General features: G+C 34.4%; 403 protein-coding genes, 9 tRNA genes, 1 rRNA gene, 4 other RNA genes and 11 pseudogenes (2 of these 428 only partly in view). 206 read left to right on the top strand and 222 right to left on the bottom strand.

Annotated elements, in window-relative coordinates; translation table 11 throughout:
- A protein-coding gene (secA, locus tag ASM33_RS07420; protein ID WP_110409731.1) for a preprotein translocase subunit SecA crosses the window boundary here: on the top strand, positions 1–2286 show its 3' portion. Its footprint begins 363 nt before the window's first position; 2286 of the gene's 2649 nt are visible here — the last part of the coding sequence; its start codon lies beyond the left edge, outside the window; its stop codon occupies positions 2284–2286.
- Positions 2273–2428, top strand: a complete 156-nt coding sequence (locus ASM33_RS08420) for a hypothetical protein (RefSeq protein ID WP_157956395.1) — start codon at positions 2273–2275, stop codon at positions 2426–2428. The genes secA and ASM33_RS08420 overlap by 14 nt, the downstream gene beginning before the upstream one ends.
- Here ASM33_RS08420 and ASM33_RS07415 read toward each other — a convergent pair.
- Together ASM33_RS07415 and ASM33_RS07410 are read right to left on the bottom strand one after the other, a co-directional pair.
- Complete coding sequence (locus ASM33_RS07415; RefSeq protein ID WP_110409732.1) at positions 2417–2794, bottom strand: hypothetical protein; 378 nt, start codon at positions 2792–2794, stop codon at positions 2417–2419. The two genes, ASM33_RS08420 and ASM33_RS07415, sit on opposite strands and share 12 nt — an antisense overlap.
- A gap of 215 nt (positions 2795–3009) precedes the next feature.
- Positions 3010–3423: a hypothetical protein gene (locus ASM33_RS07410; protein WP_157956394.1), complete on the bottom strand. Its 414-nt coding sequence runs from the start codon at positions 3421–3423 to the stop codon at positions 3010–3012.
- 175 nt (positions 3424–3598) lie between these two features.
- On the opposite strand from ASM33_RS07410, the gene guaA reads away from it, so the two are divergent.
- Complete coding sequence (guaA, locus tag ASM33_RS07405) at positions 3599–5161, top strand: glutamine-hydrolyzing GMP synthase (RefSeq protein WP_110409734.1); 1563 nt, start codon at positions 3599–3601, stop codon at positions 5159–5161.
- Between the two features lie 171 nt (positions 5162–5332).
- Here guaA and ASM33_RS07400 read toward each other — a convergent pair whose 3' ends face one another.
- Complete coding sequence (locus ASM33_RS07400; RefSeq protein ID WP_112477249.1) at positions 5333–7177, bottom strand: hypothetical protein; 1845 nt, start codon at positions 7175–7177, stop codon at positions 5333–5335.
- Positions 7178–7213: 36 nt separating this feature from the next.
- Between ASM33_RS07400 and ASM33_RS07395 the strand changes: the two genes are divergently transcribed.
- The 7 genes from ASM33_RS07395 (at position 7214) to ASM33_RS07360 (ending at position 20223) form a co-directional block, all read left to right on the top strand.
- Positions 7214–8689 (top strand): IS4 family transposase, encoded by a 1476-nt coding sequence (locus ASM33_RS07395; protein ID WP_157956338.1) that lies wholly within the window; start codon positions 7214–7216, stop codon positions 8687–8689.
- A gap of 181 nt (positions 8690–8870) precedes the next feature.
- Entirely contained in the window at positions 8871–11273 is a 2403-nt protein-coding gene (gene priA, locus ASM33_RS07390) for a replication restart helicase PriA (RefSeq protein ID WP_237342913.1), read from the top strand.
- A 65-nt stretch (positions 11274–11338) separates the two neighbouring features.
- Entirely contained in the window at positions 11339–12544 is a 1206-nt protein-coding gene (locus ASM33_RS07380; protein WP_110409737.1) for an ankyrin repeat domain-containing protein, read from the top strand.
- 291 nt (positions 12545–12835) lie between these two features.
- Positions 12836–14647 carry a peptidylprolyl isomerase gene (locus ASM33_RS07375; protein ID WP_110409738.1) on the top strand — a complete coding sequence of 604 codons (1812 nt, stop codon included), beginning with the start codon at positions 12836–12838 and terminating at the stop codon, positions 14645–14647.
- A 207-nt stretch (positions 14648–14854) separates the two neighbouring features.
- On the top strand, positions 14855–15724 hold the full coding sequence (gene dapA, locus ASM33_RS07370) for a 4-hydroxy-tetrahydrodipicolinate synthase (RefSeq protein ID WP_110409739.1): 870 nt from the start codon (positions 14855–14857) through the stop codon (positions 15722–15724).
- Between the two features lie 88 nt (positions 15725–15812).
- Positions 15813–19745 (top strand): ankyrin repeat domain-containing protein, encoded by a 3933-nt coding sequence (locus tag ASM33_RS07365; RefSeq protein ID WP_110409740.1) that lies wholly within the window; start codon positions 15813–15815, stop codon positions 19743–19745.
- Between the two features lie 217 nt (positions 19746–19962).
- Complete coding sequence (locus ASM33_RS07360; RefSeq protein WP_410543246.1) at positions 19963–20223, top strand: GIY-YIG nuclease family protein; 261 nt, start codon at positions 19963–19965, stop codon at positions 20221–20223.
- Positions 20224–20374: 151 nt separating this feature from the next.
- Here the strand turns inward: ASM33_RS07360 and ASM33_RS07355 are convergent, their stop codons facing one another.
- The 6 genes from ASM33_RS07355 to ASM33_RS07330 all read right to left on the bottom strand — a co-directional run bounded on the left by ASM33_RS07355 (position 20375) and on the right by ASM33_RS07330 (position 24803).
- Positions 20375–21010 carry an SURF1 family protein gene (locus tag ASM33_RS07355; RefSeq protein WP_110409742.1) on the bottom strand — a complete coding sequence of 212 codons (636 nt, stop codon included), beginning with the start codon at positions 21008–21010 and terminating at the stop codon, positions 20375–20377.
- 1 nt (position 21011) lies between these two features.
- Positions 21012–21488, bottom strand: a complete 477-nt coding sequence (gene bfr, locus ASM33_RS07350) for a bacterioferritin (protein ID WP_110409743.1) — start codon at positions 21486–21488, stop codon at positions 21012–21014.
- Between the two features lie 59 nt (positions 21489–21547).
- Complete coding sequence (locus ASM33_RS07345) at positions 21548–22042, bottom strand: RDD family protein (protein ID WP_110409744.1); 495 nt, start codon at positions 22040–22042, stop codon at positions 21548–21550.
- Between the two features lies 1 nt (position 22043).
- Entirely contained in the window at positions 22044–22682 is a 639-nt protein-coding gene (locus tag ASM33_RS07340; RefSeq protein ID WP_110409745.1) for an HAD family hydrolase, read from the bottom strand.
- Between the two features lie 288 nt (positions 22683–22970).
- Entirely contained in the window at positions 22971–24062 is a 1092-nt protein-coding gene (locus ASM33_RS07335) for a hypothetical protein (RefSeq protein WP_110409746.1), read from the bottom strand.
- Positions 24063–24302: 240 nt separating this feature from the next.
- Complete coding sequence (locus ASM33_RS07330) at positions 24303–24803, bottom strand: hypothetical protein (RefSeq protein WP_110409747.1); 501 nt, start codon at positions 24801–24803, stop codon at positions 24303–24305.
- Positions 24804–24878: 75 nt separating this feature from the next.
- Here ASM33_RS07330 and miaA point away from each other — a divergent pair, with 75 nt between their 5' ends.
- The gene (gene miaA / locus ASM33_RS07325) at positions 24879–25763 is read left to right on the top strand and encodes a tRNA (adenosine(37)-N6)-dimethylallyltransferase MiaA (protein WP_110409748.1); all 885 of its coding nucleotides are present in this window, start codon (positions 24879–24881) and stop codon (positions 25761–25763) included.
- A 3-nt stretch (positions 25764–25766) separates the two neighbouring features.
- Here miaA and ASM33_RS07320 read toward each other — a convergent pair whose 3' ends face one another.
- The gene (locus tag ASM33_RS07320; protein WP_110409749.1) at positions 25767–26924 is read right to left on the bottom strand and encodes a hypothetical protein; all 1158 of its coding nucleotides are present in this window, start codon (positions 26922–26924) and stop codon (positions 25767–25769) included.
- Between the two features lie 166 nt (positions 26925–27090).
- Between ASM33_RS07320 and dnaN the strand changes: the two genes are divergently transcribed.
- From dnaN to ASM33_RS08415, 3 genes are all read left to right on the top strand, one after another.
- Positions 27091–28248 (top strand): DNA polymerase III subunit beta, encoded by a 1158-nt coding sequence (gene dnaN / locus ASM33_RS07315; RefSeq protein WP_110409750.1) that lies wholly within the window; start codon positions 27091–27093, stop codon positions 28246–28248.
- A 305-nt stretch (positions 28249–28553) separates the two neighbouring features.
- A complete protein-coding gene (locus ASM33_RS07305; RefSeq protein ID WP_110409752.1) occupies positions 28554–29522 on the top strand; it encodes an IS110 family RNA-guided transposase in 969 nt (322 codons plus the stop codon).
- A 198-nt stretch (positions 29523–29720) separates the two neighbouring features.
- Positions 29721–29972, top strand: coding sequence for a hypothetical protein (locus ASM33_RS08415; protein ID WP_110409753.1), 252 nt, complete (start codon positions 29721–29723; stop codon positions 29970–29972).
- Here ASM33_RS08415 and truA read toward each other — a convergent pair.
- Positions 29946–30683 (bottom strand): tRNA pseudouridine(38-40) synthase TruA, encoded by a 738-nt coding sequence (gene truA, locus ASM33_RS07300; protein ID WP_110409754.1) that lies wholly within the window; start codon positions 30681–30683, stop codon positions 29946–29948. The two genes, ASM33_RS08415 and truA, sit on opposite strands and share 27 nt — an antisense overlap.
- Before the next feature lie 95 nt (positions 30684–30778).
- On the opposite strand from truA, the gene nuoI reads away from it, so the two are divergent.
- The 9 genes from nuoI to ASM33_RS07260 all read left to right on the top strand — a co-directional run bounded on the left by nuoI (position 30779) and on the right by ASM33_RS07260 (position 36787).
- On the top strand, positions 30779–31261 hold the full coding sequence (gene nuoI, locus ASM33_RS07295; protein WP_110409755.1) for an NADH-quinone oxidoreductase subunit NuoI: 483 nt from the start codon (positions 30779–30781) through the stop codon (positions 31259–31261).
- Positions 31261–31668, top strand: coding sequence for a hypothetical protein (locus ASM33_RS07290; RefSeq protein ID WP_157956393.1), 408 nt, complete (start codon positions 31261–31263; stop codon positions 31666–31668). Before nuoI ends, ASM33_RS07290 begins: the two co-directional genes overlap by 1 nt.
- On the top strand, positions 31661–33562 hold the full coding sequence (gene thrS, locus ASM33_RS07285) for a threonine--tRNA ligase (RefSeq protein WP_110409757.1): 1902 nt from the start codon (positions 31661–31663) through the stop codon (positions 33560–33562). The genes ASM33_RS07290 and thrS overlap by 8 nt, the downstream gene beginning before the upstream one ends.
- A gap of 12 nt (positions 33563–33574) precedes the next feature.
- Positions 33575–34093, top strand: a complete 519-nt coding sequence (infC, locus tag ASM33_RS07280) for a translation initiation factor IF-3 (protein WP_110409758.1) — start codon at positions 33575–33577, stop codon at positions 34091–34093.
- Positions 34094–34167: 74 nt separating this feature from the next.
- A complete protein-coding gene (locus tag ASM33_RS08410; protein WP_157956392.1) occupies positions 34168–34308 on the top strand; it encodes a hypothetical protein in 141 nt (46 codons plus the stop codon).
- 16 nt (positions 34309–34324) lie between these two features.
- A complete protein-coding gene (locus ASM33_RS07275; protein ID WP_110409759.1) occupies positions 34325–35314 on the top strand; it encodes an SGNH/GDSL hydrolase family protein in 990 nt (329 codons plus the stop codon).
- Between the two features lie 76 nt (positions 35315–35390).
- Positions 35391–35552: non-coding RNA, 6S RNA (gene ssrS, locus ASM33_RS07270), on the top strand.
- Positions 35553–35571: 19 nt separating this feature from the next.
- Positions 35572–36033 (top strand): type II toxin-antitoxin system RatA family toxin, encoded by a 462-nt coding sequence (locus ASM33_RS07265; protein WP_110409760.1) that lies wholly within the window; start codon positions 35572–35574, stop codon positions 36031–36033.
- A 52-nt stretch (positions 36034–36085) separates the two neighbouring features.
- The gene (locus ASM33_RS07260) at positions 36086–36787 is read left to right on the top strand and encodes a thioredoxin domain-containing protein (protein ID WP_110409761.1); all 702 of its coding nucleotides are present in this window, start codon (positions 36086–36088) and stop codon (positions 36785–36787) included.
- 26 nt (positions 36788–36813) lie between these two features.
- Here the strand turns inward: ASM33_RS07260 and ASM33_RS07255 are convergent, their stop codons facing one another.
- Positions 36814–37092 (bottom strand): hypothetical protein, encoded by a 279-nt coding sequence (locus tag ASM33_RS07255; RefSeq protein WP_110409762.1) that lies wholly within the window; start codon positions 37090–37092, stop codon positions 36814–36816.
- Between the two features lie 263 nt (positions 37093–37355).
- Here ASM33_RS07255 and ASM33_RS07250 point away from each other — a divergent pair, with 263 nt between their 5' ends.
- Positions 37356–38003 carry an O-methyltransferase gene (locus ASM33_RS07250; RefSeq protein WP_110409763.1) on the top strand — a complete coding sequence of 216 codons (648 nt, stop codon included), beginning with the start codon at positions 37356–37358 and terminating at the stop codon, positions 38001–38003.
- A gap of 1 nt (position 38004) precedes the next feature.
- On the opposite strand, the gene ASM33_RS07245 is transcribed toward ASM33_RS07250, so the two are convergent.
- Both ASM33_RS07245 and ASM33_RS07240 read right to left on the bottom strand, forming a co-directional pair.
- Positions 38005–38658 carry a glutathione S-transferase family protein gene (locus ASM33_RS07245; protein ID WP_110409764.1) on the bottom strand — a complete coding sequence of 218 codons (654 nt, stop codon included), beginning with the start codon at positions 38656–38658 and terminating at the stop codon, positions 38005–38007.
- The gene (locus tag ASM33_RS07240; protein WP_112477245.1) at positions 38655–39053 is read right to left on the bottom strand and encodes a hypothetical protein; all 399 of its coding nucleotides are present in this window, start codon (positions 39051–39053) and stop codon (positions 38655–38657) included. Before ASM33_RS07240 ends, ASM33_RS07245 begins: the two co-directional genes overlap by 4 nt.
- A 61-nt stretch (positions 39054–39114) precedes the next feature.
- On the opposite strand from ASM33_RS07240, the gene ffs reads away from it, so the two are divergent.
- From ffs to ASM33_RS07215, 5 genes are all read left to right on the top strand, one after another.
- Positions 39115–39207: signal recognition particle sRNA small type (gene ffs / locus ASM33_RS07235), an RNA gene on the top strand.
- 21 nt (positions 39208–39228) lie between these two features.
- On the top strand, positions 39229–40905 hold the full coding sequence (dnaX, locus tag ASM33_RS07230) for a DNA polymerase III subunit gamma/tau (protein WP_110410548.1): 1677 nt from the start codon (positions 39229–39231) through the stop codon (positions 40903–40905).
- Between the two features lie 21 nt (positions 40906–40926).
- Positions 40927–41241, top strand: coding sequence for a YbaB/EbfC family nucleoid-associated protein (locus tag ASM33_RS07225; protein ID WP_110410549.1), 315 nt, complete (start codon positions 40927–40929; stop codon positions 41239–41241).
- Between the two features lie 66 nt (positions 41242–41307).
- A complete protein-coding gene (locus ASM33_RS07220) occupies positions 41308–41760 on the top strand; it encodes a helix-turn-helix domain-containing protein (protein WP_110409766.1) in 453 nt (150 codons plus the stop codon).
- A gap of 101 nt (positions 41761–41861) precedes the next feature.
- Positions 41862–42563 carry a P44/Msp2 family outer membrane protein gene (locus tag ASM33_RS07215; protein ID WP_110409767.1) on the top strand — a complete coding sequence of 234 codons (702 nt, stop codon included), beginning with the start codon at positions 41862–41864 and terminating at the stop codon, positions 42561–42563.
- A 177-nt stretch (positions 42564–42740) separates the two neighbouring features.
- Here ASM33_RS07215 and ASM33_RS08770 read toward each other — a convergent pair whose 3' ends face one another.
- Entirely contained in the window at positions 42741–44444 is a 1704-nt protein-coding gene (locus tag ASM33_RS08770) for a UDP-N-acetylmuramoyl-tripeptide--D-alanyl-D-alanine ligase (protein WP_237342911.1), read from the bottom strand.
- Positions 44445–44560: 116 nt separating this feature from the next.
- Here ASM33_RS08770 and dut point away from each other — a divergent pair, with 116 nt between their 5' ends.
- Both dut and ASM33_RS07195 read left to right on the top strand, forming a co-directional pair.
- On the top strand, positions 44561–45022 hold the full coding sequence (gene dut / locus ASM33_RS07200; RefSeq protein WP_110409768.1) for a dUTP diphosphatase: 462 nt from the start codon (positions 44561–44563) through the stop codon (positions 45020–45022).
- Between the two features lie 244 nt (positions 45023–45266).
- The gene (locus ASM33_RS07195) at positions 45267–46253 is read left to right on the top strand and encodes an integrase core domain-containing protein (protein WP_157956349.1); all 987 of its coding nucleotides are present in this window, start codon (positions 45267–45269) and stop codon (positions 46251–46253) included.
- Positions 46254–46284: 31 nt separating this feature from the next.
- On the opposite strand, the gene ruvB is transcribed toward ASM33_RS07195, so the two are convergent.
- From ruvB to ASM33_RS07180, 3 genes are read right to left on the bottom strand one after another with little or no spacing between them, the layout of a single operon-like run.
- Positions 46285–47268, bottom strand: a complete 984-nt coding sequence (ruvB, locus tag ASM33_RS07190; protein ID WP_110409769.1) for a Holliday junction branch migration DNA helicase RuvB — start codon at positions 47266–47268, stop codon at positions 46285–46287.
- Entirely contained in the window at positions 47265–47846 is a 582-nt protein-coding gene (gene ruvA, locus ASM33_RS07185) for a Holliday junction branch migration protein RuvA (protein WP_110409770.1), read from the bottom strand. The genes ruvB and ruvA overlap by 4 nt, the downstream gene beginning before the upstream one ends.
- Before the next feature lie 33 nt (positions 47847–47879).
- Positions 47880–48419 carry a hypothetical protein gene (locus ASM33_RS07180; RefSeq protein WP_110409771.1) on the bottom strand — a complete coding sequence of 180 codons (540 nt, stop codon included), beginning with the start codon at positions 48417–48419 and terminating at the stop codon, positions 47880–47882.
- Positions 48420–48640: 221 nt separating this feature from the next.
- On the opposite strand from ASM33_RS07180, the gene ASM33_RS07175 reads away from it, so the two are divergent.
- The 4 genes from ASM33_RS07175 (at position 48641) to ASM33_RS07160 (ending at position 52319) form a co-directional block, all read left to right on the top strand.
- Positions 48641–50144: ribosomal RNA gene (locus ASM33_RS07175) — 16S ribosomal RNA — on the top strand.
- A gap of 117 nt (positions 50145–50261) precedes the next feature.
- Positions 50262–50639, top strand: a complete 378-nt coding sequence (sdhC, locus tag ASM33_RS07170) for a succinate dehydrogenase, cytochrome b556 subunit (protein ID WP_110409772.1) — start codon at positions 50262–50264, stop codon at positions 50637–50639.
- Positions 50636–51001: a succinate dehydrogenase, hydrophobic membrane anchor protein gene (gene sdhD / locus ASM33_RS07165; protein WP_110409773.1), complete on the top strand. Its 366-nt coding sequence runs from the start codon at positions 50636–50638 to the stop codon at positions 50999–51001. Before sdhC ends, sdhD begins: the two co-directional genes overlap by 4 nt.
- An 85-nt stretch (positions 51002–51086) precedes the next feature.
- The gene (locus ASM33_RS07160; protein ID WP_110409774.1) at positions 51087–52319 is read left to right on the top strand and encodes a hypothetical protein; all 1233 of its coding nucleotides are present in this window, start codon (positions 51087–51089) and stop codon (positions 52317–52319) included.
- 85 nt (positions 52320–52404) lie between these two features.
- Here ASM33_RS07160 and ASM33_RS08405 read toward each other — a convergent pair whose 3' ends face one another.
- Entirely contained in the window at positions 52405–52542 is a 138-nt protein-coding gene (locus ASM33_RS08405; RefSeq protein ID WP_157956391.1) for a hypothetical protein, read from the bottom strand.
- Positions 52543–52572: 30 nt separating this feature from the next.
- On the opposite strand from ASM33_RS08405, the gene alaS reads away from it, so the two are divergent.
- Positions 52573–55341, top strand: coding sequence for an alanine--tRNA ligase (gene alaS, locus ASM33_RS07155; RefSeq protein WP_110409775.1), 2769 nt, complete (start codon positions 52573–52575; stop codon positions 55339–55341).
- Between the two features lie 171 nt (positions 55342–55512).
- Positions 55513–56667, top strand: a complete 1155-nt coding sequence (locus tag ASM33_RS07150; RefSeq protein WP_110409776.1) for an ankyrin repeat domain-containing protein — start codon at positions 55513–55515, stop codon at positions 56665–56667.
- Between the two features lie 91 nt (positions 56668–56758).
- Here the strand turns inward: ASM33_RS07150 and recO are convergent, their stop codons facing one another.
- Positions 56759–57481, bottom strand: a complete 723-nt coding sequence (gene recO / locus ASM33_RS07145; RefSeq protein WP_110409777.1) for a DNA repair protein RecO — start codon at positions 57479–57481, stop codon at positions 56759–56761.
- Positions 57482–57634: 153 nt separating this feature from the next.
- Here recO and ASM33_RS07140 point away from each other — a divergent pair, with 153 nt between their 5' ends.
- Positions 57635–58762, top strand: a complete 1128-nt coding sequence (locus ASM33_RS07140) for a hypothetical protein (RefSeq protein WP_110409778.1) — start codon at positions 57635–57637, stop codon at positions 58760–58762.
- Between the two features lie 92 nt (positions 58763–58854).
- Here ASM33_RS07140 and ASM33_RS07135 read toward each other — a convergent pair whose 3' ends face one another.
- Positions 58855–59907 carry a P44/Msp2 family outer membrane protein gene (locus ASM33_RS07135; protein ID WP_110409779.1) on the bottom strand — a complete coding sequence of 351 codons (1053 nt, stop codon included), beginning with the start codon at positions 59905–59907 and terminating at the stop codon, positions 58855–58857.
- 106 nt (positions 59908–60013) lie between these two features.
- Positions 60014–62011 carry a heme lyase CcmF/NrfE family subunit gene (locus ASM33_RS07130; protein ID WP_458695030.1) on the bottom strand — a complete coding sequence of 666 codons (1998 nt, stop codon included), beginning with the start codon at positions 62009–62011 and terminating at the stop codon, positions 60014–60016.
- A 121-nt stretch (positions 62012–62132) separates the two neighbouring features.
- Here ASM33_RS07130 and ASM33_RS07125 point away from each other — a divergent pair, with 121 nt between their 5' ends.
- From ASM33_RS07125 to rodA, 7 genes are all read left to right on the top strand, one after another.
- Positions 62133–63431, top strand: a complete 1299-nt coding sequence (locus ASM33_RS07125; protein ID WP_237342910.1) for a hypothetical protein — start codon at positions 62133–62135, stop codon at positions 63429–63431.
- Positions 63432–63608: 177 nt separating this feature from the next.
- Positions 63609–64208, top strand: a complete 600-nt coding sequence (gene recR, locus ASM33_RS07120) for a recombination mediator RecR (protein ID WP_179947436.1) — start codon at positions 63609–63611, stop codon at positions 64206–64208.
- 5 nt (positions 64209–64213) lie between these two features.
- A complete protein-coding gene (locus ASM33_RS07115; protein ID WP_112477243.1) occupies positions 64214–65449 on the top strand; it encodes a KAP family P-loop NTPase fold protein in 1236 nt (411 codons plus the stop codon).
- Between the two features lie 89 nt (positions 65450–65538).
- Positions 65539–66039, top strand: coding sequence for an inorganic diphosphatase (gene ppa / locus ASM33_RS07110; protein WP_110409782.1), 501 nt, complete (start codon positions 65539–65541; stop codon positions 66037–66039).
- Positions 66040–66141: 102 nt separating this feature from the next.
- Positions 66142–66232: transfer RNA gene (locus ASM33_RS07105), tRNA-Ser, on the top strand.
- A 243-nt stretch (positions 66233–66475) separates the two neighbouring features.
- Positions 66476–68077 carry an ankyrin repeat domain-containing protein gene (locus ASM33_RS07100; protein WP_110409783.1) on the top strand — a complete coding sequence of 534 codons (1602 nt, stop codon included), beginning with the start codon at positions 66476–66478 and terminating at the stop codon, positions 68075–68077.
- 21 nt (positions 68078–68098) lie between these two features.
- Positions 68099–69211: a rod shape-determining protein RodA gene (gene rodA, locus ASM33_RS07095; protein ID WP_110409784.1), complete on the top strand. Its 1113-nt coding sequence runs from the start codon at positions 68099–68101 to the stop codon at positions 69209–69211.
- Positions 69212–69266: 55 nt separating this feature from the next.
- Here the strand turns inward: rodA and ASM33_RS07090 are convergent, their stop codons facing one another.
- The 3 genes from ASM33_RS07090 to ASM33_RS07080 form a co-directional block, all read right to left on the bottom strand.
- Positions 69267–69452, bottom strand: a complete 186-nt coding sequence (locus tag ASM33_RS07090; protein ID WP_110409785.1) for a hypothetical protein — start codon at positions 69450–69452, stop codon at positions 69267–69269.
- A gap of 182 nt (positions 69453–69634) precedes the next feature.
- Entirely contained in the window at positions 69635–70438 is an 804-nt protein-coding gene (locus ASM33_RS07085) for a tetratricopeptide repeat protein (RefSeq protein ID WP_237342909.1), read from the bottom strand.
- A 122-nt stretch (positions 70439–70560) separates the two neighbouring features.
- Positions 70561–71880: a hypothetical protein gene (locus tag ASM33_RS07080; protein WP_110409786.1), complete on the bottom strand. Its 1320-nt coding sequence runs from the start codon at positions 71878–71880 to the stop codon at positions 70561–70563.
- Positions 71881–72150: 270 nt separating this feature from the next.
- Between ASM33_RS07080 and ppdK the strand changes: the two genes are divergently transcribed.
- Positions 72151–74967: a pyruvate, phosphate dikinase gene (gene ppdK, locus ASM33_RS07075; RefSeq protein WP_237342908.1), complete on the top strand. Its 2817-nt coding sequence runs from the start codon at positions 72151–72153 to the stop codon at positions 74965–74967.
- Positions 74968–75294: 327 nt separating this feature from the next.
- Here ppdK and ASM33_RS07070 read toward each other — a convergent pair whose 3' ends face one another.
- Positions 75295–76203: an IS4 family transposase gene (locus ASM33_RS07070; RefSeq protein ID WP_110409331.1), complete on the bottom strand. Its 909-nt coding sequence runs from the start codon at positions 76201–76203 to the stop codon at positions 75295–75297.
- Positions 76204–76243: 40 nt separating this feature from the next.
- Here ASM33_RS07070 and ASM33_RS07065 point away from each other — a divergent pair, with 40 nt between their 5' ends.
- Positions 76244–77230 (top strand): integrase core domain-containing protein, encoded by a 987-nt coding sequence (locus tag ASM33_RS07065; protein ID WP_157956347.1) that lies wholly within the window; start codon positions 76244–76246, stop codon positions 77228–77230.
- 235 nt (positions 77231–77465) lie between these two features.
- The gene (locus ASM33_RS07060; RefSeq protein ID WP_110409333.1) at positions 77466–78434 is read left to right on the top strand and encodes an IS110 family RNA-guided transposase; all 969 of its coding nucleotides are present in this window, start codon (positions 77466–77468) and stop codon (positions 78432–78434) included.
- A gap of 358 nt (positions 78435–78792) precedes the next feature.
- On the opposite strand, the gene ASM33_RS07055 is transcribed toward ASM33_RS07060, so the two are convergent.
- Positions 78793–79101: a transposase gene (locus tag ASM33_RS07055; RefSeq protein WP_237342907.1), complete on the bottom strand. Its 309-nt coding sequence runs from the start codon at positions 79099–79101 to the stop codon at positions 78793–78795.
- Between the two features lie 38 nt (positions 79102–79139).
- Between ASM33_RS07055 and ASM33_RS07050 the strand changes: the two genes are divergently transcribed.
- The 6 genes from ASM33_RS07050 (at position 79140) to ASM33_RS07025 (ending at position 84106) form a co-directional block, all read left to right on the top strand.
- The gene (locus ASM33_RS07050) at positions 79140–80615 is read left to right on the top strand and encodes an IS4 family transposase (RefSeq protein ID WP_157956338.1); all 1476 of its coding nucleotides are present in this window, start codon (positions 79140–79142) and stop codon (positions 80613–80615) included.
- Positions 80616–80990: 375 nt separating this feature from the next.
- Complete coding sequence (locus ASM33_RS07045) at positions 80991–81428, top strand: hypothetical protein (protein WP_110409787.1); 438 nt, start codon at positions 80991–80993, stop codon at positions 81426–81428.
- A gap of 3 nt (positions 81429–81431) precedes the next feature.
- Positions 81432–82055, top strand: coding sequence for a heme ABC exporter ATP-binding protein CcmA (ccmA, locus tag ASM33_RS07040; RefSeq protein ID WP_110409788.1), 624 nt, complete (start codon positions 81432–81434; stop codon positions 82053–82055).
- Positions 82056–82184: 129 nt separating this feature from the next.
- Positions 82185–82808 carry a nucleoside/nucleotide kinase family protein gene (locus tag ASM33_RS07035; protein ID WP_179947418.1) on the top strand — a complete coding sequence of 208 codons (624 nt, stop codon included), beginning with the start codon at positions 82185–82187 and terminating at the stop codon, positions 82806–82808.
- Positions 82801–83286: an RNA pyrophosphohydrolase gene (locus ASM33_RS07030; RefSeq protein WP_110409789.1), complete on the top strand. Its 486-nt coding sequence runs from the start codon at positions 82801–82803 to the stop codon at positions 83284–83286. Before ASM33_RS07035 ends, ASM33_RS07030 begins: the two co-directional genes overlap by 8 nt.
- A gap of 16 nt (positions 83287–83302) precedes the next feature.
- Positions 83303–84106: a TatD family hydrolase gene (locus ASM33_RS07025; protein WP_110409790.1), complete on the top strand. Its 804-nt coding sequence runs from the start codon at positions 83303–83305 to the stop codon at positions 84104–84106.
- Positions 84107–84145: 39 nt separating this feature from the next.
- Here the strand turns inward: ASM33_RS07025 and ASM33_RS08840 are convergent, their stop codons facing one another.
- Together ASM33_RS08840 and ASM33_RS07020 are read right to left on the bottom strand one after the other, a co-directional pair.
- Positions 84146–84280 (bottom strand): hypothetical protein, encoded by a 135-nt coding sequence (locus tag ASM33_RS08840; protein WP_257790996.1) that lies wholly within the window; start codon positions 84278–84280, stop codon positions 84146–84148.
- Between the two features lie 152 nt (positions 84281–84432).
- Positions 84433–85557, bottom strand: a complete 1125-nt coding sequence (locus ASM33_RS07020) for an IS4 family transposase (RefSeq protein WP_110409390.1) — start codon at positions 85555–85557, stop codon at positions 84433–84435.
- Between the two features lie 58 nt (positions 85558–85615).
- Here ASM33_RS07020 and ASM33_RS08490 point away from each other — a divergent pair, with 58 nt between their 5' ends.
- A complete protein-coding gene (locus ASM33_RS08490; protein ID WP_162297611.1) occupies positions 85616–85789 on the top strand; it encodes a hypothetical protein in 174 nt (57 codons plus the stop codon).
- Here ASM33_RS08490 and ASM33_RS07015 read toward each other — a convergent pair.
- Entirely contained in the window at positions 85767–88436 is a 2670-nt protein-coding gene (locus tag ASM33_RS07015; protein WP_112477241.1) for a hypothetical protein, read from the bottom strand. The genes ASM33_RS08490 and ASM33_RS07015 overlap by 23 nt on opposite strands.
- A 146-nt stretch (positions 88437–88582) precedes the next feature.
- Here ASM33_RS07015 and pheS point away from each other — a divergent pair, with 146 nt between their 5' ends.
- From pheS to ASM33_RS07000, 3 genes are all read left to right on the top strand, one after another.
- Positions 88583–89626 carry a phenylalanine--tRNA ligase subunit alpha gene (gene pheS / locus ASM33_RS07010; protein ID WP_110409793.1) on the top strand — a complete coding sequence of 348 codons (1044 nt, stop codon included), beginning with the start codon at positions 88583–88585 and terminating at the stop codon, positions 89624–89626.
- On the top strand, positions 89623–90912 hold the full coding sequence (gene glmU, locus ASM33_RS07005; RefSeq protein WP_237342906.1) for a bifunctional UDP-N-acetylglucosamine diphosphorylase/glucosamine-1-phosphate N-acetyltransferase GlmU: 1290 nt from the start codon (positions 89623–89625) through the stop codon (positions 90910–90912). The genes pheS and glmU overlap by 4 nt, the downstream gene beginning before the upstream one ends.
- Positions 90913–91028: 116 nt before the next feature.
- Entirely contained in the window at positions 91029–94679 is a 3651-nt protein-coding gene (locus tag ASM33_RS07000) for a collagen-like domain-containing protein (RefSeq protein WP_110409794.1), read from the top strand.
- A gap of 13 nt (positions 94680–94692) precedes the next feature.
- Here the strand turns inward: ASM33_RS07000 and ASM33_RS06995 are convergent, their stop codons facing one another.
- The 10 genes from ASM33_RS06995 to ASM33_RS06950 form a co-directional block, all read right to left on the bottom strand.
- Positions 94693–95139: a ClpXP protease specificity-enhancing factor SspB gene (locus tag ASM33_RS06995; RefSeq protein WP_110410556.1), complete on the bottom strand. Its 447-nt coding sequence runs from the start codon at positions 95137–95139 to the stop codon at positions 94693–94695.
- Positions 95140–95159: 20 nt separating this feature from the next.
- Positions 95160–95491: a transfer-messenger RNA gene (gene ssrA, locus ASM33_RS06990) on the bottom strand.
- 46 nt (positions 95492–95537) lie between these two features.
- Positions 95538–96086: a 16S rRNA (guanine(966)-N(2))-methyltransferase RsmD gene (gene rsmD / locus ASM33_RS06985; RefSeq protein ID WP_110410557.1), complete on the bottom strand. Its 549-nt coding sequence runs from the start codon at positions 96084–96086 to the stop codon at positions 95538–95540.
- Between the two features lie 222 nt (positions 96087–96308).
- On the bottom strand, positions 96309–96941 hold the full coding sequence (locus ASM33_RS06980; protein ID WP_110409795.1) for a WD_0853 family protein: 633 nt from the start codon (positions 96939–96941) through the stop codon (positions 96309–96311).
- A gap of 2 nt (positions 96942–96943) precedes the next feature.
- Positions 96944–100264, bottom strand: a complete 3321-nt coding sequence (locus tag ASM33_RS06975) for a TrbL/VirB6 family protein (protein WP_179947417.1) — start codon at positions 100262–100264, stop codon at positions 96944–96946.
- 79 nt (positions 100265–100343) lie between these two features.
- Positions 100344–103349 (bottom strand): TrbL/VirB6 family protein, encoded by a 3006-nt coding sequence (locus ASM33_RS06970; protein WP_112477239.1) that lies wholly within the window; start codon positions 103347–103349, stop codon positions 100344–100346.
- Positions 103346–105775 carry a TrbL/VirB6 family protein gene (locus ASM33_RS06965; RefSeq protein WP_110409796.1) on the bottom strand — a complete coding sequence of 810 codons (2430 nt, stop codon included), beginning with the start codon at positions 105773–105775 and terminating at the stop codon, positions 103346–103348. The genes ASM33_RS06970 and ASM33_RS06965 overlap by 4 nt, the downstream gene beginning before the upstream one ends.
- A 14-nt stretch (positions 105776–105789) precedes the next feature.
- Positions 105790–108366 carry a TrbL/VirB6 family protein gene (locus tag ASM33_RS06960; protein ID WP_110409797.1) on the bottom strand — a complete coding sequence of 859 codons (2577 nt, stop codon included), beginning with the start codon at positions 108364–108366 and terminating at the stop codon, positions 105790–105792.
- Positions 108359–110764 carry a VirB4 family type IV secretion/conjugal transfer ATPase gene (locus ASM33_RS06955; RefSeq protein ID WP_110409798.1) on the bottom strand — a complete coding sequence of 802 codons (2406 nt, stop codon included), beginning with the start codon at positions 110762–110764 and terminating at the stop codon, positions 108359–108361. Before ASM33_RS06955 ends, ASM33_RS06960 begins: the two co-directional genes overlap by 8 nt.
- Positions 110765–110773: 9 nt before the next feature.
- Complete coding sequence (locus ASM33_RS06950) at positions 110774–111070, bottom strand: type IV secretion system protein VirB3 (RefSeq protein ID WP_110409799.1); 297 nt, start codon at positions 111068–111070, stop codon at positions 110774–110776.
- Positions 111071–111186: 116 nt separating this feature from the next.
- Here ASM33_RS06950 and ASM33_RS06945 point away from each other — a divergent pair, with 116 nt between their 5' ends.
- Positions 111187–112749 (top strand): lysine--tRNA ligase, encoded by a 1563-nt coding sequence (locus ASM33_RS06945; RefSeq protein ID WP_110409800.1) that lies wholly within the window; start codon positions 111187–111189, stop codon positions 112747–112749.
- 62 nt (positions 112750–112811) lie between these two features.
- Here ASM33_RS06945 and ASM33_RS08400 read toward each other — a convergent pair whose 3' ends face one another.
- Positions 112812–112952 (bottom strand): hypothetical protein, encoded by a 141-nt coding sequence (locus ASM33_RS08400; protein ID WP_162297595.1) that lies wholly within the window; start codon positions 112950–112952, stop codon positions 112812–112814.
- A gap of 22 nt (positions 112953–112974) precedes the next feature.
- On the opposite strand from ASM33_RS08400, the gene ASM33_RS06940 reads away from it, so the two are divergent.
- From ASM33_RS06940 to ASM33_RS06915, 6 genes are all read left to right on the top strand, one after another.
- Positions 112975–113047: transfer RNA gene (locus ASM33_RS06940), tRNA-Thr, on the top strand.
- A 93-nt stretch (positions 113048–113140) separates the two neighbouring features.
- A complete protein-coding gene (gene lepB / locus ASM33_RS06935) occupies positions 113141–113899 on the top strand; it encodes a signal peptidase I (protein WP_110409801.1) in 759 nt (252 codons plus the stop codon).
- A 126-nt stretch (positions 113900–114025) separates the two neighbouring features.
- On the top strand, positions 114026–114340 hold the full coding sequence (locus tag ASM33_RS06930; protein WP_110409802.1) for a DMT family transporter: 315 nt from the start codon (positions 114026–114028) through the stop codon (positions 114338–114340).
- Positions 114341–114354: 14 nt separating this feature from the next.
- Complete coding sequence (locus ASM33_RS06925) at positions 114355–114678, top strand: DMT family transporter (RefSeq protein WP_110409803.1); 324 nt, start codon at positions 114355–114357, stop codon at positions 114676–114678.
- Between the two features lie 80 nt (positions 114679–114758).
- Entirely contained in the window at positions 114759–116786 is a 2028-nt protein-coding gene (locus tag ASM33_RS06920; protein ID WP_110409804.1) for a DnaJ domain-containing protein, read from the top strand.
- Between the two features lie 195 nt (positions 116787–116981).
- Positions 116982–117335, top strand: a complete 354-nt coding sequence (locus tag ASM33_RS06915; RefSeq protein WP_110410559.1) for a TrbC/VirB2 family protein — start codon at positions 116982–116984, stop codon at positions 117333–117335.
- Between the two features lie 70 nt (positions 117336–117405).
- On the opposite strand, the gene ASM33_RS06910 is transcribed toward ASM33_RS06915, so the two are convergent.
- The 13 genes from ASM33_RS06910 to ASM33_RS06850 all read right to left on the bottom strand — a co-directional run bounded on the left by ASM33_RS06910 (position 117406) and on the right by ASM33_RS06850 (position 132087).
- A complete protein-coding gene (locus ASM33_RS06910) occupies positions 117406–118572 on the bottom strand; it encodes a ribonuclease D (protein ID WP_110409805.1) in 1167 nt (388 codons plus the stop codon).
- Between the two features lie 53 nt (positions 118573–118625).
- A complete protein-coding gene (hemB, locus tag ASM33_RS06905) occupies positions 118626–119615 on the bottom strand; it encodes a porphobilinogen synthase (RefSeq protein WP_110409806.1) in 990 nt (329 codons plus the stop codon).
- Positions 119616–119674: 59 nt separating this feature from the next.
- Positions 119675–121300, bottom strand: a complete 1626-nt coding sequence (locus ASM33_RS06900; RefSeq protein ID WP_110409807.1) for an N-acetylmuramoyl-L-alanine amidase — start codon at positions 121298–121300, stop codon at positions 119675–119677.
- 53 nt (positions 121301–121353) lie between these two features.
- Positions 121354–122376 carry an NADH-quinone oxidoreductase subunit NuoH gene (gene nuoH / locus ASM33_RS06895; protein ID WP_110409808.1) on the bottom strand — a complete coding sequence of 341 codons (1023 nt, stop codon included), beginning with the start codon at positions 122374–122376 and terminating at the stop codon, positions 121354–121356.
- The gene (locus tag ASM33_RS06890; protein ID WP_110409809.1) at positions 122360–122971 is read right to left on the bottom strand and encodes a hypothetical protein; all 612 of its coding nucleotides are present in this window, start codon (positions 122969–122971) and stop codon (positions 122360–122362) included. Before ASM33_RS06890 ends, nuoH begins: the two co-directional genes overlap by 17 nt.
- Positions 122955–125003: an NADH-quinone oxidoreductase subunit NuoG gene (gene nuoG / locus ASM33_RS06885; RefSeq protein ID WP_110409810.1), complete on the bottom strand. Its 2049-nt coding sequence runs from the start codon at positions 125001–125003 to the stop codon at positions 122955–122957. The genes ASM33_RS06890 and nuoG overlap by 17 nt, the downstream gene beginning before the upstream one ends.
- Before the next feature lie 10 nt (positions 125004–125013).
- Positions 125014–125217 carry a hypothetical protein gene (locus tag ASM33_RS06880; protein ID WP_110409811.1) on the bottom strand — a complete coding sequence of 68 codons (204 nt, stop codon included), beginning with the start codon at positions 125215–125217 and terminating at the stop codon, positions 125014–125016.
- A 114-nt stretch (positions 125218–125331) separates the two neighbouring features.
- On the bottom strand, positions 125332–125832 hold the full coding sequence (locus ASM33_RS06875) for an RDD family protein (protein ID WP_110409812.1): 501 nt from the start codon (positions 125830–125832) through the stop codon (positions 125332–125334).
- A gap of 64 nt (positions 125833–125896) precedes the next feature.
- Positions 125897–127198: a WD1261 family protein gene (locus ASM33_RS06870; protein ID WP_110409813.1), complete on the bottom strand. Its 1302-nt coding sequence runs from the start codon at positions 127196–127198 to the stop codon at positions 125897–125899.
- A gap of 89 nt (positions 127199–127287) precedes the next feature.
- Positions 127288–128418, bottom strand: coding sequence for a tRNA 2-thiouridine(34) synthase MnmA (gene mnmA, locus ASM33_RS06865; protein ID WP_110410560.1), 1131 nt, complete (start codon positions 128416–128418; stop codon positions 127288–127290).
- 139 nt (positions 128419–128557) lie between these two features.
- Positions 128558–129727, bottom strand: a complete 1170-nt coding sequence (locus ASM33_RS06860; protein WP_110409814.1) for an ankyrin repeat domain-containing protein — start codon at positions 129725–129727, stop codon at positions 128558–128560.
- Positions 129728–129793: 66 nt separating this feature from the next.
- The gene (locus ASM33_RS06855; RefSeq protein WP_110409815.1) at positions 129794–131509 is read right to left on the bottom strand and encodes a cation:proton antiporter domain-containing protein; all 1716 of its coding nucleotides are present in this window, start codon (positions 131507–131509) and stop codon (positions 129794–129796) included.
- A 5-nt stretch (positions 131510–131514) separates the two neighbouring features.
- Positions 131515–132087, bottom strand: a complete 573-nt coding sequence (locus tag ASM33_RS06850) for a thioredoxin family protein (RefSeq protein ID WP_110409816.1) — start codon at positions 132085–132087, stop codon at positions 131515–131517.
- A 109-nt stretch (positions 132088–132196) separates the two neighbouring features.
- On the opposite strand from ASM33_RS06850, the gene tmk reads away from it, so the two are divergent.
- Positions 132197–132802 (top strand): dTMP kinase, encoded by a 606-nt coding sequence (gene tmk, locus ASM33_RS06845; RefSeq protein ID WP_110409817.1) that lies wholly within the window; start codon positions 132197–132199, stop codon positions 132800–132802.
- On the opposite strand, the gene purD is transcribed toward tmk, so the two are convergent.
- Complete coding sequence (purD, locus tag ASM33_RS06840; RefSeq protein ID WP_110410561.1) at positions 132799–134070, bottom strand: phosphoribosylamine--glycine ligase; 1272 nt, start codon at positions 134068–134070, stop codon at positions 132799–132801. The two genes, tmk and purD, sit on opposite strands and share 4 nt — an antisense overlap.
- A gap of 34 nt (positions 134071–134104) precedes the next feature.
- A complete protein-coding gene (gene serS, locus ASM33_RS06835) occupies positions 134105–135382 on the bottom strand; it encodes a serine--tRNA ligase (RefSeq protein WP_110409818.1) in 1278 nt (425 codons plus the stop codon).
- Positions 135383–135526: 144 nt separating this feature from the next.
- On the opposite strand from serS, the gene ASM33_RS06830 reads away from it, so the two are divergent.
- Both ASM33_RS06830 and dusB read left to right on the top strand, forming a co-directional pair.
- Positions 135527–137590, top strand: coding sequence for a hypothetical protein (locus tag ASM33_RS06830; protein WP_110409819.1), 2064 nt, complete (start codon positions 135527–135529; stop codon positions 137588–137590).
- 19 nt (positions 137591–137609) lie between these two features.
- Positions 137610–138599 carry a tRNA dihydrouridine synthase DusB gene (gene dusB, locus ASM33_RS06825; protein ID WP_110409820.1) on the top strand — a complete coding sequence of 330 codons (990 nt, stop codon included), beginning with the start codon at positions 137610–137612 and terminating at the stop codon, positions 138597–138599.
- 38 nt (positions 138600–138637) lie between these two features.
- On the opposite strand, the gene ASM33_RS06820 is transcribed toward dusB, so the two are convergent.
- Complete coding sequence (locus ASM33_RS06820) at positions 138638–139396, bottom strand: cytochrome c1 (protein ID WP_110410562.1); 759 nt, start codon at positions 139394–139396, stop codon at positions 138638–138640.
- 197 nt (positions 139397–139593) lie between these two features.
- The gene (locus ASM33_RS06815; RefSeq protein ID WP_110409821.1) at positions 139594–140823 is read right to left on the bottom strand and encodes a cytochrome b; all 1230 of its coding nucleotides are present in this window, start codon (positions 140821–140823) and stop codon (positions 139594–139596) included.
- Between the two features lie 249 nt (positions 140824–141072).
- On the opposite strand from ASM33_RS06815, the gene uvrB reads away from it, so the two are divergent.
- The 4 genes from uvrB to ASM33_RS06795 all read left to right on the top strand — a co-directional run bounded on the left by uvrB (position 141073) and on the right by ASM33_RS06795 (position 146516).
- A complete protein-coding gene (gene uvrB, locus ASM33_RS06810) occupies positions 141073–143004 on the top strand; it encodes an excinuclease ABC subunit UvrB (protein ID WP_110409822.1) in 1932 nt (643 codons plus the stop codon).
- Between the two features lie 138 nt (positions 143005–143142).
- On the top strand, positions 143143–144468 hold the full coding sequence (locus ASM33_RS06805; protein ID WP_110409823.1) for a hypothetical protein: 1326 nt from the start codon (positions 143143–143145) through the stop codon (positions 144466–144468).
- Positions 144469–144560: 92 nt separating this feature from the next.
- Positions 144561–144761 carry a hypothetical protein gene (locus ASM33_RS06800; RefSeq protein WP_112477237.1) on the top strand — a complete coding sequence of 67 codons (201 nt, stop codon included), beginning with the start codon at positions 144561–144563 and terminating at the stop codon, positions 144759–144761.
- Positions 144762–144803: 42 nt separating this feature from the next.
- Positions 144804–146516: a hypothetical protein gene (locus ASM33_RS06795; protein WP_110409825.1), complete on the top strand. Its 1713-nt coding sequence runs from the start codon at positions 144804–144806 to the stop codon at positions 146514–146516.
- Between the two features lie 347 nt (positions 146517–146863).
- Here ASM33_RS06795 and ASM33_RS06790 read toward each other — a convergent pair whose 3' ends face one another.
- Positions 146864–150301: a UvrD-helicase domain-containing protein gene (locus tag ASM33_RS06790; protein ID WP_110409826.1), complete on the bottom strand. Its 3438-nt coding sequence runs from the start codon at positions 150299–150301 to the stop codon at positions 146864–146866.
- An 81-nt stretch (positions 150302–150382) separates the two neighbouring features.
- Here ASM33_RS06790 and ASM33_RS06785 point away from each other — a divergent pair, with 81 nt between their 5' ends.
- The 6 genes from ASM33_RS06785 (at position 150383) to ASM33_RS06760 (ending at position 157232) form a co-directional block, all read left to right on the top strand.
- Positions 150383–151249 (top strand): 4-(cytidine 5'-diphospho)-2-C-methyl-D-erythritol kinase, encoded by an 867-nt coding sequence (locus ASM33_RS06785; RefSeq protein ID WP_110409827.1) that lies wholly within the window; start codon positions 150383–150385, stop codon positions 151247–151249.
- A gap of 4 nt (positions 151250–151253) precedes the next feature.
- Positions 151254–151619: an Mth938-like domain-containing protein gene (locus ASM33_RS06780; RefSeq protein WP_110409828.1), complete on the top strand. Its 366-nt coding sequence runs from the start codon at positions 151254–151256 to the stop codon at positions 151617–151619.
- Position 151620: 1 nt separating this feature from the next.
- Entirely contained in the window at positions 151621–152430 is an 810-nt protein-coding gene (locus ASM33_RS06775; RefSeq protein WP_110409829.1) for a metal ABC transporter permease, read from the top strand.
- A gap of 82 nt (positions 152431–152512) precedes the next feature.
- Positions 152513–153931 (top strand): hypothetical protein, encoded by a 1419-nt coding sequence (locus ASM33_RS06770; protein WP_110409830.1) that lies wholly within the window; start codon positions 152513–152515, stop codon positions 153929–153931.
- A 266-nt stretch (positions 153932–154197) separates the two neighbouring features.
- Positions 154198–155574, top strand: coding sequence for a hypothetical protein (locus ASM33_RS06765; RefSeq protein WP_110409831.1), 1377 nt, complete (start codon positions 154198–154200; stop codon positions 155572–155574).
- Positions 155575–155735: 161 nt separating this feature from the next.
- A complete protein-coding gene (locus tag ASM33_RS06760) occupies positions 155736–157232 on the top strand; it encodes a proton-conducting transporter transmembrane domain-containing protein (protein WP_110409832.1) in 1497 nt (498 codons plus the stop codon).
- A 46-nt stretch (positions 157233–157278) separates the two neighbouring features.
- On the opposite strand, the gene ASM33_RS06755 is transcribed toward ASM33_RS06760, so the two are convergent.
- On the bottom strand, positions 157279–157629 hold the full coding sequence (locus ASM33_RS06755; RefSeq protein ID WP_110409833.1) for a diacylglycerol kinase: 351 nt from the start codon (positions 157627–157629) through the stop codon (positions 157279–157281).
- A gap of 118 nt (positions 157630–157747) precedes the next feature.
- Here ASM33_RS06755 and virB9 point away from each other — a divergent pair, with 118 nt between their 5' ends.
- A complete protein-coding gene (virB9, locus tag ASM33_RS06750) occupies positions 157748–158533 on the top strand; it encodes a P-type conjugative transfer protein VirB9 (protein ID WP_110409834.1) in 786 nt (261 codons plus the stop codon).
- 190 nt (positions 158534–158723) lie between these two features.
- On the opposite strand, the gene ASM33_RS06745 is transcribed toward virB9, so the two are convergent.
- Complete coding sequence (locus ASM33_RS06745) at positions 158724–159683, bottom strand: hypothetical protein (protein WP_110409835.1); 960 nt, start codon at positions 159681–159683, stop codon at positions 158724–158726.
- Between the two features lie 95 nt (positions 159684–159778).
- A complete protein-coding gene (locus tag ASM33_RS06740; protein WP_110409836.1) occupies positions 159779–161029 on the bottom strand; it encodes a pyruvate dehydrogenase complex dihydrolipoamide acetyltransferase in 1251 nt (416 codons plus the stop codon).
- A 154-nt stretch (positions 161030–161183) separates the two neighbouring features.
- Between ASM33_RS06740 and ASM33_RS06735 the strand changes: the two genes are divergently transcribed.
- On the top strand, positions 161184–161660 hold the full coding sequence (locus tag ASM33_RS06735) for a hypothetical protein (protein ID WP_110409837.1): 477 nt from the start codon (positions 161184–161186) through the stop codon (positions 161658–161660).
- A gap of 22 nt (positions 161661–161682) precedes the next feature.
- On the opposite strand, the gene ASM33_RS06730 is transcribed toward ASM33_RS06735, so the two are convergent.
- The 3 genes and pseudogenes from ASM33_RS06730 to ASM33_RS06720 all read right to left on the bottom strand — a co-directional run bounded on the left by ASM33_RS06730 (position 161683) and on the right by ASM33_RS06720 (position 163935).
- Positions 161683–162525: an SPFH domain-containing protein gene (locus tag ASM33_RS06730; RefSeq protein ID WP_110409838.1), complete on the bottom strand. Its 843-nt coding sequence runs from the start codon at positions 162523–162525 to the stop codon at positions 161683–161685.
- Positions 162525–163018 (bottom strand): annotated as a pseudogene (locus ASM33_RS06725) (M23 family metallopeptidase); the annotation flags it as partial. The pseudogene ASM33_RS06725 and the gene ASM33_RS06730, both read right to left, overlap by 1 nt.
- 176 nt (positions 163019–163194) lie before the next feature.
- Positions 163195–163935 (bottom strand): YebC/PmpR family DNA-binding transcriptional regulator, encoded by a 741-nt coding sequence (locus ASM33_RS06720; RefSeq protein WP_110409839.1) that lies wholly within the window; start codon positions 163933–163935, stop codon positions 163195–163197.
- Positions 163936–164045: 110 nt separating this feature from the next.
- Here ASM33_RS06720 and ASM33_RS06715 point away from each other — a divergent pair.
- The 5 genes from ASM33_RS06715 (at position 164046) to lipA (ending at position 166360) form a co-directional block, all read left to right on the top strand.
- Positions 164046–164128: transfer RNA gene (locus ASM33_RS06715), tRNA-Leu, on the top strand.
- Between the two features lie 25 nt (positions 164129–164153).
- The gene (locus tag ASM33_RS06710) at positions 164154–164750 is read left to right on the top strand and encodes an RDD family protein (protein ID WP_110409840.1); all 597 of its coding nucleotides are present in this window, start codon (positions 164154–164156) and stop codon (positions 164748–164750) included.
- A 59-nt stretch (positions 164751–164809) separates the two neighbouring features.
- Positions 164810–165151, top strand: coding sequence for a DUF721 domain-containing protein (locus ASM33_RS06705; protein ID WP_110409841.1), 342 nt, complete (start codon positions 164810–164812; stop codon positions 165149–165151).
- A 39-nt stretch (positions 165152–165190) separates the two neighbouring features.
- The gene (gene rpmB, locus ASM33_RS06700; RefSeq protein ID WP_110409842.1) at positions 165191–165493 is read left to right on the top strand and encodes a 50S ribosomal protein L28; all 303 of its coding nucleotides are present in this window, start codon (positions 165191–165193) and stop codon (positions 165491–165493) included.
- A gap of 3 nt (positions 165494–165496) precedes the next feature.
- A complete protein-coding gene (gene lipA / locus ASM33_RS06695) occupies positions 165497–166360 on the top strand; it encodes a lipoyl synthase (protein ID WP_110409843.1) in 864 nt (287 codons plus the stop codon).
- A gap of 233 nt (positions 166361–166593) precedes the next feature.
- Here the strand turns inward: lipA and ASM33_RS06690 are convergent, their stop codons facing one another.
- Both ASM33_RS06690 and rnc read right to left on the bottom strand, forming a co-directional pair.
- A complete protein-coding gene (locus tag ASM33_RS06690; RefSeq protein ID WP_110409844.1) occupies positions 166594–166887 on the bottom strand; it encodes a hypothetical protein in 294 nt (97 codons plus the stop codon).
- Between the two features lie 103 nt (positions 166888–166990).
- Positions 166991–167704 carry a ribonuclease III gene (gene rnc, locus ASM33_RS06685; protein WP_110410563.1) on the bottom strand — a complete coding sequence of 238 codons (714 nt, stop codon included), beginning with the start codon at positions 167702–167704 and terminating at the stop codon, positions 166991–166993.
- 117 nt (positions 167705–167821) lie between these two features.
- Between rnc and mraY the strand changes: the two genes are divergently transcribed.
- Both mraY and ASM33_RS06675 read left to right on the top strand, forming a co-directional pair.
- A complete protein-coding gene (gene mraY, locus ASM33_RS06680) occupies positions 167822–168802 on the top strand; it encodes a phospho-N-acetylmuramoyl-pentapeptide-transferase (protein ID WP_110409845.1) in 981 nt (326 codons plus the stop codon).
- 6 nt (positions 168803–168808) lie between these two features.
- On the top strand, positions 168809–169417 hold the full coding sequence (locus ASM33_RS06675) for a ribonuclease HII (RefSeq protein WP_110409846.1): 609 nt from the start codon (positions 168809–168811) through the stop codon (positions 169415–169417).
- Positions 169418–169495: 78 nt separating this feature from the next.
- On the opposite strand, the gene ASM33_RS06670 is transcribed toward ASM33_RS06675, so the two are convergent.
- Together ASM33_RS06670 and ASM33_RS06665 are read right to left on the bottom strand one after the other, a co-directional pair.
- A complete protein-coding gene (locus tag ASM33_RS06670) occupies positions 169496–170725 on the bottom strand; it encodes a hypothetical protein (RefSeq protein WP_110409847.1) in 1230 nt (409 codons plus the stop codon).
- A gap of 284 nt (positions 170726–171009) precedes the next feature.
- Positions 171010–175443 carry an ankyrin repeat domain-containing protein gene (locus ASM33_RS06665; protein WP_110409848.1) on the bottom strand — a complete coding sequence of 1478 codons (4434 nt, stop codon included), beginning with the start codon at positions 175441–175443 and terminating at the stop codon, positions 171010–171012.
- Between the two features lie 252 nt (positions 175444–175695).
- Between ASM33_RS06665 and ASM33_RS06660 the strand changes: the two genes are divergently transcribed.
- The 4 genes from ASM33_RS06660 (at position 175696) to ASM33_RS06645 (ending at position 179447) form a co-directional block, all read left to right on the top strand.
- On the top strand, positions 175696–176931 hold the full coding sequence (locus ASM33_RS06660; protein WP_110409849.1) for an MFS transporter: 1236 nt from the start codon (positions 175696–175698) through the stop codon (positions 176929–176931).
- A 35-nt stretch (positions 176932–176966) separates the two neighbouring features.
- Complete coding sequence (gene glyA / locus ASM33_RS06655; RefSeq protein ID WP_110409850.1) at positions 176967–178256, top strand: serine hydroxymethyltransferase; 1290 nt, start codon at positions 176967–176969, stop codon at positions 178254–178256.
- A 138-nt stretch (positions 178257–178394) separates the two neighbouring features.
- A complete protein-coding gene (locus tag ASM33_RS06650; RefSeq protein WP_110409851.1) occupies positions 178395–178874 on the top strand; it encodes a DUF2924 domain-containing protein in 480 nt (159 codons plus the stop codon).
- Positions 178875–178937: 63 nt separating this feature from the next.
- Complete coding sequence (locus ASM33_RS06645; protein ID WP_110409852.1) at positions 178938–179447, top strand: hypothetical protein; 510 nt, start codon at positions 178938–178940, stop codon at positions 179445–179447.
- A 38-nt stretch (positions 179448–179485) separates the two neighbouring features.
- Here the strand turns inward: ASM33_RS06645 and ASM33_RS06640 are convergent, their stop codons facing one another.
- The gene (locus ASM33_RS06640) at positions 179486–181402 is read right to left on the bottom strand and encodes an ATP-dependent helicase (RefSeq protein WP_110409853.1); all 1917 of its coding nucleotides are present in this window, start codon (positions 181400–181402) and stop codon (positions 179486–179488) included.
- Between the two features lie 196 nt (positions 181403–181598).
- Here ASM33_RS06640 and ASM33_RS06635 point away from each other — a divergent pair, with 196 nt between their 5' ends.
- The gene (locus tag ASM33_RS06635) at positions 181599–183380 is read left to right on the top strand and encodes a hypothetical protein (protein WP_110409854.1); all 1782 of its coding nucleotides are present in this window, start codon (positions 181599–181601) and stop codon (positions 183378–183380) included.
- 19 nt (positions 183381–183399) lie between these two features.
- Here ASM33_RS06635 and ASM33_RS06630 read toward each other — a convergent pair whose 3' ends face one another.
- Complete coding sequence (locus ASM33_RS06630; RefSeq protein ID WP_110409855.1) at positions 183400–184725, bottom strand: malic enzyme-like NAD(P)-binding protein; 1326 nt, start codon at positions 184723–184725, stop codon at positions 183400–183402.
- Positions 184726–184867: 142 nt separating this feature from the next.
- Between ASM33_RS06630 and pgsA the strand changes: the two genes are divergently transcribed.
- Positions 184868–185410: a CDP-diacylglycerol--glycerol-3-phosphate 3-phosphatidyltransferase gene (gene pgsA, locus ASM33_RS06625; protein WP_110409856.1), complete on the top strand. Its 543-nt coding sequence runs from the start codon at positions 184868–184870 to the stop codon at positions 185408–185410.
- 106 nt (positions 185411–185516) lie between these two features.
- Here the strand turns inward: pgsA and ASM33_RS06620 are convergent, their stop codons facing one another.
- On the bottom strand, positions 185517–186476 hold the full coding sequence (locus tag ASM33_RS06620) for an IS5 family transposase (protein ID WP_110409857.1): 960 nt from the start codon (positions 186474–186476) through the stop codon (positions 185517–185519).
- 302 nt (positions 186477–186778) lie between these two features.
- Here ASM33_RS06620 and ASM33_RS06615 point away from each other — a divergent pair, with 302 nt between their 5' ends.
- From ASM33_RS06615 to ASM33_RS06605, 3 genes are all read left to right on the top strand, one after another.
- The gene (locus tag ASM33_RS06615; protein WP_110409858.1) at positions 186779–187738 is read left to right on the top strand and encodes a hypothetical protein; all 960 of its coding nucleotides are present in this window, start codon (positions 186779–186781) and stop codon (positions 187736–187738) included.
- Between the two features lie 77 nt (positions 187739–187815).
- Entirely contained in the window at positions 187816–188520 is a 705-nt protein-coding gene (locus ASM33_RS06610; RefSeq protein ID WP_110409859.1) for an outer membrane protein assembly factor BamD, read from the top strand.
- 132 nt (positions 188521–188652) lie between these two features.
- Positions 188653–189441, top strand: a complete 789-nt coding sequence (locus ASM33_RS06605; protein WP_110409860.1) for a succinate dehydrogenase iron-sulfur subunit — start codon at positions 188653–188655, stop codon at positions 189439–189441.
- A 3-nt stretch (positions 189442–189444) separates the two neighbouring features.
- Here ASM33_RS06605 and ASM33_RS06600 read toward each other — a convergent pair whose 3' ends face one another.
- From ASM33_RS06600 to ASM33_RS06575, 6 genes are all read right to left on the bottom strand, one after another.
- Positions 189445–190581, bottom strand: a complete 1137-nt coding sequence (locus ASM33_RS06600; RefSeq protein ID WP_110409861.1) for a hypothetical protein — start codon at positions 190579–190581, stop codon at positions 189445–189447.
- 56 nt (positions 190582–190637) lie between these two features.
- Complete coding sequence (locus ASM33_RS06595; RefSeq protein ID WP_110409862.1) at positions 190638–191417, bottom strand: GNAT family N-acetyltransferase; 780 nt, start codon at positions 191415–191417, stop codon at positions 190638–190640.
- Entirely contained in the window at positions 191407–191892 is a 486-nt protein-coding gene (locus ASM33_RS06590; RefSeq protein ID WP_110409863.1) for a phosphatidylglycerophosphatase A family protein, read from the bottom strand. Before ASM33_RS06590 ends, ASM33_RS06595 begins: the two co-directional genes overlap by 11 nt.
- 80 nt (positions 191893–191972) lie before the next feature.
- On the bottom strand, positions 191973–192884 hold the full coding sequence (locus ASM33_RS06585) for a tetratricopeptide repeat protein (protein ID WP_157956388.1): 912 nt from the start codon (positions 192882–192884) through the stop codon (positions 191973–191975).
- A 56-nt stretch (positions 192885–192940) separates the two neighbouring features.
- Positions 192941–193381, bottom strand: a complete 441-nt coding sequence (locus ASM33_RS06580) for an SWIM zinc finger family protein (protein WP_110409865.1) — start codon at positions 193379–193381, stop codon at positions 192941–192943.
- Between the two features lie 66 nt (positions 193382–193447).
- Positions 193448–194431: an NAD(P)H-dependent glycerol-3-phosphate dehydrogenase gene (locus ASM33_RS06575; protein ID WP_112477233.1), complete on the bottom strand. Its 984-nt coding sequence runs from the start codon at positions 194429–194431 to the stop codon at positions 193448–193450.
- Between the two features lie 349 nt (positions 194432–194780).
- Between ASM33_RS06575 and ASM33_RS06570 the strand changes: the two genes are divergently transcribed.
- Positions 194781–195551 carry a response regulator transcription factor gene (locus tag ASM33_RS06570; RefSeq protein WP_110409866.1) on the top strand — a complete coding sequence of 257 codons (771 nt, stop codon included), beginning with the start codon at positions 194781–194783 and terminating at the stop codon, positions 195549–195551.
- Between the two features lie 41 nt (positions 195552–195592).
- Here the strand turns inward: ASM33_RS06570 and rnpB are convergent.
- Positions 195593–195940: RNase P RNA component class A (gene rnpB, locus ASM33_RS06565), an RNA gene on the bottom strand.
- A 191-nt stretch (positions 195941–196131) separates the two neighbouring features.
- On the opposite strand from rnpB, the gene ASM33_RS06560 reads away from it, so the two are divergent.
- Both ASM33_RS06560 and pth read left to right on the top strand, forming a co-directional pair.
- The gene (locus ASM33_RS06560; RefSeq protein WP_110409867.1) at positions 196132–196743 is read left to right on the top strand and encodes a 50S ribosomal protein L25/general stress protein Ctc; all 612 of its coding nucleotides are present in this window, start codon (positions 196132–196134) and stop codon (positions 196741–196743) included.
- Entirely contained in the window at positions 196743–197318 is a 576-nt protein-coding gene (pth, locus tag ASM33_RS06555; RefSeq protein ID WP_110409868.1) for an aminoacyl-tRNA hydrolase, read from the top strand. Before ASM33_RS06560 ends, pth begins: the two co-directional genes overlap by 1 nt.
- Before the next feature lie 343 nt (positions 197319–197661).
- On the opposite strand, the gene ASM33_RS06550 is transcribed toward pth, so the two are convergent.
- From ASM33_RS06550 to pyrD, 4 genes are all read right to left on the bottom strand, one after another.
- Positions 197662–198177, bottom strand: coding sequence for a WBM0748 family T4SS-associated protein (locus tag ASM33_RS06550; RefSeq protein WP_110409869.1), 516 nt, complete (start codon positions 198175–198177; stop codon positions 197662–197664).
- A gap of 258 nt (positions 198178–198435) precedes the next feature.
- Entirely contained in the window at positions 198436–199335 is a 900-nt protein-coding gene (locus tag ASM33_RS06545) for a hypothetical protein (RefSeq protein WP_110409870.1), read from the bottom strand.
- Positions 199336–199473: 138 nt separating this feature from the next.
- A complete protein-coding gene (locus tag ASM33_RS06540; protein WP_110410564.1) occupies positions 199474–200874 on the bottom strand; it encodes an NAD(P)H-dependent flavin oxidoreductase in 1401 nt (466 codons plus the stop codon).
- A 112-nt stretch (positions 200875–200986) separates the two neighbouring features.
- On the bottom strand, positions 200987–202144 hold the full coding sequence (gene pyrD, locus ASM33_RS06535) for a dihydroorotate dehydrogenase (quinone) (protein ID WP_110409871.1): 1158 nt from the start codon (positions 202142–202144) through the stop codon (positions 200987–200989).
- Between the two features lie 185 nt (positions 202145–202329).
- Here pyrD and ASM33_RS06530 point away from each other — a divergent pair, with 185 nt between their 5' ends.
- Positions 202330–202821: a hypothetical protein gene (locus ASM33_RS06530; protein WP_110409872.1), complete on the top strand. Its 492-nt coding sequence runs from the start codon at positions 202330–202332 to the stop codon at positions 202819–202821.
- A gap of 70 nt (positions 202822–202891) precedes the next feature.
- Positions 202892–202993 (top strand): annotated as a pseudogene (locus tag ASM33_RS06525) (IS5/IS1182 family transposase); the annotation flags it as partial.
- Here the strand turns inward: ASM33_RS06525 and ASM33_RS08485 are convergent.
- Positions 202951–203145: a hypothetical protein gene (locus tag ASM33_RS08485; RefSeq protein WP_162297594.1), complete on the bottom strand. Its 195-nt coding sequence runs from the start codon at positions 203143–203145 to the stop codon at positions 202951–202953. The pseudogene ASM33_RS06525 and the gene ASM33_RS08485 overlap by 43 nt on opposite strands.
- Positions 203146–203269: 124 nt before the next feature.
- On the opposite strand from ASM33_RS08485, the gene sdhA reads away from it, so the two are divergent.
- Positions 203270–205075: a succinate dehydrogenase flavoprotein subunit gene (gene sdhA / locus ASM33_RS06520; protein WP_110409873.1), complete on the top strand. Its 1806-nt coding sequence runs from the start codon at positions 203270–203272 to the stop codon at positions 205073–205075.
- A 17-nt stretch (positions 205076–205092) separates the two neighbouring features.
- Here the strand turns inward: sdhA and ASM33_RS06515 are convergent, their stop codons facing one another.
- A complete protein-coding gene (locus tag ASM33_RS06515) occupies positions 205093–207675 on the bottom strand; it encodes an ankyrin repeat domain-containing protein (RefSeq protein ID WP_110409874.1) in 2583 nt (860 codons plus the stop codon).
- Positions 207676–208066: 391 nt separating this feature from the next.
- Here ASM33_RS06515 and ASM33_RS06510 point away from each other — a divergent pair, with 391 nt between their 5' ends.
- Positions 208067–208765, top strand: coding sequence for a 16S rRNA (uracil(1498)-N(3))-methyltransferase (locus ASM33_RS06510; protein WP_110409875.1), 699 nt, complete (start codon positions 208067–208069; stop codon positions 208763–208765).
- Between the two features lie 32 nt (positions 208766–208797).
- Here ASM33_RS06510 and rpe read toward each other — a convergent pair whose 3' ends face one another.
- Entirely contained in the window at positions 208798–209481 is a 684-nt protein-coding gene (gene rpe, locus ASM33_RS06505) for a ribulose-phosphate 3-epimerase (RefSeq protein WP_110409876.1), read from the bottom strand.
- Between the two features lie 186 nt (positions 209482–209667).
- Between rpe and ASM33_RS06500 the strand changes: the two genes are divergently transcribed.
- The 3 genes from ASM33_RS06500 (at position 209668) to ASM33_RS06490 (ending at position 210849) form a co-directional block, all read left to right on the top strand.
- Positions 209668–209892, top strand: a complete 225-nt coding sequence (locus ASM33_RS06500; protein ID WP_110409877.1) for a BolA/IbaG family iron-sulfur metabolism protein — start codon at positions 209668–209670, stop codon at positions 209890–209892.
- 9 nt (positions 209893–209901) lie between these two features.
- A complete protein-coding gene (gene grxD / locus ASM33_RS06495) occupies positions 209902–210234 on the top strand; it encodes a Grx4 family monothiol glutaredoxin (RefSeq protein WP_110409878.1) in 333 nt (110 codons plus the stop codon).
- Positions 210235–210453: 219 nt separating this feature from the next.
- On the top strand, positions 210454–210849 hold the full coding sequence (locus ASM33_RS06490) for a hypothetical protein (protein WP_110409879.1): 396 nt from the start codon (positions 210454–210456) through the stop codon (positions 210847–210849).
- Between the two features lie 63 nt (positions 210850–210912).
- Here ASM33_RS06490 and ASM33_RS06485 read toward each other — a convergent pair whose 3' ends face one another.
- From ASM33_RS06485 to ASM33_RS06475, 3 genes are all read right to left on the bottom strand, one after another.
- Positions 210913–212163: a citrate synthase gene (locus ASM33_RS06485; protein WP_110409880.1), complete on the bottom strand. Its 1251-nt coding sequence runs from the start codon at positions 212161–212163 to the stop codon at positions 210913–210915.
- Between the two features lie 72 nt (positions 212164–212235).
- Positions 212236–212505 (bottom strand): 30S ribosomal protein S20, encoded by a 270-nt coding sequence (rpsT, locus tag ASM33_RS06480; RefSeq protein WP_110409881.1) that lies wholly within the window; start codon positions 212503–212505, stop codon positions 212236–212238.
- 157 nt (positions 212506–212662) lie between these two features.
- On the bottom strand, positions 212663–213283 hold the full coding sequence (locus ASM33_RS06475) for a ribonuclease D (RefSeq protein WP_110409882.1): 621 nt from the start codon (positions 213281–213283) through the stop codon (positions 212663–212665).
- Between the two features lie 191 nt (positions 213284–213474).
- Here ASM33_RS06475 and ASM33_RS06470 point away from each other — a divergent pair.
- A tRNA-Gly gene (locus ASM33_RS06470) sits at positions 213475–213547 on the top strand.
- A gap of 67 nt (positions 213548–213614) precedes the next feature.
- Here ASM33_RS06470 and ASM33_RS06465 read toward each other — a convergent pair.
- The 4 genes from ASM33_RS06465 to ASM33_RS06450 form a co-directional block, all read right to left on the bottom strand.
- On the bottom strand, positions 213615–214790 hold the full coding sequence (locus ASM33_RS06465) for a multidrug effflux MFS transporter (protein ID WP_110409883.1): 1176 nt from the start codon (positions 214788–214790) through the stop codon (positions 213615–213617).
- Between the two features lie 185 nt (positions 214791–214975).
- Positions 214976–215797, bottom strand: coding sequence for a CPBP family intramembrane glutamic endopeptidase (locus ASM33_RS06460; RefSeq protein WP_110409884.1), 822 nt, complete (start codon positions 215795–215797; stop codon positions 214976–214978).
- Positions 215798–215969: 172 nt separating this feature from the next.
- Positions 215970–216881: a gamma-glutamyl-gamma-aminobutyrate hydrolase family protein gene (locus tag ASM33_RS06455; protein WP_237342976.1), complete on the bottom strand. Its 912-nt coding sequence runs from the start codon at positions 216879–216881 to the stop codon at positions 215970–215972.
- 464 nt (positions 216882–217345) lie between these two features.
- A tRNA-Phe gene (locus ASM33_RS06450) sits at positions 217346–217418 on the bottom strand.
- 80 nt (positions 217419–217498) lie between these two features.
- On the opposite strand from ASM33_RS06450, the gene coaD reads away from it, so the two are divergent.
- Both coaD and ASM33_RS06440 read left to right on the top strand, forming a co-directional pair.
- Complete coding sequence (gene coaD, locus ASM33_RS06445; RefSeq protein WP_110409885.1) at positions 217499–218002, top strand: pantetheine-phosphate adenylyltransferase; 504 nt, start codon at positions 217499–217501, stop codon at positions 218000–218002.
- Between the two features lie 71 nt (positions 218003–218073).
- Positions 218074–218277, top strand: a complete 204-nt coding sequence (locus ASM33_RS06440; RefSeq protein ID WP_110409886.1) for a zinc-finger domain-containing protein — start codon at positions 218074–218076, stop codon at positions 218275–218277.
- 27 nt (positions 218278–218304) lie between these two features.
- On the opposite strand, the gene ASM33_RS06435 is transcribed toward ASM33_RS06440, so the two are convergent.
- The 6 genes from ASM33_RS06435 to rpsB form a co-directional block, all read right to left on the bottom strand.
- Positions 218305–218931 (bottom strand): phosphatidate cytidylyltransferase, encoded by a 627-nt coding sequence (locus tag ASM33_RS06435; RefSeq protein WP_110409887.1) that lies wholly within the window; start codon positions 218929–218931, stop codon positions 218305–218307.
- The gene (gene uppS / locus ASM33_RS06430) at positions 218921–219616 is read right to left on the bottom strand and encodes a polyprenyl diphosphate synthase (RefSeq protein ID WP_110409888.1); all 696 of its coding nucleotides are present in this window, start codon (positions 219614–219616) and stop codon (positions 218921–218923) included. Before uppS ends, ASM33_RS06435 begins: the two co-directional genes overlap by 11 nt.
- Positions 219617–220171: 555 nt before the next feature.
- On the bottom strand, positions 220172–220729 hold the full coding sequence (frr, locus tag ASM33_RS06415) for a ribosome recycling factor (RefSeq protein WP_110409891.1): 558 nt from the start codon (positions 220727–220729) through the stop codon (positions 220172–220174).
- A 7-nt stretch (positions 220730–220736) separates the two neighbouring features.
- Positions 220737–221480, bottom strand: coding sequence for a UMP kinase (gene pyrH, locus ASM33_RS06410; protein WP_110409892.1), 744 nt, complete (start codon positions 221478–221480; stop codon positions 220737–220739).
- A gap of 10 nt (positions 221481–221490) precedes the next feature.
- Positions 221491–222360: a translation elongation factor Ts gene (tsf, locus tag ASM33_RS06405; protein WP_110409893.1), complete on the bottom strand. Its 870-nt coding sequence runs from the start codon at positions 222358–222360 to the stop codon at positions 221491–221493.
- Complete coding sequence (gene rpsB / locus ASM33_RS06400) at positions 222341–223189, bottom strand: 30S ribosomal protein S2 (RefSeq protein WP_110410566.1); 849 nt, start codon at positions 223187–223189, stop codon at positions 222341–222343. Before rpsB ends, tsf begins: the two co-directional genes overlap by 20 nt.
- A 186-nt stretch (positions 223190–223375) precedes the next feature.
- Here rpsB and ASM33_RS06395 point away from each other — a divergent pair.
- Positions 223376–223452: transfer RNA gene (locus ASM33_RS06395), tRNA-Asp, on the top strand.
- 94 nt (positions 223453–223546) lie between these two features.
- Here the strand turns inward: ASM33_RS06395 and ASM33_RS06390 are convergent.
- A complete protein-coding gene (locus tag ASM33_RS06390; protein ID WP_110409894.1) occupies positions 223547–224860 on the bottom strand; it encodes a hypothetical protein in 1314 nt (437 codons plus the stop codon).
- A 228-nt stretch (positions 224861–225088) separates the two neighbouring features.
- On the opposite strand from ASM33_RS06390, the gene ASM33_RS06385 reads away from it, so the two are divergent.
- From ASM33_RS06385 to ASM33_RS06375, 3 genes are all read left to right on the top strand, one after another.
- Positions 225089–225916, top strand: coding sequence for a cytochrome c oxidase subunit 3 (locus tag ASM33_RS06385; RefSeq protein ID WP_110409895.1), 828 nt, complete (start codon positions 225089–225091; stop codon positions 225914–225916).
- Positions 225917–226408: a crossover junction endodeoxyribonuclease RuvC gene (gene ruvC, locus ASM33_RS06380; RefSeq protein ID WP_110409896.1), complete on the top strand. Its 492-nt coding sequence runs from the start codon at positions 225917–225919 to the stop codon at positions 226406–226408. It begins immediately after the preceding gene.
- Between the two features lie 306 nt (positions 226409–226714).
- A complete protein-coding gene (locus tag ASM33_RS06375) occupies positions 226715–227665 on the top strand; it encodes a complex I NDUFA9 subunit family protein (RefSeq protein ID WP_110409897.1) in 951 nt (316 codons plus the stop codon).
- 9 nt (positions 227666–227674) lie between these two features.
- Here the strand turns inward: ASM33_RS06375 and ASM33_RS06370 are convergent.
- Positions 227675–227748, bottom strand: a tRNA-Arg gene (locus ASM33_RS06370).
- Between the two features lie 160 nt (positions 227749–227908).
- On the opposite strand from ASM33_RS06370, the gene secF reads away from it, so the two are divergent.
- Complete coding sequence (secF, locus tag ASM33_RS06365) at positions 227909–228787, top strand: protein translocase subunit SecF (protein ID WP_110409898.1); 879 nt, start codon at positions 227909–227911, stop codon at positions 228785–228787.
- Between the two features lie 15 nt (positions 228788–228802).
- On the opposite strand, the gene ASM33_RS06360 is transcribed toward secF, so the two are convergent.
- Entirely contained in the window at positions 228803–229846 is a 1044-nt protein-coding gene (locus ASM33_RS06360; protein WP_110409899.1) for an aspartate-semialdehyde dehydrogenase, read from the bottom strand.
- A 141-nt stretch (positions 229847–229987) separates the two neighbouring features.
- Here ASM33_RS06360 and ASM33_RS06355 point away from each other — a divergent pair, with 141 nt between their 5' ends.
- Entirely contained in the window at positions 229988–230425 is a 438-nt protein-coding gene (locus ASM33_RS06355) for a hypothetical protein (RefSeq protein ID WP_110409900.1), read from the top strand.
- Positions 230426–230460: 35 nt separating this feature from the next.
- Here ASM33_RS06355 and ASM33_RS06350 read toward each other — a convergent pair whose 3' ends face one another.
- The 4 genes from ASM33_RS06350 to ASM33_RS06335 all read right to left on the bottom strand — a co-directional run bounded on the left by ASM33_RS06350 (position 230461) and on the right by ASM33_RS06335 (position 233719).
- Entirely contained in the window at positions 230461–230865 is a 405-nt protein-coding gene (locus tag ASM33_RS06350; protein WP_110409901.1) for an EVE domain-containing protein, read from the bottom strand.
- Between the two features lie 35 nt (positions 230866–230900).
- Positions 230901–232109: a cell division protein FtsZ gene (ftsZ, locus tag ASM33_RS06345; protein WP_110409902.1), complete on the bottom strand. Its 1209-nt coding sequence runs from the start codon at positions 232107–232109 to the stop codon at positions 230901–230903.
- 248 nt (positions 232110–232357) lie between these two features.
- The gene (locus ASM33_RS06340; RefSeq protein WP_110409903.1) at positions 232358–232867 is read right to left on the bottom strand and encodes a hypothetical protein; all 510 of its coding nucleotides are present in this window, start codon (positions 232865–232867) and stop codon (positions 232358–232360) included.
- Positions 232868–232948: 81 nt separating this feature from the next.
- Complete coding sequence (locus ASM33_RS06335; RefSeq protein WP_237342904.1) at positions 232949–233719, bottom strand: YifB family Mg chelatase-like AAA ATPase; 771 nt, start codon at positions 233717–233719, stop codon at positions 232949–232951.
- A 100-nt stretch (positions 233720–233819) separates the two neighbouring features.
- Between ASM33_RS06335 and ASM33_RS06330 the strand changes: the two genes are divergently transcribed.
- A complete protein-coding gene (locus tag ASM33_RS06330; protein ID WP_110409356.1) occupies positions 233820–234569 on the top strand; it encodes an IS5 family transposase in 750 nt (249 codons plus the stop codon).
- Here the strand turns inward: ASM33_RS06330 and ASM33_RS06325 are convergent.
- Positions 234553–235341, bottom strand: a complete 789-nt coding sequence (locus ASM33_RS06325) for a magnesium chelatase domain-containing protein (RefSeq protein ID WP_237342903.1) — start codon at positions 235339–235341, stop codon at positions 234553–234555. The two genes, ASM33_RS06330 and ASM33_RS06325, sit on opposite strands and share 17 nt — an antisense overlap.
- A gap of 259 nt (positions 235342–235600) precedes the next feature.
- Between ASM33_RS06325 and ASM33_RS06320 the strand changes: the two genes are divergently transcribed.
- The 5 genes from ASM33_RS06320 to ASM33_RS06300 all read left to right on the top strand — a co-directional run bounded on the left by ASM33_RS06320 (position 235601) and on the right by ASM33_RS06300 (position 240140).
- Positions 235601–236371, top strand: coding sequence for a hypothetical protein (locus tag ASM33_RS06320; RefSeq protein ID WP_110409904.1), 771 nt, complete (start codon positions 235601–235603; stop codon positions 236369–236371).
- 74 nt (positions 236372–236445) lie between these two features.
- A complete protein-coding gene (locus tag ASM33_RS06315; RefSeq protein ID WP_110409905.1) occupies positions 236446–236655 on the top strand; it encodes a hypothetical protein in 210 nt (69 codons plus the stop codon).
- An 80-nt stretch (positions 236656–236735) separates the two neighbouring features.
- Positions 236736–237776: an FtsH protease activity modulator HflK gene (gene hflK, locus ASM33_RS06310; RefSeq protein ID WP_110409906.1), complete on the top strand. Its 1041-nt coding sequence runs from the start codon at positions 236736–236738 to the stop codon at positions 237774–237776.
- A gap of 2 nt (positions 237777–237778) precedes the next feature.
- Positions 237779–238657: a protease modulator HflC gene (gene hflC / locus ASM33_RS06305; protein WP_110409907.1), complete on the top strand. Its 879-nt coding sequence runs from the start codon at positions 237779–237781 to the stop codon at positions 238655–238657.
- Positions 238647–240140 carry a DegQ family serine endoprotease gene (locus ASM33_RS06300; protein WP_110409908.1) on the top strand — a complete coding sequence of 498 codons (1494 nt, stop codon included), beginning with the start codon at positions 238647–238649 and terminating at the stop codon, positions 240138–240140. Before hflC ends, ASM33_RS06300 begins: the two co-directional genes overlap by 11 nt.
- Before the next feature lie 9 nt (positions 240141–240149).
- Here ASM33_RS06300 and ASM33_RS08760 read toward each other — a convergent pair whose 3' ends face one another.
- From ASM33_RS08760 to ASM33_RS06285, 3 genes are all read right to left on the bottom strand, one after another.
- Entirely contained in the window at positions 240150–240752 is a 603-nt protein-coding gene (locus ASM33_RS08760) for a hypothetical protein (RefSeq protein WP_237342902.1), read from the bottom strand.
- Complete coding sequence (locus ASM33_RS08755) at positions 240728–241234, bottom strand: hypothetical protein (RefSeq protein ID WP_237342901.1); 507 nt, start codon at positions 241232–241234, stop codon at positions 240728–240730. The genes ASM33_RS08760 and ASM33_RS08755 overlap by 25 nt, the downstream gene beginning before the upstream one ends.
- Positions 241235–241318: 84 nt before the next feature.
- Positions 241319–242374, bottom strand: coding sequence for an SIR2 family protein (locus ASM33_RS06285; RefSeq protein WP_110409909.1), 1056 nt, complete (start codon positions 242372–242374; stop codon positions 241319–241321).
- 235 nt (positions 242375–242609) lie between these two features.
- On the opposite strand from ASM33_RS06285, the gene tsaD reads away from it, so the two are divergent.
- A complete protein-coding gene (gene tsaD / locus ASM33_RS06280) occupies positions 242610–243620 on the top strand; it encodes a tRNA (adenosine(37)-N6)-threonylcarbamoyltransferase complex transferase subunit TsaD (RefSeq protein ID WP_110410567.1) in 1011 nt (336 codons plus the stop codon).
- Positions 243621–243650: 30 nt separating this feature from the next.
- Here the strand turns inward: tsaD and ASM33_RS08905 are convergent, their stop codons facing one another.
- The 11 genes and pseudogenes from ASM33_RS08905 to ASM33_RS06230 all read right to left on the bottom strand — a co-directional run bounded on the left by ASM33_RS08905 (position 243651) and on the right by ASM33_RS06230 (position 251870).
- Positions 243651–244085: a class I tRNA ligase family protein gene (locus ASM33_RS08905; RefSeq protein WP_410543252.1), complete on the bottom strand. Its 435-nt coding sequence runs from the start codon at positions 244083–244085 to the stop codon at positions 243651–243653.
- A 54-nt stretch (positions 244086–244139) separates the two neighbouring features.
- A pseudogene (locus ASM33_RS06275) lies at positions 244140–246401 on the bottom strand (leucine--tRNA ligase); the annotation flags it as partial.
- A 12-nt stretch (positions 246402–246413) separates the two neighbouring features.
- Positions 246414–247028 (bottom strand): murein hydrolase activator EnvC family protein, encoded by a 615-nt coding sequence (locus ASM33_RS06270; protein WP_110409911.1) that lies wholly within the window; start codon positions 247026–247028, stop codon positions 246414–246416.
- Between the two features lie 144 nt (positions 247029–247172).
- Positions 247173–249092, bottom strand: a complete 1920-nt coding sequence (gene rpoD / locus ASM33_RS06265; protein WP_110409912.1) for an RNA polymerase sigma factor RpoD — start codon at positions 249090–249092, stop codon at positions 247173–247175.
- A 114-nt stretch (positions 249093–249206) separates the two neighbouring features.
- A complete protein-coding gene (locus ASM33_RS06260) occupies positions 249207–249551 on the bottom strand; it encodes a cation:proton antiporter subunit C (protein ID WP_110409913.1) in 345 nt (114 codons plus the stop codon).
- A complete protein-coding gene (locus tag ASM33_RS06255) occupies positions 249551–249967 on the bottom strand; it encodes a Na(+)/H(+) antiporter subunit B (protein ID WP_110409914.1) in 417 nt (138 codons plus the stop codon). Before ASM33_RS06255 ends, ASM33_RS06260 begins: the two co-directional genes overlap by 1 nt.
- Positions 249960–250523 carry a DUF4040 domain-containing protein gene (locus ASM33_RS06250; protein ID WP_110409915.1) on the bottom strand — a complete coding sequence of 188 codons (564 nt, stop codon included), beginning with the start codon at positions 250521–250523 and terminating at the stop codon, positions 249960–249962. Before ASM33_RS06250 ends, ASM33_RS06255 begins: the two co-directional genes overlap by 8 nt.
- A 1-nt stretch (position 250524) precedes the next feature.
- Positions 250525–250812 (bottom strand): monovalent cation/H(+) antiporter subunit G, encoded by a 288-nt coding sequence (mnhG, locus tag ASM33_RS06245; protein ID WP_110409916.1) that lies wholly within the window; start codon positions 250810–250812, stop codon positions 250525–250527.
- A gap of 6 nt (positions 250813–250818) precedes the next feature.
- Positions 250819–251019: a monovalent cation/H+ antiporter complex subunit F gene (locus tag ASM33_RS06240; RefSeq protein ID WP_237342900.1), complete on the bottom strand. Its 201-nt coding sequence runs from the start codon at positions 251017–251019 to the stop codon at positions 250819–250821.
- An 83-nt stretch (positions 251020–251102) separates the two neighbouring features.
- Positions 251103–251513: a DNA-directed RNA polymerase subunit omega gene (gene rpoZ, locus ASM33_RS06235; RefSeq protein ID WP_110409918.1), complete on the bottom strand. Its 411-nt coding sequence runs from the start codon at positions 251511–251513 to the stop codon at positions 251103–251105.
- Between the two features lie 60 nt (positions 251514–251573).
- Positions 251574–251870 carry a helix-turn-helix domain-containing protein gene (locus tag ASM33_RS06230; protein WP_110409919.1) on the bottom strand — a complete coding sequence of 99 codons (297 nt, stop codon included), beginning with the start codon at positions 251868–251870 and terminating at the stop codon, positions 251574–251576.
- A gap of 434 nt (positions 251871–252304) precedes the next feature.
- On the opposite strand from ASM33_RS06230, the gene purE reads away from it, so the two are divergent.
- The 3 genes from purE to ASM33_RS06215 all read left to right on the top strand — a co-directional run bounded on the left by purE (position 252305) and on the right by ASM33_RS06215 (position 254812).
- A complete protein-coding gene (gene purE, locus ASM33_RS06225) occupies positions 252305–252805 on the top strand; it encodes a 5-(carboxyamino)imidazole ribonucleotide mutase (protein WP_110409920.1) in 501 nt (166 codons plus the stop codon).
- Positions 252802–254640 (top strand): DNA mismatch repair endonuclease MutL, encoded by a 1839-nt coding sequence (gene mutL, locus ASM33_RS06220; RefSeq protein ID WP_110409921.1) that lies wholly within the window; start codon positions 252802–252804, stop codon positions 254638–254640. Before purE ends, mutL begins: the two co-directional genes overlap by 4 nt.
- Positions 254641–254735: 95 nt before the next feature.
- Positions 254736–254812: transfer RNA gene (locus tag ASM33_RS06215), tRNA-Arg, on the top strand.
- 135 nt (positions 254813–254947) lie between these two features.
- On the opposite strand, the gene ASM33_RS08750 is transcribed toward ASM33_RS06215, so the two are convergent.
- On the bottom strand, positions 254948–256762 hold the full coding sequence (locus ASM33_RS08750) for a UDP-N-acetylmuramate--L-alanine ligase (RefSeq protein WP_110409922.1): 1815 nt from the start codon (positions 256760–256762) through the stop codon (positions 254948–254950).
- A 74-nt stretch (positions 256763–256836) separates the two neighbouring features.
- On the opposite strand from ASM33_RS08750, the gene ASM33_RS06205 reads away from it, so the two are divergent.
- A complete protein-coding gene (locus ASM33_RS06205; RefSeq protein WP_110409923.1) occupies positions 256837–257505 on the top strand; it encodes a septal ring lytic transglycosylase RlpA family protein in 669 nt (222 codons plus the stop codon).
- A gap of 89 nt (positions 257506–257594) precedes the next feature.
- Complete coding sequence (locus tag ASM33_RS06200) at positions 257595–259022, top strand: hypothetical protein (protein WP_110409924.1); 1428 nt, start codon at positions 257595–257597, stop codon at positions 259020–259022.
- A 34-nt stretch (positions 259023–259056) separates the two neighbouring features.
- On the opposite strand, the gene ASM33_RS06195 is transcribed toward ASM33_RS06200, so the two are convergent.
- The 5 genes from ASM33_RS06195 to ASM33_RS06175 form a co-directional block, all read right to left on the bottom strand.
- Positions 259057–259683, bottom strand: coding sequence for a hypothetical protein (locus ASM33_RS06195; RefSeq protein WP_410543245.1), 627 nt, complete (start codon positions 259681–259683; stop codon positions 259057–259059).
- A 172-nt stretch (positions 259684–259855) separates the two neighbouring features.
- Positions 259856–260842 (bottom strand): integrase core domain-containing protein, encoded by a 987-nt coding sequence (locus ASM33_RS06190; protein ID WP_157956349.1) that lies wholly within the window; start codon positions 260840–260842, stop codon positions 259856–259858.
- A gap of 330 nt (positions 260843–261172) precedes the next feature.
- The gene (locus tag ASM33_RS06185; protein WP_257790994.1) at positions 261173–261565 is read right to left on the bottom strand and encodes a cytochrome c-type biogenesis protein; all 393 of its coding nucleotides are present in this window, start codon (positions 261563–261565) and stop codon (positions 261173–261175) included.
- Complete coding sequence (locus tag ASM33_RS06180; protein WP_110409925.1) at positions 261546–262631, bottom strand: hypothetical protein; 1086 nt, start codon at positions 262629–262631, stop codon at positions 261546–261548. Before ASM33_RS06180 ends, ASM33_RS06185 begins: the two co-directional genes overlap by 20 nt.
- A gap of 2 nt (positions 262632–262633) precedes the next feature.
- Entirely contained in the window at positions 262634–262993 is a 360-nt protein-coding gene (locus ASM33_RS06175) for a ferredoxin family 2Fe-2S iron-sulfur cluster binding protein (protein WP_110409926.1), read from the bottom strand.
- A 117-nt stretch (positions 262994–263110) separates the two neighbouring features.
- Here ASM33_RS06175 and murD point away from each other — a divergent pair, with 117 nt between their 5' ends.
- Both murD and ASM33_RS06165 read left to right on the top strand, forming a co-directional pair.
- A complete protein-coding gene (murD, locus tag ASM33_RS06170; RefSeq protein WP_110409927.1) occupies positions 263111–264535 on the top strand; it encodes a UDP-N-acetylmuramoyl-L-alanine--D-glutamate ligase in 1425 nt (474 codons plus the stop codon).
- A gap of 12 nt (positions 264536–264547) precedes the next feature.
- The gene (locus ASM33_RS06165; RefSeq protein WP_110409928.1) at positions 264548–265147 is read left to right on the top strand and encodes a COQ9 family protein; all 600 of its coding nucleotides are present in this window, start codon (positions 264548–264550) and stop codon (positions 265145–265147) included.
- A 30-nt stretch (positions 265148–265177) separates the two neighbouring features.
- Here ASM33_RS06165 and ASM33_RS06160 read toward each other — a convergent pair whose 3' ends face one another.
- From ASM33_RS06160 to metK, 6 genes are all read right to left on the bottom strand, one after another.
- The gene (locus tag ASM33_RS06160; protein WP_110409929.1) at positions 265178–265768 is read right to left on the bottom strand and encodes a CvpA family protein; all 591 of its coding nucleotides are present in this window, start codon (positions 265766–265768) and stop codon (positions 265178–265180) included.
- A 57-nt stretch (positions 265769–265825) separates the two neighbouring features.
- Positions 265826–266422: a riboflavin synthase gene (locus ASM33_RS06155; RefSeq protein WP_110409930.1), complete on the bottom strand. Its 597-nt coding sequence runs from the start codon at positions 266420–266422 to the stop codon at positions 265826–265828.
- Positions 266423–266599: 177 nt separating this feature from the next.
- Entirely contained in the window at positions 266600–267202 is a 603-nt protein-coding gene (locus tag ASM33_RS06150) for a hypothetical protein (protein ID WP_110410570.1), read from the bottom strand.
- 238 nt (positions 267203–267440) lie between these two features.
- Complete coding sequence (locus tag ASM33_RS06145; protein ID WP_110409931.1) at positions 267441–268112, bottom strand: TenA family protein; 672 nt, start codon at positions 268110–268112, stop codon at positions 267441–267443.
- Positions 268113–268128: 16 nt separating this feature from the next.
- Complete coding sequence (locus ASM33_RS06140; protein ID WP_110409932.1) at positions 268129–268821, bottom strand: TenA family protein; 693 nt, start codon at positions 268819–268821, stop codon at positions 268129–268131.
- Positions 268822–268951: 130 nt separating this feature from the next.
- Positions 268952–270145: a methionine adenosyltransferase gene (metK, locus tag ASM33_RS06135; RefSeq protein WP_110409933.1), complete on the bottom strand. Its 1194-nt coding sequence runs from the start codon at positions 270143–270145 to the stop codon at positions 268952–268954.
- A 149-nt stretch (positions 270146–270294) separates the two neighbouring features.
- Between metK and ASM33_RS06130 the strand changes: the two genes are divergently transcribed.
- From ASM33_RS06130 to ASM33_RS06120, 3 genes are all read left to right on the top strand, one after another.
- The gene (locus ASM33_RS06130; RefSeq protein ID WP_110409934.1) at positions 270295–270852 is read left to right on the top strand and encodes a hypothetical protein; all 558 of its coding nucleotides are present in this window, start codon (positions 270295–270297) and stop codon (positions 270850–270852) included.
- A 147-nt stretch (positions 270853–270999) separates the two neighbouring features.
- Positions 271000–271527, top strand: coding sequence for a c-type cytochrome (locus ASM33_RS06125; RefSeq protein WP_110409935.1), 528 nt, complete (start codon positions 271000–271002; stop codon positions 271525–271527).
- Between the two features lie 145 nt (positions 271528–271672).
- The gene (locus tag ASM33_RS06120) at positions 271673–272419 is read left to right on the top strand and encodes an alpha/beta hydrolase (protein ID WP_110409936.1); all 747 of its coding nucleotides are present in this window, start codon (positions 271673–271675) and stop codon (positions 272417–272419) included.
- 61 nt (positions 272420–272480) lie between these two features.
- On the opposite strand, the gene gltX is transcribed toward ASM33_RS06120, so the two are convergent.
- Together gltX and ASM33_RS06110 are read right to left on the bottom strand one after the other, a co-directional pair.
- Positions 272481–273881, bottom strand: a complete 1401-nt coding sequence (gene gltX / locus ASM33_RS06115) for a glutamate--tRNA ligase (protein ID WP_110409937.1) — start codon at positions 273879–273881, stop codon at positions 272481–272483.
- Positions 273882–274027: 146 nt separating this feature from the next.
- Positions 274028–274861 carry a hypothetical protein gene (locus ASM33_RS06110; protein ID WP_110409938.1) on the bottom strand — a complete coding sequence of 278 codons (834 nt, stop codon included), beginning with the start codon at positions 274859–274861 and terminating at the stop codon, positions 274028–274030.
- A 219-nt stretch (positions 274862–275080) separates the two neighbouring features.
- Here ASM33_RS06110 and ASM33_RS06105 point away from each other — a divergent pair, with 219 nt between their 5' ends.
- Positions 275081–276601 (top strand): HlyD family type I secretion periplasmic adaptor subunit, encoded by a 1521-nt coding sequence (locus ASM33_RS06105; protein ID WP_179947416.1) that lies wholly within the window; start codon positions 275081–275083, stop codon positions 276599–276601.
- A gap of 127 nt (positions 276602–276728) precedes the next feature.
- Here the strand turns inward: ASM33_RS06105 and ASM33_RS06100 are convergent, their stop codons facing one another.
- The gene (locus ASM33_RS06100) at positions 276729–277115 is read right to left on the bottom strand and encodes a hypothetical protein (RefSeq protein ID WP_110409939.1); all 387 of its coding nucleotides are present in this window, start codon (positions 277113–277115) and stop codon (positions 276729–276731) included.
- A gap of 163 nt (positions 277116–277278) precedes the next feature.
- A complete protein-coding gene (gene ndk, locus ASM33_RS06095) occupies positions 277279–277695 on the bottom strand; it encodes a nucleoside-diphosphate kinase (protein WP_110409940.1) in 417 nt (138 codons plus the stop codon).
- A gap of 114 nt (positions 277696–277809) precedes the next feature.
- Here ndk and ASM33_RS06090 point away from each other — a divergent pair, with 114 nt between their 5' ends.
- Both ASM33_RS06090 and hemH read left to right on the top strand, forming a co-directional pair.
- Positions 277810–278727 (top strand): hypothetical protein, encoded by a 918-nt coding sequence (locus tag ASM33_RS06090; RefSeq protein ID WP_110409941.1) that lies wholly within the window; start codon positions 277810–277812, stop codon positions 278725–278727.
- Between the two features lie 2 nt (positions 278728–278729).
- Complete coding sequence (hemH, locus tag ASM33_RS06085) at positions 278730–279749, top strand: ferrochelatase (RefSeq protein ID WP_110409942.1); 1020 nt, start codon at positions 278730–278732, stop codon at positions 279747–279749.
- A 57-nt stretch (positions 279750–279806) separates the two neighbouring features.
- On the opposite strand, the gene ASM33_RS06080 is transcribed toward hemH, so the two are convergent.
- Together ASM33_RS06080 and ASM33_RS06075 are read right to left on the bottom strand one after the other, a co-directional pair.
- On the bottom strand, positions 279807–280733 hold the full coding sequence (locus ASM33_RS06080; protein WP_110409943.1) for a DUF3892 domain-containing protein: 927 nt from the start codon (positions 280731–280733) through the stop codon (positions 279807–279809).
- A gap of 99 nt (positions 280734–280832) precedes the next feature.
- Complete coding sequence (locus ASM33_RS06075) at positions 280833–282236, bottom strand: malonyl-CoA decarboxylase (protein WP_110409944.1); 1404 nt, start codon at positions 282234–282236, stop codon at positions 280833–280835.
- A gap of 146 nt (positions 282237–282382) precedes the next feature.
- Here ASM33_RS06075 and ASM33_RS06070 point away from each other — a divergent pair, with 146 nt between their 5' ends.
- The 4 genes from ASM33_RS06070 (at position 282383) to ASM33_RS06055 (ending at position 286223) form a co-directional block, all read left to right on the top strand.
- Positions 282383–283915, top strand: coding sequence for an acyl-CoA carboxylase subunit beta (locus tag ASM33_RS06070; protein WP_110409945.1), 1533 nt, complete (start codon positions 282383–282385; stop codon positions 283913–283915).
- A gap of 102 nt (positions 283916–284017) precedes the next feature.
- Positions 284018–284218 carry a 50S ribosomal protein L32 gene (gene rpmF / locus ASM33_RS06065; protein ID WP_110409946.1) on the top strand — a complete coding sequence of 67 codons (201 nt, stop codon included), beginning with the start codon at positions 284018–284020 and terminating at the stop codon, positions 284216–284218.
- A 9-nt stretch (positions 284219–284227) separates the two neighbouring features.
- Positions 284228–285265, top strand: a complete 1038-nt coding sequence (plsX, locus tag ASM33_RS06060) for a phosphate acyltransferase PlsX (RefSeq protein ID WP_110409947.1) — start codon at positions 284228–284230, stop codon at positions 285263–285265.
- Positions 285258–286223, top strand: coding sequence for a beta-ketoacyl-ACP synthase III (locus tag ASM33_RS06055; protein WP_110409948.1), 966 nt, complete (start codon positions 285258–285260; stop codon positions 286221–286223). Before plsX ends, ASM33_RS06055 begins: the two co-directional genes overlap by 8 nt.
- Before the next feature lie 12 nt (positions 286224–286235).
- Here ASM33_RS06055 and ASM33_RS06050 read toward each other — a convergent pair whose 3' ends face one another.
- The 4 genes from ASM33_RS06050 to purH all read right to left on the bottom strand — a co-directional run bounded on the left by ASM33_RS06050 (position 286236) and on the right by purH (position 290048).
- Positions 286236–286604, bottom strand: a complete 369-nt coding sequence (locus tag ASM33_RS06050) for a hypothetical protein (RefSeq protein WP_110409949.1) — start codon at positions 286602–286604, stop codon at positions 286236–286238.
- Positions 286605–286681: 77 nt separating this feature from the next.
- The gene (locus ASM33_RS06045) at positions 286682–287455 is read right to left on the bottom strand and encodes an SDR family NAD(P)-dependent oxidoreductase (protein WP_110409950.1); all 774 of its coding nucleotides are present in this window, start codon (positions 287453–287455) and stop codon (positions 286682–286684) included.
- Positions 287442–288269: a YihY/virulence factor BrkB family protein gene (locus ASM33_RS06040; RefSeq protein WP_110409951.1), complete on the bottom strand. Its 828-nt coding sequence runs from the start codon at positions 288267–288269 to the stop codon at positions 287442–287444. Before ASM33_RS06040 ends, ASM33_RS06045 begins: the two co-directional genes overlap by 14 nt.
- Positions 288270–288476: 207 nt before the next feature.
- On the bottom strand, positions 288477–290048 hold the full coding sequence (gene purH, locus ASM33_RS06035) for a bifunctional phosphoribosylaminoimidazolecarboxamide formyltransferase/IMP cyclohydrolase (RefSeq protein WP_110409952.1): 1572 nt from the start codon (positions 290046–290048) through the stop codon (positions 288477–288479).
- A gap of 114 nt (positions 290049–290162) precedes the next feature.
- Here purH and dapB point away from each other — a divergent pair, with 114 nt between their 5' ends.
- From dapB to ASM33_RS06015, 4 genes are all read left to right on the top strand, one after another.
- Positions 290163–290948 carry a 4-hydroxy-tetrahydrodipicolinate reductase gene (dapB, locus tag ASM33_RS06030; RefSeq protein WP_110409953.1) on the top strand — a complete coding sequence of 262 codons (786 nt, stop codon included), beginning with the start codon at positions 290163–290165 and terminating at the stop codon, positions 290946–290948.
- On the top strand, positions 290945–291703 hold the full coding sequence (gene pstB, locus ASM33_RS06025) for a phosphate ABC transporter ATP-binding protein PstB (protein WP_110409954.1): 759 nt from the start codon (positions 290945–290947) through the stop codon (positions 291701–291703). Before dapB ends, pstB begins: the two co-directional genes overlap by 4 nt.
- Before the next feature lie 191 nt (positions 291704–291894).
- Positions 291895–292881 carry an integrase core domain-containing protein gene (locus ASM33_RS06020; RefSeq protein ID WP_157956349.1) on the top strand — a complete coding sequence of 329 codons (987 nt, stop codon included), beginning with the start codon at positions 291895–291897 and terminating at the stop codon, positions 292879–292881.
- An 87-nt stretch (positions 292882–292968) separates the two neighbouring features.
- Positions 292969–294093, top strand: a complete 1125-nt coding sequence (locus tag ASM33_RS06015) for an IS4 family transposase (RefSeq protein ID WP_110409390.1) — start codon at positions 292969–292971, stop codon at positions 294091–294093.
- A gap of 221 nt (positions 294094–294314) precedes the next feature.
- Here the strand turns inward: ASM33_RS06015 and ASM33_RS06010 are convergent, their stop codons facing one another.
- The 7 genes and pseudogenes from ASM33_RS06010 to ASM33_RS05980 form a co-directional block, all read right to left on the bottom strand.
- On the bottom strand, positions 294315–294509 hold the full coding sequence (locus tag ASM33_RS06010) for a hypothetical protein (protein WP_110409955.1): 195 nt from the start codon (positions 294507–294509) through the stop codon (positions 294315–294317).
- A gap of 61 nt (positions 294510–294570) precedes the next feature.
- Complete coding sequence (locus ASM33_RS06005; RefSeq protein WP_110409956.1) at positions 294571–295332, bottom strand: DsbA family protein; 762 nt, start codon at positions 295330–295332, stop codon at positions 294571–294573.
- 51 nt (positions 295333–295383) lie between these two features.
- A pseudogene (locus ASM33_RS06000) lies at positions 295384–297297 on the bottom strand (Hsp70 family protein); the annotation flags it as partial.
- Complete coding sequence (locus ASM33_RS05995; RefSeq protein WP_110409958.1) at positions 297275–297733, bottom strand: iron-sulfur cluster co-chaperone HscB C-terminal domain-containing protein; 459 nt, start codon at positions 297731–297733, stop codon at positions 297275–297277. The pseudogene ASM33_RS06000 and the gene ASM33_RS05995, both read right to left, overlap by 23 nt.
- The gene (locus tag ASM33_RS05990; protein ID WP_110409959.1) at positions 297726–298133 is read right to left on the bottom strand and encodes a HesB/IscA family protein; all 408 of its coding nucleotides are present in this window, start codon (positions 298131–298133) and stop codon (positions 297726–297728) included. Before ASM33_RS05990 ends, ASM33_RS05995 begins: the two co-directional genes overlap by 8 nt.
- Positions 298134–298139: 6 nt before the next feature.
- The gene (iscU, locus tag ASM33_RS05985) at positions 298140–298580 is read right to left on the bottom strand and encodes a Fe-S cluster assembly scaffold IscU (protein WP_110409960.1); all 441 of its coding nucleotides are present in this window, start codon (positions 298578–298580) and stop codon (positions 298140–298142) included.
- A gap of 128 nt (positions 298581–298708) precedes the next feature.
- A complete protein-coding gene (locus ASM33_RS05980; RefSeq protein ID WP_110409961.1) occupies positions 298709–300001 on the bottom strand; it encodes an ankyrin repeat domain-containing protein in 1293 nt (430 codons plus the stop codon).
- A gap of 105 nt (positions 300002–300106) precedes the next feature.
- Between ASM33_RS05980 and dnaE the strand changes: the two genes are divergently transcribed.
- From dnaE to ispG, 8 genes are all read left to right on the top strand, one after another.
- A complete protein-coding gene (gene dnaE, locus ASM33_RS05975) occupies positions 300107–303568 on the top strand; it encodes a DNA polymerase III subunit alpha (RefSeq protein ID WP_110409962.1) in 3462 nt (1153 codons plus the stop codon).
- A 48-nt stretch (positions 303569–303616) separates the two neighbouring features.
- A complete protein-coding gene (locus ASM33_RS05970; protein WP_110409963.1) occupies positions 303617–304399 on the top strand; it encodes a 30S ribosomal protein S6 in 783 nt (260 codons plus the stop codon).
- Entirely contained in the window at positions 304399–304674 is a 276-nt protein-coding gene (rpsR, locus tag ASM33_RS05965; protein WP_110410571.1) for a 30S ribosomal protein S18, read from the top strand. Before ASM33_RS05970 ends, rpsR begins: the two co-directional genes overlap by 1 nt.
- Positions 304675–304681: 7 nt before the next feature.
- On the top strand, positions 304682–305272 hold the full coding sequence (gene rplI, locus ASM33_RS05960) for a 50S ribosomal protein L9 (protein WP_110409964.1): 591 nt from the start codon (positions 304682–304684) through the stop codon (positions 305270–305272).
- Between the two features lie 319 nt (positions 305273–305591).
- Entirely contained in the window at positions 305592–306887 is a 1296-nt protein-coding gene (gene purB, locus ASM33_RS05955) for an adenylosuccinate lyase (RefSeq protein WP_110409965.1), read from the top strand.
- A tRNA-Met gene (locus tag ASM33_RS05950) sits at positions 306887–306962 on the top strand. Before purB ends, ASM33_RS05950 begins: the two co-directional genes overlap by 1 nt.
- Before the next feature lie 228 nt (positions 306963–307190).
- Entirely contained in the window at positions 307191–307841 is a 651-nt protein-coding gene (locus ASM33_RS05945) for a TRP75-related protein (protein ID WP_110409966.1), read from the top strand.
- Positions 307842–307879: 38 nt separating this feature from the next.
- Positions 307880–309187 carry a flavodoxin-dependent (E)-4-hydroxy-3-methylbut-2-enyl-diphosphate synthase gene (gene ispG, locus ASM33_RS05940; RefSeq protein ID WP_110409967.1) on the top strand — a complete coding sequence of 436 codons (1308 nt, stop codon included), beginning with the start codon at positions 307880–307882 and terminating at the stop codon, positions 309185–309187.
- Between the two features lie 172 nt (positions 309188–309359).
- Here ispG and ASM33_RS05935 read toward each other — a convergent pair whose 3' ends face one another.
- Positions 309360–309980: a hypothetical protein gene (locus ASM33_RS05935; RefSeq protein ID WP_110409968.1), complete on the bottom strand. Its 621-nt coding sequence runs from the start codon at positions 309978–309980 to the stop codon at positions 309360–309362.
- Between the two features lie 56 nt (positions 309981–310036).
- A complete protein-coding gene (gene uvrA / locus ASM33_RS05930; protein WP_110409969.1) occupies positions 310037–312847 on the bottom strand; it encodes an excinuclease ABC subunit UvrA in 2811 nt (936 codons plus the stop codon).
- A gap of 442 nt (positions 312848–313289) precedes the next feature.
- Between uvrA and ASM33_RS05925 the strand changes: the two genes are divergently transcribed.
- From ASM33_RS05925 to ccmE, 9 genes are read left to right on the top strand one after another with little or no spacing between them, the layout of a single operon-like run.
- Entirely contained in the window at positions 313290–313877 is a 588-nt protein-coding gene (locus ASM33_RS05925; protein ID WP_110409970.1) for an NADH-quinone oxidoreductase subunit J, read from the top strand.
- A complete protein-coding gene (gene nuoK, locus ASM33_RS05920; protein WP_110409971.1) occupies positions 313868–314176 on the top strand; it encodes an NADH-quinone oxidoreductase subunit NuoK in 309 nt (102 codons plus the stop codon). The genes ASM33_RS05925 and nuoK overlap by 10 nt, the downstream gene beginning before the upstream one ends.
- 4 nt (positions 314177–314180) lie before the next feature.
- Positions 314181–316037, top strand: a complete 1857-nt coding sequence (nuoL, locus tag ASM33_RS05915) for an NADH-quinone oxidoreductase subunit L (protein ID WP_110409972.1) — start codon at positions 314181–314183, stop codon at positions 316035–316037.
- Positions 316038–316040: 3 nt separating this feature from the next.
- Positions 316041–317483: a complex I subunit 4 family protein gene (locus tag ASM33_RS05910; protein ID WP_110409973.1), complete on the top strand. Its 1443-nt coding sequence runs from the start codon at positions 316041–316043 to the stop codon at positions 317481–317483.
- On the top strand, positions 317480–318868 hold the full coding sequence (locus tag ASM33_RS05905) for an NADH-quinone oxidoreductase subunit N (RefSeq protein WP_110409974.1): 1389 nt from the start codon (positions 317480–317482) through the stop codon (positions 318866–318868). The genes ASM33_RS05910 and ASM33_RS05905 overlap by 4 nt, the downstream gene beginning before the upstream one ends.
- Positions 318869–318918: 50 nt before the next feature.
- Entirely contained in the window at positions 318919–320616 is a 1698-nt protein-coding gene (locus ASM33_RS05900) for a hypothetical protein (protein WP_110409975.1), read from the top strand.
- On the top strand, positions 320567–321565 hold the full coding sequence (locus tag ASM33_RS05895) for a biotin--[acetyl-CoA-carboxylase] ligase (RefSeq protein WP_410543244.1): 999 nt from the start codon (positions 320567–320569) through the stop codon (positions 321563–321565). Before ASM33_RS05900 ends, ASM33_RS05895 begins: the two co-directional genes overlap by 50 nt.
- The gene (locus ASM33_RS08960) at positions 321562–321699 is read left to right on the top strand and encodes a CcmD-like small membrane protein (protein WP_458695029.1); all 138 of its coding nucleotides are present in this window, start codon (positions 321562–321564) and stop codon (positions 321697–321699) included. The genes ASM33_RS05895 and ASM33_RS08960 overlap by 4 nt, the downstream gene beginning before the upstream one ends.
- Positions 321683–322075 (top strand): cytochrome c maturation protein CcmE, encoded by a 393-nt coding sequence (gene ccmE / locus ASM33_RS05890; RefSeq protein ID WP_110409977.1) that lies wholly within the window; start codon positions 321683–321685, stop codon positions 322073–322075. Before ASM33_RS08960 ends, ccmE begins: the two co-directional genes overlap by 17 nt.
- Before the next feature lie 31 nt (positions 322076–322106).
- Here ccmE and ASM33_RS05885 read toward each other — a convergent pair whose 3' ends face one another.
- Positions 322107–323474 (bottom strand): ankyrin repeat domain-containing protein, encoded by a 1368-nt coding sequence (locus tag ASM33_RS05885; protein ID WP_110409978.1) that lies wholly within the window; start codon positions 323472–323474, stop codon positions 322107–322109.
- A gap of 87 nt (positions 323475–323561) precedes the next feature.
- Between ASM33_RS05885 and terL the strand changes: the two genes are divergently transcribed.
- Positions 323562–325124 carry a phage terminase large subunit gene (gene terL / locus ASM33_RS05880; RefSeq protein ID WP_237342897.1) on the top strand — a complete coding sequence of 521 codons (1563 nt, stop codon included), beginning with the start codon at positions 323562–323564 and terminating at the stop codon, positions 325122–325124.
- Positions 325125–325194: 70 nt separating this feature from the next.
- Positions 325195–326952, top strand: coding sequence for a hypothetical protein (locus ASM33_RS05875; RefSeq protein WP_110409979.1), 1758 nt, complete (start codon positions 325195–325197; stop codon positions 326950–326952).
- A gap of 400 nt (positions 326953–327352) precedes the next feature.
- Here ASM33_RS05875 and ASM33_RS05870 read toward each other — a convergent pair whose 3' ends face one another.
- Entirely contained in the window at positions 327353–328264 is a 912-nt protein-coding gene (locus ASM33_RS05870) for a hypothetical protein (protein ID WP_110409980.1), read from the bottom strand.
- Between the two features lie 214 nt (positions 328265–328478).
- Here ASM33_RS05870 and ASM33_RS08745 point away from each other — a divergent pair, with 214 nt between their 5' ends.
- Positions 328479–331736 (top strand): collagenase, encoded by a 3258-nt coding sequence (locus ASM33_RS08745; RefSeq protein WP_237342896.1) that lies wholly within the window; start codon positions 328479–328481, stop codon positions 331734–331736.
- A gap of 114 nt (positions 331737–331850) precedes the next feature.
- Here ASM33_RS08745 and ASM33_RS05855 read toward each other — a convergent pair whose 3' ends face one another.
- Positions 331851–332222, bottom strand: a complete 372-nt coding sequence (locus ASM33_RS05855) for a ferredoxin family protein (protein ID WP_110409981.1) — start codon at positions 332220–332222, stop codon at positions 331851–331853.
- A gap of 162 nt (positions 332223–332384) precedes the next feature.
- Between ASM33_RS05855 and dprA the strand changes: the two genes are divergently transcribed.
- Positions 332385–333506 carry a DNA-processing protein DprA gene (gene dprA / locus ASM33_RS05850; protein ID WP_110410574.1) on the top strand — a complete coding sequence of 374 codons (1122 nt, stop codon included), beginning with the start codon at positions 332385–332387 and terminating at the stop codon, positions 333504–333506.
- A gap of 184 nt (positions 333507–333690) precedes the next feature.
- A pseudogene (locus tag ASM33_RS05845) lies at positions 333691–335013 on the top strand (M24 family metallopeptidase); the annotation flags it as partial.
- Here ASM33_RS05845 and ASM33_RS08480 read toward each other — a convergent pair.
- On the bottom strand, positions 334998–335207 hold the full coding sequence (locus ASM33_RS08480) for a hypothetical protein (RefSeq protein ID WP_162297609.1): 210 nt from the start codon (positions 335205–335207) through the stop codon (positions 334998–335000). The pseudogene ASM33_RS05845 and the gene ASM33_RS08480 overlap by 16 nt on opposite strands.
- Before the next feature lie 254 nt (positions 335208–335461).
- Positions 335462–335761, bottom strand: a complete 300-nt coding sequence (locus ASM33_RS05840) for a hypothetical protein (RefSeq protein WP_110409983.1) — start codon at positions 335759–335761, stop codon at positions 335462–335464.
- A 180-nt stretch (positions 335762–335941) separates the two neighbouring features.
- Here ASM33_RS05840 and ASM33_RS05835 point away from each other — a divergent pair, with 180 nt between their 5' ends.
- The 3 genes from ASM33_RS05835 to ASM33_RS05825 all read left to right on the top strand — a co-directional run bounded on the left by ASM33_RS05835 (position 335942) and on the right by ASM33_RS05825 (position 339854).
- Positions 335942–337402 (top strand): replicative DNA helicase, encoded by a 1461-nt coding sequence (locus ASM33_RS05835; RefSeq protein WP_110409984.1) that lies wholly within the window; start codon positions 335942–335944, stop codon positions 337400–337402.
- Between the two features lie 151 nt (positions 337403–337553).
- Positions 337554–338348, top strand: a complete 795-nt coding sequence (locus ASM33_RS05830; RefSeq protein ID WP_110409985.1) for a hypothetical protein — start codon at positions 337554–337556, stop codon at positions 338346–338348.
- Between the two features lie 30 nt (positions 338349–338378).
- Positions 338379–339854: an IS4 family transposase gene (locus ASM33_RS05825; protein ID WP_157956338.1), complete on the top strand. Its 1476-nt coding sequence runs from the start codon at positions 338379–338381 to the stop codon at positions 339852–339854.
- Here the strand turns inward: ASM33_RS05825 and ASM33_RS08900 are convergent.
- From ASM33_RS08900 to ASM33_RS05730, 18 genes and pseudogenes are all read right to left on the bottom strand, one after another.
- Positions 339780–339983 carry a transposase gene (locus ASM33_RS08900; protein WP_110409986.1) on the bottom strand — a complete coding sequence of 68 codons (204 nt, stop codon included), beginning with the start codon at positions 339981–339983 and terminating at the stop codon, positions 339780–339782. The genes ASM33_RS05825 and ASM33_RS08900 overlap by 75 nt on opposite strands.
- Positions 339984–340029: 46 nt before the next feature.
- Positions 340030–351795, bottom strand: a complete 11766-nt coding sequence (locus ASM33_RS05815; protein WP_157956387.1) for an ankyrin repeat domain-containing protein — start codon at positions 351793–351795, stop codon at positions 340030–340032.
- Positions 351796–351799: 4 nt separating this feature from the next.
- Entirely contained in the window at positions 351800–352549 is a 750-nt protein-coding gene (locus ASM33_RS05810; protein ID WP_110409356.1) for an IS5 family transposase, read from the bottom strand.
- A 79-nt stretch (positions 352550–352628) separates the two neighbouring features.
- Positions 352629–354554: an ankyrin repeat domain-containing protein gene (locus tag ASM33_RS05805; protein ID WP_110409988.1), complete on the bottom strand. Its 1926-nt coding sequence runs from the start codon at positions 354552–354554 to the stop codon at positions 352629–352631.
- 698 nt (positions 354555–355252) lie between these two features.
- On the bottom strand, positions 355253–356473 hold the full coding sequence (locus tag ASM33_RS05800; protein WP_110409989.1) for an IS256 family transposase: 1221 nt from the start codon (positions 356471–356473) through the stop codon (positions 355253–355255).
- 129 nt (positions 356474–356602) lie between these two features.
- A complete protein-coding gene (locus ASM33_RS05795; protein WP_110409990.1) occupies positions 356603–360001 on the bottom strand; it encodes an ankyrin repeat domain-containing protein in 3399 nt (1132 codons plus the stop codon).
- A 183-nt stretch (positions 360002–360184) separates the two neighbouring features.
- On the bottom strand, positions 360185–360811 hold the full coding sequence (locus tag ASM33_RS05790) for a hypothetical protein (RefSeq protein ID WP_110409991.1): 627 nt from the start codon (positions 360809–360811) through the stop codon (positions 360185–360187).
- A gap of 212 nt (positions 360812–361023) precedes the next feature.
- Positions 361024–362676: a recombinase family protein gene (locus tag ASM33_RS05780; RefSeq protein ID WP_110409993.1), complete on the bottom strand. Its 1653-nt coding sequence runs from the start codon at positions 362674–362676 to the stop codon at positions 361024–361026.
- Positions 362660–363097 carry a DUF2924 domain-containing protein gene (locus ASM33_RS05775; RefSeq protein WP_110409994.1) on the bottom strand — a complete coding sequence of 146 codons (438 nt, stop codon included), beginning with the start codon at positions 363095–363097 and terminating at the stop codon, positions 362660–362662. The genes ASM33_RS05780 and ASM33_RS05775 overlap by 17 nt, the downstream gene beginning before the upstream one ends.
- 16 nt (positions 363098–363113) lie before the next feature.
- Complete coding sequence (locus ASM33_RS05770; protein WP_110409995.1) at positions 363114–363584, bottom strand: ankyrin repeat domain-containing protein; 471 nt, start codon at positions 363582–363584, stop codon at positions 363114–363116.
- A gap of 35 nt (positions 363585–363619) precedes the next feature.
- Complete coding sequence (locus ASM33_RS05765; protein ID WP_110409996.1) at positions 363620–364279, bottom strand: ankyrin repeat domain-containing protein; 660 nt, start codon at positions 364277–364279, stop codon at positions 363620–363622.
- Positions 364280–364532: 253 nt separating this feature from the next.
- Positions 364533–365684: a phage tail protein gene (locus ASM33_RS05760; RefSeq protein WP_110409997.1), complete on the bottom strand. Its 1152-nt coding sequence runs from the start codon at positions 365682–365684 to the stop codon at positions 364533–364535.
- Positions 365684–366487 carry a baseplate assembly protein gene (locus ASM33_RS05755; RefSeq protein WP_110409998.1) on the bottom strand — a complete coding sequence of 268 codons (804 nt, stop codon included), beginning with the start codon at positions 366485–366487 and terminating at the stop codon, positions 365684–365686. The genes ASM33_RS05760 and ASM33_RS05755 overlap by 1 nt, the downstream gene beginning before the upstream one ends.
- Positions 366488–366489: 2 nt before the next feature.
- Complete coding sequence (locus ASM33_RS05750; protein WP_110409999.1) at positions 366490–366825, bottom strand: GPW/gp25 family protein; 336 nt, start codon at positions 366823–366825, stop codon at positions 366490–366492.
- A gap of 5 nt (positions 366826–366830) precedes the next feature.
- Positions 366831–367085, bottom strand: coding sequence for a PAAR domain-containing protein (locus ASM33_RS05745; protein WP_110410000.1), 255 nt, complete (start codon positions 367083–367085; stop codon positions 366831–366833).
- On the bottom strand, positions 367085–367549 hold the full coding sequence (locus ASM33_RS05740) for a phage baseplate assembly protein V (protein WP_110410575.1): 465 nt from the start codon (positions 367547–367549) through the stop codon (positions 367085–367087). Before ASM33_RS05740 ends, ASM33_RS05745 begins: the two co-directional genes overlap by 1 nt.
- Positions 367536–367844, bottom strand: a pseudogene (locus ASM33_RS05735) (hypothetical protein); the annotation flags it as partial. The pseudogene ASM33_RS05735 and the gene ASM33_RS05740, both read right to left, overlap by 14 nt.
- Before the next feature lie 105 nt (positions 367845–367949).
- Entirely contained in the window at positions 367950–368456 is a 507-nt protein-coding gene (locus ASM33_RS05730; protein WP_110410001.1) for a group II intron maturase-specific domain-containing protein, read from the bottom strand.
- 79 nt (positions 368457–368535) lie between these two features.
- Between ASM33_RS05730 and ASM33_RS05725 the strand changes: the two are divergent.
- Positions 368536–369388: pseudogene (locus ASM33_RS05725) on the top strand (IS982 family transposase).
- A gap of 11 nt (positions 369389–369399) precedes the next feature.
- Here ASM33_RS05725 and ASM33_RS05720 read toward each other — a convergent pair.
- The 7 genes and pseudogenes from ASM33_RS05720 to ASM33_RS05690 form a co-directional block, all read right to left on the bottom strand.
- Positions 369400–369720, bottom strand: a pseudogene (locus tag ASM33_RS05720) (hypothetical protein); the annotation flags it as partial.
- Between the two features lie 13 nt (positions 369721–369733).
- Positions 369734–370999 carry a hypothetical protein gene (locus tag ASM33_RS05715; RefSeq protein WP_110410002.1) on the bottom strand — a complete coding sequence of 422 codons (1266 nt, stop codon included), beginning with the start codon at positions 370997–370999 and terminating at the stop codon, positions 369734–369736.
- Positions 370999–371199: a hypothetical protein gene (locus ASM33_RS05710; RefSeq protein ID WP_110410003.1), complete on the bottom strand. Its 201-nt coding sequence runs from the start codon at positions 371197–371199 to the stop codon at positions 370999–371001. Before ASM33_RS05710 ends, ASM33_RS05715 begins: the two co-directional genes overlap by 1 nt.
- Positions 371200–371229: 30 nt before the next feature.
- A complete protein-coding gene (locus tag ASM33_RS05705; protein WP_110410004.1) occupies positions 371230–372423 on the bottom strand; it encodes a hypothetical protein in 1194 nt (397 codons plus the stop codon).
- Positions 372424–372440: 17 nt separating this feature from the next.
- Positions 372441–374381, bottom strand: a complete 1941-nt coding sequence (locus ASM33_RS05700) for a DUF4815 domain-containing protein (RefSeq protein WP_110410005.1) — start codon at positions 374379–374381, stop codon at positions 372441–372443.
- 65 nt (positions 374382–374446) lie between these two features.
- Positions 374447–375130: a hypothetical protein gene (locus ASM33_RS05695; RefSeq protein ID WP_110410006.1), complete on the bottom strand. Its 684-nt coding sequence runs from the start codon at positions 375128–375130 to the stop codon at positions 374447–374449.
- Between the two features lie 20 nt (positions 375131–375150).
- A complete protein-coding gene (locus ASM33_RS05690) occupies positions 375151–375381 on the bottom strand; it encodes a hypothetical protein (RefSeq protein WP_110410007.1) in 231 nt (76 codons plus the stop codon).
- Between the two features lie 147 nt (positions 375382–375528).
- Between ASM33_RS05690 and ASM33_RS05685 the strand changes: the two genes are divergently transcribed.
- Together ASM33_RS05685 and ASM33_RS05680 are read left to right on the top strand one after the other, a co-directional pair.
- Entirely contained in the window at positions 375529–376482 is a 954-nt protein-coding gene (locus ASM33_RS05685) for a hypothetical protein (RefSeq protein ID WP_237342894.1), read from the top strand.
- 229 nt (positions 376483–376711) lie between these two features.
- Positions 376712–377848 (top strand): hypothetical protein, encoded by a 1137-nt coding sequence (locus ASM33_RS05680; RefSeq protein WP_110410008.1) that lies wholly within the window; start codon positions 376712–376714, stop codon positions 377846–377848.
- Positions 377849–377854: 6 nt separating this feature from the next.
- Here the strand turns inward: ASM33_RS05680 and ASM33_RS05675 are convergent, their stop codons facing one another.
- The 5 genes from ASM33_RS05675 to ASM33_RS05655 form a co-directional block, all read right to left on the bottom strand.
- Positions 377855–379510, bottom strand: a complete 1656-nt coding sequence (locus tag ASM33_RS05675) for an AAA family ATPase (protein ID WP_237342893.1) — start codon at positions 379508–379510, stop codon at positions 377855–377857.
- 112 nt (positions 379511–379622) lie between these two features.
- Positions 379623–380123, bottom strand: coding sequence for a hypothetical protein (locus ASM33_RS05670; protein WP_110410009.1), 501 nt, complete (start codon positions 380121–380123; stop codon positions 379623–379625).
- A 38-nt stretch (positions 380124–380161) separates the two neighbouring features.
- Positions 380162–380980: an AAA family ATPase gene (locus ASM33_RS05665; protein WP_110410010.1), complete on the bottom strand. Its 819-nt coding sequence runs from the start codon at positions 380978–380980 to the stop codon at positions 380162–380164.
- Positions 380981–380983: 3 nt separating this feature from the next.
- Positions 380984–381814 (bottom strand): ATP-binding protein, encoded by an 831-nt coding sequence (locus tag ASM33_RS05660; protein WP_110410011.1) that lies wholly within the window; start codon positions 381812–381814, stop codon positions 380984–380986.
- A gap of 60 nt (positions 381815–381874) precedes the next feature.
- Positions 381875–382399, bottom strand: a complete 525-nt coding sequence (locus ASM33_RS05655) for an RNA polymerase sigma factor (RefSeq protein WP_110410012.1) — start codon at positions 382397–382399, stop codon at positions 381875–381877.
- 264 nt (positions 382400–382663) lie between these two features.
- Between ASM33_RS05655 and ASM33_RS08475 the strand changes: the two genes are divergently transcribed.
- The gene (locus ASM33_RS08475) at positions 382664–382873 is read left to right on the top strand and encodes a hypothetical protein (protein WP_110410013.1); all 210 of its coding nucleotides are present in this window, start codon (positions 382664–382666) and stop codon (positions 382871–382873) included.
- 755 nt (positions 382874–383628) lie between these two features.
- On the opposite strand, the gene ASM33_RS05645 is transcribed toward ASM33_RS08475, so the two are convergent.
- The gene (locus tag ASM33_RS05645) at positions 383629–385788 is read right to left on the bottom strand and encodes an AAA family ATPase (RefSeq protein WP_110410014.1); all 2160 of its coding nucleotides are present in this window, start codon (positions 385786–385788) and stop codon (positions 383629–383631) included.
- 436 nt (positions 385789–386224) lie between these two features.
- Between ASM33_RS05645 and ASM33_RS05640 the strand changes: the two genes are divergently transcribed.
- On the top strand, positions 386225–386923 hold the full coding sequence (locus ASM33_RS05640; protein WP_110410015.1) for an AAA family ATPase: 699 nt from the start codon (positions 386225–386227) through the stop codon (positions 386921–386923).
- Positions 386924–386937: 14 nt separating this feature from the next.
- Positions 386938–387075 (top strand): annotated as a pseudogene (locus ASM33_RS05635) (Holliday junction resolvase); the annotation flags it as partial.
- Positions 387076–387233: 158 nt separating this feature from the next.
- Here ASM33_RS05635 and ASM33_RS05630 read toward each other — a convergent pair.
- The 4 genes from ASM33_RS05630 to ASM33_RS05620 all read right to left on the bottom strand — a co-directional run bounded on the left by ASM33_RS05630 (position 387234) and on the right by ASM33_RS05620 (position 391131).
- Complete coding sequence (locus tag ASM33_RS05630; protein ID WP_237342892.1) at positions 387234–388256, bottom strand: reverse transcriptase domain-containing protein; 1023 nt, start codon at positions 388254–388256, stop codon at positions 387234–387236.
- Between the two features lie 7 nt (positions 388257–388263).
- Positions 388264–390357 carry a recombinase family protein gene (locus tag ASM33_RS05625; RefSeq protein WP_110409269.1) on the bottom strand — a complete coding sequence of 698 codons (2094 nt, stop codon included), beginning with the start codon at positions 390355–390357 and terminating at the stop codon, positions 388264–388266.
- Between the two features lie 161 nt (positions 390358–390518).
- Positions 390519–390782, bottom strand: a complete 264-nt coding sequence (locus ASM33_RS08740; protein ID WP_157956406.1) for a DUF5372 family protein — start codon at positions 390780–390782, stop codon at positions 390519–390521.
- 28 nt (positions 390783–390810) lie between these two features.
- On the bottom strand, positions 390811–391131 hold the full coding sequence (locus ASM33_RS05620; protein ID WP_237342891.1) for a reverse transcriptase family protein: 321 nt from the start codon (positions 391129–391131) through the stop codon (positions 390811–390813).
- Between the two features lie 622 nt (positions 391132–391753).
- On the opposite strand from ASM33_RS05620, the gene ASM33_RS05610 reads away from it, so the two are divergent.
- From ASM33_RS05610 to ASM33_RS08725, 7 genes and pseudogenes are all read left to right on the top strand, one after another.
- On the top strand, positions 391754–392437 hold the full coding sequence (locus ASM33_RS05610; RefSeq protein WP_110410017.1) for an AAA family ATPase: 684 nt from the start codon (positions 391754–391756) through the stop codon (positions 392435–392437).
- 28 nt (positions 392438–392465) lie between these two features.
- Positions 392466–392984 carry a crossover junction endodeoxyribonuclease RuvC gene (locus ASM33_RS05605; RefSeq protein WP_237342890.1) on the top strand — a complete coding sequence of 173 codons (519 nt, stop codon included), beginning with the start codon at positions 392466–392468 and terminating at the stop codon, positions 392982–392984.
- Between the two features lie 187 nt (positions 392985–393171).
- A pseudogene (locus tag ASM33_RS08885) lies at positions 393172–393310 on the top strand (ParB N-terminal domain-containing protein); the annotation flags it as partial.
- Between the two features lie 165 nt (positions 393311–393475).
- Complete coding sequence (locus ASM33_RS08735) at positions 393476–393676, top strand: ATP-binding protein (protein ID WP_237342889.1); 201 nt, start codon at positions 393476–393478, stop codon at positions 393674–393676.
- Between the two features lie 157 nt (positions 393677–393833).
- The gene (locus ASM33_RS08730) at positions 393834–394025 is read left to right on the top strand and encodes a hypothetical protein (protein ID WP_237342888.1); all 192 of its coding nucleotides are present in this window, start codon (positions 393834–393836) and stop codon (positions 394023–394025) included.
- 86 nt (positions 394026–394111) lie between these two features.
- Positions 394112–394723: a hypothetical protein gene (locus ASM33_RS05590; RefSeq protein ID WP_110410018.1), complete on the top strand. Its 612-nt coding sequence runs from the start codon at positions 394112–394114 to the stop codon at positions 394721–394723.
- A gap of 495 nt (positions 394724–395218) precedes the next feature.
- Positions 395219–405718 carry a tetratricopeptide repeat protein gene (locus tag ASM33_RS08725; RefSeq protein WP_237342887.1) on the top strand — a complete coding sequence of 3500 codons (10500 nt, stop codon included), beginning with the start codon at positions 395219–395221 and terminating at the stop codon, positions 405716–405718.
- On the opposite strand, the gene ASM33_RS05545 is transcribed toward ASM33_RS08725, so the two are convergent.
- Positions 405709–407184 carry an IS4 family transposase gene (locus ASM33_RS05545; protein ID WP_157956338.1) on the bottom strand — a complete coding sequence of 492 codons (1476 nt, stop codon included), beginning with the start codon at positions 407182–407184 and terminating at the stop codon, positions 405709–405711. The genes ASM33_RS08725 and ASM33_RS05545 overlap by 10 nt on opposite strands.
- Before the next feature lie 179 nt (positions 407185–407363).
- A pseudogene (locus ASM33_RS05540) lies at positions 407364–408216 on the bottom strand (IS982 family transposase).
- A gap of 199 nt (positions 408217–408415) precedes the next feature.
- On the opposite strand from ASM33_RS05540, the gene ASM33_RS05535 reads away from it, so the two are divergent.
- From ASM33_RS05535 to ligA (ASM33_RS05470), 14 genes are all read left to right on the top strand, one after another.
- Entirely contained in the window at positions 408416–409612 is a 1197-nt protein-coding gene (locus ASM33_RS05535; RefSeq protein ID WP_110410023.1) for a phage tail sheath C-terminal domain-containing protein, read from the top strand.
- A gap of 29 nt (positions 409613–409641) precedes the next feature.
- Positions 409642–410148, top strand: a complete 507-nt coding sequence (locus ASM33_RS05530) for a phage major tail tube protein (protein WP_112477229.1) — start codon at positions 409642–409644, stop codon at positions 410146–410148.
- Between the two features lie 93 nt (positions 410149–410241).
- Positions 410242–410499, top strand: a complete 258-nt coding sequence (locus tag ASM33_RS05525; protein ID WP_110410024.1) for a phage tail assembly protein — start codon at positions 410242–410244, stop codon at positions 410497–410499.
- Positions 410500–410608: 109 nt separating this feature from the next.
- Complete coding sequence (locus ASM33_RS05520) at positions 410609–412978, top strand: phage tail tape measure protein (RefSeq protein ID WP_110410025.1); 2370 nt, start codon at positions 410609–410611, stop codon at positions 412976–412978.
- Entirely contained in the window at positions 412978–413325 is a 348-nt protein-coding gene (locus tag ASM33_RS05515) for a phage tail protein (protein WP_110410026.1), read from the top strand. Before ASM33_RS05520 ends, ASM33_RS05515 begins: the two co-directional genes overlap by 1 nt.
- Entirely contained in the window at positions 413322–413528 is a 207-nt protein-coding gene (locus ASM33_RS05510; protein ID WP_110410027.1) for a tail protein X, read from the top strand. Before ASM33_RS05515 ends, ASM33_RS05510 begins: the two co-directional genes overlap by 4 nt.
- Positions 413528–414484 (top strand): phage late control D family protein, encoded by a 957-nt coding sequence (locus tag ASM33_RS05505; protein ID WP_110410028.1) that lies wholly within the window; start codon positions 413528–413530, stop codon positions 414482–414484. Before ASM33_RS05510 ends, ASM33_RS05505 begins: the two co-directional genes overlap by 1 nt.
- A gap of 59 nt (positions 414485–414543) precedes the next feature.
- A complete protein-coding gene (locus tag ASM33_RS05500) occupies positions 414544–415089 on the top strand; it encodes an ankyrin repeat domain-containing protein (protein ID WP_110410029.1) in 546 nt (181 codons plus the stop codon).
- A 128-nt stretch (positions 415090–415217) separates the two neighbouring features.
- Positions 415218–415436 carry a hypothetical protein gene (locus tag ASM33_RS05495; protein WP_110410030.1) on the top strand — a complete coding sequence of 73 codons (219 nt, stop codon included), beginning with the start codon at positions 415218–415220 and terminating at the stop codon, positions 415434–415436.
- Positions 415437–415453: 17 nt separating this feature from the next.
- Positions 415454–416401 (top strand): patatin-like phospholipase family protein, encoded by a 948-nt coding sequence (locus ASM33_RS05490; protein WP_110410031.1) that lies wholly within the window; start codon positions 415454–415456, stop codon positions 416399–416401.
- 174 nt (positions 416402–416575) lie between these two features.
- The gene (locus tag ASM33_RS05485) at positions 416576–416851 is read left to right on the top strand and encodes a hypothetical protein (RefSeq protein ID WP_110410032.1); all 276 of its coding nucleotides are present in this window, start codon (positions 416576–416578) and stop codon (positions 416849–416851) included.
- A gap of 34 nt (positions 416852–416885) precedes the next feature.
- Entirely contained in the window at positions 416886–417704 is an 819-nt protein-coding gene (locus ASM33_RS05480) for an ankyrin repeat domain-containing protein (RefSeq protein WP_110410033.1), read from the top strand.
- Positions 417705–417738: 34 nt separating this feature from the next.
- A complete protein-coding gene (locus ASM33_RS05475) occupies positions 417739–417996 on the top strand; it encodes a helix-turn-helix domain-containing protein (RefSeq protein WP_110410034.1) in 258 nt (85 codons plus the stop codon).
- Positions 417997–418009: 13 nt separating this feature from the next.
- Entirely contained in the window at positions 418010–419941 is a 1932-nt protein-coding gene (gene ligA, locus ASM33_RS05470; protein ID WP_110410035.1) for an NAD-dependent DNA ligase LigA, read from the top strand.
- Positions 419942–419992: 51 nt separating this feature from the next.
- Here the strand turns inward: ligA (ASM33_RS05470) and ASM33_RS05465 are convergent, their stop codons facing one another.
- Entirely contained in the window at positions 419993–420415 is a 423-nt protein-coding gene (locus tag ASM33_RS05465) for an ankyrin repeat domain-containing protein (protein WP_110410036.1), read from the bottom strand.
- Between the two features lie 104 nt (positions 420416–420519).
- Between ASM33_RS05465 and ASM33_RS05460 the strand changes: the two genes are divergently transcribed.
- From ASM33_RS05460 to ASM33_RS05450, 3 genes are all read left to right on the top strand, one after another.
- Complete coding sequence (locus ASM33_RS05460; protein WP_110410037.1) at positions 420520–420798, top strand: XRE family transcriptional regulator; 279 nt, start codon at positions 420520–420522, stop codon at positions 420796–420798.
- A gap of 285 nt (positions 420799–421083) precedes the next feature.
- Positions 421084–421995: an Rpn family recombination-promoting nuclease/putative transposase gene (locus ASM33_RS05455; protein WP_110410038.1), complete on the top strand. Its 912-nt coding sequence runs from the start codon at positions 421084–421086 to the stop codon at positions 421993–421995.
- A 286-nt stretch (positions 421996–422281) separates the two neighbouring features.
- Positions 422282–423457, top strand: a complete 1176-nt coding sequence (locus ASM33_RS05450; protein ID WP_110410039.1) for a hypothetical protein — start codon at positions 422282–422284, stop codon at positions 423455–423457.
- Between the two features lie 52 nt (positions 423458–423509).
- Here ASM33_RS05450 and ASM33_RS05445 read toward each other — a convergent pair whose 3' ends face one another.
- From ASM33_RS05445 to ASM33_RS05430, 4 genes are read right to left on the bottom strand one after another with little or no spacing between them, the layout of a single operon-like run.
- Positions 423510–423905: a helix-turn-helix domain-containing protein gene (locus ASM33_RS05445; RefSeq protein WP_110410040.1), complete on the bottom strand. Its 396-nt coding sequence runs from the start codon at positions 423903–423905 to the stop codon at positions 423510–423512.
- Between the two features lie 56 nt (positions 423906–423961).
- On the bottom strand, positions 423962–424300 hold the full coding sequence (locus tag ASM33_RS05440; RefSeq protein ID WP_237342886.1) for a helix-turn-helix domain-containing protein: 339 nt from the start codon (positions 424298–424300) through the stop codon (positions 423962–423964).
- 14 nt (positions 424301–424314) lie between these two features.
- Positions 424315–425289 carry a hypothetical protein gene (locus tag ASM33_RS05435; RefSeq protein ID WP_157956385.1) on the bottom strand — a complete coding sequence of 325 codons (975 nt, stop codon included), beginning with the start codon at positions 425287–425289 and terminating at the stop codon, positions 424315–424317.
- 25 nt (positions 425290–425314) lie between these two features.
- Positions 425315–425989, bottom strand: coding sequence for a JAB domain-containing protein (locus ASM33_RS05430; RefSeq protein WP_110410042.1), 675 nt, complete (start codon positions 425987–425989; stop codon positions 425315–425317).
- A gap of 243 nt (positions 425990–426232) precedes the next feature.
- Here ASM33_RS05430 and ASM33_RS05425 point away from each other — a divergent pair, with 243 nt between their 5' ends.
- A complete protein-coding gene (locus tag ASM33_RS05425; RefSeq protein WP_110410043.1) occupies positions 426233–427171 on the top strand; it encodes an Rpn family recombination-promoting nuclease/putative transposase in 939 nt (312 codons plus the stop codon).
- A gap of 32 nt (positions 427172–427203) precedes the next feature.
- Here ASM33_RS05425 and ASM33_RS08835 read toward each other — a convergent pair whose 3' ends face one another.
- Positions 427204–427332: a hypothetical protein gene (locus ASM33_RS08835; protein ID WP_257790992.1), complete on the bottom strand. Its 129-nt coding sequence runs from the start codon at positions 427330–427332 to the stop codon at positions 427204–427206.
- A 36-nt stretch (positions 427333–427368) separates the two neighbouring features.
- Between ASM33_RS08835 and ASM33_RS05420 the strand changes: the two genes are divergently transcribed.
- Together ASM33_RS05420 and ASM33_RS05415 are read left to right on the top strand one after the other, a co-directional pair.
- Positions 427369–428844 (top strand): IS4 family transposase, encoded by a 1476-nt coding sequence (locus tag ASM33_RS05420; protein WP_157956338.1) that lies wholly within the window; start codon positions 427369–427371, stop codon positions 428842–428844.
- A 488-nt stretch (positions 428845–429332) separates the two neighbouring features.
- The gene (locus ASM33_RS05415; RefSeq protein WP_110410044.1) at positions 429333–430256 is read left to right on the top strand and encodes an Rpn family recombination-promoting nuclease/putative transposase; all 924 of its coding nucleotides are present in this window, start codon (positions 429333–429335) and stop codon (positions 430254–430256) included.
- A 29-nt stretch (positions 430257–430285) separates the two neighbouring features.
- Here ASM33_RS05415 and ASM33_RS05410 read toward each other — a convergent pair whose 3' ends face one another.
- A complete protein-coding gene (locus tag ASM33_RS05410) occupies positions 430286–430534 on the bottom strand; it encodes a hypothetical protein (RefSeq protein ID WP_110410045.1) in 249 nt (82 codons plus the stop codon).
- Positions 430535–431266: 732 nt separating this feature from the next.
- Here ASM33_RS05410 and ASM33_RS05405 point away from each other — a divergent pair.
- Positions 431267–440668: an ankyrin repeat domain-containing protein gene (locus ASM33_RS05405; RefSeq protein WP_112477227.1), complete on the top strand. Its 9402-nt coding sequence runs from the start codon at positions 431267–431269 to the stop codon at positions 440666–440668.
- A gap of 51 nt (positions 440669–440719) precedes the next feature.
- Here the strand turns inward: ASM33_RS05405 and ASM33_RS05400 are convergent, their stop codons facing one another.
- On the bottom strand, positions 440720–441295 hold the full coding sequence (locus ASM33_RS05400) for a pyrimidine dimer DNA glycosylase/endonuclease V (RefSeq protein ID WP_237342885.1): 576 nt from the start codon (positions 441293–441295) through the stop codon (positions 440720–440722).
- Positions 441296–441312: 17 nt separating this feature from the next.
- Positions 441313–442203, bottom strand: coding sequence for an Rpn family recombination-promoting nuclease/putative transposase (locus ASM33_RS05395; protein ID WP_110410048.1), 891 nt, complete (start codon positions 442201–442203; stop codon positions 441313–441315).
- Between the two features lie 246 nt (positions 442204–442449).
- Here ASM33_RS05395 and ASM33_RS05390 point away from each other — a divergent pair, with 246 nt between their 5' ends.
- The 3 genes from ASM33_RS05390 to ASM33_RS05380 all read left to right on the top strand — a co-directional run bounded on the left by ASM33_RS05390 (position 442450) and on the right by ASM33_RS05380 (position 445707).
- A complete protein-coding gene (locus tag ASM33_RS05390; protein ID WP_110410049.1) occupies positions 442450–443100 on the top strand; it encodes a JAB domain-containing protein in 651 nt (216 codons plus the stop codon).
- A gap of 254 nt (positions 443101–443354) precedes the next feature.
- Positions 443355–444371, top strand: coding sequence for an IS110 family RNA-guided transposase (locus tag ASM33_RS05385; protein WP_110410050.1), 1017 nt, complete (start codon positions 443355–443357; stop codon positions 444369–444371).
- Positions 444372–444798: 427 nt separating this feature from the next.
- Positions 444799–445707: a hypothetical protein gene (locus ASM33_RS05380; RefSeq protein WP_110410051.1), complete on the top strand. Its 909-nt coding sequence runs from the start codon at positions 444799–444801 to the stop codon at positions 445705–445707.
- Positions 445708–445724: 17 nt separating this feature from the next.
- On the opposite strand, the gene ASM33_RS05375 is transcribed toward ASM33_RS05380, so the two are convergent.
- The 8 genes from ASM33_RS05375 to ASM33_RS05340 all read right to left on the bottom strand — a co-directional run bounded on the left by ASM33_RS05375 (position 445725) and on the right by ASM33_RS05340 (position 453048).
- Positions 445725–446696: an Rpn family recombination-promoting nuclease/putative transposase gene (locus ASM33_RS05375; RefSeq protein ID WP_110410052.1), complete on the bottom strand. Its 972-nt coding sequence runs from the start codon at positions 446694–446696 to the stop codon at positions 445725–445727.
- Between the two features lie 493 nt (positions 446697–447189).
- Positions 447190–447435, bottom strand: a complete 246-nt coding sequence (locus tag ASM33_RS05370) for an XRE family transcriptional regulator (RefSeq protein ID WP_110410053.1) — start codon at positions 447433–447435, stop codon at positions 447190–447192.
- A 54-nt stretch (positions 447436–447489) separates the two neighbouring features.
- Entirely contained in the window at positions 447490–449445 is a 1956-nt protein-coding gene (gene ligA / locus ASM33_RS05365) for an NAD-dependent DNA ligase LigA (RefSeq protein ID WP_110410054.1), read from the bottom strand.
- A gap of 13 nt (positions 449446–449458) precedes the next feature.
- Positions 449459–449707, bottom strand: a complete 249-nt coding sequence (locus ASM33_RS05360; RefSeq protein WP_110410055.1) for a helix-turn-helix domain-containing protein — start codon at positions 449705–449707, stop codon at positions 449459–449461.
- 23 nt (positions 449708–449730) lie between these two features.
- Positions 449731–450561, bottom strand: a complete 831-nt coding sequence (locus ASM33_RS05355) for an ankyrin repeat domain-containing protein (RefSeq protein WP_110410056.1) — start codon at positions 450559–450561, stop codon at positions 449731–449733.
- A 34-nt stretch (positions 450562–450595) separates the two neighbouring features.
- Positions 450596–450850: a hypothetical protein gene (locus tag ASM33_RS05350; protein WP_110410057.1), complete on the bottom strand. Its 255-nt coding sequence runs from the start codon at positions 450848–450850 to the stop codon at positions 450596–450598.
- Between the two features lie 348 nt (positions 450851–451198).
- Positions 451199–452119 (bottom strand): DNA-methyltransferase, encoded by a 921-nt coding sequence (locus ASM33_RS05345; protein WP_110410058.1) that lies wholly within the window; start codon positions 452117–452119, stop codon positions 451199–451201.
- 11 nt (positions 452120–452130) lie between these two features.
- Positions 452131–453048: a patatin-like phospholipase family protein gene (locus ASM33_RS05340; RefSeq protein ID WP_110410059.1), complete on the bottom strand. Its 918-nt coding sequence runs from the start codon at positions 453046–453048 to the stop codon at positions 452131–452133.
- Between the two features lies 1 nt (position 453049).
- Here ASM33_RS05340 and ASM33_RS05335 point away from each other — a divergent pair, with 1 nt between their 5' ends.
- Positions 453050–453559, top strand: coding sequence for a phospholipase D family nuclease (locus ASM33_RS05335; RefSeq protein WP_237342884.1), 510 nt, complete (start codon positions 453050–453052; stop codon positions 453557–453559).
- Positions 453560–453566: 7 nt separating this feature from the next.
- On the opposite strand, the gene ASM33_RS05330 is transcribed toward ASM33_RS05335, so the two are convergent.
- The 11 genes from ASM33_RS05330 to ASM33_RS05280 form a co-directional block, all read right to left on the bottom strand.
- Positions 453567–453797, bottom strand: coding sequence for a hypothetical protein (locus tag ASM33_RS05330; RefSeq protein WP_110410061.1), 231 nt, complete (start codon positions 453795–453797; stop codon positions 453567–453569).
- 62 nt (positions 453798–453859) lie between these two features.
- Positions 453860–454429: an ankyrin repeat domain-containing protein gene (locus ASM33_RS05325; protein WP_110410062.1), complete on the bottom strand. Its 570-nt coding sequence runs from the start codon at positions 454427–454429 to the stop codon at positions 453860–453862.
- 161 nt (positions 454430–454590) lie between these two features.
- Complete coding sequence (locus tag ASM33_RS05320) at positions 454591–455169, bottom strand: ankyrin repeat domain-containing protein (protein ID WP_110410063.1); 579 nt, start codon at positions 455167–455169, stop codon at positions 454591–454593.
- A gap of 51 nt (positions 455170–455220) precedes the next feature.
- On the bottom strand, positions 455221–456162 hold the full coding sequence (locus tag ASM33_RS05315; protein WP_110410064.1) for a contractile injection system protein, VgrG/Pvc8 family: 942 nt from the start codon (positions 456160–456162) through the stop codon (positions 455221–455223).
- Entirely contained in the window at positions 456163–456372 is a 210-nt protein-coding gene (locus tag ASM33_RS05310; RefSeq protein WP_110410065.1) for a tail protein X, read from the bottom strand.
- A complete protein-coding gene (locus tag ASM33_RS05305; protein ID WP_110410066.1) occupies positions 456369–456725 on the bottom strand; it encodes a phage tail protein in 357 nt (118 codons plus the stop codon). The genes ASM33_RS05310 and ASM33_RS05305 overlap by 4 nt, the downstream gene beginning before the upstream one ends.
- A complete protein-coding gene (locus ASM33_RS05300) occupies positions 456725–458998 on the bottom strand; it encodes a phage tail tape measure protein (RefSeq protein ID WP_110410067.1) in 2274 nt (757 codons plus the stop codon). Before ASM33_RS05300 ends, ASM33_RS05305 begins: the two co-directional genes overlap by 1 nt.
- A gap of 115 nt (positions 458999–459113) precedes the next feature.
- The gene (locus ASM33_RS05295) at positions 459114–459368 is read right to left on the bottom strand and encodes a phage tail assembly protein (RefSeq protein WP_110410068.1); all 255 of its coding nucleotides are present in this window, start codon (positions 459366–459368) and stop codon (positions 459114–459116) included.
- 37 nt (positions 459369–459405) lie between these two features.
- The gene (locus ASM33_RS05290; RefSeq protein WP_110410069.1) at positions 459406–459912 is read right to left on the bottom strand and encodes a phage major tail tube protein; all 507 of its coding nucleotides are present in this window, start codon (positions 459910–459912) and stop codon (positions 459406–459408) included.
- 46 nt (positions 459913–459958) lie between these two features.
- The gene (locus ASM33_RS05285; protein ID WP_112477225.1) at positions 459959–461140 is read right to left on the bottom strand and encodes a phage tail sheath subtilisin-like domain-containing protein; all 1182 of its coding nucleotides are present in this window, start codon (positions 461138–461140) and stop codon (positions 459959–459961) included.
- Positions 461141–461191: 51 nt separating this feature from the next.
- Positions 461192–461373, bottom strand: the end of a protein-coding gene (locus ASM33_RS05280) for a hypothetical protein (protein WP_110410070.1). Its footprint extends 385 nt past the window's final position; the window shows 182 of its 567 coding nt (coding positions 386–567); its start codon lies beyond the right edge, outside the window; the stop codon is at positions 461192–461194.

Raw genomic sequence — 461373 nt, 5'->3', positions numbered from 1 at the left:
ACAGGGGAAGGAAAAACACTCGTTGCAACTTTAGCTGCATATCTAAACTCCTTGGAAGGTAAGGGAGTACATGTTGTCACTGTTAATGACTACCTTGCAAAGCGAGATACTGAGTGGATGAGCAAATTGTATAATTCGCTTGGTGTTTCTGTTTCATTCATTACAAACGATTTGACAGATGAGCAGAGAAAGGAGGCCTATAGTGCAGATATTGTCTATTCCACAAATAACGAATTGGCTTTTGATTACCTGCGAGATAATATGAAATTTTCTCAAAGCGATATGGTACAAAGAGGTTTCAACTATGCTATAGTTGACGAAGTGGATTCAATACTCATTGATGAAGCTCGCACTCCGCTTATCATTTCTGGCCAGGTTGAAGAAAATAATCAGATATATAAGCATATCAACAAAATAGTGACTAAATTAGCTGATTCTGATTACGAAGTGGATGAAAAAGGCAGGACGATATTTTTAACAGAAGATGGGATTTCACGAGTGGAAGAATTATTGAAATCATATAATCTCATTGCTGAAAATTCATCACTTTATGATACCAATAACATGATAATGACCCACTACATAGATCAGGCACTGCGAGCACATAAGCTGTTTACTGCCGATAAGGATTATATTGTGAAAAGCGGCAAGGTGGTGATTATTGATGAGTTCACCGGCCGTATGATGGAGGGTAGGAGATATTCCGACGGTCTTCATCAGGCACTTGAAGCCAAAGAAAATCTTGAAATTCAGTATGAAAATCAAACATTAGCATCTGTTACATTTCAGAATTATTTCCGTATGTATAGTAAACTTTCAGGTATGACTGGAACAGCGGCAACAGAAGCAGAAGAATTTCGTGATATATACAGATTAAATGTGGTAAAAATTCCAACGAACGTAACAGTAAAAAGATTAGACCTTGATGACGAAATTTATGGTACGGAAAAAGAAAAATATAATGCTGTATTGAAATTTATAGAAGAATGCCACAAACGCCTTCAACCGGTCCTTGTTGGTACGGTGAGCATTGAAAACTCAGAAAAACTCTCTGAACTTTTGCGCAGCCATTCTCTTAAGCATTCTGTATTAAACGCTCGTTATCATGAGCAAGAGGCGTACATAATAGCGCAAGCAGGCGTACCAGGCAATGTCACTATAGCAACTAATATGGCAGGACGTGGAACTGATATTCAACTTGGCGGAAATGCTGAAATGATAGCAAAAGTAGAACTAAAAAAAGTAAAAAATAATGATGAAAAAGAGAAAAAGTACCAAGAAATAATCGAAAGAGTAAAGAAAGATAAAGAAATCGCTATAAAAGCTGGCGGTTTATGTGTGGTTGGAACTGAAAGACATGAAAGTAGGAGAATAGATGATCAATTGCGTGGACGCTCTGGTCGTCAGGGAGATCCTGGGCTTTCTAAGTTCTTTTTATCGCTAGAAGATGACTTAATGAGAATATTTGGGTCTGATAGGATGAGAAATTTTTTACAAAGGGTAGGACTAAAGAACAACGAAGCTATTCATCATCCATGGATTAATAAGGCCCTTGAAAAAGCACAAAAGAAAGTTGAAGCTAGAAATTATGAAATCCGAAAGTCTTTACTTAAGTTTGATGATGTGATCAACAGTCAACGTAAAGTTATTTTTGAGCAAAGAACTCATATCTTAAATAATGAAATTAATGATTTGTTTGAAGTATATAGCGAATTAAATGAGGAAGTGATAGGAAACATAGTTCAAGATGGTTATTACGAGGATTACATAGACGATATAGCCAAAGAATTTCACAAAAGGTATGGAATAATTCTGATTAGAGAAGAATTAGCAAAGCTTCTCAGCAAGCAAAGTGCTTTGGATTATATAAATAATAAAGCGCAAGAATTTTTTATTGAAAAGGAAAAGTATTTTAACAGTCAGCACACTACAGATTTATGGAATACAATAGTTAAACAAGTAATGATAATGACACTTGATCATTTATGGAGGGAGCACCTTTCAACTTTAGAAAGTCTGAGACAAAGCATAAGCTTACGTGCTATGGGACAAAAAGATCCACTAAATGAATTTAAACGCGAAGCATTTTTGATGTTTGAATCAATGCTTGAAAACTGGAAGGAGCTTACTATTCATCGTTTGGCGCACTTTAAATTGGCAGATAATTACGAAATGAGTAATAGGTTACATTCTGATAAAAAGAGCAACTTTCCTAAAGTATCAAGGAATGATAAATGCCCATGTGACTCAGGAAAGAAATACAAGCATTGCCATGGTACGCTGTAACAGCAGATCTCTTGCACAACTACCTGTCATCCCAGTACTTGATACTGGGATCCAGGAAAAATGGATAGATTCCAGCGTCACGCGCTGGAATGACACCCGAAGTAAAGATGACAAGTTAGGTCTTTTAGATTCAAATGCTTGATATAGAGAAATATAAGTGACCTGTATCAATGTAGCCTGTATCCGTTGCATTGCTTCGATATTCAACAGTGAAATCTTGATCTTGATTCAATTTTACAGTGAAAGTACCATTATTGAGTCCTGTTACTTCGTCAATCTTCAAATCCTTGATCGTAAAAACTCTCTTGTGTTCATCATCAGGATGGATATGTCTAAATACCCAGTCAAAAGTCTTATTAGCAGCAGATTTAGTATTATTACCGAGAACTGAATGATTAGTAATGCTTCCATCTTTGTTGTGTGTTTTAATATAGTGCGTAGGTATTCCTGGAGTAATTTCCTCAGTTCTATAATCAGTGACGTTTTTCAATTTTAGTTGGTATGCCATATTTTTTCACCTTAATATCAAAGTTAATATAAAGCATACATAATTATAGTAAAAGTTTTATTAATAATATTAATATATTAGCATTATAGGACTTTTAAGAGGTAATAATTTACTGCATTATTATTTTCTTTATTATTACATATTGTTTTAAAATCAAGAAGAGAAAAATTGTGAGAAAGGGCTTATAAAAATTGATTCTTAAGCCCTTAGTGTTATTAGCCCAATAAACTTAAATCATCATTCATTATTGCATTGAACTGATTAACATAGCATGCAGGCATTGCTACTTGCTGATTTTCATCTACTGGTGCAGTGAAAGTATGACTTTCAGAATCATATTGAACTACCCCATCAAGCTTCAAACCCTCGATGTGAAAAATTTCTTTACTCCTATCGGTATCCTTATTGATATTGTAAAACTTGCAGTCAAATGTTCTACTAGCTTCTACCTCATCACCACCATAGTTAACAGCGTGACGTACATAACGTGCATTGTTAAGGTGTAAATTGCTTTCAGCCCCTGTATCTTGATTTTGTGCTGTAATGCCATAGAATTTATATCCAGTATTTCCTTGACCAGCGTCAGGGATGTACTGAATAACGTTTTGTAATTTCAGTTGGTATGTCATATTTTTTACCTTGATATCAGAATTAGCATAGAACATACATGATTATAGTAAAATTTTTCTTAATGAAGCTTCACAATTGCAAACATTTAAATCTACCAGATAAGAGGTCTTGGTTTACTTTCCTTACTATTTTCTTTATTATTCATATTGTTTTAAAGTTAAATGGAGAGGAAAATTGTCAGCAATTGCTATTATTGATTTTGGTTCACAGTTTACACAACTGATCGCAAGGCAAATCAGGGATATGGGAGTGTACTGCGAGATATTTTCAAGCAACATCCAATTTGAAAAGATATCAAATTTCAATGGGTTTATTCTCTCTGGAGGGCCACAATCTGTAAATGGTAACCACTTAGAAATTAATGGAATAGCATATGAAATTATAAAATTTAATGAGATGACAAGTGTTCCTATACTTGGAATATGCTATGGACAACAACTTATATGTCATTACTTTGGAGCAAAAGTAAAAGAGGGTTTTAAGCAGGAATTTGGCAAAACTAAGATCAAGGTGCTGAAAGAGTCTTCTATTATAAAAGATACGTGGGATGTTAATTCCGAAGTGGATGTGTTAATGAACCACGCAGATAGCGTTGATACTGTTCCACAAGGATTTACTGTCATCGCATCTGGTGTAATAAACCAAACAATTGCAATAATTGTCAATGAACAGAGGAAGATTTACTGCACTCAATTTCATCCTGAAGTAAAGCACACTGCAAATGGAAGCAAGTTGTTTTCTAATTTCTTAAATATTGCAAATTGTGAGAGAGACTGGACGATGAAGTCATTTGTCGAGGAGCAGAAGGAAAAAATCAAAAATGCAGTAGGAGATAAAAGAGTAATCGCTGCAGTAAGTGGTGGTGTTGACTCAAGTGTTGCAGCAGCGCTCACATATAAGGCTATAGGAAAACAATTGAATTGCGTTTTTATTGATACTGGGTTGCTACGCAAGAACCAGAACAGTGCTGTGTTAAAAGAGATCCCAATAAATTATATTGATAAATCAAATTTATTTTTGAGTAGACTAAAGGGAATAACTGACCCAGAAGAAAAGCGTAAAATTATTGGTAACACATTCATTGAAGTTTTTGAAGAAGAGGCAAAAAAAATAGGTAATGTAGATTTTTTAATGCAAGGTACAATTTATTCTGATGTAGTTGAATCAGGGCATGCTTCAAGCAACACCAGTACAATCAAATCTCATCATAACGTTGGTGGATTGCCAGAAAAGATGAACCTTAAGTTAGTGGAACCTTTACGATATCTATTTAAAGATGAGGTAAGATCGCTTGGAAAAGAAATCGGGCTTTCAGATGAGATAATATTCCAACATCCATTTCCAGGACCTGGGCTTGCAGTGAGAATTATAGGCGCAGTCACGCAAGAAAAGGTGCAAATATTGCAAGAGGTGGACGAAATATACATCAATACAATGAAAAGTTACAACCTATATGACAAGATATGGCAAGCTTTTGCCGTCTTATTGCCAATAAGAACCGTTGGGGTAATGGGAGATGGCCGTACCTACGGATATGTTTGTGCTTTGAGAGCTGTAACATCATCGGACGGGATGACGGCTGATGCATTTCCATTTGAAGATAAAGCGCAACATGCGCTAGTATTTTGGGATTTTCTACAGAATGTCAGTAATATAATTACCAATAAAGTTCTTGGGGTCAGCAGAGTTGTATACGATATCACTTCCAAACCACCTGCAACTATCGAGTGGGAGTAGACCTCTTGCCGTCTTAGTAAAAAATCAGCATCACTTCTGGTGTCATTCCAGCGCGTGACGCTGGAATCTATCTATTTTTTCTGGATCCAAGTATCAGCTACTCAGATGACAGGTAGTTGTGAAAGAGATCTAGTAATCATAGAGCATGATGGAAGTATAAAATATAGCTATTTAAGCAGGTTGCGCAGCAGCTTCTTCACCACAACACTTACTTATTGCTATCTTAGTAAGGCATGCCATTCCACCACCTATTACTCCACCTGTAAGTGCACCTGCAGCTCCTGCTAGCACAGCTGTTACAATGAGTCCAATAGCTGCAATTATAGGTATAATTCCTGTTGCAACTAATGTAGCTCCTATAGAACCACCAACTATTGCACATGTAGATATTATTATCCATCCTCTTGTAGAAATTCCTAGGAAGTGTTCTTGCTTGGAACTATGTGTCGTTATAGGTGTATGACTATCTTGCTCTTCTGATTGCGAATTATTATTAATTTCACTGTTGGTAGGTATTTCCTCAAATGGAGCTGCACTGCCTGTAACTTTTTGTGGAGCACCGCTTATTGGCTGTTTCTGTTGTGGAAAAGTTGTAATTGTAGGTTGAGGATTGCTATCCATAACAGGAGGTTGTTGCAATGGAGATTCATTGCCTGTAACTTTTTGTGGAGCACCGTTTATTGTTTGTTTCTGTTCTGGAGCAGTTGTAATCGTAGGTTGAGGATTGCTATTCATAACTGGAGGTTGTTGCAATGGAGTTGCATTACTCACAACTGTTTGCGTGGCACCGCTTATTGGTTGTTTCTGTTGTGGATGGGTTGTGGTAGAAGTTTTAAAAGTGTTGGTTGAATTTGGAGTACTATCTTGTGAATTAGCAGTACTAACACAATATTTGTCTTTTAATTGTCTAGTAAGATCAGAACTAATCTTTTGATCCACTTCTAACCAGTTTAAAAAATGGCTTGCTTCACCTACTTGCACATCTTCTTCATCATACGATTTTACATATTTATCAACAAGATTTATACAATCTTCGGTTTTATTTTTACAAATTTCAGCAGCAATATTAAGTGTTTTTGATGATTTTTTAATTGTTTCCGTGTGCTTATTTAAAGCATCGAGTAATACATCGCTTAGGCCTTTGCCTTCTACTCTGCCGAAAGAAGCAACTCTACCGAAAGAAGTAAATTTTTTTGTTTTCAAATCATAGGAGAGTTTAGTGTCATAAAAGTTAACTATTACATATCCATGAGTTTTTTGAGAAAAGTATTTGTTTAACTCGGTTGCTAAAATTTCTTCTTGTTTTTTAAAATATGAAAGAATGAGCTCTTGATCTTTTTCTACAACATCGCATATATTATCTAGTCTTTTTAATAATTTTAAAAAATCTATTTTGTTTTTTAACTCTTGTTCTAGCTTTACCTCGTTTTCAGTAATATTATTGGCATCAGCAGAGTTGAAAAACACTTCAGCATGGTCAGAAAATTCTTCTTTATTTTTTAACCTTCCATAAAAATTAAACTTTGTATTGTCTTTTAACCTTTTAAAGAAGGCTTGAAAACTATCCAAATACGTTTTAAATGAATAATCATGATCAATTTTTGCAAATACTTTTTTACCAGCATCCATTACACCAAAATTTCCAAAATTCAAATCATAGTCAGATAAGAAAATTGTTGCAGCTAAATACCTGTGAATACCTTTTACATTCTTGAACTCATTAACATTTATATTACCATCCAACATGCTTTTACATGTATCAAAATTATCTAAGAACTTTGATGCTACCAAAACACTATCATTGTTTTTAACAAGCCAATGCTCTGGTGCTCGATCTTTAAGTATCAATTGAAATACAAATCCAACAAAAGCTGTAATAATGGGATTGCCGTCTATAGTAAAACCGTCCGGTCCAGGTTGCTGTTCTTCAAAACATCTTTTAAGAATAAATTTTGAGCTATCAGCATTGTATGTAGCAAATAGTCCCCTCGTCTTTGTTCTTACTTTTACCCACAAATATAAAAAAGCTAGTAAAATAGCAAATTCATATATTTGATAAAGGGTTTAAAAATGTACGGAGTAAATACAAATACGCAATATACTGATAGCTTAGGGGACAAATGGCTAGAAAGAGAGTTGAGACATGTTAATCTGGGAGATATAAGGCTTAATAAGAGGCTTATTACAACAAGTTATCTTATAGAGCGTAAGGCATCTGGATCAATTAATCAAAGTTGTGGTGGATGGAAAGAAGCTAAGGGCGCGTACAGGTTGTTTAGTAATGAAAAGCTTGAGGCCGAGAAAATTTATTCTTCTCATCATAAAGAAACAGCGGAAAGGATAAAAGGAAATAAGCTTATATTTTCAATCCAAGATACTAGTTATTTGGATTTTGACTCTCATATAAATACCAAAGGGCTAGGCAGTATTTCTAAAGCTTATACAAAGCATAAAAAGGGTTTGCTGCTGCATAGTGCCTTAATGGTCAGTAAAGAAGGATTACCTTTAGGTTTATCTTCTCAACAGTGCTGGGCGCGTCCCGCTAGAAAAGAAGAAACAGCAAAAGAAAAAGCAAATAGGAAATACCGTACTTCTATAGAGGAGAAAGAAAGTTATAAGTGGATAGCAGCACTAAAAGAAACCATAAATAACGTTTCCAAAGATGTACAACTTGTCACTCTTGGTGATAGGGAAGCAGATATCTTCAAATTTTTATGGATAGCTGAATCATTGGGTAGTTTTTATGTAATCCGTAACCGAGCTAATAGAAAATTTATCTGTACTGAAGAGGGAAAAACAGATTTGCAAACACGCATAGCTCAACTTCCGGTAAAAGAGAAAATCGTCTTGGAAGTTGCTAAAAACGGGCACCAGAAGTCAAGAAAAGCAAATATTGAAGTAAAATATATGAAAGGCTATATACCTATCAGAGCGCCTTACATTTATGGGTCAAAAGATACAGCACATAAAATAAGTGATAAAGTCGCTGTATATGTGGTAAGCGCAAAGGAAATGGATCCTCCTAAAGGAGTTGAAGCTATCGATTGGACTTTGTTAACTAATGTACCAGTTAATAGCACTTTAGATGCCATAGAAAGGATAAATTGGTATAAGCTACGATGGAAAATTGAAGAATACTTTAGAATTTTAAAATCAGGATGTAAAATAGAAAGCTCTCGTTTAACTACAAAGGAAAGGCTACAGAAATTAATTGCTATAAAGAGCATTATTACATTTAAAATTTTATATTTAACAAAAGTGGCTTTATCGCATCCTATGGAGGCTTGCACTAAGGTTCTAAGCAATGAAGAGTGGAAAGCTCTTTACATACGTGAGCATCAAGTGGCCACATTGCCCGAAGAACCTCCAAACATAAAACAAGCTATTATTTGGTTAGGAAAATTAGGTGGGTTTATGAATAGAAAAGGTGATAATTTACCAGGAAGTATGACTCTATGGCGAGGCTATGAAAATCTTAGAGAGAGCATGGTTATGCTTCACATAATAACTTCTCAAAGTTATGGGTAAAAGTAAGGTCTTTGTTCTAGAGCTTCCCTGCTGTATAAATTCACTTAAATTGTGTATTCTTTCATGATTCGTTGGCATACCTTTCTCCTTAATAAAACAACTCGATATAATACTAGTTTAACAAATTAACCAATAAAAATCAAGCAAATAAATCTAAAAACAATGCTAAACTCAATTTACTATGGCAAAAACAGTCGATATATTACTACCGCTACCAATTAACCAATTATTCTCGTATGCGGTTGGAGAAAATACTGAAATTTCAATTGGTGACTACGTTATAGTGCCGTTTGGCAGAAAGCGTCTGATTGGGATAGTGTGGCGGTATAGCAGCAAAAGCGATCGAGAACTGAAATTCATTGAACAAAAAATTGATTTACCAAGTGTCAGACCAAAATTAATTGCGTTTGCTGAGTGGGTTGCAGAGTATAATCTGATATTGGTAGGCATGCTTGCAAAGGTGATTATGGGGGGAGTGCTGAAGGTAAGTAACGTAGAAAAATTAGTCCACACCAAGCAAGAGCGAGAAATAAGTGAAATAAATTACCAATTAAATTCTGAGCAGCAAGCTGCAAGTGATAAAATAATCAGTAGTTTGAACAAATATTCAGTTACTTTGCTTGATGGCGAAACAGGGTCTGGAAAAACAGAGGTTTATCTCTCTGTAATCGCAAAATTACTTAAGGATGGTGGTAATGCACAGCAATTGTCTGATATAGATGGTGTCATTCCAGTGCTTGATACTGGAATCCATTTTGCATGTAATTCCACTGTAGAATTGGATTTTAGTACAGAATTTGATATTTATCCTTTGGATTTATTTGCGAACAAAGTTCGCTGGATCCCAGTGTCACGCACTGGGATGACAAAATTTGGCACTGGGATGACATCATACAAGACTCGGATGATACCAAACCAGTCTGAGATGACACCAGGTCAGAGCGATGCGCAAGTTCTCATCCTTCTACCAGAAATTGTCTTGACCTCCCAGCTAGTGAATCGCATTCGTAATCAGATATCCGGCAATATAGCTGAGTGGCACTCTGGTCTCACTCCAAAAACTCGCCGAAACAATTGGCTGAGCATAGCAAACGGAAGTGCGCAAATAATTATCGGAGCAAGGTCAGCGCTTTTTCTGCCTTATAAAAACCTAAAATTAATTGTTATCGATGAAGAGCATGATTCTTCTTTTAAGCAAGAGCAGGGAATTATATACAATGCTCGAGATATGGCAATAATCTTAGCTAAAATTGAAAACATCCCGATTATTTTATCGTCAGCTACACCACTCCTTGAAACTATTTACCACGTTAAAAATGGCAATTACAACCATGTAAAGTTAACCAAGCGCTTCGGTGGAGCAGAACTACCACTCATTAAAGTAGTGGATATGAGAAATAGCAAACAATGGATTTCAAATGAGCTTTTTGAGAACATAAAACAAACTATAGAAAAAAAACAGCAGGTGATGCTCTTTTTAAACCGCAGAGGATATGCGCAACTGGCAGTCTGTAAAAAGTGTGGATACAAAATTCCTTGTTTAAATTGCGCTGTTTGGCTCACATATCACAAGAAAAAAAACTTACTCCTCTGTCACCATTGCTCATATCAGTCAACACTTCCAGAAAAATGTACTAATTGCCAAAGCGAAGGGTCATTCTCTCTTTATGGTATAGGAATTGAAAGGCTGCTTGAAGAAACGGTGAAGTTAATACCAAGTGCAAAAACCGCAATTATAAGTAGTGATCAGAAGTCAGTTAATAATATTATTGACTTGGTGTTGAAGGAGGAAGTGAATATTATAATTGGCACACAAATAATTGCTAAGGGGCACAATTTTCCGAAATTGACTTTAGTGGGAGTAATAAATGCAGATTTGAGTTTGGAAAATTCTGATTTAAGGGCAGCAGAAAGAACATATCAATTATTGCATCAAGTTGCAGGAAGATCTGGCAGATTCAACGAAAAAGGAACAGTGATAGTGCAAACCAATAACCCTGAAAGTTCCGTAATAAAAGCACTACAACACCAAAAACGAGATCTATTTTACGAGATCGAGCTTGAATCAAGGCGCAAAGCTCAAATGCCACCTTTTAGCAGATTAATAGCGCTTATTATCTCTGGCAAAAATCAGATTGCAACACAAAGTGCAGCGAATAAGATAGTACACCTGTTACATGACAACCATTTCAGTAAAAAGCAAGCAGCTTCCTCTTTGATGTCATTCCAGCGCGTGACGCTGGAATCTAGGGAAAAAGAACCATGGATCCCAGTGTCACGCACTGGGATGACAAAATTTGGCACTGGGATGACATTAGACAATACTGGGATGACAAAAGATCCAGAAAAAAATCCAGTGTCAGCTACTTGCATGGCAGCAGACAAAAAGAACTTTGAAATTTTTGGTCCATCTCCAGCAGCAATAAGCTTTTTAAACAATCAATATCGATATAGAATATTACTGAAAGTACACAATAAAAATAGCTTATTAGTACAAAAAAATTTAAGAAATTGGATTAAAAAATGTAACTTAAACTCCAGTATAATAGTAACAATAGATGTTGATCCTGTGAGTTTTTTTTAGTAAAATTTTAACATTTTTGGAATATTCTAATTATAGAATGTGTTTTAAGTTAGTGGGGTAGAATTATGCATCCGATATATTGTAAAAAATTAGAAAAAGTATTTGATAATTTATATAGCAAAACAAACCCGAGCTACGATGATATCTTGAAAGAGATTCAATCAGGATATCCAGAATTACATGATAAATTACAAGGTAATATTAATAGTAAGTTTACAATGAAGCCTTGGTCGTTTCCTGAAGATAAATACGAAGAAACATCATTATTATTTTTTACATTAGATCATATTTGCAAAAATATAATACTTAATGGATTTAAAGCAACTAATATGTTGAAAACGATACAATCACAAGATCCAGAATTTATCAATGAAGAAATAAGATTTAGGGGTGTAATAATTGCGTATCCAGAGAAATTGAGGTCTATATTAGCAGACCAAAATATAAAGGTTAATACAAGATGTGTCGTTACCAAGGAAACTCCCTTACATCTTCTTTTGTTAAAATCTCAAGTATTATATAGACTACATAAAAGCGGTTTTCTTGCTAAATCAGTAGCAAATATAGCAGTAGACGTAATAGTGGAGTTAGGAAAAGTTCTGCTAGAAAAAGGAGCAAACATTAATGCAAAAGATTGGTTGCGGAATGCCCCTTTGCATAATGCTAGTTTTATCGATGAAAAATTATTAATTTTTTTACTGGAAAATGAGGCAAGAGTTGATGCAAAAAACTGTTTTTGGGAGACTCCTTTACACAAGGCTGCTGAAAACGGTGATGAAAAATTTGCAAATACTCTGCTAGAAAAAGGGGCAAGCGTTGATGCCAAAGATTGTTTTGGTGAAACTCCGTTACATCGTGCTGCTGAAAAGAGCGATTTAGAGATGGCAAAACTTCTGCTAAAAAATGGTGCAAGCGTTGATTCAAAAGATAATTCTGGAAAAACTCCTTTACATCGTGCTACTGAAAAGGGCGATTTAGAGATGGCAAAACTTCTGCTAAAAAATGGTGCAAGCATTTATTCAAGAAACAATTCTGGACAAACTCCTTTACATCTTACTTCTAAACATACCAGTGTAGCAATGGCAAGTCTTTTAGTAAAAAATCAAGCAAACATTAGTGAAACAGATCATTCTGGCAAAACTCTTTTCGACCTTTCTGTTGACACAGGAAACGTAAAGGTGCTAGCTTTCCTACTAAAAAAAGGGGTAAGACCCAGCACTGAAATGAATGAAACTGAGCATAGTCAAGTATTACAACAAAGAGGCGTCTGATAGTGAATTGCGTTCTACTGAAAAGTAGGGCGCATCTATAACAGTAACAATAGATGTTGATCCTGTAAGTTTTTTTTAAAAATAAAGTCACTCCTGCACTCAAATCCCTATTTAAATCAATACACTTCGGTTTCCTGTGTAAAGGTCACATAATTCGACGACAAACTGGAATTTTTTTTCGTACCTTTACACGGATCTTAACACAATTTAAATAGCCATAATTAACCGATAGGTTTACAAGAACTAAATTATTGCTATTCTATAATTAACCACTAATTAACTTTTGCGCTTATGAACGTTAAAAATTTTTTCACTAAAGTATTCGTTGTTCTTTTGGCTTGCTTATTAATCTTTATGGGAGTTGGCAGCCTTCTGTCCGATAGCGATAAAGAAGAGGAGGTAGCTAGAGTAGGAAAAGAAGTTATCACATTAGATGAATACAAATCGTTATACCAAAATTATAGCAAGCAAATCTCAGGCGCTGATGTGAGCGAAGAGCAAGTAAAAAAGTTGAAATATGACTTGCTTAACGCACTTATAGAGCAAAAGTTACTGCTTAATTTAACTAGTGAGCTGGGACTCGCAGTTGGTGAGGAGTCCATTAAAGATCATATTAAAAACACTAAGTATTTTCAAAATGATCAAGGTGAATTTGATAAAAACAAGTTTCATGAAATGTTAAGTAGTCTGCATATGACAGAAAACGAGTATGTAGAAAAGCTAGAAAAAATCCTGCCTGCAATGATGTTCATGACTTCCTTATTTAAAGATAATTATCCTGTAACTTTCGGTGAGGAAATCGATAAAGAAATATATAAAAATCGCCACCAGACTAGAGTAGTTGATGTTGTTAAAGTGACTAAAGATGCAGTTACAGATACCACTGTACCAGATGATCAAGCTCTGCTTGAGCTCTATGAGAAAAACAAACCTCGTTTTTATTCTCCTGAATATCGAACTGCACAATATATTTCTCTCGGCCAAAAATATTTTGAAGATCAAATTCAAATCTCTGATGAAGAAATAGATAATGTAATAGAACAACAAGAACTGAAAGATCAAAGAGATATATTTAACTTAATATTTTCCACAAAAGATGGAGCTGAAACAGCACGAAAAGCATTTGAAGAAGGCAAAATAAGCTTTGAACAGATGGTAAAAGAGTCTGGTAAGTCAAAGCTTGAGGATACTAGAATAAACAATATAACTAAGGATTTCTTGCCAGAAAGCATGAGAGAAGAGGTGTTTGCTCTCAAAGCAAGTGAAGTGAGTGGAGTTTTAGCAAGCAGCTTTGGCTGGCATATAATAAAAGTAGAAGACGCACATCAAATCTCTCACGAGGACTTAACTGATTTAAAAAAAGATATTAAATTGGCTTTAACTAACCAAAAATCTTTTGAAAAGGTCAATGATTTCATAAATCAAGTGAATTATAAGATATACAACAATGGAGCGATTGAGGAAATATCAGGCGAATATAATTTACCAATACAAACTATTGGCCCAATCAATGCAAGTGGAAAAGATCAAAATAAAGATCAAAATAGTGATAATGTAGAAAGCTCTAGTGATTTAGTTTCCTTCATTTTTTCTCGGGAAAAAGATCAGAAAGGTTATTTCAAGGGCATTGGAGATGCTATCGTGAGTGTAAAAATCATTGACATTATTCCATCCAGATCACAAAGCTTTGAGGAAAGCAGATCACAAGTAACAGATCTTTGGCGTAATAAGTTTATGGAAGAAAAAATGTTTGAAATTGGTCAAAAAATTGCTGCTCAGCTAAGAGAAAAAACTGATTTAGAAGAAGTGCAAGGTGTAGAATTTCTTAAAGGACAGCAAATACGCCGCAACGAGCAAAATTACCCATTTTCTTTTGTAGAAGATATTTTTAACATGAAAACAACTGGCTCAGTAACAAACCCTGCTCAGTACAATGATGAAGTTATTATAGGTGCTTTAAAAGAGATGTATTCATCAGATGGCAAATTAAACACATTTGACACTGGAAAGCACGTTATGATTTCACTGAAAGAGCAATTAATCAACTATCTGGAGTCACAATATAGAGTTGAAGTCAATCATGCTATGCTTGATGATATGTAAGACATCAGTCGTCAATGTCATTAGACTTCTTGTATAACTGTTATTTGAGTAAAAAATTAGCATCTTGGTTCGATGTCTTTCCTATAAAGGTCACATAATTTTATCTTCAAAAACAATAAATTTTATCCTTGACATAATCTTTATAAATAATTATGGAATACTAACATTAAGCTATAGTATTTCTTAACAGAGAATAGGGGGGTGTTAATGTTCTTATGGACTGCTTGTGTTACTCCATTTAGTCAGGGTGGAGATAATGTAGATTATGAGAGTTTGCGGCGCTTGCTAGTAATACAAGCTGAAGCAAAAAATGGTGTAGTATTACTTGGCAGCACAGGTGAAGGTTGGTCGCTTACTGATTCTGAAAAACGTGAATTGGTTGAATTTGCGTGTAGTCTCAAATTGAATACAAGAATCATAGTTGGTGTACCTGGAGTTAATCTACATCATGCATTGGAATGGATTGATTTCTGCAAAGATATGCCAATTCATGGCTATCTAATGACAACACCAATTTATACAAAACCTGGGATTATTGGGCAGACTTTATGGTTTGAAAAGCTACTTGAAAAAGTGCATGCTCCAGCCATGCTTTATAATATTCCATCAAGAGCAGGAATAAATCTTCACACTGAAACTGTACGCAATTTATCTGGTCATGATAAGTTTTGGGCAATTAAAGACTCAAGTGGCACCATTGATACTCTTATTGAATACAAAAAAGTTGCTCCAAATATTGAGGTATTTTGCGGAGATGATGAAATGATGCCTGCTATGGCTGCTGCTGGAGCTGTTGGTTTAGTTTCTGTTGCATCTAATCTTTGGCCACATGAGGTGCATAAATATGCTAAAAAATGCCTAAGCAGTGAAAGTCCAGCAACAAGTGCTTGGCTCAAAGCTTGTAAGGCTCTATTTACTGCCAGCAATCCAATACCTACTAAAGCACTACTGCATGATATTGGGCTTATAGAGCATAAAACTGTTCGGATACCACTCAGTGCACAAGACTTGCCTTCTCTTGATGAACTGAGAGAAGCAAACCAAATAATTTTAAATTGTAGTAATGGAGGGCTTTAATGAAAAATTGATACTTTTATTAGTATAAATTATTATGCTTTATGTAATATATGGTATATAATATATTTTGAGGGGTTAGGGGGTAGATATGGGTACTGAACGTCCAAGACAATTGGTTCAAACTTCTTTTGAGTCAGACGTAAAACCATTCTTTGGTAATAAATCACCAACAGAATTGTGTAAGGAATTAGATGATGCTGTCTGGAGTTTAAATAGCACTATAGGCAAGCCTTATGTTGATAGCTTTGATTATAGTGGCGTTGGAAACTTAGAAAGGTTCTTAGCAGAAAATAAAGATGACCCAAACCTAAAGTTTGTTCTTAATTTAAAAAGAGGAGAATCTGCATCAACAGTATTACATTATGTTGCAGATTGGAATGCAGAAGCAGTTGATTTACTTTTGAAAGCTGGAGCTGATCCTAATATACGAGATGGAAATGGAAAATCAGCTATAGAGTGCGTTATCGATTCTGCCTATAGAGATTACACTAATATTAAAGATTATGTGTATATTATAGAACTCTTAGTGAATGCAGGCGCTGATCCAAATGCACGTGGTCAAAATGGAAAATCAGCTATAGAGTGTGTAATTGATTCTGCTCACGAAGATTGGGCTAATATTTATTATTACCCGTATATTATAGAATCCTTAATAAAAGCAGGAGCCGATCCAAATGCACAAAGCTTCGGTAAAACAGTATTAGAACTTGTTATTGATGCTACAGACTATTCTAATAAAGATCAATGTATCAAAGTTGCTAAACTTCTTATTAAGAAAGGAGCAGATGTAAATTTAAGGGATGAGCTTTTTGGGAGAACATTATTACATCATGCTGCAGCTAATGGTCGAGAAAATATTGTTGAGTTATTACTACAGTCAACGGAGGATAAACAGCGAACTCAACTTCTTAATGTACAAGATGATAATGGCAATACACCGTTGCATTGTGCTGTGGAAAATGCTGGATATAGCAATGTAGTGGAATTGTTACTGGCACACGGAGCTGATTATAAAATTGTAAATAAAAGATCTCTACTATCTCACATTAAAGGAGAAGATACTCCGTTACATGTTGCTAGTCAGAAAAGCGACAGGCGTAATATAGAGCCTTTTTTTGGAAAGGTAGATATTAATGTTAAAAATGGAGATGGTGCCACACCATTATTAATAGCCTCAAGGTTTGGATCTCCTCTAATAATAGAAAGTTTTTTAAAGAATGGTGCAGATGCTCATGCTAAGGATAAACATGACAATACCGCATTGCACTATGCTGCTAATCATGAGCATACTGATGATGAGGAAAAGTGTAATCAACTTTTCGATGAATCAAATAAATATCGTCCTGAATATGATAACGAGGTTGAAGATAATGCAAAAATTATTCAAAGCCTTATACAAAGCATTACAGAAAAAATTATTCAAAGCCTTATAAAAGAAGGTGTAAATGTTGATGATGAAATAAAAAAAGATGTAATTAATGATGTAATTAATGATAAAAACGAATATGGGCATACACCGCTGTTTTTTGCCGTTGAACATGGAAAATACAGTAATATAAAACTGTTCTTGGAAAATGGAGCAGATGTAAATATAGCAGATGAAAATGGCTTTACAGTATTTCATTTTGCAATCAGGCAGAAAGAACTTCATGCGCTAAAAACTCTTTTACCTAAAATCATAGCAGAAGATAAGTATGGCAGCTCACAGGAACTTATCAATGTAGAAGAGGCTAAAAAACTTCTCAGCGTTACAGATAATGAAGGTAATACACTTTTACATCATGCAATAAAGTGGGGTTGTCGTAAAGAAATTTTGGATCTTCTTGTAGAATATGGAGTGAATATTAATCAAAAGAATAACCATGGCATAGCCCCAATTCATATTGCAGCTAAATATGGAAATTTGAGCCAAATAAAATTCTTTATCGAGAAAAAAGCAGATCTCAATGTTCAGTGTGATATCATTTCAAGTTCAGTAATTGGTAATATAGGAAGAGAAAATGAGCTTTCTTGTGATGCTGATTATATTAACATTCAGGATAATACTGTAAACGTAAATAACACTGAACACACAAATGCAACTCCTCTTTCAATCCTAACAGAAGATAGTAATAGCAGTAATGTAAGTAGATTTTTATCGGCAAAACCAAGTATTGAAGATAGTAGAAATTGGTTACCGCTCCATATTGCAATTAAGCGCGCATCTGATGAAGGCTGCACAGAAGAAGACAGAAAGGAAAGGTTTGAAATTGTGCGGAGCTTGGCATCTGTTTCTCATGTTGAATCTTTAATGTCTCAAGGCATTGATAAAAGATCTGAAATTTGGAAAGATCAGTTTTTTAAGGAGATAAAAAATTCTCTAACTGATGCTTTGGAAGTAACAGATAATGAGAAAGTTCAAAAAGAGGTTGCAAAGGCTTTTCTTGATCTTTTGTTGCAAGTTACACAAAATCAAGAAGAGATCAATAGAATACTAGAAGATGCAATAGAACCTAGAAATGGTGGAAAATCACCTAGTGCTCCAGTAAGCGAAGAAGCGTGTGCTCCTGTATTTGATGAGGATTTTTATGACTTAATAGGTTCTCGCGTTAAAGAACCTACTCTTTATCAAGATCTAGCTGATGACTATATGGATGCATGGGATCTTCAAGGTGATCACGATGAGTTAGAATATCGAAATCAAAAGAGAGTAACAAGAGAAGAAATTGAAAATGAATTGGATAAAATCTATACAACCACTACAAATGAAAGGGCTGAAAGATTGAATATTACAGAGTCTGGATGGGGACAAGCATGTGATGTTCAAGAAGCGAGTTGTGCTAAAGCTTGGGGTAGTATTTCACGAAAAGGTATAAACTTGCAAATTAATCCAGATAATGCCAATTTTGAATATAGTGAAAGTGATAAAGCTAAAAGTGTTGACACAAAAAGTGATGAAGAGCCTATAACCAATACTAATCAGAAAGCACCTAACACTAGATTTTCAGACGTTTCTACACAAAAAGTACGTGTAGAAGAAAGAAGCCATCTTGAACAAACTAAGCTAATAAAGCGTGAGGAATTAAAGCTAAATAAATTTTTATATCTAGTATCCAAAGCTCAGAATATGCTTGAGCTATATAAAATTGTTGATGAAGCTTTGAAAGCTGGAGTCAGAATAAATTATGCTCAAGGTAATAAAGATACATTTGCAAATGTAGTGCTATTTAAGGCATGTCAGTTAAAGCTAGATCCAAAAATTGCAAGCAGCATAGTTTGCAAATTAGTGTCGAAAGGAGGAGTTTCTGGTGAAGGTTATAACAAAATAAATGACGAGTTGAAGAAATCAGAAATTTTTGAAGAGCATGAAGTTAATCTGCAAAAAGCTAACAAAGAGTTTTGTAAGCGTATTAATGAGTTTCAGAGAGTTATTGGAAGCGCAATAAGCCAAGGTAAATTAAATAAGCTAAACATAGACCACACTACTTTCTATCTGGAGTATTCAGAAGATAGTGTAGTTGATGTTACTGAAGTTATAGATGGAGCAAAAAGCTTAGGAGAGTCTAGTGGTGGTATAGTAAAAATTGGTGAAAATGAAGTAGAGATCGAAGTAAACGATGGCATAAAAAACTACGCTAATTTTTCAGGCAATGGATGTGTTATATTAACACTTATGGGATTAGAGGTCACATTATATCATGATGTGCATAATAAAGATAGGGTAATTGTAGAAGTCAGTGATAATGATAGAAAGAAACTCGATGAATTAAGTGACGAAGAAAAGAAAAAAGTATGGGGGAAATACCAGCTCGGAAGGATGCCTCTTGGTGATGCTATTAAAAAAGGGTATTTTGAAAGATCTTGTTCTAGCAAACTTCAAGCTTCTGAAATAATTAATCTATCTGAAAATGTTATGGACAAAGCAAGTGAAATAGTAAAAAATTTAGACTCCAGCGATATAACAGCGCATTCTTTGGTGAATTCTTTAGTAAGTGGTGTGCAGCTTTCAAAGCCATGTAGAGCGAACAGCCAGCGCGGTTAAAGTGAAAATAGAAGGCTTTTTAGTTCCTTAAGGAATATATAGCTGAAATACCCGACGTCATACCGCGAATGAATCCACAACTGTACGAACATCCCGTAAAGCGATAGGTCTTGTGTTAAGTATCAACTATTGGTATCATCCGAATGCTCCGCATCGTGTCATCCCAGTGCGTGACACTGGGATCTAAATTTTATGAAAAATTATTATATTTATATACTTGCAAGTAGACACGGCTCTGTATATAGGCATTACGTCGAATTTAATTAAACGAGTTTGGGAGCATAAGAACAAGGTTGTTTCTGGTTTTACGTCGAAATACAATGTGCAAAAATTAGTTTATTTTGAAGAATTTCAAGACATAGATTCAGCTCTTAATAGAGAAAAACTTTTAAAAAGTTGGAAAAGGGAATGGAAAATCGATTTAGTTGCAAGGAAAAACCCAAATTGGTATGATTTATATTATGAGATTACTCAGTGAGATCCCAGTGTCACGCACTGGGATGACAGGAGGAGTGCTAATGAAATGACACCAAAGGTTGATGTTTTTGGTTTACTTTCTCGCTAAATTAGACGTTCGTACAGCTGTGGATTTATTCGCGGTATCTCGTCTTGGGCTTATACCTTACTACTTACTCTTTGCCATGCACTTGAGTATGTACAAGGCTTTGCCTGTAATAAACTACACACATAATTGACAAAATTAAGCAGAGCGAGAACCAAGTTATTGCATACTCCAAATGCTTCAATGGCTCTATAACTAATTTACCACTGAAATCATCCTGCCATAATATGCACTTCTCTAGTCTAATGCTGAGTTCGTTAGAAATTTCTTCTGTATTCAAGGTAAACCACATATTGGATGAAGTATCGTTTTTGATAAACCAATTTTTGCTTTTATTGCTATCACAATATAAAGTTCCACCTGCAATTACTTTTTCAACCTTTGTTGCTCTTTCTTTTTTTGTGGTGACTGTACCTTTATTGACTAGCATGTAATTTCCAGAAGAAAGCAGCATAGGGGAAAGCACATGATACCCTCGTTGCCCAGCAAAAACATATAGTTCTATGTTACTCAGCATTCCATCAATTTTAACGTGCCTATAATTGAATTCTTCAAGATCATTATCACGTGAAAGATGCACAATTGGAAGACTCATGCTTTTGATAATATTATTCTTCCAATTCAGCCTAGACAATTGCCATAACCCCAATAAAAAAAGGAGTAAGCAAGGTATAATAAAAATAAAGATTATTTTTTTTAACACTCTATATTTGTGTTCTTAAATAATTTTCAACACCCATTAGCCCAATAATATCAATCTGTTTCTCGATCCAATGGAAATGCTCTTCCTCATTTTTGAGTAGCTCTTCAAGTAACATCACACTTACAAAATCCTTTTCTTTTTCAGCAACAGAGATTGCCTCTCTTATACTTTCTATACCTTTTTTCTCTAATTTCAAATTAGCTGCTAGAACATCTTTTATGGTATCTTTTGTGAATTTTCCATCATACTTTGATACTTCATTTGTGTCTTGAAAATTTGGCACGCCTTTGAGCAATAAAATCCTTTCCGCCAATTTATTTGCATGCTCGAGCTCTTCAGTGAGTTCATTTTTCATCTTCTCTGCAAACCTATCAATTCCATTGTTTTTAAAAATCGAAAAATGTAAAAGATACTGACGCACAGAGGTCAATTCATTTGTCAACAATTTATTTAAATGCTTTACTATCTCTTCACTCATAATCTTCCTTTAGTTTAACCTATTAATATAATCTATATGACAATGATGATTATAGCAATTCATTTAATTGCTCCTTTTACAACAACTGTATCAAACAGCATATCATGAAACGTCTGTTTCTTTATAGATAAACAAGCAACTAGATACCAACAAATAGTGAGAAGCATTATAGATGCCTTTAATATACTTAAAACATTTACTAATACGTCTTCCTCTTGAAAAAATTCAATAATGACAATTATTATGTTACTGAGTAGAGGGAGAAAAAACTGAGAAATGCTCCTATCAAACGCTAACCCCAAGTCTATTTTGGAGTTGTCTACGTTAACTGTGTATATATTCATCAACTGTTGACCAGGAGTTGCTTGAGCCTTTGATGATATAAAGTGAGTGAAGTAACTACAATTGAGGCATATATATAATAGATGGAAAATTAATGGAAAATCTTTCAGCAATATTACAATTAATAGTGTTGGAATTAATAAAATTGCTGCATCTATTAAATATGCAAAAAAACGTCTTTGTATAGTAGCAATCTCTGCAGCAGCGGTCATATCACCTATCTTCTAAATACTTTATTATAAAATCTGTAAGTTTATCAAAATGTTGAAAACATAACAAATCTTCATAACCATTTATCGATTGACCATATATAATCGGTAAGCAATTAGCACTTTGTGCACAAAAAATGTCTGTTATGCTATCGCCAACAAAAAACACATTCTCTTTATTTATTGGTAACGTGCTTTCTTCTAAGGCAAATAATAGCGGTGTCGCAGATGGTTTATCTTCTGCTGTATCACCTGATCCAACTACTCTATCAAAGTATGAATCTAACTTAAAGTAGGCAACTTCTTCACGTAAATTAGTATTTTTCTTATTACTTACTATTGCTAGATAAACATTGCGGCTTTTCAGTGCTTGCAACATTTCCTCTACCTGTGGATTCAGAGTAATATTTTGCAGGAGCGCCTTATCTAAATATTGTTGATATATCTGATTTGCTTTTTTCCACTGATCGCCAAATAAACTCACCATATAGCTCTTTCTTGATTCATGAGAATTTCTATCCGCACTTTTATTGCTATATCCCATCAAATTTATAGTATGCTTGATAGCGTTGAAAATGTTATCTTGAGTGTCAACTAAGGTGTTATCCCAGTCAAATACTACTGCTAATTTGTTAGTGTTCATATTTATATTGTTATATATTTCAAGTTAATAAGTAAATAGCATTTTAATAAAAAAAATGTGAATATAGCTTAAATACTGCACTTTTAATTTGTTGTATAACTCAAATTATTTAGGTATAGCTACGACTCAGGGAAAATTTTTTGTTGTCATTTCACCACGTTACATCAAAATCCAGGAATTTTCTTTTAAGAATTGCTTGCACTAGGTACACCGAAATAAATCCGCATAAGGATAAAAATCTGTGGTAATTTATAATTTTGAAAGAACTTTAATTCCTAAATCTAAGATTTATTGAATAATACGTGGACCATCATTGCCGTCCCGTGCTGCCTTTTTGTCCTCTACCATCTGTTGCCATTGAGTAGATTGAGCTTGCCCAGGTCGCTCTATTAATACTTCCTCAAGCGAAGCACTAGACTTTCCACTTTTCTCAGCTCCTTTTGTAAGTGGAGAGTGCACAATCTCACTAATACCGTTACTGATTTTTTCACCCAATTCCTCCTCTTTCTTCTTAGCTTCTTCTTCTTCGCGCTTAGCTGCTAACTCAGCAGATTTTCCCACTATATCTTGCTCGTGACATGAAAAACACTGATCTTCTTCGGAACCAGGATTGTATACAGTACCTTTTTTATCGTTTGAGACAAGATTTTTTGCTTCCTTATACTCAGCACTAACAAAAGCAATAACAGCAATTGATATCACTACAATATGAGGGATGGTAAAAAGACCAAACACTCCTATTGGACCGCTTAATAGCAGCGCAAGAGCAAAAAACAGAATTGGAAGAAAAGATTTACGTAAGAATCGTTTCGTCATCCCTTCATTAGTCAGTGCAGGCTTATCATCATCTTCTTCTTTTTTACCTTTACCAAAAACCTTACCCAAAATTGGTATTTTTTCTAATAATCCATCTTTAATGGACTGCCAAAAATTTTTAGTATCTATTTTTATTCCAAATGGCTTGCCAACAAGCTTTTTGAGTGAATCTACAGTTTCTGTACCACGTATATCATCTATACACTCATTTACTATTTCTCGTATTTTAACTTCGTTTAAACTCTTTTCACCAGCTAAGTTTTCTGCTCTGATCTTTTTATATACTGAAAGTAAAAACTGAGGAAAATTTTCCTCACTGAGCTCTTTTATCTTTTTATGATCAACATTATTGAATATAGTTTCATGGTTTGTTAACATGAAAACTAAATGTTCCTTCTGACCTTGTGGAAGCTTATCCCAATCCCTATACGTTTCTAGCCAACGCAAAAAACTACCATATGCTACCCTGCGTCCTTCAAGGATTTCCTTGTTTTTACCAGTTGCCTGAACAGGACTCTCCAAAAATGTAGGATCTTTTGTTCGTGGCGTTGATATAGCTGTCATAACATAACCATTTGCGTTTACTATGCTTTAATTCTAACATACTTTCCATACTAATTCAAATAATTTATGCTCTTGAAGCCTATACACGATCTAAAAGATATGGCATGCCGCCGAAATGGCTTCCAACATGGTGCAAATGCTACTAGGAAGGGGAGTATAGCTGATTCAGATGCTTATGAAAAAGATTAATAAAACATTAAACCACGTATCAATTCGAAAGCTGATGTTATCCTAAATTCGCTATAATCCAAACTCTTCGTTAATCTTATCAACTATATCTTGTGGTGGATCTTCTCCCCACCCTGAATATAAAATCTCTCCATAATCTGCAACATCCATAGAGCCAGTTCTGCTTTTTGCAAGAAACATTTCTCTTTTTTCTTTATCAACTAGTACATAATGCCACGCCGATTTTCCACGATCTTTCCCACGCACTAAATATATGAGATCTGATCTGCTTTTCCTTGTTCTTTTAGCAAAAGACCCTTCCCCATCATCAGTTTCCTCCTCCTTCTTTGTGCGTTTTACACTTGCAGTGTCAGAAAAAGGCTCTGGTGGAGCAGGCTTTTGACCTGCCAATTCAGAAATCTTGCCTTTTGCTCCCAGTGCCTGCTCTTTGGTGTTCCCAGATGAATACTTGCTGGCAAATCCTCCACCTGAAGTACTACCAGAACTTTCATCATCAGAAGTTTTTCTTGTAAAACGTTTAGTAAACGAATTATCGTCTTCTTTTTCTGCCATAAAAATCTCCAAATTTTAGATTATAGAATCTAAACTTTCATTATACTGTATCATATGTTAATTAAATTAATATAAATGAGAAACAATATAGTAATTATTACAGGAATTACGGCTTCAGGTAAATCAGAATTATGCAACAACCTGATAAAAAAATATAATAGCATTACTGTAATCAATTGTGATTCAAAGCAATTATATAAAGAAATTCCCATAATAACTGCTCAACCGCAAAAGCAAGAAGGATTTTATAAACTGTATGGCTACGTTTCAGCAAAAGAAAATTATTCTGTGGGTCTGTGGTTAGAGGATTTAAAGAAAGAAGTCAATAATGCACTTGAAAGCTCGCAAATACCCATTATTACAGGAGGAAGTGGGCTCTACATTAGCAGTTTAATCAAAGGCTTATCTTCAATACCACAAATAAGCCAGGAAGTAAGAAAAAATGTCAGTGAACTGAGTGAAAAATTAAGCAAAGAGAAATTCTACGAATTAGTGCTAAGCAAAGACCCAAAAATTCAAGGTAAAATACTCATGAATGACTCACATCGCCTTTCAAGAGCGCTTGAAGTTATTACTGAAACTGAAAAGTCAATTTTTGCATGGCAAGAAAATAGACAGCCTCCTTTGTTCAATAATTATAAGATATACACTATCTTACCTGAACGAGAATATGTATATCAAAAAATAAACTCCCGCTTTATAGAAATGATTGAGAATGGAGCAATTGATGAAGTAAAAGAGTTGATCAGTATGAATCTGAATCCACACCTACCAGCTATGAAAGCACATGGAGTGCCAGAAATTATAAGGTATTTAAACGGTGAAATTACTCTGAAAGAAGCAATACAAATTGCACAGATCAATACAAGGCACTATGCGAAACGTCAATACACCTGGTTTAAGAATCAATTTCCGAACTCTGAAATAATTGACTGTACAACAGAGTTCGAAATGTTTTAATTACTATTGGACGCGTATATGTGCGCCAACTTGAGTAGGTAGTTGCATACTTTCGAAATGTTCATTTACCTTTAGTGAATCACCTAAATTATGTTTTATTTTTGTCTTGAAATTAAATCCTAGCTTTTCACAGCATTTCTGGAAACATTCTTTAATAATGTCAAACACACTCTTATCACCAACTTTATAATCTTTCAACTCTCGAGGAACAGTAAGCGACAGCTCACCATCTTTATATGTTACACCATCTTTACCATTTTGAGACTCAAGTGTAAAGTCTAGTGAAAATGACGCATCACATATTGTTTTGGAATTCTCTCCGGTATAATTGATAGGCATTTTTGGAATTTTACACTCAACTTTCACAGAATTCGAATTTCTGCAGTTAATATATACATCTCTACTAACACTATTGTCATTAACATCCATAAGTAACTCGTGTTCACTAAAAAGCTTTACCATAAGTGGTGCGTACACAAATTCATAACCCGCTTGATTACAATTGGTGATTAGCTCTTTTAAAATGGCATCACTTGGGACTTCTGCTCCAGCATATTTGAATATTTCCTTAAAAACTTCTTTTGCAAGTGAACGGTAATCCTTGTTTTTATCTTTTTCTGTTGGTAATAGATCAATGTGCTTTTGGCCAATATTATAAAATCTTTCAAACTCTTCCTTATATGAGCCAGTTTTTTGCTCAGCAGTAGTTTTTGGATTTTTGCAATGATCCTTCCACAACTCAGCCAATGCATCCTTTGCAAACTCTTCCTCAAGATCTTTGAGCACTGAAGCAACAAAAGCTTGACCAAAATCTGTATCTATTTCTCTTGTTTCTTTTTCGTTAAATATATCATTATATCTGACCTCAGTAGCATGTATAGCGCCACTATTAAAAAGTTTGCTTTCCCTATGCTTAGCTCCTTGCTTCAATGCAATAATAAAATTATTATCTATTTCTTTTCCATTAATAATAAAATTCATCCTACCAAGATCAAGATACATCTGTTTACCAGAATGTGCTGATTTATTGCCTGGATCTGCTCTTAATTTACCAAAATCTAATTCTTTAGCTGTAGCCTCCAATGTAACTACTGGACTGGCGTTATTTCCATTTACCTCAACTTTAGTAGCTATTGGACTAGTGTTGTTTACCTCTGTCATAATTCATACCTTACTATAAAATACTATAAATTATACCCTATGAATTATTAATAATTTGATAACAATGCCTATTATAGACACTATGACATGGATAAATCTCTTGTGAAAAACGCTTTACTTAAAACAAGGTATAGATATCATCTAGAATATATTTTTGGGCTTTATAATGTCAGAGATTGCAGATTTAGATATAAAAATTGAGAAGCAAAATCCTGTGCATGAACAATTGCATTTTAGTGTAAGCCGCACAAGTCTTTTGAATACGCTTTCCAGAGTAAGTGGTGTAGTTGAAAGGCGTAACGCAATAGACGTTTTGGCATGCATAAATATCAAAGCACAAGGTGGTAACATAAAACTAATGGCTACAGACCTTGATATTTCAATATTTGCTTCGCTTCCTGCAAATATATTTACAGAAGGAGAAGTGAAAATCTCAGCACATACTTTGCACGACATAGTAAAAAAATTACCTGCTGATTCGGATGTCAATTTTGAAGTGAATAATCAAGGAAAGTTGTTAATGTCTTGTGGAAATGCAAACTTTTCTTTACCGAACGTGATTTCAGACAAATTTCCTGCACTAGAGGAAGATGATTACAAATATGATTTCACTCTACTAAATACGGACCTGATAGATCTATTAACCAAGACGAAATTTGCTGTGTCGCTAGATGATACTAGGTACAATTTAAATGGAATATACATGCATACAGATGAGGAGTTTCTCTGCTGTGTTGCAACTGATGGTCATCGTTTATCATGCATAAAGAAAGGCAAGCCTAGCAATGTAAGTGATGAATTTGGTGTGATAATTCCACGCAAAACTGTTATGGAATTATTGAAAATATTAGATGAGTCCGATAAAATTAATATAAAACTTTCAGAAAGAAAAATTAAGTTTACGTGTGGGGAGTATGTTTTAATATCAAAATTGATAGATGGAACTTTTCCAGATTATAAAGCAGTCATTCCAGCACTTCAAGGCAAATATATGATTATTGAAAGCAAAAAACTTTCAGATGTTATTGATCGAGTTTCCGTTGTTGTATCTGATAAAGTAAAATCCATTAAATTTTCGTTGCAAGAAAACAAGTTAACTTTACATTCAAATTCTGAGGAGTGCAGCAATGCAACTGAATCTATAGAAGTGGATTATAATGATACCCCTATAGAAATAGGGTTTAATTCCCGTTATTTGCTCGATGCTCTTTCTTGCATAAAAAATGAATGTAAATTTAGCTTGATTGATGGTAATGGCGCTACAGTAATAACTGACGAGAGTGATCCGGATGCACTCTATATAGTAATGCCAATGAGGACTTAAAACATGAGACTTCTTGTATCACTGTTATTTGAGTAAAAAATTAGCATCTTGGTTCGGTGTCATTCCAGCGCTTTTTCCTGTCATCCCAGTGCGTGACACTTGTATCTTTATGATGTGAGGCATTAGAGCTAAAATACCACGCAGGAAGGGTGAAGCCGACTTGACACTAACGCCAATAAGGCCGAATTCCAGATTTTGCTCCCCTCCCATAGAGTTAAAAGACTGAACAGTATCTTTGGAATTATATCCCGTATTACAAGGTTAGTCTAAACTCTCAGTTTATTTATAGTCTTGGAGGTAATTTTATGCAAGTAAATGCTATTTTGGGTGTGGATATTTCAAAAAAGAAATTTGATGTTTGTTTGCTGATGGACAATAAAAAACGACACAAAGTCTTTCAAAATAATCAGGATGGCTTTGCAAAGCTTGTGGTTTGGTGCAATGGCCATGGAGCAAATCTTATTCATCTGTGTCTTGAGGCAACTAGCTGGTATGGGGAAGATTTGGCTACTTTTATGCACGATTTAGGGCATAATGTTAGTATAGTAAACCCGGCTCAAATCAAGGCTTTTGGCAAAAGTGAGCTGCTCAGAAATAAAACAGATAAATCAGATGCAGCTATGATAGCTAGATTTTGTATTGCGAATAAACCTGCTCTTTGGAAACCAATTGCACCTGAAATGAGGCATTTAAGAGATCTTTACCGTTGCCTGCAATCGCTAAAAGATGATATGTTGCAGCAGACAAATCGCTTGGAAAATGAAAATATGCATTCCAGCTGCAAAGAAGCTATATCTAAGGTAATTTTGGCAATAGAGGAGCAAATTATTGTTCTCGAAACAGAAATTAATGAGCATATAAATCACTATCCACATCTAAAAAATATGGTAGAAAACCTCAAGACTATAAAAGGTATAGGACATCTTACTGCTGTTGCTGTTATTGCAGAAATGCCAGCGGTTGATAATTTTGACAATGCTAAGCAATTTACAGCTTTTGCTGGTCTAAATCCAGGACATTATGAATCTGGATCGTCTGTAAGTAAGAGAAGTTGCATATGTAAAATAGGATCTGAGCGCGTCCGAAAAGCCCTTTATATGACAGCTATAGTAGTCAAAAACCATAATAATCATTTTCAAAAATTTTGTCAGCGTCTAGCAAGTAAAGGTAAATGCCCAAAAGTCATAGTCCTTGCGTTAATGAGAAAATTAATGCATGTCTTTTTTGGTATTCTTAAAAACAATCAACCATTTAATTGTAATTTAGTTGGATAATTTGTTTGACATCAAAGACAGTATCTGGGATCTAGCGAACTTTGTTGGCTTTGTTGCATAGCAATTAGAAAATGTAATAGTTAACGACTGATTTTATTGTAAAATGGTTATAATTAAGGGCTTTGTTGCATCGCTCAAAAATACTACACGTTTTTCTCATTCCAGCGCGTGACGCTGGAATCCATTTACGTATTTTCAATGTTAACAACGTATTATATGCAACCTTTGCTTGCTGGATCCAAGTGTCAATGCACTTGGATGACAAAAAAAGGGGAAGTTTTATTAATAACTTCAAATCTTTCTGTAGCTATGCAACAAAGCCGGATGACAAGAGGAGGACTACTTGATACACCAGTAGTTAATACTAAACATCAATCCTATCGCTTTATGGGATATTCAAGCACTGCAATGACAGATAGCTTCTCAGTAATCTATTCTTACCAAATATAGGCCAAACGGTGGCGCAGTAACTCCAGCAGCGCTTCTTTCACACTGATTTAATATTCTTAGCATTTCTTGTGGGTCAGTTTTATTTTTTCCAAATTCAACCAAAGTACCTACAATAATTCTTACTTGATTGTGTAAAAAAGAAAGTGCGGATATTTTAATATATATATGACTACCATTTTGTATAATATCGATATCATCAATTGTTCTGATTGGATTTGCAGCTTGACAATCTTTTGAGCGAAAACTTGAAAGATTATGATTTCCAAGCAAATATTTAGCAGCCGCGCGCATAATATCCACATCAAGTGGGTTAAATACTTGCCACACATACCCAGCTTCCAGGGCTGCAGGAGCATAACGGTTAACTATTCTGTATTCATAGTGTCTCTTTTTTGCTGAAAACCGTGCATGAAACCTATCATTCACAACTTCTGCACCTAGTATAACTATCGGAATTGATTTTAAATGATAATTTATTGCATTTCTTACTCTATAAAGCTCAAATTCCTTTTGCATATCAAAATGAGCAACTTGCTCTAAGGCATGAACCCCTGCATCAGTCCTTCCACCGCAATGTAAAGCAACTTTCTGGCCACTAAAGTTAAATATAGCATTTTCTACTGTTTCTTGTATTGAATTTGCAGAATGTTGCTGCTTCTGCCAACCAGAAAAATTACTGCCATTATATTCTATTGTTATTTTATATCGCACTGTTACTTAAGAAGTGCCTACCAATTTCTTTGAAAAAACTCTTTAAAAATTTTATGATATAACTTATAGTAATAAATATAATTCATTGGTACATAATGCGCAAGAAATTAATTTGGTATTGGTTTTTTGTAGAGTTAATTAAAGGCTTTGCTATTACACTCAAATATATGTTTAAGCCGAAGGTTACTTTAAGGTATCCTATGGAAAAAGGTCCTTTGAGTCCAAGGTTTCGTGGTGAACATGCACTTCGTAGATATCCAAATGGCGAAGAGCGGTGTATCGCTTGTAAATTATGTGAAGTTATTTGTCCTGCTCAAGCAATTGTGATTGAAGCAGAAGAAAGAGAGGATGGTAGCCGTCGCACCACGCGTTATGATATTGATATGACAAAGTGTATATACTGCGGACTTTGCCAGGAGGCATGTCCAGTTGATGCAATTGTAGAGGGACCTAATTTTGAATTTGCTACAGAAACAAGAGAAGAATTAATGTATAATAAAGAAAAGCTTTTGCGTAATGGTGATATTTGGGAAGATGCAATTGCACTCAGATTAAAAAAAAATAAACCATACTACTGATGTTAAAAATTTATAGCTTTCAAATCATTCTACCGTCATTCCAGTCTTCCTTCTCTTGTCATCCAAGTAGCCATCCCCTTGTCATCCCAGTGCGTGATACTGGGATCTATCTTGTTCTCATTATGGAAGTTATTTTAACATATGTTCCTAGAATCTCTGTTTCAGTAACCATATGGTGTCATCCCAGTGCCCAGACACTGGAATCCAGGTATAAAAATATTTGCAAATTGTGCAATGGACAACAGATTTTAGGAGCATATAACGTCCACTGTGAAAATAAGATAGATCCCAGTGTCACGCACTGGGATGACAAGGGAGAAGGTTACTTGGATGACAACCATAGAGTTACTCAAATGACACCAATGTTGGCTTCCATTGATTATCTAAAAGGATCGATAAATGATTAAAATTGCTTTCACATCTGAAAAAATGATAGAGAAATATGACAATAAAGTCACTGGCTTTGACATATTGCACAATGATATTCTAAAAGAAGCAATTGCACTCAAAGTAAACGGTGAGTTATATGATCTTGCGCGCGCAATTGAATTCGATGCTGAGGTAGAGGTTATACGAGTCAGTGATGAGCTAGGCTTAGATATAATAAGACATGATGCTGCTCACATTATGGCGCAAGCAGTCAAAGAGCTTTTTCCTGGTGTTCAGGTTACCATTGGACCAACAATTCAGGATGGATTTTACTATGATTTTGCTACGGATCGTGCCTTTACTCCGGATGACCTGACTGCAATAGAAAAAAAAATGAAAGAGATCATAAAAAGCAATCACAAGTTCATTCGAGAAGTTTGGACCCGTAAGCAGGCAATTGATTTTTTCAGTAGTATAGGTGAAAAATATAAGGTTGAAATTATTTCCTCTATACCAGAGGATCAAAACTTAACTGTCTATAAGCAAGGTGATTTTATTGACTTGTGTCGTGGTCCGCATTCACCGTCAACAGGTAGAGTGAAAGCATTTAAGTTGATGAAAATAGCAGGTGCATATTGGCGTGGCGACTCAAGTAAGCAAATGTTGCAGCGCATATATGGCACGGCATGGAGAAATAAGGATGAGTTGAACACTTATGTAACACGCTTAGAGGAAGCAGAAAAACGTGATCATCGGAAAATCGCTAAAGATATGGATTTATTTCACATCCAAGATGAAGCAGTAGGGCAAATTTTTTGGCATGAACAAGGATATACCTTATATAACGTTCTTGAGTCTTATATAAGAAAGAAATTGATAAATAATGGCTATTTTGAAGTAAAAACTCCTATTTTGGTAAGTAAAGAACTGTGGGAAAAGTCAGGGCACTGGGACAAATTTCGTGAAAATATGTTCGTTGTTGACGAGTCTGAAAATAAAAAGTTAGCAATAAAGCCTATGAATTGCCCTTGTCATGTGCAGATTTTTAACTCTCACACCAGGAGTTATCGTGATTTACCAATACGTATGGCAGAGTTTGGCACATGTCATAGAAATGAAAGTTCAGGTTCATTACATGGGCTTATGCGAGTTCGTGGTTTTACGCAGGATGATGCTCACATCTTCTGCACAGAGGAACAAATTAATTCTGAAACTGTAAAATTTTGTGACCTTTTGAAAGAAGTATATACAGAGCTTGGATTTAATGAAGTCTCAGTAAAATTTTCAGATCGTCCAGACGTCAGAGCTGGAACAGATGAAGTGTGGGATAGGGCTGAAAAAGCATTGCTTGAAGCTGTTAAAGAGGCAGGACTGAGCTATGAACTGAATCCAGGTGAAGGCGCGTTTTATGGTCCTAAGTTAGAATTTGTCCTAAAGGATGCAATAGGAAGAAGCTGGCAGTGTGGAACATTGCAGGTTGATTTTATTTTACCGGAACGGCTCGGAGCTTTTTATATAGGAGCAGATGGGCAAAAGCACCACCCTGTTATGCTACATAGGGCAATTCTTGGAACTTTTGAACGTTTTATCGGTATCTTAATAGAAAATTACGCAGGAAAATTTCCACTTTGGCTTGCTCCTACGCAACTTGCTATACTTACCATTACCAATGAAGCTGATGAATATGCTATGGAAATTACTAATATTCTTAAAGAGCATGGTGTTAGAGTTAAGACTGATTTAACTAATGAAAAAATTAATTATAAGATACGCTTGCATAGTTCAAATAAGGTACCTATATTATGGGTTATAGGTAAAAATGAAGTTGCAGGTAAAACTGTGTCAGTCAGAAATTTAGGGTCGGAAAAACAAGAATCTTTTTCTCTTGAACAAGCTACCCAATTGCTATTAAAAAATATTAATTTAGGTTAAAGGAGTAGGAATTTGTCAGTTAAAAAAAATAACAAAAATAGAATTAATGAGTTCATCACGGCCAAGAAAGTCTTTTTAGTTGATCACAATGGTGAAAAGGTCGGGACTACATCGATAGAGCAAGCTTTAGAATCCGCACGAAGTATCGGTTTGGATTTGGTAGAAATTGCACCTGATTCAGATCCTCCAGTGTGTAAGATTTTGGATTATAGTAAACAAAAATATGATGCAAAGAAAAAAGCAAGTGAAGCAAAGAAGAAGCAAAAAACATTAACTACAAAAGAAGTTAAAATCGGTCCAAATATTGGTGATCATGACTATGGAACAAAATTGCGCCAAGCAAGGGATTTTCTTGAACATGGTCATAAAGTTAAGGTAACAATGAGGTTTAGAGGTAGGGAACTTATAAACACTGATGTTGGGTTGGAAAAATTAGAGCGACTCATTAGAGATACTGAAGATGTTGCAAAGGTAGAATTAGCACCTAAAAGAGAAGGGAATCAATATCTCTTAGCGCTGGCTGCTAAATAGATTTCTTAAATTAATGCATTGAGGATTGAGAACGCTTAATTAGAGTTCTTTCGAAACTCGCTTATGAGTTGCAAGTGCTAGGAGCACACGAAGCGGAAAACCGCAGTGTATTGAACATACATGAGGATTTGAGCACCGAAGCGACAACGCAATTTCCCACAGAAGTAGGGTTTCGAAAGAAGTCTAGTAAATTCAAAAAATTCCATGAGAATTAATTGATAGGAACAAGTTATGGGTAATAGAATTGATAATAACGAGTTAAAATATAGAAACTTTTATGTTTTAGGTGATAGCTTATCTGATACTGGTGGACTTCCTGAAATTTTAAGTCATTTATCCTTTGCTAGAAGCGTAAAATTTGATGAACCTTTTTACCAAGGTAGATCCTTCAGCAATGGTCCTATGGCTGTTGAATATGTAGCAAAACATTTAGGTTTTGAAGAGTTTCAATCTGGATGGAAGTTTTCTATGTTTTGTACAGAATACGAGCAAAAAGGACAAAATTATTCAGTTTCATATGCGGCAGCATCTGAAATTTCCAATCCTACTTATTCTTACTTCTTCAATAAATTTCGATTAGCAAATCAATTAAATGCATTAATTGAGCATCATCCAGATATAGGAGAAGAAGATTTATTTCTTATCATGATTGGTGGAAATGATGTTATGTTTGCTTCTACCTATGATAGTAGTAAAGCAGAAGAAATATTAGAACAAGCAGTGAGCGAAATATGCAACGCTCTTAAAACACTTAGCAAGCATGGTGTTCAACATGTCATTGTTGCAAACGCACCTAATATTGGGTTAATACCAGCTTTTAATAAAAACGAAAAGGCAAAAGAATTCGCAACGATGCTCACAAATGATTTTAATAAAAAACTGTCTGACAGCCTGGAAGATATTAAGAAGAAATGCACGAATCTCGACATAAAGAAATTTGATCTTGATTCTAAAATGAAAGACATGATTGATGAATATAAAGGTAAGGGCTTAAATTATGAAGATGCCTGCATATCAGACATTGCAGATGAAATTGGTGGGTTTGCAGAAACTGCAAAAATACTTTTTAAGCTAGTCTTTGAAGGAAAACTTGAGGCTCGTTACAATCATGGATGCAGCCAAGAAACACTGAAAGATCATTTATTTTTTGATTACTTTCATCCAACTGCAGAACCTCATCAGAAAATGGGAGATGAGTTATATGAGTTGATAAAAATTTAATCTTTACTTTGCTATGCTATATTGAACGGCCTAATATATCTATAGACATGCCGTGCGTAAATTTGTTATAATTATTACGGATCTGTTCTATTCGTTATGAGTTAAGTTAAATTTCCCGAGCGATAATTTCTAGAGAAGGGAATTGCCTCTGTTGGCTCCATTGGAGCTAGTATGCGATGCCCACCTTAACTTCAGGTCTCAGGAATCTACTAAGGCTGACGGTAGATACGGATCCTACTTTGATATGTATTAAATTCATGTTTCATCAATACAAAGAACAAGGCATTTTTCTCTGTTCGCCAGATGAAGCATTTCAAACTGTAATTGATGTTGAAAGATATCCTGATTTTGTTCCTTGGTGCAAAGCAGTGCATATAAAAGAAAAAATTGATAACAAAATGATTGTAGATCTTCTAGCTTCTTTTCAGGGGATTAAAGGAAGATATACATCAGAAGTGGATTCTGTTCATCCAAGCGAAACAAATGAAGGCTGGATAAAGGCTGTATCATCAAATGGAATATTCAAGCATTTATACAACGAATGGCAATTCATTCCAGTAGATGAAAACAAAACTATGGTAAAATTTTATATAGAGTTTAAATTTAAATCGAGCTCGTTTTCAATCCTGCTAAATTCAGTATATAAATATACCCAGAGTAGGATAATCGCTGCATTTAAAGACAGGGCTGAAAGGATCAACAAACAAAAGTTATCTTGACATTATTCGACTAAGTGCATAGTTTTTTAGTAAGTTAAGTATTTATATTATAATGATTTTTAGACTACTACTCTTATTAATTTTCATATGCGTTAATTCTTATGCAGTCGTTAAGCAAGATTTATCAGATAACCGCTACAATCAAAAAAAAATCAACGAAATAACGGCTAAAGAATTACTATCACCATTACCTGATGATAAATTATTAGGAGATCCTAAAGCGCCAATTCTAATGGTAGAATACGCTTCATTAACTTGTTATCATTGTTCTCTCTTTCACAAAGATGTTTTTCCTAAAATTAAAAAGAAATATATCGATACAGGTAAAATGTTATATATATTTCGGCATTTTCCTTTAGATTATCGAGCACTAAAAGCTGCAATGCTAAGTCATTGTTACGAGAAACAAGAAGATTACTTTAATTTCAACAAAGCTGTTTTTAATTCAATAGATTCATGGAATTATTCCAATTTAAGTGATTTAACTGTATTACAAAGAGTTGCTAGATTAAGCAATTTAAAGCAAGATGCGTTTAATCAATGCATAAACGATAAAAAAATAATGGACAAAGTTATAACTGATAAGTCACTTGCAATCAATAAGCTTGGCATAATGGCAACCCCAATATTTTTTATCAAGTCTAACGATGATAAATTGGTAGAGCATGATAAAGTTAAGCACGAAGGATATAAAAAGCTCTCATACTTCACTAATGTAATAGATGAACTATATAATGAAGCTACAGTAAAGTAATACCACTGTAGCTTATCAAACAAAATCTATGCTGAGCCGTCGTTTTTTGTTATAGTTTGTTGTTTTTTACGCTCGAACTCCCTTTTTTTACTATGCCAAGTATAGTAATACATAGCGATTTTGTTTTCTATTAAAACTATAGTTCCGTCATAAAACAAAACCATATCCATAGCTTTTTTTTGTGCATAATCGAGATATTCTCTGAATTTCTCACGATAAGCTGGATTGTGCAGCAACGCAATTCCTTCATCTTTGTTAGACTTTTTACTTAGTGTGTCAACTTCACTAGTGATATTATAAGACATATAACCCCCTCTAATTGATTATAAAAATAGGTACCTTAAAAAAAAGAGAATGCACATAAGCAATCCCCCATAATTGTAGAATAGCAATTCATTAACTACTGTACTACTTAACTATAATACGATATATAATAATTTTTGTCACTTAAAATTTTACGTTATAAAATAATAACTTAAAATAAATATTTTTATTATTTTAAACTATATTATGATATTTATAAATTTTATATGAAACAAACCTACTTAAATTTATAGTACAAAAGATAATGCGCAATAACTTTAATCAAAAATTATTATACATAAGAAATTTATTTTCCAAGGAATATAAAAAAATAGGAGAATATTGTATTTCTGAAAAAAAGCAACACATTCAAATCAGCCCTGAGGAAGCAAAGCTACTCAGCTTGTTTATAAAGATCAATAAAGTAAAAAATATTGTGGAGGTGGGCACTTTATATGGGTACTCATCGATTTGTATGGCAAAAGCTCTGCCTGATGATGGTCACGTATACACAATAGAAAATAATCCTGAGCATTCAGAAATAGCAAGAAAAAATTTTAGTGCTTTTAACTTGAATAATAAAATTACTTTAATAGAGGGTGATGCTCTTGAAAAGCTTAATGAGCTATCAATAAATGCACCATTTGATATGATGTTCATCGATGCTGAAAAAGGTGGCTATCCTAAATACTTAGATTGGGCAGAGTTATATGTAAAACAAGACGGGCTGATAGTAGCAGATAACACTTTACTGTTTAATACAGTGTTTTTGGAATCACCTACAGAGGAGGTATCAAAAAAATCATGGCACGCTATGAGAGAATTTAATAATAGATTATCAGATGAAAATAAATACCATTCCATTCTAATACCAACTGATGAAGGAATGACTGTTGCTCTAAAGCTAACATAAACTAGAAATCAAGTTCAATATAATGTTTAGGAGGAACCAAACCAGAAACTCTATCTGATAATATCTCGCGAAAACAAGGCCTTGATTTAACAATGGAATACCATTCTTTTATAATTTCGCTTTTTTCCCATGGGAAGCTATTCACGTAGTCCATTACAGAAATATGTGATGCTAAAGTAATATCAGCTAAAGTAAACTTATCTGTTGCAAGCCAAACATTTTCATTAATCAAGTGTTCAATATACTCTATATGGCAAGACAAATTATGTTGAGCAGCATGAAGAAATCTAGAATCGGGGCTGCGATTAATAATTACTTTTTCATTCATAATGTATTTAGTAACTTCATTATAAAATTTATTATCAAACCAATTGATTAAAGCACGCACCTTAGATTTAATGGTAACAGATGAGCCAAGCAACTTAACGTCGCTATAGTACATTTCTTCTAGGTATTCACAAATGGCATTACTGTCTGTTATAATAGAGCTGTTGTCTACCAATACTGGCACCTGCCCAGTTGGGTTAACTTCCATAAACTCATCACGTTTTTCCCATGGATTTTCATACACTAAATCACAATTCAATTTTTTTTCTTTCAAAAGAGCTCTCACTTTTCGTGAAAACGGACAAAGAGGAAAGTGATATAAAATCATAATACCCCTCTTTTATCATACCAGTATCTTTTTTCCGTGCCATCACAGTGTCTTCTCTCAATTTCATCCCAGTGTTCTCTTTCCCTCTCATCCCAGATCCTCCTCTCCATGTCACCAAAGTGCGTTTTTTCTATGTCATCCCAGTGTCTTTTTTTTCTGTCATCCCAGTGCGTGACACTGGGATCCAGATATAAAAATATTTGCAAATCATGCAATGAACAACGGATTCTAGGAGTATATGTTAGCAACAATGCCAACAAGGTAGATCCCAGTGTCACGCACTGGAATGACATAGATAATGGTTGGGATGACAAAGGTGATGGTTGTGATAACAACCATTGAATGACAGTTAACTTTTCGTTTATTTTAAAATGGCGTTGCAAGAAATTTAACATATAAATTATAAGTTTAGCAACAGGATATACCTTGCTAAATAAAAAAAAAAGTATAATATTTTATTAGGTATGCAGGCAGAAACTCTGTAACTTAGGTCAGATCAGAAATGAAGCAGCCATATCAGAATCTTTTTGGGTTGCATACCTATTTAATTATTTCGTTTACCTTGAAGCTATGAATATAGCATTAAAATATCGTCCTAGTAGTTTTAAAGACCTAGTAGGCCAAGATATATTAGTGCGTATATTAAAAAATGCTTTCACTTTAAACAAAATCCCACAGGCAATACTGCTGTCCGGTAGTAGTGGAGTTGGTAAGACTACCACTGCACGAATAATAGCTTTATGCTTGAATTGCTCTTTAGGACCAATTTTTGAACCTTGTGGTTCATGTGGAAATTGTTTGGCAATCAAAAATTCCAGCCATCCAGATGTTATCGAGATCGATGCAGCAAGCCACACTAGCATTGATGATATAAAAGTAATCCTAGGAGATATTTGTTACTCACCTATAAGTTCTAAGTTTAAAGTATATATAATAGATGAAGTACACATGTTATCGAGCAGTGCATTTAATGCATTGCTTAAAACTCTAGAAGAGCCACCATCCAATGTAAAATTCATCTTAGCAACCACAGAAATAAAAAAAATACCAATAACTATTATTGCGCGTTGTCAAAGATTTGATTTACATAACATCCCTATGGCCAAAATAGTAGAGCGTTTAAATTATGTTGCACAAAAAGAGAACTACTCTACTGAAAACAGAGCATTAGAATTAATCGCACATCACTCTGGAAATTCAATGCGTAATGCCTTGTTTTTGATGAATCAAGCAGTGCTATATAGTAAAGATGGTGCTATATCCACTACAAATGTGATGAACATACTTGGGTTAGTGGATAGAAGCACTATATTTGATCTGCTAGAAGCAATATTGGATGGCGATGTACAAAAAGCTTTAATGATATTTGATAAGGCCGTAGAGACAGCAACCCCGCTTGATATTTTTGAAGATCTGCTCCAAACAATTCAGTTAGTATGCCGCTTTTTAATTACGAAAGAAATCAATAGTGCGGTTACAGAATATGAAATCAATAGAATAAAGGGCTCAAGCGTAAAGAAGTCCTTAATATTTTTTTCGAGGTTGTGGAAGGTGCTCCTTAAAGGTATTCAAGATATAAAAGCTTCAACATGTAACGATATTGCGGCTGAAATGATGCTAATTAGCCTCTGCTACCTTTCTGATCTACCTTCTCCAGAACAGGTAGTCAAAAAAGTTCTTTCACAAAATGCAGGGCAAGGAAATAGACAGGGCAGACCTGTTGCACCTTCCCCCTCTGTCATCCCAGTGGCTGACTACTCGGATTCAAAAAAATATATGGAAAATAAACAACAAATTCCCTCTGTCACCAGAGTAGCGGACTACTCGGATCCAGAGAAACACATAGAAAATAAACAACAACCCCCATCTGTCATCCCAGTGCGTGACACTGGGATCCATGTGGAAAATAAACAACAAAATTACGATTTTGATAAGATTGTGCAACTATTACGGCAAGATAATCAAATTTATCTTTACAAACAGATGTGTAATGATCTACAATTAATAGGTTGTAAACCTGGGTATTTAAAATTAAAAGCTGTATCTAAGTTAGACAGTAATTTTTGCAATGATTTAAAGAGCTACTTAAGTCAAGTAACTCGGCAAGAATGGGTGGTTGAAGTTGATACATATTATACAGGCGGTACTTATAATAAAGTTAGTAATTTAACTGATGTGCCTGCAGTTAAGGAAATACTTGAGAGTTTTAAAGGTGCAAAAGTGGTTAATATAGAAAATAAGGAGTAGATTGTGGATTTTGGTCAAATAATGAAGCAAGCACAAGAAATGCAAAAGAAGCTTGCGGCAGCTCAAGATAAATATGTCGGAAAAGAATTTCAAGGTGTAGCTGGCGGTGGTAAAGTTCATCTAACAGTAGAAGTTATAAAAATAGGCAGTTATAAAGCTAAAAAATTAGACATAGATCTAGAATTCATGAGAAGTGAAGAAAAAGAGATTATAGAAGATTTAATTGTTGCAGCATTTAATGATGCAGTTAAAAAAGCGGAAGAGGATATGGCAAATGCAACTTCTGATCTTGCAGGTATGATGGGATTACCGCCTGGATTAAAGCTTCCTTTTTAAATTTGTTTCTATGTTAATGACACGAATGGCTATTTTTTTTACCATAAATATTAAAGAGGTTGAAAAATGAATGTTGATAATTTTGAAATTAAAGAAAGAGCTAAAACTAATTTTATAAATCTAGAGATAGGAAAGAAAATAAGAGAGTTACGATTAACACTTGGCATGACTCAGAGTGACTTGGGAAAATTGGTTGGCATTACTTTCCAGCAAATACAAAAATATGAGAAAGGAATAAATAGCGTTTTAGTAGGCAGATTATACGATTTAGCAATTGCGCTTAGAACAACACCTGAGTATTTTTTCTCCAACATTTCAAATCCTACTAGTGATTCTTTATATAGCGGATCATCAGCGTTACACGAAGATAAAGGAAACTTCGAATATAATCACAGCAAGGATGACGCAGAAAGTAAAGAGATATTGGGGTTAGTGAGAGAATATCAGAAAATTAAGAATAAAAAGTCACGTAACGCTGTTTATTCATTAATCAAATCTTTATCTTATCAGGAAAATTAGTTTAAATATCAAATATTTTGTGTTATTAAGTTAGCACTTGACTTACTTTAGTTTTTACTTAAACTACTAAAGTGGAATTTTAATTTTTTTCGAGGGCAATTATGCATTATAAAAATTTTTTTTCAGCAGCTGCTTTAGTAACGCTGCTGACTTTATCGTCAAACTCTGCTTTTTCAGATCCTGCTGGTCTTGAAGAAGGCGACGCTAGTTACTACGTTCGCCTGCAGTATAATGGTGAACTTTTACCTTTTAAAACAAAGATTGATACATTTACAGCTACAAAAGATAGCGATACCACTCTTGATCCTTTTAAGGCTTCTTTCATAGGTGGTGGAGCCGAATTTGGTTACAAAATGGAGGACTTCAGAGTTGGAGTTGAAGGGGTTTACTCACAATTGAATAAGAATGCTGACACAGGTGTAGTGCTTGCACCTGCAGATGCAGCTGCAGAAAAATTAACAGCAATTGCAGTATTAGTTAATGTGAATTACGATATAGCAATTATTGAAGATCTGCCTGTAGCTCCATACGTTGGTGTGGGTGTTGGTGCAGCATATATCAACAATCCTTTAAAAGCTCCTTTTAATGAGCAAAAAAGTGGATTCGGTGTTGCTTATCAAGCAAAAGCTGGTGTTAGTTATGCTGTAACCCCAGAAATTAATCTCTATGCTGGTGCTCGCTACTTCGGCTCTTATGGTGCTAAATTTGATAAAAGTGGTGAGGAAGGTGACAAGGGCAAGGGAGACATAAAAGTTCTTTATAGCGTTGTTGGTGCAGAAGCTGGAGTGGCGTTTAATTTCTAGTTTCTTTTGTCGTGCCACGGCACGCACACCGTCATTCCGCGACATGTTCGCGGAATCTGTTTAGATACCGCGAATAAATTGCGGTATGACGATATCGACTCTACGTCATCCCGCTGCTTGTTAGCGGGATCTACGTTTCCTTACAAGCTCTAATTTATCAAAATAAGTGATGGTTATTTAATCTTCCATTATGAATTTTTGCACCACAACGTCCATTTTCATTCCACGTGAACCTTTGATTAAAACCACATCATTGTCTTGAATAACATCATTCAAATTGTTCTTTAGTTGATGAGAATCATCAAAGTGTATGCCCTTTATATTGGAAGGCAAAAGGTTGTGAAGTGCCAACATAAATTTACCAACTGTGTAAACTTTATCTATATTATGGTCTATGATAATCTCGAGTAATTCTGTGTGAAATTTTATACTTTCACACCCAAGTTCTAACATATCACCAAGCAATGCTACTTTCCTCTGACTGTGGTATGTGCCTAGAGTCTTTATTGCAGCTTTCATTGAAGCCGGACTAGCGTTGTAAGAATCATCAATTAAACACACGTGTTTACCTTTGTATGCGATTTTATGAGTATTCCCCCTACCTTTTGTTACATTAAAATTTTCAAGTGCAAGTGGTAATTTTGATAAATTGAGCCCTAAGCTTTGCACAACTGCTGCAACAGCCAATACAGAATAAGCAAACTGCTCACCTTGAACACTTAAATTGCAATTTATGATTTGATCATTATTTACTCTGATTTTTAAACTTAACCCTTTGTCAGCTCTGTGTGGTGTCATTCCAGCATCCCAAGGTGTCATTCCAGTAGCCCCAGGTGTCATCCCAGTGATCCCAGGTGTCATCCCAGTGATCCCAGGTGTCATCCGAGTACCACCAGGTGTCATCCCAGTGCTTGACACTGGGATCCATCTTTCTTTTTTTTTAGATTCCAGCGTCACGTGCTGGAATGACGCAGAAAGCAGATCTACTGCATTACCCTCTGTTGTCCAAGTAGCTTGACTACTCGGATCCATATTTCTTTTTTCCTGGATCCCAGTGTCAGCTACTCGGATGACACCTGGTGGTGCTGGGATGACAGATGATTTTACTACAGGTATAAGATCCAACAAACAAACCGTAGCACTTTCATCTTTACCGAAATTTACTACATTTCTATCAGAGTGCGATGATAAATACTCATAATACTCACTATCCTTATTCAGTATCAAAGTGCCATTGCTTTTCATACCATACAGCACTTCCAACTTCGCCTGTGCAATATCAAATAGTGATGAAAAATTTTCGGTATGTGCAGGCTCGATATTAGTAATAACTGCAATGTCTGGATTGCTAATCTTTGACAATTCTTTTATTTCTCCAGCTCTATTCATTCCCATTTCAAGAATTAGATATTGGCAATCTTCAGGAGCTTTGAGCACTGTTAAAGGCAATCCTATATTATTATTTAAATTGCCATCATTTACATGAGATATGCCATATTGTGATAAAACAGTATGCAGTATATCCTTCGTGGTGGTTTTTCCAACACTTCCTGTGATTGCAATCACTTTAGCAGAGCCAAGAACATTTCTGATATAATATGATGCCATATCATGCAAAGCTTTTAATGTATCTTCCACAACAATAATAGGGAGATCTTTATATGTATCCTCACTTACTATCGCTGCAACAGCCCCTTTTAAAAAAGCTTCATGCAGAAAATCATGGCCATTAAAACTCTTTCCCTTGAGTGCGATAAATAAGTCACATTTTTTTATATCCCTTGTATCTGTTGAAATATTTGAACTACAAATTGAATTACAGCAGCCTACTTTTCTGCCACAAGTGGCATCGACGATATTGTCTTCATTCCATTTAAACATACAGCCTTTGGAGGTGTTATATAGTAATTGTATATTTTTTCTTGCTCTAATTCCTTATATTAATTACTTCTTTTGAAGATATGTTATAATCAAGTTTTTACAGTCGGTAAATCGTAGTGGAAAGAAGTAAAGTAAAAGTAGAAATAAAAAAATTATCACACGGAGAAGGCCTACCTTTACCATGTTATGCAACTATGCAGAGCGCCGGTATGGATCTTTACGCTGCAGTAAGCAGCTCCGTTATTTTAGCTTCATTAGAAAAGCTGCTTATTCCAACTGGAATTGTGATTGCAATACCAGATGGTTTTGAGGGACAAATCCGTCCACGTTCTGGTCTTGCTGCAAAGCATGGGATTACTGTTTTAAATTCTCCTGGCACTATAGACTCTGATTACCGTGGAGAGGTCAAAATTTGTCTAATTAATCTAAGTAACCAGCCATATGAGATAAAAAGAGGAGATAGAATTGCACAAATTCTGATTGCTCCTATACCTCAGGTACTCTGGAGTGAAACAGAAGAATTCTGCACAGAAGAAACTGATCGCAATGAAGGCGGTTTTGGTTCAAGTGGCAGATGAGCTTTCTTACCAAAATATGCAAGGTTTACCATTTTTTCTGTCATCCTATGACTTGATCATAGGATCCAGTGTAAAAAAAATTCCTGGATCCCAGTGTCACGCACACAGCTGTACGAACGTCTAATTTAGCGAGAAAGTAAACCAAAAACATCAACCTTTGGTGTCATTTCATTAGCACTCCTCCTGTCATCCTGTAAAGGTCAACTAATTCGATGACAAAAATGTTAAGATAAAAGAAACATTTTTGAGGGAGTTAGGTATGAGAAGAAACACAGAAGATAAAACTTTAGAGAGAAATTACCAAAGTAAATGGAGATTTTTGATCAAAGAATATGAGCAAACAAAGGCAAAAAAGCATCCATTTTATAGATTTGTAGGCGATTTTTATCACGCTAATGGAATCAACAGACAAACATTCTGTAAATATTATAATAGGTATAGAAATAGCGGATTAGAAAAAGAGTTTTTACCAAGAAAAAGAGGTCCAAGATGGGAAAGTAGAAGAACAGATATTGAAATAGAAAAAGCAGTTATAGAGGAGCGGAAAAAAGGGATAAATAAATATGAAATTTGTGCTATACTAGCAAAAAAGTTGGGCAACAAAACACCTTCTCCATCTGGTATATATAATATTATTAAGAGAGCCGGCATGAATAAGTTGAGCACAAAAGAAAAAGAGGTGAAGAGAAAGATAATCAGGGAAAAAGCTGGAGAATTGGCACATATAGACTGTCATTATCTGAGTAAAGATATGATAATAAATGAGAGCAAAAGATACTATTTAGTGTGTGTAATAGACGATGCAAGCCGTATAGCATGGGCAGAAGTTTTAGAAAATATTCAGAGTCTGAATGTAATGTTTGCAGTGCTCAGATGTTTTAATTATATAAAGCAAAGTTACAGTATTCAGTTCAAAGAAGTAATGACAGACAATGGACCAGAGTTTGCATCAAGAAGTAATTTGGATGGACATCCATTTGAAAGAATGTTAGTTGAAATTGGCTTAAAGCATTTATATACAAGGCCATATAGACCACAAACAAATGGCAAAGTAGAGCGCTTTTGGCGGACTTTAAATGATGATTTGATTGAGGGAACAACGTTTGAGACCGTTCAAGAATTTAAGGATGAATTGTTTAGATATTTAATTTATTACAATGAACACAGGCCGCATCAAGCTCTTGGAGGTATTACTCCTTTGAGCTTTTTGCAAAATTTGTCAATGAATTAGTTGACCTTTACACTACCATCGGTTAGCTATATTATGAAAATTGAAGATTTAAATACTCTCTTGCCTGATCAGTGAGCACACGCCCACGTGATGTCCGCTTTACGAAGCTGATTTTGATCAGATATGGCTCCACTGTTTCCTCAATGTTGCCTACATCTTCGGAGAGAGCAATCGATATAGTGTCAATTCCAACAGGGCCAGAAGTGTTGAATAGAAATTTCAAGTAATGCATATCAAGTTTATTAAGCCCCATTTTGTCCACACCTAATTTTAGCAAAGCAGAATCAGCGACTTCATAAGTAATTTTTTTGTCATCTTCGGCTTCAACGAAATCCCTTATTCTCCTCAGTAACCTTAAAGCAATTCTTGGAGTGCCACGAGCACGGCAGGCAATTTCCTGTGCAGCACTTTCTTCAATTTCAGCAGAAAGGACTCTCGCACCTCTTCTTATAATATTAACCAATTCCTCAAAAGAATAAAACTCAAGGTGCAAAGGAATTCCAAAACGATCCCTAAGAGGTGCAGAAAGTAACCCAAGCCGAGTTGTTGCTCCAATTAGCGTAAATGGTGGTAAATCTATCCTTAAAGTGCGAGTTGATGGGCCTTCGCCAACTAATATATCCAAACAAAAATCTTCCATCGCGGTGTATAAAACTTCTTCAATGCTGCGATTTAATCTGTGAATCTCATCGATAAATAGAACATCCTTTGCATTTAATGTGGTAAGCACAGCAGCTAAGTCTCCAGCTTTACTCAGCAGTGGGCCAGAAGTTGCACGAAAGCTTACTCTTAATTCCTTGGAAACGATTTGTGCTAGAGTTGTTTTACCAAGTCCAGGAGGGCCATATAGCAAAACATGGTCTAAGGCTTCAGTTCTCGTCTGCGCAGCATTTATAAATACTTTTAAATTTTGTATTAGATCTTTCTGCCCAACAAAATCATCAAGTTGCTCAGGTCTAATGTTGATATTGCGCACATCCTCAGCATATTCTTTACTGCATGAGATTGATTTCATAACGTTGAAAGTTCCTTAAGCGCCATGCGAATAATATCCTTAGTTTCTAGATTCGGTGATTCATCTAGCATTTTCTTTATAGTATCATAAGCTTTTGTTTTTTCATATCCAAGATTGATCAAAGCTGAAATTGCATCTTCGTTAATTTTATGAGAGTCATTGTTATTTAGTTCCAATTTGCTCACTTTACCTTGCAATTCAGTGATAATCCGATTTATGAGCTTTGGGCCGAGTCCGCTAATCTTAAGCAACATTTTGTCTTCATTTGCTACTGCTGAAAAAAACTGATCTGGAGTTAATTTACTCAAAATTGACATTGCGGTTTTATAACTGACGCCACTCACTTTAACAAGCAACCTCAAGCACTGCTGTTCTTCTTTGCTTATAAAGCCATACAGCTGAGCAACATTTTCTCTACTATTTGCATAAGTCTCGATTAGCAGCTTAATTCTACTCCCAACACAGCAATGGCCAGCAGCTTTAGCTGAAAGGTACACTATATATCCAACATCATTCACATTCAGGATTATGTGATCGCTGCAAATTTCATCAACTATTCCACTTAGATTTCCTATCATTTTTAATATACTCTTTTGAAATAAAGACGAGCTTTAATTTTCATATATTCGAAGCAATTCTTGTGCATTGGCTTTGATGAGAATAGGGCATTTTTTATCATTTAATAATGAGCGCAATATTTCAAGTGCACCTTTGGTGTCTTTATTGCGTATCTTGATTATGGCAATGGCTTCTTTACTTGAATAAGGGTATATTGCACTTGATTCCAATTTTTCATTGTCTATTTTTTCATTATTAAGGCGAAGTGATTGCATTACTTCTAGATATTGTGCTAATTCACGCAAAATGTTGGGAGCTTCTTTATTATCTGCCATATTACTATAAATGGATGTTGCGTCTGCCAAAGTTGAATCTAAGATATGATTGAATGCATGTTCAAAATTTGCCAAATGCCCCCAATTTGCATCTATTTCTTCTAACGGAATATTATTTTCTTTTTTAGAAAATAATACTTGATAAAATTTATCTCCTGCAGTGGTAGATTGTTTTGTGTTATCAATATTGCGTACTAAATATAGTGTAACACCAACTAATATTGGCGTTAATGCAAGTAAAAAGATGTATTTCTTCATGATAATATTCTGAATGGTTACCTAATTTATACATTAATACTTTTTGTTTTGCAAAAACATATTGACATGAGTGTTATATCACATGATAATGTTTTCAAAGTTGTTTGAATAGTTGGAAGTTAATATATTTCTAAAGTAGAAATAAAGACAGCAGTATTAAGCTAAATTATTTTTTTGTCGGATTTATCCGACATACCCTCAACCTTTATAGGTTGAAGTCTAAATTTGAGAGTTTGATCCTGGCTCAGAATGAACGCTGGCGGCAGGCCTAACACATGCAAGTCGAACGGAGTTATATTGTAGCTTGCTATGGTATAACTTAGTGGCAGACGGGTGAGTAATGTATAGGAATCTACCTAGTAGTACGGAATAATTGCTGGAAACGGCAACTAATACCGTATACGCCCTACGGGGGAAAAATTTATTGCTATTAGATGAGCCTATATTAGATTAGCTTGTTGGTGGGGTAATGGCCTACCAAGGCAATGATCTATAGCTGATCTGAGAGGATGATCAGCCACACTGGAACTGAGATACGGTCCAGACTCCTACGGGAGGCAGCAGTGGGGAATATTGGACAATGGGCGAAAGCCTGATCCAGCCATGCCGCATGAGTGAAGAAGGCCTTCGGGTTGTAAAGCTCTTTTAGTGAGGAAGATAATGACGGTACTCACAGAAGAAGTCCTGGCTAACTCCGTGCCAGCAGCCGCGGTAATACGGAGAGGGCTAGCGTTATTCGGAATCATTGGGCGTAAAGGGCGCGTAGGCGGATTGGTAAGTTAAAAGTGAAATCCCAAGGCTCAACCTTGGAATTGCTTTTAAAACTGCTAGTCTAGAGATTGAAAGAGGATAGAGGAATTCCTAGTGTAGAGGTGAAATTCGTAAATATTAGGAGGAACACCAGTGGCGAAGGCGTCTATCTGGTTCAAATCTGACGCTGAGGCGCGAAGGCGTGGGGAGCAAACAGGATTAGATACCCTGGTAGTCCACGCTGTAAACGATGAATGTTAAATATGGGAAGTTTACTTTCTGTATTACAGCTAACGCGTTAAACATTCCGCCTGGGGACTACGGTCGCAAGATTAAAACTCAAAGGAATTGACGGGGACCCGCACAAGCGGTGGAGCATGTGGTTTAATTCGATGCAACGCGAAAAACCTTACCACTTCTTGACATGGAAATTATACCTATTCGAAGGGATAGGGTCGGTTCGGCCGGGTTTCACACAGGTGTTGCATGGCTGTCGTCAGCTCGTGTCGTGAGATGTTGGGTTAAGTCCCGCAACGAGCGCAACCCTCATCCTTAGTTACCATCAGGTAATGCTGGGGACTTTAAGGAAACTGCTAGTGATAAACTGGAGGAAGGTGGGGATGATGTCAAGTCATCATGGCCCTTATGAAGTGGGCTACACACGTGCTACAATGGTGGCTACAATGGGCTGCAAAGTCGCGAGGCTAAGCTAATCCCTTAAAAGCCATCTCAGTTCGAATTGCACTCTGCAACTCGAGTGCATGAAGTTGGAATCGCTAGTAATCGTGGATCAGCATGCCACGGTGAATACGTTCTCGGGTCTTGTACACACTGCCCGTCACGCCATGGGAATTGGTTTCACTCGAAGCTAACGACCTAACCGCAAGGAGGGAGTTATTTAAAGTGGGATCGGTGACTGGGGTGAAGTCGTAACAAGGTAGCGGTAGGGGAATCTGCAGCTGGATTACCTCCTTAGGCTTTGTGCGTAACTCACCACTTTTAATGGTAGTGTTGTTATGCACTATACTGCTGTCTTTACTTCTACTTTATTTTGATTTCCAGTTTATTTGAATTTCCAAGCGATGGAATTTTATGAGCGATAGACCTCTTTCTCCACATTTACAGATATATAAAATACAAGTTACTACTTTTTTCTCTATTATGCATAGATTAACTGGTGTCTTGCTCTTTTTTTTGTTAATGATATTTTCTTGGGACTTTATATTACATGTTTACTTTCCTGAATTATTCATAGTAAGGTACTTCAATGTATTGTTATCTACTCCTATTGCCAAATTAGCTTATATTTTATGTTTTGTAAGTTTTACATACCATTTTCTTAATGGCATTCGCCATTTATTATGGGATATGGGCCTGAATTTAGAAATCACCGGCGTTTCAAAAAGCGCTATACTGCTAACAGTGACACTACTTCTTTCTACAATAGCCTTTTTATTTATGTTTATATGAGTCAATCTGGAAATTCAGTTCATCATTGGTGGGTTCAGCGTGTTTCTGCTGTGGTTTTACTGCTTTTATTTCCTTGGTTTATCTATTCGTTTTCCTGCACATTTTATAATAATAGTCTTTTATCTTTCAATGAAAAATTACTTCAGGTTATTAATCATCCTTTAGAGCTTTTATTTTTTGTTATATTACTATTTTTCACCTTTTGGCATGCAGTGCTTGGAATGCAGGTAGTTTGTGAAGATTATATACATAATGTTTCTTTAAGAGTTGTAACAATAACGTTTATAAAGTACTTATCCAGTATTACTTATATAACTCTTGCTTTTACAATTTTTTTCTTTTATAGGCATATTTTCTTGTAAAATTACTGGCCCTGTGTTAATATATTGTTAATATAGTGATTTTATCATTGATTCATAGTGTTTATAGTGGTTCTGGTTTAACAATATGTTTGGAAGATTAAAGAATGCAGGAAAAAACCTTGTACTTATTACGAAAGGTTTTTTTAGATCATCTGAGCCTACTACAACCTATGTCAAAGACCTTAGAAAGGTATTAACATATCATGATGGAAGAAAATGCCAATATCCAAAGAATTATGATGAGGTTGTAAAATCAGATTATCAGATTATTCAAGAAAGAAATGATAAGAAAGAACTTGTATATAAGCTTGTGTATGGCCAAAAAGATAAGAACGGAGAACAGCCAAAATTTGAGTTAGATTTAGTTAAACAAGCTGGTGGTATATCTTATTTTACTCTTGAATTTTTAGCTAATCCAAAAGCAAAGCACTATAGTGGTTTCTATAATCCATTTGGTTTCACTAAAATTGATCTTGAAAAGCATCTCCCAGTTTTTGAAGTTCAAAAAATCGACAATCCTAAAGATCAATCATTGCCTCCATCATACAGATTAATTAATTCTTCTACACCTACTAAGAAGATAAAAGAAGGTGGTAAGATCAAGGAAGTTGTTGATGAAACAGGCAGAAATGGCCAGCTACTATACACCAGCGATTATAAGAAATTAAATACTAGTTTTTCTGAAATTAGAAAGCTGAATGGTAGAGTAGATAAGGCTAAAAGCCTTATATCTGTTCCTATTATTCTTGCTGCAAGTTTAGCTAAGATTGCTGCTAGTATAATAACTTATCTTCCTACGAAATTAGGGGAATATTTACTCAGCAAGCAAAACACATTTGCAAAAGCTTTTGGTTATTTGCTATTCACGCCTGCAGCAATAGTGAAAAATTTAGTGAACATAGGTGCTACTTTCTTGAAATTGCCAATTTGTGCATTTGTAGCAAATGAGAAAAAGTATGGCGATCAATACTTTACTATGTGGAAATATCAATTAAAAGAGTGCTTGAAAGAAGCAAAAAGTGATTTTAAGGTATTCACAGATGGTAAAAGAGAACCAGAACAAAAAGAAAATCGTCCTGATCTCAGCACAATCATAGGTACAAAACCTGAGCTTGATGCTATGAAGCCAGGCATTGAAAAAAAATTAGAAGCACAAAAGAATACTACCAGTGAGAAAGGTAATGACACATTACGATCAGAAAATAGAAATAAAAGTTTTAGTAGTGAAAGCTTAATTAAAAATCAAACTGTTAATAATGGTAGTCATGTTGGTAGATTACAACAAAGACCTACACCTCCTGCATCCCCCCGCATTTAAGTAAAGAATCTTTTAATACTTATTCGCAGTACTTGAAATTTTAATAAATATAATTAGATGTATAGTTTTAGGTGTGATGGAAGATTTAGGAGCACTGATCATATAGCAATATAAATAAGGTATACCATTTTTTTGTCATCTTACATAGAATCCAGCTTAAAGAAAATTCCTGAATTCCAGCTTCACGCGCTGGATTGATTTTATTTGCATTTTGATTTATCATTATGAGCAGCCTTATATTCCAATGAAAACAATGAAATTAAGTGAAATCAGAGAAAAGTTTACAAAGTTTTTTGTAAATAACAACCATGAGCAAATTTCTTCTTCTCCTTTAATTCCAGAGCATGACCCAACACTTATGTTCACAAATGCCGGTATGGTGCAATTTAAAAATATCTTCACTGGCGTTCAAAAAACTGAAATGAAACGCGCTGTTTCAAGTCAAAAGTGCCTAAGAGCAGGTGGTAAACATAACGACCTTGAAAACGTTGGCTATACAACTCGGCATCACACATTTTTTGAAATGCTCGGTAACTTTAGCTTTGGTGATTATTTCAAAGAAACTGCAATAGAGTTCGCATGGAACTTTATAACTCAAGAATTGTCGCTTGATAAGAATAGGCTATCAATAACCATTTATCACACTGACGATGAGGCATATGGGATTTGGCGTAAGATAAGCGGTTTTTCAGACGATAAAATTATAAGAATTGCAACAGATGACAATTTTTGGAGTATGGGCAACACCGGTCCATGCGGACCATGCTCTGAAATTTTTTATGACCATGCAAATCCTAATTTACAGGGCGACGATAGAGTTGTTGAAATCTGGAATTTGGTTTTCATGGAGTTCAATAAAGATGAAGAAGGTAATTTGCACAAATTACCCAAAAAATGCATAGATACAGGAATGGGCCTTGAGAGAATAGCTGCAGTGATGCAAAATGTTCATGACAACTATGATACTGATCTCTTTTCTGCCCTGATAAATAAGTCGCAAGAATATTGTGGAAGCACAGAAAATAAAGTAGCGCATAAAATTATAGCAGATCATTTGCGTGCGGCTGCATTTCTTATTGCAGAAGGGGTTTTACCTGGAAATGAAGGGAGAAATTACATCTTGCGCAGGCTAATTAGAAGAGCTGCGCGTTATATCCACTTGCTTGGATATAATGATCCTTTATTGCATAATATTTTTCCAGCATTGATCGATAAAACAAGTTTAGCTTATATGGGTGATGTTTATCCAGAGCTAATCAGAGCTAAAAGTTTAATAGAAACAACGTTAAAATCAGAGGAGGAAAACTTTAAAGACACTCTGATGAAAGGAATTAACCTTCTGGATAAATCCACTGCAGATTTAAGCGCTGGTGATACTTTAGCTGGAGAAGCGGCATTTAAACTATACGACACTTATGGATTTCCTTTGGATATTACATTGGATATCTTAAAAGAGAAAAAAATAAATTTTGATCAGAAAGGTTTTGATGATGCAATGGAAGAGCAAAAAGAAAGAGCTCGCGCTAAATGGGCTGGGTCTGGTGAAAAATCAGTAGAGCAAGTATGGTTTGATTTAATAGAGAAATTCGGCAAGACAGAATTTGTAGGTTATGAGCATAATGAAGTAAGTGGTGCAAAAGTATTAGCTATTGTCTCTTCCGATAATAAAACAATTAACTCTGCAAATGAAGGAGAAAAGGTAACTATTATACTTGATAAAACGCCATTTTATGGTGAGTCAGGCGGACAGGTTGGAGATATTGGAGAGCTTTTCCTTGTCATCCAATCACAAGCTTTGTCATCCCAGTGCTTGACTACTCAGATCCAGAGTCCAGTATCACGCGCTGGAATGACACAAGACTTGAGTGTGATCACAGTGGAAAATACTAACAAAATTAATGACCTGTATTTGCACAGATGCGTAGTCAAATCCGGTTCAATCTGTACTGGTGATATAATTACAGCAAGCATCGATAAGGAAAGAAGGCAAAACCTAAAAAGAAATCATTCAGCTACGCACCTTTTGCACTTTGCACTTAGAAAAATTTTAGGTGATCACGTCACACAAAAAGGATCTTTGGTTGCAGAAGATAAACTCAGATTTGATTTCAATCATAATTCTCAAGTGACTTATGATCAGCTACTTTTAGTGGAAGATATGGTAAACTCTTTAATAAGAGAAAATCACTCTACGTCTACAAAAGTCCAAAGTATGAACCAAGCAATAAACGAAGGAGCTATGGCGCTTTTTGGTGAAAAATATGCTGATCAGGTTAGGGTTGTAAACATTGGAGATTCGAAGGAATTGTGTGGTGGTACGCATGTGCAGTTTACTGGAGAGATAGGTCTTTTCAAAATAGTCACAGAGAGTTCCGTTGCGTTTGGAGTGAGAAGAATTGAGGCTTTAACAGGACAAGAAGCAATTAATTATGTGCGTGATAACGAACTTAATCTAAAAAAAGTTGCAGAATTCGTAAAAGCACCAGTAAGCGATATAACAAATCGCTTGAATATTTTAAATCAAGAGCGTAAGGGACTGGAAACTAAAATAAAAAGCTTATATAAAAAACTTGTAAGTGCAGAAAAGATAAAAAGCACTGAAATCGGTGGAATAAATTTTTTAAGCCATGCTTTTACTGATATTCCAGCAAATATAATAAGGGAGTTTATTTTGCAGCAACAAGAACTAAATACGGTCATAGCTTTTTCTGCAACAGAATCTCTTGCACAATCCTCTCAAACTCTGTCACCTTTTCCTCAAGCTTTGTCATCCCAGTGCTCCGACACTGGGATCCAGATTCCATCGTCACGCGCTGGAATGACACAGGACCAGAGAAAAACAGTGTTGATTGTCAAAGTCAGCAAAGATTTAACTAATAAAATTAATGTCAAAGAACTAGTCTCCACTGCAACTGGAAAAAACTGCGGAGGAAGCGCTGAACTTGTACAAACAAGCTGTGATAATGGCGATGTTCTCATAGCTATTCGCGATTATTTAGCAAAAAGCACTACAAAATTTTAATTTAGAGGTTATCAGCAAATCATTAGGCTTTTTTTATTTGCGGATAATCTCTTATATACATTATAGAGCATTCGCAAAAAAAGTAATAATTTTATCTAATTTTAATTAGTCCTTGACTTTTTTATTGAAAAACTTAATAATAAAATTATATATTTTAAATTAGAGAAGATTATGCTGGTTGCAGAATTCATAAAAATACTAAAGAAAGCAAACGATCTACAAGACCTGAGTAGGGAAAATGTAATCGAAAAAATAAAAAATGAGTTCACACTAGCAATAAAGCAGGAAAAAGATCAAACTAAGTGTCAAGCTATACAAGTTGCATATAAAAGCTGGGAAGATGATGACTTTGATATTGATCATTCCTTTGAAAATAAATTTCGATGTGACCACATGATTAAGTGTACATTGTTACACCTTACTGCTATGAATGGCCATACAAAATTAGTAGATCTTTTACTAGACAAAGGAGCAAATGTTAATGCAGTAGAAAATAAGCATAGATGTACTCCTTTACATTTGGCTGCTATGAATGGCCATACAGAAGTAGTAGAATTTCTACTAGGCAAAAAAGCAGATGTTAATAAAGTAGATGATAAGTATAGATGGACTCCTTTACATTGGGCCGCTAGAAATGGTCATATAAAAATAGCAGAGCTTCTACTAGACAAAGGAGCAAATGTTAATGCAGCAGATGATAAGCGTGGATTGACTCCACTGCACTTGGCTGCTCTTAATGGCTTCTATACGATCACAACACCAGATGAGGATAAAACAACGTACACAACTCTGAATGGCAGTACGATGTATACAGAAATGGTAAAACTTTTACTTCAAAATAACGCAAATCCTTTATCAAAGAATTATGATAATAAGGTACCAAGAGAATATGCTACAGGTATTGCTTATAATGGAGAAGTGAAAAAGCTTTTAGAGGAAGCAGAGGAAAAAGCTAAAATGCCTGTTAACAATGGTGGAGCAAATCCTTTATTAGAAAGCAATAAAATTAAAACTCCTACAGACTTTGTTGAAGGTAAAGAGATGACAAAGCCTTCACAGGAAGCAGAAAAAGCATGTGAAATCTCTGTTACAATTGGTTTTATTGTTAGTGTTATATCTACAGCTCTAATCGTTGTATTACTAACAGTTTACGTAGAAATGGTTGCTGAGTTACACGAATCAGTGATTGCTCTTATAGCTGTAGGATGTGGTATTGCAATTGGTGCAGCTTTTGGTTGTGCTGCATATATGCTTTTAAAGCCTAGTACTGAAATAAAAGTAGAGCACAATGTAGAGAAGAGTGCTGAACAAGCAATTGCAGCTTGATTAATTTTTGTCATCCTATGGCTCGGGCCTAGATCAAGTAAAAAACAATTCATGGATTCCAGTGTCAGCTACTCAAATGACAACACTGCTATTAAAACGACAACATTAGACTTCTGGACTCAGGAAGCTTCATGTCTAACTGCATAAATAGATATTTATTTAGGAAATATCCAGTAACTTTTAGCCCTAATTGAAACTCTTGAGGTGAGTAACTATTTTGCAAGGTATTATTATATACATCATAGAGCATTCGCGGAAAAGGTAACAATTTATCTGAGTAATAGTCTCCAGCCTTTTTTGAAACAGATCTACCAGTTTTTGGAGAAATAAATTGTAAATTTTCTGTAATTCCGGTTGCAGCGCACTTAGATAGATCTAACTTAAATCCCAGTTGCGTAAGAAGCAAAAGTTCTAAATTAAGGTAATGACTTTGCCAAGATTCACTACCCTGTTTCACGACATTGATAAAATGTAGAAAATTATCATAAAGCACCGAGTATGGTTCACTTTCTGGAAGCACTTTTTCTAAAATGGAAGAGAAAGAAACAATTGCAACGTTTTTTAATCTATCATGGAAAAAGTGGTGAAATGAAGACTCAATTAGTTCGCACTTAAAAAATCCTAGATTTTCAGGCAGTTTAGCGCTCCATTCTACATGTAATAAGTTGCTTATTTGAAATTTAAGGTTGTTATTGTTTGCTAATCTAATTAATCCTCTGCGTTTTCCGTGATTTTGTGTAAACAGAGAGAGAATTGAATTTTTATCTCCGTATTTTTTAGTGGCTATAATAACGCCATCGTCTTTCCATCTCATTTTAGATAATTAACCATAGAGATTGGATAGTATCATAGAATTCACAGAGCAAAAAATTATATCGACCACACAAATTACCATCTTGATCAAAGTAATAAATTCTTAACAAAGAAATCAGTATAACTATTATGTAAACAGCAAGTGAGGATGATCATGGCAAGAACAGTAAAATTCGAGAAACTTGTTTCAGAGTCTTTTCGTAATAAATTTCCTGGCAGAACAGCTGTAGAACAATTTCATGTCTTAATTACAGACCCAATGATGATACAAATCCTATCTAAAAATAAAGAAAAGAAATCTTTTATAGACGAAGATAAAGAATCCATAGAGCTACTTAAAATCATCTTGGCTAGAGAGAAAGTATTTGTTCAACAGTATGATGGGCCTCATGACAGTAAATTGCGTCGTAATGATAGATATTTTTATTCTGACAAATTTCTGCGTGGTGAACTCTCCTACAGTAGTGAATTTCTTTTTGGTAATAGAATTATTCATAATAAGTTCTACCGTGATGGACTATCCGAATTCTTACTTAAATTATTAAATAATCGCAATTTTTTTTATCAAATGAAGAGTAATCGAAAAAATATAATGTTATTTTTGCTATTGTTTGAATATGAGAGTAATTGCTCTGATTCACATTATTGTAAGGTAGAATATAAACGAGCAATTTATTCCAACGCCAGACGACCATTTATAATAAAATTTCAGTTTCCAGAATGCATATCAAGCATGGAGATAGAAGACTGTCCTCTCGATAATCACATTATGGCTTTATATGTAAGAAACATGATTCGTGATGAGAATTTTATTAATTATTTAGTCAGCAATGAAGTAAATTTGAATGACTTCGTAGAAGGAATCTCAGCAATGAAGTATAAGAATAGAGATATTGCGACAGAGCTATTAAAAACTGTAATGAAAGAATTGTTAAAAAATGAGATTTTCATGAATAAAGTTACGGAAAATTTAGATACTATAACCAAGATGCTAAAATCAGACATTGTGGCAAGTTTATTGGAGAACAGAAGTTTTATAATAGATCTGGTAAGAGAAAACAAAGCTTTTATAATTCATATGGCAGAAATTGCAGGTTATGAAACAAAATACCTTAAACTTAACATCAGAATACCTGAAAACAATGACACATTATTAGTAAAGTGCTTTGAAGCAACATTGAGAGATGCACTTACTAGGATTATAGATAGAGAAGAAGAAGTTGAAGTTAATGTGGAATGCCGTGTACCATGTAAAGATAAGCTACCGTGTATGGGGCGATAGGTCATTGTCAGGCTAAGATTGCCAGTATAATTTCAAAAAATCTATTAAAAGCAGTAAATCAATATTTTCCTTTTTTATACGTTACAAGAACACTAAAAATTCAAAATCAATCCAGCTTCAATATTGTGTGTAGCAACGCTATCTACAATAAGCACGGGAATATTAACATAACGGTAACCAAGAGAGATTTTTAGTTCTGGCATGAAAGAGTAAGAAATACCGCTCTTTGCTTGATAAGCAGCCCAAGGTAGATTGATATTTATATTTTCGACTAATCCGCTAGCAAATCTAAAATTCACTGGCCCTACACCAAAGCCAACGTATGGAGCAACTGGTGTATTTTTAATATTGGGATTATAATATAAATTGAACATAATTGCCCATAGACTTGCTTGTTTTATATCGCTTACTTTTTTAATCTTTATACTAGAATTTATAACTTCAAACTCAATTTTGCCATTACCACCAACATGATATCCTAAAGCTGCACTACCGAGCCATTGAAAATCTATTGTGCTATCCTTGAATGGATTGAAAGCGTCATACACGCGGGTAAATCCTCTGTCGGACCCCCCAGCCCCAAGAATCTCATCTATCTTGCCTATTATTGTACTCACATCATTCATAACTGCATTAGGATTGTCATAATGTGTTTTTCCGCTACTAATACTAAAATAAAAATCACGTTTTTTCTTTTCTCCAGTTAATCCAAAATCTTGTAATGACTCAATTGCTGATGTTAATTCGTTTATTTTATTGGCTACATCTCTTTTTTTATTTTCAAATTGTTTTTTTTTAATCTGTTCATTACTAGGTGTTTTTGCAGAGCGCTTAGTTGTCTTTTTAGAATTTGTTGCAGTTTTGGAATCAACCAGTAATGTTTGGTTTACAGTTGTATTTTCTATTGATTGGTTCTCAGTCACTACATTTACATAGTGTTGATCACCTATTACTTTCCTGCAAATTGTTTGCATTTTTTTAGAATGTTTTTTGTTGATTTTTTCATTTCCTATAACAGCACTTTGTATTTCTAAAGGTTCCTTAATGCTTATATCAGCAACATAAAGGCTTGAGGATAGCAAGATAGGTAATATAAATAATTTTTTCATTTTCATATTTTCCTGCAATGAATATTTATAAAACATATTTAATGCTATATTGTTAATATAATGTTAATTATTACATCTAACATAATTATTATGAGAGCAATATACAGTTGAATTAAAATCGTTGATCTTACTATGTATATACTCAGTGAACCGAAATTCTCCTTAATGGCAAAGCAGCTAGGAGTGAACCAAAAGCAATCAGAAATGATCCAAGCCAGATTATTGGCATTCCAGGTTTATAGTATACTTTAGTTGCGATTTTATTCTGACTTTTATCAATTTCTCCAATTACAACGTAGATGTCAGAAAGTAAATTGTGATAAATACTACTTTCAACGTTTTTCTGACCTTCCACAAGGTAAAATCTGTATTCAGGTGTTATTGCGCCTAATATTTTGTTATTGGGCAAAGTTCTAATATCCATTGTTCCTCTTACTGCATGGAAATTTTTTCCTTTTATTAATTCAATGTTTTGCAAAGTAATTTTAAATTTATTAACTGTTATACTATCCCCTATTTTCAGGTAGCTTTCTTTTTTTTCCTGCCAACCAACTGAGCAAGCTATTCCAAACACTAGAATTGCCACTCCGGCATGTGCTATCATCATTGCATAGTAAGCTTTGGAAACTTTTCTTGCCAATAAAATTGATTCGCTAAAAGCTATATTAAATAAACGAATTCTCTTACTATATGCTTCTAAAATGAAGGCGAATAATGCTATAGAAATGGTAATCGATAATATAATCATTAGCTCCATGTGGAAGATAAACGGTAAAATAGCTGCAGCACTGCAGAATGAAAATCTATATTCACGAAATATTGGCATCAGGCTATTTCCCTGCCAACGGCAATATTGTCCCACCATTGTAAGCACTAAGATAGCAAGCGCTATAGGATTAAATAGAGCATTATAATACGGCGCTCCAACTGAAATTAGTTCACCTGTGAAATACTCAAGGAACATTGGATATAAAGTGCCAACAAAAACAACAAAAAAAGCTGTGATGAATAATAAATTGTTTATTAGCATCATTGTAAAGCGTGAGAAAAGGCTCCTTGTCATCTGAGTAGCTTGACTACTTAGATCCATATTTCTTTTATTCTTAGATTCCAGTGTTACGCACTGGAATGACATCAGAGATGTGCTCGTATACATGACAAATATAAATAAGCTACAGCCTGTAACCACACCAAGTAGAGCTAGAATATACAGTCCATATCTTGGATCATCTGCAAATGTGTGCACTGAAGTTAATATGCCGGAGCGAACTAAAAATGTTCCAGTTATACTCAATATAAAAGTTATAAGAGAAAGTAAAATAGCAAAATTCCTTAAAGTGTTGAAATTTCTTACCACGAGCAACAAATGTGTAAGCGCTACAGCAATTAGCCATGGTAACAAAGAAACATTTTCCACTGGATCCCAAAACCAAAATCCACCCCAACCAAGCTCACGATATGCCCACCAGCTTCCAAGACTAATGCCTAGAGTAAGCATTGACCAAGAAATAAGTACCCAGGGTTTTACAAGCTTTGCCCAAATATTTCCTTCAATTCTTGTAATTAGTCCAGCTATAGAGAGCGAAAAAGGAACGCTAAACCCAAGGTACCCCAAATATAGTATTGGTGGATGAATTGCAAGACCTATATCTTGCAATATTGGATTAAAACCCAGGCCATCTGTTTCGATGCTTTGCATTTTTGTGAATGGGTTGGATTCAATTAAAGTGAACAATAAAAAACAAAAACAAATCAAGCCTTGAGTGATTAGAGAGATCTTTTTTAAAGTTTGCTCAGGTGTGATTCCAGTGTCAGCTACTTTCATGACAGAAGGTATGCAAACATCCATCAAAAGTAAGTAAAAAGTAAGAACAAACACCCAAAGCAACATTGAACCTTCTTTATTCCCCCAAACACCGCAAATTTTATAGATTAAAGGCTTTGTTGTGTGCGAGTGGTAATATACGTTTTCAAGTGAGAAATCGTTTGTAATGTGGCAGTAAATTAAGATCGCTATTGCTGCAGATACACAAAAAAATATACCAGAAGTAATAAATCTGTAATGGATAAATGGTGTAAATGAATATATTAAAGATAATATACAAGATGTTAATAATAATATATTTCCAAGGTCAGGCATAAGATGCATTTATTTGTCTAAATGTTAATGGCATTGTCCTAATAATGCCATTACTAAGTAAAAATTAAGTACTAAACTTTTATACTTTTATTATATGACATTAATATTGTGAGGTAATATTATGAATCAAATTATAAATGCACTAAATCAAACTCTATTCAATTGGAATAATCAAGTAACAAAAAAGTCTAATAAGCTAATAAAGGTACAACACGCTGAGCCAATAGCAGAAAAAAACCTTTATACTATTTTAGGGTTTAAAAGTGGAGAAGATTTTGAGAATAAGATCAATAGGCTTGTTAACAAAGAAATTTGGCAATTATTTGTCAACGTATTTGAAAAGGAGATAGGGTATGCAGCAAATAAGGAAGTTGTAAAAAATATTATTTGTAACATCGCAAAGAGTCATCGTGGTAATGCATTCATCAAAACTGAACACATCATATTAAATGAGAAACAGGGCAGTAAAAAAGGAGAAAAAGCAATTAAAAAGGCTATTGGCATTTTGAAGGAAATGAATGCTCAAAAAGCACTCGAAGAATTATCCATCATGAAGGAACAAGCTGAAGGTTTTTTACAAAGTGATTTTTATCAAGCCCAGAGCAAGCAGCTTCAAGGGTTTGCTCCATCTGGTGCACAGCTCTTCGAAAAAACTCTACAATATATAAAATCATTGGAAAAATTATCTGCAGTCAAAAAAGACGAATTAGTTAAAGGTTTTCTAGAGAATCACGTTAAATCATTAAATAAAAACTATCCTAAATTACAAGACAAAATAACAGATGTTATAGCAGTACTATCAAGTGGTGAATTGAGAGAAGCTTATAATGAAGGTATAGAAGAAGGGACATTACTGACAATGGCATCTTATAAAGAATGCAAACGCCAGTTTGACAAAGCGAATGAAATAAGAAATGGATCTAAAGCTATATCTGAAACAAAAGAACTAGAGACAGATATAGAAGGAATTGATGGATTAATGAAAAATCTGATAGAATCAACTGATGACATTGTAAAAAGTAAAGAGGCAATTCTTAACTGTAAAGATTTACAAAGTTCTTACATCAAAGAGAAAGAAGAGCATCCATTTAGGGGTACATCGTGCCAAAAAATGATTGATATATACCAAGGAAGAATTGTAGAATATCATGAACAAGTTAATCGAAATCTAAATCAAGCAAGAGAAATGGTAAATCATATTTCTCAAGCAACGAAAAATTTGCCTGATATCAAAGAGTTCCAGAAAGTAATATGTGATATATACAAACAACAAAATACACAAGAAGTTAAAGAGACAATTGGCTCAGCTTTAAATTATTTAGCAAACGCACAGAATAAAATGTATATTCAACTGGAAAATCCTTCAACAGACCTCAGAGCTTCACACATTCATTCTAAAACTGAGGTAACTAGATTATAGCATTACAATTCCAGTGTGTGATATCTGTATCATAAAGGTCATCTAATTGATGGCCTTTACATGGGTAAAATTTGCGATGAAAAATATCTCATTATTCTTCTAATTGGGATAAGTTTGTTTCTTTAGCGCAGGTTTAATGTTATCATCGATGAGCTGCTATGAACGTATTGAATGAATATTAATATAAAAAATCTAGTTAGTACTTTTTCTAAATTGCCAAGTTTGGGTCCTTCCTCATCTCGCAGATTGGTTATACATTTACTACAAAACAAGCAGAAAGTTATGTTGCCTCTTGCATCTTCAATTAAAGAGTTGGCAGATCTCATAATAGAGTGCAAAGTTTGCGGAAATTTAGATGTAAAATCACCGTGTTCTATTTGTGTTGATCCAAAACGTGACCCTAAAACATTGTGTGTAGTGGAAGAATTGGGGGATCTATGGGCGTTTGAAAAAGGAAGCATATATTTAGGGTTATACCATGTTTTGGGAGGCAGGTTATCTGCAATAAATGGAGTAGGTCCAAAAGAACTGAACCTTGATACTATTTCTAGAAGAGTGGTAGAGTCTAAAATTGAAGAGGTAATTATTGCAATTAATCCAACGCTAGAAGGTCAAGTTACTGCGCAATACATAATTGAATTGTTAAAAAACTTAAATGTGAAAATATCACACCTTGCTTGTGGCATACCAATGGGCGGAGAAATTGATTATTTAGATGAAGGAACCCTGAAAGCAGCACTAACTTTAAGGCAGCAATACGAGTTAAATATAAAATAAGAGATATGTGCTTAAAAAAACTTATATCATTGATAACATTCAAGAAGAAAGAGTGGAAGGCACCACCAAAGGTGGTGCCGTGGAAAAATGACTACCTAGACTATAAGCAATTTGCAAACAAGTGCAACACTATAGTTAAAGAAATTGAAGAACTTTTTACTGTAATATCTTTAGAAGGATATGATGGGTGGGGTAAGACTTTTTTCCTTAAAGAATGGGTAAAGGCACTAAAACAGCAAGATGAAATAGCAGCTTATTATAGCGCATGGGATATCAATGCACTTGATCAACCACTTCCATCTTTTTTGAATTTTTTATTTGAGGATTTATTTGCATCATATGAAGTAAAGAGAAGCGTTATACAACAGTTCAAGAACATAAACCAAGAGCTATTTACTTTAAATACGCTAGGGAAGTTAATTAGTAAATCTCCGCTTTCTATGCTTTCTGTTCTCCTTGATGCTACCAAAGAGGCTGATAAAAAAGACATTGGTGCTGTTTTAAGAGAATTGAATAATCTACAAAAAAGACAAGAAAATATTAAAGATTTTAAAGATCAATTGACAAAAGTGGTTAATAAAATCAGAAAAGATAAAAACATTTATATAATGGTAGATAATCTTGATATATGCCGTCCTAAATTTATTGTCGATTTTTTAGAATCTATAAAGTACATGCTTGACATAGAAGGGCTTGTTTTCATTATTTCTGTCAGTAAAGATAAAAGCAACGTGCATAAATCTATTAATACAATACTCGGGCCAAATTTTGATCTAAAATCTTTTACCGACTTATCTTTGCACTTACAAAAACGACCTATAGAGAGATTTACAAAAGAATTATTTAAAAATATCAAATTACCAACAAAATCAAAAAATTTGATTATAGATAGTTTTATATTTTATGCAGGGAGCCTGTCACTATCATTAAAAACGATAGAATACTGCGCAAAGAAAATAAAGCTATGTCTCTTAAGTGACACAAAGGAAGAGCTACCTATTCCAAATTTGTTTTCATTTTTGGTAATATTGCAGTCAATAAATATTGATATTTATGACGAGTTAGATTTTTCAGCAAAAAAAGCATTGGAAAAAATTGAAAATGAATACAAGCCTGCAATTTTAAATCATCCAGGTGGTGAAGAAGAATGGGAAAAATTAAGAACTTCTCTGGAAATCGCTTTTGCAAGTGAGGAATCAGAAATTAACACAAGTGTAAAGCAGATAAAGGCTATGCTATAGAACTTTTTAAAGTAAATAATATTAGCTATAAATGTGGCAATGTGGAAGTATGTATTGTATAATATGTACTCTTATCAAATAGGTGATTTATGGATTTAAGTAAAATAACGTCAACACCAGATGCAGTAAATGTGGTAATTGAAATAAGTGCAAATTCCGAGCCAGTAAAGTATGAGTTCAATAAAGAATTCGGATTATTACAAGTTGACAGGTTTTTATCTGCCTCAATGACTTACCCTTGCAATTACGGATTTATACCAAATACCAATGCAGATGATGGCGACCCTGTTGATGTTCTTGTATTAACTCAATTTCCTTTAGCGCCTAGTGTTTTAATATCGGTGCGCCCAATAGGAGCATTGTTCACTAAAGATGAAAAGGGAAAAGATGAAAAAATATTAGCTGTGCCTATTTCCAGTGTTGATCACTATTATGATAATATAAAAAACTACTCTGATTTACCTAAAAATTTGCTTGATAAAATTGCTCATTTCTTTTCGCACTATAAAGACTTGGAGAAAGGAAAAACAGTAGCAGTTGGAGAGTGGGTTAGTGCTGAAGAGGCAAAGAAAATCATCTTTGTTGAGTAGGCTTGTTAAAAGAGATAATCAACGCTTCCTGTTAAAAAGCATTAGACAGGTTGCAAAGCTCTTGGTATTATTAAATTATTATATTTTAGGTAAGTTAAAATTGGAAGGGTGGCCGAGCGGCTGAAGGCGGCGGTTTGCTAAACCGTTATACGATTGAAAAGTCGTATCGAGGGTTCGAATCCCTCTCCTTCCGCACTATTGTAAAAAGTATGCTAACTTACAAAAGCAGGAAAAGTCAGTAGATTAAATATGTTGCAAAGGCAATAATAAAGTTGTGATAGTGCATTAAATACACCTATCTAATCTTGCAATCCAAATTCTTAGTTTAAAAACAACAAAAGATATAGGTGAGATCTTTCTATTGGAAATTATCTTAATGGATTCTTCACTTTTACATAATATTCTAGTTAATATATTATGTAAATAGGTAGAGATTATGTTTAGAAATGAAAAACATGGTGTAAGTATAAGCAGTAGTGCGCTTCAAAGGAAATTTAAAAGAGTGGATCCAAGTACTGCAATAGGTGGTCAAGGAGACACATTACTTCATACAGTTCTTGCACAAAAGCTTTTATCAGAAGAAGATTTCGAGAAAGTGAGTGAGTTTTTTCGTGAAAACACATTCTTGCTTACAGAAAGAAATAGTGATGGTAACACACCTATACATGTAGCTGCTGAATTTATCCATAGTAATGTTATAGCTACAGCATTCTCACAGATAGATTTGTATCCAGTAATAGGGCCGGTAAGGATTGTGAATGTCATGGAGAAAAACAAACAAGGCAAAAACCCTCTGCATTTAGCTGTTGAGAATAAACATCTGATAAATATTAATAATAGACATCTAAAATCCGTACAGATTATTGTTGAGTATTTGGGTGCGTTCATTAATGTACCAGATGAGCAAGGAAGAACACCTTTGCATATTGCTATTTTGGCATATATAGAGGGTATGAAGGACCCATCTAAAAGTGTTAATTATTATGGTATAGTAGAAAAACTTTTGAATATTCCAAATATAGATACTGAAATAACAGATAATGACGGTAACAGTATCTATGACGATATCACAAGATGTGGAGATAAAAAATTAATAGCTTTATTTATTGAGCATTACAGCAAAAAAAAAGCAGAAGCAAAATTAAAACTTGAAAATTCTGGTAAATCAGCAAAAAGAAAAGAAAATCTTTCCAAAAGGTGTAATCTAAGTACTGTAGGACTTAGTGGAGCAGGTGGTGTTTTTACATTAGGTCATGAATACCACAATTTAGTTTTGCTTTCTGAAAAAGCTGTTAGCATACTCAAGTTTGTAGCTGTAGCACCCTCTTCAGCTTCCACGATCCTTCTTCCCATTGCACTATATTTACATTATCAATCATCCCGTTGTAAAAAAGAGTATGACCTGCAAGGTGAAGATATAGAAAAATGCAAAATAAAGATAGAAAAACTATACAACATATTGAAAAATATTGAGCACAACGAAGTAATAACAAGATTGGAGAATAGTTTGCAAGAGAGTCAAAAAGAGCTAAAAGAATTGTCAGAAATTGACAGTAAATTAATAGCAGACAGTTTGTTAGATATTAAAAGTCTATTAGAAGAAGAGTCATGTCGTATCAAACAAACAACATCTACTATAGTGCTTACAAATATAGAGCAGAGCTGCGATGAGCACAGAAGAGTATCTTGTATACCACGAATCATGCAGTACAAAGCCAATAGGAAGAATAGTGAAGTACTACCATTCACAATACCAGAAATAACATATTCGGAAAGCATAGAAGGACCATCATCATCAACTATGCCAGAAACAATACACTCGAAAAGCAGCAAACGACCTTCATCAACTTTGCATGTGCCAATAACTCATGCGAATTCTGTTCCAACATCAAATGTAGAAGAGGAAGATAAATATGATTTTAGACCTAGAACATCATCCTGCGGAGCACGTTTTAATGTTAATAGGAGACCATCAACGACATTACAATCACCACAACCTTCAATCGTGAAAAAAGATGTTTCTTGTGGTCGACCATAAGTAAAATTATATAATAAAGAAATATTTACTGTAAATAGATTGAAAAGAATTTATTGGCTACTAATTATCAATGTGATTGCCTTGTTTTCTATTGGCATAGCTGTTCAATACTCTTCTGCTGGAGGAAAATGGGTACCACTTGCGGTACATCAATTAGTCATATTTTCCGCCTTTTTCATATTAGCTATAATTATGTCATTTATAGAGCTAGATTTTTATCAAAAGCACGCTTACTTTTTTTATACAGCATCGATCATTTTATTACTATTTGTGAACTTTTTCGGTATGCACATAATGGGCGCAACAAGGTGGATAAGAATAGGATCAATTAACTTACAACCATCAGAATTTGCAAAAGTCGGCTTAATACTTGCACTTGCTTGTTATTTTGATAAGCAAAGCGTATATAAAATGATGGAGTTTAAAAAATTGCTTAAAGCGCTCATAATTATTTTCTTGCCTGTGCTCTTAGTGTTAAAGCAGCCTAATTTAGGTACAGCTATAATAATGCTATTTGTAGGAGCATCAATTATATTTACTGCAATAATAAAAAGATCTCATTTAGTAATTTGTGGAACGCTTGGCATCTTTTCAGTACCAGCTATTTGGCCTTTTTTACGTTCTTATCACAAGCAAAGAATATTGTCATTTTTAGATTCATCAGTGGATCCACTTGGTATAGGTTACAATGCACAGCAATCTCAAATAGCAATTGGTTCTGGCGGGATGTTTGGTAAGGGTTTTGTTAATGGAAGTCAGTCTCAACTTGGATTTTTACCAGAAAAGCACACAGATTTTGCTTTTGCTGTTCTGAGTGAAGAATGGGGATTTTTAGGTAGTATGGCTTTAATTTTTCTCTACACTACACTGCTTGCTATAATATTCTCTATCGCTTATAGGTCAAAAAATTATTTTTCCAAGTTGGTTTCTATCGGAGTTTTCGCTTTTTTTGGTGCTCACTTCTTCATAAATATCGGAATGACAATAGGACTTTTACCAGTAATAGGTGACCCACTACCATTTCTCTCCTATGGAGGTAGCACAACGTCCGCAAGTTTAATATGCATAGGGCTACTGCTAGCAATCAAGGCAAATGAGAGAGATTTCAAACTAAATCCTCAATTTTATCAATAAGTAATCCTATACAAACACTCTTAATCGTTGCTAATTCCTTTTCTTTTTATACTCTTTATAAAATATCCGTAGAGTAAGAATATACTTCTGCCTTATCACACCTAGATATACATTCATCAAATTCAGACTGCCCAAGCGCCAATTTATTTAAACACTGTGTTTTACATCCAAAATTGCTATAAGTACCAGTATTAACATTATTGGTGTTGGTGTTATTATTATCAATTTCTATATTTTTCATGATTATTTTTCCTATAAGTAAAATATCTATTTTAGTATAAAGTAGTAAAGTAATTAATAATATGTCTGTTTTTCAGAATTGGTTTAATAGACCACTTGCATAACCAATGTCAATTGCCTTGAAAATAAGCTCTTGCAGGTCTTAGCTTCTGCTATCTTATTGTTTAGCTTGCCAGTTAGCTTTTATGAAGCAGTTGAACGTGCGCTATGGAGTTTTATGAACTTTAGTCTTGCTTCTACTTTGTGCACAGGTATTTTTCCACTTACACTCTTTAAAGCTGTAGACATATTTAGTAATTTTGTATAAAGCGCTTCAGCATTTTTCAAGTCTGATAATCTATCTAAAATAATAGCTAGATTGTATGTGTAAAAAACGTTGTTTTGATCAAGAGAAACCGCATTTACCATATATTCCTTAGCTTTCACAAAATCCTTCTGTTCCATATAGATTAAACCTAAATTTGCCAATAAAGGAGCGTAATTTTTATGCGTATCATACAATTTCAACATTTCTTCCAATGCAAGATCATGATCATATTGTGAAATTATTGTCAGAAAATTTTCTAATATATAAGGGTTATCAGGATATTCTTTTAGTAGTCTCACATATATATCTGTAGCTTTTTTGTATTCTTTATTGGTGTAATAAATATTTCCCAATCCAATTAAAGCATTTTTATGATAAGGAAATTTTGTAGTAATTTGATTAAGAAGAGAAATGGCTGTTTTACTGTCCCCTGATTCAAAATAACCTTTTGCCTTTTTTAAAGTAGAATGTATATCAAAATTCTTGTCGGAATTTTGTGCAATTCTGATGTTAAACTTACTACTTTTTTTCTCAACAATACCATCATCTTCATACTTTTTATCAGTTTTGATATGCTTAGCAATGTTATTAAAGGTTTTTTGTATCTTCAAATTTTCATCAGCATAAAGATGAGAAAAGTTTAATAGGATTATAATACAAACTGATATACGTAATAACACAGTAAAAACTTATAAATGCTGATGTACCTATTCCATAGAATAGTGAAGATATTATTAATTAGCAGGTCGCCCCGCTAACAAGTAGCGGGGTTTTTGGTGAATAATCCTAAATTAATTTACTCTCACTGTACCCATTTTTTTTGGATAGTACTACTACCAGCACGTAAATCTGTAATAGATCCAGATGGTGAGCTGCTAGGATCGCTTGGGTTTTCTGCTTGATCTTGTGGCTGTATTTCCTTGGAAGTACTCATTGAATCTGATGTAAGACCACCTCTAACATTATGCGATTCTGGTATAGTGAGTACGCACCAAGGTCTTCGTAATTCTGGAGATCCATTTTGTTCTGATCTTTGTGGTTTTGGAGGTCCTGCCTGATTGGTACTTTGAGAAAGAAGTGGCTCAAGCCCAGCTTTCTTTTCTGCTCTCTGAAGATCATATTGACCTGTTTTTTTATAATGATTATAAACTATTTTTGCTCCTATTCCTAGTACTATTGGTCCTAATATTCCTCCTGTTAGTCCTGTTAATGCTAAAAACACTGTTCCACCAAGAATTGTTCCTTTTGAGATAGCTGGTACTGCAGTTGGTTCTTCTACGTCGGTTTCATTGAGTACACGACTGTTTCCCCTAGTTCCGTTTACTAATCCACTCTTCCATGTATCTGTTCCATTCCCAATGTCAAATGCTCCATCTGCAATTTGCTTTTCATCAGTATAATGGGGAACTTCTTTTGTTGTATAATCAATTCCTTCAAATGACTCTGTTGTTGTACCAACAGTACTCACACTTTCGTTGGAAGTTGTTTCTGTACTAGGGGTTGTAGTGAAAATATTGCTCAATCCTGGAAAATACTTATTTATAAACTCTCCATTAGGAAGAAAAGCATCAGCCCAACGACCTTGTCCTTTTTGTTCATGTTTATCATCGATCCTAGGATTTAAAACTTTACCTAAAGTAGGGATAATTGAGTGTAAGAACTCTTTACCGGTGTACAGTTTATTTGGTTCTAGCTTACGTGCTTTTTCAAATGTTTGCTTCCATTGTTCATGTTTTTCATCTTTTTTAGTTAATCTATCTATTGGCTCACCATTTTCATTGAAAATAAGTATTTCACCATTACTCTGGTATATGGAAAAAAGCCGTTTAGTAGTGTGATTCTCTGTAACATTGAAATGTACAGAACCTTTAGATCGAGACACACTAACCAGTACTCCATATGCCCTGATTGAGCTGTATAAGTTACTTAACTTCTTGTTTCGTTCTAGCGTAGTCTCCATAACCCAATTTTGTCCTTTTTCTATTGCACCTTCAACTGTAGCAGAAGTGTTTATTGAACTTTGTGTGCTAGTAGACCTACGGTTGGAAGTAACATCACTCTTAGGTGTTGTTGCACCCTTTGAAAGTGATAAATCATTATTAGTAGTAGTTATAACAGCCATCTCGACTCCTCAAATTAATTAATAAAAATAACATTTGGATTAACAAATATTCTCCTATATATAATCAATAAATCATTTAAGTCTATAGCTTTTTATTGAAGTTTTTATGCAAAGAATTATTTTTATTATACTATACGATGTATATATTAACACATGAATTCAACTCACAGGTGGATTGCTTTAGCTACAGTTGTTTTAAGATATTGTTGTCACATTTTATAAAGTGAATTATCCTAAAAAGGTCTATTGATAACATCGAAATCGTACAGTATGTTTATAAAGAAAGAGCAGGAAATAATGGAAGAAAAATTAATATATTACTTTAGCAAGAAAAGATGTGAAGGAAATGCAGAAATGAAAAATCTGCTTGGAGGAAAGGGGGCGAATTTAGCAGAGATGTGTAATGTTGGCATTCCTGTTCCACCTGGTTTCACAATTTCCACTGCTGCTTGTAAAGTCTATTATCAAGATAGTGGGTCTTCTGTCATCCCAGTAGAATCTCATGTCATTCCGGTAAAACCCAGTGTCATCCAAGTAGCTGACTACTCGGATCCAGAAAAGAATGTAGATTCCAGCGTCACGCGCTGGAATGACATATGTGGTGAAATCAAAAAGCATATGACAATGCTCGAAAACGACATCGGTTGTAAATTCGGTGACTCAAGTAATCCTTTGTTAGTTTCCATACGCTCCGGTAGTGTCAATTCAATGCCTGGTATGCTTGACACTATTTTAAATGTTGGTCTAAATGATGAAACTGTTACTCAGCTTGCGAAAAAAAGTGGTGAACGCTTTGCTTATGATAGCTATTGCCGCTTTATTGCTATGTATTCCAATGTTGTGTTACAGCTGAGCCACAATTTATTTCAAAGTGTTATTGACAATGAGCAACGCAAAAATGGAGTGCAAAGTTTAGCTGAGCTTGACGTTGACACTTTAAAAAGAATAGTTAACGATTTTAAAAAGATAGTACATGAAAAAACGGAAAGACATTTTCCACAAAATGTTGAGGAGCAGTTATTAAGCTCGGTAAATGCAGTGTTTGCATCTTGGAAAAATGACAGAGCTATTTCTTATAGAAGAATACATAATATTTCTGAAGATCTTGGGACTGCAGTGAACATACAATCAATGGTTTTTGGTAATTTAAACGACAATTCTGCAACTGGCGTGATATTTACACGGAATCCTTCAACTGGAGAAAAGAAGTGTTTCGGTGAATTTTTGGTCAATGCTCAAGGTGAAGATGTGGTCTCTGGAGTTTATACTCCTATGCAAATTGATGGAGATCAAAAAAACACTATGGAAAAACTAATGCCTAGTGTTTATAGAGAGCTATGCGAGGTATGTGAAAAACTTGAAGGGCATTATAAAGACATGCAGGATATAGAATTTACTGTTCAGGACGGCAAATTATGGATTTTGCAGACCAGGTCAGGTAAGCGTACTGCTGAGGCCGCTATTCGCATAGTAGTTGATATGGTGAATGATGGAACAATTACAAAAGAGGAAGGAATACTAAGAATCGACCCAAAAACTTTTGATCATTTATTGCACCCAATCCTTGATATTAAGGGTGATCAAAAAATAATAGGGAAGGGGCTGCCTGCTTCTCCAGGGGTTGCTTCTGGGTATGTAGTGTTTAGTGCAAGTGATGCTGAAAAATCTGCAGAGCAGGGTGAAAAAGTAATTTTAGTGAGGTCAGAAACTAGCCCTGAGGACATTAATGGGATGAATGCTGCAAATGGTATAGTAACAGCAAGGGGAGGAATGACATCACATGCTGCTGTTGTTACAAGAGGAATGGGTAAGCCATGTATTTGCAGTGTAAGCGGGCTTTCTATAGATAAGAATGGAACTTTTTTTCTACTTGGAGAAACAAAAGTAAATAAAGGTGATCCAATTACCATCAACGGCAGCACAGGTGAGGTTATGCTCGGCATTCTTCCTACTGTTTTGCCTCAATTGTCGAATGAATTTAAAACAGTGATGAATTGGATAGATGGAATAAAAACAATCAAAGTGAGAGCAAACGCTGATACTCCAAAAGATGCAAAAATTGCCAAAGAATTTGGTGCAGAAGGTATAGGTTTGTGCCGCACAGAACATATGTTTTTTGCTAGTGATAGAATTGAATTCATTCAGAAATTAATAATAGCTGATGACGAAAATGAGAGAGCGAGCGCATTAAATAGACTGGAAGAGATGCAAAAGTCTGATTTCAAAGAAATATTTTCTATAATGGAGGGTAGAGAAGTTACCATACGCTTGCTTGATCCCCCGTTACATGAATTTTTGCCTAATAATCAATCAACTATAGAAAAAATTGCTAAATCGCTGAATAAATCAGTTGAGTCAGTGGAAAGTAAAATAGCGCAGTTATCGGAAAAAAATCCGATGCTTGGTCATAGAGGTTGTAGACTTGCTATTTCTCACCCTGAAATATATAGCATGCAAATCAGAGCAATACTAAGTGCTGCAGAGGAGCTAAAAAAGGAAAAAAATGTGAAAATAAAACCTGAAATCATGATTCCTTTCATAATGAACGAAAAAGAATTCGTCCTGATATGTGAGCTAGCTAAAAAAGAAGCCTCTGTCATCTTACAGATGCAGATTCCAACGTCACATGCTGGAATGGCACCAGATATGGGGTATGCAGATAAGACTTACTCAATTGGAACTATGATAGAGCTACCACGAGCAGCATTAATTGCTGATAAGTTAGCAAAATATGCAGAATTTTTTAGTTTTGGCACTAATGATTTAACACAAACAACTATGGGGCTTTCGAGAGACGATTCAGTTAATTTTCTTGATTCCTACAAGGCAAACAACATATTTGAAAATGATCCATTTGAAGCACTGGACACTGAAGGAGTTGGTGAGTTAATAAAAATAGCGATTGAAAGAGGTAAAAAAACACGAAAAGAAATTAAGCTTGGTATATGTGGAGAGCATGGTGCGGATCCAGAATCTATAAAGTTTTTTATTGAATCAGGTTTAGATTACGTCTCATGCTCACCTTACAGAGTGCCAATTGCAAAATTAGTTGCAGCACAGTCTAGTATAAAGCTTAAAAAACATTAGTAAAACCGTATTATGAGACTACCTTACAGGTGATATAGCTAATATAAATAAGGTTTCCCGAATAGAATCAGTAATATTTAAACAACTTTTGAAAAGAAGAAGTTGTCATCCCAGTGCGTGACACACAACTGTACGAACATCCCGTAAAGCGATAGGTCTTGTGTTAAGTATCAACTACTGGTATAGCTAACACAGATAAGCTTTCCCCGATTTTTGAAAAATAAAATCAATAGCAGCGTTAACATCTGGCCAGAAAATTGGCAGTATTTTTCTCACAGCATGTTTAATTGCAAACCAAAAATGCTCAATTGGATTCAAATCTTACTTTTACCCATAACTTTGAGAAGTTATTATGTGAAGCATAACCATGCTCTCTCTAAGATTTTCATAGCCTCGCCATAGAGTCATACTTCCTGGTAAATTATCACCTTTTCTATTCATAAACCCACCTAATTTTCCTAACCAAATAATAGCTTGTTTTATGTTTGGAGGTTCTTCGGGCAATGTGGCCACTTGATGCTCACGTATGTAAAGAGCTTTCCACTCTTCATTGCTTAGAACCTTAGTGCAAGCCTCCATAGGATGCGATAAAGCCACTTTTGTTAAATATAAAATTTTAAATGTAATAATGCTCTTTATAGCAATTAATTTCTGTAGCCTTTCCTTTGTAGTTAAACGAGAGCTTTCTATTTTACATCCTGATTTTAAAATTCTAAAGTATTCTTCAATTTTCCATCGTAGCTTATACCAATTTATCCTTTCTATGGCATCTAAAGTGCTATTAACTGGTACATTAGTTAACAAAGTCCAATCGATAGCTTCAACTCCTTTAGGAGGATCCATTTCCTTTGCGCTTACCACATATACAGCGACTTTATCACTTATTTTATGTGCTGTATCTTTTGACCCATAAATGTAAGGCGCTCTGATAGGTATATAGCCTTTCATATATTTTACTTCAATATTTGCTTTTCTTGACTTCTGGTGCCCGTTTTTAGCAACTTCCAAGACGATTTTCTCTTTTACCGGAAGTTGAGCTATGCGTGTTTGCAAATCTGTTTTTCCCTCTTCAGTACAGATAAATTTTCTATTAGCTCGGTTACGGATTACATAAAAACTACCCAATGATTCAGCTATCCATAAAAATTTGAAGATATCTGCTTCCCTATCACCAAGAGTGACAAGTTGTACATCTTTGGAAACGTTATTTATGGTTTCTTTTAGTGTAAAGGTCAACTAATTCGATGACAAAAATGTTAAGATAAAAGAAACATTTTTGAGGGAGTTAGGTATGAGAAGAAACACAGAAGATAAAACTTTAGAGAGAAATTACCAAAGTAAATGGAGATTTTTGATCAAAGAATATGAGCAAACAAAGGCAAAAAAGCATCCATTTTATAGATTTGTAGGCGATTTTTATCACGCTAATGGAATCAACAGACAAACATTCTGTAAATATTATAATAGGTATAGAAATAGCGGATTAGAAAAAGAGTTTTTACCAAGAAAAAGAGGTCCAAGATGGGAAAGTAGAAGAACAGATATTGAAATAGAAAAAGCAGTTATAGAGGAGCGGAAAAAAGGGATAAATAAATATGAAATTTGTGCTATACTAGCAAAAAAGTTGGGCAACAAAACACCTTCTCCATCTGGTATATATAATATTATTAAGAGAGCCGGCATGAATAAGTTGAGCACAAAAGAAAAAGAGGTGAAGAGAAAGATAATCAGGGAAAAAGCTGGAGAATTGGCACATATAGACTGTCATTATTTGAGTAAAGATATGATAATAAATGAGAGCAAAAGATACTATTTAGTGTGTGTAATAGACGATGCAAGCCGTATAGCATGGGCAGAAGTTTTAGAAAATATTCAGAGTCTGAATGTAATGTTTGCAGTGCTCAGATGTTTTAATTATATAAAGCAAAGTTACAGTATTCAGTTCAAAGAAGTAATGACAGACAATGGACCAGAGTTTGCATCAAGAAGTAATTTGGATGGACATCCATTTGAAAGAATGTTAGTTGAAATTGGCTTAAAGCATTTATATACAAGGCCATATAGACCACAAACAAATGGAAAAGTAGAGCGCTTTTGGCGGACTTTAAATGATGATTTGATTGAGGGTACAACGTTTGAGACTGCTCAGGAATTTAAAGATGAATTGTTTAGATATTTAATTTATTACAATGAACACAGGCCGCATCAAGCTCTTGGAGGTATCGCTCCTTTGGGCTTTTTGCAAAATTTGTCAATGAATTAGTTGACCTTTACAATCCCAGTGCGTGACACTTGTATCTTTATGATGTGAGGCATTAGAGCTAAAATACCACGCAGGGAGGGTGAAGCCGACTTGACACTAACGCCAATAAGGCCGAATTCCAGATTTTGCTCCCCTCCCATAGAGTTAAAAGACTGAACAGTATCTTTGGAATTATATCCCGTATTACAAGGTTAGTCTAAACTCTCAGTTTATTTATAGTCTTGGAGGTAATTTTATGCAAGTAAATGCTATTTTGGGTGTGGATATTTCAAAAAAGAAATTTGATGTTTGTTTGCTGATGGACAATAAAAAACGACACAAAGTCTTTCAAAATAATCAGGATGGCTTTGCAAAGCTTGTGGTTTGGTGCAATGGCCATGGAGCAAATCTTATTCATCTGTGTCTTGAGGCAACTAGCTGGTATGGGGAAGATTTGGCTACTTTTATGCACGATTTAGGGCATAATGTTAGTATAGTAAACCCGGCTCAAATCAAGGCTTTTGGCAAAAGTGAGCTGCTCAGAAATAAAACAGATAAATCAGATGCAGCTATGATAGCTAGATTTTGTATCGCTAATAAACCTGCTCTTTGGAAACCAATTGCACCTGAAATGAGGCATTTAAGAGATCTTTACCGTTGTATGCAATCGCTAAAAAATGATAAATTGCAACAGATGAACCGCTTGGAAAATGAAAATATGCATTCCAGCTGCAAAGAAGCTATATCTAAGGTAATTTTGGCAATAGAGGAGCAAATTATTGTTCTCGAAACAGAAATTAATGAGCATATAAATCACTATCCACATCTAAAAAATATGGTAGAAAACCTCAAGACTATAAAAGGTATAGGACATCTTACTGCTGTTGCTGTTATTGCAGAAATGCCAGCGGCTGATAATTTTGACAATGCTAAGCAATTTACAGCTTTTGCTGGTCTAAATCCAGGACATTATGAATCTGGATCGTCTGTAAGTAAGAGAAGTTGCATATGTAAAATAGGATCTGAGCGCGTCCGAAAAGCCCTTTATATGCCAGCTATAGTAGTCAAAAACCATAATAATCATTTTCAAAAATTTTGTCAGCGTCTAGCAAGTAAAGGTAAATGCCCAAAAGTCATAGTCCTTGCGTTAATGAGAAAATTAATGCATGTCTTTTTTGGTATTCTTAAAAACAATCAACCATTTAATTGTAATTTAGTTGGATAATTTGTTTGACATCAAAGACAGTATCTGGGATCTAGCAAGCGAAGGTTGCATATAATACGTTGTTGGCATTGAAAATATATAAATAGATTCTAGCGTCACGCGCTAGAATGACAAAGGCGTGTAGTATTTTTGAGCTATGCAACAAAGCCGGATGACAGGAGGAGTGCTAATGAAATGACACCAAAGGTTGATGTTTTTGGTTTACTTTCTCGCTAAATTAGACGTTCGTACAGTTGTGGATTTATTCGCGGTATCTCAGCATAGATCCCGCTGACAAGCAGCAGGATGACGAGGTTTTTCGATTATTAATGGCTTTGTTGCATAGCTACTTTCTCATTTCCTTTCCCAAGAAATTAGATCATGCAATCAACTGAAATTTAGCGATGCCAATATTAATAAATTCATTGAGTAAATTGCATTTTATTATTACTTCGTTTCTGCGATTTTCTTCCGATTTGTTCTTTAAATGAAATCCAAATATACGCTTAAATCTCCAAAAAAAACCCTCTATGTGAGCCCTTTTTCCATAATTTACATCTTTTTTCCACACCTCTACACCTTCTGCGTGATTTTTATGCATTTTTATTAATTTAATTGCTTCATTTCGATCACACATATAGTCGAATTTTGAACATTCTACTGCATTAACATACTTACTTTTACCCACAAATATAAAAAAGCTAGTAAAATAGCAAATTCATATATTTGATAAAGGGTTTAAAAATGTACGGAGTAAATACAAATACGCAATATACTGATAGCTTAGGGGACAAATGGCTAGAAAGAGAGTTGAGACATGTTAATCTGGGAGATATAAGGCTTAATAAGAGGCTTATTACAACAAGTTATCTTATAGAGCGTAAGGCATCTGGATCAATTAATCAAAGTTGTGGTGGATGGAAAGAAGCTAAGGGCGCGTACAGGTTGTTTAGTAATGAAAAGCTTGAGGCCGAGAAAATTTATTCTTCTCATCATAAAGAAACAGCGGAAAGGATAAAAGGAAATAAGCTTATATTTTCAATCCAAGATACTAGTTATTTGGATTTTGACTCTCATATAAATACCAAAGGGCTAGGCAGTATTTCTAAAGCTTATACAAAGCATAAAAAGGGTTTGCTGCTGCATAGTGCCTTAATGGTCAGTAAAGAAGGATTACCTTTAGGTTTATCTTCTCAACAGTGCTGGGCGCGTCCCGCTAGAAAAGAAGAAACAGCAAAAGAAAAAGCAAATAGGAAATACCGTACTTCTATAGAGGAGAAAGAAAGTTATAAGTGGATAGCAGCACTAAAAGAAACCATAAATAACGTTTCCAAAGATGTACAACTTGTCACTCTTGGTGATAGGGAAGCAGATATCTTCAAATTTTTATGGATAGCTGAATCATTGGGTAGTTTTTATGTAATCCGTAACCGAGCTAATAGAAAATTTATCTGTACTGAAGAGGGAAAAACAGATTTGCAAACACGCATAGCTCAACTTCCGGTAAAAGAGAAAATCGTCTTGGAAGTTGCTAAAAACGGGCACCAGAAGTCAAGAAAAGCAAATATTGAAGTAAAATATATGAAAGGCTATATACCTATCAGAGCGCCTTACATTTATGGGTCAAAAGATACAGCACATAAAATAAGTGATAAAGTCGCTGTATATGTGGTAAGCGCAAAGGAAATGGATCCTCCTAAAGGAGTTGAAGCTATCGATTGGACTTTGTTAACTAATGTACCAGTTAATAGCACTTTAGATGCCATAGAAAGGATAAATTGGTATAAGCTACGATGGAAAATTGAAGAATACTTTAGAATTTTAAAATCAGGATGTAAAATAGAAAGCTCTCGTTTAACTACAAAGGAAAGGCTACAGAAATTAATTGCTATAAAGAGCATTATTACATTTAAAATTTTATATTTAACAAAAGTGGCTTTATCGCATCCTATGGAGGCTTGCACTAAGGTTCTAAGCAATGAAGAGTGGAAAGCTCTTTACATACGTGAGCATCAAGTGGCCACATTGCCCGAAGAACCTCCAAACATAAAACAAGCTATTATTTGGTTAGGAAAATTAGGTGGGTTTATGAATAGAAAAGGTGATAATTTACCAGGAAGTATGACTCTATGGCGAGGCTATGAAAATCTTAGAGAGAGCATGGTTATGCTTCACATAATAACTTCTCAAAGTTATGGGTAAAAGTAAGCGCATATGTCAGGTGAACAATTTGCTACTTATACAATGGATGAAGACCGCTACAATATACGACAAGAGCTTTCACATGCTCTTCATTATGCTGCAGACTCGTTAATCTAAAATCAAGAAGGCACGATTTGGTCATCAATGTATTACAATTTTGACCTTTCGGTATTTTAACCGTATCAGGAGTTTTTATATTAATATAAAAGCTCCTATTCATTTGCCATAGATAATCTTCTATGCTTAAGTTGATATATTTTCGAAATTTTCCCTGCTTTTCTCACTTTGTTACGGAAATCCCTCGAAAAATTGCAAAATTTCTATAATTATGGTATAATAGTGGGTGGCGCTTTGTAATAAACTTAAGTAAAGAAAATGTCTTTCGAGCATATCATTATATATGGCATAGCATTACTTGTTGTTTTAAAAATATTTTTCTTTTTTAGAAAAATATATAAAAACCGCATCAGAAAGGTCGTATTTCCAAAAAAAGTTCTCAAAGAAGAGTGGGAGGAGAATCAAAAGGATAATGAGCGATATAAAGAAAAAAAGCAAAAAGAGCTCATAAAACGCCAGGAAACACTACGTGAGAGTCAGAAAAATGATGATATACAGGTTTATCACGAAGATCTAGAGATAGTTGATATTGCAAAACCAGTAGGTAAATGGACGCAAATGGTTATGCTTGGTGGAGGTTTGATGAAGCGTTTAGCGCAATTGATAAACAGAGAAGGTGGCCAGAAGGGATATTGGGAGCTATTTGTCAAAGCGCAAGCATCAACTCAGGGTAAATATAAAGGAAAGGGTAGATAATTTATGCTTGAGTGTGAAAATTTATCTTGCACTCGTAATAATAAAATATTATTCAAAGGCCTTAGCTTTAAGGCTGAGCCAAAATCAAAAATCTTAATTACTGGTCCAAATGGTAGTGGTAAAACTAGCTTGATTAGAAGTTTGTGTGGGCTGTTACCACCGACTTTGGGAAATATAAAGCATTGCGGAAAAGACATATACGATGACCCAAAATCCTATTTACCTTCTATGGTTTATGTAGGGCATAAAAATGCTTGCAAGGATAGCTTCACTGTTCTTCAAAATATAGAGTTTTGGGCAGGAATAAGAAATACGAGAGAGTTGGTTATGGCGGCTGTGTGTTGTTTTCAGTTACAGCCTGTACTGAATATAAAATATAGCGAACTCTCTGCAGGCTGGAAAAGAAGAGTTGCGCTTGCTCGTCTCTTAATTTCTAATGCAAATATTTGGCTTATAGATGAGCCATTTTGCAATCTTGACAGTGCAACGTGTGAACTTGTGCTCAACCTTATTTTAATACGCTCTGAGCAAAGTGGTATAGTAATTATTACAGGGCATAGTTCTACAGAGCAATTGTCTGGGTTTAGAGAGATCAACATATATCCAACACGACTCTCTGATTTTTGAAAAATGAAATAAAATTCTTTTTGGGCTATTTGATCATAAATTTTGGTCAAGATAAGCCTAGTTTGAGTGAGCTATACATGCATATATTTTTGTGTATAATTGATAATAGTTTTTTCTAATGTTTATTTTATGAGCAAGATTCTTATTTACTTAATCGGCTTTCCAGGTAGCGGTAAGTTTACTACTGCAAAAGAAATATGTAAAACCATTGATGCAGCGGTAATAAGTAATAATTTGTTTAATAATATTATATTTAATATCGTTGATTTGCGAAATGGTAATGTTCCAGTTGATCTATGGGAAAGCATTTTTTTAGTCAGAGAAAATATGTTAGCGATACTAGAAAAACATCACATAAAGTCAAAACATTATATATTTACAAATGAATTAATAGATGGCGATCCATATGATCAGAGAATATACAATTCAGTGATAAATTTTAGTGAAAGGATGAACTTGGATATTCTCTTTGTAGTACTGCATTGTGATACTCAAGAATTAGTAAAGCGTATTCAATCAGAGGAAAGAAGCAAGGAAAACAAAATTGCTGATCCGGACTCTGCTATGGAAAGAATTAAAGGAAAAAAACTATTTGTACCGGAAGGTGCTCTTGAATTTGATAACTCACACTTAAGCGCAAAAGAAGTTGCAAAGAAGATTGTTGAAAAAATTAAGAACAAACGTAAGCGCAGAAGAAAATTGGTTGGCACTTCTATAACAAATCATGTAGGAAAAGAGCGTATTCATGGCTGAACAAAAAAATGAATATCGCCCTTGTGTTGGCATAATGTTATTCAATAAACAAGGGCATATTTTTATTGGAAAACGTTTTGATAGCGAGTCCTATTGGCAAATGCCACAGGGAGGAGTTGATGAAGGAGAAGAATTGGAACAAGCAGCATTACGTGAGTTGCTAGAGGAGATTGGTACCAATAAAGCAGAAATTATAGCTAAAAACAAAGATTGGATATACTACGATTTGCCTGAAGAAATTATACAGATGTGCTGGAATGGAAAATATTCTGGCCAAAAGCAAAGATGGTTCTTAATGAGGTTTTGTGGAGAGGACCAGGACATTAATGTTAATTATACTGATCATCCGGAGTTCAAAGAGTGGCGTTGGCAACATGTAGATGATTTAGTAGAAGGTGCTATATCATTTAAAAAGCAAGTTTATACAGCGGTAATAGAAGAGTTTTCTTCTATTATAAAAGCTTCTATTATTGAGTGATATTTATAGCAAACTCATGATAGTAGACTCTCATTGCCATTTGATTTATTTTTCCGATGATGAAATACAAGAAGTAATTTCAAAAGCAGAGCAAAGTGGTGTAAAAATTTTACACAATATATGTATTAGTATTGACGATATTCCTAAATTATTGAAGATTTCTTCATCCTATAGTCAGGTATATTCATCTGTTGGCGTACATCCACTTGATACCACTATAGAAAACGGTGAATGCATAAAAGTTGATGAATTAGTTGAGTTTACCAAGAACCAAAAGGTAATTAGTATTGGAGAAACCGGATTAGATTTTTTTAAATCCAACAACAAAGAGAATCAGAAAAAAAGTTTTGCATCACATATAGGAGCATCAAGGGTAGCTGGATTGCCATTAGTAATTCACACGAGAAGTGCTGATAATGAGATGGCTGATATGTTGAAATCAGAAATGAAAACCGGCGCTTTTAGCGGAGTGATGCACTGCTTTGCTTCTTCCAAAGAGCTTGCTTACCAATCTATAGATTTAGGGTTATATATTTCATTTTCTGGAATCATTACATTTAAAAATGCTAACTTACTGAGAGAAATTGCAAAAAATGTCCCTCGAGAGCGTGTTTTAGTTGAAACCGATGCTCCATATCTTTCACCTGAACCTTATAGAGGGAAAAAAAATGAGCCGGCAATGGTAAAATACGTTGTGGATTGCTTAGCAGAGTTATGGAATGAATCACCAGAAAAAGTTGCAGAAATAACTACAAATAATTTTTTTAGGTTGTTTTCGAAACTAGACTATATGATGGAAAAAAGCGGTAACTTAACCTAATTACCATAAATGTAATATACTTTTTGCATAACTGCTGTTTTAGTAAAAAGTCATCATCACTTCTGGTGTCATTCCAGCGCGTGACGCTGGAATGGCTTTGTTGCATAGCTCAAAAATACTACACGCCTTTGTCATTCTAGCGCGTGACGCTGGAATCCATTTCCGTATTTTCAATGCCAACGACGTATTATATGCAACCTTCGCTTGCTAGATCCCAGTGTCACACATACAACTGTACGAACATCCCGTAAGGCGATAGGACGGGTGTTAAGTTTCAACTAAGGGTGTCATCCCAGTGCATCGACACACAAGTGTACGAACGTTTGTTATGGAAAGTGAAAAAGGTAATAATCGTAGACTTTTTCTGGGTTTCCACCACAATATTCAATGACAGGTTTTAGGATTTCAAGCCTGAGTTCATTCATAAAAGCTCTCCTTGCAAACTTATAACTCTTGATTTCGCTGCGTTTTCTGTATTCTGTTAATAAAACCGAAGCAATAAGAATCATGTATAGTGTGACCAAAATTGTGTTTTTGCTATGTCCAAGAAAATGCTTCGTGTTGAGCTCCTGCTTGATAAATTTGAAGAAAACTTCTATTGACCAGCGCCTTTTGTAAAGAGCGCAGACTTCTTCAGCAGACATTTCATAAATATTAGTCAAAAATGTGAGAACTTCGCCATTCTGTCGATTTTGCGCTTTAATTAGCCTGATTTCAAACGACAAAAATCTTGAACCTTTTTGCCCCAGCCTGACTACTACATCTTCCATTAGCTCAAGCGTTCCAGTCTGCATGCCTGCAACTTTTCCGTGGATACGCACAATTTGATAACGAATATTATCGTTGCCACGTGTGATAAAATGTATGCCTTTATCTATAAACTCCTCGAAAGTTGCACGTTTTTGCAGTCCTCGATCAAATATGCAAATCGACTCTTGACCGTGATTTAAAATCATTTCCCGGAACGATGTGCTGTCAGAGGAGCCCTTGGCTTGAGTATACAAGTTCAGCAACTTTGCAAACCTGCCGTCAGTGGCAACGGTGCACTTTACCATATTCTTTGCACCACCACGCCATGGTATTGCAGATTGCAGTAATTTGCTCGATAACTGCAGGGTTGTGGAATCTATAATTAATAGCTTTTCTTGGTCTTTTTGGTTACAAAAACTTTGTAAAACGAACGAAAAAATTCTTTCGAAGTACTTAATTGGTATCGTTTTTAAGCGGCTTGCCACCGATGAATGGCGCGTATTCAGGCAAAACATCCGACGATAATTTTCCTCGATAGTCCGCAAGCTCAGCTCGTTTTTCTCCAATATGCTGTACAGCAGTAAATTAAATATATTTTCTCCCGTAAGTTTGCCCACTTTGTAATCAACGCCAACCGCTTTGCCTATTTCATCTAACACTGCTTTCGGCAATTTTGATATTATTTCTTTGTAATAAAACACACTTCACACCCTAATTTTTTTCCTATCTTATCGCTAAATTAGACGTTCGTACAGTTGTGTGTCACACACTGGGATGACGAAAAAAGGGAAAGTTTTATTAATAATTTCAAATCTTTGCGTAGCGATGCAACAAAGCCCGCTGGAATCTATCTATTTTTTCTGGATCCCAGTATTAAGTGCTGGGATGACAGATGGTTTCGCAAGAAGTCTTATGGCTGCTCTTGAAACTTAGATTCCTCTATAGGATTTTCAATATCTATCTCCTCTACAGATCCTATATTATGTGCCTTGTATTCAGAGTGTATATAGTAAGCTAAACCTAAGACAAGTAATACGATTAACGTTAGTAATAATATGTTCAATATTAATCCAGCAAATTCTCTTGTTTCTTCTGGCAATAATCCCTGTAAAATTGGCACTTCTCCAAGTGGAAGATGCCATAAGCAAAGTATTGATATAGATGATGCTATAGCAAATACAGAGAGATAACCCTTTTTTGAGGAGAATACAGTACTTAATGATGATTTGAACGGGGTGTGAGTAACTGGTGGAGTTTTTTTTCCTATATTATTTGCCCTATATTCAGAGTATACATAATGAATTAAATTCAAGACAAGTGCCACGATTAACGCTATTAATAATATGTTCAATATTAATCCAGCAAGTTCTCTTTTTTCTTTTGGCACTAATCCCTGTAAAATTGAAACCTTTCCAAGTGGAAGATGCCATAAGCATAGTATTGATATAGAGGATGCTATAACAAATACACATGCATAACCCTCTTTTGAGGTGAATACGGTATTTAATGATGATTTGAAGGCAGTATCGGTAGTTGGTGTAGTTTTAGCTTTCTTTGCTTTTGCTGCTGGCACAGTGTATGGAGTTTGATTTTCCTCCATATTGCTTGATGGAGTGTTTTTAGGTTCAGTGGTAGGTTGTGAGTTAATCTTATCAAGTACTAGTTCAGACAATTTTGTTTTTTTATCCCATACCCTATCTTGAAAATATTGTACATCAAATTGTACTTCAAGTATCTTAAGTATATTAAATATTTCTTCAAATGTTTCTATCTTGCTTGGATTTTTCTTTCCACAAAAGATGATGTTAAACACTTTATCAAATATACAAATAAATGTTCCTCGATCTTGATCTGTATAATTTTTCATTACTTCAATGAATATTTCATCTAGTGTTTTATCATTATTATTTTTTATCGCATCTTGAGCTTTTTTTTGTGCGTTGTATGTGGTAAAACTGCCTTTAATGGATTTATATAGCGACTGTATTTTATTTTTAGGTTTATTTGGAACGCTACATAATTTGATTGAGTCATACAGCATATCTTGCTTGCGACCTATTTGCTGCAATAAGTAATCCTTATTAAATTCCAAACCAAAATTTTTCAAAGTGTTTAATACATCTTCTTCTAAAATTTCAGGTTTTTTGGAAATTTCTTTTAAAAATATAGTTTTAAAAACTGACTCAATTATTTCCATTAAAAATTTCGGATATCTCGTATCATAGTATGCTATGACTGTCTCACAAAATATTTCATCAAGCGTTTTTTGTCTTGCATTAGCTTTGCTTTCGTTGAATATCATTTCTGTTTCAGCATAATTCTTTGCTCGCTTAATAATTTCTTGTGCTTGTATGTCGTCATCATTAATTATTCCAATAGATCTTTCTATTCTTTGGATGAACGTAGGTTTGATTGTGATATGTTCTTTTTCTTCCTGATTTTCTACCACTTCTGTTAATGCGGGTTCTGCTGTAATATCTTTTTTTTCTTCCGCTTGTGTTAATGTGGGTTCTGCTGTAATACCTCTGTTTTCTTCCGCTTGTGCTAATATGTGGTCTGCTGTGGTGTGTGTTTTTTTTGGATTATTCTTTATTCTAATTCTTTGTAGAAATTTTTTTACTATTTGCATAAATTTGCGTTTTGTTGAGGTATGTTCGTTTTCTGTGCGATTTTTTTCCATTTGCGTTAATGTATGTGCTGTTGTGATGTCTTTTTTTTCTTCCTGATTTTCTTCCGCTTTAGAACTATTTGTTCCATTTGGCGTGTTTAAATTTTTAGATGTTTGGAGGTCTGAATTCTCTTCTCCTATTACCTCATCTTGCTTTGCCTCTTGTTGTTCTGGGTAGTAAGTTATAGCCAGAAGTTGTTTTTGAGGTTTTGGTATTCTTTGATGATCAAGATATCGGATTATATTAAGAAGACTAGATGGCAAGAACAAGGATTTAACCCAGTGAAAATTGCTACGCATTGCCTCAACAACTACTGGAGCGCGTATTACTTGTTTTCCACTATCTGTTAAATTACAGCCAAATGACCCTATAACTGGTACAATTTGACTTTGCTCCTTATTTTTTGCTTGTTTTAGTTTTTCTTTGAAATCTGCTTCAAATTGCTGTAAACCGCTCAGGTTAATATCTTTAACATTTATTCGTAGTTTTATTGTTACTCCTCGTAAGAGAATTTGATATGGGGCAGTCCTTATAAATTCTTCTATAGTGTTATCCTGATTAACCTTAGTCTTAAGATATTTTTTATGTAATTCTTCACTTGCCTTTGATATCTTAATACATCCTGTAAAGTTTTTGTTCTTATGTAGGCAAGTTTTAAAAAGTTTAAGTACTTTTTGTACTTGAGATATAATAGGTTTACTTTCCTCGTCTGTTAATGACTTAAGCTCAGATTGTGTTATGTCACATACGTCTTGATCTATTGTGCTCAATAACTGAAGCTTAAATGAAAATTCCTTTAAAGAATTCTTTTGTTTAAATCCCCAATTTTTAGTTTCTTCTTCAATTTGTTTACAACCAATATAACTAATTTCAATTATTTTCTTAGATTGACTGTTAGAAGAACCGAACATAGTAAATATAATTAATATATTAAACTTAAGGTAAATATATTAGTGTAATTAGTCAACGGATTAATAGTTAAGAATAGAATAATTTTTAGGTTGTTGATGATATTCAGGATTTTACTATAATTAGGGTTTAAGCTGGCATTTTAAGGATGGATAAAGAACTACTTGGTGAAATACCTTTGCTTGAAGATAAGGCAGTTTCTGAAATTGAAATTGCTTCTTCTTTGCAAGATTTAGAAAAAGTTAGGCTGTCATATTTAGGAAAAAAGGGAGCAGTGAAAGCCTACTTTGATAGTTTAAAAGAGATAGAAAATACGGAAGAAAAACGTAACTTGGGTGAAATTATCAATGCTTTACGTGATAGATTGGATTGCCTGATAAAAAGTAGAGAAAGTATACTAAAGGCAGAGGAAATTAACTCTAAATTGCAAAATGAAGCAGTTGATATCACGTTGCCTGTTAGGCCAGAAAAAATTGGCAAGATTCATCCACTCAGCAAGGTTATAAATGAAGTGAAACTCATTTTTGCACACATGGGTTTTAAGGCAGTTGATGGTCCAGACATTGAAGATGAGTTTCATGTGTTTGATGCACTAAATACTCCGAGTCATCACCCTGCTCGAGAAGAACAAGACACCTTTTATTTAAAAAACAAAATGAATGGCAAAAGAATGGTGCTTCGCACTCATACATCGTCTGTGCAGATTAGAACTATGGAGAAAGCAAAAAGTTTTCCGATTAAAATTGTTGCACCAGGTAGAGTATATAGAAATGATTTTGATGCAACTCACACTCCAATGTTCCATCAGATAGAAGGATTATATGTCAATGAAAATGTCAATATGGGACAGTTAAAATTTACTATTCATCACTTTCTTAATGAGTTTTTTGGAGATAAGGGACTAAAGATACGGTTTCGAAATAGTTTTTTTCCGTTTACTGAGCCTTCTGCAGAGGTGGATATAAGTTATAAGGGTAGCAAATGGATAGAAGTGCTTGGATGCGGAATGGTGCATCCAAATGTTTTTCAGAATGTTGGGATAGACCATACTAAGTACAATGGCTTTGCATTTGGTATTGGCATAGAAAGGTTGGCAATGCTGAAATATCAAATTGATGACCTAAGAAGCTTTTATGACAATAAAATCAATTGGCTTAATCATTACGGGTTTAATTTTTCATCTCTAGGGTGAGTAAAGTTCATACAGTAATTGTACTTGCTGCTGGTCATGGCAAGAGAATGAATTCAAGTGTACCGAAGGTTCTGCACAAAATAGGTAACTTTTCTATGCTTGAACATGTGGTTCAGAGTTCAAAACAGTTAAGACCTGAGAATATAGCGGTTGTAGTTGATCAGCCATTAGTTGAAAAATTGCAGGGCTTTAAAGATATACGGCTAATTACACAAGAGTCAATGCTAGGCACGGGTGATGCGGTTAGAACTGCAATGAGAAATCTCAAAGAACTGCCAGATCTTGGCATTGTAGTTATTCAGTATGCGGATACTCCACTTATCAAAAGCAGCACAATAACCAAGATGGTTAATTGTTTAAAAGATAATGCTCTAGTATGTCTTGGTTTTAAGGATCACAATAAAGAATACGGTAGGCTAATTCTTGAGAATGGCTCCTTAAAAGAGATCGTAGAAGCAAAGGATAGTAGAGATAGTAACGGAGAGTTTTTAGCAAATGCTGGAGTAATGGTTGCATATGCAAAAAATTTGTGCGAATTAGTAGAGAAAATAGAGTGTAATAACTCAACTCATGAATATTATTTGACTGATATAGTCTCCATTGCAGTGAAAAATGATTTGAAGGTTGGTTATGTTGTTACAGATGGAGAAGAGGCAACAGGAGTAAATAATAGAAATGACCTTCTAAAAGCTGAATTTTACTTTCAAGAAAATAAAAGAAAATTTTTCACCGACTCGGGAGTAACATTGATTGCTCCAGAAACTGTTTTTTTTTCTCTTGACACACACATTGCTAGAGATTCAATTATTGATCCATACGTTGTTTTTGGTCCTGGTGTGAAAATAGAGCCTGGTGCAAAAATAATGTCATTTTCACATTTAGAGAATTGTCTGATAAAAAGTGGTGCTACTATTGGTCCATTTGCAAGAATAAGTAAAAGCACAACTATAGGTGAAAATTCAGTAATAGGGAATTTTGTGGAAGTAAAAACAAGCGAAGTTGGTGAAAATACTAAGGTAAAACATTTAAGCTACATAGGAAATACTAAAGTAGGGCAGGGGAGTAATATTGGTGCCGGAACAGTTGTTTGTAACTATGATGGAAAAAATAAGCATGAAACAAACATAGGCAACAACTGCTTTATTGGTGCAAACAGCTCACTCATTGCACCACTTAACGTTCACGATAATTCTAAAGTTGCTGCAGGCAGCGTTATAGTTGAAGATGTGCCAGAGAAAAGCCTTGCAATAGCAAGAGAAAGACAGGTGATTAAGAAAATAAAATAATTTAATATTACCCTCTTCAACTCTAAGTTATAGATGTGTTTGCCAGCTTAATAGATAGTCAATAATTATACTATATTTAGCTAGATAGAATAAGCATAGATGAAGTTAGTATAAGCATGTCAGTAAACTCAGGCGATGTAGTTTTCAAGAAGACATTTAAGATTGAAAAAGGAGTAAGCTTAGAAAGAATATATCCTAATCTGAAGAGCAAACTTTTCAATAATGATATGCGTACTCTAATAGATGATAAATTTTTTCCTAAGTATCAAGTACTGATAACAGATACAGAAAGTAAAAGGGTTGTTGGTGAATTTCCTATGTTCGGTGTTTATTTTCACGTACTTGATGGCTCTCTTGATAAGCTTCTTAAAGTTGTTTACCCTTATCATGATAGGCCATTAATAACTTCTAGCGATTGTAGCAGTGATACCAATTGTAACTTAAAATTAGAAGTAGAGAGCAATACAAATTACTATGATTTTTTGGTTAGTGGTAACAAAGGTCAAAAATTAACGAAGAGTGAGATATTAGGATTACAGAACTTTAATCTTGCGCAGTATCATAAAGCTAAAAATAATGATCATTTTTTTCAAGTAAGACCTGCTAGTAATTCTATATTACAAGATGCTAGAAAGGATAAAGCAATACAATATTCAGCAGAATTACATGATACAGATTCTAAAACGACTTATTCCCTTCCATCAAAATATTGTATGTTTAATGACAACAATCAAATCGTGGTATGTAAGACTGACACGTGCAGGATAGTAAATCATCCCCAATTAAATCATAACTATTATATAACATTAATAAAGAAGCAAAGTGGCTATGAATGGTACTTTTCGAATCAAACTGGAACTAGAAAACAGACTGCACTCAATGAAGTGTCTTTACCGAATTTTTCTTTAGATGAAATAAACATAGACCGCACTTTGCTCAAGGAAATGGAGTTGGAATATCGACTAGATGCATTAGAAAAGGAGTCAAGCTTTGAGGGAGATATTGAAATAACAGATCGTGACGCTAGAATAGTTGCGGAGAAATTACTCGAAAAAGAAGGTAGATTAAAACATGTGATATATAAAGCGCATGTTGGTGGCAGGAATTTGCCTGAGCTGCTTGTACCAGAATTAATGAGAGATGAAACCTTTAAAAGTGAGGTAATGAATACTGTCAGAATGACTTTCACAACACTACCAACAGACGTGGCAAAGGAACATGAGTTGCAAATGAAAGTTGCAGCTGAATTAAGAGCTAATCCTGGAAGTGTAAAGGGTTCCAAAGGCGATAAGGGGGATATAGGTCCTCCTGGCACTCCTGGTTCTGCTGGAGCAACTGCAAATCAAGTTGCTGATTTATTAGTTAATCAAAAAGCAGATCAATTAGGGAAAGCAGTCCTTGGTGTGAAAGTTGGTGGAAGTACTTCAGATAAAGATAAGAGTAAATTATCAGCGAAACTAGCAGAGGATATTGTAGAGAGGTTAGTTGTTGATCAAACAAAATTAGATACTTTAGCACGAGCTGTAATGCAAAAAGAGCTTAGTAACAGAGCAGAAGATCAGCACTTCTCAAAAGGAGTAGCCCATTTTTTTGGAGAGAATGTAAAAAGAAATGATGTTCTAAAAGCGATAGTTAAAGGAGATAGAGGTGAGCAAGGTACGCCAGGTTTGCCAGGTAAAGATGGTGCACCAGGGATCCGAGGCCTTCCTGGTCAAAAAGGAGCTACAGGTTCAAGAGGTTCAGCAGGTTCTAAAGGGCAAGAGGGTTCGCAGGGTAAACAGGGGCCTGAAGGACCACAGGGTATACAAGGCATTCAAGGTCTTCCTGGCCCAGAAGGACCTACAGGCCCACGTGGTGAAAGAGGAGAGGAAGGCGCTCCAGGTGCTCCAGGTCCTCCAGGTCCAAAAGGAGCTGCAGGCTCAAGAGGTACAGCAGGTTTACAAGGTCCAGTAGGAAAAGATGGTAGGCCAGGTCATGAAGGTGAGAAAGGAGACCAAGGTCCGCCAGGAAGAGAAGGTTTTCCTGGTCTTGATGGCAAAGATGGAAAAGACGCAGATCCTGTGGAAGTTGCTGAAAAATTAGTTGCTACCAAAGCAGATAAATTGGGTGCAGCAGTGCTTGATGCAACAGGTAGTAATGGTAACCTTGCAACTCAGGTTGCTAATAAAGTGAATCTCAGCCCGCAAGATCTTGTAAATAGAATTGATGTAATAAAATTAACTGAAGGAGTAGTGAATAAATTAACTGAAGTGGAAGCAAAACAGATTACAAACACTACTGTGAATGCAATAACAAGTAATGCTACAAAGAAAAACAACCCTGATCCCGACGCTTTTAAGAAATATGAAAAATTTGCAGAAAAACTTGCTGAGTTGCTTTTGCAGAGGAGTGCTATGGATCAATCCAGTGCTGACACTCTTGTAAGAAATAAAGTCAGTGATTGGGCACTGGCTAAATATCTTCTTATACACGGTGGATTAAGTACAAAAGACAAAGCTTTTTTGTTGGCAGAGGAAAAAGTAAGTAGGGAAAAATTATCTGAGTATTTGCTTGAGTATGCTGGCTTACAAAATAACCAAAATGAAGCTAGTGCAGCTATTGATCACCTCCTTAGCCACTTTTTCAACACTAGAGCAGGTGCTGTTACGGCAGCGTTAAGGAGTAATCCTGGAAGGGCAAGAGGTCCAAAAGGTGAGCAAGGGGAGCAAGGGGAGAGAGGAGATGATGGCCATGAAGGTCCTGAAGGCCCACGTGGTGAAAGAGGGGAGGAAGGCACTCAAGGAATTCCAGGACTGCAAGGCCCAATAGGGAAAGATGGTGCGCAGGGTAAACATGGGCCTGAAGGGCCACAGGGAATACAAGGTATTCAAGGTCTTAGAGGTGATCAAGGCCCAATTGGACAAGATGCAGATCTTTCAGAAATTGCACATAGATTAGCTCACAGGTTAAAACGACCATTGAAAGGAGAGCATGGTCCTGAAGGAATACGTGGTGAGAGGGGAGATGATGTTCTTTCAGAGCAATCTCTAGACTCTAGATTGAGCAGGAGCCCAGAATTTCAGCAAAAACTTCAATTAAGAGTCACGCAGGGGGAATCTTATGATCAAGATAAAAATCAGGCAAATATTGAGCTGGAAATGGAAGGAAAAAGCGTTGTTATCGCAACTTTTTTAGAAATTGGATATTTTTTCAAAAATGATGACCTATATATACGTAATCATATAAAAGGCGAAAATATATTAATTCCAAAAAATTTTCACTTTCTCAAAGTTGTTGAAGATGGCCTTGATAACTACAACTTAGCTTTCTGTAATAATCTTGGAAATTTATTTTTTGACCACAAAAAGTACGATCCGGAGTATGCAGACTTACCAGAAGAGCACAAATTAATTGACCTAAAATATATAAAAAATGCAGCAAATATTGATTTGAGCAAGTATTATTATCACACCAATACACCATTATTTGCAGTAACGCAAGGCGAACTCGAAGGGCATTCTCTTGAGGATTACAGAGCTGACGTGTATGAAATTGCAAAAGATAAAAAAATAGGCACTTTAATCGACGAATTTGGGTTTTTTGAGAATGGTAAATTTCACCATATGGATCATCATCATGGATCTGATCAACATTCTGAAGAGCTGGATGTTAGAATTCAGGACCACGAAGGTAATTTTCAAATTGAAGGCAATACCGTCCATCCAATCACATTGTATGATGGCCACCTCGACTTGGTAGACTATTTGGGTTATTTAGTTAACTTATAAATTTTGCAGTTAACTACTTATCACGGAGCTGGTCTATTGATATAATGCTGCTATTTAAGGATTTTTGAGTACATTTTTCATTTTTGTGCTCTTTATCAGAATCTATACTGATTTTATCAAATATGAGGACATCTCCTGAAATTTTGTCACGAAATTCGTTGATAGCAAAAAACGGTATGGTAATTTGCTCTTGTTTTCCATTAAAGCTTAAACTGACGCTAAACTTATCTTCAAAAGCTTTTAAGCCGTAAAATTGATTCTGCAATATAATGAGCATTTGCATGGGGTATGAATTTTTTAAATAGTCTGGTATGATTACACCATTAAAATATGTAAAAAATAATATTTCCAAGTGAGGAGTGAAATCAACACCTGAAACAGAGTCCAAAGCTTTTTTTATAACTTGAAATTTAATAGAGTTAAGGGACTTTTTGTAATCTATTGTTCCGCTAGTAGCCATAATGTTCACCGTGCATAATTTGTGGGAAACTTCTGTTACCCGGCGTTTCCCAAACCGTGCTTATAGTAATAAAGTTACTGTGCTAAATTAAGCAGCAGCGCTCTCTACACGTTCAGCAGCAAAGTTATCGTTTGCATCTAAATTGTGAACTCTTACGGTGGTGTCTAACCGAGCAAAAGTACCATCTTTACTATGCATGTCGAGCCTTAATCGCCCCCATAAATTAAAAATATGGTGGAGGCGCCGAGTACTGCCCTCGGGTCCAATACACCTATTACAAGGTAAGTTTATTGCTATAGTGCGCAAAACGCACGCATTTATTATATAGCAATATTGAGCAAATGTCAATATAAAATCCAAACTATGGGTGAGATGTGCAGTTCCAAAGGGTATGCATCTTAAGTGGATGGAGAAAGAAAAATTATTTTTGCTACACCGTAAGTACGTTCCAAAATTACGTTAAAGTTCTTATTATATTCAAAAGCTTCATTTTTTTTTATCTCTAGAACTATTAATGCGTCATTGTTTAACCAATCTGAGTTTATTAGCCCATCTAAAGTTGATGCAATTAAATTACTATTATAAGGTGGGTCTATAAAAACTATATCACACTTTGAAATAGGCTGTGGTAATTTATCAGCGCTACAACAAATTAGCGTGACGTTGCCCGTAACTCCAAAATCTTCTGCTGTTTTTTTAGGAAATTGCAAGTTGTAATAATCTGAATCTACCATGAATGCATGTTTGGCACCGCGAGAAAGTGCTTCAAATGCCAAGGAGCCACCACCACAGAATAAATCAAGCACATTTAAGTTATAAATAGGCTTTCTTGAGGAAAGTATACTAAATATTGCTTCACGTACGATACTCATAGTTGGTCGTGCGGATAAATGCTTACCTGTAGCTATCTTCCTTCCGCGGTATTTTCCTGCAATGATACGCAGCATATTAAGTTCCAAATCACTAATAGACTCCTTTCGAAACTCTACTTCTGTGGGCAATTGCGTTGTTGCTTCTGTGCTCAAATCCTCATGTATGTTCAATACACTCTGGTTTTCCGCTCCGTGTGCTCCTAGCACTTGCCCCTCAAAAGCGAATTTTGAAAGAAGTCTAATTATTTAACGCTATATAATTAATGTCAATAGTAGCTGAGTGGAGAGATATCAGAGTCACTTATTTTTTTTCGATTTCTCTACTATATCGATAGCTTGACCAATCTCATCTTGCAAATCATCGTGATCATTTCTTTCGTCGTAGTTTTGCCCTTCAATTCTACTTTCTAACTCCAGCTTAATTATAGTATTGATTTTATCTATTTGCTCAAGAAAGCCCTCATGTTCTCCATTGCCATATTCTTCACCAGATGCATTTTTCCTGATAAATATGTCCCTAAAGCCTGCTAAGTCTGAATCTTGATCAGTATTTAGCACAATGTTTCTTTCTATAAAGCTAAGGTCTGAAAGTAATAAACTAACCTCTAACAAATCTTCACTTTTTATGCTTTCAAGAGCTTCAAGATTGTCTAAAATGTTAAACATCTTAGATTCTTCTTGTGCGATCTCATGATCTTCTTTATCAAACATAGGCCATAACCCATTGTCATCGATAAATTTCTCGCTAAGAGCTTTATTTAATTTAGCAAAATAGGAATCGTTATCTGGTGATACGCTATCAAGCAATATATCCACCCTTGCCCTGCGTGCATTCGACACATCATCGTAGTCATTCAGCTTTATATTACCATCATCGTCTTGCTGGAGTTTATAATAATCAAAGCCTTTAAAATTTTTATTAGCCTTCATCACTAATTATCCCCTTCTGTATCTGGTTCTTCAGTTGGCAATCCCCTTCTTCTAACTGATTCATCTGATGAAGTTGGTGGACTTGGCGCCTTCCTTTTTGGCGGTGTTCTTGTTGTTCCAGAACCTGGTGTACCTCTTCTGATTGAGTCGTGCGATGGTGACTCCGAAGGTGCTCCAGTTGCTCTCAGCGATTCGCTGGATGATGGATGTGCAGTTGATGATTCATTCGATTGGTTATTATCACTTTCTTTTTTATGTTTTTCTGGCTTTCTTGTTCTGCCGATAGTGTGATCATGAAGCTTTTCTAAGAATGCTTCCCTGTGCGATTTCGCTCTATGGAGTAGATTATATTGATAACCATCTTTTTCTCCTGTAGCAGGATTAATTCCGTTCATAGAATCAAGGCCGTGTTTCCAAGTAAACTTCATAGCATCTTCTATTGTATAGCCTAAGTGTGACCCTACATAGCCTTTGTAGTAGTCTAAATACTTATCGATTTTCCTATGCGTAATATCTTCTTTATCAACTCCAAATGCTCTGTAAATCTTCTCTTCAAGCCTATCAACATCATTTTCAGGTGATGTGGCAAATTTAGTTGCTTCAATGGTAGCGTTTACAAGTTTACGTGGAACATTAATAGCATGTTCAAATACTCCACCAACTATTGGTATTCTACCTAAAAGATGAGCTGTGCCTCCAGCTAGTTTATTAGGAAGTCCAGTAGCAAATTTACCTAGAGACTCTAAGCCTCCACCAACAAGACCTTGCAACGAATGTTTAGGTATGGAAATAAGCTGCATTAAGCTCACATTTTCCCCCTTTATGTTAAACGATATCTGAGATAATATACCACCTCCCTGATACATACTGGATGTACTGTAAGCACTGTATCCACCACCAGCAAGACCTGAGCCCATTTCTTGCACTAATTTGCGCAAGGAGAACATTAAAAATGAAAGCAAAAATAGTATAACAATTTCCCACACGTTAAGTAAGTCACCTATATCTATATCTTTCACTATTTGATAGTCTCTATTATCCTGATATTTTTTGTTTAATTCATAAAAATCTTCCAATTTACAGCTTCCATCACTTTCAATAACCTTTTCCGTCAAAGACTTGATTTCATTTTTTAAACTTGGTTGTAGAATCACCTTTTTTATGGTGTCTCTATAATTAGTACACTGGCTTGCATTTCCTAGCTGTCTGCAATAAGCTTCTGTTACTTCATCTATCTTTTTGCTTATATTATCAATCAATAATAAGATATCAAATTTTTCCACTGCATGTGATAAACTGTTTGTTAAACGCACAAGATCTTTGACTTCTTTATCACACTCTCCATTAACTACTATATCACTTTCTGCAATATAATGATCTGCTGGATTATTCTGAGTACCAGGAACTGGATTAAAGAAAGGGTAATCTATATAACGAAAACCTTTTTCAATATAGTCAGGTGGAAGAGGGATATATGCAGCACCGCCAGTAAACTTTACTGTACCTCCTCTCCTGCTTATGCTTTCTATACCGTCCATACTTTCATCTATATTAATTGAGGAGGCTTCACCGATAGTATAAGGTACAAAAACTTGCCCTGGAGTCCAACCGAAGTACTGCTTATCAATAATACAAAAACCTCCCATCCATGATGGAATGCAAAGTCTTACTTCGAACCATTTATTGTAACATACAGTAAAACCTAACTGCCTATAGAAGGTGTCCATTACCATCGCACCAAGCAGTGACAACAGAGTGAATATCATAACTGATTTTAAACAAAAACTGATACAGAACTTTATCCAACCTTCAAATAGGTCTTTTAGTTTTGAAAATAGAATAGAGACTAGGAACAGTGGCATTATAGCTATAAGAAAAGCTATACCCATAAAACCAGTGAGAAATATTATGAAAGCATACAAGCATAACAAGAAATATAGAACAATCCCTATGAAAATTAACGGTATCAGAAGAGCGCTTAACCACATTTGATAATGTAAAAACGCTGCAAATTTTTTCCAAACAGAATCAGAAAAAAACTTCCAAAACATGTTTTCCATGAAACCGAACAAATGCTTAGTATTTGCATTAGGAGAAAAATTAGTAATTACCTTTATCAACTGCTCAAGGCCTTCAACAAACAAAATAAGAAAATGATTATAGAAAAATTCGAAACTTCCAGGAGATAAAAGCATTACTACGAGTGCAATCTTCATCATTCTAACAAGCATATCTTGCTTAGTGTCTTGTACCATGCCAAAAAGATAAAGAAGTGATGAAATCACTACAAACAAGACAAGCAAGGAAAGTACGAAATTATGAAAACTTGAGCCCTCTTTAACTATGTTTTCGAACATAGCCTGCGCAGCCGCAGGATCATCACTATTAAAATATCCTTGGCAATTTTTATTGATCAATAATACACATTTTAGAAATTTATAAATATCGTCAAAAAATCCAAAGTTACTTTGTTGCTGAACTCCACCCAAAAACTCGAACGAATAGCCACCTGCATTATCTAAATAATACCCATCTAATATTTTTACATATATTTTCCATCCCTCTTGTAACTTCAGTGAATTACAATCTAAATCCTTTAATTGATTGCTATTTCTGTCCAGAGTAAAAACTCCACTGTCGCCTTCTGCTGTAGAATTATAACCTAAATGTATAGTAGGGGATGAAGGATTACGCATAGATTTCAGATTTTGATTTGGGTTTGGCTCGCCCTCTCTTCTAAATAAAAGATAAGCACCATGGCCATTGGTAAACCAACATGGAATGCCGCGATTTGTATTTCCGCTTTCCTCAATAAATTTACAATTTACGCCAGAACAATTTGAAACATCTTGTTTTTTTATTTTATAGTCATTACAAACTAAGTGAAAATCAGGTAATTTGTTATCACCTTGCCTTCCTTCGAATTTAGTTGCATATTTTAATTTTTCCAAATCTTGCAAGCTATAATTACCTTTAGATTCTTTCTTATTACCATCACTCCAAGATGTCCATGCACCATTAGCTCTTACTACTAAACTATCTCCATTGGTTTCTAGTCCTGTATCTTCCCACCTAACTACTTGATTATGATGAAAACCATAATTAATTTCACCAGTATTGGGATCAATAATTTCTTTATCTTCAGGAATAAAGTTATCATGATCACTTGGAAAATGAGCACTGACTGAGATAGGGTTAGGACCAAAATAATCAGCTGATATACATCTTGGAAAAGGCATATCATTCTTGCTGCAGCCTGTTATCAAAACATAAGCTGCAAAAAGCAACAACTTAAACCAATATCTACTAAAATGTAGTTTCATATCCAAACTTCTTCTAAATACAGAAATAAATTTCTAAAATTTTACTTAAAATATCTTTTTAATTCGTTACCACGTAAAATCATTTACTTTCTTCCCCCTCTGAGCCTTTTCTTGTAACTTTTTCAGTAGAACTTTCTTGACCACTTGATTTACCTGGCGTTCCATCATTAGATGGCGGCTTAGTCTTACCTTCTTTAGTTTTATCACCAGCACTTTCTGGGCCACCTGATTGACCTGGTGTTTGATCATTAGATGGTGGTTTACCTTTAAAATCGACACCTGCCTTATCTTTAGGCGGTCCTCCCTTAATACGCTGTATCATATTTTGAGTATTATCATCAAGGCCAACAGTTGAAAGTACAGATTGTGATGCGCTATGAGCAACGCGGCCAATATTACCAGCAACTCCAAAACTAACTCCAAATATTGCTTGAGCCATAGCATCTGACATAGAAACAAAAGCTTCCATTGCACCAGCAATTATTAAATATATAAATGCTTGTACTAGATCTATTGGTAATGCTGCAAAATATCCACTAGATCTTCCACTATTTAATGCAACATCAACACTAGTGCCTGCACTATATCCAAGAGGTAATATCGACTTCATAAGACAAAGATCATATGACATGAAGTTTACGCTAATTAAGCATTGATAACATGCAGAAAAGTTTGTGAGATTATATAGTACGGAATACATTAACTGATTTAAAATAGCTAAAGACGAAAATAAAATGACTGGTTGAAATGAAACTTGAGCCAACGTTTTTATCCAGTTATCAAACAAGGACTTAGTCTGTTGAAATAGCATAAACACAATAAATAAAGGCGTTAATGATAATAAAAAGGCCCCTAAAACTGTAGCTATCACATATTTCACTATAGCGCTAATCATGCATTTTAAAAACATAAAAGTAGCCTTAAGTATTAACAAAAATGCAATAAAACCAAAAGGGCCAGAAAGCATCAACGATAGGAACTTTAACCAAGTTTCGCTTGTGAATAATACCCCTGCTGTTAAGTCTAGGAATGCAAATTTTTTGCCCCCTTCCCCTATATAACCAGAAAAGCTATCAACTAAATAAACGCTTCCACCTACAAAAAGCTTGGATAAATTTGTACCAAAAAGTTCCCAGCTTTGCTCGCTAAATGCAAAAGCTATAAATGCTATCTTAGTTATCCTTACAATGAAATCAAATTTACTCAGTTGTACTGTTCCAAGCATATAGCCTACAACGGTAAATATAACATATAAAGTAAGTAAAGCTCTTACTCCTTGGAGCAAACCTTTTCTATACCCTTCATACGAATCTTTAATGGTTTCATTACCTCCTTCCATTATAAACTTGAATATATCGTTTACAGTTGATGAAATAAAATTATTGATTTTCTTTTTTACAAATAAATTTACAGTATATTTGTTATCTTCATAATATTTGTCCTTTTCATATGTGATATCCTCTACTTTTACATTACTTACATCAATTCCAAAGTATATCTTTTTGGTCTCTCCTTCAAGGAAGGAACCGCCATCTATTTTGTAATAGTAAACATTATCTTCTTTTCTTTTATGTAGTCCTAGCACACTGTTAAAATCATTGGTTCCTATACCAGGTAAATCCATCGGAGGGTTATCACCTAGGTAGAAATACAATTTGTTACCTTCAGTAAATTCACATGATCTAGTTACTTCCACATGATAGCCACCTCTCTTAAATCCAGAAGCACCATGATCTGCTATACCAAGCATTACACTACTACCAGGTTCTATGTTTGTATTAACTGTATAATCATAATTTAATCTCAAAGAAAAATGCTCAAAGTCATTGTCTATCTTAGAACACACTGAATCACCGTTTGCTCCTGTTCCTTGTGGAAGACATTGAGTACCTTCAGCATCATTCCTTATATCAAGACGATCATTTTCAGGAGTATTGTCATAATTCATACTTGGAGCAATCTTTGCAACCAGAGCCTCAGCCCAGGAAGCATTTTGATCTAGTGTAGAATCTTTATCATCCGTAAGCTCTTTTTTAACTTTATTTAAGTGAGAGTACATATCACATGCACCTTGACGATTATCGTACTTTTCATATCTTATCGAAGAAGCACAATTCTTGTTAGAACCCCCATTCCATACACCTTGGTCGTTATAGCATATATTCTGAACATAACAGTTAAGCTCATAAGAGCTATATTTTTTTCCTTCATTCGAATCGCATCTTTTTTCCCACTCATGACCTTGATCCTGACTACACAAATCATTCAATCCTGTTTTCACTCTACGTAAATCTAATAATGCACCATTTATCCACGGCACTTTAGCTTGAATATCATGTACTTTATTATCATAGGGGGTGTATCCATTACCAACAAAGACCTCATATGCTTGATAATGTTCATTTCCCTTGCTATCTTTTCTTTTGTCTAATGGGTTAAGATCAACCACTTCACCTTTTTTATTAATAAACTGACCCCCCTTGCATATATCTTGTATGGTAGCATTACTACCACTAATATTTTTATAATCACCGTCCAAGACAACTTTTCCTTTAAAAAGATCTAGGTTATTACAATCAATTTTTATTTTTCTAGGCACTAAACTAAAGCTTAATTTATCACCAGGATTGACTTTTATTTCAGTATCAATATAACGCCTGCTACTACCAAAACCCTTATCAATACCCTTATCAACACATAGTTCCTTTTCATTAACACCATAATTATCTAGCGCTTTAACACCATAATTATCTGGCACTTTAGTAATATCCTTAGCTTTATCATAATTTGGCACGTCACCATTGGAACAAAAGCTAGCAGGTACAAGTACTTTTTTTGGATTTTTGTCTTTTTTAGAGTGGCAAAAGTTGACTGATCCACCAATACTAAATTTTATTTGCTCATCTTTACCAATCACTTGATTGGAATCAACCCAATGAATCTTAGAACCATTATTAGTTTCTCTTACTGGAACATCAACATTAACGCTAGTATTTCTACTTTGCAACCCAGGTTCAACACAATCCATTGTACAGCTAGTTATTACAAAACATAACATAAGTAGTAATGAGATTTTATTTATCATGGCTTTCCACTTGGTATTTGAGGTCTATTAGCTGCTTGAGGTATTTGAGGTCTTTTACTCACTGCGCTTGGTGACTGAGAAGCACCACCGCCTCCTCCTCTTCTTTGAGCACTTTCTTGATCTAAGCCTAATACTCCCAATAAACTCTGCTTGTAGTGTTGTCCAGCGTCACCTGGTACGTATGTATTAAACAATGAATCAGATATTGCTGAGGAAGCTTTGATCAAAGCTTTCATAGCATGGCCTAAAATCACAAAAGACATCATAGCAGTGATATTAGGTGTATACTTGGAAGCATAAGCATAGAGAAAACAAGGCTTAAAAATCTTTAGGTCAATACTAAATATACATGTAGTACAGACCTCAAAATCAAATACCGAATACACAATATAATCCATAACCTGGCTTATTAATGATATAAAAATCAATATTATTACTGGATGAATTGCAAATCTAGCTAAGGTGCTAATCCAACTGGTAAACATTTTTCTAGTATATTTAAACAGAGCACAAATAATAAAAATAGGCGCTAAAGATAATAACAACGCTATTATTGCTATAGATGTAACAAAAGAGAATAAAGCATTAAAAATAGATAAGACAACTGTGATTAACCCCCAAATCACTAAGCAAAAAGCAACAATTCCTAAAGGACCAGAAAATATAAGAGATACTATTAACAATACTGAGTGTGGCGAGAAAAACCTATTCAACGGTAAATCAAGAAATTCAAAAACATTTGAGGTAGTACCTCTAAAATTCGCTATTTCTATTAACTCTTTTGGGGTGTTAACGAATATAGAAAATGCATTGTTATAAAAAAAGTTCCAGCTATTATCCTGCAATAGCTGAGCAATAATTCCTATTCTTACGCATATAAGCAAAAATTCGTATATAGATGAATGAGATAACCCAAAGAAGTAATAAAGTGTATATAAGACTATAAATAACACTAAGAGCGATATTATTGTAGACCTAATGGTATTTGTTCTATTTGATGCAACAAAGCTTTGGTAAAGAGACTTGACTGGACTAGTATCAGAATGGATTGCATCAGCATCTTTGTAGCTGGAACCAAAAAATGCTTCTTTTACTCTTTCATCGAAAAATTTATATATTGCACTAAAAGTCCTTCTAGGTGGTTCTTTAATCGTTAGGCTAATATTAAACTCGCCCCCATTTTTATAACTGCAACCATGATCCCTTACTCCATAGTATATGGTACCATTTTTGCTCTTTAGCTTTTTTTGTAAATCTTCCATATACTGAGAGTCATTGACTTTATTGATATCTACAGATATATCAGATGAACTTTCACCAGGATTATGTTCAGGTAGCTTATCAGAAACACTTATATACAAGTCATCTTTTAGACTATAACTTTTTGTGACTCTCATATTGTAACCACCCTTGCCACCATAACTACCAAAGATAAGAGTTAAATTCTCACCTACATGGTGATCATTTTCCATTGTATAGTCATAGTTAGTACGTATGCTACCTTTCAGATGTTCAAAATCTTCCTTTGCTATATCTTCGTTTGCCATTGTGATTTGCAAAGATGGAATGTAAGTTTTCATTCCATTTGTTTCTACTTCTTTTCTAAAAAGTTCCATTAGTTTTACTATATCATTATTTTTGTCGTCATCAGATGCGCTGGTCCTGCTATTTATATCAATCACCGCAGTAAGACTGTTAAACAAGTCTTTGTCTCCAAGATAAGACTCACCTTCCACACAATTTGCATTTAAAGTAGTGGTGCATACCTTTTTACACATCATGTTCAAAACATACGTATCTATTTTGCTTTTGTGATCATCTGAAAGTTTACTGCAATCTATGTCTTGTCCTTGTTTTATAGAGTTAATAATATTTTCGATTTCCTTTCTCTTTTCATCTTGATTTGAAAAACCTGAACTAGAGTATTCTTTTCCATCTAGCCATCCTGCATTGCCTATTGCGTATTTGTTAGGACATATGCCACTCTGACATTTTTCTTGATTTAAAATCTTTGCAAAATGTTCTGTTTCTTTCTCACCACACTTTTTATCAATTTCTATATGTCTTATCTGATCATTCTCATTACTCTTACATATTTTATGTTCAAGGATGCTAAAACTTATCGAGTCTCCTTCTTTTAGCGCAAATGGCAATGAAACTGTTTCTCTTGTAGCAATAGTGCCTTCATTTGCAACTGTAAAATCCTTATATTGATCAGGACAAAAATTAAGTTTATTGGGAACTATACTAATTTCTGTTACTTTTACCGTATCTGAAATATGCACAGCAGAGTTAACCCATTTCTGCTGCGTTGACACTATATCCAATTTTTCACGCAAATTTGATAGGCTTTCTGGTTTAATACAGTGTCGCTCTCCGCAGCCGGATAAGCAAAACATTAAAGCTATTAACCAAAATCTAAACATAATATCCCTATTACTTAAGAGGAATTTTCTGAGCCAGAAGATCGAGGTTTACTTCCACCACCTGCTGCTTGATTAATTTTCTGACCAGCCATTTTAGCTATTTGACCAACATCTCCAGCAGCAGCTCTAGCAAGAGATACAGCCTTACCAGCCATTTGTCCAGGAGTAGAACCTGAGCCCAATGATGCTCTATGATTGCCAGAAAGCTCAGCAGCCATTTCAGGTAGAATATTTAAAAAGTGATAAAAGAGAAATAATACTATACACAACTTTAGTAATTCTACAATAAGCGTACCTTGAAAATCACCAAACTCCACTAGTGAAAAATCAATCAAACCACCAAGTATACTGCTCTTTTTAAAGCTGTAATCTTGCAACATACATGCTAGCGTAGTTTTATTTTCTTTGCATGGATGAACCTTCTCCCTACTTGAGTTAAACACATCTTTCAATTTAAACCACTGCTTTTTATTGCCTAATATTGTAAGTTTTTCTTTTTCGAATGTTAAGTTTTTGTAATAGATTTTATCGCATGCTATGAACATAAAAGACAAAAATGCAAAAAGGATCACTGGATATAGACTGTAGGTGATCAATTCTTTTACCCATCCATCAAAGTATCCCTTCGTATGCTGAAATAAAACCATAGGAATAAATACAGGTGATAAAATAACAATTACGCTTAAAGCAACTAGAGATAAAATGAATACATAGCACATCCACAAAATAACCATCATAAACAAGATGGACATGAATATACAAACAAGAGCTATTAAAATCTGTCCACCAGCAAAAATAATACCAATTATTGAACCTGCAATTAGTAAAATAGGAGAGACTCCAAGCAAAATAGCTAATATTGCTATACTTGATGTTCCAACTTTACTTCCAATACCATCTAAAGGAGCTCCTAAATAAAAGAAAATTCTGCAATCAAGTCTATCCCAAGGAGCAAGATAGCTATAGGATATTGTTTTTCCACCACGTATGTATTGGTAATCATTACCACCTTCATAATTACATATGTTTTTACTTTCAGACGATGCTTTCAATACTATTTCGGATAAGCCATTTGAAAGCGTGGTCAAATATCCATAGTACTGCTGCATAGCACCACCAGTTGTAAAGTACATCACCAAAGCAAATTTAATGATCAGCATATACATCTCTTGCGGTCTCTGAACTCCTCCAGACATTGCTTTAATAGAAAATAATGTTAGAGCTAAAACCAGAAGAGCAGTTACAGTATTTTTCAATCTTTTTTGTGCTACAGATATAAAACTACCTTTTAATTTCGGTCTTCCATTCTCAATTATCACATTTCCAGATTCATCCCGCTCCGTTAATACATTACCATCTGAATCAATACCGGCTACTAAATTATCCAGTGATTCCTTAATACATTGCACTATCATAGAGGTAACAGGAATAGGAGCTAATGCTTTAGTTCCAGCCTGGTTATAACAAGCTTCTGAAACATAATTTTGAAAACAAGCTTTATTGTTGTAACGTACGAAAATTTTTCCATCTTTTTCTTTAGATTTTATAATGGTTTTGTGATCTTCATCTTTACCAATAGCAACTTTCTCTTCATCACCTTTACCATCTTTATTTTTGAATATCATTATGGACTTTGGACACATAGGAGCAAGAGGATCAGGTGGTAAATCTGTACAACCCATATCGATTCCTTGTGGCCAAGGAGTCATTGAAATGCCAAGCGTTTCAATTTTAGCTAATTCAACACAGAGCTTATCCATTTTTTTCACTGCTTTAAACGTAGATCCGTGTATTTTTTCACTTTGTCCAGCCTTGAGACTTTTGCATACCAGTTCACCATCGACCTTTGGAGACCAATCTCCATGCTCATATCCAGTGTCTTTCTCTCTCACATTAAAATCTATATCTCTAAAAATATTAGTAAATGTTAAAGGATTTCGATGGCAGACTTCTATATATTCACTATACTGCATGCCGTTTTTTGGCCAGTGATAACTGCCTGTATTTTCCTTATCAGTGAAGTTCAAAGCTTCCTCTTCTATTTTTCTTTTATCAATTACTGAGTTTTTGTTGATTTCTTTATACTTATCTTCTAAGCACTGAAAGTATTCATCTTCTGTTTGGTAATTCCAATCAGTACAAACTTGATACTTTGGTTCCAATAATTTAAAGCTTTGATACTTTCCATCATAGTCACGTGCAACTGGGTGCTTAACGAAGGTGTGCTTACAAACAACAAGTCCACCTATGGCCTTCCAAACTCCAACAACTGCAGCTATTGTTCCAACAATCACAAGAGCAGTAAATGTGCCAACAGAAGAGACAATTATCACAATACCTGTAAATATCACACCAATTGCAATTGTTATTCCAGCAAGAGCAGCAGCTGTTTCAAATGCTTTACATTCAGGATTAGAAGCACGGCTAAAGTTGCCAGTAGAATTAAATCGGCTAATAAATTTAGTTTCTTCAGTGCCACTTACTTCATCTACTTTATTTGTTCCAGCAGCAAATACTGGATATGAAAGTAAAAAATCTATATTTAACAAAAATATTGCGATTAACAATAACGAAAGCTTAGTTTTAAACATTTTTTACCTTCTGATAAAATATAGGCAACCATACTTTTGGGTTATCTCCAACCTCTTTTAATATATCATGTAATAATATAACACTCTCTGCACGTCCAGATAATATATTGACTATATCATCTAAGTCTTTTAAGTCTATCCTAGCTACAACAGCATTAACACCTTGTTTTACCAAAAAGAATCTAGTGCTTGGATCTGTATGCTTGATTAATATATATTCACGTTCAGTTAACATAAAAACATCCCGATAAACACTAGTAGCCTTCAAATTTGGTAAAAAGATCTGAGTTGCTGTTTGCTGTACAAGCGTGTCGCTAATAGCGCTCTTACTTGCATCCTCAACGCTTTGGGTAGCAAAGATTACAAAAGCATTTAATTTTCTCAGCACCTTTAACCAATCCTTTATTTTGGGCGCAAAAACTGGATTATCTATTAACGCCCATGCTTCATCCAGCACTATCATAGATGGAGTGCCATCAAGGGATATACTAATTCTATGAAACAGATAAATCAATACTGGTCCAAGTGCAACAGGATCTTTAAGCAGATTAGCCATTTCAAAACCAAACACTCTTGCTTGTGAAAAATCTAAAAGATCCTCTTTATTGTCAAATATTGCAGCATGAGATCCATTTCCATGCCACATTGATATAGACCCTGCTAGCGTTTCAGGACCTGCAAGACCTAAAAATGGTACGAGATTTCTCAGGAATCTGTCTTCTTTTCTGAGTTTAAAATTCCCTTCAATTGCGTCATTGATTCTTGCAATATCTTCAGAAGTAAACTTATCATTATAGACTGAGATTAAAGACTTTATCCATTCCATTAAAAATGTTCTGTTGTCTGGAGTATCATCAAGTTGTAAAGGATTAAAATTCGTTTTAGTTCTTGGTTCTATTACAGTATAAATACCACCGAGTGCCCTTAAGAAAATCTCCGCACCACGGTCTTTATCAAAAAAGAATATTCTCGGAGAAAATTTCACCGCCTGAGCACATAAAAAATTCATTAAAACAGTTTTACCAGCACCTGTTGGACCAATTATCATAGTATGGCCAACATCCCTTATATGAAAGTTGAAAAAAAATGGAGTGCCAGACGTTGTGTCAAAAACTGTAACAGCATCACCCCAATGGTTATTGAATTTACTACCAGTAGGGTAATTATGCTGTGATGCAAATCCAGCTAAATTAAGGCTACTTATAGTGCCTTTTCTTACTATATAATCGAAATTACCAGGAATTTGCGCCCAAAATGCCGGCTCAAGATTAACTCTCTCACGGATAGGGTAAACACCACAATTAGAAAGCTCAGATTCTACTAACGATAAAGCGTTATCCAGTGATTTAGGGCTCTTTTCTATACATAAAATAGTCAAGTGGTGTTGACCAAAGGCAATCTTACCACTCATTGCATCATCCAGAGCTTGCGAAATTTCTGCTATTTGAGAAATAGCTTTATCTGCAGATTGTATCATTCGATTTTGCTGTATCTGCATTTTTCCAATTGCCATTTGCCTATTTGTAAATTGAAAAGACTGTGTAATAATGAATTCATAAGGGAGCTGTAAGAATGAATCAAGCATTCCTGCAGAAGTATTATTTCCGTACTCTTTAATACTAACTATCCCAGCATATCTGCTTTCATTGTGAGTCACAACCTGTATCATTTTATGGCCAAAGAATAATCTATGTACTGGCAAATACCTTGATATTTCAGTTCTTAGGGGAAAGAGTGTATTTGTAACGAAGCCACAATTTACAATTCTGGATAAAAACTCCATTATTTCACAAAATAAGCCATTTGGGGTTTCTTTTACTTCAAGAATTTTTGGGGAATAATTCCTAAGACTCGTTACTACACGGTTTGTCGTTTCTTCCAAGTCTTCATACGTGGCACGCATATCACTTTCCCATGCATGTTTTGAGGTTGCTTGCCCAAACTTTTTAAGCAGATGGGATAAAAACTCCACCCCTTTTGTATCTGCTCTACGAATGATTGTAATATATAGGTCATTAATAAATGATTGCCTTGTTGCATGCTTTTCTTTCCACTTTAGATTAACATGGTTAGCAAAAAAATTTGGCAAATCTTGATTTGCAAATTCGTCAGAAAAAATATTTTTTCTACGCCGGATAGTGTGGAAATATAAACTAAACGCTGGAGATGAAATGCTTCTCAGCATCTGATTCCTGATATTATTTTGTATTACTAAATCTTCGTCATCTGCAGTTTCAAACGCAAAACCACTTAATTTTATAACCTTCACTAACCAATTTTCCTTTGTCAGCAATGTTGAGCTATTCCAATAGGAAGAATAAGGAATAAATTCGGCAGCGTGAACTTCCTTTTTTATAGTAGATTTATTCTTTGATTGAATAGCTCTAAATCTAAGCATCACATAACTTTAAGTAATATCATAAGAATTGGCTCCGTGATAAAAACGATTCCAGCATTTTGAGCACTTTCCGAATTTTACCATAAATAGCTCAATAAACAATGGTTCTTTTGCAGAAGCAATATAGCCAAGTCCGTGGACTCCTGGTAAAACTAGAAGAATTATTCTTAGATCATTCAAGTTAATAAAAGCTAACATACAGACCAGTACGTTTAGTATTGTAAACGTGAAGCTGACACCAAAAAGCATTGCAGGTCTTGTAAGACCTTTAAATAATTGATCTGTTTGTATACTACCTGTGGACATAACTTTAAACCTTTTTAATAACAGTTCAGCATTAATACTATACCATTATATTAAAAATTCATTGAAACTAGCAGCATTTTAAGTAAAATATATTTATCACTAATTTAATCTGAGTAATGACGAGTTGGCCATTTCAAGAAGCGGAAAAAATATTACAGAAATTTCCTGATAAAAAAGAGATATTATTTGAAACCGGTTATGGCCCTTCTGGCTTGCCACACATAGGAACTTTTGGAGAAGTTTTTCGTACTACAGTTGTCGTAAATGCACTAAAAAAAATAGCTCCTGATGTAAAAGCTAAAATCATTGCAGTGTCAGATGATATGGATGGTTTGCGAAAAATACCAGACAATGTGCCAAATCAAGAGATGTTAAGAGAGCATTTAAATAAGCCACTCACTATGATCCCAGATCCATTTGGGACTCATGAAAGTTATGGTCATCACATGAATGCGTTACTGTGCAAATTCCTTGATTTATTTGAATTTGAATACGAATTTAGAAGCGCAACAGAGTGTTATAAATCTGGTATCTACGATGAAAAACTTTTACTCCTACTAAAAAACTACGATAAAGTCATGGATGTGATGCTTCCATCATTTCGAGAAGAGAGGCAGAAGACCTATAGTCCATTTTTACCACTCTGCCAAAAAACTTCTCAAGTTTTACAAGTACCAATAATTGAAACAAATATAGATAAAGGTACAGTTACATATGAAGATTCAAATGGAGAAAAAGTAGAAGTTCCTGTAACAAAAGGAAGATGTAAACTGCAATGGAAACCGGATTGGGGAATGAGGTGGGCTGCATTTGGAGTGAATTACGAAGCTCATGGAAAAGATTTAACACCATCTGCTATACTTTCAAGCCAAATATGTGAAATACTTGGAGAAAAGCCACCCCTTCTATTTTGCTATGAATTCTTTCTTGATAAAGAAGGTAAGAAGATATCCAAATCAAAAGGAAATGGAATTTCAATTGATGAGTGGCTCACTTATGCACCAACAGAGAGTTTAGCTCTGTATATTTTTCAAAGCCCAAAAAAAGCTAAACGTTTATATTTTGATGTGATACCAAAGTCAACAGATGAGTATTTAGAATTTGTAAAACGCTATCATGAAAATAAAGAAGGAAATATAACATCAAGCACTGGAATGACACCTGACGGGGAGTCTAATCCTGCGTGGCATGTTCATAATGGTAATGTTCCTAACATAGAAACTTCAGGCATAAATTTTTCGCTGCTTTTAAATTTGGCAGCAGCTTGTAATGCTGAAAATAAAGAAATTCTTTGGGGTTTTATATCTACTTATGCACCAAATGTTACGCAAGAGAACAATAAAATGCTCGATAGGCTTTCAGATTTTGCTGTGAAATATTATCACGATTTTGTCAAGCCAACAAAGTCATACAAAACTCCAAATGAAACAGAAAAGCAAGCATTGCTAGATTTAAAGGAAACTTTGTGTTCCATATCCAATAATGCTGCTGCTGAAGAAATTCAATCTCAGGTATTTTCTATTGGAAAAAAATGCGGGTTTACCAACCTACGCGATTGGTTTCAATTGTTGTATGAGACATTGCTTGGTCAACAGACTGGCCCAAGAATGGGGTCTTTTATAAAGCTTTATGGAGTGGACAATACAATCTCACTGATAGAAGGCGTTATTAAAGAATAAAACCAAATTTCTTGTCAAATCCATTATTATTGAATAACCGCTCTACAATGCTATAAAAACTTCTAATCACAAGCAAGTTTTGAAAGTGTCTTATTCTTTCTACTCTGCTGCTGCTTTTTTCTTTTTAAAATATTTTGTTTTAAAGCTTTCACTAATCTTTTTTTTTCTTCTTCTTTTAGTTTATTCTTTTTTGTATCATTCATTGTTATCATAATATATAAACTTGCCGTTGTAGCTCAGGTGGTAGAGTACGTCATTGGTAATGACGAGGTCCCAAGTTCGAATCTTGGTAACGGCACATTATTATACTCATATTAATGTTTACTAGTAAAATTTCATATTACCACTTCTTAAATTTTGTATTATAATAAGTTCAGTTTATGGTGCCACAATGGAAGCAAAGTTGAAAGAGTTACACAAGAATTGGATCACAAGTACAAAAAGTTTTTTATCTTCATTCTTTTATGTATTGATAATTGCACTGTTAGTGCGTAGTTTTTTATTCGAACCATTTCATGTGCCTTCCGGTTCTATGAAGAGTACTATATTAGAAGGTGACTATCTTTTTACAAGTAAGTATCCATATGGATATAGCAAGCATTCTTTCATTTTTTCACCAAATATTTTTAGCGGTAGAATTTTTTACACTCCACCAGAGCAAGGTGATGTAATAGTTTTCAAACCTACAAAAAATTATAGCATCAGGTTTGTTAAGCGAGTGATAGGAACACCAGGCGATAAAGTGCAAATGATGGATGGGGAATTATACATAAATGATCAAAAAATAGAGCGTAGGCCAATGGAAGATTTTCTTGATTATGAGTCAAATCACAACATACCTCGATATATAGAAACACTTTCTAATGGCAAAGAGCATGAGATTTTAATAGATAATATTTCTCATAGACTATCTCACAATACTCCAGCCTATTATGTGCCTGACGATCAATTTTTTGTCATGGGGGACAATAGAAACAATTCTCAAGATAGCAGATTCCCTGATATCGGTTTTGTACCAATGGAAAATATCATTGGGCGTGTAAGCATGATTGGGTTATCATTTAAACTTGAAAAAGTTAGCTGGTTACCATTTAATTTTAGGGTACCTGTTGCCATTCGGTTAAATAGAATACTTCATAAAGTTGTGTGAAAAGCCCTCATCACATCATTCCAGTACTTTGATACAGGAATAAGGAGATTTATTGTAGCTCTAGCATAACCCTTGTTGTTAAGTAAAGTAACTTTTGCTATACTAAAAATTTAAAATATTAGAAAAATGTACTGGTTCTTTTTATTATTATCTAGTATCCTGGAAGTATTGTGGGCTGTAACGCTAAAGTTTAGTAATGGTTTTACTAAAGTTGTGCCTTCGGTTGCAACGCTGGTGATTATGATTACCAGTATTTATTTTTTATCTCTTGCAGCATGTTCTCTTCCTATTGGAGTGTGCTATGCAGTTTCTTCTGGGATATGTACAGTTGGAACGACTGTAATTGGCGTGATGGCTTTTAAGGAGCATATTAATTTATATCAGGTCTTATGTATCATTTTAATAATAATAGGAACCATAGGATTGAAGTTCTCTATTTAAATCTAAGTTTATGCATGAATTGGCTATACCTGTTCTTATCATCAATAATTGAAATATTTTGGATCATAACACTTAAACATAGTTATGGATTCACTCATCTCATACCATCGCTGGTTAACGTACTTACTATGACTCTTAGTACATATTTGCTTTCGCTTGCTACACGTTCTATTCCCATTGGGATATGCTATGCAATTTGGACTGGAGTGGGTGCAATAGGGGCTTCACTGCTTGGAATTTTTCTATTTAACGAATCAGTCAATTTGTTCAGAATAATGTGTCTCATTTTAATTACATTCGGTGTTATAGGGCTGAAATTATTTGATAATAAAGATTAAAATAATATTTTAATGGTGTATTTTCTTGATTTTTATCAATTAATTTGTTAAACTAATGTTATATTAATTTAGGAGTGGGTATGACTGAAGAAAAATTTGAAATGCCAAAAACGCATAAAGATGCATGGCAGATATTAGGGCTACAAGAGAATGCAAGTCAAGATGATATTAACAAGGCATATAGAAAATTAGCAAGAAAATATCATCCTGATAAATGTTTTAATCCAAGTAAAGAAGAGCAAGACAAAGCAACAGAAAATTTTAAGGCAGTAAATAAAGCATATAGAATATTAATAGGTGAAACAATTGAACAAACCACGGATTTTGATATATATGCTCAGATGTTCAATGGCTCTGATGAATCAAAGGAAAAATTTAGACAGGATAATTGTCCACATTTAAGTAAAGGAGAGGCTAATTTATTTTATGCTCTTGAGTATCAGTTCTTCAATATAAATAAAATAAAAGATCAATTAAAAAGAGTTCATAATCTCAATATAAAATTGAATAATGGCAAAGCACCAATACACTACATTGTTGAACATGCTTGCTATGATGCTAATGCTGGTTGGAAGCAGCTTCTTGAAGAAATTTTATCAGGACAAAATGCTAATAGTTCAACAATAAATCATGCTAGAAGTGGGTCTATATGCTCAAAGTCTAATGTAATTGACATTAACGCTAAGTATAGAAGAAGTAAATCTGAAATTAGTACACCGTTAAGTATTGCATGCGCAGCAGGCAATATTAATGTTGTACGTGTGCTTTTAAAATCCGGAGCAAATCCTAATCTATGTAATGATAAAAACTCGATTATGCCTCTTTGGGATATTTTACGCTTGAGGAATACTGATATTCTTACTGAGTTTTTTAAACATAAGGCTAAGATTGATGCTAGTCCTGAGCAAGAATCTCTAATTACTCAAGGTATAATTAACCAGTATGATAGGAATATAGTAGAGATACTTTTACCGCATATGTCTAGCAAACAAAAAACGGAAGTGTTAAAGTCTATCAAATATAGTCAAACAGCTAATCGTGCTATCGAAATTACAAAGTTACTATTAGAAGAAAAAACTAATTTTTACAGCCAAGAGGAAATAAAAGAAATAAGGAAAATACATAGTTTTGACTTATCTGCTTTTTACAGAGTAAGCCTTCTAGAATCAAGGCTTGTAGAGTCAAGGTTTGTAGAATTATTGTATAAACATTTAATCAAAAACTATGATCAAGGAATTCTTAAAGGATTATTTAATTCAGTTATGGAAAGTAATAATGTAGAAGGATTTAAAAGAAAATTAGAAGAGGCAAAAGATGTAGGTTTTGATTTTTTCAATATTAAACTAGATGAAGATTATGAATTGAACGGTGTTGTAATACAGAAAGGTACCGGTTTAGCAGAAGACATGCTTGCAAATGGTAGGCGTTATTCTGAAGAGTTAATTAAGACTTTTTTTAGCTCAACAGTAATAACGGAACATGATGTGATCAATTTTCATAAGAAGGTTAGCGCTAAATTTGATCTCAGGGAATGTAATTTGAATTTTGTAAAATTATTGCTTTATTATGCAAGTATCAAAGATATCAAGATTGATCGAACAGACTATGAGAAGATAAGTGGTAGTATTATCAGTACAATGGCACGGATAATGCTTTATGATCGTTCAGATCGTTCTCAAGTGCGGGAAGATATTTCTCAGCTTGAAAAAGTTATGTACCAATTGATACCTTTTCTTGGGGAAAATGAAAGAGAGAAGCTTAAATGTAATTTTGAGAATGAGAAAAGTAGGATTGAAGAAAAATTAAATACTCCTACTCCGATTTATAAACAGCAAGAAGAACCAATAAATTGCGATTCCAAAAAACAATCTCCGGTCATTTTCCCAAGATACTTGATAATTATAGCTGCAGGTGCAATAGGTGGCGTTTTAGCATACTTCCTTGCACCATTAATTCTAGGGGCTGGTATTGGGATTGGTGCTAAGTTGGGACTTGCAGTAGCTGGTGCAGTAGTAGGCGCAGCAGTAGGTGCAGGAATAAGATGCCTTACTGATGTAACAATAAATAAGTATTGTGATAATAAAATTAGTCAGCAGCTTGTACCTTAGCAGTTGGCTGTTATAAAAATACTTTTATTTTTATAAAAACGTTTGCACAAAATACTACGCATCTTTTTTATCAATTTTGTTTGAAAGTAGTGTAATAACAGAGTCAGCAAACAAAAACTTCTATCATTTACTTAAATTTAATCAATGTCATGAATAATTTGGCATGAAACGGAAATTACCGGAGGCGTCGTAATGATAAAATTTTTCAACATTCTAATTGTAGCGTTAATTTTCTCCTTTGCATTTGATGCAAATGCTGATGAAACAACAACTACGATATGTAACATAGTAGACTACACTAAGACACTAGGTGGACCGATGATAACAATAGTGATAATTGGTGCAGCTTTGCTTTCAATGTTTGGCAGAATGCCTTGGCCTGCGCTTTTTGCACTTGGCATGTTTACTGCTGTGTTTTTTGGTGCCCCTGCGATTGTAAAGACAATAACAGGAAAAGAAGCATGTGGTACTAATAGCAATGCTAATGCAAAGCAAACGTGTGAGACGGCTGGGAAAACATGGAATAGCTCTACTAGTACATGTAGTTAAAACTTTATAAAATGGTGCTCCTCTTGGAGCACCACAACTAATGTGCATTATTTGGTTCGCTAGATTAGTATTACAGCTCACTTGTTACTAAATTACTTTGAATTTTGGTTATATTGTTTGTAGATTTTACTGCTGAAATCTCAAATTTTGAGTGAGTATTCAAGAAGGATTCAACTGATTTACCAAAAAAATCGTATCTCCACCCACTAAATAACTTATTTGTCTGTCCAGATATTGATCTAATCAATTCATCTTTTGAAGAAACCAATTTTCTTGATATATTAGTTTCCTTACATTTATTTTCCAAGATAATTGATAGTATATCAAATACTGATTTATCATAATTATTTGGTGTAAGCTGCGTCCAATTTTTCTCATTTTCATCAAAAATATTTATAAGTTCTAGTAAATCTTCGTCTTTAATGTTTCTTGTATTTTCTTTTATATAGTCCAAAATTTCACTTACATGCTCTACATTTTTTTCAATCAATTGAGTGATCACAGAATTATTAATTACCTTATTACGGTTCATATTATAACGCTGTGCTAAGGTTTCTTGCCACTCACAAACCGCTTTAATGGTTAACATTAATCCTGGATTTGCTTCACAATTAAATTTTATTCTCTTCCATGCATCTTTTGGGCTGTGTAGATACTTATTTATGTCAACTATCGATTCCATTTCTTCTTGAAACCATTCAATTCTGTTATTTTCTTCAAGTTTATTATACAATATTTGGTGTAAGTCATATAGATATATCACATCATTTATTGCATAGTCCAATTGATCCTCGGACAATGGTCGTTTTAACCAATCTGAAGTTTTAGCTTTAATTTTATCTAAAACCACTCCTCTATATTGCTCTATTAACTTTGAATAACCGATAAAGTCATAAAAATACTGACATAACATGGCAGCAATTTGAGTATCAAAAATGGGAGTTGGAATGCATTTAAATACAGTAAATAAGGATTCTATGTCCTGCTTACAACTATGAAATACCTTAATTATTCCTTCATTTAGCATTATCTTCTTAATAGATGATAAATCAATTTCTGGAGCTAACGCATCTACAATAAAACCTTTATCTCCATCAAAAATTTGAATCAATGATAATTTAGGGTAGTAATTTATGTTGTTTCTAATAAATTCTGTGTCAACTGCTATGAATTTTGGTTTTTTTGCTATTAATTCTTCACATATATCTTCCAACTCTGAGGTTACATTGATTAGCATATATTTTTTGCTCCATTTACATTCAATTGTTATAATCCTCTAAAATGAATAAACTATAACTTTTTTGCAATATCAAATGCAGCATAAGTAAATATTGCGCTTGCACCTGCACGTTTAAATCCAATTAAAGATTCATAAATCACTTTATCATAATCAATCCATCCATTATTTGCTGCAGCTTTTATCATTGCATACTCACCACTTACTTGATAAGCAAAAATCGGAAAATTAAATTTATCACTTGCTGTTTTAATAATATCCAAATATGGCATGCCTGGCTTCACCATAATGAAGTCTGCACCTTCATTTATATCCATTTCAATCTCGCTGATCGCTTCACGTGCATTTCGATAATCCATTTGATAACCACTTTTATCTATAGAGTTTGATAGCCCACATGAACCAACAACTTGCCTGAATGGTGCATAAAAACTGGAACAATATTTTACTGCATAAGATAATATTGACACATCCTGAAAGTTGCTACCATCCAGTGCTTTTCTAATCATTCCTATTCTACCATCCATCATATCAGAAGGGGCAACTATATCGCATCCTGATTCTGCCAAAACAAGTGCTTGCTTACATAACACCGATAAAGTTTCATCATTTTCTACATCCACCTGATTGTCTTTTACAATGCCGTCATGACCATGAATAGTGTAAGGATCTAGTGCAATGTCTGCAATAATACCAATTTCAGGCGCCTTTGATTTTACAGCACGAATTGCTCTGCAGATTAAGTTATTAGAATTATATGATTCCTCAGCATTTTTGGATTTTAAATTACTATCAACTACAGGAAAAATCGCAACAGCGTTAATTCCTAAATCCTTAGCTTCTTGAATTATGGACACTAGTCCGTCTATTGAATAACACTTTACGTCTGGTAAACCAGAAATTGGTTCGGTTGTTTCTTGCTTTTCATGAACAAAAAGAGGCAAAACTAAATCATTTACTGATAGCAAGTTTTCACTTGTTAAATTGCGAATCCATCCGCTTGAACGTCTGCGTCTTAATCTAGTATTTGGGAAATTAAACATTATTAGATCTCTTTATTTTATCTGCTAAATCTATTATCACAAAGATAGTATAACTGACATCAACTGTTTTTGTATTTTAACAATTCATCTTCTACATATTTTAACGATTCTTCCTGTAACTCACTCCATCCTATGCTTCTTATTTTAGGCATAAACTCTTTGTGAAACTGGTTCTGAAATTCTTTGCCAATTAGTGTGTAAAAAACTGAAAATTTCTCACTGAACTTATCATCAAAACCAAATCTACTATATAGATCTGACAGCTCTTTATCATCTAATTCTTGAATAAGATTTTTCAAGTTTGAAAGTATTGGATTTTTCAAATTATGATTCCATGTAGAATGATAACCAAGCTTATACCTCAAATTTCCTTGATAGTAACTGTTTATTGTTTCCATCGCATTTTCAAAAAAGTTAGACATATTACTATTAATAACACTCTGATACTTCTCTCTTTTTTGAAGAGGAATCTGATCTATAAATGTATCAACAAGTGACAAAATTGCGTTCTTTAGGGCATCTACTGCACTTTGAGGTAAGACATCATATATCTCTAATCTCGTATATGGCAGGTCTTTCCTAAAATTTTTTGGCAAGTAACGTGACGAAAATTGCAATATCACCAGAGCAAGTTTATCATCAAACGCACTAGTATATTCTATATCATCTTCTGGAAAGTTTATTTCTGCCTTTTGACCAATGAAAGGTTCAATTTTATAGCCAATATTATTTAACCTTCTTTTTAAGTTAATAATTTCACCAGTATTATCTCCATATTTATATAACAACCTTCCTAAGCTACTGGCAGAAATATGGTTACCTTGGTGTATTCCAATACCATTTTTTTCTAAATATTCCCAATCTAAATATTTACTTGGGTCAGGCTTGCGCAATATATAATTTTCAAGACCATCATCATACTCTATTGTGCCAATTTCAAAATGACTAAAAATCATATTTTTCTTGATTTGAAAGCGATTCATTAAGTATGAAATAAGATGTGCAGCAGATAACATTTGTTCATTTGGATAAGGCTCATTTCCAGTGTTTACAAGCTCTATTCCTATTGAATAATCATTCAAAAAAGCTAACTCTATAGTATCCTCACGCTTCAAGTTAATTATATATGCTTCATCAGATAAAAGGACTTCTCTCATCATTTCTTTTTGTTGATCTGTAAAGTGTTGATTACCACATTCACCCAAAAGTTTTGCAACGTTTAGCTGAATATCCTGATCACTTGATTCTTTAAAATAATTGATAAGATTCTTAGAAGATTGCAATTTTGCTTCACTGTATGGAACTCGTATGTAACTTAATCCAGCATGCCACGCACTCTTTTCTATTGGAACCATATATGTAATGGCTCCATCTTTGCCAATGACAAAATGTGCTGAAATTTTACTATTCTGTTCTTTAAACCAATCTACTGCACTACTTGCAGTGTTACAAATAGTGTGATGCAATATAATCATTTCAGGCTTTGCATTTGTGATCCTGCTTGCATAATTTGGAGAGAGATCACCAGTTATTTTACTAATTGATGTTGATTTTTTAATGTCGTCAATATCAGTTTTTATGACATCCCTATCATTGCCTTCAACAGACCTTATTCGTACTTTATGAAATATGCCAACAACAAAACAAGCTATTATCACGCCTGCAATAAAAAACTTTTTAAACATAAAGACAAAAAACCATGACAGTATTCATAAGACTATTTTTCTCTATTTAAATATTAATTTAAGTTGGGTAAATTCCCAGTAAAGAGCAGCACTCCTGAAACCAATATTACCCAAAGTACTGATATTGGTAAAAACACTTTCCAACCAAGACGCATGAGTTGATCATATCGATAACGAGGTATTGTAGCTCTAATCCAAATAAATATGAACAAAAGTATAACTATTTTTAAAATAAACCAAATTAAACCTGGAATCTTATAAAGTAAACTAAACTCGAGTGGTGGGTACCATCCACCAAGGAAAAATATTGTCATCATAGCACTTGCTAAAATCATGTTTGCGTACTCTCCAAGGAAAAAGAGAGCAAAAGGCATGGAAGAATATTCAACATTATACCCGGTGACGAGCTCTGATTCAGCTTCTGGTAAATCAAACGGATGGCGGTTGGTTTCTGCAAGTAAAGAAATGAAAAATATTACCCCAATAGGCATTAGTAGGAGATCAATCCAAAATGGCATGCTATGCTTTACTACAACCATCTCTCCAAGATTTAATGTGCCAGTAGTAATAACAACTGTAGCAACTATTAGGCCTATTGAAACTTCATATGAAATCATTTGAGCAGCTGACCTTATGCCGCCAAGAAATGCGTAGTTAGAGTTGCTTGACCAACCTGCAATAATGATGCCATAAACTCCTAAAGATGATATAGCGAGCACATAAAGCACCCCGACGTTAATGTTTGCTATAACCTTAGGAATCACCACTTGCTGACCATTTTCTACAATTACATCAGCACCAAACGGTATAACTGCCCAGGCAATCAATGCTAAAATAAAGGTCAGCATTGGGGCCATAATAAACAGTATGGTACTTGCTCTAAATGGTATTATTGGCTCCTTAATTATTAATTTGATAGCATCTGCAAACGGCTGCAATAACCCAAATGGCCCGACTACACTTGGACCGTGCCTCAGTTGAATTGCGGCAATGACTTTACGTTCAAAATATACCAAATATGCTACTGAAAGCAAAAGTGGAATAAGGAGAAAGAGAATTTTAAATATTAAATGCATATAGCCCTAAACCAAAAAAGTAATTCATAATTGCCAAAATGAAGAATATAGCAAGTCCACGAGATAAAGCAGATGATGTTATTAGAGTAAGAGCAGCAACTATATTCCGCAGCTTACCATTTTTCAATTTAGCATAGCAGCATGGTACGCATCCAATGAACACTATAAATAACATAACTACAATAATCATGGGTCGAAAATGATTATTTCCCTTACCTAAAACTATATTAAGTACAATCAAATATCCAAATGCCTCAATAAATTGCTTGAAAAAATTAAATATCTTTGATGATGTACCATTTTCTAATTTAGCATAATCCCATGACATGCATCCAAGTAAAATAATCATGAATATTATGAACGGAAAATGACGCCATCCATCTTCAGTAAACACAAAAAATCCAATAGCTACCCATATAAATCCATTAATAAATAATTTTACAATATGCGCACGTAATTGTAACAATGTATAGTGCTTATGTTCTGAACTTGGATCTTGGTTCATTATCATGAAATTGGCTTGATGCTCAAAGTAAACCAAGACTGGCAGTAAAAAAGGCGTTAAAAAAAATAAAATATTAACTAGCATTATCATAAAAAGCCTTGGTACAATCTGCCATTATTTTTGAAGCGCGACTTATTGAATCTGTCATATAAAAATTATACTCTTTTAAAGTAAAAGGTATTTTACTTAAATTTATTTCATCACTGCTTATTGACACCCATTTATTTTTTATTACTTGATCAGCATTTCTAAACTGTGGACCTAAAGTATCTAATTTTTTTCTCACATCAAATAAACTATCATACGGCAATGAGAGATCCAAATATTGTGAGAGATTCTTAATAATTAACCAGTCTTCCTTTGCTTCACCAGGTGGGAATACAGCTAAATTTGTCCTTTGCGCTCTGCCTTCAGTGTTTACATAAGTTGCATATTTTTCTGTATATGCAGCGCCAGGTAGTATGATGTCTGCTACGTGTGCGCTTTTATCACCATGGTGGCCTTGGTAAATTACAAACGTATTTTCTAATTTTGATGTATCAATTTCATCTGCAGCAAGAAGATAAACAACTTCTATGTCACCGCTTTCTGCACTTTCCAGTATCTGATTAGTGTCTTTCCCACCTTTTTTAGGAATAAACCCGACGTCTAGCCCACCAACTCTTGCTGCAGCTTTATGAAGCACATTAAAGCCATTCCAATCATCTCTGATCATGTTAAATTTTTCTGCAATTGTACCAGCTAGAGCTAAAATTGAGTTAGCATCATCTCTTATCAATGCCTCTTGACCGATAATTAGCATAGGATTCTGAGCAGCATTTAGCAGCTCGCAGAATTTATGCTTTCCTTCTGCTATTTCATTTAAAATATTTGGGTTGTCACCTAATTTTTCAACATGATATAGGTATTGAGTATCAGGACCAATGCTTGCAATAGTAAAACCACCTTGCAAATATCTCTTTCTCAATCTTGCATTAATGATCGGCGCTTCTGTTCTTGGGTTTGTATTGATCAACAGGCACAAATCTGCATTTTCTATACCATCAATTGTAGTATTAAACACGTAAGATGCGCGATTATTTGGTATAAGCTTTGCACCATCTTGTCTGCAATCTATATTGCCAGAACCAAGCTTCTGCATCATTTCTTTGAGTAGAAGCATAGACTCAGAGTCTGCTAAATCCCCTGCAATCGCAGCTATTTTGTGTGAGTTTGTATTCTTTAATTTTTTTGCAGCAGCAGTTAATGCCTCGTTCCAATCAACTGGAACTAATTTACCATCCTTTTTTACATAAGGTCGATCAAGACGCTGCACTTTTAACCCATCATAAGCAAATCGAGTTTTATCTGATATCCATTCTTCATTTATTTCTTCATTCAGCCTTGGTAATATCCGCATAACCTCCGGGCCACGATAATCAACTCTGATTGCACTTCCAACCGCATCCAGTACATCTATAGTTTCACAGTGTGATAGCTCCCATGGACGAGCTGTGAAGGAATAAGGTTTTGAAGTTAAAGCTCCAACTGGGCAGAGATCTATGATATTTCCAGATAATTCAGAGCTGATGTGCTTTTTTATGTAAGTGCTGATTTCTACATTTTCTCCTCTTCCGATTCCTCCAAGTTCATTTGTACCTGCAACGTCTGATAAAAATCTAACACACCTTGTACAATGAATACATCGATTCATCGCTGTTTCAATCAGCGGACCAAAATGCTTTTTTGGTACAGCTCTTTTATGCTCCTCGAGTCTGCTAACTCCTTTGCCATAAGTCATTGTGATGTCTTGCAAATCGCACTCACCACCTTGATCACAAATTGGACAATCGAGTGGATGATTAATTAGTAAGAATTCAAGCACACCTTCACGCGCTTTCTTAACCTTTGGAGTATCAGTGTGAATAACCATGCCTTCTGCAACTGGCATTGCACAAGAGGCTACTGGTTTTGGAGGTCCACCCTCCACTTCAACTAAACACATTCTGCAATTACCAGCAATTGCCAAGCGCTCATGATAACAAAAGCGTGGAATCTCCACCCCCGCTATTTCACAAGCTTGAATTATAGTGAGACCATGCTCTACTTCACATTCCTTAGAGTTGATAGTAACTTTAACCACAAATTTAAACCTATGATACAGCTTCCCATTTTATAGGATCACCATTTTCATCTTCAACCAGATTACCATCTTCATATTGAGCAGACATGTATTTGTCACGCTCATCACGATTTACATATAGAACAGGCTTCACTGGTTTATCCTTATACATTCTTTGCTCAGCTTTCTTACGCTGAGTAGGGTTGTTTTTACTAGCTGTCTTCGCCGTTGCCATATAAATTCCTAAAAATTTCTCATTCTATTTTAACACTTAAGTATACAGCGTCAATATTAAATAATTTTAAAAATTCAATAAGTAAGCAATGATATTGATTGCTGTAGAGAAATGTTAATTAGGTTTACATCCTATTACTACTGTATTTGCAAGTTTATCATAAAAAGTTTGTTTTCGTTGATCGAATATTGCAAATATTAAAACTAAAATTGGTAAAATCAAAGAATATCTAGAAACATAATCACACAGCAAGGAAGAAATAATTGAGAAAACTGTCTGAGAAACACACCTTATTGTTGCTTGTATTAGAGTGACATTTGTAAATGTATTTACGTCTTTGACATATATACCACATAACAGCTTTCCTGGAGTGCCACCAAGCCTTGTTATCATTAATATTTCTAGTACTGCGCACAGCACTGACGTAAAGATTGTATAAGTAGATGTTAATTGTTTAGTTTCATCAAGAAAATCGGTATAGATTTCATTATTACCTGATAGTGCAATATACAAAATAAATAGAGGAAAGAAAAATATGATAGAGTCAAGTATTACTGCCACAGTACGTCTTGTAAATCCTACATAAATTACTCGAATGTCAGTTGTGATATCCATAAATCCCCACGTTTCATAATATTATCCTAATATAAAAACATGTGATTAAATAATCGTAAATATGTTAATTTACGTAATGTGTAGTGTTCACTACACTTCCACTCGCTACTTCATTTATTTCATTAACCATTGAAGATGGCAACTCTGGTGGTTTTTGTTGTGAATTGAGCAATTGAAACACAGCATATACTATTATAATAGTAAGCAATGCAGCAATTGCTAGATTAGTAAAATTGTCTTGTGGCAAAATACCTTTAAATGGCTGTAATAGTTTTTGTTTCATAAAAAGATAATCAACAATACATACCACAAGAGATAATGTAGCTGCACCTAAAATAACCCAGCAAGCTGTGTTTTTATATTTTGTATTTTTTTCTTCTTTATGCTCTTGGTGTGGATTTTGGTAATATATATTCTGAGGATCCGTTACTCTTTTTTCAAACTCATCACTAAATCCATCACTGTTTTGATTTTTTAGTAATTTTTTCAGAGTACTTTTGATACTTTTAGGATGTGAAAATCCTTGATTACCTTCATTTGCATATATTGCAGATGTATTGAATTCTCTAGTAAGGTCACCTATACCTTTATTGTCAAGTCTATACGTGGTGAATCCATTTTGATGTGGTAACTCAATTTGCCTTATTACTTGCGTTAGTTGTATAATATAATTATAACACGCAGAGGTATTTATCTTTTGAGCTTTCTCATTAATATATTGATTGAGTGGCAAAATATCTTGATGACTTCTGTGTACAGAGAAGATGCCATAACTAGAAAATAATAATGCAATATCTTTATCTGTTTTTATGTTATGGATAGAATAATAGTGACTGATCACTTCTTTACATAAGCTAAATTCTTTATCAAACTTATCCGCATAATTTATCTTTAGCAGCCCTTTAACGCTCTTTAGTACTTGTTCTTCAAAATCACTTTCATTGTTAAATAAAGTGTTGCCTTTTGGGTTTGCTAAAATATTAAGCAACTTGAATTTTTTCTCATCTTCCGTTGGCTGTTCATGATTTATAATTTCATTTAACTGTTGTCCCAGCATATTATTGCTAACTGCTGCATATATTTTATCGATTACTTCCTGAGTACTTAACTGATCATTCTCAGCAAGAATTTTATAAGCTTGAGTATGAATCAGAAATAGTCCTTGTAGACTGAACATTAAATTGAAATATCTATCCAGTGGTTCCTCTGCTTTTCTAATGAACGAAGAAAGATCGAGGTGATTTCTATGATCTATAATATGACGACCTAAATCAGCATGTTGAAAACTGCCGCAGCGAATGAATACAGCCTCTAATAAATTACCCTTACCAACAATTTTTATCAGCTCTTCAACTTCTTTGATCATTACCTATACCTATGATACCACGCTTATTATAATATAAGTGATATTAAGCGAAATTACAAGAAAATGTTATGCTAGATTTAGACTATACGTCAAAATAAATTTGCTGGTTGAGCGCATATCCACCCGCCACCAATAACTTGTTCATCTTTATATGCCACACAAGCCTGACCAGGGCTAATTCCAAAGTAGTCATCATTTAAGACAACACAAGCTTTATCTTTTTCTTCAGTTTTATATATTGTTGCTAAACTCCCTGCGTGTGATGATCTGAGCTTCACAGTTACTTCCATACCCTCTTTTGGTTGTTCTAACCAATTTAATTCTTTGATTAGTATCTTCTTTTGCATAAGCGCACTAATCGGTCCAACCACAACCTCATTACTTTTTGTATTAATTTTTACCACATAAAGAGGTTCATTGTGTGCAATACCTAAGCCTTTCCTCTGCCCAACTGTAAAATTTACTATACCGTTATGTTCTCCTAAAATTTCCCCATCTGTATTTACTATTTTACCTTTTTGCACAGACTGAGGAGCGAGCTTTGCTATTGTCTTACTATAGCTTTCAGAAACAAAGCATATATCCTGACTGTCTGGCTTATCGGAAATTTGTAAGCCAAAATATTTCGCTAATTTCCTTATATCATTTTTATAAAATCCACCCAGTGGAAACCTAAGGAATTTTAGTTGCTCTTCCGTTGTTGCAAATAGAAAATAACTTTGGTCTTTGCTCTTATCAATGCTTCTGCACAACTTCACTTCGCCATTTTTTTCTAATCTTCTCACATAGTGCCCTGTCACTAACACGTCAGCATCCAGATTTTTCGTAACCTGCAATAAATCACGGAATTTCACTGTTTGGTTACATTTTACACAAGGTATAGGTGTTTCCCCACGCATATAGGTGTCTGCAAAGTCCTTTATTACCTCTTTTTTAAATATTTCTTCATAATTTAGAATATAGTGAGGGAATCCAACACTTTCAGCCACGCGCTTGGCGTCGTAAATATCTTTCCCAGCACAACATGCGCCTTTTCTTGCGTTAGCATTATCAGTGCTTCCATACAGCTGGAGAGTCACACCGATTACTTGATATCCCAAATTATGTAACAAAGCTGCAGCAACAGAACTATCAACTCCACCGGACATTGCAACAACAGCTTTGGTTTGATTAGGAGATTTACCTTTTAATAAAGGTTCAATTTCAAATTCTTCGAGCACGGTTATCTTATACTTATAAACAAATATTGTACAGAATAATATGAAAATTAAAAGAGCTAGAGCAGTTTGTTCATGAGTTTGCTGCAAAATACCCACTAAAAAATTATTTATGCTTCCATTATACCCTAGAGCTCTGCATCTAAAGGTGGACTATTTCCCTCATCATCGCATTTGCAGCATCCATATTTCTTAGCACTTCTAACTGAATGTCACGCAGCTCTGTATCTATATTTATATTTCCTAACCGCACTTCATTCATGGATTCATTTATAGCTCTCATAATTAGCATGCGTTCTATACGGGAAAGTGGTTCAGGTTGCCGCGCATCAGGAGGGTTGTTTGGACCTAAGGAACGATTCCTGAAAATTTTACATATATCTATTAAACAGATAAGCAATAAACCTAAAGCAATTCCAAGAATAGAGTATGGAACAATTTCAGAAGATTTAGATATATCTATTACATAACAGGCAATAGAACTAACTTCTTCAAATAGAACCAGTGGGGTGCCAACAGAGAACAATAGCTGTGAAGCAAAAAAATATCCATTGCCAGCTACTATGTCAGCAAATACAGCAAAGCAATATAAGGATGCCAATCCAGAGATTAATAGCTCTCTTTTATCATGAAAACGGCTATTTATAGATACACCATTAAATATAAATCTTCCTAGCAGATACATATGAAAACTAAGAGCGATCATAGCATATAATGCTAATGACGTATGTAACATTCCGCATTCCAGTACAATAGCTACCAAGACAGCGCTGGATGCAGCAGCAATAAGAGCTTTTGCCATATGTGGTTTTGCTTTTTTTAATAGAAGTTTAGCTTGATCAGACAACGTGGTACGTCTGTATATCTCTTCCTCAATTTTCCTTACAATTTCAGAAGTACCCAATTTTTTTGCATATTCTAGTGCAGTGTCATTGTACCGATTTGGGGGATAAGGGTAATTATTAACCTGATAGTCATTTTTAATAGAAAAATCTATGCTTTGATCTGCTAACAAAAGCTTTACTGCTTCAGCAAGCTTAAAAGAAATAGCCATGTGTAAAGCAGTATTTCTCTGCTTTCTATTTTGAATATTAATGTTGATATTTGGATTTTTTATGAGTAAGTCAGCCATGCTTTTGTATGCATCCTCACTATTGCCATCAATTGCCCATGCTGAAATTATACTCATTAATGGTGTATCGCCATCAACAAATGAATTAACATCAGCACCATCTTTTATGGCTTTTTCAAATTTTTGTAAATTTAACTCATCAATAGCTTCAAACAGCTCTTGAGTTGCTCTGCTTAACATTATAGTACCTTACATACCTTAAGTGACATACTATAATTTATTGTATAAATAGTCTATTGTCTATAGCTATTCATCTTTTTCGCTGCCAAGATCTTTTAGCATACTATAATTGCCTTTTCTGAATCTACTTTTTAAAGATGTCACTCCGCCTTCACTAATTCCACTTAAGCTGAGCGCTGCTGCACCAAGCTGCAGTCCTATTTCAGATGTTTCAGGAATAATTTTACTAGCCCCTAGATCTTTATAAATTTCTACATTACTTAGATCAGGCAAACGTATTATAATATTTACATGCGGAAAATTTGCTGCAACTAAAGAAACAATCTTTTTTATAGTGACCTCATTTTTTATTGAGATGACAATTGCTTGCGCTCTTTCTATTCCTATTGATTCTAAAATCTCTGGTCTTGTAACATCGCCAAGGTATATAGGAAAACCATCACTTTTTCCTTCCTTGACTATTTTTGATTGAATGTCCACAACAACGTAACTTAAATGTTCCGCAGTAAGCATTTTTGTTACCATGTATCCAACTCTACCAAACCCAGCAACTATTACATGATTGTGCAGATCTTGTGTGTCTGTCTCTACTGCTTCATCGTCTAATATTACTTCACTACTTGATGAATTTGCTATCCAATCTCCGATTCCTGATAAAAGAGGAGTGAAAGCCATTGTTACTGTAGTTAATATCATAAGTATTTGAGCAACGTCCTTGTCTAATACTTCCAGTCCACTTGCTAAACGAAATAAAATAAATGCAAACTCACCACCTTGCGCAAGTAGTAATCCTGCTTGTATAGCAGGTGCAGCCTTAAATCCAAAAAATCTACACAAAGTATATATTATGGATGTTTTTAAAACAATAAGGATAATAGACAGTAAAGTAATGAGAGGTAATTGACTGAATAAAAGTTGAATGTCCATAGACATACCAACAGTCATAAAAAATAGCCCAAGAAATAAATCCTTAAATGGCAAGACTGCATGTTCTACGGAAAGTCTATGTTCTGTTTCTGCAACTAATAATCCAGCAACGAATGCTCCGAGTGCCATCGATAAATTAAAATGTTCAGTAACATAAGCTGCTCCGAGCACTATCAAAAGTGTTGTTGCTACAAATATTTCATTACTCTCCATTTTAGCAATAACTGAAAATAGAGGTCTAAGGAGCAGCCTGCCAATTATGAATATTAGTACTAAAGCAATAGCTGCTTGTCCTAATGACTGTACTAATGAGCTTATAATGCTACCCTCGGAATTGCCACCTAGTATGTTTATAAACACTATCAAAGGGACTACTGCAAAATCCTGTAATAAAAGTACGGCAATGGATAATCTACCTACTTGTGTTGCCTGATGACCTTTTTCTTGCAGAACCTGCAATACCATCGCTGTTGATGATAATGCAAGGCTGCCACCAATAACCAGTGCTGTCTTTGAATCTGCTCCAAAAGCACGGGCAACACACCATATTGCTATTGTTGTAACTACAACTTGAAGAGAGCCAAAACCAAATACATGGATGCGCATGGCAATTAATCGCTCAAATGTTAATTCAAGACCTATAATAAATAGCAGAAAAACTACGCCAAATTCTGCAAGATTTTCCATTACTGCAGCTGAATGTATTAATTCTAATCCAGGAAGATTAGTCAATGCCCCAGCAACAAAATAACCAAGCACTGGACTAATATTCATCTTCCAAAAGGCTATGACTATGAATACAGCAGCAGAAAGTAAAATTATAATATCAAACAAGTACTGAGAAGTGCTGTGCATGATATTTAACCTGTAGGATTAGACCATTTAATTGAGCAGCCGATACTGGACTTTTGATCAGATGGACAAGTACCTGTTTCTGCAACAAATTTCATGGCTTGAAATAAATCACTACTTCCCACCTCATAACCTGGGATTCTCTCTTTTTTTGCATCATTAAAACGTCCACGATAACAAAGATTTAAATTGGAATTAAAACCAAAAAAATCAGGAGTACAGACAGCACCGTACTCTCTTGCTACTTCTTGTGTGCTATCAATGAGATATGGAAATGTGAATTTATTTTTCTTGGCAAAATTGATCATATTTTCTAATGAATCTTCCGGATATTCATTCACATCATTTGGCATTATTGCAACAGCATTTACCTGGTGATCTTTTTTCAATAGATCAATATCACTGACTAAATTGCTAATAATTGACTGAACGTAAGGACAGTGATTGCATATGAACATTACAATAAGACCATTTTCGCCACAACATTCACTTAATGTATAGTGTTTGTTATCCACCCCCAAAAGATTAAAATCCTTTGCAATGAAGTCAAAATCTACCTTAGGTGTATTAAGAGCAACCATAAGCTTAAAGTGAAACGTTAGTATATTACGTATAATTTATGATTTTATTACTTAAGTGTCAAACGGTTTCTATGTATACTATTTGCAAGCTTTTCATAATTTAAAATTTATGTTCATAACATTTGAAGGGATAGACGGCTCTGGAAAAACGACACAATCCAAGATGCTTGCAGATTATTTCAAGCAAATTCATGGAGAAGATAACGTAGTGTTAACCAGAGAACCAGGAGGCACTGATTTCGCAGAAAAAATAAGAGGAGTATTGTTGAAAACTGATATTGATCCTATTTCTGAACTCCTATTGCTTGTCTCAATGAGATATGAGCATATGAAAAAATTAATATTACCGTCTCTTGAAATAGGGAAAGTAGTAATTTGTGATCGATTTATTGATTCAACTATTGCATATCAAGGATATGGACTTAGTGTTGACTTGGAGCTCATAAGAAAATTGCACAAGTTACTGGAAATAAAACTTCCAGATATCACATTCATTTTAGATATTGATGTTGATGTTGGATTAAGTAGAGCGCAAGATAAAAATAAATATGAAGAGATGGATGTTGATTTTTATAATAAAGCTAGAAAAGGGCTCAAAGGAATAGCTACAAAAGAACCAGGCAGGTGCTATATTCTCACTGAGATTAGAACAAAAAATGAAAATGAAGTTCACGCTGAAATTATTAGGCTTCTTAAACTAAGGCATTTGGCTTAGCTACCTATATCATATCTAAAAAATCCACCTGGCCACTCTAAGAAATTCAACGCTGAATATACTTTAGTTTTTGCTTCTTCTATTGTGTCTCCTTCTGCTACTATATTTAATACTCTTCCACCATCAGAAATCCAATCACCGTTTGAATCCAGTTTTGTACCAGCATGAAATACCAATATGCCAGGCATACTTTCGATTTTATCCAATCCTTTAATTACTTCTCCCTTTTGATATTCACCTGGATATCCTTTGCTTACTACAACTACACAAATTGTAGATTTATTATTCAGTTCCACTGTTTTTGCATTTAGCTTTCCTTGTGCAACTGACAACATCAATTTTAACAAATCACAATTAGAATCAAGCCTAGGTAATATGGATTGTGCTTCTGGATCACCAAACCTGACATTATACTCAAGAAGTTTTGGGCCGTCTTTGCAAAGCATTAAACCAGCAAATAGTATTCCCTTATAAGGAGTGCCCATATTAACTAATGCTTGAATTGTAGGATATATTATTCTTTGAACAATTTTTTGTTCCATATCTTTATTTATAATTGAAGGTGAGGAATATGACCCCATACCTCCGGTATTTTGACCTTCATCATTTTCATCAGCTCGTTTGTAATCCTTTGCATATCCAAAGGTTACCACCTTCGACCCATCAATAAGAGCAAAAAAACTTACTTCTTCTCCAGTTAAAAATTCTTCTATGATTATTTCTTCACCTGATTCACCAAATTTTTTCTCCACTAACATTAAATCTATTGCTGAAAAAGCTTCATCTTCTGTGTAACATATTATTACGCCTTTCCCTGCTGCAAGTCCATTTGCTTTCACTACGAGCGGAAATTTTACTTTATTGCCCTGTACAAAATTTTTAGCTAATTTTTCATCGACAAAACGCTCGTACTTGGCAGTTGGTATACCATATTGTTTGCATAGTTCTTTGGTAAAAGATTTTGATGCTTCAAGTTTTGCAGCTGCTTGGCTTGGCGCAAAGACGTTTATTCCCTCTGCAGCTAAATCGTCAGAGAGTCCATTAATTATTGATTGTTCTGGACCAATAATTACCAATTCTATATTTTCTCTCTTACAAAATTGTGTCACATCCATTGAATTTTGAATATTTATATCCACAAGAATCGCAAAATTTTCCATAGCCTTGCGGCCAGGAGTGACGTATAATTCAGTTAACATAGGAGATTTTTTTAAAGCCCAAAGTAGGGCGTGCTCACGTCCACCGGAACCTATGACTAAAACCTTCATCTTTATTTCCTCGATTTTTTGTATGCCAAAATTATTACTTTTGTATAACAGTATCACTGCCCATATATTTTTGCAACACGTTTGGTATTGCAATTGAGCCATCAGAATTCTGATAATTTTCCATTATGGCGACAATAGTCCTTCCTATCGCTAAAGCTGAGCCATTTAAAGTATGAACGTATTTTTTTGTTTTTTTATCAGCATTCAAAGAATATTTAGTGTTCATTCTTCTTGCCTGAAATGTGCCGCAATTTGAGCAGCTTGATATCTCTCTATATTTATTTTGTTCGGGTAACCATACTTCTATATCATAAGTTTTTTGTGCAGCAAAGCCCATATCACCGCTGCATAATAGCATAACTCTATACGGTAATTCTAATTTTTTTAGTATCTCTTCAGCAACATTTGTCATACGTTCAAGCTCATTGTTTGATTGGCTTTCAGTTGTAATGCTAACTAACTCCACTTTACCAAACTGGTGTTGCCTTATCATTCCCCTAGTATCGCGACCTGCACTTCCTGCTTCTTTACGAAAACACTCTGAATACGCAGTAAAACGAGCCGGAAGCTCATTTTCACTCATCAATTTACCTGCAACTAGATTTGTCAACACTACTTCACTTGTGGGAATTAATCTTAATTTATCAGTAGTTAAATATGAGTCATCGGAAAATTTAGGTAACTGGCCAACGTTATACATAGCCTCATCCTTTACCAAAATTGGGTGATATATCTCAACATAGCCAAATTCATTTACATGCGTTTCAAGCATAAAATTTACTAATGCTCTTCCAAGCTTAGCTAATTGTCCTTTTAGCACTGCAAATCTTGATCCAGAAATTTTTGCTGCTTGTTCAAAATCCATTAAACCTAACTTTTCCCCCAGCTCATAATGAGCTTTTGATGTAAAATCAAATTGCTTTTTTTCTCCATGTTTTCTAATTTCTACATTGGAATTCTCATCTTCGCCTATTGGCACATCTTGCGCGGGAATATTCGGTAAACTCGAAAGAGCGCTAGCTAGCTTATCCTTTTCTATTTGTTCTTTTAAGCTAATTGTCTCTATTTCATTTGTGATGTTTTTTGATAATTCTATCTGTTCCTCGCAAGGGCTCTTGCTCGTTTTTAGCTTCTTTATTTCCTCTGTAATTTCGTTGCGCTTCCTATTTAAATCCTGCAGCTTAGTTGTGAATGACCTTTTTGCGCAATCGATTGCTAATATTTCTTCCGCATTAAGCTCTTTTATCCCCCTATTTTTCATTGCTTCACTAAATGTTTCGGGATCTTTGCGTATATGTTCTATATCATGCATAATTTCATACTTATCAATGCTATTACTTTACTTTAAAAGCTTTCAGCACTCAACATGATAATAATATTCTAAAATAGCTATTACGTGTTGATTTTTTTGCTAGGGTGTGCTAAAATATTAGTACCCAGTAGTTCAGGATTAAACATGAGTAACGATCGATTAAATGTGTATAATAATTACATACAAAAACACTCGCTAAGTGGTTTCAAGTCAGGTTTAAAGTACGGTACTTATCTCTATATAGGTGCTACTTTTGCTTGCTTAATGAGCCCATTATGTTTTATCCTTGGTGCTAATGTATTAGCTAATATTTTAATTCTACCACTTGCGATACTAATCTCTAATCCTATAGCTTGGATTGTAATGGGAATGATTTTTATAGCTGCATCTGGAGTAATAATGAGTATGGCTACCCCTCTATTTCACTTGGCTAAAGATCTTATTAATAAAGCAAGAGTTCAAAAAAAGAGTGAGGAAAAAGATATCGAACACGAGCCAACTCTAGAAACTCCAGAAAGGTCAATAACTCCAATAGCTCTAGATATTCCAAAAACCCCAGACAGGGAGAGTGGTATTGTTATACAGGAAGTAGTTAAGGATTCTTTTGTCACTGCAACAAATAAAGGAAATTATGAGTATGAATTAACTACTACTGATATTAGAGGTATTGCAGAAAGTAAATATGGATGGACAGCTCATAAAGATAGAAAAGGCTTGAAAAATATTTCTAAAGGTGTGTTTTTTGCTTGTCCTGACGATCTTACATGCTCTTTAGAGAAAGAACTAAAAGAATATAAAAATAAAGTGAAACAAGGAAGTGATAATTTAATATTTACCTCAATCCTTAACTTAAATGGAAATCATTGGGTAACATTGGTTGTTTCTTATGATAAAGAGAGTAAAAAGTTTAGAGCTTACTATTGCGATTCATTTGGTAAACCAATACCAAATGATATATCGGATGTATTAAATAATACCCTAGGAATAGATAGCAGTGATATTGGAATATCTGAAGCTGAACAACAAAAAGATGGAGATACGTGGAATTGTGGAATATTTGCCTTAATAAATGCCAAGAAAATTACAGATATGATAAAAGAAGGCAAATCATTTGGTGAAATTGGCAATGCATTGTCAAGATGCAAATTTAGTCTGGAACGAAAAAGAAAAGTGTTTGCAGATGCGCTAAAGCAGGATAAGCAAAGCAGATCTAGCACGCCAGATGACAGAAGTCGTAGAATTTCTGGTGATTCATTGGATAGTGGTTGTGGTTTAGATGGCGAAGAATTTTGCGGAGATTGGCCTACTCTTGTACATCAAACAAATAGAGGAAATTATGGTTACTGGTTACAGCAACATGATATATCTTATATTGCAAGAATTCAGTATGGGTATTTGGAAGCTTCTGAAAATAATGTATTTTTCTCTATTACTGGTGATGTGAACTCTTTAAATGAAAGGTTAAAAGAATATAAAAACAAAGCAGAACAAGAAAATTCAAAAAAAACATTCACTTCAGTCATTAATTTAGGAGGTAATCATTGGGTAACATTAGTTGTTAGTTATAATCCAGCAAATAAGAAATTTGTGGCTTACTATTGTGATTCATTTGGTACCCCATTACCAGATGTAATAGATCCAAGCGTAGAAAGTAGTATATACACTGCTAATAAAATTACTGAAAAGCAATTAATACCTTTAATGAATGAAAATAGTAAGTTAATACGCAAACAAGAAAGTAATACGGATAATTCAAAGATTGAAGAAGAAAAGCAGAATAACGAAGCGGCATTAAGATGTGTAAGACAGGATAAAGAAGAACTAGTGAACAAACAAATCAATACTGCTCACATAGTAGGTATATTGCAAGCGACGCTAGGAATAAATGATAACAGCAATATAAAAAGCTCTAAAGCTAAACAACAAAATGATGGATGGAATTGCGGAATATTTGCACTAGAAAATGCTAATATAATTACACAGATGCTTACTGAAGGTAAATCGCTTGATGATGTTGAAAAAGAATTATCAGAATATAAGCTTGATTTGGATGAAAAGAGAAGGGAATTTACAAGAGCGCTTATGAATGATGAAGAGTGGAGGAGTGCTGATGAAAATGATCTTTTATATGATAGAGCAGCACCTTTTTCAAAAACTGAAAGTGTTTTATCTTTGCAAAGTGTGTTATCTTATTGTCCTATAGTATAACTTGAAATCAACACAACTTATGTCACTACAAATAGGAAACTTAACAATTGATTCCTCGGTAATCTTGGCTCCGATGTCTGGTGTGACTGATTATCCATTCAGAGCTGTGGTTAAAAAACTTGGTGCAAGCTTGTTAATTTCAGAGATGATTGCAAGCAGGGCTATGATCATGCAAACTCGCCAAAGTTTACAAAAAGCAAAAGTTGATGAGCTAACTGCTGTTCAGCTTGCTGGATGCGAACCAGATGTTATGGCGGAGGCTGCAAAACTAAACGAGGATATGGGTGCTAAAATAATAGATATAAATTTCGGTTGCCCTGTTAAGAAAGTTGTAAATGGTTATGCAGGATCGGCTTTAATGAAAGATGAGAAAAAAGCTGCTGAAATCATTGAAGCTGTGGTCAACGCAGTGAATATACCAGTTACAGTGAAAATGCGTACTGGATGGAATGACGAAAATCGTAATGCTCCGCGTTTAGCAAAAATTGCTGAGGATTTAGGAGCAAAAATGATCACTGTGCATGGTAGGACAAGGGCACAGCTTTATAATGGTCAAGCAGATTGGAAATTCATTAGAAATGTCAAAGAGCAAGTAAAAATTCCAGTTATAGTGAATGGTGATATCAAAAATTTAAATGATATTCAAACTGCTTTAAAAGAATCAGGAGCAGACGGGGTAATGATAGGTCGTGGTGCTTATGGCAAGCCTTGGCTAATTAATCAAGCAATGAACTTTTTAAATGGAAATGAAATTTCTGAGCTAACGCCTTCAAAGAAATTAAGCACCATACTTGAGCATTATGACAGCATCCTTGAGTACTATGGAAATGATCCAGGCATAAAAATGGCCCGCAAGCACATAGGTTGGTATAGTAGTGGGCTTAAAGGTTCGTCTGAATTTCGCGTGAGAATAAATAATATGATAGATAGTGCGGAAGTCAAAGAAAGTATTATTGACTTTTTCAGTAAAAATATGACCTCTCTGGATTCAAATGCTTCGCTTGGCTAGTGTGTAAAATGACACCATTAGGGCTACTTGCATAAGCGCTATTTCTTCTTATAAAGTTTACTCCATACTTTCTTGTTAGTTAGCACAAAAAATACTGTTAAAATTACAAAATATGCCACTACTTTTAACCCAAGCTTGTGCCTTCGTTCCATTTCTGGTTCTGCTCCCCATTGTAAAAAGCTCACTATATCATATGCCATATTCTCAACTGTAGCTTCCACTTCACCATCATACTGTACTAAACCTTCAGATAGTGGTGGTGCCATGGCTAGTCTGCCTGTTGGAAAGTAAGGGTTAAAATACAAATCATTTTCATCATGCTCATCACCTTTATAACCAGTAAGTAATGAATAAATATAATTTGCACCATCATGTCTTGCTTTAGCAATTAAGGATAGATCTGGTGGAACTGCACCATTATTGCTTGCCGCTGCTGCTTCTTTTGAATCAAAAGGTGCAATAAAATAGTCTGAAGGTACTCCAGGTCTATCGAACATTTCACCCAAATCATTTGGGCCATCTTTTACTTGGTAAGAAGCTGCAATCTGTTTTACGTCTTCTTCAGAAAATCCAATATCTTGTAAATTACGAAATGCCACCCTATTCATTGAATGGCAAGCTGCACAGACCTCCTTATATACTTTATAGCCACGTTGAATTGATTCTCTATCAAAAGATCCAGTAATTCCGTCAAATTTCCAGTCCATTTTTTTGTTTGGTGATGGTTGAAATTCTTCAGCGGATATAAAGCTAGATAAAAATAATATGAAAAGCATTACCAACAGAGAGGATGTCATTCCAGTGCGTGACACTGGAATCCAGCTTATTTCATTACTGACATTATGTTTATCGCATGCTTCTAGAATCGGTTGTTCATTGCATAATTTGTAAGTGTTTTTATACCTGGATCCCAGTGTCACGCACTGGGATGACAACAAAAGATACTTGGATAACAATGCAGGAAATTTTATAAAAGTTCTATTTTTCAGCAGCATCACTTCATCTCCGGCACAGAGTTACTTAAAGTTTTTGGTGGTTCCTTTGGCTTTTCATACTTACTAAGAAGCGGCAAAATTATCACAAAATATGCAAAATAATAAAGAGTGGATACTCTACTCATAGTAATATAAGGCTCTTTCACTTCCTGTCCACCGAGCCAAGCAAGAAGCAAAAAATTCACTGCGAAAACCCAAAAAAATTTCTTAAATATGGGGCGATAAGCACCACTTTTGACTTTAGATTTATCAAGCCAAGGCAGAAGAAACCAAACTAAAATAGACGCAAACATGGTAAGCACACCAATAAGTTTGTCTGGAATTGAACGTAGCATCGCATAAAAAGGCAAAAAATACCATTCTGGTACTATGTGAACAGGAGTTACCATAGAGTCAGCTTCTATATAATTGTCTGGATGCCCAAGATAATTTGGAGCGTAAAAAACAAATGCAAATAAGATTACAAAAAACAGGCCAAACGTTATACAATCCTTAGCTATGTAATAAGGATAAAACGAAATGGTATCCTTGCTTGACTTGACTTCCACTCCACTTGGATTACCAGAACCAAATCTATGGAGTGCAATAATATGCAGCATAGCAAGCGCTACAATAATAAAAGGTAACAAATAATGTAGAGCAAAAAAGCGATTAAGCGTTGGATTATCGACAGAGAATCCACCCCATAGCCATATAACTATTTTATTTCCAATTAAAGGTATAGCTGAAAATAAATTGGTTATTACTGTTGCACCCCAAAAACTCATTTGTCCCCATGGAAGTACGTATCCCATGAAAGCAGTTGCCATCATTGCAAAAAATATAAATATACCTACAAACCACACCATCTCTCGTGGCCTCTTGTAAGATCCGTAATATAACCCACGCATTATGTGAGCGTAAACCACCATAAAGAAAAGTGACGCCCCAACAGCATGAGTATAGCGTATCAGCCATCCATAGCTTACGTCACGCATTATACGCTCTACGCTATTGAATGCATGATCAACGTGTGGAGTATAGTGCATAGCAAGAAATATGCCTGTAATAATTTGTAAAATCAGCGCTATGCCAGCCAAAGAACCAAAATTCCAAGCATAATTCAAATTTTTTGGTACTTGATAAGAAGCAACATGTTTTAGAAAAGAAAATATAGGCAGTCTATACTCTATCCATCCTAATATGCCTTTTTCTTCTTTTATTGTTTCTTTTTTATCGTCTTCCTGCATAACTCAAACCTTTCTAAGCACATATTAATTGCTACTTTTAATCTTATTTTTTATTGTAGCAACTTATCCCTTGTACACAATAAAAACTTTAGAAACCTCAGCTTGTATTTTCAAGTAGTGAGTCATTTTCATATCTTATTTACACTAGCAAAGCTATTATAAAGCATAGAAACAAATTCGTTACAACTTATCTTAAAAACAATATAATACTTAATATATCAATAAATAAAAACATAGGAGTTTCGGCTTATGGAATTTCAACTCACTACACATTTTCAGCCAGCTGGTGATCAACCACAAGCAATCGATAATCTAGTTGCAGGGCTGAGCAACAATAAAAGAGATCAAGTTTTACTTGGAGTTACTGGTTCTGGAAAAACTTTCACTATGGCAAATGTTATAGAAAGAACTGGCAGACCTGCTTTAATTATGGCACACAATAAAACCTTAGCAGCACAGCTTTATGAGGAAATGAGAGGATTTTTTCCAAATAATGCCGTGGAATATTTCATTTCATATTATGATTACTATCAGCCAGAAGCTTATTTACCACAAACTGATACTTACATTGAAAAAGACTCTGCAATCAATGAAAGAATTGATATGCTTCGTTATTCCACAGTTTGCTCTCTTTTAGAGCGCAGGGATACAATAGTTGTTGCAAGTGTATCTTGCATATACGGTCTTGGTTCGCCTGAAAGCTATCTCAGCATGACTATACCTCTTAGTGTAGGGAATAAGATTCGTGTTAATGATTTCTTGGGTAATTTAACTGACCTGCAATATAAACGCTCTGACACCAGGTTTGAAAGAGGGTATTTCAGAGTGCGTGGTGATATTATTGATATATTTCCCTCACACTCTGAAACTAAAGCTTGGCGTTTATCATTGTTTGGCGATGAAATAGAAGAAATTTTTGAAGTTGATGCTATTACTGGCAACGTTATCAAAAGCGTAAATAAAATCACCATTTTTCCAAACAGCCATTACGTAACGCCGCGTAATACACTGCTGCAAGCGGTTGATTTGATCAAAAAAGAGTTAAATGAACGTCTGGATTATTATTATTCAGATGGCAAAATTGTTGAAGCAAAGCGCCTAGAGCAACGCACTAATTTTGATATTGAAATGATGAGAGCAACAGGAACATGTAAAAGCATTGAAAATTATTCACGATATCTATATGGAATGGAAGCAGGAGATCCACCGCCTACTTTATTTGAATATTTACCAAAAGATGTGATTTTATTTGTTGATGAAAGTCACGTCACTGTTCCTCAAGTAGGTGCAATGCACAGTGGCAATCAAGTACGTAAAGAGAAATTAATTAACTACGGCTTTAGGCTTCCTTCCGCTTTTGATAATCGTCCACTAAAATTTGAAGAGTGGGAGGAAATGCGTCCACAAACCATTTACGTTTCAGCCACTCCTGGAAAGTATGAACTGGCAAAGGTCGAGAATATTTGTATAGAGCAAGTTATCCGTCCTACAGGGCTTACAGACCCAATCTGCATTATAAAACCAGTAGAGACTCAAGTTGATGATGTCATTCATGAAGCACAAGTCACAATAAAGAAAGGATTTTGTGTTCTAATTACCACATTGACAAAAAAAATGGCTGAAAATTTATCTGAGTATATGAATGAACTGAATATTAGAGTCAGTTATTTACACTCAGATATCGGTGCACTAGAAAGAATAGATATCATCTGCAAATTAAGGTCTAAAGAGATCGATGTACTAGTAGGTGTGAATTTATTGAGGGAAGGTCTTGATATTCCTGAGTGTGGTCTGGTTGCAATTTTGGATGCTGATAAAGAAGGATTTTTGAGATCGGAAACCTCATTAATTCAAACGATTGGACGCGCTGCACGTAATGCTGAGGGTAGAGTGATTTTATACGCGGATAAAATGACTGGTTCTTTGGAACGTGCACTCAAAGAGACTGAAAGAAGAAGAAAGAAACAGGAAGAATATAATGTATTGCATAATATTACGCCGAGGACTATAACAAAGGCTATATCGAATACCTTGCAAGAGAAAGCAATGAAAGAGCCAGGAATGAATGCAGATGGAAGCAAAAAAGAGCTACAGAAGAAAATGCTGGAGCATGCTGACAATTTAGAGTTTGAGGAGGCAGCAAAGATCAAATTGCTTATTGAAAAATTAAATGATGTATGATAGATAACATAAGGAATGTACAAATAAAAATGCAGTGTTATTATGTACATCATGTTATTATGTACATATTAGGGTTAATAATTATTCAATACTTTATACTGTAAAATAAATTATTATGTTTTAAAGAGGGAGGGTTAAATGACAGAATATTTTGACGGGTTTGATAATGATGGTGATGCTAGTAATAGCTCAATCTTTCAAGCAAGGATTAGAGAGGAAGATTTAACTTCAGCACAGAAAATAGATGAGATTGTAAGAGCTGCTGACAAACTAGTCAGAAATGCTATGTTGCAAAAACAATCTTATGAACAAATAAATCAACAATGCGAACAAATAAATCAACAAATTAATACCAGGTTTGAGGGTTTGTTACATAGAATAGAGTCATATGTTGAAGCAAATGATTCAAGTGATGCTGAGGGAGTGTTGCAGATAATCTATGAGATGATTAAGAATTTCTTTGATGCGCTTGGAATATCTGTAAAAGGGCAAAATTTGATGAAGTTCTTAAAGAAAAAAGCAAAAGACAAAAGTTGGCTTGCTTCGATAATCAAAGAATTATGCGATAAACTTCGCAAATTACTTGGTCAAATTTTTAAAGAAGATTTAGGTTGGGATGAAGCGTTAGAGAAAGAAATAAAAAAATTAGAAGATAAGTTGGATGCAGGTGGCTTATCTGAAGAGGCAATGCTGGAAATATCGGAAAGATTAGAAGCACTAAGAACAATGAAGCTTAAATTTCAAATGGCTTTTATGTCATTTATGCTTACAAGTTTTTTTGCATTTTTAGAAAGTGATTTGGTAGCTGCAATTGCTCAAGAAACCTCTACAGAGGAGAACAAAAACACAGAATCAAAAGAGTCAGAAGTGAAACAAGCAAAGGAAAATGCTGAAGGGGGCGTAAAAGTAACTGAAGGAAATAAAAAAGATGTACAGCCTAAAGAGCTAGAAAGGCCGCTGACAAACCCTAGAGAAATTAAAGATGCAAAAGAGAAACCAACTATTCCTTCTCTCAAACCAGATCTTGATCTTTTCGACATTCTGAAAAGCCTAAAACTTGATCTAGGAAAATTTATTGAACCAAATCAAAAAGAAGTGAAAGAAAAACCAAAACAAGCTGATCCTGCACCTACGCCTCAACCTGCTGCAGCAGCTCCAGAAAAGGTGCCTGAGGTGAAGCCAGTGCATGACCTTTCTCAACGAACTGGAGTTGTTAATATAGAAGAAAGAATGGATGATAATAGAAGTCTTAGTCAAAAAGAGGTGTTCACAACTAAATCTCCTGATAAGCAAGAGAGCAATTTTTGCGGAAAATTTTCAATGAAAGTTACTCGCCGTGGTGAAAAGCCTGAGGAAAAACAAAATTTCACTAAAGCTGAACCAAGTAATGAGCAAGTTCGATCAGAGTTAAAAATTGATAATGTAAGTAAAGCTGTGGGTATAAATTGTGAGCGTGGTATGTGAAGCGCTTATGTTAAAAAAATATAAATAAGTGCTTGCGCTTGTAATTTATTACCAATATACAGAGGGAATAATTTTTATTAATGGAGGGTAAAATGCCAAACGATAAAGGTAATAGTTCTAAAACTAAAGAATCATCAAGCTATGGTTCAGTGTGGAAACCAACTTCAAACTATGAACCTGTTACATATCCTACTTATAGCAGTAGCAGTAAGAGTAAGAAAGAAGATAACCCTAGTGGAAAGTTAAACGATCCTAAATCTACCAGCTCTGGTAACAGTAAAGGTAAGTCCTGATAACGGTAAAGGTAAGTAATATTAATTTTAATAGGAGTAGTTATGCTTAGTTATAATAATAAGTTAATAAGTGAATTTGTCGAAATAAATAAATTTGTAGAAGAGCATGCAGCGCTATGTATTGCTCAGAGTTATTTCTCTGGTACTGTGGTTAATTTTCATGTAGATGTAAAAAAAGGAAATATTGTTATTCCTTTTTCTAATTTGAGTTTCTCTGATGTAGAAAAATATCTTATGCATATGGGAAATAACCTAATAAAGCGCCACTTTGGTTACATAGATGATGCGGATAAAACGTTTTATCGAGATTGCTTTCCATTTGGGCTTTCTGAGGGAGAATTAGTATGTGATGAAAATGATGAGCCAAAAGAGCTTATTGTTCCGATAACTCACGAAGTAGCTCTTAATCTTAATCGTCTTGTCATCAGTGAAATTCATAGAAATGTTGAGTCACGGATGCTTGTAAATTTGAAAAAGGAAGGAAAAAGCCAAGAAAAAGCTTTGGAGATTTTGAAAAAGGTTCAGCTAATGCCAGTAGATAAATCACTGCCTTACGGGTGTCGCATACGTATTAATGACAGCTCTTTAGTTGATGATTATATTAAAAATTTCGAATATTTAATGTATGAGAGGCATGGTCAAAATCGTAATTTAAAATTTTATAAATTGAGTAAGGATAAAACAGAATTGTCCTTTATAAACATGGATAATTCTGCTTTTATCGATGGAGTAAAGAAAGGTATGATCAAGGAAATAGCACGTGATTTTAGAACTCCAGGAAAAGTAGAGTCTAAAATTGAAAATTTTAAAAATGCCATTGCAGGGTTCATTTATGAGTCTACAGAGAAAGTAGTTTGTGGATTCGATATCATTAAATACACAGAAAACGATAGTGATTTTTTCCTTGTACCTTTAGTAAAATTGGATGGTCAAACAAGATTTTTGAGCAATGAAGACAAAATTAGGTTTAATAAAGAATGTGAGAGAAATGGGTTAGGTAGTAATGTTTTAGCTGATACTTATATTAAAGATGTAGGAAAGAGACCAACTTTCTTACGTGAAGGGCTCATTCCTCTAGTTCCTAAAATTATGAAGTCTTCAATTGGATATAATGAAACAAGCAAACGTTTTGAATACGCAATTAATCTTGGCAATTTTTACAAGTCAAACGGAGTTATTCCTCAAGTTGCCAATTCCGGACCTTCATCCCTAGGTGTTGACTCTTCTGTTGTAGGTTCTAAAGGTAGCCTATCCTCTAGTGGCAGTAATAATAGTGGTAGCAGTAGTAGTGATAGCAGTAGATCAGTGTCACCTGTGCCACTTGCACAACTTGTGCCTAGAAATTATTCTAATAGCAGCCTATCTCAAGGTAGCAGTGGATTTGCTTCATCTCCTTTTGGAACAAGCCCTGTTGAAGACGAGAATAGTAAGTCGTCATATAAAAAAACATGCCATAAGCATTTCTCTACTGCATCTGTTGATACTTTTGGTCAATCAGTAGCACTTAAGATACCTTCTATTGAAGTAACAGAACCTAATGAGGAGAAGGGGGCAGCAGGTTCTTCTTCTGCGAAACCGTGTAAAGCACTAAGTGAGACTAAAGTTGAGTGGTGCATAGATCATCCTGATGCTAAGGAAGTAGAAGGTGAAAAGACCCAAGGGAATCAATCTGGCGCCACGGATGGTGATCATGTCAAAAAATTGAAGAAGAAAAGGAGTGCAGTTGAGACGTTGATTGGATGTATAACTTCGTGATCTTCTTTAAGCTATGCCAACTCTCCCAAGTTGGTATAGCAATTTTTATTCTTTTAATTTTAAGCATTACGCCTATTGGGAATAGTAGCTGACATTGGAATCTATAAGGTGTCATCCAAGTAGCGGACTACTCGGATCTGGCGAACTTTGTTTGCAAATTAACCTAGTGGATAAATATTGAAATTCGCACCAGAACATAACATTATGGAGGAGTTACACGCAAAAATAGATCCCAGTGTCACGCACTGGGATGACACCATTTTTGCCTTCAAATTTGCAATGTTCGTATAGATGTGGAATAAATCGCGGTATGACGTAGGGAGATCTTACTTGTTATAGCTATAACTCTAATCAAAAAGCGTTGTTGTTAAATCTTCTACCCAAACAACCATGCACTCTATGTGCTTATTTTGGTATAATTCTTGTACTAAGATTTTGTAGGTCAACATTTGTTTTTTTATCTCATTTAATGATGAAGTAGAAATATTACGGTGTGATTTATAGTCAATGATAATCACCTTATCTTCTGTTATGCATAATCTATCTAAACGTACTAAAACTGATTCGTTGTCAACTATACCGCTCAGCGCAATTTCTGATTTGCCTTCCAGGTCAAACAAGTAGTCATATTTTTCATTAAAGGCTAACATCTTGCTGTAAATTTCATCCTTATCTTCACTAGTGTTTATGTTCTCAAGATATTTTTTTACCCAATTTTTTCTCCTTTCTTTCTCTATTTTAGGCATGTATTGCAGTATATTATGAATAATCAGGCCTCTTTCATAGCCATCTGCCGAACGAGTAGCTGTCGTGTCGGTGTCATTCCAGCGCGTGACGCTGGAATCCAGAAAAAAAGAAGCATGGATCCCAGTGTCAAGCACTGGGATGACAGGAAAGGGCGCTGGAATGACAGAAAATGGTGTTGGAACAACAGGAGAGGACGCTGGAATGACAGGAAAGGGCGTTGGAATGACAGGAAAGGGCGTTGGAATGACATCGGAATGGGTTAAAGCCGGCGGAAGTGAGATTACTGGAATATCAAAATAGTCACGTTTCTTATAAATGTAAGGGTAGTTTGAATTTATACATGATATTTCCATTTCCTCTTTGAACATTGGAATTTTCTTCTTTTCAAATGGCCCTCCATATGAAGTTACCAAATCATACCAAGAGCCCTTTTGTACTGGCTCCTTGCCTAAAATATATAGTTCATCCTCAGCACGTGTGAGCGCCACATATAGTAACCGTAAATATTCATTATAGTCCTCAATTTTTTTCTCTCTTTTTATTTGATCACAATAAGCATTATTGTTCTTTCCACACCAAAATGGCACTCCAGTTTCATCAAAAATGATACTTTCACTGTTTCGTGGCACTGTGTTTGTATCAACTAAAAACACTATCGGGGCTTGCAGACCTTTTGATTTGTGAATCGTCATTATCCGCACAGCATTGCGACTGAGTTGCATATCATTTTTAATCTCTGGATTATTTTCTTTTATCCACTCAGCAAACGCTTGCAGAGATGGGTTTTCAAATTGCAATACAAGCTGCATAAATTCATCTATAACTTCAAAGCACTCAATGCCGAGCCTTGCAGCAAATTTTTTCTTACCTGTACGTAGTACATGCGTAAATAACGTAAGCGTTGATTCTTTACGAGATAAATTGATGAGGTTGTTTAATTCGCTATAAATGCTTTCAGAGTAATTCCTTAGCCTCTCCCAGAGTGATTGTTCTTTTCGATCATATGCAATATTAAATAGATCATCTTCGGTAAAATTAAATAGCGGTGATTTCAAAACATTTGCAAGAGCAAGGTCATTTTCTGGAAGGAGCAAAAATTCAGCTAAAGCTATGAGATCTTGCACAGCTATGTAATCCATAATTCTAAAATAATCCCGTCCTACAACTGGTACATTTGTTTTTTTGAGTTCACTTATTAAGTAATCAACTAATACATTTCGTTGTCGCACCAAAATCATGATATCTTTTGGCTCTATATGACGATCTTTAGCTACTAAAATTCGCCCTTCATGTAGCCAATTGTGAATTTTGTGTGCTACCCTTTTGGCGAGTAATCGGTCCGCTATTATATGGCCTTCCCTACACGCTAGAGGAACTTGCAAAGCTTGCCGTTCTTCTTCCTTGCATTTTGGTAATAATGGCCAAATTTCAATGTATCCTTGGTCATTTTCCCTATGTGGAACGTGCTTTATCTCATTATCATTAAAAGATATTTCTGCGCGGAAGTTGTTAAATAATCTATCTACAAGCATTAAAACTTCTGGGGTTGAGCGAAATGACTTTTCAAGTTGGCACGATATCCAATCTCTGCCACCAGTTTTCATATCAAAATATTGCTGCATATAGTTAAATAAATGAGGATTTGCCCCTTGAAATCTGTAGATTGACTGTTTCACATCGCCAACAACAAATAAGGTTCGTTTTTCATCGTTACCTGCAAAAAACTCATCACAGAGATTCGTTATAATCTTCCACTGACTGATGCTATTGTCCTGTGCCTCGTCAACCAAGATATGATCTATTTTTTGATCTAAATTAAATAATACCCAATCTTTGTACTCTGGATTGCTTAGGAGATTTGTTGCTAAGTCAATTATATCGTTGTAATCGAGCAGTGCATTTTTCGATTTTTCGCTGTTATATAAATCAATATATACCTTAAATATTTTGAGCAAATGGCTAGTCCTTTCAAATATTTGATAAGCATCTAAATCTGCTACATAAGAGAACACTGCATCCTGAACACTTTCTATTATTTGCTTTGCCTCTGGAAATTTTTCCAAAACACCTTTTGTTATGATAGATGATAGGCTTTTCTTTTCATTCGATTCTGATTTTATGAATACCTTTGCTAGGTCTTCTATTCCATTATCATTCCTGTGCCTGACACTGGAATCTACTAGACCTGGTGTCATTCCAGTGCGTGACACTGGAATCCACATATTTTCTTTCTGGATCCCAGTGTCACGCACTGGGATGACAGATGATTTCACGCTATTTAGTAAATTATAAAGTATTGCACTGTAATTTTGGTCTCTCTTACTACCCTCACTTAATATTTCAGCTAATCTTTTTATGCACTCAGTTGTTTCTTCTGGTGAATCATGAACTTCATCTGGGGCACTCAGTTTATCTTTGATGTATTCCAAGCTATTAGATATCACGCACGTATTTTTTTCATAGATCCCAGTGTCAGCTACTTGGATGACAGAAAACGCTCTTTTCATACATAAAGTATAAAGCAAATCACTTAGTTTATTTTCGTCAATTTCAGCTGCAATAAGGTTAATACTGTCCTGCACAGTTTCGTTATGCAGCACTTTATTAAACACGGTGTAGTGTAATTCTTTGCATTCGCTCAGAGTACAATTTAGAGCAATACCAGCTTCTATAGGAAAATTGGAGATTAATTTATAACAAAAAGCATGTATGGTTTGTATGGTTAAACCAAAATTTTCCAGTTCAGAGAAAAGTCTTCTTGCTTGAGTGAAGTAATGGTCAGAAATTTTACCACCGAATAACTGTCCTAGGTCCATCATTAACTCACTATTTGAGCATATTGCCCACTTACTTAGCGTGTCATGAATGCGATTTTCCATTTCATTTGCTGCAGCGTTGGTAAATGTCAGGCAGAGGATGTTTTTTTTGTTCTCTAGTAAGAGCCTTAATACTCTATCTATTAAGATTTTTGTTTTGCCTGTACCAGCGGATGCATTTACCCATACAGAAAAATTAGGATTTATTGCATTTGTTCTCATCAGAAGTGTATAAGCTGCATAAAAGTTGACTGAAATGATATTATAACTATACTGTAAAAGTGGTTTGAGTGAAGATATATAATGAAAAGTTTCTCTGTGAAAGCGCCTGCAAAGATTAACCTTTTTTTGCATATAGTAGACAAAAAGGAATCAGGATTTCACTTGATTGAAGGTTTATTTGTTTTTGCTAATCTGTCTAATTTTTTAGAGATAAAAGTAAGTGAAAAGGAGCTTAGACATGATTATTCTGAAGTTCAATTTATCAATTCTGAGTCCAAAATAAATAACCAATATAATACTGTAATGAAGGCAGTTAATATGCTTCTTAGATATGCTCCAAATCGCACTAAAGTCTTTGTAAAAGTTACGAAAAACATACCAACTGCTGCAGGTTTGGGTAGTGGATCCTCAGATGCTGGAGCTGTGATACGTACATTGGGAAAGTTATGGGAAATTGATAGGTCAATTTTAAATGAAATGGCTTTAAGTGTCGGTGCTGATGTTCCGGCAAGTGTAGATAGTAAGCCTGCTTTTGTTAGAGGTATTGGCGAAGAATTGTGCCATGTTAAAAACTTTTCTCTACCTAAATATGTAGTACTTGTAAAGCCAAAGAAAAAGTTTTTGAGCACACCGGAAGTATTTTCCAAGTACACAAAAGAATTTTCTAAGTCAATTGAGTGGAGCGATGACACTGAGAAAGATTTATTGAAGCTTGTTAAAGAAGCAAAAAATGATCTTCAAGATATAGCAATAGAACTTGTCCCTGAAATTAAAGATGTGATATCAGCACTAGAGTCACAAGAAGGCTCTATACTTTCTCGCATGTCAGGTAGTGGTGTGGCGTGTTTTGGAATGTTTGATAGTGAAGAAAATGCAAAAGCTGCTGCAGTTAATATTAGGGAAAAGCAGCCAGAATGGTGGGTATGTGATACTCAGTTAATAGTTTGATTTTATGGATATAACCCCCTTAATTTTTAATAATAAGAATCTTATAAATAGTTACAGCGAAGGGAGATTTTTAGTGAATAATCGCGAATATTGCGGCTCAATTATAATTTTTCCTGAAAAAGTAGTTGAATTGAGTGAAATTGATATAAATAACAGAGAATATTTTGAACGTTTCTTGATAGAAGGAGTAGAAATTTTGTTAATAGGTACTGGTAAAACACGAAATACACCGAATTTATCGGTTAAATCTTATCTTACTCAGCAAAAAGGTTTAAATTTTGAATTTATGACAACCGGTGCAGCATGCAGGACACATAACGTTTTAGTATCCGAGGATAGATTTGTCGTTACTTATCTAATAGCCATATAACATGCTTGAAATGTTTGCTCAGGATTTTTTCATAAACAGCCTAATTGCAGTAGTTATAATCAGCTTGATAACAGGTGCTTTAGGATCATTTATGATATGGCAAAGGTTATCATATTTAGGTGACAGCTTGTCCCATTCTTCATTGCTTGGTATTGCACTAGCTTTAATATTTAAGATCAGCCCATCGATAAGCATAATGCTTATTGCAATTGCATTTGCTATACTGCTTTCCATGAATTTTAATAGATTATATTCTGCTGATACGATATTGAATATTGTCACCAATGTAGTTTTATCACTCAGCTTAATACTTATGTCTTTTCTTCCATCTGGCAATAGTAGCATTATCAGCTCTCTATTCGGCGATATATTAACGCTGGACCAATATGATATAACATTAATTTTCTTAACATCTATAGGAGTTGCTCTAATGTTAGTGTTTAGGTGGCGATATTGGCTCATGATTTCAATCAATCAAGATTTGGCAATAGTGGAAAAAATTAATATCAATTTAGTTAGATTAGAATTTTTAGTTACTCTTGCTATGTTTATAGCAATTGCTGCTCAATCAATAGGGATATTACTTATTGCTGCATTTTTGTTAATACCTGCTGCATCTGCAAGGCTCATTTCAAAAACTCCAATGCAGATGATTATTATTGCAACAGTTTTTTCTGTGATTGCTGGAATATCGGGTCTCATGTTATCCGCAAGTTTTGACTTATTAACCGGACCTACGATCATACTTGTCGCAGCTGTATATTTAATTATTGCTTATTTTATGAGGTTAGCACTAAGTTTGCGGGGATAGTTTATTATTAAAAAAAGTTGCAATAATGATAGAGATAGTATATTATTTTACTAAATATAATATATAATTTAAGAGATTAACAATGAAAGTCACTAGTAAAACTATAACACGGTGTAAAAAAGCTAACAAAGATACGAAATATATCATTTATTTTAATGGTTGTGATGCAGATGTAGATTATCATTCTTCTAGTGATTGGGATTGGTGTGATGAAAATACAGTTGTAGATTTGTGTAATTATCCATATCATTCTGAGTGGCATAATCAAGATGTACTTGGCTTTTCAAAAGTAAATTTACTTTATTACAAAATAGGCATTTTTCTTGGTGCTGTGCTTTTTAATATACCTATAATTGCTTTAGTTCCAAATCCTATAATATTCATACCTATATTAGTAATTTCTACTTTAATTGCCCTTGGAGTAATTGTGGCACTTCATAAGGCAGAAAATTATATTAATAACAATCCTGACAAGCGTATTGATAAAATTAACAATATGAAACTTGCAGATATTGTCTCAAACGTAAGATTCTATACAAGAAGCGCAGACTCAGTTGCAGTAGGTGTGAAACGTGTTCTTGATCTATTAGAAAAAGGAGTACATCCCGATAATATTATACTGAACGGGTTTTCTATTGGTGGGGGAATAGATGCAAGAGTACATAAAATTTTCAAGGATCAAGGAATTCACCTGAGATGTCAGATAAACTCATCTTTCAGTTCAGCAAGCAATGCTATTACCTCCATATTACGTAATATTCATCACAAAAATAATTTAATTAAATATGGCAGCAAATTTTTGTTACTTATTCAAGGTATACTAATTAGGATCTTTAACTGGAATATTGAAACATATAAAACTATTAATTCAATCACTCCTTATACCATGTTTTTTAATAATGAGGGTGATGAGATTATAAGAGAGGATGCACAGCTAGTAACGAAAGTTAGAGAGATGGAGCAAAATTGTAAAAAGAAAAGCAGCCAAGCAACAGAAGATAAAATATTTGCAATACTTTTCAAAAAGCATACTATGCTGAAATCTTATGGTGAAGGAGGGAATACTCACTGTAACCCTCCAAGGACTTTAAGATCAACAGATTCTGATATTAATGCTGAAGATTTACACTACCTTTTCACTTATATGCCATATAATGTGGACGTGTTACATTCTAGAATTAACAATTTACCCAATTGCTCAGGTAATGAGAGAATGACCAAAGCAATAGATTCTCTATTGGGTACACTTGATGATCAAGAACGAAATGATCTAAAGAGTTTACTAGGTGAACTTAAAGAAAAATCTTGTCTTACTAAAAACCAAAATTACAGTTTAGAGACATACAGAAAGGGAATAGAAAAGTTAAAGAAATGGGTAGAGGGATACAATATATCATTTGTAGATCTTGCTAATCCAAAAACTCCAAATCGCTCTCTGATAATGCACACAAGTAACCCTTGTGTACAGTTGTTAAATAATGAAGGAATCCTTGTTAATTGAATTGTCAACTTTTAGCAAAAGAACTCGCCTCACATGTAGTTATTTACTTATTTTATTGGTCTCAGATTAAATTGTTTTGTTGGCTTAGCAACAAAATCCAATATCCATAATATTTAATCTTTTCTTACTTTATATTTTTAGTAAGTGAGTTATGCTAGAAGTATAGAGAAACATCACATAATCATAAAATTTTAATAAGATTGAAATAATCGAAAAAATAGTGTATTATTGTATTAGAGACATACATGTAATTCAGGAGATTAATAATGCAAGTCACTCACAAAACTATAATACAATCTAAAGAGGTTAATAAGAATACAAAATACATAATTTATTTCCCAGGAAATGCTGAAGATGTAGGTCAACATTCTTTCCAAGACTGGAGTTGGTGTGATAAAAATACAGTTATAGATTTATGTAATTATCCATATCATTCTGAGTGGCATAATCCAAATATACTTGGACGTTCAAAATCTAAATCTATTGCTTATCACATAATCACTTTACTACCTTTTATTGCTGCAATAGCTGCATTGTACTTTTTGACACCGTTGGCAGCAGCAATACCAGTTTCTATACTTCTTGGTGTAACCTTTTTAGTGACTACGTTACTTGTTAACAATGTAATGATTAGGTCAAATGCAAAGTTTTATACAAGAGGTGAAGATTCAGTGGCAGTAGGAGTAAAACGTGTCTTAGATCTATTAGAAAAAGGAGTAGATCCTGATAACATTATCTTGAAAGGACAATCTATTGGTGGAGGAGTTGCTGCAGAGGTATATAAAAAATTTGAGAGTAAAGGCATTTATCTTAGATGCCAAATATCTACTTCTTTTAGCTCAATCGCAGATGTTTTTATGCCAGTTGGTAATAATGGTAATAAAGAAGATCAGCGCTTGATAAAAAGAATATTGAAGATTGGGCATTGGGATATTGAAACATATAAAACTATTAATTCTATCACTCCTTATACCATGTTTTTTAATAATGAAGATGATCAAGTGATAAAAAAAAATGCACAGCTAGCAACGAAGATTAGAGAGATGGAGAAAAATGGTGAAAAGAAAAGCAGCCAAGCAACAGAAGATAAAATATTTGAGATACTTTTCAAAAAACATACTATTCTAAAACCCAATTCTACGGGCAGAAGACTTATGGAAGAAGTTAATAATAATACTCATAACTTCCCTCTACATTTATTAGAGTCGGCAGAATCTTCTTATATTAGCGCTAGAGAGTTACACTACCTTTTTACTTATCTTCCATATCATATGGATGTGCTGCACACTGAAGTGAACAGCTTTATAGAAAATGGATCTTATGGTGACTATGGTACAGATAATGATAAACAAAGAATAGTTGAAGTACTGTGGGATATATTCAATATCCTTGACCGTGAAGAATTAAACGAGCTAAAAGGCTTATTGGATAATTTAGATAAAAAAGCATCTTGCCTTACTAAAAACCAAAATTACAGAGAGACATCCAAAAATGGAACAGAAAAATTAAAGGAATGGGTAGAAAGATACAATATATCATTTGTAGATCTTGATAAACCAAAAACTCCAGGTGGCTTTTTGATTATGCATACAAGTAGCTCTTGTGCACGGTTGTTAAATAATGAAGAAATTTTTGTTAATTGAAGTTTCAACAGCTTGACGAAAAGATTTAAAGAAGCGGACAAAATCTCCTGAATCTTCGATCACACTCTGGGAGTGTATGTCTGTATAAAAACGTAGCAGTTTTTTATGGTTCTAATATAATTCAAGTTTACTTCCTGTCTTAAATAAAGATGAATTACTTAATGGATTGTATTTTAACACCTCTTTCCTTACCATTTTCAATCACTGAAAATTATCTATTAATAACAGCACTCATTCCACTTTTTGGCGCGTTAGCCATTTTTTTGACTGGAAAGTGGCAAAAGCTAAGTAATAGCATTACTGTTGCATCTTCTATTCTACTATTTATGTATGTGTGTATATGTACTGTATATTGGATGTATGGCGATCATTCTCAATTTATCCTTATGGATTTTGGTAACAATCTACATATCAGTTTAGTGCTAGAGTCAACAGGGTTAGTTTTTAGTTTGCTAATATCATTTTTATGGATATTAACCAGCATATATGCAATATGCTACATGCAAAATAACTATGCTGGAAGCAATTATTCAAATTTTTTGTGCTTTCTCTCGATATCAATAAGTTGTGCAATGTTTATTGCTTTTTCAGGCGACTTGCTTACTACATTTGTTTTTTATGAACTTCTTACCATCAGCACTTACCCTTTAGTCACTTACAACTCGACAAATGAGTCAATGATTGCAGGGCGCTATTACTTTGGCGTGTTATTTTTCTCCTCTTTAGTGCTATTTTTTCCTGCAATAGGACTGCTATATAATGAGTTTCATACTTTGGATTTTGTAAATGGTGGAATATTTAAATTTGATACTTCTTCCACTACTTTTATTGCAGTGTGTTTTGTTATGCTGATTTATGGAATAGGAAAAGCTGCACTGATGCCAATGCATTTTTGGTTACCAAAAGCAATGGTTGCACCAACTCCTGTAAGTGCACTGTTACATGCTGTTGCTGTTGTAAAATCTGGGGTTTTTATCATTATAAAAGTTATACTGTATACTTTTGGTGTTGATAATCTGCAACGTTTTGCTCAGCAAAATTGGTTTGCTGGAGGATGGTTAACGTATGCTGCAGGATTTACCATAATTACTGCATCACTGATTGCATTAAAGCAGAAAGAATTGAAAAAATTGCTTGCTTATTCTACCGTCTCTCAATTGTCATATATTATATTGTTTGCCTCAATCTTTAGCCAGCTCAGCATAAAGGTTGCAATTTTTCAGTTAGTTTGCCACGGATTTGCAAAAATCACTTTGTTTTTCATTGCTGGCACAATAATAACGCAAACAGGTGAGAAATATATAGATAGGCTGCACGGTATAGGACGCAGTATGCCACTTGCTATGACTGCGTTTACTATAGGTGCACTTTCTATGATAGGAGTGCCTCCTGCTCCTACCTTTTGGAGCAAATTCCTAATATTTCAAGCTGTTTTTAACTCTGGTAACGTAGTGCTTTCTGTATTTGTAACTCTAGTGTTAATCGCCAGCACTATACTTAACGCACTATATTTTTTACCGATAATTTATAATGCCTTTTTCTCAAAATCTTCTCAGAGTTCCTTTATTAAAAAGACGCCTGTTTTTCTGATTTTACCGCCGGTTGTTACGGCTATATGCACTTTGCTCGCTTTCTTTAGTTATCAAGTTCTATTTTAAAATCCTTCCGATTAGGTTTAAGTCAACAGAGCTTACGTATTAATAATTAATTTATTAAAATTATAACCCATATTATAAGGGCATTAATTAATGAAAGAAAGACTGCTGAGCTGCCTAAATCTTTGACCTTCTTTGAAAGAGCGTGCTGCTCACTTGAAATACGTTCAATCGTCGTTTCAAAAGCAGTATTGATAATTTCTACAATCAATACTAAGAATAAACTGCCTATCATAAGAATACGTTCTAAGTTACTTACATCAAGCACAAATGCAATTGGAACACATACTATGAAAAGCAATAATTCCTGTCTAAAGGCAGCTTCTGATGCAAAAACTGATCTTAATCCATCAAAAGAATACTCAAGTGCCTTTATTAGACGAATAATTCTTTTTTTCATTATAAAACTCTTTAACCTGTCTTTATGCAGTGTATCAAAAAATAAATGGAAGTGCCTTAACACTTGCAGTTTATATTGAGTAATGATAAAATATTAAGAATTAGTTATGTTTAATATTATGATCGCTTTATTGTTCGCTGTGTTTTTGTTTTTTTGTGGCGGTGATGCATCTGCAAAACAGGAGCCACGTGCAATAGCTGGAGATAATCATATCAAGGTGATAAACTATAATCCACAGGCTATACATACGTATACGGGTTTTTATGGTTATCAATCCAGTATACTGTTTGAACAAGGAGAGGTAATACAAAATTTTTCAATGGGTGATTCAACTGGTTGGCAGCTTCTTCCTCAAGGTAACAGGTTGTTTATTAAGCCTATAGATGATCTTGCTGATACTAATGCAACTATAATTACAAACAAAAGAGTTTATTATTTTGAATTTCATGCTGAAGAGGCAACTGGGCTAGATGATCCAAGATTAGCGTACGAAGTAAGGTTTCTTTATCCTCTGTTTAATAGTGATGAAATTTACACGACCAATAATGGCGATATCTTTGAGCAAGCTAGTCATACCATTATTCCAGATATAAACGATATTGAGGTTATAAAGAAGGGACTAAATTTTAATTATTCAATCTCACACGTTAAGGGTAGCCAGTCAATAATACCAATTAAGGTTTTTGATGATGGGAAATTTACTTACCTGCAATTTAACAAAATAAATTCTGATTTTCCGGCAGTTTTTATGGTTGATTCTGCAGGATATGAGTCTTTGATAAACTTCCGTACGGTTGATGATTATCTTATAATCGAAAGAGTAAGCTCAATTTTCACATTAAGGAATGGATCAAGTACAATCTGTTTATTCAATGAAAACATGCCTTTCAAAAAAAGTAAGTAATAACTGATTTTCAGCTAAGAAAAATAACTTTTTCCTGTATAGAATCAGTAATATTTAAACAATTTTTGAAAACAAGCAGTTGTCATTCCAGCGCGTGACGCTGGAATCCAGAAATTTTTTTACACTGGATCCTATGATCAAGTCATAGGATGACAGAAAAAATGGTAAACCTTACATATTTTGGCTATATTTAACGATTTTTACCATTAAATATATTCACTATCTCGCTTACGTTAACTCCAGAAACTTTCGATTGAAGTTCTTGATTGTATGAAGCATTAGGTTGAATGACACCTTTTTTGCCATTTCCTCTAGTAGGGAAATGCATAGGACTTTCTGCAGCTTTCTTCCTAGGAGAAACGTTATTATCAGACTTTCTCTCCATCTTAGGTTCGAAGGTTTTACCACTGTATGTATTAGCGCATCTTACTAGATTTGAATAGCCTCCAACAGGCTTTGTAAAATCAGGTTGCTCAATCTTTTGTGATTGGTGCTTTGGTTTAAATCTGTCTGGACTAACACGCTTTTTGTTTTTATATACTGGATCATCATCCATTGGATTATAAATTTTCGCATTGGTAGAAGATTTTTCAGCTTCTTCAGGAAGCTGAAAACGAACCTGCTTCTTCACTTTTGGTGCTTCACTTCTTTGTGGTTCCAAGCATGGAGTAGGATCATTTATACCTCCAAACAACATATCATCAATAGTTGCTGGATTTGATTTAGATTGTACATTTGGATTTTGCTCAAATGCATTTATGTTTTCCATCATCATTCTATCTATATCTGCTTGTGCTGACGAAGCGAGATCTTCAAAATCAATACTAGAAGTGCTTGATGAAGAAGAAATACTTCCGCTTCTTTCTCTTAATTTTCTAAAAGGATTTAATTCATTAGCCTCTTGCATAACGTTTACATGGGGCTTTTGCGGCTTTGAAACAGCAGAATGAGTTTTCTTTTTTGCATTCAGTTCGTTAAGACCAGCACCAACATTGTTCTTTCTTGCTGTTGTATGAATAACACCTGGTGATTTTACTTCATATTTGAATTTTTTAGCACCAGCCTTTGTAGGACTTGTGCCAACCGCATGATTCGCAAATATTGATTGGGCACTTTTGAATCTATCTTGTGATGTTTCTTGAGTAGTCATTTCTTTACCTCTAAACCTATTAACTATTTAAATTATAGGTTCAAAAGTATTAATTTTATAATAACAGGGTTAAATGACTATTTTGGGATGAATTTCTAAATAAGCATCGCCAGTGGATTCTCTATATAATTCTTAAAAGCGTTTAAGAACTTTGCCCCGAGTGCCCCATCAACTGCCCTGTGGTCAACGGAAAGTGTCACTGTCATTATTTCTGCTATCTCTATTTTTTCGTTCAAAGCAACTGGTTGTTTTTTAGATGCACCAACAGCCATGATACAGGACTGTGGAGGATTAATTATAGCACTGAAGGTTTTTATTCCAAACATTCCTAAGTTGGAAATAGTAAACCCTCCACCTTGAAATTCTTCAGGCCTCAATTTGCCAGATCTTGCTCTACCTGCCAAGTCTTTCACTTCTTTTGATATGGATAAAATACTTTTTTTATCAGCATTTTTCACTATAGGAGTAATTAACCCATCATCAAGCGCTACAGCAATTGAGATATCTATATTTGAATATTTAAGTATTTTATTATCTATCCACGAAGAATTGATATCTGGAAATTTTTTCATACTGAGAGCAACAGCTTTAACAACTAGATCATTTATTGTGACTCTATTACCTTCATTTGTAGAATTAATTTCATTCTTTAGTGACACTAGCTTATCAACCTGGCAGTCTACTGTGAGATAAAAATGTGGAATGTTTTGCTTAGATTCAACCAGACGCTGCGCTATTATTTGGCGCATGTTGCTAACTTCAAATACAGTATCTGCTTCACTTACACTATCATAACTTTCTGATTGTACTGTACTACCCAGTGATTCTAGCACATCAGCCTTAATTATACGACCATACGGCCCAGTACCTTTTAGTTGATTAGCATTAATCCCTTCATTTTGAGCTATTTTCTTAGCCAACGGGCTTATTTTTACCCTGTTTTCTACATAACTCTCTGTCATCTGAGTAGCTGACACTGGGATCCATTCTTCTTTTCTAGATTCCAGCGTCACGCGCTGGAATGACACCGAAGAGTCGGAAGTTGACTTTTCATTACTAGCAGAAGAAGTATAATTATCAATAGAGCTCCCATCTTCTCCTTCCTCTAGCATTAGAGCTATTAGTTGATTGACAGGTACACCACTTGCTCCTTCTTGTACAAAGATCTTTGCGATTACTCCTTCATCCACAGATTCGAACTCCATTATAGCTTTGTCAGTCTCTATCTCAGCAATTACATCACCTACTTCAACTTTATCTTGTTCATTCTTGTGCCATTTTACTATTTTTCCTCCGGTTTTACTCATTGTAGGAGAAAGAGCAGGCATTAATATTTCTATAGGCATCTATTATAAATTTAAAATCTATTCAATTTTTAATTTACTCTTTATCTGATGTCAATCTAATCGTGAATTGTAATGAATAAATTTATAAATTTTTCTTTACTTTGGTTAATATTTAAATCAAAGTACTTATTTAAAATATAATTAAGGAACAAATATGCCGAAAATAAAAGTAAATGGAATAATAAAAAGTACTAAGCCTTACAAAAAACGCACAATAATATATCAAGCTGTGAAAGATGATATAGATAGCGCAACACAGTCCTTGGAGCAACTTCAGTCAGGTTTAAGTAGAACAGAGTCAGTACAAGAAAGTAATCAGAATTTGGATGATTTAGATTTTGATGATTTAAATGAGGCAATAAGCAAAGACACCGGACCAGTTGTACACCTATGTGGGAATAAAGAGGATTGTAGGAAAATTGATACTCTAAGTGCTGAATTAGATCAAGAAGCAAGAAACCATGAAAACAAAACAGGTTTACCAGAAATAACTGAAGAGGATTGTAAGAGAATTTATGCTCTAATTAATGAGTTAAAGCGAGGAGAAAGCAACAATGAACAAAACAACACATGTTTATCAGAAATAACTAGTGAAAAAGTTGCCCAACCTGACCTTCTTGGCAGAAGTTAATTATGTAATGAAACTTGCTTACTTAATTATTATCTAAACTAATAGTTGGTTGTGTATCATGGTCAGAGATTAGAGTAATAAGCAAATTATTTATTAATTGAGCTTTTTGCTTTTCATCCAATTGTATACTTTTATTTTTTTTAAAGTGATCCATAACTTCCTCTACAATAACTATTGCGTTTTGCACTATGTATCTTCTTGCAGAGGTAATGGCATGTGCTTGCTGGCGTTTTAGCATCGCTTGTGCAATTTCTGATGCGTATGCTAAATGCGATATTCTGGCTTCCGTAATTTCAATTCCTGCAATATCCAGTCTATACTGCAACATAGACCGCAGTTCATCTGAAATTTTATCGGAATTTTTTCGTAAAGATTCCTCATCGCTTTCACTATCATATGGATAATTACTTGCTAACTCTCTTATTACTGAATCACTTTGCACAAAAACAAACTCATGATAATTACTGACGTTATAATACGCTTTTGCTGGACTATTCACTCTCCAAACAATTACGGCTGAAATTTCAATTGGATTGCCATTTGCATCATTTACTTTAATTTTTTCTGTATTGATATTATGAAATTTCAAGGAAACAATATACTTCATTGTAAATGGAATTGTTATAGCCATGCCTGACTGAAAATAAGTGCCAATATAATGACCAAAAAATTCTATCACCCTTGCTTCGTTAGGGTTATTAATAAAAAATCCCAGATAAAAAAGAAATGCTGAAGCAGCTCCAATTGCAATACCAACTTCAACATTGTATGACGCAGCAACTATTAACGCAATTAGCCATAATATTAACATAGGCCAAAAATTTACTCGTCTTAAACTTCTGTCATTTATTTCGCTTTTTTCCATTATTGGTCCCCCTTTGGTTCATTACCTACCCTAGCTACAAGTAGTTTAAATTCCTTTAATTTACTGTCAACCAGCTTCACTTCAGCTTCGTGTGCCCTACTGTCAGTGGATCTATATGTTTACCGTTGTGTATAATCTCATAATGCAAGTGAGGTCCTGTTGCAGCACCAGTGCTACCCACATAAGCAATGACTTCCCCCTGCTTTACTTTAGAGCCTAATTTTACATTATTATTAAATCTACTTATGTGTGCATAGCAGGTTGAATACTCACTTGTGTGCTTTATCCTTATATACTTTCCATAGCCGCCGTTATTCCCTATATATTCTATCACACCTTCCGCAGTAGCGTGTATTGGAGTACCAAGCTTAGCTGCATAGTCCACCCCTTTATGAAAAGCAATTTTGCCACGAATAGGATGCTTTCTATTACCAAATTTTGAAGATATACGATAATCACCATTTAAAGGCTTTATGAAAAGTTTGCCATTTTTAGACTTATTTAGACTTCCTACTGTGCTTTCTGTCATCCTAGTAGCTTGACTACTTAGATCCATATCTTCTTTTTTTCTGGATTCCAGCGTCACGCGCTGGAATGACACAGAGAGATCTGTTGTTGCTTTAGCGGTGTGTAATGGTAAAATACAAAGCAATATAAATGTAATCAACTTCATATACTACCAACAAAAGTAAAATTACCTTCTACATATTGTACATCATCGTTATCTTCTAGCTCTTCAACTAATGCAGATAATTTATCAATCAACTCTTTATCGCTAATTTCAATCAAATCTTTTGGCTGCCATGAAAGTCGAGCAAGTTCTGGCTCTCCAAATTTTTCATAAAAGGCATCACGTACTTTACCAAAATCTTTAACCGCGCAAGTTATAACATATACTTCTTCTGCATTATTTTCCTCAACATTGAGCACCTCTAATTCGATTCCATGATTAAATAGATCCTCAAAATTTGTGCCTTCTGCTTTATAAACGATCAAGCCGACATGATCAAAAAGATAACTAACGCTTCCTGTTTCTCCTAAATTTCCACCTTTGCGAGAAAAGATATAACGCACCTCAGAAGCAGTGCGATTGCGATTGTTTGTCAGAATATGAACAATAAATGAAGTAGCAAAAGGTCCGTGGCCTTCATATTGTATTTCCTCGTAATTTTCTCCTGCAATATTACCAGCTGCATTCTTTATTGCTAACTCTATTTTATCTTTTGGTAAATTTTCTTTACGTGCAGCAAATATAGCAGAGCGAAGGCGTGGGTTTAGTTCTGGGTCAGACAGCCCTTGCTTCGCAGCAACTGTTATCTCTCTAATCAGCTTTGTAAATTTTTGAGAACGCTTTGCATCCTGTGCACCCTTACGGTGTTTTATATTTGAAAATTGTGAATGACCAGCCATGTCCAAATAGTTAAAAAGCTAATTATATACCAAATCGTAGAGAAAATTAAAGCAAATTTTCAGGAAAGAATTTGACTAATTTTGTGTTGACTATAGCATTAAAACTTAAGGCCCCTGTGGTGGAATGGTAGACACGGCAGACTCAAAATCTGCTGCTCGTGAGAGTGTGCTGGTTCAAGTCCGGCCAGGGGCACGTAAAAATATTGGAAACCGTATATATGTTACATAAATTTTTTGAACGTTTATTTTCTATTCTCTCTTCTATAAGTGTTATTCAAAAGGTAAAAAAAGATGAAAATGGAATATGCTACGTAACAGGGCTTAGACGCTATCTATCAGTATTGCTTGATTTAATTATTATTGTTTTGATTTTACAGTTTTGTAGCCAAGCTTTAAATCAGATTTTTATGCGTTCAGAAGATGGTAAAATATTAAGTCAAATTGCTGCAAAATATCCAATGGTAGAGTTATCTGCAGAAGAGAAGATAGTACAAAATAGGCTTATTAAATTAATGATCTTAAATCAAATAGTCCAATCTGCTATGCTCTTTAGCTATGTAGCCTATATGTGGATAAGGTTTGCTGCTACACCTGGGAAATTATTACTTGGAATGAGGGTTGTGGATTCAAACACTTTTGAAAAAATGACTCTGAAACAAGCAACTAAGCGATTTTTCTCCATTATACTCTCAGTTGCACCATTGTTTTTAGGCTTTATATGGGCAAACTTCAGTAAGCGCTGCCAAACTTGGCATGATAAGATTGCAGATACAGTGGTTGTAACAAGAAAAAGCCTGCGGGAGCATAAAAGCTAGAAAATTTTAACTTACTCACTATCTTGTGATTATGAAAGAATCTGATTAATAATAGAAAAATGCTTAAAACAAGAGGTCCTAAAAAGTTAAAGTCTATAATAGAAAACTATGCACTTAAGTGCATGAGGAATAAGATCAGTACAAATGAAATACGTCTTATTTTAAACTGGAAAAATATAGTGGGAGCAGAAATTGCGGAGTGTACAAAGCCAAAAAAGATTTCGTACGCGCAAAATATCAATTCTGGTGTATTACACCTTGTAGTAACAAATGGCAGTAAAGCATTAGAAATTCAGCATATGATTTCTCTCATAATAGAAAAAATCACAGTATTTTTTGGCTATAAAGCGGTATATGGTATAAAAATTAAGCAAGAGAGTATTGACTTTTTTACGATATAAGGTAACCTCAAGTTATATAGTAACTTCGGTAATATCAAAGTGAGTAGAGTTTGCGAATTAACAAATAGAAAAAAATCTTTCGGTAATAAGGTATCACATTCAAACCGTAAAACAAAACGTACGTTTCTTTTGAATTTACATAAGGTTACGTTGATGAGTGATATATTGAATAAAAAATTCAGTTTTCGTATTGCAACAAGAACTTTGAGGACTATAGATTATAAAGGTGATCTTGATGCTTTTTTGCTCAACACAAGAACAATTAAATTAAGCGAAGAAGCACAAAAAATAAAGAGAAGGTTAAAGAAGGTCTTAGCGAAGCAGCAAGTTGCATCAGTATAAGCTATGCATAGTAAACCTCAGTGGCTCAGAGCAAAAGCTCCAACCGGTGAAGTATTCAATGAAACATTAAATACTGTTAGATTACATAAATTGCATACAGTCTGTGAAGAGGCTGCATGTCCAAATATTGGTGAATGTTGGAATAAACGTCACGCTACTGTTATGATTCTCGGCTCTGTTTGTACACGTGCTTGTGCATTTTGCAATGTTGCAACTGGAATCCCAGACAAATTAGATCCACACGAGCCAGAAAATCTTGCAAAAGCTATAAAGAAATTAAACTTAAAGCATGTGGTTATTACTTCTGTTGACCGCGATGATTTGCCAGATGGCGGTGCGAATCAATTTATAAAATGCATAGAAGAAATTAGAAAGACAAGCCCTGAAACAACGATAGAAATTTTAACTCCTGATTTCTTGAATAAGGAAGGAGCGTTTGAAGCAGTTGCTATTGCTGCTCCCGATGTCTATAACCATAACATCGAAACAGTGCCGAGGTTATATGCAAAAATAAGGCCAAGAGCTCGTTATTTTCATTCTTTGTACTTACTCAAAACTGTTAAGCAAATTAACCCTAAACTTTTCACAAAGTCAGGGTTTATGGTTGGCCTTGGAGAAACAAAAGAAGAGATATTTCAGGTTATGGATGATTTACGCAGTGCTGAAGTTGATTTTATTACAATTGGTCAATATTTACAACCAACTCCAAAACATGCAAAACTTGATAGGTACGTCACTCCAGAAGAATTTGAGCATTATAAATATGCTGCCTATTCCAAGGGATTCTTAGTAGTTGCATCGAGTCCACTCACTCGCTCTTCATATCACGCTGAAGAAGATTTCAAAAGACTTAAAGCTTGTCGTTAATATCCAACTAAGTAGCTGTTCCCTACTGGTTTCATCCGGTTTTGTTGCATCGCACCAAAAGCCATCCTAGTATCAGCTACTTGAATGACATCGAACCAAGATGCAAATAAGCCTGTAAAGGAAATTAGGAAAATTATTGAAATAAATAGCTTATAACTAGTTATACAGGGCTGTGAAAGAAGATTAAGAGCATAGCTAATAGGTCTTATAATTAATTATAAGACCTAATTTAGTTATTTCACTTTAAACCCACACTTAGCTGCACCCTCTTTTATAACTTGACTATGTTTTTTATCTTTAGTTTGTAATTCCATCTTTATAGTGTCATCTTCAACTTGTATCCTCTGCATTAATACGTCTTCATATGGTTCACCACAACCAGGAAACATCAAGCTATTGTTTTCATGTATAATTCCTTTGAATTGTGTTGTATTTAGTAAATTGACATGAAGGTTACGATCATCATCATAAAGAATATCAGTGTAATATTGATTTTCTGGTAGTAGAAAGTTTATTGTATCACTCATGGTATTTACCTGTAACTAAAATAACCATTATATTATTAATATATGTATTATAGTATAATCACTTTAGCTAACCTTAAAACTTATACTCATCTCTCTACATTTCCTAGCTTGACGTGTATGGTTTGCTCAGCACTTCTTCGATTTTCTCTAGCATTAATTCAGCAGCTTTTTGCTCAGCAACTTTCTTGCTAGGAGCACATGCAGAAACCTTGCCATGACTTTCTATGTAAACAGATATAGTAAATTCAGGGCTATGAGCTGGCCCTGTTTGTTTTATCAGATCATACTTTGGTAAAGGTAGCTTGCTTTTTTGAGTCCATTCTTGCAATGAGGTCTTAGGATCTTGAGGGGGGGTGAGCGTGTTTTTAGCTAGCTTTTCCCAGTGCTCAGTGATAAATTTTTCAACGTTTTCGAACCCACCATCAATATAAATTGCACCGATCAGTGCTTCGAGTGCATTTTCTAAATTTTTTAGGTTACATTTTCCTCCATTACAGCGTTCACTATTATTCATGATGATAAGATCACTTAATTCTATTTCTTTAGCAACGTTAGCAATGGTGCTGCCACAAACTAAATCTGTTTTTCTTTTTGCCAATGCTCCTTCTTGCTCTTCTGGAAATAATTTAAACAGCATAGCAGATACTACCATGTTCAAGACGCTGTCACCCAAAAACTCTAATCTTTCGTAGCTTGTAATCTGATTTTCGCTATTTCTTTTATTTACACTTGGGTGAGTCAATGCTTCTTCTAATATAGCCTCATTTGTGAATTTATAGTTAGTGATTTTAGATATAGCGTCATTCAAATTTTTCATACTCATGTTTAAAAGAAAAGTATTTCTTACCATACACACTTTTATGCCAAATAGCAGATATTTATGTGCTATAACATTTGTGAGTAACAGGTATAATAATAAATTTTAAAGAGATAGATGACTTTAACCACAAAAATATTTTTTACCTCATTTATTTTTGGATTGATTCTTTTTCCTTATTTTATAAAGCTACTAAAAGAACTGAGTAAAAGCGGGCAACCAATTAGGCCATACGGACCAGAAAGTCATTTGATTACAAAAAAAGATATTCCGACTATGGGTGGAATAGTAATACTAATTTCTTCCTTATTTCCGATTTTACTTTTAGCTCAGTTAACACCTGAGATTCTGCTCTTAATATTTATAACCCTCTGTTTTGCTTTGCTTGGATTCATCGATGATTATTTAAAATTAAAGGCAAATCACTATCGAGGTTTAAATGGAAAAGCTAAAATACTTATTCAATTTATTGTCGCGCTGATTGGTATGTCTATACTTAACGTATACTCTGCTGAAGGCTTTACGAAAACGTACCTATTCAAAGAGATGATAATTGACCTTGGCTATTTATATGTTCCGTTTGCTGCATTTGTAATTGTGGGCTCTTCCAATGCTGTGAATCTTACTGATGGTTTGGATGGACTTGCTGCAACTCAAGCTATCACTTCTTTTGCTTCTTTAGGTCTAATTGCATACATAACTCAAGCAGACATAAATATTATTTTATTCTGCATTGCATTTATAGGAGCAATTTTAAGTTTCTTGTGGTTCAACACACATCCAGCAAAAATATTTATGGGTGACGTTGGTAGTCTTTCAATAGGTGCAGTACTGGGATTAACTAGCATACTAATTAAAAGAGAATTGCTTTTTGCTGTTATTGGAGCGATTTTTGTGATAGAGACTCTATCTGTAATTATTCAGGTATCATATTTTAAATATACAAAATTTAGATATGGGCAGGGGGAAAGAATTTTCCTTATGTCACCAATACATCACCACTTTGAGAAGAAAGGGTGGTCCGAAAACACAATAGTTATGAAATTTTGGATAATTTCTGTTATCTTTTCAGCTTTTGCAGTAACTTGCTTATTATAAAAACTTATGACATACCCAGACTTCACATTAGAAAATAGGTTATCCGGAATGATAGCAGGGGTTGATGAAGTGGGTAGAGGGCCACTCGCTGGTCCAGTAATGTCTGCAGCGGTGGTGTTTACCGATAGAAATATAATTATTGATGGAATTAACGACTCGAAAAAATTGACTCCTAAATTCAGGGAAGTTCTATATGAAAAAATAACATCCGTTGCAAAATTTGGCATAGGAATAGCAAGTGTGGAGGAAATAAATTCATATAATATCTTACAAGCGACAAAACTTTCAATGGAGCGTGCGTTGATAAATCTGAACCTAGAGCTTGATTATGTTTTGGTTGATGGCAATCAACCGCCTGAGGTAAAATGGCAAGTGCAGTCCGTAGTAAACGGCGATAATTTGAGTACATCAATTGCAGCAGCTTCAATAATTGCAAAAGTAACCAGAGATCGATTTATGCAAGAGCTGCATAATAAACATCCAGAATATAATTGGCATAAAAATAAGGGATATGGAACAAAAGAACACATTAACGCCATTAACCTTTATGGCATTACAGAACATCATAGGAAAAACTTTGCACCTGTTTCCCTCTTTTATCATCGAATTGCGTAATCTTGATAATCCGAGTACTCACCTCCGTTTATGGAAATAAATAGTGCTTGTACTTACAAGCACTATAATAGTTCTATATTAGATATTGCGTAGATTTGATTCTTGCTTAGAAACAAACAAATCGCTTAATTTGTCACTTAATTTGTCGCTAGCTTGATCCCACATCTTTTGACCTTTTTCTGTTGTTATTGCTAATACCACTGTTGCCAGCAGAGCAGCTCCAGCTACTGCTGCAGCTATTCCAATTAAAGGTTGTCCAAGTACAAAAGCTAGAACAGCACCACCAATTACTAATAGTAATCCAACAGTACCAAAAGCAATCTTTCCACCGTGTTTGCTGTAAAAAGTTGGTGTTTCATCGCTGTCATCCCATCCACCATAATGATAGCTGTCCATTCCACTCATTGAAAAAGGAAATGACCTATCAGAAGTTAGTCCAGGAAAAGCTGATCTGCCTGAATCGACAGATGGTTTGCTGGATTGAACCTGTTCACCATGTGGAGGAAGAAGTGATCTATCAGAAGTTGGTTCAGGAAAAGCTGGTCTGCCTGAATCAATAGGTGGTTCTTGAGGTTCAAGTTTAGCCTCTTTTATTTTTTCTTCAATTATTTTAACTATTTGTGTTCGATTTTCTCGTTTAGCAAATTCTAATGGTGTTCCTCCTATATATCTGCGACTAAGAACATCTTTAAGAAAATTATTAGTGCTAGCAAAATTTAAAATGCCAACTACATTATCTTTTTTATTATGGTGGATAGCATCAAGCAAAATATCCTCAAGAAAATCAATAAAGCTCTCTTGCCAAATGTAGTTTTTAGCAAAACTAAAAATTTTATTCGCATGTTTTTGCTTGTTACTTAAGATGGCATCCTTAAGCTCATCTTCAAACCTATCTCTTAGATTCCAATGAAGGAGTAGATCGATTCCATAGGGCTTGGCAAATTCCAAAATTCCTTCAGCAACAGCAGTATTATTAGATATTACAGCATCATATCTCTTGTTGCATAAGTGATGCATAAAATTTCTATACATCATACACTCTGGACCAAATTCCAGAGCAATTGCCACAGCTCTGCCTTTGATTACCCAAGCAACCTCTCTGCCTTTATCTGTAGTATAGTTTAAAAGATCATATAACTTTGGATTGGCTTTAAAAACAGACAATAAGTCTGAGCGAGTTTGTGCATTGCGAGTTTGTGCACTTATTACCTTATCAACATTAGCAGCAACACCACTTTGTATTGCATCCTTTAAATTATTATACAACGTCTGTTGCTCTGGTGTTAGTTTTTCAATAGTAGTTACCATGTTTTCTTCTCCATTTAAAAACAAATATAGTTTAATTATTACATATTTCTGTTAATAAATCAACCATATTATCTAGCTAACTTATTATAATATATTAAATTTACAGTAGAATTAATACAAAATTAATAATACTAGAATGATGGCTTATATGGGCTAAAACTTCTACTTTAAATCTATCTGCTAGCTCAAAGTGACTTAAAAATTTTTACTTATAATATCAAGTATTCACCTCTGTTTACTGGATAAATAGCGCTTGTATTTACAAGCACTATAATAGTTATATATTAGAGATTGCGTGGATTTGGTTCTTGCTTAGAAACAAACAAATCACTTAATTTGTCGCTAGCTTTATGCCACATCTCTTGGCTTTTTTCTGCTTTCATTACTAATGCTCCTGCTAGCACTACTCCCATAATGAGCAATGAAATTCCAAGAGCGAGTTGTCCAAATCCACAAAGCACAGCGCCACCAATTACTAATAGCAATCCAATAGTACCAAAAGCAATCTTTTCACCGTGTTTGCTAAAAAAAGTTGGTGTTTCGTTGCTGCTATCCCATCCACCATGTGAAGGGGAATTATAGCCACTCATTCCACTTATGCCACCCAGTCCACTCATCGGAAAAGGAAATGACCTATCAGAAGTGAGTCCAGGAAAAGCTGGCTTGTTCTCAGCAGTAAGTGGTTCTGGAGCTTGAAATTCAGCATTTTGTGCATCAATTATTGTAACTATTTCTGTTAGGCCTTCTTGTTGAGCAAATTGTAATAATGTATCTCCTCTAAAGCCATGTAGTATATGTCTATTGGCATGATTAAGAAGACTATTAGTGCTAGCGAAATTAAAAATGCTAACTATATCATCTTTAATTTCTTTATTTTTTTCCCTATTAATGAGAGTGTCATACAAAATATCATTAAGAGCGCGAAGAAAACGATTTTGCTCATTCTTTTTTTGAGCAAAATTAAAAATTTCATTTGCATGGCCTTGGTTATTTACAACGTTGTACTTAAACTGATGGGTTAAATAAGAAAAAAGTGTGCTATATATATTATTCATCTTGGCAAATTCCAAAATTCCTTCAGCAACATTCTCTTTATTAGATTGATTAGATACTACACTATCATACATCTTATCGAATAAGTGACTCGCAAAGCTTTCTCTCATACCAACACTAGCAGATGCTTCCAAAATCTTTTCAGCAATTTTTTGATCTTCAGGAGTAGTATAGTTCAAAAGATTATATAACCCATTACTTTCAGCATTAAAAACACGTAGTAAATCTGTGCGACCTTTTCTATGTAGCACATTGGAAACACCATCAGCAGTACCACTTTTTATTGCTTTCTCTAAATCATCATACAACTTCTGCTGCTCTTGTTTTAACGCTTCAGTGGTAGTTACCATATCTCCTTCTTTATGAGATTCTCCTTGCCCACTTTGTGGAGGAGTAGTTGGAGTACTGATTGGCTTCACTTCAGGAGCAGCTTGGCCATCTGCAGCCTTAGGCTGCTTATGTTGAGTTTTAGCTTTAAACTGAGCGATTTTTGCCTCAATTATTTTAACTATTTCTGTTAGATTTGTTACTTCAGCAAATTTTAATGGTGTTCCTTCTTGATAGTTATAACTAAGAACATCTTCAAGAACATTATGGTTGCCGGCAAAATTTAGAATATTAGCTACATGATCCTTTTGATTCTCATGGATAGCATCATACAAAATGTTATAAAGATCAGACATAAAAAACTCTTGGTGATTCCCTTTTTTAGCAAAATTAAAAATTTTATTTGCATTGCCTTGGTCTTGATTATTATTTAAGATGGAATCTATAAACTCATTGCCTAGCTTATAAAAAAGTCTGCTATACATGTTATTCGTCTTGGCAAATTCCAAAATTCCTTCAGCAACATCCTCTTGCTTAGATACTATAGCATCATATACCTTATCGGATAAGTGGCTCTGAAAGTTTTTTTCTATACCCACTTGTTGAAATCTTTTAAAAATCGCTCCAGCAATTTCTTTACCTGTGTGGGTAGTATAGTTTAAAAGATCATATAACTTCTGATCTTCAGCATTAAAAACATCTAATAAATCTTGGTGAGTTTGTGTACTTAACACCTTGAAAACAAGCGTAAGCCTATCATTTTCTATCGCAGTCTTTAAACCATCATACAACTTCTGCTGCTCTTGTTTTAATGCTTCAGTGGTAGTTACCATATCTCCTTCTTTATGAGATTCTCCTTGCCCACTTTGTGGAGTAGAAGCTAGGCCATCTGGCGCCTTAGGCGGCTTATGTTGAGCTTCAGGTTCAAGTGTATCCTTTGCTGCCTCAATTATTTTAACAAGCTTTTCATGGCCTTTCTCGGTAGCATAATTCAATACTGTATAATTCTCATGTGCTGGTTCCCCATTAGGCGTTACCATTGGCTTTGTTCCAAGAAGGAATGTAAGAGTGTCTGAGTCTGCTCTGTTTAAAATATTTATAGCAACATTTTCACGATCACAGTCAATAGCGTAAATCAGAAGCGTTTGGCTTTTTTTTGTTGTGGTGTGTGTGGCTCTCCCATGTCTCAAAACATCTTGTATATCATCCCTTGCTAATATATTTTCAATGTTTTCATTATCTTTTATTGCATAGAATAACTTACTAGTTAAATTCTGCAAATCCTCATCTGGAGACATATCTCCTTCTTTATGAGATTCTCCTTGCCCACTTTGTGGAGTAGAAGCTAGGCCATCTGGCGCCTTAGGCGGCTTATGTTGATCTTCAGATTTAAGTTTAGCCTCTGCTGCCTCAATTATTGTAACTATTTCTGTTTGTTTTTGTTGTTGAGCAAGATCTGATATTGTTATTGTTCCTTCTTTATAGCGATGATTAAGAACATCTTCAAGAACATTATGATTTCTGGCAAAATTAAAAATATTAACTACATTATCCTTTTGACCATTGTTGATGGCATAACGTAAAATACTATAAAGATCTAAAAGAAAAAGCTTTGGAATTTGCGGAGGCCCTTTTTTACCAAAATTAAAAATTTTACTTGCATGATCTTGATTATGTAAGATTACATGCTTAAACCTATTGCTTAGATTATCAAAAATTGTGCTATACATTATATTCGTCTTGGCAAATTTCGAAATTCCTTCAGCAACATCCTCGTTATCAGATACTATCTTATCGGATAAGTGATTTATAAAATTTCCAGATATACCCTCTATTATAAATTTGTCAAAAATCTTCTCAGCAACTGCTCTGCCATCATCTTTAGTATAGTTTAAAAGATCATATAACTCTTTACTTTCAGCATCAAAAATACGTAGTAAATCTGCGCGATCTTGTCCATCTAACACAGTGTAAACACTATCAGCATCACCACTTTTTATCGCAGCCTTTAGATTAGTATATAACTTCTGTTGCTCTGATGTTAGTTTTACCTCAGTATTAGTTACCATCTTTTCTTCTTCATCAGATTCTCCTTGCCCACTTTGTGGAGGAGCAGCTTGGCCATCTGCAGCCTTAGGCGGCTTATGTTGAGTTTGAGCTTCAAGTTCAGCATTTTTTGCCTCAATTATTTTAACAAGCTTTTCATGGCCTTTCTTAATGGCATAATTCAATGCTGTATAATCCACTGGATTCCCATCAAGCATCACCTCTTGCTTTTTTTCAAGAAGAAATGCAAGAGTCTCTGGGTTTGCGGTGTTTAAAATCTCTATAGCAACATTTTCACGATCATAGTGAATAGCGTAAACCAGAAACGTACAAAAGTTTTCTGCATTGTCATTGACTCCATAACGTATCAAAACGTGTTGTATACTATTGCTTGTTAATATACTTTCAACGCTTGTATCATTTGTTATTGCAGTAAGTAACCTATCAGCCAAATTCTGCAAATCCTCATCTGTAGGCATAGTTCCTTTTTTATGAGATTCTCCTTGCCAACTTTGTGGGGGAAGAGGTGGTGTGATAGGAGTTGGTTCTGCTTCTGCTTCAGGAGCAGCTTGGCTATCTGCAGCCCTAGATGGCTTATGTTGAGCTTCAGGTTCAAGTGTATCCTTTGCTGCATTAATTGCTTTAACTATTTCTGTTAAGCCTTTTTCTTTAGCAAATTTTAATAGTGCATTGTTTGTAAAGCCATACAGTTGGTCATGATTAAGAAGATTATTAGTACTAGCAAAATTAAAAATGCTAACTATAGCATCTTTTTGCTTCTTGACAATAGCGTCATACAAAATATTATTAAGAGCATAAAGAAAACTATCTTGCTTATTCTTTTTTTTGGCAAAATTAAACATTTCATTTGTATGATCTCGATTATGTAAGATTGCATGCTTAAACTTATTACCTGGACTACTAAGAAGTATTCTATCTATTTTATTTATACTGGCAAATTCCAAAATTCCTTCAACAACATTCTCTTGACTAGGTTGATTAGATACTATAGCATCATAGATCTTATCGGATAAGTGATGTGTAAAGTTTCCTTCCGCATAGAATCGTTGAAGTGTTTTAAAAATTGCTCCAGCAATCTCTCTGTCGTTATCTGTAGTGTAGTTCAAAAGATCATATAACTTTGGATTTTTAGCGTTAAAAACATGATCTAAATCTACGATATCTTGTTTATCTATTATATGAAGAATATCATCAGCAGTACCACTTTTTATTGCTTTTTCTAAATCATCATACAACTCCTGTTCCTTGTCTGGTGGTTCTGTAGTATGCATATCTCCTTCTCCATTGGAAATAAATATAGTTTAATTATGGCATATTTTTATTAATAAATTAACTATATTGCTTAGTTAAGTCATTGTAATATATTAAACCTACAGTAGAATTAATACAAAATTAATAATGCTGAAATGACATCTTAAAGTGATTGTGCGAGACGCTTATTAGGATAGAGCAAAATAAATATTTACTAAAATTTTGTTTTTTCTAACTAAAGTGTCTATAATCCTAGGTTTGAGGTAAAATTAATGCTACAGAGAAATTTTTTAATATGGTTGTTGGCATCATTGTTCTATGCTTATCAATATATATTGCGCGTAATTCCAAACATAATCGCACCTGAATTGATCACAAAGTTTAATATAAGCATTGCAGATGTAGGTCAATTTGGTGGTATATATTATATAGGTTATACGCTCGCTCACATACCTATTGGTATTCTCCTTGACAGATTTGGACCAAAGTTTGTTTTGCCTGCTTGTATTGTTTTAACATTTACTGGAACGCTACCTCTCATATGCTTTGATGAGTGGAGTTATTCAATAATTGGCAGAATAATTGTGGGAATTGGATCATCTGCTTCAGCGATCGGACTTTTTAAAGTTGCAAGCATGTATTTTGCACAAGAAAAATCAGCAAGAATGGCAAGCTTATCTCTAATAATAGGATTATTGGGTGCTATATACGGTGGGCTACCACTAGATTTTTTACTTGATAAGTTTGGTTGGGATTATGTTATTTACACTTTCTCAGCATTTGGATGTTTGCTTGCTTTATTGTTATTCTTGGTAACACCTAAAAGCGATATTCAACAAGACAAAGTTAGCATAAAAGATTTAAAAACAGTGTTTTTTAATAAGCATATTATTTTAATCAGCTTTTTTGGTGGCTTAATGGTTGGTGCAATGGAAGGTTTTGCAGACGGTTGGATAAAGGCATTTTTATGTGAAGTGTATGAAATGACTGGAGATTTAGCCTCTTCTGTTTCTTCTGTAATATTTATAGGCATGGGAGCAGGATCATTTTCTTTAGGTTACCTATTAGAAAAATATCCAAACAAACATTACGAGATAATCATTGCATGCTCGTTTGCAATGATTGCAGGATTTTTAATGCTTTTTACTGGAGCAGGTGGCTTATACATTGCACTATCTGCACTTTTCGTCATTGGTTTTGCCTCTGGTTATCAGCTAGTCACAATTTACAAAGCAATAAGTTATGTGAATAATAACTTAGTTGGTTTGGCAACAGCTATGTCAAACATGATAGTTATGATCTTTGGAGAGTTCTTTCACACTTGGATCGCAAAAGTAGTAAATTTTTACTGGGATCAAACAATTATAGAAGGAAACCCTATATACGGTGCTGGACTGCTGATAAAAGCAATGTCCATCATGCCTGTATGCTTACTCATAGCTATTTTTGGGTTTATGTGGTTAAAAAGACAGGATTTAAAAATTGCTTCCGAAAAGTATGCATCTTAATATAATTAAGTTAATTCAACTAGCGAGGTTCTCCCGTGTTTAATATTTTAAAAAAAATCTTTGGACTTAATTGCTTTAAAAGTCATTTAAGGTCTTTTGATGGAGAGGTTTATCAGTCGATAGAAAAAGAATTACAGCGTCAGAAATCGCAATTGCAGTTGATTGCATCAGAAAATTTTGCAAGCAAAGCGGTAATGGAGGCACAAGGTTCTTTTCTGACTAATAAATATGCGGAAGGTTATCCAGGCAAAAGATATTACTGTGGTTGTGAGCATGTAGATAAAATTGAAAGCCTCGCTATAGAAAGGCTGTGCAAGTTGTTTGGTGTTAAATTTGCAAATGTTCAACCTCATTCTGGTTCTCAGGCAAATCAAGCAGTGTTTGCTTCATTGCTCTCCCCTGGTGATACGATACTAGGGCTATCACTTAATTGCGGTGGACATTTAACGCATGGTGCAGCACCAAGCGTTTCGGGTAAGTGGTTTAAGTCCATTCAATATGGAGTTGATAAAGACACCTATCTGCTCAATATGGATGAGATAGAAAAGCTTGCGCTTGAGCATAAACCGAAATTGATTATAGCAGGTGCTTCCGCTTATCCAAGAAAAATGGATTTCAAACGCTTTCGCGAGATTGCAGACAAAGTTGGTGCGTATTTGCTAGCAGACATTGCTCACTACGCAGGACTTATTGCATCTGGTGAATATCCATCTCCCGCTAAATATGCACATGTTATGACTTCCACAACGCACAAAACTCTGCGTGGTCCTCGTGGTGGAATAGTTATGACAAATGATGAAGCAATACACAAAAAAATCCAATCTGCAGTTTTTCCAGGACTACAAGGTGGACCGCTTATGCATGTAATCGCTGCAAAGGCTGTTGCATTTAAAGAAGCATTAGCACCAGAGTTTAAAGTATATAGCAAGAAAGTTGTGGAAAATTCTAAAGTACTAGCTAAAACGCTAGAGAAACATGGGTTGAATATTGTGACAGGTGGCACTGACTCTCATATAGTGTTGGTGGACTTAAGGCCAAAAGGACTAACCGGCAGGGATGTGGTGGATAGCCTTGAAAGAGCTGGCATTACATGCAATAAAAACGCTATACCATTTGATACAGAAAAACCGACCATTACTTCAGGGCTGCGTTTTGGCACTGCTGCTGAAACAACACGTGGACTTGGAACTGAAGAGTTTAAAGAAATAGCTGATTTAGTGAATGAGGTAGTTCATGGGCTAATTAATGGAAATAGCTCAGATGTTGAAAGAAAGGTGAAAACTAAAGTTGAAAAGATTTGCAATAAATTTCCTATTTACTCATGAAATTGCATAATTCGTTAGATCCAGAGTGTGGTATATTTTTAAGAATTATGAATTTCAGTTCTATGCTTTTAATGCTATTTTAACCATGCTCAATATACCATATATAAATGTATTACTAAAGTAAAGTTGGAGGGTTTTATGCAAGATCTTGATTTAGATTTGCTCGATGTACAGAACTTTATAAAAAAGCTAAAAGAATATGTACAGCATGAAGTAAAAATTCACGTAGATAAAAAAACGGAAGAGACGAAAGACAAAGTAGCAATACGTGTAACGAACAAAGTACTGAATAATATGGTTGGTAACAAACCACCAAGCAAACCTAGAAGAGTTAATCAGGTATATGATGCAGTACAGAATCAAGAGGCTATAAGAGCCCTTTTTGTGGGTAAAACGCTTACCAAGGTGTATGGTAAAAGGAAGCACGAGGTTAAAGTTAATAGTCCAACAGAATTTGTTTACGATGGAGAGATATATAAGTCTCTTTCTACAGTAGGTAATAAAATTAATGGTACAAAATCTTGTGGTGGTTGGAACTTTTTCAGAATTTGCCTTGACCCCAAAGAAGGATTGAAAACATTGTGCTATCACCGTTCAAAATTTTTTTCTAATAGGTAGTTTCCATTTTAAGCACATCAAATATACCATTGATATATAGCTAAAGTAAAGTTGGAGGGTTTTATGCAAGATTTTCTCGATGCACATAACTTTATTAAAAATATGAAAGAACATGCACGACGTGAAGTAAAAAATCACGTAGATAACAGAACGGAAGATGCTAAACACAAAGCAGCGATATCCATAAGGAACAAAGTATTAAATAATATGCTATGTAACAAACCGCTAAGCAAACCTAAAAAAAATAAGCTGCTTAGGATTACATGTAATCCATTCCAAAATCAAGAGGTTATAAACGCTCTTTTTGTGGGTAAAACACTTGTATGGAATCGTTCCAATAGTGGTGAAAGCTATAAAGTTAAGGTTGAGAAGGGAGGAAGGTTTATAAATTGTAGCACTGGAACAGAGATAGCTAAATCTCCTTCTACAGCGTGTAGAATATTGGCTGGTAGTGGAAGTTATAATGGTTGGACAGAATTTAAGGTGTGTCTTGATCCACAAGAAGGATTGCAAACTTTGTGTTACCACCGTTCAAAATTTTTTTCTAATACTGCAGCTTTTTCGTGTATATAGCTATGGGAAGTACAATAGCTCTTGCTGATGTGTACACTTTAACAATAAGCGATGTCGCTTTTAATTACATCAACATTATTCCTTGGTAATTCTTTTATGAATCGAGAAGTGCGCATCGGTTGCCACTGATTGTTAATTTCCCTTCTATCTGCACATGAAATGATTAATTTTTTCTTTGCCCTGGTTATGCCAACATACGCAAGCCTTCTTTCTTCTTCTAAAGCTTTGCCAGTTTTGTCCTCAAAAGATCTTTGATGTGGAAATAACCCTTCTTCCCAACCAGGTAGAAATACACATGGAAATTCAAGCCCTTTTGCTGCATGAAGAGTCATAACGTATACAGTGTCATCACTATTCATGTTGTCCACTTCCATCACTAGACTTATATGCTCTAAAAATGCTGTCGCGTCATCAAAGTTTTTTAAGGATGAGATAAGCTCTTTTACATTCTCTATTCGAGCTAAGCCCGTTACTCCTTCACTTTCAAGCATTTCAATATATCCTGATTGATTTGCTATTGTTCCAATAAATTCAGAAAGTGTTTTTGTGTTTACTATTTCCCTCCAATCTTCAATTTTATTTAAAAAATCGTTTAGTGAGAATTTAATTCTTTCTGTTAATTGATTATTTGCAACTAGAATTTTTGCTGCTTCAAAAAAAGAAATTTTGTTATCCTGAGCAGCTATATATATCTTTCTTAGAGTTGTGGCTCCGATGCTTCTTTTTGGCCGATTTACAATTCTTTCAAAAGCAAGGTCGTCATTATTATTTGTAATAAGTCTTAGATATGCGATTAAATCCCTAATTTCCTGACGTTCATAGAATTTTACACCGCTTATAATCTTATAAGGAATTGAATATTTCATAAAATACTCTTCCAAAACTCTAGTTTGAAAAGTAGCTCTGACTAGCACTGCGATGTCACTAAATCTGAATTGATTAAGCTTTAATATCTGTTCACTTATGAATCTTGCTTCAGCTTTTCCATCCCATAACTTTATGAGATTTACCTTTTCTCCTTCAACGTTTGCTGTCCACAGTGCCTTTTCTAAGCGAGTTTTATTATGATTAATAATATATGATGCAGTTGCAAGTATGTGAGATGTTGACCTGTAATTGCATTCTAACTTGAAGGTTTTTGCGTTTTTAAAATCATCAGAAAATCTTAAAATATTTTCAATTTCTGCGCCACGCCAGCTATATATTGATTGGTCATCATCTCCAACACAACAAATATTCGAATGCTCTTTTGCTAAGTATTTCAGCCAAAGATATTGTATTGCATTTGTGTCTTGGTATTCATCTACCATGATATATTTAAACTTATTTTGGTAATAAGATAGAATCTCAGTATTTTTATTGAAGAGCTGTATATTATATAGGAGCAAGTCACCGAAGTCGACAGAGTTTAAAAATTGTAGTCTCTCTTGATACTGATGATAAACCTTTAATGCGGTTACATATACTGATCTAAACGACTGCACATCTTCGACCTCAGATGGCATCCAGCATTTCTCTTTCCATTTCTGAATTATATTCATAATGGCGCTGTTTTTCTCTGATAACTTATCAGGGCTTATTTCATTAACGATATTTTTTATCACCTGTAATTGATCATCCACACCAATAATTGTGAAATTGGAGTTTAATCCCACAACTTCTGCATGCTGGCGCAAAATCTTTGCTGCAATTGCATGAAAAGTGCCAAGCCATGGTATATTCGTGTTTGTTAGCTCCAAGACCCTGGACACCATTTCATTTGCTGCTTTGTTTGTAAATGTTACTGCTAATATTTCGTCAGAGAAGGCATAGTTATTTTTAATTATATGCGCGATTCTTGAAGTGATCGTCCTTGTTTTTCCTGTCCCTGCACCAGCCAATATTAAAACTGGTCCATCTATATTAGTTACAGCTGATTGCTGCTCAGGATTCAGTAGCGCAAGATAATCATTCATTACATCCCCATAAATTATAGTTGCAGTAAGTTAACCTTACTACTGCCACTCTGTAAAGTTTTTGTTGTTTGCTGTCAGTTTATTTCAAACAGTGCGTGCCTCAATTGACAAATGTTAAAATTTTAGGTAATATTGAAATATATACTAATGATGTTAAGTAGGTAATAAAATGATGTTCGTTAATTATATCAAGAATATGTTCGATAATTATACAGCAAGTATGTTTACTCATTCTAATGGTCAAGAAAAATTATCATCTTCAGAAGAGGAAGGGTTACAGGAAGGAAGAGTGCAATTTGCAGAGAGCAATCAATTATCAGGAGATAATTCTGAGTATGATTGGTATAACTGGATCGATCATTTAATATCCCTAGAGCCTAACAAGGCTATAGAAAAATTAGAAGCAGATATTAGTGAATTAGAAGAAGAGCTTATACAACTTAAAGATGAATGGTGGCTAAAAAGTGATATAGAAATAGACCTCAAGCTTATAAAATGTCTTGCTCAGCATTTTCATAATCCTGAAAAAATTATAAAAGAATTAAAACATTATACTGAGAATAAACCTAAAAATTCAGTCAATAGGATAAACGGTCATATTATATTGGTCAAATATTTTGCTGAAAAGACGCAAATAGAAATAACTCAAGAAATTGACGATTTTATAGAAGGCATTGAAATTAAATACAAAAAGAAATCAAGAACTAAAAGCTCACGAAAGACAAATCCTGAATCTCCTTATGCCGCTTTAGATGAAAAGACAGCTAAACAAAATACCAAAGAGGAGTATAGTGACAAACTAGAAGCATTAAGGAATTTAATTATTTATGCAAAAAATAACTTTGATAATGATACCTATATAAAACTGCTTATTGGAATTAATAATTGTATTGTAGGCAGTTATTTGTATTCCATTAATCAGGAAACGCTTGATCATGTAAAGGACTTGAGAGCTTGCGTGGAGGCATTGCTAAGGATTAATCATGGGAATTTTGAACAAATATTGTGCGATATTAAAGACCTTATGGAACCGGTATTAAAGCAATCAAATACTGTGAAGTTACCACAAGATCAAACTGAAACAGAACCTGCAACGGAAGAAGCCCAAAACCCTCTTGTAAGTACACCTGGAGAATGTTTACAAAATGGTGCTAAAATTACAGCAGAAAAGGTTGATTCTCATCTGAATCCGACTGCTAATCAAGTAGTTTCTCGTGGAATACATATAATGTATACTGACCCCTGGTATTATAATATTGATATGGCATTTATAAAACGTAAAAATATTAATGTAAAAATTGAAGAAGATGATGAATACGCTATAATAAAATTTTTAGATAACATACAAGATGATAAGGAAAGGTTAAACTTAGCACTAAGTGCTTTGTTTGATAGAAAGGATGACATGGATCACGAGCTGCAGTCACGCATTACCAGTAGATTTGACTTATATGATGGAACACAAAAATCTACTACAACAACAGCCACAGAATATTACGAACAACCACAACCTAAGGCACCAATACCTAATCCTGCTGTTCCTTTATGTGATAATCGTGGTCAAACACAGAATGAAAGTGAACAGCCTAAACAAATAGCACAATCTGTAGATAATACTCCTAAAAAAAGTATACCACCGTCAAATCCACAAACAACCCATCACAGACCTCAAAGCAAGTCAAACGTCTATGATAATAAAAGCTTTAGTAAAGAGATTATGGGTGTTGTTGGTGCAATTGTTGGCACGATTATCGGAGCAACTATTGCATATTTTGCAGGAGCTGCTACTTTGCCTATTATTGCCGCTATTGCAGTATTTTCTACCGTTGCTGGTGCATTAATAGGCTACGGCATTGCAGAGATTTGTGAAAAAGTAAGTAGAGAGAAGCAAAATGACCCTAAAATGGATACATTGACTGCCTTGAGAGAAGTGCATACTACTGAATTATTGACTGACAGTGTCGATGTAGCAATCTAGATGTACAGTATCACGCACTTCAGCCATGTAGTGAAGCTAGTAAATTCAGTACATCAAGAACACGAGAAAGGCGAGATTTTAACTGATTTTCATATTCATTCCAATCTTGTATTGTTTTTTTTGCAACACCAGAGTCAACTGCAGCTTTTGCGACAGAAGGAGATACTATAGAAATTAATCTGGGGTCAAATGGAGTCGGTATTATATACTCACGGCCATAACTCATTTTACGACCACCATAGGCTGCAGATATCTCATCTGGCACTGGCTCACGTGCAAGTTTCGCTATTGCGTTTGCAGCTGCAATTTTCATTTCAGCATTGATTGTTGTTGCGCGTACATCAAGCGCTCCTCTAAATATATATGGAAATCCCATTACATTATTAACTTGATTATTATAATCTGATCTACCAGTTGCTACTATTGCATCAGGTCGCACAGACTTGGCAAACTCAGGTCTTACCTCTGGATCAGGGTTAGCAAGGGCAAAAATAATTGGGTCCTTACTCATGCTTTTTAACATCTCTTCATTTAATACATCTTTTGCAGATAACCCAATAAATACATCAGCACCTTTTATTGTATCAAGCAAAGAGCGTTCAGAAGTATCAACTACATATTTTTCTTTCCATTCATTCATGTCCTCTTTTCTGCCTGTATAGATTACTCCTTGCTTGTCACAAAGCACTATATTTTTAGCACCCATAGATTTGAGTATTTCAAGGCAAGCTATGCCAGCTGCGCCAGCACCGTTCATAATAATTTTAACATCTTCTATTTTTTTATTTATTATATCAAGGGCATTTATCATACCAGCTGCAACTACTACTGCAGTTCCATGCTGATCATCATGGAAGACTGGAATATCCATCAATTCATTTAGACGTTTCTCTATTATAAAACAATCTGGAGATTTTATATCTTCAAGATTTATTCCTCCCCAACTTGGCCCAAGGTATCTTACAGCATTTATGAAATCTTCTATATTTTCTGTATCTACCTCTATATCAATAGCGTCAATATCAGCAAAACGCTTAAATAAAACAGCTTTACCTTCCATTACAGGCTTTGAAGCAAGAGGGCCAATATTACCAAGCCCAAGCACTGCAGTGCCATTTGAAATGACTACAACACAGTTGCTTTTTGCCGTATAATCATAAACTGCTTCAGGATTTTTAGCTATTTCAAGGCATGGAGCTGCAACTCCAGGAGAGTAAGCAAGTGACAGATCATACTGTGTAGATAAAGGCTTTGTTGGGAGCACAGAAATCTTACCAGGCTTATTGCCTCTATTGTGGTATTTAAGTGCCTCTTGTTTCGTAGTGCTGTCTAAATCATCACTCATTATTACGTCCTTATATTTAAGCTCGTGGCCAATAATTTTTTAAGTATATGGAATTTTTAGAAATGTTCAATTGCAAACTATTAGCTTGTGGATTGCGCTATGCTCCTGTATAAATCTAACATACTCGGTAAAATTATATTGAATGCTTAAGAAAAACTTACCTAACTTGCTTACAATCTCACGTGTACTTGCGATACCAGCAATAATATTAAGTTTTTATATAGAAAATAAATATGCGAATTTAATAACAATATCAATCTTTATATTTGCATGCATTACAGACTTTTTTGATGGCTATTTAGCACGTGTATGGAAAGTGCAATCAAAGTTCGGTAGACTATTTGACCCGATTGCTGATAAATTAGTAGTAGTCTCAACAATAATTATGTTGGTTTACAAACAAAAAATAAATGATTTTACAATATTACCGTCAATTATCATTGTTTGTAGGGAGATATTGGTCTCAGGTTTACGGGAATTCCTTATAGCTACAAATGTTAGCTTGCCTGTTAGCAAAGCTGGGAAAATAAAAACATTTCTACAAATGGCTGCTGTAGTAGCATTAATAATTGATAATTACGAAGTAGCTCAACATATAGGTGAGATGTGTCTGTGGATTGCAGCAGTTATCACTATGTGGTCCGGTTATAACTATGTTGTGGCTGGCATAAAACAAATCGATTGAATTTCTTACAAAGCTCTCTGTTATCCAAGTAGACCGCCTTTTGTCATCCCAGTGTCACGCAGGCTTTGTTGCATAGCTAGTCGGTAGCAGGTAGTATATGATAAGTTCATGAGGCTACCTGAAATGTAGCCATACCTATATCGGTAAATTTATTCAGCAAATAGCACTTGAGTAGCAGTTCCTTCTCACGATTAACCTCAGATTTATTCTTAAAACTAAACCCAAATATTTGCTTTAATCGCGAAAAGAATGCTTCTATGTAGGATCTTTTTCCGTACCCTACCTCCTTTTTCCACTGCTTTATTCTCTCTATTGTATATCCATCAAACGATCTTATTAACCTAACTGCAGTATTTCTTTGGGCCATATAATCCAAATTCTGATGCTCTACTGCATTATTTTGTGGTGGTATTTTCGTTTTTATTTTAAGTTTGTAGCATTGCTGATAAATCATGGCTCTGTCATATGCACCGTCTGCATATAACGTTTCTATTTTACCATAATCATTTTTTATCAGCTTACTAGCTGCCCAGTGGTCAGGATAATATAGTTCAGTGTATTTTAAATCCATAACTTTTTTGCTGCTTATATCTAACATTACATGCATTTTTCTTGCTTGTTCTCTCCCTCTGTATTGTCTCACTTCATTATTTTTTTTGTTATGGCCAGCAGTAGTGTTATAGATGCCAATACCAGTGCTATCTATAGCAATTTCAATATTTTCCATATTATTTTTATCAACCCTGTTGTCATTAATCTTAATATTCAGTTTTTTAAATCTTCTTGAGGCCTGTGAATAGCTGATGACTTGTAGGCTTTTTCCTATTTGTTCGAGGTATCCTGCTATAAATCCCACTGTTTGTCTCAAGCCAATTCTGAAAAGATAGGTTATTATGTGAACTAAAATCACAACTTTATCGCTGTAAATGTTGTTTCCACCTGCTACTTTTGGTCTACTTTCGTGCCAGTTTTCAATGGCGTCGTTGATATAATGAAAAATATTTCCCCTTTCTTGAAGAAATTTGTTATATTCACTTTGGTTACTGACTTTCATTTTGACTGGCATCTTTTTCCTTTGTCGGTTAAATGCCTGTTTTATAATGAATTTAGTCAGTAACTTCCAGCTTTTTTCTCCATAGCTATGCAACAAAGCCTGTCACGCACTGGGATGACAAGAAAAAAGCACGCGAATGACAACATGTCACGTTACTTGCATGGCACAGGAGAGGGCTGTCGGTTTTTCACTTAAATAAAGGTTATGTAATAGATTTATTGAATTTCTTAAGAAAGAGTTAACATCTTCATGAAATTGACTAAATAGTTACAATCCTGTATAATATATATAGTTTATAAGTTAATTGGGTTTGTATGACTAGTATCACAAATAGCTTTAAAGATTGGTTTTCTTCTAAAAGTGAAATGGAAGATTTTTTTCGAGATTTTTGGCCAGCAGTTGATAAAGAAGTCAAAAAAGAAGAGCTAGAGGAAGAATTATTAACGCTAAAAAAAAGAGAGCTATATAGACAATATGCATCACTTGCCACAATGGTACCATTTGCAGCATTTATGGCTGTTGAGCTCACATCAATGTATAGTGAATGGGTTTTGCTCAGCACAATAGGCTGTGCATTAAGCTATGCTATACTTCCTTTTATGGCTTTGTCTATTATGTGTATTCTATATTTAATTTATAATAATAGAAAAATAGCACAAAAAGAACAAGAACTGAGAGACCTTGAAAATGGAAAAATAGCAGAAGAAGCGGGGAAAGACGTTCCTTATAACATTGGTGACTACATGAATTGCGCCGATGCTGTTTTAACTATATTGGTTATTGTAGCCAGCATAGTAAGCGAGACATTAGAAGAAAGCATGATAGGAGATGCAGCCTTTTTAACTTCTAATCTATTTAACTTTATAACAAGTGCTGCTTTTTGTTACAGCGAATACCAGAAAAGTAAAGAATATGAGGCAGAAAAAGGAGAGGGAGAAGGAAAACATATTGATAGTGATGAAAAGTCTGAAAAAACTACTAATAATATGCCTGCAGCTCAGTTAATGTTAGCTGGTTCTTCTATAATGTTAATAAAAAGGATAATGTTAATGGCATTAGCATCATCCTTAAATCCTGCTTTTGGCCTAGCTTTAGGTTTTATAGGCACAGCGCTTTTGATTGTAGGACACGCACTAATCATACATTCATACAGTAAAGAGTTAACTGATGTGAAAGTCAGTGGAAAAGGTACTTCATTGGGCTTAGGTAGCGTTAGTAGTAATACACGAGGTGGATACACTCCAACAGAAGTAGGAGGAATAGGTGCTATTTGAGGATAACTACAAGAATTTCAGAAATTTATTTCTTTAGATAATATTTAGGCCTATACTTTATTTTTATTTTAAGATCTATGTATAAGACGACAATTGTATATTTGATTCTCTTATTTTCCTTATTCACGCAATCGTATGCGGATGTTGGTACCTATGTTGAAAAAACTGAAGCTGAATTATATGAGGAAGCGGTTGAGCTTTTTGACCAAAAAAAATACAAACAAGCTATCAGAGCTTTTCAAGCAATTGAGGATTTATATCCTTTGTCTGATTGGGCAATGAAAGCAAAGTTGTTATCTGGTGTTGCCAGCTATAATTTGGGTGACTATGGCAGTGCTGCAAGTAGTATAGATGATTATATATATATCTACTCAAATGGTGAGAATTTGCCATACGCGTACTATTTAAGGGTATTATCTTATTACATGCAAATTAATAAGGTACAACTTGGACAGCAAACTGCATACAAAACTTTAGAACTTGCTACAGAGTATATTAATCTTTTTTCTGCCAGTGAGTATATAGATGAGATAAAGGAAAAAGCAAAACTGGTTACAGAACATATATCAGAGAAAGAATACGCTATCGGCAAATTCTACCTAAAACGTGGTGAATACTTGGCAGCTATTAAGCGTCTTCAGAATATAGAAAGCTATAAAAATTCTAGCTATTTACCTAGGTCTATTAACTATTTAGTAAAAGCATATTCAGCTCTCGGTCTTGATTCAGAGGCTAAGCAATATGAAAGTATGTTGGCAGAAAACTCAAAACCTACTGCTTAAATTGAAGAAGATTTGTGCTGCGATGGTAATAAAATTTTAAAGGGTATCTAATAAAAATATAGTGGATATTGACAAAATATGTTATTTACAAGTTAAAAGGATTTTAGCGATAGATAACAAAAGGTAAGTAACATGGTGCAGCTTTCTCTACCCAAGAATTCTCAAATTAATAAAAAGGGTAAAGTTTATCCTATTCCTGTTGGAGCAAAAAACATCAGACGATTCCAAATTTATCGCTGGTCTGCCGATGATGAGAAGAATCCTAGAGTAGACACATTTTTTATTGATATGGATAATTGTGGCCCTATGGCGCTTGATGTATTAATAAAAATCAAAGACGAGATAGATTCAACTTTAACGTTTAGACGCTCTTGTAGAGAAGGAATATGCGGGTCTTGTGCAATGAATATTGATGGAACCAATACACTTGCATGTACTAAATCAATACACGACATAAAAGGCGACGTAAAAATATATCCATTACCTCATATGTATGTGATAAAGGACTTGGTCTCAGATTTAAGTCAATTTTACGAACAATATAAGTCAATTAAACCTTGGTTACAAACTAATGAACATGCTGTTTCAAATAAGGAACATACCCAATCTACTGAGGATAGAAAAAAATTAGATGGTCTTTCTGATTGTATATTATGTGCTTGCTGTTCCACTGGTTGCCCAAGCTATTGGTGGAATAGTGATAAGTTTTTAGGGCCGGCAATATTACTCCAAGCTTACAGATGGATTGTGGATAGTCGTGATGACAAAACAGATGAACGCCTTGATGATTTAAATGATTCATTTAAGTTATATCGTTGTCATACAATTATGAACTGCACGAAAACCTGTCCTAAAGGGCTTAACCCTGCAAAAGCAATAGCGAAAATAAAGCAGCTTATGGTAGAAAGAGAAGGAATTTAGCTTTCATCTTTTACATTCTTCATAGGAGAAGAGCAAACCCTCTGAAGCGTAAGGCATTATTAACACTCTAAGCTCTCTCCCATTGGTGAGGTGGATTATATCGTTATGTGATACGAATAATTTTTTAAACAATTCATCCATTTGGTCACTGATAGTTTGAAAATCCTCTTGCTTTAAAAGATTTTTAGACTCGTAAAGATAAAGCATAACTTCATGATAAGTGGGATAAGATGCCAAAAATTTTGGATCAAATTGAAAGATTTTTATGAAAGAGTTATTATAAAACTTTAGCTTTTGATTCTTACTGTATATCGCTACAGCAAATGGTAACTCCTCAAGTAATTTTTTATGCGCAGCTAAATGATTATCTAATTCAGTATGTAATTTTTCTGTATCGCTAACATCTTTTCCATACACCAGCATTTCATCAGAATCTTGTGTTGGGATTTTAATAAAATCAAAAACCCTACGTTCGTTCTTACAGGTTATAACATGCTTTGTTGATTTATCCCCATAAATGCTGTTAGTGACAGCCAATTTTTGAGAAGTGTTTATATATTTATCATAAAACAAGTTATAAAATTTTACCTTCTTATGCTTATTATATTTTAGTATTGGATATGGTAAAGAGTTGAAAATATTTTTATAATTCTCCACTTCTTGAATAAGCTTCTCATTTTCTAACTCGAGTCCGTGAGCTTTTATTCTGTAGTCTGAGATATTTCTTGTCCATAACAGTGCACCAATCACATTATTAGAATCATCTATTATGCTTCTGCCATAACATATACAATAAACCTCACTGTCCTTTGATTTTAGTTCCAGAGTAAAGGATTTATTTATTTCCTTTGCTTCAGTGAAATTTTTAATCAAGCTATCTGACTGCTCAAAAAAATTTGCAAATTCACTAAATGAGTAAAAAACAGTGTTAAGTAAAACCAATAAATTTGGAGAAAATTTTTCTATGCGTTTTTTCGCATCCCAAATATAAAACCCATCATCCACAGTATCAATTAGATTATTAACGATAGTATTTTGATGTTGTAAACTCTTGATTTTATTGTTAATTTTTAATTTTGAATAAGAAAGAAAAAACAATACTAGAGTTAATATTAAAATTACTTCGTACAGAAAAAACATAGCACTTTTTAAACAGATGTAAAAATTTGTAATTGTTCGATAAGGTTGTGTATAAGTTATGCTGAAGAGATATACAAGTAAAGATTGCCTAACATTTGGAACCCTAATCTTTTATAAAGGTTTACAGATGGTTTCATACAATGTGCTACTATATATTTGCATCCAAGCTGCTTAGCCATTTTTATTCTCTCTAAAACCATTTGAGTACCTATTCCTCGATTTCTATGCATTGGTAAAACGCCATCGCTATAAAAACCAGCTACATTATTTTGAACATAAATACCGCATGTTCCAACAACCTCATCGTTTAATGTTACAAGAAAAAACCTTAATCCTGAATTTTCATAATCATAGTTTGATATTCCACGAAAAAATGTGCTAACAATTCCAATATTATGATAAAAAATTTTAGAAGTATATAAATCTAACTGCTCTAAAAGGTCACTGCTATTTATAGGATTTAACTTTAAGTTTGGAATAACGTCAGCAGGTAAAAGATAATTTTTCATATTAAGTAGAGCTTTTTTTGGTGTGCTGACGTGTTTTATTTCATGTTTTTCCAAAATACTATCCATTTTCATATGTGAATTTATTACCCACGTTGCTTCTATGTTTCTCGCTTTCAGATACTCCGAAGTTTTTTGTATGGATAGCTCAGTATATTGATCTTCACAAAACACAAAGTTAAATAATGACTCACGTGTACCATTTATAGTAAATATAGTGTTCTCAAATTTATCGTGTACCTCCCAGTTAGATAAATTTGCTGTGTAAATTATATAATCCTTTAGATTTTGAATGATTAAACTTGAGTAATGGAGTTTCTTATCCTGCATATAATGACAATAAAGAATAAAAGGTCCCTATAAGAACACAGGCTAAAATTGCAGCTATAACATCATCTAGCATAACGCCTAGAGGACCTTTAGTATTTTCATCAATCAAATTTACAGGCCACGTTTTTATTATATCAAAAAATCTAAAAGAAAAAAAGCATAACAGCAATAAAGAAAAATTAATGTCCTGGTTCTTTAATAATAATGAAACTAAAAGTATCGTTAATAATTGTCCAACTACTTCATCAATTACAACCTCTTTTGGATCGTATGAAGTTTGGTAATGTTTTATGTAATTACCTGTAGACCATAACCCAATTAAGAATAAAAAAGAAATAATTGCTGCACCTAAAATTTTATTGCTCAATATTACAGGAACAAGTGGAAAAGAAGCCAAACTACCTATAGTACCTGGCATTTTTTTTACTGTTCCAGATAGCCACCACGTTGATATTAGTTTATATAAAAATTTCATAATGTGCCAAAATAAAAGTTAAATTTTTATTTAATTCTTCAAAATTACGCTTATTCCTCATCTTCCTTTTTATCCGTTATTCACTTATGTATTTCTAGTTCTTTCATTTTTTCTAGTCTTTCTGGAATCAACTTAATGCACCAAGGATCCTTTGACAAATCTTGATAAGCAAGTGCAGCGTATTTTTTCATGTGGGCAAGATGAATTTCAGCCAACTCTTCGTAGACTAATCCGCGTCCAACTACCATCAACTCAACAGGCAGTTCACCTTTTTTAGCGATTGTCTTATATTCTTCAAGAAGAGCAAGCTGCACGCTAAGCGCTTCATCCAGACAATTAAGCGAACGCAAGCTACGCGCAATACCCCACTTTGCTCCACGCACAATAATAACGTCACCTCTGTCTTCTCCAAAATTTTTGGATTGTTTGAAGGCAGAATGCGCCTCACTATATTGCTCAGCTTCAATATAGTTTTGTGCTAGATTGTTATAGATCGCTCCCAACCATGCGTAAGCTCTCTTGTCTTGTGTTTTTTGAGCAAGGTCAATTGCCTTTTTATTCCATACAATTTTTTCGTCAACGTTTTTTTCTACAATAGCAACCATATGAGCAGCATTGATGGTGTGAAAATCAAATTCGTGTTTTCTACTTAGTTCATAGGACATCTTAAATAGCGGTAATGCTTCGTCAATATTGCCGGACTGATGAAATACACGCCCTCGCTCCAGAAGAATCCTCACTTGTGCAAGCTCATACTCTGAAGCGAGACTTGCTTCTGCTTTATCAAGAGTTTTATGAGCTAGATCAAATTTCTTTTGCATCGCTTGGGCAAGCGCAATCTGTGATAAGATTTGCAAATATACTGACTTGTTTTCTAAAGCTTTTGCTTGTAGCAAAAGGGCACTGAGATTTTCTTCAATATTTTCAGGGTTTCCCGTGAACAGATCATCAAAATTTTCTAGTTTTGTATCAGCATTTGACTCAGACATCATTAATCCTATAAAAATAGCTGTTATAATTACATACCATCTTGCTCGAATTTTTTCTATTATAATTCCTCCTGACTCTCCAGTTCATCAATAATAATTTCTGGACAATAATCACTTAAACGAATAACTATTGCAACAAGTTCCTGTTTTGTCTTTTTGAGTAGTAACTTTTCAAAGCGGTCTTGTTCATCAATGCGATCAGAACATTCTGCAGATGAATAATATCCTTGCCTGTTGTACTGAATCAAAGCAAAACCTGTTGCAGCTATATGCTTACACGGACCAAAATTTTCAAATGCTGGGCAAGAACACTCTCCATCAAGGCACTGATCATTATGTTTTAATATTACTTTATATACCCTAGATCCAACAACTTTTGATTTCACATCAAAATCACTAACAGATATGATCCGCACCAGTCCATGATTAAAGTAAAATTCTCCCCTGGAGAAGTAAGGTTCATCAACAAAATTCTCAATATCTCCTCGATTTAATTTCATCTTACACCTCCACACTTCCATTCTTATCCGGCAAAAACCCACCAATTTGTGCATCCCATAATTTAATTAACTTATCAGAACAGAAATAGCATCCTCTATAGGAGCATTTTCATACAATAATTTATAAACTGCTTCACATATCGGCATTTTCACCTTTAGCTTTTTTGCTAAGTAAAATGTGGACTCAGCAGTGCTAAAACCTTCAGTCACTGACTTACCCTCTGATAAAATTTGTTGAATATCACAACCATTATTACTGCTACCTATTTTAAACCCAAAAGATAGATTTCTTGAGTTTAAGGACGTACATGTCATAACTAAATCACCTAAGCACGAAGGTCCGAGCAAAGTATCTATATTCATATTATTGTTATCAACTTTTGCTAAATACAAAGCTTTAACTTCATTCATGCTTTTTGTAATCAGCGCTGCATGAGCATTAAACCCGAGTTTTCTACCCAAAATAATTCCACATGCTATAGCAAAAACATTTTTTAACGCTGCACAAATCTGTACTCCTATAATGTCATTACTAAACTCCAATTTAACGTTTTCTTGTTGCAGTTCCGACATCAGTTTTAAACCTAATGCATTATCCTGGCACGCAAGAACCATTGAATATGGTAATTTTTTTGCAACTTCTATAGCAAAACTAGGGCCTGAAAAAATCGCAATAGGATTGCTCGGCAAAATTTCATTTACTATTTCACTTGGTAACTTTAGTGTAGATTTTTCTATTCCTTTGCAAGCTATAATTAAAGGCGTATCTTCCTTCAATTTGCAATTATATAACTGCTGGCACACTTCCCGAAGAGATTGCGTTGGAACAACAATTATTATTGCTGAAGCATTAACTGCATCTTCAATGCTTGACTTTATTGATACGTTACTAGGAATTTTACAACCAGGCAGCTTATCACTTTCTCTTTTTGAACTGATTGATTCAAATGTAGTGCTACTGCGAGTCCACAAAATTACATTTTTCTTATCACTTAATGAAATTGCAATTGCTGTGCCCCATGCACCAGCACCTAAAATTGATATTGCCACACAATATTCCTAAAAGTATTACTTCTGTTTTAGAATAGTATACGAAAAATATAAGTAAATTAAAAATACAGCATAGGCTTATGAAATAGTTAAATATTTATTAACGCAAGCATCACTTTAATTATAATAGCTTTAGTTCAATATTTACTCAAAGTAGTATTATTATTATGGTATGTTGTTTATTTATCATGTATTTAGATTTATTTATACGATTTAGGAACAGTATGTTAATTATTAATTAATAATGAATAGATGTAATTTCTGTCATTCGTTAATAAAGATTTGATTTATTACTTTCCTTAGTTATATATATTACTAAAATTATAAATTATTTTATGGGGTACGAAATATGCGTATATTATTAATTGAAGATGATCCAATCAGTGCAAAGACTGTTGTTAACGCTTTAACGTCTGATGGACATTTCTGTGATGTTGTGACATCTGCGCAAGATTACAACAATAATATGGTTTCTTCGAATGGGGATTACTACGATCTAGTTATTCTTGATATACACCTACCTGGTGATATTGATGGATATGACATACTGCTCAGACTTAGAAGTGCAAAAATTAAAGTTCCTGTTTTGATACTTTCGTGCATGTCTGCTGTGAATCAAAAAGCTAAAGGACTTGGTTATGGTGCTGATGATTATTTAACTAAACCATTTCATAAAAGTGAGCTACTAGCTCGAATTAAGGCCATAGTTCGTCGTACTAAAGGCCATCCTGAATCAGTGATAAAGATTGGTAATATCAATATCAATTTTGATCATAGGATCGTTGAAGTGCAAGGTAAGACAGTTCACCTCACTAATAAGGAGTATTCTATGATAGAATTGCTTGCGCTCCGTAAGGGCACAGTTCTAACAAAAGAAATGTTTTTAAATCATCTTTATAATGGATTGGATGAACCTTCAGATAACAAAATAGTTGATGTTTTTATGTGTAAATTACGTAAGAAGCTCGAAAGTGCTAATAATGGAAAAAGTCACATAGAAACTGTTTGGGGCAGAGGGTATGTTTTAAAAGAGTACATTGATGATGAAGAATTCTCTAATGCTGATGCAGACGAAAATAGTAGCGGATATCAAGCGGAACAAGTAAAGGACAATGCATGAGTCTTTAAGCGTTTATGGCTTATGTTATACATCTGATTTTTAAATCTAGGTGAAATATAAGCCGAGTTCTGTTTATGTAGCTATTTATCTGGAATAAATGTTACCATTTACTTCATGCGATTTACCCGAGTAGATATGAGGAAAACATAAAGCCTACTCTTATTTAATCTTGCTCCTAGTGCTGGTTACTTGACTACCAATGTTGCCATTGCCATGGTGCGCTCTTACCACACCTTTTCACCCTTACCTAAAAATATTAGGCGGTAATTTTCTGTAGCCCTATAACTGGAGTTACCTCCGGCGGGTATTATCCGTCACTATCTTTCCTTGGAGCCCGGACTTTCCTCTGCTATGTTTATCACATAACAGCAGCCACTTATTTCACCTAGGAAGCACATTCTAGCATGAAAATCATAAAAGAAAAACTTAATTTACTTGCCCGACAAGTATCATATGCATTCCAACTTTGGATTAGCTTTATATAATATAAGAATAGTGCTATAATATTTAATGATTATTCTTTGAAATAGATATTTTTATGTTATATTCTATTAGATTTAGCTAAATTAGGAGTAACCGAATGGCACAACAGGAAATAGTAACTATTAACGCAGAGTTACGTGATGTGACAAGAACAAAAGCAATGCAACCTTTAAGAAAAGAAGGCAGTATTCCTGGAATTATATATGGAAAAGGCCATGATAGTATAAATTTAACATTATCTGCAAAGGAATTTACAAAGCAATATAAATCAGGTTCTCTTTCTGCACATTTGATAGAGTTGAATATTTCAGGCAAAAAAGAGTATGCTCTTGTGCGCGATATTCAATTGCATGTAGTGAAAGATACTGTACAACATGTTGATTTTCAATTTGTTGACAAAGGCAGTGAAATTAAAATAGATATACCTTTATCGTTTGTAAATGAAAATAAAGCTCCAGGAATCAAGCTAGGTGGAGTTCTTAATGTTTTATGCCGCTCTATTACTATTAAATGTTCTCCTGACAAGATACCTCAAGCTATAGAAATTGATTTGTCTGGTAAAACGATTGGCCAATCTATACACATCAATGATGTAAAATTACCAGAAGGTGTAAAGCTTGGAGCTCATGAAGAAGAAAACTTTACAATTGTTACGATTTCTGCTGCTGATAGTGATGTTGAAGAGCCTAAAGAAGAAACAGAGGAATAGTGCATCTAATAGTTGGGCTTGGTAACCCTGGCGGACAATATGAGTTAACTTACCACAATATTGGCTTCATTCTTGTTGATGCAATTTGTAAACATTGGAACTTTCAACCATTTTCTAAAAAAGCTGATTATTTGATAACTTCTGGCATGGTTAATGGTAGTAAAGTTATATTGTTAAAACCTTATTCATTTATGAATAATTCAGGTATCCCTGTTTCAAAAATAAGAAATTTTTACAAAATTTTACTGGGTAATGTTGTCGTTATACACGATGATGCTGATCTTCTACTTGGAAGAATAAAAATAAAGCAGGGCGGCAGCTCTGCTGGGCATAACGGGCTTAAATCAATAGATAGTTTTATTGGTAACGATTATTGGCGCTTAAGGTTTGGAGTAGGGAGACCTGAAGATCAAAGAAGTTTAGCAAACTATGTACTGTCAAAATTTTCAAATTTTGATGACCTTGCTCCTTTAGTGAACAAAATAGCAGAAAATATACACTTAGTACTAAGCGGAGATAATTCTTCTTTTATTAATCAGATTACGCAGCCCCCAATTATAAATTCCAATAATTAAATTTGGTAATATCTGTCACATAACTATTCCTTCGATGATAATTTCTCAGATATAGCTGGAATAAGTAAGATTTACCGATTAATAATATCGTCATCCGGCTTTGTTGCATCGCTCAAAATGCTACACGTTTTTGTCATTCCAGCGCGTGACGCTGGAATCTATTTATATATTTTCAATGTCAACAACGTATTATATGCAACCTTCGCTTGCTAGATCCCAGTGTCACGCACTGGGATGACAGGAGAAGGATACAGGACTGACACCCTTAGTTGATCCTTAATACCAGTCTTATCGCTTTACGGGATATTCGTACAGTTGTGGGAGCTGTATGCATAATACTAACTTAACTCCATGGGAACAACCAACTAGTACTGACAGGATTACTTTCGATTGGCTCTTCAGGTAAAGTGGCGAAGTTATCTTCCGCATTTATATTATTCTCTTTATACTCTGGAGAATCTGTTTTTTCTACAGGGCTATCACAAAAGGTTTTTAAGATCTCTTCAGCAGATGAATCTAAAATTTGAATTATAGACGCTTCACTCTGCTCTCTTAATGATTGATTAAAATTAGAAATCAACTCAAAAAATTCACCACCTTCTTTTGCAGCCACACTTTCTATTTTACTTTTTATGCTGACAATATCACCTTCTTCAATTTCTTTTGTTGTTATATCAAATGATTTTGCAATGCTTATATACTTGATTTGACAATCACCACATTCAATTATACAAAGAGCAATGGAATCAGATAGCTCACTTGCAGCCCAATCATGTATGGCATATGCCAAATAATTGTCGCGGTTTTCAGTAGTAAACTGTTGCTTTATTAGTTCAGAAATTTTATTTTTTATTGACATAAAACGCACCTCCATAAATTACTATACTTTTTTATTAAAAACCAAGTAGTTAAATTATAAATAGCAAATGCACTACACGTTTTATTTTAATAAATTATTAAGGCAAGCAAAGTAAAAATTAGAAAGCAATAAAAAAGCTAAGAAAATACGTTAAATTTCTCAAATATTTACTAGATTTCTTTATGAAGCTTTGTTTATGGTAAGAAATTTTTAGGAGAGTAGAAGGCTAGCACCATAGCTCTACGCATGTTGCAGTTTTTATAACACCTGAGAGGTATCAACTTTACAGTTATCAAATATCTCATCAAGTTGAGCATAGAAATCGCTATTAATCTGCCCATTTGGGGTTGGCATTCCAAGAAGTATGCCACTCTGTGTAGGGTAAGCATTAATGAAGACATACTTATGATCATTTTTATTATATTCCGATAATACAGGAAATGCAGAAAGATCTTCATTACCAGACTCCGGATAATAGTCTTTATCATCAAATTTCAAAAAGCTTCCGTCAATATAATTAAGTACAATGCATTTTTCATCTTTAGGAAAACACACCCCATATTCCATAGGAAACATGCCTAACCTTTGAGCAGATTCATCATTCACGTACAATTCTGCTACATGGAATCCGTCAAAAGATCCTAATTCACCACCCTTTTTAATTACAAATGGTGGATGCTCTTTATCCTGATATAGCCCAAGATCGATTTTATTTAGCTTACTATCAGTGTATGAAATATGCGCAGGATCTATCATTTCATATTTATCATCTATGTTGCCTTTTTCATCGCAGATAGCAAACTTAAATTTGTTATCATTTTCATCCTTCTTAACTCTTATTAATACTGCGCCTTTTTGAGAGGTAAGTGGTATTTGTTCTATATTTTCTACGTAACGATGAACAAAATCATTTGTACAAAATTGGTCCTCATTATAGAAATACCATTTCGTAAAAAAATTGCCTACGATTTTCCCATCAAACTCTATCTGAGCCTCGCATACCGGAGCGCGATACTTAGCTTCTCCTTTCAGACCATCATAAACTACATCTTCATCAGAGAGTTTGTTGTCACCAGAGGTAACTTTTAATTTTATGTACTTACTTAAAGGAGCAGTTTTTATATTTTTTAAATTACTACTGGAATAACAGGAAGTCATTTTGCTTATCTTAAATATTGTAATTATAGCATGTATTTATTAATAAATTGCGACCTAAATTACTTGTTTTATTTACCAGCATTGCAACAGTGAGCTTTTTGAAGCTTATATTAAAGACTAAACGCTAAGTATTTATATTCAATATCCACTTAATATCCTTTCTACTAGCTCTTTTACTGTTGGTATGTAGCCATTCTCATAAAATGGATCTTGCTTGAACTTATACACATTATGCCCGGAAAACATGAGTTCATTTTCAACATCGCCATCATGTACAATATTTTGCAGTGTTTTTTGTATACAAAAACTGCGTGGATCTGGCTTTCTTCCTGTTGAATGATCATCGTGATCTTTCCAATTGCTAAATAAACAATGGCTCAAACATCCCATACAATTTATTTGATCTTGTCTTATTTCTCCAAACTTCTCTGGTGTCACAAAAATAACAGTTGAATCTGGAGTTCTCATTGCTTCTTTGTACCCTGTTTCAGTCCATCTATTTGCCATCTCTTTGTCTTTTGAAGTCAGATAAATTTTTCTACCTCTGCTACCGATTGCAAATTCACTATCAAACTCTTCGCTAACATTCTCTGAAAATTTTATTTGATGTGAATTTCTCTCTTGCAATTCACGTATAAAATTATTCCTCACTGCAGATGAATAAAATCCAGTTGGACTAAATTTATTTAAAAATACGTCTCCTTCCTCCAAAGTTAATAGTTTCTTTTTCCATTCTGCAGAAATTGAGCTTTCCTTTGTTAGAAGTGGACGCGTGCCAAACTGGAAAGCTATTGGCCCAATTTGTGGATTATCAAACCAGTTTTCCCAATCTTTTAAATGCCATACCCCTCCTGCCATAATTATTGGCGTGTCTGAAAGACCAACCTCATTCATAAAAGATCTAAGATCAATGATCCTTTCAAGAGGAGCTTGTGGTAGTTCTGGATCTTCACTATTACTCAGTCCATTATGGCCACCAGCAAGCCATGGGTCCTCATAAACCACTCCACCAAGATAAGAAGATGCTTTTTGATATGCACGCTTCCACAGCGCTTTAAAAGCACGTACTGATGAAATAATTGGGTAATAATAAACCTGATATGTGGCTGCGATTTCTCCAAGCCTATATGGCATACCCGCACCACAGGTAATACCGTGAATCAAACCTTTTGCCCCTGCTAATATGCCATGAAGCACACGTTCTGCAGCCCCCATCTCCCATAGCACATTCATGTGTATTCTTCCACGGCCTTTTGATATTTCATTTGCTAGCCTTGCCTGGCTAATTCCAGCTTCAATGCTATACTCAATCAATTCATTGTGTTTTTCATTTCTTGTTTTGCCTTTGTAAATCAATGGCACTAACTTGCCGTTCTCATTAATCAGCTTAGGATTTGCACCAGAAAATGTACCAACAGCTTCCGCTGCAGCAAATGCACCGCTTGAACTTCCATCACTAATTGCAATACCTTTACCGCCCTCAATAATTGGCCACACTTCCTTTCCTGAAATTATTATTTTTTTTATTTTATTTTCCAACGCTTCCTCATAATCTTTCAACCTATTTTACTCAATTACTAAAAAAATAGTAGCTGTTTATTTTTACAGCGTGTTAAAGCTGTAACGTTCATATAGCTGTGGATTAGATTACTTAAGTAGTATATGCACATCCTACCGCCTCACTGACGTGATTAAATCCATCTCTTCTTAATAATTCAGCAAGCTCCAGGTTAATTTTGTTTACGATTTGAGGTCCAGAGTATATGAGAGCAGTATACAGTTGCACTAAAGATGCTCCTGCTTTTATTTTTTCATATGCGCCTGCACCGTTTGAAATGCCTCCACATCCTATCAGTAATATTTTGCCATTAGTAAGCTTATACATATCTCTTAATAATTCAGTTGAAAGTTTAAACAATGGCTTACCGCTGAGTCCACCAATTTCATTATGATGAGAATGTAAATTATCTCGCCTCACCGTAGTATTGCTTATTATCAATCCGTCAATTTTGTATTCCATAACCAGCTCAGCAATATTTTCTTTCGTATGCTGATCTATATCTGGTGAGATTTTTAATATTATTGGTATGGATTTGACACTAGACTTCTCGCATAACTGTCGTTTTAGTGAAAAATCAGCATCAGGTAGGGTGTCATTCCAGCGCGTGACGCTGGAATCTATATTTTTTTCTGGATCCGAGTAGTCAGCTACTGGGATGACAGATGATTCGCGGGTTAAAGTTATAGCCTTCAACAGTTCCGATAACTCTTGTTTATTATGTAGATTACGCAAATTAGGCGTGTTAGGTGATGAGATATTTAGCACTATATAATTGCTTTTGCCATATACCATCTTGATTAAATCAACATAATCACTGATTTGATCTTTCGATGTGCTATTTTTTCCTATATTGATACCAAAAACGCAGTCATCAAGCTTGAGTTTACTTAGTGCTTTAAGAAAATAGTCTATTCCTTTATTATTAAATCCTAATCTATTGATTATTCCTTGATCTTTGATTAACCGAAAAATTCTTGGTTTTTTATTTCCATATTGTGGGTTTTTAGTTACAGTGCCAGCTTCAGCAAATCCAAAACCAAAAGAGAGCATAGGTCTTATAACTTCTGCATTCTTATCAAAACCTGCAGCCAGACCTATAGGACTTCTCAGTTTATTACCAAAAAAATTCACACTTAAAGACTCTGGTAGCTCTATAGGCTTTTTACGCGGCATCTTTTTTAACGCCATAATTGCCAAAGAGTGAGCAATTTCAGGTGGCAATAAAAACAGTAGGTTACGTAATATCATTTTGCAGAATTATTTTCTTTTATTTACTTTCATACTATTGTTTACCATGAAACACTATTAAAAATCCATTAATATTAGTCTCTTTTCGGTTAAGTAGGCGCACTGAATGTACCCAGTGATTTCTTGACAAATGCTGTAAATATTGATATATTAAATACAAAGCTTAATACGTTAGGAGATTTACGATGAAATATAATAAGACACGTTTGTGTATAGCAGGAACGACCGGTCTCGGTTCAGCAGTTGCTTTAGTATCGGCTGCATCCCTACTTTATATAATTAAATACAAAGAAATAGGAATGGGGATATTATTTGTAGCGCCATTAATGTTGAGCGCAGCAGCTGTAGGGATAAATTTTGCAATATTATCAATGGCTTACCTAATTACAGGATTAACTAAATGTGATAAACAAAAAAGCAATTTATCTATAGGGACAGTAGCTGCTGTTGCATCGTTAGCTAATCTTGGATTAGCAGCGCATTTATGTATTGCTGGAGGTGGACTTGGGTTTCTTGCACCTGTGTTTGGCACCTTAATAGTTGCAGGGATAGCTTTTGCAATATTGTCAGCAGTGCAATTTACCAAAGCATCAAAGCAAGAGAAGAAAGAAGTAGGAAGTAATATGATATCTGTTGCAACTCAAATTCCAGATACACTAGAGCCTCATCTTCAATAGGTTATGTAGCTTAAAGTAAATTTGATTTTTTTACTAAAATCATTGTAAGTTGCAAAAATTCGAGAAAGTCAGCTTTTGTATTGTTGACTGTCAAAGTGTAAAAAACACCGATACTGCTAAAGAAAAAGGCTATGATGCAGGTAAAAAAATATCTGGAATAAAGCTATATGTGTTTCCAGTACTTGCATCTTTAAAACAAGTACTGAAATCAGTAGACTTCTTTCGAAACTCTACTTCTGTGGGAAATTGCGTTGTCGCTTCGGTGCTCAAATCCTCATGTATGTTGAGTACGCTGCGGTTTTCCGCTCCGTGTGCTGCTAGCACTTGCCTCACACAAGCAAGTTTCGAAAGAAGTCTAGTCTACTTTAGCACTGTACAACTAGAAAACTTAATATAGATTTTTTCCTTTGCTGTGATATTATATGCTTGTAATCACAAAGTAAGAAATATGGATAAGTCAGCGTATGAGATAATAGAACATGAGTATGATGTAGTAGTAATTGGTGCAGGTGGAGCGGGTTTGCGTGCTACTCTTGGTATGACTGCTGCTGGATTTTCTGTTGCTTGTGTGTCTAAAATTTTCCCAACTCGTAGTCACACGGTTGCGGCACAAGGCGGAATTAGCGCTGCTCTTGGCAATGTTTGTGAAGATGATTGGCGTTGGCATGCATATGATACAATCAAAGGTTCAGATTGGCTTGGAGACCAAGATGCAATAGAATATATGTGTAAGAATGCTGAGAAAGCTGTTATTGAACTTGAAAATTTTGGAGTACCTTTTTCTCGCACAGAGGATGGTAAAATATATCAACGTCCTTTTGGTGGCATGACAACTCATTTTGGTAAAGGAAAATCAGCTCAACGTACTTGTGCGGCGGCAGATAAAACTGGGCATGCAATTCTCCATACACTATATCAACAATGTTTAAAATTTGGTGCTGAGTTTTTTGTTGAATATATTGCAATCGATTTAATCATGGACGATGAAACTGGTGCATGTTGTGGGGTGATTGCTTGGTCACTCTGTGATGGAACATTGCATAGATTTCGTGCGCATAGAGTGGTATTAGCAACTGGTGGATACGGGCGTGTTTACTTTTCTGCGACAAGTGCACATACATGTACAGGAGATGGTAATGGTATGGTAGTAAGGGCCGGTTTACCACTTGAAGATATGGAATTTGTACAATTTCATCCAACCGGGATATATGGATCTGGGTGTTTAATGACAGAAGGGTGTCGTGGTGAAGGTGGTTATTTAGTGAACTCTGAAGGTGAGAAATTCATGGAGCGCTATGCACCAAAAGCAAAGGATTTGGCATCGCGTGATGTGGTGAGTCGTGCCATAACAATCGAAATTAGAGAGGGTAGGGGGGTTGGACCAAAAAAGGATCACATGTATTTAACTATAGCGCACCTTGATCCAGAGGTAATCAAACTTAGACTGCCTGGAATTAGCGAAACAGCAAAGACTTTTGCTGGAGTTGACGTTACTAAAGATCCAATTCCTGTGATTCCAACTGTTCATTACAATATGGGCGGCATTCCAACCAATTATTATGGAGAAGTAATTACCTTAAAAAAAGGTAAAGAAGAAGTAGTAAAAGGATTATTTGCAATTGGTGAAGCTGCGTGCGTATCTGTGCACGGTGCAAATAGACTCGGTTCTAACTCATTACTTGACTTAGTAGTGTTTGGTAGGGCTGCAGCGTTAAGAGTGAAAGAGCTGCTCAAACCTGGAACACCACATAAAAAGTTGAGCTCAAGCTGTACAGACTGGATAATAGATAGATTTAACAAAATGCGATTTGCTTCTGGAAGCTTCAGAGTATCAAAAATACGGAGCGAAATGCAGAACACTATGCAAAAGTATGCATCGGTATTCCGTGTTGCTGAAGTTTTGGAAGAAGGCAAAAGAGCAATAAAAGAAGTGGCGCAAATGATGCCTGACATTGCAATTGAGGATCGTAGTATGATATGGAATAGTGATTTGGTTGAAGCACTGGAGCTTGATAATATGATTCCACAAGCTGTTATTACCATGGAATGTGCAGCTAATCGAAAAGAAAGTAGAGGCGCACATGCTCGTGAAGATTTTCCTGAACGTGATGATACAAATTGGATGAAGCATACTATTGCATGGCTTGAAGAAAAGAAAGGTCAAATTAATGTAAAAATTGATTATAAAAAGGTGGCTGAAAAAACTCTGACCGATGAGATCGATTTCATAGCTCCAGAGAAAAGAGTTTATTAAATACTTTAGAGTTATGTTTATCTATTGTGTCCAGAACTTCCTTGTATTCCCACGCAACCTAATAGGTGATTAAGACCGCTTTTTGCTCTAACAAATATATTGTCCATCTGAGTGCTTGGTTTTTCAGCACACTCTGGTTGATCGTGTAACTCCTGCGCTGCTTGATTTTCATGCTTATTTTCTATATTTTCATCAAAGTTGTTGTGCTGCATTAAATCTGTATTATCTGTTATGATGTTATCTTGGGGTGTAACTTCTTCTTTTGCAGTAAATTTTTCTTTTATTTTTCCAAATCCTTTGTAGATATTTTCTACATTTAAGCAAATAAGATAACAAATACCAATAGCTGCTATAATAGGTAAGGCAATTTCAATTGCAATACTTCCTTGAGACGCACTGAATATTACTGCAGATATTGAAACAGCAAATACAAGTGTTACCACCACTTTATAAACAACATTATTGAGATACTTCATAATATCGCGTGCTTTAAACTTCTTGCCAAAATTACACTTCAGTTCAGTTCTCATATCATCTGAAATAAGCGATTTACCTATTAATTTTTCTATTCCTTTTATAGTTTTATAATACTCTCTGTTCCATAACCTCTCATGTAATGTGAACTGCTTTTGGTCAACACCATTTTGCAATAATTTTACACAGAATTTGATTGTATTATCGCGGCTTTTAGGACTGATCCATTTATGGTTATCTTTTGTAATCTTAGCAATCAACACAACTTGTAATGGTGTTTGTCCTTTCTGGTTAGTGGCGTTGAAAGCATTATTAAGTTCTTCTTGTTTTACTGAATTTAAAACCAACTCCAAACATGTAACTTTTTGTTCTTCTTTTAGTAAAGCAATATTATGTAGGACATTATTGCCTTTGTTGTCTTGAGCAGTAATGTCAGCGCTACTTTGTATCAATAGTTTTAAAATTTGATATCTACCAGTTTTTTCAAACTGCCTATCCGTACAAGATCGATCTTCATTTTTCTTTTTTATCTGTTCTAACAGTATATAAATAGGTGTCAGCCCATCATTATTTTGAGTATTTAATAATTCTTTATTCTTTTCTAATATAAACCTAGTAAAGTTAAGTCTTAGCCCTTTCTTTAACTTTAAAGCATAATGTAGAACTGTATTTCCCTCTGCATCTTGAGTGGTAATATTACAACCTCTTTGTAAGAGTTTATTGAACTGATTTTTATTTCCATCACGAACTGCTGAATGTAATGGATAACCATCACTATCAATAATTTGTGCAACTTTGATTATTACTTTATTTGTTGTATCTTCGGTTAATTGGGGATTTTTGACTAACTCAGTCAATTTTTTCAAGAAATGACGATGATAGTCCTTTTTTGTTTTAGGCAAATTTTTCAAGCTTTCCTCAGGCAATTCTAACTGATTAGGATTAGCTCCAAGTTCTAGCAATCTTGAAAGAAATTTAAGTGTATTATCACTATCTCTAGGTTTATCGTATTGATGGTTTTCTTTTTCTATTTTAGCAATTAATGCTATCTGTAGAGGAGTTTTTCCATCTTTATTTTGGCAACTAATGAGTTGTGCTAAATTTTCTTGTGGTATTTTCTTACACTTCACTAATTCATCTAAAAATTCACATTTTTGCTTCTTTTTTAGTGAAGCAATAAGATGTAAAATATTATTACCTTCTTCGTCTTGGATGGTGATATCTTCACCACTTTCTAGGTGATCTTTAAACTGCTCTTGATCCCCATTTTTTATTGCTTCTAATAAACAGTTACTGTCATCTTTTATTTCAGTACTTGTTTGTATCTTTACGTTTCCACTGACAGCAGTAGAATTATTTTCATTGTCTTTACTGTCAAGATTATGGTAAGGATTTGTGTCCGGTTGTAGAATCTGTGTGTTTTTTCTTACAAGCAATTGTCCTATCGATTGTCTTATCGAATTTATTTTGTTGCTTATTCCAGCTTTTCCACTTTTATTAAGTGGTTCAAATTTTCTGCCTGTTCTTCTAACATTAAGACCTCTGAATTTTTTCTTAGGTTTTGGAGTTTTTTCTTTGCTTTTCTCTTCTTGTGAAGATTGCTCTGAGTGTGGCTTAGATATTAAAGGTATGGCATCATCTGTTGAGTATTCACTTTCATTAGTTAAGCTATCACTTTCAATATCACTACCATCGCTTCCATATGCACTATCATTACTTTCACTTCTCTTTCGAATAGCGTTGCAGTGTGTTTTTTCACTTTGTAAAGGTGCTTTTTTCTCCTTATTTACTATTTTTAAAGTTATTTTTTCTATTTCTTTATGCAATCTTTCTATAAAGTTATAATAATATTGTCTTTGTGCTATGGGTAACACTTTTAGATCTTTTTCAGGTAGTTCTAGTTTACTTGGATTAGCACCATCTCGTAGTAATGCTATGCACTTTGTAATTGTTCCATCCATTTTAAATGGATTTCGCAACGGGTTATGTTTTTTCTTTGTTACTTTAGCTTTTATTGTATCATGCAGTAATTTATCTTTTATGTCTTGTTCTCGTTTCTCATTTTGAGAGACGCATTTGTGTAACTCACCTGCACGAGCAGTGAGTGTACTTATATCTATAGTCATATTAAAAACCTCAATATTAAAAGCTACTTATCTATACATCTTAATAGTTGCGCATGTCAATATCTTTTTCTATTAAAAATTGAAATTAACAACCAAAAATTGTATTTAGATTCAATTTTTACGTTAGATTAGATATCATACATGTAGTCGAAATACAGATAGAATGGTAGAATATTGGTTTCTATTAGAAAATTTACCGTCACAATTAAACCTCACTTTAACAGTCGTCTAGTATTCTAATCATTTAGTCTTAAAAAATGATAAATATTAAGGCAAAAAAGCTATATGTACTTTCTGGCTATAATTGCGTTTATGTAACTATCAGATCATCATGCGGTTTGCAGAAGAACATTTATCTGATAAATTAACCATTAGTAGAACTGTATATTGAATGGAAAAAATTAGGCTTTACACTGAGGAAGCTTTACTACAAAACATGAATTTAGTGCTCAATTTGCGGCAAAGTCACTATATTTGCAATGTAATGCGGCTTAAAGAGCAAGACAATATTTTTTTCTTTAACGGAAAAGATGGGGAATGGTTAGGGGAAATATCAGAGATATCACGTAAATCGGTGCAGGTCAGGCTAAAAGAGTGTATTCATGAGCAACAATATGAAGAAAATTTATACCTGTATTGTGCTATGATAAAAAGTGCTGCTTTGAGCAATGTAATAAGGCAGGCAACTGAAATGGGCGTAACCTGCATTCAATTTATTTCTACAGAACACACAGTAGTGAAAAATGTTAATCTTGATAGAGCAAAATTACAAACAATTGAAGCGGCAGAGCAGTCTGGTAGGATAAATGTGCCAGAAATTTTGCCTCCTGTTAATTTTTATGATTTACCTGATTCTCAGAACAAAAATTTTGTTTTATGTGACGAAACAGGTAAAGGACAATCCCCAAATGAAGCCCTGAAAGGTAAGAAAAATGTTGCTCTTATTGTTGGCCCTGAGGGTGGCTTTTCATCTGATGAGCTTAATTTTGCTGACAAGTTTTGCCAAAAATTAAGCCTAGGAAAAAGAATTTTAAGGGTAGATACTGCTGTTGTTGCTGCATTGGCTTACGCTAATATGTTAATTAAATAATAAGCACAAACACGCCAAAGTCTACATGTCTATTAATTTTGTGATAGATTTTTAAGATCATTTACAGCTTTTTTCATATCTCCAGATTTGAATATTGCTGACCCGGCAACTAAAATGTCTGCACCTGCTTTTATTATATCAGTTGCATTAGTAAGGTTTACTCCTCCGTCCACTGAAATTTGTGTTTTAAGCTTACGCTCCTGTATCATTTTTTTTACGTCAGATATCTTATTCAACTGCGAATAAATAAACTCCTGCCCACCAAAACCAGGATTGACTGTCATAATTAGGACGATATCTAACTCATGTATTATATATTCAAGCACACTTGGGTGAGTTGAAGGAACAATTGATACTCCAACCTGAATCATTTTTTCTGGCTTATTTATGTTTTTATATGATTTTATTTTTTTTACTAGCCTTTCAAGATGTATTTCCGCCTCTGCATGTATAGTGATTATATCGGCGCCTGCATTTATAAAACTTTCAATATGATTGCCAGGAGAATTAATCATCAAGTGCACATCAAAAGGAATACTGCTGTATTTGCGTATCGCGGAAATAACGTTCGGACCAATTGTGATATTTGGAACAAAACTTCCATCCATAACATCTATGTGTATATAATCTGCATTCAAGCCATTAATTTCCTTTAATTCTTCTCCTAATTTTGCAAAATCTGCTGAAAGTATAGAAGGTGCAATTTTAATACCCATAGATGTATTTTCTTAACTAAAGTAAAAAAATAACCTACTTTTGAAGATATGTCATCCAAATGCGTGATACATAACTTAAGATCTCTTGCATAATTTATCACTTCATTACTATAATATTCTTCTACTTTTTATTGCGCTCAGTTGTTTTGAATTTATAATTAAAAGTATTGTGGTTTAAGGAAATTAATGGTTATTGCAATTCACGAATTAGAGAAGATAATTAAACAATCGTTCTCTAACTCTGCTATAGAGATCAATGACCTTGCTGGGGATGATGACCACTACCACTTGAAAATAACTTCTAAGTGCTTTTTAGGAAAGACAAAGATAGAGCAACATAGAATGGTGTATAAAGCTTTAGAAGGTCAATCTATACATGCCTTGCAGTTAGAAACTAATATTGAAGATTAAGGTAGATTTATGAATGATTTTGAACAAATAAAAAAAGATATAACAGAAAATGATGTCGTGCTATATATGAAAGGTACTTCTGATTTTCCTCAGTGCGGGTTTTCTGGACTCGTAGTGTCAATTCTCAAAAAGTTGAATGTAGAGTTTAAGCATGTTAATGTACTTGAAAATGATGAGATACGTGAATCCATAAAAAAGTTTTCTGACTGGCCAACAATTCCACAATTATATATCAAAGAAGAGTTTATTGGTGGTTGCGACATCGTTAGAGAGATGTATGAAAAAGGTGAGCTACAAAGCTTATTGGAAGAAAAGAGGCTGTTCAATAAGGAAACGAACTAAACAATCGTTTTTCTAGGTTGAATTCTATGGTAAAAATGCAAAAATCATAGGCTGCTGTGGTTGTATTTTAAAAGCAGTCTAGGCTTTAAGTGAGTTATAGTCTGAGCTATGGATTAACCAATAAAGAAAGGGTAGGGGATAGAAGGCTTTATTGGTATTAGAATACACATTTAATTAATAAATTAATGCTAAAATTAATATTTTAATCATGGTAAATTTATGATAGGTGAATATACATATTTTAGTAGCGATGTTGTTGATGACGAATTTACACTACCAACCATATACAATAATTTTCATTTGGGTTATCAATATGACAAAAACATGCAACCAGTTGGTTTAGGATTAGGTTTTACAACAAGCACTACCCAAGAGGGAGGAAATTACAAGGTGATTGGATATAATTTCGGTGAGTTAATACTTAGTCATCACACAGGTGTTCAAAATCAAGAGACAATAATAAAGGCCAAAGATGATACTAACTTGGATCTTGATGTTAGGATTAATTTTAAGCCAAGCGATCAAAAGAACGCATTTACTGCAATTCTAACGCCTCATAATTTGACTGCGGGTGACGTAGGGAAAATAAAAAGCTTTTTAGACACAAAGCCATAAAGCAACAGAGCCAGCATTGATGCTGGCCCTTGCAGAGTTGCAAGCTAAAAAATAGAAGAGTGCTTAATTGCCTGTGTATAGCTGTCTTGGTCTGCAGATTTTGGTTTCTTTATCGTTCATCATTTCGTACCACTGAACAACCCAACCGGTAGTTCTTGCGAGTGCAAAAATAGGAGTGAACATACTTGAAGGGATATCAATAGCATTCATTATTATGCCTGAATAAAAATCAACATTGGGGTATAACTTGCGCTGGGTAAAATATTCATCTTTTAAAGCTATTTCTTCAAGTGCTTTTGCAATCTCGAGCAGTTTATTATTTTGTTCTAACTTACTCAAAACCTCATTACATGTGTCTTTCAATATGCGTGCACGCGGATCGTAGTTCTTATAAACACGATGTCCAAATCCCATTAATTTGAATTGGTCTTTATCATCTTTTGCCTTTTGAATAAACTGATCAACGTCTCCACTTTGTTCTATTTCTTTCAGCATGTTTATAACTGCCTCATTAGCTCCACCATGCGCTGGCCCCCAAAGTGTAACCACTCCTGCAGAAAGGCATGCAAATAAATTAGAACCAGCCGATCCTGAAAGCCTAACTGAAGCTGTAGAAGCGTTTTGTTCATGATCAGCATGGAGAGTAAATATCTTGTCCAAAGCTTTTGCAAACAGAGTACTTTTGTCGCTACTTATAGCATTGCCGAACATCATTCTGAAAAAATTTTCACTGTAGCTGAGCTCACTATTTGCATCTGTAAATTCTTGTCCACTAATGTGCCTATAGATCATTGCAACAATAGCAGGAACTTGCGCTATTGCAGAAATTCCAAAATCTAAATTTCCACTATTGACATTATTGCCATATTTTTCGTGGTAGAGTGCTGCCAAATTCGCAAAACATGCGACTAAAATCGACATAGGGTGAGCTGTTTTTGGAAATGCTTTGATTACATTTATGACTTGCTCTGATATTTTTGATAAACCTTGTATTTTTAAAAGAAAATTTTTCTGTTGTTCTGCACTTGGTAATTCGCCGTAGAGTAATAAATAAATCACAGATGTGAAATTATTATTCTCAGCTAAGTCAGCTATATCATGTCCTCTATATTTCAGAACTCCCTCATCTCCATCAATAAATGTAATTTTGGAGGAGCATGAAGCTGTGGAAACAAATCCTGGGTCATAAGTAAATAATCCTGTTGTCTTATATAAATCTTTAATATTCAACACATCAGGGCCTGTTGTTCCGCTCAATACTGGAAGCTCAATTTTTGATCCATCGCTTAATTCTAAAAACGCCTTTTTATCCATCACTTAAGCTACTTAAATTTTATAGAGGGTAAAGAAGTATATATAAATTCGATTAACTTTACATTAACCATACTATGCGGTCATTAATGCTTTTACTTTCGCGTTTAAGCGACTTATTTTACGCGCAGCAGTATTTTTATGGACAACACCTTTATTTACACATTTATGTAAATTAGATTCAGCACTACGAAATGCTAAAATGGCATTTTCTTTGTCACCAGATTTAATTATGTCAACTAGCTTTCTAATAGCAGTACGAGTTTTATTTTTACGCATCTTGTTTACCAAAGTGCGCTTTGCTATTACCTTTATCATTTTTTTAGCACTTTTATGATTTGCCATGTATTAATACCTATGTTTTTCTTTTATTATAAAAAATTTTTACTAATTTGCAACAACCATGGTGAAAATGTATGGTTTTTTAATAGACTTTGTATCTTGAAAAAAGCAAGAATAATAGTTAATCAGTAACGAGGTGCTATATTTATTCTACAAAGCATTACATTTGATGGTTAAATATATCTGTATTGTCCCATCCCATTAAATCCAGCTCAATACGTGTAGGAAGGAATTCAAAGCACTTTTGAGCCAATTCCTTTCTATTTTCACGATTCAACATCAAATCTAGCTTTTCTTTTATTTTGTGGAGATACAAGACATCAGAAGCAGCATAAGTTTTTTGCTTTTCTGTTAAATGCTCAGTGCCCCAATCAGAGGATTGCTGCTGTTTATTTAATTTAATGTCTAATAATTCAGCACATAACTCTTTTAGGCTATGATTATCTGTGTAAGTTCGCGCTAAGCGTGAAGCTATTTTTGTGCAATAGCATGGAAGTGCCCAAGTTTCTAAGTAATAATGCATTATGCTTATGTCGAATCTAGCAAAATGAAATATTTTAGTTATATTTTTATCCTCTAATATTTTTCTTAAATTTGGAGCTTTGTAATCGTTTTTAAGCTGAATTAAGTGAGCGTTGCCATCACCAGTAGAGAGCTGCACAAGGCACAATCTATCTCTAGCATGGAGTAATCCCATTGCCTCTGTATCAATAGCTATAGAGCTTATATTGTCAGGTATTACGTTAGATGGTAAATCATCTTTGTATAAAAATATTCCCATGAAGTTAATATATTTAGCTCAGCAATTAAAAACTGATAATAATTGAAAATAAGCTTTAAGTACACAAAATAAAAATCTGTAATTTTAAACTGCTTTTACTTCATCGCACTTTTCATATACATGGGGGTTTACAATTTGTTATCTGTATCTATAATTAAGAAGTAAATTTACACTATTTTTTAAGTTTAATTGCGGGAGTAGCTCAGTTGGTAGAGCGCAACCTTGCCAAGGTTGAGGTCGAGGGTTCGAACCCCTTCTCCCGCTCTTTTTTATTTAAATCTATAGCCAAACATAGAAAGCAATTTTAGCATAAAATGGCAATCAAATACTGCTACTTTGTCGACTCAAAACTTTCAGGTGACCGTAACAAATATACAGTAAAAACAAGTTCTAACATTACTGCAGATAAAACAAGAAGAGATACACTAATTACTTGGCCATTGTAGACATAACTTGTTAAGCCTATAAAAATTGCCATTATAAAGGATCTTATGCATGAAACTGCAGAAGAGGCTGTGCCTCTAATTTCAGGAAAAACATTCATTGTTGCATTAAAAACTACTGCCTGGCAGATTGCAGCACCAATAGAAAAAATCATCATAGATAGCGTTATCAAGTAAGGAGAATAAGGTGTGAATACACTTAATGTTGTAAGTAGTAGAGCGCCAATAACTATGATAACCGTACCATTCATTACACACCCTCTTGCTCCAAATTTTTGTAGGATTCTACCAGAAAACAAGCTTGTCAGAGAAAAGGAGCCTACTATCATACCTTGATGTAGTGCATAAACTTTGCTTGGCAACCCAAAAGTTTCCATATATAAAAATGGTCCACAAGTAATGAATGACATATATGCAGAGGAAAAGAGACTTGGTATTAAAGACAATGTAACGAATTTTGAGCTAGATAATAACTGCCTGTAGTCTTGCATCATTTTTTTTAAACTGAAAACCGAGCGGTCTTTTTTTGTTTCCGGTAGCGCTAAAAGCAGTAAAATCCAGGAGATCAAACAAATTACTGCAACAGTTGCATAATTACCACGCCATCCTACAGCTTCATTAATAAAGCTTCCTAAAACAGGCGCAATTGCCATTACTATAGTTAGAGTTGCGTTCATAATACCTATAAACTTTACTGCTTTGTCACCTTGATAACTATCTCCAACTATGGCAAACGCAACTACAGACGCGCTGGCACCAATACCTTGAATAAAACGAGCAATTAAAAGCCAAAAAACCGATGGTGCAAATACGCAACCAATAGCACCGATTAGCAGTAAGGTACTACCTATAATCATCATTTTTCTTCTGCCGTAGCATTCAGACAATGGACCAAAAAATAATCCACCAATGCAAAAACCCAAAAAGTTATATGCGATAGTTAATTGAATTGTTCCTTCCGGTACGTTAAAATAGCGGACTATATCAGGAAAACTAGGTACGGAAATGTCAATTTCAATGAACTTAGCAATTAGAGATAGAATTAGTAAGAAAGGCAATAGCATTGAAAATTTTTTTATGAGAAACGTATGAACAACAATATAACATTTAAATTTTTAAGACAAGGACATTTCTTGCTAGACTTCTTTCGAAACTCTGTCATCCGAGTAGCGGACACACAACTGCATAAACTTCTAGTTTAGTGCGTGAACTATTGATGTCATTCGGCTTTGTTGCATAGCTATTTGGCTTATGAATTACTCAAACGACGCCCACGAGTTTTATCAAACCAAATAACACCCATTGCAACAATAAAATATGCAACCGCTATTAATATATGGCCAATTATTGAAACATGATTTGGCACTGGAAGAGATATTGTTGTAAATAAAAGCGGAAAAGTTTGAGTAAAAAAATTGGATGTTGCATGAGCAATATTTACTGGCCAAACCGAATTATCTTTTTCAAATAACCAGGTGAACATTATAGAATATGCACAAATCGCAAGAATAAAAGCACAAATAATCGGAAGTGTAAAACCATCCTCCCAGAACGATGGACCAATAGCTTTATATAGTGGTATGTGCCATATTCCCCAAATAAGACCGACAACAGTTGCTCTCATATAAAAATTTGGTATTTGGCTTTTAAGGTTTTTGAGCAGGTAGCTGCGCCAACCTATCTCTTCACCAAGAGTACACACAATCTGTATTGCAAAACTCACCAACAGGACAAATAATATCCTTGCTACACTAAAGTCTTTTACTTTCTCTAACGTGTATTTCATATTCAAAAATGAAAAACCTAACCACGTAATTATTAATAACATGCAACTGTATAACATAAAAACTACAACAGGAATTATAACCCCCAATAAACAATTTTTTAGTGAACTACGTTTAAAAAGATCTCTTATCTTTTGCTTATTGTAAACTGTTAGTAAAATTGCAACTGTAGCTGGAACAAATGTTGCTAATGTTACATATTCTGGAGGTAAGCTCCAAGCCATAATACATGTCAACAAATAGGTGATTACAACAAACAATGTACAATTAATAGTGGTTGAATTCATATGCACCCCTGAATTTCTTTTTCACATTATTAATATTTACTTGAAAGTTGTCAACAGAATGTGTTTTCAGGTATAAATAGAGTATTTTTTCTCTTTAAATTACCATTGATAGTTGAATTTTTATATATAAAACCGTAGTGGAATCAAGGCATAAAATAACACTCGACGTTAATCAAGCACGGTAAAGAAAGTCATTTATAATTGCTATAGCAACTAATGTTGACACTTGACGTTCCTTCTGATTTGACAAATAGATGTTTTTATCTGATTTTACCACAAGAGCTTCAGGGTGACTCTGGAAATAAACATTGCCATGCTTATCTTCAATCGCTTCTATTACTCCATCTTTCGAAAATGCTACAATTTTATATCCAAGTGACTCTAATTTACTTCTGTTTTCTGGTGTATTATTCACTGCTCCTGAATGAGCATCTGGAAAGCACGTTGAAAACCAGCCATTCTCGTCAGGTATTAAGAATTTACCTACTACGTCTGCTAAACGACTATTCGGAACTATTTTTATCTGTTGGAGAGGTACACATTCCTCCTGTGGGTTAGGTGCAGATTTTAAATGAGATCTTTGCTCCTCTTCATCATTCACCATATTTGCCACATGTACTACTTCAATTCCTTTTGCACTCATAATGCCCTGCAAACCGCCACATATTCCAAGTAAGTGAATTGTAGGGTTATCATCCACCACTTTCACAATTGCCTCTGTAACAAGCTGGCGGTATGGAGTAGGAGGAAATGGTTCTGAATGTAGATTATAATAATTGCCTGGAATAAATATTCTATTTATTTTTTTTTCTTCAACAAATTTTGCAACTTCAATTTTTATTCGATCTAATGTTAACTTTCTTGCAAGCATCTCATCTTGATGTGCAAGGCTCAGTGACTCTTCTTGAATTTTTTTAAGGTTAATTATTTTATTATAATCAATTAATACAGTTTTAACTCCAAAGCTATTGAACATCTCATACACATTTTGAGATAATCCAAGCTCATGTGGGTATGTTTCTTCTTCTGTTTTTACTAAACCAACAACTATAGAACTTTTTTGAAACTCGATTTCTGATGGCAGCTTTGTTGTCGAAGTTTGACTGTGCTCCTCAAATACATTTGAGTATTCTGTGGTGCTCGTCTCAGCCTCTTCTAAAAATTTCTCATTATAAATAGGTTTCGAAAGAGGTGTTATGTCATCATTGGAGTTCTCTTGAAGCTCTGGTGATACTTCCACTGGTAACTGCGTTGTCTGTTCTGGGTTCGAATCATCATAATACACTCCTTCTTCTGCCTCATATTCTTCTAGCATTTGTTCATCAGAGTAAAGTTTTGAAAGAAGTTCATTTCTTATGTGCAAGTTTTTGCGAGTGTTTGCATGAGTAAAACTGCTGCTAAATAATAAAGCTATAATTAATAAGATATTAAACACTTTATTATAATATTTATGTATCATGATTTTAATTTAATAGTTAATATATTAATATTATAGTATAAATTAATATATTAATCAATAAAAATTATTAATAACGACATGCAGAAAGGTGGCCTGAGCAGGAATCGAACCAGCGACACAAGGATTTTCAGTCCTTTGCTCTACCAACTGAGCTATCAGGCCAAACACATACTTTCATTTTTAGATAAAAATGTTATTATGTCTATGAAAAATTTTTAAAGTGGTTTATATAAAAGCAAAGGATGGAAATTAATAATAGAATAGGCATTTATCCAGGTACGTTTGATCCTATAACTTTTGGCCATATTGACATAATAAAAAGAGCGTGTAAACTGGTTGATAAATTAATAATCGGGGTTGCAGAAAATATTAATAAGCATGCCGCTTTTAGTGCAAAGTTACGCACAAGTATGGCTGAAAATGAAATTAAAGAATTAGGGATTGGTGCAGATGTTATATCTTTTAATGGATTGCTAATGAATTTTGCAAAAGAACAGAATGCTTCTATTATTATTAGGGGCTTAAGAGCAGTGTCAGATTTTGATTATGAGTTTCAAATGAGTTGGGTGAATTATAAACTTCTTCCTGAAATTGAAACCATATTTCTTCCTGCTTCTGAAGATACCCAATTTATTTCATCAAGCTTTGTAAAAGAAATAGCAAGGCTAAAAGGAGATGTTAGCAAGTTTGTGCCGAAAGGTGTTCAAAATGAGTTGATTAACCTAAATGAAATAAAGAAAGGATAATAGTGTTTATTGCTTTTTATCCTAAAATGAGTATAATTAATATATAAAATGTTGTAAATCAAAGGAGCAACATGTCAACAGTGAAAGTTAATAATAGAAAAGTTTGTTGTCACGGTGATGGGAGCGATGAAGGTTCCGGTCACCCGTTAATATATCTAGATATGGGGGAAGAAAAGGAAATTGCTTGCCCCTATTGCGAAACTACATTTGTTCATGAATGTACTGTAGAAGCAGTTACAGAAAAGGAAGAGGGCAAATTACAAGAAGAAATTTAACAGTAGTGTTTATTTCCCTTAAGTTGGTTAACTTATGTAAATAGCGATAAGAGGAGCGGTAAAAATGAAGCTGTCCATACGGTCGAGCACTCCACCATGACCTGGTATGATACCCCCACTATCTTTAACACCATAGGCTCGTTTCATGAATGATTCAGTGAAATCGCCAAGTTGTGCTAAAATAGCGATTGCAAATCCAATGATTGGAGAATAAAGAATTGAAAATAAGCCAAAAAATACCGATCCAAAAATTGTACACACCATTCCAGCTAATATTGCGCCGAGCAGTCCTGACCAAGTTTTACCAGGGCTAATCATTGCGCAAATTCTCGCTCCACCGAAATTTTTGCCAAATAAATAGGCAGTAACATCGATTCCCCAAATGGTTAAAACAAGCCATACTAATGCGTATTTTCCTTGTGGCAAATTGTACAAATATATTAACGAAGCATTTGGTAATGCAATTAGTAATAATGCAAAAATATATAGAATTTTATTCCCTCCTGTTAAATTGTACCACTCAAAAGAAGATAAGACTGCTATTGAGAAAATTAACAGGTAAAAGGATAAATCACTAAAATATGTAGCAAAAGAGAATATGAACAATATCACTATTGAAGACAGCATTCTGATTATGAAATTATTATCTACCATATCTCCTCTTTCTTTTTTTATATTCTTCTAGTGCTTCACTCAAATCTTGGCAAGAAAAATCAGGCCATAAAGTGTCACAAAAGTGTAATTCGGCATAAGCTGCTTGCAATAACAAAAAATTGCTTAGTCTCTTTTCCCCACCAGTCCTAATTAATAGATCCAGTTCTGGCAGATCCTTAGTATACAGAAATTTTTTAAATTCATCTTCTGATATTTGACCAATATTACTTTTGGTAATACTATTAACCGCATGAATGATTTCTTGTTTTGCTCCATAACTGATTGCTATAGTGAGTAATAAACTATCATTTTCATATGTAATTTCTTCTACTTTTTTAATTCGGTCTAATACTTTGGTAGGTAATAAACTTAAATTACCGATAAAATTCAGTTTAATGTTATAATCACAAAAAAACTTGACCTTATCTTCATTAGTTAAGATTGAGTAAAATAAATCAAGCAGACCATCAGTTTCATCTTTAGGCCTCAGCCAATTTTCCATGGAAAATGCATACAAAGTTAAATAAGGTATGGTAAGAGTTGTACAATGCTTAGCGATATCGTATGCAACTTCACCACCCTTTGTATAACCATCAGTTTTTGTTTTTCCTTGGCTATTTGCCCATCTCCCATTACCATCCATAATAATTGCTAAATGTTTTGGTAAAGATTCTTGATTCAACATTCAGAGTTCACCTAAACGACCAGATGTTATCTGAGTACTTAGTATATCACTGTACAAAAATTGTGGTTTGGGAGTAACCTCCACTTGAAAGGTGTCATCCAAGTAGCCCTCTTTCCTGTCATTCCAGCGCCTTTTTCCCCTGTCATCCCAGTAGCTCTCTTTCCTGTCATCCCAGTGCGTGACACTGGGATCTAGGTATAAAAATATTTGCAAATTATGCAATGAACAACAGATTCTTGTAGCATATAATGTCCATAATGAAAATAAGATGGATCTGAGTAGTCCGCTACTTGGATGACAGGAAGAGGGCAATGTATAACAGATTCTTGGAGCATATAATGTCCATGATGAAAATAAGATGGATCCCAGTGTCACGCACTGGGATGACAAGAAAAAAAGGCACTGGGATGACAAGAAAGCATGCATGTTTATGACATCATTTACTGTATAATATTGTGCAATACTGGAACGTTTGTACTGTTGTGTATAAGCTACCTCCAGGGCATTGCATGCAATTTTTTCTTTTTCACTACTGAAGGTTCCTTTCATATTAACTTAGTGACTCAATATATCCTTTTCTTTTGTGGATAACTCGCTATCAATCTTTTTTATATTATCATTAGTAATTTTTTGTACCTCGTCGTGAAGGTTATGGTAATCATCTTCCGAAATTTCTTTATTTTTTTCCATGTTTTTTAATTCTTCTATTATATCCCTGCGTATATTCCTAATTGCAATTCGTGCATTTTCAGCAAATTGGTGTAATAGCTTCACTAATTTTTCACGCGTCTCCTGCGTTAAGTCTGGAAGAGTTATCCGTATTGTGCTGCCCTCAATCACAGGATTTAAATTAAGATTAGCATTTAATATAGCATTTTTTACTTCACTGATAACACTTGCATCCCAAACTTTAATTGATAGAGTTTTATTATCTGTAGCCGAAACACCTGCTACTTGGCTGAGCTTTTGGTGCCCACCATAGATATTTATAACTATACCATCAAGCAATGATGCACTAGCTCTTCCGGTTCGCACACCTTTAATATCGTCGTGAAAAGATTGAATAGTTTTTAACATTCTATCTTTTGTTTTAGTTTTTATCTCATTTAACATAAATTACCTAATGTTTAGAATCTGAAACTATAGTATAAGTTCCTTTGCCTTTAATGATATTAACTATTTTTTCTCCCTTCAAAGAAAAAACTATGATTGGAATTGAATTCTCACGCGCAAGTGAAATTGCTGATGCATCCATAACTCTTAAATCACGTGCCAGCAAATCTGTGTAAGAGAGCCTGTCGTACATTACGGCATCCTCATTTTTTTTCGGATCAGCAGAATATACACCGCTTACTTGCGTACCTTTTAGAATTACATCACAATTCATTTCAACAGCACGTAAAGCTGCAGCTGTGTCTGTTGTAAAAAATGGATTACCAGTACCCGCTGCAAATATTACAACTCTACCTTTTTCTAAATGGCGAATAGCTTTTCGTCTGATATAAGGTTCACATATAGCAGCCATTGGTATAGCAGACAACACTCTAGAAATTACTGAGTTTTTTTCTAAAAAATTTTGTAGAATCAAAGCATTAATTATAGTTGCAAGCATTCCAATATAATCACTGCTTGCTCTTTCACAGCCACTCAAAGAAGCGGATGTTCCACGAAAAATGTTTCCACCACCAACAACAATACACACCTGAACACCAAGCTTATGAATATCAGCTATGTCATTGCATAGTTGGTTTATTACACCCATATCATGACCAAAAGGCTGTGATCCCATCAAAGCCTCTCCAGAGATTTTAAACAGGAGCCTGGAGTACTTTATTTTGTTTTGTTCACCTTCTGAGGTAGTCATTTTTAGCTATTTAATTTGCATTGCCTAATACAAGTAACTTATAATGAGATAATTTAATAGAACAATTTAAACTGAGTTCACTTGATTTTATAAAATCAGAAATCTTAATCTTGTCATCCTTGATAAATTTTTGCTCTAATAAAACAACTTCTTCATAGTATTTAGCTATACGACCATCCACTATTTTTTTTGTTACCTCTTCAGGTTTATTTAAGGCTTTTACTTGCTCTTCAATTATAGAACGTTCAGTTTTTAACTTTTCTTGATCTAAATCATCTACAGACAAAGCTTCAGGTTTCATAGCAACTATGTGCATTGCTATTTGTTTTCCAACCTCTTGTAATTTTGCTTTATCACCAGATGATTGCAGTGCAACTAAAGCACCAATTTTACCTAAGTTAGATGTAGCACCATGCACATAACCTGCAATAATTCCATCTTTAGCTTCCAAATAACAAGTCTTATTTAGGTCTAATTTCTCACCAAGCACTGAACTTCCATTCATCACTGCTTCTTGTACTGTGCCAATATCTCCGTATTTAATGCTTTTTAATTCATCGATACTAGTACAGCGCTCCTTGCAAGCAAGTGATGCTAAATTTTCAGCCAGCTCAATAAATCTTTCATTTCGAGCGACAAAATCAGTTTCACAATTCAATTCAACCAACATGCCGCAATTTTCGATCAAATGCATAGCAACAAGCCCATCTGAAGCGACTCTACCGGATTTTTTATCGGCTTTAGCAAGTCCTACCGCACGTAACTTGCCAGCCGCTTTATCAACATCACCATCACACTCTTCTAACGCTTTTTTACAATCACTTAAACCAAGTCCTGTTCTATCACGTAATTCTTTTATGTTATTTGGATTCACTTTCATCTGTTATTACCTCCTTTTCGTCTTCTTTATAAACTTTACTACGTCTTTTTTTAGTTTGCACAATACCATCTTCTTTATCTTGAATAAAATCGTCATCATTTATTTCATCAATTTTCAGTCCAGATCTCGTTAAACTAGATTCTATACCAGCTAATATAAAATCAGCGGCCAATCTACAATATAGCTCTATTGATTTTCTTGAATCATCATTTCCAGGTATAGGATAAGTAATACCATCAGGATCGGAATTAGTATCAAGTATTGCAACTATTGGAATTCCTAATTTTTTGGCTTCCTTAACTGCAATATGCTCTTTATTAGTATCAATAATAAACAAGATATCAGGAACCGCTCCCATTTCTCTAATACCACCAAGCGCCTTATCAAGCTTTTCCTTTTTCTTATCAATATTCCCTAATTCTTTTTTTGTTAAAAGGCTGTCCTCATCATTTAATATTTTCTCATATTGGATTAATGTTTTTATCGAAGTAGAAACTGTACCCCAATTAGTCAACATGCCACCAAGCCAACGATAATTTACATAGTATTGACCACAACGAATTGCTTCACTTGCAATAATATCTAAAGCTTGAAACTTTGTACCCACAAATAGAATACGACCACCCTGAGATGCAACGTCATGCAAAGCCTTCATAGCTATCTGCAGCAATGGTAATGTTTTTCTCAAATCGATTATATGTATACGATTTTCTTGATGTACCCCATATATATATGGAGCCATTTTTGCGTTCCAACGACCAGTTTTGTGACCAAAATGTACACCAGATCCGGCTAAGTCACGCACAGTGACTTCAGGCAAATTTGCCATATTTATTCCTCCAAATAGTTTATCTTCCATGGCATTGCCCTAAAGGGACTACTTGTACCTGCCATGTGTGAAATCAAATTATTTATATAGTAATAGAAAAGATAACAAAGTGCAAACAAAAAATATTGACAAATAGCAGCATGTTTATTAGCTTTGAAGTTGAAACTATCGTTACTAAGTAAAAAGGGGGGTGTAGCTCAGTTGGTTAGAGCGCATGCCTGTCACGCATGAGGTCGTGAGTTCGAGTCTCATCACTCCCGCCACTCTTTTCCATGAAAACCATAACTCTAGATTAGTCAACGAAGGAAGTACCAGTAATAAAAGGCTTTTTTGCACTTTTATTCTCCTGCAGCACATCTACAACTTCCTATTTCCAACCATTTCTAAATGATTCACAACTTCTGCTTGTTTAATGATTCCTTCTGGTGAAGTACCTTCGGTGTGCATGTTTATAAAATTTTGTATTTCACCTAGCGTTTTTTCACTTATTTTCTTACATTTTTTTGCAAATCCAATGACCTTAGATCTTTCATAAATGCTTTGTATTTCAGTAAAAGTAAAAGACTCATCGAAATGATCTATAAGCTCTTTGTTAGTAATACAAGATACAATTTGATCTATTTCCTTTACTACAGTAGCTATAATTAATGCGTCACCACGATTTGTGTAAGCAAGCTGTATGATGGGATCAAAAAATTTATCTCGTATAGGTGGCCTTATTTCATTAAATAGATCATTGACTTCATCTATGAATGTAGCTAAATCGTGAGCTTTTTCATGATCAGTTAAACTTAAACTCAGTATATATTCATAAGATTTAGATTTTGTGCACTGTTTCACTCTATTAAGTAGAGCGTCATTGTCACGTATCCATGTAGCCAGACTATAAGCTTTTTCATGGTTAGTTAAAGTTAAGTTCATTACATATTTATAAAACCTATCTTTTATAGGATGGCTTATTTCATTAAATAGTTTGTCAACTTTACATATCCATATAGCAGAATTATAAGCTCTTTGATGATCAATAAAAACTGATCTCATTAAAGGCTCATAAAATTCATCCCTTGCAGATTGACTTGCTTTTTTCATCAGTGATTCAATGCTTTGAATACTCATTGTTAGCTTTATTTTCTCGTCAATATTACCAGTTGGTACAATAAAATTATAAAACTTATCTTTTATATCTTTTGCCAATCCATTGATTATTGATTCAGTTTGTTTGACACACATAATCAAATCAAATGCTTTATGCGGATTTTGAAGAGAAAACTTTTTAAGAGATTCCAACACGAATTCCGGAATATTCTTAGGTAAAGAATCAATTAGCTCATAACAGTCAACTGTTTTTACCGCTTCAGTAGAGCTACCTAAAGCAATAATATTCAGGGCTTCATTTGTGGCTTTTTCTTCTTTAACATAATGCTGCTTATATATAATTTTGCAGAGGTTATAAAGATTGTATAAAAAATATAATGCAAGTGGTACTAGTATAGCGGTTAGTATGTTGACTAGCAAAGGGGGGGAGTCGATACGCATAGCTACAATTATAATTCCGGCTATAGCTATGCCTGATACAACAAGACCTATTGAGATTTTTTGATAGCTGTTTGGTGTTTTTTTCCAATAATTTTTAACATATGAACATGCTATAATACTAGCAGGGTTAAGCATTTTATACCTCTCAAAGCGAATAATATATAGTCATGATATATTCAGAGGAGAAATGCTCAACGTAATGTCAAAAAAACGTATTAATTATGTATTCATATTTAATAACTTATTAAACATTTGTAACAGGTGTTCACGATGTGTATAAAATTTCGTCAAATTTTTAAGGAATCTTGACAATTTTAAGCTAATTTATATGCTTGAGTACGTTGATTCTACTGTAAAAATAATATGAAAAGTAAAGAACATGATTTTCATTTAGTGGACCCAAGTCCATGGCCAATTGCTATATCAGCAGCGATTCTTATTCTTGCACTTGGATTAGTTGGTATGCTTCATAAGCAACTTTTTGGAATATTTGGTTTGATTTTCGGAGTTTCTTCAGTATCAGGAATTTTGTTCTATTGGTGGCGAGATGTAATAAGAGAAGCCATTCATGATAAGTGCCATACTACTATCGTAAAGCATGGGCTTAAGCTTGCGATGTATGTATTTATCCTCTCAGAAGTTGTATTCTTTATAGCCTTCTTCTGTTCATTCTTTAAAGCCTGGCTTGATCCAGTGTTTTTATTTGAAGCATTTTCCCCTGTAAGAAAAGTCCAGTGGCCTCCAGAAGGAATTTCACCTCCTGATCCGTGGTCGCTACCATTCATGAATACGTTAATATTATTACTTTCAGGTACAACACTTACTTCAGCACATCACTCTTTACTTGAAAATAATAAAAAGAACATGATTAATATGCTATCCATTACTATATTGCTCGGAGTTTTTTTTATAATAGTGCAAGCCATAGAGTATTATGAAGCGAGTTTTTCTCTACAAGAAGCAGGAGAAAAGCTTATTTATACATCCAATTTTTATATGATTACCGGATTTCACTGTGTACACGTTATAATAGGGCTAATATTTTTAACGGTGTGTTTGTTTAGAGCACTCAAAGAACAATTCACACCACAAGACCATTTGTGTTTTGAGTTTGCCTCTTGGTATTGGCACTTTGTAGATATAGTTTGGATATTTTTATTTGTATTTATTTATTGGCTAAGTGCTTATTAAGTGATTAAGATAATAGGCCTTGATCCTGGAATAAACAAAACTGGGTGGGCTATTATTAGTCTCAGTGAAAGGAATAATATTGAATTTTTGGGTGGAAGTACTATATCAACGTGCAGTAAGCTTGATATAGGTGAACGTTTGCACATAATTTTTGAGGAATTAAAGAAAGTAATTTCTATATATTCTCCAGATGAAGCTGCTGTGGAGAAAATTTTTGTTAATAAAAATCCAAAATCTTCGCTAACTTTAGGGTATGCAAGGGGAGTTGCGATTTTAGCGTTAAAAATAACTAACCTGGCTATAAGTGAGTATGATGCGAACTACATAAAAAAAAGTATCACAGGAAACGGCCATGCAGATAAAAATCAGATTATATTTATGGTGAAACAAATAATTAAAAATTTGGATGTAAAATGTCATCATACTGCTGACGCTCTTGCTACAGCAATTTGTCATGCTTACAAGAAAGGTGTTTTTGCTACTACTTCATAATGTATTGCCATTTTTCTCTGCTTTTGCAATAGACATCTTACATAACACGATTTCTGAAGGCAATTTTGTCGTCAAAGCTCGTCTCTGCTCCTAAAATACATTTGAGTATTCTGTGGTGCTCATCTTCACTTCTCCTACAAATTCCTCATCAAAAACAGGTCCTGGAAGAGGTCTAATAGATCTTATTCCCTATACTTTTTGCTTTGGTTAATCCATAATTGGGATTTATGGTGCAATGATTCATAATAGAATATTAAGAAATCATTGTATTAATTTAAGGTAAAAAAACTATTTGGAGCTTTAATTGTGACGAAACGTATAATTATTTTTGGTGGAACAGGGTTCATAGGAAAACATATAGTAAGACGCTTAGCAGCAGATGGGTATTTAATAAGAATATTCACTAACAATCAAGAAAAAGCCGCTCCTCTTAAATTATGTGGTAATTTAGGACAAATTTCAGTATTTAAAGGCGATTTTTTTGATGAAACATCACTGCTGGAAAGTATGACAGAATGTGACGTAGTAATAAATTTAGTAGGAATATTATATGAAACGAAAAAATCTAGTTTTCATACTGCGCACGTTGCAATAGCTGAAAAAATAGCAAAAGCAGCAAAAATAAAAAATGTACCAATGGTGATACATTTTTCTGCTATGGGAATTGAAAATAGCAAATTGTCAAAATATGCTCAAAGTAAACTTGAGGGTGAAAAAGTAGTAACCTCTGAGTTTCCCGAGGCAATAATAATTAAGCCAAGCCTTGTGTTTGGTAAAGAAGATAAGTTTTTTAATAAATTTGGAAGACTAGCAGCTATTCTCCCTTTTTTGCCACTAATTGGCAATGGAGCAACCAAATTTCAACCAATATGTGTAACAGATCTAGCTGAATTGGTGTATCGCATTATTAGTCTTAATAAGCAAGATAAGAAGGTTTATAATGTAGGTGGACCGAAAGTTTACTCTTTCAAGAGCCTATTAAAATTCATCCTTAATGTGACGAATAGGAAATGCTTATTTGTCAATATATCTTTCCCAATGGCAAAATTGATGGCTTTTTTCTTAGAAAGTAGAATTATTTCCATGCTGCTCAAGCCCATAACAGGTGATACTAGCCCTATGCTTACTCGAGATCAGGTGAGAGTTATGATGAATAGCTCAATCGAAAAGTCGAATGACCTTGAAACAATAAAAATTTTACCATTATCAATTGAAAATATAGTACCAGAGTATTTAAAAATTTATAGAAAATACTGATTTGAAAAGTGTGCCCAGTAGGATTCGAACCTACGACCCACAGCTTAGAAGGCTGTTGCTCTATCCAGCTGAGCTATGGGCACAACAAATATAAAATGCTTCCTAATACACGTGAAGTCAAGATATTTCATGTGACCGAAGGGATTCACAGGTTCTGGATTCTATGTAGGGTGACAAAAAAATGGTAAACCCTATCTATTTTAGCTATATATAGAATTCAAGTTGTGATTTTAACCAAAGAATATGGCACTTAGATTGATTCCAGATAACCTCGATATAAAATTTAGTAAATATAGGAAATTAACTGCATTAATTAGCATTATTCTTACCATCTTTTCAATATTTATTATTACATTACGTGGAATCAATTTAGGAATAGACTTTACAGGTGGAATTTTGATAGAAATAAAATCGTCAAATGAGGATCTTTCTATTCTTGATGCGCTAAAGGAAAATGGTTTTATAGTACAAAGTTCACAGGCAGGCGATAATTTGGTTATGCGTTTTAAAGATGAAGGTGATGAAAATAAAATCAAAGAAATAAAAAGCATACTAGAAGGAAAGTTAAGTGACTCAATAGCCTATCGAAAAATAGATTATGTAGGTCCACAAATAAGCTCAACGCAGATATTTGAAGGAATGTTATCAATGGTGATTGCAATTGTTGGAATATTTTTTTATGTTTGGTTTAGATTTAACTGGCAGTGTGGGTTTGGTGGCATAATAGCATTAGTTCACGACGTAATTTTAACTATTGGTTTTATTAGCCTTATCAGGGTTGAGTTTAACATCTCATCAACTGCTGCTTTGCTCACTGTTATCGGTTATTCAATCAATAATTCAGTAGTTATATACGATCGGATTCGGGAGTATTGCAAAAGCAGCAAAAATAAACAAATTAATGAGATAGTAGATACAAGTATTAATGCTACACTATCCCGCACTATATTAACTTCTGGTACAACTCTTCTTGCTGCTCTACCTTTAATATTAATCTGCAGGGATGTAGTTAGAGATTTTAGCTTAATTATCTTTTTTGGTATTTTAGTTGGCGCGTATTCTTCAATATTTATTTCCGCTCCTATATTAACTTATATAGGCCTGACAAATAGAGAAAAATAAACTTATTTTATTTAGCTATACAAGCTTGAGCTGCAAATGTTCTCTTACCAAAATCTCCAAAATCTGTACTATATTTAGCGCTGCACCTTTACGCAAATTGTCAGCCACTATCCACATATTTAAACCATGCTGAACTGTATCATCTTTTCTAATACGTGATATGTATACAGCATCTTCCTGCACAACATCAATTTGAGTTGTATATTCACCATCTTCTCGTTTGTCCTGCAGCAAAACCCCATAATCATCAGCGTTACTGAATATTTCATAGGCAGTTTCTTCTGTCATCGCATCATGAAACTCTACATTTACTGCTATAGCGTGACCAATAAAAACAGGTACCCTAACACAAGTTGCAGTAACTTTTACATTTTCCCCTAAAATTTTTTCCGTTTCCTCTCGCATTTTCCATTCTTCTTTTGTAGAACCATTTTCCATGAATTCTCCTATGTGAGGAATGCAATTAAATGCTATTTGTTTAGGAAATATTTCAGGCTTTTTAGCTTCATTCATGAATATTTTTTTCGTCTGATTGTAGAGTTCATCCATAGCTGCTTTGCCTGCACCAGAAGTTGATTGATACGTTGAAGCAACAATTCTCTTTATTTTTGCTTGTTTATGTAGCAAGTGTAGTACTAGCAGCATCTGTATTGTAGTACAGTTTGGATTGGATATTATATTATGATTTTTATATTCAGTGATTTTTTCTTGATTGATCTCCGGAATGATGAGTGGCACACCATCTTTCATTCTGAAATAAGAAGTATTATCTATCACAATGCACCCAGCCTGCGTTGCAATTGGTGCATACCTTTCGGAAATATTAGATCCAGCGCAAAAAATTGCTATATCGGTTCCAACAAAGCTATGGCCTTCAAGACATGAAATAATTAATCCTTCATCACCAAAGCTTATTTTTTTTCCCTCTGATTTTTTTGATGCAAGTGCTACCACAGAATCGACTGCAATTCTTCCTTCGCTCTGAAATTCATCAAGTATGCTTAATACTTCACGACCCACTCTTCCAGTTGCACCAACAACAGCAATTTTATACCTCATATAGACTAAACCTCTAACTTTAAATGTATATTATATATTTACTGATAAAATTTACAATTATTTTAATATTTCTATCTTGCAATTAACCATAATTTAGTAATTATTATATAATATTAATCATATTACATAATAAAACGAGAGATGACTACAGAATATGAAGATACTAAGGTTAAGTCTACATCTCAAAAAACTGGGGAAAATAATGTGAAGCCCCCAATACATAATCCTAAAAAGCCTTTAAGACCCATATTTGATGATGAAAAGTATGGTATAAAAAGTCCTAGAATAGAGCAGCATTCACAACAAAGAGAGCAGGGGCATTTAAAATCGAGAAGCCTATTAAAGTCAATACCAATTATAGGAGGGTTTTTAGCACGGGCTTTCACATCTAAAAAAATAGAAATAATAAGTAATCCTATATATGACAACATGGAAACGTATAAGGAATCGCAATCAGAGCGTGCTAGTAAAGTAAAAGATGTGGCAAAAACAACTAAAACAGATGCTATAGGCAGTAAGCTTGAGGAAGGTAGTGTTGAAAAAGCCAGTAACAAGAAAGATCATAGCCGCACTAAATAGTATTGCTAATCACATTTGAGTTTAATGCATCTCTGTTAGACCAACTCTTGACTCATTCTGATTATTTCATTCCATTCAATTTCCGAAACTGGAGAAACTGATAAACGTGGTTGTTTTAATATGCTCATGTCTTTTAAAAGTGGGTTTTGTTTTATATCATATAATGCGACCTGGTTACTTAAAGGTCTGGAAAATTTTACGTCTACCAGTCCGAATTTAGGGTGATCAGCATGATAATATTCTTTAGACACTTCAACTATTCCAAGTATCGCTTTCTCTTTGCCTGTATGATAGAAAAATGCAAAGTCACCGAGCTTCATAGTTTTCATATAGTTTTGAGCTTGATAGTTGCACACACCATTCCAGTCAGCCACCTTATCTACTGCCATTTTTTGCCATGAATAGTCACTTGGTTCTGATTTTAGTAGCCAAAGCTGCATTGGATTCCTTACATAATCTCAATATATAAGGTCTATTATTTTTTTCTTCTTAAGTAAGCTGGTATATCATAGATATTGCTACCCCACTTCATCCCTTCACTTCCCTGCTCAGTTGTAGAATATTCTTTTGTTTCTGGTAGTTTATCTTGCACTCCTACATTTTGGCTATAGGCCCACTTAAGCTTCTCTTGCTCTGAGCTCTCACTTTGGTTTGAAGATGAATTATCATCGCGATTAACATTACTATCGATGCCAGTTGCAAGGACAGATACTCTAACTCTTCCCTCCATTGCTTGATCGAAAGTAGCACCAAATATTATATTTGCATTTTCATCTACTTCCTCACGCACTCTATTGGCTGCAGCATCCACCTCAAACAAAGTCATATCTCCGCCACCAGTAATATTAATTAATATTCCTTGTGCACCTTTCATTGATACATTATCAAGTAATGGATTAGATATAGCAGCTTCTGCAGCACTAATTGCCCTATCTTCTCCTGTTGCCTCTCCAGTTCCTATCATCGCTTTCCCCATTTCACTCATTACTGTTTCTATGTCAGCAAAATCAAGATTAATGAGCCCTGGCATGACCATTAAGTCAGTTACTCCTCTGATACCAATATGAAGCACATTATCGGCAAGCTTAAACGCATCAGAAAATGTTGTTTTGTCATTTGCAATTCTAAATAAATTTTGGTTTGGAATAACAATGAGCGTATCTACATATTTTTGTAATTCTTCAAGGCCCAGCTCTGCAATGCGCATACGACGCACACCTTCAAAGCCAAACGGTTTGGTTACAACTCCAACAGTCAATATCTTTTTTTCTTTTGGCGCCCTATCCTTAACTGCAGCCCTTGCTTCTCTTGCTGCTTTTGCAATTACCGGTGCAGCACCAGTTCCAGTACCACCACCCATTCCCGCTGTAATGAAAAGCATATGACTGTCTTTTATATGCTCCATGATCTCATCAATTGACTCTTCTGCTGCGCCTTTGCCAACATCAGGTAAAGCACCAGCACCAAGCCCCTTGGTTAGGTTAATCCCAAGCTGAATTTTCTTATCGCATAAAGACTTTTCTAGTGCTTGAGCATCGGTGTTTGCTACAACAAAATTCACCCCTTGCAAATTCGACTGTATCATGTTATTCACAGCATTTCCACCAGCACCACCAACTCCAACAACAGTAATCCTTGGGTGTAATATAGGCAACTCTGGCAGATTAAGATTAATAGTAGTCATTTAAATTACTCAATTTAGCGAATTCACTTGACAATAAATTACTGCTTTTTTAACAATATGCAAATACTTTTCGTTCCTGCAGATTATAAATAGTAAATAGAATTCACTTATTTTTAATATTCAAGTACCACGAGTGGGCAGTTAATAATCCTGCATTTTAGATAGTACCACTTCTGGTAAAAAGAAATAAGAAAATGTTTATAAATAAGGGATAGAAAACTACCCCTTTTTTGTTTTGTTGAAGTTACTTATTTTGCTGGTGCTTGTGCTAATCCAACTGCTACTGCGACACCATTTAAGAATGTTGATGCATCACCAGTAGGTTTTAGCTTACCATCATCAATTTTAGGCTTATCACCGTCTTTTTCACAGGCCTTAAGAACCTCTTCCTTCACCACATTAATTTGACTTGACTTGCTATGATTCATATATGCAAGAGTAACTATAGTTGCCAGTGCAGCAATCATAATCAAAGGAGCAACCAGTGGATTAGCTGCTAAAAATCCAGACACTGCAGAAATACCAGCATTAATAGCAGTTCCAGCTTTTGCTCCAAGCACAGCAACACGAGCTGCATAGGCTGGACTTAGAACATAAGCAGCTGTAAGTGCTACTGCTAAAAACGTACCACCAACAACAGCGATTGTTTTCCATGGATTTTCTTTTGCATAATCCCACCCTTGTACAGGGACTTCTTTAATTCCTGCCAAAAGACTTTCATTATTGTATTTACTTTTTATTGTTTCAATTCTTGTCATAACTCTAACCCTAAAATAAATTAAAATTTCATTAAGCTTAGTATATGACCAAAAAAACTATCTGTCAAGTAGACTAATTTTTTAATATATCCTTATTCTGTAATTCAGCGCTTCTGCAATATGTGCCCTTTTTATCTCCGCGCTTTTTTCAAGATCTGCAATGGTTCTTGCAACTTTGAGCACTCGTGTATAGCCTCGATTGGAGATGTAGTTTTCTTTCAGCACGTACTTTAGCAATTCTAGTCCTGCCTGATCTGGCTCAGTGAATTTATTTAACGCGTCACCACTTACCTCTGCATTACAGTGTATATTTAGTTCACTGTAGCGCTCAGTCTGAATTTTTCTTCCTGCTATCACCCTTTTTCTTATAATTTCTGTGCTTTCTCCTTCTGCAGAGATTTCAGGGGAAAGTATACTGACATTTGGCATTTCAACGCATATGTCTATTCTATCAAGCAGTGGTCCCGATATTTTGTTTCTATAATCTGTTCCACATTGTGGAGCTTTGTTACACGATCTGTTTGTATCACCCAAATAACCGCACCTGCAGGGGTTCATTGCAGCAATCAGTTGGAAGTTAGCGGGGTAGGTAATGTGGGCATTTGCTCTGGCGATAGTGACTTTCCTATCTTCAAGTGGCTGACGCAAAGAATCAATTACTGCTCTGGAAAATTCAGGTAATTCATCAAGAAATAGCACTCCATTATGAGCTATGGTAATCTCTCCAGGCTTAGCACTTCTTCCTCCTCCAATCATTGCAGGCATAGAACATGAATGATGAGGTTCACGGAAAGGGCGAGCTACTTTGAATATACCATTATCATTTCTTGCTATACTAGGCTCTGTGAACAAAATTTCGTTGTGAAAGAATAAGATGGGAAAAAGGATATAAAAAAGGAGGAGAAAGTGGTAGTTTAACCCAATTAAGCAATAAAAAAGGAGAAACTACCGAATGGAATATTACATACAAGAAACAAAATGGGAACAAATTTTTGCATTTTTGAAAAGTGTGAAAGGTATACACAGCAAAGATGAAACGCAACTGAGAAGGTTCGTGGAAGCAGTCTGGTACATGGTCCGAAGTGGTTGCCAGTGGCGTCTTTTAGGAGAAATATATGGTAATTACAGGAGTATACACAGGAGGTTTAAAAAGTGGTGCGAAAAGGGAATTTGGGAAAAGCTATTTAAATATACACAAGATCCAGATTTAGAGGTGCACATGATAGATGGCACAATCGTTCGAGCGCATGCTTGTTCGGCTGGATACAAGAAGGATTCTGGAGCTCAAGAGGCATTGGGACGCAGTAAAGGTGGCTTTACAACAAAAATTCATGCACTTGTCGATGCTCTTGGAAATCCGTTAAAATTTACGCTTACTGCCGGTCAAAGACATGATATTACACAGGCTGAAGCGTTAACAGACAATGTCTATAACTCTATTGTAGTAGCAGATAAGGGCTATGACAGTAACGCATTTATTGGCAGCCTTGAAAGCAAGGGATGTGAGGTCACCATTCCACCAAAAAGGAATCGAAAAGTGCAAAGAGATTATGATAAACATGTTTATAAAGAGCGGCATTTGATCGAGTGTTTTTTCGGTAAAATCAAAAATTTTCGACGGATTTTTTCGAGGTTCGACAAGACTGCTATAGTGTTTATGGGCTTTTTGAACTTTGTTGGTGCACTTATATGGCTACTCTAAAATTTTGTTCACAGAGCCTAGCAATTACATTTATATCTATCATCTCTTGCTCGGTTAAATCAGGTAGCAGTCCTATGAAACGTTTAGCAAGCATAGATTTTCCTGTACCTGGAGGGCCAACAAGAAGCATATTATGCCCACCTGTTGCTGCAATTTCAGCCGCTCTCTTTGCTACAACTTGACCTTTTATGTCCTTCATATCAAGAGATGATCTTTTTTCTTTTGGTATATTCTCATAATTAAAGACTACCTGCTCAATTGACTGTTCACCTTTAAAATGTCTTACAATATCAGTTAACTTCTCTATAGCCAAAATTGAAACATCTTTGACCCATGCAGCTTCTACGCCATTTTCTCTTGAGCAAATTACTCCTTTATTTTCCCGTTTTGCATTAATTACGGTTGGAAGCACTCCTGAAACTGGAATAACTCTTCCATCCAGTGCAAGTTCACCCATAATTATATAAGGATGCACTTTTTCAACTGGTATCACATTCATTACTACAAGAAGTCCAATAGCTATAGCTAAATCATAATGACTACCTTCCTTTAGCAAATCAGCAGGTGAAAGGTTAACTGTGATTCTTTTTGGTGGTAATAACAGATTGATCGAATTTAGTGCCGCTCTGATGCGCTCTTTAGATTCTGCAACGGTTTTGTCCGGAAGGCCAACAATATTGAAAGCTGGAATCCCATTTGCCATGTGAATTTGTGCATTAACATTTACTGTGCTAATTCCATGAAGCGCAACAGTATTTATATTTGCTATCATACATATTATATAAATTATTAATATAATATATTAAAGAAATAAGAAGTAAAGAATCGTGATTTTTTTGTTATAGCTGGATTGTGGTTTCAAAAAATCTAATCTCTGCTCCATCACAGGAGTATTTCTTTCTTTTGTAAAGTTTATAATATTTTTAATGTATACTATATTAGCAATAAATTAATTGTTGCAGTATTATTATAGATTATATTACATGTGTATGGTGTGAGTAGAGCTATATTAAGCAATAGGGGGTATTATCGTGTCACAAGAACAACAAACAAATTCTAGCTTTTCTGGAATATTAGGTAGAGTGTTACTTTTGCCATTACGTGCAGTAGTTTACGTGTTTAATCCATGTAATTGGTGTAATTCATCCGATAAGGTGAAAAGAGATATAAGAGTTGCTTTAGGAGAAGTGAAAGACGGTCGTCCGAGGATTCTTGTGCATGCAGAAATGTCGAGGTACAGTGCAGGGTTAGGTATGCAATTTTTAAGCCATGGACCTGGATATACTGCCTTTTCAATACCTGAACGCCTTGCAGGAAAAATGCATAAAGTGAAACAGAAGAAAATTGACGCTCTACAAAAAGAACACCCAAATATCAATATTATGCAATCAGATAAATTAGCTCTTATTGAAATTGATGTACCAGGTATTCAAAAAGATCTAGATCCAGAGAAAAACAAGGCTTTTATTCGAAAGGAAGTTGCAGGGGAAATCCATTCAAATTTGAAAGCATTGATGAAAATGACAGGAGGTGATAAAATAGGATATAAAGATAGTACGCTTATTGGTAGCATTGCAAAACTACTTTTCGATAGCCATAATTATATTGTGAGGCAGGAGAAAGTGATGTCTGTATCACCTGATCGTAGCATATTGGTTTGTGTTGCTAATAAGGGTATCATATCTATTGGTGCATATAGCAGAGAACAAGATGATAGAAAATCTAAGAAATCTGGAAGTAGTAACCCTAAAAGTACTGTATCTGATATAGAATTGAGTGATCTTTCCGTTAAGCGAATTTAACAGATAAGTTAAGCTTCTAGAGCTGCATTTTCCTTGCATGGCATAGTTCATAAAAAGTCAGAAGGGATTAAATTATGAGATATAAAATAAAAGTCATTATCTTATTAGCTACTGTAGCTCTAGTGCTCATATTGTTAAAAAATTACAATGATTTTCATGAAGATGTTGTGCATTTGAAGCTTGATAATAAAGAATTCAAAAAAAAGCCAGAAAATTCGATAGAATCAACTATATTACATAGAGAAAAAGAAGTATATGATCATGTTTTCCATTCTAGTAATTAACTTGTAAATAAAATGGCAATTTGTATTTGCGTTTTCTTGTTAAGTAAGTAATATTAACGTATTAATCACAGAAAATAATTATGTTTAATGAACATAACCCTTGGAATCTTGGTAAGAACTCAGGAGGCAATAAATCTCCTAACAGTAATGAAGATATTTTAAGTAAAGCTATATCTGATATAAAGCACTTTTTTGGTTGTTTAACTAGGAATAGAGGCAAGAAACCTTATTTCATCGTCTTGATTGTTTTCCTACTTTATGCTTGTACGGGCTTTTATATTGTTCATCCTAGCGAAGAAGGCATAGAGCTTACTTTTGGTAAATATTCTAACACAGAGACCTCTGGTTTGCGTTATCATTTCCCTTCTCCTATTGGAAAGGTTTACAAAGTGAATGTTAAGGAAGTCAATCGTGAAGAAATAGGAATCAGTGGTGCTTATGCTCGTGATACAGACCGTGGTGAAGGTGTTATGCTTACTGGAGATGAAAACATGGTACACCTTAATTTTGAAGTTCAGTGGCTTGTTAGAGATGCTAAGGATTATTTATTCAAGGTGCGTGATTACAAACCTGGCTCAAGCGTTAAAAATGCCGCTGAAAGTGCTATGAGGGAGATAATCGGTAAAAATAAGATCTCTTTTGCACTGGAAGGCCAAGGCAGGGCAGAAATTTCCAAAGATACTAGAACTTTATTACAGCAGATTCTTGATGGATACCAGATGGGAATAGAAATTTTGTCTGTTCAAATGAAAAAAATTGATCCACCAGAAGAAGTAATTAGTTCATTTAGGGATGTTCAAAGTGCCCGTGCAGATAAAGAGCGTATTATAAATGAAGCATATTCTTATAGTAATGACATCATACCTCGAGCAAAAGGTGAAGCGATAAAAATAAAATTAGATGCGGAAGCGTATGAGAATGAGATAGCGAATGAGGCGAATGGTCATGCAGATCGTTTTTTATCTCTATATGAAGAATATAAACAAAATCCTTCTCTTGTTAAGAATCGCATTTATCTTGAAACTATGGAAAATATTTTTAGTCAGGTGGATAAGGTTGTTGTGACTGACGATCTGAAGGGTATGTTTTCTTATTTACCTCTTACAAATTCAGGAAAGTAGTTATGAGTAGTAATATTAAAATTGTTTTTACTTCTATATTTGTTGCTTTATTGGTTGTTTTTTTTAATTCAGTATTTATTGTACAGGAAACAAAGCAAGCAATAGTAATTCAACTCGGTAAAGTTGTAAGAGATGTTAGGGAAAGTGGTTTATATTTTAAATTGCCATTTATAAATAGTGTAGAGTTTCTTGACAAAAGAGTTCTGGATTTAAGTCCTGATAAGACGCCAAGAGAAGTGATAACTGCAGATCAAAAGCGTATTATAGTGGATGCATATGCAAAATATAAAATCACGGATCCTGTTACTTTTTATCAAGCTGTGAGAAATGAATCAGGACTAATTAGAAGATTGTATCCAGTTATAGAAGCACACATAAGAGAAAATATAGGAAGATTTTCGTTGATTAGCTTGCTTAACGAGAAAAGATCAGAAGTTATGCAATTAATTCAACGTGGGGTTTACTCTGAAGCTGAAAAATTTGGGATAGAAATAATAGACGTAAGAATTAAGAGAGCAGATTTACCAGGAGAAAATAGCTCTGCAATATTTCGCCGTATGAAAACTGAAAGGGAAAAAGAAGCAAGAGAAATTAGAGCAGAAGGAGAGCAAGCTGGGCAAGAAATTAGGTCAAAAGCTGATAAATTAAAAAGAGAGATTATTTCTAGTGCAGCAAAAGAATCGCATGAAATAAGAGGTCGTGGTTATGCTAACGCTACTAAGATCTATAATGAGGCATTTAAGATGGATGAAGAGTTCTATAATTTTTATCGTTCTATGAGTGCTTATAGTAAATCATTTCCTGGAAGTAATACTAAATTTATACTTTCACCAAATAATAACTTCTTAGATATTTTAAATAAGGGATGGCATGAGAAATAAAGCATTTATTTTATCTGTATTTGTATCTTTTTTAGTTTCGTTTTCTTTATATGCTGACATATTTGATTGGAATACAAAAAAAGTTGCAGCAGCTAAAACTACCGAGTGTAATTGTAATCACGGGTTTGCTGATCTAGTGGAAGGACTTATTCCTGCTGTTGTAAATATTTCAAGTGAGCAAATTATAAAACAAGAAAATGAGATTAGAAGTAGAGCTCCTTCTTTACCAAGAAACAATTTTTTCGATGATTTTAGAGAGTTTTTTGAGAATTTCGATCAGTTTTTTATGGATAGAGGGCCTAATGTTAACAGAGAAGTGGTGCTCCTTGGCTCCGGATTTATTATAGATAAGAGTGGAACGATAGTAACAAATTATCACGTTATAAAAAACGCCAAAGATATTACTGTTACTATGAATGATAACACCTACTTCAAAGCAGAAGTTTTAGGTTATGATGCAAGAACTGACCTTGCCGTGCTTAAGATCAATGCGGATAAAGAACTTTCTTTTGTTGCATTTGGTGACTCTGATAAAGCAAGGGTTGGTGACACTGTGATGGCAATTGGTAATCCATTTGGTTTGGGAGGCTCTGTCAGCACAGGAATTATCTCTGCAAGATCAAGGGACATTAGTATTGGCACTTTGAATGAATTCATTCAAACTGATGCTGCAATCAATAGAGGTAATTCAGGAGGACCATTATTTGATTTAAATGGAGAAGTGGTAGGTATTAACACTGCCATCTATTCCCCGTCTGAATCTGGTGGTAATGTTGGTATAGGTTTTGCCATACCATCTAATTTAGCTATGTCAATTATCGATACGTTAAAAAGTGGTAAGAAGATAAAGCATGGTTGGCTTGGCGTACAAGTTCAGCCTATAACAAAGGAATTCGCTGAGTCCTTAGGTTTAAAGGATACAAAAGGTGCATTGGTTGCAAGTATAATAAAGGATAGCCCTGCAGAAAAGGGGGGGATTAAGGTTGGTGATATATTGCTAGAATTTGATGGTAAAAAAATTGATAGAATGACGCAATTACCTCAGATGGTTTCAAGAGCTGGACCTGAAAAGAAAGTGCAAGTTAAGCTAATTAGAAAAGGCAAAGAAGTTGACATTAAGGTTGTGGTCGGTGAGTCTACTGAAGATAGTAAAGATAATAACCAAGAAGAAACTAAATCAACGCCTGATTATGTTACTGGGTTAACCGTTTCAAATCTGCCAAACGAGTTAAAAGAAAGTAAAAGTGACGTGCCTACAAAAGGTGTTATAGTGACAAACGTAGATAGCAGTAGTAATGCTACACTGCGCGGTATTAAAAAAGGAGACATTATTATTCAATTAGACGGAACTGATATAGAGGATGCTAGTGATTTTCAAAAACAAGTTGATTTTGCAGTAAAGAAAAATGGTAAAGATTCAATAATGCTGCTAATTTACCGGAGTGGAAATCAGTTTTTTACTTCAATAAAGTTAAAGAAATAATATTTTTTACTATAGTGTTCTTGCACTGCAAGGTAAATTTACAGTAATTTCCGACATTGAGCTTCTGTGTTTGAAAAAATCTGGTTTGTTTATTAACTCTTCTGTTTTATCTCTATCACTACTTGAACCTATTTTTTCAAAGTAATTATCTGTAAATTCTAAAAAAAGTAATATTAATTCAGGAAGAGTGTAGTTATGTTTATCTGATGAACGTAACTCTGTTATCGGAGAAAAATGAATGTCATCTGTTTTTATTGGCAGCAATGATAAAAATTTATTCCAGCATCTTTTTATTATTCCAACTTCATGTTCCACATTTTTTGCTTTTGGTATTTTAGTTAAATTGGTATGCTCTCTAAAGAATGCTTTGTATTCTTCAAAACCTTCGAAGTTTTCTTCTTTCTGATAATCTTTTTCTCTACCGCTCTGTTCTATCTCACTTACTTTAGCACCTATAGTTGCTTCCTTACTAATAAATCCGTCATTTCCTAAGTTAAAGTAGATCGTGCGTGGTGTAATATCATTAATTATTGTGTGTGGCTTAAAATGCCACCCAAAGCATTTGAGTATAAATTTCACTACAGGTGCTAAAAGCCATTTAGGTATACACAAAAAATTGACCACAAGTTTTTTGATTTATTTACGATACACCTCAAGTGAATACCGTTATCCTTGAATATTTTATAAACCTCAGCAGATATTGGCCCTCCAGCACAGCTACCGAACAACACTATATCATTTGGATGAATGCCTTGTTCTAAGAGGTTTAGAATAACTGCAACTCCTGCATTTACTCGATTTTTGCCATTTAAAGAATGACCTTTGCTTTTTCCAGATCCAGGAAAATTAATAAAATGAACGTCCATACCTGCTTCCACAGCCCAATTCCATTCACTTTTGTCTTCATCGTGCTCTTTTTCAAAAGTATATGTAAGTCCTGCAAAATAAACTATATGCTTCTTTTTCTTCTTATTAAGATTGTTATGTGAATTTACGTTCGAATTGAACATCACTATTTTTTGGATTTTCATCCCATTTCGAGTTTCAATGAACTCCTCTTTTGTTTTTATTGTAATATCTCCTGCTGACATCATGTTTAAATCTAAAATACATTAGTAAAATAATATACAAATTTCCATAAAAAGTCAATCTTTATGAATAAAATCGAAATATAAAAGTTATTGCAGACAAGTTAGAAGCTGCAGATGCTGGCAAAATTTTTGTACATCTCCAAGCACTAAAATATCATCATTTCCAAGATACTCTGGCTGTATAAGGTTCATTGCTATTATTTTGCCTTTAGGATTATGTTTCTTATATAAAGCAAGAAACCCAACTTCATCGCTGTGTAATCCAATTGCAACAATGAAGTCAATTTGCTTAAGGTACTTAGATTTAATGTTTTTCTTGAGCCAATAAAAATCCATTTTGTCTGTTCTGCTAACACGACCTAAAGGCTCAACTCCAGAACGCTGGTGAAGTAAGTCAAGGTTTTCAGTTAATAATTGCCAATTTTTTAATAAGACTATTTCTTTCACTGCATGATGTGCTGGCGTTGGATTGCTGTATAAGCAAGACTCTTTAAAGCTATCTATAGTTTTAATAACATTATCTGATTCTTTTAAAGTCCTACGTACAAATTCGATAATATGTGTAAATTTATCAATATCACCATTCGGATTATACAGCATTTTAAACTGTTTCATCAATTCAGTCATATCTGGTACTACTGGTGAAGAAATTCCGGCACCAGTGTAAAAAATGACATTTTTGTCGCTGATAAATTTTGCAACCTCTGAAACAGATAATTTTACTGGAGTAGCTTGTGGTATGATTAGTGGCTGAGCAAATATTGGGAATTTTGTTTTCTTTTGCTTTTTACTAGCATCATTGATAATATCACCATAACTATAAACTAAAGTATTCTCTTTTCTTTTAAATAAGCTTATCTCATTTTCTGTTAGTTCATTAATAAACTTGTTACCAGTTAATGATAATTGAAAACTGGAGTTATGATTAGCGCCAAATGCTATCGAAAATTTTAGACAAGATTTTGAACCGAAATTTGAATTAAAGCATGAAATCCATTTCATTCTGTTGTTTGAAGTAGATTGAGTGATACACTTATCAACAATTTTTTCAGAAATTTTTAGTGGAGCTTGTAATAAAATATTTTCCGCAGAACTTAAGTTTGTAGTGCATATTATCAGCAACAATATGAGTGCTTTTTTCATGCTTGCACTTTTAACCTCTTCTTTAGCACATCAGCTGATAAGCCATTACTTAAGGCGTACATTGCTCTTATAATGTTAAAGTATATTATGGTAAACATAGTGTACTTATGGGATTGAGTCAAATAAAATTTTCTACGCGAAACAAACATACAATCACGTTAGAACACTTGCGTATTTGAGCTTTTACAGCGATAATATTTTTTGTAATATGCCAAATAATAACCAAAAAAAGTATATGTCCAATAAAACTATCTTAGCTGTTGAATCAAGCTGCGATGAAACTGCAGTAGCAGTTATAAAGAGTAATAAGCAAGTTCTTGCTCACGAAATTCTGTCTCAATCAGAGCACAAAACACGTGGTGGAGTGATTCCGGAAGTTGCGTCACGTGCACATATGAATCATTTAAGTGATCTTATAAAAAGTGCCATAGAAAAATCTAATCTTAAGTTTTGTGATTTGGACGCAATTGCAGCAACATCAGGACCTGGGCTGATAGGCGGATTAATAGTTGGTACAATGATGACTAAAGCAATTGCACATGTAGCAAAAAAGCCATTTATCGCAGTGAATCACTTAGAAGCGCATGCACTGGTTATTAGGTTGATATGTGAAGTGAAATTTCCATTTTTAGTCCTGTTAATATCAGGTGGACACTGCCAATTTTTAATTGCACAAGATGTTGGGAAATACATTAAACTAGGAGAAACGCTCGATGATTCATTGGGTGAAGCATTCGATAAGGTTGCTAAGACATTAGGCTTAAGTTATCCAGGTGGACCATTAATTGAAAAATTAGCTAAAAAAGGTGATGGCACAAGATTCAAACTTCCAAGGGCAATGATAAAACGCTCTGGATGTAACTTTTCATTTTCTGGAATCAAAACTGCTGTAAGAAACTTAGTGCAAAAACTCGCAATGACTGAACAAGATGTCTGTGACGTATGTGCTTCATTTCAAGAGTGCATTAGCGACATATTACTTGATAGGGTTAGCAACGCAATTATAATGGCTGAGTCTTTAAATATAAAAATTCATGATTTTGTAATTACTGGTGGGGTTGCAGCAAATAATTTCTTGAGAGAAAAGTTGAAAAAGCACATGAACTTAAATGTATTTTTTCCTCCTAATAATCTGTGTACAGACAATGCAGTGATGGTAGGATGGGCTGGAATTGAAAGATTACAGAAGAATTATATAGATTCACTGAATTTTGCACCAAGATCAAAGTGGGAATTAGATGTGTAAATTTATATGAAAATTTACTAATAAATTTTTTTATATAACAATGTTTACTATTTTATTTGGCACAGTATACACGGCACGAATTTTATCTTGATCAATCTTGCTTGATACAGAATCTATTGCCATTTTTTTCAATTCTTCTTGAGGTAAGTTAATTGCTACTTCGATTGTGTTACGCAATTTTCCATTAACTTGTACCGCTATTGTCACAGTATCGTCAATTAGTAATGATTCATCAGCTTTTGGCCAAGGCTCTAGATAAAGCATACCTTCACCTCCTATTTCTTGCCATAGACTTTCAGCCAAATGCGGTATAAATGGTTCGATTACTCTGATTAGTATATATATACATTCATCAATCAGAGATTTTCCAGTAGATCTCTTGCATAACTCAATTTCTGAAGGCAATTTTGTCGTCAAAGCTTGTCTGCGCTCCTCAAATACATTTGAGTATTCTGTGGTGCTCATCTGCACTTTTCCTAAAAATTTCTCACCATAAACAGATTCTGCAAGAGATCTAGTTTTTAAATCTATTTCAGCTATTAAGTTGGTAATTTCGCGGAATTTTGCTACTGCGCAGTTTAGCCTGCAGCTTTCCAAATCGCCTGTTAGTCCATGCAAAAGTTTATGTATTTTTTTTCTGTATTCTGCTTGGTCTGGTGTCATTCGAGTAGCTAACGCTGGAATGACAGGCAGTTGTATAGGCTTAAGTTGCATAACCATGCGCCATAATTTATTTATATAGCGTGAGCAACCTTCCACACCATCATCAGACCATTCCATATCCTTTTCCGGAGGAGTGTCAGATAATACAAACAATCGTGCAGTATCAGCACCATACTTTTCTATGATAAAATTTGGATCGACTGTATTCTTCTTCGATTTACTCATCTTCTCAACTTTTCCTACCTGGATTTTAGCGCCTTGTTCTATCAATTCTTTGGCTTCTTCTGGAAATAACCATTTATTATTCTCGTCTTTATAAGTTGCATGGCAAACCATTCCTTGAGTAATCAAAGTGGAGAAAGGTTCATTTATGTCAAAATAGCCACATTTTGTTAAAGCTCTGCAGAAAAATCGTGAATAAAGTAAGTGTAAAATCGCATGCTCGATTCCACCTATATAATAATCAACAGGCATAAAACGATTACACGCATTCTTATCGATAGATTTATTTTCACTACAAAATGCAGCAAAATACCAAGAAGACTCAAAAAAGGTATCAAATGTATCTGTTTCACGCTCTGCTGGCTTTTCGCATTGTGGGCAATTCACAAATTTCCAAGTAGGGTGTTTATCAAGTGGGTTGCCGCCACTTGCAAATTTCACATCTGTTGGTAGCACAACAGGAAGATCTTTTTCTGGTACTGGAACAGTTCCACAATCTTTGCAATATATGATAGGTATAGGGCACCCCCAATAGCGCTGCCTTGAAACTCCCCAGTCGTGCAAACGATAATTTATTGTTTTTTTTCCAATGCCTTTTTCTTCAAGTGTTTTTATTATCACTTCCTTTGCTTCATCAACTGTGAGTCCATTTAAGAATTCAGAGTTGAACATTGTTCCGTTGCCAGTATAGGGTTCCTGTACTCCAGTGTCCGCTGCTTGAATGGCACCTAAGTTATCTGGAGAAACCACAGGAATAATTGGCAAATTATACTTTTGTGCAAATTCAAAATCACGTTGATCGTGTGCAGGGCAGCCAAAAATTGCACCTTCTCCATATTCCATCAGCACAAAGTTTGCTATATAGAGTGGCAACTCTTTGTCCAAAAATGGGTGTTTGACGTTTATACCAGTGTAAACTCCAATTTTTTCATCAATTGTCACTTCAGCGCGTTCATCAATTGTCATTCCAGCGCGTGACGCTGGAATCTGGATCCCAGTGTCAGAGCACTGGGATGACAAAACTTTAAGAGCATCTGGGATGACAACTTCAGGAGCATCTGAGATGACAGCTTCAGAAGCATCTAGGGTGACAGCAAGTTTGATATCCTGTACAATAGGGTGACCTGCTGCCACTGCACAAAAAGAAGCACCAAATAAAGTGTGAGGATAAGTCGTAAAGACTTTCAATGTTTTATTGAGGCCAACCACATCAAACTCTATAGTTGCTCCCTCAGACTTTCCTATCCAGCGTTCTTGCATTGTCTTTACTTTGTCCGGCCAATTTTTTAAACTTTGCAAGCACTCGAGTAGATCTTCAGTAAAGTCAGTTATTTTTAAAAACCATTGAGATAACTTACGCTTTTCAACAATTGCACCTGATCGCCATCCTTTTCCGTCCACAACTTGTTCATTTGCAAGCACTGTTTCATCTACTGGATCCCAATTAACCAACGACTCTTTTCTATAAGCGAGTCCGTGCTTTAAAAAGTCTAAAAAGAATTTTTGCTCGTGTTTATAATAGTGAGGCTCACATGTGGAGAGCTCACGATCCCAGTTATAAGAAAGGCCTATAGATTTTAACTGAGTACGCATATTGTCTATATTTTCTTCTGTCCAATCTTTCGGGTTCACATTATTGTCCCTTGCTGCATTTTCTGCTGGCAATCCAAATGCATCCCAGCCAATAGGGTGCAAAACGTCAAATCCATTAGCTCTCTTATAGCGTGCTATCACGTCACCTATTGCGTAATTACGTAAGTGCCCCATATGAATTTTACCAGATGGATATGGAAACATTTCCAGAACATAGCATTTCTCTTGCTTGCTATCCTTGCTTACAGAAAAATCCCACTTATCTTGATAAAATTTTTCAACGCTTTTAAAATCATATTTCATATAAATCCAAATTTAATTACAGTTCATATGGGAGAGCGGGTCAATTGCTTGGCCATTATGCCGCATAGTAAAGCATATCTGCGGATTTTTGTCTTGTGTACTTGACTTACCTGCAGACCCAATTACTTGGCCCTGTGTAACTTTATCACCGATTTCAACATGTATATTTTTTAAATAGGAGTAGACAGTTGTATAATTATCTTTGTGTTCCACAATAATTAAATTTCCATACCACCTGAGTCCTTTACCTACATATATAACTTTACCTGGTGCAGAAGCAATTACATTTGTACCATTTTGAGCAGCAATTTTTACACCATCCTTACACATCTCATCAGAAGAAGTAGCTGTACCTTTAACTGGCATTACAAACTTACAATTTACCTCGTCGATTTCCACGTTTTTCGTATTGTTGCTATCTTTATATATCTTACTTATGATGACTTTTCTATTTTCTTTTTTAAGCGCAGGGTCAACAGCTTTTTTCACTAAGTGGTATTCTCTTGTGTATTCCAGATCTCTTTTTCCATAAAATTCTTCGCCTTTAAGCAATACAGGTGCAGGTTTTTGTAGGCCACAACTCACTAAAACCACCGATAATATAAAAAACGAGACTATGTGCCACATAAATTTAGCTTTTGATCTTGATATAATAACATAACTATTAAGATAATAAGAATAAATCATCAGCTTACGTCTCTTTTGCACAGTTCCAGAGTATGATGGATGAGAAATTGCCATCAAAGAGGATTTAGTGTTTTTTATTGGAATTTAAAAGAACCCTCTAAGTTTTCTAGCACGGCTTGGGTGTCTTAATTTACGCAATGCCTTTGCTTCTATTTGTCTAATTCTCTCACGCGTCACGTTAAAAATTCTTCCTACTTCTTCCAAAGTATGCTCCTTTCCATCCTTACCAAGACCAAAACGCATTCTTAGAATTCTTTCTTCTTTTGGCGTTAAAGTTGCAAGAACGTTAGTTGTAATACCACGCAAGTCAGCAAGTATTGCAGCATCCTCTGGCTTGGATACTCGTTTATCTTCTATGCAATCACCAAATGTGCTACTATCATCTTTTCCTGTCGGGGCTTCAAGACTTACCGGATCTCTCGCTATTTTCATCACTTTGCGTATTCTTTCAAGCGGCATCAAAAGCTCGGAACTCAACTCTTCTAAAGTGGGCTCTCTTCCCATTTCGTGAGTCATCTTTCTTAATGCCCTGTTGATTTTGCTGATTATTTCTACCATGTGAACTGGTATTCTAACTACTTTAGATTGTTCAGGTATTGCCCTAGTGATTGATTGCCTGACCCACCAAGTTCCATAAGTTGAAAATTTGTATCCACGCTTGTAATCAAATTTGTCTACAGCCTTCATAAGACCAATATTGCCCTCTTGTATCAAATCAAGCAGTGCTAGTCCCCTGTTTGAATATTTTTTCGCGATGGAAACTACTAATCTCAAATTAGCTTTAATCATCTCTTGCTTCGCTTCAGAAACTTCTCGCTCATGTTTCTGCACTCTTTTAATTAGCTCCTTAAACTCTTGTACATCATCTTCTTGTGCATATTGCCTGATATTATTTAAGATACTAGCGATATGCTTAAAATTATCATCTATAAGCTTTACAAATTTATTTTTTAATTTACCTGTAAAATAAGATTGACTCGCATTGGTTTTTAAAAGGCTTATCTCTTTCAGCTCATGCTTTAAAAGCATATCATCATACACTTTGTAGAAGTCGTCTCTATTGATATCGTATTTTCTAGCCTCAGAAATAAGATTAACTTCTTCAAGCATGATACTTCTATTTGTGCTGTAAAGTTCTTGCGTAATCTTAGCAATAGCAGTGTCGCTTAATTTAATTTGTAGCGCTATGGACCATATTTGATTATACAAATCTTCATATCCTAACACCTTAGAGGAATTTCTAGAACTTTGCCTGAGTGCTAATGCTTCATTTGTTAAAGTGATTATCTCATCTAGCGCAACTATAACTTTTGGCAATAAGTCACTTTCCATTTCAAGAATAGAAACATTTAAATTTGCTGAGCTTTCGCTAGTAGCAGTATCTTCTTCGCTGCTTTCATCATCACTGCTCTCTTCATCGCTAACATATCCTTCATCATCGCTGTTACTCTCTTCAGGTACATCGTCTACGCTTACATTAAAATCAGAATTATATATGGACTCTAAGTCTATAATCTCTCTAAGGAGAAGAGCTCCATTACTCAGGTCATCACGCCATGTTTTTATCACTTTTAATGTTATTGACGTTTCAATTATTGCACGGAGCATGTTGTGCTTTTCGGATTCAATTTTTTTTGCTATCTTGATTTCATCTGCCCTTGACAAGAGCTTTACAGTGCTCATGTCCCGTAAATACACTCTTACTGGATCATCATTTTGTACTAAAGTTGTAATAGCGTTTGACGATGTTTCCTCATCATCGAGTTTAGTATCATCACTGGCGGTACTAACATCTTCTTCTTCCTCATCACTACTTTCAAGTATATTGACTCCAGAATCTTGTAATAAAGATATAGTATTATCTATAAAGTCAGATGAAAAATTTTCGTCTGATAATGTATCATTTATATCATCAAAAGTGATAAACCCTCCTTTTTTTATACTTTTTGTTACAAGGTCTTTAATAATTTTTTTCTCATCTTGCGTTTCATTAACAGTTGACATTATTACCTTTATAGTTTAAAATTTTATTTCTTATTAACAAATAAATCCACAATAAGCAAGCCTATAATTTGTTGTGTCTATTTGTTACTTCATATAATTTAATATATTGTTAATTCACATACGCTTATCTTGATGATCCACAGTGGTTTCATCAATTGCACCATATTTCTCCTCTATTTTTACTGCTATAGAAAGCCCAACTGAAAATGTTGCAATTCCAACTACTATGGCAGTAAGCATTAAAACATGCGGTATAGGGTTGCTATATAAATAAAAATTAGGAACCACTATTGGAGGCAAGGAACTTTTTATGTAACCCAAAGATATGTAGAATAACAAAACAGATGCTTGAAAAATACTTACCCCTATCATTTTTTTGATCAAATTTTTGTCATTTATGATAATATACAAGCCTAGCACCATTAATATAATAATAGTTATATAATTAAATAAAGTCATTACTTTTTTCTACGAGCAAAATCTATATATATAATTAACATGGAAGAGCAAACAGTAAATGCTACACCCAATTCTACTAAAAAAATGCCTAATTTTTGACCAGCACTATTACTAGATGACAATATATCATAAGATAAAAAATTCTGGCCAAGCAAAATTGTTGCAACACCCGTTCCGCCATAAATTAAAATACCAAGCACGTTAGTAACCTTGATTACAGAATAAGGTATTGCTTTTAGAGTGGCAGATACACCAAATAGCATTGAATATAATATTATTCCCGAAGCAATAATTATTCCTGCCTGAAACCCACCACCTGGAGTATAGTCACCATGGAATTGTATATATAAACCAAATAAAATGATAAAAGGTACCATTAGGAATGTGACTGCGTTGAGCACCGGATCCTTAATCATGAGACTTCCTTGAAACTCTACTTCTACCCGCAACAGCGCTTTCTTCTTCTTTTAGTATTAATGTGATGCAAAGTGCGGCAGTAAACACCACTACAGTTTCTCCAAATGTATCATAACCACGAAAGCTTGCTAAAACAGCAGTTACTATATTTGGTATACCAGCAATTTTTTCGGTATTTTCCACATAATAAGGTGCAACATGCAGGTGAATTGGAGCATTATGATCACCGAAATCTGGTAATTGAATCATGAAATGAGACAAACACACAGATAAAAACAACATAAAAAAAAGTGTTATATAGTTGTGAGATAAATTTACTTTATGATTTTTTATCAAAGAAAGAGCTGCAAATGTAAATACTGTGCTGAGCCCTGCACCAACAGAAGCTTCAGTAATTGCAACATCTGGTGCGTTCATAATTAAATATATCAGTGCAATAAGGGAACTAAATGCACACATCAGAACAGCGCTTACAACTAGGTGTCTTGACAAGACTATGAAAACAGTTACTACTAGCAACAGAGAAAGCAGCGCTACATTTAATATTTCCAACATCTTAGCCTTTTTTATCAGTGTTGTCCTTGCTTTTATAATAAGTGCGTGCTAAAACATAACTATTAGTTGAATTAGCAACCCATATTATAAGAATTAATAGTATTATTTTGATAGTATTTACTGAAAATTCATTCTGCAAAGCAAAACCAATTAATAACAGCATTGCACCGCTAGAATCTGTAATACCTGCTGCATGTAATCTAGTATAGAAATCGGGAAACCTAATTACCCCTATATTTGAAATAACTATCAAGCAAATACCTAAAAATATAAAAATAGATCCTACCATAAATTATCAAGACAACATTAATCTCATTAGCGATATAGTCGATATAAAGCTAACACTAGCGTATAATAGTGCTATATCAATTAAAAAGAAACTGTTTAGAGTTATTGCAATTGCTGTTATTAATAGGACTACTTGCGTTGAAAAATTGTTAAATGCTACAACTTTATTGTATATATCACTTGAATTAGAGACTATACGGTAGAGCATTATACTTATACAAATCAATAGAATATAGATAGTAATATTGATCATTTACATAACTTCAGCAATATTCTAAACAACAACTTGATTTACTCTTCATCGCCATCCTGATCGTCTATTTCACTATCGATTTCATCATCCATCTCTTCATCTTCAGTGTCAATGGTTTCTTGATCAGGTTCTACATTAAATTGATCATTAGAAAAATTTAGTAATTTTTCTAACTTACTTGCATCACTGCTATAAACGTTACTAGTATTTCCTTTCATATATTCTTTGCACCTACCAACCAAAAGGCCAAACAATTCCTCAACATCAACCTGTTTCTCTGCTATTTCATACAAGGAAATTATGGTATTTTTATGACCTTTGAATCTAGTTACTTGAGTTGGATTGCTCGCACCAGTATTCAAATCATGTGTCCTTTGACTTGCCAAGAGAGATAATTTAAAACGATTACTAACTTGTTCTATACACTTCTCTACAATAGACTCAGCCATAAAATAATACCTTAATAAATTTCATATTATATCACAAAAAATAGTGTGTCAATCCTGTATCTATTCGGATTCGACTTTGTGTTTAAATTTTTCTGCTTCAAATTTTGCCGATTCGCTTTCTTTCATCGTGATTATTATTTCATGATCAAGCTTTTTTAGAAATGACAACAATCGTTCTAGAGAAAAACCATCGATTTTACCATTTTTAATTTGCGACACCTTTGGCTGATCAATACCTAGTATTTCAGCTGCATGAGACTGAGTCCAATTATACTTTTCTATAAAGCTATTTATTATATCAATCAATCTTCTTTTTATTTCTGTACTATCTAAGCTGTTCAGCGATATTATTTCCATAATCTTTCCTCAATATACTCACATATCAATTAATTTTGTTAAATATCTTAAATATAATATTTAACATACTAAAACATTAATGCCGTCTAACCCGTTGTTAAATCATACGACATTCACATTCAAAATTTTAGGTCAGTCATATGTTGACATTTTCATCAATTTTCTAGTAATGTTAAATTATATTTTATCTAAAAAAATCATTCATAGCAAGAACAAGTTGCAATTACAAGACTTAAAATATAAAGATAATCGTTTTTAAAGTTCATCTTACATAAGAAATTAATAGCTCTATATCTTAATAGAGGTGTTTATTTAAGTTTTTAAAATTTCTATTTCAGCAAGAATAATTTTATTTTATATATCATATTTGAAATGTAGAGCAAATACTTGTTGCTTTTTCGCTGAAACACTATTTTTATTTAGTAAGTAAAGCTATGTTGAATACGATGGAAAAAAAAGATGTTGCTGTGATTATGGGCAGTGAATCAGATTATAACACTATGGTTCATACTACTCATATGTTGAAGGCATTAGAAATTTCGCATGATATGTTTATAATATCTGCACACAGAACCCCGGAAAGACTTTTTCAATTTGCTAAATCTGCGCAAGAAAAAGGTTTTAAGGTTATAATAGCTGGTGCAGGAGGAGCAGCCCATTTACCTGGTATGGTTGCGTCACTCACTTGTTTGCCTGTTATAGGCGTTCCTGTGCATAGTAAACAATTAAATGGTTTGGATAGTCTATTATCTATAGTTCAAATGCCAAAGGGTGTTCCTGTTGCAACCATGTCTATAGGAGAAAGTGGAGCATACAATGCTGCAATTACTGCTGCATCTATATTGTCAATTTCCAGTAGTGAAATTGCAGGCAGATTAAAAGCCTGGAGAGAAAATCAGACTGAAGCAGTAAAAGAAAAACCAACTTTATTATGACAATTATTCTTCTGGATACAAAAACTATAAACCGCATAGCAGCGGGGGAAGTAGTAGAAAGACCAGCAAGTGTAGTAAAGGAATTAGTAGAAAATGCCATTGATGCAAAAAGCACAGAAATAGAAATCAAAATAGAGAGCGGTGGGCGTAACCTTATTACAATAATAGACGATGGTAACGGAATAGGGAAGGGTGATTTAGAACTTGCATTTATGCGCCACGCTACTTCAAAATTAAGTGACAATGAATTAATAGAGATAAAGTACCTTGGATTTAGAGGAGAGGCTTTACCTTCAATTGCTGCAGTAAGTAGAATGAAATTGTCGTCCAAAGCAAGCGGAGCAGATGAAGTGTGGTCTATCAGCTATGAGGGTGGAGAAAAAATAGGGGAAATAACTCCTTGTTCTTTGTCGCAAGGCACACAGATTGAAGTGAGAGATTTATTTTTTGCTACTCCAAATAGGCTAAAATTTCTAAAAACTGAAAGAGCAGAAACCCAAAGCATTGTTGACATAATAAACAACTTAGCAATGATCAATCCTCACATAGGATTTACTCTAACTTCAGGTAATAAAAAACTCTTAAGATATGCTAAGCAGGTTTCGTTATTTAATAGGCTCTGTGAAATAGAAGAGGAATTTCATGGCAATTCTTTAGAGATTTGTGAAGAAGAAGATGGTATTAAGCTTATTGGACATATCTGCAAACCAACTGTCAATCGTGGTAAATCCACTATGATATATACATTTGTTAACAATAGGCCGATCAAGGATAACTTACTAATTGGCGCAATTAGATATGCATATCACGATTTCATTCCAAATGGCAGGTACCCTTTTGCAGCGTTGCACCTCAAAATACCTCATGATCAAGTAGATGTAAACGTACATCCAAATAAATCAGAAGTAAGATTTCAGAATAAGAAGCTTATATACGAAATAGTAAGAAGGGGACTGATTAAGGCATTATCAGCTAGAATAGGTGCAGCCCACCTTGATGTAATTCCAACATATGACTCTCAGATAACAGATAAGGATACAATGCTAGATTCTTTTGATGAGCCCAGTATTAAAAAGGAATTTTATGAAAAAAGACCAAGCTCTTTTGAAAATCAATTAATGAAAGAATTTGCCTCTCCGAATGCAAAAGCACAAAATTTATCAGAACAGTTAAAACCCTATGACTATTCCTTTATGCAGGAATCTTCAGCACAATTGGTGTTAGAAAAAGAGACATCAGAGCAAGTCAAATTGATAAAGGATCACCCACTTGGATTTGCACGCTGTCAAGTCTTTGATACCTATATTATTGCAGAAGTAAGAGATAAATTAATTATAGTTGACCAGCATGCAGCGCATGAGAGGTTGGTGTATGAACGTTTAAAACAAAAATCAAACATTGCTAGGCAAAAACTGCTTATTCCTGAAGTAGTTGAAATCAAAAACCAGGCTGGTATGGAGATGATAGAAATTTATAAAGACAAACTTTTTGACATGGGTTTTGATATTGAGATTAAGTCAGAAAGTGCACTGATAGTTAAAGAAATTCCTGCAATTCTTGGAACAATAGATGTAAAAGAGATAATACTGGACATAGTGGATAGGTTACTCGAGATAGAAGACACATTACCTGTAGAAGATAAAATAAACAAAATATTGGCAACTATTTCATGTCATGGATCGATCAGGGCAGGCAGAAAAATGCGATTAGAAGAAATGAATGCGCTACTTAAGCAAATGGAGGAAACACCATATTCTGGGCAATGTAACCATGGAAGACCAACTTATATAGAAATGAAATTGAGCGATATTGAGAAATTGTTTGAAAGAAGGTAGCTTTAACACTAGCTCACCTGGGTATTATACATCTAATTATAAAATAGAAAAATGGAAGTTTTTTTGCTACTATTGAATAATAGAATAGAAAATATGGGACTATAGCTCAGCAGGATAGAGCGTTGGATTCCTAATCCGAAGGCCGTGCGTTCGAATCGCACTAGTCCCACCAGTATCCTTTCACGGAATATTTTCCAACTAAGCAGGAATCAGGACTTTGCGCAAACTTCCACATCATATCTTCAGAACGTAGAATATTGGTAGCCATGATTTGTAAACTACTTTCTTATACCTTGAAGGGTTACGCTTAACTAGACGTTTCCATAGTTTGTGTTGTGAGCTCCGCAGTTTCTTTTGCTAATTTAGCTATGTTACCACCAGTTCCAATAAATAATACTACGTCACCGGAATTTGTAAAATCATCAATAAAACGTGAAATGACTGAAGAATCATTCATAATTTTTACATTATCAAAGCCATTACTTATTAAAGCTTTTTGTATATCATCAATACCATAACCTGGAATAAATTTATCTTCTGGTGGGTGAACTGTGGTAAGAATTAAATGATCAAACATCATGAAAATTCGTATAAATTCATCAAAAAAATTACGAATGCGGGCAAAGCGAAGTGGCTCGATAATTCCGATGATTTTCCCTTTAGTAATTGAATGTGCGGCAGTGAGAGTTGCCTGTATTTCATTTGGATGATGTGCATAATCCTCAATTAACTTTACACCTTTAACATTGGCAATTAAAGAAAACCTTCTTGCTACTCCTTTGAATTCAAAAAGACCTTTTTTGATATCTTCTTCACTGATTCCTAGTTTTACTGCAACTGATATTGCAGCTAAAGCATTACCTACTTTATGCAGTCCTATTGCATTGGACAATATTACATCTTTTATAATTCTGGATCCCAGTGTCACGCACTGGGATGACAGGGAGAAGTGGGATGACAGAGAGGAAGAATCAGTTTGTGTACTTTCAGGTCCTAGTGTCACGCACTGGGATGACAGAGAGAAGTGGGATGACAGAGATGAAGAATCAATTTGTGTACTTTCAGATCCCAGTGTCACGCATTGGGATGACACCTGAGAGCGTTCCTTTCCTGTCATCTGAGTAGCTGACACTGGGATCCAGTCATTTCGACATTCATTCATACTGCAATTATCAATCAACACGTCAAATTCTATGCTATTGGTATGTTGTGTAATGTTAATAGCTCTAATGTTACTTGTTTTGGTGTCATTTGAGTAGCTGACACTGGAATCCATATCTTTATCTTTTTCCTGGATCCCAGTGTCAGCTACTTGGATGACAGAGTGAGGATTGTTGCTGCCCTCAAACCCAAATGTCATAGCATTATTTTCATCATAGTTAATATCTACAGAGCCCGGCAGAACTGCGAAGTCTGCTTTATTTATAAATTGAGAAAATGCTTCCTTGATATCATCAAACGTGCCATAATGGTCAATATGATCATCGTTAATGCTTGTTATTACAGCGATGTTTGCAGGAATTTTTAGCATAGTTCCATCTGACTCATCAGCTTCAATTAAAAAAATGTTACCCTTTCCGACTTTTGCATTGCTCTGATATGAATTTAGTATTCCTCCCACAATGACAGTTGCATCGATTCCCACATTTGTGTCATTCCAGTGCGTGACACTGGAATCTAAATCCTTTTTCTGAACCTCATTATCAAGTGCTTGGGTAACAGAAGGTGGTCTATTAGAATAATCAAAAATGGAAGCAATCATTGCCGTTGTTGTTGTCTTTCCACTTGAACCTGATACTGCTATTACATATTTATTTTTTAAAAGCTTAGCAAGGATGTCTGATCTGTGCAAAATGGTTTTATTGTTATTTTTTGCTGCAACTAATTCCACATTATCAGATTTTATTGCAGAGGAATATACAACTATTTGAGCTTGGTTAATATTCTGAGCACTGTGACCAATATACACTTCTATCCCAAGCTTTTTTAACCTATTTGTGTTATTATTTGAATGTGCATCACTACCTTGCACTTTATAGTTAGAATGGTGAAGGATTTCAGCAATAGCGCTCATTCCGATTCCACCTATGCCAATAATGTGAATTATTTCAGTGTTGCTCATCTTTACGAATTTACTTTATTACTGAGTTTATTATACTCTAAAGTCCTATAATAATGAATCTTTTTACCTAAAAAATGACAGGAAAGTTAGTATTTTTATGCCTAATGTTCGCTTTAATGAGTGGATGCACTTTTCACAATAAAAGTCACCATAAAGCAGGTCATTATAAAATTGGTAGCAGTTATAAAGTCTATGGTATAACTTATCATCCGAAAAATTATGGCAGCTATGAAGAGGTAGGTATAGCATCGTGGTATGGGATAGAAGATCATGACAAACCTACAGCAAATGGTGAAATTTTTGATCGCCACTCAGTAAGTGCGGCACACAAAACATTGCCGTTACCTTGTTTCGTACTTGTAACCAATCTAAAAAACGGAAAAAAACTTGTTGTAAGGGTTAACGATAGAGGACCATTTTTTCAGGATAGAATAATAGACCTATCAGAAGAAGCAGCAAGAATTTTGGATTTTCATGAAGAAGGACTCACAAGAGTAAAAATAAAATACTTGAAAAAAAAGTCGGAACAGTTAGTTAAAAAAAATCCGCATTATAAAAAACAGTATGAAAGAGCAATACAAGAGCGCCACCCTAAAAAAACCACCACAGAAAGTAAAGGGTATATTGCATCTTTTAAAAATGCGCATGCCGCTAAATTGACAGCATCAAAGCTCCGTAGCCAGGGGATGAAAAATGTCAGGTTGCTGTTTAAAGATAATCAGTATTCTGTAAAAGTGAGCTGAACAAGAAATATAAATGTTTTATATCAGTTATGATATATTTAATAATTATCATATATAATTAAGCATATTTAGAATTAATGGAGTAAAATATGGCCCTTAGTGAAGAAGAAAATTTCAGAAAGAAGCTGCTGGAGATTGTATCTGAAGCAAACATTGCAATACTTGAGGCTAACAAAGATGAAGAAATTAATAACGACATAACGCATTCAATTAATAAGAGTATAGATCAAGTGAATTTAAAAGATATTGATCTAACAGTTGAAGATTTGGAAGAAATGAAAGAAGAATTAATACAGATTATTGGTTATAAAAATGATGGGCAACCTGATGGGCAACCTGATGGGCAACCTAAGGGTATTTTTAAGCTAGAAGAAAAATTAGAAGAAGCATTAAAAAGAATGAGCGATAAGAAAAAAGAAAATAATAAACTTAGAGAATATCTTAGAGAGGTACTAGCAGCCATCACAATATTTTTACCACAGGAAAAAAGGGAATCCACTCAAGTTCTATTAACAAAAATTGACGAAATTCAAGCTAGTGCATACAAAATTAATCTAGGAGGTTTAAAACAGAGCGACAATTTAGAAAAAATAAAAGAAGAAATCATAGACAGAATAAAGGGGCAAAAAATAGGGGATATTAACGCAGACACCATAAAGGAAGCATTAAAGGCAGTGCAGAGTTATGCAGAAATAAAGGGAACGCCGGTTGAATATGATATAAATAAAACCATGCTAGATAGATTTGGTGATCACTTCAAAACACTCCCTAGAGAGGAGAAGAATGTTATAATTGCCGCTGCCATCATGGCTTCCCCTATTATTGCTATACTTTTGGCAGTTTATTATTCATCTATTCTACTATTCAGACTTATAGAGAATGTAGAGAGAGCAGCTATAGAATTTAGTGAAGAAGCAGTTCATCATTTTAGGGATGCTGCTAGCGCTGCAAAGTTTTGGGCTGATACTCAAATTGATAAACTTATGAAAAATGTAGATGGTGAGGGTAATATTATCTATCGTGGTTTTGAGCAAATCACATATGGAGTTTTAGATGAGGCAAAAATATTTGCAGACACGTATAAAGCAAACCCATTTATAATTAACGCTCTAATAGAAAAAATGGGAAACGATGTCTTTCTAAGAGTAGAACGTGGGGCAGGGAAAGTTGATGTTCTAAAATCAGATTGCCAAAAATTCCATGGAAAAGCTATGAGAAAACTGGATCGTGATGGCCCTCCATTTCTTTCATTACTTAATAAACTTTCATGCGTAGTAGTGACAGATGAAGGGAAATTATGGAAAGAATTAGAAGACAGAGCGGAGAAAATGAAGCAAAACGCTGAAGCAAAAGCACAAACAGCTGCACCAGAAAAGCCAGGAGCTGAAAAAGCGACAGAAGCTGCACCACCGTCATACATTGAAGCAACAATGCCAAAAACTACAGAAGGACCAGAAACTGACCTAAAGGGTACTGGTGCTATAAGACCTCCAGGAACAGGAAAATCAAAGACATAATAGCTAAACATATTTATGTTGCAGTTACAACGCCTCACCCATTTAAAACAAAATCCAATGTCACTTCACGCCAAATGTGGTGGTGCTGAGTAGGTAGATTAGTGATAGGGCTACATTTATATACTGCACGCATTGCACTATCTGCTATTGATCTGAAAAGCGGATTATTTCGATAAGAGCTACTATCTGCTACATCTGCCATAACTATCTCGCCTTGACTGGATAATAACAAATTAATCTTTATACTGAAATTTTCTTTGTAAGCTAGGCCTTCAGGAATGCTCCAGCATTTCGTAAGCTTATCCCTTATGGAATTAATAATTTCTGCTACAACTAATTCATCCTTTTTATCTTTTATGTTTTCTTCGCTTCTTACTTCATTTTTTATTTCCATAGGCTTTATAATATCTTTTGGTTTGTTATAAACACCATTTTTTCTCTTTGGCATAGGAATGACTTTTTCACTTTTTTCTTGCACTTCAATAATTTGTCTTGGTTTATATCTTTGCTCCACATCAAAGTGCTGGGCTACTTCCTTTTTCCTTTGTGGTACAGGAATAAATTCTTCTACTGGCGTGTTATTCGTTTTCGAAGGCAATGAAAAAAATATAAAACAAAATAAGGATAAAAAAAGCACAGAGTTAGAACAGAAAAAACGCATATGAGAACAGTCTATTTTATTGGGTTAAAGCTAATATTGCATGTAAAGTCAATATATTTTAGCATCTTCCCTGTCATTCCAGTGTCATGCAAGTAACACTTCTCCTCTCATTCAAGTGGCCAACCTTTTGTCATCCCAGTGCTTTCTTTCTTGTCATCCCTGTAAAGGTCAACTAATTCATTGACAAATTTTGCAAAAAGCTCAAAGGAGTAATACCTCCAAGAGCTTGATGCGGCCTGTGTTCATTGTAATAAATTAAATATCTAAACAATTCATCCTTAAATTCTTGAACGGTCTCAAACGTTGTTCCCTCAATCAAATCATCATTTAAAGTCCGCCAAAAGCGCTCTACTTTTCCATTTGTTTGTGGTCTATATGGCCTTGTATATAAATGCTTTAAGCCAATTTCAACTAACATTCTTTCAAATGGATGTCCATCCAAATTACTTCTTGATGCAAACTCTGGTCCATTGTCTGTCATTACTTCTTTGAACTGAATACTGTAACTTTGCTTTATATAATTAAAACATCTGAGCACTGCAAACATTACATTCAGACTCTGAATATTTTCTAAAACTTCTGCCCATGCTATACGGCTTGCATCGTCTATTACACACACTAAATAGTATCTTTTGCTCTCATTTATTATCATATCTTTACTCAAATAATGACAGTCTATATGTGCCAATTCTCCAGCTTTTTCCCTGATTATCTTTCTCTTCACCTCTTTTTCTTTTGTGCTCAACTTATTCATGCCGGCTCTCTTAATAATATTATATATACCAGATGGAGAAGGTGTTTTGTTGCCCAACTTTTTTGCTAGTATAGCACAAATTTCATATTTATTTATCCCTTTTTTCCGCTCCTCTATAACTGCTTTTTCTATTTCAATATCTGTTCTTCTACTTTCCCATCTTGGACCTCTTTTTCTTGGTAAAAACTCTTTTTCTAATCCGCTATTTCTATACCTATTATAATATTTACAGAATGTTTGTCTGTTGATTCCATTAGCGTGATAAAAATCGCCTACAAATCTATAAAATGGATGCTTTTTTGCCTTTGTTTGCTCATATTCTTTGATCAAAAATCTCCATTTACTTTGGTAATTTCTCTCTAAAGTTTTATCTTCTGTGTTTCTTCTCATACCTAACTCCCTCAAAAATGTTTCTTTTATCTTAACATTTTTGTCATCGAATTAGTTGACCTTTACAATCCCAGTGCTTCGACACTGGGATCTCTCTTAATTTCATAACATAAATCATATCAATTTTGGTTTTCTCTTGCAGCTAAGTTGACCTTCCATTGCAAGTATATAAATATCATAATTTTCCATAAAACTTAGATCCCAGTGTCACGCACTGGGATGACAAGGGAATGGGCTACTTGGATTACGAGGGAAGGGCTACTTCGATGACAACTTCTTGTTTTTAAAAATTATTTAAATATTACTGATTCTATTCGGTGAACCTTATTTATATAAGCATAGCTGTTAAGTATTGGACGTATTAATATATTTTGGTATTAAAAAACATCCAACAAGTAATGTTATTAATGGAATGCACCATAGAATATACGTGCTAGACCTGATAGGTGGGGTGATTATAATTGAATCACCGTAAGAGCTTTTTAACTCTGAAATTATTTCTTTGTTAGTAGCTCCATCCATGATTTTTTTACGAATTATTTTGCGCATATCATACGCAAGCTGAGATTGAGATTCAGACAATGATTCACCAGAACATATAGGACATTTTATTATCTCAAATAAATTAGTTGCACGCTTTTCCATATTCTTATCTGGAAGTTTATCATCCAAGGTAAAAGCGTTGATATTTAAATGAAAAACCAATAGTACAAATATACTAATTGCTACTTTGATCATTTAGTAGTTTAGTAATCTTACTTAATTTATCCATAAAATCAGCAGTGGATAATTTTCCAATAAAGCCCGACCCTATATCATCATCATATCTTATTGTGAACTGAATGGCAGTATCATCTGTTTTTTCTGATAAGGAAGGTATGAATTTCTCAAACGCACTTGAAGCTTTTGGGTAACTTTTTGAAAACTCTTCACCAGTTAAAAATGAGATTAATTCCTTATAATTTGATATATCCACATTGATCTTGCCTTTAAATGAAGATGTAGCCAAATTGTAATTATTTATCCTACCATCTGCAGTGAGAGAAAAAATAGGTTCTTCAAGAGATCTGCTACTCTGAATTAAAAATTTTTCCATATTAAAATTAATTCTGGAAGATGAAACCTCATTTACAAATTCATAATCAAACTTTGTATCAATACTTAGGTAGTTTTCAGGACTTGCAGCATTTTTATATCGATAAATGTAAAAATCAAATCCTAGTTTAGCATTTGCATCAAGCGCTTTGTTGAAATTAAATTCTATATAATTACTTCTATCATTAACTTCAGTTGCGATACTTTTTTGATTTTCTGAATTGGATGAAATGTCACATTGCAAACCGTAGTCTTCATAACGAAGCGTATTTATATAGTCTATTACGGTATTATTTCCATCAAAGCGTAGCGAAGACGGTAAATCGTTTAGCTTAACAATAAAGCGACTGTTATCGTTTATATTGCATTTTATGCTCTTTTTTTCATCGCTGTGATCAGCAATATTGATTTCATTACTTGGTATATAAATGTATACTGACTTATCGAATAATCTATTTTTTACAAGCAAAGCTTCAGATGAAACAGTTAACTGCTCATTAGAGATTTTTGGGTTCGTAATACGAAAAACAAAACTAAAAGGAAATCCACTAAAATCGTACGACACATCAAATTTTTCGTCATTAATGTAAGAGATTGTTTCAACTAGGAGGTTTTTTGCCTTCCATGCAGAAAAATACCAAAAACCACTATATGCTGTGGGAATAAATAAAAATAAAGAGACGATAATATAGATAAAAATCTTACGCATAGCTAATCATTCCCTTGTTTATCCAGTGATATATTTCTTGTACCTCTTGGTATATTAACACACAAACCATCAATATCTTTTGTTATTTTGATTTGACACCCTAGTCTTGATGTCTCTGTTAAGCCAAAAGCTAGATCTAACATATCATTTTCCTCATCAGATATAGGATTATGCGTTTCTACAGCATTATAAAATTCTGGATCGACAATTACATGGCATGTAGAACAAGCAAGAGAGCCTTCACATGCACCTTCAAGTAAGTCTGGTTCACTTCTATGAGCTAAATTAAGCAGAGTTTCACCCTCTGCAGCTTCATAGATTTTCTTACTCCCATCGGGCAAAATAAAAGTAACAGATGGCATATTATTTCCTTATTAAAATCCTTACTAACTTTCCTATATACTACAGGTAATAATTAACATTTGCAAATTCTTTACATTAGCACTATTCACAATTTATACAACATTTCAAAATAAATCATGCAACTGAATAAATATAAAAATCAAAGCGTTGCAGTTTTTGGTCTTGGTAAGACAGGATTATCTGCTATTAATGCCCTAATAAACAGCGGAGCAAAAGTGTATGCGTGGGATGACAATGAAGAGCAAATAGCAAACACAAAAGGAATATATAAAGAGTGCAACTTTATTCATCCAAAAGAATATAATTGGCAAGAGATAGTAGCATTGATTTTAAGCCCTGGAGTGCCGCTTGTATACCCAAAACCTCATTGGATAGTGAAACTTGCAAGAAGTTTTGATTGTAAAATAAAATCAGACATTGAGCTATTTCTAGAGGCTAAAGCAACAAACCAGAAAGTGGTAGGTATCACTGGCACAAATGGTAAATCAACCACTACGTCGCTAATAGGGCACATATTAAAATTCGTCGGAAAAAAGGTGGACGTTGGAGGCAATTTAGGCATTCCAGTTTTGAACCTAAACATAGATGCTGAGATTTATGTAATCGAACTTTCCTCTTTTCAATTGGAGCTGCTGAACATGCATACTGTCATCCCAGTGCTTCGACACTGGGATCCAGAAAAAAAGGTATGGATTCCAGTGTCACGCACTGGAATGACAGAGATTGATATTTCAGTATTACTCAATATCACACCAGATCACATAGATAGGCATGGAAGTATGGAGAATTATATAGCAGCTAAATTAAAACTGATAAACGGTAGTAAAATAGCAGTGATAGGATGTGATAATGAAATTACTTCTGGCATATTTAATGATTTTACCGGAGATAAAGTTCCAATATCAGGGAGAGCTTTTTTGGAAGAACACTTTTCGGTGTTATCCCAGTGCATGACTACTCAGATCCAGCTAAGCGATACAAAAATAAATTTAACTTCCAATGCAGAAAATATAGCTGCTGCATACGCCGTGTGTAAGTTACTTGGAATAGATAGCAGCACCATTATTAATGGAATTAAATCTTTTCCAGGACTAAAACATAGAAATGAGCTGCTTGGTAAAATAAAAAATGTATTGTTTGTAAATGACAGCAAAGCAACTAATGCTGAATCAAGTGAAAAAGCGATCTTATCTTACGATAACATATATTGGATTGCTGGTGGAAGAAGTAAAGAGGGTGGTATAGAATCACTGAGCAAGCATTTTCCAAGAATTAAGAAAGCATTTTTAATCGGAGAGTCAACTGAAGCTTTTGCAGCTACTCTGAAAAATAAAGTGGATTTTGTAGAGTGTGGCAATCTGAAAAATGCGTTTGAATTAGCTTGCGGGGAGGCCTTTAATAGCAAAGAGGAAATAACAATATTACTTTCTCCAGCATGTGCTTCTTTTGATCAATGGACAAATTTTGAAGAGCGTGGTGAAGCTTTTCGCAAGATGTTTGAAAAATTAAAGGATTCATTTACAATTACAGATGCTATTTAGTCAAATGTTGCTATGGAACAAGATGAAATCAAATTAATAGTAGATAATCTAATCAGGGTTATTCCATTTGAAGGAATAAGTGATGATACACTATTAAAAGTGTGCACAGATCTTAATTTGGCCAATAGTTTTTGTAAATTTCAAAATGGGATATATAGCGCTTTGGACTATATAGCAGAGGATTTGAATAACGCAATGGAAACGGAGCTGAAAAACTCTAATTTAGAAGATATGAAAGTGCGTGAACGGATAAAATTTGCAATTCACATACGTCTCTCGAATTATGTCAAACTGCCAAACTATAGAGAATTTCTAAAAAATATTTTGTTATTCTCTGTGCTGCCAAAAAATACATATTTTTCTAGTAAACTTTTATATAAGACTGTTAGCGCAGTTTGGTACGGCATCTACGATCAATCAACAGACTTTAATTATTATACAAAACGAGGAATATTGGCTGGTGTATACTTAAGTACAATAATTTTCTTTATTAATGATTATTCAGAAGATTTCACAGACACACTATCATTTCTTGATAGACGTATCAATAATGTCATGACATTTGAAAAATTTAAGGTTCGTTTAAAAGGAATTATAGGAAATTTCTTATAGGATTCTTATTAATATCCATACATTTCTATACTATTTCGTTTTCTCATCTTCTGTAGGCTCTTCTTGTCCAGCAACTTCTCCACCAATCTCTTTTATTTTTAATATCAATGACTCTGGTATATACATGTCAATTACATCCTCTATTTTTACAAACAAAGCTTGATAAGAATTCGAATTGATTATCCAATTAGGCAATATGTCCTCTGCTTCTATTTTAGATTGTTCTTCTTTTTTATCATATACTGTGTAGCAATATAAATGCACAGCAAAAAATAGTACATAAGAAAGCAATATACCTCTAAAAATTCCAAGAAAGATTCCAGTAATTCTGTCGATAAATCCTAACCTTATTGGAGAAAGGATGTACATTAACCAATTGTTTATTATTATGAATATAAGATTAAGTATAATAAGTACAGAAACTGCGGAAAGTATATTTAGTGTAACTTTAGAATCAAAATATTTGCTATAATTTATAGTGAAAAAATCATAATGGTTGGCAGTAAGAAAAACTGACAAAAATAAAAACATTAGCGCGCATAATTCTTTTACAAAACCTCGAGTTACCGAGATTATTATACATAAAACAATAATGAAGATAATCAAGCAGTCGAAAAGCATATTTTGTATCTATATGGTTTTGAAGATATAGTAATTATAAATAACAAGATTGTAAAATTAATTGTATTTATGTTGCATAAGTTGGTCTAAATACCTAATGATTATGTCAACTTCTAAATTCAGAAAGTCATTTGCTTTATTATACTGAAAAGTTGTATTTTCCCATGTATAAGGAATTATATTCACTGTAAACTCTTGATTAGTGACTGAATTCACTGTGAGAGAAACTCCGTCCAGTGTTACAGATCCTTTTTTTGCTATAAATTTAATTAATTCCTGTGGACATGATAGCTTGATTTCATGGGAATCTAAATTTTGCTCAATTGTTAAGATTTCTACTACTTTGTCAACATGACCTTGAACCAAATGGCCATCGATTCTATCGCTTAGCCTCATTGCTTGTTCGAGATTTATTTTTTTGTCTATTTTCCATGTGTTTAAGTTGGTAACTTTCATAGTTTCTTGAGACGCTTGAACTGTAAATGTATCGCTCATTATATCAACAACAGTTAAACATACACCAGAACAAGCTATTGAATCTCCTTTGTTTATGGAAGATAAATTCTGCGTTTTAACACGGAAAATTTTATCAGAATCGGAGTTAACGGTAGTGTCTATTATAGTCCCAATGTCTGTGATAATTCCTTTAAACATATAGATAATTTAAAACATCAATCCAATATAAAGGATTTTGTGAATACTAAAAGACTAAGATGCCAATCATTTCTAATACAATAATAAGAAAATTTACAGCTTTTGGCTTGTAATGCAATTACTGAAGTTTGCCATTTATATTAGAAATGCTATATAAGTTATCTTCTTATACACACATCAACTAACTAAACTAAATTTCTGCATTTGATTTACTATTTCCTCAGCTACTTCTTTTATGCTTATGTTTGAGTTTTCTATCTCTATAGCATTTGGTGGTATAAATAAGTCTTTTCTCTTAAATTTTTCTGCGGTATTGCTTGCGCTGGTAAGCCTCCTATTCTCTCTCTGCATTTTTAATTCAATACGCTTTTGTAATGTTGGTAGATTGCACTTGAGAACTATAGGGAGAACTTCCGTATTCATTTTCTCGCTAAGCTTTATTATTGAATTATACATCCTTATATCATGGTCATTATTTTTTATTAGTTCATCAATAAAGATGTAATTTTTTGAGCTTATTGGATAAGCCTCTATTACCTTAAGCATAACTTGAGCAATATCATATATTCTATCTTGGATTTCCTTTTGAACTTGACTACGCTCAAAGGTATTGTCATATATAGAACAAGCGTGAGGATTATTAGATAAGTTGATATTTACAATTAACGCATTTATCATATTTGATAATTCTACTGCAGTAGAAAGCTTACCACTACCTGAAAAACCAATAATGTATACAAAAAATCCTGTTATCTGCTTTTTTGCATTAATATTTACCATATTGTTTTTAATATTAAGATCTACATTTATAATAACATAAAATTTAAGTTTTAGACATCTCAAACCTCATATAAAAGCTATTCTTATAATTAAAATATTATGTAATATAAACATATAAATTCTATTAATTAAGCTATATTTGCTAAATAACTATTACCTATGAAGCAAAATTCAAATTTTAGAGAATATTAATAAATTAACATCTTGTTAATTATACATAGAATTGTGATTTGAGAGCCTAAAAATTATTTTTGTGCACAATATTTTTAATATTAAATTTTGAAAATTTATATGCGCTATTCCACAAATCTAACTCAAATTGGGCACTTATTTTAAATAATTCAAGCATTCTGCTCTTTTCACTTTCTCCTACTTTACTACAGTATTCATCAACTATATTTTCTAAAGTGGTAGATGCGAACTCCATTAGATTACCGCTACAAAAATCAAACCAATCTTTATATCTGTTATTTTTCTTGAATTCATTTTTCATGTTATCAATAACAATCTTATATATAAACATGCATGAGTACAAAACTGTTATAGCCTCATAAGTATTACTATACGAGATTGATAAAAGAAAATTAGTGAAATTGAAGCATTCAAGAGATTTTTCTCCACGATTTATACCATATATGGTAAAATAGTGATTGTGCAAAAATCTGCTCACAGCCATTGATCCTTGAGCCACCTCAGCCAATGAAATAATATTGTGATAATCTTCCATTCTTGATGAAACAATTAACATGGTACGAATATAATCATCTAAAAATAATGTGTCTTGTTGAATATAGAACTTAAAACTCTCTATGTTCAAAGTATTATTCATTAATTCAATATTAAAAGGATGCTCAACTATATCTCTTAAAAGATTTGAACCATAACAACTCTTAATTATGCTACTAAACACTACAGTACCAGCAAGATCATATTAGCTGGAAACAATTTGCCTTCAATGCCCCTTCACTGCAAGATGTATTAGAATAATATATTTCGTTCCAGAACGCTATTTCAAGATCTAACCCATTGCGAAAAAATTCTATCATTCGTTTTCTTTCATCAATACTAGATTTTTTATATAATTTATTCATAATATTAGTTGCATCATCTATCATGCTATTTGCTGCATCGGTGTTAAAGATATCAATCCATTTTTGATATTTGTTACTCGAAACTGTACTACTCTTCACTATATGGCGAGTAATTATTTGATATATACAAAAACATGGATAAGAAGCTGCTAAGCCCTCAGCAACAGTATTATGATATGCAACACGCATAAAAAAATCGGTAAAAGCAGAGCAAGATTTTGACTTTTTGTGGTTATCAGATAAGTCACAATCTGCAAAATGTTCTTGATATAGACCTCTCGTGGCAAATGTTCCTACAGCTATATAAGTTAATTTATCCATAATTTCAGTATCATTAGCTTTAGCTGCAATAATTAATAAAGCACGAGTGCAATCTACCAAATATAAAAAGTCCTGCTGAAGGTAAAATTTAAATTTTTCATAATTTAACGTATCATTCATTAACTCAACATTAAAAGGATGCTCTTTTATTCTTTCAATCAGATCAGATGATTCTTTTACTACTATGTTATAGAATTCTTCTTTCATTATACCCTACACGAACCTCAAAATAAAAATTATTATCAATGTAGTATAATTATTATGTAAATATAATTATACTTTAGATAAGTTAGTATATAAATATTAGACTGTAAATCAAAAACTTTAGCTGACTGGGTTATCTAAAGCCTTTGAAGGCTTTGGAATCATTGTTTATGTTAAATTCTCTACAAAGGTCAGCTGATAAATTCATGTTTTCCCAAGAAAATCCACCATCGTTTTCTAGCTCTTTACCAAAATGCCCATAACAGGCTGTACGTTTATATATAGGACGATCAAGTGCTAAATGCTTGATTATGCCTTTTGTTGATAAATCTATGTTATCTTCTATAAAATTTTTAATCCTTTTTTCATCTACTACACTTGTTCCAAATGTGTCGATGTAGAATGAAGTTGGTTTTGGCATACCAATGGCATAAGAAAGTTGTACAAGAGAGCGTTCAGCTAAACCTGCAAAAACAATATTTTTGGCAAGGTACCTTGCCATATAAGCTGCAGACCTATCAACTTTTGTTGCATCTTTTCCAGAAAACGCCCCACCACCATGCGGTATGTATCCTCCATAAGTATCAACCATGATTTTTCTTCCAGTTAAACCACAATCACCAACTGGTCCACCAATGACAAACCTGCCAGTTGGATTAACTAAAAGATTTTCGTCAGAGCACATCCATCCTTTAGGTAAACATGAAACTATGTAAGGATAAATTATTTCTTTTACTTTTGACTGATCCAAATCTTGCGCGTGCTGTATTGAAACAATAATACTTTCAGCACGGACAGGAAGACCATTCTCATATGCTAAAGTAATTTGTGATTTTGCATCTGGGCCAAGTTTTGGGATTTTTTCTTCCTTCACTGCATTCATAGTATTTTTTAGAATTAAGTGTGCATAGAAAATAGGTGCAGGCATGAGACTTGCTGTTTCTTTTGTAGCATAACCATACATTATGCCCTGATCTCCAGCACCTTGATCGTCCCTATCTATACCAATTGCGATGTCATTTGACTGCTCGTGTAATAGGATATTGACTTTCACTTTTTTCCAGTGAAAGCCGTCATGCTCATAACCAATATCCTTTATTGTGCTACGTACAATACCTTCAATCTCGCTATTTTCAATATTGGGACCACATACTTCTCCTGCTATAATCACATTATCTTTGGTAACTAAAGTCTCTATTGCAGTACGTGACAAAGGATCAGTTGAAAGATATTTATCAAGTATCGAATCTGAAATCTGGTCTGCTACTTTGTCTGGGTGACCAGCTGCAACTGATTCACTGGTTATTAAATTTTTAGATAAACTCATGCTGTAAGTAAAAAATTTTCTACTTATATATCATATAACTTACACGTTTTTTTATCAATCTTTCCTGCCTTGCAATCGTATTCAAATAAAATAACTTGATAAATAAGGCTGAAACAGTAATAACATATTTTTAAATATTGCGGGTTGTTATGGATAAAAGTATTAAGAGCGAAGATTTTATGAACAAAAATGTATTAATGTTTTTTGGAATAGTTACTGCAGGTATAGGATCTGTAGTAGGAGCTCTTGTAGGTTTGGGATTAAGTTTCACAGCTTTATCGCCTCTAATTATAGGTGGAATTGTGGCTAGCATATTTCCAGCCTTTATTGCAGCTTTGGTTATAGGAGCACGTTGTTGTTTTCGTGATGATATTAACAAAGTAAAAAAGCGTGACAATTTTGTCGAGAAACGTGCAATATTAGCTGCTATGCCAATTATTGGTATTATTGTACTTACAGATATTGCAATCGGAGCTAGTATTGCTGCAACTGCAAATGCCATTTTTCCTGGTGTATTTGCAACATGGTGGGCTCTTGCTGCAGGTGCTGTGATCGGAGCTGTTGTGGTACCTGTAACGATAGTTGCAGGACTTGTGGCTTCCAAGATGTTTGGAGACAAAATATATGACTACGCTTGTAATCCAAAGACTTCATTAAAAGATGTTTATATTGGCAAGGAAGAAGAAAGAGGGTATCAGTCAATATAATCCATGCATATTAAATTAGTCACTTATGATAAAGTAGTAAAAATTTAGCTGCACTTCAAACATTTTGAGGTGCGCTACTTAAGATGTTATTTGCTGTTTACAAAAATATTTGCATAATTTGAGTAACATTATTGATAAAAATTAACTATGGAGCTTAATAAAATTGCAGCATCGATTTTACTATCTGGGCTAATCATTATGATAGTTAGTAATGTGGTTGATATGTTATACAATCCAGAGGGGTATAAAATTGAGCACCAAACAATAGTAGCAAGTGGTAGTAGTGAATCTGAGCAGAAGATCGAACAAGTTGCGCTTGATATTGGAACGCTTATGCAGAATGCTAATTTTGATAAAGGAAAATCAGCAGCAAAAAAATGTATAGCTTGTCATAGTTTTGAAAAAGGTGGAGCTAACAAAGTAGGTCCAAACTTATGGAACATAGTTGGCAACAAAAAAGCTCATCTTGGTAATGCATTCAATTATTCAAAAGCAGTGCTAGAAAAAGGTGGCAAATGGGGTTATGAAGAGTTGTTTGCCTTTTTAAAAAGCCCAAAAGGATATATAAAAGGTACGCGTATGGCGTTTGCAGGTATTTCCAATCCGCAAGAAGTTGCAAATTTAGTTAGTTATTTGCGTTCGATGAGTGATAGTCCTGTAGCTTTACCAAAGTAATATACTTCTTGTATAATCAATTTATGGTAAGAATTTTTAGGAGAAATGAAGATGAGCACCACAGAATACTCGAATGTATTTGAGGAGCGCAAGCGAGTTTTAACGCGAAAATTATTATTAGAAAGCAGGTTATAGAGGAAGTATTATGGATTATTGTAAATTATTTGATGAGAATAACGACTACATAGCATATAAAAAGCTGCAAGGAAAAAAAGCTTCTGTAGTTTTTTTTGGTGGTTTTGCATCTAATATGGAAGGGACAAAAGCCACTGCTATTTGCAAATTTTGCCAAGAAAATGATATAGCACTCATATTGTTTGATTATTTTGGTCATGGATGTTCAAGTGGTAATTTTACTGATTACACAATAAGCGATTGGCAAAAAAATTGCGTTAGAGTAGTAAATGAATTAACAAGTGGCAAACAAATAATTATAGGTTCAAGTATGGGAGCGTGGCTCATGCTACTGACAGCCCTTCAATTTCCAGAAAAAATCTCAGCATTAATTGGTATATCATCTGCTCCTGATTTTACTGAAGACTTAATGTCAACGGAGCTATCAAATAAACAAAAAGAGGAGCTAGATTTTAAAGGAGTAATAGATTTTACCTCAGAGCATGATCAAAATTGCACATACAAAATAACTAAAAACTTGATTGAAGATGGTAAAAAAAATCTACTTTTAAATAAAGAGATTATAGATATAAACTGCCCTGTGCGTTTACTGCATAGCATTAATGATAAAGATGTTCCATATAGCGTATCACTTAATTTAGCTGAAAAAATTAGATCACCTGATGTTGAAGTACATTTGATCAAATCAGCAGAGCATAATATGTCCGATAGTCGTTCATTGGAAGTTTTATTTAAGACTATCAGGGAGTTTTTATAAGCTCAGCAGGATAGAGCGTTCCCTACGTCATACCGCTATTAATCAGCAAATCTTACCTGTGTTAGCTATAATTCCTAGAATATTCCAATCTTTTTACACATTCATCTTTACCAAGAATTACCATGATATCAATAATTCCAGGTGCATCCATTATTCCGGTTATAGGGGCACGCAATGAGTGGTAAATATCACTCATTTTAATATCATGTAGCTTTGAAAATTCTTTAATTTTGAAAGAAAGAAAGCTTTTATCCCAGTTATCATTACTAATATTCAAGAAGAGTGATGAAAGTAAGTCTATTGTACTCATGTTAGATATTATAACTTGGTAAGCTTCTTCACTTAAATCAAGTGGCAGATCTTTAATATAAAATTTTGCTAAATTGGGTAATTCGGTTAGGTAATTCGCTCTTTTTTTTAACTCTGTGAGCCCTTGCAATAAATAGTTCTTTTTTATATCACTCAGTTTTAACATCGGAGCAAATGTATTTAAAATATCCAGAATATCCTCATTGCTTGTGTTATTAATATAATGATTATTTAAATGCTCTAATTTTTTAAAATCAAGCCGTGCAGGTGAACGTCCAATACTACTCAAATTAAACCATCCTATTGCTTGTTCATCGCTAATGATCTCATCATTACCATGACTCCAACCGAGTCTCAGCAGGTAATTACGCATCGCTTCTGGCAATATCCCCATTTTTTCGTAGTCACAAATGCTCGTTGCACCATGCCTTTTAGATAGCTTATTCCCATCTTCACCATGTATAAGTGGCACATGTGCAAAGTGTGGAATGTGAAACCCAAGAGCCTGGTATATCAGCAATTGCTTAAAGGTGTTAGTGAGATGATCAGAACCACGTATTATATGAGTTATTCCAGCATCATGATCATCCACAACCACTGCAAAAATATATGTTGGAGTGCTGTCAGAACGCAAGATTACTATATCATCAAGCTGGTCGCTATTTACCTTAATTGGGCCGTATATTTCATCATTAACAATGATTTCCTCTGAATCTGGTACTTTAAAGCGCACAACTGGCTTGACGCTTTTATCAACACTTGCAGTACATTTATGTTTATATATTTTTCCTTCCTCTCTTGCTTTGATTTTTGCTTCTGCAACTTCATCTTGAGGGCAATAGCAGTAATATGCTTTGCCTTGCTCAATCAGGAGATTTGCAACTTCTTTATGCCTTTCTATTCTTTTTGATTGATATACTATTTCTCCATCATAGCCTATGCCAAGCCATTTTAATCCATCTATAATCGCATCAATTGCTTCTTGTGTTGAACGTTTTCTGTCAGTGTCTTCAATACGTAACAAAAATTTACCACCATGATGCTTTGCATAAAGCCAATTAAACAAAGCAGTACGAGCTCCACCAATGTGCAAAAAACCTGTTGGCGATGGAGCAAATCTGGTAACTACATTTACTGCGCTATTATTCGACATCAACTTTTTATAGTTATTATAATGAAAAATAATACCTTCTAGTCCTAAAAATGTCCATTACTGTCTCAAGTGGAATAACCAAAAAGCGTAAGTTACTTGTATATACAAGTAACTTACACCAAACGCTTGTAACGTTTTTTTCTTACTTACCTACTTTGACTAGCAGGAGCTTGATTTTCACCAGAAGCTAGGTGTTGTTCTGGTGGTTTCACGCTTGTTACAGTTGTTTCTGGGTTAATTGTTAGTGTTTCTCCGCTTGCTTGTTGCCGTGGATCTTTTGAAATCAACTCCTTCAAGGTCATATCTTTATCTTTGCTGTAGCCAGTTCTAATTTTTACAGCTGTGTTTTTTTCTAAATCTGCATAATTTAAACCTTCACTTGGGCTACTATAAGTTACTTTACCATCGCTACTAATATCTACAGTGATGCTGAAGTCTTTATCACCTACTTTCCAGTCAAATTTAATTCTACAAGACTGATTGATCACTTCATAAAGCCTCACTCCTTTATCATTTTGCGAGAGACGTACTAGTCTAATGTCTTCTTGAGACACGAACGTAACAGATGTAATTTTCGGAGTACTGTTTTTGAAAACATCGCTAGAAAACAACTTATCAGTTTGCAATTCTCCTTTATCTTCTTTTAGCGATACCCATACTGTAAATGACTTATCTTTCCTTCCTCTTAATCTTGCATTTTCTATAGAGCAATCATCACTTACATAGCGTTTAATTTCTTTTTGAATTGAATCAATAAGCTTTTGAGCGTCTGGATCATTTTTAGCTAAAAAAAGCCCTTTATTCAGATGGTTTGGCCCCTTATCAGCAAGATTCTTTAATGCCTCTTTCAAAGTTATATATTTGTACTCGCGTGTAGCTCTAGTATGAGGTTTGTTAGGATTTTGCTGAGCAATCTGGCTTAGATTTTCAGCTTCGCCTGTCATAATTACGGTTTCATGTGAATTAGTTGAACTATGCATAAAGCCCCCTTAGCTTAAAAAAACATTGGTACTACTAAAGGTATATCATGTCAACACAAGAAAACGGAAATTTAAAGAATTTTTATTATTATTGTAGATCAACTGTAATTGTTACTAAATAGTTTACTCTTGTGTTCTACAACCTAAATACAACATTTAAATCATAGAGTATTCATTTTTATGTGTTACTTTACGTTAACTCAAATTCTTAAGTAGTATATGATAAATAAGTTAAAAAAACTTAAGGCTGGATTCTCCTTAACAGGTCTGCTTGGCCATAGTGATGATATAAATATGCAAGGAATGAAAGGCAAAAAGAAAAAATATCCAAAATTTTTAGATAAAACCTTTGCATGTCTGGATGCAATAATAAGTTTTATTTTAAAGCGTGAAAGTAATAACGTAAATGAAGTTCTTAGCGTAACATGGGGACCATTATTTTTTGGTCTTGTAGTTTTACTTATTTTTTTCGGCATAGGTGGCATTTGGTCTGTTGTAGCTCCAATTGACGGCGCAGTGCATGCAAGCGGAGAAGTTGTTGTGTCTTCAAATAGGAAGATAGTTCAACACTTGGGTGGAGGAATAATCAACAAGATTTTAGTAAAAGAGAGCCAAGCAGTTAAAAAAGATGAACCTTTAGTGTTATTAAGTGATCTCAATGAAAAAGCAAATTTAAGTATTATTAAAGAGAAACTCTTATCGTTTTTAGCAACTGAGGCAAGGCTTATTGCAATCAGAGGAGATGTCGAAATGGTTGAGTTTTCCGATGAGATGAAAAAGTTATTCGATGATGAAGTTGTAGATAAAGTTACCAAAAATCAAATAAAACTATTTGACTCTCAGAGAAAAAGTACACTCGGCAAAACGGATATATTACAGCAACGTATAAAACAGTTACATGATGAATTAGCAGGATTAAATTCTCAATTGGATGCAGCTCACAAGCAATATGATTTAATAAGTGAAGAGCTGGAAACAAAAAGACAGTTGCTTGATAGTGGTCATATAGGTAGGCCGCATATTGTAGCTTTAGAAAAACAGTTTGCTGAGATTGAGGGTAGAGTTGGTCATTATCGAGCTGCAGTATCTCAAGTGCAGCAAAGAATTGGAGAAAATAAATTAGAAATTATAAATATAAAGAATGATTATCAAGAAAGAGCAAACGCTGAACTGAAAGAAGTTAGCACATCTATTGGGGATTTAAAAGAAAGGTTAATGGTTGCCCAGGATTCATTATCGCGCACAGTAATTAAATCACCACAAGATGGGATAGTTACAGATATAAGATACCATACTGAAGGTGGTGTTATACAGTCTGGTGTTCCAATTATGAGCGTAGTGCCATCTGATGATGATCTAATAATAGACGCTAAAATTCAGACTAGAAACATAGAAGAAATATTATCAGCGCAAAAAAAAGATAGTAACATAGTCTCTATTGACGGATTGGAAGGATTAAAAGTTAAAGTGCGTTTAAGTGCTTACAGTGCACGGCGTTTAAGCTTAATTAATGGTATAGTAAGCTATATTTCTCCTGATGCTCTTGACGATCCAAGACTAGGCCGTTATTACTCAGTGCGTGTGGTGATACCAAAACCGGAGCTTGCTCAGTTTAAAAATGTATACCTATACCCTGGCATGCCAGCAGAAGTGTACATAGTTACTCAATCTCGTACTCTTTTGTCATTCTTGTTTACACCTATAATTGCAACAGTTGATAGGTCTTTTATAGAAAGATAAATGTTTACAGAATAGAACATAAACAATTAAAAATAAGAAGTTGCAATTCCAGCGGTTATGCTGGAATTCAGCAACTTTCTTTAAATGGACCATATGACTTGACCATAGGATCTTATTTATTTTTATTCTATATTAAAGAATTTGCTTCAAATATATCATGTATTATGTACGATCCAGATTCTTCCTGATAACTTAATTCAACTCCGTATCTCCTTAAGTGATCATCACTCTTGTCATAGATCGCCAAATCAACAAAATATTCAGAATCATCAACACGCGATTCTTTAACTCTAAAACTTAACCATTGATCTTGACATAATACTATGCCTGCAGTTTCATAACACTCTAATGATTGATATACTTGCTCATCACCAACATAGATTGCAAAACTCATATGACCATCTTGATGTTGATCAATTTTAATATGTTTTTCTTCCTCACTTTGCATTAACTCAGTGAATAAAGATTGAAGTTTTGTTGTTAAACCTTTACCACCACAATTTGTTTCACTCATAAATACTCCTTATATATTAATAATTTAACTTATTGTATAAATAGAATAAACAAAGGTCAATACAATTTCATGTTTAACATCAGATTGAATTGGCTTGTACAAAAATATAACTGAAATTTTCTACTCATACTAATCTAGTGTAGAAATTCCAGCAATTTAGTGGCTATAATTCGCACTCAGCAAAGAAGAAAGCTATTTCCCTATGAGCGTTTTCTATACTATCAGAACCATGCACCCTATTTTCACTAATGTCATCAGCAAAATCGCCTCTGATTGTGCCTTTGTTTGCTTGTTTTGGATCAGTAGCTCCCATGATTTCTCTATATTTGCTTACTGCATTTTCACCCTCTAAAACTTGAACAATCACAGAACCGGAAGTCATAAAATCGACTAACTCTCCAAAAAAAGGCCTGTCTTTGTGAATTTCATAAAACTTCCCTGCTTGTTTTTTTGTGAGTAGCATCATCCTTTGTGCTATGATTTTTAGTCCAGAGTTTTCAATATAAGAGTTTATTTTACCTGTAATATTATGTCTCACTGCATCTGGTTTTAATATCGAAAGTGTTTTTTCAATTGCCATTTTATTTCCTTAAGTGTGCTAATATATATATTCTATTAGAAATTTTAATTCTACAAAAGTGATTTTTTGACTACAATAATTTACGTATATTAATAATGATCATGAGGGTATAATATGGGCGGTTGTTGTAAGAAAACTAATAATACTACCGACCAAACAAACTTTACTGCTAAAAAACTAATAAATACCTTTAAATCATCAATTTTTTGCGGAGCAAAAGGGTTTTTAACTTTTAATTTGGCACTCTTAAGCTATGCAGAGTATAGCTTATATGACTATATGCTTAGTAAAAGCAACAATCAAGAAGACAATAGGCCAAAGATCAAAACGGCCCAAGCTTACCTAAATGATGGTAGCATTGTAGAAGTAGAAGAAGAGGTAGAAGAGAAAAAATATAACTCATATAAGTTTTTAAAGGAAGGCGCTGCTTTTGCAATGAAAAGAAACACCATTCCATTTATTGAGATGATTGCCATAGTGCCACTTGCATGCTTTGCGCTGCCAGTTATGATACCTGGTATCAATATTCTTCAATGCGCATTGATATGCATTGCTTTGATGGTGGCTACATGTTTTATTGTGAGAAGTTTTAATCTGCGTGAAAAATTGTTAGAAAAACAGACAGATTATACAAGAGAGGAAATAGATAAGGAATTTACTAAGGATTCTATAGTTTATCCTATTTTTAATAAAGACAGAAAGCATATTCAGTATAATTCACCGGATCAAGGACACTTATTAAGTGAAAAGGATAGTACATCTTTCTTAGTTATGCTTTTAGCCTTTCCTCTGAAGATTCTGCAAAGTTGTATATTAGTTTCTCTAGCTGTTATTGAGCTGCTTGAAGCAGTACCAAATCTTTGTGTTGATATGATTTATGATAGAAGCTTTGATGCCACAAAAAGCAATTTACAAAGATCAGGTAATCTATTATATGCTAGCGCAAGAAATGTGATTCCTGTATTATCAAAATTTGATGAGCCTGTAGCTGAATTTATAGGAATTCCTAAGGCATCTTGCTGTAGCGTTTAAAGGTGAAAAAAAAAGCTGTAATTCTATTTAATCTTGGTGGACCAGATTCTCTCAGTGCAGTTCGTCCGTTTTTATTTAACCTTTTCTATGACAAAAGAATAATTAATCTGCCAAACCCATTTAGATTTCTACTAGCTAAGTTTATATCTGCTAGGCGGGAAAATACAGCACGAGAAATATATAAACAAATTGGAGGTAAATCTCCAATTTTAGAAAATACAGAAATGCAGGCGGAAGCGCTAGAAAAAATGCTAAATAGACCATGTGATAAAAGTGGCTCGACATTTGGATCTAGAGAAAAAAACTGGATTCCAGCGTCACGCGCTGGAATGACATCGGGTTTGACTAAAGTATTTGTCTGTATGCGTTACTGGCATCCTTTTGCTGACGAAGTTGTGAAGAGTGTAAAAGAATTTGATCCAGATGAAGTGATTTTGCTACCGCTATATCCTCAATATTCAACTACTACAACTTTATCATCCACAGAAAATTGGAATAAAAACTCTAAAAAGCACGGGTTAAAGTGTAATACAAAAATAATTGATCATTATTACAACAATGAAGACTTTATTTCAGCTCACGTTGAGTTGGTAGCTAAATATTATGAATTAGCCAGCAAAATTGGTAAGCCAAGGGTCTTATTTTCAGCACATAGTTTGCCTTTAAGTGTAATTAAAAAAGGTGACCCTTATGCTGTGCAAGTGGAGGAAACCGCAAGATTGATAGTAAAAAAGCTAGCTATAAGTAATTTAGATTGGTTGGTATGCTACCAAAGCAAAATCGGACCTGTGAAATGGCTGGAACCAAGCGCCGAAGCCGAGCTGTTACGTGCGAAAGATGATAATGTTCCAGTAGTTATAACACCTATAGCTTTTGTTTCTGAGCATTCTGAGACGCTCGTTGAACTTGATATGGAATACAAAGCAATCATCAAAGATGGATATTACTTCCGCGTGCCAACACTTAACACTAGTCCATTGTTTATAAAATGTTTAGCTAATTTGTGCATAGAAAAGGCTTAATTAATGCCTGCAACAGTGTTTTTTGCCTGTTTTCTTCCTTTTTAGGTGGGCTTATGCTTATTCTGAACTGATGCCATGCCCTTTCGATTGCATGCCTTTCTCAACTACTTGTTTACTATGTTTACCATGTACTTTTCTTTCTGAAGTTTGAGGTTGCGACTGATCCTCTACTATTTCTGAATGCTGGTTCTGTCCTTTCAATGCTCCTTGTACAGCATCAGCAAGGGTTACATAACAACCATTAACGTTGATCCTTACCTCTGCATTTTCTTCTAATTCTTTATCAGTTGGTTTATTACCAACTATTTTAATACTACCATCGCTATTTGCAGTTAATATAATGCTACATTCCCTTCCATCCACAGGCCACTTAAACTGCATTCCATGTGTGCCTGTAGTACCTAAATCATAGCGCCTAACTTCTTTTTCACCTACTTTTTCTACATAACTACTTACAATTTTATTACCGTCACTATCTAATACTGACAAACCAGTAATTTTTTCATTATTTAAAAGCTCACTTATTTTAATACCAGTGTTATTATTTTTGTTATCTTGTAATTTAATTGTTACATAAAGATTACCATTCTTGTGCTTTCCTATTGACACTTCATTAATCGTGCCATTTTGTATGTACTGACCAAATTTTTCTTTAGTTTCTTTTTGTAATGCAGAGTATTCTTCTTTACTCATGCCATCAGGGTATTCTTCTGCATCAAGAAACGGATTATCATCATCAGATGTAATGCTTTCAGCATCATCATCTCGTCTTGCTGTAGTTTCTGAGGGTTGCTGCTGCGATGCAACATGAGTGTCATCACCTTGTTTTACTGTACTTTTCAATGGTTTCTGCTGTTCTATATTAGATGCAACACCTTTAGTATCATCACATTGTGTTGCTGTAAATTCCTTCAACTCTATCAATTCTTCTGTTGCACCATCTTTACTACTTGTGTTCCACCAAGATCTTAGCCAATCAAACATACTTCTCCTTATATTAACTTGTATATATTACAATTATACACATAAGTATTAAAAAATTCTAGTACTTGTTTAGTATATTTACATATTTTCTGTTATTTACTACTCTTTTAGCAAAGATGACACTTGTTTAGAGTGAGAAATTACTTTATTAAGCATATAATTTTCATGATTATTATCTATTTTAGATAATTCATACAAATAATTTACCATTACACCACAAGACTGGATCATACCCTTTTCAGAAGTATCCGCCATCCAGTTCAATTGCTTTATTGATGCACCATTGCTTAAGTGAAAATGTGCTACTGGATCATAAGCATTTCCGTTATTATTATTAACTTTTAACAAGTAATATGCACAGAGCTTAAGTAAATATGGTTTAACTTCATTTGAACGTTCAATGCTGGTTTTTAACTGTTCTAGGCTCTCTAAAATTTCTGTACTGGATTGTTTTATCTTCAGCTTAGCCAATAAAGTACTGCCTTCAGTTAAATTTTCTTTTAGCCATCTCGTAAAGCCAGGTATCGGAGAAAGAGTTGCATATGCTTTTATACTTTTAAACTCTTGTGATAATTTTTCTACAACTCTTTTGATTAAAAAATTACCAAGGCTAATCCCAGATAGTCCTGTTTGAGTATTTGATATTGAGTAAAATATTGCAGTGTTTGCATTACTTGGATCACTTGAAGGTACTGACTCATCTAAAAGATGTTGTATGCTATCTGCAATCTGATTCATCAATGCAACTTCTACGAAAACCAAAGGTTCATTTGGTATTTTATAATGAAAAAAAGCAAAACAGAGACGATCAGAATCCAGTCTATTTTTTAAATCGCCCCAAGAAGAAATTTTATGTACAGCTTCGTATTTTATAAGTTTTTCTAGTAATGATGCAGGAGAATCCCAGGTAATTTGATGAAGGTCCAATAGATCCACATCAAACCAAGTATAGAGTATGCTTTTTAATTCTTTCTCTAGTGAATTTAAGCTCTTATATTGATTTTTAAACTTGAGTACATCAGAGCGCATATCAACAATAAATTTAAGGCCTTCTGGTAAAGAAATAAATTGCTTCAATATTTTAGAATGTGGTGACTCAAGAATTTTTATCAAATCTTGCTCAAACTTATAGCTTAATTCAGGATTTTGATTTTCTTTATACTCCGTGATTTTATCATCTATTTCTATTCTATTCGGATTAAATTTTTCTGCTAGAGTTTGTAGGAATTTTATTTTTCCATCCTCTGATAAGCTTAAATATAGATTACCAAGCGATACAGTATTTTTCCGTGCTGAAACTTCTCCTCCCTTTGGACTTAAGCACTCATTCATCTTTAAGATTAAAGTGTCGATATCACGACTATTACTTAAGTCAGGACCAATATTACCAGTCCACGACCTTACAGCATCTGCAACTCCACCAAGCATCTTAAAAAAGCCCCTTACAACTTTTTTATCTTCAACTTTTACTACATCGGTTTTTATTACTGATCCTTTTGCCATAGATTTTTTTTCACTGTATCTCTATATTAAACTAAAGAAAAATTTTAGTCTAGTTTCAGATAAAATTGGAGTATGTAGAGTTAGTAGAGTTTGTAAGCTTCATAAAGTAATGTATACTCCAACTGATTTAAAAATTACTTTGTTATATGCAAAATTTTGAAATATTAGAAGAGCTAAAAGTCAAAGCATTAGAAGCTGAAAAAGGCGGAGGCACTGATCGAGTTAACAAGCAACATGAGAAAGGAAAATTAACTGCTAGGGAGAGGCTTAGTGTATTGCTCGATGAAAATTCATTTGAGGAATACGATAAATTCGTAAAACATCAGGCAACTGATTTTGGTATGCAAAATGCCAATTTTTTAGGTGATGGTGTTGTGATTGGCCATGGCACTATTTTTGGCAAGAAAGTTTTTGTTTATTCTCAGGATTTTACTGTTTTTGGTGGGTCACTTGGTGCATCTCATGCAAAAAAGATATGCAAAATTATGGATATGGCAATTAATGCCAGAGTTCCAATCATTGGGCTAAACGATTCTGGTGGTGCCAGAATTCAGGAGGGGGTAAATTCCCTTGCAGGCTATGGAGAAATCTTTCAAAGAAACGTAGATGCATCAGGTGTTATACCACAGATTTCTTTAATTATGGGACCGTGTGCGGGTGGTGCAGTTTATTCTCCGGCGCTCACTGATTTTACATTCATGGTAAAAAATAGTTCGTATATGTTCATCACAGGACCTGACGTAGTAAAAAAAGTCACATATGAAGATGTAAGTCATGAAAGCCTTGGTGGTGCTAAAGTTCATACAAGTAAAACAGGGGTAGCAGACTTCGCGTTCAACAATGATATTGAAATGCTGTTCAAAGTGCGTGAATTCTTTACTTTTTTACCAGCAAATAACCAAGAGTCACAAAAATCTGTACAAAATTATGATTTAGTTGATGACGATAGCATTGATGAATCTTTAAACACTCTCGTTCCTAGCAACCCTAATACTCCTTATGATATGTATGAACTAATTGAAAAAATTTGTGATGAAAGGGAATTCTTCGAACTAAAACCTGATTTCGCTCGCAATATCATAATCGGTTTTGGCAGGATTGGAGGTAATACAGTTGGTATTGTTGCAAATCAACCTATGCACCTTGCAGGATGTTTAGATATTGATTCTGCGAGAAAAGCTGCACGATTTGTTAGATTTTGTGATGCATTTAATATCCCTATCATCACACTCATTGATGTTCCAGGATTTTTGCCAGGCACGAATCAAGAATATAATAATATAATACAACACGGAGCGAAATTGCTCTACGCTTATGCAGAAGCAACAGTGCCAAAGATCAGTTTAATAACTAGAAAAGCGTATGGCGGCGCATACATTGTGATGAACTCAAAGCATTTAAAAGGCGACGTAAATTATGCTTGGCCAACTGCTGAGATAGCTGTTATGGGCCCTGAAAGTGCAGTTGAGATTATATTTCGACATGAAAAAGACCACCAGACATTAATTAAAGAATATAAAGAGAAATTTGCCAATCCGTTTTTCGCTGCATCATATGGATACATTGATGATATAATAACACCAAGTAAAACAAGATATCATTTTTGCAAAGCATTAGAGCTACTCAAAAATAAGAAAGTAGAAAGATTGTGGAAGAAGCATGATAACCTTCCTCTGTAGTTTTATAGTTAATAAACAAAAGGTTTTTCCTGACTATACCTATTTACTTCTTAAAAAAAATATGTTATCAGTAAGTTATGATTTATAAAGTAGAGAAGGACCATGGCAGTTCCAAAAAGAAAAAAATCTAAATCAAGACGTAATATGCATCGCTCTCATCATGCTATTAAGCCTAAGAATATTGTATTAAATGGGATCACAGGCGAGTTCATGTTGCCACATTGTATAGACGTTGCTGGATACTATAAGAAAAATAAAGATGGTAAGGCTATGAAGGTTATTACTACGTTAGCAGCGGAGTAGTTATATGTTATGTTATCTACGGTCAATAATAACATAGTTGTTGCGCTTGACGCTATGGGGGGTGACTTTGCGCCTCTTTCTGTGATACAAGGAGCTGGTTTTTTTTTAGATAACCTTGTTGATCCAGGCACAAAAGTTTTTTTTCACATTTATGGAGATCAAAAAGAAATATCTCCTTTGTTATTAAAATATAAAAAAGTAAGTAGTAATTCTGAGTTTACTCACTGTTCTGATAACGTTCTTGCAAATGACAAGCCATCTTTTGCACTCAGACATCGTAAAGGCTCTAGTATGAAAGCTGCTATTGAAGCAGTAAAACAAGGTAAAGCTTCAGGAGTGGTATCTTCAGGTAATACTGGAGCATTGATGGCAATTTCCAGATTTATTTTAGGGACTTTACCTAGTATTTATCGTCCTGCTATTGTGTCTATATGTCCTACTAAATCAAAAAGCTTTGCTTTGCTTGATCTTGGTGCAAATGTTGACTGTAATGCTGACTCACTGTTCCAATTTGCATTAATGGGAAGTATATTTGCAAAAGTAGCGCTAAAAGTTGATAATCCTGAGGTCGCTTTGCTAAATATTGGTACAGAAGAAGTAAAGGGTACTGACTCAGTGCGCGGGGCGTTTGAGCTACTTAAAAACACCTCAAACTCCATTAACTTCAAAGGCTACATAGAGGCAAGTGAATTTTTAGAAGGCAATGTAGATGTAATTGTTGCAGATGGGTTTGTTGGCAATGTGATGCTAAAAACTGCTGAAGCAACTGCTAGCACTTTTTTAGATCTGATAAAGGGTGAGCTATCTAATTCTTGGATTGCAAAATTACTTGGTACATTACTAAAATCTAAATTAAAAAAAGCATTAACGCGCTTTAATCCTAAAGTTAAAAGTGGAGCTATATTTTTAGGATTAAACGGCATTGTTATTAAAAGTCATGGAAATTCTGACGCTGTTTCTTTTGCTCACGCTATAAAATTTGCAGTAAATTCCATTGGCGAAAATTTAAACCAAAAGATAATTGATGGGGTCAGTCACATTGAATAAAAGCTTTATACTCAGTACTGGTTCTTATTTGCCAGAAAAAATACTTACCAACGATGAGATTTCATTGAAAGTTGATACAAATGATGAATGGATAAGGCAGAGAACAGGGATAACTCAAAGGCATATAGCAGGTGAAGGAGAATTAACATCAGATTTAGCAGTAAAAGCAGCAAAAAATGCTATAAAAAATGCTGAAATTTCAGCAAATGATCTTGATTTAATTATAGTTGCAACAACAACACCTGATAAAACTTTTCCTAGCTGCGCAACGATTGTACAAAATAAATTAGAGTGTGAAAACGCATTTGCTTTTGACGTGCAAGCCGCATGTTCTGGTTTTATATATGCAGTTACAGTTGCTGATTCACTCATAAAATCCAACAATAAAATTAAACATGCACTTGTAATTGGTGCTGAAACTATGACTAGAATTGTTGATTGGGAGGACAGATCAACCTGTATACTTTTTGGTGATGGAGCTGGTGCTGTGATAATAAAGTCAGAAATGAATGTAGCAAGCAGCAGAGGCATAATTGCAACTAATCTTCACTCTGATGGTAATGTGGACATATTATGTACAAATGGAGGAATATCGTCTACTGGCAATTCAGGAACAATATGTATGAATGGAAGAGAAGTGTTTAAACATGCAGTAGATAAGTTAACAGCTCTAATAGAAGAAACACTAAAGGATAACAATTTAAAAATCACTGATATAGATTGGTTAATTCCTCATCAAGCAAATATTCGTATTATTGAAGCAGTGGCAAAGAAATTAGAATTTCCTGTTGAGAAAGTTATTAATACAGTTGATAAGCACGCAAATACTTCGGCTGCGTCAATTCCACTTGCACTTGATTATGCAATAAAAGAATCAAAAATAAAACCAGGGAGCCTAACACTGCTAATTTCAATAGGTGCCGGCTTAACCTGGGGTTCTGTGCTACTTTGCTACTAGAAAATAAAATTCCTATTGATTCTCAATTTTTTCTATCAACTTTTTGACTAAGCCTCTTAGCTTCTTACTAGACTCATCAAGCTCTTGAATCTGTGCGCTATCCTCTTTCATGAGCACCTTATGATTTTCTTTTATATAATCAATCATACCTCTGATCTGAGCAATCATTTTGTTAATATCCATATTACCTAAATCAGGTATCATGTTAGGCATACCTCCCTCAAATGCATTTCCGCTAGCCATAAATTGCTGAGACATCTGCAAGAACGGCTTTAAAGTCTGGTTAAGCAACTCAGGATCCTTAGCTAACTTTTCTATTTGTTCTTTGCAAGTTTCCATATACTGCTTCATGAATTCGTCTTCTTGTCCTTTGTCTGCCATAATTATACCTACTTAAAAATATGTACTCCTTAAATTATACACCATTTTTTAATTTAACACAATACTAAAACAATAATCTAATTAGAAGATTTGTTGAGTGGCAAGATTTCTCCTGATATGCTACAATCTCCAGACGCTAACTCCACAAATTTATCTGTTAGTTCATCAGGTGGTGTTAACTCCAGTATATCTTTTCCAGAAAATGCTTGTTTATATATTCCACTATCCACAGGTCCTTCTGGATAAACAGCATTTACGCATAATTTTGTATGTTTTGTTTCAGATGCATATATTTTCACCATTGTTTCCAGCGCAGCTTTACTTGCAGCATAAGGCATCCAGTATGGGTAAGAAGCAGCAGAAAATGTCACTTCTGAGGTTATAAATATTACCCTTCCAGCATCAGATTTTTTTAGCATTGGATCTAAATTTTTTAACAAGAACCAATTAGCAGTAAAGTTTGTATCCATTACACTATGAAATTCTTCAATTTCATAGTCTTGAATTGGACTTAATTTAGCTAAAACCCCAGTGCATGCTACTAATATATCAAGCGCTCCAGATTCTGACAATTTTAGGCTTTCTATCATGTTTGTCAGTATCTTTACATTCTCAAAATCTAAAAGATCAAGCTGAATGAGCTTCACAGAACCTTCTTTGAATTCTTCAAGCTCTTCAATTTCATTATATAGCGGTTTTAGATTATCAATAGATCTTGAAATCAGAATCACATTAGCGCCTTCTTTTACAAATCTTTTTGCAACAGCAGACCCTATTCCACCTGAAGCTCCGGTAATTAAAGCTACTTTACCTTCTAATTTACCCATTTCTTTTCCATTAGCGAGATTCATTAAAATATTTTAACTGAAAATTAAATTTTGCTCCATATATAAAAATTAAACTTAGCATATAAAAAAATAGCAACGAAACTACCACACCTCCTAAACTGCCATATATCAAATTCAGTTGGTCAAACGAAGTTTTTAAGTATTGTTTAAAAGCGGAAGCAGAAATTGTCCAAAGAACAACAGCTACACAAGATCCTGGAAATACATCTGATACATTTTGTTTTATGTTTGGTAACATAAAATATAGCCAAGAAACCACTGTAAAAAGCACAAACTCAACGAGTAAATATTTAGTATAACTTATTCCCTGATAGGAAAAATCAACTAGCATTGGTGCGAGTGTAGAGAACACTATAGTTAGAGTTATAATAAGCGTTACCACTAAAAATTGTAATATGCTGAGTACTCTCCTCCATATATAAGTATGAGGAGAAACAGGAACTTTATAAGCCTTATTTAATATCGTTCTGAACCCTTCAACCGTGGACGAAGCGGTCCAAACAGAACCTACGATTGCTAAAGTTAATAAACTTTGCGGTGGACCTGATATTATTTCCCTAATACGCGGCATTAAAGATGCTAAAATGTCCTGTGGCATATTATCAATAATAAATACCCAGCCGATGTTGTATTGATCTAAGAAATTTGCAAACGTTGATCCCAATGCTATTAAAACAATAAGAAAAGGAAATATTGATAACAAGAGTAAAAATGACAAGTACCCAGCATGTTCTATTCCGTCATTATAAATTGTGTCAATCAGAGCACGATAAAGGCAATAAATAATAGTATAAAATTTCTGTAATAACTTATTCACTTTAAATACGTACAATCAAGTATAGTATTCTAAATGAAATAAAACATATTTATAAGTAAAAAATCTTTGGTGCAATAAGTCACCGCTATACAAACATCCAGTTAAGCGATAAAATAAGCACAAAGTATCAATTGTTAGTATCATCTCAGTGTCTTGGTACGCAGTTGTGCGTTGCATGCTAAAATGACAACTGGTAATGTGAGAGCTCTAATGGAGAAAAGTACGAATGCCAGTAAAAAACATGGCAATTTTCTTTTCATTTGCAGCTGCTGTTACTTCCTGATCTTTCAGTGAACCGCCAGGTTGTATTATTGCTGTAATACCACGCTTTGCACTTTCTATTATGCTATCTGCAAATGGGAAAAACGCATCTGAAGCGAGCACCGCGCCTTTACATTTCTCGCCTGCTTTTTTTACTGCAATATTCACACTGTCTATTCTACTTGTTTGCCCTGCACCGATGCCAATAGTGCACCCATCTTTTGCTATGACTATTGCATTTGATTTTACATATTTACATATTTTCCAGGCGAAAATCAGATCTGCTTTTTCTTTTTCTGTTGCAGTGCGCTCAGTTACTTGGGATATTTCTTCTGCTTTTATCTTGTGATTATTATTTTCTTGTACTAAAAATCCACCAATAACATTTTTAATTTGGTATTTCTCATTCTGCTGAAAAGATTTGCAAATAATTACTCTTAAATTCTTCTTTTTTTGCAAAATTTCTAGTGCATCATCATTTACTGATGGCGCTATTATTACTTCTAAAAATATCTTATTCAGCTCTTCTGCAAGTTTTAAATCTACTTGCTTGTTGAAAGCAACAATGCCACCAAAACTGCTTACTTCATCACATGATAAAGCTTTTTGATATGCTTCCAAAGCATTATTACCAATTGCAGCTCCGCATGGGTTATTGTGTTTTATTATTACTGCTGCAGGTTCTTCAAATTCAGAAATTATGTTAAGCGCAGATTCTATATCTACTATGTTATTATAACTCAGCTCTTTTCCATGTATTTTTTTGAGCGGGTATTGGGTAGACTGATTACTATAAAATGCAGCTTTTTGATTTGGATTTTCACCATACCTTAACTCTTGCATTTTATTTCCATAGAGCGTAAAAAACTCTGGTAAGTCATTCACTTCTCCTAAAAATTTCTCATCACAAATAGGCTCTGAAAGAGGTCTGTTACTTTCATTCTGAGATAAAAACCAACTATAGATATTAGAATCGTAGTGCGCGGTAAGAGCAAATGCTTTAGTTGCAAGATGCTTCCTATATTCCAGAGTTGTTTCATTGTTATTTTTTATCATCTCAGCTTTCAGCCCTTCGTAGTCTTGAATGCTAGAAACAACTAAAGTAAAACGAAAATTTTTTGCCGCTGCTCTGATGAGAGCTACTCCGCCGATGTCAATTTGCTCTATGATTTGCTCTTCATTTGCACCACTACTCACTGTATCCAAAAACGGATATAAGTTAGTTATAAGCAGGTCTATTGGTTCAATATTTAGATTCTGCATTTCCGTTTTATGTTTTTCTCTATCACAAAGGATTCCGCCATGAATTTTAGGGTGTAAAGTTTTCACTCTACCGCCCAGTATTTCTGGAGACTCTGTATAATCAGAAACTTCCTGCGTTTCTATTCCTGCATCAGACAAAACTTTATATGTGTTGCCTGTTGAGAGAATTTTTATTTGTTGCTGCACCAGAAACGATGCAAGGTCAATTATATTTGTTTTATCATAAACAGATATTAAAGCTCTTTTGATTTTCATCTTATGTAAAAAGTTTTTTAAGATTATATCCAAGAAAAAGGGGTTTGGCTATCAAACTTCTCTTGCAGCCTTATTATAAAAAGACCTAATATGTTTATAGGTACAAAAAGCTTTATGAAAATCAGAATTGGAGTTGTAGGCTGCCTTGGCAGAATGGGCAAGGCAATCATAAATGAATTGATTGCAAACGATAGAGTAGAAATAGCAGGCGTAGTAGCGCGTACACATGTCGGTTCAGATATTGGCTCGGTTTTAAGTTTTAGCTCTGATATAGGAGTGAAAGTTACAAATTCTATTAGCGATGTATTTAAATCATCTGACATAGTGATAGATTTTACAACTAAAGAATGTATGTTAGAATGTCTTAGAGCATCTGCGCAATTTAAGAAACCGCTGGTTAGCGGAACAACTGGGGTGGGAGATGTTGATTTGAAAGAGTATGCTGCTAAAGCTCCAATATTGTGGTCAGCAAACATGAGCATTGGTGTTAATGTATTACTAAAATTGGTAAAAAAGGCTGCTGAACTTTTAAGCGATGGATATGATATTGAAATTTGGGAAATGCATCACAATTTAAAAAAGGATTCACCATCTGGAACAGCTATAGAACTTGGTAAAACTATTGCTGATACTTTAAAAATGGATTTTCATGTTAACCACCACTTGCATAGTAATTCAACTACAAGAGAAAAAAATAGTATAGGTTTTGCAGTATCCCGCGGAGGTGGAGTGATAGGAGATCATAGTGTAATGTTCATGAATTCAGGTGAGCGAATAGAATTAAGTCATAAGGCAATTGATCGTAAAATATTTGCCATCGGTGCTATTCAAGCAGCAATATGGCTATATGAAAATAAAAGAGAAACTCCAGGGCTATATTCAATGCAGGACGTAGTATGAGCGATATACACGCCTCTATTAAAGATCTAAGCCTTTGGTATGGTGCTAAACAAGTTTTATTCGATATAAGCTTAGACATTTATAAGAAAAAAGTTACTACTTTCATAGGGCCATCAGGGTGTGGCAAATCAACATTTTTGCGCTGTTTTAATCGCATGAACGACTATGTACCTGGGTGCAAAGTTATAGGTGAGTTAGATATTGATGGACTCGGTAATATATATTCACGAGATATGGATGTTGTTTTGCTAAGAGCAAAGGTTGGCATGGTATTTCAAAAACCAAACCCATTTCCAAAATCAATATACGATAACGTTGCTTATGGTCCCAAATTGCATGGTATGGTAAAAAACAAGCAAAAATTAGATGAAATTGTGGAGAATAGCATGACAAAGGTTGGCTTGTGGGAAGAGTTGAAAGATAGACTTAAAGATAGTGCACTCGATTTATCCGGTGGTCAACAGCAGCGGTTATGTATTGCACGCGCAATTGCAGTGAAGCCAACTATCTTACTAATGGATGAGCCATGTTCTGCTCTTGATCCAATGGCAACAAACGCAATTGAAAGCCTGATACAAGAGTTGAAAGCAAGGTTTACCATAATTATGGTCACACACTCGATGAAGCAAGCTAAAAAGCTATCTGATAATGTAACTTTTTTTCATAATGGCAAAATTGTTGAGTCTGGAAGCACTCAAGAAATATTTGAAAATGCTCAATCTCCTCTAACACAAGAGTATATTCTTGATCATTAGAATCACGCGTAATCCCTAAGTTATCCTACACAACTATACGAACATCCCGTAAAGCGATAAGACGGGTATTAAGTATCAATTACTGGTGTAACCTAGTATCCTCCTCCTGTCATCCGAGTAGCCATTTTCTTGTCATCCCTGTAAAGGTCAACTAATTCGATGACAAAAATGTTAAGATAAAAGAAACATTTTTGAGGGAGTTAGGTATGAGAAGAAACACAGAAGATAAAACTTTAGAGAGAAATTACCAAAGTAAATGGAGATTTTTGATCAAAGAATATGAGCAAACAAAGGCAAAAAAGCATCCATTTTATAGATTTGTAGGCGATTTTTATCACGCTAATGGAATCAACAGACAAACATTCTGTAAATATTATAATAGGTATAGAAATAGCGGATTAGAAAAAGAGTTTTTACCAAGAAAAAGAGGTCCAAGATGGGAAAGTAGAAGAACAGATATTGAAATAGAAAAAGCAGTTATAGAGGAGCGGAAAAAAGGGATAAATAAATATGAAATTTGTGCTATACTAGCAAAAAAGTTGGGCAACAAAACACCTTCTCCATCTGGTATATATAATATTATTAAGAGAGCCGGCATGAATAAGTTGAGCACAAAAGAAAAAGAGGTGAAGAGAAAGATAATCAGGGAAAAAGCTGGAGAATTGGCACATATAGACTGTCATTATTTGAGTAAAGATATGATAATAAATGAGAGCAAAAGATACTATTTAGTGTGTGTAATAGACGATGCAAGCCGTATAGCATGGGCAGAAGTTTTAGAAAATATTCAGAGTCTGAATGTAATGTTTGCAGTGCTCAGATGTTTTAATTATATAAAGCAAAGTTACAGTATTCAGTTCAAAGAAGTAATGACAGACAATGGACCAGAGTTTGCATCAAGAAGTAATTTGGATGGACATCCATTTGAAAGAATGTTAGTTGAAATTGGCTTAAAGCATTTATATACAAGGCCATATAGACCACAAACAAATGGAAAAGTAGAGCGCTTTTGGCGGACTTTAAATGATGATTTGATTGAGGGAACAACGTTTGAGACCGTTCAAGAATTTAAGGATGAATTGTTTAGATATTTAATTTATTACAATGAACACAGGCCGCATCAAGCTCTTGGAGGTATTACTCCTTTGAGCTTTTTGCAAAATTTGTCAATGAATTAGTTGACCTTTACAATCCCAGTGTGTGACACACAACTGTACGAACGTCTAATTTAGCGATAAGATAGGAAAAAAATTAGGGTGTGAAGTGTGTTTTATTACAAAGAAATAATATCAAAATTGCCGAAAGCAGTGTTAGATGAAATAGGCAAAGCGGTTGGCGTTGATTACAAAGTGGGCAAACTTACGGGAGAAAATATATTTAATTTACTGCTGTACAGCATATTGGAGAAAAACGAGCTGAGCTTGCGGACTATCGAGGAAAATTATCGTCGGATGTTTTGCCTGAATACGCGCCATTCATCGGTGGCAAGCCGCTTAAAAACGATACCAATTAAGTACTTCGAAAGAATTTTTTCGTTCGTTTTACAAAGTTTTTGTAACCAAAAAGACCAAGAAAAGCTATTAATTATAGATTCCACAACCCTGCAGTTATCGAGCAAATTACTGCAATCTGCAATACCATGGCGTGGTGGTGCAAAGAATATGGTAAAGTGCACCGTTGCCACTGACGGCAGGTTTGCAAAGTTGCTGAACTTGTATACTCAAGCCAAGGGCTCCTCTGACAGCACATCGTTCCGGGAAATGATTTTAAATCACGGTCAAGAGTCGATTTGCATATTTGATCGAGGACTGCAAAAACGTGCAACTTTCGAGGAGTTTATAGATAAAGGCATACATTTTATCACACGTGGCAACGATAATATTCGTTATCAAATTGTGCGTATCCACGGAAAAGTTGCAGGCATGCAGACTGGAACGCTTGAGCTAATGGAAGATGTAGTAGTCAGGCTGGGGCAAAAAGGTTCAAGATTTTTGTCGTTTGAAATCAGGCTAATTAAAGCGCAAAATCGACAGAATGGCGAAGTTCTCACATTTTTGACTAATATTTATGAAATGTCTGCTGAAGAAGTCTGCGCTCTTTACAAAAGGCGCTGGTCAATAGAAGTTTTCTTCAAATTTATCAAGCAGGAGCTCAACACGAAGCATTTTCTTGGACATAGCAAAAACACAATTTTGGTCACACTATACATGATTCTTATTGCTTCGGTTTTATTAACAGAATACAGAAAACGCAGCGAAATCAAGAGTTATAAGTTTGCAAGGAGAGCTTTTATGAATGAACTCAGGCTTGAAATCCTAAAACCTGTCATTGAATATTGTGGTGGAAACCCAGAAAAAGTCTACGATTATTACCTTTTTCACTTTCCATAACAAACGTTCGTACACTTGTGTGTTTGACACTGGGATGACAGGAGAAAGAGCACTGGAATGACACCATTTTTCTTGCACTTTTGTCTTAAAGTTGCAATGTTCGTGCAGTTGTGAGTTATCCTAGGAAAATTTTTTCATTCATAACGAAAGTAAGCAAGATTTGCTTACTTTCGTTGAAGCGTGACTACTGAGATGTCAGAAACTAGCATATCTCTTTTTTGTTATGTGCTGCTATAGTCAGTAAAAACGTACGCTTGGTAATAATTATTACAATCATCATAAAGCTTCTGATAATTCTGCTTTAATTTATCATAATCTTCTTTTAATGCTCCTGTCCTGCGTGATATTTCAGCTTCTATATGTTGATTAATAATATTATAGCCATCACTCCCATATTCATTTTCGTAGTCAAACATAGTTCAGTCCTCATGAAAATAAAAACTTTATGGTAAATTGATTGCAAATTTATTAAATACTCTACTCGTTTTGTTTGTCACTTAATTCATCTACTTTCCTGCGTAATATACTTAAGTCAGTTGCTCCTACGAACAGGCTATCACCGATTATTAAAAAAGGTGTGCCACCTACACCAAGATCGCTAACTAGAAGCTTACTGCTGTTTATCATTTCCTGAATTTTATCCGCATTATTTTTCATGGAATGATTAAAATCATTCTCATCAATTCCTATATTTTTTACTATGTCTAATATATCATCCTCTGAAAGCTCTCCTTTGTGGGTTAAGGCGGCATAATGGAAGTCGAAATATTTTTCTTTATCTATAAAATGAACGGCTAGAGCGCTTTTTGCTACTTTTAAGGAATTATCACCTAGTATTGGAGCATCTCTAAAGATGTATTTAACTTTACCGTCGTGAATTAACTGCTTTATATCGTTCTTTATAATTTTGCAATACCCACAAGAATAGTCAAAAAAGCCTGCAACCATGACGCTGTTATTTTCACTTCCAGAGTGAGGGTAAGTTAAGTCAAATATCTCATTTTTATATTGCAAAATTTTACTTTTTGCTACGTTCTCACGAGCTGTTTGGCTGTGTTTAATTGACTGCTCTCTGAGAGTTTTTACAACTTTGTCAAAATTTCTACTTATATAATTATCTACTCTCTCGCCTATATAATCATCGCTCACCACCTGACCGCGGTTTGAAAGCCAATTGTTTATTATTGGTAAACTTGCCACCACTATTATCAAGATCAATAAAAACGGTATTCTAGACATATAACCTATTTGAAAAATTAGAAGTAGTGTATCACGTGTTACTTTCAATTAAACTAAAATTTTCTCTTTTGTCTTAGAATCGGGATTATTATCACTTTCAATTAAGTTTTTTAATTTATTTTCTCTGATTTTAGATTCTGCAAGGGAACGAGCCTTTATGTCTTCATCAAAGTGCTCTATTGACTGGTTAACCATATTTTGAATATCGGTTTCACTTAAGCCAAAACTCGAATTTACTTCAACTGTTTGCTCAATTCCTGTGGTTTTTTCTCTTGCACTGACAGTCAATATTCCGTCAACGTTAACTGTAAATTCTATCTCAATTCTTGCGTAGCCTGCAGGTAGTAGCGGTATACCTTTAAGCTCAAATTGTGCAAGCGACTTATTGTCATCTATCATTTCGCGCTCTCCCTGACAAACGTGAACTTTCATTGCTGTTTGTCCATCAACGTAAGTTGTGAACTCTTTTGTTTCTGAAACTGGCAGGGGAGTGTTTCGTGGTATGATTTTTTCAACTATTCCTCCCATAGTTTCTATACCAAGCGATAATGGAAGAACATCCAGAAGAATATTCTTGTTTTTTGTATGGCAAGTTAAATAATGAGCCTGCAAAGCCGCACCGCTCACAACTGCTTTATCTGGATTTACATCACTTAGTATTTTATTTCCAAAAAATTTAACTAATGAGTTTTTAATTAACGGCATTCTAGTTGCACCACCAACTAAAATTATTCCTTTTATATCGTCAATCTTAAGATCTACATCGTTTATAGTGCGATTTACTATGTCGATAGTCTTGTTAACTAAAGGCCTGATTGCTTGCTGAAATTCCTCTCTAGTTATTTCACAGTTGAATAATATATTTTTTTCCTCCTGGATTCCAGTGTCACGCACTGGAATGACAGAAAAAGGTCTAATATTAAACTCAAAAGTGCCTGCAGCGTTTTCACTCAGGTATTCCTTCACAGCACGTATATTGTAGACTCCAGCGTCATGTGCTTCAGGTTGTAATTTGTAGGTGGTTTGCGTAGCAGATGGTGTCATTCGAGTAGCTGACACTGGAATCCAGTTCTTATTATCCAATTGTCTGGTATGTTCATTTGCAGTTAAATTTTCTGGATCCCAGTGTCCAGGCACTGGGATGACATCTTTTTTGGTGGAAATTACTCTTATATCATAACGTTCGTACAGTTGTGCTTCACGTGTTAGTGAATGATTCTCTACTTCCTCTTTATACTTATTAACCACAATTGAACTTAGCAAATGATCAAAATCATCACCACCGAGTTTAGTGTCACCACCCACTGCGAGCACTTGAAATGCTCCATGGTGTAATTTGAGTATTGAAATATCGAATGTTCCGCCACCCAAATCATAAACTGCATATATTCCGCTATTGTTATTCTTTTCAATGGAGTAGGAAAGTGCAGCAGCAGTTGGCTCATTAATAAGACGAAGCACTTCTATTCCAGCAAGCTTTGCAGCATATTTGGTTGCATTCCTGGCTGAATCATCAAAATAAGCTGGCACAGTGATAACCGCTTTTTGTACCTTGAGCCCTGTGGATTTTTTAACTCTCTCGCATAAAGCTTTCAATATCTCAGCGGAAATCTCAACAGGAGTGAGATATTGCTCTTCAGCACATTTTACTCTAATAACTTTCTCGCTTTCATGATCTATTTCATAATTAATGTCCTCTTTACTTAGGTCATCAATACTTTTACCCATTAAGCGTTTTATTGAGTAGATAGCATTCGGACCGACATCATAGCCGGTTTTCAATATATTGTTTTCATATGAAATAACGGAAGGCAATAACTCTCTTCCTTGTTCATCTTTGAATATTTCCACATTGCCGGCTTTGTTTACCATTGCAATTAAAGAGTTGGTAGTCCCAAGGTCTATACCAAAAACTATTTCATCAGAATTAGTTCTGTTTGGCTCAGAAATTTGAATTGGCTGCATTTTGCTTTACCTCCTCAAATGACTTATATAAATATTTCAATCTTAAAACTTGCATAGCTGCTTCATTAAAATTTTTTTTAGCGAAAGCATTAGCTATATTCTTAATACAATCTTTTATTTTCTCGTCGATCATTCTATTTGCAGATTGAAGATCATCACAGTCCATTAGATATTCTCTTATCTCAATCGATTCATTCAATATCTCAGAATTCGGTTGGTCATTTTGACTTTTCACATCAAGAAAGTCCAGCAAATGCTCAGCACGTTTTAGTGGTGACTTTAGCACCTGATAAGCTTTGTTAATATTAATTATGTTTTTAGATTGTCCTTCATTTATATCAGCTCTACTTAGTTCAATGTATTTCTTTTCTAGCTCGTCAAAGTTGACATTAAAGCCTGGATCAATTTCAAACAATAAAAAATAGTTACTAGACATGAAAACTTTCTCCACAACCACACTTTCCTTTTTCATTGGGATTTTTAAAAATAAAACCCGATGAGAATTTTTCCTCTACATAATCCATTTCAGAACCAAGCATAAACATTAAAGATTTTGGATCAATCAGTATCTTAACTTTTTGGCCATCACTGCAACTTCCTTCGATTACAGATTCAAAAGGACGTATGTCATATGCATATTCAATATCATATTTTAGGCCAGAGCATCCTCTTTGTTTAATTAATACTCTTATTCCTATTGCTTCTTCTGATTCCACTGGATTAGTGTGCTTCTTCTGATCCAATAAACACCTTACCCTATCCAAGGCACGATCTGTTATAGTGATAGGATCTTTGTTCTTTTTTGTAACCCCACTTTCTCCCAAGCATTCACTCATTACAACCTAGTTAATTACTGTAGAATTGTTTTCCTCACATTCTGATTCATATCCTTCATCATGGCTCTTGTTTTGTTTGCTTTGATAGTCATGAATCGCAGCCTTTATAGCATCTTCAGCAAGAACTGAGCAGTGTATCTTGACTGGAGGCAAAGATAACTCTTCTACTATTTGAGTATTCTTTATCTGCGTAACATCACTAATAGTTCTTCCTTTTATCATTTCTGTTAACAAGGAACTTGAAGCAATTGCGGAACCACAACCAAAAGTTTTGAATTTTGCATCTTCAATAATACCTTTCTCATTGACTTTTATCTGTAGTTTCATAACATCGCCGCATGACGGTGCACCAACCAAACCAGTACCAACATTTGGATCATTTTTATCCAAAGAACCAACATTCCTCGGATTTTCGTAATGATCTAAAATTTTCTCATTATAACTCATAAAACTGCCTATAAACTGCTACCTTACATTATAACACATTTAGGCTGGAAACCCAAGACATTTAAATTCAAGTTTGACGCTAAATTTTTCTTTGGGTTTCAGGTTTTTTACTAATTTTCATATATGGGTTATCTCTGAAGCGATGAACCACTAGCCAAGCTATTTGTTCTAGAATGTAGCTGAGGGTTTGGTGCATTTAATATATCTAATACCTCATGTATTATATTGCTAGGTATGTTTTGAATTTGATCTTCAGGAAATTCAATTTTTGCTTCTATGACTAGATTGTTAATACAAACAAGAATCTTTTCTTTTTGATCGCTTCTTAAATTATATGAATATGAGTTTACTTCATACAATAATTTTTTTAGTAGAAATTGACCAACTTCTTGGCATTTTTCTTTTAACTCTTCTAGAGTCGGATATGCTTTGCTTTCATAATCTGATGCAAGCTGTATAAAATTAACATATTCTTTAAATCTATCTAATTTTTTACTAAAAGGTCCTGTCAAACTTTTTGTTTTGTAATCAAATTCAGTTACAGCACGTATTGCTTCATCTATAGCTTCATCATCTTTTCCTCTCTTTTTCTTAGCAAAAGCGCCATCCTGCTCAATACTTTTGCGTTTTAGTATACATGCGGGTGTCAGTGTAGGCATCCCTATATAGTAAATATGTTTTACTAACTTATCTAAAAACTTTTTTACTGAGAATTTTATATCCTCGTTCTTGATATTTTGTATACAATCCAATTCATTAGCATCTATTTTGAGCTTAACCTTACGTTCTGGATCATATTGATTCACTTGACCAAGTGCTAACCCAGATGTTTCCAGAAATTCTTTAATTAGCTCGAAGTTTTCGCTGTTAATAGCGTGTATTAAGGCTGTCTTTCCATCTTTGTCTTTTTGATTAAGGGTTATTGCCGTTTCTGGAGATAGTAAAAATGGGAAACATTTTGAATTACCAGATTTTATTGCAAGCATTAATGCGTTATTACGCTCATTGTCTTGTGCAATATATGAACTAACTTGCAGTGCATAAACTGTTTTCAGCTCTTTTGGTAAGTACTTATCATTAGTTAGATCACCAGAAACGTCATACCATTCTTTCAAAAGATCTGCCCTACCATGTTCTGCTGCAAGCATTACTGCAGTTTTTCCTTGGCTATTTTTAATATTAAAGATTTTTAGATTTTCAATGCTAATTTTTTTTCTTTTCTCCATATCTTGCTCATTTCTTCTTGGCATCTTTTCATAAGATTTAACTAATCCATCAATTAACCCGTCTAACCATTCAAGGTTTTCTTTTTGTAGCGCTTCACTGAAATCACTTTTCACTTGTTCTTGATATGTTAATTCTGCTTGTTTATATTTAGGCATAATAGCAACAATATCAATGATAACATTTAATGTTATCATGCTTTATATATCCTATTATAATTTATTTATCCATTGCTTTATCGCAAAACTATGTCTTCACAGACAAATTAATGTTACTCTCTTGTTACTTATTTAAAATTTTTTATGTTCATACACTTACGTGTTCATAGCGTTTACTCACTGCTTGAAAGTTCTGTTAAAATTGAAGAGCTGATAGGTCTTTGTGTGCAGCATAAGATGCCAGCAGTTGCGATTACTGATTCAGGTAATTTATTTGGCTCGCTTGAGTTTGCAGAATATGCTGCAAATAGAGGAATACAGCCTATAATAGGATGTAACATTGTAGTTAAACATGATGATCAAGATTTATCTATACTGTTACTTGCAAAGGATGAGCAAGGATATACTAACCTAGTCAGTTTAGTTAGTGAATCATTTAAAAAACGCAAAATTAGTAGTGACGCTCCTTATATTGAATTTGATGAATTATTGAATTCAAATACAGGTTTAATTGTTTTAACTGGCGGATGTAATGGGATATTAGCGCAGTTATTATCAACACAAGATAAAGAAACTATTGATAGGTTAATATCAACGTTTGATGACCGTTTATATGTTGAATTGCAGCGTCATGGATTTAGCAAGGAATTAGAACTGGAAGAAACTTTAATAGACTTTGCTTATCAGCACAATATTCCCCTGGTTGCAACAAATGATGTATTTTTTTCTAATAGGTCAGATTATGAGGCTTATGACATATTAACATGCATATCCGAAGGAAGTTATGCTGTGGAGGGTAACAGAAAGAAATTAACTACTGAGCATTATTTTAAGTCTGTAACAGAAATGGAGAAGCTGTTTAGTGATATTCCAGAGGCAATTCACAATACTTTGGTGATATCACAAAGGTGTTCTTATATGCCAAGAAGTATACAGCCTATATTGCCTAAATTTCCTTGCAGAGAGGGTAAAACTGAGAATGAAGAGCTGAAAGAGCAGGCAATCGCAGGGTTGAAGCTTCGTATTGCAAAATCTTCTCCTGTTACCAAAACACTTTCTCCTGTGATGCAAGTAGCTGACACTGGAATCTTTCTGGATTCCAGCATCACGCACTGGGATGACACCCAACCAGATGGTGACACACGACTGGATCATGGTCATGATATCGATCTTAAACAATACTATGACCGGTTAGATTATGAACTAAGTGTAATCACTTCAATGAACTATGCTGGTTACTTTCTAATAGTTTCAGACTTTATTCGATGGAGCAAAGCAAATGGCATTCCGGTTGGTCCAGGAAGAGGCTCAGGTGCAGGCTCAATTGTTGCTTGGAGCTTGCAGATTACAGATCTTGATCCAATAAAATTTGGATTAATATTTGAGAGATTTTTAAATCCTGATCGTGTATCGATGCCTGACTTTGACATCGATTTCTGTCAGGAAAAAAGAGACTTGGTTATTGACTATGTTCAGAAAAAATATGGGTATGTCGGTCAAATAATTACTTTTGGAAAATTGCAAGCAAGAGCAGTACTCCGTGATGTTGGGAGAGTGATGCAGATGCCTTACTCTCAGGTGGACAAGATATCTAAAATGGTTCCATTTAATCCAGTAAATCCTGTGACTTTGTCACAAGCGATTGAACTTGATCAAAATCTGCAGAAGGAACGTGATAGTGATGAAGTAATTGCAAAACTCCTTGATATATCTCTGAAACTTGAAGGTATATATCGGCACGTTTCAACACATGCTGCTGGAATTGTCATATGTGATCAAAAGTTAGAAAATTTTGTTCCTGTGTACTACGATCCAAATTCAGCTCTGCCAATCACCCAATATAGCATGAAATATGTGGAGAAAGCAGGGCTTGTAAAATTTGACTTTCTTGGACTTGGTACGCTTACACTAATAGATCATGTGTGTCGTTTAATTAATCGTGGTGGGCAAAAGATCGACATTTTGGCAGTAGATTTAGATGATCAAAAAACCTATGAAATGCTTTCACGCGGTGATGCGATTGGTGTGTTCCAACTTGAAAGTTCAGGGATGAGAGAATCTTTAATTAAATTAAAACCAGACTGCATTGGAGATATAATCGCTTTGATCTCTCTTTATCGCCCTGGTCCAATGGATAATATTCCAACTTACATTGCAAGAAAACATGGACTTGAAAAGCCAGATTACATTCATCCACTACTTGAAGAGGTGCTTAAGGAAACATTTGGAGTAATAATTTACCAAGAACAAGTGATGGAAATAGCCCGTATTCTTTCTGGGTATAGCTTAGCGGAAGCAGATCTTCTTAGGCGTGCTATGGGTAAGAAGATCAAAGCAGAAATGGATAAACAGCGTGAACTTTTTGTGAGTGGTGCTACGAAAAATGGTGTGACTCATGATAGAGCAAGTTACATTTTTGATCTAGTGGCGAAGTTTGCCGGTTATGGGTTCAATAAATCTCATGCTGCTGCGTATGCGATCATATCTTATCAAACTGCTTACCTTAAGGCCAATTATCCACTGGAATTCTTTACAGCACTAATGAACTTGAACATTGATGATCGAGATAAGCTGAATTTATTTTATCATGCAGCAAAGTTTAGTGGTGTTAATGTTCTTCCTCCTGATATAAACAAATCTCAAGCTGAATTTTCCATAGAAGGTGAGTGCATACGTTATGGCATCGCTGCTTTGAGGAATGTTGGCTTTTCCATAGCGGAAGGAATAGTAAATGAACGTTCATGTTATTATAATGATATATGGGAATTTATTGAAAATTCAGGACATATTATAAACAAAAGAGCACTAGAAAGCCTGATTAAATCTGGAGCTTGTGATAGTGCGCATAAGAACAGAAAGCAATTGTATGAATCAATTGGTATGCTTATTTACTTTGCAAATAAAAACAAACAGGATAGAGAATCAAATCAAGCTGATTTATTTGGTAAACTTGATGTTCTAAAACCAAAGCTTGAGAATGTAGAAGATTTTGATGAAGATGAAAAGTTAGAGCATGAATTATTTTCATTAGGATTTTATTTAACTAATCATCCGCTTAAAAAATTTAGATTTTTTTTAGAGGAGTTAAATATTGGGTTTATTGGAGAACATAAGACAGCAAAAACCGCTGGAGTGATATTAAATGTGCGTATGAGAACCTCAGAGCGTGGAAGATTTGTTATATTGACGCTTTCTGATCCACATAATGTTTCTGAAATAGCGTTCTACAATAATGAAATAATAGAAGAGAAAAGGGATTTATTTTCACCAGGAACATTTGTGATCATTGACCTTGAAACTTCAGGAGATAGGACAAGATTAGTGGGTAAAGATATATCTGATTTTACAGAAAGAATTACTTCAGCTATCAAAGGATTAATTTTAGTTGTTGATTGTGCTGATCCGCAAAAAACCACTATGGAGTTACAAGAAATATTAAAAAATAGAGGGAAAACTAAAATTCTGCTAAAACTTCTGCTTGAAAAGCATAAAGTGAGCGTACTATTACCGGAGACATACTCAATTGCTCCTCAAGTTATTTATGAGATATCTAACTTAAGCTGGGTAAAAGACGTAGAAATTAATACAAATAACTTGCTTATATAAAAAAGCTTTATATAATGAAATATTTAATCGATATTGAAGGAAGAGATAGTGAATCTTTATGAATTTACTTTTATAGCCCAACAGGGATTATTACAGCAAGAAGTAGAAGGAATGGTACAAGAACTGGCTGTTTCGTTAAAAAATATTAAAGCAGACGTGATTTTCCAGAAAATCAAGGACCTTCTTGAAAAGGAAAATGGCAAATTTACAAAGCAAGAGTTAGAGACTCACTCAAAAAGCATTCAAAAAAGCTTAGTTCCTTATTCTGATTTCTTAGAAAGTTTTACAAAAATTTTATGGGTTGACTTGGAAGAAGATTTTTCAAATTTGAAAGAAGTGAAGTCACAAATTGATAGAGAGTTGAAGGATGATCTAAAAAGTTTAGGAATAGCACAAGACTTTGTAACACTTCCAGAAGGCGGTCAGCAAATTAGTAAAAGTGCGTTTATTCAGAATTTGATAAATGCCTTGGAGAGAAATATTTCAGAGTATGCGCTAAAGATTTTTCAAGATGTTTTGAAAGATCTAGGAATAAATGCTCCAACTCAACTGAATAAAGGGTTAGGAAAGCTTTTAGAAAACATCCAAGCTTCAGGGTTGATAAAGTATGAACATTGGGGTCTTTTGGATTTTGCATATCCAATAAATAAAATGAAGAGCGGCCATTATTGCATGCTATGCATAAGTTCTACTTCAAACATTATGGATGAATTTGTACGTAGAATAAAACTTAATGAGAGCATTGTTCGCCACCTACCTATACAAGTTGATAAATTTTTTGAAGGTAAATCTCATATGATGAATAAACAAATTGAGGAGCAAAGCGCATGATGATGAAAAGACGAAATAATTTTAATAATTCTTACTTATCTGTAAATAATAGGACTGGTTTTAGGCGTTCTAAGGTTTGCCCTCTTGCTGAGTCGCAAGATGAGGACATAAATTATAAAAATACAGATTTATTATCCAAATTTACTTCTGATTATGGTAGGATATTACCTAGAAGGTTAACTGGGGTGTGTGCAAAAAGACAAAGAAAGTTGCGTTTGGCAATCATAAGAGCGCGGTTTTTAGCTCTTGTTCCTTATTGTACTAAAAAAAGTTAGGTAATTTATGTTGATAATTTTAAAGGAAAATATAAGAACTTTGGGTAAATTCGGTGAAGTTGTAAAAGTGAAGCCTGGCTATGCACGCAATTTTCTTTTTCCACAAAAAAAGGCAGTCAAAGCTACTAAAGAAAATATAGCAAAATTAGAAGAGCGGCGTTCTGTTTTAGAGGAAGAGAATCTAAAAAAATTGAATTTGGCAAAAGAGCTAGCTGCATCTTTTATTGGTAAATTTGTAATATTGGTAAAGCAAGCTTCAGAAGATGGTAAAATTTTCGGCTCTGTAACAACAAGAGAAATAGCGAAATCTTTATTGCAAGAATGTGAAGTGGATCACCGTAATATATCATTCAACGGGGTAAGGATAAGAAATTTAGGTGAATATCAAGTAAGTATAGAATTTCATAGCGAAGTCATAGTGCCAATAGCAGTGCATGTTGTGAGATCAGAAACCGATGCGCACGAGCTAAGACAAGTGAAGATGGAAAGTCAAAAGCCACACCAACAAGAAGGTGAGGCAGTGGAACAAGGTACGGATGAAGAAGTACAAGGTGTGGATGAAGAAGTTGCGGGTGGTAATGAAGCTGATCAAGAATGATCACCCGTTATAGCAGAAAAGCAATCTGCTCAATGTCATCCCAGTCCATTTTTTTCCTGGTCATCCCAGTCCATTTTTTCCTGTCATCCCATTTCCTACTTATGTCATCCCAGTGCGTGACACTGGGATCTAGCTTCTGGACATTATTTTGTGTTTATCAAATCTATTGCCTTTTACATAATTTGCAAGTGCTTTGTATATCTGGATCCCAGTGTCGGAGCACTGGGATGACACCTATGGACTACTGGAATAACACCATTTGCTACGTAAACTGCTTTCAGCAGTACATTGATTATACATTTATTGGAAGAAATCAAAAATGATTCCCCGTTATAGCAGAAAAGAGATGTCTTCCATTTGGGAGGAAAGTAATAAATTTAATATATGGCTTAAAATAGAAAAACTAGCGTGTGAAGCTCAAGCAAAGCTCGAGATTGTTCCAGGTGATGTTGCTCAAAAGCTTTCTGGCGCTATTGATTTTGATGTTCAGCGTATCAACGAAATTGAATCGATTGTAAAACATGATGTTATTGCTTTTCTAACATACGTTGCTGAAAAAGCTAGAGTTGATGTTCGTTATCTCCATTATGGAATGACAAGCTCTGATGTTTTGGATACGTGCCTTGCAGTGCAGCTAAAAGAATCATGTGATATTCTACTTAATAATCTAGAGAACTTACTTTTAGCATTAAAAAAGAAAGCTGAAGAATATAAGGATATTGTATGTGTTGGACGCAGTCACGGAATGCATGCAGAACCAACAATATTTGGACTAAAATTTGCTAGATTTTATGCTGAGTTTGAGCGTAATTATCAAAGATTGATTAACGCACAAAAAGAAGTTTCAACTTGTAAAATATCGGGTGCAGTAGGCAATTTTGCGAATATAGATCCATCTGTCGAGGAATACGTTGCAAAAGAAATGGGCCTTACACCTGAAACTATTTCATCTCAAGTCATTCCTCGGGATAGGCATGCAGTGTTCTTTTCAGTTTTAGGAATTATTGCAAGCTCAATAGAGAATGTTGCAATTGAAATTCGGCATTTACAAAGAACTGAAGTTGGAGAAATCTCTGAGTATTTTTCCACTGGACAAAAGGGAAGTTCTGCTATGCCGCATAAACGTAATCCTATTTTAAGTGAAAATCTGACCGGATTATCACGTTTAATACGGAGCTATGTGTTTCCTGCATTGGAAAATGTTGCGTTGTGGCACGAGCGAGATATATCACACTCGTCTGTAGAAAGATGCATCACTCCTGATGCGTGCATAACAATGGATTTTGCTCTAGTTCGGTTGACAGATTTAATAGATAATCTGGTTATTAATGAGGAAAATATTGAGAAAAACCTACATTCTTCAAAAGGCTTGGTTTTTTCACAACGTGTATTACTCGAGTTGGTAAATAGTGGTTTAACGAGAGAAGATGCGTATAAGATAGTTCAAAGTAATGCGATGAAGGTGAAAGAGAATAATAGTGATTTTTTCACCGAGTTAAAACAAGATAAATCCTTACTCGAAATTATAACACTAGAAAAACTTGAATCATTATTTGATTTCGCTTATTATACAAAGCATGTAGATCACATGTACAATAAGGTTTTTAATTATTAGGCTGAGTAGCTCAGTTGGTAGAGCAGGAGGATCATAATCTCTTGGTCGGGGGTTCGAATCCCTCCTCAGCCACCATATTGTTTATAGATACTAATTTTTGTTTTCTCTTTTACCAACTCCGTTCTTTCTATTAAATTTCTGTTAACTTGCACCTTCCTATTTTATAGCAAAATATTTTTTATCGAGAAATGAGATTTTTCGCAGTATAAAATTGTTATTCGTTATAAAATTAGTAAAAATAGCGGTTTACTTAAAGTTCATTAATTGCTATTTTTAAGGATACAATGTTTACAATAGTGCAATATGCTTAGGCTTTTTTCTAAAATTTTGTTTATATTAATGTTTTCAGTTTCGGGCATTTTTATTGCATATAGCGCTGAAGCTAAGCCAAAAGTAAAGCTTAGTAAGAAATACAGGCCTCCTGGTAACCCTGGTGGTACAAATTTTCATGCAGATGAAGATTTTGCTGAGTCATACAAACTATATGAAAAACGCAGAGCTATTCTGAAGAAAAAAAAATTACAGGATCAAGCTGATGTTAAAAGAAATAAAGAAGCTATAGTAAAAAAGCTAAGAGAAAAAAAAATTATTAGTCTTGATAATGAGTCAAGCAGCGAAGAAGTGTGTATAATTGATGATGAAGAAAATACTATGGTAAATCAACATGGTATTAATATTGCGCGTTTGAGAGGTGCTGTATTTATAGATGATTCTTATCAAGAGCCAATTCCAAGGCATCAACAGGAAGAGCAACAAGAAGGAAGAAAGGTTGCCCAATCGCGAGAAAAAAAAATCTCTCCTATAAGTATCACCATCAAAGAAACTCCACAAAAAGGGATATGCTCATATGATTCCATTGCTAATTTAAGCACTGACGGTAACATAGGTGCTAATACCAAATATAGTTTGAATGGCTCAGAGTCATTTGGAAGTGTAGCTGAAGTAGCAGAATAATATTACAATAGTAGCAGATATTTTGGCCGTTTAAAAATATGTTGAATGAAGATTTGATTGGTTGTAACGATAAAACGTGTGAACTATCACCAATTTCTAGACATAAAACTCACGTTGTAGAGGTTGGAAGAATAAAAATAGGCGGAAATAATCCAATAGTCGTTCAATCTATGGCTCTTGGTGTTCACATAGATCCTGATAATATAAAAAACAGTGCAAAACAATACGCAAAAGAAATAATAGAGCTAGCGTGTGCAGGTTCAGAGTTAGTGCGAATTGCTCTGAACTCAGAGGAAGTAGCAAGGGCGATACCTTACATAGTAGAAGAGCTAAGTAAAGAAGGTTTGGATGGTAAGATATTGGTAGGTTGCGGGCAATATGAGCTGAGCAAATTAATTCAAGATTATTCAGACAATATTAAACTGCTGGGTAAAATTAGGATCAATCCTGGTAATATAGGCTTTGGCAATAAACGTGATGAAAAGTTTGAAAAGGTTATAGAATATGCCATAAAGCATGATCTTCCTGTGCGAATTGGGGTAAATTGGGGTAGCATCGATAAACACCTCTTACAAAAGCTGATGGATGAAAATTCTTTATCCAGTAATTCAAGAACCTCTGATGTTATATTGCGTAAAGCACTTATAATGTCTGCTCTTGGTAGTGCGAAAAAAGCTGAAGATATTGGTCTTAGCCCAAACAAAATAATTATCTCATGTAAAGTTAGCAAAGTACAAGATTTGATTTCAATTTATACAGCACTTGCAAAATTTTCTAATTATGCTCTGCATTTGGGTTTAACCGAAGCTGGTATGGGCAATAAAGGTGTGATAAATACCACAGCAGGGCTTACCTACTTATTACAAAATGGTATCGGAGATACTATCAGAGCTTCTTTGACCCAGCGCCCTGGCGAACCGCGCATGAATGAAGTGGTAGTATGTCAGGAAATATTGCAATCGATAGGCTTGCGCCACTTTTATCCTCAAGTCAATTCATGTCCTGGCTGTGGACGCACGAGTAGCGATCGTTTTCGTGTATTAACTGAAGAAGTAAATAATTATATAAAAGTTCATATGCCAGTATGGAAGGAAAAAAATCCAGGTGTAGAGCATATGAATATTGCTGTTATGGGATGCATAGTAAATGGTCCTGGAGAAAGTAAACACGCAAATTTAGGAATTAGTTTACCTGGGTATGGTGAAAAACCTGTTTCAGCAGTCTACAAGGACGGCAAATATTTTAAGACTTTACAGGGTAATAGTATCTTTGAAGAGTTCAAAGGAATTATCGATAACTACGTAACAGAGCACTATGCACCAGAACTTATGATTAAGAAACAATAGAAGTATTATTGTGAGAATCCCTGAATGCGTGATTTCCGGTATCCTGGTTTGTTTTTGCTGTTTAGCAGGAGTTTTTCTGCAAAAATCCTATTGTTTTTTAATCTATAGTTCTGGTGTTCAATAGATGAAAATCCCATTGCTGAATAAAGCAATGGGATCTTCTTTAAATTAACTATGCGCTAACTTTATTAGCGTTAGCCTTAACTTGTTCAGGCTCTTTCATTTCACTAAACTTACTTGCTATTTTATCAACAGCCCAAACAACTGGTGTTATAGGCAGTGCAAGAATCCCAATGAAAGCAGTTAAAGCATAACTGAAAATTTGGCTAACACAGTTAGAAAATTTTATACTATACTCATCTACCTTTTGTGAGAGCATACCTGAATAATCTATAAGTGAACTTGTTTTATCTTTAAGATCAAACTTGTCTGTTACTTTTGATAATGCCTTTGCTATCAAGTATGTCGTATATGCACATACTAAAGCTAAAGGTTTGAATACTATCATGGCCAGTGTACCAACAATAACACCAAATAATGAAAATACCTCTTGTTTTCTGTTACCTACATAATTATCAGATGCTTCACAGCTTTCAACGCCAGATAGTGGATCCTTAATAGAACCTAGTAAATCATCGACAATCTTTACAGATTCATAAAAACTATTTGCAGGAACGAAATTTCCATTTTTTTCTATAGTAGGAACAGTTCCATACCGAGCATAATCCTTAAAATTTTGCCATATACTTGTTTGTGGAACTGAACTTTCATTTTCTTTTACTATACTTGACATGTTATCTCCTTTAATTAATTATTATATAACTAGTATAACTTAATTTATAAATAATGTCAACATTTTACACTTATCGATAAGTATTGCTTGAGGTATTTACCCGTTACACTCTCTATTGTATCTGTTACTTCTTCTGGTGTTCCAGCTGCAATTACCATTCCACCTTTGACGCCACCTTCTGGACCTATATCTATTATATAATCTGCGATTTTTATAACATGCAAATTGTGCTCAATTACTATAACAGTGTTTCCAAGGTCAACCAATTTATGGAGTATTTTTAGTAAATTATTTATATCTTCAAAATGCAGCCCAGTTGTTGGCTCATCAAGAATATATAATGTTCTTCCTGTGGAGCGCTTCGATAGCTCTTTAGAGAGCTTTATTCGTTGTGCTTCGCCACCGGAAAGCGTTGTTGATGATTGGCCGAGTTTTATATATCCAAGTCCCACTTCCTGCAAAGAAATCAACTTTTCTTTTATTAGAGGAAGATTCTCAAAGAAATCAGAAGCTTGATCGATTGTCATATCAAGCACATCAGATATAGATTTTCCTTCATAGAGAACTTCCAGTGTTTCTCGGTTATATCTTCGTCCTTTACAATGTTCACATTTTACGTAAACGTCTGGAAGAAAATGCATCTCTATTTTTAAATGCCCATCACCTTTACAAGTCTCACACCTTCCTCCTTTGGTATTAAACGAAAACCTACCTATATTATATCCTCGTGCTTTTGACTCTGGAAGACCTGCAAACCAATTTCTTATGTGAGTGAAAATGCCAACGTATGTTGCAGGATTTGATGCAGGTGTTCTGCCGATTGGCGATTGATCGACTTCAATCACTTTATCCATATACTCCAGCCCCTCTATTTTATCGCATTTTCCATATCTCGCAGATCCACCATTTATCTTATACGCTGAATATTTATATAACGTTTCTATTACTAAACTTGACTTTCCTCCACCTGATATTCCTGTAACGCAAATAAGATTCCCTATAGGAAATTCAACGTTTATATTTTTTAAATTATTTTCATGTGCATTAAATATCTTTATTAACTGATCTGATGGTTTTCTTCTTGTTGGAATAGAAATCTCTTTTTTTCCACTTAGGTATTGCCCTGTTATGCTATTTAAATTTTTTTGTACTTGATCAGGTGTGCCTTCTGTAATTACTTTCCCACCATTTACGCCAGCTCCTGGTCCGATATCTATTACATAGTCAGCAGCCATTATTGTATCCTCATCATGCTCAACAACAATTAAGGTGTTTCCCATGTCTCTTAAGTTTTTAAGTGTGGCAATTAATCGATCATTATCACATTGATGAAGGCCAATTGAAGGCTCATCAAGGACATATAAAACTCCTGTGAGCCCAGAACCAATTTGCGATGCAAGCCTAATCCTTTGGCTCTCACCGCCAGAAAGAGTGCTAGATTCACGATCAATTGTTAAATAATCAAGTCCTACATCTTTCAAGAAGGTTAGCCTTTTTATTATTTCGCTTAATATTTTATCTGAGATTTGCTTCTGTTGCTCTGTAAGGTTTTTTGGTAAATTTTTAAACCATTCAAGAGATTCATTGATACTGAGGGCTGATATTTCACCTATATGTTTACTATTAATTTTCACGGTAAGCGCTTCTTTTCTTAATCTAAAGCCATCACATTCCTTACAATTAGCCACAGAGCAGTATCGCTCAATGAGTGTTTCGTCATAATCCATTTGGTTTTCTAATATATTGACCAAACCTTGAAATTTACCAGAGCCAAAAAGTATTATATTCTTTACTTCTTGATCTGTGTTCTTCCACGGAATATCAAGGTTAAATTTGTGTTCTTCAGCCAGTGATAAGATTACATTTTTTAGAAATCCATGAGTTGTTTGCATTTGGCGTCCTACTTGCCCTACTAGCTTTAAAGCGCCACCTGATATTGAAAGTGTTTCATCTGGAACTATTAGCTTGATATCAACACCTAGCCTCTTACCAAGTCCATTGCACGGATTACACGCACCATAAGGACTATTAAAAGAGAATAACCTTGGCTCTATCTCCTCGAGCGTAAACCCTGTCTCAGGACATGCAAAATTCTCTGAAAAAGTCAGAATTTGGCCATTTTTATGCTGAGAATTATGGTCATCTGGTAACTCAACTATTTCCACGTATATTAGACCATGGCCCAGTCTTAATGCAGACTCTATACTACTTGGTAAGCGGTTTCCTATATCGTCTGTTATTGATACTCTATCTGCAACTACAAAAATATCATGTTTCTTATTCTTATCAAGTTTAGGTAGGTCATCTATATTATGAACTTCACCGTCTATTTTTAGCCTTACGTATCCCTGTTTTTTAATTTCCAATATCTCTTTGTAATGCTCACCTTTTCTACCGCGCACAATAGGGGCAAGTATGTATATTTTAGTCTCTAAAGGTAGTGCAACTATAGTATCCACAATTTGGGATACAGTTTGCTTTGTTATTGGCAACCCAGTTCCAGGAGAATAAGGAATTCCTATTCGTGCATATATTAACCGCAGGTAATCGTAAATTTCAGTAACGGTTCCAACAGTTGACCTCGGATTTTTTGAGATCGATTTCTGATTAATAGATATTGCAGGAGAAAGCCCTGTAATTGATTCAACATCGGGTTTATCCTGAATGTTGAGGAATTGACGTGCATAAGCTGAAAGACTTTCAACGTATCGGCGCTGCCCTTCAGCATAAATTGTATCAAATGCGAGGCTTGATTTACCAGAACCACTAAGCCCAGTTACAACAACTAGCTTGTTTTTTGGTATATTTACATCTATGCCTTGTAAATTATGCTCCCTTGCACCCTTAACTCTTATAAAATCATCCATAATTATATCATATTAAGTATACTCAACCATTATATCATTAAAACACATGAAGTTACAAGAATATGTTTGTTATTTATTACTTTATTAATTATCAGACCTCTTGCATAACCAATTTATGGTAAGAAATTTTTAGGAGAAATGAAGGTGAGCACCACAGAATACTTGATGTATTTGAGGAGCGTAAGCAAATTTTAACGCAAAAATTACTATCAGAAAACAGGTTATGCAAGAGGTCTATTGCAACATGAGATCATAAAAAATACTGGGCTTATAACACCAATTTTGGCCAATTTTGGATTATGGATTAAAAAAGGAGAAGAATGTCAATAGCAATTACAGTATGTCTATCATATTGAAAATAGAGTGCTAAATATTTAATATAATATTGACTTTATTGCAATAGTGCTTTAATTAGATAGGTAGCGTTGAAAGTCGTACGTTAATGTCTTTTTTCTTTTATTTTTTTTCAATTCTTAGCATTTTATCTGCTATTTGTGTTATTAGTGTCAGAAATCCTGTGCATGCAGTGTTATTCTTAATTTTTACCTTCATTAATTCAGCGGTGCTTTTTATTCTTCTTGGAGCTGAATTCATCGCTATGATGGTGCTAATAGTCTATATCGGCGCAGTTGCAGTGTTATTTCTTTTTGTAGTTATGATGCTTGATATTGACTACATAAGATTGCGTCAGGGTTTTTCAAAGCATTACACACTTGGTGCTGTGCTCTGTGTTGCATTTTTTTTAATTATTGGTTTTGTCATTCTCAGCTCATCACCTGATATAAGTAATGTTATACATTATAATACCAATAACGTAAAAGCCATTGGTAATTTGCTATATACTGACTATATGTATGCTTTCCATCTTTCTGGTATTCTTCTACTTGTTGCTATTGTTGGTGCAATTGCTCTCACTTTACAAGATAAGAAAAAAGGGGTTAAAAAACAGAATGTGTTAAAACAATTGACGCAATCTTCATCTGTAAAATTAGTTAAAGCTCAATTTGGAAAGGGAATAGAATGGAAATAGGATTAAATCATTTTTTGATAGTTGCTGCTATTTTGTTCACTATTGGAGTGTGTGGTATCTTTATCAATCGTAAAAGCATAATCAATATATTATTATCAATAGAAATATTATTGCTGGCAATCAACATAAACTTGGTTGCTTTTTCTGCTTTTATGAACGATATAGTTGGGCAAATCTTTGTTATGTTTGTTTTAACTGTTGCTGCAGCAGAGTCGGGTATTGGACTTGCGATATTAGTTGTATATTATAGGAGTCGTGGCAACATAGATGTTGAACAAGCAAATTTAATGAAAGAATAAAAGTATGACGGATATACTGAAATTAATAGTATTTTTGCCACTGCTTGGTTCATTGTTTGCAGCTTTTTTTAGAAAGGATATTTTTAGTCAGTTAATTACAACTGCAGGGATTGGAATATCTGCGGCTTTATCTTGGTATGTTTTTCTTAACTTCTCTGAAAATCATCATTTAGTTTTATTTCCTCTCTTTTCATTAAGCGTACTAAAGTTAAATTGGGCGATTAATGTTGATGCTCTCTCGTCTTTAATGTTGATTGTTATTACTACAGTTTCGCTGGTTGTGCACCTCTATTCCATCGGTTATATGAAGCATGATAAGGGAAAAGCGAGATTTTTCTCTTATTTATCACTGTTTACATTTTGCATGATTGTGCTCGTAGTAAGTGACAATTTTGTACAACTTTTCTTCGGCTGGGAAGGAGTTGGTTTATGCTCTTATTTACTGATAGGGTTTTGGTTTCAAAAATATTCTGCCAATAATGCGGCAATCAAAGCTTTTATTGTAAATAGGGTAGGGGACTTTGCACTGTTGATTGGAATTTTTCTTATTTATTACACATTTCATTCTTTAGAATTTGCGTATATATTTGATACAGCCGATTTGCTTGGCACTCAGAACATTAAAGCGTTCTGTTGTGAATTCAAAACTATTCACATAATATGCATATTACTTTTTATTGGCTGTATGGGAAAATCCGCGCAACTTGGTCTACATGTTTGGTTACCAGATGCAATGGAAGGACCAACTCCTGTTTCTGCACTCATTCATGCTGCAACTATGGTAACAGCAGGTATATTTTTAATAGCAAAATGTTCTCCGCTCTTTGAATTATCAAATGTTGCAAGGGAGTTAATAGTTATTGTTGGGGCACTTACTGCTTTTTTTGCAGCTACGGTTGCGATTACCCAGAATGACATAAAGAAGATAATTGCTTATTCAACATGCAGTCAACTTGGTTATATGTTTATGGCGTGTGGGCTTTCTGCCTATAACATCGCTATCTTCCATTTAATGACACATGCTTTTTTTAAAGCACTTCTGTTTCTTGGTGCAGGAAATGTAATTCATGCGATGCATCATGAACAAAATATTCAGAAAATGGGAAACTGCTGGAAGAAAATTCCTTACACCTATGCTCTTATGTGGATTGGGTCTCTTGCGCTTTCTGGTGTGTTTCCATTTGCGGGTTTTTACTCAAAGGATTTAATCATTGAACACGCTTATAGTACTGATAGTTTTGCTTTTGTGATAAGCTTAATCGTTGCATTCTTTACAGCATTTTATTCTTGGAGATTATTACTCCTTGTGTTCCACGGTAAAGCACAAGGTAACTTGAAAGTGCATGAAGCACCAAAAATTATGCTTATACCTCTACTTATTCTTGCATTTGGGTCTGTGTTTTCTGGAATATGGGGAGAAAATATTTTGAATATCACTAGCAATGAGTTTTGGAAATCAAGTCTAGTGGTTACTGATGGGCATGAAGTTCACAACTTTTTTATAAAGCTTTTACCAACTTTAGTGAGTCTAAGTGGAATAGCACTTGCCTACCTTATTTATCACTATCAATTAGTTAAACAAATTAAGAGCAAATTTTTACTTAGGTTTTTACAGAATAAATGGTACTTTGATGAAGTGTATGAGTTTGTGATAATCGCACCAATAAGGCTTATATCTAGGCTCTTATGGAAGTTCGATGTTAAAGTTATTGATTCATTTGGACCAAATGGTATTGTAAGTGTTGTTAACAGATGTTCAAAAAACTCTATAAAATTGCAAACTGGCTATATATTTGATTATGCATTTATTATGTTTGTTAGTTTAATAATTGGTGCTTTATATATTATTGGAATGAAATAGAAAGTGTTGTTACTTAGTATATTTTTGCTTCCGATAGTCGGAGCTATAATTTTATCTTTAGTAAAGATTGATCATAAGTCTCTATACTTAAGGCTTATATCACTATTTTTTACTGTTCTTCCATTTTTGCTCAGTGTTATAATTTTTGTAGAGTTTGATTATAACAATTCGGACTTTCAATTTGTAAGTTACCCGATCAAAGATGTTGGGATAGGGGTGGATGGAATATCACTACTTTTCCTTTTATTGACAACTTTTTTGTTTGTCATTTGTATACTCTACAATTGTAAAATGACTGATACGAATCTAAAGCCATACATGGCTTTATTTCTGCTGCTTGAGAGTTTTGTAATAGGGTTCTTTATTTCACTCAATGCCATAAGCTTTTATGTGTTTTTTGAAGCTGTTTTAATACCAATGTTTTTTATTATTGGCGTTTGGGGGGGGAAGCAAAGGGTGTATGCAACATTTAAATTGTTTCTCTATACGCTCACTGGCTCGTTATTATTTCTGCTTGGGTTGGTATACATTTACAGTATCTTTGGAACGCTTAATATACAAGAATTAACTAAGGTAATGCCAAACCTTGACTTCAAAGTGCAGTCATTGCTGTGGATTGCATTTTTTGTTTCTTTTGCAATAAAAGTGCCGATGTTTCCATTTCATACTTGGCTGCCTGATGCGCATGTGCAGTCACCAACTTCTGGATCTGTGATTTTAGCTGGTCTGCTTATCAAAATGGGAGGATATGGATTTTTAAGATTCTCTATTCCGATGCTTCCTGATGCAAGTTTACACTTTGCAAATTTCGTTATTGTTCTCAGTGCCATTGCAGTAATATATGCATCTTTAGTTGCGTTTGCTCAGGATGACATAAAGAAATTAATAGCCTATTCTTCGATAGCTCATATGGGAATTGTGACTGCCGGACTGTTCTCTTTTAATGAAGAGGGGGTGCTTGGGGCTGTATTCCAAATGATTAGTCACGGTCTTATTTCTGCTGCGTTATTCTTATGCGTTGGAATGCTCTATACTAGAACTGGAACCTTAAAAATTGCAAAATATTTTGGTATAGTAAACACAATGCCAAGGTTTGGATTCATGTTCATTTTGTTTTCAATGGCTTCAATAGGTCTGCCTGGCACATCTGGATTTATAGGTGAGTTTTTGGCTATGGTTGGAATATTTAAGAGCATCAAATTTTTCACAGGTTTCATTGCGCTTGGCACTATTTTAAGTGCTATATATATGCTGAATTTGTGTAAGCAGGCAATATGGGGTGTTAGCTATTCTAACTTATTAAATAATCGTTTGGATAAAATAGAGTTATCTGTTCTAGTTCTGCTTGCAGCGTTCGTTATTTTTCTTGGGTTTTACCCAACGCTTGTACTTAGTTATTTGAAGCCGTGCATGGCGAATTTGTTAGTCAAATATAATACGCTATGAATTATCTACAGATATTGCCAGAAACGTTCTCTATTATCTCCTCATTAATACTACTGCTGCTTGGAATTATATTTAACCGCCGTGTCACTAACCTACTAGTGCTTGGTTGCACAGTGGTCACTTTGATTATTTTAATTTTTTCGGTCGAAATTAATGACATTTTTCTCTTTAATTCGTTATTAAAGCTCAATTTATACATTAGATCGGCCCAAGGGTTAATTCTTAGCACAGGGATTTTAGTACTTTTACTGCTGAACCTATCAAAATATAGCTATAAATATGAATTTTCCATATTGATTCTTTTTTCGCTGTTTGGCATGATAACTTTAGTGTCAGCAAATAGTCTGATTTCTTTTTACTTAGCTTTTGAGCTAATGAGTATACCTTTATATGTTCTTGCGAGCTTTAATAGAGATTCAGTTTACTCATGTGAAGCTGGGGTAAAATATTTCACGCTTAGCGCTTTGTCCTCATGCATTATGCTGTATGGCATGTCATTACTTTATGGATATACAGGGCAAACCAATTTCTCTGAGCTCAGTTTATTTTTGCAAAACAATCAAATAACTTATGGAATAGTTTTCGGATTGGTTTTTATTCTGATTGGCTTATGCTTTAAATTAGCTGTTGCTCCTTTTCATATGTGGGCTCCTGATGTTTATCAAGGTGCTCCAACTATAGTCACTGCATTCTTTTCTACTGCTCCAAAAGCTACGCTTTTAGTATTTTTAATTCGCTTCATTAATGAAGAGTTGGTTGGTATACAAAAATACGTTCAGCCTATCCTCATATACGTTTCAGTATTATCTGTCCTTATTTCAGCTTTTGGGGCTTTGCGCCAGAAAAATTTGAAAAGATTGTTTGCTTACAGTTCAATCGGTCACGTTGGTTTTATATTTGCCGCACTTTCTATCTTCACACAAGCTGGAATAAGTAGTGCATTGATGTATTTGGTGATATATATCATCACAAGTATAGGGTTATTTTCATATTTCATACAAATTGACGATGATGATTGCAACATTGCGAATTTATCTGGTATAGGAAAAAAACAACCGATTTTAGCTTTTCACCTTTCTTTGCTACTACTTTCGATGTCAGGAATACCGCCGCTTGCAGGTTTTTTTGCTAAATTTTTTATATTCAAAAGCTTAATAAACTCTGGCTTTATTAGTTTATCTTTAGTTTTAGTGATAGCGAGCGTAATATCGTGTTACTACTATCTAAATATCATGAAAGCTATGTATTTTGATAAGGTTAGCAGTAGTAAAATTGATTGTTCCAAAGGTTTGCTTGTGGTTACTATAGTAGCCTCATTGGTCAATCTCATTCTTTTCTTATATGTAGAAGATCTTTATTTATTGCTTAGTGCATTGACAAATTAGTGAGTTAGTGTTTATAATTAATTGATTTTTAATATTTTCTGGGGAGAAAAATGAGTAAAAGAAAAACTGTTTTAAAATTTGCAATTGCCGCTGTCTTACTAGGTGGATCTAGCACTGTAGCTGTTTTGTATTTTCCTTATGTTGCTTTAGCAATTAAATCTGGTGTGGTGGTTTCTGCGGCGCCTATCGTAATTTTTGCTATTTCTGCAATGGTCGCATTAGCTTCGGTAATCACGTTAGGTGTATTAGCTGTTTCTGCCATGTGCAGTAAAGGTAAATCTAATGAGGTTAGTGGAGAACCAAGAAGTAAAAATGAAGAAGAAGGACAAAGCTTAGTACAAGAAGAAGAGCAAGCTGTGCCTATTCCTACGCCACCGTTGCTTCCACAAGAGCCCGAAGAGTTAGTTACTCCTGTTCTACAACAACAACCAGGTGATAATTTAATAGAAGAGATGGAAACACCGCAACATGAAGAAGATACTAATTTTATGGATAATGGTGATAGTGCTGAGCAGCAAGCTGAGCAAACAAAAGAATCGTTACCATCGTTGCCACCATATCCAGAGCCAATTTCTCCTATGAATAACCTAGAATCTTTACCACTTCCTAATTTGCCATCGGGTGCACATCATAGTTTAAGGAATGCTAGGAATCTTCTTCCAAGTCCTTCTCAACAAACTAGGGTGAAGGTATTATATAACAGTACAGAAGATTCATTGCCTCCTTCTCCTCCCATAGAACCTCTAAATAGCATGAATCAATTCCGACCATTTCCAAAATTACCATCAATTGTTGTAGATGGACATAATGGTTCTAGATATTCTAGTCATTCTGTTCAAAATTGTGGGACACAAAATGAGGATAGGACATTTTATCAGGAAGAAGAACCATCATTATCTTCGTTTATAAGTAGCCTATATGGATCACATTATAGCGCATCATCAGATTCGTCATCATCTTCATGGAGCACATCACCTCTGAGTAGCCTAAATGGCTCATCTTCTTCTAGCGTATCATCAGATTGTAGTAATAGTTCATATGATCAACAATCTAGCTTACCGATCGCTATTCAATTGAAGACAGCGCTTGCTGAACGTGCACAGCAACATAATCAAGCTGGTTTTGTAGTAGAGCAAGGGTATTATAATAGCGCTACTGGACAAGCACTTAATTCCATGGACGCTGCTCATATGAGTATGATTAACGATGATTTTGGTAGTAGCTATTTAAGTAGCACTGTGCCAAATTCTATGCCACCATTGAATAACGTGCATGATATAATGCATTACAGGCAAAATCATCCTGGTGAGAGCGATTTATCATCATCCATACCTGGTTCTATGATGGTGGGAGGAAGTATTAATATCTCTTTGCAACAACCTAGAGTGAATCGGGTAGTACGATCTGATTTACCAGCCTACGATGTAAATAATAGAAATTTTGACAGCATTGATCCTGTTATAGTCGAATATAGTGCACAAAGTAATCAAAGTACTAATAATGAAGAGGAAATCGATCAATATTTTAGCGATAATGAAGAAGGTCCTAATGATTTCGGATTTTATGTAAGTTCTACTGGCCAACCACTATATGGAAATATAGAATCACCCAATTCTGTTGTGCTAGAGTATAGTACACAAGATCAAAATATAGAAAGTGGTCCTAGTGCGATGTTGTGGGATGTAAATAATCAGCAATATGTCAGTATGCAACCACTATCAGGTTCTCCTAGCCGTAGTAATGGTTGAAGTATTCGAAAATTTTCATATCCATCACTACAAAGAAGTTTCAAGCACTAATGAAGAAGCACGTGATTTAATTGATAAAGAAATATCAACTGAAACAGTTATTATCGCTGACAAACAAACAAATGGCAGGGGACGCACTGGAAAAAGCTGGGTCTCTCCTGAGGGTAATTTTTATGCGAGCTTAATTATAGAACCCTTGCACAACCATGATCTAAGTGAGGAATCAGCAGCACACTTTGGTGTCATCCCAGCAACCCATCCTGTCATCCAAGTAGCTGACTACTCGGATCCAGGAAAAAAAGTGTGGATTCCAGCGTCACGGACTGGAATGACAGGAAGAGGGGCAATGAACCAAAAAACAGATGTAAACAAATTAACAGAATTGACTTTTATTGCAGCTCTTGCCGTAGGGAACACGTTACTTTCATTAATGAATGACAGTAACATTCAGTATAAATGGCCAAACGATATTCTAATTGATGGTAAAAAAATCAGTGGAATATTACTTGAAAGAAAATCCAATTCGAATTGGCTCATTATAGGAATTGGGATTAATATTAATCATGCGCCACTGGCGGAGGCAACGTGTATTAGTAGATTTTTTGCACAACCCAGTGTCATCCCAGTGCCTGACACTGGGATCCAAAAAGAAGCATGGATTCCAGCGTCCGCTACTTGCATGACACCTTTAGATTTACTAAAAGAATTAATAACAAACTTTAATAAACTAAGAAAAGAGTGGCTACTTAGTGGATTTCTTGCTATAAGAGCAATGTGGTTACAAAGAGCATTTAAGCTAAATAAGCAAATCAGTATAAAATTATCTGACAAATTGTATGAAGGAGCTTTTACTGATATAGATAAAAGTGGTAGATTAGTATTGCAGCAAAAAGATGGAAGCTTAATTTATTTTGATGCAGGAGAGTTATTTATCGATGATACATTATGAATACGTATGTGTTTTTTGCTTATCTTATTAGCTTTACATTGATTATAGGAGAATTGTTTTTCACTTTCTCTTGCTATATGAAAAGTAAAAAAATCTTAAGAGAGATTGAAAAGAGTAATGAAAAAAAAACATAAGCGATTACTTATAACTTCAGGGGTTCTCTGCTTTTTAAGTTGTGTAGTCTTTTTTATTTTAACAACACTCAAAGAGAATATTTCATTCTTCTATACAGTCAGTGAAGCTGTAGTTTTGCAAAATAATCAAAAGCCAATCCGTGTTGGTGGTATGGTCGTTGAAGATAGTGTGATACGGGACGAAAGCGAAGTAGCTTTTCAAATAACAGATTTTAACAAAAGTATTGTAGTGAAATATCATGGGATACTTCCACCGATGTTTTCAGAGAAAAGTGGTATTGTTGTGCAAGGTAAAATGATTAGTAGTGATACTTTTTTTGCAGACACAGTGTTTGCAAAACATGATGAAAACTATATGCCAAAAATTATGAAATAAATTTCCTTTTCACCAGAATATGGATAGCTTTTTAAATGGAATTTTCAATTGGCTGTTTTAATTCTTGCAATGCTTCTATAGTATTAGATGGTTTATCTTGCTCTACTTCTCCATCTTGAACATTTTGTTCAAGTTTATTTTGTTTGTCTTGGCATGATTTTTCTAAATCTGCATTTGCTTGATTGGTTATGCGTGTCGAGTGAATGAATTCTGGTATAAGATAACAAAGCATAACAAGTATAATCAAAGCACACATTGCCGTAAAAGGTGTAAAGAACATTCCAAATCCACCTATCACACGTGGTATTATTTCTGCGCTGTTACATAATTGTGAAAAATATTTTATCCCTAGGCAAGAAAACAGCGTGCATAACGTCATTACTAGAGCTAAACCAATTATTGGTTTCATAATAAACTCACGTACAATTTTGTTGTTAGCGTTAATTAGTTTTATTTTTTGCTCTTCATTAAATTCTGACCTTGGATCTAGAGCAAATTTAGTAGCTGTGTCTGCTAGCCATGTGAAATTGCAACAGTTTTGATTAATAGATTTAATGGTAAAGTCAAGTAGCGTCAAATCTCGGTCATTTTTGATGTTTAGATCTATACCTTTATTTTCAAGAAATATATTTATGATATTTGAATTGCATTCTCGAACAGCATTGAACATTAGCTTTGGATTTTTATACAATTCTGATAAGATTTCATCTTTAATACTTTGCTCTATATTTGGGTCTTGAAGAAGGGCGTCTGTAAAATTTATATTTATATTAGCACTTTTAATAGCAAGATCTATCAGTGCATTTCTATTGGTATTTACTTTCTGGTGAGCTAAAAGTTTTTTAGCTATTTTAACATTCTCTAACATTATAGCTAACTCAAGTGGTGTCAAACCCTCATCATTTTTGATGTCTTGGTTTATGCCTTCTGCACTAAGAAGAATATCTACAACTTCACTGAGATCATTGTAAACAGCAAGGTGTAGTGGCGTATAGCCAACGTACGGTTTAACAGCATCATTCCATATTTTGCTTTTTAAATTGCCTTGAATTTTATAATTAATGGTGTTTTCTAGATTAATACTGCGTCCTAATTCGCAAAGAGTATTGTAAGTAGGATTACGTTCAGCAAATGAAATAGTGTTTCTTCCCGAGTTCCTTATATCTAAATAATAGTTAATGAATTCAATACGGGTATGTTCATTATGTAACAAAATCGCTGCACTAAATGGATTTATTTTTTCTTTCCAGTCTATGAATTCATCATCTATGAAATCTGTACTATTTACTTTATGTTGGAAAGTACATTTAAGACACTTGGAAAAGAAGTTAATGAGTCTTTCTACATCTGCGTGTACTTCCTCTGGTAATGGTAAGTCTTTATCAACTTGTGCGTGCATAGATCTTAGTAATGAATCTTAAGTAATATAAATCTACACTCATTTCAATGAAATATCAACTAGTTTATTAAAATACATAAAATTTTTATGAATAAAATCAACTTTCTAAAATTCATTGAGCTATGCTTTCAAACAGTTGTGCCTGGATGTGAATATAATGATTATAAGTACATAAAAGTTATAGCAGATAGGCTGGAAGCTGCAAGTGTTGGTAAAGTGAGACGAGTAATATTTAATATGCCGCCACGTTCAATGAAGTCTATATGCATAAGTGTTGCTTGGCCTGCGTGGATACTTGGAAATCAGCCAACTGCAAGAATAATAGTTGCAAGTTATTCTCAAAATTTGAGTGAAAAGCATTCACTTGACACTAGATGCATAATGCAATCGGATTGGTACAAAGAGCTTTTTCCGGAGGTGAAATTATCTAAGGACCAGAACACTAAATATAAATTTCAAACTCTGCAGAGAGGGTTTAGAATTGCGACATCTGTTGGTGGAACATTAACAGGGGAGGGGGGCGATTTTATTATTATGGATGATCCGCTAAACCCTGCGCAAGCTTTGAGTGAAACATTTAGAAAGCGTGCCAAAAACTGGTGTGATCAAACTTTAATTACGAGACTGAATGATAGAAAAAAGGGAGTGATTGTTCTTGTGATGCATAGGCTGCACATGGAAGATTTAACAGGTCATCTTCTCTCCAAGCCAAAGAATATATGGCATCACATCTGTTTACCGATGATTTCTGAAAAAGCTGAAACCATTTATTCAAGCAAAACAGCACCTACTTTTCCTGTTATTTCACCACCTTCCTCGCCTGTCATTCCAGCGCCCTCTTTCCCTGTCATTCCAGCGCGTGACGCTGGAATCCAGAAAAACAATGAACATAGATCCCAGTGTCGGAGCACTGGGATGACACCATATTGTAGCACTGGAATGATGCCACCTACAGAGATACTCTATTCAAGAGAGGAAGGCCAATTATTATATCCTTTAGATGGAGGAAAAGAAGAAGTTGAGATGATAAAAATAGAACTAGGGAGTTACGCTTTTGCTGCTCAGTATCAACAGAATCCTTTACCGCTTTCAAGTGGGATAATTAAGCAAGAATGGCTTAAGCGCTATAAAAATTTTCCTGATAATCTTTCACATGTGACCCAAAGCTGGGATACTGCGGTTTCAACGAGTGATGCTAGCGATTTTAGCGTCTGCACCACCTGGGCAAAAATAGAGAATAAATTCTACTTACTTGATGTATATCGTGCAAAACTTGAATATCCAAAACTTAAAGAGCAGGTTTTATCTTTAGAGTCAAGATGGGCTCCACATGCGATTTTAATTGAAGCGAAAACGAGCGGTCAACAATTATCTCAAGAGCTGAAGATTATTAGCGATTTACCTATTATCGAAATAGTTCCACATAATGATAAGCTCACTAGATTTCATCAAATTGTTCCGATAATAGAGTCCGGCAGAGTTTTTCTCCCGCATCAAGCGGGATGGTTAAGTGACTTTGAGTATGAAGTCATGATTTTCCCAGAAGCTCGTCATGATGATCAAGTAGATAGCATGGTGCAATATCTACAATGGGTAAGAAAAATGAATGATAATACTCTAAGAATCAGAGATTTTAACTTAAGATTTTAATAAAGCGCTTGAATAATTATTTTTGTGTGTTAGTATTTAGTATGTTCATTAATAAAAGGTAGGAATGCATATGTTTAAATCAATCTGGAAAATTTTAGGTTTTTTAGCTGGTTTTAGCACACAAGCTGAAACACAAACTCAAACACAAGCTGAAATACAAATTAAAACACAAGCTGAAGTACAAGCTGAAATACACACTTTAATCGATCTTATAAAAGATGATAATTTTTTAGAATTTAAAAAAAGATTATCTAGCGCTAGGGGTGATGAATTATTGAATACACTTAAATATATCAGTGACAATTCTGGTATTGATTTAAGGTATATTTCAAATATATCAGATGTATTGAGGCAAGAAGGAAAGCAGTCTTTATTAAATGAGATATATAACTATTCATTAAATAGTAGTAATATTCTTTTACAGAAAACAATTGGAACGGTAAGGCAAGACGTAGAATTTGAAAACAGTGCGCTGGAACGTTTACAAGAACTTCACAAAGGAAAAATGGCACATGATAACCGTGGGAAAATATTAACACCAATTGCAGAAGCAAGTAAGGAAGACGATGCTAATGAAAGGTTCCCTAATCTGATGGCATTTATTGAAGCTCATGAGCCAGTGGAGTTGTTATTGAATACAATCCATCAAAGTGGAACAAGTAAACAATATTTATTGCAAGAAATGAAGAGTTTTGATAGCAATAAGGAATCGCAAACTGAGAAGGAAAATAGAGATACTGATCATAAGACATTAGAGTTATTAAAATGTTTAAAGCGTGATAATAGAGCTACACATCCTCAAATTATACCTATACTACAATTGGTAGCCAATGATGTATTATCTAACGAAGGAAGTTGTGCAATATACACAGAAACCGAGAAATTTGCTAATGAAGATGATGTCTTACGGAAGCTTCTCAATGATATAAAAGAGGACATGAATTTATTGCAAGAACTGAAGAGTTTTAATAGCGATAACGCTGAGGATATGCAAAAGTTTCAGCAAATAAAAGAAAAGATACTAAAAGAAGAAGCTAAATTACTTAGAACTTGGAAATACGTTCGTGAAAATGGAAGTAATTACTTCTGCAATGGATTGCAAACTGAAAAAGAAAGTAGAAATCTTGATAACCAAAATAGAAACCTTGATTACAATGCACTACAATCCTTAGAAGATTGTTTGCAGTGTGGTGCATCTTCTACAATTTCTACAATTGAAGAAATATTAAAGCCAGTAGCGCAAGATGAACTATTGAACAATGGTGGTGTATATATAAAAACTATAGAACATATTAAGCGTATAGGGGAAAATGAACTTGTTTTACAAGTTTACAATAGTATCATAGCTCATGAAAACGACCTGAATTTATTGCAAAAACTGAAGAGTTTTGATAGCAATAACGTTGGAGATAGACAAAAGTTTAAGGAAATAAAAGCAGAACTACTAGAAAAACAAGCTGAATTCTCTATAACTTGGAGATATATCTGTGAGAATAGACATAATCCTTTCTTCAACGAATTGCAAACCGAGAGGGAAAATAGAGAACGTGATGATAGTGCATTAAAATCCTTGGAAAGTGCTTGGCTGGAGCGTAAATTTTCTACAATTGAACGAATATTAATACCAGTAGTGAAGGATAAATTATTTAACGCAGGTGGCGTATATAAAAAAACTACCCCATTCATTAATGAACATAGTTTGTTACGGGAAATTTTTGACGACACTGTAAAGGAAGAAGAAGAACAAGTAGAGGCAAATTCATCTTTAACTGACCCAGCCACTTTGAATGTGAAAGAAAACTCTCTTGCTCAAGGTAATACTCTGTAAATTGAAATTATAAGATTGCTACATCAACTGAAAAGCTGGTGTAGCTCTTATTTCCAACGGTTACGCTTATCCACACTTAGAAAAATTGCAAAAGTAAACAGTCAAAACATAGCTCCCTGTAAAATAAATTGAAGCAAGCTGTCATATAAGAATACAAAACTCGAAGGTGACTAAGTGGTTTTTCCTAACCATCACTTTTTGGGGCCATACATTCACGAACAAATAAAAGAACTGGTTTGAAAGAGGTATGACATTGTATGAAAAAAATAAAGTTGTATAACCATGTTATATAGCTAATTAGGAAAAGATTTTACAGAATTAAATTTTATGATAATTGAAATATAGCCAACCCAAAAAAATTGCTTTGGATTGGCTATAAAAGAGTATATTATAGTTGCTGTTAAAGCTGCTTTGGTTGTGTTACATGTTGTGTTGGGTTTGGACTATCAACACTTTTAGATGGCATTATTGCTTTTGTAAAAGCAGCAATTTTTTCATTTCCAGATACTTCAGACACTGAGCTTAAAAATTCTTTCAGTGACATTGTAACGCCATTTGTTTGTGCTGGTTGGTGATATAATACACCAAACCTTTCAAACAATGATAATAAACCTGACTTTTGAGAGCTTGAGCTACTCACAGATGATTTACTTACGTTACTGCTCTTCACATCACTTCTTTCAATACTTTCTTGCGGTCTGTAAGGTATAAAAACATTCTGATTGAAATTGATTTTATCTATAATTCTATGGTTTTTACCTTGTTTATCTTTATATTCATGCTTTTCCATTACATCAAGTAATTCACAAGCAGAATCTGGATTATACCTAGCATAATCAACAAGCTTAACAACTAACTCTGCAAAATTTTCCTTTGGTTGTCTTTGCTCTAGTAAAAATTTAAAGACTTCTTTGTAGTGTTCAGCTTTTTCATCATGACCTTCATTGCGATTTTCAATATACTTTCGAGTGCATGTCTCATATAAAGTTGTCATTTTAGTTAGATATCTTCCAATAAAAGGAAACTTTGACTTAAGCACTTCTTTATAGCTTGTGCCTTCTGGTATTTTTTTCTCAGGATCAAGTACTGGCTGTGCTAATAGCATTTTTAATATCGATATACTTTTTTCACTATGTAACAATGCTTCAATGGTATCTGGAGATTTTTGTTCTCGAATTGCATCTCTAATGTCCCTTATGTTATCTTTAGTGAGAGAACGCCATAGATCTTTCAATGTCAATCTAGTACTAGGTAGAATTGCTCTAATGATATCTAAAAGCGCTTGTCCTTCGATTTTTTTGTTTTGTGTCATAATATTACCTCAAATTTCTATTAAAAATAGTAGTTTAGTAAGTGATTACAACTTATGCAAGAGTTTTTTTTAAATTATTTTACTAAATTTGTTGTCTTTATTATTTTAATGCAAAGATTTTAATATTTAAGGTATTTTTCATATTATACGTCTTATTATTGATGAACATCGTAACAGAGATTATATAAGTTTACATAACGCGCGGAGGCTGCTAATGGTTGATAACAAGACGACTTTGAATTTTGAAATAGAAAGAGGCGAACCTATAGATAGGTACTACTTTTCGGCACGTATGAAGCTTACGGATGAAAGTAAAAACCTTTTGCGTAAGGAACTCGGAAATTCCATTCAACTGAATAACCTAGATAGTTATTTTGATCTTGAGTCCGAAAATTTCTATATCTATCGTAATTCATACGGCAACAGAGATGAGCTATACGTTAAGGATAGTAATGGCAAATACTTAGCATCTGGTCTTCCACTTAACCACTATGGATTTTCATTAGATCTTAATGGATCTTCAGTTGTAGATTATGGCTTTTACCCACGATACGCGATCTATAATCCAGATCATTATGATAAAGCGCAGGAAAAAGTATTTGATGACGGTGGCAAATTATTACCAACTGTACTAAATATATTGGATAATTCATTAAGAAATGAAGGCAACTTAACCACACAAGAAATATTTTCACATTTGCAGAACGAAATTGCTGAAAAAGAGGCAAAATTGGCAAGAGAAAAAAGACATGTAGAAGAAGAGTTAAGCAAAAAGAATGAAGAACTAACAGAATTTATAGAAAAAGGTGAAATTAGTTTATTTAAAGTAACAAAAGGTTATGATACAGGTAACGGGCACTTTGCTGTAATTTTGCAATCTAAGGGCGGTGAACAAACTATTACCCTTGATTCTAATAAATTCTACATAGCGGAATATGAAGGTAGCGAATTCTTGCATTGTACTAATTCTGACTATGATATGCTGCTCGGACATGAAGATTTATTTTTTGTACTAAATAAGAGCTCATATCCTGATCTTGCAAGTGGATTTTACTCAGCACATGATCTTGATTCCTATGCAAAAGATTTAAATACTAGCAATAAGCTTTTTGGTGATTCTCAGTTATCTGAAAGCTTGTCTAGGGTCGTAGAGAGAAGTGGCGAAGTAGTTTCAGAAAAACAAAATTTTCAAGCTGAACAAACTGTCCAAGCTGAACAAACTGAAAGAGAAGTTGCTGTGGAAAAACCAAAAAGTGAACACAGAATAAAGAAAAGGGAACTTAGGGCAGAAGAGGAAAATGAAGAAGATAATAATATAGAGCAAACAGTAAATACTAAAACGAGAGAAGAAGCACGTACGATGGAACCTCAAGTGTCACAAGAGCTTATGCAGAATTTATTTCCGAATAAAGAGTATGTAGTAATAAATGATAAGCTTACAATAGAAGTAAAATATGGCGGATTAACTAGCTACACACCTGAATATATCAAGCAAACTGTGAAAGATGCTTATGGGGCTTGGTCTGAAAATTTTTATGCTCAAAAGGGTGCTCATGGCGATTCGGTAAAATTGCAACTTTATGTATTCAAAAACTACGATGAGTATAAAGCTCACATAAAGGAACTCTCAGGCGGTAAAGATCATAATGAATTATGGGGTGGTGGAACAGTACGTGCACATGGAGCAGGTGGCACAATAGCGAAGACTTTTATTGTTGGAGATGTCAATGGCTTACTCTGCGCAAAATCTAAAATTTTGATGGAAAAGATGAGCGATGCATTCCTTGAGTATGCAACTGGCAATCTAAATGAAGTGCCTGAGGTTTTACGCACCGGTATGAAGCTTTTCATGTGGAGTTATGATGCAGCTAAGAAAGAAAGCACACGTGATATGCACTATACAAAAGAAGCATATCAGAAAATGCAAGAATCTGGTCATGACACGCCATATGAAATAGCTACTATGGCTAATGACTATAGAATAGCAGATTGTTTAGTCACATTCTTGCAGGAAAAACATCCTCAATCCATTAAGCAGTTACTTACTGAAATACCTTCCGGTAGGAATCAGGCAATATCAAAATTTACGCAGCTTTTAAATGATTCAGGAATTGAAATAGAATTTAAACAGTGGATGGAAGTTAAAAGTGGCAATAAGGTTGCTGCAGAACTTACGCCAGATAATGAGGTTGTAACTTTTGGTGAGCACAAGATTCATATAAATCTAAAATATGATAATGAAGAACTAAGTCAGAATAAGTTGAGTAGTATAAAAGGTGCTATTCATGATGCAATAGGGGATTTTGATTCGGCATTTGGTATTAACAACTCTCAGCCTTGGCATAATATACCAAATAAGGTTAACGTTTTTGTGTTCAACACAAAAAGTGACTATGAAAATTATCTAAAAGAGCTAAATGTTGATGCTGAAGGCCATTCTGGTTTGACACGTCAAGGCCGCGGTTCAGAAGTTCATGTTTACTTTTACCTTCAAGATCAATTTGAAAGTTCATGTAAAACTCTGAAACACGAATTGGGGCATGCTTTAACTATGATCAATTCTTATTATGGTACAGGCAATGTTTTACCACTGGCTATGCATGAGGGGGTTGCTAATTATGTTGCAGGTTTAGAGAATGGTCAGCATGTAAATGATCATGGAGACATTCAAGCTCTTTCTGCAATAAAAAATAAGGATCTTAAACCAGATGAGATACTGCGCGATAATTACCAAGGAACACATTATTATTCAGAAGCAGAACAGGTAATAAAATTTCTTGAGCATAAGCATCCTGATATGCTTGATAGCTTGTTAAAAAGCCTTTCTACGCATGGTACAAATAAATCTCAAGGTAGTGAATTCGTTGAAGATTTTTTAACTACCTTGAGAGGTTATGATCAAGAGTTTAAAGGATGGGTTGCAGATCAGATAAGCAGCAAATCATCTTCAGCTTATCAAAGCAGCCACGATGCAGAACAGATGCAGGCAGATAGCAGCGCAAGTGAATCATCTTCAGATAATCAAAAACGGGATAAAAGATCAGCTACAAGTGAAGAGGATGATGAGCAAGAAAGTGTTATGGCAAGTGTAATAGAAAATATGGGTGAAAATTCTGGTATTGCTGAAGTAGACTCTAGCAGCGTTGAAAGTGCACAGCATCCATTAAAAATAAGAGCAAGTGGGCCACTTGAAGTGGGAAAGTATAAAGTGGAGCTTCAGGTTACATATGATGATGTAACAAATTTTTATGACACTATAAAGAATAAGTACTACACCAGTAAAGAATATAACTATGAGCAAGTTATGGTGTTATATAATAGTATTATTACACCAGCTGCTCAGCATTATGAAGAGCCTATAACTCTTGCTGAAGCTTACGTTGCAGGTGATCATCTATTTATTAAGGATCAAGATTTCGGAACTTTAAGTGATTTCAATGGGATGTTTTACAAAAGTGATGAGCTGATATAACACAAACTTGTATCTTCAAGGAGTAAAACATTAGACCTCATCATAAATTGGTTATGAAAGAGGTCTATTATATCTAAAATATCTTATATAGCTCTGGTTCGTTTATCTTTTTTTCTACAGATTTTCGTCAAAGTACGTTGTTTTATCCTTTTTCTCTTTATATTCCTCTGCAGTGTCTAATGGTTGTTTTTTAGCTGTAATATTTGGCCAGTTTTTTGAATATTCTATATTTATATTATAAAATGACTTAAAAGTTTTTTGCTCACTGCTTAGTAGCTTTTCATCTAGTTCCAAAAGATCTTTTACAGCATCATCAGTTACAATAGCATCAACAGGACACTCTGGTATGCATACTCCGCAGTCTATGCACTCATCTGGATTAATTACAAGCATATTTTTGCCTTCATAGAAGCAGTCAACAGGACAGACCTCTACACAATCGGTATATTTACATTTTATGCATTTATCTGTAACAAAATGCGTCATAAAAAACTGTATATTCGTATTATCTTCAGTACACTAAATTAATAAGAAATTCAAGTCTTTTGGTGAAATGTTTATTAATATATATTATAATTTAGACATTAAGATATTATTAAATAATTGTATGGTATGCTCTCAGTTGTATTAATTGATAGAAATTCTCTTATGAAGATAAACAAATTAAACAATGAAGAATTAGAAATATGGTTAAGTTTAGCTAGAACTGTAGGGCCAATAAAATTTTTTAGTATACTAAGAGCTTATGGGTCGCTCAATGAAGCATCAAAATATTTAAATAGGTTAGCTAATAATAAGAAAATATATAGCATTCAAGACGCACAAAAAGAAATCAACGATGCGCAAAAAATTGGAGCTAGAATTATACCAGCATGTGATCCAGATTATCCTGATCTCTTAAGAAATGTGCTAGATTGCCCTCCTGTAATAACTGTACTTGGTGATGTGTCACTGTTAAGTCGTGAAATAATTGCAATAATCGGTGGACGTAATTCTTCAATGAATGGAAGGAATTTTGCTAATAAGTTAGCGCTTGATTTAAGCGAAGCTGGTTTTGTTACTGTTTCTGGGCTTGCGAAAGGAATTGATACTGCAGCAAATAGTGTAATATACAAAAACTATCCAACAATTGCTGTTATAGCAAGCGGAATTGATATAGTGTATCCAAAAGAAAATTTTGATTTGTACAAAAAAATCACTGAGAACGGCGGGTTGGTAATAACTGAGCTTCCATTTTCTATTCAGCCAAAGCCTCAATATTTTCCTCAAAGAAATAGAATTATATCTGGCGTATCGCTTGGTGTTGCAGTAGTTGAAGCATCGAAACACTCTGGTTCCCTAATAACAGCAAATTTTGCTTTAAACCAAGGAAGAGAGGTGTTTGCAGTTTCTGGTTTTCCTTTAGATTCACGCTGTAGTGGTAGCAATTATTTAATCAAAAACGGTGCAAAACTTATTGAATCCGCTGAGGATATAATAGAGAGCATTAGATTCAATTTACCTATGCAACAAAAAAGCCTATTTGAAATTGAACACTATTCTGACTCAAAACTTGACCAGGAAACTGTTAAAAAAGAAAAACTACAACAAGCAAAGTCGGTTTTAGCTGATCATATTAACTCTGTACCTGTTGATGTAGATGAGCTCATTTTGGAAAGTGGATTGCCTACCAATATAGCTTTAATGGCTATTTTAGAGCTAGAGTTGGAAAACAGAATAGAGCGCTCACCAGGAAATAAAATATCACTAGTTTTTAGTACCGACTGTTAATAGACGATTAGGTGACCTTATTGAAAAAAAGTAGAGAGAAAGTTAAGGCGTTTTTGAAGTAAAATAGAATATTAGCATAATAATTTTTGTTCAGCATAGCACTTGTGTTAACAAGCTCTATGCTGTAATATTTCAAGCAATATTTCCCACAAAGTTTCAATTTTTTTAAGTTACGAGGTATTTTATGTCAAAAATAGAAGAATTCCGTTTGTTTATGGATGAAATAAATGTTGACGCATTCATTTTGCACACAAAAGATGAATATTTAAATGAGTATTCAGAGGATCTAAAGCAATTATGTGGGTTTACCGGGACAAATGGGCTACTCATTGTAATAAAGCACAATAAATGCCCATTTTTTACAGATGGACGTTACATTACACAAGCGTGCAGTCAGCTTGATCAAGATACTCTTCAAATATATAACATGCAAGAAAAGGATCCTTATGAATGGGTGAAAGAAAATTTAACATCGACTACTACCTTAAGCTATTATTCGCAATATTTTAGCGTAAAAGATATAAGAAAATATGAGAATGTCTGTAATGTAATACCTTATTCAGTTGAAAAAAGAGATAATCATCAAAAACAAGGGATGGTTTTATACCCAATTCAATATTCTGGTGAAAGTAGTAAGGATAAATGTAAGAGAATAGCTAAAAGCATAATAGATGCTGAAACGATGCTTGTAACTGACCCCAATTCCATTTCATGGTTATTAAATTTAAGAAACGAGAATGCTAAATATACTCCATGTATATTGGCCCGCGCTATACTATATAAAGATGGTAATGTTGATTTATTTATTCAAGACAAAAAACATTCAACTGTAGAAGGAAATCTGGATAGCCATATAAGTATCTTTGATATTGGCGAACTTGAAGGTGCGCTCAATAAATTAAATTCAATAATAATAGATCCAAATACAACTCCGATGAGTATTATGAATATGATAAAAAATAAGCAGCAGGTAATTGAGAAGGAAGATCCTTGCTTACTTCATAAAGCAGTAAAAAATCAAACAGAGATAGCTGGTGCGATCAATGCACATATTAAAGATGGAATTGCAGTTATAAATTTTCTGTATTGGCTTGAAAATAATACAAGCGAAGGAATCACAGAACTAGATGCTGAAGAAAAACTCTTGGAATACAGAAAAGAACAGGACTTATTTAAGCAACCAAGTTTTCCAACAATTTCAGCATTTAATGAAAACGGAGCGATAATTCATTACCGTGCGAGCAGCCAGACGAACAAGGTGATTCAAGTGAATGGATTATATTTGATTGATTCTGGTGGCCAGTACCTTGATGGCACAACTGATGTGACAAGAACTGTAGCAATTGGCAACCCTACTAATGAACAAATAACACACTATACAATAGTGCTCAAAGCTCACATTGCTATAGCCAGTAGCGTTTTTCCCTTAGGAACCACTGGTGGAGAATTGGATATATTAGCGCGTGCACATTTATGGAAATTTGGAATGGACTATATGCACGGCACAGTGTTTGCCAGTGTTATATCCTTTGCTGGACAGTAACGATCGTTTGGATCGCGCTCAAGATCATAATCAACCTGTAGAAGTTGATCTGTTGGGCAATTAGCATAGCCTAGTGTGTCCCAAGGACCATAATAACTAAATTTTTCATCACCATTACATGATTTGGCCTCATAAGCCATAACAGTGGGGCTTAACATAGTACATTTAGTAAGTTTAGCACATTTTGTAACCATAAATTACTCCTAAAATATAAATCATGCCATATTATATATAAATATTATTAAAAAACTTATAATTGTTAAGGTTTACGAAATTGACATAAAAGTGTAGAGATCTAATCTAGATAGTAACTAGATCTTAGGATTCAGTTTAAAGAAAGTTTCTGGATTCCAGCGTTACACGCTGGAATAACAGTTAGATTTTTGTTTCATGTAAAGTGGTATAGCTGAAATTACCAAATCATACAACTACCTAGCGGACATTGAGTATCAGTTGCCAATTTTATACCATCTGCTTCACAAAAATTACCTGTTGAACAGAGTGTAGGATCATAATCAACATATAGAAGGTGATTTGTTTGGCAATGATCATAGCCTAATGTTTTCCAAGAACCATTATAACTAAATTTTTCATCACCCTTACATGATTTGGCATTGTAAACTACAGTATCATCTGGTGAATTGGGATTGTAAACTGCAGGGCGACCATCTGTACCATCACAGTTAGTAAGTTTAGCACATTTTTTAACCATAAATTACTCCTAAAATATATCATGCCATATTGTGTATAAACATTATTAAAAAACTTATAATTATTATAGTTAATGTGAAAAATCTACGTATAGTAAATTTTTGGTACCACCAAAAGGAAGCTAGTCTTTCATGAAAATATATATGTATAATTAGCTACACAAAATTCTCAGGAATATATAATGAATAAATTAGCTAATTTATTGGATAAAGAATTATCAAGAAACATAGACAAAGAGATATGCAAACTGCCGCAGAATATTGAAGCTGAACAAATGTTAATTGGCGCCATGATCCGTGACAATAGGATTTGCGATGCAGTTGAAGATACAATAACAGCAGAAAATTTCTATGATCCATTACATCAGAGTATTTTTACGCAGATATCTAAAACTAGAAAGCATGGTATAGTTGCCAATGAGCTCAGCCTCAAGATGTTTTTTGAAAATGATCAAGCATTCAGTGAGTGCGGAGGTGTTGAATACTTAGCAAAACTTGCAGCTAAAGCAAGCATTGCACTTGATATATATAGTTTGACTAGAATAATCCGAGACACTTATTTGAGGAGGTGTTTAATCAAGCTTGGACAGGAAATAGTTGGTGATAGTTACAACTATGACATTGAAAACCCTGCGCAGATGCAAATTGAACAAGCGATGACGAAATTGTTCAATCTTGCAGTAAAAAAACAGGGTGAAAAAACGTATATAAAGCTCGCAAGCTCTATTAAAGATGTAGTTGAGAAGATTAACATGCTAAAAAATAATCCAGAGGCTCTCGGGATTACAACTGGATATCAGGATCTTAATCAGCTACTTGGTGGTCTGCAAAAATCTGACTTATTAATTCTAGCTGCAAGGCCTTCTATGGGGAAAACAGCACTGGCACTAAATATTGCTCTCAATGCTTGTAAAGTCTTACAAAAGAGAGCTGATAAACAAAATTACGTAGCATTTTTTTCACTAGAAATGTCAGCAGAACAATTAACTGCAAGACTTATCACTATAGATTCAGGAATTAGTTATTATAAAGCATTAACAGGAAAAATCAGCGATTTTGAATTACATGAATTTATTGATACCAGTACTAAATTATCTGATCTACCTTTCATAATAGATGACACTCCTGCTTTGTCGATCAGTGCTCTTCGCACAAGAATACGGTTGCTATATCAATTATATAATATAGAAGTTGTATTTATCGATTATCTCCAATTAATTAGAGGAACTACAAAAAGGAGCAATGAAAATCGAGTGCAAGAAATCTCAGAAGTGACACAAGGGTTAAAAGCAATTGCAAAAGAGCTAAATATTCCTGTTGTTGCGCTATCGCAGCTTTCACGTTCTGTTGAGCAGAGAGATGATAAAAAACCACAGCTTTCTGATTTGCGTGACTCAGGAAGCATAGAGCAAGATGCAGATATAGTAATGTTTCTATACAGAGAAGAATACTATGAACTCAGAAAACAACCAAGTGAAGGAAGCAATAAACATAGAGAATGGCAAGAAAAAATGGAGAAGATTAGAAATATTGCAGAGCTCGTTATTGCAAAACAGCGAAACGGGCCAATTGGAAGCGTTAAGTTGTATTTTGACTCGGGTAGGGGTGCATTTAAAGATTACACTGAAAGGCATAGTTTATAGCTTAGAGGTAGTAATATTTATTTTTATTACCATTTTTTTATTTTTACTATAATTTTATTACTTTTAAACCCGTTTTACAAGAAAAGTATCTTGACTTGTACTTCAACTTATACTATTATTAAGAATAATTTAACTTTTAGGAGACTAAGTCATGGAAAATGATACAAATACAAAAAGTAAAAAAAGTAACAATACATTATACTATACAGCATTTAGTTTAATTGCCTTTTCTTCTTGTGCAGCAGCTGTAATATTAAAGGTAGCCCCTTATGTTGAGTTCTTAGCCCCAGTTGCAGGTTTTGCTACTCCGCCGGCATTTATAGCTCTTGTTATAATTTTCACTATATCAGCTTTGGCAATTTTATATAAGCTATTTAGTAGAAGCAACACTATTTCTCAAGAAGCTAAACCAGTTGAGAAGGAAGAAGTGGTAGAGAAGTGTGATAATGCTGGGCAACCTGCTGTGGTAGCTAGTGCACCTGTTGAAACGGCAGTAAAAACTAGATCTGATGCTGAGCAACCTGAGCAAGTAACTGAAACGTTGGCAGGAAGTGGGTCTGGTGCTGAGCAAGTTGAACAACCTAACCAAACAGAAAAAGAGAAGTCTGATGCTGAGCAAGCTGACCAATCTAATCAAACAGAAAAAGAGAAGCCTGATGCTGAGCAAGTTGAACAACCTAATCAAACAGAAAAAGGGCAACCTAATGCTGAACAAGCTAAACAACCTGAGAAGGCAAAAGGATGGGGTGATTTTTGTCGAACATCTCTAAGCTCAATGTGGAGATGGACTAAGTCTGGTTTCACTACTGCAAAAGAATGGACGTATGATCCAGCATGTAAAGGAGCTGAGTATGTGGAAGAAAGAACAGGTCTAAACCCAGGTACTGTTGCTGGTGTGGCTGTTTGTTCTACGGCTGTTGGTGCTTACTTTTACCCACAAATATAAAAAAGCTAGTAAAATAGCAAATTCATATATTTGATAAAGGGTTTAAAAATGTACGGAGTAAATACAAATACGCAATATACTGATAGCTTAGGGGACAAATGGCTAGAAAGAGAGTTGAGACATGTTAATCTGGGAGATATAAGGCTTAATAAGAGGCTTATTACAACAAGTTATCTTATAGAGCGTAAGGCATCTGGATCAATTAATCAAAGTTGTGGTGGATGGAAAGAAGCTAAGGGCGCGTACAGGTTGTTTAGTAATGAAAAGCTTGAGGCCGAGAAAATTTATTCTTCTCATCATAAAGAAACAGCGGAAAGGATAAAAGGAAATAAGCTTATATTTTCAATCCAAGATACTAGTTATTTGGATTTTGACTCTCATATAAATACCAAAGGGCTAGGCAGTATTTCTAAAGCTTATACAAAGCATAAAAAGGGTTTGCTGCTGCATAGTGCCTTAATGGTCAGTAAAGAAGGATTACCTTTAGGTTTATCTTCTCAACAGTGCTGGGCGCGTCCCGCTAGAAAAGAAGAAACAGCAAAAGAAAAAGCAAATAGGAAATACCGTACTTCTATAGAGGAGAAAGAAAGTTATAAGTGGATAGCAGCACTAAAAGAAACCATAAATAACGTTTCCAAAGATGTACAACTTGTCACTCTTGGTGATAGGGAAGCAGATATCTTCAAATTTTTATGGATAGCTGAATCATTGGGTAGTTTTTATGTAATCCGTAACCGAGCTAATAGAAAATTTATCTGTACTGAAGAGGGAAAAACAGATTTGCAAACACGCATAGCTCAACTTCCGGTAAAAGAGAAAATCGTCTTGGAAGTTGCTAAAAACGGGCACCAGAAGTCAAGAAAAGCAAATATTGAAGTAAAATATATGAAAGGCTATATACCTATCAGAGCGCCTTACATTTATGGGTCAAAAGATACAGCACATAAAATAAGTGATAAAGTCGCTGTATATGTGGTAAGCGCAAAGGAAATGGATCCTCCTAAAGGAGTTGAAGCTATCGATTGGACTTTGTTAACTAATGTACCAGTTAATAGCACTTTAGATGCCATAGAAAGGATAAATTGGTATAAGCTACGATGGAAAATTGAAGAATACTTTAGAATTTTAAAATCAGGATGTAAAATAGAAAGCTCTCGTTTAACTACAAAGGAAAGGCTACAGAAATTAATTGCTATAAAGAGCATTATTACATTTAAAATTTTATATTTAACAAAAGTGGCTTTATCGCATCCTATGGAGGCTTGCACTAAGGTTCTAAGCAATGAAGAGTGGAAAGCTCTTTACATACGTGAGCATCAAGTGGCCACATTGCCCGAAGAACCTCCAAACATAAAACAAGCTATTATTTGGTTAGGAAAATTAGGTGGGTTTATGAATAGAAAAGGTGATAATTTACCAGGAAGTATGACTCTATGGCGAGGCTATGAAAATCTTAGAGAGAGCATGGTTATGCTTCACATAATAACTTCTCAAAGTTATGGGTAAAAGTAAGCCTAATACACTGGAGGCTATATCTAGATCTCTTGCTATTCTTGCAATTGGTTTCCTTGTATCTTTGAATAATTTTACAACCTCTAATTTGAACTCTTTCGTGAACTTTCTTCCATTAGACATATGAACCTCTTTTAAAAACCTTTTTATAAAAATTAAATTTCATATTTTACCGTATTCTCTTTACACCTGAATTTTCTATTGCTACATCACCCAGTAAGCTTTTTGGTTTATCTTCTTGAAGTACTGGTTTAACTTGAGATAATGTATCTACATTTATTGGTTTTTGTTTTTCTAAAAGCAACTCAACTTCTTTTTCAGCTAAGACCTCTTTTAGACGATCATCTAAATAATTTAAAAACTTACAAGTCTGCTTAAACTCAGGACAAGCCTCTTTTGCAGATGAGTATAAGGTTTTTGATATTTCAGAAAAATTACCACTTCTTAGGTGCTGAGCTATAGCTGAACTTACTGGTACTGGATTAAAGTTTAAATTCGTTACTGATATCCCAGTCTTAATAGCTGTTTCATTTAATACTTGCTCAAACTTTTCCGTAATATTGAGCGCGTAGCCTTGTGCATTCAGTAAAGATAGAGAATGATCTTCTGAAGAAATAAACTTTTGACCTGTGACCTTTCTAATAAGTAAATCAAGCAGCATTATTGTACCATCAACATTTACTTGTACATCAACTTGTGATAGCGAGCTTTGAGTCGTATTGTTTTCAGGTAAAGCAGCTCTAGAATTAAATAACCCACCTATAGAACCTTTTACCCAACCGAATAAATCATTTATCAACGAAGATGCTCTTATAGCACTGCTCGTGGCTTTCTCTTCAGCAACGTGGTTCCAATCTTTCATGACAGGAGTGGCATTATTTTGGGCAACAAAAAGTTCAAGATCATCTGATACATTTGTAATAGGAATCTCTTTAATAGCACGACGGCTGCGTTGATGTTCTCTAGTATTTTGATGGTTTAATAAAGCAACAATTTCTCTTTTACCTTGTTGTTCTGCTATATGAAGAGGTGTCTCACCACCATCAGTTCTAGCATTAATGTTAGCACCCTTATTCAGTAATGCTAAAATTGTTTTTTTATTACCACTTGATACTGCCCAATGAAGAGCTGTCCACCCTCCTATTGTTTTTGCATTAATATCAGCACCTTCGTCCAATAAAGCTAGGGCTACTTCCTTATGACCTTTTTCAGCAGCTTTATGCAGCGATGTCCAATTACCATTAGTCTTAGCATTAACATCAGCTCCTTTATCTATAAGATATTTTACTAGATCTAAATTATTAGAAGATGCTGCTTCGTGGAGAATAGTATTGCCATAATTGTCTTTAGTGTTAATACCAATGCTCTTCTCCTCTACCAGATATTTTACTAGATCTAAATTGCCAGAATAAGCAGCATAGTGAAGAGAAGTCTTACCGTCATTGTCCTTAGTGGTTACATCAACTTCCTTCTCATCTACTAAATATTCTACCAGATCCAAACTTCCAGAAAATGCAGCATGGTGAATAGGAGTCCTACCATCATTTCCTCTACTTTCTACATCAACTCCCTTTTCATCTACTAGATATTCTACTATGTCTAAATTACCAGAAGATGCAGCTTCGTGAAGAATAGTATTACCATCATTAGCCTTTGTGTTAGCATCAACTTTCTTCTCATCTATAAGACGTTTTATTAAACCCCAGTTAAGCCATTCATAGTAATAAGGATTATAAATCTTTTGCGTATCTTTCTCTGCTACACAACTATAAATACCATTTCTTATGTCCATGCCTACAAGTAAGTATTTAAATTCTTCTTCGTCACTTAATTCTTCTAGCTGGGTTATACCATATTTACTTATTAAATGCTGAATCTCTGATACTTCTGATAAATCTACCTCTATTGTTTGGTTAAACTTCAGCACAGAAACATGGTTCCAATTCTCTATCGTAAAACTATCTTTGGCAGCAAAACATTGATCCAGATCTTTAAGTAACAAGTGCTTTTCTTTATCATGATCTTTTAATGATAAATTAGTGTGGCCTTTTACTATCAACCATCTTAATGCCTCTACTACCTGACTATCTTGTAAAACTTCTTTTAACTTTTCTTTGTTATAAAGAGTAGAATATGCAGCTACAAACTCTTGTTGATCTTCTTCAGAGTCAAAACCTAGGCAATTATAAGTATTAATACCGTTTACTATTCCATTACTTGCAAGTAAATATTTTAGGCCATTTACTACTTCATTGTCTAACTTTTCTAGTTGTTCATCCAAAGCATTACTCACTGCAGCTTTATTGATTACAGCCTGAATTTCTGCAACTTCTGACAAATCAAATTTATCTAATTTTCTGACTTCTATTGATGATTTATCTTCCTGACCAAACCTCAACATTGAAACTCTATGATCTGTGTCGTTCCAATTCTTTATGACAAACGTGGCATTATTTTGAGCAGCAAAAAAGACAAGATCATTGTTATCAACTGATACCTCAATACCAGAAGGGTCTTTAAGTAATAATATTCCTACTCGTTTATCATCTGGCTCTACTGTAGTTAAACTGCCATTTACAAACCTCTGGTTGTGATGAATAGTAGAGTTAAAACTAGACATCCTATATTCTCTAAAACTGTCATAATAGCTACTTCTTATCTCATCTTGATAATTTATTGCAATTTTGGCTAATTCAGATAACTGCTTAGAACTTAGCTTTTCTTTACTACGAAAATTTAATGTAAAGTTTCCATATTGGTTGCCATAGAAGTTTTCTACCTTAACTATTAGTGGTTGATCATCCATTAACATGAGGTCATTTCCATATCTATAAAACCTTATGTCATCTAGCTTAGCGTCCACTATAACTTCTGGATTATTTTGCACCTTTTCTGCCGATAATAAAAACATGTACTGACCTTTTGTCGCATGGAAGAAAGGTACTAGCTGCACATAAGACTGTTTACTTGGCCATGGTAAAAATGTGTTTTTGTCTTTATCTATTATTGTTAAGTGTCTATAACTGCTATTTCTAAAGAAATTTTCTACTTTGATGTTTGCTGTTACGTTGCCTGTAGCTATATGCAAATCATCTTCAACTCTATTGGTTTCAATTGAATCTGTAGGTAAGTAAAGTATATCAAGAGCTTTTTTCTCATCGTAGTTGTTGATTGTAACATTAGCTTTCTCACATGAAATCAGACTATAAACATCACTTTCTTCATTACCTTGAGCAAAAGTGACATTTTGAGTTAGCGGTATTACATCACTACCTTCAGAGCCAAAGATCATATTGTTTCTTGCTGTGTCCCTCACTACTCCATAGACTGTATAGTTGCCATTAACTTGAGAAATTTCTTGGTAGCGCTGAGCAACTTCAGCTCTAGTTGTTAAATTAGTTTCTGCTTTTAAGTTGAAGTGTGTAGAATTTGACTGAATGATAGGTTCAATAACACTGCCATACTTATCAATCAGTAGATAATTATGATTATTTTCTTTATCTAAATAATTTTGAACATCAAGTATAAATGTACCATCTTGAATCTCAATTGATAACGTATTGTTTGTAGATGAATAACTAATATTTGAAGCTCTTTGTAATAATGCAGTATCAGAAAATATTACAAATCCTTTGCCTTCACCCCTTATTTCAGCATGACCAGCACTTGGTTTAATGTAAAAAGTATTGTCAGATTCATTACTTACTACCTTAGTATTTCCTGTAACTATCACCTTTCTGCAGTTACTTACAACATCGCTATTTCCACTATTACCACCACGACTATCTATTACTATTTTATTATTCATGTTCTGACAATCAACATGTTCTGCTTCTGCCTTTCTACCAATAAAATGATTAATATTTTCAGCAGTCATTTGGGCTTCTTGAGTGGTGACGATATTATTTTCATAAGATAATCCTTTACTTTTTAACTGGCTCACATCAAGTACATTAGTTGCATTTGCTGTGCCACCAGAAACCCTACCAAAGAAATTATCATCGGTTAAAGTAAAGACATTGCTGGTATGATTGCTGCCATATATTTTTGTTCCACCTTGGGCAATATTGAATTGATTATTATACTTACTGCTACTTACTATCAGACCATTTCCATTTACCAAACTTAAATCAAACACCATAGTTGGGTTTTCCATAGTATCATTCTTACGGCCAACTATTATAGCATTGTGACAATGATAAATAGCTGTAGAAGAATTGCTGTACAATGCAGGGCTATCGCCATACCCACTATCCCAATGAGGGACAAGAAAATCACTATGAGGAACAGTGTACACTGGTTTTCTACCAATGAAGCTGTTGTCATATTCGTAATCACGGTGAGTAAACTGAGGAAGACAAAGCATTTCTGCTTCAGAAGAAGGAGATACTGGAACAATACGTGATAAATTTCGACCATTTCTTTCGTTGCTTGGGCTGGACATACCAATAGAGCTACTACTTGGTTCCACTTTCACCTCTTTTGGTTTTGGTAATAATTCTTTGATTGCTTCTTCTAAGTCCTGGTGGTCAGGAATATGAATATCGTTTCTTAATTTGGCACCTATGATAGATTGCTCCATGTCACCTATCATTCTTTTAGAACGAGAATGAGTATCATCGACAAATCTAATCTCTCCAAGCCCCATACCATAAGCAGCTACCTGAGTATTGTTCTGCAGATATTCCCATGCTTGCTCAGCTAATTTATTTACTACATCTTTCCTTGCTGCAAGGTATTGTACATCCTCAGGTGGTAGTTGCAGGGCAAATGTATGCCAAAATAGTCGAAACTCTTGATTAGTTGTTAATTTATACTTCTTATACTCAATGACCATACTTGTACCACTATAAAGTCCTTGACCAATAAGAATTCCAAGACCAACTACAGTGCCAGCACCTGGTTTTCCAAGAGCAGTAAATGCAACACCTGTGACCACTGATGTACCAGAAAAAGCAACTCCTGCTATGCTATCTCTCCATTCTTTAGAGCCTTTTTTGCTATTTGCTAAATCAATTGATGAACTGACTAAATCATAAATATCAAATGGACTAGTAATCAGGCCAGCAAATCCTCTTGTTAAGAAAATACCATGTTTCATCTGTTTAATAACTTGTGGCGCTACTTTTACCACACCATCTTCAATTAGCTGTGAAAAAAGGGAAAAACCAATTTCTCCTGAGCCAAGTAAAAAACCTTGAGTATCCCCATAGCGTATTGAGTGAGCAATATCGTAATAGCCTTTAACCATACTGATTCTTCCTGCTGCATTAGTTAGTCTATTTGGCCAATGTTTAGTGTTTGCTACTTCAAGATAATATGGCAAAGCTTTAATTGATTGCTCTACTGGTCCTTTCAAAATCTTATTTAACTGATAAGAATCTAACATTTGACCATCTTCAGAGAGAACTAAATCCTTAATCGTTTTAGCATCTTTAATTTCTCCCATTGATCCATCAAAAGGCAAAGAAGAAACCTTTTGTTGAACAATCTCTTTTGTATTACCTTTAAGGTTTTCTAAATATTCACGAGCTGTGATCTTTATTTTTCCTGAGCTTAAATTTTCTACTAAATCTTCACTGCTCATCTCAGAATTAATTAGTATAGGAGCGCTCCCCTCTGCATGTAATTTAGCTCCCATGTCATACAATATTACTCTAGATACCTGCTCACCATCAACATCAATCAGGCCATGCTCTTGATCTTGCAGAGAAAGAAGATGTCGTTCCGTTTGAATTGGATTTTCCAAGATTTCTTTTTGCTCAGTTGTTAATGCATTATTTGCCTCTGTAACATCAAAGTGCTCTACTAAGAATCCTTCTTCAGCAATCTCATAGCCAGCATACTTTACACCTTTTTCCACAACTTTCATCAGTTGATCAACAGTCTTTAAACCTGACACCAGAGCAACGTTACTATCAAAATAGGTATAAGTATCTCCTGTACGATATATGGCAACTACGTGATTACTTGCTACTAAATGAATAGCAAAGTCATCAGTGAGTCCACTTACATAAAGAGACAAATCTTCAAGTATCTTATAGCTTTTTACATGACTTAAAGATGAAGGTAAACTACTTGTAGGTGAATTTAATTCTGCTTCAGCACTATCGAGCAAACGACTAAGAGCAAAGATTTCTTTTTCTTCCCGAGAAGATACCTGCTTACCTTGAGCTATGCGTTCGTAGAGTTCTGCTGAGGTTTGTAAATTACTTAAGAATGATTCATGTACTTGCTGCCCCAAAAATAACTCCTGAGAAAGCATGCGAGTAATAGCTGCACATTTTCCGTTGATCTGAATATTTCTACTCTCAAATGATGGTAAATATAGTCCTTGCTTTACTGCTTGTGCTTCAACTTCAGGAAAGTTACCATTTACATATTTATTTAACTTTACAAATGACTTTTGTTGCTCTAAGTATATCTGTTGAACTAAGCTGTTATCAGTATCAGAACTTTCAACAGTACCAGATAATTGATCAGACATTTCACTATCAGAAGAGCCTTTATTTAAAAGTTTAACCACATCTTGGTGACCACTTTCAAGAGCACATTGTGATAATTCTTGTTTTTGATTCGCGTTAAGGTCGTTCACATCAAAAAGAGACAATTCATTCTCTAACTCTAACAATAATATAACAATTTCCCAATATTTACTCTGAGCAGCTAGACTTATTGGAGTGCTATCATCCTGGGTATTTTGAGTATTAAAAGAAACTTCACCTTCATTATAGTAAGTTAAAAAATACTTAACAATTTCTAAATGACCATTTTTAGCAGCCAGGCCTAATGGTTGCATGCCTTTTCGACTATAATCAGCAGAGTTAATGAAAGATTCTCCTCCTTCATTAATATAACGCATAACTTCATTCAAGCTTCCTTGTTCTACAGCATCAAATAATTGATGAATAGAGTTTAATAAACTAGTAATATCTTCATGATTGCTGGCAAGATCTAACGGTGTTTTACCATCATTATCAGGCATGTTAAAAAATGCACCATGAAACAATAAATCTTCTACAATCTCCTTATGGCCCTCTTGAGCAGCATAGTGCAATGGAGATCTGCCTTTATACAAAATGTCAGACCTTAGTGACTCATGAACCAGAATCTCAAAAGCAATTTTACTATAGCCTTTTTGAGCAGCTAAGTGTAATAGTGACATACCTCTATAGTAAAAATCATCATTTTGTAAATCCGAAGCTAATCCGTCTTTAAAAAGCAACTCAACAATTTCTATATGACCATATTGAATAGCGTAGTATATCGGTGTTAACTGAAATTTATCATAAAGGAGTTTTGCATAACGTTCTAATAAAAAATTAGCAATCGCTATGCGACCATGCTTTGCAGCAAAGTGTAATGGTGTAAAGTCATGACCCAGTGTTTTAACATTAATATCAGCATCTTCATTCAATAGTACCTTAACAATTTCTAGATTATCATTTTGAACAGCTATGTGCAGTGGCGCATTACCATTTACATCCTTACTATTAATAAGATCACTTAATGTACTAGGATCAACTTGTTTTACATGATCCAGTAAAGCCTTGATTACTTCTAAATGATCATTTTGAACAGCTATGTGGAATAAGGTAGCCTTCTCTCTAGTTTTAGCATTAACTTTAGCCCCCCTTTTAAGTAGAGTCTCAACTATCTCTAAGTAACCCTTTTGAACAGCTAAGTGTAGCGGCTGCATGCCTTCATAATTAGCAAAGTTAATGTCTGCTTTATCTATGCATTGAATAACTTCGTCCAAATTTCCTTGTTCCACAGCATCAAATAATTGATGAATAGAGTTTAATAAACTAGTGATATCTTCATGATTGCTGGCAAGATCTAACGGTGTTTTACCATCATTATCAGGCATGTTAAAAAATGCTCCATGAAACAATAAATCTTCTACAATCTCCTTATGGCCCTCTTGAGCAGCATAGTGCAATGGAGATCTGCCACCATTTTTGGTTTTAGCATTAACTATAACATCAGGCTCTATGGAATTGCTAAGAATACGGTTAACATCGTTTATGTTATTTTCTTTTACAGCTCTAAATAATTGACTGACTGAGTCCAATAAATGTGTAATACTTTCATCTTTAGAAAGGCCTGAAGGTGTATTACCTTCATTGTCAATAATATCATCAAAAAATGCACCACTATATTTTAGTAAAGATTTTACTACCTCTTGATTTCGCTCTTGTATAGCATAGTGTAGAGATGTTTTACCATGATTGTCTTTAATATTAGCATCGGCACTCTTACTTATTAGAAAATTAAAAACATTCTCAGTGTTAGTGATAGTGTGATGCAACGCTGTCTTACCTTGATCATCTTGGGCATTTACATCGTTCAAAATATTTTCTAATAAAAATGAAGCAACAGGTAAAGAAGCTTGACATAATAATTTCATGATAAAAGTATTACCAATATTCATGCCCTTTATAATATTCTTTACGTCTACGTCCTTTCCATCAGAGAGCAGCTTATCTAAAAAAATAAGAGAAATGTCTAAATCACGTTCTTCAATAATCATATGCAATGGTGTTTTACCTTGCTTATCTCTAATGCTAGGATCAGCACCGCCTGGTATTAGGTATTCTTGAACGATATCTCCATCAAAAGGATTTGCAGCATAATGTAAAGGTGTTCTACCCTCGTCATCTGGAATATTAGGATCCTGTACCAATGATAAGAGTTCTAGAACGGCTAAATCATTCCCACTCTCAATATATAAATGTAGTAATGTTTTACCACCTTTAAACCGCATACTACCATCAATAGTATTTTTAAAATTATCTAACTCAAGTAATTTAGGAAGCAAATACATCATAAAGACGTTATCTTGATTAGCTATAAACAGAAATGTGTTTTGGTACCTATCCTTAGCATTTGCAACTTGCTTTAAAATTCTAAGATCTTTGGTATTGCTAAAAAAATACTCAATAATTTCAATAGTAGGTTTCAATCCAGCCTGTTGTGATGCAGCATAGTGCAATGGTGTCCAACCAAAAAGCTTATCAGCGGTAATTACATTTGCACCTTTACCAAGCAGAACACTAACAACATCCAAATGACCGTTTTGAGCAGCCAAGTGTAAAGGAGTCCTTCCATAAGTATCACAAACATTCACCTCATCTCCTTTTAATTCTCCAATTCGTTGTAAATCACCACCTAAAGCAGCAATGTGCATTACCTTACCTGCAGCAAATTTATAATCAAGAAAAGCTGGGATCAATGACCTATGTGAGTGAAATTCAACAATAGTGTTATATAAAAAATCTGATACTAATTCATATTTTTCGTGCTTGCTCAACCTATCAGCAAGGAAATCAGCAAAAAAATATTCGGCAAAAGAAAAATGAATGAATCTAGGTTTATCATTAACAACTTGATCAATAATACCTGTTTTTTCATGACCTTGCTTTATATTTTCTATTAAATCATGTACTTCTTCTATTTCCTGTTTAGAAAGCAACTCTGCTAGCTTATCTTCTTTCAATAATAAGGCATATAAAGCTAATTTCCTGTGGCTCTCCACAAACTCCTTACGCTCTTTCTTAATTATCTTTCGTGTATCTGGATCAGCAGTATCCATACCAGGCTTTTTTTCTCCGAAGCGAATTTCATCAAACTTTATCTTAATAAAACGCTCATATAGAGTAGCCAAGTTCAGCTTTTCACTAAGTTTTTGCTTATGTTCATCAGAAAGCTCTTGCACCCCAGAATAATAAAATTCTTTAAAAGTATCTTGAAAGACCTCAGCAATCATACTCATTTGTAACGGTATCTCCATAAAGTCCTTTTCTTGATTGTTAATGGATTTAGAAAACCTTTCCAACAGCTCATCAGTGAAAGTACTAAAACGGTTCTTATCTAATGCATTAAGCTTCAAGTTTTTTTTCCAAAATTTCTCTAAAAAGCTCCTCTGATCATCTTCAAGAAATGACTTTAGTGTATGTGAAAATGTACTTAACTTATCTTCTAGTTCACTTTGAATATTATAAGAGCGAGTGGTTACCCATAGCTTTTCTACTTTAGTACCTTTTAATGTTTGCAATAAGCTTATACCTTCTTTTTTATAATCAGGACTAATCTCATCAAATCCATCAAATAGTAATGTAATTTTACCTTGATTATAAAAATAATTAAATAATTCTATTTCTAGTAAAGCTAACCCTTTGATCTTTTTCTCTCCATTGTCTTTTAAAGCTATTTCAACATCATTTTCTATAGTGACAAGCTCAAGAATATTAGTAATAACTTGCTCTTTTTTCTCCTTTGTTTGTTCTCCATTTTCTTTAAATGCCTGAAAATCTATAGCTCTATACAGAAACTTTACAGCTTCTGCATTGTTAATCTCTATGTTGCCTTTCTTCCATTTGCTAAATTCACTTGCATGATCTAGCAAGTTAATTCTTACAATCCATAGAGCAGGTAAATTAGGTTCTGCTTTTGTTTGAATCGCTAAACGTGTCAGTACAGTAGATTTACCCATACCAGGTTCTGCACTGATAATTACTACCTTATCAGCAATACTAGTAATTTCTTTTACCGGATATTCACTAATGCTTTCTGTATCTATGAATCCACGTAAATTTGATAATTTACCACGAGACTGTTGCCATACAAACTCATTACCATCTTTTTTGAGCCAATGAATATTACGTTCTTTATATTTATTACATAATCTCTTAAAATCCTCATCTATATCTATGTCAGAAATTAACACTATATCTTGATCTTTCTGAAGTTTCGATTCATCAACTTGGCTGCTACTAGTAATTAAAAACTTAGATGGTTCTTTCTTAAAGTCTTCTTTAATTTTTACCTGACGATTAAATGTTCGGGGAATATAATAGTCTTTAACATCACCTAAATCTTGAAGTGCTTTACCTATCTTTATTTCATCACCGTCAATAAGCTTAGATAATACTTTTGCATTTATTAGATGTTTTGACTCTTGATCTATTAATGTACCTAAACTTACCTTCTCTCCTTGAAATATAACTTGTCCTTCCTTTAGAAGTTTTTCCTGCGATTCAATTGTAAGATCAGTCAAGCTATTCTTTTCATCTCTTCTTTCTTCATACTTATCATACTTAGAAAAATTATCTTTAAATTTCTCAGCTAGGGCGTTATTCTCTTGAGTAATAAGAATAATTTTTTTATTACTACTACGCTGTATTTTGTTAGATAATTGATTATATAGTACCTGCATGTTTCCATCCACAGCTTTACATTCAATTACTAATAGATTATTAGTTGCTTCTGAGTTAAAAGCTTCTATTACACGATCTTGTATACGTAAAAGAGAGCTGAGACGTATAAAAATGTGGCTATCATCCTTTTGATATTCAGATATATCTTTTAAAGTTTGATATATTTTAATTGCACCCAATATAGTCTTGTGCGGGCTAATTAAGTTAAAAATTTGTTTATCACTGGAAGTTAAAAAACTCTGTAACTCTGTTGGATCTTCACTAAAGGCAATGCCAAAATCTTGAACTTTAGCACGATATTCTAAGGTAGGACCGATCAACACTAATTTGGAAATTTTTTGTTTTGCTTCATTGAAAAATGCTTGACCATCTTCATGAGTAAGAAAGCGTCCTTTTTTTTCTTTCATCCAATCCAGCATGTCTTTTTGAAACTTACTTGCTGCGAATTCACTATCAATTAAATTGATATCCTTATTTTCACCCATTTCAGCTTCAATGATATTACCTAACTCAACTTCATTAGGTTGGTTAACTGCAAACACTAATTTTTCAAGAAACTCTTTTATTTCTACATCTATATCTATATTCTGCCCTTGTATTTCCTTTTTTACTTCATCACCTTGTTTTAAATGTAAAGCTACATCATTACTATTTTCTAATTTATACCTTGCACCACTACCTACATCTAAAAAATTATCATTAGGCTCTGTGAACAAAATTTTAGAGTAGCCATATAAGTGCACCAACAAAGTTCAAAAAGCCCATAAACACTATAGCAGTCTTGTCGAACCTCGAAAAAATCCGTCGAAAATTTTTGATTTTACCGAAAAAACACTCGATCAAATGCCGCTCTTTATAAACATGTTTATCATAATCTCTTTGCACTTTTCGATTCCTTTTTGGTGGAATGGTGACCTCACATCCCTTGCTTTCAAGGCTGCCAATAAATGCGTTACTGTCATAGCCCTTATCTGCTACTACAATAGAGTTATAGACATTGTCTGTTAACGCTTCAGCCTGTGTAATATCATGTCTTTGACCGGCAGTAAGCGTAAATTTTAACGGATTTCCAAGAGCATCGACAAGTGCATGAATTTTTGTTGTAAAGCCACCTTTACTGCGTCCCAATGCCTCTTGAGCTCCAGAATCCTTCTTGTATCCAGCCGAACAAGCATGCGCTCGAACGATTGTGCCATCTATCATGTGCACCTCTAAATCTGGATCTTGTGTATATTTAAATAGCTTTTCCCAAATTCCCTTTTCGCACCACTTTTTAAACCTCCTGTGTATACTCCTGTAATTACCATATATTTCTCCTAAAAGACGCCACTGGCAACCACTTCGGACCATGTACCAGACTGCTTCCACGAACCTTCTCAGTTGCGTTTCATCTTTGCTGTGTATACCTTTCACACTTTTCAAAAATGCAAAAATTTGTTCCCATTTTGTTTCTTGTATGTAATATTCCATTCGGTAGTTTCTCCTTTTTTATTGCTTAATTGGGTTAAACTACCACTTTCTCCTCCTTTTTTATATCCTTTTTCCCATCTTATTCTTTCACAACGAAATTTTGTTCACAGAGCCTAGTACCTACTGCTTTAACTGAAATTTCCTTTTCCTTATTTTTTCCAGAACGTGTTTTCTTAAGTTTTCTTACCTGATCTTGTATCGAATCTTCTAAATCAAGATCAATATTAGTACAAATAATAAAATCTTCCAGGTTACTAAATTCAGGCTTCTTCTTAATTCTTAAGTAAGAAACAAAATATTTTTCTAAATTAAATTCGCCCTTTTTTTCTTTTGTAAGTAAATCACCTACAGTAATCTTTGTGGATTCATCTTGTTTATGCTTAGCCTGTAAGAACCTCCATACTTCTTCTTTACCTGTCCCATCTGCCTTATCCTTCTCATATTGAAAAACCAAATCATCAAATTTTTCCGCTGCATCCATTTCCGTAGCTAAACGAAAGGAATATCCTTTATCTAATCCTCGCTTTAGAAATAGCATTAATAACTTTAATTGGTAGATATTACCATGTAAGGTATGCTTTAATCCAGAAGCTGAGTATTCATTTGGCTTATCTAAAATAGAAATTTTTGATCTTCCACCTTGAACAGCATTGTCTTCATTTCCATTAGAGTGAGCTCTCTTTCTACTACTAGTTTCTTGATCAATTCCTATAGGCTGGTGATCAGGGCTAGAAACTCTTGGCTTTTTCGGACTACTGTCTTCCGGTGTATTTTCATCAAAATCGGTTCTAGTTCTTTTTAAAGGATTTGAAAGGCTATTAAGATGTGCTTCCAAAATATTAGCAATTTCTTGTCCATTATGCGTACCAGATCGTTTAGCAACATCTAATGGAGTTCTATCCCTTTTGTTCTTTATGTTATCATCATTAATCTTTGCTCCTTTTTCTATAAGTAACTCAACAACTTTACGTTCCTCCTTACGAACAGCAATGTGTAATGATGTATCCTTATCAGCATTTTGAAAATTCACGTTCAGCTTTGGTTTTTTTTCAAAAAGTTTCGTAATCTTCTTTAGCTTTTCCTCTTCTGAGTCTCTACTCTTTACAGCACTAATTAACTCTTCTTCAGGTGTAACTTCATCGTCATAATCAGTAGAGTCAGGAGATCTAGTATTTATTTGGTGATGTTGAGAAGAATCAATAGGTTGATTACCTGGGTTAGACTGATAATTATCAGGTAAAGACTGCTTGCTTTGCTGAGCTGTACTTCTTGTTCTTGTTTTATCGAGTATTGGCTCAAAATGATTGGTACCTCTATTTATGATATGAATTGTATTAACATCATTATAATCTACATCATCTACAGATCTAGAGACTGATCCGTCGACAACCTGACTTGACCAGCCAGCATGGAGCAGCTTTTCAATGATATGTAGCTTAACGTTATACTCATTACAAATTAATTGACCCTCAATATCAGGCCTTCCCCATATAGGAGTCTGTAATGCACTTCCATACTTTAAGCTAGTTAATGACCTATACAAGTCTGAATTTTCAATTCTCATTCTTTCCATATCTTCACTAGTGTATTCTATACTAGCCAAGTAAGTATTCCATAATTCATCATCACTAATACTAGAATCCGGAGGTACCATTGTAGGATCGTGAGAGCTTCTAACATCTCTTATAACTTTAGCTTTTAATTGTTGGTTACCTACGGCTAGCTGCTTACAAACTTGGCGTATAGACTTAACAGTAAATTCCATATTAGGTTTAAGCTGTTTAAGGCCTTGCGCAACTGAATCAAAGAAACAGTCTTCTCCACCTATTGCTGATTTTATTTCAAAATTGTCTGGTAAACTTGGATTGTCTACAGAACGTTTAAATCGAGGTCTTTGTTTCCAATCTTTCCACTCTATGTGTTGCTTTGTCTCTAGTGGACCAATGACTTCTGAATTAACCCATTTTTTTTTAAAATAATCTGTTGGATGTTGTGTTTTTAGCATAGAGATACCATATATTAATCAAACCCACTATGCTAAGCTTGGCTATATAGTAATCAGGAAAATCAGCAACGCAAGTTATTTAATACATATTTTGGCATTTATTTTTAGGCTGTTTTTGACTCGGATCCAGTGCTGACAAAAAATGTTTTATTTACTTTTGAATTTCGGCTTTTCTATAAATTTGCTTTAATTTTGTTCTCAGTTCTCCGATAGGTATGTACTAAATTTAATATCGCATATCATAAAAACCCAAGGAATATCACAACTTTCAGCCATTTTACATAACAGACGTGAGAGCAAGTTTTATTTGAACGGTAAGGTCCACCATTGAAAATCTAGAAATCGCTCTATGTTATAGTTTCAATACAGGTTTAAATCTGCCATATTAGCCAGCTTTAGGCATTTGGATATTTGGTGCTTTTACCCCCAATTATTCCCTAAAAAGCCCCTATATTTTTACATAATCTATTAATAAAGCTCTCTATTTCTCCACAATATAGGGATTTTTCGCCCATTTTTGAGAAAAACAAAGAGTAAATAAGTAAATAAAAGAATTTAAGATAGCGCTAAATAGAATGTTTCTTTGTAAATGAATTTGGTTGCCTTAATTTCAAGATTAGTATATTTGAATAATGCAAATTTTATCACAAATGCAGCTATGGCTGGGAGTGTTAAATAAACTGTGTCAAACCGCATTTTTAGCTCAACTCAATTTTCAATCTACCAGGAAAGAAAATGTCAAGCTGGGATATGGTTAATGCCCAATCATGTACAGACATAGTCCACTTTTCCTCTGCCTTCTTTATAGCACAATATACTAACTTGTACAAGGCATTTATGCTGTTAAATGAGCCTTTGGTTTTGGTAAATTTCCTGATTTGCCTATGCAACCCCTCTATGGGATTTGTGGTGTAAATCACTCTCCTAACAGGGCCAGAATACTTAAAGTAACAAGATAAATTCTCCCAATTGTTCTGCCAAGACTTTATAACCATAGGATACTTTGCACACCATTTTTCATCCAATTCCAACAGATAATTCTCAGCAATTTCCTTGCTTGAAGCTTGATATACCTTCTTCAAATCACCTAAAAAGCTCTTTGCATCTTTGCTAGCCACATACTTCAATGAGTTGCGTATCTGATGCACTATACACAGCTGCACTTCTGCGTTAGGAAAGACGCTGTTTATAGCTGCAGGAAAGCTTTTTAGCACATCAACACAAGCAATAAGGATATCTTCTACACCTCTTTCTTTGAGGTCATTCAATACTCCCAACCAGAAATTAGCACCTTCGCTTTCTGCCAAATAGAAGCCTAACACCTCTTTTCTGCCACTCTGATCTATGCCTAATATGCACTTACTTACACAACGTCCATCTTCCTTGACTTTAAAGAACATTCTATCCATGAAAACTATTGGATAAATCGACTGCAAAGGACGACTACGCCACTCGTTGATTACTGGAAGCAGCTTGTCAGTAATGTTAGATATTTCAGCAGTTGATATCTTATGGTCATACATTTCTTCAACGTGTGACGTTATGTCTCTATAGCCCATGCCACTGGCAAACATGCTCAAGATCTTCGTTTCAAGTTCAGGATCTAGGCTTGTTTGCCTTTTTTTGACTATCTGTGGTTCAAAATTTCCTTCTCGATCCCTTGGCGTTAGCAGCTCAAATGATCCTGAGCTTGTCCGTAAAGTTTTTGAACTTTTGCCATTTCTTCTATTCTCTTCTTCGTCGTTTGATAGATGATTTTCCATTTCACCTTCTAAACCTGCCTCCAGCAGCTTTTTTATCAATGGTGTTAATGCTCCATCTCTTCCGGTAAGTGGCCTACCTTCTCGTATAGACGATAAAATGTTTTCTTCCAATTCTTTGTAATCCACTAATCCAACATAGTTGTTTGCTTGACTCATGTCTAAACCTCCGTTTTTTATACTAATTATAATATATCATTTTTCGGTTTGACACAGTTTATTTAACACTCCCCTATGGCTTCTATTAAACGTTTAAATAAGCTTCTATTAAGCAGATAAAAGGCCTGTTTACATTCCTCTACCACAACCTTCATTTGTTCTTTTGCCTTGCATTCTGTTTAACCAAGATTCTTCTCCTGTATTTTTTATGTCTGTGCTACCAATATTTTCCATTACTTTTTTTGCTTCTTCTTTAATGTCTTGAGAAATAAAGCTTACTGTTTCAGAAGGTTCAGACCTTTTACAGCTTATTGTTTCAGAAAATTGAAGTTTTCCAGACCTTTCAAAATATCCTTGTTCAATAGCATCATAAACGGATAATCCTCCAAATAGACAATTTTTTCCTATTTCCTCTTTGATATTTACTAATTGATTAAATTTTTCAGGATCACAAACTTCTACTTCAATAGAATCTTTGTATTGTGTGCTGTTGTATAACCTAACATCTAACTCACCTAAACTTGTCTGAAACGTTATTATTACATCACCATTGTCTGAAAGATCAGTATAATTTCTTATGCCGCTCTTTGTTTCAATTTCTATTTCACTTTCACCAATTTTTACTATATTGCTGCCAAATACAATATTCCCATCGTATAATCCTAAACCTCTTGCTGCTTCTACGGCTTTTGCAACATCTACTGTGCTATCTGCCGAGTACTCCAGATAAAAAGTTGTATTATCTATTTCTATAAGTTCTATTTTACCAGTAGTTGCGTTTGCTACAGCTTCGTGAAAATCATTAATACGTTTATTAGCTTCTAAGTAAGCTTTTTGTATATTAGTTTTATGATCTTTAAATACTTCTTCCAATTCTTGATTTATTTTTTCATAGCTGTTAATATCGGCTCCCCTTGATACCAAATTACATATTATATTGCTGGAAATTTTAGAATTCTCTTTTAGCACTTGTATTCTTTGCATTACAACATCTGTAAAGCTGTTATTTTTATTATTAAGAAAATTTAATCTTACTCCTGATTTTAATGCTTCACTCACAACTTGATTTAATTCAGCTATGTCCTTACTTTTTGCTACCTTATCTGAAAATATATTCAGCCTTTCTTTGTCATGAAATGTGAGTCTAATTTTATTGATACTGTCTGTTTTTTGTTTAGTAGATTTTTTATCAGGTTTTTGTTCAATAGATTGATCTTTATTTTCTGATTTGTCTCCAGGCTTTTTAAACTCTAAATTTCCTAGATAACTCTCTTCTAATTCTTTTGCAAGATCTGGATAAAGTTCTGGAATTTCTTCAACATAAGAACCTATCTCACCAAAGAAACTATCATCAAGTGGCGGAGCGCTTGGTACATATTCATCCACTGGAGCATTTGGCAATTTATCATTTTCTCTATCCCTTAAGGCTTTTTCTAGTATTTTTCTCATTCTTTCATCATCATTTGTTGCTCTCACCAGAAAAGACTCTTCATCTTTACCAGTCCACGCTTTCTTTAATCCATTAACTATTTGATTGATACCACCTTTAGGCTTGAAAGCTTCAATATCAGAAAACATTGCTAGCTTCTCTACAATTCTATATGCTTTTTCTCTTTCTTCCTCTTTACAGCTCTTATCACATGCTGTTCTTATCGCAATATATATAGGTGTCCAACCTCTACTATCACTTATATTTGCCTTTGCTCCATTTGATAAAAACATTCCCACGGTATTTCCGTGATTATTACCCGCAGCTATTGAGATAGGTGTTTCTTTTTTATGCTCAATATCTTTTTTTATATTTTTTTCAGAGTCCCTAATATAAATGAATTCTCCTTCAGTGAAATCTCCTTTTTCTTTAACCTTTTCTAAATCATCAATTTCTGATTTTGTAAACTTTCCGCATTGAACGTTTATCCTAGCCTTTTTCTCAATAAAAAACTCTATTAGATCCTCTCGCCCATATTTCGCAGCTATATGAATTGGTGCTACACCATTTTTATTTTTTGCATTAATATCTATTCCACTTTCTACAAGAAAGTTAAGTATTTCTCTATCACATCCATATCTTACAGTCCAATGCAGCAGTGTGTTTCCCTGGTTATCTATAATTTTAGTCAGTATTTCTTTAGCTTTATCAATATCAATTTCTTTATCTAGTTCATTACCACACTCATCTATTTTATGTGGTAAAATTGCGCTTAGTGCTTCCAAGCTATTTGTTTTTACTGCATACTCAAATACTGTATACCCTTTTTTATTTCTTACACTTGTATCGGCACCCTTATGCACTAACTGCTTAGCAACCTCATTGTTACAATGTTCAACAGCATAAAATAAAGGTGTACTTCCACCTTCATCTTTAGCATTAACCTCACAACCTAAACTAATAAATTGATCCACTACCTTAGATTGAATATCTTCATAGCTATCAATATCGTTTAAGATTTCTTCAGCATATACATTCTTTGCTGCATTATGTAAACAATACTTATCTATATTTGCGCCCTTTGCTAATATCTTCTCTACTATGTTTGTAGTGCTAACACCTGCAGCAAGTAACAAAGGACTTTCTCCTTTTTTATTCTTAATATTTACATCTATATTTTTAGCATTTTCTAAAATGGCTTCAGGAACACGTTCATCTTTATTATTTAGAGCAATATGAAGTGCTGTATCTCCATCCTTATTTACAAGGTTAACATTATCACTCCTTTTTGTAAGAAGTCCTACTGAATCAATATAACCAACATTAGCTGCATAGTGTAGTGGTGTATTATCTTTATAGTCTTGAATGTCAATTTTTGCCCCTTTTTTTACTAAAATATCTATCATTTCATTATCTACTTCCCAAAATGTAGCATGGTGCAAAGGTGCTTTTCCTTCATTATCTTGGGCATTAATATCAATAGCTTCTTCTGTTAATAGCCTACTTATAACCTCATTGTGGCCATGAAAGACAGCATAGTGTAATGGTGTCTTTCCGTTTTCATCTTTTACATTAATATCAATAGATTTTTCTTCCAACAGTATATTCAGAATATCAAGATTATTGTACTTAGCAGCACAGTGTAATGGAGTTTTGCCCTTTTTATCTCCAATGTTTGGATCTGCCACAGCCTTTAAAAATAAATATACCGCCGAAATATTGCGTGTTGCCATTTTTTCCAATACTGTTCTTTTTCCTTCTCCTCTTCTTAGGTTAAGTACTACTTGCAGGTCTGGATCATTTTTATTAGCATTTAAAAACTCTTCAAGCTGCTTAGTACCAGCACGATCATAAATAAAGTCGCTAGCATTATAGAGCTCTAAATAACTACAATTAATGCTACTCAGCGCTATTAATAACCCCTGATCTAGCTTGTATTGATTTTCTGTTAATACTACTTCCTCTGAAAGCCATTCAACTATTTTCTCTCCCCACACTAAATCAGGTAGCATCGAGTTTTTTACCTGCAGATCATCAAAATAAATTTCCTTTATAGTTTCCAGAAATAATTGATTATTCTTTCTATTTTCATCAACCATACAACCCCCTACATTCTTTTTATATAGTATACTATAGTAAGTATATCATAATATTATTCCAATGTAAGAATAAATTTTCTATTATTTTGATATGATAGGAGAAAATCTTATTGTAAAATCTAAGGCGAGAGCTTGCTTTCTGCTATATATGAAAATTAGCTACTACAGGATATCTAATAAGCTTCACAAACTTTGCCTGCTATATATTTCTCCTGCTTTCAAAACTTCACTTTCAGTAATAAAACTCCCTGGTTCTTTAACTTCAGACGTTGAGCTATTTAACTTTTTAGATACAGCTGCTCCTAAACATTCCAAAGCACACACAAATAACATAGCAGCTATGCTTCCATATTGCAGATATATTGCAGTACCTGCTAACAAAGCTAACCCAACTAGAACCAACCCTTTTTTATTTGAAACAAGAGCTTCTGTTCTTTGCACTTCAGCTTTTTTATTTGCAAATTTTCCAATTTTCAACTTATCTAATTGTGTAGCCTGCACTTCCTTAGCTTGTTCTACTGCCATAGCTTTTTGTATATCGCTTTGACTGAAAAGCTCTTCCTGAGATGCGATTGTTTCTTTATCTTTCAGTAATTTTCTTCTTATTGGCAATTTTGTAATTTCTGTTTTATTTTTTTGCTCTGTTATTTTGGATTGCTCTGCTTTTTCAGTCAATATTGCCTCCATACCTTCTTCTACTTCCTCTGATTCCCGTTTTACAGGAGATATTTTGAGAGTGTCTTCGTCTATCTCCGTTGTCTTGAAGTCTACCTCTACTATTCCACTATTTTCTTCTTGTCCTATACCCATTGACTATTCCTAAATTAACATGAGAATTTTGTATACAGTATTGTTTAAGATATAGTAAATCCCACTTACAATACGTAGGTCCACATATTGGTAGCACTTTCAATTCTGAAGTGATAGGAACTTGCTTGATAAATAAACCAGCTTCCTTATCCTTAATTTTACTATAAAAGCTCGATTTATGCCATTTCTCCAACACTTCTAAATCCTCCAAGCTACCTATAAAATCTCTCTAACTGCCTTTCCCACAATAAATCCATTTTTGAACCCATGAAGTTATTCAACCTGATGTGAGGTGGCTGCTTTCCTTCCAATATTGCTTCCTTTATTTCTGAAGCCAGAAAGTTTAATTTTAAAATTGATCCAACATACTTAGGGCACGATATCTTGTTTGCATGACATATTTCTTTTATATTGGCATATTCTCCACTGTCTATCTGACTTTGCCATAAATGTGCTCTTACTAGTGCTTTTAACAATTTATCGTTTTTCTTTTCCTTTATCTCTCCTCCCTGTGGAACCAATATCATACTTTTTCCACTGCTTTTCTTTAACTTTAATTTTACAAATGTTACAATTTCTTCTCTGCTTACTTCTATTTCCTTTTCTGTGTTTCCATACTTACTGACTAAATCTTTTAGCCCTTCTTTACTTATTTCTATTTTTATTCCATCTTCTTTTAACCATATAGTTTTTATTAAGATATGAATTATGTTTTCTTGTTCTATTGGAAATATATTTTCCCAGATCTTGCTTATTTCTTCTAAAGTACCCAGTGCTATTTTTTCTCCTTTTTTAAAAGCTTTTTCTATTAATTCACTATTGCTCATTATCAAAGGCACCTGCTGCATTATTACTTGCTCTATTTCCCCAGCTGCTATTGTCTGATCTTTTGCTTTACATTCTCTTGCCTTTAAATGTTTTCCGCATACGTAATATCTATACTCTTTATTTTTCTTTCTAGCGTAAGTTGGCTGCATTGAAGTGTCGCATCCATAGCAACGCATTAACCCTTTTAATAACACTGCTGCTCTTTTCGTGCTTATTTGTTCTCTAGTACTAAAGTTTTCTTTTACCTTATTCCATAATTCTTGATCAATTATTGCTTCGTGCTTTCCTTTATATAATGTTCCCTTGTGACTTACAAAACCTATATAAGTTGGATTAGTTAAAATCCCTTTTACTGTTGCTTTTTTAAACTCTTCTCCTCCTTTATTTTTTAACTCTTTTGTTTGATAACCTTGTTCATTTAACTCTTTAGTCACTTTAACTATAGATTTTAAATCTGCAAATCTCTCAAAAATATGCTTTACTAGCTCTGCTTCTTTTTCATTTATTATCAGCTTTTTATCCTTGGCATCATATCCTAGTGGCACTCTACTTCCCATCCACAATCCTTGTTTTCTTGATTCTGCTATCTTATCTCTTATTCTCATACTTGCTAATTCTCTTTCATATTGCGCAAAACTCATTATTATGTTCAGCATTAACTCACCTACTGGGTCTGCTGTATTAAATGATTCTGTCACTGATACAAATGCTACTTCATGTTTTTTCAATAAATCCACTACTTTTGCAAAATCAAGTAACGACCTTGATAAGCGATCCATTTTATATACTACTACCAAATCTATTCTTCTTCTCTCTATGTCTTTAAATAACTCTTTCAATCCTGGTCTTTCTAAATTTCCTCCTGAAAAACCTCCGTCATCATATTTCTTTTCTATCGCTACCCATCCTTTAAGTTGCTGGCTCTTAATATAACTTTCTCCAGATACTCTCTGTGCATCCAGACTATTAAACTCTTGATTTAGACCGTCTTCACAGGATTTTCTTGTATATACTGCGCACCTAATTTGTTTTAACATTTTTCACCCCAAAAAACACTAACCCATTCCATCTTGTTCCTGTTATTTTATTAGCTATTGCAGACAGTGACTTATACGGCTGTCCTTTATATATAAATAATTTTTTACCACTGACTGTTACTTCATGCTTCTCTCCATGGTATTCTTTGATAATTTTTGTCCCTACTGCCATAAGAGGATTTTCACTACTTACTTTTTTTCCTTCTTTCATTTGCTCTGCTAAATAGTCTAGTTTCTTGGCTGCTTTTTCGGACAATTCTCCAAACGCATTTGCTTGTAACCAATGAGATATCCATCTGATAAAGTACTCCCTACGATATGGTGGTGCTTTCCCTTTAGATGCTGTCTCATACATTTTCCTCAGCTCTTGTGACGTTTTACTCGATAAAGACAAAACCTCTTTTTCTACAGATGCATTCATTTGCTTTTCCCCTTTTTTAAAATTTATACTGTTTGCTCTTTAATGAGGTGCTATCTTTATATGCAGTTAGCTCCTCCACTATCTCCTCAACTTGTCCCATATAAGCTAAATCTATTGGTGTATACCCCTTATAGTCTTTCACATTTGGGTCACCTCCTGCTTCCAAAATTGCTCTAACATTTTCCGGCTCCCTCATAAATACAGCTTGGTGTAGTGGCGTTCTTCCTATATGATTTTTAGCATTAACATTTGCCCCTGCATCTATTAGTGCTCTCACTTTTTCTACGCAGTTCATCATGCTTGCTAAGTGTAGCGGTGTATACTCTTCATGATCAGCAGTATTGACACCAGCTCCACTTTCTATTAGTGCTCTCACATCTTCTACCTCTCCAAAAATTGCAGCAGAATGTAATGTGGTCTTTTCTTGATTTACTTCGTTAATTCCATAAAATGAGTTTTTTTGAAGTTTTTTGTCTAATTTACTCATTGTTACCCCCACAAAATTGCCTCTTTAACTATAAATTAATGGTATTTCTTGTCTTTATCGCCTTCTACATCTGGTTCTTTATCGTCTGTTTTCTTAAGTTCTTCAATTTCTTCTGCATATAATTTTTTCACTGCCGATGATATTTCTTTCATAAGATGATCACCATAAAAATTCACGAATTCTTGTACACCTGTACCGAGCCTATTTATTATCTTTCCTCCATATTTTTTTATCAGCTCTGCTAACTCTGGTTGATCTTTAGCGCGAAATAATGGACTGGTTCCAAATCTGTCTATAGCGTTAACATCTGCTCCTGCTTTTAGCAGCTCTTTTACTGTTCCTTTGGCATTACCACCTTTCTCTCTAAATAACCATACAGACCCACTTGCAAGATGTAACGGTGTAGAACCATTGTAGTTTGTACAATCAACATCAGCTTCTGCTTCTATTATTGCCTTAACGTTTCTTGCCTTTCTTGCAAGTGCAGCTCGGTGTAGTGGTACTTCTCCTTCATTATTTTCAATATCAACATTAGCACCTTTTTCTATTAGTAATTTTACTGTTTTATAACTAGAAAACTGTGCTGCAAGATGCAGTATTGTATTACCATCTTCATTCTTTTTATTGATCCCATGAAACGATTTCAGTGATAATTCACTAAGTAATTTATTGATGGTGTTTTTGCTTTTACTCATATATCCCTCACAACTAGAACATAATACACTATGTGCTCTTATAATTATAATTAATGAACATAATATCTCCGTATTGGAAATAACTATGACCTTTCCTTACAAAATTAAGCCTCTTTCAACAGCAGCTTTTTTTCTTTTATTTACTGCTATTATTTTAGTATATTCCATCAAAAAGCGAAAAGCAAGATATTTCCACAATCGCGCGTATAGGTTTAACCCAATATTAGTATATATGAATATATTGAATATATAATTAATGTATTAAACAGATTGGGTGTTTTTCTTTCCAAGTCCTATGCAAATGACGATGCTCGTGCCATAAAAGTACGCCTGGATAAAGTACTGCTATATAATTTTCTAATTCATGAATTGGATCATCTTGTTTTAAATCTGAGCTATTTTTCCAATGCACATGATATTCGGTTAAGTTAAATTCTATAACTTTTTGATCAGTAAAATTCTTTGCTTCATAGTTGTAAGTAATGCTAAACCTTTCTAAAATCGGCGTGTATTTAAAATTCCACAATTGTTCTGAAAGCTTACTACTACCTAAGTAAAATCCACTTCCTTCTTCTTTTTTGCTAGTTGCAGGAAAACAGGTATTTATATCTCCTAACTTCCAACTGTCTGATAATACAACCTGCGCTTTAGCAAACTTAATTGGCGGCAATAAGCTTTGTGGGATAGGATATAGGGCTTTAAAATTATACCATACATGATCTCGCTCATATATACCATTATAGTTCTTTGTATGAGGCTCTGTTTCCCCAAGTACTGCTATGTCTAGCCTGTATACATCATTGCTGAAAGCTTGTTCATAATGAAACCTAAATGTACCAAACTTAAAACTTGGATTTTCTATTTTTAGCTCAAACGAACTCTTCCGACCAAATGATAATACTGGTCCATCCTTTTCCGTTTTAATACCTGAATAATCAGAAAGAACATCTCCCCATAAACTCTCATCCAGTATAAATCGTTGAGCATTATAATGATTATTAAAAATCCGCATTAACCTTGATCTTGCAGGAAGCGATAGATTTGCTAACTCTACTACCACATCAACAAAAAAATCATTTGGTACATCTGTTATTCCCACCTGAAGCTCAAAAAAATGCTTGCCTGGTGGTTCTTCAATAATCGTTATGTTATCTATGCTTGCCCACTTCAGTGCAATTTTTAGTGATGCTGGTGTTCCTCTTAGTCTCTGAAACTTTATCCCTTCTTTGATAGCTTTTTTCTTATCCTTTACCCAGAATAAAATTTCTTCCAGGCCGTATTCTTCTATGAGCCATGGTAAGATTTCTTCTCCATATTTAAACTTAAATCCTCTAATGCAACTTGGATCTACTTTATAATCGGTGCTGTCTACTATATCCCTTTCTTGCTTTGTGGAATTTGGCATTAGCTTTTGAATTCAATTTTTAAGTTACCAAGAGTAGCACACTCATTCCCTTTTATCTCAATATCTTCTCTTGGTTCTATTAATTCTACATTTTGCACTCCTTCAACGAAAAGACTTGCTATAATCCAAGACTTAGTAACATTCCAGCCCAATCTTTTGGCTGCTTCAAACTTTTCAATAAATTGCTTTTTCGCTGCTTCAATTGTCTCTTCTGATACTGCTGTAATCCTACTTTGAATATCTATTGCCATAATATTGCAATTTACAACTTCAATTGTATCTGTTAAAACCCTTATATCTTGGCTATTTAGCTGCTTTCTTACGATTTGAAGTAGCTCTTCTGATGGCACACCACCTGTTGATAACTCCGTGGATAAAATCGAAATCTGCACACTTCCTGGGTTAGGTGACTCAACTAGTGCATCTTTAACTCGAGAATCAGCTGATAATGCATGAAAGCGGTAATGCTCTTTACTTCCACCTGTACTCCATCCTGCTATTCTTGCTTTGATTCTTTTTCTAAAAGCTTCATCACCTTCTTCTCTGTTTCTCTCTACTCCATAAAATTCAGCTAAGTGGTCAAGGTCAGACCCTTCTGCGAACTTTAATAAATTTGCTTTAGCTGCTTCATTAATCCTCTGTCTTAGCAAAAGCTCCCTCCATGCAGCTACCTCTAAAATTTTTACTGCAGGATCATTTTCTATAAGCGCTGAAAACGTTGGGTCTCTACGTATTAATTCCTCCTTCATCCGTGAAAATATTTCCTCGAAGCTTAATTTTTCAATTACATTGGGTGGATGCATTTTTATATAACGATTCCTTTAAGCAAAATATTTTCGTTGTTTGGTAAGTAGATTCCTTCAAGATCAAGCGTTACTTTTCCTTCTTTGACTTCTGTAATTTTTACCTTTTCAAGTTTAAATCTTTTCTCCCACTTTTCCAGTGCTTCTGCTGTTGCTGCATAAATCTCAAGTGTAAAATCACGGTTTACTGGATGATCAACTAACTCAACCAACCTTGAACCATAATCTCGCCTCATTATTCTACTACTCACCGGAGTGGTTAAGATATCAATAATTGATTGTTTTAAATGTTCTATCCCTTCTAATTCCTTGCCTGTTATAGCACTCATCCCACGCATTATCTCTATCCTGCAAATACATTTTTGCTAACACTCATCACGTGAAAACCACACGACACCAAGTTGCCTGTTCTTGCTACACCTATGCCATTAGAAAATACACTGTTTGACCCTTGTGTTAGTGTCTCCCCTAGAGTCAAAATATCACTTTTGCGACAAGCAGATTTACCATTCACAAAAACATTGCTACTTCCACTCATACAAACATGGACAGGTATTCCTGTACAATGGTCCCCTATACAAACAATAGCTTTATCCATCAGTTTAAATCTATTCTATTTGCTTTAAGTTTTATACCATTCTTTGTTATTTCTATCTCTGACTTTCCAACCTTAAAAGTAATTCTATCAGCTACAATAAATTCAAGGTGATGACTTTCTCTGTTATATGATAATTTTGTTCCGTCCTTAAACTCAAAAATATCAGCATTTTCTTGGCGTTCAGATGGAAGGTACTTCTGCTGATAAATTGCTGGTAATACAACCCCTAACGACAATTCACCCAGCGGCGATAATACTACTACCTGCTCATTAACACTTGGTGGAGCCCAGTTTCTATCTTCTCCTGCTCTACTTGTTATCCACGGTAACCAATCTGTTAAAAACTCTCCTATTTGTACTCGTACTCTTGCTTTTTCATAATCTATTTCTTTGACCAGTCCGATACGGATAATATTGGCTAATTTTCTCTGTAACTCTGAAATAGCAAAATTACTTTCCAACATTAATTTCTCCAACATCTATTTCATGAGGTTTAATTTTCCCTTCCTCCCACACTGATTTGCCCACATGCAGCTCGTGGATCCATTCGGTTAACCAGACGGAATATGCATCTAATTCCGGTCTAAATCCATCAACCTCCCCAGATAGAAATTCTGCTGGTGAGACGTCCATTCCCCAAGTGTTTTTATTTACTACTCTTGCAACCTCAGCAGCTAATGTTCTCACAATTATAGGAGCATTTTCTATTGTACTATCAATTATAATTCTGGCTTCAAATCGCGCTCTCAACGCTAATTGTTATCTAAGTGAAGAAGTTTGACTGATTGTCGCCCTTCCTCACTCGACTTCAGAACCGTACGTGAGACTTTCACCTCATACGGCTCCTCTACAATTTGGTGCTTGTCATGCACACTTCTTATGTAAATCATCATGACAATGTCCATGTAACAAGGATAAATTTTTGTTCATATTATTACGTCTGTTTTGGTCTTTATGGTGTATCTCAAGGATATCATCATTTTTAAACCAAAGTTGACAATGACTACATTTACCCTGTTGTAACTTTAATAAATTTATTACTCTTTGTGGTTTATCTGGCATTTTCCTTAGACGATTACCCCAATAAACCCAATCCCCATCATAAGGAGATTTGGTTCCTTTTACTTTGACATGTCGTTTAATGGCATGGTCTCTGTGCTTAACAAGAAACATTTTTTTACTTGTCATAAATCTCCAATTGCCATTTTTGTACTCCTTAAAGTACTTCTTCTTAATCCAGCACTTCCCTTTCTTTGGATGTCTAAAAACTGCCCACTTCCAGAGATTCCTGTTCACTATACTACTCATTAACCCAAAGGTTTTATTAGAAACTACTGACCTGTAATATTGACACCATCCTCTAAACCCCAACTATGGATTAAAAAACAATAGAAAAGCCAAGGAGATAGGGTAAACTCAGGAAATATTTGAAAATCAAATGAGGTTACCCATGAATAAAAATATAACAGAATTATTTTGCTTTGTAGACGATTTTTGCAATGCAGCAGACAAAAATTTTGCAGAAAAATTCCTACCAAGTGGCAAAAAGCCAACCAGGACGCCAGGAATCACGCATTCAGAAATTCTCACAATAATACTTTTGTACCACCAATCGCCGTGTAAAAACTTTAAAGCTTTTTACGTACTTTGCCTTCCATTTCACAAATTAGATTTTCCAAAATTGCCTTCATATGACCGATTTATTGCACTAAAACCACGAATTTTGTGGTATTTAATGCTGCTTTTAGAGTGGTTTTGCGGACAAGCGAAAATGACTGGAATTTCATACATAGACGCAACTTCAATCGCAGTTTGCCATCCAAAAAGAATCTCGAGAAACAAGATTTTTGCTGGAATTGCAAAATTAGGAAAAAGCACGTATGGCTGGTTTTTTGGCTTTAAACTGCATCTGGTAATCAACGAAAAAGGAAGCGCTTACGCTGACAAAAGGCAATGTTGACGACAGAAAACCTGTGCCAAATTTGACTAAAAAATTGACCGGATTGCTATTTGGAGATATCAAAAAAGATCTTTTTCACGAATTATTCGATAGAGGTTTAAAGCTCGTAACCGGCATAAAAAAGGGTATGAAAAACTCATTAATGGCGCTAAATGAGAAGATTTTGTTGAGAAAAAGATCGATTATTGAGACAGTTTTTGGCTCTCTGAAAAATAAATTTGAGATCGAGCATACTCGGCATAGATCGCCAGTAAATTTTTTGATTCACATTCTTTCGACACTTGTTTCATATTCCTTGAAAACTAAAAAGCCTTCTATTTCCTACACTTTCTTCGTTGGCTAATCCATAGTTGGGGTTGCTAGAATCTTCTCCGCTGCTTTTGCTTGTATTGCATATGATTTAGCTTTTTGATGAGAAGATCCTGAGTATTTGTAAGTATAATTATCAAAATAAAAACGAATACTATCAAGTGCACACAGCTTCGCATTATCCAGTAGATCTTTTTGAATATCTTCAACACTACGCTGAGCAATTTTACCTCCCTCTGTTAAACAATAACTTTTTTGCCAGTCAAAATTCTTTGGAGCTTCATTCCAACCGATTCCTTCTGGCTTATTTTCAAGTGTTGTTGTTTCAACTTGTTTATTGTTTTCAAAACGGATATAAGTTGTCATTTTTCCTCCCTTATCAATTCCAAATTTGAAAGGTTTGTTCTAATCCTTGGCACTGCCAAGCTTTTAACGTTCTTTCTACATCAACTGCAAGCCCTGTAGTTAAAAAGTTGCTGCGAAAGTTATATATTCCCCACTGCATAAATTGAGCGTAATAGTTACTACTATTTGTATAATAATACGGTGAAGTGTAAAATAATATTGCTACTGTTTTATTAGCTGGAACAATAACACTACCAGAACTAGAAAATCCACTATTTGAACTTCCAAGGTTATAAATATTTTTCCAACTAATCGCTGATATTTGTGTTTTATTAGCATTGGCATTATTAGGTGTTCCAACAAACACTCCTGCTCCTTCATACTGTGAGTTCCAATATGACGAACCAACAAAATTTAATGTTCTTGTTATATCGCTACTTGTTGTGTTTTTAACAAATACTACTCCAAGCAGTGCATATGGATAGGTATACTCATTTGAAGAAACCGTATAGCGTGTATACAATTCTCTGTAAATAAATGTACCATTTTTTCCTTGCATGAAATGCACGCTTGGTGGTTTATAAAATGAAACATAACTTGTGCTGTGTGTATGAGCGCCAGTTAACAGGCAAAACATATTGTCAGTGTAGGACGTATCGAGATACCATTTACCAAGCTCAGTTGTAAAATGACCGCTTCCCCAAGTGTAGTCGTTCTGCCTGCTCACAATACCAAAGACAAATGGTAATGTGCCTGGATCTATCATATTACGATTTCTTACTTCTTTCATAATTGATGAACCACTTGGAACATCATTGATAGATTTAACATTAGTTGTAAGTGCTTTTAATTGATCTTCTCTAGTTTTTATTTCCTTCATAATTGAAGAACCAGTTGGTATATCACTTATGGTTTTAAGGCTATTTAACGTATTCCTTATAGTACTAAGATCTCCAGCGCTATTAATTGCAGCAATATTTGCATCTTTTCTCGTATCAAGTAATGATAAATTTGACACACCTTTTTCATCTATCTTTTTTAACGATTGTTTCTCTGACTCAGAAATAGCCCCTAAAGCACTGGTTTTACTGGTATCAAGCTTAGCTAAATAATTTGTTGTACTATCCAAGAGTTCTTTTAATTTTTCATCAGTCATTTGCACAATATCAAGAACTGTACTTTGACCTGCTATTGATTCAAGTGATTTAGCTAAGTATGCTAATTGGTCAGGTGTTGCATCTATAGTCAAATCTTTAAGTCTTTTATGTAAAGCATAAACTGCTTCTTTTGCTATGGTCATTACTTACTGCCCCACAAATTTAAAAAAGTTTCAAAACTAAAACGATTAAATGTATTTTTAAGTTGATTATGTTCATTTTCTCTTTTAGTAATATCCTCATCTACCTTCTCAATTGTTGTGCGGATACGGACCACATCTTGAACAGCAATATTATCTGGGTGTGGTAAGAGATATCCTCGTTTTGTTTGATCAACAGACATATTTTTTCTCCCAAAAAGCTTGTTTATAGTTTAAGTTATAATAATCCTTAAGGATTTAACTTTAGGGCGATATTGGACAGCACCACTGAGCACTAATTTCACTCTGGTTTCATTGGCATTAAAGTTCGTTAATGTATGAGTTCTCTCCACCCAATTTTCACTTATAGGTTTGCCCGTTGTTAAATTAACTAACTGCCATTCTTTCTTTTCAATACTTTTTTGTACATAAGCCTTAACATCCGCAGTACCAGGAATAATAGCATCATATGTAATAGTGATTTTAGTGTTTGATCCCGCTGGAATACTTCTAGTTACGTAATCTGCCGACTCTGAAATATTCCCAAGTACTAACTGCAATCCTGGATAAAGGACAGGACTTCTTTCTCTTGAGCCTTTTAAAGTTGCTTTTACTATAAGTTCCCCTGAAAGTCTTGAACGTAGCGCCAATGGAAGGTTATCAGATAGGTGGTACTCTTCTCCTTGCTTTTCTGTTAAGATAAACTCAGCATTAGTGTCAAAGGCTACTTTTTCAACGTTTACCAGAGCAATTAAGTCTGATGTATTATTTGCTTTAACACTGCCAAGATTAATCGTGGTGGAATTTTCAGTAAACTTTGCAGCTAGTAATCGAAAAGTTAAATCTAAATTTTGATGAGGAGTCCATGCGCTTGCATTGCTTGATGAAAGTAATACCCCAACTTGGTACGGTTGGCTTGTTACCCATCTACTATTTACCGAATCATATTTTCCCAGCTCTGCTATTTTGACTGCAGTATCACTATCATCGGTAAGTAAAACTAAAGCATATTCTTGCCCAGCTTCACAAAAGACAGGAGACCAAATAATACGTGTTGCTGTGCCATTTGTATTAATGCTCTCTGGCTCAACAAAACTCTCAGCAATTACCGTCTGCGAGGGCACACCAATAACTGTTTCACGAATTTGAAGAGCAACACGTTTTGTACCTCTAATCGTAAACCATAGATCAACTCCTGCAATATGCCTATTTTCACCTAAAGTAAATGTTTGGGCCAAAGGGTCAACACGTTTTGTTGCTATAACTCTTCTTCTCTCTTCTATGGTAATAGTTTTTTTACCAGTATAAGTTGCTTCACCATAGCTTCCTTTATCACCGAAGAACTGGACTAATTTAGTACCGGCTGGAATATTGACAGGAATTTTCAATTTTCCTTTTATTTTTCCATTTTTATCAGCAATATGCATATTTTTCGCCTTAATTCTTAAGCAGCAGGGGTAATAGGAATTCCATCAAATTTCAGCTCTTTCAGTTTTTCACCAGCTATAAAACCTTCAATTTCAAAATTCTGAGTAACTTCTCTCATAAACTCTTCCTCTTTTGTCTTACTTGATAAAAGTTCGGTATCTTCTGAAATAGCAAACTCTCTTGTTACCGAACTAGACCAATTAGTTTTTACTTCTGTAGAGTGGTCTATATTTTTGTTAATGGTCACCTTTGCCGGTATTGGATCAAAAGCTTGATAAGGGTTAATTTTCATATCTTTGGTTTGCAAAAGCTGATCCAGTACTGGCTCAAGTTCATATGGAAGTAATTGAGGTTTGGTGCTTTTATCAACATCAACAACTGTGATATTAATTGGCAAAGTAAGCTCTTTATTTACAATTGCAGCAGTTTGTTTTATTCCTTGGTCACGCATATCATCATCAAAAAATGGATCAACGAACATGCCTTTTTTACTTGTAGAATCTCTTGAGTTTGCATCATTTTTAAGACGCTCCTGCGCTACTAGAGAATAGAGGTCACTAATTCCTTTTTTCATCTTTTCTAAATCATTCATTGGCACAGCGTGAATGGCATTGTTTATCACTTCTGGCTTTTTATCTTTTTTCCATTTTTGGTAAATGTAAGCTAAAGAGAGCTGCCCAGAAGGTGCTTTTGGAATAGATGGCCTCCATGGATGAGCTATACCTTTTATTCTTCTTACCGCTCCTTTGCTATCAATGGTAATTAAATCATAACGTGGCATTTTCCAAGTATAATCAACCAATACCATTGTGCCATCAACTGCTCCTCTTATCTTACCTCCTTCTTCACTTAAATCTTCTGGAGTTGTGTGAGCTCTTGCTCTATAGGTTATTTCATAACTGCTTCCTGGCGCTGGTTCTTTTCCAGGTAATGACCAATCAACAACACCTGCCTGCAACTTGTACTCTGCACTATTTTCATAGATAACATTACCTTGTTTAATTTGAATAATTTCAAGAACTGATGAATCTGGTATTGGATCTTTCATTCCAGAATATGAACCATGAGTCATAGTGATGGTTCTTTGTACAGTAATATCCACTCTCTTAATTTCGCTAACAGGGGAATCATTAACTTTTAATTCCATTACTCTTTGGCTATTACCTTGAAAGTTATATGATTCTGATACAACGGTTTTTATATCTGGATCTTCATCAAAGTAAACACGAAGACTGTGAGGTAATTCAATTTCATAGCCATCAACATGAGCTTTTCCCTCATTTACCACAAATACTTGTTTTTTGCCATTCTTCTCTCCTTCTTCATCTTCAGTGTGTAAAAACATTACCTCAAGGCCTTCTACAACGTAAGAACCATTAGCTTCACGGTCATATCGAGCAAGAGCAGTAGTAACTAAATTGGCCTGTGGAGGAGCTGAATGCTGAATCAATACTCCGTTTTCAATGTTATAAATTGGGTAAAATTCTCCGTTTATAGAGCTAGCAGTGATCCCTTCTGCCTGAAAACCCCAAATAATGTTAGCTTTAAGTCTTGCTGATCCAACTTCTTGATAGTTTCTTGTACCAACAGCAGGATCGCGAAGCATTGAGTCTTCTAACTCTGTAATCGTGGATTCAAGGTAATAAACACCAATACGTACAGTCATGTTTGTTGGAATAGTAAATTCTTCCTTCTCTACATCTCTGACATATCCACGGAGATAGATTTTTCCTGATTCAAGTGTGGTTTTACCAGTCTCAAAGTCTATAATACAATCGCTTCCCGCAATAACATCACCATCTTTGAATACTGCATCTCCAATACTTTTTAATTTTGAAAGAGCATAATCTTGCAATTCATTAAGCTCAGCAGATTGAAGACCTCTTCCTGCTAAAAAGAGACTTCTTTCGTATTTTTTATCATGGTTAAAGCGATTATAATAATTATTTAAGCTCATTTTTAATTTAAAATTGTAAAATCAAATTAAGGTTCATAATTTTTAAAAACTCACCTAGTGAATCTCTAAAATGTCACCACGAAAGAAAATGTTTCACGAGTGGCAGCGGTTCTGATAAGTGGAACTGTGTGTTCTAGTACTAATAAAATTCCATGATCTTCAATATCCTGTGGTTCAAAATATCTTTGTCCTTCAGGCAATTCTTTTTTTACTTTTGTACCAACCATAACTCCTAGCTCCCGTATCACTTGATTTGCTGCGTCCGTGAAATCGAAGGTGAATTTAAGGTACAAATTATTGGTTGGTACAGTAGAAGGCTTAAACCTGCCAGAAGGAGTAATTAGCTCGCCATTCTCATCACCTGTACAGAAAAGTACCTCATCAACAACGCGACGTCCTACTTCCTTTAATAGCTTTGTAGAAGTTATAGTTTCTGGTGGTGTGCTTTGAATGTACTCTATATTCACTACGTCATTTTCCGGAGCTGAGCTATTTTCCACTCGTTTAATTATACCAGTATTACTATCAACTGTATAATCTACGCTTGACTGATAAGTTGTCTGCCCTTTAAGAACTTTTACATCTTTAATTGGATAGTGTTCAAGCTGAATTTCGCCATGAGCAATGACTTTCTCGATTTTATGGTTACTTTCCCAGCTTGAATTACCACTACCCCAAGCAAGATGTATGGGTTGTTCTTTTATGCTTGCTGCTATTGCTGCTCGACCTGATTGAGTTAGGATTGACATTTGTACCTTGAAAAAAGTGTTTAAGTATTAGATGGAGAAGTTCTCCAAATCTCCTCACTACCTGGCACAATTTCATCGTTTTCAAGCCTTTCATCGGCAAGTTTAGAGAAGTATCTATTTTCCCTTTCTTCCAAGGCCTCAAAAACCAATGTTCTTATCAACTTTGGTATAGTCTTGCCTTGGCACTCTGCTATGTACTTTAAAAAATCAGCAGTTTTTTTACCAAAGCTCACTTTAAATTCTATAGCCATGTTTTTCTCCTTTTCATTGAATGCTTTTTGAGGACAGCTTTTTACACCTCCTATTATATATAATCGCTTTTTCTCTCCAATTTGTTCAATTTTTTTTGACTAAGTTGCTTAATATACTACAATAAGAATAGTACTTTCGCTTTGTTAATGATGGTTATAAGTCAAAAATTTTGGGAAGATGATCTTGAAATTCCTGCAACTGACTTACTACTTCGTTTCAAAAATCAAAATGTTCGTGAAAGTTGGCTTAACTCCCTTACTGGCAGGCAATTGAATATTATTCTTAAGCGTCATTTTAATCACCAACACCAGCTATTTGACAGCAGTGCTTATTATGACAGTAGATCAGTTCAGCAAAAGCGTAAGATTCTTATTGATAGTGATTCTGATTGTCTACCTAATTACTATTTAGTTAGTCATTTTAGCCGTTTAAAGTCTGATTTAGCTATAATTGAAGTAGCCAAACCTGCATTAACCATAGAATCATTTTTATTAAATAACAATAAATGCGACAAAAAGTCTATATTATTTACTCTTTTTATCATTGATCCTAATCTGTTAATATATGTTTGTCATTTCAATAAAGTCCAAAAGAGAAGTTTTTCGCCATTTATTCTGCAAAATCCTCCGCGACAAAAGTCTATTCCATTTGCAAATTTCTTATCTGAAGAGGTATTGCAAAAAATACTAAAACAACACGATCTTTCTGCAGATGATGATTTTAAAAATAAATTTAAGGGCTTCTTTTATCATCAAAACCGTATTTATTTGTTTATACGCCGTGCTAGTGACTCAGACTTGTTGCTTAATTCAAATCAAGTAATACATGGTTACAAACCTGATATGATCATTCTTGATTTTACCCTTAATGCCAACCAAGTAAACTTATGTACTAAGGACATTGAGCATGGTTTAAAAATAGCAAACAGCATTGTAAGCCAATATTTTGAACTTGAATGTTCATTTGTTAATATACACAATCAGAATGACGTAGCACGATTACGTACTTTCTTGAGCGATTGCACACACGAATCAATACCAGACATCAAGCTCGTTGAATTAAAATTTAGCCCAACAGAACCAAGCACTTACTTCACATAAAACACAAATTCAGTAAAAAAATGGTTAAAGATATTAGAACCTTCAGTTGGAAATATATTACACGACATCTCTCTTATTCAACATGTAAAAGTAACGTTTAAGAGTAAAAAAGTTACTTTGTCTTTTCAAGCGAATATGCACGATCCAAGCTATATAGCGATCAACTATTCAGAACATGTGCTTAATAAAAAAGAACGTGAAGATTTTAAGTTATTATTTAAAGATACCTATGGACTTACCATCTTGTCAAAAACAAAATCCTGTTCTCTACAGGCAAATAGTTACTAGCCTATTGCAGTGGAACAACCATTATGATTCACCTAGTAAAGAGTTTTTAGAAGTTGCGCAGTACTTGTCAAGTCTAGGGTTTTTAAATTTAAGAGAATATTACTTCATAATTTGTGCAAATGATTCAGATATCTTTGATCTTCGATACGTAATAGATCCTTTTTGTTACAATAGACTAGAAATTGAGAGCGATTATGACGAAGATTATGATAATCCAATAATGTGCGATCTCTGTGAACGTGATATTCTTCCTAATACCTATAAAAAGCAACGTTATTACTCTTTAGATGTCACTATTAATCACCTGAAAGTTATTGAATGGTTTGAAGAACAATTAGCAAGCTTAAATATTACTTATACTAAAGTAGAAATAGGGGTCTATTATGTAATTGTTGGTACAAGTTTTGTCAGTTTAATTATTCCAGAATACTGCTCAGATAAGTCATACTTAACCATAGATAAACTGAGGACTAATCCTACTATTTTGATATGTTTTGGTAAGGATTTCAAACCACTACTTAATCTATATGTTGTTTTTATGGCTGATTTATTTTGCAATTATCAGACTTTAAATAAAGTGTTGAACGAAGCAGTTGAAAAAGGAGTACCAGAATTATTACCTAACGTTTCTTTTCAGGCATTAAATTGCTATTCTTATGTTTCTCTTCAACACACTAAGCCTACTTTACCAGAGAAAATCTTGGAGTTACAAATTAAGGGCAATGATATTTGTCTTAATAATATAGAAGTTATCGATAAACTGTCGAAGTATGGAATCATATTTTTCATTTTTTTAGATCAATTCTTTCATGATTTTAAGGCAGGAATTCCTCCAAAACAGTATAAAGCTTTAAAAATCGGAGAAATTGCAGATCGCTTAGGAGATATTGCTGATCTAGAACGACAAATCCGTAAACCAATCAATAGAATGCAAAATATCATGGCAGATAGGTTGGGTGGAACCTTAGGCTTGAATGTTAAAAGAGATGATATTATTCAAACTCTGCCATGGTCAGGTATAGGAATTAAAGAACATGGCTATAGGCTTAATCCTCTTACCATTATTCTTAAAAAATGAGTGTCTTTAAATATCTCTCCTCGTTAAATGCTCAGCCAATTTCATAACTTTTACGCGCTTGTTACTTTCTGGTATTTCTTGTTCGTAGAATTTTATATAACCTTCAGCAGCTAAAGCATTAATATATCTACGAATAGAATGACAACCATTAAAACCAAATTTACCTTCAAAAAAATAGCAAAATTGGGTTTTAGTATAAAAAATTCCCTTACGTCCTTCCTCATTAATTAACCGTAAAATGGTGTCATAATTTTTTTTCCAACGTTTTTTCACAGTGGATTTTTCTGACCAACTGCCATTTACCTTGTCAATCGTCATAGTTGGAATAGATTTGCCATTTCTTAGCTCAAATATCAACTGACGAGTACTTTGTTCCCCATTTGGCTTGATCATCATTATACCTGAAGTATAAAAACTTCTTAAAGCAGATGCTCCGCTAAAGTTTTGAAATGGTTCCTCTGCTAATGACTTTTTCGATACCTTCTTAGTATTGTGTGTTAAAATAATTCCAGAGTTAGGATTTGTTATAGATCTTAACTTTTCAACTCTGTCTTTTAAAAAACAAAACATCGAGCTATTCCTATTTTCTTCTTTATATTTATTGAAATCAAAAACACCACGTAGTGTATCAATAGCAATTATATCAACTGTTTTAACGTCTAATCTCTCTGCTATAATATCTTTGACTTTTTCTATTCCTTGAGCATCTAAAAGTAAGTTTGTTTTTGGTGTAATAATTAAATTTTTTGATATTAATTCTAAAGATTTATCATCAAATTTCAATTGTTGTAGCCGTTCCTTAATGTAGGGATATTCAAGATCAGTTTGAAGGTAGAAAACTTTTAGCGGTTTAGCCGGAGTAAATCCTAAAAATGGTAATCCTGCTGACATATGTGCTAACCAAGAAAGCAGTAGATCAGTTTTTCCAACCTTTGGAACTCCTCCAAGTAGTAAAAGCCCTCCAGGGGTAAGAATTCTTGGAGCAATTATATCTTTTGGTGATGGAGATTTATCTTTCAGATACTGACCAGCAGGAAATGCTGTTTGATTCCATTTTTCAGATGACACACCTAAACTTTCACGATTCTCACATGACATGCCTAAATTATCTAATTCAACTGCTACTTTTTTAACATACTGTTCATCTTCTGGCCAAATTGTTATATGCTTATCTATTAGTGGAGACCAATCTGTTTTCTCAATAGCATCATCTATTGCAGTTGTTGCTGTAAAACCTCGCTTTATCAAACTATCAGCACGTTTTTCACCTTTAACTATAATCACTTCATCAGACTTAATAATGCCAGGAATGTTATATAATGGTTTCAGACTGTTGTTACAGGTTCTTAGATGCCATATATGTCTATAATTGTTTTTATATAAATAAACATAAGCAATAGCCTTATTATTTTCATCAAGGTAGCTGTATTTTGCTATTATACGCTCACTAAGCCATTTGGTTATAAGGCTGGTAATCTCAGAAAAATCAGTTTTATTGATTACTCTGCTCCAGAGCTCAATAATATCTCCATTAGTTCTCTTATCACAGTTATACCAGGTTCCTGTTTGCTTACCTTCTACCACTATCATCAATTGGTCTTCATTAATATTCCCAGCATAGAACCCATAACCAAATTTACCGCCAGGTAATAAGTAAGACAAACACTCTCTAATATTGTGAGCCAATAACATTTTTATCTCTTATTTAGATTCAGTAATACAAAACTCCATATAACTCTCCAATTAATTTGTTGTAAAAATTGTTGCAATTTCTCTAGAATGGTATCCAATCAGCCTCAGAACTTTTGTTGTGTTCTGGAGTAATGACTGTAGCAATTCTGTTTCTGTCTCCGTACCTACTATCGGCCTCAATGCCAACTTTTACTATAAACTCTAAACCATTTAAATCAGCAATAGAGTTCAGTTTTCGAGCAAGAACTGCTTTTTCTGAAGTATCATCCGGGTGAATATTGCGAGCTGACTCTAAAATACTTCGAATCATAGAACGTCCAGATTCACCCCAGTTGTCTTCTGTGCCTTCTGCTTTACCGCTTTTAACCCCAATCATCTGAAAAATCTTACGTTTTGCATATGGACCTTCAATAACAGTAAATTCAGCATTTAAATAAATACTGCCGGTAGCAAGGCTTCTAGTGAACCAATTTTCATATCCTCCTGGTTTAATTGCCATTTTGACTTTTACCATTGTACCTTTCGGTATTAAACCACTTTGAGGCTTAGCAGTATTAAAATCAGTGAAAAAATCCTGTAACATATAACTCTCCAATTAAATCAACTAAAACACATAAGAAGCTAGCTATTCCATTGATCCACAAGGTGCCAGCGGCCATTTATCTTATCGACAAGCTTGTTTGGCACCCGCTGACCATTACGTAATTCAAATACTATTTGGCGCGCTGTGCTCTCTTCATCTTGTGAAAACATAACCATTCCAGTACTATAGAATCCTCTCAAAGACCCAGCACCGCTTAAACCTTGAAATGGATCTTCCTCTAACATTTTTTTAGATAACTTTTTCGTATGATGAGTCAAAATAATGCCAGCATCAGGATTAATAGCATTACGTAGTTTTTCAAGCGTTTTTTGCAAGAAGAATAGCATAGCGCTGTTATCATTTTCGTTGCCATATTCACTGCTAAAGATATTCCGAAGAGGGTCAATGGCTATAATATCAGGTTTAAAGCGCTCTTTGACGATTTCTTTTATCTCGTTTATTTCTTCACCACTAAATGATAATTGCACCTTCGGAGTAATAACTAAGTTATTAGCAGCTACATCCAAAAGTTCTGGATCAAGTTGAAGTTGTTGCAACCGTTCTTTCATGTAGTCATATTCAATTTCAGTTTGCATGTAGAAAATTTTCATAGGACGACTTGGAGTCATGCCAAGGAAAGAAACCCCTGCAGCCATATGGACGAGCCAAGAGATCAAAAAGTCACTTTTACCAATTTTAGGAGGACCACCAAATACCAACAAACCTCGCTTGGTTAAAATTCTAGGGTGAACAATATCCTCCGGTATAGGTGATTGATCATTCAAATATTCTTTAACGCTAAAGAAGGGAATTTTTTGACCGATATTTAAATCGATATTTAAAAAGCTTTGTGTCATAAATTATGCTCCAAGTTGAGTAGAAATTTGAGTAGTAGTAGAAAAAGCCTTAGTTTTAATTTTCGTAAGCAGCTTACCAAGATGTGGCTCTTCAACCATATCAAGGCATCCACTACGATCTTTAGCAGGATAACCCCAAGAATTAATAGTATGACAAACAAATGAGCGTTTCTCAGTACCATCATCTTTCTTGATGCCAACCATACTAATTACTTCATCAACAATACCAGGGATTTCAGTGGCAGTCTTAGCCCCCTCACACTGAGGAAGCCAAGTTGGACGGTTGAAATCATCTAGATATTGCCCTAGAGTTCCAACTAGAATAATATCTTTATCTGGAATGTGTTGAAACTGATTGAGCCAAGCCATCATCTCTTGAGCAAGTAACCCGTATGCAGCTCTCATATCTTGTTTGCCATTTCTGTCAGAGAAAGCTTCAGGTTGCATTTTTGCCCATAAAAGACATAAACGCGATGCAACAGTTATGCTATCAATGAAAATACACCGATATTTAGAAAATTCTAGATCTTTGTATTTGCTGGATACATGCTCATAGTGTCTTTGACTGTAAGCTGAATCAGCCTTCAATGCAGGATTTGGACCACCAACTAGACAGGCAATATCTCGAGCTTGATTCCAAGTACGAATACTGATCGAATCCCCTTGCCAATCTTGAACAGCAAGTAATCCAGCTTCAAAATCAAGACACAATGTTGTTTCATCTATGGTCTTTAAGAGACTTGTTTTACCAATACCATACGGACCAAAGATTACTATCTTCACACCTGTTAGCATTTTTACTCTTTCTTTATTATTTATAATTTTTAAAGTCATAGTTTTATTCCTCCCTCATAATATATAATCGAAAAATGAACACGATTTGTTCACATATTTTCATAAATATATTTTTAGGTGAGAGAGTTCAGCACGTATTTGCTCTCTAATCTTATAGATGGTTGTTCTAGATATTCCATGCATTTCTGCAATTTCAGAGATACTATGAGACTCAAGCTGATGAGAAATATCCTGCCAGAGCTTCGGTAATTTTGAAATTGCTTCATTTATGTCAATACTAGCTGCTACTTTATCTTCAAAATAACTATTTTCATCAATAACATCGTCCAAGTCGGTAATATCAACAAATGATACACCTGCTTTACTACCGCGTTTAGCACAGGATTGTTTGCGTAGAAGGCTTATTGCATGGTTTTTTATGACACTATGGATAAATGCATTTCTACCACTTTCTTCACCATTATACTGGCTTAAATCAGACCAAGTTTCACATAAGAGCTGCTGCTCTATATCTTCAATATCAGAACTAACACAGCATTTATAAGATTTAATTTGTCTAGCACGTTTCCTTATTTGTTTAATGATTGAAGGATCAATACCAGGATACTTGTTTTTAGATTGCATATGATGCTCCATAACTATGAAAGTAATAAGGATGAGACGTTTCGATTTCACTTTGTACTGCATGGGAAAAATTCGTTCCCCCATATGGAAAAATTAAGCTATTGATATTCTAGTATTTTTTCTTGAAATATCCCCCATGTGAAAAATTTGTTCAGACATGCTATGTAAAATGAGGAGAAATTGAATGATCTTCGGGTCTTTATTTATGAACTTGTTAATGAAATTTACCGATCTTCTATCAGCTAAGGGACACGCCTTAAGTAGATGGATTTAAACTTTAAACTTGGATTTCGTAATAAGCTAAAAGCAAAAATTAAACCTCATAGAGAATTAATAGGCCTCTATAATATGTATACCGGATTACTCACAACTTTTTCCGGAAATTTTTTAAAAAAAGTTCAAATAATTTTAAAATCGCTAAAATTGGTTGATAAAATTCATCAAAAAGATAAAGATGGTTATTTTATATTTTAATATTAGATGGAAATATATCAAAAAATTAATACAAAGAAGATAAGGCTTTTTAAGTTAAGATATCTACTAAAGACTTTAACTTTTTTAAGCATGGTGTTTTTTGTCCTCCCACCCTTTGTTAGGCTTTTGTGTTCTCTCAAGTTAATTCAGCTTAAAAAAACTTCTTTACAACTAAAATAAAACGTGATAAAACTACCGTGGGGCTTTTTCTTAGTTTAAGATATAGTGGTAATTGCCTGTCATTCGGTTTTTAACGTGGTTTACAAGCGTTCTTTAGGTGGAAGTGGTATAATTCTACCCTGAAGTCGTAGAATCGTCTTAAAACTCTATTATGAGCTATTTTATTTTTTGTAAGCATTTGCTTTAGGTCTTTCGTCTTTTTTTCAGGTTGTTCAAATTCAATAGTAGGTTTTGATGGGGTTCATATTTTTGTCTATTGGTTATATTAGATTTTGTAGTAAGCTAAAAGCTAAAGGTAGTATGTGTTAATTCATACTACTTATATTATTATTTATAATAATAGGAGTTATTTTGAAAACTGAAAATCGTACCAAATCCTCCATATTCCAGGGTTTTTACCTTATTGCTCAGTCTGCAGTCTCAAAGTCTGAAGATGCTATTAAACTATTGAAAATCCGGCATTTTTTTAATTATTAACAAATTCTGACTTCGTAGACTGAGAAAAATCTGAACAAAATTGGCCAAGACTGAAAACTGAAATGTTTAAATAATAAAGAGCTTTAGTAAAAAAAGTTTTAGATATCTAAAATTTGATCATTATAAACCCAAATATTTGGATTTTCTTCTGGAACAATATCACCACACTCTGTCGATTTGTAATCAGTTGGTAAAATCTTTTCATAGACTATAAGATTCTTATTTAGTTGATTATCAAATTTTGTAACTCTTTTTTCCATGCCTTCAACACAAAGTATTCCATATTTAGTTCTTGCAGCATTTTTACCTTCTCTGTTGAATTTAATGTAGCCTTTTGAAGCAAGTACATCAATGCGGTTACGAATAGAATGCTGACTACCAAGATCTGCCCTATTTTCAAATACCTGACAGAACGAGTTAATTGTATACACCTTTCCTCTTTTACGTGCTTCCTCATAAATCAATTGCAAAATAATATCGTGTCTACGAAAACGTTCTGCATCCAACTTTTGCCCATAATCCTTGTTTACCAACCTCTGTGATTCATAATCAAGTATGTTCCAGCAGTTATTGATTTTATCGACATACTTTGATGGAATAGCGTGACCATTACGTAATTCAAATATCAGCTGACGGCCATTTTGCTTTTCATCTGGCTTAAACATTATCATTCCTGTAGTATAAAAGCTTCGTAATGAACCAGCACCACTGAAGCTCTGAAAAGGGTCTTCTTCTAATGATTTCTTCTGAATCTTTTTTGTATGGTGTACTAAAATAACTCCTGCATCTGGATTGACTAATGTTCTTAGTTTTTCAACTCTTTCTTGTAGGAAAAAGAGCATTGAATTATTGTCATTTTCACTTCCATTCTCCCCAGCATCAAAAATATTACGTAGTGGATCTATTGCAATAACATCAACTGTGTTTGAGTCAAATGAATCTTTTATTTCTTTAACAACTTCATCCATACTATCGTCGTTCAAAAGTAGCTTCGTTTGCGGGGTAATAACTAAATTATCTCCAGCAAGCTCAAGAAGTTCTTTGTCCAGCTTTAATTGTTGCATACGTTCACGCATATAATGGTAACCAATTTCAGTCTGAAGATAGAAGATCCTTAAAGGCCTTTTTGGTACCATATCAAGAAACGGAATTCCTGCTGCCATATGAAAGAGCCAAGAAATGAGAAAGTCGCTTTTGCCAACCTTAGGTGCACCAGCAAAGACTAAAAGGCCACTTGGAGTTACAATCCTAGGGTAGATTATATCCTCTGGCATTGGTGATTTATCACTTAAGTATTTTCTTGCCGGAAATGAAACAAACCTTTTCGCGTTTAGGGTGTCGGTAGTCAGAGTGTTAATAGTTGAAGTATCAATAGCAGATAATGGAGTTGAAGCTAAAAACTCTTTAACATCTATACCTTCCCCTACACAATCAGCAGCATCCCATTTTTCAGGCTTACCTTGTGGAATTTCAAGAACAGCAAGTGATGCAACTCCTATCTCTAAAAGCTTTCTTGCAGAATTGTCAGCATAGTTCTTACCTGACTTATCATTATCAGGCCAAATAACAACATGTTTACCTTTAAGTGGAGTCCAGTCAGTTTTTTTTGCATCTGCATTTGCTCCAGACATTGCCGTTGTTGCTGTAATACCATGTTTTATTAGTGCTTCTGCACATTTTTCCCCTTCTACTAGAACAATTCTATCAGACTTCAAAATACCTGGAATATTGTATAGTGGTCTTTGGTTAGGTGCTTCATAACTTAACGTTTTAACATCAAAAGGACGATATTCCTTTTTCCTTCCTGGAGGATCAAAACGGTTGACTATGACAATAACTTGATTGTTTTCATCATAGTAGTTCCAGCTACAGGTGAGATATTTTTCCAAATATTCTACATTTTTGTACTCTTTGATATGGGTTTTGCCAAGCCACTCAGCTATAGAAGCCATTACCTCAGGAAACTCTGTTCTGGCATTTTTCCTGTGTACAGCTGCCCAAAGATCGAGAATATCACCACCTTCATCTTTTTCAAAGTCCTTCCAGAGCCCTGCTTTACTACCACTTAATTCTACTACAAGACTTTTTCCTTTATTACCATATACATCACCTACGTAAAACTTATCACCACGAAAAACTCCATTCGGCAGTAAGTAGGACAGACAGGATCTAAGGTTTTGCAAAAGCTGTGCCTTTAGATTTTGTGATGATAGGTAACTTTGTGAAGCAGCATTGTTAAAATTGCATGAAATATTCATAAAATTCTCCGTTAAAACTTATCAAGGATTTTTTCTTTCCCCTCATAAGTAATTAATCGCAAAATGAAACGAATTTGTTCAAAATTAACTTGCTGCTTTTTCTAATTTGAGATTTTTTTCTAAACCTTTTCTGCCATTCCTACCTTATAGGTTTAGCAAAGAAAAGTCCTATAACTCTAGACTTTTGCATTTTTAATTCCTAGAAATATTGCACAAAACAAAGTGACCATTTTGAGAAGCTTTCTCGATATATAGTAACAGTGGATTAAAATAATTTATCTAAAATAGCTAAATCGGTGAACATTTTGTGAAGTTTTTGCGATATATATTAGTAGAGGGCAATGAAAGTTTGAAGCCTGTAACCTCAATGCCCACTAAGGTAGCTTAAGTGTTTTAGTCTACCTGTATTTAATGTAATTTGTGTTTTGGTAATTTTATGATAAAAGCGATAGATTTTTCAACTTTAAAAAACTCATCTCCATACAAAGAATTCATCATGCAAGACTGGCTTGCTATTGGAAGCATTTCTTCTTTTTTTGGTGAACGTGGAACAAACAAATCTTTTTTAGTTCAGGAGTTAATGACAGCCATTGCAACTGGCAGCCCCTGGTCAAGTACAAGTTTTAGTCCGGCCAAAGTTTATGGAGTGTTTTCAGAATATGATGAAATCGAACTGTTAAGCCGCCAATATAAAATTAATGAAAGTGATAAAATAAGCGACCTTCACAGAATGAAAATGATTTCCCTATTTGGTAAGGAAAATTTATTGATGACTTTTAACAACAATAATGTAGGAACACTAACGCCTTTATTTAATGAATTGCTGAATGATATCAAATCATTTAAACCTAAACTTGTAGTGCTAGATAAAGCCTTAGACTTATTTGGAGGAGACGAAAATAATAACTCTCATGTTAAACAGTTTATTCATAGATGCTGTGCTTATATAGCAAGAGAAGTTAATTGTTCTGTTTTGTTGTGTAAACACGGATCAATAGGAGAAGTATGGCGTGATACAATAGAATTTCATATACACGCTTACCTAGATGAAAAAGGTAGCTGTCTAGAGAAGAAAAATAACGTACATATAGAGATTTTACCTCAAAAGACCTTATTTGCCAGCAATCTATATTAAATTTTAGAAATAGTATGTCAATTTTAGCACTTGATTTAGGCAAACAAACAGGATGGGCTATTCTCAATGGTGGAATCATTCAAAGCGGAAGTGAGAGTTTTCATGGTAGCCGGTTTAGTGGTGGTGGAATACAATTTTTAAATTTTCGCAATTTGTTTAAAAAGGTCATGAAAAGCCTAAGCAAAGGTAGGGGGGTCTGGTAGAGACTAGTGACCTTGAAAAAAAAACCAGCGATTTGGTCTCGCAATCATAGTCCCCCCACAAGAACCGTGCATGCAGATTTCCCGCACACGGCTCCACAATACAGCATTCACATTAGTGCTCTTGTGTATAGCGAAACATATACCTTTGGCTTTGGTAGTGGATTTACTTTTAAATAATGTGAAAATTGTTTCCAATCCATACTTTTCTTGTGACTACGTCGGTTTATCCACTTAAATGCTAGCTTCGTTACTGGTCGATAAAATTGAAACAAACACCGATAATTTCCGCTAATCCCGAAGTAGTTATAGTGTCCTATTAGTTTGGCTTTCAGTTTCTGCCACCACTCCTTGAGACACACATGACTTCGTACCATCTTCAACCACTCTTTGATTTCCTTAATCTTCCTGGCTAGGCTTATCTTTGAAGTTTTCTGCTTCATCGTAAGTTTACCATTACGACTTTTTCCACAATAATGTGTAAATCCTAGAAAGTTGAAGCTAGCAGTCTTGCGTTTCTCTCTTTCTGCTTGATACCATTCCTTCTTACCAAACTTTACTATCTTTGTTTTATTTTCAGCTATTTCCAAACCAAATTTACTTAGTCTTTGTTTTAGCAATTCTAGAAATTCCTTAGCGTCTTCTTCCCTCTCGCAGCCAACTACAAAGTCGTCGCAAAACCTTATTAGTTGTATACACCCTCTGGCTTTTGGCTTAAATTTCTTTTCAAACCATAAGTCAAGCACATAGTGCAAGTATATATTAGCTAATACAGGGCTCACTATACCACCTTGTGGTGTGCCTTGTTCGGTTGTTTTATAACATCCAGCTTCGACTATTCCTGCCTTCAGAAATCGTTTTATTAACCACAATAAGTTTGGGTCAGCTATTCGTTCCTTTAAGCACTTCATTAGCCATTTATGTTGAATATTATCATAGAACTTCTTGATATCCACTTCTACAATGTAGTTAATTGGTTTGTGCATAACTGCCTTATCTAACGCGTTTATTGCCTGATGACAGCTTCTTCCAGGTCGAAATCCATATGAGTTGTCCAGAAAGTTTGCTTCAAAGATATTTTCCAATATCTTCTTTAGCATTATCTGTACTAACTTGTCTTCAGTTGATGGCACGATAACTTCATAATACACCTCCTTCAATTTGTTTTTGTGATTTCAACCTTGCAATTGCTATTTTAGAAGAGCTCTCAATACGTTTTTTTAACTCCAGTTCTTGTTCTAAACTTATCGATATCCAGAACCTTTCACCAATACGTCGTGCATTAATAAACTTACGTTCAATCCAATAACGTACTACGTAATGACTGACATTGAATTTTTCTGCAACTTGTTTCACTGATAACTCTTCTTCAGATTTTTGATTACATAGTGCTGGGATCTTATGTTTAAATCGAATCCATTTCATACTTTTTATAGTAAAAGGATTACCTTTATTTGTTGTCAGCCCCTCTTGGTTTAACAAACTAATAATTTGTTCATCAGTCATTGTTTTCGATAGCTGTCTTATCCGATCAATTATATCATCTGAATGCCTCCATCTGTCATAGGATTTTTTTGGCAATTGCACCTCTAAGTCCTCTATAGCATTTGTTTGCCAGCGTATATGTAGTACTGCTTTTTGTTCACTACGTAGTTTTTCAACAGTAATATCCTTAACTAGAAGTCGTAAAATACGCTTTCGATCTCTTGCACTTGTTGATTCTGCATTCCATAAGCGTGGTAAGTCCTGAGCTAGTGCCAACACTTTCTCTTTTTGTTGTTTTGTAGCTGTAAGTACATCATTTTTCTTATATTCATCATATTGATTCTGTGCTTCTTCCAATGCTATTAAAGCTTCGTTCCAACGTTTCTCCAATGTTCCAGCTACTAGGCGATTTGATGGGTCTACTTCTTCATAACGTCTCTGTGCCAGTTGTACTTCATAATCTGCTCTTTTTATCTGCATTTGCCATTGTTTATCTAGCATGTGACCTCGTTGCTCCAATTCTTCAAATGCTTTTACGGCAATCTCAATTTGCGCAGGTTCCATGACTTCCAATACTCTTTTTACGATAGCTTCATCCAGAGGATTTCCATAAACAGAAAAACAACTCTTACTATCTTCTCCCCACTTCTTTTTCCAATTACATTCATAAACAGCAAGAACACCACCTTTGCTCTTATACCTTACAGTAAGACGACAGCCGCAGTAACTACAAATTAATAATCCCTGCAATAATCCCAATCCTTCTCGTACTGCTGTAGGTAGCATATTCTCTTCTCCACTGGTTTGATTATTTGCTAAAACCTTTTTATTTGCTACATATTCTTCCCACGTTATATAACCTTCGTGGTGGTTTTTTATCATTGTATGCCAGGCTTCTGTCGGTAGGCGAACTACTGTTGTCTTGACCAATCCAGTACTTGATAATTTTTTCTGATATTTAAAGCGACCATAAACATAAGCTCCAGCATAAGAAGGGTTTTTTAATACTGAACATACCCTAGAATGTGTCAGTGCTCCCCATATTAACTTTCCTTTCCAAATACCACCATATGCTCGTTTTGGAAACTGTATTTTGTTCTTACCAAAATGATGTACTACTCCATAAGCACTGCCCTTTTCTTTAAATACTTTAAACAATAATTGAATCACACTTCTTACTTGCTCATTATCGTCAAATCTAGTATTACCTTCATCATCATAGCAAAATCCTACTGGGAGAGGAAATCGAAGCTCTCCTTTCTTAGCCTTATTTACCTTACCTCCTAAAAGTCTAGCACGGATGAAATGCAACTCTGCGTGTGATATCGTTCCTTTTAGCCCAAGTACCAATTGGTCGTTGAAGTCATTAGGATTGTAACAACCATCTTCATCTATAATCAATGTATCTGTTAAAGCACATAATTCCAGTAATCTATGCCAATCACTGCAAGATCTAGATAATCTCGACGCTTCCAGTACAAACACGGCTCCTACTTTTCCCATTGATACATCAGCAACTAATATTTTAAAATCTTCTCGATTATTAGCTTGAGCTCCTGAAATCCCTAAATCATCATCTAAAACTCTTATGGCATTCTGAGACCATCCCATTTGTTGCGCTTTATCTTTCAGTTTATACTGCCTTTCAGTACTCTCCTGATTGAGCCTTACCTGTCCCATTGTTGATTGCCTTAAATAAACGTATGCTGGTTTTAATATATGGTGGTTCTGAATTTTGTGTGCTGTCATTATTAATATCCTCCGTTTTAATCAATTGTTGTTCCACTATTAAATACTCATGCAACATGTTTGCTATACAAATAGCTATCCTGGTAGCATCTACTGATATTACGGAGGTTTTTCCTTCCAATGGCATAATTTCTTTCCTATAATCGTTTCTGTGTTAGTCATTAATCAACCTCTTTGCTATTTTTAGCTTGATCAAGATTGGTAACTAATTTAACTAACTGCTGAAGATGGGAAAACGATAAAATAGGCGATAAATCAGTAAGGGTTTGATAAAGATTAGGATCTGCTTTGTCTGTCCAATCACGTGGAATGCCCACTGTACCACGCGTCAACGTTTTCAAACTAAATATATCCCGATTATTAAAGTTTTTTGTTGATAATATTTGAAAACTTTTCCCCTTCCATGGATGGAATGGATGAGTAATAGTAGCGTATCCCGAATATCGACTGGACTTAGGTGCAGTTAATTCTAACCATGGGTATTCCGAGCCCGCGCTTCTCTTTGCTCCCAGCTTTAGGTATGTATACCCTTTTCACTGGTTGCGGTTGATATTGCTTCTTCTTCATACTATCTACTAGCTTTTTAAGTTTCTCTTCTAGATCTTCTCCATAGGCTTCTACTGTCACTTGGTCTATACCACAAGCCTTGTTGCGTTTTAGTTCCTTGTAACACTCCGCAAGATTCTCTGTATTTATCAGATGAACTAGCGACGTAAATTTTACTCGCTTATCTTGCTTAGCACGTACTGCTATCTGGTTTAGTTTTCCTTGCATATTCCTCCAATCTCTGTTGTATTGGTATAGCAATCCCTATACCAGTCACTATATTGCTGACCGCTTCCCCTTGTATGTGGCTTTCCCACACTCCGAGTACTATCAGTCAGTCCGACTTCCTTTGTATCATTCTCCAGTCCTCGCCTTTATTGACTTGTTCCAGAGTACCCTTACAGGAATACAAAGGATCTCCCAAGTTCACGTAAGGTCCATCTCAACACATGACGCGGCCTTCGATCCCGATGGGGTGAGTAATATCTTGCCTTAGCGTTATTACCCATGTTGCCTTCCACCATTTGTAAAGTGTCGGCCCCCACGATGCGTGCATTACGGAACTCAATACCTTCACTTGCGTTGCACCCTATGTTGTCCATTCCATTAGCTTTACTACGCTCGTTACCTTACGCAGTATAATGGTCTGTTCCAGGTTGCTGGCTAAGCTTTACCCGTATTGGATTTTCACCAACTGTCCCTTACGCGCTTCTTGGCGCACACAAAATGGCACCCCCCTTTCATAATTAATATTATTACTTAATATATTATCTTTTAATTTACAAACTATCTGCAATTTAAGTCTTATGTACTTTAAAGATACCAGACAGGCTACCAATTTAACTTTTATATGAAAAAAGCAATAGATTTATCAAAATGGTGCGCTCCACAAAAGGAGTTTGTTGTAGAGGATTGGCTTTCCATAGGAGATGTTTCGGTTCTCAAAGGTGAGCATGAAGTTGGTAAATCTCTCTTAGCTCAGCAATTAATGACCGCTGTTGCTACTGGAAAACCATGGCTCAACATGAAAGTTAAAAAAGCAAGAGCATATGGTGTGTTTTTCGAAAACAATAAACAAGAAGTCTCAGACCGCCAATGTGCAATTGATTCCCTATACCAAACTGACGAATCTTTATTGGGAAGCCAAATGCGAATGTTTGGGCGAGTGGAAACAGATAATCTATTAATGACTTTTGAAGATGATGTAGGAGAGCTAACACCTCTGTTCCACGTGCTATATTCGAGTATCAAGTTATTTCAGCCAAAGCTTGTAGTGTTGGATACCATTGCAGATCTATTTGGTGGAAATAAAAGTAATCCTTCACATCTTAAGCAGTTTATGGAAGGTTGCTGCGCTTATATAGCAAAAACATTAAATTGTGCTGTTTTAGTATGTGAGCACGATTCAAGTATAACCATGTGTGATGACAGAGTATGGCATTTATCTAGGTCAGAGATACGAGATGAACGCATGCTATATTGCAAGGGATCAAGCCATTTACTACGTTATCAAGATGGGATCTTTGTAATTTAAGAAAGGATATTTTTAGTTGAGTAAGCAGATGTCAATACTAACACTCGATTTAGGCAAACAAACAGGCTGGGCTATTTTGCATGATGGAATAATTCAAAGTGGCAGTGAGAGTTTTCATGCTAGCCGTTTTAGCGGTGGTGGTATGCACTTCTTAAAATTTCGTAGTTGGCTCAATTTGATGAAAGAAAAATTTCCAGATATTAGAACGGTTTATTTTGAGGAGGTTAGAAGACACCTTGGAACTGATGCTGCTCATTGCTACGGAGGCTTCTTAGCTCATTTGACTGCTTGGTGTGAAGAGAACCATATCCCCTACCAAGGTGTACCTGTCAAGACTATAAAAAGATTTATCACAGGCAAGGGTAATGCAAGTAAGACTGATGTGATTGATGCAGTACAAGGTAGAGATTTTTTTCCTATAGATGACAATGAAGCTGACAGTCTTGCTTTGATGCTGTGGGCTCAAAAGCTAGGAAATACGGGGCTTACAGAGCAATACAACTCTGACGTTAGATGCAAAGATAAGAATATCAACGATAATGCTTAATCTATTAAGATATAACTTTAACTACGAAACAAACAAAATGACAAGATTAACAATAATATCTAAATTTTCAACAATAATAGTTAAAGATATCCCGTAAAAGTGTGTCCTTCCCCACAAAATACAACCGTGGGTAGTGAAGCCTCGGGCCTTGCCTAGCGGTAGACTTATTTTAAATGTTAACTTCTTAATGAGCAAATTCCTTGCAATTCACTATTACCCAATTGAAAACCTCATCGAATATGACAGAAATCCCAGAAAAAACGACGTTCAGAATATGCGCTTCAATTCGTGAGTTTGGCTTACATATTCCGATTGTTACAAAAAACTGTGTATTTAACGTGCAAAACCTTTCTGGCTCTTACAGGAATTTTAACCTTAAGTGCAATGGAATTTTTCAATAAACCACCATGGAGACAAAGATCGAAATTTATTTATTTACGCCTCCAATTTTATAATACATAATGGAGACAAAGATTTATATTTCGTGTTTTATGTCTCCATCATTTATTGGTAGGCAAACTGAGTTAAGGCAACTAGTGGAGCTTACAGAAAAAAATACTGCATCTTGTGTAGTAGTAAAAGGAAGGCGCCGTATAGGAAAAAGTCGTTTAATTCAAGAGTTTGGTAAGTATTTTGAACAATATTACTCATTTATAGGCTTGCCACCAGAGAAGCATACTACATCAACTTAATGAATTTTCTAGACAAGTTGCTAAACACATCTTTTGCCAGGCATGATGACTGGAGTATGGGCAGTTGGTGAGCGCAGGAAAAATATTTGATGAAATTTCTTGGATGGGCTTGAAAGATTAAACTTTTTTAGGAAAAATTAACCGTGATACATACTCTATGGGGTTACTTTCATCTCTACCAGAGTGGCATACAATTATTGGACTCCAGTTTGAAAATTTAGTGCTTAATAACAGAAAAAGCATACTTAATATTTTAAGAGCTGATGGAATAGTAAGTGAAAATCCATTTTTTCAGAGGAAAACAGGTAATATAGCAGGTTGTCAGATTGATTATATGATTCATAGGTAAGGTTTGAATTTTTTCTCAAGATTATATTGACTTTCTCGTATACTACATTAATACTAAAAGTAGTATTATATATAGAGGGTATGTTTATGTTAAAAAGTTCTATTGAAATAGGTAAAACCACAGAGCAGTTGTTAGAATCTTACCAGGGTATTAGGCATGTGTTTAGTGGAGTATCCAATAGTATAGATCCGGTTTCTTCTTACCAAAAAATAAAAACAAAAATACTAGAAGCAAAGGAACAGATAAAATTATTGGTACAAATTGACATAAAGCTAGAAACAGAAAGAAAAAAGACTTTTTCTAGTACTGGCAAAAAGAAACAATTAAAACAAGCTAGATCTGTTTTAATGAAACAATTAATTGATATTTCGCATGAAATTAAAACTTTGCATAAAGAATCTATTACATCGAATGAATATAAAACTTTGCAAGGTGCACTAGATCAACACTGTAAATTATTAACTGATTTACAACAACAAGTATTAGGAAATCGAGAAGCTATGGAAGTTATAGAAGATGGTAGCGTAATAAATGATGAAGCACTTGTAAATATTAAGGCCGAAGCAATGAAAGTAGTGAATGATATAGATATACTTCTTTTTGGAACACAAGAAGTAAAGCCTAGTGTTCTTGATTCACTAAAAGTAGAGGCAGCAAGATCTGGTAACTATGCAACATACTCTACTTCTACTCTTTAATAAGGGGATTTCGTATTTTATCTGTATATATCTAGTAAAATTTATGCAGATAATGTACAGTTTCAAAGAGTGATGTGTAAGAAGTTATCAACACAGGAGAAGCTGTTGGGTGAAATGTTGTACAAATGCACCCAACAACGAAATAGAGCAGTAGAAAGGATAGTATGTACTAATGATCATCTCTCGCCTTATTCGCTCTGGGCTTGTTTGTAAAGACACAGTATTAGTAGGTATTGATGTGGCTCAAAAAAAAGAAGTTAGGCTATATTGATATTAAAACCGAAGATGGAAGGTTATGTTTCTTGCTGTAGATTTATGTTGAAAAGTGCAACAAAAACCATAGCTACTTGTATCTCCCAGCTTAAAAATACAAATAAATAGTACAAAATAAAATGCCAAAATATGCATTAAAAACTTGCTTTGTTGATTTTCACAATTACTATATGAGAAGTTTAATATAGTGGGTTTTAGTAATGAAAGTCATATGGTATCTCTATGCTGAAAACACAACATCCAACAGATTATCTAAAAAAAGAAAGCATTGCTGAGCCGATAGAAGAAGAACATCATACAGAAATTAAGGAATTTCCTAAACTTAAGCGTTATCGTAGGTCTGATAGTGATGATGAAAGGGAGCAAAATACAGAGCTATTTTCTGCTATAAGGAATGGTAATCTACATAAAGTTCAAGAACTTCTAATAGCAGGAGTAAAGACTAACATTGTTGATAAAAATAATAAAGATAATACACCTTTACACTATGCTGTTGAAAGAGACAAAAAAGAGATAGTTGAAGAGTTGCTGCTTCAAGAGTGGAAGACAGATATCAATGCTAAGAATAATAAAGGTGATACCCCTTTACATATTGCTACTTCTAAAGGCAATAAGGAATTAGTACAATTACTTCTAAGCAAACATGCACAGATTGACTTAGAAAATAATGAAGGTAAGACACCACTAGCACTAGCTAAAGATTCAGAAATTATCAGTACTTTAGAAAAGTATTATAAATTATCATTGAACGAAGGATCATTTACAAAAATCAATGTACCAGCAGATGGTAGCTGTTTATTCTGGGCTGCTGCTTTAGCTTATTTAACTCCTGTAAAATATGATGATAATTCCTTTCAAGAAAGATTTGAAAAGTTATTTGGAAGTGTAGATTCTGAAGAGTTAGAGCAAATACAAGAGTTAATTAAAAGTTATAACCCATCTTCAAATAATGTAGCTATTCGTGATGATGAAACGATCAGAAGGTTAGTAACAGAAGAGTTTCGTAACAGAGTCGTTAATGAAATATTTAATAATAAACAGAAGTATCTAGATACTATCTCTATCAATGACATTTTTGGAAGTAGAAATACAGATTACATAAATAGATTTATAGATAACTTCTCTAATCGATTTAAAAGAGAAATTGTACAATATAGAATTGATATTAACAAGCTTAAATCTACCAGAGAAGATGAGGTTAATAATGAGCTAAGCAAGGTGAATGATCCAGAGTTCGATAATGTCGACCTAAAGCAGTTCATATTTGATTCATATATAGAATGTATGCGTGACTCTAAAGCTTGGGGTGGTAATCATGAAATACAGGCAATGAGTCAAATGCTGCATAGCAGTACAGTTGTATTCTCTGATGGCACAAAACACTCTATTAGCTATGATAATAGTAACGATCAAGTACAGTTGTTTAATAATGGTGAGTCTCATTACAACTTTGGCCTAGTAAGAGCACAAGCGCTAATTGAAGCTATAAAAAATAATAAACAGCAAGAAGCTAAAGCTTATCTTAATCTTGGAATAGATAATATTAATTACCAAGACAGTGAAGGTTGGACAGCATTACACTTTGCAGCACAACATGGTAATGCAGAGGTTACTCAATTACTCTTAGCTCAAGGAGTACGTACTGATGTAAAAAATCGCCTTGATCAAACTCCGTCAGATGTTGCTAGTCTTTTTGAGAGAAACAGCGTTGTTGAGATATTGAGTGGACAATTTCATGTAGAAGTTTTTAATCAGGTGGGTAGTCAAAATAGAGAAGAAGAATTTTTTGATGCAGAAGAAAATTTAGAGAAAGGTCATGAACCTATGGAAGTTGACTTAGTTGAGCAATCAGGGGTTTCGAAGCAAACAGGTAGAAAAAGGCCTTCTACTGAAGAGCAAGAGAAGTCAGAGGTAAAAAAATTAAAGCTTTCACCTCAGAAAGAAAAAATAAAGGAACGATTGAATACTTTTATGAAAGCTTTTGTTACTGATTTCTCAAAAGAATTGGCAATCTCCCACATACGTGCAAAAGGAAAACAAGTAACTTTGGAAAAAGTAATAGAAGAATTAAAAATAGGAGCAACTGGAGCGTTAATAGGTTATGGAATTGCGCGTGGTATGACAGGAATTATACCTTCAATATCAGCTTCAGCTAGGAACATAGTTGGTCAATTTATTCATATAGGTAAAACAAAAGCTGCAAGAATTACCAGAATTTTTGAAAGCGTGCCTAAAGGTTACTTGAGTCAAATATTATCGGAAGCTGCAGCTGAAATTTTCTGCAGCTTTGAAAGTCAATTTATGAGTGTCACAGATAATGCAGGTGATAAAATGGCAATTGAAAAATTAGCCGAAGATGCTGTTTATAGAGCATTAAATTATATTGCTAAAAACTCAGAAGCTATCTCAAGTGATTTTATAGCAAAAAGTATTATTTTAGGTAAATCAGAAGGAATTTTAAAACGTGGGTACGCGTTAAAAGATAAAAGTGGAAAAGATTTGAATACTGGGGGACTATATAAGGAAACTGGTGTAATTGTAAGCGAAGGAAAAGTCAATCGTTATTATAGCAATAATAGAGGAAAATATGGCTACCGACTTCCTTTAGCCTTTGAGAAAGAAAATGGTATTCGACATCTTCTCGCTCTATTAGAAAGAAGAGAGCTTCAAGAAGATCAGCATACTCAAGAAATAAACTATACATATGTTTTACAGTCAGGAGATATTAAAAAAGAATCTAATGAAATATTGAAAGAAATCGAAAAAGCAGAGCCGCTTACAAAAAGCGATATAGAGGCGATCACTGGTATACTAGCTGAAAGCGCAAAAAAGCTGCAAACCCCTCAAGATATAAAATTTATTCCAAAAGAACTAGTAGAAAATTTTACTGGAAGAGAAAAAGAATTGGAAGATTTAGATAGATTGTTAAATCCTAATAGTGATAGCAGTGATATAGCAGTAATACAAGAAATGGCACTTCTATCAATAAATTCACAAGCTTCAAATTCACTAAGATCAAGCAATTCACAGGCTTCTCTTAGTGGTTTGGGTGGAATAGGTAAAACTCAACTAGCTTTAAAATATGCTGAAGAGTATTCTGAGTACTATAATAACAACGTTATATGGATAGATGCTGAAACACAAAGCGAGATATTAAATTCGGTTAGGAAATTGCTAAATCTTGGTGAATTAGGGGAATTTAGAAGAAATTTAAATATTAATTCTCTTTCTGAAATTGATTCTAATGTCACAGAGAGAAACATTGAAGTGATAATTCAAGAAATATATAAGTATTTTAAAGAAACAAAAATTTTATTTATTTTTGACAACGTTAAAAATTATGACCAGATTAAAGAGTATTTGCCAAAGCAATTTGTAGGTAATAAACCAAGTATTTTAATCACTTCCAGATATAGAAACTGGGAAAATACAAAAGTAAAAGTTCTTGATCTTAATGTTTTCACTGATGAAGAAGCGGAAAAATTTATAAGGAATGCATTAGAGATAGAAAGTGATGATAGTTCACAAGATAAAGATATAGAAAATTTAGCAAGTAAGTTACAAAGGCTTCCGTTAGCACTGGCACAAGCTGTTGCTTATATTAAGATTGAAGGACTTGGTATACAAGAGTATTTAGAGAAGTATAAAACAGAAGCACAAAAGTTACTTGATAGCAAGCATTTTCAGGAATTTTTTCATGATCCATACATTAAAACAGTTTTTACAACTTGGAAAGTTACACTTAGTAAGATAGAGAAAGACAAAGAAGCCGGCAAAGAAGCAATAGAGATTTTAAATATTATGGCTTATTTTGCACCTGAAAACATCAATAGAGTAATATTTTTAAATTTTGCATGGGGTGATGAAGATCGAGTGAAGTCTGCTACTCGATTACTCTTGAAATACTCAATGGTAAATAGTGAACAAAAGCAAAGTATATTAAATATCCATAGATTAGTACAAAAAGTAGCAAGGTTGGAGTTAGAAGGACAAGGCGAGGAAAAAGAGACTATGGTGAAGGCTTTCGAGTTACTAAAAAAAGATTTTCCTTATGGAAGTGATACGCAAGGAGATATTGCTAAAAAACGACAGTTGTTACCACATTTAGAAGTACTTTTATCACATCTGGATGATTGGTTAGTAAAAAAACCTGAAGATAAACAAAGAATAGAAGAAAATTATCTTGAAGGTTTATTAATATGGGTGAGTGACGGATATTCTGATCTTGGTAATCCTATAAGAAAAAAGGAGTTACTAGAACGAGCTTTAGGGGCTTTTGAAAAACATTATGGCTCTGAGAATGTTGAAGTAGCTAGAATACTAGTAAATCTCGGTAACGCTTATGGTGACTTAGGCAACACTCAAAAACAAAAGGAGTTGCTAGAATGTGCTTTAGGAATTTTTGAGAAACATTATGGTACTGAGAATTTTGAAGTAGCTAGAGTACTAGTAAATCTTGGTAACGCTTATGGGGATTTGGTTGATCCTCAAAAAAAAAAGGTATTGCTAGAGCGTGCTTTAAAAATTTTTGAGAAACATTATGGCCCTGAGTATTTTGAAGTAGCTAAAATACTGATAAACCTCGGTAACGCTTATGGAGATTTAGGTAATCCTCAGAAAAAAAAAGAATTGCTGGAACGTGCTCTAGAAATTCAACAGAAACATTATAGCTCTGAGCATTTTGAAGTAGCCAAGGTACTAGGGAATCTTGGTAACGCTTATGGTGATTTAGGTGATCCTCAGAAAAAAAAGGAGTTGCTGGAACAGGCTTTAGAAATTTATAAGAAACATTATGGCTCTGAGTATTTTGAAGTAGCTAAACTACTGGTAAGCCTTGGTAACGCTTATGGGAATTTAGGTAACACTCAGAAAAAAAAAGAGTTACTAGAACGAGCTTTAGGAATTTTTGAGAAACATTATGGTCCTGAGCATTTTGAGGTAGCTAAAGTACTGACGAATCTCGGTAATGCTTATGGGGATTTAGGTGATTCTCAGAAGCAAAAGGAGTTGCTGGCACGGGCTTTACCAATTCAAGAAAATTATTTAGCCACAGCATTAGAAAACCTTGGTAACACTTATGGAAATTTAGGTGACCCTCAGAAAAAAAAGGAGTTACTAGAACGAGCTTTAGGAATTTTTGAGAAACATTATGGCCCTGAGCATTTTGAAGTAGCTAGAACACTAGTAAATCTAGGTAACGCTTATGGGGATTTAGGAGATCCTAAGAAACAAAAGAAGTTGCTAGAAAGAGCTTTAGAAATTTTTGAGGAACATTATGGCCATGAGCATTTTGAAGTAGCTAGAATACTAGTAAATCTAGGTAACGCTTATGGGGATTTAGGCGATCCTCAGAAACAAAAGGAGTTGCTAGAAAGAGCTTTAGAAATCTTTGAGGGACATTATGGTCCTGAGCATTTTGAAGTAGCTAAAGTACTGACAAACCTTGGTAACGCTTATGGGGATTTAGGCGATTTTCAGAAACAAAAGATGTTGCTAGAACGGGCTTTAGTAATAAAAGAGAAGCATTATGGCCCTGGGCATTTTGAAGCAACTAAAGTACTGACGAACCTCGGTAACGCTTATGGAGATTTAGGTAATCCTCAGAAACAAAAGATGTTGCTAGAATGGGCTTTAGAAATTCAAGAGAAATATTATGGCCCTGGGCATTTTGAAGTAGCTAGAACACTAGTAAATCTAGGTAACGCTTACGGGGATTTAGGTGATCCTCAGAAACAAAAGGAATTGTTAGAACAACGAGCTTTAGGAATTTTTGAGAAACATTATGGCCATGAGCATTTTGAAGTAGCTAAAATACTGACAAACCTCGGTAATGCTTATGGGGATTTAGGTGACAATAAGAAAAAAAAGGAGTTGCTAGAACGGGCTTTAGCAATAGAAGAAAAACATTATGGCCTTGAGCATTTTGAAGTAGCTAGAACACTAGTAAACCTCGGTCATGCTTACGGCAATTTAGGTGATCCTCAAAAACAAAAGGAGTTGCTAGAACGTGCTTTAGCAATAGAAGAGAAACATTATGGATCCGAGCACTTTGAAGTAGCTAAACTATTGATAAACCTCAGTAACGCTTATATGGATTTAGGTGATCCTCAGAAAAAAAAGGAGTTGCTAGAACGGGCTCTGCCTATTTTTGAGAGATATAATCACCATTTTGTTACTGAATTAAGGAGAATGCTAGACGAATTAGTTAGTAGAACACCTTTACATCTGGCTGCTAGTAGTGGTAACTTGGATACAGTAAAAAATCTCATAGAGAAAGGTGCTGATATTTTTGTAGGAAGCAGCCATGATACTATTTTACATCAGTCAGTCGGTAGTGGTAATGAAGAAGTAATCAGGCTCATTTTAGAAAAAATCAAAGAAAAAGAGCCACAAAAAATGTTCGAACATATTAATGCTAGAGATACTGAAGGTGAAACTCCATTAATGTGGGCTGCTGAAAAAGGGAAAGTTAGTGCAGCACGAATATTGTTGGAATATGGAGCAAATACCAATGCTATAGATAATTATGATCAGACAGCACTGCATTTTGCTACTGAAGGTGGTTACTTAAAGCTTGTACAGTTATTGTTGAGTAAGCAAGCAAATTTTAACATCCAAGATAAAAATGGAAAGACACCATTAGATTTAGCACAAGAAAAATTGGTTCAAGATCCAGAAGATGATAATCTTAAAATAATTGCAAGCTTGCTTCTTAGCGTAACAAATGAATCTAAGTCTAAGAAACAAGAAGAACAAGGTTCGGTGTCGTTAGAGGAATGTTTACCTGGTCCTAGTTCAGATGCAAGAGGAAGTGATAGAAGAAAAAGAGAAACTAAAGAGTGTGAATTATCTTGGGATGATGTGGATGAATTTAATGACGAGGAAGAAGAGATAAGAGATTTTAGCAAGATTAAGATCAATAGTGATAAATTTATCGATTACATTAAAAGTGAATTAATGTCAGAGACTAAATTGGCACAATTAGTTCAGCTAGCTAGTAAAGTTCAAGTTACAGAAGGTTTAGTTAATAAGCTGATCAACAATCAAAAAGTCATGAATCATTTAAATAAAGTAGGAAGAATTTCTGATATTGCTATGCATGGAATGATGGCTAAAAATGTTTTAGCTGATTTTTTAAGCGGTGATTATCAAGGAGTAGCTATTAATTTAGGATTTATTGCAGGTGGTCAAGGATTTGCAAGAGTGGCTCAAGCTGCATCTGTTAAGGGAACAGGATTAGTTTTAGATGGGAAGCTATTTCTTGGTAGATCTTTAAAAGCAGCTTCACCTTTTCTTGCTCGTGGAACTTCAGCTTTTGTTGTGTATGATTTAGTAAATCAAATTAAAGAATATAAAAAGGGTAATAAGGATGCTTTAGTAGGTATAGTAGGTGATAGTATCTATCTTGGAGTAGATAGCACAGAAGTTGGAATAGAGATTGCCGAAGCTTTTGAAATATTTGAAGGAGTTTCATCAGTTACTGGACCTATCGGAGCAGCTATAGGAGCTGTTGTTTTTGTTGGCACTGATGTTTATTTAGCAATTAAGCGGGTAGATAGAATTGATGAGATTATTCATCTAACAGGAAGTGAAAAATTTATTGAAGGCTTACGTGCATTTATAGGTATGAAACCCGAAGGATATATAGAAGAATTAATGGAGGAAAAAGAGGTTAACAACCAATTAGTTACGCAAGGACTTGAGTACTTAAAACAACATAGTGATATTCAAAAATATGTTTTTCCTACTGGTAAGTCAGTGATAGATTCTTGTCATACCACACCATACCAAACAAGTATATGTGTCAGCGGTGGAATTGGAGGTAAATGCTTTAAAACGCGTACAGTTACACGTCTTGCTAGAGAATGTACAACTAAATTTCAGGTGGACCTAGATAATACAGTGTTACTTGATAGAACGAGGACTGATATAAAGTGGAACAGATCAAAACCAGATAATCTAAATGGAGGAGAGTTGTTTTGTCTTCCGAAAGGAGATTATGAATCTGTTCCAAATAATGGAGCTTATTCATGTGAAAACGCAATTGGTATAGCTGACTTATCTACTAATAAAACAGGAAACTATACTCTAATTAACTTGGGAGAAGGTGTGGATTATGTGAAAGGATTTATAGACAGTCCTAATATTTTCTTAGTAGGTGAAGGGTTTAAAAGATTACACGGAGGAAATAAAAATGATATATTCGTTTTACAGGGAGATCTTATAAAAGGGTTTTTATCTGGAGAAGGAGGAGTTGATACACTGGACTTCAGAGGATTTGGTGCAAAAAACAACGAATATGCATTAATAGATATAAAAGGATCTGTGTGTAGTAGAAATGATGAATATGCGGAATCGTATGAATGTACGCATGGACTCAAGACAAGTTATATAAATCAAATTTATGGAAGAAAGAGTAAAGCAGATAGAGTACATTTTGTTAAAGATCTAGAATATGTTGATGGTTTAGGTGGTGAGAATAGTAATAAGCAAGATTATGTTAAAATTCCTTACGACTTAAATAAAAATCCAAAAGTTGTATTAAGAAGTTACACCAAAGTGTTTTTGCTTGAAGGGAACAACAGAAGTATAGATTTTATAGATTATATAATTCCTAGAGGTGAACATGGTGAATCATCTGTTTCATTTTCTTTTAAAGGGTTAATTCAACATAGGTTTGGTTTTGATTACTCTCTTTCAAATCTTAGAGAAATTAACATCGGGGAAGATGATATCACTTTCAATTTTTTTGATAAACTAAAGGAATGCAATATAATTTTAATAAATTATTATGACAACTCAAGAAGAAACTATCCAGACTTTCCAGTAAACACTAGTTACACTTTTCAAGATAATACTGAAATTAAAATATTAAATAGAAACAATTTCTATGCACAACAAAGAGCTAACAAAACTGTTGAGGAAATAATTAGTGACTATCCAGCAGTTGCAAATCGTTTAAATATGACTATGTTATTTCAATTATCTAATGATGAAACTGTTATGATTGGCCATGGTGCGCATGAAGTTATGCATAATAATCCATCTTTCACAAGCCACTTAGTAGGTAATGGAGGTGAAAATGTGTATGTCGTTGCTCCTGGCCAAAGTTTTGATAAATTGCCTATTTCTGAAGTAGTAATTTATGATGTTGATACAGAAAATTCAACGGATACTATTGATTTACGTAAAGTAGTTCAACAAGCAAAAAGAGAGTGTCCTGAGTCACAAGTTTCACATAAAATTAATAAAGATAATAATGATTTGATAATAAAATTATACTCTAATCGCTATTTTTCATCTGGTAGTTGTATAAACTTATCTTCTGAATTTTTAATTTCAAGTGTAATACTAAAAGGTGCATTGCTAAATGAATGGTATAAAAAACTACATGTGGTTTTAAACAGCGCACCTATGAAGATCAAAGGTGATGGTCATCTGTGGAATTTAGAATCACTACCTCTATTGTTTGATAAAGATAAAGAAATTATAGTAATAATACCTGATGATGTAGAAAAGGACACTGAATTAGTGACAGAAAGAGAAGCAGGTAACTATATCTTTGCTCGTACAGAAGATGACTTAATAATTACTAATGTATTTAATCAAGAGGAAAGTGAACGTTGCACTATCTTACTTAAGGATTTTTACCAAGAAGCAAAAATGCAAACATTATCTGTAAAATTTGCTGATAAAGAAATAATCTTAAAAGATCATCAGGAACAAATAAGTGCTGCAAGAGATATTGATGTTGTAAAGAAAGAACATAAAGATCAAGTTTATAATAATGTGTTTAATCATACAAGAAGCGAAAACATTAGCTCAGAAGTTAATGAAACTACAACCCATGAGATAAGGCATAAGCACAGCAGACATAAACACCAGAATACAACAGAACATCAACGCAGCCGTCGTGCTATTAAAGAGGCTCCTATTATAGGTAGTAGTGATGATCTTGAGTTTTTTGTTGCCCAAAATAATGCCACTCCTGTCATGGGCAATGATCGAACAAGTAGTGCAGCAACGAGAATTGGATCAGGAATAAATGACTTATTTGGTTGGGTAAAAAATTCTATAGGCGGGTTATTTAATTCTAGAGCCGCTTTACATGAAAACAATACAACTCAAAGCTCACTATCACAAGTCGATGCTCAAGTAAATGTTGACGGTACAATACTGCTATTGGATGTATTTATAAGGAAAATTACAGGTCAAGAACATGTCTCTACAGAAGGTCAATCTATATCCTTATTAGAAGCACAAGCTAATACGTTGAATATTACTACAAAGTTTGAGCAAATATTAAATGAAACAGCTGTTAAATCAGGTATATCAGCGACAAGCTTAAATTTCAATCCTGTATCAGTACAATCGACTATAGTTGGACAAATAAGAAATGGTAATTTTTCTGAAATATCAAAGACCTTATACTCAGCTGCAAAAGAAGCTTGTCGTCCTGAGTTTAAACAAACTGATAAGTTTCTAGCGCAGTTAAGAAGTCATTTAGAGGGAGTTTTAGCTGAGAAAGAAGTTGAGTTGCTTGTAGGAAAACAAAAAAGCTTGTCTAAGGCAAACAGGTTGGTGGAAAAATCAGTACCTCAAGCTGAAGTAGATAATAAACCTAACACTTTCTTAAATGACACATTAACATCTAAACAATTAAGTTATGTTGAAAGAGTCAGGGGTGAGTCTTCAGGGTTAAAGTCTTACTTTTACCCATAACTTTGAGAAGTTATTATGTGAAGCATAACCATGCTCTCTCTAAGATTTTCATAGCCTCGCCATAGAGTCATACTTCCTGGTAAATTATCACCTTTTCTATTCATAAACCCACCTAATTTTCCTAACCAAATAATAGCTTGTTTTATGTTTGGAGGTTCTTCGGGCAATGTGGCCACTTGATGCTCACGTATGTAAAGAGCTTTCCACTCTTCATTGCTTAGAACCTTAGTGCAAGCCTCCATAGGATGCGATAAAGCCACTTTTGTTAAATATAAAATTTTAAATGTAATAATGCTCTTTATAGCAATTAATTTCTGTAGCCTTTCCTTTGTAGTTAAACGAGAGCTTTCTATTTTACATCCTGATTTTAAAATTCTAAAGTATTCTTCAATTTTCCATCGTAGCTTATACCAATTTATCCTTTCTATGGCATCTAAAGTGCTATTAACTGGTACATTAGTTAACAAAGTCCAATCGATAGCTTCAACTCCTTTAGGAGGATCCATTTCCTTTGCGCTTACCACATATACAGCGACTTTATCACTTATTTTATGTGCTGTATCTTTTGACCCATAAATGTAAGGCGCTCTGATAGGTATATAGCCTTTCATATATTTTACTTCAATATTTGCTTTTCTTGACTTCTGGTGCCCGTTTTTAGCAACTTCCAAGACGATTTTCTCTTTTACCGGAAGTTGAGCTATGCGTGTTTGCAAATCTGTTTTTCCCTCTTCAGTACAGATAAATTTTCTATTAGCTCGGTTACGGATTACATAAAAACTACCCAATGATTCAGCTATCCATAAAAATTTGAAGATATCTGCTTCCCTATCACCAAGAGTGACAAGTTGTACATCTTTGGAAACGTTATTTATGGTTTCTTTTAGTGCTGCTATCCACTTATAACTTTCTTTCTCCTCTATAGAAGTACGGTATTTCCTATTTGCTTTTTCTTTTGCTGTTTCTTCTTTTCTAGCGGGACGCGCCCAGCACTGTTGAGAAGATAAACCTAAAGGTAATCCTTCTTTACTGACCATTAAGGCACTATGCAGCAGCAAACCCTTTTTATGCTTTGTATAAGCTTTAGAAATACTGCCTAGCCCTTTGGTATTTATATGAGAGTCAAAATCCAAATAACTAGTATCTTGGATTGAAAATATAAGCTTATTTCCTTTTATCCTTTCCGCTGTTTCTTTATGATGAGAAGAATAAATTTTCTCGGCCTCAAGCTTTTCATTACTAAACAACCTGTACGCGCCCTTAGCTTCTTTCCATCCACCACAACTTTGATTAATTGATCCAGATGCCTTACGCTCTATAAGATAACTTGTTGTAATAAGCCTCTTATTAAGCCTTATATCTCCCAGATTAACATGTCTCAACTCTCTTTCTAGCCATTTGTCCCCTAAGCTATCAGTATATTGCGTATTTGTATTTACTCCGTACATTTTTAAACCCTTTATCAAATATATGAATTTGCTATTTTACTAGCTTTTTTATATTTGTGGGTAAAAGTAAGGGTTAAAGTCAGGAGTAAGAATCGGATGAAATAGCTAAGTCCTAAGAATATTTATTAAATAATTTATATGTCAAAAGGACTTGCTACTTCTAATTATTTTACGCTTTTAGAGACCCCAACTATGGATTAGCCAACGAAGAAAGTGTAGGAAATAGAAGGCTTTTTAGTTTTCAAGGAATATGAAACAAGTGTCGAAAGAATGTGAATCAAAAAATTTACTGGCGATCTATGCCGAGTATGCTCGATCTCAAATTTATTTTTCAGAGAGCCAAAAACTGTCTCAATAATCGATCTTTTTCTCAACAAAATCTTCTCATTTAGCGCCATTAATGAGTTTTTCATACCCTTTTTTATGCCGGTTACGAGCTTTAAACCTCTATCGAATAATTCGTGAAAAAGATCTTTTTTGATATCTCCAAATAGCAATCCGGTCAATTTTTTAGTCAAATTTGGCACAGGTTTTCTGTCGTCAACATTGCCTTTTGTCAGCGTAAGCGCTTCCTTTTTCGTTGATTACCAGATGCAGTTTAAAGCCAAAAAACCAGCCATACGTGCTTTTTCCTAATTTTGCAATTCCAGCAAAAATCTTGTTTCTCGAGATTCTTTTTGGATGGCAAACTGCGATTGAAGTTGCGTCTATGTATGAAATTCCAGTCATTTTCGCTTGTCCGCAAAACCACTCTAAAAGCAGCATTAAATACCACAAAATTCGTGGTTTTAGTGCAATAAATCGGTCATATGAAGGCAATTTTGGAAAATCTAATTTGTGAAATGGAAGGCAAAGTACGTAAAAAGCTTTAAAGTTTTTACACGGCGATTGGTGGTACAAAAGTATTATTGTGAGAATTTCTGAATGCGTGATTCCTGGCGTCCTGGTTGGCTTTTTGCCACTTGGTAGGAATTTTTCTGCAAAATTTTTGTCTGCTGCATTGCAAAAATCGTCTACAAAGCAAAATAATTCTGTTATATTTTTATTCATGGGTAACCTCATTTGATTTTCAAATATTTCCTGAGTTTACCCTATCTCCTTGGCTTTTCTATTGTTTTTTAATCCATAGTTGGGGTTACAAGAGTTTCTTAACGATTTAAAAGAGCATATGGAAGATTCATTAGCAAATTATAAATAGCTAAACAACAAAACTACTTTTAACAAGAAATAAAAATTAATCTATAATGATATGACCGAAAAATTCTTGCATGGTGTGAATGTTATTGAAGTAACTTCAGGACCAAAAACAATTAGAACAAGTAAATCATCAGTAATTGGTGTTATTGGTACTGCTCCAGATAGTGACGCAGAAAAATTTCCACTAAATAAACCAGTTCTTATAGCGGGAAGCCTAAAGGAAGCAGCAAAACTTGGTAAAAAAGGAACTCTTTTGCAAGCAGTAAATTCAATTTTTTCCCAGATAGGTGCAACAGTAGTAGTGATTCGTGTTGCAGAAGGTGAAAATGCTGACCAAACATTGAGAGAAGGTGAAACAGTTAAAAATATTATTGGTGGAGTTGATGAAGAAACTGGCGAGTATCAAGGGATTCAAGCATTCTTAAGTAGTGAAAGTATAGTCCATGTGGCACCGAGAATTCTGATTGCACCACACTTTACTCATCAGTTGCCTGAAACAGAGTCAAAAGAAGAAAAATCTAAAAATCCAATAGTTGCAGCTTTGATTCCTATAGCAGAGAAATTAAGAGCAATAATAGTAGCAGATGGCCCAAATACTAATGATGAAGAAGCAATCAAATGGAGAAAAAGTATCGGTAGTTCTCGTGTTTATGTTGTTGATCCATGGGTTAAAATATTTACAGACAAGGAAGAGGTTTTGCCTACTAGCCCATTTGTTGCAGGTTTAATTGCTAAAACAGACAATGAACATGGATTCTGGTGGTCACCATCAAATCAAGAAATTAATGTAATTGTTGGTACAAGCAGACCTGTTGACTTTACTTTAGGTGATTCAAATTGCCGTGCTAATTATTTAAATGAAAATGAAGTAGCAACAATCATTCATCAAAAAGGTTATAGACTATGGGGGAATAGAACCTGCTCTAGTGATTCAAAATGGGCTTTTTTGTCAGTTAGACGTACTGCAGATTTAATTAATGATAGCCTTCTTCGAGCACATCTCTGGGCAGTTGATCGCAATATTACCAAAACCTATATTGATGATGTCATAGAAGGGGTGAATTCCTATCTGGCAAATCTAAAATCCCAAGGAGCTATTCTTGATGGTAAATGCTATGCATCACCAGACCTCAATACCACAGCAAATATTGCAAGCGGAAAAGTATATTTTGACTTTGAGTTTACGCCGCCATATCCAGCAGAACAGATTACCTTTAGGTCTCATCTGGTTAATAATAAAATATTATAAGTTAATTAATTTTATAAAAGGGGAAAAAAATGCTACCAAAAATTTTAAAGAACTTTAATGTATTCGTTGATGGTCGTGGTTATGCTGGAAAAATCGATGAAATCACTCTACCAAAGCTTACCATAAAAACCGAAGAATATAGAGCTGGTGGTATGGATATTCCAATAAATATAGATATGGGCATGGAAAAGCTTGAAGCTGATTTTACTTTTTCTGAATACGATACAGAGCTATTTAGACTTTTTGGACTGATTGATGGAAATTCAGTATCTCTGACACTTCGAGGTGGTCTTCAAGGCAGTGGTATCAATGATATTGAGGGAGTAATCATTAATCTCAGGGGGATATTCAAGGAATTTGATTTTGGTAGTTGGAAACCTGGCGAGAAAGCAACACTCAAATGTACTGTCGCTGCTCATTATTACAAACTCACCATTGGTGACAAAGAACTTATCGAAATTGATGCTGAAAATATGATTCGTAAAATTAACGGTGTTGATCAGATGGCATTATTACAGACAGTGTTAGGAATTTAGGATTTTACTTTTTAAGGAGATATTATGTTGATCAAATAATTAAAACAGCTTTAACAAGATCTCAAAATTTTATTTTTATTTATAGGAGCATGTATGAAAACAATAACACTTAATAACCAAATTACAGTTGATGGTATTTCTGTTTCAGAACTTACTATTAGACGTCCAAAAGTAAGAGATTACTTAGCCATTGAACGTATCGATGGTAGTGAACTCAGCAGAGAAGTTACGTTAACTGCAAATCTAGCCTCTGTTACAAAAGAAGCCATTGAAGAATTGGATATTGCAGATTATGTAAAAGCACAAGAGATCTTAAAGGATTTTTTTTCACCAATTATCCAAAGGACTTAAGGTTAAACGTATTAATGCTCAGCTCTATCACAGGCGGCGGGGTTGAGCATATATTGGACATGGAAATTAGTGAATTTATTTTATGGTCGAAAGTAGCCAAGGAGTTTAAATGTCAACATTATCAATAAAAATAGGAGCAGTGCTTGATGGCAGTTTTAATGCTGCAATAAAGGGAAGTAGTGGTCAGCTTACTAGTCTTGGTGAAAACATAAGAAGGCTTGATTCATCCTTAAAATCAGTATCTAAGTTTAAACAATTGGGTTCTGATGTTTTGGCTAGCAAGAAATCCTGGAAAGGCTTTGAAGATCAGGTAAAATCCCTAGCTAAACAGATGAAAGCAGTAGAAAAACCAAGTAAAACTTTAAAAGCTGAATTTGATAAAGCTAAAGCGTCTGCAACAAAAGCAAAAGAATCATACTTGAAAAAGAGAGATGCTATGCATTCTTTGAATCAAGAAATGAGGAAGAGTGGAACAGATATTAAATCCTTAGTGAGAGATCAAAACAAACTTGGTTCATCTCTTGAAATGCTGAGAAGTAAATACAGCAAACTGGGATCTGTAATCAGTCAACAGCAAAGTATCTCAGCAAAAAAAGCACATTACAGATCACAAGTAATAGGAATGATAGGTTCATTACTCTCAGTTGCAGTTCCAATTAAAGTTGCTGTTGATTTTGAATCTGTTATGGCAGAGATTAAAGCAGTGGTGAAATTTGATGCTGATAAAGAAACTAATAATAAGATGATTATGGAACTTGGACAGGAGTTAAAGAAATTATCCCGTGAAATACCAATATCAGCTTCAGAGTTGGCTGAAATTGCTACAAGTGGTGGACGGCTTGGTTTTTCAAAGGACAAAGTTACTCAATTTACAGAAGCAGTAGGAAAGATGGCAGTAAATTTTGGCATGACAGGAGAAGAAATAGGAAGTGCTACTGCCACACTTTCTAATATTTATGGAATTGGACCTGAAAAAATGGAAGATTTCGGAGACACGTTAAATCACCTTGCAAGTAATACTACTGTTGATGCAAAAGATATGATGTCAGCAATGACTGTGGCTGGAGGAGCTGCAAAACAGTTTGGTCTCAATGTACACCAGACTGCTGGTTTAGTGAATGCCTTCATTAGCTTAGGAAAACAGCCTAAAAAAGCAGCAGGAGTGATAAATGATATGCTCATTAAACTACAAACTGCAAGAAATCAAGGTCCTGGATTTATAGGAGCACTAGAGGAAGTAGGAATAGATATTGATGAGCTTGAAGAGAATATTAAGAAAGATCCACAAGGAACACTGCTAAAAGTTTTTGAAGCTTTGAGAAACGTACCTGAAGATGAGCGTCCTGATATTCTCTTGAGACTTTTTGATTCTGGATCTCAAGATGATATAGCACTAATAGTTGCAAACTTAGAAAAATATAAAGAGGTGCTAGGGTTACTAGGTAATGAAAAAGAACGTGTAGGTTCGTTAGGCAGAGAATTTGAAGATCGTGTAAGTACTACAGCAAAACAATTGCAACTACTTAAAAATTCAATGGCAGAAGTAGGAATGAACTTGGGCTCAGTCATGCTACCTACTTTAAATTGGATAAGTGGTTTTTTAAGATCTATAACTACAGGTATAGCTTGGTTTGCAGAACAGTGTCCCATTTTGACTACTGGAATTATGAGCATCATTTCAGCCTGTATCCTCTTGAAGATTGCAGTAGTGGGTGGTGGTTATGCATTCGCTTTGCTTCAAGGAGGTGCTTTAACTTTAAAAGCTATTTTATACGGACAGCTCGGACCAGCGCTAATGTGGCTATCAACAACAATAATTCCTGCAGTAGTTACGGGCTTTAGAGTATTAACAGCAGCAATGATCAGTAATCCTATAGGAGCTGTTGTTGCTTTACTTGCAACCGGTGCAATTCTCGTAATTAGTAATTGGGAAAAAGTGAAAGACTTCTTTGCTGGTCTTTGGGAATATATAAAATCGATAATAAAACCAATCGGTGAAGCTTTTTCATGGCTAGGAGATACTATCAGTAGCATATTTGGTGGAGTTTCTGAGAATAGCCCATTAAAAGAATTTGAAAAGATGGAGAGTGTTGTTTCATTAGTTGATGGAAAAGTTGGCAATGCACTTTCTAAAAATAGCGTTTTCAGTGATGGAAATCCTTTACTCAATAATAATGTAGTGAAAGAAATCTCTGAAGGTAGTGAAAATAATATTAAGTTCAAAAGTATCATAGAAGAGAAAAGATCTGTGGAAGATTATAATCAGGAAGAAGCGGAAAAAGCATTTAAGGAGCTTATCAAAAACAAATTTGAAAGCAAAGAATCAAAAGCATATAACCAAACATTCAATCAGACGTTTAATATAAGTGTCAAAGCAGAACCTAATCAAGATATACGTAGTATTGCAAATGCAGTAATAGAAAGGTTAAGAGAACAAGCACGTGGTGCACTTTTTGATACAGTTGAAGAGTTATATTAATGTTACTTGGGCAATGTAAGTTTGAGCCAATAAGCCTGAGATACAGTAAAGAACAGAGGTGGCATACAATTGAGTGTATTGAAAAAACGTCATTGCAAAATATCGGCTCAGGAATTGAAAGTATTGATTTGACAGGGGTAATTTACCCATATTATCAGAGTCATGGTTTAGAACAATTAAAGACTATGCGTAATACTCAGGAACCACACGTTCTAGTTGATAATTCAGGAAATGTACTTGGAAATTTTGTTATCACTAATTTGGAAGAGAAACAGATATCGTTTTTTCCTGACGGACGGCCAAGAAAAGTTGAATTTCAAATAAAGTTAAAAAGCTATAACAAATGATTTATTATTACACTAAAGAAAACGAAATGTTAGATTATATCTGCTGGAAACACTATGGGTATAGTAGCGGAGCAGTAGAACTAGTACTCGAATCCAACACTGGTTTAGCAGAATATGATAGCTTCTTACCTGCAGGACTAAAGATTAAGCTGCCCAAAATCCAGAAGACATCACAAGAGTCTATTACAAAGATTTTAGAATAATGACACCAGATTTTGACATAATAGCAGAAGGTAACCAGGTAACAGAGGCTTTAAAAAAGAGCTTAATATCATTGCGCATTACTGACGAATCCGGAACAACAAGTGATGAAGCTGAAATACATATCGATTATGGAAGCAATGCTTTAGAGCTAAAAGGTGAATTAAAGGTTTTTCTTGGCTACAAGGAGACAGGTTTACTGCCTGTGGGAGTTTATACGGCAAGTGAAATCAGCATACAGAGCCCTCCACAGACTTTAAGGGTAAGGTGTCATGCTGCAAATTTTAAAAGCTCACTAAAGGAAAAAACATCAAGAGAGTGGAAGGATATTACTTTAGGTGATTTAGTGAGAGAAATAGCACAGAAGCATGGGCATAATAGTAAAGTTGCTGAAAAATTTGAAAACGTACCTGTATCATATAAAAACCAAACAAATGAAAGTGATTTAAACTTTTTAAAAGGGTTAGGCAGAGAACATGATGCATTAGTAAAGCCTGTTGGAGGATATATAATTTTTATTCCAAGAGGGGAAGGAAAATCAGCGACTGGTAAAGTATTAGGCACAACAGTCTTAACACCTAAAGATGTAATAAATTGGAAGGTAAATTTTAATGTACGTAATAAATATGGATCTGTTATTGCAAAATGGTATAGTTATGAAAAGGGGAAAACTATAGAAGAAAAAGTAGGAAATGAAGGCTCAAGTTATTTAATACAGGACCTTTATCCTACAGCGGAATCAGCGGTCAGTGCAGCAACTGCCAAGCTAAAACAACTAAAACGTAGTACATCAAATTTAAATGTAACTGTTCCTGGTAATCCTACACTTTTTGCAGAAGCTAAGATCAGCCTTTCAGGGTTTTTTCAGGAGATTGAAGGTGAATGGGTAGTTAATAGAGCGGAACATATCTTAGATAGTAAAGGGTATCAAACTATAATAGAAGCGGTGCAAGACTAGTTAAAGAAAATTTAAGCAAATTACTATCTAATGCCCAGGCAAGAATAGTATGATTATATATGAACAGAAATTTTAGGAGAATTCTTCGAGCAAGCTCAACAGGTCAGTATGATGTGCTAATTTTCCTGATAGTATTAGTAATATGCGTTGCTACTATATATTCTTTATTATTCAGTGGAGAAAATATTGATAAAATTGATAAAAATTTACGAGTTGCATCTAAGAACTGTGATTTAGAAGCTGTTAAACCTTTGGTAAAAAAGAATGTGAATACTAAAGGTTCTCTAAGTATTAGTGAAAGAGCATTACGTTATGCTGCAGGGAATGGATGCTTAAGGATTGTCAAGTTTTTATTAGACAAAGGGGCTGATATAAATGCTATTAGTGGAGCATTACATAGTGCAGTTATAAGTGGCCAACTAGAGATGATAAAATTTTTATTGGAGAATGGAGCAAATCCTTATTATAAAGATTGGAAAGGGAGAACTGCAAGAATGACAGCAGTGAAGAATTCACAGTATAGTTGGAACAGGAGACTTTTCAGAGAAATCGCAGATCTACTTGACGAAGCAGAAAAAAAGTATAAATCAGGACAATTGAAGTGAAGCTTTAGATAGTCCCATTTTTCTCAACTTAAATGATAAGAAGCCTCAAATAACCAAGGTTTGCGTTACATAATCCGTAACTTGGATTTATCAGTAATTTTCAATTATTTCATAACTAGGAAAAGAATATGCAAAATCAAGGGAAAATCCCAATTACAGTAATTATTACGATGTTAATACAAACTGTAGCAACTATATGGTGGCTAGCCAAGCTTGATTTAAGGGTGCAGATGCATGATAAAATTATAGAAAAAAATCAAAGAATAGTAGAAATAGTCTATCGTCTTGAAGAAAGAGTAAAGAGCCTTACTGAAGAAGTTAATGAACTTGAGCAACAATACAGATAACAACTGAGCCTTTTAAAATGACAAAATATATCTTATCCGTTGATGGAGGTGGTATTAGGGGAATCATCCCTGCCATTATTCTCGCAGAAATAGAAAAGAGAACAAATAAACCTATTTCACAAATCTTTGACTTAATGGCTGGTACTTCCACAGGTGGTATAGTTGTTACAGGGCTATGTAAGAAGGATGGAAAAGGAAAACCACAGTATTCAGCAAGTGATCTAGTTGAGCTATATCAGAAATATGGATCCTATATTTTTAAATCTTCATTTTTAAGAAAAGCAATTACCTGGGTGAATGGTGCAGAATATTCGCATAAAAATATTGAACATGTGCTTAATAAGTACTTTGGTGATACCACTCTTGCAGACATTTCAAATAAGTTATTACTTACCAGTTATGATATTCATAACAATTGTCCCTTCTTCTTCAAAAGCTGGAAAGAAGACAGAAATTTTTTAAGACTACAAGACGCTTTAAGATCAACTACAGCAGCACCAACATATTTTGCTCCTAAATTTCTTAAGATTAATCAAATAAATAGAGTCTTAGTTGACGGAGGAGTATTTGCCAATAACCCAGCAGCATGCGCATATGCAAACAGCAAGAAACTATTCCCTGATGATGATATAGTGCTGCTTTCAATTGGTACCGGTCGGTTATCTAATCCTATTAAATATATTAACTCAAAGAGATTTGGAAAGATAGCTTGGGTAAAACCTCTATTAAATGTGATGTTTGCTTCTGGACTTGATTGTGTAAATTATCAGTTGGAGCAAGTTATCGATGATAAGTACCTAAGAGTTCAATCTCAACTTACGGTGGCATCTACAGAAATGGATAATGCTACTTCTAAAAATATTAAACATCTACAACAAGAAGCGTGCTTAATGATTGAACATAAGGCAGTGGATAAATTTTGCGAAATGGTGGCCAAGTCAAATCAGTATCAAATATTATCTTAATATATTATATATATACTATAATATCCTCATATATCTTAATATTTAGTTATATGCAATCGCTACTTGTAAAAATAATTTGCATTTCGTGTCAAATTAGAATATACTAAAAATAGCAACAAGTAAACATATCATTTTTGCCTGTTGTTGAAGAGGCCAAATTTTTGGAGGGTTATTATGATAGGTAAAAAAATTACAGTCTTACAAGACTTATATGGTGAGAAAATTCAGTTCATTTTTGATCGCCATAGATTATTCAAAGGAATGCTCAGAGCTTTTGATAAAGTAAAACCTGAAAACAAAAGACCTGAAGGTAAAAAAGCTGAAGTGCCTTCCCCTCAAAATGTTGTTTCTGACTCAAGCAATCTGGAAGAAGGACTTAACTATCATCTTAATCAAAAATCCTTAAATAATCCAGAACTTTTGAGTCCATTTAACGTCCTAGGGCGCTAGCAACAAATTACAGACTTTAATAGTGGAGGCTAGTATGGATATTGACAAGGAGCTCAAGGCTGTAGTCAGAAAAATTAAGAGGGATAGAACATTTTCAATTTTGATTTTTCCCATCTATATTTTTCTCAATTTAATTATTAATAGCAAGTTTGGCACGAAATTTTTACACTTTGCTTGTAAATGGAATTGTCAAAAATTTCTTTATTTCCTAATTGCTTGGGGAGTAAACGTTAATGCTAAAGATAAGAAAGGTAATACTGCACTGCATTGGGCTGCAGAATATGGGTATTACGATATTGTAAAGGCTTTAATAATAAGCACTGCAAATGTTAACGCTGAAAATATCTACGGCAGGGCACCTCTTTTCCTTGCTGCATTATTTAATCATCAGGAAACTGTTCAAACTTTACTGCAATATGGAGCTGATATAAACCTTCGTGATAATTGCCTAAATACTCCTTTTCATGTAGCTGCAAAGTGTGGGTATGACGAAATATTGTCAATGTTTATAAAAAGAGCTAATAGCAACATCAATGACTTAGATGGAGATTTTTATACACCACTGCATTCAGCAGTTGCCCATGGTCATAAGTCAACGGCAGAAATTCTGCTACGGAATAGAGCTAACGTTAATGCCTTAGGTGGCAAACACTGTTCTACCCCATTACACGCTGCGGTCATGAGCAATAATAAAGAAATGGTCAAAATTCTGCTAGATAAGGGAGCAAATGTTTGTGTAAGAGCTGATATTGAAGACAATTTGACTCCACTTGGTATAGCGATTGCAAAGAATAATAAGGAAATAGTGGAGCTATTATTACTACATAGAGTAAGTAGTAAAAGCAAAACATAGTTATGGAATATAGAGCTAAATTAGAGAGGTATATATGGTAAAGAAAATTATAGCAAATAGTAATAATGTCAAAACAGAAATATTAAGCATTATAAAAAATGCAATTGAGGAAAGCTGCTGTACACAACAAGAAGCTGCAAATGTGCTGGAACTTGACCAGCCAAAAGTTTCATCAATTAAAAATCTGAAGACCAAAGGGTTTAGCTTAGAAAGGATGTTCATGCTCTTATCTAAGTTGGATTACGATGTAGAAATCACAGTAAGAAAAATTACTAAGCCAAATTTGAGTTAAAGTGGGGGAATTTATGCAAGAATTAATGAAAAAAATAAAACATCATAATATGTTGTACTATAAGGAAAATAAGCCTGAGATTACTGATGCTGAATATGACGAACTTAAGCGTAAAGCAATTGAAGTAAGGAAAGATATAGGAGTGGGTACTGAGCCTGATGGTAGGTTTGGTAAGGTAACGCACCTCAGTCCAATGCTGTCTTTAGATAATTCCTATACTGAGCAAGATTTGGAGAGGTTTCTTACTAGAATCAAAAAGCTTCTTAATGCTGATAAATTAGAAATAGTATGCGAGCCAAAAATTGATGGCCTGTCATTTTCTGCTGTATATGAAGATGGTGTTTTTATGAGAGCTTCAACTCGCGGTAATGGGTATTGTGGCGAAGATGTAACTCGTAACGTCATGACTATAACGGGTTTTCCGAAGGTTCTGCCAAATGTCGAAGGTAGACTGGAGATAAGAGGCGAAGTATACATCAGCAACGATGATTTTCTTGAGTTAAACAAAAACAATGACTTCGCTAATCCTAGAAACGCAGCGGCTGGCTCTTTGAGACAATTAGACCCAAACATTACTGCAAGTAGGCCGCTTAAATACTTTACTTATTGCTTACTAGGTGGAGCAGAAAAAACTCAGAGTGAGGTACTGAACAAATTGGAAGAACTTGGTTTTTGCGTTAATCAACATAGATTCTTGGCAAAAAGTTTAGGCGAAATGCTGCAATTTTATGATAAAATCTATAGTTGCCGTTGTGATTTAGGGTTTGATATAGACGGAATTGTTTATAAAGTTAACGATTTAGGATTACACGGCAAATTAGGGAGTACTAACAAGTATCCAAAGTGGGCTGTTGCACATAAGTTTCCTGCGGCTCATGGAAAAACCAAGTTAGAAAAGATATTAATACAGGTCGGTAGAACGGGAATTCTAACACCAATTGCACAGCTAGCTATTATTAATATCGGAGGTGTTCAGGTTAGTAGAGCAAGTTTGCATAATTTTGATGAAATCAGGCGTAAAGACGTACGTGAAGGCGATATCGTAGTGGTTGAACGCGCCGGAGACGTAATACCTAAAATTGTAGAAGTAGACAAAAATTCTCGCCTTCCAGATGCACCTGAATTTGAATTTCCTAAAGTTTGCCCAGAGTGCGGAAGTAGCGTACAAAAGGTTGAAGGTGAAGCAGCAATTAGATGCTCTGGTGTTACTTGCAAAGCTCAAATTGTTGAAAAGTTAAAGCATTTTGTTTCTAAAGAAGCTTTTGACATAGTTGGCCTAGCTGATAAACAAATTGAATTTTTCTATGATATTGGCCTTATTCAGCAAGTTCTAGACATCTTCACATTAAAAGAAAAATTAAAAGAGTTTGACTTGGAAGCATATAATGGATGGGGACCAAAATCTATAGAAAACTTGTTGAATTCCATTAACAGTAGAAGGACAATCAGCCTTGATAGATTTATATGTTCATTGGGCATTCGGTTTGTTGGACAATACGTGGCAAAATTACTCGCAGATTACTATGTTTCATTTGAAAATTGGTACAGCTCTATGGTCAAGCTACAAAATCAACCTTATCTCAATAGCATAACAGGTATAGGTGAAAAAATAACGGGATCTATCAGAGCATTTTTCTCCGATCAGCAAAACATAAATATGCTAAACAACCTTGCGTCTCATCTGAAGATTCTTCCAGTTGATAATAATAAATGTAGCTCAACTTTAAATGGCAAGATAATAGTTTTTACCGGAAGTCTATTAACTATGGACAGAAACGAAGCTAAGGCAAAAGTAGAATCTCTAGGGGGAAAAGTTACTTCGGACGTCTCTCGTAGCACGAATTTCCTGGTCGTTGGAAATAAGCCTGGATCAAAGTACAAAAGAGCAATGGAGCTTGGTGTAAGAATACTAACTGAAGAAGAATTGTATAAAATGATCGCTTAGCTGATAAAAAAACAATTGAATCTCAATATGTTTAGAATTTAAAGAAGCAACTTAAAAATCTCTCTTCTTAATAGTTTCATCTAATTCATGGCTTAATCTTTGTACTCCAACTCGCAGATTAACTTCTTTATCATTTGCAAATAGATCCTTTACCAGCGTTTTTTCTTCAGACAAGTCATAAGGAGTTTTACCTTTTTTATTTTTTATAAAAAGCTTTGCATCGTGAGCTAATAATAGTTTTATAGCAGGTATATTCTCCAGCAAGATTGCTTTGTATAAGGGTGTGTTGCCATTGCTACTACATTCATTTGGATCAGCTCCGTTTTCTAATAATGACTTTATTCTACCTAAATCGCATGTACTACTTGAAACAGCTTTGTATAGCTCGCACTCAAAAAATAGTGTATCACTAAATTTACCTATAGAAACACCTTTAAGAATTTTTATTATTTTCTTTAACTTTCTTTTCCACATGCTCACAGGATACCTCCATTTATAGCATTTCTCCAATAATTTATAATAGATTTATATAAAGATTCTGCTAACCTTATGCGAATTCTAATATAATAATAAGATGAATGGAAATATTATATATTACTAAAGCTCATACAAAAGAAACACTGATACAAATGATAAATAAAGCAGTAGATGATAATAAATGGAGCAGAAAAGAAACAGCACATATATTACAGACAGCTCTCTCGGATATTTCACGCATTAGAAGGTCAAAAGCTGCAAGTTTTTCATTAGCGAGACTTTTAACTTTTTTAGTAAGATTAGATTACAGGGTAACAATTTCAATTAATATGAAAGAGACTATAAAGCAAATTGAGTATTTTGAGCTTACAGCTTCATAATTGTAGCATAAAACCATGCAAAAATGGAAGATTGACGTATTGGGCTTTTAGATGCGTTTACAGATGAGATAGCAAAAGATAAGAAATTGACCAGCAAAGCTTAAAGTTGCGTTCTAAGGGCACATGTGAAGGTTGTTTTTTTATTTGGTACATCCCATGCTTTAATTTAGGCACATTTTTACTACTATAATAAGAACTATAGTCAAAACAAACTTGCATCATAAAGTATTGAATATCTCCAAATAATAATGTATAATTAACAATGCTTTTTTAGGTACCTTGATCATGGCTATTTCCAAGTTTCTTGATCCAAAGCTAGACTTAACTTTTAAGAAAATCTTTGGCACTGAAAAAAATAAGAATATCCTTATTCATTTTCTTAATGATATTTTAGGGTTTACTGAAAAAAATGCAATACAAGAGGTAGAATTTCTTGGCACCATTATGGATCCTGAAATTGCTTCTGATAAACAAAGTATAGTTGATGTTTTGTGCAAAGATTCTAGTGGTGCTAGATACGTCATCGAGATGCAGCTTGCAAGGGATAAAGGTTTCGAAAAACGTGCTCAATTATACGCTGCTAAGGCTTATTCAAGACAGTTAGATAGATCTGGTAATTACGTTGATTTAAAAAAGGTTTTCTTTATTGCTATTTCAAATTGTAATTTATTTCCTGAAGAAATTGAGTACATATCAACTCATAATATACGTGATATCAAAACCAATGGACATTATTTAAAAGATTTTCAGTTTGTCTTTATTGAGCTGCCGAAATTTCCTAAAAATGCAGTAGAACAGCTAGAAAACATAGTAGAGCGTTGGCTATTTTTCTTCAAATACGCAGAAGATACCACAGATGAGGACTTAAAAAAAATAGCAGAACAAGCACCAATTATCAAGCTAGCATATGATGAATTAGATCGGTTTGGTTGGAATGAAAAAGATCTTGTAGCATACGAAGAAAGAGTCATGGACTTACGTAAAGAAGAAGCCATCCTAGAATATAAGCTTGATCTTGCTACTGAAAAAGGTAGAGAGGAAGGCATCCAAATCGGCGAAGAAAAAGGAAGAAAAGCAGAGAAAATTGAAGTGGCAAAGACAATGCTTGCCGATAATGTGGAAATTAACACCATTGCTAAATTCACTGGGTTATCCGCTGATGAAATCAAAAAACTACAAGAGGAAAGTACTGTTTAGCGCAAGCATTGTGTAAGCTAGTGGAGTTTCTCCCGTTCATATCTGCTCAGCAGTTGTTTTACTAACTTTTGCCTTTCATCTACCAAATTAACTGGCTTAATCTCAATCTCCTATTTCTCGTTCCTCATTTGGTTTTTCATTTTCTTTGTCCTATTATTCTTATACAATAATACTTGCTATATTAGTTGTTATTATATATTCTAGATCAATAGACGCACATATGTTAACAATTTGTTAGCATTTGTCACCGTATATTTAGATATTATCTAATTTTATAGAGGGTATTATGATTAAGAAAAAAACAACTCATCGTAAAAAATTATCTAAACGGATATTAAGTAAAATAGTTATTAAGGATTTGCTACCTTATTTAACGGATAAGCCTGCTATGGCTCCAAGTAAAACTGGCTCAATAGAAAAGGCTAACGCACCTACAAAAATAGACTTGGATAGTAAGGTAGAACTACCTGCAAAACCTTTTTTATATCATGAAAATCTCAATCCTTTTCGACCAACTTTAAGTGAAATCAGGCTAAATGAAGATGAAAATATGAAGTTAAACGAATTCTTGAATAGAGTTTTTGTGGCTGAAGATATAGAAGGATTAGACAAAATTGTAAATCAGGCGTTGGATTCAGGGATAAGAATAAATGCACACAACGAGGATGAGTATAGCTTTTCTAATATTACAATATTTATGCTGTGTAAAGATAAATTTAAAGGTGATAAGCAAGAAAATATAATAAGGAAATTAGCAATAAATGGAGCAGATTTTGATAAGAGTTTCATACAGGGCAGCAGGAAAACTATTGAAATTTGCAATAAGGTACAAAAAGAAGTTGAGCCAATAGTCTTCAACCGGCTTCAAAAGCTGAGGGAAGTTGCAGAAAGTGCCGTTATTGAAGGAACAGTTGGTACTGTTGAGATCGATAATCGGACGTTCTATATAGAGTTTTCTCAAAGTAGCAAGATTGACGCTGGCAAGGTTATTAATGGTGCAAGAGATTTAGGCTTAAGTAATGGTACCTTAAATCTTGGTGGTAACATCATAAGGCTAGGCGACAGTGAATTAGAAATTAAAACTGAGAAAAATGGCAAAAGAAATTACGTAGATGTATCAGATAACAGTGCTTTTGAAGTCACATTCTTAACTAGTCTGGGAAACCTAAGCATCACAGTTTACCATAATTTAGAAGATTACCATCAAATACACGTTAAAGTCAAAGATGAAACAATGTGGAATGAGCTGCAAAGAATAGGGGAAATTGTAGGAAATGGCTGCATGTTTAGTGGAATGTCTGTTACGGCGGCAATAAAACAAGGATGTTTCATCAGATCTGGTAGGTTCTGCGATCAAAAATCTACAGAGGCAATAAAGCTTTCTGAAAGCAGTGAGACTATCTCTTGGGTAGAGAAAGAAAAAGGCAGGGAACAAAGCACTACCAGCAGAGCAATTCACTGAGTATCTTTTAGGAGAAGACATAATTTACTTTGCCCTTTAAATTAGAAATTGTTTATTCATTCTGTTGCTCCATTGAAAGGATGTGTTTTATTAGCGAATAGATAAGTTTGCATGACACCTCATCTTTAATCTTTCTGTACTCTTTCATGAATTTTAACATTTCTTCACCATCTACGTTACTATTATCATAATCAAACGTCTTTTTTTCACAGTGTAACTCTGCTGCATTTTCAGAAATATTTGTTAAGAAATATGATATATCAACTGATAAAGCTTCTGCTAATTCGTATAATTTATCAATTGTAACGCGAGTCACCCCAGTCTCATATTTTTGTATTTGTTGAGGTGAAATGCCAGCCTTTTTCGCTAAGTCTGCTTGGCTTAAACCACAAATTAGTCTTCTCTCCCTTATTTTCTTTCCTATTTGTATGTCAATGGTTAAAGCCATAGTAGAAATGCTAAAGAGTAAAAATATTAAAGCAATTTCGATTTTTGTGCAAGTTACTACGAAAGCTGAGACAAGAACTTGGTTAATGAATAAACAAAATCACGTGACTTCTTACTTTTAATTTTGCTATATTCTTTCAATACATCTTCACTCTCTTCATCCCATGGATCTGTTGACTCTATATGTGTGTCAGTGAAGAAACTTAAAATATCAACTGATAAAGCTTCTGCCATCTCACATAGCCTACTGACCAAAACCTGGTTTGAGCCATTTTCATATCTCTGTATCTGCGTATATGAAACACCTACTTTTTCTCCAAGCTGAGTTTGGTTCAGTCCACGCATTAGCCTAAAGTGCTTTATTTTTCTTCCTAACTGTATACTAAGGCTTGACATATCAGTTTAATCATTTACTGTAACTGCTTTACCAATTTATCTCTTTCACCAGCTAAGTCAGTTACTTTGATATATTTTTCTTCTATTTCTCTCATCTCATCTTCCCGTCTCTCTAAACTGTCTTTGTCTGCTTTTCCATTTCCAAGTTCTAATTTTAATCTTCTAACCTTATACTCTAACTCTTCGAATTTTCTATATTTTCCCAGTAGATCTATCATAGTATTGATTTTTTCACGTAACTCTTCTTTTTCCGCACTCTCTGCTATTAAAGAAAGTAACAACAAATCTATTTGGTAGTTTATTTCACTTTGAGCCGTAAATAGCTTGATCAGATCAATTGTAGTTTTTTCACTAACTCTTGCTTCACAAAGAAAATGATAAAACATTAACTTTTTCTGAAGATAATTTTCCATGTCTTTTGTAAGATCCGGTTTTAACTCTTCATAAAACTTTCGCAATAATGTTTCTAGCTCTTTCAAGTATTTCAGGTCTATACTTCTGATATCATCAGTTCCTATATCCCTTATTTTGTCTTCTTTAGTGCATTTCCCATAAATTGATATTTTCAGTTCTATTGGACGTTCTAAACAAATACCTTCAGGAACAAGTATCATAAGCAGATGTCTTACTATTTCTACATCATTTGACTTTATTGCTTGATATAGTGCTTTCTCCCTATCTTCTCTCACATCATATAATTCTGAGGAGTCACCTGTACTGAATAGATAATTTACATTACCTTCAGGAGTATAAGTGACTATATTCACGTTTCGAAATGGATGGTCTGCATTAGACAATTCGATTGACTCTTTGCCTATTATTTCCTCTATCACAACTGCAGCTCTGCTTAACATTTTTACTTGGTTAACTTCTTGAGTATCTTTAATCGCCTCTTTAGCTCTAACCAGTATCTGCTGATAAAGATCTTGTTTTTCCTTATCATTTAGCCCTTGGCAGTACTGCTTTAGCTGCTCACCGGAATACAACAAACACTCCATTTCTTACCCCTTTATGCTAAAACAGTTTATTTTCTTTAAAGCTGAAATAACCTGTTTCTGTTACAATTACATGATCCACAAATTCTATCCCTAATTTCGTGCATGTCAAAACTAAATCTAACGTACTTGCTATATCTTCCTTTGTAGGTGTGAGATCTCCGTTGGGATGGTTGTGCGCGACTATAATTGATGTTGAACCAATAAATAATCCTCTCTCAATTATTTCCCTTATGTATATCGGTGTTCTGTCTGTAGTTCCAGAGTCTTGAACGTACTCATGAATTAAATGATAACTTTGGTTTAAGTACATTACCCGTAAGTGCTCTTTTCTTGATTGCCCTATTGTGAATTTCAAGTAATCCCTTAGTTTAACTTCATTATCAATAATGGGTAATTCTTTTAACTTACCTCTTAATATCCTGGCTAGGATTTCTTTGATGCAAAAAATTCTTGCAACCATTGAGTCTGTCATTTCCGAGTCTATACTTAGAAGCTGGTGATAATCAGAGTTTATTGCTCCTCCTATACCACCGAAGAAATGAATCAATTTTTCTGCAATAGCTATACTTTTTGCCAAACGATTTCCTGAACATATAGCTAATCCCAGTAGTTCATGATCCTCTATTCCATCTTTGCCTAATAATACTATTGTTTCTAGTTTTTCTCTTTCATTTTTTCTGTTATTATTCATAAAACTCCTATAATTAGTTACTAAACTTTTTTAATTATTTACTCTGCTTTTTTGGCAGTGGTGCACATAGAGCCATCAATTTTTCAGTAAGTCAAATCTTTTTTGAATATTTTTGATATTTTTTTATTAATAATAATAGTGAATATATTGATTTTTGATTTCTATTGGGGTTGGCAAATAAAAAAATTGAACTTTGATGATTAATAATGTATAATTACTAATGCTTTTTTAGGTACCTTGATCATGGCTATTTCTAAGTTTTTAGACCCAAAATGTGATCTAACGTTCAAACGAATCTTTGGTACTGAGAAAAATCAAAATATTCTTATCCACTTTCTAAATGATATTTTAGGGTTTACTGAGAAAAATGCAATACAAGAAGTAGAATTCCTCAGTACTATCATGGATCCTGAGATTGCTTCTGATAAACAAAGTATAGTTGATATTCTTTGCAAAGATTCTACTGGTAATAGATTCGTAATCGAGATGCAGGTCGCTAGAGATAAAGGCTTTGAAAAACGCGCCCAACTATATGCTGCTAAAGCTTATTCTAGACAGTCATGCAGTTATTTTGATTTACAAAAAGTTTACTTCATCGCCATTTCCAATTGTAATTTATTTCCCATGGATGTTCATTATATTTCCACTCATAATATACGTGATATCAAAACCAATGGACATTACTTAAAAGACTTTCAGTTTGTTTTCATTGAATTGCCTAAATTTCTTAAAAGCACAGTAGATCAACTAGAGAATACTATAGAACGTTGGTGCTATTTCTTTCGGTATGCAGAGGATACTACAGATGAAGACCTAAAAAAAATTGCAGAACAAGCACCAATTATAAAGCTCGCATATGATGAATTAGATAAGTTTCACTGGAATGAAAAAGATCTAGCAGCTTACGAAGAGAGAATTATGGATATACAGAAAGAAGCAGCTATTTGGGAACAAAGGCTTGATGATGCTACTGAAAAAGGTAAAAAAGAATGTAGAGAAGAAGGCATCCAAATCGGTGCAGAACGTGGCAGAGAAGAAGGCATCAAAATTGGTGCGGAGAAAGGGAAAATCGAAGTAGCAAAGGCAATGCTTGCTGATAGGGTTGATATCAATACTATTGCTAAATTCACTGACCTTACTCTTGATGAAATAAAACAACTACAAGAAGAAAAGACACTATAATCTTCTCCTATATTAGACAGAACTTCATAGTCTTACTCTATCTTTAAATCAAACCTCTCTTTATCATAATGAACTACATTACTACTACCTTGTAATGCTCCTGACTCTTTTTCTTTATACCCCTTTATCCACCGACCTAATACACTTACTTTTACCCACAAATATAAAAAAGCTAGTAAAATAGCAAATTCATATATTTGATAAAGGGTTTAAAAATGTACGGAGTAAATACAAATACGCAATATACTGATAGCTTAGGGGACAAATGGCTAGAAAGAGAGTTGAGACATGTTAATCTGGGAGATATAAGGCTTAATAAGAGGCTTATTACAACAAGTTATCTTATAGAGCGTAAGGCATCTGGATCAATTAATCAAAGTTGTGGTGGATGGAAAGAAGCTAAGGGCGCGTACAGGTTGTTTAGTAATGAAAAGCTTGAGGCCGAGAAAATTTATTCTTCTCATCATAAAGAAACAGCGGAAAGGATAAAAGGAAATAAGCTTATATTTTCAATCCAAGATACTAGTTATTTGGATTTTGACTCTCATATAAATACCAAAGGGCTAGGCAGTATTTCTAAAGCTTATACAAAGCATAAAAAGGGTTTGCTGCTGCATAGTGCCTTAATGGTCAGTAAAGAAGGATTACCTTTAGGTTTATCTTCTCAACAGTGCTGGGCGCGTCCCGCTAGAAAAGAAGAAACAGCAAAAGAAAAAGCAAATAGGAAATACCGTACTTCTATAGAGGAGAAAGAAAGTTATAAGTGGATAGCAGCACTAAAAGAAACCATAAATAACGTTTCCAAAGATGTACAACTTGTCACTCTTGGTGATAGGGAAGCAGATATCTTCAAATTTTTATGGATAGCTGAATCATTGGGTAGTTTTTATGTAATCCGTAACCGAGCTAATAGAAAATTTATCTGTACTGAAGAGGGAAAAACAGATTTGCAAACACGCATAGCTCAACTTCCGGTAAAAGAGAAAATCGTCTTGGAAGTTGCTAAAAACGGGCACCAGAAGTCAAGAAAAGCAAATATTGAAGTAAAATATATGAAAGGCTATATACCTATCAGAGCGCCTTACATTTATGGGTCAAAAGATACAGCACATAAAATAAGTGATAAAGTCGCTGTATATGTGGTAAGCGCAAAGGAAATGGATCCTCCTAAAGGAGTTGAAGCTATCGATTGGACTTTGTTAACTAATGTACCAGTTAATAGCACTTTAGATGCCATAGAAAGGATAAATTGGTATAAGCTACGATGGAAAATTGAAGAATACTTTAGAATTTTAAAATCAGGATGTAAAATAGAAAGCTCTCGTTTAACTACAAAGGAAAGGCTACAGAAATTAATTGCTATAAAGAGCATTATTACATTTAAAATTTTATATTTAACAAAAGTGGCTTTATCGCATCCTATGGAGGCTTGCACTAAGGTTCTAAGCAATGAAGAGTGGAAAGCTCTTTACATACGTGAGCATCAAGTGGCCACATTGCCCGAAGAACCTCCAAACATAAAACAAGCTATTATTTGGTTAGGAAAATTAGGTGGGTTTATGAATAGAAAAGGTGATAATTTACCAGGAAGTATGACTCTATGGCGAGGCTATGAAAATCTTAGAGAGAGCATGGTTATGCTTCACATAATAACTTCTCAAAGTTATGGGTAAAAGTAAGGATTACAGAGCGGATAATACAAGAAGATAAAAAACTACCACCCAAGCTTAAAATTGCGTTCTAACGTGATATAAAACGGTCCGTTTAAAAATAAATACACTTGAAGCTTGAGATTAGGCATGAATTTACTATTAATGAGGGTTATAACCAAATATGATCACCTATTATATCAACAAATGCCACTTTCTATTATAAATTTTTCCACTAAAATATATTGAATGCTATTTTTGAATTATTTATAATCAAAATGTGAGAAGTTAATGCGCTCGTTTTCTCGAGTGATAATAATCGATTGAGACGTTAGCTTCTCACACTACAGAAGGGTAAGCTAGAATGCTTGTTAAAAATGGAAGATTTGTGTAGCACTTGAAACTTAAAGTTAAGCCTAAATTTATTACTATAATGAGAGCTATAACAAAAACATTGAACATTAATCAAAAATGATATATAATTATTAATGGTTTTGCAGGTATCTTGAGTTATGGCTATTTCTAAATTTCTTGACCCTAGGAATGATCTATGCTTCAAGAAAATATTCGGCTCTGAGAAGAACAAAAATATTCTTATACACTTTTTAAACGATATCTTGGGCTTTTCTGGTAGCAGCGAAATAAAAAAAATCAAATTCCTCAGTACTATTATGGACCCTGAGATTGCCTCTGATAAACAAAGTATAGTTGATATTCTTTGTAAAGACTCTAGCGGTGCCAGATATGTAGTAGAGATGCAGGTTGCTAGAGACAAGGGCTTTGAAAAACGTGCTCAACTTTATGCTGCTAAAGCTTACTCAAAACAACTAGATAAATCTGATAACTACATTGATTTACAAAAAGTTTATTTCATAGCTATTTCCAATTGTAATTTATTTCCTAAAGAGATTGATTATATGTCCACACACAATATACGTGATATAAAAACTAATGGACATTACTTAAAAGATTTTCAATTTATTTTTATTGAGTTACCAAAATTTCCTAAAAGCGAAGTAGAACAACTAGAAAATATAATTGAGCGTTGGCTATTTTTCTTCAAATACGCAGAAGATACTACAGATGAAGATCTAAAAAAGATAGCAGAACAATCACCAATAATAAAGTTAGCATATGATGAATTAGATAGGTTTAACTGGAATAAAAAAGATCTAGCAGCTTATGAAGAAAGGATTTTGAGTGTACAGAAAGAGGCAGCTATTTGGGAACAACGGCTTGATGATGCTAGAGGTGAAGGCATCCAAATCGGTGAAAAACGTGGCAGAGAGGAAGGCAGAGAGGAAGGCAGAGAAGAAGGCAGAAAAGCGAGGGAAATTGAAGTGGCAAAGACAATGCTAGCCGAAAATATGGATATTGACACTGTTGCGAGATTAACTGGACTATCTGTTAATGAAATAAAAAAATTACAAGAGTAAAGCATTGTTTAGCGCGAGCATTGTATAAGCTAGTGGAGTTTCGTCCGTTCATATCTGCTCAACAGTTGTTTCACTAACCTTTGCCTTTCATCTACCAAATTAACTGGCTTAATATATTTTTCTTCGATCTCAAACATTTCCTTTTCCCGTTCTTTAATGCTGGCTTGTATTACTTCAGTCGAATATTTACTTTTGCCGCTTTCAAGTTCTGATTTTAGTCTTCTGATCTTATATTCCAACTCCTCAAATCTTTCATATTTTGTGAGAAGCTCAATCATTCTATTTATTTTAGAGAGTAGTTCTTCCTCTGTTATCTTTATAAAAATTCTAATAAAAAAATTATTCTAATTGCTCAAAAAGACGATGCTCTAGCCAATAAATTCGCATTTAAAGAAGATGGTTCGTCCTATGATAAATGTCAGGAAGAAGGTGACAAAAAAAATGGCTTTATTGACCTTGTTTCTGATTCACAAAAAGAGCTTCTAAAAAAAGGAAAAGTTATATTTCAAGGAGAAGAGGTAAGTTTAGGTACATTAATAGATCAAGAGTCAAAACATCTAATAGATGCAGAAGTATTATCTAAGCTTATTAACAGTGAAAAAATAGAGATAGGCAATAAACGACCAGATCTTAGTGACCTTGAGTCTATTTATTACGTTACATCTGAAGGGATGAAAAAAGATCAGTTCTTAGATGGTGTTCAAAATAATCCCTCTGACCTATTTATTATTAGCTGAACAACAAAAAATGAACTTTCCAAGTTAATTGCCGAGCTAAATATTCAGGGAGAAAATGCAATATGTGTATTAGGAGAAGATGACGCCAGTAAAGAAAATAAATTTATCATATTAACCGACAAAGATGAAGAAAAAAACCTAGAGGATTTTAAACAAATATGTAGTACTAATTCTAAAAGGACTGCCCATTTAATTGAAAAAAAAGGCAATGAACTAACTTGGAAGCGTTCTTATAATCCATCTTTTTATATACCTCGTAAACTCTATCATGTAGTGATAAAAGAAGCCTCTCTTAAACAGTATGTTGCAAACAAACCGGATAAAGAAGGAAAAAAAGATATTTTTACTATTGGTGGAATAAGGGATGAAAGTAAGTTTATAATCTCTAAAGATGAAGATCTTTCCATAGATGACAATTCTGATAAGAAAAACCATATAATTGTATTAAAGGGTGAAAGCGAAGAAAAAAGTTTTGAGGATTTGTGTAACAAAAATAAACTAAGCGATTATTACAATATTCATTGGCTTCAAAGCAAAAGAGATGGAGAGAATAATAAGCTAGTCTGGAAACGCTCTGAAGGTGAAGTAAATAAAATACATGACCTAAAGGATGAAAGCAGTAAATTTCCTATTGAAGCAAATGATTTCAATCAAATTACTGATACCGAGAAAGCTGTTGTTATTGCTGATGAACCAGGTATGGGTAAATCAACTACATTAGCACATTTGCTAAAACAGCCAGAAGAATTTGAGTGGATTATAAAACTTAATTTAATTAACTTGCAGAAGCAGCTAGAGAATTTTAGTAACATAGGTGATTTAGAAGGTATCATTAAAGGTTTTTTTTCTGGAGTTGATACAGGAATAGAAGAAGGACTAGCAGAAAAATTGTTGGAGCATCGAATAAATGGCCAAGGTAAAATTACTCTGCTGTTCGATGGCTTTGATGAAATTACGGATAAAAATCAGGAAACAGTTATTGAATTATTGAAATTCTTAAAAGACACTAAAGCGAAAATACAGATAACTACCAGGTTAAACGTGAAAGATAAGCTAGAAAAAGCTCTTTCTGTATTTTCCTATACTTTTCAACCATTCTCTAAAGATAATCAAGAGAAGTTTTTAAAGGAATTTTGGAAAACAAGTTTAAAACTTACGTTTGATGATAAGGTAATCGATGAAGCAGTAGGTAAGAACATTAATGAATTGTTTGAGCATTTTTATAAAAATATAGAAGATAAGAAATATGAATTCATGAGTATTCCACTATTAACAAGAATGTTTGCTGAGGTTTATCAGAAGACTGTTGAAGATTCTTGTAACCCTAATAGTCAAGCTGAATCTCAGTTATCGGAAGAAGTGAAAAAACTCTCTATACTAGATTTATATGAAAGATTTGTTGAAAGAAAGTATGATATTTATTTTAAAGAGAAAACGAGAATTGAAAATAATCCTGGTTACGTAAAAAGCAAGTTAACTAAAGCTTTAGATAAGGATCATCAACGCTTAGCTCTTCATAAATTATTTTCCGAATCTGAGCAGACGAAGATTCTTGCAGACGAACGTAAATTGCTTTCTCAGGAAGAAGAGAAAGACTTAAAATTGGTCGGAATCATTCAGTCTATAGATAGCAAAGGCGATTCTTATTTTATCCATAAGACTTTTGCTGAATATTTTGCTGCAGGCCTGCTTGCTGATATTGTAGGAAGACAGGAAAGTAATCCAAAGCGTCAGCTAGCATGTGACTTTTTGCGTGATAATATTTTTAAGAAAACAAATGAGGTAATACGCAATTTTTTTGATCGCATGTTGGCTAATGATAAGCATGATAAGAGTAAGTATGAAATACACACTGCTGTTTTAAATAATGAAAAAGGAAAAGTTGAAGAGTTATTAAGAAATAATCAAAATATTATCAATAGTTTTGATAAAGCAGGAAGAACACCACTTCATTTAGCTGCTGCTTATGGTTATTCAGATATTGTTCAGATTCTATTGAATAATGGTGCTGATGTTACTAAGGCTGATGGGACTTTTGGTTGGTATCCTTTTATCTATGCTGATAGAAGTTATCACATAGATACAGTCATATCGATTCTGAAAGCAAAAGATGCAAATGGTCGTTACAAATTTCAAGATTATATTGAGCATTTACCAATTCATGAGGAAATTGTATCTTTGCTTAATGGTCATTATGGAGGAAAACAAACATTATTACTCATTGCTGCTAAAGATGGTTATGTAAAATTCACTAAATTTTTAGTCGAACAAAGAGCAGATGTTAATGCTAAGGCTGGTAATCTTTTTACACCATTGATCTATGCAGCAAGGAATGGCAATTTAGAAATGGTTCAGGCTTTATTGAATGCAGGTGCCGATGTTAATGCTGCGGCTAATAATCGTTTTACACCATTGATCTATGCGGCAGAGGAGAACAACTTACAAATAGTTCAAGCTTTACTGGAGAAGGGTGCCAATGTTAATGATAAGGCTAATAATCGTTTTACACCATTAATCTATGCAGCAGAGAAGAACAACTTACAAATAGTTCAAACTTTACTGGAGAAGGATGCCAATGTTAATGATAAGGCTGATAATCGTTTTACGCCATTGATCTATGCAGCAAGGAATGGCAATTTAGAAATGGTTCAGGCTTTATTGAATGCAGGTGCCGATGTTAATGCTGCGGCTAATAATCGTTTTACACCATTGATCTATGCGGCAGAGGAGAACAACTTACAAATAGTTCAAGCTTTACTGGAGAAGGGTGCCAATGTTAATGATAAGGCTAATAATCGTTTTACACCATTAATCTATGCAGCAGAGAAGAACAACTTACAAATAGTTCAAACTTTACTGGAGAAGGATGCCAATGTTAATGATAAGGCTGATAATCGTTTTACGCCATTGATCTATGCAGCAAGGAATGGCAATTTAGAAATGGTTCAGGCTTTATTGAATGCAGGTGCCGATGTTAATTCTCAAGCTGAGAATCAATTTTCTCCATTGACCTATTGTGCACAAAGAGGACAGGGAAGAGATGATCGCAGCTATCTTTTTACTTCTATTAAAAACATTCTGGAGTTAACACAAAAACTATTTATCGTTATAAAAAACGTTAAGTTAAGTGAAAATCAGAAAATTACAGAGCTTAAAAGTTTTATAAATGAAGGGGCAATTATTCATGCTACTGATGGTGATGATCACTTAACTCCACTACATTATGCAGCACGGGATGGTCATAAGGAGGTTGTTGAAGCTCTAATAAAGCACATAAAAGACACAAGCCCTAATAAATTAAGTGAGTTTATTAATGTTAAGGATAAAGATGGAAAAACTCCCTTGGGCTTAGCTAGGAATTTGGAAATTCAAGAGCTCTTAAGAACAAGAGGTGCTAAAAAAGGAAAAAAACATTTTGTACAAGCTAACGAAAAACAACAAAAGTCATTTGTAAAGTTAAATAAATATATAAATAGTAACTTCCATAAAATCGAAGTAAAGGCAATAAAACAAGGACTATACTTACCATCACTTGAGAGTCGAAATGTTCAAATCAATGGTAAATGTGCAGCAATTACTCGAATATTTTCTCAAGGGTTGTTTCTAGAGCAACAAGGTGGGGCATTAGAAAAGTCACATGAATTATTCCTATCCAACCTACAAACCTCAGCCGAGCTATATGAACGTCTAGCGCAAGGTAAGCAGATATATACTAGAGAGGAAAAAGAGATCTTCGCTCTTAGCCGTTTACTGGATAGTGCTGAACAGGAATTAACCTCACCTACAAGTAGCTTACCTTCATCTTTAAGTCACATCAAAAGCTATAAAACACTTGATGATTTATCTCATTATGTAAGTGGATTAACAGATGATTTTGCTATTCACCTGGTTACTAGTAACCACGTAGTTGCTATTTACCGCACAGGAGATATTTACACCTACTTTGATAGCAACGTTGCTTTGGTATCTGATTTAAAAAGTGTTGATCAACTGATGAAAGTTGTAGAAAAAGGGGTAAAATATGCTGGCTATGAACTGGCTGAAGAAGGATTCTTAGTAGAACATTTCGATGTCACTAAAGCGAATAATGCATTAACACTTCAGCAGAAGGAAGTTTTAACTAAACCAATTCAAACAGAACGTCATCTTCTTTCTCTACAAGATCAAGAGCATGGCCCTGTTAGTGTAGATGGTAAAGAGGTGTCTCGAGTAACTTTATATAATATGGGAGCTAAATTACATTCAGAAGGTAGTGCTCCTGTACTTATTAATTCTGGAATGAGTAGCGAAGATTTGGTGCAGAATTTAAGTTCAGGTAAAATAAAGATCACAGCTCGTGAATATCTGCAAAAACTTAAAGGTAACTCAAAGGAATTCATTCAGGAAACGGTACAAACAACTTCTTCTCTTCCTTTTTCAGGATCAATTAATGAAGTTAAGAATGCTCAAACTATACAAGATTTAGTGCTTTCTGAGAATGGTCAAAGACTAAATTCTTATGAGCTCAATAAAATTCTGAGTGGTAGAGTAGAGCAGTCAATTAAAGCTCTTCCTTATTACATGGAAGTTGCAAATACTAAACACTGGCCAAATAGACTCACTAATGCAGCAGGCAGAATCAGTATGGCTAAAGGCTATTACGATATTGCTCACTCTATACGCTATGGAGATACTCAGGGCTTTTTACTTGGCGCTGGAGAAATTGGTTTTTCCCTGTTTTCACAGCTAATTGAAGATGGCGTGGTAAAAGTAGCACCACAAGTTATTAAACAGATGAAACATGGTATTTTCTTAACCAGAGGGTTTGCTGGCCTGATCTCAAGTCCATTTGATATTTATGATTTAGTCAGTTCATCAATTGATTTAGCAAATAGCAAAAAAGGCTCTAAAGAATGGAGAGATAGCATAGCAGGAGTTGCTTTTTCTGGTACATCAGTGGTCACAGGTGTTGCATTTACTGCTCTTGGAAAACCAGGTGCTGGCACTGTAGTTGGTCTTGGAATTCTTATTGGTCAAGGACTTTATAGTGGTACAAGTATGGTCATTGAGTATAAGAAGTACAAATTAACCACTAATCAAGAGTTTCGGCTATTTTGGCATACATTTGCTCTGCAACTACCACCTGAGGATGTACAATACCTTGCAGCAAGGAAAGATGTAGTAAATAAATTAGCTGAGCAAGCATGGGAATATCTGCAGAACAATACTCAGGTAGCTGCTTATGGTATGGGGCTTGGGGAAATTAGATTAGTTGATGAGAATACTACTCGTGTAAAGAGATTTATTCCTGGATCACTGAATCGGCAAGGTGTTTATGTTCCAAAGCGCAATGATTTTGGTGAAATGATGCAAGAAATTATGACAAAACCAAAAACAGTAGTAGTGGAACCAAGTAGTAGCTCTATTGGTATGTCCAGCCCAAGCAATAAAAGAAATGGTCGAAATTTATCACGTATTGTTCCAGTATCTCCTTCTTCTGAAGTAGAAATGCTTTGTCTTCCTCAGTTTACTCACCGTGATTACGAATATGACAACAGCTTCATTGGTAGAAAACCAGTGTACACTGTTCCTCATAGTGATTTTCTTGTCCCTCATTGGGATAGTGGGTATGGCGATAGCCCTGCATTGTACAGCAATTCTTCTACAGCTATTTATCATTGTCACAATGCTATAATAGTTGGCCGTAAGAATGATACTATAGAAAACCCAACTATGGTGTTTGATTTAAGTTTGGTAAATGGAAATGGTCTGATAGTAAGTAGCAGTAAGTATAATAATCAATTCAATATTGCCCAAGGTGGAGCAAAAATATATGGCAGCAATCATACCAGCAATGTCTTTACTTTAACCGATGATAATTTCTTTGGTAGGGTTTCCGGTGGCACAGCAAATGCAACTAATGTACTTGATGTGAGCCAGTTAAAAAGTAAAGGATTATCTTATGAAAATAATATCGTCACCACTCAAGAAGCACAAATGACTGCTGAAAATATTAATCGTTTTATTGGTAGAAAGGCAGAAGCAGAACATGTTGATTGTCAGAACATGAATAATAAAATAGTAATAGATAGTCGTGGTGGTAATAGTGGAAATAGCGATGTTGTAAGTAACTGCAGAAAGGTAATAGTTACAGGAAATACTAAGGTAGTAAGTAATGAATCTGACAATACTTTTTACATTAAACCAAGTGCTGGTCATGCTGAAATAAGGGGTGAAGGCAAAGGATTTGTAATATTTTCTGATACTGCATTATTACAAAGAGCTTCAAATATTAGTTATTCATCTACAAACAATACGTTATCAATTGAGATTCAAGATGGTACATTTATACTTGATGTTCAAAATTATTTAGATAAAGAAAATAATCATAATTATCTACTGATTGATAAGTATGGCAGTGTTATTGAACCTATCATTCAGTCAAATTCTACACACTTCAACTTAAAAGCAGAAACTAATTTAACAACTAGAGCTGAAGTTGCTCAGCGCTACCAAGAAATTTCTCAAGTTAATGGCAACTATACAGTCTATGGAGTAGTGAGGGACACAGCAGGAAACAATATGATCTTTGGCTCTGAAGGTAGTGATGTAATACCGCTAACTCAAAATGTCACTTTTGCTCAAGGTAATGAAGAAAGTGATGTTTATAGTCTGATTTCAGGTGAGAAAGCTAATGTTACAATCAACAACTACGATGAGAAAAAAGCTCTTGATATACTTTACTTACCTACAGATTCAATTGAAACCAATAGAGTTGAAGATGATTTGCATATAGCTACAGGCAACGTAACAGCAAACATCAAAGTAGAAAATTTCTTTAGAAATAGCAGTTATAGACACTTAACAATAATAGATAAAGACAAAAACACATTTTTACCATGGCCAAGTAAACAGTCTTATGTGCAGCTAGTACCTTTCTTCCATGCGACAAAAGGTCAGTACATGTTTTTATTATCGGCAGAAAAGGTGCAAAATAATCCAGAAGTTATAGTGGACGCTAAGCTAGATGACATAAGGTTTTATAGATATGGAAATGACCTCATGTTAATGGATGATCAACCGCTAATAGTTAAGGTAGAAAACTTCTATGGCAACCAATATGGAAACTTTACATTAAATTTTCGTAGTAAAGAAAAGCTAAGTTCTAAGCAGTTATCTGAATTAGCCAAAATTGCAATAAATTATCAAGATGAGATAAGAAGTAGCTATTATGACAGTTTTAGAGAATATAGGATGTCTACTTTTAACTCTACTATTTATCACAACCAAAAGTTTGTTAATGGTAGTTTAACTACAGTAGAGCCAGATGATAAACGAGTAGGAATATTGCTACTTAAAGACCCTTCTGATATTGAGGTATCAGCTGATAACAATGATCTTGTCTTTTTTGTTGCTCAAAGTAATGCCACGTTTGTCATAAAGAATTGGAACGACACAGATCATAGAGTTTCAATGTTGAGGTTTGGTCAGGAAGACAAAGCAATAGAAGTCAGAAAATTAGATAAATTTGATTTGTCACAAGTATCAGAGATTCAGGCTGTAATCAATAAAGCTGCAGTGAGTAATGCTTTGGATGAACAACTAGAAAAGTTAGACAATGAAGTAGTAAATGGCATAAAATATTTACTTGCAAGTAATGGAATAGTAAACGGTATTAATACTTATAATTGCCTAGGTTTTGACTCTGAAGAAGATCAACAAGAGTTTGTAGCTGCATATTCTACTCTTTATAACAAAGAAAAGTTAAAAGAAGTTTTACAAGATAGTCAGGTAGTAGAGGCGTTAAGATGGCTGATAGTAAAAGGCCACACTAATTTATCATTAAAAGATCCTGATAAAGAAAGGCAAGTATTATTGAAAGATCTTGATCAATGTTTTGGTGCAAAAGATAATTTTACGATAGAGAATTGGAACAGAAAGGATCATGTTTCTGTGCTGAAGTTTAACCAATCAATAGAGGTAGATTTATCAGAAGTATCAGAGGTTCAGCATTTAATAAGTAAATATGGTATAACCCAGCTAGAAGAATTAGGTGACGAAGAAGAGTTTAAATACTTACTTGTAGGTATGGACGTAAGAAATGGTATTGAAATTTATAATTGTTCAGCAGAAAAGAATACACAAAAGATTCTTAATCCTTATTACTATGAATGGATTAATTGGAATTTAATAAAAGATCTTATCGAGGAAAATAAATTTGATGTAAACAGAAAAGCAAATGATGGTAACACTATTCTACACGAAGCTGCATCTTCTGGTAATTTAGACATAGTAAAATATCTAGTAGATGAAAAGGGAGTTGATATAAACAGTAGAGCAAATGATGGTAGGACTCCTTTTCACCATGCTGCTTCTGCTGGAAGTTTAGATTTAGTAAAATATTTGGTAGATGAGAAAGGAGTTGATGTTAACATTAAAGACAATGATGGCAAAACTTCTCTTCACTATGCTGCTTATTCTGGCAATTTAGATCTAGTAAAATATCTGGTAGACGAGAATGGTGTAAATGTAAATACTAAAGACAATTATGGCAATACTCTTCTCCATGAAGCTGCATCTTCTGGTAATTTAGATCTAGTAAAATATCTTATAGATAAAGGAGCAGATGTTAATGCTGAAACTAAAGGTCACTGGACACCGCTACACAAAGCTGCTGAAAAAGGTAATGAAGAAATAGTTTTAGCTTTACTGAATAAAGGTGTTGACGTTAATGCAAAAACAATAGGAGGGTGGACAGCTCTTCATTGGGCAGTATCAAGTGGTAATAAAAAAACAATTTTAGCATTACTGAATAAGAGAGCTAACATTAATGCTAGAACTGATAGTGGTGAGACAGCTCTTCATATGGCAGAACAGCAAGGTAAAAGAGAAATTGTTGATCTATTAAATCATCGAAATACTACAGAACATCAACGCGGCCGTCGTGCTATTAAAGAGATTCCTATTACAGATGCATCAGATAATCTTGAACTTTTTGTTGCCCAAAATACTGTCATGGTTGAGGAGGAAGCTACAAGCAGTGCTACAAGAACATCTTCATTGATAAATGATTTATTCGGTTGGGTAAAAGGTTCTATAGGTGGGTTATTTAACTCTCGCACCATAGAATCAGAAAAAACATCCAGCTCTACAGCCAAGGACCTACCAAACATATCACAAGTAGATGTTGATGGTACAATACTGCTATTGGATGTGTTTATAAGAAAAATTACAGGTAAGAAGCCTATCTCTACAGAAGGTAAATCTATATCCTTATTTGAGGCACAGGGCCATGCGTTAAACATTACGGAAAAGTTTGAGCAAATATTAAATAAAACAGCTATTAAGTCAGGCATATCAGTAACGAATTTGAAGTTTAATCCAGTGCCTGTAAGTTCAGCTATAATTGGACAAATAAGAAATGGTAAATTTTCTGAAATATCAAAAAGCTTATACTCATCTGCAGAAAAAGCTTGTCCTGAGTTTAAACAAACTGGTAAATTTCTAAATTGTTTGGATGGTCATCTAAAAGAGGTCTTAGCTGAAAAAGAAGTTGAGTTGCTTGTAGGAAAACAAAAGCCAATAAATGTAGATGGATTACCTAAAGCTAAACCGGTACTTCAAGAAGATAAACCTAACACTTTCTTAAATGATGCATCAATAGCTAAAGGTATAGGTAATATTTTGGGGTTATGAAGGGCTTTAACCAAACGACTAGAAAGTATTTTCTTCCTGTAACTGCTTTATTTAATCAACAAAATTGCTCCTCTGAGCTGTATCAACTGTAACATTACATAATGACGTAGTGAAATTTTCTGTGACCCAACTTGGTGCTTCTCTACCTTTTTCCCATTTAGCAAATCCCATCTTTTCCTGCAGATAATATTTTTTATAAGCTTCTACAGCATCACTACATTTATACTGATCTGGTAGCGCTTGTGTAAAATCTTTCATGTCAGCTGATTGAAAAATGAGCAAATTTTTATTACTATCACACCAATCTATTACTTCCTCTGACTTATGCTCTTTCTTATATCGGTAAGTATATTCTTTACATAATTCTTTTCCATAGCGTATCAACCAATCGAAATTTCCTTTTGATTCTCTTGCCCATATAGAACAAGGATGATTTTTGTGAGTAAGCCTATATGGAGCTGATACGTTCTTATTTGTAATACTGACAAAAGAATCTTGCTCTTCTAATGCTACAGAAAAAACACTACTCAATAATTGGGCGGTTTCTAATACCATTTTTACTACATGCTTATCACACAACATTTGTGCTGCAATTACTGGATCTTCATGTAATATAAAAATGTTCATTTTTGATTTAAAATCACCTAAAGAATATTTTCCTCTTGTAGTTGTTTTATTTCATCAGCTGCGAGACCTGTAGTTTGAGATATGATATCAATAGAAACACCTGCTTTGAGTAGATTCTTTACAACTTCAATTTCCCTTGCTTTTCTGCCTTTTTCTTCACCGATTTGGATGCCTTCCTCTTTAGCATCATCAAGCCGTTGTTCCCAAATAGCTGCTTCTTTCTGTATATCCATAATTCTCTCTTCGTAAGCTGCTAGATCTTTTTCATTCCAGTGAAACTTATCTAACTCATCATATGCGAGCTTTATAATTGGTGCTTGTTCTGCAATTTTTTTTAGGTCTTCATCTGTAGTATCCTCTGCATACCGAAAGAAATAGCACCAACGTTCTATAGTGTTCTCTAGTTGATCTACTGTGCTTTTAAGAAATTTAGGCAATTCAATGAAAACAAACTGAAAGTCTTTTAAGTAATGTCCATTGGTTTTGATATCACGTATATTATGAGTGGAAATATAATGAACATCTATAGGAAATAAATTACAATTAGAAATGGCGATGAAGTAAACTTTTTGTAAATCAAAATAACTGCATGACTGTCTAGAATAAGCTTTAGCAGCATATAGTTGGGCACGTTTTTCAAAGCCTTTGTCTCTAGCGACCTGCATCTCGATTACGAATCTATTACCAATAGAATCTTTGCAAAGAATATCAACTATACTTTGTTTGTCAGAGGCAATCTCAGGATCCATGATAGTACTGAGGAATTCTACTTCTTGTATTGCACTTTTCTCAGTAAACCCTAAAATATCATTTAGAAAGTGGATAAGAATATTTTGATTTTTCTCAGTACCAAAGATTCGTTTGAACGTTAGATCACATTTTGGGTCTAAAAACTTGGAAATAGCCATAATTAAGACGTCTAAAAAAGCATTAGTGATTATACATTATTAGTCATCAAAGTTCAATTTTTTTATTTTCCAACTGCAATAGAAATCAAAAATCAATATATTCACCATTATTATTAATAAAAAAATATCAAAAAATATTCAAAAAAGATTTGACTTACTGAAAAATTGATGGCTCTATGTGCACCACTGCCAAAAAAGCAGAGTAAATAATTGAATTTGTTTAGTCGTTAATAAATAGGTAATTTTATGAATAATAGTGAAAACAAAAGAAAAACAGAACTGGAAAAAAGAGTATTAGCAAGCAAAGGTAGGTCGTCATTACTTGATCTTGAGCTGGTGGAGCTTATTTTATATTCTTCATTTAATAATGGGGAAAATAAAGAAGTTGCAGAAAGATTATTAGAGCTGTTCAAGAGTATTGGTAAGGTGATTAGCGCTGACTTTCATGAGCTGAAAAGTGTAACTGGTATGAACGATTCAGCAATAGCAAGTATTATGTGTGTGAGGGAAACAATTGAAAGAATGCTCAGAGAAGATCTGGAAGAACTGCCAATAATTGAGAATCAGAAAAAATTGATAGAATACTTAAGAGTAACAATAGGCCAATTAAGTATAGAAAACTTTCGTGTTATTTATTTGAACAAGAAATCTCGTATTATCGATGAGTACACTCAAGAGGGAACAGTAGATAAAACACCTCTATATGCGAGAGAAGTAATAAAAAGAGCACTACTAGTAGGAGCAACTGCAATGGTTATAGCACACAACCACTTAGGAAGTGCAAAACCATCACAGCACGATATAAGTTTAACCAAAATCCTATCATTAGCGTGCAGTAGCATGGAGATAGAGTTAATTGATCACATAATTGTGACAGAAAAAAATTACTTTAGATGATATGAATAGTTATTGCTCGGTTGAGAGCATGAGAAGATAATAACTTCTCAGAGTGGATAGGTAGCAGGTTGGGCAAAGCTTGAGGCTCCCTCTGCTTTTATATGCAGTGAAAGAAGACCTCGTACTTTAGATTAACCGCACCTGCCACCGAAAACCATCGTGCGGCCCATAAAATTCGGTGACCGCGTATAGGAGTTTGGATCAACCGGCAATATTCTACTCTGATATATTATTATGCAATTGGAGGAAAAAGTATGCGTTACATTGGAGTTGATTTACATACAAATAGCTTCACTGCCTGTTATTTAGAGCAAGAAAAACCAGAATATATTCGCACGTTTCGCTTGCAGGATATAAACAATTTTATTGAGAATCTTCAGCCAACAGATGAAGTAGCTTTAGAAGCAACAGGTAACAGCTGTTTCTTTTATGATGAAGTGTTACCTTACGTCAAGCGTGTGGTAATAATTGCTCCTTTGCAATTCGAAGTTATTCGCCGTTCTGTACACAAGACAGATAAGCATGATGCAAGAGCTATTGCTTTTTTTCTAAGCAAGGATATGCTGCCTGAAGCAAGATGCAAAAACACACAATATCAGCAATTAGTTTCTCTTCTTAAAACAAGAGAACAGTTAGTAAAATCACGGATATCTTTGATTAACAAAATGCACAGTCTTTTTAATTACCACGGAATAAAAATTAAAAAGGAAGCACTGACAACCAAAACGGGGTTTAAACGTGCTATTCAAAAACATAATTGGTGTCATTTGGAAAAAGTTGAAATTGAAGTGATCAGCTATCACCTAGAAGCTATACGAGAAAGCCTCAAGAAACTTGAAAAGGAAATTGAAACTTTTGTTAAACAGCTTCCTGGATTTTATAATCTCATTAGCATTAAAGGCATTGGTGTAATTTCTGCAGCTGTTTTTATTACAACAATTGGTGATATTAATGACTTTCGCGATCCTGAAAAACTCACTGCTTATTTTGGAGTTGTACCATATGTTTCTCAATCTAATCAACAGTGCACGATTGGAAGGATTACCAAACGAGGGTCGAAAATGGCACGCACTGCTTTAATACAGTGTACTTGGGTTGCTATACGTTATAGTCCTTACTTGAAAAGTTTCTATGAAAATGTGAAAAAAAGGCGTGGTTCTGCTAAGGCCATTATTGCTACTGCTAGGAAATTCCTGACAACCATTTTCTATACGCTTAAAAAGAACTGGATTTTTAAAGATTTCACAAAATTTGAATTTTTTATTGGATAATAATCGTGAAGGAAAATATGGAACCTTAGTTTTATAAGCTAATGAATATGTGCATAAGTACTTAAAATATGTGGGGACATACTTATACACATATTCATTAGCTACATTAATTTAAAAAAGATTAATTAAAAACTTGGTGTTTTTGTTGCCAATGAAACAACTTTTGATTGAATCAGATGGCACAGTAATAAATAAAAAATTGTATTAGAGCTGAATTTTATATCAGAAAATGTTTTGGGTAATGCAAAAAATCATTATTGACTTTTATGCAATTTAGAGCTGCTGAGAAATTGCTGACAGAAATTTTCTACACACTTAAAAATAACTGGGTTTTTAAAGATTTTACAAAATATGAAATTTATAATTGACAACAATCATAGGAGCTTTGCTGAAAATAAGTTACTGTAGTAAGATTTAAGGATTAACTATGAAACTACTATTGCAGACATCTCTAGAAGTCAAAAAACATTGTGAAAGCTTGGATAATAAAGGGAAACAAGAACTTTATAGGCAGGTAATGGAGGAAGCAAAAGATGCGACTGAAAATCATGATATTGATAAGCTGAAAAAACTTAGTGAAATTGCAGTTGTGATAGAAGAAGTCTGCGATAGAGGAGTACTTAAGGATTTTGATGATGAAAACCCACTGAAGGAAGCAAATATCGTAGTAGAGAGCGATGGGTTAACCAATTATCTGTTTAGTTTTGGTGATTCATCGAAACTCTACGACTTAAGAGAAAATAAAGAGGAAGCGCTTTACCAAGCAATCAAATCAAATGATGTTGAGTTAGTTAAGCACGTATTGATAGTTCTACTGTACGGTGATTTTGAAGGAAAGGTAGCTCCAAAGGGTTTGGTAGCATTGCTAGAAAAGGCTTGCGAAGAGTTGAACCTTTCAAAGGATATGAAAAATTACCTTGAAAAGAAGATAAGGTTTTGCAGTTTTTTGTGTAATTTTAAGTTTGACAAAGATCCCATAGAGTTATTTGCAAATCGGTCAGAGATTGACTATGAAATAGATAAGTTTCTGCTTTCTTTGATTACAAAAAAGACAAAGGGAGAAGAGCTACTTTCTGAAATAAACAGTATGATTGAGCTTCTGAAAAAGTATGAAAAATTTGATGAGCTAGAATACAAGGTAAGAAGACTAAAATCAGAACTCGAAAGCGGAAAAAGCAATTATCCAACTGAAGTAATACGATCCAGCATTAAAGAACGGGAAAAGGAAATGCTTGAGATCGAAGAAAAATATATTAAGCCAGTTAATTTGGTAGATGAAAGGCAAAAGTTAGTGAAACAACTGCTGAGCAGATATGAACGGGTGAAACTCCACTAATTTATACAGCACTTGTGCTAAAGAGTAATCTCCTCTTGCAGTTTTTGTATTTCATCAGGAGAAAGACCGGTAAACTTAGCAATGGTATTAGCATCCACGTTATCAGCAAGCATTGACTTTGCCACTTCAATTTCCCTTGCTTTTCTACCTTTTTCTTCACCGATTTGGATGCCTTTCTCTTTACCGATTTGGATGCCTTCTTCTCTGCCTTCTTCTCTGCCTTCTTCTCTGCCTTCTTTTTTGCCTTCATCTTTAGCATCATCAAGCCGTTGTTCCCAAATAGCTGCCTCTTTTTGCACACTCAAAGCTCTTTCTTCATAGGCTGCTAGATCTTCTTTATTCCAGTTAAACCTATCTAATTCATCATATGCTAGCTTTATTATTGGTGCTTGTCCTGCTATCTTTTTTAGATCTTCATCTGTAGTATCTTCTGCATACTTAAAAAAGTAGCACCAGCGCTCTACTATGTTTTCTAGTTGCTCTACTTCACTTTTAGGAAATTTAGGTAGTTCAATAAAAATAAATTGCAAATCTTTTAAGTAATGTCCATTGGTTTTGATGTCACGTATATTATGAGTGGACATATAATCAACCTCTTGAGGAAACAAGTTACAATTAGAAATAGCTATGAAGTAAACTTTCTGTAAATCAATGTAGTGATCAGATTTCTCTAGTTGTCTTGAATAAGCTTGAGAAGCATATAATTGAGCACGTTTTTCAAAGCCCTTGTCTCTAGCAACCTGCATCTCTACCACATATCTGGAACCGCTAGAATCTTTACAAAGAATATCAACTATACTTTGTTTATCCGAGGCAATCTCAGGATCCATAATAGTACTGAGGAATTTGATTTTTTTTATTTCATTGGTACCAGAAAAGCCCAAGATATCATTTAAAAAGTGTATAAGGATATTTTTATTCTTCTCAGAGCCGAATATTTTCTTGAAACATAAATCATTCCTAGGGTCGAGAAACTTAGAAATAGCCATATCAAGGTACCTAAAAAAGCATCAGTAATTATACATTATTATTTAGAAATATTCAATACTTTTTGTTTGTATAAACTAATAATTGAAATGTGAGAGGCCAGCTTCCTAATGAAAAACGAGCCTAAAAGCTCAAACACGGTTAATCTATCACCGAAAGAACAGGCTTACTAACCTCTCACCTTCATTATAAATAATTCAAAAATAGCATTCAATATATTTTAGTAGCAAAATTTATAAGCAATAAAAATAGAAAGCGGTGTTTGCTGCTATAATAGATGATCATATTTGGTTATAACCCTTATTGATAGTAAATATAGATCTAATCTCAAGCTTTAGGTGTATCAAATTAAAAAAGAACCTTCACACATGCCCATAGAACGCAACTTTAAGCTTTGATGGTCATTTCTCTTATCTTTTACTATCTCCTCTATAAATGCATCTAAACGCCTAATACGTAGACCTTCCATTTTTGCATGCTAGCATTATGAAATATTTAACTTATTTCCTTACTATTTATTAAAATCTTCACTTTAAAATCTAGCCTCACCAAAAGTATGAGAAGTCTATCAAATGAAAAATTTGCAGTGTTTAATCTTTTAATCAGAGAAATATCTGCAAGAGGGGTTTGTAATGCATATGCGGCTTTTTTACTGTTCCATTGGTTATCATCTATTGCTTTATTTATCATTTGTACCAATATTTCTTTTGTATTAGTGTTAGTAGTATTTAACGTTTCCATTAATCTTGTTATTATGTCAAAATTAATATTAAATTAACAGAAACTTTATATAAATCAATGAGAATTAACTAGTTCGCACCACTCTTCCTCGCTGAGCACTTTTATACCAAGCTCCATTGCTTTTTTGTACTTTGAACCAGGCTCATTTCCAACAACTAGAAAATCTGTATTGCTGCTCACACCTGAACTTACCTTTGCACCCAGAGATTCAGCTTGTTCTTTTGCTTCGGTTCTACTTAGGGTTAAAAGTGTACCAGTAAAAACAACCACCTTACCGCTTATGGCTGCACTACGTTTATTGTTATCAGCTGGGGTAATCTTCAGGTGGCGCACAAGATTATTTAACATATTTACGTTTTGCTGATTGGAGAAGAATGATCTTATAGATTCGGCAATTTTCTCACCTACGCCTTTTATCTCATTGAGCTCAGAAAAAGAATCGTAGCTTTGTAGTTTGACCATAGAGTTGTACCAATTTTCAAAGGAAACATAGTAATCCGCAAGCAATTTTGACACATACTGTCCAATAAACCTAATGCCTAGTGAACATATAAACTTATCGAGGCTGATTGTTCTTCTACTATTAATGGAATTCAGTAGATTGGCTATAGATCTTTCACCCCAACCATGATGTTCTTGTAAGTTGAATTGATTCAGTCGCTTCTCCAACGTAAAAATATCTGAGATTTGCTTAATAAGACCAAGATTGTAAAAAAACTCAATCTGCTTATCACCAAGACCGACTATACTAAATGCTTCTTGAGAGACAAAATGCCTCAACTTTTCAATGATTTGAGCTTCACAAGTAAATTCTCCAGAACATCTTATAGCCACCTCTCCCTCAACCTTTTCTACTCTGCTGCCACATTTAGGACATACCTCAGGGAATACAAATTTCTGTGCATCTGGTGAACGTAAGCTTTTATCCACTTCAGCAATATAAGGTATCACATCACCCGCTCTAATTACAGTTACAATGTCTCCCTCTCTTATATCCTTGCGTTTTATCTCATCATAGTTGTGCAGGCTTGCCCTACTAATAAAAACGCCCCCTACATTAATGGGCTCCAATTCTGCCAATGGTGTTAAAACTCCTGTGCGACCGACCTGAACCACTATCTTCTTAAGTTTAGTTTTACCACAAGCAGCAGGAAATTTGTATGCTACAGCCCATCTAGGGGCTTTGTTAGTGTTTCCTAATTTGTTGTGTAACTTTAAATCGTTAATTTTATAAACAATCCCATCTACATCGAACCCCAAATCACAACGACAACTATAAATTTTATCATAGAACTGTAGCATTCCATCCAAACTGTTTGCTAAGAGTTGGTGTCCATTTACACAAAATCCAAGTTCCCTTAGCCTATTTAGCACTGCATATTGGCTCTTTTCTTCTCCGCCTATTAGACAATAAGCAAAATACTTAAGAGGTCTTTTTGCAGTAACATTTGGATCCAATTGTCTCAAAGAACCAGCAGCAGCATTTCGAGGATTCGCAAATTCATTATTTTCGTTCAATTTTAAAAAATCGCTATTACTTATATAGACCTCTCCCCTGATTTCTAACCTGCCTTTAATTCCAGGCAAGGCTTTCGGAAAATTCTTAATAGTTGTAATATTTTTTGTAATGTCTTCCCCTTCGCTACCATTGCCACGTGTTGCTGCTTTTACCAATTTTCCATCCTCATATATAGCAGAGAAAGATACCCCATCTATCTTCAATTCACATACGATTTCCAGCTTATTAATATTTAAGAGCTTTGTTACCCTAGATAAGAATTTTTCCATATCTTCCTGGTTATAGGCATTAGCAAGTGACAGCATTGGCTCGAGATGTTTAACCTTACCAAATCTACCATCAGGCTCAGCACCAACTTGAATTTCCTCCTCTATTTCAGCAGCCCTTTGCCTTAGTGCATCGTATTCTGCATCAGTAATCTCTGGCTTGTTATTCTGATAATATAGCAAGTTATGATATGCTATTTTTTGCTTTAGCTCTTGATTTGTCATACATTACCCCACATTAATCCAAATTAGTTTTTTTCACTGTAATTTCTATTTCATGATCTAGCCGAGATAAGAGCGTGAAGATCTTTTCTAAACTAAACCTTTTGGCTTTCAAATTTACAATCGAGGACACCTTTGGTTGGTCAAGTTTCAGCACATTAGCTGCTTCCCTTTGTTTCCAATTTTTCTCTTCGATTACACTTTTAATAAGATTTAACAACTCTGTTTTAGCATTATTGCCACTTGCTGTAATTTTCTTTACCATATACACACCTCTCTAATTTAGCTTTATATCCCATAACTATTTTTTGCTTTTACTATCTCCCTATGTGTTAATAATAGCTCCACTATCTCCTGATTATTCTTTGCAACCGCTATACCAAGTGCAGTCAAATGGCCTTTAACATCAGCTTTTATACGAACATTTGCTCCCTTATTTAGCAGAATTTCAACCATTTCTTTATTATTGCTCATGACCGCAGCGTGTAGCGGGGTAGAACGGTGTTTACCACCTAAAGCATTAACATTAGCTCTATTCCGTAGCAGTATTTCTGCCGTTGACTTATGTCCATGGGCGACAGCTAAATGTAGTGGCGTATAAAGATCTCCGTCTAAGTCATTAATGTCGCAATTAGTTCTTTTTATAAACATTGACAATATTCCGTCATACCCACACTTTGCTGCTACATGAAAAGGAGTATTTAGGCAATTATCCTGATGGTTTATATCAGCTCCATATTGCAGTAAAGTTTGAACAGCTTCCTGATGATTATATAATGCAGCAAGGAAAAGAGGTGTCCTGCCGTAGATATCTTCAACGTTAACAGCTCCTCCACTTATTATTAGAGCCTCAAGAATATTACTGTATCCATATTGGGCTGCTAAGTGAACAGCAGTATTGCCTTTGTTATCCTTTGCATTAACATTTATTCCACACGAAACGAGAAAATTAACAACCCTTCGGCACTTCCATTTACAAGCAAAACGTAGACACTTTATACCGAGTTTAGTATTTGCAACAACGCTTGTGATGATATAAAAAGGAAGTGAAAGCATTGTAAGTGCTCTATCCCTCTTAATTTTTTTGACTATAGCCACTAACTCCTTATCAATATCCATACTAGCCTCCACTATTAAAGTCTGTAATTTGTTGCTAGCGCCCTAGGACGTTAAATGGACTCGAAAGTTTTGGATAATTTAAGGATTTTCTGTTATTAAAATAACTAAGCCCTTCTTCCAGACTGCTTGCGTCGAAAACAACATTTTGAGGAGAAGGCATTCGTTTATCTTTTTTATCTATCAATCCTTCATTTTCAAACCTTATACTTTTTGAAAAGCTGTGTAAGATCTGTTTTATAACAACCAAAAGATCATTATCTTGTACAATTGTAATTTTCTTATTTTTCATATAGCCTCACATTATTATCAAACTATCATATTCTACAGTGATAGATATTAACAAAACATTGACTGGTATGCAACTTTAATTAGAAGGTAATAAATTAATTCTCTCTATTCGAGAAAGTTAATAATTAGTATGAATATATAAATAGAAATAAATAAATATTTAATAAATATAAAACAGGTAAAAAAATTTATGTTAATTTGCAAAAGGCACCAATAGCTTTGTTATTTGATTAAATGTGCTTTTATTTGGGATTTTTGGCAGCCCATTTCAGATCTAGAGAAAATAGTAGTTTGCTTCTAAATTCTGCTCGGTGAACTCAAATAAGACTTTAATACTTGCTCTTTACCATTAATATATTATTTCTTTTCTGAACCTCAAAGCAGACGCAGCAAGATATTCTCTATTTTCCTCAAACGCTAGCCAGTAGCGACCCTCTTGTTCACATACAGCGCCAGTTGTGTTAGACCCAGCAAAAATATCTAAAACAACATCTCCAGGCTCTGTTAGAAATCGAATAAAAAATTGCGGTAATTTGGCAGGAAATCTAGCAGGATGCTGTTTTATACCTAGTTCTTTACATGCAGAAAGGTATGCGCTGTTGGATTCTGAATTTGAAATCTGTAAAAGATTTGATGGAATGGATCCACCATTATCTTTACTGAAGCTACTACTAATATTATGTCCTGAAGGTCGCTTTTTTGGAGTATAATATGCCTTTGGGTCCTCAATAAGTTTCTTCATGCGGTCACTGTATTCCACTAGTACCTTTGTTATATCTGCCTTAGGCCACTTGGTTTTGCTGAGCCACCATACAGTATTAACAGAATCTTTTACCCTGATTTTTCTCTTATTTACCCACTCAATTGGACTTGGTAACTTAGATGGATTATACCAATAAAAATCTTCGGCAAGGAAGAATCCTATGTCATCACAGAGATGTATAAGCACCCTAAAATTATATAAGCTTCGCAATGGCACACCTTTTTCATAAGCACCACCCAGATCAAGTACAAAGCTCCCAGTATTTTTAAGTTTTCTATATACTAATTTTGCAAATTTACTAAGCCATGCAACGTATTCAGTTTGAGACTCATTTCCGTATTCTTTTTTTCTTTGTAAAGCAAATGGTGGGCTGGTTATTACGAGATCCATGCTACTATCTGGAAGTTGAGGCAATAGGTTAAGAGAGTCTTCACAATATGCAGATCCCCTATTTGTAGTATATAGTGGTTTAACATTAAATGTGAATTTTTCTAATATATTTATCATATGAAAGATATTTATATGCAAAATCTCTCTAATGCCTTTTGATTACATTCAACCATGGCTTGAGCTTCCTCTTGTAAGAGCTTAATATTTTTAGATGTAGTATTATCCATATCAGGTGATGCTATAGTAAGCTGTGATTGTATACGTAAATATTGATCATCGATGATATTCTTAAGTTGATAATTCACTACATCAAGGCTTGAACCAAACATTACATTTAGTAGTGGTTTTACCCAAGCTATTTTTCCAAATTTCTTTGAATTAATATATTTAATAGGATTAGATAACCGGCCGGTACCAATTGAAAGCAGCACTATATCATCATCAGGGAATAGTTTTTTGCTGTTTGCATATGCGCATGCGGCTGGATTATTAGCAAAAACTCCTCCGTCAACTAAGACTCTATTTATTTGATTAATTTTTAGAAGTTTAGGGATAAAGTATGTTGGTGCTGCTGTAGTTGATCTTAAAGCGTCTTGTAATCTTAAAAAATTTCTGTCTTCTTTCCAGCTTTTGAAGAAGAATGGGCAGTTGTTATGAATATCGTAACTAGTAAGCAGTAAATGACTTATGCTGTCCGCAAGAGTGGTTTCACCAAAATATTTATCAAGTACATGTTCAATGTTTTTATTCGAATACTCTGCACCATTCAGCCAAGTAATTGCTTTCCTTAAAAATGAAGATTTAAAAATATAGGATCCGTACTCCTGATATAGCTCAACTAGATCACTTGCTGAATACTGTGGTTTTCCTTCTCCATCTTTCTTACATAGCCCTGCAACAACTATACCACCTGTAGAAGTTCCAGCCATTAAATCAAAGATTTGTGAAATAGGTTTATTTGTTCTCTTTTCTATTTCTGCTAATATTATTGCTGGTATAATGCCTCGGATTCCGCCACCGTCAACTGAGAGGATAAATTTGGTCATAATGTTTAGATGTTTTTTGTTTTCTTTAATATGTGTGGTTTTGTCTGCTTGTGTTTGCCCGAAGACCACGGTTTGTTTTACTCCTGGCGAAAATTGTGCTAATCAGATAATTGATGCGATAAATAGAGCCGAAGAATCTGTACTAGTCCAAGCGTTTGAATTCACTTCTAGACCAATTGCAAGATCTTTAATTCAGGCTAAAGAGCGAGGTGTCAATGTAAAGGTTATTCTTGATGAGTCGCAAGTTCAATCGAAATACAGTGTTATCAATGAGCTATTTCAACAAAAAATCCCAATTTGGATCGACTATAAACCAGCTATAGCACACAGCAAGTTAATGATAATTGACAATCGAAAAATAATAACCGGTTCATTCAATTTCACTTACTCCGCTGAATCAAGAAATGCTGAAAATCTACTTATCATTGAGAATAATGACTCATTGGTTAAGCAATACGTAAAAAACTGGAAGAATCGTCAATCGCAATCCAGGCTCTATCAACCTGTATAAAGAGTAATTATTTTAATTTACTACTAAAAACCTGCATTTTAAACTCATCAAGTTCTTCAGAAAGACTTTTGACTCTCTCTTCCAAACGATATACTGTTACGATTAATCCGTTATTCTGCTCTATAAATTTATCATGAATGTGAACCCTTAAATCGAGCTTGGCCAGCCACCATATAAGTGCTACGGTCTGTAGTGCCATAGTAATTATTACTGCTAATGGGATTTTTTGGTTTTGCATATAGAATGATTTGAATGTTCTGTTGGAAGCTTTTACTTAAAATTGTGGAACAATCCTAGACGTTACTTCCATAAGTTATACCGTTTTTCTGCTTTATAAAGTAGGTCTGTAGTTTCTCTGTAAGGCTTATTACTATTTTTATTGTTCCATAGCATTATGCTAGCTAAATCTCCTGGTGTTTTTTCTTCAAATTCCTTTACATTTGGATTTGCTCCTTTTCGTAGTAAGAATTTGACAATTTCTAAATTACCTTGCTCTGCAGCATAGTGTAAGGCTGTTCTTTTACTCTCATCACGTGTAGCACTAATATCAACTTTTTCTTTTGCTAGAAACTGAACAATTTCTAAACACCCCACTTTTGCAGCAGAATGTAATAATTCTACTCCCAAACCTCGAGTATCATGAATATCTACTGCCAGTTTCACTAAAAGTCTTACTATACTTGAGTCACAGTCTTCAACTGCGATTTCCAATATTTGTTTGTATTTATTAGAATGGGCAATTTTTTCATTCCTCATTGCAAATAAGGCAATAACAAATGAACATACAATAAAAATAACTATTACTAACATGATTATAGAAGCAACAAATTCTGCCCATGCTCCATCATTACAGTAATCTTTTTTTATCATATTCCTTGTAATGTTTTTACTTATATGTAGTAATTATTTATTAAAATTCCTCTAATAAATCTTGCCTTTCTTAATACCTAAGCTGCCATACCATCTACTCTGTAAAATTTATGCTCACTCAACATTCAAAGTTTTACGTTAATTACTCAAATTGAAAATTTCTATTCTAAATAGTACTCCTCTGGCCTGTAGCGTTTCTCTTCATCATAAAGCATGTCTATAATTTCTTTATAAGGTTTATCGCTACTTCTGTCACGCAATGATGTCATAACAGCTAGATTTCTTGGTTTTTTTCCGTCTCTTTCTTTTATGTTTGGGTTTGCTCCCTTTATCAATAAAAATTTAACAACTTCTAAATTACCTTGTTCTGCAGCATAGTGCAAGGCCGTCCTTTTATCACTATCGCATACAGCATTAATATCGACTTTTTCTGCCATAAGCTGAACAACTTCTAAGCACCCTACTCTTGCAGCAGACTGTAATGATGTTACTCCTAAACTTCGAATGTCATGAATATCTACTACGTCTTTTACTAGGAGTGTTACTATCCTTAAGTTACAGTTTTCAACTGCAATTTTCAACGTTCCTTTGTAGTTATCAGCGTGACCAACTTCTTTATAATCTTCTGCAATGAAAGAAGTGACAATGACGCCTGCGATAAAAACAAATGTAATTAACAAGCATATTTCTTTCACAAGTTCTGCCCAGCCTGCATAATCAAAGGGATCCTTTTGTGACATACTACTTATGATATTTTGGATTACGTATAGTAATTGTTTATTAAGTTTCCCCTAATAAGCTTTACTTATTGCTGCTTCAATTGTAGTTTGATACCCTTTACTATCTAATATATGTTCTGCCCTATTAATTACCCATTCACCATCTACTGCTTGATTAAAGCCTATAAGATTAACCTTAGCTTCTGCAAAAATTCTAGGATTACCTGGCATTGTCATATTCAAACTTTCATTTTTACGCTTTAATTGTCTCAATTTGGCATTTGCTGCACTCAGTGCTAACTCTGCACTTGGATAAATCGTTTGTATAGCATAAATTGGTTCACCACTACCAGCTGTTTCTGATAGGGCTTCTCCTTTTTCATAGCTATGCCACTTTGCCACCACTGAATTATACTTATCACGTATAGTAAAATGCACTTTCCAGTTGATTGTGTCTTGAGGTCTAATAGTCGTTGTTCCTAAAGCTTTTCCAGTTGCCGATTTTGCCATACCTTTTGGAATAAATAATATAAATCCTCCTGCTGGTTTTGCTATTGCTTCACGTTCTTCTGCTATCCTAGTTAATAAATTTATGTCACTCTCATCAGTTTGGCTAGCATGCAGTATCATTACATTTTTAAATTCCTCAGCAACTTTATACTTATACCCATGTTTCTGTGCTATTTCTTTCACTAAGTTTTCTAGAGTAATTTGGTGCCATTCTCTGAATACTTTCTTCTTCAGTGATGTATTTAAATTTGTTCCATGAGCTTTGATTAAAAGAGTTTTAGGTGGACTTTGTACTGTAATTTCACTTACTGTATATATACCCATTGGAAAGACTCCGGTTTCTCTATAACCTAGAGCAATTTTCAATTCTTTTGGAACATCTATGTCTTCTTTTATATAATTAACACACACTTCAGCTACATCATCTACTATTCCTGATCCGTCAGTCAATCTTATCGACACTACATTGTCTCTTATGCCTTCAATGCTAAATTCTGGCTTCATTTATTCCCACATTTTTAAAATAGATTTTTCCAATGGCTCCTCAATTACAGGCAATTTAATCTTCAGCCCTGCAGGCAAAAAGCTCCCATACTCGGCTAAACCTGGATTGAATTCAAGCACTAGTTCTACTACTCCATTTGTAAATCCATAATGTCTCCAGCATATGTAATCTAACATCTCGTTTTGTTTTGTAGTGTAATATGTTGTCATGAATACTTTTTTAAACTTAAACTAAATTCAACTTTTTTTGGTAGCCCACAAGGAAGAAGTGATGTCTGTTTTTCCTCTAATCGCACAATTACAAATCTTCCTAAAACATTACCTACACTATTAACTAAAGTATGAGGAATCTTATCTTTTGCTGCTTCTTTCATATTCTTTAATTGATCTAAACTATTGAGATTATGAGGATAAATAACCACTTCCAAGTCTATATTCTCTACTCCTTGTCCAATATTTTGTAGTAATGGCATTCCATCAATACATTCGACTACGCTCCAACGGTTTTCTTTGCTATGCCTTAGAGTTATTGGGGAAAATTTATATGAACCGAAGGATAACATTAATAAATTGGTTCAATGGTATCAAACAGAACATCACGTGATTGTTCTCTTATCCTTCTTATCACTTCATCAGCAAGGCTACGAATATCCTGATGTGGCTCTGCTTTAATACTGATATTATAATTGTTAGTAATGTACTGGATTTGATTTGTTTTGCTTTCATCTACATACTTTCTTGGTTCACTTGGAATTTCTGCTTTACTTTCTGCTAATTCTTCACTGATACTTTTTCCCAATATTCCTATGCTACCACTACCAATTTGAGCACCATGTGAAACACTATTTTCAGCAGGAACTTCAGGTATCATAGCAATCTTCAGAGTATTTTCGCTTTCAAGCTCCTTGAGCCCAAAGATTTTGCCATATATACCACCAATCCATTTGAAAAGCTCTCCTATAGGCTTAATAATTGATTTAATATAATCCCAAATATTCGAGAAAAAGTCCTTCACCTTTTGCCAGTTAGCGATGACAAGTGCTGCACCAACTGATAGTACAGCAACAACAGCTCCTACGGGATTACTCATCATTGCCGCTGTTAATACTCTAAAGCCCGTAACTACTGCAGGAAGTATTGTTGTTGATAGCCACATTAGCGCTGGTCCAAGCTGTCCGTACAAAATAGCTTTTAAAGTTAAAGCAGCTCCTTGAAACAAAGCTAATGCATAACCTCCACTCACCGCCACAATCTTGAAGAGAATACAAGCTGAAATGATACCCATAATTCCACCAGTAATAATTGGACACTTTTCTGCAAACCAAGCTAAAGGCGTGGTTACATATCTTAGAGCACTACTTACCAAATTTAAACCAGGTAGCATGACTGAACCCAAGTTCATACCAACTTCGGCTATTGAATTTTTAAGTAGTTGTAATTTTTTTGCTGAAGTCTCTATACGATCTTTATATTCTTTGTCTAACGATTTTTCACGTTCTTTTTTGTCAGCTAATAAATCTAACGCTTTTTTATATTCTTGTATGTTTTCAACTATTAGTGCTATATCATCTTGAGATCCAGAACCAAAGAGTCTTAAAAGAATATCAGAACGCTGATGCTTATCTACTTTTCCTAAAGTTTCAAAAAGATTTAGCAGTGTCCCTTGAGCATCCTTCTTGATATTTTCCTCAAATTCTTCCACATCTAGCCCTATTTCTTCCAATGCTTCTCTAAAATCATCTCCTTGTTCTCTAACAGTTTGAAGTTTGCCAAGCATATCAGTTATTACTCCTGCTGCTTTTTTTGGTTGTTTTCCCAAACTAATGAAAGCATTTACTAATCCAGCTGTCTGGTCAATATCTAACCCAAACTGTTTTGCAGCACCTCCAGCTACAGTCATTGCTAACATCATATCCTTCGCATCAACAGTAGTATTACTTGCAAGGTGATTTAGCGTGTCTCCCAGTTCCTCCATCTTATCAGCTCCAATTCCATAAATATTGGAAAGTTTGCTAACAGCACTTCCTATTTCTTCTGCTGTCATACCAAAATTTACTGCCATCTTAGCTACTGATTTTGTAAATTGAGTGATCCCTTCCTTTGAGAAACGAAGTCTTCCACCACTTGTAGCAATTTTAGCCAACTCTGCAGCTGACAGCGGTATTTCACGGGATAATTTCTTTAAATCCTGCCCAAGTTCCATAATTTCATTATCGGCAAATTTTACCACTGCCTTAATATCGGCCATAACAGATTCAAAATCAATTGCAATTTTAATTGGAGCTGCAAGTGTAAATGCCAACCCTATAGTCTCAATTACTTGTGATTTGTAATGTGTTTTTTTTGCTAAGAGACTTTGCTGTTGACCTATTATAGATCCCAGTTTGCTGTATTTACCTTTCAGAGTTTCAATAGATGAACCAAGTTTATTTTGATCCTTTACCAAAGATTTAATATCTTTTCCACTTTTTCTTACTTCTTCATTTAATGTGCGCAGTGCATCTCTCTTTTTTACATAAGCTTCTTTTGCCTTTGTTGCTGAAGCTTTAAGTTCATCAAATTCAGCTTTTAAGGCTTTGTTTGGCCCTTTTTTTTCTTTCTTCTCTTTGGCAATTGCTACAGCTGTGTCTTTAACTTTCTTCTCTAGATTTTTCCAATTCTTCATGGTTTCAAGAGCTTCATGATTCAGTTGTTTGAACTTAGATACTGATTTCATTGATGAATCAAGTTGCCTTATACTATCACCAAGACCAGCAAGCTTAGCTGCACTACCTTTCATTGTACTATTAAAGCTACCGTCTAATGCGGCACCTATTTTTATAGAAAGCATTGACATTTTTTTCTTACTCCTTTACTTATTTTTAGCCATAGTGAAAACTCTTCTATATCCATGTTAATAACTTGCTCAATTCCACTGTTTGAAGCAGAACTAAGCATAAAAACATCTAGCCTTAAGCTTTCTGTTCTAAAGGTGACAAAAAATCTTTCAGCACCTTTTGTACTTTTACATAGTCAGCTATCTCTAATTCTTCAATTGCTTCTTTTGGCACAGATACTAGATTGGCAATTAAAGCTACTTCTTTTAAGGCTTCACCTTCTATGCGGTCAATAGCCAACAAATCTCTGACTTTTGGTTTTCGCATAGATAATTCTGAAATAGCAATACCATTAATTGTAATTGGTTCTGTAAGTGTAATTGTTTGCATAAATTCTCCTTTAATTGTTAATATTTTAAATGTAGTTTTATATTCCTAGAATCGTCTGTAACAAAGCCATCTGATCAACACCGTTAATTCTTCGAATCATATTTTCAGCATCAATTTCGATAAGCTCTTTGTCACCAATGGTGAGTTTATAATAGTGAGCAGCTACACTACATTTAAGAGTGGCTTTCTCGCCAGGTTTCCAACTACCAAAGTCAAATTCCTTGAATATTCCCCTGAGATTAATGATTACTCCTTCGATATCATTGATACCGCTGCCTTGAAGACCACCTCGAAGTGTGAGAGATACTGAGTTCCCATCTATAAGACCAAATAATCTAAAAAGCTCTGTATCATATTCAGAAAAAGTAAACTCTGCTTCCAATTTCTCCATTCCCATATCAATATTTATTGGAATATCCATACCACCAGCACGATACTCTTCTGTTTTTATGGTAAGCTTTGGTAGAGTTATTTCATCAATTTTTCCCGCATAGCCTCGACCATCGACGAATACATTAAAGTTCTTTAAAATTTTTGGTAGCATTTTTTTCTCCGATTTTAATATTAAGAATTTTATTTAAAAGTCACTTTTAAAGTATTGTATTACTTGTTAAATGAGATCTAAAGGTAATCTGTTCAGCAGGATATGGTGGGGTAAATTCAAAATCAAAAAACACTTTTCCACTTGCAATATTTGCTGGAGTATTGAGTTCTGGAGCTGCATAGCATTTACCACTCAAGATTGCTCCCTGTGCTTGCAGGTGTGCCAGATAGGAATTTACACTTTCAATTACGTCGTCCATGTAGGTCTTGGTAATATTGCGATCAACTGCCCATAGATGCGCTCTGAGTAGGCTATCGTTAATTAAATCAGCAGTACGTCTGACTGATAGAAAAGCCCATTTTGAATCACTAGAGCAGGTTCTATTTCCCCATAAACGATAGCCCTTTTGATGAATAATTGTTGCTACTTCATTTTCATTTAAGTGATTTGCTCTGCAGTTTGAGTCACCTAAAGTAAAATCAACTGGACGGCTAGTTCCAACAATACCATTAATCTCTTGATTTGACGGTGACCACCAAAAACCATGTTCATTGTCTGTTTTAGCAATTAACCCTGCAACAAATGGACTTGGTGGCAATATCTCTTCCTTTCCATCAACGAACACTTTCACCCATGGATCAACAATGTATACTCTGCTGCTGCCAGCACTTTTTCTCCATTTGATTGCTTCTTCATCATTGGTATTTGGTCCATCGGCAACTATTATGCTTCTCAGCTTCTCTGCTATAGGAATTAGAGCGCTAACCACTGGGTTTTTGCCATCTTCAGCCAATTGATGCGTAAAATGAGGTGCAATAAGTATTCTTGGGGCAACATGTATTATACTCTCACTGCTGAGGAATGCTTGAATCCCTTTATAATCGCCAGTTTCTTCATCAACTCCACCAATAATATTTTTAACTGTTTCACCTTCTCTCAATGTTTGGTCAGCATTTTCACTCTCTTGAGCACGAATCACTACAACTGTCGCACCAATTTGTGAGAAGATTGAGCTTATTGCAGATGGAAGAGTTCCTTTTTTACCAAGTTTTGCTGCTTCCTTTAGGCTTCCCGCTATAAGAACTGGTTTATTTAGTGGAAATTTTTCTGCGTCACTATCTGGTGCTGTACCAATAACACCAATTACTGATGATTTACTTGTTCTAATTGTTTTTGGTCCTGAAGTTACTTCAATAACATTCACACCGTGGAGAAATTTTTCTGTCATATCATTATAGATTAATTTTTATTTCTTGTTAAAAGTAGTTTTGTTGTTTAGCTATTTATAATTTGCTAATGAATCTTCCATATGCTCTTTTAAATCGTTAAGAAACTCTTGTAGTTCTTTCTCACTTTTCACTTCCTTAATTTTTTTCTTAGCAAGGTCTTCTATCTCCTCACATTTAGCTATTGCTTTTACTGCTTTCTGTGCTTTACCTTGAATGAGTTTTGCCATTTCAA

The organism is Wolbachia endosymbiont of Folsomia candida, from assembly GCF_001931755.2.
GTDB lineage: Bacteria > Pseudomonadota > Alphaproteobacteria > Rickettsiales > Anaplasmataceae > Wolbachia.
The sequence above is the reverse complement of the archived record's forward strand: the minus strand, read 5'-3'. Positions and strand labels throughout refer to the sequence as shown.

Excerpts from the sequence above, each read along its gene's own strand:
- ASM33_RS06475 (WP_110409882.1), bottom strand. The coding sequence starts at position 213,283 with ATGGGAATATTTTTATACAAAGATGATTTACCATCTAACGTAATACCT.
- ASM33_RS05700 (WP_110410005.1), bottom strand. The coding sequence starts at position 374,381 with ATGAGCTTAAATAATTATTATAATCGCTTTAACCATGATAAAAAATAC.
- bfr (WP_110409743.1), bottom strand. The coding sequence starts at position 21,488 with ATGAGTGAAGAGATAGTAAAGCATTTAAATAAATTGTTGACAAATGAA.
- ASM33_RS06435 (WP_110409887.1), bottom strand. The coding sequence starts at position 218,931 with ATGGTAGATAATAATTTCATAATCAGAATGCTGTCTTCAATAGTGATA.
- purE (WP_110409920.1), top strand. The coding sequence starts at position 252,305 with ATGTTGAATACGATGGAAAAAAAAGATGTTGCTGTGATTATGGGCAGT.
- ASM33_RS06875 (WP_110409812.1), bottom strand. The coding sequence starts at position 125,832 with ATGGATATCACAACTGACATTCGAGTAATTTATGTAGGATTTACAAGA.
- ASM33_RS08770 (WP_237342911.1), bottom strand. The coding sequence starts at position 44,444 with ATGTTTAAATGGAATGAAGACAATATCGTCGATGCCACTTGTGGCAGA.
- mutL (WP_110409921.1), top strand. The coding sequence starts at position 252,802 with ATGACAATTATTCTTCTGGATACAAAAACTATAAACCGCATAGCAGCG.
- ASM33_RS05535 (WP_110410023.1), top strand. The coding sequence starts at position 408,416 with ATGACCGAAAAATTCTTGCATGGTGTGAATGTTATTGAAGTAACTTCA.
- ASM33_RS05490 (WP_110410031.1), top strand. The coding sequence starts at position 415,454 with ATGACAAAATATATCTTATCCGTTGATGGAGGTGGTATTAGGGGAATC.
- ASM33_RS06010 (WP_110409955.1), bottom strand. The coding sequence starts at position 294,509 with ATGTTTGACTACGAAAATGAATATGGGAGTGATGGCTATAATATTATT.
- dnaE (WP_110409962.1), top strand. The coding sequence starts at position 300,107 with ATGTTCATACACTTACGTGTTCATAGCGTTTACTCACTGCTTGAAAGT.
- lepB (WP_110409801.1), top strand. The coding sequence starts at position 113,141 with ATGGAAGCAAAGTTGAAAGAGTTACACAAGAATTGGATCACAAGTACA.
- ruvB (WP_110409769.1), bottom strand. The coding sequence starts at position 47,268 with ATGAAATCAATCTCATGCAGTAAAGAATATGCTGAGGATGTGCGCAAT.
- ASM33_RS06260 (WP_110409913.1), bottom strand. The coding sequence starts at position 249,551 with ATGACTTTATTTAATTATATAACTATTATTATATTAATGGTGCTAGGC.
- miaA (WP_110409748.1), top strand. The coding sequence starts at position 24,879 with ATGAGAAACAATATAGTAATTATTACAGGAATTACGGCTTCAGGTAAA.
- ASM33_RS05345 (WP_110410058.1), bottom strand. The coding sequence starts at position 452,119 with ATGATAAATATATTAGAAAAATTCACATTTAATGTTAAACCACTATAT.
- frr (WP_110409891.1), bottom strand. The coding sequence starts at position 220,729 with ATGTTAAATGAGATAAAAACTAAAACAAAAGATAGAATGTTAAAAACT.
- ASM33_RS06390 (WP_110409894.1), bottom strand. The coding sequence starts at position 224,860 with ATGCTTAACCCTGCTAGTATTATAGCATGTTCATATGTTAAAAATTAT.
- ASM33_RS06720 (WP_110409839.1), bottom strand. The coding sequence starts at position 163,935 with ATGGCTGGTCATTCACAATTTTCAAATATAAAACACCGTAAGGGTGCA.
- ASM33_RS05740 (WP_110410575.1), bottom strand. The coding sequence starts at position 367,549 with ATGTTGGAAAGTAATTTTGCTATTTCAGAGTTACAGAGAAAATTAGCC.
- sdhC (WP_110409772.1), top strand. The coding sequence starts at position 50,262 with ATGAGCGATAGACCTCTTTCTCCACATTTACAGATATATAAAATACAA.
- ASM33_RS06620 (WP_110409857.1), bottom strand. The coding sequence starts at position 186,476 with ATGCCAGTCAAAATGAAAGTCAGTAACCAAAGTGAATATAACAAATTT.
- ASM33_RS06250 (WP_110409915.1), bottom strand. The coding sequence starts at position 250,523 with ATGTTGGAAATATTAAATGTAGCGCTGCTTTCTCTGTTGCTAGTAGTA.
- mraY (WP_110409845.1), top strand. The coding sequence starts at position 167,822 with ATGACTTTAACCACAAAAATATTTTTTACCTCATTTATTTTTGGATTG.
- ASM33_RS06485 (WP_110409880.1), bottom strand. The coding sequence starts at position 212,163 with ATGGATAAAAAGGCGTTTTTAGAATTAAGCGATGGATCAAAAATTGAG.
- ASM33_RS05425 (WP_110410043.1), top strand. The coding sequence starts at position 426,233 with ATGGCTATTTCTAAGTTTTTAGACCCAAAATGTGATCTAACGTTCAAA.
- coaD (WP_110409885.1), top strand. The coding sequence starts at position 217,499 with ATGGAAATTAATAATAGAATAGGCATTTATCCAGGTACGTTTGATCCT.
- ASM33_RS06075 (WP_110409944.1), bottom strand. The coding sequence starts at position 282,236 with ATGGCAAAAGGATCAGTAATAAAAACCGATGTAGTAAAAGTTGAAGAT.
- ASM33_RS08400 (WP_162297595.1), bottom strand. The coding sequence starts at position 112,952 with ATGAATGATACAAAAAAGAATAAACTAAAAGAAGAAGAAAAAAAAAGA.
- ASM33_RS07220 (WP_110409766.1), top strand. The coding sequence starts at position 41,308 with ATGAATGTTGATAATTTTGAAATTAAAGAAAGAGCTAAAACTAATTTT.
- ASM33_RS05485 (WP_110410032.1), top strand. The coding sequence starts at position 416,576 with ATGATAGGTAAAAAAATTACAGTCTTACAAGACTTATATGGTGAGAAA.
- ASM33_RS07125 (WP_237342910.1), top strand. The coding sequence starts at position 62,133 with ATGAATCAAATTATAAATGCACTAAATCAAACTCTATTCAATTGGAAT.
- ASM33_RS06595 (WP_110409862.1), bottom strand. The coding sequence starts at position 191,417 with ATGCAGGATAAGAAACTCCATTACTCAAGTTTAATCATTCAAAATCTA.
- sdhD (WP_110409773.1), top strand. The coding sequence starts at position 50,636 with ATGAGTCAATCTGGAAATTCAGTTCATCATTGGTGGGTTCAGCGTGTT.
- ASM33_RS06950 (WP_110409799.1), bottom strand. The coding sequence starts at position 111,070 with ATGTCCACAGGTAGTATACAAACAGATCAATTATTTAAAGGTCTTACA.
- ASM33_RS06790 (WP_110409826.1), bottom strand. The coding sequence starts at position 150,301 with ATGAGAACAAATGCAATAAATCCTAATTTTTCTGTATGGGTAAATGCA.
- ASM33_RS06850 (WP_110409816.1), bottom strand. The coding sequence starts at position 132,087 with ATGGTTGCTCTTAATACACCTAAGGTAGATTTTGACTTCATTGCAAAG.
- ASM33_RS08960 (WP_458695029.1), top strand. The coding sequence starts at position 321,562 with ATGAATACGTATGTGTTTTTTGCTTATCTTATTAGCTTTACATTGATT.
- nuoH (WP_110409808.1), bottom strand. The coding sequence starts at position 122,376 with ATGCATTTAATATTTAAAATTCTCTTTCTCCTTATTCCACTTTTGCTT.
- priA (WP_237342913.1), top strand. The coding sequence starts at position 8,871 with ATGGCAAAAACAGTCGATATATTACTACCGCTACCAATTAACCAATTA.
- ASM33_RS06920 (WP_110409804.1), top strand. The coding sequence starts at position 114,759 with ATGACTGAAGAAAAATTTGAAATGCCAAAAACGCATAAAGATGCATGG.
- ASM33_RS06465 (WP_110409883.1), bottom strand. The coding sequence starts at position 214,790 with ATGCTATTGCCTTTCTTACTAATTCTATCTCTAATTGCTAAGTTCATT.
- hflC (WP_110409907.1), top strand. The coding sequence starts at position 237,779 with ATGAGTAGTAATATTAAAATTGTTTTTACTTCTATATTTGTTGCTTTA.
- dusB (WP_110409820.1), top strand. The coding sequence starts at position 137,610 with ATGTCACTACAAATAGGAAACTTAACAATTGATTCCTCGGTAATCTTG.
- ASM33_RS05465 (WP_110410036.1), bottom strand. The coding sequence starts at position 420,415 with ATGTGGAAAAGAAAGTTAAAGAAAATAATAAAAATTCTTAAAGGTGTT.
- ASM33_RS06800 (WP_112477237.1), top strand. The coding sequence starts at position 144,561 with ATGCCAAACGATAAAGGTAATAGTTCTAAAACTAAAGAATCATCAAGC.
- mnhG (WP_110409916.1), bottom strand. The coding sequence starts at position 250,812 with ATGGTAGGATCTATTTTTATATTTTTAGGTATTTGCTTGATAGTTATT.
- ASM33_RS06105 (WP_179947416.1), top strand. The coding sequence starts at position 275,081 with ATGATAAATAAGTTAAAAAAACTTAAGGCTGGATTCTCCTTAACAGGT.
- ASM33_RS05335 (WP_237342884.1), top strand. The coding sequence starts at position 453,050 with ATGTTTAGATGTTTTTTGTTTTCTTTAATATGTGTGGTTTTGTCTGCT.
- dnaX (WP_110410548.1), top strand. The coding sequence starts at position 39,229 with ATGAATATAGCATTAAAATATCGTCCTAGTAGTTTTAAAGACCTAGTA.
- ASM33_RS05830 (WP_110409985.1), top strand. The coding sequence starts at position 337,554 with ATGGAAAATGATACAAATACAAAAAGTAAAAAAAGTAACAATACATTA.
- ASM33_RS05875 (WP_110409979.1), top strand. The coding sequence starts at position 325,195 with ATGTTTAAATCAATCTGGAAAATTTTAGGTTTTTTAGCTGGTTTTAGC.
- ASM33_RS06925 (WP_110409803.1), top strand. The coding sequence starts at position 114,355 with ATGAATTGGCTATACCTGTTCTTATCATCAATAATTGAAATATTTTGG.
- ASM33_RS06765 (WP_110409831.1), top strand. The coding sequence starts at position 154,198 with ATGCAAGTCACTCACAAAACTATAATACAATCTAAAGAGGTTAATAAG.
- ASM33_RS06980 (WP_110409795.1), bottom strand. The coding sequence starts at position 96,941 with ATGAAGGCTAATAAAAATTTTAAAGGCTTTGATTATTATAAACTCCAG.
- ASM33_RS06160 (WP_110409929.1), bottom strand. The coding sequence starts at position 265,768 with ATGCTTTTCGACTGCTTGATTATCTTCATTATTGTTTTATGTATAATA.
- nuoL (WP_110409972.1), top strand. The coding sequence starts at position 314,181 with ATGACGGATATACTGAAATTAATAGTATTTTTGCCACTGCTTGGTTCA.
- ASM33_RS05330 (WP_110410061.1), bottom strand. The coding sequence starts at position 453,797 with ATGCAAAACCAAAAAATCCCATTAGCAGTAATAATTACTATGGCACTA.
- ASM33_RS05885 (WP_110409978.1), bottom strand. The coding sequence starts at position 323,474 with ATGCACGCACAAGTTGATAAAGACTTACCATTACCAGAGGAAGTACAC.
- ASM33_RS05360 (WP_110410055.1), bottom strand. The coding sequence starts at position 449,707 with ATGGTAAAGAAAATTACAGCAAGTGGCAATAATGCTAAAACAGAGTTG.
- ASM33_RS05680 (WP_110410008.1), top strand. The coding sequence starts at position 376,712 with ATGGACTTACCATCTTGTCAAAAACAAAATCCTGTTCTCTACAGGCAA.
- ASM33_RS06730 (WP_110409838.1), bottom strand. The coding sequence starts at position 162,525 with ATGGAAAAAAGCGAAATAAATGACAGAAGTTTAAGACGAGTAAATTTT.
- ASM33_RS06820 (WP_110410562.1), bottom strand. The coding sequence starts at position 139,396 with ATGACATCCTCTCTGTTGGTAATGCTTTTCATATTATTTTTATCTAGC.
- ASM33_RS05310 (WP_110410065.1), bottom strand. The coding sequence starts at position 456,372 with ATGACAACATATTACACTACAAAACAAAACGAGATGTTAGATTACATA.
- ASM33_RS05440 (WP_237342886.1), bottom strand. The coding sequence starts at position 424,300 with ATGTCAAGCCTTAGTATACAGTTAGGAAGAAAAATAAAGCACTTTAGG.
- dprA (WP_110410574.1), top strand. The coding sequence starts at position 332,385 with ATGAAGATAAACAAATTAAACAATGAAGAATTAGAAATATGGTTAAGT.
- ASM33_RS06975 (WP_179947417.1), bottom strand. The coding sequence starts at position 100,264 with ATGAAACTACATTTTAGTAGATATTGGTTTAAGTTGTTGCTTTTTGCA.
- pyrH (WP_110409892.1), bottom strand. The coding sequence starts at position 221,480 with ATGACTACCTCAGAAGGTGAACAAAACAAAATAAAGTACTCCAGGCTC.
- ASM33_RS06080 (WP_110409943.1), bottom strand. The coding sequence starts at position 280,733 with ATGTTTGATTGGCTAAGATCTTGGTGGAACACAAGTAGTAAAGATGGT.
- ASM33_RS06605 (WP_110409860.1), top strand. The coding sequence starts at position 188,653 with ATGGTGCAGCTTTCTCTACCCAAGAATTCTCAAATTAATAAAAAGGGT.
- ASM33_RS06945 (WP_110409800.1), top strand. The coding sequence starts at position 111,187 with ATGACGAGTTGGCCATTTCAAGAAGCGGAAAAAATATTACAGAAATTT.
- ASM33_RS07000 (WP_110409794.1), top strand. The coding sequence starts at position 91,029 with ATGTCAGTAAACTCAGGCGATGTAGTTTTCAAGAAGACATTTAAGATT.
- ASM33_RS07035 (WP_179947418.1), top strand. The coding sequence starts at position 82,185 with ATGAGCAAGATTCTTATTTACTTAATCGGCTTTCCAGGTAGCGGTAAG.
- ASM33_RS06955 (WP_110409798.1), bottom strand. The coding sequence starts at position 110,764 with ATGCTTAGATTTAGAGCTATTCAATCAAAGAATAAATCTACTATAAAA.
- hflK (WP_110409906.1), top strand. The coding sequence starts at position 236,736 with ATGTTTAATGAACATAACCCTTGGAATCTTGGTAAGAACTCAGGAGGC.
- ASM33_RS07305 (WP_110409752.1), top strand. The coding sequence starts at position 28,554 with ATGCAAGTAAATGCTATTTTGGGTGTGGATATTTCAAAAAAGAAATTT.
- ASM33_RS07150 (WP_110409776.1), top strand. The coding sequence starts at position 55,513 with ATGCTGGTTGCAGAATTCATAAAAATACTAAAGAAAGCAAACGATCTA.
- ASM33_RS07240 (WP_112477245.1), bottom strand. The coding sequence starts at position 39,053 with ATGTTAAATTTCTTGCAACGCCATTTTAAAATAAACGAAAAGTTAACT.
- ASM33_RS05475 (WP_110410034.1), top strand. The coding sequence starts at position 417,739 with ATGGTAAAGAAAATTATAGCAAATAGTAATAATGTCAAAACAGAAATA.
- ASM33_RS06630 (WP_110409855.1), bottom strand. The coding sequence starts at position 184,725 with ATGAGTGATGATTTAGACAGCACTACGAAACAAGAGGCACTTAAATAC.
- ftsZ (WP_110409902.1), bottom strand. The coding sequence starts at position 232,109 with ATGACTACTATTAATCTTAATCTGCCAGAGTTGCCTATATTACACCCA.
- ASM33_RS07375 (WP_110409738.1), top strand. The coding sequence starts at position 12,836 with ATGAACGTTAAAAATTTTTTCACTAAAGTATTCGTTGTTCTTTTGGCT.
- ndk (WP_110409940.1), bottom strand. The coding sequence starts at position 277,695 with ATGGCAATTGAAAAAACACTTTCGATATTAAAACCAGATGCAGTGAGA.
- murD (WP_110409927.1), top strand. The coding sequence starts at position 263,111 with ATGCAACTGAATAAATATAAAAATCAAAGCGTTGCAGTTTTTGGTCTT.
- ASM33_RS05855 (WP_110409981.1), bottom strand. The coding sequence starts at position 332,222 with ATGACGCATTTTGTTACAGATAAATGCATAAAATGTAAATATACCGAT.
- ASM33_RS06785 (WP_110409827.1), top strand. The coding sequence starts at position 150,383 with ATGAAAAGTTTCTCTGTGAAAGCGCCTGCAAAGATTAACCTTTTTTTG.
- ASM33_RS07335 (WP_110409746.1), bottom strand. The coding sequence starts at position 24,062 with ATGACAGCTATATCAACGCCACGAACAAAAGATCCTACATTTTTGGAG.
- ASM33_RS06490 (WP_110409879.1), top strand. The coding sequence starts at position 210,454 with ATGATAGGTGAATATACATATTTTAGTAGCGATGTTGTTGATGACGAA.
- ASM33_RS08730 (WP_237342888.1), top strand. The coding sequence starts at position 393,834 with ATGGGGTTACTTTCATCTCTACCAGAGTGGCATACAATTATTGGACTC.
- ASM33_RS05505 (WP_110410028.1), top strand. The coding sequence starts at position 413,528 with ATGACACCAGATTTTGACATAATAGCAGAAGGTAACCAGGTAACAGAG.
- ruvA (WP_110409770.1), bottom strand. The coding sequence starts at position 47,846 with ATGATAGGAAATCTAAGTGGAATAGTTGATGAAATTTGCAGCGATCAC.
- ASM33_RS07255 (WP_110409762.1), bottom strand. The coding sequence starts at position 37,092 with ATGTCTTATAATATCACTAGTGAAGTTGACACACTAAGTAAAAAGTCT.
- ASM33_RS05800 (WP_110409989.1), bottom strand. The coding sequence starts at position 356,473 with ATGAGTCAAGCAAACAACTATGTTGGATTAGTGGATTACAAAGAATTG.
- ASM33_RS06255 (WP_110409914.1), bottom strand. The coding sequence starts at position 249,967 with ATGATTAAGGATCCGGTGCTCAACGCAGTCACATTCCTAATGGTACCT.
- ASM33_RS06585 (WP_157956388.1), bottom strand. The coding sequence starts at position 192,884 with ATGATGTCTGAGTCAAATGCTGATACAAAACTAGAAAATTTTGATGAT.
- ASM33_RS05495 (WP_110410030.1), top strand. The coding sequence starts at position 415,218 with ATGCAAAATCAAGGGAAAATCCCAATTACAGTAATTATTACGATGTTA.
- purB (WP_110409965.1), top strand. The coding sequence starts at position 305,592 with ATGATTCCCCGTTATAGCAGAAAAGAGATGTCTTCCATTTGGGAGGAA.
- ASM33_RS05705 (WP_110410004.1), bottom strand. The coding sequence starts at position 372,423 with ATGCATATTGCTGATAAAAATGGAAAAATAAAAGGAAAATTGAAAATT.
- ASM33_RS05755 (WP_110409998.1), bottom strand. The coding sequence starts at position 366,487 with ATGCATCCACCCAATGTAATTGAAAAATTAAGCTTCGAGGAAATATTT.
- ASM33_RS05340 (WP_110410059.1), bottom strand. The coding sequence starts at position 453,048 with ATGACCAAATTTATCCTCTCAGTTGACGGTGGCGGAATCCGAGGCATT.
- ASM33_RS05305 (WP_110410066.1), bottom strand. The coding sequence starts at position 456,725 with ATGTTATCCTTCGGTTCATATAAATTTTCCCCAATAACTCTAAGGCAT.
- ASM33_RS05790 (WP_110409991.1), bottom strand. The coding sequence starts at position 360,811 with ATGGGTATAGGACAAGAAGAAAATAGTGGAATAGTAGAGGTAGACTTC.
- ASM33_RS05285 (WP_112477225.1), bottom strand. The coding sequence starts at position 461,140 with ATGACAGAAAAATTTCTCCACGGTGTGAATGTTATTGAAGTAACTTCA.
- ASM33_RS06600 (WP_110409861.1), bottom strand. The coding sequence starts at position 190,581 with ATGTTTTTTCTGTACGAAGTAATTTTAATATTAACTCTAGTATTGTTT.
- ASM33_RS06860 (WP_110409814.1), bottom strand. The coding sequence starts at position 129,727 with ATGTTAAGCAGAGCAACTCAAGAGCTGTTTGAAGCTATTGATGAGTTA.
- virB9 (WP_110409834.1), top strand. The coding sequence starts at position 157,748 with ATGATCGCTTTATTGTTCGCTGTGTTTTTGTTTTTTTGTGGCGGTGAT.
- rpmF (WP_110409946.1), top strand. The coding sequence starts at position 284,018 with ATGGCAGTTCCAAAAAGAAAAAAATCTAAATCAAGACGTAATATGCAT.
- ASM33_RS07225 (WP_110410549.1), top strand. The coding sequence starts at position 40,927 with ATGAAGCAAGCACAAGAAATGCAAAAGAAGCTTGCGGCAGCTCAAGAT.
- ASM33_RS05690 (WP_110410007.1), bottom strand. The coding sequence starts at position 375,381 with ATGGCTATAGAATTTAAAGTGAGCTTTGGTAAAAAAACTGCTGATTTT.
- rpoD (WP_110409912.1), bottom strand. The coding sequence starts at position 249,092 with ATGTCAACTGTTAATGAAACGCAAGATGAGAAAAAAATTATTAAAGAC.
- ASM33_RS06960 (WP_110409797.1), bottom strand. The coding sequence starts at position 108,366 with ATGTTTAAAACTAAGCTTTCGTTATTGTTAATCGCAATATTTTTGTTA.
- ASM33_RS06795 (WP_110409825.1), top strand. The coding sequence starts at position 144,804 with ATGCTTAGTTATAATAATAAGTTAATAAGTGAATTTGTCGAAATAAAT.
- ASM33_RS06340 (WP_110409903.1), bottom strand. The coding sequence starts at position 232,867 with ATGACAAGAATTGAAACAATAAAAAGTAAATACAATAATGAAAGTCTT.
- ASM33_RS07115 (WP_112477243.1), top strand. The coding sequence starts at position 64,214 with ATGTGCTTAAAAAAACTTATATCATTGATAACATTCAAGAAGAAAGAG.
- ppa (WP_110409782.1), top strand. The coding sequence starts at position 65,539 with ATGGATTTAAGTAAAATAACGTCAACACCAGATGCAGTAAATGTGGTA.
- ASM33_RS08905 (WP_410543252.1), bottom strand. The coding sequence starts at position 244,085 with ATGAGCACCACAGAATACTCAAATGTATTTGAGGAGCGCAGACAAGCT.
- ASM33_RS07100 (WP_110409783.1), top strand. The coding sequence starts at position 66,476 with ATGTTTAGAAATGAAAAACATGGTGTAAGTATAAGCAGTAGTGCGCTT.
- ASM33_RS06815 (WP_110409821.1), bottom strand. The coding sequence starts at position 140,823 with ATGCAGGAAGACGATAAAAAAGAAACAATAAAAGAAGAAAAAGGCATA.
- ASM33_RS05925 (WP_110409970.1), top strand. The coding sequence starts at position 313,290 with ATGTCTTTTTTCTTTTATTTTTTTTCAATTCTTAGCATTTTATCTGCT.
- ASM33_RS06610 (WP_110409859.1), top strand. The coding sequence starts at position 187,816 with ATGTATAAGACGACAATTGTATATTTGATTCTCTTATTTTCCTTATTC.
- rpoZ (WP_110409918.1), bottom strand. The coding sequence starts at position 251,513 with ATGGCTGAGTCTATTGTAGAGAAGTGTATAGAACAAGTTAGTAATCGT.
- ASM33_RS05525 (WP_110410024.1), top strand. The coding sequence starts at position 410,242 with ATGAAAACAATAACACTTAATAACCAAATTACAGTTGATGGTATTTCT.
- ASM33_RS06230 (WP_110409919.1), bottom strand. The coding sequence starts at position 251,870 with ATGGAAATAATATCGCTGAACAGCTTAGATAGTACAGAAATAAAAAGA.
- ASM33_RS08755 (WP_237342901.1), bottom strand. The coding sequence starts at position 241,234 with ATGATGTCAGCAGGAGATATTACAATAAAAACAAAAGAGGAGTTCATT.
- ASM33_RS06855 (WP_110409815.1), bottom strand. The coding sequence starts at position 131,509 with ATGCACAGCACTTCTCAGTACTTGTTTGATATTATAATTTTACTTTCT.
- ASM33_RS06780 (WP_110409828.1), top strand. The coding sequence starts at position 151,254 with ATGGATATAACCCCCTTAATTTTTAATAATAAGAATCTTATAAATAGT.
- ASM33_RS08735 (WP_237342889.1), top strand. The coding sequence starts at position 393,476 with ATGTCTCCATCATTTATTGGTAGGCAAACTGAGTTAAGGCAACTAGTG.
- ASM33_RS05375 (WP_110410052.1), bottom strand. The coding sequence starts at position 446,696 with ATGGCTATTTCTAAGTTTCTCGACCCTAGGAATGATTTATGTTTCAAG.
- ASM33_RS06100 (WP_110409939.1), bottom strand. The coding sequence starts at position 277,115 with ATGAGTGAAACAAATTGTGGTGGTAAAGGTTTAACAACAAAACTTCAA.
- ASM33_RS08420 (WP_157956395.1), top strand. The coding sequence starts at position 2,273 with ATGGTACGCTGTAACAGCAGATCTCTTGCACAACTACCTGTCATCCCA.
- ASM33_RS05480 (WP_110410033.1), top strand. The coding sequence starts at position 416,886 with ATGGATATTGACAAGGAGCTCAAGGCTGTAGTCAGAAAAATTAAGAGG.
- ASM33_RS07180 (WP_110409771.1), bottom strand. The coding sequence starts at position 48,419 with ATGAAGAAATACATCTTTTTACTTGCATTAACGCCAATATTAGTTGGT.
- ASM33_RS06440 (WP_110409886.1), top strand. The coding sequence starts at position 218,074 with ATGTCAACAGTGAAAGTTAATAATAGAAAAGTTTGTTGTCACGGTGAT.
- ASM33_RS05625 (WP_110409269.1), bottom strand. The coding sequence starts at position 390,357 with ATGACAGCACACAAAATTCAGAACCACCATATATTAAAACCAGCATAC.
- rpsT (WP_110409881.1), bottom strand. The coding sequence starts at position 212,505 with ATGGCAAATCATAAAAGTGCTAAAAAAATGATAAAGGTAATAGCAAAG.
- ASM33_RS06350 (WP_110409901.1), bottom strand. The coding sequence starts at position 230,865 with ATGCAGCTTTGGCTACTAAAATCAGAACCAAGTGACTATTCATGGCAA.
- ASM33_RS06580 (WP_110409865.1), bottom strand. The coding sequence starts at position 193,381 with ATGAAATTAAATCGAGGAGATATTGAGAATTTTGTTGATGAACCTTAC.
- ASM33_RS07245 (WP_110409764.1), bottom strand. The coding sequence starts at position 38,658 with ATGATTTTATATCACTTTCCTCTTTGTCCGTTTTCACGAAAAGTGAGA.
- ASM33_RS05460 (WP_110410037.1), top strand. The coding sequence starts at position 420,520 with ATGGAAATATTATATATTACTAAAGCTCATACAAAAGAAACACTGATA.
- nuoI (WP_110409755.1), top strand. The coding sequence starts at position 30,779 with ATGCGCAAGAAATTAATTTGGTATTGGTTTTTTGTAGAGTTAATTAAA.
- ASM33_RS05655 (WP_110410012.1), bottom strand. The coding sequence starts at position 382,399 with ATGCAATCTAAAAACAAGTATCCTGGTATTGATCCTTCAATCATTAAA.
- ASM33_RS05670 (WP_110410009.1), bottom strand. The coding sequence starts at position 380,123 with ATGTTACAGGATTTTTTCACTGATTTTAATACTGCTAAGCCTCAAAGT.
- rpe (WP_110409876.1), bottom strand. The coding sequence starts at position 209,481 with ATGGGTATTAAAATTGCACCTTCTATACTTTCAGCAGATTTTGCAAAA.
- ASM33_RS06240 (WP_237342900.1), bottom strand. The coding sequence starts at position 251,019 with ATGCTCTACCGTATAGTCTCTAATTCAAGTGATATATACAATAAAGTT.
- ASM33_RS06140 (WP_110409932.1), bottom strand. The coding sequence starts at position 268,821 with ATGAAAGAAGAATTCTATAACATAGTAGTAAAAGAATCATCTGATCTG.
- nuoK (WP_110409971.1), top strand. The coding sequence starts at position 313,868 with ATGGAAATAGGATTAAATCATTTTTTGATAGTTGCTGCTATTTTGTTC.
- ASM33_RS06670 (WP_110409847.1), bottom strand. The coding sequence starts at position 170,725 with ATGGTAACTACTATTGAAAAACTAACACCAGAGCAACAGACGTTGTAT.
- ASM33_RS05620 (WP_237342891.1), bottom strand. The coding sequence starts at position 391,131 with ATGCAAGGAAAACTAAACCAGATAGCAGTACGTGCTAAGCAAGATAAG.
- uvrB (WP_110409822.1), top strand. The coding sequence starts at position 141,073 with ATGGAATTTCAACTCACTACACATTTTCAGCCAGCTGGTGATCAACCA.
- thrS (WP_110409757.1), top strand. The coding sequence starts at position 31,661 with ATGATTAAAATTGCTTTCACATCTGAAAAAATGATAGAGAAATATGAC.
- ASM33_RS08750 (WP_110409922.1), bottom strand. The coding sequence starts at position 256,762 with ATGAGCAACACTGAAATAATTCACATTATTGGCATAGGTGGAATCGGA.
- ASM33_RS05990 (WP_110409959.1), bottom strand. The coding sequence starts at position 298,133 with ATGAGTGAATGCTTGGGAGAAAGTGGGGTTACAAAAAAGAACAAAGAT.
- ASM33_RS05995 (WP_110409958.1), bottom strand. The coding sequence starts at position 297,733 with ATGTCTAGTAACTATTTTTTATTGTTTGAAATTGATCCAGGCTTTAAT.
- ASM33_RS05645 (WP_110410014.1), bottom strand. The coding sequence starts at position 385,788 with ATGAATATTTCATGCAATTTTAACAATGCTGCTTCACAAAGTTACCTA.
- ASM33_RS08725 (WP_237342887.1), top strand. The coding sequence starts at position 395,219 with ATGCTGAAAACACAACATCCAACAGATTATCTAAAAAAAGAAAGCATT.
- ASM33_RS07365 (WP_110409740.1), top strand. The coding sequence starts at position 15,813 with ATGGGTACTGAACGTCCAAGACAATTGGTTCAAACTTCTTTTGAGTCA.
- ASM33_RS07060 (WP_110409333.1), top strand. The coding sequence starts at position 77,466 with ATGCAAGTAAATGCTATTTTGGGTGTGGATATTTCAAAAAAGAAATTT.
- ASM33_RS06665 (WP_110409848.1), bottom strand. The coding sequence starts at position 175,443 with ATGCATACTACAGAACCACCAGACAAGGAACAGGAGTTGTATGATGAT.
- ASM33_RS07215 (WP_110409767.1), top strand. The coding sequence starts at position 41,862 with ATGCATTATAAAAATTTTTTTTCAGCAGCTGCTTTAGTAACGCTGCTG.
- ASM33_RS06165 (WP_110409928.1), top strand. The coding sequence starts at position 264,548 with ATGGAACAAGATGAAATCAAATTAATAGTAGATAATCTAATCAGGGTT.
- ASM33_RS07345 (WP_110409744.1), bottom strand. The coding sequence starts at position 22,042 with ATGACCGCTGCTGCAGAGATTGCTACTATACAAAGACGTTTTTTTGCA.
- ASM33_RS06615 (WP_110409858.1), top strand. The coding sequence starts at position 186,779 with ATGACTAGTATCACAAATAGCTTTAAAGATTGGTTTTCTTCTAAAAGT.
- ASM33_RS05745 (WP_110410000.1), bottom strand. The coding sequence starts at position 367,085 with ATGGATAAAGCTATTGTTTGTATAGGGGACCATTGTACAGGAATACCT.
- ligA (WP_110410035.1), top strand. The coding sequence starts at position 418,010 with ATGCAAGAATTAATGAAAAAAATAAAACATCATAATATGTTGTACTAT.
- ASM33_RS07030 (WP_110409789.1), top strand. The coding sequence starts at position 82,801 with ATGGCTGAACAAAAAAATGAATATCGCCCTTGTGTTGGCATAATGTTA.
- ASM33_RS05945 (WP_110409966.1), top strand. The coding sequence starts at position 307,191 with ATGCTTAGGCTTTTTTCTAAAATTTTGTTTATATTAATGTTTTCAGTT.
- ASM33_RS06515 (WP_110409874.1), bottom strand. The coding sequence starts at position 207,675 with ATGACTATAGATATAAGTACACTCACTGCTCGTGCAGGTGAGTTACAC.
- ASM33_RS05325 (WP_110410062.1), bottom strand. The coding sequence starts at position 454,429 with ATGATAAAAAAAGATTACTGTAATGATGGAGCATGGGCAGAATTTGTT.
- rpsB (WP_110410566.1), bottom strand. The coding sequence starts at position 223,189 with ATGGCAAATTTGCCTGAAGTCACTGTGCGTGACTTAGCCGGATCTGGT.
- ASM33_RS06760 (WP_110409832.1), top strand. The coding sequence starts at position 155,736 with ATGGATTGTATTTTAACACCTCTTTCCTTACCATTTTCAATCACTGAA.
- ASM33_RS05835 (WP_110409984.1), top strand. The coding sequence starts at position 335,942 with ATGAATAAATTAGCTAATTTATTGGATAAAGAATTATCAAGAAACATA.
- ASM33_RS05895 (WP_410543244.1), top strand. The coding sequence starts at position 320,567 with ATGTCAGTATGCAACCACTATCAGGTTCTCCTAGCCGTAGTAATGGTT.
- tmk (WP_110409817.1), top strand. The coding sequence starts at position 132,197 with ATGTTCATAACATTTGAAGGGATAGACGGCTCTGGAAAAACGACACAA.
- ASM33_RS07130 (WP_458695030.1), bottom strand. The coding sequence starts at position 62,011 with ATGCCTGACCTTGGAAATATATTATTATTAACATCTTGTATATTATCT.
- ASM33_RS06530 (WP_110409872.1), top strand. The coding sequence starts at position 202,330 with ATGAAATATAATAAGACACGTTTGTGTATAGCAGGAACGACCGGTCTC.
- ASM33_RS05710 (WP_110410003.1), bottom strand. The coding sequence starts at position 371,199 with ATGTCTGTTGATCAAACAAAACGAGGATATCTCTTACCACACCCAGAT.
- ASM33_RS05455 (WP_110410038.1), top strand. The coding sequence starts at position 421,084 with ATGGCTATTTCCAAGTTTCTTGATCCAAAGCTAGACTTAACTTTTAAG.
- terL (WP_237342897.1), top strand. The coding sequence starts at position 323,562 with ATGAATAAAATCAACTTTCTAAAATTCATTGAGCTATGCTTTCAAACA.
- ASM33_RS05610 (WP_110410017.1), top strand. The coding sequence starts at position 391,754 with ATGAAAAAAGCAATAGATTTATCAAAATGGTGCGCTCCACAAAAGGAG.
- ASM33_RS06300 (WP_110409908.1), top strand. The coding sequence starts at position 238,647 with ATGAGAAATAAAGCATTTATTTTATCTGTATTTGTATCTTTTTTAGTT.
- ASM33_RS05350 (WP_110410057.1), bottom strand. The coding sequence starts at position 450,850 with ATGAAAAATAAGAAAATTACAATTGTACAAGATAATGATCTTTTGGTT.
- ccmE (WP_110409977.1), top strand. The coding sequence starts at position 321,683 with ATGAAAAAAAAACATAAGCGATTACTTATAACTTCAGGGGTTCTCTGC.
- ASM33_RS06650 (WP_110409851.1), top strand. The coding sequence starts at position 178,395 with ATGCAAGATCTTGATTTAGATTTGCTCGATGTACAGAACTTTATAAAA.
- tsf (WP_110409893.1), bottom strand. The coding sequence starts at position 222,360 with ATGAAAGTGAATCCAAATAACATAAAAGAATTACGTGATAGAACAGGA.
- ASM33_RS05385 (WP_110410050.1), top strand. The coding sequence starts at position 443,355 with ATGCGTTACATTGGAGTTGATTTACATACAAATAGCTTCACTGCCTGT.
- ASM33_RS05370 (WP_110410053.1), bottom strand. The coding sequence starts at position 447,435 with ATGGAAACGTTAAATACTACTAACACTAATACAAAAGAAATATTGGTA.
- ASM33_RS06640 (WP_110409853.1), bottom strand. The coding sequence starts at position 181,402 with ATGAATGATTATCTTGCGCTACTGAATCCTGAGCAGCAATCAGCTGTA.
- ASM33_RS06770 (WP_110409830.1), top strand. The coding sequence starts at position 152,513 with ATGAAAGTCACTAGTAAAACTATAACACGGTGTAAAAAAGCTAACAAA.
- ASM33_RS06330 (WP_110409356.1), top strand. The coding sequence starts at position 233,820 with ATGGAATATTACATACAAGAAACAAAATGGGAACAAATTTTTGCATTT.
- plsX (WP_110409947.1), top strand. The coding sequence starts at position 284,228 with ATGTTATCTACGGTCAATAATAACATAGTTGTTGCGCTTGACGCTATG.
- ASM33_RS06675 (WP_110409846.1), top strand. The coding sequence starts at position 168,809 with ATGACATACCCAGACTTCACATTAGAAAATAGGTTATCCGGAATGATA.
- ASM33_RS06120 (WP_110409936.1), top strand. The coding sequence starts at position 271,673 with ATGGATTATTGTAAATTATTTGATGAGAATAACGACTACATAGCATAT.
- ASM33_RS07290 (WP_157956393.1), top strand. The coding sequence starts at position 31,261 with ATGTTAAAAATTTATAGCTTTCAAATCATTCTACCGTCATTCCAGTCT.
- ASM33_RS08475 (WP_110410013.1), top strand. The coding sequence starts at position 382,664 with ATGGATTTAAACTTTAAACTTGGATTTCGTAATAAGCTAAAAGCAAAA.
- ASM33_RS06550 (WP_110409869.1), bottom strand. The coding sequence starts at position 198,177 with ATGTCAATAAAAAATAAAATTTCTGAACTAATAAAGCAACAGTTTACT.
- ASM33_RS06660 (WP_110409849.1), top strand. The coding sequence starts at position 175,696 with ATGCTACAGAGAAATTTTTTAATATGGTTGTTGGCATCATTGTTCTAT.
- ASM33_RS07320 (WP_110409749.1), bottom strand. The coding sequence starts at position 26,924 with ATGACAGAGGTAAACAACACTAGTCCAATAGCTACTAAAGTTGAGGTA.
- ASM33_RS06460 (WP_110409884.1), bottom strand. The coding sequence starts at position 215,797 with ATGAATTCAACCACTATTAATTGTACATTGTTTGTTGTAATCACCTAT.
- ccmA (WP_110409788.1), top strand. The coding sequence starts at position 81,432 with ATGCTTGAGTGTGAAAATTTATCTTGCACTCGTAATAATAAAATATTA.
- ASM33_RS07015 (WP_112477241.1), bottom strand. The coding sequence starts at position 88,436 with ATGTTCGGTTCTTCTAACAGTCAATCTAAGAAAATAATTGAAATTAGT.
- ASM33_RS06775 (WP_110409829.1), top strand. The coding sequence starts at position 151,621 with ATGCTTGAAATGTTTGCTCAGGATTTTTTCATAAACAGCCTAATTGCA.
- ASM33_RS06110 (WP_110409938.1), bottom strand. The coding sequence starts at position 274,861 with ATGCATAGTTCAACTAATTCACATGAAACCGTAATTATGACAGGCGAA.
- ASM33_RS06155 (WP_110409930.1), bottom strand. The coding sequence starts at position 266,422 with ATGTTTAAAGGAATTATCACAGACATTGGGACTATAATAGACACTACC.
- ASM33_RS05685 (WP_237342894.1), top strand. The coding sequence starts at position 375,529 with ATGATGGTTATAAGTCAAAAATTTTGGGAAGATGATCTTGAAATTCCT.
- ppdK (WP_237342908.1), top strand. The coding sequence starts at position 72,151 with ATGTTTATAAAGAAAGAGCAGGAAATAATGGAAGAAAAATTAATATAT.
- ligA (WP_110410054.1), bottom strand. The coding sequence starts at position 449,445 with ATGACAAATCAAGAGCTAAAGCAAAAAATAGCATATCATAACTTGCTA.
- ASM33_RS06090 (WP_110409941.1), top strand. The coding sequence starts at position 277,810 with ATGGGCGGTTGTTGTAAGAAAACTAATAATACTACCGACCAAACAAAC.
- ASM33_RS05355 (WP_110410056.1), bottom strand. The coding sequence starts at position 450,561 with ATGGATATTGATAAGGAGTTAGTGGCTATAGTCAAAAAAATTAAGAGG.
- ASM33_RS06510 (WP_110409875.1), top strand. The coding sequence starts at position 208,067 with ATGGAAAAAATTAGGCTTTACACTGAGGAAGCTTTACTACAAAACATG.
- pstB (WP_110409954.1), top strand. The coding sequence starts at position 290,945 with ATGAGCGATATACACGCCTCTATTAAAGATCTAAGCCTTTGGTATGGT.
- ASM33_RS07250 (WP_110409763.1), top strand. The coding sequence starts at position 37,356 with ATGCGCAATAACTTTAATCAAAAATTATTATACATAAGAAATTTATTT.
- ASM33_RS05780 (WP_110409993.1), bottom strand. The coding sequence starts at position 362,676 with ATGTTAAAACAAATTAGGTGCGCAGTATATACAAGAAAATCCTGTGAA.
- ASM33_RS05590 (WP_110410018.1), top strand. The coding sequence starts at position 394,112 with ATGTTAAAAAGTTCTATTGAAATAGGTAAAACCACAGAGCAGTTGTTA.
- metK (WP_110409933.1), bottom strand. The coding sequence starts at position 270,145 with ATGAGTTTATCTAAAAATTTAATAACCAGTGAATCAGTTGCAGCTGGT.
- ASM33_RS08900 (WP_110409986.1), bottom strand. The coding sequence starts at position 339,983 with ATGTCTAATGGAAGAAAGTTCACGAAAGAGTTCAAATTAGAGGTTGTA.
- ASM33_RS06360 (WP_110409899.1), bottom strand. The coding sequence starts at position 229,846 with ATGAGGTATAAAATTGCTGTTGTTGGTGCAACTGGAAGAGTGGGTCGT.
- ASM33_RS06315 (WP_110409905.1), top strand. The coding sequence starts at position 236,446 with ATGAGATATAAAATAAAAGTCATTATCTTATTAGCTACTGTAGCTCTA.
- ASM33_RS05430 (WP_110410042.1), bottom strand. The coding sequence starts at position 425,989 with ATGAATAATAACAGAAAAAATGAAAGAGAAAAACTAGAAACAATAGTA.
- rnc (WP_110410563.1), bottom strand. The coding sequence starts at position 167,704 with ATGAAAAATTTGAATGACGCTATATCTAAAATCACTAACTATAAATTC.
- pheS (WP_110409793.1), top strand. The coding sequence starts at position 88,583 with ATGGATAAAGAACTACTTGGTGAAATACCTTTGCTTGAAGATAAGGCA.
- grxD (WP_110409878.1), top strand. The coding sequence starts at position 209,902 with ATGAATGATTTTGAACAAATAAAAAAAGATATAACAGAAAATGATGTC.
- sdhA (WP_110409873.1), top strand. The coding sequence starts at position 203,270 with ATGGATAAGTCAGCGTATGAGATAATAGAACATGAGTATGATGTAGTA.
- ASM33_RS05380 (WP_110410051.1), top strand. The coding sequence starts at position 444,799 with ATGAAACTACTATTGCAGACATCTCTAGAAGTCAAAAAACATTGTGAA.
- ASM33_RS05665 (WP_110410010.1), bottom strand. The coding sequence starts at position 380,980 with ATGACACAAAGCTTTTTAAATATCGATTTAAATATCGGTCAAAAAATT.
- ASM33_RS07330 (WP_110409747.1), bottom strand. The coding sequence starts at position 24,803 with ATGGCAGAAAAAGAAGACGATAATTCGTTTACTAAACGTTTTACAAGA.
- ASM33_RS06185 (WP_257790994.1), bottom strand. The coding sequence starts at position 261,565 with ATGATCAAAGTAGCAATTAGTATATTTGTACTATTGGTTTTTCATTTA.
- ASM33_RS05750 (WP_110409999.1), bottom strand. The coding sequence starts at position 366,825 with ATGCGTGGGATGAGTGCTATAACAGGCAAGGAATTAGAAGGGATAGAA.
- ASM33_RS05640 (WP_110410015.1), top strand. The coding sequence starts at position 386,225 with ATGATAAAAGCGATAGATTTTTCAACTTTAAAAAACTCATCTCCATAC.
- ASM33_RS06270 (WP_110409911.1), bottom strand. The coding sequence starts at position 247,028 with ATGTGGCACATAGTCTCGTTTTTTATATTATCGGTGGTTTTAGTGAGT.
- alaS (WP_110409775.1), top strand. The coding sequence starts at position 52,573 with ATGAAATTAAGTGAAATCAGAGAAAAGTTTACAAAGTTTTTTGTAAAT.
- ASM33_RS05290 (WP_110410069.1), bottom strand. The coding sequence starts at position 459,912 with ATGCTACCAAAAATTTTAAAGAACTTTAATGTATTCGTCGATGGTCGA.
- ASM33_RS06325 (WP_237342903.1), bottom strand. The coding sequence starts at position 235,341 with ATGATAGCAAATATAAATACTGTTGCGCTTCATGGAATTAGCACAGTA.
- ASM33_RS07140 (WP_110409778.1), top strand. The coding sequence starts at position 57,635 with ATGGCAAGAACAGTAAAATTCGAGAAACTTGTTTCAGAGTCTTTTCGT.
- ASM33_RS06050 (WP_110409949.1), bottom strand. The coding sequence starts at position 286,604 with ATGGCAGACAAAGGACAAGAAGACGAATTCATGAAGCAGTATATGGAA.
- ASM33_RS06570 (WP_110409866.1), top strand. The coding sequence starts at position 194,781 with ATGCGTATATTATTAATTGAAGATGATCCAATCAGTGCAAAGACTGTT.
- ASM33_RS06970 (WP_112477239.1), bottom strand. The coding sequence starts at position 103,349 with ATGATAAATAAAATCTCATTACTACTTATGTTATGTTTTGTAATAACT.
- ASM33_RS06880 (WP_110409811.1), bottom strand. The coding sequence starts at position 125,217 with ATGGCAACGGCGAAGACAGCTAGTAAAAACAACCCTACTCAGCGTAAG.
- ASM33_RS06180 (WP_110409925.1), bottom strand. The coding sequence starts at position 262,631 with ATGCGTAAGATTTTTATCTATATTATCGTCTCTTTATTTTTATTTATT.
- ASM33_RS07410 (WP_157956394.1), bottom strand. The coding sequence starts at position 3,423 with ATGACATACCAACTGAAATTACAAAACGTTATTCAGTACATCCCTGAC.
- ASM33_RS06560 (WP_110409867.1), top strand. The coding sequence starts at position 196,132 with ATGGCACAACAGGAAATAGTAACTATTAACGCAGAGTTACGTGATGTG.
- ASM33_RS05715 (WP_110410002.1), bottom strand. The coding sequence starts at position 370,999 with ATGACCATAGCAAAAGAAGCAGTTTATGCTTTACATAAAAGACTTAAA.
- ASM33_RS07340 (WP_110409745.1), bottom strand. The coding sequence starts at position 22,682 with ATGAACACTAACAAATTAGCAGTAGTATTTGACTGGGATAACACCTTA.
- ASM33_RS08480 (WP_162297609.1), bottom strand. The coding sequence starts at position 335,207 with ATGTTAAGCCCCACTGTTATGGCTTATGAGGCCAAATCATGTAATGGT.
- ASM33_RS05900 (WP_110409975.1), top strand. The coding sequence starts at position 318,919 with ATGAGTAAAAGAAAAACTGTTTTAAAATTTGCAATTGCCGCTGTCTTA.
- ASM33_RS06830 (WP_110409819.1), top strand. The coding sequence starts at position 135,527 with ATGAGTAACGATCGATTAAATGTGTATAATAATTACATACAAAAACAC.
- ASM33_RS05410 (WP_110410045.1), bottom strand. The coding sequence starts at position 430,534 with ATGATTGAGCTTCTCACAAAATATGAAAGATTTGAGGAGTTGGAATAT.
- ASM33_RS06385 (WP_110409895.1), top strand. The coding sequence starts at position 225,089 with ATGAAAAGTAAAGAACATGATTTTCATTTAGTGGACCCAAGTCCATGG.
- ASM33_RS05320 (WP_110410063.1), bottom strand. The coding sequence starts at position 455,169 with ATGTCACAAAAGGATCCCTTTGATTATGCAGGCTGGGCAGAACTTGTG.
- ASM33_RS06175 (WP_110409926.1), bottom strand. The coding sequence starts at position 262,993 with ATGCCATCTGTTACTTTTATTTTGCCCGATGGGAGTAAGAAAATCTAT.
- ASM33_RS07135 (WP_110409779.1), bottom strand. The coding sequence starts at position 59,907 with ATGTTTTATAAATATTCATTGCAGGAAAATATGAAAATGAAAAAATTA.
- ASM33_RS07080 (WP_110409786.1), bottom strand. The coding sequence starts at position 71,880 with ATGGCTGTTATAACTACTACTAATAATGATTTATCACTTTCAAAGGGT.
- tsaD (WP_110410567.1), top strand. The coding sequence starts at position 242,610 with ATGTCCAATAAAACTATCTTAGCTGTTGAATCAAGCTGCGATGAAACT.
- dapB (WP_110409953.1), top strand. The coding sequence starts at position 290,163 with ATGAAAATCAGAATTGGAGTTGTAGGCTGCCTTGGCAGAATGGGCAAG.
- ASM33_RS05980 (WP_110409961.1), bottom strand. The coding sequence starts at position 300,001 with ATGATAACATTAAATGTTATCATTGATATTGTTGCTATTATGCCTAAA.
- lipA (WP_110409843.1), top strand. The coding sequence starts at position 165,497 with ATGCATAGTAAACCTCAGTGGCTCAGAGCAAAAGCTCCAACCGGTGAA.
- ASM33_RS05870 (WP_110409980.1), bottom strand. The coding sequence starts at position 328,264 with ATGACACAAAACAAAAAAATCGAAGGACAAGCGCTTTTAGATATCATT.
- ASM33_RS07160 (WP_110409774.1), top strand. The coding sequence starts at position 51,087 with ATGTTTGGAAGATTAAAGAATGCAGGAAAAAACCTTGTACTTATTACG.
- ASM33_RS05450 (WP_110410039.1), top strand. The coding sequence starts at position 422,282 with ATGATTAAGAAAAAAACAACTCATCGTAAAAAATTATCTAAACGGATA.
- ASM33_RS05295 (WP_110410068.1), bottom strand. The coding sequence starts at position 459,368 with ATGCAAACAATTACACTTACAGAACCAATTACAATTAATGGTATTGCT.
- rplI (WP_110409964.1), top strand. The coding sequence starts at position 304,682 with ATGTTGATAATTTTAAAGGAAAATATAAGAACTTTGGGTAAATTCGGT.
- ASM33_RS05530 (WP_112477229.1), top strand. The coding sequence starts at position 409,642 with ATGCTACCAAAAATTTTAAAGAACTTTAATGTATTCGTTGATGGTCGT.
- ASM33_RS07275 (WP_110409759.1), top strand. The coding sequence starts at position 34,325 with ATGGGTAATAGAATTGATAATAACGAGTTAAAATATAGAAACTTTTAT.
- ASM33_RS06995 (WP_110410556.1), bottom strand. The coding sequence starts at position 95,139 with ATGGCTACTAGCGGAACAATAGATTACAAAAAGTCCCTTAACTCTATT.
- ASM33_RS06930 (WP_110409802.1), top strand. The coding sequence starts at position 114,026 with ATGTACTGGTTCTTTTTATTATTATCTAGTATCCTGGAAGTATTGTGG.
- ASM33_RS05520 (WP_110410025.1), top strand. The coding sequence starts at position 410,609 with ATGTCAACATTATCAATAAAAATAGGAGCAGTGCTTGATGGCAGTTTT.
- ASM33_RS06710 (WP_110409840.1), top strand. The coding sequence starts at position 164,154 with ATGTTACATAAATTTTTTGAACGTTTATTTTCTATTCTCTCTTCTATA.
- ASM33_RS06545 (WP_110409870.1), bottom strand. The coding sequence starts at position 199,335 with ATGACTTCCTGTTATTCCAGTAGTAATTTAAAAAATATAAAAACTGCT.
- ASM33_RS06590 (WP_110409863.1), bottom strand. The coding sequence starts at position 191,892 with ATGAAATTTTTATATAAACTAATATCAACGTGGTGGCTATCTGGAACA.
- ASM33_RS08405 (WP_157956391.1), bottom strand. The coding sequence starts at position 52,542 with ATGATAAATCAAAATGCAAATAAAATCAATCCAGCGCGTGAAGCTGGA.
- purD (WP_110410561.1), bottom strand. The coding sequence starts at position 134,070 with ATGAAGGTTTTAGTCATAGGTTCCGGTGGACGTGAGCACGCCCTACTT.
- ASM33_RS06705 (WP_110409841.1), top strand. The coding sequence starts at position 164,810 with ATGCTTAAAACAAGAGGTCCTAAAAAGTTAAAGTCTATAATAGAAAAC.
- ASM33_RS05775 (WP_110409994.1), bottom strand. The coding sequence starts at position 363,097 with ATGAATGCATCTGTAGAAAAAGAGGTTTTGTCTTTATCGAGTAAAACG.
- ASM33_RS06195 (WP_410543245.1), bottom strand. The coding sequence starts at position 259,683 with ATGCGTTTTTTCTGTTCTAACTCTGTGCTTTTTTTATCCTTATTTTGT.
- ASM33_RS05390 (WP_110410049.1), top strand. The coding sequence starts at position 442,450 with ATGAATAATAGTGAAAACAAAAGAAAAACAGAACTGGAAAAAAGAGTA.
- ASM33_RS07045 (WP_110409787.1), top strand. The coding sequence starts at position 80,991 with ATGTCTTTCGAGCATATCATTATATATGGCATAGCATTACTTGTTGTT.
- ASM33_RS06755 (WP_110409833.1), bottom strand. The coding sequence starts at position 157,629 with ATGAAAAAAAGAATTATTCGTCTAATAAAGGCACTTGAGTATTCTTTT.
- ASM33_RS06645 (WP_110409852.1), top strand. The coding sequence starts at position 178,938 with ATGCAAGATTTTCTCGATGCACATAACTTTATTAAAAATATGAAAGAA.
- ASM33_RS06910 (WP_110409805.1), bottom strand. The coding sequence starts at position 118,572 with ATGCTAATCAATGTAACCTCAGAGTTGGAAGATATATGTGAAGAATTA.
- ASM33_RS06125 (WP_110409935.1), top strand. The coding sequence starts at position 271,000 with ATGGAGCTTAATAAAATTGCAGCATCGATTTTACTATCTGGGCTAATC.
- ASM33_RS05805 (WP_110409988.1), bottom strand. The coding sequence starts at position 354,554 with ATGCTAAAAACACAACATCCAACAGATTATTTTAAAAAAAAATGGGTT.
- ASM33_RS05315 (WP_110410064.1), bottom strand. The coding sequence starts at position 456,162 with ATGAAGCCAGAATTTAGCATTGAAGGCATAAGAGACAATGTAGTGTCG.
- ASM33_RS05765 (WP_110409996.1), bottom strand. The coding sequence starts at position 364,279 with ATGAGTAAAAGCAAAAACACCATCAATAAATTACTTAGTGAATTATCA.
- ASM33_RS05400 (WP_237342885.1), bottom strand. The coding sequence starts at position 441,295 with ATGAACATTTTTATATTACATGAAGATCCAGTAATTGCAGCACAAATG.
- ASM33_RS05935 (WP_110409968.1), bottom strand. The coding sequence starts at position 309,980 with ATGTCAAGTATAGTAAAAGAAAATGAAAGTTCAGTTCCACAAACAAGT.
- ASM33_RS06045 (WP_110409950.1), bottom strand. The coding sequence starts at position 287,455 with ATGAATCTCGCTAATGGAAAAGAAATGGGTAAATTAGAAGGTAAAGTA.
- rpsR (WP_110410571.1), top strand. The coding sequence starts at position 304,399 with ATGATGAAAAGACGAAATAATTTTAATAATTCTTACTTATCTGTAAAT.
- ASM33_RS07260 (WP_110409761.1), top strand. The coding sequence starts at position 36,086 with ATGATTTTTAGACTACTACTCTTATTAATTTTCATATGCGTTAATTCT.
- ASM33_RS06890 (WP_110409809.1), bottom strand. The coding sequence starts at position 122,971 with ATGATAATGCTAGTTAATATTTTATTTTTTTTAACGCCTTTTTTACTG.
- ASM33_RS07025 (WP_110409790.1), top strand. The coding sequence starts at position 83,303 with ATGATAGTAGACTCTCATTGCCATTTGATTTATTTTTCCGATGATGAA.
- ASM33_RS06285 (WP_110409909.1), bottom strand. The coding sequence starts at position 242,374 with ATGAAAAAAGCACTCATATTGTTGCTGATAATATGCACTACAAACTTA.
- ASM33_RS06500 (WP_110409877.1), top strand. The coding sequence starts at position 209,668 with ATGGTTATTGCAATTCACGAATTAGAGAAGATAATTAAACAATCGTTC.
- ASM33_RS06355 (WP_110409900.1), top strand. The coding sequence starts at position 229,988 with ATGACTACAGAATATGAAGATACTAAGGTTAAGTCTACATCTCAAAAA.
- ASM33_RS06745 (WP_110409835.1), bottom strand. The coding sequence starts at position 159,683 with ATGACTACTCAAGAAACATCACAAGATAGATTCAAAAGTGCCCAATCA.
- ASM33_RS06900 (WP_110409807.1), bottom strand. The coding sequence starts at position 121,300 with ATGTTTAAAAAGTTTTTTATTGCAGGCGTGATAATAGCTTGTTTTGTT.
- ASM33_RS07380 (WP_110409737.1), top strand. The coding sequence starts at position 11,339 with ATGCATCCGATATATTGTAAAAAATTAGAAAAAGTATTTGATAATTTA.
- pyrD (WP_110409871.1), bottom strand. The coding sequence starts at position 202,144 with ATGATATTACGTAACCTACTGTTTTTATTGCCACCTGAAATTGCTCAC.
- ASM33_RS06635 (WP_110409854.1), top strand. The coding sequence starts at position 181,599 with ATGTTCGATAATTATACAGCAAGTATGTTTACTCATTCTAATGGTCAA.
- ASM33_RS06805 (WP_110409823.1), top strand. The coding sequence starts at position 143,143 with ATGACAGAATATTTTGACGGGTTTGATAATGATGGTGATGCTAGTAAT.
- ASM33_RS05605 (WP_237342890.1), top strand. The coding sequence starts at position 392,466 with ATGTCAATACTAACACTCGATTTAGGCAAACAAACAGGCTGGGCTATT.
- ASM33_RS08745 (WP_237342896.1), top strand. The coding sequence starts at position 328,479 with ATGGTTGATAACAAGACGACTTTGAATTTTGAAATAGAAAGAGGCGAA.
- iscU (WP_110409960.1), bottom strand. The coding sequence starts at position 298,580 with ATGAGTTATAATGAGAAAATTTTAGATCATTACGAAAATCCGAGGAAT.
- ASM33_RS05500 (WP_110410029.1), top strand. The coding sequence starts at position 414,544 with ATGAACAGAAATTTTAGGAGAATTCTTCGAGCAAGCTCAACAGGTCAG.
- purH (WP_110409952.1), bottom strand. The coding sequence starts at position 290,048 with ATGAAAATCAAAAGAGCTTTAATATCTGTTTATGATAAAACAAATATA.
- ASM33_RS05445 (WP_110410040.1), bottom strand. The coding sequence starts at position 423,905 with ATGGCTTTAACCATTGACATACAAATAGGAAAGAAAATAAGGGAGAGA.
- ASM33_RS06070 (WP_110409945.1), top strand. The coding sequence starts at position 282,383 with ATGCAAAATTTTGAAATATTAGAAGAGCTAAAAGTCAAAGCATTAGAA.
- ASM33_RS05415 (WP_110410044.1), top strand. The coding sequence starts at position 429,333 with ATGGCTATTTCTAAATTTCTTGACCCTAGGAATGATCTATGCTTCAAG.
- ASM33_RS06150 (WP_110410570.1), bottom strand. The coding sequence starts at position 267,202 with ATGGTAAATATTAATGCAAAAAAGCAGATAACAGGATTTTTTGTATAC.
- ASM33_RS05795 (WP_110409990.1), bottom strand. The coding sequence starts at position 360,001 with ATGGTTGATGAAAATAGAAAGAATAATCAATTATTTCTGGAAACTATA.
- ASM33_RS05760 (WP_110409997.1), bottom strand. The coding sequence starts at position 365,684 with ATGCCAAATTCCACAAAGCAAGAAAGGGATATAGTAGACAGCACCGAT.
- ASM33_RS06965 (WP_110409796.1), bottom strand. The coding sequence starts at position 105,775 with ATGTTTAGATTTTGGTTAATAGCTTTAATGTTTTGCTTATCCGGCTGC.
- uppS (WP_110409888.1), bottom strand. The coding sequence starts at position 219,616 with ATGTTGAATCAAGAATCTTTACCAAAACATTTAGCAATTATTATGGAT.
- ASM33_RS05810 (WP_110409356.1), bottom strand. The coding sequence starts at position 352,549 with ATGGAATATTACATACAAGAAACAAAATGGGAACAAATTTTTGCATTT.
- ASM33_RS05660 (WP_110410011.1), bottom strand. The coding sequence starts at position 381,814 with ATGACTTTAAAAATTATAAATAATAAAGAAAGAGTAAAAATGCTAACA.
- gltX (WP_110409937.1), bottom strand. The coding sequence starts at position 273,881 with ATGTCGAATAATAGCGCAGTAAATGTAGTTACCAGATTTGCTCCATCG.
- serS (WP_110409818.1), bottom strand. The coding sequence starts at position 135,382 with ATGCATGATATAGAACATATACGCAAAGATCCCGAAACATTTAGTGAA.
- ASM33_RS06130 (WP_110409934.1), top strand. The coding sequence starts at position 270,295 with ATGGATAAAAGTATTAAGAGCGAAGATTTTATGAACAAAAATGTATTA.
- ASM33_RS06200 (WP_110409924.1), top strand. The coding sequence starts at position 257,595 with ATGGCCCTTAGTGAAGAAGAAAATTTCAGAAAGAAGCTGCTGGAGATT.
- ASM33_RS06005 (WP_110409956.1), bottom strand. The coding sequence starts at position 295,332 with ATGTCTAGAATACCGTTTTTATTGATCTTGATAATAGTGGTGGCAAGT.
- ASM33_RS05840 (WP_110409983.1), bottom strand. The coding sequence starts at position 335,761 with ATGGTTAAAAAATGTGCTAAACTTACTAACTGTGATGGTACAGATGGT.
- ASM33_RS07090 (WP_110409785.1), bottom strand. The coding sequence starts at position 69,452 with ATGAAAAATATAGAAATTGATAATAATAACACCAACACCAATAATGTT.
- recO (WP_110409777.1), bottom strand. The coding sequence starts at position 57,481 with ATGAGATGGAAAGACGATGGCGTTATTATAGCCACTAAAAAATACGGA.
- ASM33_RS05905 (WP_110409974.1), top strand. The coding sequence starts at position 317,480 with ATGAATTATCTACAGATATTGCCAGAAACGTTCTCTATTATCTCCTCA.
- ASM33_RS05695 (WP_110410006.1), bottom strand. The coding sequence starts at position 375,130 with ATGTCAATCCTAACTCAATCAGGTCGAGCAGCAATAGCAGCAAGCATA.
- ASM33_RS06735 (WP_110409837.1), top strand. The coding sequence starts at position 161,184 with ATGCCGAAAATAAAAGTAAATGGAATAATAAAAAGTACTAAGCCTTAC.
- ASM33_RS05770 (WP_110409995.1), bottom strand. The coding sequence starts at position 363,584 with ATGAGTAAATTAGACAAAAAACTTCAAAAAAACTCATTTTATGGAATT.
- dapA (WP_110409739.1), top strand. The coding sequence starts at position 14,855 with ATGTTCTTATGGACTGCTTGTGTTACTCCATTTAGTCAGGGTGGAGAT.
- ispG (WP_110409967.1), top strand. The coding sequence starts at position 307,880 with ATGTTGAATGAAGATTTGATTGGTTGTAACGATAAAACGTGTGAACTA.
- pgsA (WP_110409856.1), top strand. The coding sequence starts at position 184,868 with ATGCTTAAGAAAAACTTACCTAACTTGCTTACAATCTCACGTGTACTT.
- ASM33_RS05510 (WP_110410027.1), top strand. The coding sequence starts at position 413,322 with ATGATTTATTATTACACTAAAGAAAACGAAATGTTAGATTATATCTGC.
- rsmD (WP_110410557.1), bottom strand. The coding sequence starts at position 96,086 with ATGCTGCGTATCATTGCAGGAAAATACCGCGGAAGGAAGATAGCTACA.
- secF (WP_110409898.1), top strand. The coding sequence starts at position 227,909 with ATGGCACTTAGATTGATTCCAGATAACCTCGATATAAAATTTAGTAAA.
- ASM33_RS06740 (WP_110409836.1), bottom strand. The coding sequence starts at position 161,029 with ATGCCTATAGAAATATTAATGCCTGCTCTTTCTCCTACAATGAGTAAA.
- dnaN (WP_110409750.1), top strand. The coding sequence starts at position 27,091 with ATGTCAGAGATTGCAGATTTAGATATAAAAATTGAGAAGCAAAATCCT.
- ASM33_RS06690 (WP_110409844.1), bottom strand. The coding sequence starts at position 166,887 with ATGAGTGATACAATAAACTTTCTACTACCAGAAAATCAATATTACACT.
- ASM33_RS05300 (WP_110410067.1), bottom strand. The coding sequence starts at position 458,998 with ATGTCAATGCTTTCTATAAAAATAGGTGCCGCATTAGACGGTAGCTTT.
- ASM33_RS07265 (WP_110409760.1), top strand. The coding sequence starts at position 35,572 with ATGTTTCATCAATACAAAGAACAAGGCATTTTTCTCTGTTCGCCAGAT.
- hemB (WP_110409806.1), bottom strand. The coding sequence starts at position 119,615 with ATGTTTAATTTCCCAAATACTAGATTAAGACGCAGACGTTCAAGCGGA.
- ASM33_RS05515 (WP_110410026.1), top strand. The coding sequence starts at position 412,978 with ATGTTACTTGGGCAATGTAAGTTTGAGCCAATAAGCCTGAGATACAGT.
- uvrA (WP_110409969.1), bottom strand. The coding sequence starts at position 312,847 with ATGGATGATTTTATAAGAGTTAAGGGTGCAAGGGAGCATAATTTACAA.
- ASM33_RS07415 (WP_110409732.1), bottom strand. The coding sequence starts at position 2,794 with ATGGCATACCAACTAAAATTGAAAAACGTCACTGATTATAGAACTGAG.
- ASM33_RS06205 (WP_110409923.1), top strand. The coding sequence starts at position 256,837 with ATGACAGGAAAGTTAGTATTTTTATGCCTAATGTTCGCTTTAATGAGT.
- ASM33_RS08415 (WP_110409753.1), top strand. The coding sequence starts at position 29,721 with ATGTTAACAACGTATTATATGCAACCTTTGCTTGCTGGATCCAAGTGT.
- ASM33_RS06870 (WP_110409813.1), bottom strand. The coding sequence starts at position 127,198 with ATGATCAAAGAAGTTGAAGAGCTGATAAAAATTGTTGGTAAGGGTAAT.
- ASM33_RS05395 (WP_110410048.1), bottom strand. The coding sequence starts at position 442,203 with ATGGCTATTTCCAAGTTTTTAGACCCAAAATGTGATCTAACGTTCAAA.